The following is a 387,074-nucleotide window of genomic DNA, read 5'->3' on the forward strand; positions in this document are numbered from 1 at the left end:
TATTTCTTAAAATTTGATTTTTTCTTAGATGAAGAGTTTTATGTAACTTTGCAAAACCTGAAAATGATAAAAGAATATCAGTATATTGATTTAGAAAATATAAAAATAAATAATTTAGAAAATTTGATATTACCTACATAATGAACGAATTTAGAAAAAAAACAAAAATTGTTGCAACAATCGGTCCAGCCTCTGAAAGCAAGGAAGTTTTGATTAATATGTTTAAGGCTGGTGTTAATGTAATTAGAGTTAATTTTTCACATGCAGAAGAAGAAGTTGTGGAAAGATGGGTACATTTAGTTAGAGAAATTAATAAAGAATATAATTTAAATGTAGCTTTACTAGCAGATTTACAAGGTCCAAAATTAAGGGTAGGAATAGTTAAGGAAGGAACAATAGTTAGCCCAGGAGATATTATTACTTTTACTAATGAACAAATTGAAGGAGATTCTCGTAGAGTTTATATGAGTTATCCTCAGTTTGCAAAAGACGTAAAAGTAGGAGAAAAAATATTATTAGATGACGGAAAATTAATATTTGAAGTATTAGAGACAAATTTAATTAATGAAGTTACCGCAAGGGTAATTCAAGGAGGGCCACTTAAATCAAAAAAAGGTGTGAATCTTCCTAACACTAAAATTTCCTTACCAGCATTAACAGAAAAAGATATAAAAGATGCTTTAACTGCTATTAAATATGATTTTGATTGGCTAGCTCTTTCTTTTGTAAGAAATGTACAAGATGTACAAGATCTTAAAGAATTAATTCAAAAAAATAGTAATCATAAAATTCCGATTATTGCTAAAATAGAAAAACCAGAAGCAATACAGAATATTCAGGATATTGTAAATATAGTAGACGGAATTATGGTAGCTAGAGGAGATTTAGGAATTGAAATTCCTATGGAAAAGGTTCCATTAATACAAAAAAAGTTGGTAGCGATGTGTAAAATTGCATGTAAACCGGTTATTATTGCAACACAAATGATGGAGAGTATGATTGATGGGCTAACACCAACTCGTGCTGAAGTTAATGATGTAGCGAATTCAGTATTAGATGGTGCTGATGCCGTAATGTTGAGTGGTGAAACTTCAATAGGAAAATATCCGGTAGAAGTCATTAAAAATATGTCTAAGATTATTAATAATGTTGAAGATGACCATCATATTAAAGTGCCGGCACATGACCCTAAGCCTTTAAGTGACAGATATGTTACAGATATGATTTGTTTTAATGCAGCTAAGATGGTAGAACAGGTAAATGCTAAAGCTATAGTAACTCTAACTCAATCAGGTTATACAGCTTTTCAAATCTCTTCTTACAGACCTTTGGCTGATATTATAGTATATACCTCTAATAAAAGAGTAATTAATATGTTAAGCCTTTTATGGGGAGTTAAAGCTTTTCATTATGAAGGATTAAAAAGTACAGATGAGACGGTTGTAGAAGTTAATAAAGACATCGTTGATAAAAAATATGCAAATCCAGGAGATTTTGTAATAAATCTCAATGCTATGCCATCCTTTGGTAATGGACTAACTAATACATTACGTTTAACGAAAATAAGTCAATAAAAATAATTAAAATAAAATAAAACCCTTAATCTTTAAGGGTTTTTTATTTTATATAAATAATATATTTCAAGATTATTTTCATCAATTCTATTTTTTATGGTGTCAATCATTATTAAATTATAATTTTCTTTAAGTGTTGGTAAATTATAATAATAATCAAATTCATCAGTTTTTTCAACATGAATATAGCTATTTCTAATACCATCTTTATAAACCCGACGAGGTAAAATAATAAATTGAGTTTTTTTGTCCTTAATATAAGAACTTTGTTCATCTCTCAATTGAGGATATATTCTATAAGATAAATTAGGTTTAATAAAATATTTTACATTTGGAACAATATTGCAAGTTGTAAATAAGCTGTTGCCTAATCCAAAACCTAAATTAAGAAGGGTAGGATCCTTTTCTTTAATTAATACATCTCTTAAATTTTCTGTAAGATATTTATCATGTTTAAGAATTCTAGCTTCTACCCAGGTATTGGTTAATAATCTCAAACTTAATCCTAAAAAAACGGAGATTATGGCTATAACAATTAGTGGATAAACAGAATAATGATAAGAAATATATTTTTGTAAATATAAAAATAAACCTATTAATCCCAACACATCATAGACTAAAAAAGGTATAGGATAGTAGTATTGAAACATAGGAGCCATAAATATAGTAATGTAAAAAGATATTCCTGATAGTATAATAGATAAACTGGCTATTTTAGATTTAATATATTTAATGGAAAAATAAAATAATCCAATAGTAGGAAAAACAAGTAATGAACAAGAATCTATAAATAAGAAGGTTATTCTTTTCAACAATAGTAAAAAAGTACTTTGAACAGAAGATATTTGAGAATATTTACTATTTAGTACAATATATATATTATAAGCTTCTTTTAATGCATTATGACTATATAAATAAAATATAACGGGGGAAAATATTATTAAACATCCTACAATAAAATAAGTTACATTTAGAAAAAAATTTTTAAAATTTTTATTCCATAAAATAGAGATAAATATGAATAATAAAGGAAAAAACCAGAACATAACTAAGTTAATTTTTGTTAATAAAGTCATGCTGCATAAACATCCATGGATTAGCATATAAATTGGAGGATGTACTGATAAATTATCTTTTTTAAAAAATTTTATAAAATAATATAAGCTTATACATTCCCAAGTCAGAATGAATTCTTCTGCTGATCCACCAGCTTTAATTAGTTTCATTAAAAACAATGAAAAAATGATGCTGATAATAAAAGAAAATGCTTGATTTAGATAAAGTTTAGCAGTTAAGTAGACAAATATTAAAAGAATTGTCCAGTTTATAATTTGTATAAGGAACATACCAAAAAAAGAAGTATTTGAAATAAAGTATCCTATTCCATAAATGAAAAATATGAAAGGTCCTTTATGATCAAAAATTTCTGTATATAATGTTTTTCCATTTAGCATCCCTTTCGCAACATTAAAATATATATTTGGATCAGCCCACTCATTTGAGGCATAAAATGGAGACATTTTTGATCCAAAAAAAAGTAAAAAAACTACATATAAAAATAGTATGAAAATTAATATTATATTATTATTACTTGTTATTTTTGTGGTTGTACGGATCATTTCTATAAATTTTTGTTAGAATTAACTAAGTTTTCTAATAATTTGACTGCTTTATGATTTCCTCCGGCATTAATAAATGTACGTTTTATATATTTAGCAGCTTTTTTATAAACAGGGTTATTTAACAATTCATAAATTGCATTTTCAATTTCAGAATCTTTCATTCTCTTATAACGTAGTCTTATACCACAACCTGATTTTTCTATTAATGAGGCATTATAAAACTGATCATAGGCAATAGGTATTACTAAGATGGGTAATTCATTAATTAATGATTCATTAATGGTATTAAATCCGCCATGTGAAATTACAACGTCTACCTTTTGTAATAATTCAATTTGAGGTAGTTTTTTTTGTACAACAAAATTATTGGGCCATTCTTTTAACAAAGATGGTTCTGCTGAGGCTATTACGGTAACAGGTTTTTCTCCAAAAATATTAACAATCCGTTTAAAAAAATCTTGTCGAATATCTTCTACAACCGTACCCAAAGAAACATAAATTTTAGGATTTTTATATGTTTCAAATTTTTCCCAGTCAAATGTTACAGGAGAAGGTCGCCCGAAAACAGGTCCTATAAATGTTAAATTATTAGGAGGTATTTTATATCCGGCAAACTCATAAGAAGTAAATACCATATTTAGTTCTTTAGAATTAATAAGTTCTTCTTTTCCATATATTCCTAGGTCATTTTGTAATTTAATAATTAAATTGTGGCACCATTCCGTGACTTTAGGAGCTATTTTAGGGTCACCCATGGCTTCAGGCGGAGATGTTGTAGTAGTAGCACAAGGAATTCCTTTTTTGTAGGCAGCTAAGGATCCGGCAAAAGTAATACAGTCATTAATAATAACATCAGGATTAAATTTTTCAATTACTGAAAAAACTCCAGCCATCATTATTTTGGCAAAAGGGATATAAGTTTGCTCTAAAGCTAACTTTAAAGTTTCTAAACCGGAAAGATTAGAACCATTTCCTTGTAATGAAAGAATATATTCAATTTCTTTTTTATGTGGAGCTAGTAATTCTTCAGGATAAAAATAAATTCCTTTCATAGGTATATATTCCTTTTCTAAGGGAATTAATCCTGTCCAAGCTACAGAATGACCTTTTTCAATAAGACTGGCTCCTATACTGAGAGTGGGATTAATATGTCCAAAAAAGGGGGGAACTACGAATAAAAATTTTGCCATATTATTTTTTATATATAAGTTTTTCTAAATAATGAGCTCCTTTTTGTAATCCTCCTGCATTTATAAAAGACTTCTGTATTCTTTTTGCTCCATTTTTATATTTTTTATCATTAATAATAAGGTGTATAGCTTCTTTTAAATGTTGAGATTTAAATCTGTTAAACTTTAACCTTATACCAGCAAAGTTTTCCGTTACACAACCTGAAACATAAGATTGATCATAAGCAATGGGAATTACAACCAAAGGTATACCGAAAGAAAGCGATTCACAAACAGTATTATTACCTCCATGACATACAACTGCCTGCATATGAGGAATAATTTCTAATTGAGGTACTTTTTGCTGTATAATAAAATTATCTGGAATATGTGTAAATAATTTAGGATCTGAAACTAAGACCACAGTTATTTTTTCATTTCTAAAAGCATCTATAACCTTATTAAAAAAAACTAATTTTTGTTCATGATCAAAAGTAGTTCCGATACTAACTAAAATTTTAGGGCTTTTATTATCTAAATTTAATTTATCCCAATTGAAAGAAATATTTTCTTTACGGGAATTAATAATCGGTCCAATAAATTTATAATATGAAGGGAGTTGAGAGTCTCCAAAAAATTCTTTAGAAGTATATACTAATGTAAGTAAATTTGAGCAATCAATTCTTTGATCTCCCATAATCCCATGTGTTTTTTGGAAAGCAATTACTTGTTCACTTTCCCATTGGTGAACCATAGGTAAATTTTTGTTGATTTTTATAGAAGCAGGAGCAGTTACGGACGTTACATAGGGAATTTTTTGCTTAAAACAGCTTATTGCACCAGCAAATATCTGATGATCCGTAATCACAATATCAGGGGAATTATCAGTAAGTAGCTCAGAAATACCATCAATTATGTAATTATTCATAGGAATTAAAACGTCTTCGTATAAAAATTTTAAACTATCAATTCCATAAACAACTTTTTTTTTGAGATGTTCTATATATGTTAGTAAATTACTTTTTTCTTCTTCACTCAAAGAAAAAGGAATAAGTAATAACTTTCCCTTTTCTGGGAGTTGTTTTTCTAATTCAGGATCAAAACTAATCCAGAAAACTTCATGGTTTCTTTCTATAAGTTCTTTTCCCAAACCTAATGTAGGATTTATATGTCCCGTTAAGGGAGGTACTATAAAAAAAAATTTAGCCATTATAGAGGTTTAAACTAATTAATTGAAAAATTCCATTAATTTTTTACTTATCCATTCAGGGTTTTGAACCGGGAGATTATGGTCTCCATTTCCTTCATATAATTTAGAATTAGGGATAAGTTTATTCAATAACTTTCCATCTTCTAAACAATCGGATTGATTTCCATATAAGAGCAATATCTCTTGATGAATTGATTTCATATTTTCAGCAGAAGAAAAATCTTTATCTTTGATAAGATCCTTAGGCATAGTAGTTTCATGAAGTAGAAAATCAAAAAGTTTTTTACTTTTATTCAACTGTCTTTTATTGGGCGTTAATTGAGTAGATATAGAATAATTTCGCATATAATGTTCTAAAAACTCATTTCCGTATTTCTCTATGGTGTCATCTGTTCCGCTATCTGTAATTGGAGAATCAATAATTGCAATTTTTTGAGTTGATTCAGGATGATGAATAGCAGTAAATAATGAAATTAATCCTCCGAAACTATATCCTACTAAGTTTGCCTTTTGAATTTTAAAAAAATTCATTAATGATATTAAATCATTAGACATGGTTTTCAAATCATATCCATATTTTACCTTTTCACTTAACCCGTGGCTTCTTAAATCATACATGATAATATGGTGGGTTTTAGCCAGGTGTGTTGCTATATTGAAGTAAAACACAGATAAGTTCGTAAACATTCCGTGTATCATTATAATAGGATCCGGAGATGTTTCATTAAGTTCTAAAACATGAAATTTCTGATTATTTATCTTTATTAGTGGCATCAATTATAAAGTTAATAATATCAATAATACGTAAGTTAATTAACTGATCCATATCTAATGTAGCAACCCAACCATTAAAATCCATATCATCATTGTAGTAATTTTTAACTTTTTCAGCTAAAGCTACAATTTCAATACTATCCATTTCAAGATCTTTAGTAAAAGTGCTGTATTCAGTTATCTCCAATTCATCTACGATATCTTCCCCTAAAACCTCAGTAATAAATTTTTTCAATAATTCAAATACTTCCTTTTTTTGCTTTTGTAATTCTATAGAGTCCATCCTATTATGTAATTATTATATTTAATTGTTTTAATCGTTGTATTACAAATTATTAAATCTTCTCCTTCAATTTTTTGTATTTCATACTGTTTTGGATTTCCCTTTAATCCAACGCCTAACATTTTTCCATAAGCTTCTTTTGCAACCCAAAAACGGGTACTCCACTCATTATTATTTTTATCTTTTAGTAAATTCTTTTCATGGTTGGTTAGTGTATAGTCCAAAAAATTGGTTTCTCTTTCTTCAATTATTTCTATATCAATCCCCACAGGTTTCTCAGAAACTATACTAACAGAATTTGTACCTTTATGAGCCAAGGATATTTCAATTTCAGAAGCTTCTTTTACTCCATATATGGAGGGTTTATTGTTAGCATCATACTGAATATTTATTTCTATAGGGAAATATTTTTTTCCATATTTAGTTTCAATATATTTTCTTACATTATCTTTTAAAGCTATTCTACTTATTAAATAATCCTTTTTTTTATTTAATAGAAGAGAGTCATAATGTTTTTTTTCTTCCTCATTGAGATATATGTTCATTAAAAAATTCCAGTTCACCGCATAGTTATATACATTATTAAAAAAATATACATTAGGACTTATTTCTTTTGCTAAAATGTTTTTATCAGGATTTAAAGTCATATTCCAAAGATTTTTATCAAATCCTTCAAATATTTGGTTTTTCCATCCTTTAATGATACACCAAATTTTGTTTTCTCTTTTTATAATTATATCAGCCGTAGAAATTTTATTATTAAAAGAAGTAGGGAGGCAAATACATTCAAAAACCCCTTGTTGATCTTGAACCTCCTGAAAGAAATTAATTTCTTCTATTTTAACGGGAAAACTAACTTTGGAATTTTCACCTAAAGTTAGTTGTAAGTATAAGCCATAAAGTTGTCCTATATTATCTAATAAAGAACCTTTTCCTGTAGATTTTTTTATAAGAGCTCGAAGTCCCTTTCGGGTTATATTCTTTACTTCAAGAATTCCTTGGTAGCTAGGACCATGAAACATATGTTTTTTATAAATTATTTCAGGGCTTGGTATAGATACTATATTTTCACCCCAATCTATTTCCTGTAAGTATTTTGATTCAGGAACAGGATAATTATTTCCCAATTGCACTTCGCCACTAACAAAATTTTTAATTTTTAAGGAAATTTTATCTTTTGATTTCCAAATTCCTTCAATTTTTTGATCAAATGGAGTATTCACTTTCATCCATTGAAAAACACTTACAGGCCCTAATTTGAGTACTTTTTGACTGGGATTTTGTTTCTGCGCGGCTTCCATTAGTAATTCTAACGTCATAGTCATAGGAATTACCGGATTTATATCACTTAAAATTTTCCAGTTTTCAGGTTGCTTAAATAGAGAGTGGTCTATCAAATAAGGATATTCTTCCAAAGAGACATATAAGTTTTCGGTAAATGTATTACCAGTTCTGTCATATGATTTTTTATTTACGATGGATTCTTTTTCCGTAATAGAAGGATATGTTTTTTTAATAACAATATTTGTTTTTCTTTCTTTAAATAAACGAACGATTTGGTCCTGAATTAACATCATTTCTTTTATGTTCTCATTCCACGCTCTTTCAACAGGGTCCTCAATATTTACGGAAAGATTATTAATTGCATATAATTGGGATAAATTTTCTTTAGTGTTTTCAGCGGTAATTGATTTAGAAGATCTTTTTATCGTAACAGGATCTTTAGTATCTGTAGAGGTTTTATTATTAATGCCTAAAAAAGAAAAATTTATTTCTTTTCCTTCTATATATAAAAGAGCAAGTACTCGTTTAAGTTGTTCAAGTGTAGATCTGCCGGAAATACAAGTAGATATGGCACTATAGTTTTTTGTTTTTAAAATATCATCTACAAATCCAACTATATTTCCTATACCAATTTGTATAAATACTTTGGCTTTTTCTTGATAGTATAATTTTTCGATTAGCTCTCGAAAACGAACTGTTTCTGTAAGATGTTTAATGGTAAGTTCTTTAAATTCTTCAAAATTTTCTGGATAAAGATCTAATGTGGTAGCAGACCATAAAGGGATTTTACTTTTTTGTATTTGTATATTCTCTAATGCTTCATCAAGTATATGTAGGTGTTTTTTAATAAAAGGGGTATGAAATCCTGACTCGAAAGGTAATACCTGATAAAAAATTTTCTCTTTTCTAAGAATATCGAGTAAAAGATCTCTTGCTTTTTCTGTGCCACATAGTAGAATTTGACTTGGACAATTATCCATAGACAAATAAAGATCGGGAATATTTTTTAACCAAGAATCCAATTTTTCTTTTCCAGAAGCAACTGCTATAAAATAAATTCCTTCAATTTTGAATTTATCAGGAATCATAGATTGTAATAAATATTTTATAGAAGATTCAGAAACTAAATCTGAAGCTTTTATTGCAAACCATTCTCCAAGGCTATGCCCTGCATTCATATCTGGATATATTCCTAACTTTTTTAAAGAATTGTCAATAATTTTACTAGCATTAAATAATTCTAATGATTGATTTAATAGCTTGTTATTATCACCAATATTATTTTCTGAGATGGAATAGTTAAAAAATTCAGAAATACTTTTAATTTCCGGATTAGTTACAGAATCAAATCCGGGAAATAAAAATGCAATTTTTCCTTCTTTTTTTAATACAGGGTCATTAGAAAACCAAATATCTTGGCGTCCTTTCCAAGGTTTATCTTTGTCTATAAGTTTTTTTGCTTTTTCAACTCGTTCAAAAGTTGGATCAAAAATTATCAGTCGATAGTTTCCATCATTATTTATTGTATTGGATGGTGGAAAGTCAGAAAGTATTTTTAATAAATCTTCTTTGGAATTAGAAGATACAGCAAGTACGTTAGCAATTTTTTCCATGTTTTTTAATCAAATTCCGAAAAATTGTTTTACTCCATCTCCTTCACCCATGATCATAATCTGTTTTTCAGTTCCATATTTTAATTCATCTATAAAGGATTTTGCACCTTCTTTAAGAGGAATTAAAGAAATTCCTCTTTTATTAAATTCACTTTCTAATGCGCTTGATACCATTCCGGCACCCTTCCATGGTCCCCAATTAATAGTTAAGATTCTTGAATTGTTTTTATGGGTATAAATTTGTGCGATAAGATCAAAAACGCTATTTGCAGCAGCATAATCACACTGGCCTCTATTACCATATACAGAGGCAATACTACTAAAAAATGTTATAAATTTTACATCTGGCTTAAGTTCTTCAAATAGTATATGTAAAGGAGTTATTTTTGTAGAATATACTTGTTTAAAAGAGTCTAAGGTCTTGTGTGCAAATAATTTATCGATTAATAAGCCCGCAGCATGGATCACTCCATCTATTTTTCCATCTTTTTTATAAATGTTTTGAATGAGTTTTCTGAAATTTTTTTCATTTGTAATATCAACAGATTTATAAGTCACTTTTGACCCGCTTTCTTTAATCTTAGTTAATGTTTTAATAATTTGATTTTCTTTATAGATATTATTTACTTTTTTTTCAATTTCAGCAGGAATTTTCATCTTTTCTTCAGAAATTAAAAATTCTCGAATTTCATTCTTTGAAGAAAAATGAACATACTTTTTATTTTCTGGTTTAGGTATAGGTGATCTTCCTACTAAAATATAATGGCATGGATATTCTTTGGATAAATGGATAATAAGCTCTGAAGTAATTCCTTGCGCTCCTCCTAGTACTAATACTACCGAGTTTATGTCTAATTGGAGCTTTGAATCTTTAGTCTTCGATAAAGGTTCAGAAATAATATTATAACGGAATCGTTCTTTTTCTTTATATATTATTTCAGAAGAAATATCGCTTATACTTAATTCGTTATGTACTATTTCGGAAATAGATTTTGTATTAAAAGGAGAATAAGAATTTATACATCTACAGTTAATGTGTGAATATTCTCGAGCTATACTTTTGATAAATCCAGGGAATCCTTCTATTTGATTTAGTTTTTTGATATCTTTTTCTTTTTTCAATTCTACAAGAGTATCGCTAAAAATAAAAATCCATTCTACATTTTCCAGATTTAACTGTTTTACCATTTGGAAAACATCATCTATTTTATAATGAATGGATGATTTAATAGTATCTAAGAGAATTAAACCATTGTAATCGGATAAATCTTCATTTCCATTAATTATATCAACCTTAGCTCCTTTAGATTCTAGTTTATTTTTAACGTTTTTAGAAAAACTACCTCCATCATCTACAATTGCCAATTTTTTATTATTTATATCTAAAATTTTAGCATCTGGATCATTCCATTTTTCTAAACTAAGTTTGGCTCTTAGAAGAGTAGTTTCTGTATTATTTTTGTTTATTAAGGTTGATTCTAATTCTGATATAGATTTATTATCAAAAGAAATAGAATGATTTATATGTTGTTGAGCATGATTTATTAAAGAAAGGTTTTCAGGATTAGTTAATTCCTCTATCCATTTTATCATTCCATTTAAAGTTTTAATAGAAGCCATTCTTTCTATGGCGTCTTCAGATTCTTCCAGATCATCAGTAAAACCTAGTTTTTCTCTTAGTGCTCCAATAATTTCCATTCTTTTTATAGAGTCTATACTTAGGTCTGCTTCTAAATCTAGATCTAGTCCTAACATATCTATAGGATATCCTGTTTTCTCACTTACAGTTTCCAGTAATAAAGCTTTTATTTCTTGGGCAGAAGGTATGGAAAATGGTTTATCAGTTGAAGTTACGAGATTAGTGGTTATTGTATTATCTAACTTCTGAGAAATTTCTAAACTTGATTGGTTATTGATATTTTTTTTATTTTCTTTAGCTAATTCCTCAATCCATTCTATCAAACCATTTAAAGTTTTAATAGAAGCCATTCTTTCAATCGCGTCTTCAGATTCTTCCAGATCATCAGTAATGCCGAGTTTTTCTCTTAATGCTCCAATAATTTCCATTCTTTTAATAGAATCAATACTTAAATCAGCTTCCAAATCCAGATCTAATCCTAACATATCAATAGGATATCCTGTTTTTTCGCTTACAGTTTCCAATAAAAGTTTTTTTATTTCTTCTACAGAAAAGTTTGAATTTGCAGATGTAACAATGGTATCTACATTCATTGAGGACTGTATAGATACTGATTGAGGTAAAGATTCTGTATTTGCAGTTTGAATAGGTACCTCTATAGAAGGAGGTTGCCCTAAATATCCGAGCATAACATCTCTTTGATTTTGAATTATGGATTTCATATTGTTCAAATATTCCAGAATTACCTGCTCTGAATTAGAAAGAGAAGAAATATTATCAATTGAATTACCGGACATACCATTAATTTTAACTGGTTTAGTGATTGGTAAAGCTCCATTAGAAGGCAATTTGCCAACAGATGGAATAGCATTATGTCCATTTATCAACCATAATGTTGAATTTTTTTTGTATTGTTCCGGATTATCAATATCTAAAATGTGTACATTTCTACCATCAAATAATTTTTCAACTTGTATTGAATTTCCTGTGGATATATATTGAGCTAGTGCTTTTAGTATAAATTCTATTCCTTCTTCATTTTTGTCTTCTGTCTGAATTGTAGTTATTTCATCTTTTCCTAAAATGGTTTGAGCTAAATTGATTAAAACTCTTCCCGGACCAGTTTCAATAAAAATTCGTGCGCCATGGTCATATAAAGCTTTAATCTCTTTGCTAAATAATACTGGTTGAATGAGATGTTCGGATAATCGTTCTTTAATCTTAATAACTTCTGACGGATAGGCATCTGCTGTTGTATTAGACCATACAGGAATAGTAGGTTTACTAAAGCTAATTTTCTTTAAATATTTTGCATATATATTTTTTGCTTCTTTTAGTAAAGGGCTATGAAAAGCACAATCTACAGCTAGTTCTTTGGAAGAAATATTTTTTTTATTTAATTTTTCTACAAAAGAATTCATTGCAGTAGTTGTTCCTGCTAGTATAATCTGTTTTTGGGAATTAAAATTAACCGGCCATATTTCCTTTTCTCCTTGTAATAATTCTTTAAGGGATCGTTCATCAATACTAACAGCAATCATTTTTCCTTTATCATCTTTTACTGCTTCTAATATAGCATTAGCTCTTTCCCGACTTAAAAAAACTAAATGTTCAGGAGCAAAGACTCCAGAAAAGCATAAAGCAGGTAATTCTCCATAACTGTGTCCTGCAAGAATATCAGGTTTTATTCCTAAAGAATGTAGAAACTTTGCTATAGCTAAATCTACAATACCTAATAAAGGCTGAGTATTTTGGGTCTCTGTTATAGACTTTTTTTGTTTAAGTAAGCTTTCATCATCAAAAACTGCATGCGGAAATATTACTTTTTCATATTCTTTATTTTGTTGTAATAACTCTCTCATAGCAGGAAAGGCAACAAATAAGTCTCTGGCCATATTGACCCTTTGACTTCCTTGTCCAGAAAATAAGAAAACTATTTTCCCTTTTTTAAGGTTTCTTAGGTAAATTCCTTTTTCATTTTTTTGATTAGAAAGTATAACATCAATCTTTGATAATAAATCTTCATGATTGGTAGCTACAATACAAATCTGTATATCTTTTTTATTATATAAGGATAAACTATAAGCTATATTCTTTAAAGGGAGTTTATCATTGAAATGTAATAATTGTTTGATTTTTTGTAATAGGCTTTGAGCTTCTTCTAAAGTATCTCCACGAAATACAAATAGCTCAGAGGGCCAAGACGGAAGCGTACTTTGAGTAGAAATAGTAGGCTGATAATTCTCCATTACTACATGGAAATTTGTACCCCCAAAACCAAAAGCACTAATTCCAGAAATTCTTTTGTCATTATTCCAAATTCCTGCTTTTTTATTGAAAACAAAAGGGCTGATTTCTTTATTATAAAAAGGATTAGGTTTATTTAAGTGTAAAGTTGGAGGTTGTATTCCATAATAGGTAGAAAGAGCCGCCTTGATTACTCCAGCAATACCTGCTGCACATTTGGTGTGGCCAATTTGTGTTTTTACTGATCCTAAATGTGTTTGACCTTTTACAGCCCCCGATTCTAAAAACATGTCTGTTAGAGCACTAAGTTCAGTGCGGTCTCCTACAACAGTTCCAGTACCATGAGCTTCAATTAATTCTACTTCTGAAGGTAATATACCCGCATTTTTATAAGCTCTTTGTAAAGCTTTAATTTGACCTTTTTTATTAGGAGCGGTCATACCTAAGTTTCTACCGTCACTGCTACCTCCTGTACCTCTTATAACTGCATATATTCTATCATTATCCCTTTCGGCGTCTTCAAGTCTCTTAAGTATTATCATGCCAATTCCTTCTCCTAGTGCAATTCCATCAGATTCAGAATCAAAAGATGCGCAATATCCTTTTTTAGACAAAGCATAAGTTGCTGAGAACATAAGGAAGTCGTTTAAACCATTATGTAAATCAGCCCCCCCTAAAATCACAATATCAGATTTGTTATTTTGTAATTCCTGATATGCAATATCCAAAGCAGCAAGAGAAGAAGCACATGCGGCATCTACTGTGAAATTACTGCCACCTAAATTAAGACGATTTGCTATCCTCCCTGCCACAACATTGGATAAAACACCTGGAAAAGAGTCTTCATTTAATTTAGGAAGCATTTGTTTAAATTCTTCTGGTAATTCACCAAATACTTGTTTTGCATATCCACGAAATCCATATGCTGCTGCTAAATCTGTGGCTCCTTCAGCCCCAATTATTACGGAGGTATTTTCTCCGTCAAACGTAGCAAGATCATAGCCGGCATCTTCTAGTGCTCTTTTAGCAACCAAAAGGCTAAGTAGCTGAACTGGTTCTATGGAGGCTAAAGATTGTGGGGGGATGCCAAATTCTAATGGATCAAAGTCTATAGTAGGAATAAATCCACCCCATTTGGAAGATACATAATCTGTATCTCGCGTTTCAGGATTATAAAAAAGATCTTTATTCCAACGAGAATCGGGAACCTCAGTTATACTATCTTTCCCTAAAATAATATTTTTCCAATATTCATCTAAATTTTGAGCCCCCGGAAAAATTCCTGCCATTCCTACAATAGCAAGTTTTACAGGTTCATGTGGGGGAGTAGGTTCTTGAATTTTGTCTAATTTTAAAATTAATGCTTGACTATTTATAGCAACACGTGTATGCAATTCTTTGATGGATATAGCTTTATCTTGTAATGCGGCTATTTGTCCGATCATATAGATACCTTTTTCTACTTGTTCTTTATTATTTAGATAAATGAGTTTATCTCCTTTTCTTTCGATTCCTTTAGAAGCAATGCGTAAACGTCCGATATTCAATTCTTCTAATTTGATCCAAACTTCTTTAGAATCTAAACCTTGAGATAGAAGTTGTTGTTTTTTCTGATTAAAATAATCAATAAATGGAGAATCTAAAGCACGCGTTTCCTGTCCTGGAGCAGCTTCTAATAAAACGGTTTTGTCTTGATTTATAGCTTGTGTTTGATATTCTGAAACTATGGCTCCTGTGTCTACAGCTTCTTTTGTATAGAGATATGAAGACCCCATTAATACTCCTATTTTAGCTCCTCTTGCGGCTAAAGTAGCAGTCATGATAGAAATGAAGGCAGAGGAAAAATCGTTGTGTATTCCTCCTGCAAAAAAAAGATTAAGCGAAGGAATGTCTTCTTGTTTTAATAATCTGAGAATTTGTTTTTCCCAGAGAACTAAGCAGGATAAAGGGCCTACATGCCCTCCACTTTCTCTACCTTCAAAAATAAAATTTCGTGCACCTTCTTTTAGAAACATATCAAGTAAAGATGAGGAAGGTACGTGTAAAAATACTTTAATTCCTTCTTTTTCATATGGTTTGGCTAAAGAAGGTCTTCCTCCTGCAATAAGAACTATGGGGGGCTTAGCTTCTAAAATATACTTCATTTGTTCATCTCTCAGCTGAACAGGTGCAAAACCTAAAATTCCTACTCCCCACGTTTGATCTTTGAGAAGTTTTGCAGTTTTTAATACTGTATTTTTTGCCGTATTTCCCTGCATAAGACTCATAGCTATAAAAGGTAAGGCTCCTTCCTGAGATATTTTTTTAGCAAATTCAGGAACATCGCTTACCCTTGCCATAGGCCCTTGCGCTATAGGAAATTTTATATTCAGATCTTTACATAAATTATTTTCAGAACTTAATATGTTTAAAGATTGAGCTTGCAACAAATGTCCATATGATGCTTCATGAATAGCAAAAATAAAATGAGATAAGTTTTTATATTGATCCACAAAGTTGACGGACAATGTAATATCTTGCCCCATGGGAAGAATGTTTTGAGATAAATCTGCTCCTCCTAAAAAAGGAATTATATCATTATATGTAGGATTCTTAGGTAAAGAAGGGGAATTTTTTCTTAAAAGAACCCTAAAATTATCTATTAAAATGGTTTCGCTACCACTTAGTTTACTTAATATATTTTTAGTTTCTTTGTTTAAAGTACTGCATTCCGGGAATAAGGCGACTTGACTATCCAAAATAATTCCTTTTGCTCCAAGGGCTAAAGCAGCTGCTGAGGTATGAATTCCCATCCCTCCTTGTAAATAAATATTTATAGGAAGTTGTGAGTAATTTTTCATTATTCCTTGAAATAATACAAAAGTAGATTCATAGGCTACTTTACCTGCTCCTTCATTTCCTTTTAATATAATATTTTTTGCTCCGTTTTTAATTGCTGTAATTGCTTCTTCCAGAGAGTATACTTGATAATATAATTCAATATTTTTTTTAGGAGAGAACTTTATGTTTAAAGGAAGAATTACTTTGGAAACATTTTTTGGTAATTCTATTGAAGATATAGCTTGGGATGAATAACAAACCCCAAAATGATTTTTTGTTTTTTCTGACAGGTCTTTTAAACATTGTTCAGCTAATTTTTTATTATGTCCAAGATGTAAAATCGGGAATGCCCCTGACTTAAAAGTGTTTAATGCTAAATTAACATCCGGAATTTCAAAAGGAGAAAGAACGAATAACTCTTTTTTTTCTTGCATGGCTTACTTATTCAAGGTATTTAAACAATATTATTTTATAATTTGTGTAATGATCAGTTATTTTGTTTAAATAGTAATAATAGTATTACTTTATATAAAAGTTATCACCTCAATTTAGCGTGATAATTTTTTTTTAAACTACATAAAACAATTTGTATGCAAATATAGTAATTAATATTATATGTTTTTAGCTATATAGCATATAAACTTTTCAATTTATATGTTTGGTATATTAAAAAAAACACAGCTAAGATTGTAGAAATTATGTCGGATAGAGGGATGGAAAGCCAAATTCCATTGAGGTTGAAAAAATTAGGGAGTATGAAAAGAGAAGGTATAAGTACTAAAAATTGTCGTGTCATACTCAAAAAAAATGATAAAATAGCCTTTCCAATACATTGAAAAAAGTTAGAAACTACCATTTGAAATCCACTTAAAGGTAGAGTTACGGTCATTATTTGTAATGCTATAGATGCCTCCTTCGCTAAATTTGGTGAAGGGTTAAAGGGTTGTACAACCCAATTTGGAAGAAAGAAACCAAATAATAAACCTAAGAATCCTATAAAAACTCCTACTTTTATTGTGTAAATTAAAGTTTCTTTTACTCGCTTCATTTTTTTTGCTCCATAATTATATCCTATTATAGGTTGCATTCCTTGAGTAAGTCCAACCAATATCATAATAAAAACCATGGTTAAACGGTTAGCAATAGTATAAGCCTCAATAGCTGTACTTCCTCCAAATTTTTTTAATTGATTATTAATGAAAAATATGACAAGAGAAGCGGCTATTTGCATAAAAAATGGAGCAAAGCCTATGTTAATGATGGACCAGGTAATATTTGCATTTATTCGTACTCTTTTCCAATGAAATAATAGAGTATGTTTTTTTTGGAAAAAATGTATCATCACTACAGTTACACCTATAAGCATGGATATTGTAGTAGCTATGGCAGCCCCTTTCATTCCCCAATTGAAAATAAAGATAAATATAGGAGCTATGATAATATTGGCTATAACTCCTATGAGCATGGTATACATAGATTTTTTAGGATATCCGGATGCTCTCATTATACTATTGAAAGCAATATTTAAAGTTAAAAATATATTTCCGGGAAGGTAATATTGTAAAAATTCTTTGGCATATGGAAAAGTTTCTTCCGTTGCTCCAATAGAAATTAATATGGAATCAATATATATGTATATCCCGAAGACGGTTATACTTGTTAAAAATATAGTAAGCAAAAAGGAATTACCTACCACTTTTTCAGCAGATTGTTGGTCTTTTTTACCTAAATATAATGAAACTCTTGTGGCAGCTCCTGCTCCAATTAATAAACCTATTCCTGAAATTAAATTCATAATAGGAAGTACTACGCCTAGTCCCCCTATAGCATGATCTCCTAAATTTGGTCCATGACCAATATAAATACTATCTATTATATTATATAAAGCAATTACAGTAATACCGATAATTGAAGGAATAGCATATTGCCAAAGAAGATTACTAATTTTTTTATTTTCTAAATCTTCTATATTTTTACTTTTGTAAATTTCCATATATACTTAGATGAAAACATAGGCAGTGTTTTTTTAAGAAATAGATATTCATAGAAATATAGTTGAATACAATTTTGATTATTCTTTTACTAATAATCGAAATCCCTCGCCATGAATGTTTACGATTTCTACGTTTTCATCTTCTTTAAATAATTTTCTAATTTTTGCAATATATACATCCATGCTTCTTGATGTGAAATAGTTGTCATTATGCCATATTTTAATTAGAGCTTCTTCTCTAGGCATAAGGTCATTTTTATACTTACACAGAAGTTTTAATAATTCATTTTCTTTAGGTGAAAGTTTGTACATTTTATCTTTTACCTCTAATTGTCTAAGTTTAGTGTTAAATTTGAAACTTGAAATTTCATAAACTTCTTTGTCTTCATTTTCTTCATTAGTTGCATTATTATTATTTCTTTGCAATACTGCATTAATTTTATATAACAATACTTCTGAGTCAAAAGGTTTAGTTATATAATCATTAGCCCCTAATTTATATCCTGTTAATATATCTTCTCTCATATTTTTAGCTGTTAAAAATATGATGGGAATATCCGGATTTATGTCTATTATTTCCTTTGCTAATGTAAATCCATCTTTTTTAGGCATCATAACATCTGAAAGGCATAGATCAAAAGTATCTGATTTAAATTTTTCCAATCCATCCTCTCCATCTACGGCAAGGGTGACGTCATAATCATTCAAGGTTAAATAATCCTTCAGTACGGCTCCAAAACTTGGATCATCCTCTATTAATAATAATTTTACTTTTTTATCCATAGTTTGATTGATTTAAAGGTATTTTTATAATAAATGTTGTTCCTTTGTGTAGTTTACTTACAACTTTAATACCACCTTTGTGTAATTTAATTATATTTTTAACGTAGGCTAAACCTAAGCCATGTCCTTTAACATTGTGAATATTCCCTGTTTCTTCCCTATAAAATTTTTCAAAAATCTTTTTTATTACATTTTCCTGCATTCCTTTGCCTTTATCAGAAATTTCAACAACATAGTCATTTTTATTATTATATGTTTTTACTGTAATTTCCGGTTTTTCCGGGGAATATTTATTAGCATTATCTAATATATTTACAAAAGCATTTGTTAAATGAAAACCATCTACAGAAGCTATATGTTTTTCGGCTGTATAATTTTCAATTATTTTGCCTCCTCTTTGTTCAACTTGTACTCGAACCGTTTTTACACTGTTTTTCAGAACATCTCTTATATCGGTTTCTTTACGTACAAGTTCTAAAGCATTTCTCTCAAGTTTAGACATTCTTAAAACCATTTCTACCTGTTTTTTCATTCTTTCATTTTCCTGTTTAATTAATGAAATATAAAATTTCATTTTTTCAGGATTTTCTTGTATTTTTTCTGATTTTAATGTGTCTGTTGCTATATTTATAGTAGCTATAGGGGTTTTAAATTCATGAGACATGTTATTTATGAAATCAGTTTTTATTTCCGAGATCTTTTTTTGCCTGGACATGTAATAAATAGAGGCAATATAGATAGCAATAATTATAAGGGTAGAAGCTATAGTAACTGCGATTGCTCCAAAAATAGGGTTTAATACTGAATATTGTTTAGAAGGGAAGTAAACCGAAAGATAATATTGGGTATTATCTTTTCCATCAGAAAATAAAATAACATTATAATTTTGTTTAGGGTGTTTACTTAAAACAAAATCTTTGCTATGCACGGAGGTAGGTTTTAAATTATTATTTAATATACCACATTTAAAATCTGTATCTATATTTTGTTTTTTAAGTTCTTGGTTTACTATAGAATCAATTTGTTTAATGGATACCCTAGATTCCAAGCTCATTTGATTTACACTTAAACGGGCAAACTCATCTAAGGTAAATTTTGGGCTAGTAAAGCTATTTTCAATATTATCTTCAATAGGTCTTAATTTTTGATCATTTGAATCCTTTTTAATCTTGAGTACCCCTTCATCAGTTAAAAGATTCGTAATTTTTAAAGTATCTTTTTGGGAAAAAGGAATAGCGAGTGGTTTTTTATGAACAATGGTTTTTTTATAGATAATGTATTTAACAGATTGAGAATCTATTACACTCATTGCTGTTTGAATCGTACTGGAATCTTTTTGAGCATTAATATTTTGATAAAAATTGGTAAAAGGCTTATAAAATTTATTGATTTCAAGAGTGTTAAGTTTTTGGGAAGAGCTATTTAATGCTTTATAAACTCTTGAAGAAAAATCTTGTTCTCCTGCATCTACAGATTGTTTAAGCCAGAAAATTTGCAACCCAATAAAGACAATGAGTGAAATTGTCATAAGTCCTGATAAAATGGGGATAAAACGTTCCTTCATGTTACAAAAATAATCAATTAAATTTTAAGTAAATGATTAGGATTTATTTACTAATAAAAATAAGAATAAAAAATAAAATGACAGTAATATTACGTTCTATATTAATGTTTTAAATTTATGAAATTCTTTGAAAATAACGTAAATTTGCTTGTTAATATTATTATATATCATGCAAGAAGAAGAAAAAAAATCACTTAATTTTTTAGAACAAATAATAGAAGATGACTTAAGTGAGGGTTTTCCAGAAGATAAATTAAGATTTAGATTTCCTCCAGAACCTAATGGGTATTTACATATTGGTCATACCAAAGCTATATGGATAAATTTTGGATTAGGAGAAAAATATAAAGCACCGGTTAATTTGCGTTTTGATGATACAAACCCCGAAAAAGAGGAACAGGAGTATGTAGATGCTATAAAAAGAGATGTAGAATGGTTGGGATATAAGTGGGATAAGATATGTTACGCTTCAGATTATTTTCAAAAGTTATATGATTGGGCAGAAAAATTAATTTCAGAAGGGAAAGCATATGTAGATGATCAAACTTCTGAAGAAATTAATGCTCAAAGAAAATCACCTTTTGAAGAAGGTATTGAAAGTCCTTTCAGAAATAGAAGTGTAGAAGAAAATCTTCTTTTGTTTAGGCGAATGAAAGCCGGTGATTTTGAAGAAGGGACTCATGTTTTACGGGCAAAAATAGATATGAAGTCTGCAAATATGAATATGAGGGACCCAGTTATGTATAGAATATTAAAAAAGCCACACCATAGGACCGGAGAAGAATGGTCTATTTATCCTATGTATGATTGGACACATGGAGAATCTGATTATATTGAGCAAGTATCACATTCTTTATGTTCTTTAGAGTTTGAAAATCACAGACCACTTTATGAATGGTATCTAAATCAGGTATATAAAAAAAATACAACCAAAAGTAAACAAAGAGAATTTGCTCGATTAAATGTTAGTTATACAATTACAAGTAAAAGGAAGCTATTAAAATTAGTAGAAGGAAAATATGTCTCAGGGTGGGATGATCCGCGAATGCCTACCGTTTCCGGTATGAGAAGAAGAGGATATACCCCGGAAGCAATTAAAAACTTTTTAGAAAGAGTAGGAGTTGCTAAAAGAGAGAATCTAATAGATGTTTCCCTCTTAGAATTTACGGTAAGAGATCATTTAAATAAAATTGCACCAAGAGTAATGGCGGTTCTTAATCCAGTTAAATTGGTTATTACCAATTTAAATGAAGACAATGAAGAATGGGTTTCGTTAGAAAATAATCCTGAAGATCCAAATTCAGGAGAAAGAAATGTACCCTTTTCTAAAGAAATATATATTGAAAGAGAAGATTTTATGGAAGAAGCTCCTAAAAAATTTTTCCGTTTAACTTTAGGGGGAGAAGTAAGATTAAAAGGGGCCTATATAATCAAAGCAGAATCTGTACAAAAAGATGAGCATGGGAATATCCAAACCATCTATTGTACCTATGATAAAGAAAGCAAAAGTGGAAGTGGATCAGAAGCAAGTATGAGGAAAGTAAAAGGTACTTTACATTGGGTGTCTGTAAGACATGCCTTGCCTATTGAAGTAAGGATATATGATCGATTATTTATTGATGAATCTCCTGATAGTCATGAAGATGATTTTTTGGAATATTTAAATCCTGAATCCTTAAAGATTATTAAGGGTTTTGCAGAACCAAGTTTAAGCGAATCAAAAGTTGGAGATAAGTTTCAGTTTCAAAGGATAGGTTACTTTGCTGTTGATAAAGATTCTAAAGAAAATAAGTTAATTTTTAACAGAACTGTAACTTTAAAAGATACATGGGCAAAAATTAATAATAAATAAAACCTATAACAAGATGAAAAAATTACTTTTAACAGGAGTCATGATGGTCTTTCTATCAATAGGGAAAGCCCAAGAAGTAAAGATTCCGGCAGCTAGTTTAAAATCTAAGATTGAACAGATGGTCGGACTTACGGATATAGAGTTAGAATATTCTAGACCCAATAAAAAGGGAAGAGTAATTTTTGGAGGTTTGGTTCCTTACAATGAAATATGGAGAACCGGAGCAAATGAAAATACTACAATTAAGTTAGGAGATGATGTCGAGATTAATGGAAAAACTCTTCCCAAAGGGAAATATGCTATATATACCATTCCTAATATTGATAAGTGGGAAATAATTTTTTATTCAGATTCAGATAATTGGGGTACCCCTAAAGAATGGAATGAAGCAAAAGTAGCGCTTAGAACTATAGTCCCTGTTCAAAATTTACCCGCATCGGTAGAAACATTTATTATAGGTATCAATAATCTTTCAGATAATTCAGGACATTTACAGCTAGCTTGGGATCAAACCTTAATAGATTTGAAATTTAACGTACCCACTCAAAAAATTGCTAATGCAAGTATAGAGGGGATTTTGGCTAATCCCAAAGCAGATGCTAATGCATATTATGCTTCTGCAAACTACTATCTTCAATCTGGAGGAGATATGAAAAAAGCATTAAATTGGATCAACAGAGCGATAGATTTAAAACAAGGAGATTCTCCCTATTGGTTTTACAGAACCAAATCTTTAATACAAGCAAAATTAGGGAATATTAAAGAAGCAATAGAATCTGCAGAAAAATCTTTAGATGGGGCTATAAAGGTAGGTAATAAAGAATATATAAAAATAAATACAGATGCCATTAAAGAATGGAAAAAAGTATTGTAATTAAATTCTTTACGTAGTGAAATATAATGTATGAAATATTTTAAGAGCTGTTATAGTACCTAATATAACAGCTCTTAATTTTATTTAATGATAAAATAATCGTATAGTTTTTATATAAAATAAGAAAATATTCCTACAAAAATATAAGGGAAATTAATAAAAAAGAATATTTCAAATTTTTTAAGAAGAAATAAATAAATTGAAATTTTAAATCATTTATAAGTCAAAAACAGATGGTCGTTTAGTTATAAAACTATCTTTAATCCATAAAAAAAATGCCCCTATGAGATAAAAGGCAAAAATTCCACCTAATGTTATAAATGAAAGATAAATAAATAACAGCCTCAATTTAGAAGCTCTTACTCCAAATTTTTCAGAAACTCTGGAGATTACTTCGAAGCCATTTGCTTCAAGCACTGTGCGTAAACGTTCAATCATTTTGAAAAAAATAATTAAAAACAAATTTAATGATATTTTATTAATTTATTGAAAAATTAATATTTAATAAAACAAGCCATATAATTTTATAAAAATTGATTTATACGGCTTGTTTTAAATAAAGATTATTTATCTGTAACTTTCATCATAATTTCTAAGTAAAATCCAACCGGTAAACTTTCTTCCATCAGCAATTGTAATAATATACCAATAGGAGGTGGTAGGCAGGTTACGTCCTAAATATTTTCCATCCCATAAGAAACAATTATCAGATTGTTGTTCAAAAACTTTTTTACCATAACGGTCAAAGATCTTAATTTGAGAAGGGGAGTTAAAAAGATTTAATCCACAAAGTTTCCAGGTATCATTATACCCATCCCCATTAGGGGTAATCGCATTAGGAACTTTAAAAATTATTCCTTTAGAGGTAATAGCTTCGCATCCGTTAGCTTTAGAACGTACATAAAAAGTATATATACCCGGTTCTAAATTAGTAAAAGTATTACTAGTCTGCCAGTTGATATTGTCTATGGAATATTCTAAAGGCTGAGGTCCTTTAGCTATAACTGTAATATAATTATCGCCAGCTTTAAGCTCTAAGATAACCGGGTCTTCCAAATGTTTTGCTTCAACCTTAAAAACGACAGAACAAGTTAAGTTATAATTTAAATATTTAGTAACTTTTAATGAATATACTCCTATATCTTTAACTGTGAAATATCTATCCGTACTTATAACTTTACCGTTTAAAGACCATTCCCATTCATCAAAATTTCCTCCGTTAAGTTTTAAACTGTCAATTCTAGGACAGAGATAAATGAATTTTGGTAAAGGATTATCAGGGTAGTAGGTTTTTAATTTAATTTTAGCTAAGGAAGGACATTTTTTTCCTATAGGATTTAATTCGTCTAATCTTACATAGACATAATCAACTTTAGGATTTAAATTTTGATAGGAACTAAAATTAGTTTGTTCATTTTGTTGTTTTTGGGCATCTTCTAAAGATGAAAAGTAAGAAAACTTAACATTTGTTTCAGAAAGAGAATTAACAATATCAGCATTTACCAGCGATAAATCAAAAGAAGTGTATCCGTCATTATCTCCATCACAAGCTTCTAATTCTACTTCTTTGTTAATTAAAGAAATTTTAGGATTTGTAGTAATTATAATAGTATTTACATTTATACATCCGGTTATTTTATCTACAACTCTTACAAAAATATTGGTATCAAAGGAGTTAATAATATATTTTTGATTTTTAGGCAATTCAGCATTATTTTTCCATGCATCTTCTTTTGTAAGAAAATATGAGAGGTTATAATTAGTAGGGGTATCTATAAAACCTATATGATCTAACTGATCAGGAATAATATAGAAAATATCGTCCAGATCATCATCACAAATAGGCATAGTGAAAGGTCTAGGCTCGGGAGCTTTAAGTTTATTCATAGTGATCTTATTAATCCTAAAACAACCTTTAGTTCTGCTTTCAAACCGTACATAAATAGTTGTGTTACCCAATACAGGCAAATAGTTTGTAATAGCTGCAGTAGGAGTATCTAAATCGCCTAAGGGAGCTACTCCTGTTTCTGCATCTGTAAGATTTGTATAGAAAGTAACATGCAGGTCATTAAGTTGGTTTGGATACAGATTTGTTTGCATAGAGCTGATTTTTGAAGTCAGGTCTATACGGGTATCATTGCCTGTACCATTTTCAAATTGACAAATATTGCCTATGTCATAATCCTTTGTACGAATGCTTGGATATACGTTAAGGTTTATTACAGCAATACTATCACAATATCTATCTGCCGAAATTCTTACATATACTTTATCATTATATTTTACAGTATTTTCATAATTGGTAAGTTCTTGTTCATCAATAGGATTTTTGTTATTTTGGGCGTCATCTTCTGTTTTAAAATATTTAAATTTTGTATTATTATCCGGGAGATATTTCGCCCAAATATCTTCCACCGATTTTAGATTAAATAAACTCTTTCCGTCATCATATCCCGGTTCGGTATTTTCATCACATTTATCTAGATTTATTCCAGTTTTATTGATAGGATCTTTTTTATCGATAGGAACTTTTTTATTGACTAGAAAGGATATTCCTACGATAGAATAACATCCGGTGTTATCATTTTTATCGATTCTTGCATATATAATATAGAAGTTAGGGTCAGATCCATTTCCGTGGGTAAGATTGTTTTCAGAAAAGGTAAAATTTGTTTTATTTAATAAATCATTGGGATCTTGGTTTTTGGCTCCTGTAATAGTTGAGTAATATGTAAAAGGATACAGGCTGTTTATAGTAGTAAGTGTTTCCCCAGGAATTATTCTTTCTCTATATTCATCCAGATCAGGAATAACAAATTTACCATCTATATGCCCATCACTTTCATCACAGATTTCCGGGAATATATCTTGAGCTTTAGGAGAACTATAAAGGGTAACATTTAATTTTTTAATAATGTAACACTTGTTGATTGAATCACTTCTAAGTATAAATTTTACCCAAATCTGACTGGCAGGGGTTATTATATAATTATTAATCTCAGTATCAGGAATTTCATTAATGCCATCTACTGCATTTTTTCTTGAAGTATAATAAGTAATTTTAAAATCCTTTGCATTAGATTTATTATTATCAATCATTTTTGGAGGATATTCTTCAAGGTTAATTTCTTTAGACATTTCCCCCGCAACACAAGATATAATTTCACCATCTTTTATTTCCCCTTTATCTTTAAAAGGATTTAAGGCATCTATTGTAAAGGATTTGATTGAAAAACAGCCAAAATTTTTGTCTTTAACCCTTGCCCATATAGTTTTCGGAAAAGAATTGATAATATAAGCAGATGATTTAGCATCTATATCATTTTTAGCATCTTCTTCAGTATCATAATAACTAAAGTTATAGCCGGAGATGTTATAAGATAAATCCAATATTTTAGTTCTATAATCATCAAGATTTACAATTTCTTTGGTCTCTCCATTTTCATTTCCAGTATTATTATTACAAATAAAGAAGGAAAGAGGAGAGCTATTTAATTTAGGAGATTCTTTTAAATCAAATTCTATTTTGGTAATAATAGGGCAATCTCCTGTATTTTTTAATATTCTTACCCAAATGAAATTGGTAGGTGTGACAGTAAATGTTGTAAGGGAAGCAGTAGTATTATTTGTTGCCTCTTCCTCTGTGGCAAAAAACTTATATGTGGTTGTTGGAGGACCTGTTAATCCCGGATTTACAGAAATAAACTGATCCTGTATAAACTGAGTAGTTACAGTTTCTTTTTTATCGTTTTCACTATCACAAATATTAATAGTTTGGTTAATAATGTCAAGAGGAAATATAAATGTAATTTTTAAAGGTATAACTTTTACACATTGGGTTTTTTTATCATATACCCGCATATAAATAATGTGCTCATTATTAACACTATTATAGATTAGAGGATTTCCATCATAAACTCTTCCTCCTAAAAGGGTTCCATTATCGCCATTCAAGGCTCCTTTTTCAGTACTATAAAAAGAAATAACAGAATTAGAGTCCTTACTAATGATGAATTGATTTAAATCAATTTTTCTATTTTTATCATTTTTATTAGCACAAGGAAAAAGCTCTGCATTATACTCTGGTAATGATATAGAAGTTTTTGAAAATTCAAATTTTATTTCTACAAATATAGGGCATTCATCTTGTATTTCTAAACGGGCCCAAACAGACATTGGAGAAGTGTTTACTTCAAAATTTTCAATATTTGTGATATATTGATATGGGTAATTGACGCTGGCACTTTCTATAGTATTATAGTAACGAATGGGGGTTTTTAATTTTGCTAATTGTGCGGGACTAAGTAAAGCTTTTAAATCTTCTTCATAGTTAGTTTTGTTTAGAATATTTATTATTTCTTTATTATTATTATCAAAATCACAAACCTCATAGGGACCTATAATTTTTTGATTTATAGGGGAGAGAATAAAATGGATTTCATGTTCATAAATACAACCAAAAAATTTTAGATAGACATAAATAGTTTTTTTTTCAAATTGTACAACTTCAGTTTCATTAATATAATTTTCTAGAGTGTTGTCTAATTTATAGTCAAGAAGGTCTTGTTTACTTTTAAAAAATAAAATATTTGTGGCCCTATTTGAATAGTATGAATTAATAATATTTTTGTATTTATTATAAAATGAAACTTTTTCCTTTCCTAGCCCATCAATATAAGTATCACAAATGAAAAATACGTCCGGATCTATTTCTGATTTTGCAGAGGCAAAAACCGGAAATTTGACAGATGTTTCTACTCCGTTGGATTTTATTTTATAAACAGCCTTTATGTTTCTGGCACTGGGAACGGATACAACATAGGTATAAGGAGGGGTTTTAGTTATTAATTCATTTGTTTTAAGATCATAAAAACCAACAATATCTATTTTATCCAGAATTAGTCCGGGAGGCAAATAATATCTTAGATAATTTTTATCTAATTTTACAGTATAGGAGGTTTTGTCAGCATTACATAAATTAAGTCCACCGCCACCGCCACCGCCAGCACCACCATCGTCTATATCATCGCTGCATTTTACAGGTTTAAATTTTATTTGACTATAACCTTCGCAATAATCTTTTGAAGTGGCTTTCACGTATATAGTGGCACTTAATGTTATGGTAGCAGATTTAGGATCACTAATCTTATACCAGTAAGAATAGCTAGGATCCGTAAAATATTCAAAAGTAAGTCCATTGGTAGGAAAATTAATTAATTGAGATTCATGTTGGGTCAAATCATATTTAATGGTTTGGCCTTCAATTACATCGCATATCTCGAATTCCTCTTTAGGTATATTTAATCTTATAGTCTTCTTTAATTTTATTTTAAAGGGGACGATAGTGAAACATGACGGATCATTATAATTGCTATTCCAAACTCTTAAATAAAAAGTTTTTGTGGCATCAGGTTCACCATTTACATCTAAATTAAAAGAATTTTCATTAATTTCTCCTATTCCGTTTTGGGCATCGCTCAAAGAAGTAAACACTTTGTGATAAGTACCCGATAAACCTTTGAAATTATAATTTTTTATTTTAATTATTTTTTTACCACCATTATCCGGATCACATTCTTCGAAATATTGATTTTCCGGAACGACCGGTTTCTTATTTAATTTTAAATTAATTTTACCTATTGTATAACAAACTCCCTTTTTCAATACCTTTACATATATAGTCTTATCATTAGAGTAAACATAGTTCTTCGGGTTGTTAATCGGGTTAATAGGGATAGAATTTGTATCTAAATTTTCGAAATAAGTAAATATTAATGATTGGTCTGGATTTATTTCTGATTGATAACCAGTCAAATCTATAGTATAATTTTTACCGCTATCTAAACAGAAAGCTTGCGTAGTAATTTCTTTGACCTTAGGAAAGTTATTTGAAAATTTAACGTCTATATCTTCTTTTATCTTAAAGGGAGAACATAAATTGTAAGTTACTTCAACAGAATATTTACCATCTTCTGCAGGTTGTACAATAATTGTTTTTTTATTTCGGGTTCCTGAAATTTCAAATCCATTATATTTCCATACTATGGTTATATCTGTATTACCATTAGGAGTAAACCTCCAGCCCTCATTATGAGCTTCCCAGTTTCCGCTATTTCTGCCGGGAGCAATAATACCATTACTGGAATCATAATTGGTTAGCCCTACAATTGCATTTTTTCTGTAAGCATTGTCCTCATTAAAAATAGGATTAGTGCTTTCATTTTTATATCGGTCTTTTATATAAACATCAATGATATTAGTTGTTTCATAGAGTATGATTTGAGAGGTAGAATTTTTGTTAGGCATAGGATAGCCATATTGGGGGATATTGTTATAATTAATGATTACTTTTCGGTTAGGATATGTGCCTTCTACCCGATATCTAACCTCATTTATATTTAACATATCATGAAAGACGCCAAAAATTGAATTTTTAGGAAGTCCACTGATTAAGGTATTAACTGGAGCATAGGGACATTCATCTTTTGCCAATTTTGTGTTAAAACTAACGACCCCGTTATCACTAATGATAATTGAATTATATTTATTACCATAAAAACAGAAGTCAAAAGGAAGTGAAATAATATTGCTGAAAGTATCATCTTGTTTTCCATTATCCCTTTTTATAGTTACTAAATTTCCATCTTTAAAATCTCCTATTGGCTTATATGGAACAGACTCAACATTATAAGTGTTAGGTTGTTTTATTTCAGGAAATTCTGTTATTAATTGGATTTTTTTTCCGGGTAAAAAATTATAATCACAATTAATGTTTATAATCTTAGTATTATTATTATGATCTTTTAATTTTACTTCAGGGATTAAGGCAGATTGAGAGAATAAATAATTAAAGCCTAATAGTATGAGAGTGAAATAAAGAAAAAATAATTTAAATTTTTGTAATTTCATTTCTATTATAATATTATACGAGATTTTTATTTGTGTAAAAAGGCTAAAAATGGTAAAACTATAAGCAAATATAGGATAAAAAATTATATTTTGCTACTAATAATTTCAATTAAAAAGGTTTGTTGTTTTTTCATTTTTTGTCAAAATTAATAATTTTTGTTTCATTAGTTGATTATAATAGTTTCGATATTAGATATAAATTCGTTATGAATAGGCTAAATATGCAAATTTTTCTTCATTATTAATTAAAAAAATAAATTATAAATTTTATATTGTTACTGAAAAGTCAATTCCTGTGTTTCAGATTTCTGAAAAGATAAAAATGAAGATTTTTTTTGTATAGAGCATTATCATAAATAATAAAAAATAAGTCTGTTTAGATTATTCTATCATGGAAAGTTGTATTCTTTTTCTTTCTTTTTCAATATTAATGATTTTAGCTTCAATTATTTGATGAAGCGTTACTACAGAATTAATATCAGAAATGAATTCTTTATGGATTTGTGAAATATGTATGAACCCATTTTCTTTAATCCCAATATCCACAAAACAGCCAAAATTAGTTATATTATTGATGATTCCTCGAACCTTCATTCCTATTTTAAGGTCGCTTATAGATTTCAAAGAAGGATCAAAACTAAAGAACTGAGTTTGTTTACGTGGGTCTAATCCGGGTTTTTCAAGTTCTTGTAAAATATCTTCTAAGGTAGGAAGTCCCACTTCTGAATTTAAATATGTATGAATATTAATTTTTTGTATATTTTCTTTATTCTGTATAAGATCTTTTATGGTAATTCCCAAATCATGAGCCATTCTATTAACCAATTTATAATTTTCAGGATGAACAGCTGAGTTATCCAAAGGGTTTTCCGCAAATGGGATTCTCAAAAAAGCAGAGGCTTGCTGAAAAATTTTTTCTCCTAGTCTGGGTACTTTTTTAAGATCTTCTCTTGAAGAGAACAACCCATGTTCTGCGCGGTAATTTATAATATTTTCCGCCATTTTTTCTCCTATTCCCGATACGTATGAAAGTAGTGATTTACTTGCCGTATTCAAGTTTACGCCTACATTATTTACACAGGAGGAAACTACAAGACCCAGTTCTTTTTTTAGTAGGGTTTGATCTACGTCATGTTGATATTGTCCTACTCCTATAGATTTAGGATCAATCTTAACTAATTCAGCTAACGGATCAGAAAGTCTTCTTCCAATAGATACCGCACCTCTAACCGTAACATCGTACGCAGGAAATTCTTCTCTGGAAATTTTTGAGGCAGAATATACAGATGCCCCTGCTTCATTAACTACAAAAACCTTAATGGGGCGTTCAAAGGCAATGGATTGTATTAAATGCTCTGTTTCTCTAGATGCAGTACCATTTCCTATAGAAATAGCTTCTATTTTATAGGCATTAATTAAAGATTTTATTTTTCTAACGGCTTCTTTAGTTTCTCTTTGTGGGGGATGGGGATATAAGGTGTCATTATGTAATAATTTACCTTGTTCATCTAAACAAACTATTTTGCATCCAGATTTATAGCCCGGGTCTATAGCTAGTATTCTTTTTTCTCCTAAAGGCGGTTGTAACAATAATTGTTTTAAATTGGAAGAAAATACATTAATGGCTGTAAGGTCGGCATTTAATTTGGCTTTTTGGAAAACCTCGTTACTTAGTGCAGGTTCTAATAAACGTGTAAAAGAATCTTTAATTGCAATTTTAATTTGCTCTAAAATTTTTTCCTGATTTGTTTTTAAAACAATTTCTTCCATAATTTTCAATGCATCATTGGTATTAACTTTTATTTTTAATCTTAAAAATCCGTCTTTTTCCCCACGTGTCATTGCTAATATTCGATGAGAAGGAGAGTTTTTTAATATTTCAGAAAAACTAAAATAATTAGAAAATTTTTGTCCATCGGCTTCATTTTCTTTTGAAGTTATAATTTTAGATTCAATATGAGCAGTCTTATGGAAAAAATTACGAAGCTTATTCCGAATCCATTCATTTTCATTCAACCATTCTGCAATTATATAACGGGCTCCTTCTAATGCTTCATTACCGGTAGAAACATTCTTTGATACATATCTTTTCGCTAAAGTATCCAAATCAGGAATGTTCTGTTGTTTCATAAGAATTTTAGCTAATGGTAATAGCCCGTTTTCCTTGGCTGTATCGGCTTTGGTTTTTCTTTTCTTTTTAAAAGGCAGGTAAAAATCTTCCAATAAGGTAAGATTATAACATGTTTCAATTTTAGTTTTTAGTTCATATGTAAGTTTTCCTTGTTCTTCAATACTTTTTAGAATATAGTCTTTCCTTTTTAAAATATCCTCATAATCTGATTTTAATTGAGCAATTTGAGCAATTTGTACTTCATTCATATTACCGGTTGCCTCTTTCCTATATCTAGCAATAAAAGGAATAGTACAGTCATCTTGTAACAATTTTATGGTATTTTCAATTTCTTTTTCCGGTAAATGGTTTTGTTTTTGAATAAAAGTAACTATATTCATCTAATAAAAATTTATTAAAGCAAAGTTAAAATTAATAATAACATTCTTTTATTATCATCCTCAATACTAATAAAATTCATAATTTTACATATGTATAATCGATAAATATGGAGATACTTAAGAAATACTTTCCAGAACTTACTCAAGATCAGGAAATGAAATTCAGTAAACTTCCTGAGGTTTACATGCAATGGAATGAAAAAATTAATGTTATATCCAGAAAAGATATAGACTCGTTATTAGAAAAACATGTCTTACATTCATTAGGAATTGCAAAGGTATTTTTATTTCCTCCTCATTCAAAAATCATGGATGTAGGTACAGGTGGGGGCTTTCCTGGAATTCCCTTGGCTATACTTTATCCTGAAGTTGATTTTTTGTTGGTAGATTCCATTGGGAAGAAAATTAAAGTGGTAGAAGAAGTAGTAAAACTTTTGGGGCTTACCAATGTTCGAACTCTTCATAAAAGAGCAGAAGAAGTTCCGGAAAAATTTAATTATATAGTTAGCCGTGCTGTAACTCAAATGCCTGTATTTATGAGTTGGATAAAAGATAAATTTTTGACGTCTCATAATGAAATAAAAAATAACGGAGTTTTATATTTAAAAGGAGGAGATTTATCTGAAGAACTTAAAAAATTTCCTTCTGCAAAGCTCTATTCTTTAAAAGATTTTTTTGAAGAAGATTTTTTTAAAACCAAAAGTGTTGTATATATAGAAAAAACCTAAATGTAAATTTTTAAGCAATTAAATGTATAAAAATATTAAATGGACTATAATTCCAGTATTAGGAGTTAATTTATTAGTAAATGCTCAATTATCAGAAATATATTATGATAAAAATTATCAGATTAATACTGCAAAAGATCTGTATAATCAGGAAGCATATAGAGGAACCCAATATATAGTAAATGATCTGATTAATTTTAACCATTTAGAGTCGTATCAACAGGAAATTGCCAGCTTTTATGATGCGTTAATAGGGCTTATATTGCAAGATGAAGGTGCAGAAAATAATTATAATGCTTTTGTGGTAAAGTATCCGCAGAGTGCTATGGTCGAAAGTTCACATTTACAATTAGGGAATTATTATTTATCCCGTCAATATTATGATGTAGCAGAAGAAGAACTTTCACAAGTAAATATTGAAAAATTACCTAGTGGCAAAAGAGCAGATCAATATATAAAGTTAGGATATGCTCAATTTATGATGCAGGATTTTGAAAATGCGGAAAAAAGTTTACAAAAGGGTAGGACAACGGGGAAATATAAAAAACAGATTACTTATTTATTAGGGCATATAGCTTATGCAAAAGGAGAGTGTGCAGAAGCTAAAGAAAAGTTTTCATCATTGGCAGAGGATCCTGAATTTACAGAAAAAGTAAGGCCCTATTTAGTACAAATTTATTTTAATGATGGAGAATATGATTTAGCTATTAGTAATGGAAAATCTTTGTTAAAGCAAAATAAACATCCAGAAATTGCATTGGAAATCTCGAAAATTATAGGTGAAAGTGAATTTAGAAAACAAAATTATACAGAAGCAGAGCCTTATCTTAAAACTTATATACAAAAAGCACAAGATCCGACATTAGCAGATTATTATCAAATGGGTTATGTACTGTATCAAGAAAATAAGTATGAAGGAGCAGTAAACTATTTTAATAAAATAATTGTCGGAGATATTTCTCCTATTTCTCAAAATGCCTATTATCAATTAGGAAATTCGTATTTAAAAATCGGAAAGAAAAAAGAAGCTTTAACAGCTTTTAAAGCTGCTTCTGAAATGGATTTTGATAAAACCATTCAGGAGAATGCGTATTTAAATTATGCAAAACTAAGTTATGATGTAGGAAATCCTTATACTTCCGCATCTCGCGTATTGAATGAATATTTGAAGACATATCCACATTCTGAATATAAACAAGAAATAAGGGAATTATTAATAAAGTCCTATATTAATTCAGGGAATTTTGCAGAAGCCTCTCAATTATTGGATCAAATACCCGATAAATCTCCTCAGTTACTTATTAAAGAACAAGAGGTTTCTTATGCCTATGGAGTTCAGTTATATAATCAGGGAGAAATAGAAGCAGCTTCCCATCAATTTGAAAAAGCAAAAAAACTTAAAAATAATTCACAATATTATCTTCGTTCTCTTTACTGGAATGCAGATTGTCAATATCTATTAGGAAATTATCAGGTAGCAATAGAGAATCTGAATTCTTTACAGAAGTCGGGAGGCAATATTCCCGAGTCACAACAAATACCTTATCAAAAAGGATATGCATATTTAAAATTGAAAAAATTTACAGAAGCCGGACAGTCTTTTGAAGAATATCTAAAAAATCCTAAATCAAGGTATAAATCAGATGCGGAATTGCGTTTAGCCGATGCCTATTTAGGAAGTAATAATTTAGATCGTGCTGTGGATTTTTATAATAAAGTAGCTTCCTTACAAGATCAGGATGGAGAATATTCGCAATATCAAAAAGCTTTAGTTTATGGTCTTAAAAATGATCAAAAAAATAAAATTATAGAATTAGAAAAATTTGTAAAAAAATATCCCCAAAGCGAAAATATTGTAAATGCTTACTTTGAATTAGGATTAGCTTATGCCGAAACGGAAAATTACACTAAGTCTGATTTGAATTTTCAGAAAGTAATAGATACATCTAAAAATAATGATATGGTTGCAAGATCATATCTTAGTAAAGCAGATAATTCTTACAGTCAAAAAGAATATCAGCGAGCGATCAATGAGTATGGGTACATAGCTGACCAATACCCTCAAACCGACTATGCTTTACAGGCAGTGAATGGAGCCAAATCTGCTTTTATAGAAGGCGGGAGAGTTAAAGAATATGAAATATGGGCCAAAAAGAAAGGATATAGCATTAATAGTTCAGATGCAGAGGAATTAGCGTTTTTAGCTGCAGAAAAAGATTATTTAGAAAAAAAATATACATCAGCAGCACAGGAATTTAAATTGTTTTTGAGTAACTATGCTCACACAAACAGACAAACAACAACAAAGTATTATTTAGGAGATAGTTATTTCCAGCTTAAACAATATGATCAGGCGATAGAAGTTTTAAAACCTGTAGCCAGTTCACCCAACGAATATCAAGAAGATGCCTTATATCGTTTATCGAAAATTTACTTAAAACAAGAAAAAGAAAATGATGCACGTTTGGCTTTAGAAGCTTTATATAAAATAACTTCCAACGAAGGATATAAATCTTTTGTAGAATTAGAGCTAATGTATATCTATTCTGAGGAAAAAGAGTATTCCAAAGCAAATGATATGGCCATAAAGGTTCTTGCAAATTCAAAAAATCCCGAAAACGTAAAAGAGCAAGCATCTTTAATAAAAGCTCGGGGATTATATTTTTCTGGCAAATTAAAAGAAGCCAGAAATATGTTTGCAAATTTGGAAAAGTCAACCCACAACTCCGTAAAAGCTGAAGCACTTTATTATAATGCTCTCTTTAAAAGTAAAGATAAAAAATATGATGCAAGTAATACCGTAATATATACTTTGACCTCCCAATATTCTGACCAACAGTACTGGGGAGCCAAAGCCTTACTTATTATGAGTGATAATTATTATAATTTAAAAGATAATTATCAGGCAAGCTATATCTTAGAACAGATAATAGCTAATTATAAAGAATATCCTGATTTGGTTTCAGAAGCACAAAATTCATTAAGTAAAATAAAAAAATAAATGAATTTAATATAGATTTTAATCCTATGAACACTCAAAATAAAATATATTTTTTAACTTTTCTTTTAATTATTTCTACACAAGGATATGCTCAATTACATGAAGAAGTACTAAATGTTGGGAAAAAGAAAAATCCTGAAGTCAATGTGAAAAATATTCAGAAAATAAAAAATAATCCGGAAAGATACCCTCCTATTTCAGAACAACCATCTTTAGATAAAAAAGAGGATACCTTAACTTATTCTATTATTAATATTCCTGCAGTTTCAGATTTTCAAACCACTCAACTTCCTCCACAGCCTTTGAACTCAGATTTTAATGAATCCTATAAAGATAATTATTTAAAAATGGGTTATGGAAACCGAAATACACTATTAGCAGATGCCTATTATAATTATCCTATAGAAAATAATAGAGTGGGAATTAAGTTTTCTGCACTCTCCACAGACGGACCTAAAAATCAATATGATTGGAAAACAGCTTCTTCCCATATTAACACAGAAGCATTTTATTTATTAAAATTAAAAACAGGGAAGTTACATTTAGCAGGAAATTATACTTATAACGGATCTAATTATTATGGAATTAATGCTCCGGAAATATTTGCTACACCAGGAATGAAACTTAAACAAAATACAAATCAATTGTCTTTTAAATCAGATTATGATTTGTATTCTAATAATTATTTGGACAAGGCTTCCTTACAGGCAGGATATTGGTGGGATAAGTTTGATTCTAAGGAATCCTTTGTTGATATAAAAGCTCAATTAGCAAAAAGTAATGAAAATGCTTCTTTGTTAATTGGTGGATTAAATTTTGCAGTCGAAGCAGATGTTTTATTTAATTACACAGATACTCAATTTGGATTAGCCACAAAAAATAAATACTCATACATTACAGCAGGATTTTCTCCGGTTTTAAAAATATCAAGTCAGGGGTCTTACTTCCAAATTGGAGCTAATATGATTTATAATGGAGAACTAAAAAATAATAATAGCAAATTCTTTTTTCACCCCAAAGCAGAATTTTTATTTCATGCAGCAAAAGAAATTAGTGTATTTGCCGGTTTAAATGGTGGATTAAAACTTCATAATATGGCAGAGTTATCAGTGGAAAATCCTTATTTATTATCAAATCAGGTTTTAAAGCCAACTAATACTTTATATAAAATTTATGCAGGAATGAAAGGCGATGTAGGCGAAGGTTTTAAATATGAAGCAGAAGCTTCTTTCACCAAAGTTGAAGATTTTTGGGTTTATATGAAAAATTCAGTTGATTTAGTACAATCTTCGGAGTCTCTTACTTCTTATAACCGATCAAATACTTTTAATGTAGCATATGATGACGGTAATATTTTTACTATAAAAGGTTCCTTACAATATTTTTATAATGGAGATCTTAATTTAGGCATAGAAGGGGAATATAATCATTATGATTTAGATAAACTAAAAGAAGCTTATCATTTACCAAATTTTAAAATAGGTTTAGACGGAAACTATAAAGCAATAGATGATAAACTTAGATTAAGTGCTAAACTATTTTTTACAGGAGAAAGAAAAAGTAATTATTTATATTATGATCCGCAAACACTATCAGTTAATGAAGGAATTGCAAAATTAGATAGCTATTTTGATTTAAATCTTTCAGCATCTTATCAATTATTAAATAATCTCTCCCTATATGTAAACGGGAACAACTTATTTGGTAAACACTATGAAAGATTTCAAGGATATAAAGTTTTAGGAACTCAGATTTTGGGTGGCTTTATATTTAAGTTTTAGATATTTCCTATTATTTCCCTAATTAAACAATTTCAGAAATCATCTCAATTAATATTTTAATAAAAAAAATAAAAAAGTAAAAAAAGACTATTGATATTCAATAGTCTTTTTTAGTAAAATGTTTTTATTTAAAAGGTAAATTTAAGAAAGTAATTTTTTAACATTTTCAGATATAACTTTACCCTCTGCCTTACCTTGTAATTTTTTAGTAGCAATTCCCATTACTTTTCCGAGGTCTTTAATGTCTTTAGCTCCAGTTTCTTCTATAATTTTTTTAAGTTCAGATATTAATTCATCAGTGGTAAGTTGTTGTGGGAGGAATTGTTCTATAACTTTTGATTGGGCTAATTCATTTTGAGCAAGTTCTTCCCGGTTGTTAGCTTTAAATTGTTCATAGGCTTCCTTTCTTTGTTTAACAAGCCTCTGTAATAAAGCTATTTCTTGCTCTTCAGCTATTTGATCAGTTTTACCATCTGTTTTAAGTAATAGTAATTGTGATTTTATAGCCCTGAGAGATTCCAAAGCTACTTTATCTTTATTTTTCATGGCAACCTTTATGGCGTCCATTATTTTATTTTCTAAGTTCATATTTATTTTTTGTTTTTCCTAATCTACATTATCATGAAAAAAATTATTGGGACGAATTTGAATTTCGTTTGATTTTTTATTGAAATATACATTAGATTCATTATCTGCATTTTTTTTCTCATCCAAATCTACCCCTTGTCTTAAATAAGCAGGTATTTTTTCTACTTCGTCTACATTTTGTTTAGAGAGGTTCTGGAATTTACTATTCAATTTTTTAAGTCTTTCCCGTCTTTCTTTTATTTTCTTTTCCATTAAATCATTCAATGCTTCTATATTCTCTTCATTTATTTCAGAAGTAGTAATATTAATATCCTGAGGGGTTGTATTTTTTTCATATTTAAAAATATCTTCTTCTGAGGAAACGGAATTTTTTTCTGTAGAAGAGTTTTCATCTGTAACCGTTACTTTTTGAGTAAAATTATCTATTTCATCTAAATTAAAAATAGAAGTTTGGTTTACTGCAATTTCTTTTTCTGATTTTATTTCTTCTTGTAAAGAATCTTCCTTAGAAACAAATGATTTTGCGTGATTTTCTGTTTCTTGATTAATTCTATCTTTTTTAATTAAAGTAATTTCTTCATCCAATTCTATTTTAGATGTGTTTTGTTCTGGTTTATTGGATATTCCATAAGATATAATTTCTTCTTCCTCTTCTAAAGTTATTATTTTTTGAGGAGCTATGGGTTGGGAATGAAATTCTTTTTTATCTTCCGTTTCGGGTTGTAAGGTAAAAGAAGTTATTTGTGGTTCTTCTTTATCTTCTTCCCTAGTAATAGTAGATGCAGTTTTTCCTCCTATATTCATTATATTAGGAAAAACAGGTTCATCACTTAAGGTATGGATAATTTTTTCTTTCTCTTTACCACTATTTCTTTCATCGTCTATAGGGAATCCTGTGGCAATGACCGTTACACTTATATTTTCCCCTAAATTTTCATCTTCTCCAATTCCCATAATAATATTAGTATTATTACCAGATTCGGATTGAATATGATCATTGATTATACCTATTTCATCCACTGTAATTTCATCATCACCGGAAACAATTAATAAGAGTACGTTTTTAGCTCCGGAAATTTTATTATCATTAAGCAATGGAGAATCTAAAGCAGCCATAATAGCATCTTGAGCTTTGTTAGGTCCTGAAGCTATGGAAGAGCCCATTATGGCTGTTCCACTATCAGCAAGAACTGTTCGTGCATCTCTTAGGTCAATGTTAATGGAATAATTTTTTGTAATTACTTCTGCTATTCCTTTAGCAGCAGTACTTAGCACTTCATTAGATTTTGAAAATCCAGATTTGTATCCTAAATTTCCATATAGTTCCCTTAATTTATCATTTTTTACAACGATCAGAGAATCAACATTTCTTCGAATTTTTTCTAATCCTTTTTCAGCTTGTTCTAGGCGAGATTTACCTTCAAAAGAAAAAGGAATAGTTACAATACCTACGGTTAATATACCCATTTCTTTCGCTATTCCGGCTATTATTGGAGCAGCTCCTGTACCAGTTCCACCTCCCATTCCGGCAGTTATAAATACCATTTTGGTATCTTCTCCTAAAGCACTTTTTATATCGTCTATACTTTCAAGGGCGGCTTGTTCTCCTATTTCCGGATTTGCCCCTGCTCCTAATCCCTCTGTAATCGTGGTTCCTAGTTGTATTTTGTTAGGGATTGGATTATTTACTAAGGCTTGAGCATCCGTATTACAAATAATAAAATCAACTCCGGTAATTCCTTGATCATACATATAGCCCACAGCATTATTACCTCCTCCACCTACGCCAATGACTTTTATGGCAGAGGGTCTGTTTTTAGGTAATTCAAAAAATAATTTATTGTTAGTATTATCCATCGTTTTTAGATTTTATTCAGTATCGTTAATGTATTTTATAAATTTTTCTTGAAAGGTTGAAAAAATTGACTTTTTCTTTTCTTTATTAGGTTTTGATGCAACCTTTTCTTCTTTTTTTATCTTTGTCACTTTTTTGTTAGATTCTTGAATTACAGATTGTTGAGGGGTTTCTTCATTAGTAGGAATGATTTTTTCCTTTTTTTCAGGTTCTATTTGGAGATTGTCGAGACCGGTCATTAATAGTCCAATTGCAGTAGCATATTCAGGACTTGCCAATTCTCCAGGCTGACCACTAGCTAGGTGTTCATTGCAATACCCAATGCGTACATCCATACCTGTAGTATATTCTGTAAGTTGTCTAAGATGTTTTAATTTTGCTCCACCACCGGTCATTACAATTCCGGCAATAAGTTTCTTTTTTTGTTCTTCACAACCATAGTTTCGTAATTCTAGATACGCTAATGAAATAATTTCTTCAATTCTGGCATGAATAATTTGAGAAAGCTTTTTTACTGTAATTTCTTTAGGATCTCTGCCATGTAATCCGGGAATGCTTATAACCTCAATTTCTTTGTTTTCAGAAGGCCATGCAGAGCCATATTTTACTTTTAGAATTTCTGCCTGTCTTTCAATAATAGAACATCCGGTTTTAATGTCATCTGTAATTACGTTTCCTCCAAATGGAATTACAGCAGTATGGCGAATGATGTTGTCTTTAAATATTGCTATATCTGTAGTACCCCCTCCTATATCAATAAGGGCTACACCAGCTTCTTTTTCTTCTTGGCTCAGAACGGCATCAGAAGAAGCAAGGGGCTCTAAGGTAATTCCAATTAAGTTAAGACCAGCTTCTTTTACACACCTTGCAATATTTCTAATAAGAGATATTTGACCTACCACCACATGGAAGTTTGCTTCCAGTCTACTTCCATGAAATCCTCTGGGTTCAATAATTTCTGTTTGTGAGTCTACTTTATATTCTTGAGGAAGAACATGAATAATCTCTTCACCAGGAAGCATAACCAGTTTATGTACTTGCTCTTTTAAACGCTCTAAATCGGTATCATCAATGACATCTTCAAAATTAGGGCGAGAAATATAATCACTATGTTGTAGGCTACGTATATGTTGTCCGGCAATTCCTACCGTAACATCTTTTATTTTATAATTGGCTGCTTTTTCAGCTTCAGCAACAGCTTTTTTTATAGAGTCTATGGTTTGGGTTATATTATTTACCACACCTCGGTGAACGCCTAAACTTTTCGCTCTCCCCATACCCAATATCTCCAATTTCCCGTGTTCATTTCGTTGACCAACAATAGCTACAATTTTAGTTGTACCTATATCGAGACCTACTGCGATTTTATTATTGTTCATAATTATCTTTTTGTTGCAACTATTTGATTTTCATATTTTAAACTTATTTTTTTATAAGCATCAAAACCTATGAAATCTAAATATTGTTTATAAAATTCTTTAAGATTGGTAAGTTTCTGACGATTATTTTCAATTTCTCCATATTCAATATAGGTACCTTCTATATTGAGAAGGAAGTTATAAGAATTTCCTTTATCTTTTTCTATGCCTATAATGTGATTTTTTAACAAATTATCAACAGAAATTAATTCACATAATTTTGCTATATCTTTGTATTCATTTTTATGTATATCTCCTCCAACTAACATACAGGGGAAAGAAAAATCTAAAGACAAAGGAAATTTATTTCCTTTGTTGTCCAGATAAAATTCTTCTTTTGGAGTTTTTATTCTTGCTATGGGAATTCTTTGTGATATAGTTACATTTATTTCGCCATTTAAATTTATATAGACGTTGCTTTTAGATATAAAAGGGTTGGAATGTAATATTTCTTCTGTTTTTATAATATTTATATCCTCTATTTTTTCTGCTTTTATTCCATTTTTAGAGGATTGATTTATTACATTAATTACTTTTTTATCTGTAATAAAATGAATTTTATCTGAATTTTCTATATATATATCCATTTTATCAATAGGTCTGTTATTATGCCTTTTAATGGCAAAATTCATTAAAAAACCTAATAAAAAAATTAATAATGATATTTTTAAAAATCTATACTTCAGCTTCATGTAACCACTCTATTAAAGGTTCGTATAATGTATCTATATTTCCAGCACCTACAGTTAGTAGAATGTCAAATTTTTTTGATTTTATCAATTTCAATGCTTTATCCAGTGAAGTAACATTCTTGTTAGGATTAGGTATTTTTTGAGCTAACCATTCGGAAGTGATACCCTCTATTTGTAATTCACGAGCTGGATAGATATCCAATAAAATCAGTTCATCGGTTTTGTTTAAACTCCGGGCAAAATCCTCTGCAAAATCCCGAGTTCTTGTATATAAATGTGGTTGAAACACAGTTAATAATTTCTTTTCAGGATAAAGATCTCTTACAGCATTAATAGCAGCGTTGAGTTCAGTAGGATGATGTGCATAATCATCTATATATACTTTTCCATTTGTAAAAGAATGCTTAGTAAATCTTCTTTTTACACCATTAAAAGAAGCAAGAGCCCGACGTAAAATCTCTGGATCAATTCCTATTTTCAGTCCTATACTTAATGCTGCTACTGCATTTTCTACATTATGTTTTCCTGGTAGATGCAAGGTTAAATGTTTTATAGATATTTCTGGTGTAATCAGATCAAATTCGACTGTATCTTTTACGACTTGTATATTTTTTGCATAATAATCTGCTTTTTCATAAGCGGAATATGTATAATGTTTGGCTTTTATCGTTATTCCTTTCTTTACCAATAGAAATCCTGTTTCAGGTACTAAATTTGCAAATTCATTAAAGGAATTTAATACATGTTTAGTGTCTCCGTAAATATCTAAATGGTCAGCATCTGTAGAGGTAATTACAGCCATGTCCGGATATAAAGATAAGAAAGAACGGTCGAATTCATCTGCTTCAACTACTGATATTTGATTTCCATTATAGATAAAATTAGTATTATAATTTACGGAAATTCCACCTAAGAAAGCAGTTGCCGGTAAATTTGCATATTTGCATAAATATCCAAGTAGTGTGCTTGTGGTAGTTTTTCCATGAGTTCCAGCAATTGCAAGACATTGTGTGGTTTGGGTAATTAATCCTAAAACCTTTGATCTTTTTAAAAGCTGATATCCTGATTTTTGAAAATATTTTTTTATATTGGAGTCTTTAGGTATAGCCGGCGTATAAATTACTAAAGTATTATCAGGATTTAGATTTGTTGGAATCTCAGATATTTCATCTTTATAGGTAATTACTATTTTTTCTTCAGTTAATTTTTGGGTAAGTTGAGTAGAGGTTTTGTCGTAACCATATATTTGAGCTCCTGAAAATTTAAAATAACGGGCTAGGGCACTCATACCGATTCCACCGATTCCTATAAAATAATAATATGTATAAGAATGAATATCTTTCATTTATTACTTAATTTAATTTTAGTTTTTTTATAATATGATTTACTATATCCTGTGTAGCATTAGGTTTTGCTAATTTTATAATGTTTTCTTTCAATGTTTTACGTAATTCTTCGTCCTGAATCAGTTTTGAGAGTTCAGGAAGTAACTTGCTGGAAACCTCAGTATCTTTTACCATTAAAGCAGACTTGTTATTTACCAATTGCTGTGCATTTTTGGTTTGATGATCCTCAGCAGCATAAGGAAATGGAATGAGCACAGTAGGTTTACCTGCTACACATAGTTCCGATATAGCTATTGCTCCGGCCCTTGATATAATAATATCTGAAGCTGTATAAGCTGTAGCCATGTCTTTTATAAATTCTGAAATGTATATGTCAGGATTTTTACTAATATCGTTATTTATAAGCTCTTGATAATCTAATTTTCCTGTTTGCCAAATTAATTGAATGTTTTGTGAATTTATAATGTTTTGAGCGTTTTGTGTCCAAAAATTGTTTATAGTTCGAGAGCCTAAAGATCCTCCGACGGAAAGAATGATAAGTTTTGAGGGATCTAATCCTAATTCTTTTTTTGCCTCTTCTTGAGAAATGATTTTTTCAAATAATGATTTCCTTACAGGATTTCCGGTATTATAAATTTTTTCTTTAGGGAAAAATTTTTCCATTCCTTCATAAGCAACATAAATTTCTTCGGCTTTATGACAAAGTTTTTTGTTTGTAATTCCGGGAAATGAATTTTGTTCTTGTATAAAGGTTGGTATGCCCATTTTAGAAGCTGCATAGAGAGCTGGCCCAGAGGCAAATCCACCAGTGCCTATAACTGCATCAGGCCTAAATTGTGAAATTAATTTTTTGGATTTTTTTAAACTGGAAATTAATTTAAATGGAAATTTCAGATTGGATAAGATGGATGATCTTGAAATTCCTGATATCCAAAGACCTTCAATTTTATAACCAGATTGAGGAACTTTTTCCATTTCCATTTTATCTTTTGCACCGATAAATAAAAATTCAGCATTAGGAAAACGAGATTTTAATTCATCTGCAATAGCTATAGCCGGAAAAATGTGACCCCCTGTGCCACCACCACTAATTATAAATTTAGGCGATTTCATAATTTGTTTTATCTTTTATATTGTTTTCATTATGAGGTAAATCTTTGGGTTTTATATCTCTGCTTACACTAATGATGATTCCTAATGCCATATAAGTTACCCACATAGAAGTACCTCCATAGCTAAGTATCGGTAATGGTTGACCTGTTACCGGAATTAGGTTTACAGCTACAGCCATATTGGAAAATGCCTGAAATATTATCGGTAATCCTACTCCTACTACTAAAAGAGTACCAAATACACTTTCTATTCTTGTGGCTATAACTATAATTCTCCACAATATGAGTAGATATAAGAAAAAACAAATAGCTACTCCTGCATATCCGTATTCTTCTACAATTATTGCAAATATAAAGTCAGAGGAAGATTGAGGTAAAGATTGTTTAAAGGCACTTTTACCGGGACCTCTCGGAATAATTCCTCCTTGTATGATGGCTGCTTTAGCTTGCTGTACCTGATAGCTTTCATTTTTATCATTTCCAAAAAAATTTTCTATCCTGCTTTTCCAGGTATATACACGGTTGCTAGGGAATAATTCAGGATATTTAAGGATTATTGTAATAAAGATTGCAACTATTAAAATTCCCGTACCAACTATACCTAAAATTATTTTTATGGGATATCCGCCAATAAATAATAAAGCTAAAACCATTAAAAATATTATAATTGCCGTAGAACCGTTTGCAGGAAAAATAAGTCCGACGACAAGAAAAATTGGTAATAAAACGGGTAAAAAACTATTATTGAGTGTTATAATTTTATTTTTGTTTCTGTCTAAATAACGGGCAACATAGATCATTAAGATTAAAGAAGCAAATACTGAGGTCTGGAATGCAAAGGGAACACCAGGTAATTTTAGCCATCTTGCAGCATTTGCTCCATCTATATTTTGACCTTGTATAAGGGTAAGAATTAAAAGAAATATAACCAATGGGAGTAAAAGTTTTGAGAATCCACCAATATATTTATAATCTATTTTTTGAAATATAAATACAATGCCTAATCCTATGATAATAAAACCGGCATGTTTAGCGAAATGACCTAATACAGACCCTTGTCCCACTACATACTGCAGGTTGGAGCTTGCAGAATATACTGGTAGGAAAGAGGCTAATGAAATTAGGAATATAGAGGCCCAAAGTGTAGCATCTCCTTTAAAGTATTCTTTTAATTTTCGCATTTACCGTTATGTAATTTATAATTTTCTTACTTCTTCTTTAAATTGTATTCCACGATCTTCATAATTTTTAAATAGATCAAAGCTTGCGCATGCAGGAGATAGAAGTACAGTATCTCCTTTTTTTCCATAAAGGTATGACGCATTTACAGCATCTTTCATAGAATGGGTCTCTGCAATGTTAGGGATTATATCTTGAAAAGTGTTTATAATTTTTTCATTGTCCAAGCCTAAACATACAATGGCTTTTACTTTTTGTTTTACAAAAGGTATTAATTCCGAGTAATCATTGCCTTTGTCTGTTCCTCCTACAATCCAAATTACTGGTGACTTCATACTCTCTAAAGCATAGTAAACTGAATTTACATTTGTCGCTTTACTGTCATTTATAAAATTGATTCCATTTATTTTTAAGACGAATTCTAAACGATGTTCTACAGCTTCAAAATCTGCAAGGCTTTGTTTAATAAATTCATTTTTTATTTTAGATATTTTTCCTGCAATTCCAGCAGCCATTGAATTGGCTACATTATGTTTCCCTATTAAAGCTAAATCTTCAATTTTCATTTTTAAAGCGTCTTCTGTGTTTGTTGTTATGTATATGTTTTTTTGGTCACTATAGGCACCTTTTTCTACTTTTTCTTTAAGGGAAAAGGGTAATAAGTGTGCTTTTGTATGGTTGTTTTGTAACCATTTTTGAGTTATTTCATCGTCTAAGTTGTATATAAAGTAATCCTTTTCATCCTGATTCTTTGTGATTTTGAATTTTGAATTTATATAATTTTGATAATTATAATCATATTGATCCAAATGATCAGGGCTTAAATTAAGAACCATCGCGATATGAGGTTTAAAATTCTGTATGTTGTCTAGTTGAAAACTACTTATTTCGAGTATGTAATATTCATAATTTTCTTCTGCAACCTGCCAGGCAAAACTTTTTCCTATATTCCCAGCCAGTCCTACATTAAATCCTGCTTTTTTAAAAATTTCATAAGTAAGTGAAGTTGTAGTGGTTTTTCCATTAGACCCTGTAATTGCTATTAAAATAGATGAAGTATATCGTGAAGCAAATTCTATTTCTGAGGATATAGTTATTCCTTTTTCCTGAATTTTTTTTATGATTGGAGCTTTTTTGGGAATTCCAGGACTTTTGATTATCCAATCTGCATTCAAGATTTTTTCATCCGTATGTTGTTGCTCTTCAAAAAGAATTTTTTTATCGAGTAATATATCTTTATATTCTTTTTTTATGATTCCTTTGTCTGAAAGAAAGACATCAAAATTTTGTTTTTTTCCTAATATGGCAGCTCCTATTCCACTCTCTCCGCCTCCTAATATGACTAATCTTTTCATGTGCTTATCTTATTTTAAGGGTGATTATACAAAATAGGGCTAACATAATTCCAATAATCCAGAAACGTGTTACAATTTTGCTTTCATGATAACCTAATTTTTGAAAATGATGGTGTAGGGGAGACATTAAGAATATTCTTCGTCCTTCTCCGTATTTTTTCTTTGTATATTTAAAGTAAGAAACTTGTACAATTACAGAAAGGTTCTCAACTAAGAATATACCACAAAGAACCGGAATTAATAGTTCTTTTCTTAAAACAATTGCAAGTACGGCTATAACACCTCCTATAGTCAAACTTCCTGTATCTCCCATAAATACTTGTGCAGGATATGTATTATACCATAAAAAACCTATTAAAGCTCCGGCAAAGGCTGCTGAGAATATAACTATTTCTCCGGAATTAGGTATGTACATTAAATTCAGATAATCTGCCATCATAATATTTCCCGATACGTAAGCAAAAAGAGCCAGGGTGGCCACTATAATTACAGAACTTCCAGCTGCAAGACCATCTATGCCGTCTGTGAGATTTGCACCGTTTGATACAGCTGTAACTATGGTAATTACGATAGGAATTAAGACAATCCATACTAAGTCTTGAGATTTTTTTTCATCTACCCCGAACCATTCAAGTATTTTGCCATAATCAAATTGGTTGTTTTTGAAGAAAGGAATAGTAGTTTTAAAAGATTTTTCATTGGGATAAAAATCTTTGCTATATTCTATATTATGAATTCCTTCTATTTTTTCTTTGATGACAATATCTTTATTCAGATATAGGGTAACTCCAACAAATATTCCTAGTCCTATTTGCCCTAATACTTTAAATTTACCTTTTAATCCATCTTTATTGTTTTTGTGTATTTTTAAATAATCATCTAAAAAACCTATTATACCCATCCAAAGGGTGGATATTATTAGTATAATTATATATATATTATCTAACTTGCAGAATAGAAAGATGGGAACTAATGTTGCTAAAATGATGATAACCCCTCCCATGGTTGGGGTGCCTTCTTTTTCCTTTTGTCCGGAAAGTCCCAATTCTCTTACAGTTTCTCCGAGTTGTTTTTTCCTCAAAATATTTATTATCATTTTTCCTATAATGAGAGAAATGAATAATGAGGTGAATATAGCGGCTAATGCTCTAAAAGTTATATATTTATATAGTCCACTTCCAGGTATGTAAAAATGTTCATTTAAATATTCAAATAAGTAATACAGCATATTAATTTATATTTTTTAATAATTCTTGGGCTATAGTCATATCATCAAATGGAAATTTTTCACCATTAATTTCCTGATAGTTTTCATGTCCTTTTCCTGCGATTAGGATTATATCTTTGGTTTTAGCTATTTTAATAGCGGTTTTAATTGCTTGTTTTCTGTCAGTTATTGAAATATATTTATTAGTATTTTGAGCTTGTACTCCTGCTTCTATTTCTTTAATTATTTCATCTGGAACTTCATCTCTAGGGTTGTCAGAAGTAATGATAGTAAAATCAGACAGTTGGGTAGCAATATTTCCCATTTCAGGTCTTTTACTTTTGTCTCTATGGCCACCACATCCAAATATTGTAATAAGTTGCTCGTTACGTGTTCTGGTTTGATTGATTGCTTCTATAATATTTTTTAAGGCATCTGGTGTATGGGCATAATCAACAATTATATAAATATTTTGCTTTGAAATATAAGTTTCAAATCTTCCTTTTACTCTTTGGAGTTTGCTTATTGCTGTAAGTGCTTCTATTGAAGAAAAGCCTAATTCTATAGCAATAGTATATGCTAATAGTTCATTATAAGCATTAAATTTCCCGGATAAAGATGTCCAAAACTCATTTCCGTTAAATTGTAAAAGCATTCCATCTAATCTGTTTTCAATTATTTTTCCTTTGAAATCAGAATTAGATTTTAATGAGTAGGTAATTTTTTTTGCTTTTGTGTTTTGTAACATTACCCATCCATTTTTATCATCTATATTTGTAATTGCTATTGCATTTTTTGGCAATTCATCAAAAAACTTTTTTTTAGCAGCTATATAATTTGCAAAGGTTTTATGGTAATCTAAATGGTCATGTGTAATGTTGGTAAAAGCTCCTATTTTAAAATTTAGTCCAGCAAGTCTGTTTTGGTGAATTCCATGAGAACTTACTTCCATAAATGCGTATTTACAATTATTTTCTACAGCTAAGGCTAATATTTTATTAATAGTAATAGGGTCTGGAGTGGTATGATTACTGTTTAATGTTTGGTTCGCAATTTTGTTTTCTATGGTTGAGAGTAATGCACATTTAAAACCCAATTGTGTAAAAAGATTGTATAATAGGGTAGTAGTTGTGGTTTTTCCATTGGTGCCCGTTATTCCAATTAATTCTATTTTTTCAGATGGATTTTCATAAAAATTTGAAGCAGTAATACCTAGTGCTATAGAAGTATTTGAAACTTTTATATACGTAATGTTTTCTTTAATTTCTGAAGGAATATCTTCACAAATTATTACAGTTGCTCCATTTTCTATAGCTGTAGATATATACTTATGTCCATCTAAATCATAGCCTTTAATAGCAAAAAAGATATCTTTGTGCTCTATTTTTCGTGAATCAAAAGAAATGTTATTAACTGAGGTTTTTACATTCCCGATCACTTTTTCAATAGCTACTTTATATAATAAATCTGAAAGTATTTTCATGCTCTGAGTTTTAAATATATTGTCATACCTTTTTTTATAGGATGCCCGATAATTGATTGTTGTATCACTTTTCCTTCTCCTGTATATACTACTTTGAGCCCTAGATTTTCCAGAGCAGGGATTGCATCTCTTCCATAATAACCTACTACATTAGGAACAAAATGAGTTGATGTGTCAAAATTGGGTTTTAGACTTGAAGTAATTAATTTTTTTATATTATATGATTCTTTATTTTCTTCTTCTTTAGGTAAGTTTAGTGGCTTTTTGAGGTAAACTTTTCCAGCAATTTCTTTGAAAACAGGAGCGGCTACTTGAGATCCATAATAACCATTTCGGGGTTTGTTTATTACTACAATACATGAATACTCCGGATTATTTACAGGGAAAAATCCACAAAAAGAAGCTTGATATAATCTACCTTTACCTTTATTCCAATATTCTACCTGTGCAGTGCCCGTTTTTCCTGCCATAGATAAATTAGGTGTATAAATACTTCGGGAAGTACCCATTTCAACTGCATAGGCAAGCATTTGTTTTAAGTTAGTGATAGCTTTATCTGAAGCCATTTTTTTGTTTAAAACAATAGGTGTAAATTTTTGGGTTATGACTCCTTTTCTCTCAATTTTTTCTAATAATTGAGGCTTCATAAGTTTGCCCCCATTAGCTACCCCATTATAAAAAGTTAATATTTGTAGTGGAGTTAATTTTACTCCATAACCAAAAGACATCCATGGTAAAGATATTGGGCTCCAGGTTTTATCATATTTTGGTATGTAAGGAGAGCTTTCTCCAGGAATGTCTATTCCTGTTTTTTTATTAATGCCCCAATTATTTATTTTATTAATAAAATCAGAAGGGTTTTTAGAATAATATTTTTCCACAACTTTGGAAATACCTACATTACTAGACTGAGATAATACCTGAGATAAAGTAATTACTCCATGTCCGTGGTCATCCTTAACAGTGAAATTTCTATAATTCCATGAGCCATTTCCGATATTAACAGTGGTTTCTGGTTCTACATATCCATCATCTAAAAGGGCTAACATTGAAATAGATTTGAAAGTGGAACCAGGTTCTGAGGCTTCCCATACAGCAAAATTTCTCAAGTCATCATAAGTACCGTTTTTAGTTCGTTGTAGATTAGTTAAAGCAACAATTTTCCCTGATTTTACATCCATCACAATTGCACATCCATGATCGGCTTCTGATTTTTCTAATTGATCTTGTAATGCAGAATAGGCTATATCCTGAATTCGCATATCAATTGTAGTATATACATTATCACCGTCTTGGGGTTCAATTTCTATATTTATAGGCTTCCATTGTTTTTGATTAATCCGTTGTTGAATTTCTTTACCGTTTTTTCCTTTTAAATAAGCAGAAAAAGCTCCTTCTAAACCGGATTTACCTCTAGAATCATCAAATCCTAAGGTTCTGCTTCCAAATCCTGAAATAGTTTTTATCCTCTCTGTTCTTCTTTCAACGATAAAACCTCCTTTATTTTGACCTTTATTAAGTATAGGAAATTTTTTAAGCCTTGCAAATTGTTCGTAATCAAGTCCTTTAGCTAAAACCATATACTGATTTTTTTTTGCTCTTTCATGATTTAATTTTTCATAAAAGTATTTACTTGGTTTACCAAACATTCTCTCTAAAGAATCACATAATGATATAATTGAGTCTAGATACAATTCTTTACGAATTGTTTTCATATCCATATATATATCATATTTTGTAATAGTAGTAGCCAATAAAATTCCATCAGAAGCATATAAGTTTCCCCTGGCGGCCGGAACTTCAATATTTCTAAAATTTGTTGTTTGGGCTAAATTTTTATATTTTTCAGTATCATGCGTTTGTATATATATTAAACGTCCAAAGACGGAAACGGCAAATAAGAGAATAAATGCAGAAACCAGATAGGTGCGGGCTAATATATTTTTACGCTCGTTATTCATCTTTTACTTTGGGAACAAGTATTTTATAAGGTTGCTTTTCTAATGCTAAAAGAGAATCTGAAATTACCATGTTTTCTAATTCAGATTCAACTTTTAATTTCATGAGTTTACTGTGTACTAGAGCAAAGCGAGCTTTATATTCTTCTGCTTTTTCTTTTAGTTCTGAAATTTTTACTACTTTTTCATCTACTTTATGTGAAGAAGAAATAGATATAAGTGCAAGAACCACAATAAATAGTATAAATTTCCAACTGGAGAAGGCACCACCTTCTATCAGAAATTTACCTTTGAGTATGTCCGATATATTTCTAGTTTTTGATTTAATTCTTTTTGCCATCTCTTTTTATTGCAATTCTCATTTTTGCACTACGCGCCCTCGGGTTTTCTCTAATCTCATCATCATCTGGTATAATAGGTTTAGAGGAAACTAAATCAAAAGGTTTATTCCAATTTCCATATAAATCTCTTTCTGGTTCACCATTGAAAAGTCCGGTTTTTATAAATTTTTTAACTATTCGGTCTTCCAAAGAATGATAAGCTATAAATACTAAAACCCCTCCAGGTTTTAAGATTTCATAGCTTTGTAAAAGTAAATCTTTCAAAGCTTTTATTTCATCGTTAACTTCTATTCTTAGCGCTTGAAATAATTGTGCAAAAAATTTATTTTGTTTATGTTCTGGAATATTTTTTTTAAATATTTCTTTTAATTGATTTGTAGTGGAAATGATACTTTTTTTTCTTTCAATAATAATTTCTTTCGCTATTTTTCTAGCTTGGGGAAGTTCTCCATACAAATAAAATAATTCTGATAATTGTTCTTCAGAATATTCATTGACAATTTCTTTAGCTGAAAAATACTGTTGTGTATTCATTCTCATATCTAAAGGTCCTTCAAAACGAGTAGAAAAACCTCTTTCTGCCTTATCAAATTGATGAGAAGATACCCCTAAATCAGCCAATACTCCATCTATAGAAGTGATGCTATGAAAACGTAAGGAATTTTTTAAATATCTGAAATTTTGATTTATAAAAGTAAATCTAGGATCATTAATTAAATTATCTTGAGAATCTGCGTCTTGGTCAAAAGCATATAGGCGTCCTTTTGACTCTAATTTTTTTAAAATCAGATTAGAATGTCCACCCCCACCAAAAGTGCAATCCACATATATGCCCTTGGGATTTAAGACTAAATGGTCAATGCTTTGTTGTAATAAAACAGAATTATGGTAGCTCATCTTCAGACATATTACCCATTACATCCTCTGCTAAATTTGCAAAGTCTTCATCATTAACATCTACAGCTTTTTCATAAAGCTCTTTGTCCCAAATTTCTATTATATTTACAGATGCTACAACTACCATGTTTTTATTTAGCTTAGCAAATTGAATCAAGTCTTTACTAATTTGTAATCTTCCGCTATTGTCTATGTCTACATTTTTTAATCCCGCAGTGAATTGTCTTATAAAATCATTATTTTTCTTTACAAAACGATTCAGTGAATTAATTTTTTTCATTATTTGGTTCCACTCACACATGGGGTGTAATTCCAAACAAGGTTGAAAAACGGATCTTTTAAGAACAAAACCATCTTGCAATAAGCTATCTAGTTGTTTTTTAATACCTGAAGGTAACAACATTCTCCCTTTTGCATCCAGGGTACACTCATATGTTCCTATTAAATTCACTTTTAAATTAGTTTTCAAAAGTAAAAAATAATTTCCACTTTTATCCACTTTTTCCCACTTTTGTTAATAAGTTATTGGGGTTTTTAAATATTTTTGTGGTTATGATTATTTCTGTTAAGAAATAGAGAAAATTAATTGTGAAATATTATTTTTATTTAGTAATAATATAATGTATTTTTGCATTTAGATTAGTTTTATGATTTAAGGGGGATGATATTTAATTTTCGTAAGGAAAAAAAGCATATTTACACTGAAGCAGGAGAGGGTAAGCCTATAGTTTTATTACATGGATTAATGGGAGGTTTGAGTAATTTTGAACATCAAATAGAGTTTTTTTCTAATCATGGATATAAAGTTTATTTTTTGGAGTTACCATTGTATTCCTTATCGCCGCTAAAAACCAATATATTAGGTTTGACCGGCCATGTTGCTAGTTTTTTAAAAAGTATTGTTAAAAAACCTGCCATATTGATTGGGAATTCTTTAGGCGGACATTTAGCTTTAATGTTAACACTCAAAAAGCCTGAATGTGTTGATGCATTGGTACTGACAGGAAGTTCTGGTTTATATGAAAGGAGTTTTGGGGATACTTACCCAAAAAGAGGAAGTTATGAATATATTAAGAATAAATCTGAAGAAGTTTTTTATGACCCTAAGGTAGCAACCAAGGAATTAGTGGATCAGGTTTATGAAACGGTATCAGATAGATCTAAAGCGATAAAAACTATTCAGATAGCCAGAAGTGCTATGAAACATAATTTATCATCAGAGTTAAAAAATATTCAAAAGGATACATGTTTAATATGGGGTAAACAAGATAATGTTACACCTCCAGAAGTAGCTGTGGAATTTAATGAATGTATATCAAAATCACAATTGTTTTGGATTGATAAATGTGGACATTCAGCTATGATGGAAAAACCTGATGAATTTAATAAGATTCTTTTAAAATGGCTGAAAGATGTGAATAAGTAGATTTAGTAAGCATAAATTGTGAAATTATGAATATACTTTCAGCAGAATTTATAAAAAGTAGTAAGTATTTAGAAGAATGTCCAGAAGCAAATAAGCCTGAATACGCATTTATTGGAAGATCTAACGTAGGGAAATCTTCTTTAATAAATATGTTAGCTAATAAAAAGGGTTTAGCTAAAACATCTTCTACTCCGGGTAAAACTCAACTTATCAATCATTTTGTAATTAATAATAGTTGGTATTTAACCGATCTTCCCGGATATGGCTATGCAAAAGTATCCAAATCAGAGCGAGCATCTTTTTCAAAAATGATAGAAAAATATGTATTAGGAAGAAGTAACTTGGTAAATCTATTTGTTTTAATAGATTCTCGACATTTACCTATGAAACTAGATGTAGATTTTATAAATTGGCTAGGGCAAAATAGTATACCGTTTAATTTAGTTTTTACAAAAATTGATAAAATTTCTCAGCGAGAATTTTCATATAATTTTAAAAAGTATTCTCAAGAATTAAGGAATACTTGGGAGGAGCTTCCTGAAATGTTTAAAACTTCTTCTGAAAAAAAAATAGGTAAGGAAGAAATATTATCTTTTATAGAAGACACGAATAAATATTTGATTAGGAATAAAATTTTCTTTAACTAATAAACTAGATAATTTTACTTTATTATATATACATAGATTTTTTAATTAATGGAAAAAGATTTTATATTCGGTATACATCCAATAATTGAGGCTATAGATGCCGGAAAAACCATTGATAAAGTATTTATTCAAAATGGCTTGTTAGGAGATAATATTAAAAAATTAAAAATAAAATTATCTCAGGCGGGTATTTACATAAAATATGTACCTATAGAAAAACTAAATCGTTTAACTAAGAAAAATCATCAAGGTGCCTGTGCTTTTCTCTCTCCCGTTCAGTTTTTTAGTATAGAAGATGTAATTCCTCAACTTTTTGAAGAAGGAAAAATGCCTTTTGTACTAATTTTAGATCATCTAACTGATGTTAGAAATTTTGGAGCTATCTGTAGAACGGCAGAAATTACCGGAGTAGATGTTATTGTTATTCCAGAAGAGGGATCTTCACCTATAAATTCTGATTCTGTTAAAACCTCAGCAGGAGCAATTTTTAATTTGAAAATTTGTAAAGAAAAAAATTTATTAAAAGTTCTGGATTATTTAAAATTGAGTGGAATAAAAGTTGTATGTGCTACAGAGAAAACAGATAAACTAATTTATGAAGAAAATCTCATTCCTCCTATAGCAATTATTGTCGGAAACGAAGAAAGAGGTATTTCTAAAGAATTGCTAAAAAATGCAGATGCGAATTTAAAACTTCCTATTTTAGGGAAAATTGAATCATTAAATGTTTCTGTGGCATGTGGTGTTTTTTTATATGAAGTAGTTAGACAAAATTTAAAATTATCTTAATAAATTTATTAATTTTATCGTAATAAAAAAATAAAAAATGAAAAGCTCGCTAATTTTAGGATTTATATTTTTGATAATAGGAGGAATTCTTGGTTATATAAGATATAGTGATTCTACAGAACCTTTTTTAACTTATACTCTCGTTATAGGGATACTTATAGGTGCAGGATTAAGGTTACTTTTTGGGGCTATTATAGGATATAGTAGTAAAGCGCAAAGTGTAAAAAGGCAACAAAGAATTAAAAATAATGATAATATTACAGTTGAAAAAACACCTACGGATGTTTAATTTTTAGAAAACTTAAGGGTATAAATAAATATTGGTATAAGTAATAGCAATAATAAAGGGTGAATTAGTATTCTTCTTATATAATAGGTAGGCATATATCCTAATAAAAAATTGTTGCTTATGGATATTAAATATAATATCGTAAATAGTATAAATACTATAATAAATATAAAGCAGGAAAATTTAGTGATTTTTTTATTTTTGAACCATAAGTAAATTATCATAATGGATATTATACTATTAAGAAAATATCTGAAAATTAAAGAATATAATAATTTTATGGAATCAAAGGGAGGAGAGTTGTAGTGATTAAAATCTGATTGTTTAAAGAAAGATAATAAAGGATCGTAAAATAAAACAGTTTCATATTTTCTTATAAAAATTAATAACAAAAAACATATAACAATTCCAACAATTTTAATTATTTGTCTCATTTTTTTGCAGGTTTTAAAACAAAAAAGTTAATCCAAATAATCCATAATAATATTACTAATCCATATATGATGGCGGGGAATATATAATCATGAAGTTCATTTCTATACATAGGATAAAAGTATGCGGAGTAATTTATAAAAGCAATTCTGATAATATTGGAAATATGCAGTATAATTAGCGTAACCAAGATATAGATTACTGTTTTTTTCCATGTTGAAGCAAACGAAACAATAAATGCAAGATAAAGAATCATTATAGAAAGAGCATTGCATCCTTCATTAACAATGCTAACTAATTTTTTATTAATAAAAAAGAGCATATAATTATCTTGGTTAATATGTAAAGTAGAACTGTTAATTTTTATTATTTTTAATAAATATGAAGATTGTTGTGCTACTATTTTTGTGAAAGGATCACAGGTATGTAATTGAATTTGATAATGATTTAAATATAAATTATATAAGCTTATCAGTATAAAATAAACAGAAAAAAATTTAAGTAGACATATTAAAATCGGTTTATATTCTTTCATAAATTATACTTTATAAAATGATATATAAATATTATAGTAATTTTAAATAACAAATATAATTCTAAGTATTTTATATATAAACAAATTTTAACACCAGATTATATTTTATAATCTGGTGTTTTTTTATATGTTTTTTGATAACTAATTTTTATTTTCTTCTTTTTTTTCGGGTTTCGGAAGTAAAACTTTTCTGGAAAGCTTCATTTTCTTTTTGTCATCCGTACCTAAATATTTTACTTCAATAAAATCACCTAACCTAACAGAATCTTCAACCTTTTCTATTCTTCTCCATTCTAATTCTGAAATATGAACTAGCCCTTCAACACCTTTAGATATTTCAACAAAAGCACCAAAAGGTTTTATTGATACTACTTTAGCTTTGTAGGTAGAACCTACTTCCGGAACAAAAGCAATTTGTTTAATTTTAGCTACGGCATCATCAATCATTGCTTGGTCTACTCCTGAAATTTCTACTTTGCCTATTTCATCGCTTTCTTCAATGGTAATAGTTGTTCCGGTATCTTTTTGAAGTTGTTGAATAATTTTTCCACCAGGGCCAATAACAGCACCAATAAATTCTTTAGGGATTTCTAACGAAATTAATTTAGGCGCATTAGGCTTCAATTGTTTATTAGGCTCAGGTATAGTATCTAATATTTTCCCTAGTATGTGAAGTCTTCCTTCTTTAGCCTGATTAAGAGCCTGCTCCATAACCTCAAATGATAAACCTTTAATTTTAATATCCATTTGACAAGCGGTAATACCATCGGCAGTTCCGGTTACTTTAAAATCCATATCTCCCAAATGATCTTCATCACCTAAAATATCTGATAAAACACTCCATTTTCCTGATTCTTTATCTGTTATTAATCCCATAGCAATTCCAGATACAGGTTTTTTTATTTGTATACCTGCATCCATAAGTGCAAGAGTTCCTGCACATACAGTAGCCATTGAAGAGGAACCATTAGATTCAAGTATGTCTGAAACTACACGGATAGTGTAAGGTGTATCATCAGGGATAACATGTTTTAATGCTCTTTGAGCAAGATTACCATGCCCAATTTCTCTTCGAGAAACTCCTCTTACAGGTCTAACTTCTCCGGTTGAAAATGGAGGAAAATTATAATGTAAGTAAAATTTTTCCTCATGTTGAGAAATAACGTTATCCACCCTATTTGCATCTAAATTAGAACCTAAAGTAACAGTAGTTAATGATTGAGTTTCTCCTCTGGTAAAAATTGCAGATCCATGAGCTCCAGGTAAATAATCTACTTCACACCATATTGGACGAATAGTTTTATTGTCTCTACCATCTAACCTGATGTTTTCATTTAAAATCAATTGTCGTACAGCTTCTTTTTGAATGTCATGAAAATATATAGCCGCTAGAGGTTGCTTTTCTTCCATTTCCTCTTCAGAATATTTTGAAAGAAAATCATCTAATATAGCTTGAAATTTATCACTTCTTTCGTGTTTTTCAGAAGGTGTTTTAGCAATGTCATATACTTTTTGATAAGCAAAATCAGTAATTTCCTTTCTTAGATCCTCATCATGTACTTCATGGCAATATTCTCTTTTTGTTAAAGATTTAGGAACCTTATTAGCTAATCTTTCAATGGCATCTATTTGTTTTTTAATTGCTTCATGAGCGATAGCTATAGCTTCTATCATTTCTTTTTCAGATATTTCACTCATTTCTCCTTCAATCATGACAATTGAATCTTTAGAGGCTCCAACCATTATATCCAATTCAAAACTTTCATTCATTTGTTTTAAGTTTGGATTAATGATAAATTTACCTTGTTGGCGTATAACTCTAACTTCTGAAATTGGTCCATTAAATGGTATATCTGTAACAGCTATGGCTGCAGATGCTGCTAAACCGGCAAGTGAATCAGGTAAAATGGTACCATCATAAGAAATAAGTTGAATCATTAATTGAACTTCTGCATGAAAGTCATCTGGAAATAAAGGCCTTAAAACTCTGTCAACAAGCCTCATAGTTAAAATTTCTTCATCTGTGGGTCTTCCTTCTCTTTTCATAAACCCACCAGGAATACGGCCTCCTGCAGAAAATTTATCCCGATAATCAACAGTTAAAGGTAAAAAATCTACTCCGGGGTTTGCTTCTTTAGCTGATACAACTGTGGCTAACAACATTGTTCCGCCACATTTTACAACAACAGAACCATCCGCTTGTTTTGCTAATTTACCGGTTTCAAGAATAATTTCTCTTCCATCATCTAAGATAATTTTTTCTGTAATTGCTTTTGGAATTTCCATAAAAAATTTAAAATTAAATTAATATTATATTAAATATATAAAGCAATAAAAAAGTTATCTTACATTTATTTATAGTATCATTCTTGTTGATAAACTTTCAGAGAACACTCAAGTCCATTAAAATTATAATGAGATTAATGGATTTCAGTGCTCTATGGTTACATCTAAAAAGATAGACATATAATTTTAAACAAATTCTCTTCTTTATTAGCTTTTTTATTTTTTAAAATAAATAAAGAGGTAATTATAATTACCTCTTTTGCAAGATATTACTTACGAATACCTAATTCAGCGATTATTGCTCGATATCTGTTGATTTCTTTTTTCTTCAGATAATCTAATAATCTTTTTCGTTTACCTACTAAAGCAACCAAAGACCTTTCTGTATTATAATCTTTGTGATTTTTTTTTAAATGTTGAGTTAGATGGTTAATTCTAAAGGTAAATAAAGCTATTTGCCCTTCTGCACTTCCGGTATTCTTTTCATCTTTACCGTGTTTTGCGAAAATTTCTTTTTTTACTTCTGATGTTAGATACATTCCAATATTATTTTAATGATTTTTATGTATAGAACTGCAAATATATGATTTTTTTATAAATAACTGGAAATTAAGGAAAAATAAAAGGTGTTATCTGCCAAGATAGCACCTTTTATTTTTCTTTGATTAATTTTAGTTTGCTGAAGGAGTAAAAACTAAAACTGTTTTTCCATTTTGAACAAATTGTAAATTGTTATTTTTTAATACTAAAGTGCTTTTTTTACTTATTAACTCTATATATTTATTTTCTTGATTTACTTCAGGACAAGACATAAAAGTAGACATCATAGGAGTAGGAGTAAATATATTTCCAATAAGAGAAAATCCTCCATTATATTGGTTACAACCACTGTTGCCATTTACTTTATGGGAATTGAAATCAAAGGTAATACTTGGTATTTCTCCTTTAAATGCATTATTAGCTGTAATTCCGTCAATAGAACTAAGAGTCCATGTTCCTTTTAATTTATTCGCTATTTCTTTACTTTGACTTTTAGATGAATTATTATTTTTTGTTGAGTTACAACTTTGCATTGCAAATGATAAGGCTAAAATTAATAAAGCACTTGAAATTATTTTTTTCATGTTTAAATATATAAATTGATTAAATTGTTAAATATGTTAATATTGTTTTTATTTTGGTATAAATTCTAATACTACTTTCCCGTTTTGAACAAATTGAAGTGTATAGTTATTAAATATTAAGGTACTTTTTTTAGCTAATAAATCCAATAATTTAGATTCTTGATTTTTAGAAGGACATATCATTCGAGTTGTTATTAAAGGAGTAGGAGCATATAAATTACCTAATAAAGCAAATCCACCATTAAATTGGTTACAACCACCATTTCCTGATACGGTATGATTAGTAAAATCAAACATCAATGAGGGTATATCTTCCTTAAAAGCATCAGAAACATTTGTTTGCTCTATAGATTTTAATACCCAAGTTTTATTTAATTTAGATTCTAAGTCTTTATTTTCTATTTTATCTGTAATGGTATTAGTTGTATTACAGCTTTTAATAGTGAAACCGATTATTGTCATTATGAAAACAATCAAATTAATTTTTGCAAACTTTTTCATTTTATATTAATATTATAAATAATATGTTTCTATTTCAAATATTCTGCCAAAAGTAAGCTTAATAATAATTATTCATTTATTATATAAATTTTACTTTCATTATATATTAGAAATTTTCTTGTTTTAAATAGCATTAATTGTTTTTTTACATTGTAACCAGATTTATAGTAAACAAAATTAAGAAAGGATCTACTCTTCTTTTTATGTTTATATAAATTGTTGTTTAGAATAATGTAATAAAAGTTATATCATGCTATAAGAAAATTCATATTTAATTGTATATGTCTAATTAGATATTAATTTAAATTTTTTATTTTATCTGTGTCCATTAGTGCTAGAATAACCGAAGTGAGAAATAAAGGAATATATAAACGCATTTCAAATATTAAACCGGTAAAGAAGCAACTAAATATATAAGGAATACTTAGAATATGAAAATAAATTATCAATAATTTATTTTTTTTATGATTTGCTAAAGATATAGATAAAATAAATAATAATATCCAAGCCAGCAGCCCAATTAAGTTTTTAGGGAGAAGAATACTTAAAAAAGTTATATGCATAAAAATTGTGTTGTTTTGGAAATAAAGTCTAAGTCCAATATATGCAATTAAATATGCTAAAATCATTAGTAAAACAGGATAGAAAATTTTTTTAGAAATTCCATATTTAAAGAATAAAATGGAAATAAGGTACGAAATTGAAAGAGCAGAAGTTTCTCTATTCAGTGCTGATATAAAAATTATGAAAAACATACCAATTAAGTATATTATACGACTTTTTATTAAATATTCTAATGACATTAATATAAATACAAGAAGGAAAAAATAAGCTGAAACATCATAAGGAACAACTACAAATTGCGTGAGGCATATAGCAGAAATGATAGAATAAATTAATAGCAATTTATAGTTTTTTGCTATTTTTATTAATGGATTATTCAGTATTAATACCAATATAATTGAGACAAGAGAAGTAAAAAAGGTATTTAAAATAAAGTAAGAATTATAGAAACTATTTGAAGCATGGCTATCTAAAATTAGTAATCTTGAATCAGGAATATTAGGGGATTTAATTGCTTCATAAATGAAATATAGAAAATATTTACTTAATATACGAAATTTATATACAGAATTGTTGTATTGATTTTTGAAACCTTCTTCTGAGAATACATCACCTGTATAATTTGTAGTAAAACCATAATAAACAATATAGTTTAATAATAAAGATAACAGTATTGCATAAACTATAATTTTGAAAGAAGATCTCATATTTATTATTTTAAATAATAAATTACAAAGTTAATAAATTATATAAAATATCCCTGTAGATTTTAATTTCTACAGGGATAAAATAAAATATACTTTTTTTATAATTACCAGATAGTTACTCTTTTATCTTTCTCTTTATACATATTATCACCAGGTTTTACATCAAAAGCATTATAAAAATTATCTACATTTTTAATAGGAACGGTGGCTCTGTAATACCCCGGAGCATGTGGGTCTGTTTTTAATTGGTTGCTTAAAGCCTGATCGGTAATTTTAGTTCTCCAAATAGTAACCCAAGACATAAAATATCTTTGATTAGGAGTATATCCTTCTATTTTTTCTGGAGAGCCCTTATCTTTTAAATACATTTGTAAAGCATCAAAAGAAATGGCTAAACCACCTAAATCTGCAATATTTTCTCCTAATGTTAATTGTCCATTAATATGTTGACCGGGTAGAGGTTCACAAGCATTAAACTGAACAGCCAAAGCTTGAGTTGCTTTTTCAAATTTAATTTTATCTTCCGGAGACCACCAGTCTTTTAGATTTCCATCTCCATCAAATTGGGAACCGCTGTCATCAAATCCATGAGTCATTTCATGTCCAATTACAGCGCCTATTCCTCCAAAATTTACTGCAGCATCAGCTTTATAATCATAAAAAGGTGGCTGCAAAATAGCTGCAGGAAAAACAATTTCATTATAAGCGGGGTTATAATATGCATTTACGGTTTGAGGAGACATAAACCATTCTGATTTATCTACCGGTTTACCAATTTTATCTTTGTTTTTATTATACTTAAATATTTTTGCATTTAAACTATTTTGGAAATAAGATCCACCATCGTTTATAGAAATAATTTCTAATTTGGAATAATCTTTCCATTGATCAGGATATCCAATTTTTACAGTAAATTTATTAAGTTTATCTATTGCTTTTTCTTTTGTAGAAGCAGACATCCAAGTTAAGTTATGAATGTGAGTAACAAAAGATTTTTTAAGGTAATCTATGAGTTCTTTAGCATTTACTTTAGCTTCTTCAGGAAAAACTTCAGCTACATATAGTTTTCCAAATGCCTCGCCAATTAAACTGTTAATGCAAGTAAGGGCTCTTTTGTCCAAAGCTCTCTGTTCTTTTTGTCCATGAAGAATTTTCCCATTAAAATTAAAATTTACATTATCTAATTCTTCTGTTAAACTACCGGCAGCTTTTCTTATAATTTCTAATTTTATAAAATCTTTAAGTAGTGAAATTTTTTGAGAACTAATATTTTTATCAAAATTTTCATAATATTTTTTTTCAGGGATAATTACAGTGTCCACTTTTATTTCCAAATCAGTAAAATACTTTGCAAAATCAGTGTTTTTAGATAATTTAGATAAATCTTTTATAGAATAAGGATTGTTTTGTAGCTTAGCATCTCTTATTTGTTCTATGGTTAGCAGACTAAGGGCCAATTGTTTTTCAAAATTTACCAATTTGGAGGCAGTAACATCAGGGGTTTTATTACCGATAATTTTTAGTAATTGCGCTAGGTAATGAGTATATTCTTTTAATATTTGTTCAGATTTTTCATCATTTTTTTGATAATAATCTCTTCCCAAACCCAATTTCACACAATCTAAATATACCATGTTTTTATTACTGTCATTAGGAGAGGGATCTACATAAAATTCATAGAAAGGATTCATACCTATAGGGGTAAATTCTACTAATAAATTTTGCAATTCGTTATAATTGTTTATTTTATCAACTTTATCTAAATATGGTTTAATAGGAGCAATTCCTTGTTTGTTTCGTACTTCCATATTCATAAACGAAGCATAAATATCAGCAATTTTTTGACCTTCACTTCCTTTAGGAAACTTTTGATTTAATGATTTTTTCAAAATTTGTAAAGAAATAGAATCGGTAGTTTCTCTTAATTGGTTAAAACTCCCCCATTGGGAATGGTCCGCAGGGATTTTTGTTGTTTTCATCCAGTTCCCGTTTACATAATTATAAAAATCATCTTGAGGTCTTACTGATTTGTCCATGTACTGTAGGTTGATTGCATTATTTTGAGCAAATAGTCCTAGGGTAGGAATAGTAATTGCTGTAATAATAAGAATTACTTTTTTCATGCGTTATTTTAGAATTAAATATATACCAAAAGTACTAAAAATACTGCATATGAGTTTTTTTTAACAAAAGTTTAAAAATAAGGTATATATTTAATTACTACATTTGTAGAAATATAATAAGAACCTAAAGATAGAATAATTAAAAATGCGTGATACCATTTTATATTTAAAAAATGCAAATATTTACCAGAAAAATCTTTTAATACTAAGTAATGTAAATCTGAAGCTGGAAAGAGGGGCTTTTTCTTATCTTATAGGAAAAACAGGAAGTGGTAAAAGTTCGCTATTAAAAGTTTTATATGGGGATCTTCCTTTGTTAGAGGGAGAAGGAGGAGTAGTAGATATAGATTTGGTTTCGCTAAAAAATAGTGAAATACCTATTTTAAGAAGGAAATTAGGGATAGTTTTTCAAGATTTTCAGTTATTAACAGACAGAACTGTAGAAAAAAATTTAATTTTTGTACTTAAAGCTACAGGTTGGAAAGATAAATTTGCCATTGGTGAAAGAGTAGAAGAAGTTTTAGACAGTGTAGGAATGGGCACCAAAAAACATAAAATGCCTCATGAGCTTTCGGGGGGTGAGCAACAAAGGGTAGCAATAGCCAGAGCATTATTAAATCATCCGGCTTTAATATTGGCTGATGAGCCTACAGGAAATTTGGATCCGGAAACTTCTAATGAAATAATGATCTTATTAAAAAATATTTCTAAAAAGAATCATTGTGCTATTCTTATGGCTACACATGATTATTCAATGATTAAAAATTTTCCGGCTAAGACAATTAAATGTGAGGATGGAAAAATTTTTCATGGAGACTCTGAAGAACTTTTCGTTATAAATGAATAATCTATTTTTATGTGAATAGATCAATTTGTAAATTCTCAGTTGTGTCCTGATTAGCATCTACTTTTACTATTTCAATTTTGTCAAATATGTAAACTAATATTTTATCTTTTATTTTTTTTCCTAAAGATTCTAAAACTTTAGCATACTCTTTAATTTGTTTTTTATGTTTTGGTAATTTTTTTCCTGTTTTAAAATCTAGTATTGATATAAATCCGTTAATTTCTACTAAACGATCAGGGCGATAAAATCTTCCTTCAAATAAGATTTCTCTCTCCGGATATATAAAATACTGACCGGAAAAATAATTTTTTAATTGTTTATGTTTGATTACTGAATTAATAGTTTGAGTGATTAATTTTTCTTCTTCCCTATCAATTATTCCTTCAAAAATGAGTTTTTGTATAATAGGGTAAACTTTGTTTTCAGTTGTTATTTCGGATAAAACCTGATGGATAATGTTTCCATATCTGATTTCTTTATTTTCTTTTGTATATTTTTTTCCAATTTCTGTACTTACCTTTATTTTTTGCGACCAGCTTTCTGAAATCCAATCAATATTTTTTTCTTCAAGAGAATTTTTATTATCCAAATTTATTTTTTGAGTTTCGATGTCCGGATATAGTTCTATTATACCTTCTGTAGGGAAATGATTTTTTTTTAGAAATTTTTCTATTCTACCTATATCTGAATTTTTTTGTTCTTTTAATATAAAAAGTTGTTGCGAAGCCCTTGTGGTAGCTACATACTGAACACATAAATCATCTATAAAATTTTCACTTTTTTTAATTTCTATAACTTCGTCAATAGCATCGTTTGTTTGGTCTACACCTGATTTTCCATAGGTGTAGTATTGGTTAAAGCCATTATACAAATCTTCCTCCAAAGGAAACCAATATTCGTCTTGATAAACTCGGTTTTCTGCCAAGGGATAAATAACTATTGGAAATTCTAAACCTTTAGATTTATGAATGGTCATTACTTGTATAGCATTCATATTTTCTGGAAATTGAACAGAAAGATTTGAACTTTTTAATTCCCAATTTTCTAAAAAATCATTTATACTTATTGTTCCGTTTTTTTCTAAATGTAAAATTACATCCAATAAAGCAGAAAGATACATTTCATCTCCTTTTCCAAATTTTAAAGATCTTATCAAATTTTCCACAAAATCATAGAAACTTAAATTATTATTCAGCGTATCGCATATATTTATTTCAAAAGTGTTTTTTAGGTAAAGAAGTGTATCCGTAAAAGATAAATCTTTTATTTTAAGCATTTCTGAAGTAAAATCTACTAATTTTATTTTTCGTAGTATATGTAACTGGTATAGAGTATAAATTAAAGCTTCTTTGTTTTGAGGAGTATTTAACCATTTTAATGCGGAAATAATAGTTAAGATGACTGGAGAAGAAGATAATAATAATGCTTCTTCTGTTAATACCGGATACCCTTTTTCGGTTAACGCTTCAATAATAGGGAAACTATGTTTCTTGTTCCGGGTTAAAATAGCTATGTCTTTAAAATTGAAACTGTTTGAAATTGATTCTTCAATAATTTCTAAAATTCTATTGACCAATGGGCTGTTTTCTTCTATATCAGGAGAAACAAATGAAATTTGAACCCTTCCTCCATTTTTTAGATATGGAATTTGGTAAGAATGGCTACCAAATAATTTTTTGTTTTCTTCATTTGTGAGTTCAGTTTCTGCAATAAATTGGTAAAAATCATTATTAAAATTGACAATGTTGGGCAGACTTCTGTAATTATTTGGTAAGGTTATGATAGAAATATTTTCCTTTTCAGAATTAGAAATCAGGTTCATCAAAATTTCAGGTTTTCCTGATCGAAACCGGTAGATAGATTGTTTAGGATCTCCTACTAGTGTAATTGAAGAACCATAAGTTACTTTTGCATTTTCAACTAATGGTAAAAAATTGTTCCATTGTAATTGAGAGGTATCCTGAAATTCATCAATAAAATAATGATTATATTTTCCTCCTAATTTTTCATATATAAAGGCAACAGGTTCATTTTTTAGATGATTATTTATTATTGGATTTACATCTGAAAGAAAAAGAATGTCATTTTCTGATTTTTTTTGGTTTAGAAATCTAGATATTTCTGATTGTAACTCAATGGTAATTAAATTTTGTCTTACCGATTCATCTATTTTAATCCGGTTTATTAACTCTTTAGTCTGGTAAAAATATTTTATAAGTTGTGGAGCGATAGATTCAATTTCATTTATTTTGGTAGATTTTAGTTTTGCATATTTTTCATTTTCACAAAAATCTTTATAAAAATTAGATTTTAGATTAATGGCTGCATAATTTTGTTTAATAAGAGTTTCATCAGTTAATTTATAAAAAAATCCTCCCATTCCTCTGCCACCTTGGTAAAAATCATTTGCTTGTAATCCCAAATTTTCTATCAAATTTATGGCGCATATAGCAAATTCTTTTATTTTTTTATGATTGGAAGAAGTTCTTTTTAAAAGAAGAACATTCAATTTTTTAAAATCTTCAAAATCTTTAGAAGATAAAGAATGGATTTTTTCTAAATGCATTTCTTTAAGGAAATTCTGTGAGGATACAAGCAATTCCTTTCTTATGTCTGTGGAAGATTCGCTATCAAATTTCCAAAAAATATAATTCAGAATAACTTCTGCAAATGGATTGTCTGTACCTAATTCATCAATTAATTCATCTATAGATTGTTTTAAATATTCTGTTGTATCTAGTTCCACAGCAAAAGAATAAGAAAGTCCTAATTCTTTAGTAAAAGCTCTCATTAATCTTAAATTGAATTTATCTATTGTGCTTATACTTAATAAAGAATAGTGATGTAATAGATATGATAAAGACTTTTTTGATCTTTGATGTAAAATTTCTATATTAATCCCTGTTTCATATGCTATTTGTTGTAATATAGAATTTGATAAGTAAGTAGCCTCCTCAGTAAAATCTTTAAGCCATTTAAGTATTCTGGCTTTCATTTCATTTGCTGCCTTATTGGTAAATGTTACCGCTAAAATAGAACGTATACTTTCAGGCTGTTTATTTTTTAATAAAATAGATAAAAAATTTTTAACCAAAGTATAGGTTTTTCCAGCCCCGGCAGAGGCGTTATAAATGGTATAGCTAGATCTCATAAATTAAAAAAAGGATTTAACAAAGTTAGTTAAATCCTTTTGAAATTATTTTTAATCTTTTTTTTCCAGTTTGGAAACGTTTAATTTAACTTTATAATAGTTATATTAGATAAAGATTCTTTATCATAAGAAACTCTTCCATTTGCCCTTGTTGTAGTATTTGTCTGAAGAGATCTTAGCCTTAATATATCTCCTTCTTTTGCTTGTAAATAAGAGTATTGGGTAAAAGTAAACTTTCCTCTTGTATAATATGTTTTATTTGAACTGGCAGTATTAATAGTACTAGGGGTAGTATCACTGATAAGTTCGGAACCAGTGTCATGTAGTTGAGGTACCATTGTTAGGGTTCCTTCGGCAGGCTGGGTTTCTGTACCATTATGTTCAATAGTAAAACTCATAAAAATTTCAACGTTAGAGTTTACCCCGTATGTTTTATTATTTGAAGTTTCGTCTTCTAAAGCTAAATTTAAATTAATAAAATATAATCCGTCTTTTAAAAATTGAATGGAATTATCAGATAATTTTTTATATAAATTAGGATCATCATTAAAAACTTCTACTCCAAAAATATCCGTCTCCTTACCAAAACCTATAGTAGAACCATTAAAATTAAACTTAGAATCGGGATTGTTGGAAAATTGTACAACTTTATAATCGGTATCATCGTTTTTGCTCATTAAAGTATTCCATTTTGAATCTTTCCAGTAATAGAACCCCGAAAATATTTTATCATCTCCGATTCCGGCAATACCTTCATTAAAAACTAATGTGCCTTCAGTTATATCTTTTGGTAGAGGGCTATGGCTATTTATACTTTTTAGTTGTATTCTAGGTACTAAAACACCTTTCGTACTACTGTTTATATGAAACATTGACGCACTATTTATTTGAGCAGTATTAATTCCTATTTGACTTTTTATTACCGGGCATATTAAAAGACTGCATAACAATGGTATAATTTTTTTCATGGTTTAAATTTATCTGATTCTGGATATGGTTATAGAAGAACTACCTAGCTGATCAAAGTTTACTTTATAAGTTTTTGGGTCTTGTAAAGTGGCTCTAACAGATTTTAGGGTCAAAATATCTCCCTCTTTTACTTCTATATATTCTGTAAAGCAATTAGAAAAAAATCTTCCGGATTTAGAAGTTACAGCTGCAGAGGATCTTACGTAATGAGAAATTCCCACTGGTTTATCATTTAAAGCTAAATTGACTTTTAGTGCAATTGCAGGATTCTTATTAAATTTATTTAATGAAAGTACTACGCTTATGGCATATAATCCGGAGTAATTGAATTTTAAAAAATCATCTTTATCTCTATCTTTTTGTAAGGCTTCATAATTTTCATTAAAAACAATATTTCCAAATATTTTCATGTTTTTTGATTTGCCATCATAGTAATCATTATTTGCACCATCAATAGTTTCCCCAAAATCAACATTTGTAAATTTAGCTGTAAAATTTTCTCTGCTCGAAGCTAAAGGATTCCATTGTGAATTTTCATTGTCCCACCAAAAGAATCCCGGAGTTACTTCATAAGGAAAATCACCAAAAGTATTAGTATTGAAAATAAAAGTACCTGTAGGAACAGTACCTGTAAGAGGTGCTTGGGAATTTCTGTTTGTTAAAGCAACAATTGGGAATAATACGCCTTTGGTTTCACTATCTATTTGAAGGATAAGACCATTTTGTTCACCCATTTTTACCTGGCTGAATAATGTGAAAGAAAATACTGTTATAAGTATTATTGTAAAAATTATTTTTTTCATGTTTTAAATTGAAAATTAAGTTATCGTACTTTTTCAATGGTTACTGAGGATGTCTTAGGTTTTCTAAATGTAACTTTAGCTGCTCCGTCTACTTCTTTACCTTTAAAGTATATATAAGATCCGGAGCTATTACGAGGAATATTGATGTATACTGTAAATACGTATCCAATATCTTGGCTTGATCCTGCAGCATTATCTACAGTACAGACATAAAATGTTTCGGGTATTTTTTTGTCATCTACAAATATGTCAATTTCAAAAATATCCCTATCACTGGTACCGTCCATATCTAAATTTAAAGTGAATTTATAAAGACCAGTTTCATAAATTTTAATCCCGTCTAAATATTTTTTATATAAAGAAGGATCTTCATTAAATAATTCCACGTCAAATATATTAAGTGGATTAACTTTAGTGTTAAAATCCACATTTGTTCCATAGTTTGCAAATTTTGCAATGGAATGACTAATAGGAATGTATGCCGACGTCCAACTAGAGGTTTTTTCATCCCAATAATAAAATCCACGAGAAACATAGTTAGGGGGTGTTCCGCTTCTTTGCGTATTATAAACAATTAATCCTGTTTTAGGTTCTCCTTCTAAAGGCGCTTGGATGTTTTTTCCTTGTAATGCTAATCGAGGAATTAAAATACCAGAATTTTCACTATTCATTTTTAGCACTAGTCCGGTCTCTATATCCTGAGTGCCTATTCCAATTTGACCCAATAATATGTTTACATTGAAAGTGATTAATGTAAAAAATAAATTTTTCATTGAAATTAATTTTGAATGAACTTTAATTTAAAAATTATAAACTATAAACTATTAAAGATAAATTTTATCTGCGCACAAATTTAAATAAAATAATATATTTTAATGTAATTTTTATTAAATATAAAATATATATAACAATTTAATGTTATATTATTATTTATTGTTTGTTTATGTTAATTATTATTTAATTTTTGTTATTGTAACGAGGCTTTTTAATGTATATAATAATTATATAAGTGTTTTTTTATATTATATTTTGTATTTATTTATTTTTTTTATATAAAAAATAAATTTAAAAGCACTTATTGAAATATTATATAATAACTATATTTTATATCTTTTGTGTTTAAAAATATAAATTTTTAATATAAATTAATTTTTTAATGTTTGTTAATATATCTTATAATTTAGATGGAGGATAAGGTTGAAATACAAATGTTTCTTTACTTTTATTTTGTATTTAATATAATTATTTTAAACTAATGAAAGTATTTTTTTATCTGTCCGAATGCATTAAAAGTATTAAAGGACTTAACTCTATTAGTTAAATCCTTTAATATTTATTATTATTTCCTTAATGTTATCTTCTCACAATAAATTTAAATTTGGCAGTACCTTTATTGGTTTTGACTTCTAAAATGTATGTATTTGAAATTAAATTTGAAGTATTAATTTGGAATTCAGTTTTAGAGTCAATCACATCTTTGCGTATAAGAAGTCCTACATTGTTAAATATTTTATAACTAGTAGCAACCCTGTTGGAGTCAGAAAATTTGATATTTAATTCATTAATAGCAGGATTTGGATATAATTGGATTCCTTCTACTATATTTACTTTTTGAGGAGTTTTCCAAACTCCAGAAGTAGTCAAAGAAGCTCTTCTTGGGGAATTTTTTAAAACAGCTAATATTCTTGCTTTTTGATCTAAAGTAAAAGTATTAAAGCAGGTATCATTACAATAATCCATATAATTTTCAGTCATATCATTTCCAGGTTCATTGGGACAAGAATCTTCTATAGTTATGCAAGAATAATTAGGTGCAGCAGCAGCAGGGGTATCTAAACAATAATCGTTTTTACTATCAGTGGCATCGACGGTACATAAGGAATTATCTCCCCAAATATGTCTTAATCCTAGGGCATGTCCTATTTCATGAGTTAATGTTCTTCCTTTATTATATCCGGAATAATAAATGTCTGTTTCATTATTGCTAAATCCAAAAGCTCTCCAATCGAGAATTACCCCATCAGTAGCAGCTATTCCATCAAGATTTTCCAATCCATCTAATTTTGAACCAGAAGGAAACTGGGCGTATCCTAAAGTATTTTTTAAATCCCCAGAGTCATCGAATTCACAGACCCATATATTAAAATATTTATTAGGATCCCATTGAGTTTTAGGTTTTAAAATTTTTTCAACATTATCAGTATCCCATATATAATTTTTTAAAGATATACGGTCTATACCATTTGTTGGGTTGCCTTTAGGGTCTACAATTGCTAATTTAAATTCAATTCCTACATTTGCCCCTATAGGATTATTATTATACCCAGGAGTGTTAATTATTCTTAAATAATCCTGATTAAGAACTGTTATCTGAGAAAACACTCTTTCATTAGAAATATTCTCGTTTTCTCCTATAGCTTTATCTTTATGTATAATGTGTACCACTACTGGAATTATGAGAGTGTCATTAGTATATTTCCCTGATTTTAAAGCCTTTTTTATTTTATCAGTTTTGTGAGATATCCATTTTTCAAATTGTTGTTCGGTATCTCGATTAGTGTATTTGCTTTGTAAAAACATTTCATATTCTGTAGAAGCGCAACGTATAAGTCCGTTTTTAGGATTTATTAAATTTTTAGATATTTTAGATTGGAATATCTTATTCTCTTTTTTATTTTGTCCTAATAAAATTCCTGATAAGAGAAATAGAGAGAATAATCTAATAAGTAAGTGATTTATTGTCATGAGCTTAAACTATAAGCAAATATATCGTTTAATTAAATTATTTACAAATTATAAAGAAAACAAATTCATCTTCATTAAATAAAATAATCCATTATTTAGGGAATGCCTTATTAATATTCTTTTGAAAGGAATAAATTAAATGAAATACACCGGGTAGAATAAAAATACTTCCCAACATTAATGCCCAAGCTAAGTTTTTAATAGCCATGGGTTCATCTTCATTACTTATTAAAGATAATGTGCCGTTTTTTAAAAGTATAAGATTGGGGTAATGTTGGTATGTAGCCGCTAATAATATCATAATTACTTGAAAACCAGATAAAATTCGTATCGGTGTATACTTTTTCAATTTCAAATAATAATATATACCTATTAATGAAACTGTAGCCAATATCACTGAAATTTGACCTATTGTTCCTTTATATACCCATTCAAAAATTGGTATATCAGATATATAAGCTGCAACAAATACTAAAATGCCTGTAATAACGACTATAAGTTGAAATACTTTCACTTTTTTTATCAAAAATTGTTTATCGCTATTTTCTTTTACTTGGGGTAAAATATAACAGGATGCTAAAAATCCACAAATAGAAATGGTGAAAATTCCTAAAGCACATCCAAATGGAGTGAGCCAACTAAAAATATAGGCAGACAAAAAATCAGTAGATTCGGTATCAATAGTCATAGAAACTGTAGAAGCAGCAATAACTCCTAAAAAGAAGGGAGTTATTAAGCTAGACCAAGTAAAGATTTTATTATATACAATTTGCCAATGATCATTTACAACATCGTAATTTCGGAAAGAGAATGCTGTGCCCCTTGCAATGATTCCTATAAGCATAAGTACTAAAGGTATATGCACATAAGTAGACATGGTGGCATAAATATTGGGAAACCCTACAAAAAGTATAACGATTACGATAATTAGCCACATATGATTTGCTTCCCAAACGGGGCCCATAGATTTATACATAATTTTACCAGCCCTATTTTTATTTTTTTTACTGCTGAATAATTCTACTATTCCTGCGCCAAAATCTGCTCCACCTAGTAATAAATATAAGCAAATAGCTGTCCAAAGAAAGAATATGACTACATAAAGATAAAACATAATTTTTACTTTTTATTTAAGATATAATTTTTGTCAGTTGGGTCGTAAAGTTTTGGAACCATTTTAATTTGACGGTATATGAGAAAAGCAACTATTAAAGACAGAGAGATAAAAATAGCTGTAAATAAATAAAATGAATAAGCTATTCCCGGCATGGGGGTAACAGCATCTGCCGTTTTCATAACCTTGTATATAATCCATGGTTGGCGTCCAACCTCTGTAACTGTCCATCCGGCTTCTAATGCTATATACCCCAAAGGAGTAGCAATAACAAAAAATTTTAGTAAATATTTATTATTAACCCATTGTTTTTTCCTAATTATTCCTATAAGATAAATAAAGCCAAGAATCATGAGTATTACACCTAAAAATACCATAATTTGAAATGAATAATGAGTGATAGAAACAGGAGGTCTATCATTTTTAGGAAAATCTGAAAGACCTTTCACTGGAGTTTTAAAATTTCCATGGGCTAAAAAGCTTAAAAATCCAGGTATTTTAACTGCGAATTTTACTTTTTCGTTCTTAACATCCGGAATACCACCAATAATTAATGCAGATGCAGAATCTGTTTTAAAGTGTGCCTCCATAGCCGCTAGTTTTTCTGGTTGTCTTTGGGTTATATCTTTAGCAGAAATATCTCCGCTTATAGGTTGCAATATAGCAGCAATAGATGCCGATATAGCGGCTATTTTAAAGGCTCGTGAATGGAATTTAATGTTTTTTCTCTTAAGGATCATAAGTGCATGAATACCCGCAATCGCAAAACCGGTAGCAACAAAAGCTGCTATAATCATATGTAAGGCCTGTGAGAACCAAGCATCATTAAACATTGCTTTTATTGGGTCTATATTTAAATATTTACCATTTATATAATCGAATCCTGCAGGGCTATTCATCCAGGCATTTGCAGAAACAACCAATATTCCTGAAGCTAATCCGCTTATACCTACTAATAATCCGGTGAACCAATGAAACCAAGGATTTAGTTTCTTCCATCCATAAAGATAAAACCCCAAAGCAATAGCTTCAACAAAAAAAGCAGTTCCTTCTAATGAAAAAGGCATTCCGAAAATTGGTCCGGCATGTTTCATAAATTTAGGCCATAATAAACCTAATTCAAATGAGAGCATGGTACCGGATACAGCTCCTGTAGCAAATAGTATTGCAATACCCATGCTCCAAGCTTTAGTAATTCCTTTATATATTTCATCGCCTGTTTTTAAGTATTTGTAGTGAGATATTGCCATAAAAATTGGCATTACCATTCCTATACAGGAAAAGATGATGTGGAAGCCTAAGGATAGCGCCATTTGTGAGCGTGCGGCTATAAAATCATTCATGTTTTAATTTGTTATTTTTAGTATTAAAGATTCAAATTTATGAAGGAATTATATATACTAAAAGTTTAATAATTGTATTTTTTTATAGCTGTATATAAGTGTTTGAGATTTCTAGTTAAATTAGTATAGATGTTTAAATATTTTTCTATAAATAAATTATAATAAGAGAACAGAGAAATATATTATAGATTTGAAAGAAATAAAAAAACAAAATGAAAAATAAGATTTGGTTTGTCTTTATTTTAATATTTAGAATTACTAGTGTTAGTTGTACACAAAAGAAAAATATTAATGGTGATTTATATATATTTTGTTTAAAATTTCAGTTAATGATAAAACTTTAGATCCCACTTATAAAAGGCTAACTCAAAAATCATAAAATGGAAAGATTAATGCAGAAATTCAATAGAATTTTTAATTCATGAAAAAGCGAATGATGTAGATAATATATTTAATTTTAATAAAGAAAAATATATTATCTGATAAGAGTTATATAATGTATTAAAAATTATTTTATAAAATTCTTAGGATTTGCTTTAAATTCTTCCTTACAATTGGAACTACAAAATCCATATAATTTACCATCATAAGTAAGAGTATCTTTTAAATGTTTGGAAGTTGGCATTTGACAAACAGGGTCTAGTTTATTAATAACTTTAACATTTGAAAGAACTTCTTTATCATTATTAGGCATTACATTATCTTTTTCTTTAGAGTTACAAGATATGATTGAAGATAATACAATTATTGATAAAAACAATATTTTTCCTTTCATTTTATAAGGTGTTTATTATTAATCAAAGATGGGAAAAAATCTGGTAAATAACAAGTTTATTTTTGGCGCCACATTTCTGTCAATTTAATAAAATCATCTACAGATAATTGTTCTGCTCTTAAAGATAAATAATTGTGATTGCTCAAATATTCAGGAATAGCCAAAGATTTGAGGGCATTTCTTAATGTTTTTCTGCGCTGATTAAATCCTGCTTTAACAATTCTTATAAAAAGATTGTTGTCTATTCCCTCAATGGTATCTCTATATCTGGTTAACCTTATGACAGCAGATTTAACCTTAGGCGGAGGAATGAACACATGTTCATGTACAGTAAAAAGATACTCAGTTTTATAATAAGCCTGTGTAAGAACCGATAATATTCCGTATATTTTATTTCCTTTAGCAGCTACTATTCTCTCTGCAACCTCTTTTTGAAACATGCCTACCATTTCAGGGATCAAAGATTTATTTTCTAATATTTTAAAAATAATTTGAGAAGAAATATTGTATGGAAAATTACCAATTATAGCCAAAGATTGATTAAAAAGCGAGGGTATATCTAGTTTTAAAAAATCTCCTACAATATGGTTTTTTAATTGTGGATAGTGGATTAGAAGATATTCAATTGATTCGGTATCTATTTCAGAAACAAAAGTTTCAATATTTTTTTGTAGCAAAAATTCAGTTAAAACACCCATTCCCGGACCTATTTCCAAAACTTTCAGGTAGTTTGCATACGTTAAAGAATTTATAATTTTAGAAGCTATATTTGGGTCATTTAAAAAATGTTGACCTAAATGTTTTTTAGGTTTAACTCTCAATGTTAATAGTTTTTAACAATTTTTTATAGTCAAAATTACATTAAAATATATTAGGATTTTATACTTTAGCAAATATTTTATAAATATGGCTTCAAAATTAGATAGGATTAATAAGAATAGATTGCGTTCATCAAACGTAACAGTGGTTATAAGTATATCTCTTGTATTGTTTTTGATTGGAATTATTGGAATGATTATTATTAATGCAAATTCATATATTGATTATTTAAAAGAACAAATGGTAATTGAGGTGTTTTTTAAAAATGAAAAAGATAAAAAAGATTTGGTGAAAAATGAAAAATCTCAGTTATTATATTTAGATACTGTTAGAACAAATCCCTACGTAAAATCAGCAAAATATATATCTAAAAAACAAGCAGTCCAAATAGCTAAAAAAGATTTAGGAGTAGATTCTGAAGCCTTATTTGAAGAAGATATATTTCCTGCGTCTATAACAGTAGCACTAAAGCCTGAATATATAGATTCTACACATATTGAAACAATTAAACATCAATTACAAAAAAGTAAAATTGTAGATGAAGTAAAGTCTGATAGTCAACTTTTATCACAAATGAATAAAGGAGTTAACAAAATTACTATTGGTATTTCAGTTCTTGCAGTAATTATTCTACTTATTTCTGTTTCTTTAATTAATAATTCAATAAGGCTTAAAATTTATTCTAAAAGATTTATTATTAAAACCATGCAATTAGTAGGAGCTAAACGCTTTTTTATTATGAAACCTTTTTTAGGGCAAGCCATTGTATTAGGTTCTATAGGGGCAGTTATAGCATTAATATTGCTTTCTGGTGTAAATTACGGTTTAATCCATTATAATATTTTACCTCCTATAGTAGAATATAGCAATTATATACTTTTATTTTTGTTTATCTTAATATTAGGAGTTTTAATTACTACCCTCAGCACATGGTTAGCTACCTGGAGGTTTTTAAGATTAAAACTAGATGATTTATATTATTCCTAAATTTGCAATAAATTAGCAAATTGAAAAAAGATACCAATGAAGAAAAAAACAGATCAAAAAAAACTTTCCGAGACTTCAAAAATGTTTCTTTTTGGAAAGAAAAATTATATATATATGTTTATAGGAGTTGGATTGATTGCACTAGGATTATTATTAATGACAGGCCCAGATGCCAATACAATAAATGGAGTATATGATAAAAATAACTGGAATGAAGATATTTTTAGTTTTAGAAGAATACGTTTAGCTCCTATTTTTATTGTGCTTGGTTTTATCGTAGAGGTTTATGCTATAATGACAAGTTCAACTAAAAAAGAAAATTCTTAATTTATGAGTACCGTAGAAGCAATAATCATTGCTATTGTAGAAGGTCTTACTGAATATTTGCCTGTTTCGTCTACAGCTCATATGATTTTTACCAGTTCCATTTTAGGTATTCAGGAAGATAATTTCTTAAAAATGTTTGAATATTGTATACAATTTGGTGCCATATTAGCTGTTGTTGTATTATACTGGAAAAAATTCTTTGATTTTAAAAAACTTAATTTCTATATCAAATTAGTTTGTGCGGTTATACCAGCCTTGATTTTAGGAAAATTATTTAGTGATAAAATAGATGCAATTTTAGAAAAACCTATCCCCATAGCCATAGTCTTGGTAATTGGAGGTTTTATATTATTATTTATAGATAAATATTTTAAAAAACCTACTGTTTTCAAGGAAGAAGATATTTCTATCAAACAAGCTGTAGTTATAGGCTTTTGGCAATGTTTAGCAATGATGCCAGGAACCAGTAGGTCAGCAGCATCCATTATCGGAGGGATGCAACAAAAATTAACTAGAGAAGTTGCAGCTGAATTTTCCTTTTTTTTAGCTGTACCTACTATGTTGGCTGTAACTGTATATTCACTTACTTTAAAAAAATGGAAAGAGGGAAATATAGAAATGAGAGGTTATGAAATATTAGCATCCAATAGCGATAAATTAGGTGTTTTTTTATTAGGAAATTTTGTAGCTTTTATAGTAGCTATTTTTGCTATTAAATTTTTTGTAGGAGTAATAAAAAAATTTGGCTTTAAAATTTGGGGATGGTATAGAATCATTGTAGGGATTCTTTTATTAGTATATTTTTTCTTTTACCAAGAAAGTTAATTTTATAGACTTCCCCTTTAATTTTTTTTGAAAAGATAATTTTCTGATTATAGTTTATATAATTGAAATTATATAATATAATAAACCCACTTCTGTAATCAGTTTTTTATTATTACTGACATAAATAAAGTATTTAAAAGAAAAAGTGTTCGTTCATTTTAAGTAGTTAAGAATTCTCATAAAATATTAATTTAGTGTAGATACTTCTAAATTATCTTAAGTAAATTATAATTCATAATTAAATTTTTCAATAAAATATATATGTCATTGATAATGATATAACAAGGTATATCATTTTTTTATGTTTAAATTGCACTTATTTTTATTATGGATCAGGAACAAATATTAGAAAAAGTGCATAAATTTTTATTCTCATATTTTAATTCCAGAGAATATGAAATTTCACCTATTACAAACAGTGCATCAGATAGAAAATATTTTAAAATAAAGTTTAATAAAGTATTTTTTATATTAACATTTAGTAGTAATATAGCAGAAACACAAACATTTTTATATTTTTCTAAAATATTCAAAAAAGAAGGTATTCCTGTACCGGAAATTTTGAAAGTAGACGCTGATTTGGATATTTATTTACAGGAATATTTAGGAAATCAAAATTTATTTTCAATAGTAAATCAAGAAGGAGAAAATATAAAAATTAAAAAATTATATGAACAATCCTTAGATGACTTAATAAAACTACAATTTAAAGTATCCAAAAAAATAGATTATTCACAATGTTATGATTTTTGTAGGTTTGATAGAAATATAATTTTTAATGATTTAAATTATTTTAAATTTTATTTTTTTATGCCTTTGGAAATACCCTATTCTAATAATAAATTATTGCATGAATTTTATCAAATTGGGAAAAAAATAGAACAATTATCTCCCCAAGGTTTTGTATTTCGAGATTTCCAATCCAGAAATATTATGATTAAAGAATCTAAACCGTATTTTATAGATTATCAGGGAGGAATGAAAGGAAATACTTTATATGACCTTGTGTCTTTATTATGGCAAGCAAAAGTTCATCTATCAGTAAAATTAAAAGAAGATTTAAAATACTATTATGTAGAAAAAGTTAAAGATATAAGTCATTTATCCATAGATCAGTTAGAAGAAGCCTATCAATACTGTTTGCTTATAAGGCTATTGCAAGTTTTAGGAGCTTATGGATTTCGAGGAATGTTTCAAAAAAAAGAACATTTTATTAATAGCATAAGTCTAGGATTAGATAATTTAAAATGTTGGATGGGGCAAAGTACTATTATTAAAAATTATCCTGAATTATATAAAATCATTTCCAGTTTATTTAATAAAGATGTAGAAAATAAAATTAATGACATAATAAATAAATCATGAAAAAAACACTGCAAATTTTAGTTCAAAGTTTTTCTTATCGTAAAGGATATCCGGAAGATCCAGCTGGGAATGGGGGAGGATTTGTTTTTGATTGTCGTGGCATTTTAAATCCCTATAGATTTGGAAATTTAAAATATCTCACAGGTAAAGATAAAGAAGTTGAAGAATTTTTTGTTGAAAAAACGGATATGCCAGAATTTATTGAATCTATAAAAAAGATTATTGATATTACAATTAACAATTATTTAGAACGTGAATTTTCAGATTTACAAATTAATTTTGGATGTACTGGGGGGCAACATAGATCTGTATATTCTGCAGAAAAAATAGCATTATATATAATTGAAAAATATCCTCAAACTCGAGTTTCCCTTGTACATAGAAATTCTAAAAATTGGATGTTGAAATAGCTTATATAAAAAGCAAATAATTTTGAAGAATCTTATAAAATTATTATTTCTATTTTTTCAGTTGTTTATGTTCTCGTGTTATGGACAAAAAAATGTTATTAATTTTAATCCTAGATATTTACCTGATAAAATATATAAGAAAAATATTACTCAAATGTGTGTAATACAATTGGAAATTCAGGGAAATAAAGAAATGTTAGAAGAAATAATAAAAAATGGAATTGAAAATCCTGCTATACAAACAGAAAAGGAAAGAGAAAAAATATTAATAACTACCGGTAAATTATCACCTAATCATACTTTTCCAATCTCAGGTAAAACAGAAAATATTGAAAATTCAAAGTTAAAAGGAATAGCATTTAAAGGATTTTGCAAATTAGGAAATTCTCCCATAATAAATTCGTTAGATTCCTTACAATTAAAAAAAGATATAGAGCAAAAATTGATTTTATATATTGAGAAATTATTGCGAGAGAATATTATTTCTCAAAGAAAAATTAAAATTGGAGATAGTATTTCAGTTGTTTCACCACTTATTAATTATTCAACAGAAAATTTGAATATAGATTTGAAAGAGGCGACTATTTATTATTTACAGAAAATAAAGGGGAAAAAAGTTTTTTTTAACTTTACTCAAAATTATATAACCAAAGCAGCTATTAACAAATCACAGTTTTCAGGAAATGGGAAAGGAAAAGGAATTTTAGTTTATGATTTAGAAAAACAATTTATCATTTATAGTAAAAGTTCTGGAAAGGTAGAATTAGATTCAGGCAATATATATCCAGACATTAATTTTAGTATAAAAATGAAATTTAATACAAAAGAGAAAAATACAATAAAATAAACATTTTATTAAATCCTTATGTCTATACACTTTGAATTAAAAAAAATTACTACAGAAACTTTAAAAAAAATGAAAGTTTCCGGAGAAAAAATTTCTATGTTAACCGCTTATGATTATTCTATGGCAAAGCTTGCTGATGAAGGAGGATTAGAAGCTATATTAGTTGGAGATTCAGCAGCAAATGTTATGGCTGGTTATGAAAGTACATTACCTATTACATTAGATCATATGATTTATCATGCGCAATCGGTGGTTCGAGCCGTTAAAAGAGCATTGGTAATAGTAGATTTGCCTTTTGGTACATATCAGTCAGACCCTATACAAGCCTATAATTCAGCTGTAAGAATAATGAAAGAATCAGGAGCTTCAGCAATCAAAATAGAAGGAGGAGAAGAAATAAAAGATTCTATAAAATCAATTTTAAATTCAGGTATTCCTGTTATGGGACATTTAGGGCTTACTCCCCAATCTATTAATAAATTTGGGTCATTCAAGCTAAGGGCAAAAGAACTAGATGAAGCAGAAAAGTTAATTTCCGATGCCAAATTACTTGAAAAATTAGGGTGTTTTTCTATAGTTTTAGAAAAAATTCCTTCAGATTTAGCAGAAAAAATCTCTCGAGAATTAAGTATTCCTATTATAGGTATAGGAGCAGGTAATGAAACTGATGGACAGGTGTTGGTAATACATGATTTATTGGGTATGAATAAAGACTTTAAACCTAAATTTGTCCGTAAATACTTAAATCTTCATGAAGAAATAACAGAAGCTGTTTCACAATATGTTAAAGATGTAAAAAGCAAAAATTTCCCAAATAAAGAAGAAAGTTTTTAAATAATTCTTTTAATATTTTGTATTCAATATGAATTTTGAAGAGCAAATACTTTTTGAAGATAATCACATTATTATAATTAATAAAAAATCAGGACAAATTGTACAAGGAGATAAAACTGGTGATGTTCCATTGGTAGATGAAGTTAAAAATTACTTAAAAAATAAATATAATAAACCCGGTAATGTATTTGCCGGTTTAGTACATAGGTTAGATAGACCCACATCCGGAATTGTAATTTTTGCTAAAACCAGTAAAGCATTAAGTCGCCTAACTCAAATGCTCAAAAAAAGGGAAATTAAAAAGACATATTGGGCAGTAATAAAAAAAAAGAATTTGCCTGAAAGTCAGCGTTTAGTACATTATTTAAAAAAGAATGAAAAAAATAATAAAACTATAGCATATAATCATCCATTTCAAAATGCTAAAGAAGCAATATTAACTTATCATATAATTAAAAAATCGGATCACTATCAATTATTAGAAATAAATTTAGAAACAGGAAGACATCATCAAATCAGAGCCCAATTAAGTGCGATAGAATGTCCTATTAAAGGAGATTTAAAATATGGTTTTGAACGATCTAATGCGGACGGGAGTATACATTTATTAGCTAGAAAAATAGAATTTATACATCCAGTAAAAAAAATAAAAATTTTTTTAGAAGCCCCTGTTCCTCAAAATGATAATCTATGGAAAAGCTTTCAAAAATAAATTTTGTGAAATTAAGATTTAGTATTTATGATTTTCTATTTAGCTTATTATTTTTTCTACTTGAGATTTTTATTGGTCTTTTTGTAAAAGATCATTTTATAAGACCTTGGGGCGGAGACTTTTTAGTGATATTTTTAATTTATTATTTTATAAAGGCATTTATAAAAATACCCTCTCTATTACTTATATTTTTAGTTCTAATTTTTGCGTGTTTAGTAGAAATTGGTCAATATTTTCATATAGTAGATATATTAGAAATTAAAAATAAGATATTAAGAATAGCTATCGGAAATTCTTTTAGTTGGGGTGATATATTAGTCTATATTTTGGGGGCCATTACTTGTTACTATTTTGATAGCAAAATATTTAATAAAAAAGGGAAAATTTCTAATTAGAAATCTTCCCTTTATTTATAATTTAAATTTAAATTATTTCACATAAATATATTTGATATTTATCTCAGTATTATTATTTACAATAATTTTTAACGGATATTTAGAAGGATTAAATTCAATATAACTATATGTATTTCCATCCCAATCAGTAATAATATTATTGATTAAATTAAAAGTTCCCGGAAATTCTTCTCCAAAATTATTAAATAACCAATTAGGTGTCTGTACAGAGCTCATCCATCCTTTTGTTTTATCATAAACATTTTGGTCACTGTTTTTAGTAAGTAAATTGCCAGCAGCATCGTATCCGTAAGTAATTGTTCCTGTGTCAGGATTATTTTTTGAAATCAGTTGCTGTTTGCTATTCAACGTAAGAGTGTAAGTTTTATTTACTCCGGAAATTATAACATTTTCTAATATGTTTTCTTTATCTATATATTTATAGGTGTACTTGGCAATACCCGTTTTATATGAATTTACAGACACCTCTGTAACATTATTGGTATTTTCGTCATAAGCAATGTTATAGGTATTTTTATATCCTCCGGTAAGTGTTTCCTGAATAGATATAAGCTGATTTTTAGAATTATAATCTAATGTAATGTAACTACTAGTAGATATAGCTCCGGTACTAGGATCTGTAAAAGATTTTGTAATTTCTGAAGGTAATAATTTCAGATTTTGAGAGGAATTATCTATTTCGTAAGGTTCAAAATTTTCTTCTCCACAAGAGAAAAATAACGAAAAAGAGAACATAGTAATAGCTATTAACAATAAATTTTTCATAAATTGCTTTTTGCAAATATACTATATTTTTATAGATCTTTCATGATAGAACCTTATAAAGTGAATTAAAAATGGCATTGCATAATGATTTAGGAAAAGAAGCCGAAAATGAAGCTGTAACTTATTTGATTTCAAAAGGGTATGATATTTTAGAGAAAAATTGGAGATATAAAAAAGCTGAGGTTGATATAATTACACTTTATAAAGAAGAATTGGTAATTGTAGAAGTTAAAGCCAGAAGTTCCGATCTTTTTATAAATCCTGAAGATGCTGTTACTCCAGCAAAGAGGAAAAGAATTATTGAAGCAGTTAATTATTATGTAATAGATAAAGATTGGAATGTAAATGTTAGATTTGATATTATTTCTTTATTAAAAAAGAGAGAAAAATGGACCATTAATCATATAGAAGATGCATTTGATATTCTTTTATAAATAAAAATCTTTGGTTAGCTCTTTATACTCAGCAGACCATACACGTGGACTTTTTTCAACATAAAAATATCTTTCTTCTTTTTTTATGGGGTCTATGTTAGAAAACTCAACTATAGTCCTATTTATTTTTCCATTTTTAATGCCGGATATACGTACAATTTTTTGAGGGTATAAATGTATTGACTCTGCGAAAGAAAAAATAACTTCTTCATCATAATGTGGGAATATACATCCCATGATTCCTTTATTATTAAGTAAAATTTTTGATTTTAATAATAAGGTTCTATAATCCAATTTTAATTGTTGTCTAGCTATGGGATGCTTAGTATGATGGGGTTGAGTGCTTTTAAAATAAGGAGGGTTACAAATAATATAATCAAAATGAAGTAAAGGAGAAAATTTTTGTAACTCTAAATTAAAAACAGTAATTCTTGACGAAAAATCAGAATTTGAAATATTTTTTTGCGCTAGTAAAAAGGCTTCTTTTTCCGATTCTAGTGCTGTTATGGTTGCTTTAGAATTTCGCTGGGCACACATAAGAGAAAGTAACCCTGTGCCGGTTCCTATGTCTAAAATAGTTTGAGCGGAATTAATATTTGTAAGACAGCCTAATAACACACTGTCTGTGCCAACTTTAAAAACGGATGGAGCTTGTAAGATTGAGAATTTTTTAAAATGAAAAATCTTATTCATTTTTAGGAATTTCAAATTTAAAAACAGTACCTTCTCCTACTTCAGAAAAAAAGGAAATATTACCATCATATTCTTCAATAATTTTTTTTGTTATAGCAAGCCCTAATCCACTACCACTGGTTTTGGTAGAAAATTGTGGAGTAAAAATTTTAGGTTGTATTTTTTCAGGTATACCATTACCATTATCTATGATTATAAAATATACCATACGTATATCATGTCTTATTTTTACAATAATATTTGGAATTCTTTTCTCAGGAACTGATTGAAAAGCATTTTTGATAAGATTAGTAAGAACTCTGTTTAGTAAGTTAGGATCTATATTTAATATAATGGAGTCTTCCAAATAATCCATTACTAAATATTGAGAAGGGAATATTTCCAAGCAATTTTTAACCACTTCAATTACATTTATTCTTTCATCTTTCTTTAGTGGCATTTTAGCAAAATCTGAGAAAGCCTCGGCTATAGAAGATATAGTATTGATTTGTTGAATTAGTGATTGAAAAAGAATGTTTAGCTTACTAACCACTTCCGGATCTTTAGGGTTGAATTTCATTTGGAAACTTTGAATTTCCAGTTTCATGGGAGTTAATGGGTTTTTAATTTCATGAGCCACTTGCCTGGCCATTTCTTGCCAAGCACTATCTTTTTCTGCCTTTATAAGAGCATCCGTTTGCTGTTTAAATTTAGATAACATAGTGTTATAAGCACTAACTAAAGGACTTATTTCATCTATATAGCTGTATAGAATGGGGCGATTATGTGAAAGGGCGCCGGTATCACTTAATCGATAAGCTATTTCTTTAATTCTTTTGGTAAGATTTTGTGAAAAAAACCATGAAAATATTCCACTGATTATCATTACTATAAACATTATAGCCACATATCTATATAATAAATCATAAAAATCTTTTTTTAAGAAATAATCATCATGAAGATATGGGAAATTTATTATAGCTATAGGTTGATAATCATTATTATATATGTATCTATATACAGAGGTAGAATTGGAATTGGCATTAGGTGATTTTTCAGTTATTTCTATGCGATCATTATTTCTATTGAGATTTTTTAATATTTCTTTGGAAATAAACTCAGTTTTTTGAGTTGGTATTTTATTCCCTAAAATAAATTTACCATCTAATGAATAAAAATTAATATCTATATTATTTATATCAGCGATTTCATAAATTTTATTGCCTATTTTTTCTTTTACTTCTTTTGCTTTAGTATTTCTGTTAGAAAGAAGATAATCAAAAGTTTCAATAATTAATTGTTCTTTTCTTTCCAATCTTCTATTATTATAATCTTTTGCAATTTTAATGTATTGGTAAAAAGTTATAATTCCCATAGCAAATATGGTACTAATCACAACTAAAATCATGACTAAAAAAATGCGAAGAGAAAGTGGAAATCTTCTATACATTAATTATAAGAATAAGAATATAAACCAGAAATAAATTATTCTTCAGGTAAGGCACGTAATTTTTTTATAGGTTTCATTAAAAAGAAAAATATAATATTAACAAATATAAGATTTATCCAGAAAAATAAATTAGGATAATTTCTAAAAATTGATTTATCTACAAATTTTGTGTAATATAAAATTAATGGGAGTATAGGAATTAACCAAATACTGAGATTAAGTATAACAGGAGATTTTCTCTTAGGTAAATGGTTTAATATCAGATTGGCTAAATAAATTATCATTATAATAAATAGTCCATACCAGAAAGAAATAACTAGCATTATTATAATAAATTCATCATCATAGTTAAATAATATATCAAAAAAAGCTACAGCTATTCCAAAAATAAAAATTAAAAGACCTGCTACCACCAGGCTTATTAACCAGGATTTACCGCTGGTTACTCTGAATGAGAACAAGGCGATAGATATAAATAAACTTATATATAAGGTTGTGCGTAATAATTGTTCAGTTTTACTTAATGAATTTTCTAAACAATTATCATTAATTTTTTGATAACCATTAATTAGATTATTATATTGTACATAGTATACATGTTTATTACTATACTCATAAACAGGTTTTTCGCGTTCGATATGATTTTGGGGATTAATTGGAAAATCAGGGTAATGATAAATTAAATCAAACCATTTATCAGCAGTTAGATTGGTTTCTAAATTATGTTTTTTTTGTAGATCAAGGTATTGTTGTATAAGTAATTTAATACTATCTTTTTTATCTTCAATTAACCATTGTCTTACAGTATTTAAATTTGTAGAATCAGCAAAGAAAAATGACCTAAAGGAGAAGGATTCACTTTCAGGATAATTTAACAGGGATGCAACTACAGAATCTTTATGTTCATTATTTGGATTTGCTACATCTGTTTCATCATAAGATGTCTCTGATTTAGGGATTAATATTCTGATTTTATCTAATATATTTACGCCTTTTACAAATTGTTTATGGGAGACCTGATTTTGTCGTCTTAATACAATTCCCTGATTATAAGAAAAACAATAAAGAGCATTAGCACTTACAAGAATAAAAATGAGAATCCACTCATAGTACAAAGAAATAGATTTTTTCGGATAAAAAGATTTAAAGGCATTATTTTTCAAGTAAAATATTAACCAGATTATGAATGTTAAAACAGATGTAAATCCGGCTATAAAGTATAATAAGTCCATATTTCGAAAAGAAGAATAATAATAATATGATGTATCCTGGAAATCAATTTTTCCGGATATATATCCGAAAAAGAAAAACAAAAGATTAAGTCCTAAAATAGTAAGTCCTATAGGTAGAATTTTTATATTCCAAAGTAATGGGTAATTAAGCAGTAAATATTTTTGAGTTTTTTTAAACATAATATTGTTATAAATAATTAGAAGTTAAATAAAGAAACGACGTGTAGAGTTGGAAATATCTCTAAAATATTTTATAGGAATATTTTCTTGAATAATTGTTTCTAAAAAATTTTTTATAGAGGTTGTTGCAGGAAAATTTGCTATATAAGTTCCACCATTGTAATGGAGTTTTATAAGATTTAATTGCTGGAATGTTTTATATAATTCTTCTTGATTCCAATCAGATTCAAATTCAATAATAAACTCATGTATTTTATTATCAATAGTTTCAGTCTTTAAATTTCTTTGTTCTCCATGTTTTAAGAATATAACCTGATCGGAAGTTTTCTCTACCTCATATAGTTGCTGGGAGCTTAGTACTATTCCTAATGGTCTGAATGGTGATTTGGCTATAGCTTTAAAGTCATCTAAAACAATTTGTTGTGCCATAATGTCTAGATTGGCTAAAGGCTCATCTATGAGTAATAATTTTGGCTTTCTTAGAAGCATACGGGCTAATTCAAAACGCATTTTATAACCGGAAGAAAGGTTTTTCCAACTTAGTTTTTTATAATCCCTAAGTCCCATACGGCTTAGAATTAAATCTGTTATTAATTCATTTTCTTCACTGGCTACTCCATAGCAAGAAGCAGTGAATCTTAAATTATCTAACATAGAGCCATACCAATTATTTGTTCTCTGTGGTATATATATAAGTTGAGTTCTCAAGTCATAAATGTCTGAATAGGTAAAATGATATTTAATTTCTCCTTCAGTAGGATTTAATTCTTTACATAAAGACCGTAATAGGGTAGTTTTCCCATTACCGTTTTCTCCTACTAGTCCTATAATTTCTCCTTCAGATATTTTTAAATTTATAGGTCCCAAAGCAAATGGAGATTTACTATATGACTTTTTTAAGTTATTGATTTCTAATAGACATTTTTGGCTTTTTATTTCTTTTTTGGATAAAAACTGGTGTAGTTCCTGAAGTATAGTAAGATATTTTTCTTTTTTTTCTTCTGTATTGGATTGGTTATAATCTACCCAAGCTAAAAGATTGTAAGTTTTTTTATAAAAAGAAAAGTCTTCCGTATCTAAGGTTAAATCTATAATTCTTTTAAGAGTAAAAGTGAAATCCTCAAATTGTAAAGAATGTAAAATTTTCTCGTATTGTTTTTCAAATAAATTCATGAAATTCTATAAAATAATTTATATATACATTAAAATAAATATTATTACTTATTTAAGATGACAAATATAAATTTAATTTATGGGTTAATGGCAAAAAATTAAGATTTTGATAATTTATCTTTTTTAGATATAATAAAACCTTTAATGAAATTAAATAACAAATAAAAAAATAACATGGGCACCAAAAGTTGTGCAAATTCACTAAAAGAAAATTCAGCTCCTCGTGTAAATAGATTTTTAAAAAAATTATATAGATTTTTAGGAAATAGTAATATGGAATTTGGGTTTTTAATAATTACATAGTAAACAAATAATAAAATAATAGAATAACTAATCAACCCATAGAAAAATAAAAGAAAATCTTCTCCTTTCCATTTTTTTTGTTTTTTTGAAAAAATACTTAACACTTTTTTTCCTGCATGGCTCATAAGATTAGGTTTATTAATAATATCTGAAAAAATCCAATATCCATCGCTTCTTAAAAAAGGGTTAAGATTATTAAGAGTTTTAATACATACAATTGAAGCTAATACAGCTAAGAATGAATTTTTTAAAATAAGCGTAGCAAAAACAACTATTAGAGAGCAAAAAATTAATTCAAAATACATGCCTGCTAAATTTACTACTATTCTTTGTTTTTTGGGTAGTCTCCATACATCTGTGACATCTGCATAATATACAGGGGTAAATAAGTAAAATCCTCCGCCTATTCCACCATGTTTTGCTCCAAAATAATTTGCAGAAGAAGCATGTCCTATCTCATGAAAAGTAGTACTCATAGCCATAAGGATAAAGAAATATATAAGACTGTTTCTCAAATTAAAAGAGGAATAAAGGTCAAAGTGGTAGTACAGGCAACTACCAATAATACCTATGCAAAGAATAATAACACAAATAGAAATTTTAGATTTAAACAAGAAACCAAAGAATGGCGTAATCTTTTTTAGTAAATTTTCATTAAATATTATAAAACTAAGATTTAAATATCCGGGTTTTTTATATTTTTTTAGATTTTCATTTTCACCTTCAAGTAATCCATAAGGTTGTAACTTTTTGTATAATAAATCGTGTACAAATTCCTCTGTGAGTTCTAAATCATATTGGTTGTTATAGGCAATTATAATATCATGAATACTCTTTTTTCCATCTATAAGACAAAGCAAGTCATAAACTTCATTAGATATTTTTACATAATGGTTTTGTATGGTATCATGAAGAAGATATTCACTCTTAGAAAAATTAGTGAATTCAATATTGCCTGCAATTTTAGGAATTAAATGATCATCCATTTCACGAAATTTGTTATTTACAAAGTTACATAGATAATGCCTTTAAAACAAAAGCAGTAGTTAAAACTTTACTTTGATATGGTTGTCCGGCTTTAGGACGAATAAAATCGACCGCATTCCAGCTTCCGTTTTTGTTTTGTGAAATAATTAAATATTTTTTTCCGGCATTTATATATTTTTTATATACATCTTTATCAAATAGCTTTAAACATAGAAGAGCAAAGGAAGTATTTAAAGCATCTGATCCTGAATTATCTCCCCAACCTCCATCATGGTTTTGATTTTGAACAATAAAATTTATAGCCTGTTGTATTTCTTTTTTATATAAATCTTTTTGAATAGATAAAGCTCTAAGGGCAGTATAGGTTCCATAATAAACACCATAATACCATCGGGCAGCCCAATAGCCTTCCTTTAATTGTGAACGGACTACGTATTGTAAAGATATGTTTATTTGGCTCTTAAAAGATTCATCTTTGAGAAGATGTAAAGCGTATATAAAATTGGCTACTACCTCAATATCCGGGCCCGTTCCCCATAAAGTTTGGTTACAATACTCTTGTTTTTGTTGTATTTTTGTCTGATTTTTTCTAGGTATAATCCAAGTTTCAATTCCTCCATTAGCATCTGTTCTTTCTTCTAAAGCTATATTTATTGGTTTAGCACAGTATTTAGAAATTAAATGGGTTTTGTCAAACTTTATAAATACTTGTAAGATCTGAGCTAAATCGTCTATATCCGAAGCAATTTCTTTTACATCCGGATAATAAGACCAACCCCCAACCTTGTCTTTCCGTCTTTTATTTATCCAATATATAGTCTCTTTTTCTATATAATCAGAAATATTTAAAGCATATTTATTAGCAATATGAAGCAAACAATCATCTAACATAGCCCTTTGAAAAACATCACTTACCTGTATAGGGGACGAATTGGTAAAACCTTGTTTTTTACTGAGATACATGATGTGTTGCAACTCTTGATAATTTTTCCGATAATCACTTTCAATAAAAGACAATCCTTGGAAAATAGTTTTATTTCGCACATTAGAATAATTAAAGAAACTATTTTGAGATAGAGCAGATTGTTCCAATTCAATTTTCTTTTCCAGTATAAGTAAATAACCTTCCGTTTCATCCAGATAATTAGATATAGTATTTGCCATATCTGAAATAGTATTTTCCCATAAACTAGAAATAGAATATTTAACCAAAACAGCTTTTGCTTTTTTAAAATATTGTATAGAGTTTTTTAATATTTTTTGGCCTATTCCACGAATGAAAAAAAGTTTATTAAGAATCTGTGGAGATAATTTTCTTTCTTCTTCAAAAAGGGAAATATTTAATTGATATACTCCCCAGTTAAATTGCCCTTTGGTAAAATCTTCATAAAAGTCTTTCACATCATCATATAGTTGAAAGCCTATGGAAAAATAATAATGAGATTGGATAAGGGATTCATATAATTGTTTATTATTAGACCCGGAAAGAATATACATGCTGTCAATAGCTATTTTTCCAAAAGCAGCCTTGAGATCTGCTAAATTTTTGTATTTGCTAAAAGAAACTGTAGATTTTTGTAGACTTAAACCTTTTTCAATACTAATAGCTTGCTGATATTCTTTTTTTCTTTGATTCCAGGTTTTCCAAAAAATAGAATTAAGTCCAAATATATGTGTGAGTTTTTTTATAGCCTCTTCCTGAAAAGCTAGGGAATAGGTTAGCTTGGTTATATCATGATCATCAATAACTGCATCTAAAAACAATAAAGATTGGTAGTATAAAAAACCCGCAGAAGACAGTTCTTTGACTAATTCAGAATCTATATTAGGAAAAAAGGCGGTGAATAATTTGGGATAATATTCATAAAATTCAGGAGATTTAGTAGTACTCATATAATTTTTCTTAAATTAATTTAAATGAACAAATATTTATTAAAAACCATTTATCGGGAATAATTTTTCTGATAACAGTTGAATAAATCCTGCAACCCAAAAACCCTCAGCTTTTGTAACTCTTAACGGATTGTAAATATTTTGTTTATTATAAAAAGGATAATTAATATATATAATAGTTATTTTTTAAATTATTAAATTTTTATATTCTATAAAATAGATAATAATTAGAATGTTGTAAAAATAATAATAAATATTATTATTTGTCTGTTTTTTTATAATAAATTACATATATATGACTTTATTTTATTATATAAAATTATAATTGATTATTTTTTTATTTTTTGATAAAAAAAATACTATAGTTTCTTTTATTTTTATTTGTTTGGGATAAAGTCCACTTAGGGATATGCTGTAAAACTGCCTGTGTACTAAAAATTAATACAATTTATTACTATAGAAAGACTTTTAAAAAAGTGAAATATATATATAAAGGTGAAATTTTATGTAGTGATTCAAATAACTTGAATTCCACTAAGGGTTAGAATAATTTAGAGTAATATTCATAGAATTTAGGAACAGGATTAGTTAACCTCATATAGTTAGCTTGAAAAATGTTATTATAAGTATGAAAGTTTATAATAAACTATTTTTTGGGAATAATTTTTCCGATAACAGTTGAATAAATCCTGCAACCCAAAAACCCTCAGCTTTTGTAACTCCTGACGGATTATATATATTTTGTTTATTATAAAAAGGATAATTAATATAATAGTTATATTTTAAATTATAATTTAAATCCTTTTGTTTTAAGTATTCGCTGTATAGAAGATTATTTTGGTAGATGTTGTTTAATTGTAGTATTTCCTGTGTATTAATAAAATTTTCAGGTAAAAAAGTAATTGATTCTTTTTGGGTCTGGGAAGAGATTTCTTGGCCATAAATAATATGGAAAGAAAAAGCAATGAGTAAAATGAATAAGGTTTTCATGGCTTATTATTATTTAATTTCTGTAAATTCCTTTTCTTGCTCTGATAATAAAATGAAAGAATTATTTTTTTCTTTATCAGGAATGTTGTCAGTTATTTTTTTAGACAGGTCTATTTTATTTTTTAATCCTTTATGTTTTCCTTTATTAAAGGTAGAAAAATAAATTATTTGGTTTGAGGTAATAGGAATATTTTTTGTAGTGTTTTCTCTTGTTTTGAATCCTTTAAAATTCATTTCCATGCTTGAAGGGATATATTTTCCTTTATTTTTTATGAAAGTATATTTCAATTCGGTATCGGTTGTATAAGCTTTATAAAGTATGTTGTCTATTTTTTTCTCGGTATACGTATTTGCCTGTTGGGTTTTAATCTGTAAATAAGTAATGGCTTTATCCTTGGAATTATAGATCATCTCTCCCCGTATTTTTAGTTCTTCTTTTTCAATATAGTCAGACTCAAAAGTAATTTCGTATAGATCTTCTTCTATCTTACGGCAGGTAGAACTTAGCGGGGAATCTTCGGTAGCTTGTAAGATTCCGAAAATTTCACTGTTAAGAAAAAAACGAAAAATAAAATCGGAAGGTTTTATTTGTATATCTTGGTTTTTGGTTTTATAATAGAGTATGGAATTTAAACTTATTTGTAAGAAAGAGTCCGGAGTTTTACTTTTAGAGAAATCAAACCCATTAAATAAGGTCCATATTTTCATTTGGGATATCAGTAAATTATTTAGTTTACCGTCTGAAAAAGCTTTTTGTTTTATAAGACAATCATATTCAGAAGGGGAATCATAGTATATTTTAGTGTAATTTTTTAAAATATCTTTAAAAATTTTGTTAGCAGAAAGCCCGTCAATTATTACTTCAGGTATAGTTTTTTCTATAGGTGTTAAGGTAATCAGATTAGATAAAGCTTCATTAACTATAATTATTTTCTGCTTATATAAAGGATGATAAACTAATAAACTATCTTTAAAAGTAGTCGGTATGGTTATATCTCCATCATCATTGGTGAAAAAGGTAATTTCTTTACCTCTCAATTCAACATTGGCAATAGGAGCCTGGCTTTCGAAATCAATAATTTTATATTTATTTTGTGAATAAAGTAATAATTGAGTAAGAAATAATATGAAAACAAATTCTAATTTCATTTTTATATAAAATTAATTTAGGTTATGTTACAAGAGGCTACCTACTTTAAGGTAGCCTGAATTTTTATTGGGTAACTATCTATTTTTAAAAATTAATTGTCCATTTTCCTCCATAATGGGTTTCCCCATCTGAAGTGCTAATAATAGCTGGAGATAATCTTCCCCAACCCATTTCGTATCTTTTTTCCAATTCTTCAACTTTGAATTTTTCTAATACTAATTTTTCATTTGTTTTACCTTTGGCTTGAGCCATTTGTCTTTTTTTTCATAAGAAGTTTTTTCAATCATTCAATTTTTGAATTCTATAAATTAGCTAATAGTTAGAATAATACAAAAATAATAATATATATTAATATTCTATAATTTATTTTGTAATAAATTATCTATATGCTCTTATTTTATTATATATATTTATAATGAAGTGTTTTTTTATTTTTATTTGTTTAGGATAAAGTTCTCTTGTGAATATGCTGTAAATAATCTTAGGAATAGTAATTATTTTAAATTTATTAATACGGGAAGATTTTTAAAATGTGATTTAGATAAAAAGATTAAATATTTTATATAGTTAATTCAAATAACTTGAAATCTACTAAGGTTTGGGATAATTTAGGGTAAGATTCATAGAATTCAAAAGATTTAGCAGTATTTATAGTTTTTACATAATATTTATTTGCTTAATATGGCTTTGTATTCTTTGTTATCTTGTAGTGAGTTTATAAATTTTTTCATCTCTTCAGTAAGCAATAACTGATTTTGTTTTTTCCAGAACTCCTCATTGTAAGCTCCCTCAATTTTAAAAATTTCTTTGGTTACTGAGGTGTTGGAAGTAATGTCTGAGGTAGTAGGATTGGAAAGTAGTAATTGATAATCTAAATCATATACAGTTCTTTTATTATTTCTGTCGAATAATTCCACATTATATTTAAAGACACAATTAGATTGAGTATATTTTTTTAAAGAGGAATTATAAGAATAGGAAATAGCTATATTGTAGTTCATGACCCTCCACTTAAATCCGTATTTAGAAGTAAAAGGTAATCCGGAATTTCGATCGTTTTTAGAATGGTAATAAACTGAAAGTATAGCATTGTCTGTGTTGTTTATAATATAGAATCCTTCACGGGGGTTATTTGTGTTTTCTTTAGCAGTAAAATAAATTTTAGTGTAAAGAGAATCAATATTTTCACCTTTATAAAAGTTGTAATTTTTATATTCAATTCCGATTAGTGTCGCTCGATAGAGTATTTCTTTTAAAGTAAATAATCTAAAATACTCTATTTTATTACTTGAAAATACTTTTCCAGCTTTGCGTATATTGGATACCGAAGCTTTATATTTGTTTTTTTTAATTGTAGAGGTTAAGAATGATGTTTTTCTGTGGATTTGTCCTGTAAGGTCTACTATTCTAAGTAGTTCATTATTTTGTTTTATTGTTCCCCTGAGAAAAAAAGATTCTGAATAAGGGAATAAAACATAATTATTTTTCATTTCTTTAAAAGCTTCTTCCACTATAAGTTTTGGGCTTTTTACTACTATTTCGTCTATATCAGTCATTTCAAGTGGAGTTAGTGAAATAGTAGTATGGTCTTTTATATCAGAAATTTCTTTATCCTGATAGTATAAATGATTAAAATTTATAACTCCTCCAGTATAATACAGGTAATATTTTCCTTCAGAATTAGTAAAATTTTTATTAGAATCTAAGGTAGTTATTTCTACCCCTTCTATAGGTAACCCTGTATTTTTATCGATTACTTTCCCTGTAATAATAGTCTGTGTATAATTAAAAATACATAAAAGGGAAATAAGTATAGAAAATATGATTTTCATTAATTTTAATTTATATAAACTGTCCAAAATGTTTGTTTATCCTTATTTTATAGTAATTATAATTTTTGATAAATTCTAATTTTGGACAGTTTTTATATTTAACAAATAAGTATTTAAACTATAATTGTAATAAAATTTACAAAATTATTTATGCAATATTATTATTGGCTCAGCATTCTGAAGCTCCATATGTACTTCGGGTTCAATCCAATCCATTTCATATCTTTTTTCCAATTCTTCAACTTTGAATTTTTCTAATACTAATTTTTCATTTGTTTTTACTTGTACTTGTAGCTTTTGCGATTTGTTTTTTATAAGATATTTTTTTTAATCATTAAATTTTTGAATTCTATAAATTAGCTAATAGTTAGAACACTGTAAAAATAATAATATATATTAATATATTGCATTTTTTTTGTAATAAATTATATATATGCTCTTATTTTATTATATCTAATTATAATGAAGTGTTTTTTTTATTTTTTAATAAAAAAAATATTATTTTTTCTTTTATTTTTATTTGTTTAGGATAAAGTTCTCTTGCGAATATGCTGTAAATTACCTGAGGAATAGTAATTAATTCAAATTTATTACTACAGAAAGACTTTTAAAAAAGTGATTTAGATAAAAAGAATAAAAATTTTATATAGTTATTCAAATAACTTAGAATCTATGAAGGTAATATTTGTAAAGCTCAGAGATTTTGAATTTTGATTCATTCAAGAGTTATTGAAAAAAACACTTAAAGTTATATTATGATAACTAAATTATGTAGAATAAGAGCATGTATAAGAAGATAAAATAAAGAAAAAAGAAATCTTGGTCTCTTTTTTCTTTATTTGTTAATTAAGATAAATAATTATTTATTCACGCCCCAGCTAGCGCTACCTTTTCCATTACCCCAACTAACGTCTCCTTTATCTCCATCAACGTGTACGCTTCCGCTACCCCAATCTACATTAACAGTGTACCAGCCCATTTCGTAACGTTTTTCTAATTCTTCAACTTGGAATTTTTTTACTAATTGAGCTTCTTTTTCTTTTTTGTTTAAATTTTTCATAATGAACTTTTTTTAAGTTATAAAATTTAGTTTTTTATCATTAAAATGATGATATTTTTCAAATATACAAAAAAAACACTAATATGAAATTTTTTTACAATAATTTATTTTAAATAAAAAAATAGTTTTGTTGTTTTTATGTGTATTATTATACGATTACTACTAATATTATATGCTTCCTCTGGATTTTAGTTCTAAATATTTATTAATTGTATTAATGGTTAAATTTTGAGGCTCAGTTAAAATAGATTGAATACCATGTTTTTTTAGTTCATGAACAATTAGATTCTTATCAAATTCAAATTTTTCTGCTATTACTTTTTGATAAATTTGTCTGGTATTTAGAGCTTCTTTTTCAATTAGTTTTTTTAATTCTACATTTTTAAAGAAAATTACTATAAGCAAATGATTTTTTGCAATAGCTCTTAAATAGGGTAATTGTCTATGTAAAGAATCTAAGTTTTCAAAATTTGTATAAAGTAAAAGTAAGCTTCTATGGTAAATTTTTCTTTTAATATCAATATATAATCTTTCGAAATCACTTTCAGCATAATCTGTTCTTATATTATATAAGGTTTCTAGGATCTTGTTCATTTGAGATTTTTTTCTATCAGCCACAATACGGTTTTCAACTTTTTCCGAGAAAGTAAACATTCCTGCCTTATCATTTTTTTGTAAGACTACGTTAGAGATAACCAAGCTTGAATTAATGGCATAATCTAGTAAAGACAATTCATTAAAAGGCATCATCATAATCCGACCTTTATCAATTATGGAATAAACAGTTTGAGATTTTTCATCTTGAAATTGGTTTACCATTAAAGTATTTCTCTTTGCTGTAGCTTTCCAATTAAGATTTCTTATATCATCCCCTATAATATAATCCCTGATTTGCTCAAATTCCATGGTATTTCCAATTTTACGTATTTTTTTTAAACCATATTCATGTAATTGATTAGTAAAAGCATGAAGATCATATTTGTGAAGTTGTAAAAAGGAGGGGTAAACCACAATATTTTTTTTATCGGAAAAAATATAGCGTCTTTTGACTAAACCTAAAATGCTATTAACATATACATTTAGTTTTCCATATTGATAAACTCCACGTTTTGTAGGACGAAGGGTATATAGGTAATCTTTAGTTTCAGCCGGTTTTAAATTTACTTTAAATAAAAAATCACGTTTCTGAAACTGAAAAGGTATTTCATCAATTACATTTAAATGAACAGGGAATTTATATAAGTTTTTGAAAGTTATCGATACAGGATTTTCGTCACCATTACTGAATTTTTCAGGTAAAATTCTTTGGGCATTAACTCCTTCATTTACTAGATATAAAAGCATAATATCGGCAATAATAGCAAGAAGGAACAATAAAAAAAGGAATTTTAACAATATGAATAATGGAGGAAAAAGATACGAAAATACAAAAGCAATTATAAATCCTAATATAATTAAGAATAACCGCTGTGAAAGGAATAAAGATTTAATGAAATTCAGCACAATTATCTAGGTATTTCAATTCCTTCAATGATTCGTTTCATTAACACAGATGTTGTAAGTCCTTCCATTTCCCTTTCAGGGGTCAAAATTACTCTATGTTTTAAAATATAAGGAGCTATATATTTAATATCGTCAGGAGTAATAAAGTCTTTTCCCTGTAATGCTGCATAAGCTTTTGAAGCTTTCAGTATGGCTATGGAAGCCCTTGGAGAAGCGCCTAAATATAGATTTGCATTATTACGGGTAGAAGTAACAATTTTTGCTATATACTCAATTAAAGTATCTTCAACATGAATAAGCTGGACAAGATCTTGATAACGTACTATCTCTTCTTCAGAAATTACAGGATTAACAATTTCTTCTTCTTTTTGAGATTTTAAATGATTGTGTTTTTTTATAATTTCAATTTCTTCTTCCAATTTAGGATAGTCAATTTCAATTTTAAATAAAAAACGGTCTAATTGAGCTTCCGGTAAACGGTAAGTACCTTCCTGTTCTACCGGGTTTTGAGTAGCAAGAATTGTAAAAGGGCGCTGAAAAACATGTGAAACACCATCTATCGTAATTTGTCTTTCTGCCATAACTTCAAACAAAGCAGCTTGCGTTTTAGCAGGGGCACGATTTATTTCATCAATTAAAACAATATTAGAGAAAACTGGTCCTTTTTTAAATTCAAAATCAGTAAGTTTTTCATTAAATATAGATGTTCCAATAACATCTGAAGGCATAAGATCTGGGGTGAACTGTATTCTGCTGTATGGAGCAGATATGGTTTTAGCTATAAGTTTTGCCATAATGGTTTTAGCAACTCCGGGAACACCTTCTATTAACACATGTCCATCTGATAATATAGCTGTAAGGATAAGGTCTATAGAAACCTCCTGCCCGACAATAATTTTTTTAATTTCTTCGCGAATTTTATCAGCTGCAATTTTTAAAGCAGACAAGTCAACTCGACTTTCATATTGTAAGTTTTCGTTATCCATCAATTAATATTTTTATAAAATAAGTCTATGGTTCTATTAATAAGTTTTAAATCTTCTTCAGTGGATATATCTGAATTTTGATTTTTTTGAATTAAAGATACAATTTTATCGGTTATTTCTTTAGGTACTCCAGATTTCAGATGAAGTAAGTCAGAAAACTCTGTATTGATTTTTTCAATATTCATAAAATAATGTTCTTTAACGTAGTATAAAAAGTATTTAATTTTTTTATTGATAATATCCTTATGTTCTTTGTTATTATAATATAAATTGCCTATAGTTTGTGTAAATTCTACTGTTGTATTTTTTAAAGGTTTTATAATAGGAATAATCCTTTGCGTTCTTTTTCCAAAAAAAAGGCTATATAAAACAAAACTACATAATAGTATTACCCATGCCCAATGTAACGGGGGATTATTAAAAATATACATAAGAATTCCATCAGGAGGGGTATGTATTGATTTATTATTTTCTTCCCAAAGAATAGTATTTTTATTTATATAGTTTAAAGAATTTACAACATACATATAGTTTTTATCTTTAAGCATAAAATAATTAGAATATGCCTCGGGGAATAATTGAATATAAAAATATCCTTCTCCGTATTTTTGTTTAATAAAATTTGTTTTAGTTTCAGTACCCATATGGTATTGTCCTAAAATTACGGAGTTCACACTGTCTATTTCTGAAAAATAAGCATATTGATCAACTTTTTCAAACTTATAACGTGGATTGGAAAACGAAGGATTTACAAGACTTAGTTCCACATTAGAAAAATCCTTATTAAGTATATAATAAGAAGATTCTGTTTTTAAATGTAATGAATCCAGGATTGGAGTGGGAATAAAATTAGAAACTATGAAGGCATCATTTCCCTGTTCTACAAAATCTAAAAGGTATTCTGTATCGGTTTCAGAGAGTGTGGAGTTTTGATTAATAATAAAAAAAACATCAGACCCTGTTCTATTGTTAAAACTAAGGTATGAAGAAATACTTTGTTCTATTCGTTTCTTGTTTTTTTCAGGGAATAATTGAGCCAATTCATTATAAGCTATATAAGTCCCGAAAGGAATTTTATCTTTAGACGAGTAAGTAGGTGTCCAAATTATAGGTTTAGGTTTTGTGTATTCAAGGTACATTAAAAAACCTATAACTACAATAAAAATTCCTGTATATATTTTTAATGTTCTAGACAATTTGGTTTTTTTATAATTTTGAAATTAATTGTTGAATTTCCTTAAACTTGATTTCAGCTATACTAAAATCCGATTCTTTTGCTATATGATCTCCATACCAACAATAATCAAAAACAAAAGAAACATCTTTAAAAAGATTTTTCAAATCCGGATTATTAATCTCATAAAAATATTCATAATTAGTTTTTTGATATTCATAGTTAATTAGTTTTAGTACAGAAAGGGTTTTAAGAATTTTTAAATAATAAAAACGAATAGCTAATCGATAATTTTGTTCGTTTACTGCATTAGCAATTAGTAGATCGAAATCAACCGAATTTATATTTTTTTCTACCTCTTCAACAGAGATTTTATTTTTATCATTTCTTCCTATAACAGTTTTAAATTTTTTATAAAAAAATAATATTCCTAAAATAATTAATACCCCTAAAAGAATAAATGAGATTATCCATATTATTTTTCTGCCTGAAAGAGTTTCGGCTCGTAAATTAAAGTTGAAAAATTGATTTAAAAAATCGATAATCTTTTTGTATATAAAAGATAATAAACGTGAAAATAAATTAGGTTCTTGAATAGGAGCTTCATATATAAAATCTTTTTCAGTATATACCTCGGATGGTTTATTAGGTAGATTTTTAGGCTGTAAATGAGAAGAATCATAAATTACGTTTACTTTTGCTGACAATTTGAAAATTGTAACAAAAAACAAAAGTGCAATATATTTTATTCTTTTCATTTATCTTTTCAAATCTGATGAATTATCATAATCTTCAGTTTTACCAATATTTTCTATTTGTGTATTTGTAGCTATTCCTGTTCTGTTTTCTATAGTACTATAATAAAAGATAGAAAGTCCTATATAGTATATAGAATAAGCTACATAACCAATCGCTGCTCCTAAGCCGGTTAAAGCACTGCCTAATAAACTAATAAATGAATTACCAGATGAATTTTGGTTTGCAAAACCCATAAATATATTAAAGTAAATAAGTATAGTCCCTGGTAATTGAAATATGTAAGTAAATAGAGAAGTTATGAGCCCCATAAGAAATATAAATAAAAAAATATTCCAAAAAATACCTTGAGTAAATTTATAGCTTAACTTAAAAGATTCAAAAATTCCTTTATCTTCTAATATAATAAATGCTTGGGCAAATATCAGCTTTATATATAAATAAAACAGTCCGAATATAAAAATAATAAAAAACAAAACAGTAAATATGGCTCCAATAGGACCCATAATCATCGGAAAAAAGCATACAGCATAGGCAATAATAGTAGCTAATAACAAAATAAATTGTGAACCAATAACTTTTCCAAAATATTTTTTAGTTTGTATCCACAAAATAGGAGTAGAAATTTCTTCATTATTTTTATATAATTTTATATAACATAAACTAACAGTATATACTAAGCTCATTGCTAAAAAAGCTGATAATGAAAAGAATAATACATTAGGAATTATTGATAAAAACATATCAGAATAATCATTTGAAACATAAGAGTTTTCATTTATCTCTTGGGTTATATTTGTAAGTATAAGGTTAAAATAACTATTAAAAAATAAAACACTACAAATACCGTATACCAGTAAAATCGGAGCACATATATAAAATAGCCCCGTAAAAAGAGATTTAAAGTTAGCTTTAGTAAACGAAAAAGTATCAGAAAGTAAGCTGCTGATATCCCGAACTTTCAATAGTTCAATTTTTTGAGATTTGTTCATAGGAATTAAATTTTTTATGTAAATTTTTTGGGTAGATAATATAATAAAAAACAATAATACATAAAGAGATAATTATAATTCCTATAGCTATAGGAATAGGCATTAAAGAATGGCGGGTTACAAAACTTTCTAAAAAACCGGCACAAATAAAGAACGGAACTGTACTAAAACATATTTTCATACCATCTCTAAACCCTTTTTGAACGGATTGTAATCGAGTAAAGGTTTTAGGGAATAAAACACTCTTTCCCAAGATAATTCCGGCAGCTCCACAAACAATAATTACAAATATTTCAAAAACACCATGTATCCATATAATAGAATTTGCTCTGGCACCAACCCCTTGTTGAATTAAGAATCCATCAAAGGAACCTATCATTTCACCATTATAAAATAACATGAATATAGGGATGATAGGAGTGAAAATTCCTCCTACAAAAGCAGTAAAGCCCACTTTAATATTATTGGTTGTAATATCCAGAAACATAACAGATGCCGACATATTGTGGTATACCCCCATAGGGTCTCCTTTCTCAATATTATTTAAAGTCATATCCACATATCCGTCTCCCAGAATAACCCTTGCAAAATCCATGTTTTGATAAACAGAAAATAGACCTATTCCGAAGGAAATAAAAAATATAATAAAAGAAAATAATAAGTCTTTCTGGTAGTTTCCAATAAGAAAAGGAATTTCATATTTCCAAAAAGTAATAATACGATTAGAACTTTCTTTTTTATTTTTATAAATAGAAAGATGAGCTTTACGAGCAAGATCATTTAAATAGAGGGTGGTTTTGCTTTTAGGATAATAAGTTTGTGCATAACTTAAATCATTTACCAATTGAAGATATAAATCGGCTAATTTATCCGGGATAAGAACATTACTTTTTGTTAAGGCCTTTTCAAAACTGATCCAGCGTTCTTTATTTTTTTTTATGAAGGCTGCCTCTCTCATTAAAAAATATTACTTTTGTGCAATATTACAAAAAAACATGAGAATATGGAGGGGGTTCATATTAATACATCTCAGAATGTTACCATTGATTTTAATCTTGCAACTATCGGTAACAGAATAGCAGCAAGATTCTTAGATTGGATATTTATCCTTATATATTTAGTGATTTTTTTTATAATTATTTATGTTTTAACAAGTAATGATTTCAATTTTGAACATGAAATGTTAAATATGGTTCTTTATGTTATAATGATTTTACCGGTAGTTTTTTATTCTTTATGGGCTCCTTATTTTATGCAGGGACAAACTTTTGGTAAGAAAATTCTAAAAATAAAGATTGTTAAAGCTGATGGAGCGGAAGCAACCTTTGGAACATATTTTATTCGTTGGTTGTTAAATGTGGTGGATTCTATATTTTATTCTAGTGTAGGATTAATAACTATGGCATCTACAAAAAAAAGACAAAGAGTTGCAGATTTAGTTGCCCATACGGTAGTAATAACTACTAGGCAACAAATAAATTTTGATCAAACAATACTCTATAATTTAGAAGAAAATTATCAGCCCATATTTTCACAAGTTTTACAATTGTCAGATAAAGATGTTCAAATTATTAGAACTTCTTTAGATTTTGCAAAAAAAAATAGAGACTATGAATTAATTAAAAAACTTAGGAATAAAATAGAATCTGTGATAAATGAATATAAATCGGAAATGTCTGATGTAGATTATGTAGATACGGTTATTAAGGATTATCAGTATTTTTCGCAACAATAAAAATAAGTCATTCACATTTTAGTAAATTATATTTTAACTTTGTAAGAAAATAGTATGTTAAAAGCAGGGTTAGTTGGAGCAGGACATTTAGGGAAAATACATTTAAAGTTATTAGATCAATCCTCTAAATATGAACTGGTAGGTTTTCATGATATAGATGTAGAAAATGGAAGAAGACTTGAAGCAGAGTTTGGATATAAATTTTTTGATAATTTTGAGGAATTGCTTGCTTCAATTGAAATTTTGGATATTGTAACTCCCACTTTTGCTCATTTTGAATATGCAAAGAAAGCAATTATTTCAGGGAAACATTTTTTTATAGAAAAACCTATAACTAATACCTTAGCTGAAGCGGAAGAAATAATTAAATTATCAAAAGAATTTAAAGTAAAAGGTCAAGTTGGACATGTAGAGCGATTTAATCCGGCATTTATTGCCTGTAAGCCTTATATCATAAACCCCATGTTCTTAGAAATTCATAGATTGGCAGAGTTTAATCCAAGGGGAACGGATGTTCCTGTTGTTTTAGATCTGATGATCCATGATTTAGATATAGTTCTGTCAGTAATACAATCCAAAGTAAAAGAAATTCATGCGAGTGGGGTAGCTGTAGTAAGTAAAACTCCGGATATTGCAAATGCCAGAATAGAGTTTGAAAACGGTTGTGTTGCCAATGTTACAACCAGTAGAATTTCTATGAAAAATATGAGAAAAAGCAGATTTTTTCAAAAAGATGCCTATATTTCTATCGATTTTTTAGCTAAAAAAGCTGAAATAATTAAGATGAATAAAGCTCCTGAGAAAGAACAGCCTTTTGATATGATTATAGAAAATGCCGAAGGTGAAAAAAAACAAATTATATTTCAATACCCTGAAATTCATAATAATAATGCTATATTAGATGAATTAGAATCATTGGCAGATTCTATTGAACATCAGACACCAATAAAAGTGAGTTTAACTCAAGGCAAAGAAGCGTTAAGAATTGCTCTAGAAGTAATGAGGCAGATTGAACATAAGTTATCTTTAAACAAAGTAGATTAAATAAAGATATCAAATAAAAATTATTTATTTTTTCAAATGGTTGTGAGATATGAAAGATCGAGAGGAAAATGAAAAATTACTAGCAGATGAACATCCAGATAATTATTTAGCATTTGCTATTTTATGTACAGTAGTTTGTTTTGCTCCGGTAGGAATTTTTGCTTTATTTTATTCATTACGCGTAAATCAATATTGGGCAAGCGGGAACATTTTAAAGGCTCGTAGAGCTTCTATTATTACACGAATTATTTGTGTTTGGACGATAATAGCAGGAATTATATTTTGGATTGGTATTTTATTTGGTGCTTCTTATAATATATTTGGACATAAGCCATTAAGGCATTAATGCAACTAAAATTACATTTGCATTTAAAATATTTCCCTTTTTTATTAAAAAAATAAAATACAGTTATATTTAAGTTATATAAAATCATGTAAAACGTGCTTAAATAATAAAACTATTTATATTTTTGAAAGGTTAAAAATGTAAAATCATAAATATGTTTTTCATCTTTAGGATGGAATTTTTCATAAGTTTTATTCCATTTAGATAAATTTAAATATGGGAAAAAGGTATCGGCTTCATTAACTTTTGTATGTACACGAGTTACTTCAATAGCATCTATAAAATCTAATGCCTGTTTATAAATAGTACCTCCTCCGATTATGAAAGGGTCTGCATCAACTTTTTTGGCAATTTCAATAGCTTCTTGTAAAGAATGGGTAAGGACAACACCCTCAGGCACAATATAATTCAAGTTATTAGAAATTATAATGTTAAGACGATTTGGTAAAGGTTTTGTTAAAGATTCAAAGGTATTTCTTCCCATAATCACAGGATGATTCAAAGTCAACTTTTTAAATCTTTTTAAGTCATCCGGTAAATTCCATAAAAGCTGATTATCTTTTCCAATCGCATTATTTTCATCCATTGCCACAATAATTCTCATTTTTTCTTCTATATAATTTTTCAATAGTTAAAATTAAATAATTTTTTTTTAGACTTTTAAATATTTTATCAAGAAAAAAATAAACTAAAAGACTTCCTAAATTTTTAAGAAGTCTATGTTATAAAATAAGAAATTATGTTATTTCATTTTATTCAATCCTTCAGTAATAATTTTCACCTGTTTTTGTAAAGCTTCATTTGTAGGATTAGAATTAGACGCTTGTTGTTTTAATTGTAAACCATTCTGCATCATTTCTAACAATATTTCTCCGGAGTTATATCCTTTAACCTGTAAGTAAATTTTTACAATGCTGTTAACTAAATTTTTAGTAGCCATAAGATAATCTCCGCTCATAATATCTTTAAATGCAGAAAAGTATGTATTAGCTTCTTCTTGAGATTGAGCAGTAAATAACAAAGGGACAAGCCTTTTAGAAATTAAATTTATTTTTGAATAATCTTGAGCTATTATAACTGCTTTTGCCATAGCATTCATTAAAATATCTCCCGGATCTTTATCATCGATATTATTAATAATTTCTAGAGCAGCTTCTTTATTAGTTTGTAATAAAGCTTCAATACAAGCCGATTTTACAGAATAAGATTTACTAGAAGAAAATTTTATAAATGTTTTAGAATATTTAGCAGCATCAATATTAGCTAATTGTTTAATAGCTTCGGCTTGTACCGGAGTTTGAGTTTCAGTATTTAAAACCTTTTCTAAAATTGAAGCGGATTTTTGTTTAACCGTAGGATTAGTTTCATCTAATTTAGATATGGCTAATTTTCTAATACCTTCATATTTATCGGTTGTAATAGCTTCTAATAAAGTTTCTAAGGCTTTTTTGTTTGAAATTTGAACATCTGCTAATTTGTTAATTGCTTCTATTTTAGAGTGATATTCAGGGGTGTTTTTATATTGGAATATATATTGTTCTGTAGTTTTATCTTCAATAATTTCACATAATAAAATATCGTCAGGATTGATATTTACTAATTGAGGTATAGACTTATAAGGAATTTCAAAAGAATTATTTTCAATAGCTTTAGCCCAAACCTGATGTTTAGTGGATTTTCCATTTTCATATACATCTATATCCAGAGGAAATTGAAATTTAGGCTCTTGAGTTTGAAGAATTTCTATTTTTATTAATTTTTTAGACTCATCTAAACTATAAGTAGCTTTTAGTTTTGGGTGCCCATTGCCATAATACCATTGATTGAAAAACCAATTTAGATCTTTTCCGCTAACTTCTTCCAAAGCGAGACGTAAATGATGCGCTTCCGTAGCTTTATATTCATTATTTTTTAAATATTTATTTAATCCGGCAAAAAAAGCGTCATCTCCCAAATATTTTCTTAGCATATGTAAAATAAGACCTCCTTTATTATAAGTAACTGCATCAAACATGTCTTCGCGATCTTTGTAATGAAATCTAACTAAGTCTTTATCAAAATCAACTTTCCCATACATATATCCATCTTTTTCTTCTTGTTTATGTTCTTCTGCTTTATCTTTTCCATATTTATGTTCAAGCCATAAATATTCGGAATAATTGGCAAAAGATTCATTAACTGTTAAATTAGACCAGCTTTCACTCGTAGCGAGGTCACCAAACCAATGATGAAAAAGTTCATGGGCTATCGTTGTCTCCCATAGATTTCCATCAATTAATTGTCCTGGTTTTTGTTGAGCTTTTTCCATGTGTAAGGTAGCTGTTGTATTTTCCATGGCACCACTCACATAATCTCTGCCTACCATTTGACTGTATTTTTCCCAAGGATAAGGATAATTTAATAAATTAGAAAAAAAATCAATCATATCAGGAGTATCGCCAAAAATTTGTTTTGCGTAGGGCTCATATTCCTTTTCAACATAATATTCAACAGGTATATTCTTCCACTTATCTTTTACAATGGCAAAATCTCCAACTCCCATAAAAAATAAATAGGGTGCATGTTTCTTATCAAATTTCCAATAGTCGGTACGGGTTCCGTCAGAATTTTTTGTTTGGCTCTTTAATAATCCATTGGATAAGGTGACATACTTATCAGGAACTGTCATATAAATTTCTTCGGAAGTTTTTTGATTGGTTTTATCAATGGTAGGAAACCAGCAACTACTAGATTCTGTTTCACCTTGTGTCCATATTTGAGTAGGTTTGTCTTCTTCTTCTCCTCTTGGGTTAATAAAATAAAGCCCTTTTGCATCATTAATGGCACCACTGCCTTTTTGTGATACAGATGAAGGAATTGCAATATATTTTATATATACTGTATAAAGTTCATTTTTCTTATATAACTTATCTAGAGAAATTTTTATTTTAGAATTTTGGTATGTGTATTTTAGATCTTTACCATTTTCTAGAGTAACTTTTAAAATTTCCATGCCTTTAGCATCTAGTGATAAAGAATCTGTAGGGTAAAAATGAGGTTCAAGTGTAATCCAAGCTTCTCCTGCCATTTTTTCGTTAGGTATATCAAAACTTACTTTTAATTTTGTATGTACCAAATCATTAATCATAGTAGCTGAAGGCTGGTAATTGGAATAGTCTTGGGCATTACATATGCCTAAAGTAATAAAAAAGACTATAAATAAAAATCTTTTTTTCATTATAATTGTTTTTTTGATTGTGTATATTAATATATGTGTAAAAATAATTGATAAAATGTTACAAAAGCTTGGAGGGTTTATTGTTATTTATAATTATGATATTTAAAAATAAAATATAAATTATATGAATTTTATTTTATTAATATATTTAGTGTGAGTTTCTTTTATAATTTCGGATAAAATTGCAGCTTGATTATAATTAAGTTCATTTCGTAAACTTGCTGAATTTAATTGGATAAACAAGACTTTTTTATCAATAAACATTTTTAGAGTGTGCTTACATATAACATCTCCCATCATGTTTTTCCAAATTTTTTCTATTTCCAGAATTAGTAATTTTTCCTCTAAACCTAAAGCCTTAATAAGGCTTTTAATTGCTGAATTACTGGTTTGTTCCTTTCTTCTTAAGCTCATATAGAAATCCTCACTTCTCAAAATTACAATAAAATTGAATAATTAATGAATTAAAATATAACAGATGATTTTTCTCATACTATTAAAGAAATTTTCAGAGAGAAAAATTAATTTTTAATTACATAAAAAGATTTTAATTAAAAGGAAGAAATTATAGATTAAAATCAGTAAATAAATTTATAAACTAAAAATTTTATAATCAGAACTAATTTGGTCAACTATTTTTTCAGTTCTTTCTTTATGGGTGTCTGAAAGGAAAATTTGTCCAAACTTCTCTTTATGAACCAGCTTTACTAACTGCGCCACACGATGTTCATCCAGTTTGTCAAAAATGTCATCCATAAGCAAAAGCGGATTTTTTCCGGATTTATCTTTAATGAGTTGAAGTTGAGCTAATTTTAAAGAAATTAAAAAAGATTTTTGCTGTCCCTGAGAACCGAATTTTTTAATAGGATAATCAAATAAATTAAAGATAAGATCATCTTTATGAATTCCTTGAGTAGTATAGGTACAGACTCGATCTTTATCAATGTTTTCCTTTAAAATATTATCTAAACTATTCTTATTCAGATCAGAAATATACTGTATGGAGACAGTCTCTTTTCCGAGAGAAAGAACCGAATAAAATTTAGAGAAATTTGGTAAATAATTCGAGATAAAGTCTTTTCGTAGCCGATGAATTTTAGTACCATTTTCAATAAGTTCAGAATCATATATTTCTAAGCTTATTGCATCAAAAGTATGAGTAGTGGAAAATAATTTTAATAAAGCATTTCTTTGAGCTAAGGCTTTTTGATATCGAATTAGTAGATGTAAATATTCTGGATTAATTTGGCTTATCATTCCATCCATAAATTTTCTCCTATATTCACTTCCTTCTGTAATCAGATTCTGGTCGTAAGGAGAAATCATAACGGAGGGATATTTTCCAATATGTTCAGATAGTTTTTCGTAAGCTTTGTTATTTCTTTTAATTATTTTTTTTTGTCCTGGTTGAACTAAAAGTTTTATAATATCTTCAGTTGAGTCATCTGCAAAATCACCTTCCAGAGAGAAAAATTTTTCTCCAAATCGAATATTATTCTGGTCTGAATAATTTAGATAACTTTTAGTAAGTGATAGATAATGAATAGCATCTAAAATATTAGTTTTACCCACTCCATTGTTACCTACAAAACAGTTAATATTAGCAGAAAAAGAAAATTGCTTTTCTGCAAAGTTTTTGAAATTGAATAACTTTAGATCTTTCAGATACATCTTAAAAATTATCTGATTTTTGGATATTCTAAAGGATTTGCCTCATGCATAATTTCATATATTCCTTCTACTATATCATCTAAGGAAGGTTTGGAAAAATAATCTCCATCTGAACTGTAAGCAGGGCGATGTTCTTGGGCTGTTATTGTTTTTGGAGCGGAATCTAAATATTGATAACCTTTTTGCTCTTCCAAAACTTTTTGCATTAAATATGAGTTTGCTCCACCTGGAACATCTTCATCAATAATAACTAAGCGGTTGGTTTTTTTTAGGCTTTCCACTACTTGATGTTTATTATCAAAAGGAACCAGAGATTGGGCGTCGATAATTTCAATGTCAATACCTAAAGTTTGTAATTCTTGAGCTGCTTTAGTAACAATTTTCCATGTTGCGCCATAGGTAAGTACCGTAATATCTTTTCCTTCTCGGGTAATTTCTACTTCTCCTACAGGAGTAGTAAATTCTCCTAAATTATTGGGAAGGAATTCTTTTAAACGGTATCCATTTAAGCATTCAATAATTAACGAAGGCTCATCCGCTTGTAACATAGTATTGTAAAAGCCGGCAGCTTTGACAAAATTACGAGGAACTAATATAAAGATGCCACGTAAAAAATGAATTAAACCTCCCATAGGGGATCCGGAATGCCAGATTCCTTCCAATCTGTGTCCGCGAGTACGCACAATAAGAGGGGCTTTTTGTTTTCCTTTAGTACGGTAACTTAAACTTGCTAAGTCATCACTTAAGGTTTGTAGTCCATAAAGAATATAATCAAGATATTGGATTTCAGCAATGGGACGTAAACCTCTCATAGCCATACCGATTCCTTGACCTATTATTGTAGCTTCACGAATGCCTGTATCTGCAATTCGATTTGTACCATATTTTTCTTGTAACCCTTCCATTCCTTGATTAACATCACCTATTTTTCCTACATCTTCTCCAAAAGCTATGACCTCCGGATATTTTTCAAATATTTTATCAAAATTGTTACGGATCACAATTCTTCCATCTACTTCTGCTGGATTTTCATCATAAGTAGGGGGAATAGATGGGACATTTAATGCTGAAAACGGTGTTTCAGGGTATAATTTGGAATTATAATTATCTTCTTCTTTTATTAAGCTTTCATCTAACCAATTTATAAGATTAGTTTTATCAGGAGAATTTTCCTCTCTGACAATACGTAACACTTTTCTTATGAAGTGAAATATATCTTTTTTATAAGGGTTTTCAATATTTTGGAAAGCTTCTTTTTCTTTATTTATAAATAATTTTTTAGGACTCTTTTTACTTAAAATTTCAACTAAGGATAAAGCTTTATTTTTTAAAAAATTAATATCAGTACGGAATTTATTCCATGCCTTTTTTTGATGTTCTTTAACCAATTGTTTAACTTCTTGTTCCAGGGATATCAATTCTTCTTCTGAAGCAAGATATAATTCATGATTATTTTCTTTATCGTAAACAATAAATTCTTTAATCCAATTTCTAAATTTTATATTACAATCATATTCTTTTTCCCATTGTAAGCGTTCAGCAGATTTGTATCTTTCATGTGATCCCGAAGTAGAGTGCCCCTGAGGTTGTGTTAGCTCAGTTACATGAACAATTACAGGAATGTGATTCTCTCTTGCAAATTGTTCTGCTTTTGTATAAGCATCTATAAGTTCAGCATAATTCCATCCTCGAACTTTTATTATTTCACAGCCCTTACTTTCTTCATTAGATTTACGTTGAAACCCTTGTAAAAGTTCTGTAAAATCTTCTTTTGCTCTTTGACTGGATGAAGTTACAGAAATTCCATAACCATCATCCCAGATAGATAAGATCATAGGAATCTGTAATGCACAAGCTGCATTTAAAGCTTCCCAAAAGTGTCCTTCAGCCGTGCTTGCATCTCCGATAGTTCCAAAGGCAATTTCTTTTCCCTGATTGGAAAAATGAATTTTATTTTCTAAATCTTTTACATTTTTATATACTTTGGAAGCATAAGCTAATCCTAATAATCGTGGAATTTGAGCAGCTGTAGGAGAAAGATCGGCAGCTATATTTTTCTGTTCGGTAAGGTTTTTCCAGCTACCATCTTCGTTCACATAATGTGTAGCATAATGACAATTCATCATTCTTCCTCCAGATTCTGGTTCCCTATTTTGATTTGTGTCTGCATATAATTGGGCAAAATAATTTTCGATAGTAATTTCACCTATAGCTAAAGCAAAAGTTTGATCTCGATAGTATCCAGAACGAAAGTCACCATTTTTAAAAACTTTAGACATAGCAATTTGTGGCAACTCTTTTCCATCTCCTAAAATTCCAAATTTTGCTTTTCCGGAAAGAACTTCTTTTCTCCCTAACAAGCTACATTCACGGCTAATTAGACATAGACGGTAGTCGTGTAAGACTTCTTTTTTAAATTCCTGAAAACTTAAATTAGCTTCGGACTCTATAGAAACTTTTTTTTCAATCACTTCGTAATATTATTTAATAAAAACCAAGCAAAGTTACAGATTTTATTAGAACGAAAGTTCATATTAAAGAGCTAAAAAAACAAAAATTTGTAAACTAAATTTTATAATTTTGTTATATCAATATAAAAATATGAATAATAATATTGCTGAAAATACTTTTAGGCAGGAAGTAGAAAATAAATATATTGTTTACAATAGTTTATTTTCTAATTTGCCCTATGATGATATGGGGAAATTGGGAGCTTTAACTCCTATGTTATGTGATTTAAGTATTAAAGAGTTAAAAAAGTCTAAAAACCCTAGTGATATAATAAACACATTTTTGAATAAGTTTGCTCATATTAAAGGAGAACAGGAAAAAATAGATTTATTATTTAAAATAATTCAGTTCATAGAAAGAGAGGTAGTTTTATTTGATTCTGTAGAAGATGCTTCTTTTGACCGGATAGTTGGATTGCAACACCAAAAAGGGACATTAGAGAATATGTATCAGGTGGCTCAGCAACAAAAAAAACTAGATGCTGTTTATGAAGAATTAAAAACTTTTAAAGTACGAGTAGTTTTTACTGCCCACCCTACTCAATTTTATCCGAACCCGGTTTTAAGAATTATTGCAGATTTAACTCAGGCTATACAAAAAAATAATATTTCTCAAATTAATGATTTACTTCAACAATTAGGTAAAACTCCGTTTATTAACAAAACGAAGCCTACTCCCTTAGAAGAAGCTAAAAGCATTATGTATTATTTACGTTATGTTTATTATAAAGCTATAGGTCAATTGCACGAAAAATTATTTTTAGAACATTATAAGCCTGGTGAAGATTTTATTCCTGTTATGGAATTAGGTTTTTGGCCGGGTGGAGATAGAGATGGAAATCCTTTTGTAACAGCTGAAATTACTAAACAGGTAACTGAAGAATTAAAGATTAATATATTGAAATGTTATTATGAGGATTTAAGAGGTATTTTAAGAAAACTTACTTTTAGAGGAGTTTATGAAAAGTTGGAAAATTTGTCTGGTCTTATATATGAAAATACTTTTAGTTTAAGGAATGATTTAACTACGGAAGATATTTTACAAAAAGTGGAAGAAATAAAAAAGGTTTTAATTGAAAAACATGATGGATTATTCTCAAATGAATTAGATAGATTTACACGTCAGGTTAAAACCTTTAAATTACATTTTGCATCCTTAGATATCAGGCAAGATAGCAGTATTCATAATCTTATTTTAAATAAAATTGTTAAGCGATATAATTTGTCAGACAATTCTTATGATAAAATGGATAATGAAGAGAAGTTTTACATATTGTTTCAATCTAACATAATTATTAAAGAAGAAGATTTTGAAGAAGACATTATAAAAGATACAATTCGGAATATTAAGCAATTAAAAAAAATTCAAAAAGAAAACGGTGAGCGTTCAATTCACAGATATATTATTAGTAATTCTACTACTATATTTAGTGTGTTGGAAGTATTGGCATTATTTGATTTTTGTGGATATAAACCTCAGGAAATAAATGTGGATATAATTCCTTTGTTTGAAACTGTAGAGGGTTTAGACAATGCTGAAAATGTTATGGAGCAATTGTATAATTTACCATTATATAGAAACCATTTAGAAAGAAGGAGAAAACAGCAGACAATTATGCTTGGATTTTCAGATGGAACCAAAGATGGAGGATATGTAAAAGCTAACTGGGGGATATTTAAAGCTAAAGAAAGGTTAACTCAAGTATCTAAAAATAATAATATTGAAGTATTATTTTTTGATGGAAGAGGAGGACCTCCGGCAAGAGGAGGTGGAAAAACCAGACAATTTTATGCATCACAAAGCCCCACCATTGCTTCTAATCAAATTCAATTAACTATTCAGGGTCAAACTATAACGTCTTCCTATGGTTCTGTAGATCAAGCTAAACATAATTTTGAACAATTAATTACCGCTGGAATTTCAAATAAAGTTTTTGTAGATGTAAAGTTGAATCTCACTTCTGAAGACAGAAATATTTTAAATAGGCTTTCAGCAATAAGTTATAAAAAATATTTGGAACTAAAAAATCACCCTCAATTTATTTCTTATTTAGAAGAAAGAAGTACGGTAGAATATTACGGAAAAGCTAATATTGGAAGTCGACCTTCAAAAAGAGGTAAAACTTCAGGGTTGAGTTTTAAAGATTTACGTGCAATTCCTTTTGTAGGTTCATGGAGCCAGTCTAAACAAAATGTTCCTGGGTATTTTGGTTTTGGCACTGCTGTTTTAAAACTAAAAGAAGAGGGTAAAATGCCCGATTTACAAGAGCTTTATAAAAGGTCTTTGTATTTTAAAACCTTAGTTCAAAATAGTATGATGTCGATGATTAAATGTAACTTTACTTTAACTTCATATATGAAAGAAAATGATAAATATTCAGATTTTTGGAATATTTTAAATGATGAATATTTATTGACTTGTAAATTATTATTAGAAGTTGCCCAACAGAAGGTTTTGATGGAAAAAGAAGAAATAAACCGGCTTTCTGTATTATGTAGGGAAAAAATTATGTTACCCTTATTAATTATACAACAATTTTCTTTGCAGAAAATACATGAAGTGGATAAGGATGAAGAAAGGCTAATTTATGAAAAAATGCTTGTGCGTACTTTATATGGAATAATAAATGCAAGTCGAAACTCTGCTTAAATAAAATATTATAACTGTAAATACCAAAAGAGAGTTATTTTTTACTCTCTTTTGCTTTTATCAATTTTTCAGTTTTTTTGTTATAGGGAGTTATTAAAAAATAAAAGTTTGAAATGAATAATTCCATCTAACAAAGATAAGCTTCCATATAAAAATGTTCAATTATTAAACCTTATTTATAAAGAGTCGTAAATCTTTATAATATGCATATCCCAATCCAAGAAATCCCTAATATTGAGAAACTCAAAAAAATAATAAAAAAAATATTTTAATTATCCATTAAATAACTATAAGGTATAATTAATAAAACTAAAAACTAAAGCTGTTTTTTATTGGATTTGGAAAAAATCTATTCTGTTTTGAAAATAGTGATTCCTATGCGTCCTAACAAGGTTATTCTAGACCTTAAAAAGCAATAATAATTTCAATAAAATAATATGGAGATTCATTTCATTATTTAATGTAATTTTCAAGAAGAAAAAAATAATAAGGATTATCTTTGTTTAATAGATTTAATATATGATAAAAGCAATATTCTTTGATATAGATGGAACATTAATTAGTTTTAAAGCTCATACAATAAACTCACAGACCTTAAAAGCTTTGTATTCAGCTAAACAGAATGGGGTGAAATTATTTATTGCAACTGGACGACATAAATTGGAAACAGATCGTTTTAACGGTTTTAAATTTGAGGGTCATGTAACTATGAACGGACAATATTGTTTTAATCAGGAAAAGGTTATATATAAAAACCCTATAGATAAACTCTCTGTTCAATCTGTAATTTCCATAGCTCAAAAAAGTGGAGAAGCATATATGTTTTTTGAAGAAAACAATGTGTACCTTAACAAAAAGAACATATATGTAGAAAAAGTACTGGAGGATATAAATGTAACCAATATACAAATAGAAGACTTGAGTTCTTTTTCAGACAAAGAAATATTCCAGATTGTAAGTTTTGTGAATGTTGAGAAAGAAGATGAGGTAAAAAAGCAACTTCCTAGTTGTGAAGTGACCCGTTGGCATCCTTTATTTATGGATATAAACCCAAAAGGTGGAAATAAAAAATTAGGTATACAAAAAATGTTAGAATATTATAGTATTTCTCCAGATGAAATAATGACAATAGGTGATGGAGAAAATGATATATCTATGTTAGAACTGGCACAATATAGTGTTGCTATGGGAAATGCTTCTGATGAAGTAAAATCTCATGCAAAATATATTACCTCTAGTGTAGATCAGGATGGGGTAATTCAAGCTTTAAAACATTATCAAATTATATAAAAAGAAATGATGAAAAATATTTTTGCTTTCGATATAGATGGAACTTTAATGAAATTTAGTAGTCCTAAAATAGACCAATATGCAGAAATGTCTATAAAAGAGGCTAAGAAATTAGGAGAGGTAGTATTGGCTTCAGCACGTCCCTATAGAGGAATTACCAGTCTATATAATTCCAATTTATCTATAGACCATATTGTAGCTTTAAATGGAGCCCATATAATTTCAGGGAATAAGGAAAAAATGGTCCCCATTCCTACAGAAATTGCGAAAATATTAATTTCACAAAAATCTAATTATCCTAATTTTTGGATATACACAAAAAAAGGTTGGTATGCAGATAATATTTCAACTCCAGAATGTAAAAAAGAAATTTATGGGGTTAATTTTGAGCCATATTCATTTGCAGAATATGAAAACGATGGAATATTAAAAATTTTAATTGTTTTAAATGAAAATATTCAAGAAACAATAGAAAAAATAAGGAATATATCTAATGATATAACCGTAGTAACCTCTTCAGATACCTTTATTGAAATTTTTTCTTCAAAAATTAATAAATTTAAAGCTATTCAAAGTTTATATACCGGAGAAGTTCGTATTTATTCATTTGGTGATTCTAATAATGATGAAGAAATGATTAAAAATTCTTTTTGGGGAAGTGCTGTAAATAATGCTACAGATAATGTAAAATCTTCAGCAAAATACATTTCTAAATATAAATATGGACAAGGGGTTTATGATGCTATGCAAATTATTAAGTCTAAATTTTTTTAACCTGCTGGTTTAAAAGTAGATAGTCGTATTTATTTTACTTTTGTTTAAAAATAATTAATAATAAAAAAATAGAAAATGAAAACAGCAAAAAAAATTTTAATTATGTTATTGGCATTAGGTTTAATAATGTCTTTTGTAAGTAAAAAATCAGAAGTTACCAATGAAGATGATCCCAAAAAAGAATTAGAACATTTCCCAAAAGCTAAAGAGGGAATGGTAAGATATGTCATTTTTTTAGATAAAAAAACAAATGAAAATTTGTATCAAATAGAATTAATTCCAGGCAAGGTTATGAATGTAGATTGTAATATTCATAGTTTGATAGGAAAAATAGAAGAAAAAAATTTAGAAGGTTGGGGGTATACATATTATGACTTTTCTTCTGATGGGAATACTATGTCTACCCAAATGGCTTGTCCCAAACAAGAGAATAAAAATAAATATATATCAGCCCAATCAATTATGATTAGATATAACAGTAAACTTCCTATCGTAATATATGCTCCTAAAGGATATGAAATACATTATAAAATTTGGGAAGCAGGTAAAGACAAAAAATCTTTAGAAAATTAAACAGTTTTTTATAATTATTAAAGACAAAAATATATGTGAGAATATTTTTTTTATCTTTATAATATATAATTAATTAAAATTAGAAGTTAAATACTGAAATGCAAATTATTTCAATATTTAACTTCTATTACTTTTTAATATAACGTGAGTCTTAGTAAATTATTAAGTAATTTTTGATCTTTAAATAAAAAAATCAAATTTTTTAAAATTTTGCCTTTTATTGTCAATATTTTCAAATTAAAATCAATCTTATAATGAAAATATTGGAAACTGTTTTATGTATTAATTTAACTTTTCTATCATTTAAGGGAAAATTTCAAAACAAAATAAAAGTATTTAACAAACTAATAAAACTTTTTTAATCTATTTCTAATATAACTTTAATAGAAAATTAATTTACCTCAAATAGCTTTCTAATTTCTGCAAAATAATTTTGCTTAATATAAAAAATATAGCAGAAATAATGGGCAAATATTTTTTTTTACTAGTTAGTATCTTTCTTGCTAATATAATATCGGCACAAAAAGCAGAAATAATCTATTTAACACAAGAACAAGCAGAGGCATTGTTTCTAAAACAAAATTTGCAGTTATTGGCAGAAAAAATGAATATCGAAGCCGCAGATGCTGCCATAGTGCAGGCTAAATTATGGGAGAATCCAACTTTTTCTATAGGGGAAGTAAATCTATGGTCTACCCATACACAAAGAGAACAAGGACAAATCCCAGCTTTATTTGGAAATTTTGCCAAGAATACAGAATTTACCATAGAATTGACACAATTAGTTCAGACTGCAAGAAAGAGAGGGAAATTAATAAACAGAGAAAAAATCTCTAAAGAAATAGCCATTCAGGAATTTGAAGAAACTCTTCGTGGTTTGAAATTAGAAGTTAGGGAGTCATTACAAGAACTTATATATTTACAGTCCTATCAACATATATTAAATAGGCAGCACGAAGCACTTCAAAAACTGATTATAGCTTATAAAAATCAGGTAGCTCAAGGCAATATTGCAAAAAAGGAATTAATACGATTACAATCCTCACAATTGGAAATGAATGGGGAAATCTATGAAGTAAAAAGCAATTATAATGAACAACAAAAAATATTAAAAAGCTTACTACATATTCCTCCCGGAAGTATTATAGAAATTAAAGAAACTACCGAAAAAATTAAAAATCCCGATGATATTTTGTTGTCCAATATCTTAGAGCAAGCTCAAAATAATCGTCCCGATCTCCAAAGAGCAAATTTACAGATTAAATACTTTGACAAAAATCTCAAATATGAAAAAGCGCAAAAAGTTCCCGATCTTACTTTTGCGTTAAACTATGATCGCGTAAGTGGACCATGGAAAGATTTTATAGGATTAGGAATTAGCTTTGATTTGCCATTTTTTAATAGAAACCAAGGAAATATAAAAATAGCACAGATTAATAAAGAACAAAGCCAGTATTGGGCAACACAGCAATTAAACTTGGCTCAACAGGAAATCACAGAAGCATATAACAATTACCATATGACTTATTTTTTATTTAAGGAAATGCAAGATGAAAATATTTCAGAAGATTTAGATTATATGTTGGATGCTTATATGAGAAATTTAATGAACAGAAATATTACTATGCTAGAATTTATTGATTTTATGGAAGCCTATAAAAATAATAAACAAACTCTTTTGTCGACACGAAGAAATCTCTTTACACAATTTGAAGAATTGCAATACACAGTTGGAAAAGAAATAAAATAGAACCTATGAAAAATACTCTAAATTTCCTATTAATTTTTATTTTAATCACCTCATGCTCAGGTAATGTAGAAAAAGAAAAATCTGAACAAAATGATGTAAATAAATCTTTTTTACAAAATATAAAAACCGTTAAATCAGAATTAAAATCACAGGAAGAAGAATTAATTCTTACTGGTAAGGTAGAATACGATCCCGATAAGATTGTAAACTATATACCATTGATTAATGGTGTAGTAACCCAAACGTATTTTTCTTTAGGAGATCAAGTTAAACAAGGACAGGTATTAGCAAATGTGCGTAGCTTAGAAGTAAATTCATTACAAGCAGAAAAATTTTCTTTACAATCAGAATTGCAAGTAGCCCGGCGAGAATTAAAAAGTGCAGAATCTATGTATAAAGATAATATGTTGTCTGAGAGAGAATTAGTAGAAGCTAGGGGAAAAGTAAGACAAGCAGAATCCGCTTTAGGTAGGGTTCATACAGATATGTCTGTAGTAAAAACTAATAAAAGAGGTGGGTTTTCAATAGTTTCTCCTATTACCGGATATATTATCAGTAAAAATATAACTTCAGGTAGTACAATTTCACAGGAATCCGAACCAGTTTTTACAATCGCAGATCTTAATGTAGTTTGGATTACAGCAAATGTATATGCTAGCAATTTACAATTTGTAAAAGAAGGAATGCCTGTAGAAATGAGCTCTTTGTCTTATCCGGGAGAAATATTTTACGGTACTATTCATTCTTTGTCTAAGGTATTTGATTCTGAAGAAAAAGTATTAAAAGCTAGAATTATTATGCCTAATCTGGAATTAAAATTTAAACCCGAAATGTCAATGACTATTAAACTTAAAAATAATATTGAGAATAAAAAAGTTTCTGTACCTATAAATGCTCTGATTTTCGATAACGATAAAAATTATGTGATAATAGAAGAAACTAAAAATAAATTTAAAATAAAAGAAGTAAAATTACAAGGGCATAATGAAGAAGTAGCTTATATACTTTCAGGTCTTAATGCAGGAGAGAACATAGTAATAAAAAATCAATTGCTTATATATTCCGGTTTAAAAAATAACTAAATCATGCACAAGTTTGTAGAAAAATGTATCGCATTCTCATTACGAAACCATATAATAATTATATTCCTTAGCGTATTATTATTTATTGGAGGAATTGCATGTTATATTAATACCCCCATAGAAGCCTATCCGGATGTTACCAACACAAGGGTAAGAATTATAACCCAATGGCCGGGAAGAAGTGCCGAAGAAATTGAAAAATTTGTGACCCTACCTATTATGAGGGAAATGAACACTCTTCCCAAAAAAACGGATGTAAGATCTACCTCTCTCTTCGGATTGTCTGTAGTGACTGTTATTTTTGAAGATGGAGTAGAGGATTTCTTTGCTCAGCAATATGCCTCAAACCGTATGCAAGGTATAGAATTACCGGAAGGAGCAGATTCATCTATAGAGCCACCTTCAGGAGCAACCGGAGAAATTTATCGGTATACAATAAAGAGTGATTTACCAATTCGAGAAGTAGCATCCATTAATGAATGGGTAGTAGAACGAGAACTCCTATCTGTTCCTGGAGTTGCTAGTATTGTCAGTTTTGGAGGAGAAGAAAAAATATATGAAATAAAAGTTAATCCCATTGAGTTAGCCAATTACGGATTATCTCCCTTAGAAGTTTATGAAGCAATTTCCAAAAGTAATATAAATGTAGGAGGCGATGTTATACAAAAAGGAAGTCAGGCATATGTAGTAAGAGGAGTAGGATTACTGGATAACATTCAAGATATAGAAAATATACTTATAGAAGTAAAAGGGAGTACTCCAATAAGGGTAAAGCAGGTGGCTTCTGTTACGACTTCTTCTAAACCTAGGTTAGGACAAGTCGGATTAGATAATAGGGATGATGTAGTGCAAGGAATAGTAGTAATGTTAAGAGGACAAAATCCCGGAGAAGTAATAAAAAATTTAAAAGTAAAAATAGCTGAATTAAATGATCAAATTTTACCAAAAGATGTTAAAATAGAACCATTTTTAGATCGTACCACTTTAGTAAATTCAACAGTAAATACTGTAATTAAAAATCTGGTAGAAGGAATTATATTAGTTTCAATTGTAGTATTCATTTTCTTGTTCAATTGGAGAACAACCCTAATAGTTGCCACTGTAATTCCATTATCTTTTCTTTTTGCAATAATTATGCTTAGGATACAAGGGCTTCCAGCCAATTTAATTTCTATGGGAGCCCTTGATTTTGGATTGCTTTTAGAAGGAACTTTAGTAATTGTAGAAATTATTTTTGTTTCTATGGCAAAACGAACTAATCAGTTAGGAAACGAACGTTATGTTAAAGTAGCCAAAGGTGGACTTATAAAGAAGAGTTCTGGTGGAGTAGCTTCTCATATTTTCTTTGCACAAATTATTTTAGTTGTAGCGCTATTTCCTATATTTTCATTTCAAAAGGTAGAAGGAAAAATGTTTTCTCCCTTGGCGTTTACCTTAGGATATGCTTTGTTGGGTTCTTTACTACTATCTCTTACCTATGTTCCGGTAATGTGCAAAATATTGTTAACAAAACCAGTAAAAGAAAAAACAAACGTAATCAGCAGGTTTTTCACATCTAACCTATATAAAATCTATGAATTTTCCTCGCGTCATCGTAAAGGGGCTATTATAGCGTTTGTAATTTTATTAATAATATGTCTGATACGGTTTAGTTTTTGGGGAACAGAATTCATACCGAGTATGAATGAGGGAGCTATTTATATACGGGCAACCCTGCCAAATAGCATTAATCTGGATGAATCTGTGAAGATCACTCAGCAAATGAAAAAGAAACTGAGAAAATTTGATGAAGTGCAATTTGTATTATCTCAAACCGGAAGACCCAATGATGGTACTGATCCTACAGGTTTCTTTAACATAGAATTTCATGCACAACTTAAACCTGAAAAAGAATGGAAAAGGAAAATAAATAAAGACAAACTGATAGGCGAAATGAAAGACTCGCTGGATATTTATCCGGGAACTATTTTCGGTTTTAGTCAGCCTATTCAGGATAATGTAGAAGAATATGTTGCAGGAGTAAAAAGTTCTTTAGTAATAAAAATTTTTGGGAATGATCTTCAAAAATTGGAAAAACTGGCAGACCAGACAGCATCAATTATTCAGAAAGTTAACGGAGTGGAAGACGTAAATGTTTTTAGAAGCATAGGTTTGCCCGAATTACAAATACGTTTATCAGAGTCTCGAATGGCCCGTTATGCTGTTTCTATGGCAGATGCTCAGGCAGTTGTAGAAATGGCTATCGGAGGAAAAGCAGCTACCCACTTCTATGAAGGAGAAAGAGTTTTTGATGTAAGAGTACGATTCCAAAAAGAATTTAGGGATAATGAAGATAAAATTGGTGAAATATTAATACCTACTATGGATGGTAAGCATATACCATTAAAAGAAATTGCAGATATTAATTTTGTAACAGGGCCTACTTTTATTTATAGAGATGGGAGCAATCGATATATAGGTGTAGGATTTAGTATACGAAATAGGGATTTAGGATCTACAATAAAAGAAGCACAAGAAAAAGTAGATAAAGGTATAAAATTAGATCATGGCAATCGAATAGTATGGGCAGGAGAATTTGAAAGTCAGCAAAGAGCAACCCATCGTTTAATGATAATTGTTCCTTGTGCTTTATTACTTATTTTGTTTTTACTATATATGAACTTTAGGACTATTAAAGATACTTTAATTGCTTCGAGCGCTATGCCTTATGCATTTATAGGAGGTTTTGTATCTTTATGGATAACAGGTACTACTTTTGGAATTTCTGCGGGTATAGGTTTTATAATTCTATTTGGAATCACAGCTATAGATAGTATTCTGTTAATAGCTTTAATGAAGAAAAACTTACATTCTACAAACAATTTAAAATTAGCGATTGATAAAGCAGTAAAAAGTAGAGTACGGCCTGTGCTAATGATCGCATTAATGGGAGCTATGGGGCTTTTACCGGCAGCTATGTCTAACGGAATGGGCTCTGAAGTACAAAAACCCTTAGCCATAATGATTGTCGGAGGGATAATAATGTGTATGTTGTTGTCGTTTACTATCTTACCTCAAGTTTTTTACTTTGCTTATAGAAGAAATAAAAAAGTAAAGTCATAAAAATAGTATCTTTATAAGATCAAAAAACAAGCAATATGGAATTATTGTTAGTAGAAGATAATAAAAAAATAAGTGAATTCATGATCAAAGGTCTTGAAGAAAGCGGATTTTCAGTTACACTTGCAGAAAATGGAGTAGATGCCAGAAGTCAGATTAATGAACGTAATTGGAAAGTAATCTTGTTAGATATTATGTTGCCAGATATTGATGGTATAGAGATTTTACAATATATACGTTATAAAAAAATTAAGACTCCCATATTGGTAATTAGTGCTTTAGGAGATCCAGATGATAAAGTCAAAGCTTTAAACTATGGAGCCGACGATTATTTATCCAAACCTTTTCATTTTAAAGAATTAATTGCAAGGATTTATGCTTTAGACAGGAGGATGAATATGAGTTATGAAAATTCTTCAGATATATTAATATGTGGAGATTTGAAATTATATGTAGATGAACACAAGATTATGAGAAAGGGAAGAGAAATCATATTAACGATTCAAGAATTTAAATTGCTAAAATTCCTAATGGAAAATAAAAATAAAGTAGTATCACGTACTCAGATATTAAATAGTGTTTGGGGAATAAACCACGATATAAATACCAATATAGTTGATGTGTATATTTCCTATTTGAGAAATAAAATAGATATAGATGGAGAAAATAAAATGATTGAAACCATTAAAGGAAGAGGTTATCGTATTAAATCATAAAAAAAATTAGTTTTATGAAAATACAAAACCGTTTGAGTTTAATCAGTTCCGCCTTGTGGGGTATTGTTTTCATTGTTGTTGCATTATTAATCTTTGGATTATATAAAACAAATATTGAAAATTCTGTTTACAGAAATCTTCAGAAGACTTCTCAAATCATTGGATACTATTTTTTTGAAAAAGATGAAGTAAGCCCCAAAGAATTTATAAAAATAAAAAAACAATACGAAAAAATAAATAATCCCTATTACGAAATCTATGACGAAAATAATTATCTAAAATATGGAAATACTCCAGATATACCTATTGAAACTATTGAAGAAATAAGAACCAAAAAAAAATTAACCTTTACTACTCAGGAATTTTTATGTTATGGAGTATACTATAAAGATAATCAGGGAAACTTTGTTATTATAACCAAAGAAAAAAAAGAAGATATATATTATTACATCAATCCTCTCATATGGATTTTATTATCTGCCTTTATTTTAGGACTATTAGCAACCATATTTCTAAATAAATGGATTGCAAATATGGCATATCGTCCTATAAGAGAAGCAATAAGGCAGGTAAAAAAAATGTCACCCGGAGATAGTATGCATTTAAATGCAACATATACCGTTAAGGATGAAATGTATGATCTTACCGAAACTTTTAATGAATTACTTAAGAAAATTTCAGATACATTTAAAATACAACAAAATTTCGTGAGTTATGTTTCCCATGAATTTAAAACCCCATTGGCAGCAATACAGGGAAATTTAGAAGTTTTTTCATTAAAAGATCGTTCCCCTGAAGAATATCATACATTGTCTCAGAAACTTATAGATGAAATATATCAATTACAAGAAATTTTAAATACTCTTTTAGTAGTATCTGATTTACGTAAAAATACAGATGTCTCAGAACAAATCAGAATAGATGAAATGATTCTGGATATTATAAAAAGAGTATCAGATAAGCATTTCGATTATAAGGAATGTATTAATTTTACTATAAATATATCTCCCGAAAATACTCGACTACTCCAAATAAATATTGATAAAACTCAAATATTTATCGCTTTATTTAATTTAATAGAAAATGCAGTTAAGTTTTCACAAGGAAAAACCGTTCAGATTCATTTATATGAAATAAAAAGGGAAATACATGTAGTAATACAAGATAAGGGAATTGGAATACCTGAAAAACAAATAAAAGAAATAAGTCGTCCCTTTTATAGAGCAGATAATGCCGAAAAAGTTTCAGGAACAGGTATCGGCTTATCTATAGCACTCAGAATATTAGAAAAAAACTTTATAAAATATACTATAGAATCCAGCATAAATAAAGGAACTTTGATTACTTTAATCTTTATGAATAGTTAATAATAATCTTTAAATATTTATTATTTTATATTAACTGTTATAATTATAATTTAAAATTTCTATTTGAATTTTTTTTATAAATGAGATAAATTGTTATCTTTAAAAATATAAAAATTATAATACGATGAAAAATTACTTTATAATATGCATAGTTATTCTTATGAATTGTGTAGGAATGGCTCAAGAAATTTGTGGTACGGAAGAAGTAAATCGTGAATTGATGAAAAAATATCCTGAGTTTGCTAAACAAACCCAGGAATTTAATGATGAGCTATCCCAAATGATTAAGAAAGGATATTTAAAAAAAAATTATAAAGCAACTGACCAAATCTATGAAATTCCTGTTGTGGTACATGTTTTCCATGATGGCTCACCCATTGGAACAAAATACAACAAAACAGATCAAGAAATTCAGGCATGGATTGATAATACCAATAAAATTTATGAAGGAACAGCTCCAGGTTTTGATGGTCCCGATAATGGAGGCACCCGTGTTCCAGTTCGGTTAGTTTTAGCAAAAAGAGATATGAATTGTAATGCTACTTCAGGTATAGTAAGAATTGACGGCTCTCAATTACCTGAATATGTAAATTATGGATTGAAAAGAAGCGGTGATAATGGAATAAATGAAAGCCAGTTATTTAATTTAAGTAAATGGGATTCTCAATATTATTATAATATATATATAATAAATAAATTTGACGGTAATGATGCTTCTAATGGAGGTTTAGCAGGATATGCCTATTATCCAGGCGGAAACAAAGATGCAGCTATAATGGTTTCAAATATAGTTAAAAATAATAATACAATACTTTCACACGAATTTGGTCACGCTATAGGCTTAAAACATACCTTTGGTACAGCATCCGGTAATGGTGGAGAATGTCCTGCTAGTACTGGCGATTGTACTGTAGATGATGATTCAGTTTGCGATACTGAGCCTTCACAAAGTTTATTGAAAACCTATCCGGTTCCTACAAATTCGGATATAAACCCTTGTACAGGGAAATTTTACGAAGGTGTTCAGTATAATATTATGAACTATGGATATAAACTTACACGTTTTACCAATGGACAAAGTGATCGTGCAGTTGCTCATTTGATAGAATATAGAGGAAATCTGTTGAAATCTAAAGGGGGAATAGCACCCGATCTTACTTCAAAACCAAACTTAGTATCAGCTTGCACGCCTTCTTCTATTATGTATCCGAATTATGACTACAATATGGGGCCCGCTAAGGTAAATTTTGGCGAAATTGATTATACATCTAGAGGATATTTTTTAGATGGATATATTTTTTATATAGATAACATAGCTAAATGTAATTTAAAAGGGACGCATACAGAGTTAAAGATAGGAGTAGCTACACCTTTGAGTATATCAGTGGAAGATAATCCCCAGAGAGTAAAAGCTTATATTGATTATAACAACGACGGGGTTTTTGATGAAACTAAGGAAATTGTTTTTAACATGCAAGTGGAAAAAAATACCACCGGTACTGTAAATGTAACGCCTCCGGATGGAGCTATATTGGATACACCATTACGGTTAAGAATAATTGCTGATTTTTATACTGTAGAGGTCTCTCCGTGCTATAATCCTACATATGGGCAAGTAGAAGACTTTTCTGTAACCTTACGTTCTTCTGCATCCAATGAAAAAATATGGCAAGGAATTGACAGTGATTGGTTCAATGCTGCTAACTGGTCGCCTGGAGGAGTGCCGGATGGAACTCATAGTGTTAAAATACCAGAGACTCCTGTAATTCCGATTCTTAATGGAAATGCAGAAGTGGAAAGTATAGATTTTATTGGGGGAGAAATGAAAATAGAATTAAACGGACATTTAAAAATTTTAGGAAAAACTAATAAATAATTTAATAAAATAAAAATACCAGTGAGAATAGTAGTAATTCACTGGTATTTTATATATTTTTATTATTTTTTTTTTCTTTTAATTTGTTTTTCTCGCGAATCAAGATAAGTCATGAAATTGTTATTAAACGTATATAAACGAGCATTATCGATAACCTTTAAGGCTTTCTTATATTTTTTCTGATATTCCAAGAGAATAGATTTTTTATTTAAAAGTACAGCCTTATCAATTCCTTTAATTGTTAATGCAAAGTCTATAAGTCTTTTAGCCTCTTTATAATCTTCATTCCATAATAAACAATCTATATAATAAGGATATAAATTTAAAGACTGAATATTTACCGTAATGGCTTCTTCGAAATATTCCTTAGCAGTTTCATAATCATTTAGTATTTCAGAATATATTCTGGCTAATAAACATAAACAATCTTCATTTTTATCATAAGACAAGGCATATGTTAACGCCTCTATGGTCTCTCCCATATTAAAAGGATAGTTATCTAATGCCTGAAAATAGTATTTGTTTTGTGTTGCATTCATTATTTAATTTTTTTTATAATTTATAGTTATATCTTTTTCTAAATAATACCTATATCAGATTGTTCCTTTTCAAATCCAGGTTTTAATTCCTTTTTTTCTGAATTTGAGTTGCTTTCAACCTGAATAAAATTCAGTTTAGATAAATATTTCAAATGCAGTTTTTACCGGAGTTTTCTTTATAATTCTGAAATAGATCCATAGAGAAAACGAAATTTAAAGGGGAGGTATGATTCAAGTTGCTGTTTTTATTCACAGGGTTTATATTTTGCCTAATGAAACTTCATATACGGAACGTTTGAAATTTAAATATCTGATTCAGATATTTGTATATGTTTCTGCATTGTTACATAATGCAAACCATTAAAAATCTTTTATTTATGAAACTTAGGATAAGTATTTTTTCAATTATTTTTTTATCAAAGTTTTTCTGCATTACTTCTATAGCTGTGTTTATTATTTTTGTGTTAGGATATCTTTTCCTTTTAATTTTAATTTACCCATGATGATTAATTTTAAAATAGGATATTATGTTGTACTTTTTTTACGCAGAGTATTGATATTAAAATATCAAGCTGAAAACTATATGGACTTAAATTTTAAACTTATTTAAAAAATTAATAATAAAACCCGAAAGTTTGGCTTCAAGTTTATTTTTAACATTTTGTTTTATATATTTTGATGAAATACTCGAAGCTAGGATTTTTCTACAATTGAAAAATCATTCATTTTTTGTATATATGATAGTGTATTAAACATTTTGCTTCGTTTTTTTTTTGAATGGTTAAATGGTATTTTGAAATACAAGTTTTACAGTAAAATATTTAATATGCAAATTTATAATATTTTTAATTTGATAAAAATTAATTTAGTATTAATATTTATTAATAACTTTGTTATTTTTGTATATAAATAAATTCTAAATATAAATTAATATAAAGTTAAGGTGAGGAATAATACTGTATTTTTAGGTGTTCTATTATGGGGTCTTTTATCGTTTAATTTATCTGCACAAACTAAATTAATTTTTTATAAGAGTCATAGTGGTAAAGCTGTTAATTTCAGTTTAAAAGAAGAGGGTAATTTAGGAAGTTACATTGGACAGTTTTATAAATCAGAGAATGTTTCTGAAAATAATGAAAAAGATGGATTAACTACTGAAGATTTAAACCATAATAATGAGAAACAAAGTAATAATAGAAGTTCAAATGTCATAAAAATTAAAGAAGGTTTACTCTTTAATAAAAATTCAGATTTTAATAAATATAAAGAATTAAAAGGTACTAATGGTAAATTAGGTTTATTATTGATAATACTTAATGAAAATTCTGTTTTTGATAAAAGAATAATAAATGAGTTAACAGATGCATTAATGAAAAATGATGTTGTAAGATATTATATTAGATCAAAAGATGGTTTTATTTTTGAAACAAAAACTGAATACGAAATTTATGGAAAATTAAGAAATAAAAGGGAGAAAATGGGGATAAAAATATGTGAACTGAAAGAGGGGATAGATTCTTTAAAAATCAATCAGTTGACAGACCAAACTATGAGGCAAGGCAAAACAGTTTTTTTTATTAAAACTAAAGACGGAGCTGTTTTTGACCTGAGATCAACCTTTGAGAATTATAAAATATTAAGAGAAATAAAAGATAAGAATATAGATTTGAAATTGATTCCAGTTTCAAAAAATGATTCTATACTGAAGCTTGAGACAGATACAACATTTTTGCATAAAAAGGAGGAAAATGAATTATTTCCTTTTGTCACTAAAGGATCTAAACCTAATGATAAGACTCCATATTTAATTTTTATAATATCTGTTTCAATGATTATAATAGGCTATTTACTATGGAAAAAAGAAATGAAGAAAATAAATTATTAATTAAATTAGGTGTAAATGTTTTATTTATTTTTATAACGGGATATATTTTATTTTTTTCTTTACCAATTTATAGTTTTTATAACCCACAAAAAGTAATAGTTACTCTTATTCAACCTATAGTACGTTGGATAGGAATTCATTTTTTTGGTTTAGATACAAACTTTACAGGACTTATCATTTCAGATTCTCAAGGATTGCTTATTTTTTTGTTCCTATTATTAGTTATTTCTTTTTTTATAGGACTTTTATGGTTAAAATTTATACCATATCATATTGAGAAGGTTAAATATTGGATGAAAATAATAATTAGTTATTATTTGTCTTTTGTATTATTTATATATGGTGCAAATAAAATATTTAAATGTCAATTTTATGAACCAGAGCCCAATATTTTATTTACTCCTCTAGGATATCTGTCTAAAGATATTTTATATTGGAGTGCGTTAGGGAGTTCTTATTCTTACAATATAATTATCGGACTTGTACAAATTATTACGGCCTTTTTTTTATTTTTTAAGAAGTCTCGTATAATAGCAGCTACAGCAGCGGTTGTTTTATTTGTGAATATAGTTATAATTAATTTTACTTATGATATTTCTGTAAAGGTTTTTTCATCTTTCCTTCTTTTTATTAGTATAATTGTAGCTTTTCCGTTATTTAAATTTATATATCTATTTTTCTATAAAGAGCAAAGATCATTGCCTACTTATAAAGAATGGAGTCCTCAGAGAAAATCTAAAAAAAGTATTTTAATTTACGTTATTTTGAAAACTTTGGTAATAGGAGGTATTTTGTTTGAAACATTTTTTATTTATTTTAAAGAAAATGCATTTAATGGAGATAAAGTGCCTAAGTATTCTTTATTTGGTGCATATCAAGTTTTTTCTTCAAAAACTTCGATTAATAGGTTTTTCTTTCATAGTGGAGGGTATTTTATTATTCAAGAAAATAATGAAAATATGAAAGATTATAAAATTATGACTGTATATTCGGAAGCAATTAAATTAAAGGATTATAATGATCAAATTTATTATTTGAATTATAGAATGGTAAATGATACTATATATTTGCAAGGAATGATAAATTCAACTCCAATTTTTGTAAATGGAAAGAAAATAGATTTAAAAAAACTGCCCTTATTACAAAACCAGTTTCATTTAACAATAGATAATATTAAGGAATAATGTTTTTATAGAATAAAAAGGCTTTATTAATGCAATTTAATTTTTTATTAATATAATTTAATATAGTATAAATGTTCTTTATGTTTATGTAGATATAAAACTTGAGAAAATTTTTTAAAAGTTAAATACACCGATTTTTAGCCATTTTACTCTAGTAAATTTTTTTGAAATTCTAGTAAATCTTTTTTTCTTAGAATAAGAATTTTAATTATAAAATCTGAATATTCATTAATAGAATTGAAGAGTGAGTTTAATGCATTATCATAATATTTTAATTCTTCTTTATAGAAGTATGTATATTCATTTGATAAATACTCATCCCATATTTTTTTTGTTTTTTCAGAGAGTATAGAATTATAATAGTTATCGTTGATAATGATAGTTAAATTTTTTTTGAATTCAATTTCAGCATGATATAATTCATTCAGCTTTTTTATAATTATATCCACTGAGTTTTCATACTGAATAAATTCAGTTTTTTTAATGAAATTATCTATATATTCCCTTTGGGCATTATATTGATTTTCTGATTTTTTAAATAAAGCATATATGTCAATAAACATTTGGTCTTTATTTCTCTTTTTTGCAAGTTGATAAAATCCTGAAAATATATTTTTATCGTTTTCTTCTATTTTTAAATTATAATCTTGTAATTTTTCTTCAAGTCTATTGATCAAATTTTTTACATCTTTAAGAGTGTATTTTACCCCATCATAATCAAATGATTTTATTTTGTAATTTTCATTTTCAATTTGTTTCAATAAATCTATATCACTTTCTAATGCTTGAGAGATATAAATATTTTCTACTTTTTCAGGTGTAAATAGATCTTTTATATTTCCTTCAAAAAAAGTTTTATTATATTCTTCTTCAAATTTTATTGGGTTTTTAGAATTGTAATATCCATTGTATATAGGGTCAAAACTGTTTTTCTTAAAATCAGACATATAAGAGGAAATGAATTCTTCTAAAGAATATTCTGTTACTTTGCCTGAATATTGAACATTCGAAAAAACTATATCTGTTAGCTTACTTTGCAAATTTTCTATATTTGAAAATAATTTATTAGCAGGCAGTAAATTGTCAGGTTCTTTTATAATGTTTGTTTTTTCTAAAGCAGCTATACGATCTTCAATATTAGGGTGCGAGCTCCATTGAGAATCAAAATTCAATTTGGATTTATTGTATCTGTTCAGATGCTCAATAGTAACACAAGGAATATCTTCTTTTATTTCGATATTATTTTCTTTAGCTAAAAAATTCATAATGTACTTTTGCTCTTTGAATATATTTTTACTTTTTATACATTCATGAATTTTATTTGAATAAAAATCTATAACAGCTCTGTAAGAAGAGTCAGAAAGACTCAATCTTAATAAAGAAGTTTTTAAAGGAATATAGCCGGTAACATTTGCTGCAACTTCATCTGCATGAAATTCCATCTCACGTGATAATTTCAGATGATTTTTATTAACTAATGTATACATTTTTTGTAAAATCCATTGAATTCCATTTATGAATTTTATTACTATACTGGCTGCTAAATAAGTAACATTACTAAAACTTGCAAATTTTTGGATAAAGTTATTATAAGAAGTGTCTTCATAAATTGTATTATATATAATATGATTTACATTGTATACATAACTTCCTATTTTCATGCTTTTTTGAGAAAAATGACCAAATTCATGAGCTAATATTGCTTTTAATTCCGTTTGACTAACAGTATTTATTAACCCTAATCCTATTTGTAAGTTTTTTCTTACAGGTAAAAACATGCTCCAAAAAGTGGAATCGTAAAAAACAGAAGCGTTGACATCTTCTGATACATATATTTTTTTCGGAAATTTAGTTTTAACTTCTTTAACTATATCATTAATAAATAAAAATAAATCAGGTTCTTCCTCTTGGGTAATTTCTATAAGATTAGAATTATCAATAGTCTTTTTTTTGAAAAAGAATTTAACTAGGAAAATAAAAATTAATATACCTATTCCAATTACAGCTATTCCAAACAATAATGTTTTTAAATGGAAACTAATGGTCATAATGCTATAACCAATATAGCCGCAAAATAAAGTTAAAATAACAGATAAGATTAATAATGAGATATATACAATTATAAATAAAAGGATAGATAATATAGCTCCAATAGTATTTTTTTTAAATTCAGGAGATATAGTTACTTTGCTATTCATGATCAATAGTAATTAGTGATTGCAAAAATAAAAATATTATATAAAATAAAATGAGAACCTGATATTTGTTAGTGAATTTTTCGAATTATTATTTATAGTTGGTATATATAAAGCATTAACAAAAAGAAGACTTTTTTATTTAAAAAGTCTTCTTTTTGTTATATTTATTTTTATAAAAATTAAATTTACACTTAAGTTATCTTTTTTATACAAAGTTTCATTATAAATCCCACTCCGCTGAATATACCCACAGCAAATATAATATCTCCAATAGATCTTAACCATTTTAAAAAAATTATTTCAGGTTTTTGCATTAGTTCTATCGAACGAGCGTACCACATTCCTTTATCAATACTTTCAAAAGCTTGCCATATTCCGATAGGAAGTAAGCTAAATACTCCCATAACTAAAAGACCTATATTTAGCCCCCAAAAACATATTTTTAATAATTTATCATTCCATTTCATCTTTCTGTACATACTTCGTAGAACAAAGAATATAAAACCTATTCCTAACATCCCATATACACCAAATAAAGCTGTATGAGCATGCAAAGCAGTAGTATTTAATCCTTGAACGTAATATAATGCTATGGGCGGATTTATTAAAAAACCGAAAATTCCGGCACCTAGGAAATTCCAAAAAGATACAGATACCATAAAATATATCGGCCATTTATAATCTTTCATCCACGGTGTAGCTTTAGAGGCTTTATAATTTTCAAAAGCTTCAAAACCAATCAAAGTTAATGGGACTACTTCTAAAGCACTAAAACATGCCCCTAAAGCCATTATAACCGGAGTAGACCCGGCAAAATATAAATGGTGGAATGTGCCTATAATTCCCCCCGAAAGAAAAATAATTGTAGAAAATAGTACATTAACAGTGGCTGTTTTTTCTTTTAATAATCCTAATCTAACAAAGATAAAAGCAATAACCACGGTGGCAAAAACTTCAAAAAAACCTTCTACCCATAAATGAACAACCCACCATCTCCAATATTCAGATATACTAAGATGTGTGTGTTGTCCCCACATTAATCCGGCAGCATAAAATAAGGCTATAGATATGCAAGAAATTAAAAATAAAAGTAAGAGACTTTTTTTTTGTGGTTTTTCTTTTATTACAGGAAGTATAGGGCGTATCATTAATATTAACCAAAGCAGTAAACCAATAAATAAAAATAATTGCCAGAATCTTCCCAAATCTACATATTCAAATCCTTGATGTCCGAACCAGAAATTTATCTCTGGATTTAGTTTTTGCATTATAGCCATCCATTGCCCTGCCATTGAAACTAAAACAATAATTAATAATGCAAAAAAAAGAAAATCTACTCCAAAACTTTGAAATTTTGGGTCTTTTCCAGATAATGCAGGAGCCATATATAAACCTGTAGCCAGCCAGGCTGTCGCTATCCAAAAAATAGCCAATTGGGTATGCCAGGTCCGGGTTACAGAATAAGGAAGTATCTTGCTTATAGGAATTCCATATAGACCTTTGCCTTCTACTCCATAGTGTGCAGTAACGATACCTAATAGCACCTGAAGCGTCATAAGTAGCCCAACTATAATTAGATATTTTTTTATTCGTTTCATAGATGGGGTTATTTTTTCGTTAATCAGGGGATTCTGTGTCGGAGTAATAAACTCTTCATCTTTAGATTGTGCATGATAATAAGCTAAAATACCGATAAATAAAATAAGTAATATAATGCTTACACCAGACCATATAAGGAGATCGGGAGTAGATTTATTCCCTACTAATTCTTCTGATGGCCAATTATGTGTATATGAAATATTAGTTCCTGGTCTTTCGGTAACCGTAGCCCAGGTAGCCCACCAAAAGAAAGCATTCATTTTTTTCATTCGTTTCGGATCTTTGATAGTATTTTCCGTAAGGGCATAGTACTCTCTAAGTTGAGCAAACTTTGGGTTATTCATAAATAACCCTTGATAATAATTACATAAATATTTTATAGCTTTTAGTCTGTTTTCTGAAATCGTAATGGATTTAGTTTTCTTATCATAAGTATTAATTCGCAAATCATTTTGAAGTTTAATTTTTAATAAAGCTTGTTTTTCCTTATTTAGTTTTTCATAAGAAGTAAAATAAAACTTTTCAGAATATTCGTTAAGTATAAATATTGCTTCTTTATGCAACCAATCAGCTGTCCAGTCAGGAGCTAAGTAAGCACCATGTCCCCAAATTGATCCTATTTCTTGCCCACCTATGCTTTGCCAAATGTTTTGACCTTCTATAATATCTTGTTTAGTAAAAATTACTTCTCCTTTCTGGGATACTACTTTTTCGGGAATAGGAGGAGATTGCTGGTAAATCTGTATTCCATAATATCCAAGAGTTGAAAATGAAGCAAGTAGAACAAATGCTAATAAAAACCATAGTTTTTTTTCTTTTTTCATGATAAGCAATTTAATAAAGGATATTTTTATCTTCTATTATTTTGCAGCGAAAATAGTAATTTTTCAATAAAGGACAAAAATATCTTTTATTATTTTTTTAAAGCTGTTATCTATAGATTTTTCTTGTATAATTTAAAAATATACACCATAAAAGAAATTGTTATAATTTGATTTGTTTTTGCTTGAAATAAAAAAGTTTAAGGTTTACCTTAAACTCTTTTTGAATTTGTATATTTATTTATGATGTTTATTAAATTGCAGATAAATATTCAGTATTACAGTATCCCTCTATTCCATCAGTAGAACGTATAAGATACCAGTCTTCATTATATTTGCTAAGGAAAGTTACTGTAGATTGATGAGCTGCCTTACCTAAAATGGGTTGGTCAGTTCCTGGTCCTTTTCTAATATTTAAATTAGAACTGTGAGTAGTTACTTTATATTGGGAAGAAGGAGCATTAGGAGATACGTTTATATTTAGTATTAAATCGCCAGATCTGAAATCAGGGTCAATTTTGTTGTAAATATTCCATAATTGATCTTTAGCTTTTCCATCAGGAACTTCTCCATTAATATAAAGAACATTATTTTGTTCTCTAACAGAAAGATTATGAGAGCCTAAATTTTTTGCTGCATTAATTAGTTCAGCATATTTATCTTGTAAAGCCATAATTGTTTTTATTTTAATGTTAATTTTTGTTCAATTTTTTTAGGTTGTAAGGCATTAATGGCTTGCATTAATTTAGGTAGATCGGCTCTGTTTAGTTGACCATTTAGGGTAACTACTCCATCTTTTACATTCGCCAAAACTCCTGTATAATCCTTTATAACAGCGTTAACTTTTGTTGTTAATTCATTATCCATTGGGAATTCTACAGGTTTAACAGTAGTTTGATCTATAATTGATTTTATTCCGGGTATAGCTTTCAATGAGTTTTCGGTAGATTGTTTGGCTAAATCATCACTAAATTCTCCAGATATCGTTACAATTCCTTTTTTTACATCAATGCTAATCCCTGTAGGGAGTTTTGCTTGAGCCTGAGTTTTTAATTCAGAATCTTTAGGGCCTGATTTGCATGATGATAATGATAAATTTAAAAAACTTGCTATAGCTAAAACCCAACATAATCGTCTTAATTGTTTCATATTGTATTTTTTTAATATTTTTAATTTAAAATCAAAAATTATTCCATTTTAACATTGAAAACTATATTATTATATTGATATAATTACATGTTGTATTTTGGTCATATATAAATAATATATATATAATTAAAAATTGAAGAAATTATTAAAAGCAAGAGTTGTTTTAAGCTTTTGTTTTTAGAGTTTATTTTCGTTAAAAATTAAATAATCTCTATATCTTTTGGTATTTATTCCTACATTACCATGTTGTTATGCTATTTGATTCAGAAAATAATACTAAATCAAAAGGCCTGGTTTTCTAAGTGAAATTTTCGAGAAGTTGAGAATCTTTGCTTTTTTTAACTAAATATTATATTGATAAGTACAGAGCCATTTATTGTAAATTCCAAACAACCTTTGGAATTTACAATATTTTCTTTTTCCCTAAAGGAGATGATTTCCTTTCCATTGATTTTTATGAAAAAATTGACTTTCTGTTTTTAAGATTTTCCAGTTTAGTTATTCAGAAGGAAGATTATAATCTATTTTGGTTAGATATCCCAGATGACCGAAAAGATAAGCCTTTCCGAATATTCTTCAGAAAATATGGAAAGGTCTTTTAAGCAAAATAATTATTTAGTTTATCAAGTAAAAATCTAAGATAAATATTATTATGAAGTGTGTTATAAGTTCAAATAAATACGATTGAGCGTTTACTATAGTAGAAAAACTTAAAATATAATTTTCAGGAAGTACTTTAATTATGTAATAAAATTCCCCAATACAGAGAATTTCGTTCTCCTTTTAGCCTAAGATTATAACACTATTCCATTCATCAGTAATGATAGTCCATTTTTTAAAGAATTTTGCATAATGAAAATTTGCTTTAAAAATAATTTTATTTTTGTATATGACAGGATGTTGCTCTTATAGTAATAAAAAAAATAGAAAATTTATATAGGAAAATATTGAAGTTTCATAGGTTATAAAGATTCATACATTTTCTTTTTTATTTCATCCAGACAAAGATTGTTTATACTTCCTTCATGGGTATGAGTAGTTTTTTTTGGAGATTGAAAAGTTCCTTTTTCTACCTGTTCCCCGATTATTCTATAAGCATCACGGAACGGAATCCCTTGTGATACTAGCTCATTTAACGCATCAACCGTAAATAAGTAATTGTATTTTGGGTCTTCTAAAATGTTGTCATTAATTTTTATGTCTTTTAATGAATAATGTGTCATATCAAGGCAGGCTTTCATGGTTTGAATCGCAGGAATGAGTCCTTCTTTCAATAATTGTAAATCGCGATGATAGCCGCTTGGAAGATTATTGGTAATCAGAGTTAATTCATAGGGTAAAGCCTGAATTTTATTGCATTTTCCTCGTATTAATTCAAATACATCCGGATTTTTTTTGTGAGGCATAATACTAGATCCGGTAGTAAGGTGGGAAGGAAGAGAAACAAAATTAAAATTCTGACTCATATATAATGTAACATCCATTGCCAGTTTAGATAAAGTTCCGGCTAAACTGCAAAGGGCAAAGGCGGTACTCTTCTCAGATTTTCCACGACTCATTTGTGCCGCAACCGAATTATATTTCAAGGTTTTAAATCCAAGTTCATTAGTAGTATAAGTACGATCTATAGGAAAGGAACTACCATATCCGGCAGCAGAACCTAAAGGATTTTGATCTACTATTTTTAAAGCTGCGTTTACTAAAATTATATCGTCAATCATACTTTCTGCATAGGCAGAAAACCACAAACCAAAAGAAGAAGGCATTGCAATCTGAAAATGTGTATATCCTGGCATTAAAATATTTTTATATTTTTCAGCCAATTCCATTAATAGATCGAATAGCTGCCGGATTTGATTTTTGATCTGGTTTAACTCTTCTTTCAGGAACAAATTCATATCTACCAAAATCTGATCATTTCGTGAACGAGCTGTATGTATTTTTTTTCCCGCATTACCTACCTTTTCTGTAAGTAAAAACTCTATTTTGGAATGCACATCTTCAAAATCGTTTTCGATCTGAAAATCTCCTTTTTCTATATCTATTAAAATTTCATTTAGAGCTTGTAATAAGTCAGTTTTTTCATTAACGGAAATTAAACCTACTTTTTGAAGCATTTTAGCTTGTGCTATAGAACCCAGTACATCATATTTAGCCAATACAGTATCAAGTTCTCTGTCATTCCCTACAGTAAAAAAATCTACTTGTTTATCTGTTGGAATACCTTTTTCCCAAAGTTTCATTTTTGTAATATATAAATGTTAGGATTGTATGACGGTTTTATTTAATATTTGGATATAAAGAGGAATAGCTTCTTCAATTTCATTTCGGTAAATATATTCATCTGCAGTATGAGATCTCAGCGAATTACCTGGACCCATTTTTAAAGATTGACAATATAAAACAGATTGATCTGAAAGGGTAGGAGAGCCATAGGTTTCTCGTCCTAATTCTATTCCGGCTAAAACTAAAGGATGATCTATAGGAATAGAGGAAGATTTCTGTCTTAGGGAGCGTGGTGTAATGATTATTTTATCAGAAGATAAATTATCCTGAATAATAGAATATACTTCCTCATTGGTATAACAGTCATTGACTCTAATGTCTACGACTATTCTACATTCATTTGGAACCAAATTATGTTGTTTTCCTGCTTCAATCTGTGAAACAGTCATTTTCATAGGTCCTAAAACATCAGATATCTTCTCAAAAGAGAAATTTTTAAACCAGTTAATCACCTGTAAAGAGTTATATATTGGATTGTCTGTGTTATTATGAGCTGCATGGCTCGCAGTTCCTTTTACAAGGATATCTAATACCAGTAAGCCTTTTTCAGCAATAGCCAGCTGCATAAGGGTAGGTTCTCCTATTATAGCACAATCTAAGTGAGGTAAGTGCGAAACCACACTGTTTAAACCGTTTTTTCCACTATTTTCTTCTTCAGCTGAAGCAACCATAATTAAATTATATTTTAAATCTTTCCTGGAATAAAAATAAGTGAAAACAGCCAAAAGAGATACTAAACACCCTCCCGCATCATTAGATCCCAAACCATAGATTTTTCCATCTTTTTCTATAGCTTCGAAAGGATTGTGGATATACCCTTTATTGGGAAAAACAGTATCTTGGTGAGAGTTTAAAAGCAAGTTGGGTTTAGATTCATCAAAAAATTGATTGTATGCCCATATATTGTTATTTTCTCTTTTAAAAGGTATATTATGGTGGGTAAACCAGGATTCTATTATTAAAGCTGTATGAGACTCTTCTCCTGAAAAAGAAGGAGTCTCAATTAATTTTTTTAATAAATCAATAGACTCTAAAGTGAGTTTTTGTATTATTTCCATAAGACTTTGTTATAATGAAATATGTGTATGAAGCATAAGGGGATTTATAATGATATCCGGATTGGCAATAATTATATTTTTGACCCCCTGTTTCAGAGCTTTAAAACAATTATCCAGTTTAGGTATCATTCCTGAGTGTATAATGTTTTCATTTTTCAAATATTGATAAGTATTGTAATTAAGTTCTTCAATAATACTATCCTCATCCTCCATATTTTGTAATACCCCTTTTTTTTCAAAACAATATATTAAATTAATATTATATATCGAAGAAAGACCTACCGCTAAAGATTGAGCAATCGTATCTGCATTAGTATTTAGCAACTGACCTTTTTTGTCATGGGTTAAAGCGCAGAATACAGGAGTTGTTCCAGTGTCTATGATTGCCTGAATCCATTTTGCATTAACCTCGACAACATCTCCAACATATCCATAATTGATGGTAGTGTGTTCTCTTTTTTTCGATAATATACTGTTCCCGTCAGCTCCTGTTAATCCTATTGCCTGAATATTGAAATTTTGTAACTGTGCTACAATTTTTTTGTTGCATAATCCTGCATAAGTCATTATAGCAACATCTAACATTTCTTCATTTGTAATACGTTTACCTTCAATCATAATTGTTTCTACGCCTAATTTTCCTGCTAGTCTTGTAGCTGCTTTCCCTCCACCGTGAACTAAAATTTTCAAGCCTTTATATTGAGAGAAATTTTTTAAAAAAGTAGAAAGGGTCTCAGAATTATCTATTACATTTCCTCCTATTTTTATTATGGTGAGAGTATCTTTTTCCATTTTTTAAATTATATACAAAAATAGTTTAGATTTATTCTTTATACATTAAAAAGCTGATTTTTTTTTATATAAAATATTTTTATACTTCAAGAAAGTCTTTTTGTTTATTTGTAGGTTAAATATTTAAATTTATTAATAATTAAACAGTTTTCTGATAAATAAATAAATAAAAAAGACCGAATTATTTTTCGGTCTTTTTGAGTATTTATTTTTTAAATTCTTCCAGTATTTTGGTAATAATAACTTGAGCGGAATAAATTCGGTTATTTGCTTCAGGAATAACAATCGAGGAATCCCCATCTAAAATTTCGTCAGTAACAATTACATTTCTACGTACAGGCAGACAATGCATAAATTTTGCATTTCGGGTTAAATTCATTTGTTTTTTTCCAACCGTCCAATTAGAATCCTGATTAGTTATTTTACCATAGTCTATATAATTACTCCAGTTTTTAGCATAAATGAAGTCTGCATTTTTAAATGCTTCTTCCTGGTTATATTCTATTTTTACACCTTCTGTAATTTTAGGATTCAGTTCGTAACTTTCTGGATGAGTGATGATAAAGTCTACATCCATTTTTTTCATCATTTTAACGAATGAATTGGGGACGGACTGGGGAAGCGCTTTGGGATGAGGTGCCCAGCTTAATACTACTTTAGGTCGATCAGATTTTTTGTATTCTTCAATAGTAAGAGCATCTGCTAATGCTTGTAAGGGATGTTCGGTAGCTCCTTCCAGACTAATTACCGGGACAGAAGCATATTTAACAAATGAAGAAATCACAGTTTCTGCCTCATCTTTTTCTTTATTTTTTAAAGTTGGGAAACTTCTAATTGCAATAATATCGCAATATTGAGAAATAACAGGCGCAGCTTCTTTAATATGTTCAGAGGCAGAACCATTCATAATAACCCCATCTTCAAATTCTAATGTCCATCCTTCTGTATTTAAATTCATTACCATACATCTCATGCCTAGGTTTTGTGCTGCTTTTTGAGTACTCAACCGAGTTCTGAGACTAGAGTTGAAAAATATTAATCCTATAGTTTTATCTTTTCCTAACTGCTTGTTAGCTAAAGGGTTTAATTTAATTTCTTTTGCTGCCTGCAAAATTTCATTTAAGTTGCTTATATCATCAACAGAAGTATATTTTTTCATTTTTCTGGTTTTATTCCAAACAGGATTTTAAATTTTCAAAAAGTATATCGATTTCATTTTGCGTTATACTCAAAGGAGGAAGAACTCTAAGTAAGTTTTTATTATTAGAATTTCCTGTAAAAATTTTCTTTTCGTAAATCAATTTTTTTCTCAATTCAGCTACTTCAAAATCAAATTCAAGTCCCAACATTAATCCTCTACCTTTGATTTTTTTAATTTGCGGAAGTGATTTAAATTTTTTCATGAAATAAGATGATTGTCGTTTTACATTATCCAAAATATTTTCGTTTTTAAAAACTTCTAAAACAGCAAGTGCAGCTGCGCAGGCAAGATGATTACCCCCAAAAGTAGTTCCCAACAAGCCATAGGAAGGTTTAAACTCAGGTGATATTAAAATCCCTCCTATAGGAAATCCATTTCCCATTCCTTTTGCTAAAGAAATAATATCAGCCTTTATCCCATGATGCTGATGGGCAAAGAATTTACCGGAGCGTCCATATCCGCACTGTATTTCATCAAGGATTAAAACAACTCCACTTTCTTTACAAACCTTTTCCAGTTCTTTAAAAAATTCTGTATTTCCTTCATCCAGACCACCTACTCCTTGTATCGTTTCAATAATAACCGAAGAAATATCTCCTTTTGCAATTTCTTTTTTTACAGCGTTTATGTCATTTAAATCACAGAATATAACTTTTTGTTGAGCATTGAGTGGAGCTACAATTTTAGGATTATCCGTAACGGCAACTGCTGCTGAAGTTCTACCATGAAAACTATTTTTGAAAGCAATAACTTTAGATTTTCCATTGTGGAAAGAAGCCAGTTTTAAGGCATTTTCATTGGCTTCTGCACCTGAATTACATAGGAATAAAGTATAATCGGGATATTCTGAGATTTTAGGTAATAAGTTTGCTAATTTTTCCTGTAGAGGATTGATAATAGAGTTGGAGTAAAACCCTATTTTATTTACCTGTTCAGTTATATGTTTTACGTAAATGGGATGAGAGTGTCCTATGGAAATAACTCCATGTCCTCCGTAGAAATCAAGATAAGCATTTCCGTTTTCGTCCCATACGGTAGCACCTGAAGCTTTTTCCGGAGCTATATTATAAAGAGGATATACGTTGAATAAACTCATTTTTTTAATATTTTGTATTTAAAATCCATTTTTCGATCATTTTCGGGAATAAAATTTTTCCAATCATTCCATATTTGGAATCGTTAAATGGATTTTTTTGATTTTATTTTTTGTTTCATTACTCTGATTTCGGGCTCATAATAATTAGAATGTACAAAATATATATTATTATTGTTAGTATAAATAAATAAATGCTATATGATTATCTAACCTAACTATATAGAAGTCTTTTTCTTTCTTTTCATAATAAGATTACGTAAGAAAAGTAATACAGAATAAAGATAATATTTTTTTATATGCTTCTATCGACATTAATTAATAGTTTAATTCTTTGCGATTTTACTAATTTTATTATAAGAAGCTAAAAGTCCTTTTATAATAGAAGAACTTAATCCTTGATGTTCCATTTCATTTAATCCTGCAATAGTACATCCTCCAGGAGTGGTAACCTTATCAATTTCCTGTTCTGGGTGGTTATTTCCTGATATAAGCAAACGAGCAGCACCTATACATGTATGAGTAATCATATCAACTGCTTCTTTAGGTTCTAACCCTAGTTCTATGGCTCCTTGGGTTTGAGCATGAATAAGCCTCATCCAGAAAGCTATTCCACTGGAACATATGACTGTTGCAGCTTGCATTTGTTCTTCAGGAACTTCTATAGAATATCCCAATTGATTAAAAATATTCTGGGCAAGGTTAATTTTTTCTTTTCCTTTTTTATTGCTACAAATGCAAGTCATGGATTGATTAACAGATATAGCGGTGTTGGGCATGGCTTGTATAATAGATAGATTATCTCCTATAATATCTTCAATTTTATGAATATTGAATCCTGCTACTACAGATATTAAGGTTTGTTCTTCTTTAAATAAATCTTTACAATCAAGTATAATTTCTTGCATATGAGCAGGTTGAATAGCAAAAATAACTATATCGGAATTTTTTACAGCTTCCCTGTTGTCAGAAGTAAGGAACACATTATCTAAAGTATCCAATTCTTGCAGGGTTTTTATATTTCTTTTAGTTATATACAATGTTTCGGTTATTTTGCTATTAATGATTCCTTTAGCTATAGCCAATCCTAAATTTCCGGCTCCAATAATTGCTATTTTCATATTACAGGTTTTTGGTTTTATTATATATTATATTGCATGCCTGGGGCATCATTTGGACGTTCTGAAAAATTATTTTTTAAATAAAAATTTTTTTTTCCTTTTGCACAAAAAAGTTGAATATCTGTGATTCCTTCTTTTAGAATTTCATTTGTTAAACGGTGCAAAATTTCAGTTCCTATTTTTTGTTTTTTAAAATTAGGAGAAATAATTAAGTCTACAATAAATGCATGTAATCTGCCATCAGAAATAATTCTTCCAAATCCTATAAGATTTTCATCATAATAAGCGGATAATATATACCAGCTTTTATTTATTGCTTGAAATAGTTCTTCTTTAGTTCTATTTTTATCATTCCATCCGGTAGTTTCATATAGAGAGAAAAATGAATTGATATCGGGTATTTTATTTGTGTATTCAATCTCCATATTGAGTAAATTATAATATTATGTTTTGATTTAAAAAGCCACAGGTTTTAATTGTAATCCTTCAGTTTCCTTAAATCCGAACAGTAAATTCATATTTTGTACTGCCTGTCCTGAGGCTCCTTTTGTCAAGTTGTCAATTACAGAAGTAATTAATAAAATATCTTTGTGCTTTTGTATTTCCAATAAACATTTATTTGTGTTAACTACTTGTTTGAGAGCGATAGGAGTATCGGAAACCATAGTAAAAGGATGATTTTTATAATACTCTTTGTACATGCTTTTAGCTTCTTCTACCGATAAATCGGATTTTAAGTAAACACCTGCCAGAATTCCTCGGGCAAAGTCTCCACGCATCGGAAGAAAATAAAGTTCATGTGAATTATTTCCTAATTGGTGGATGCTTTGTGAAATTTCAGCTTCATGTTGATGAGTAAATTCTTTGTAAAAGGAAGCATTATTATTTCTCCAGGTGAAATGGGTAGTTGCAGAGAGTGATTGCCCCGCTCCGGTGGAACCGGTTACAGCATGAATATGAATATCCTGATTTAGTTGATCTTTTTGTGCCAAAGGAAGTAAAGCCAGTTGTATAGCAGTGGCAAAGCATCCTGGATTTGCGATATTTTTAGCGGATTTTATTTTTTCTCTTTGTAACTCGGGTAATCCGTATACAAAATTTCTTTTTTGAAAAGTATGATGAGGGTGCAGTCGGAAATCATTGCTTAGATCAATAATTTTTGTATTTTCTGAGTAAAGATTATTTCCTAAAAATTCTCTGGATTTACCATGACCTAAACATAGAAAAACAACATCTGAATTCGGATCTGTTTTGTCTGTGAAAACTAAATCGGTTTCTCCCAGAAGATCATCATGTACTTTGATAACAGGGTTCCCTGCATTGGAAGTGCTGAATACAGAGGTTATTTTTACTTGAGAATGATGTATAAGAATCCGTAATAATTCTCCGGCCGTATAACCAGCCCCTCCAACAATACTTACTTTTATTTTACTCATTTTTTTCTATATCCTTTAGTTATTATCTTCAAAACTATGATAGATTTTCAACTGGTTTCCAAATATTTTTATGAATCCTCTGGCATCTCTGCTATCCCAGGCTTCATTTTCTTCTCCATAAGTAGCTACCTTAGATTGCATCATATCATAAGGAGATTCTATTCCTATCAGATGAAAATGATAAGGGTTGAGTTGTATTTTCACTTTTCCGCTTACATGTTTTTGAGAAGATTCCAAGAAGGCTTCTATATCCCTCATCACCGGGTCTAAATATTGAGCTTCATGTAGTAAAGTCCCATACCAGTTTGCTAAAGAATCTTTATGTAATAACTGCCAACGGGAAAGGGTATGTTTTTCCAATAAGTGATGCGCTTTAATTATTATCATAGGAGCAGGAGCTTCAAAACCAACACGGCCTTTAATGCCTAAAATGGTATCTCCTACATGAATATCTCTTCCAATAGCATATTTTCCTCCGATTTCATTAAGTTTTTGAATTAATTGGACAGAATTCATTTTTTCTCCATTCAATCCAACAGGTTCACCTTTTAAAAATTCAATTTCAATTGTGGCGGGAGTTGTTTCGGAAATTTGTGTGGGATAGGCTTCTTCGGGTAAAGCCAAGTCGGAAGAAAGAGTTTCCACCCCTCCGACAGAAGTTCCCCAGATGCCCTTGTTAATAGAATATTTTGCTTTTTCCCAATTCATGTCTACTCCATTTTTTTGTAGATAATCAACTTCTTGTTGTCGAGATAATTTTTCATCTCTAATAGGAGTGATAATCTCTGAATTAGGTGAAATTACAGCGAAAGCTACATCGAAACGTATCTGGTCATTGCCTGCTCCGGTACTTCCATGAACTATATAGGGAGCATTTACGGATTTTGCATATTCTGCAATTGCTATAGACTGAAACATCCTTTCGGCACTAACAGATAAAGGATAGGTATTATTTTTTAATATATTACCATAGATTAAGAAACGTAGGCAATTTTTATAATATAGTTCTGTAATATCTAGAGTTTTGTGTTTTGAAGAGCCCAATTCATAGGCTCTGTTTTCAATTTGTGCAAGTTCTTCAGGAGTGAAACCACCTGAATTAACAATAACTGTATGAACTTTATATCCTTCTTTTGTTAAACGAACTAAACAATAGGAAGTATCTAATCCTCCACTATAAGCTAAAACGGCTGTTTTCATGGGTTTTATTTATTATCTTTATGAATGATTTCATTTTCTTTTTTATGTGGGGATAATAAAAAAGCTTGTTTTATTTTTTTCAACCGGGAAAGGACTTTTTTATCAAAAGTATATTTTTCTTCTTTTGAATTTTTTTGGGCTTTAGGATCAAAAAGCATTCCAGTACAAAGACACATTTTATTTTGTTTACTTTGTAATATTCCAAAATTAGTACAAGTTTTACATCCATTCCAAAAATCAGGATCGTCAGTCAATTCAGAAAAAGGAACAGGTTTATATCCTAATTCAGAATTGATTTTCATAACAGCTAATCCAGTGGTAATACCAAATATTTTAGCATTAGGAAATTTTTTTCTTGTATATTCAAACACAAATTTTTTAATTTTCTTTGCAAGGCCTAAGCTTCTATAATCTGGATGTACAATTAACCCGGAATGAACTACAAATTCCCCATTCTGCCATTTTTCGATATAACAAAATCCTGCGAATTTTTCACCATCGGTGGCTATAATCGCTTGTTTTTGATCCATTTTTTTCTGTATGTATTCAGGAGTTCTTTTGGCTATTCCAGTTCCTCTTACAATTGCAGACTGATATATGGTTTCGCAGATTTGTTCGGCGTATTTATAATGTCTTTGATCGGCAACAACAATGTTAATATTCATTCTTTTAACAATAAATTTAAAGTGAAATTTAAAAAATAGTTAAAGGTAAATTACTATTTATAGCAAAGGTAGCGGCTCTGAAAGATCAAAGCCTAACCTGCCTACAGAATTTTTCTGAGAAGGAAAGGGAATAAAAATTATTTGCAATTTTAATTAGAATATTGCTTGCAGATAATTTTAAAATTTTAAAATTTAATTTCAATTAATCGATATTTTTAAAATAGCAAAGTTAATAACTTTATCTGACACAAATGTATAATATATTTTATTATAAAAAAAAATAATTTTTATGAAATGAGTAAGGCTGAATTTTTTTGAAGAAAGTTAATCATCCATATCTAAATATAATAAAATATTTATATTTGTTATAATAAAAATAAGATTTAAAATAATATGAGTACAAAGGTAACTTTTTACATAGCTCGACATGGAAAAACGATTTTAAATACATTAGGGAAAGTTCAGGGGTGGAGTGATTCTCCTTTAACTCATGAAGGAGCTAAGGTTGCAAAATATTTAGGAGCAGGTTTATCTGATATTCAATTTTCTTCTGCCTATTGTAGTGACTTACGTAGAACACATGAAACTATTAATATTATTTTGGAACATCATAGACAAAAAAGTGTGAAGGTTGTAGAAAAAACTGAATTTAGAGAGGTATGTTTTGGAAGTTACGAGTCTGACCCTACTAATAATATGTGGAAAGATGCTGCTTTATATTTACAATATAAGAGTAGTAAAGATTTATTACGTGATGTTTTTGATGTGAAAAAAAATATTACTTATGAACAGGTGGCAAATGTTATAAAAAAATTGGATGAATTAGGTATGGCAGAAGGGTTTGATGAGGTGGAAAAAAGAACGCAAAAAGCCCTATTAGAAATTGCTAAAAAAGAAAGTAAGGGAAATGAAGAAAAAAATGTTCTTATTGTAGCTCATGGTATGTGCATAAAATTTATGTTACAAAATTTAGGAGGAAGAGATTTAGTTACAGATGATTTAGGTAATGCTTCTGTTTGTAAGGTTTTTTTTAAAGATGGTAAGTTTAAGGTTGAATCCATGGGAGATATGAGTTATGTTGAAAAAGGAAAGAAATTGATAAAAATGAAATAGAAATTTTAAATAATAAGCATATTAGTTGATTGTAATAATATGTTAATAAAGGATGATCTTTAAAAAAATTTATGAAAATCGGATATAGGTTTAAAATGATCAGAGAACAAAGGGTAGGACTTTTGTTTTTATTAGCCTTTATTATAGGAACAGAAATTTATATTCATAGAGATTCTTTATTTTCCGGAAAGGTAGAAAAGGACTCTTTACCTTTAAATATACAGAATATTATAAATTCTGAAAATCAAACAGATTCAAAGCCTATTCTTACAACTTACTTTAATCCGAATGCTTATTCAGAAGCAGATTGGCAACATATAGGTTTCTCTAAAAAACAAGCATCTATCATTATTAAATATAAAAATTTAGTAGGGGGACACTTTGTTTCTAAAGAACAACTTAAACAGTGCTTTGTAATTTCTGAGGAGAAATATAATGAATTAGCTCCTTTTATTCAGTTACCTGAAAAAATAACTGGGAATAAAACTGATCATTCAACTTTTACTCAATATACTTTAAAAAAATTTAATCCCAATAGTTTTATTCTTACGGATTGGAAAAATATTGGTTTTACACAAAAACAAGCTGAGGTTATCATAAAATATAAAGAACTTATAGGAGGAAAATTTATCTCTAAAGATCAATTAAAGAAATGTTTTGTGATTTCTGAAAGTAAATATAAAGAATTAGCCCCTTTTATTGAGCTTCCTGAAAATATCAATCAAAATAATCAAACATATACGAATACAACATATACACTTAGTCAATTTAATCCTAATCAATTCAATTCTTTAGATTGGCAAAAGATAGGTTTTACACAAAAACAGGCTGAAAGTATTTTAAAATATAAAAAAAGTATAGGAGGAATTTTTATTTCTAAAGATCAGATAAAAAAATGTTTTATCATTTCAGAAGAAAAATACAAAGAATTGGCTCCTTTTATTCAGTTACCTGAAAAAATTAATAAAAATGAACAAGAAAAATTTTCAATAGATGATAAAACAATTAAATATACTTTGAGCAAATTCAATCCTAATCTTTATTCTTCTGCTGATTGGCAAAAAATTGGTTTTTCTCAGAAACAGGCAGAGGTAATAATTAAATATAAGAATAAATTGGGAGGGAGGTTTACATCTAAACAACAGATAAAGCAATGTTTTGTAATATCAGAAAATAAATTTAATGAAATAGAACCTTACATACAGTTTTAACTTTCGCTCTTTAACCGTATGTATATTTTTAATTATAAATATAAAAATAGTCATTTAGTTCAATGCCTTCAGTTTATAAGGAATTATTATTACTGAAATTTAATTATACTTGTAACTTTAAAATAAAGAAAATAAAGATTATTATATTAATAGATAGTGTTTATTATTATATGAATTAAATAAAAATTACTTACTAAATAGGAATAAAAAAACTCTGCTTATTCTAGCAGAGTCTAAATAAATTGGTTTTATTTTTATTAAAGTAGAGTTTCTTTAATGATTTCTATTCCATAACCACTATTTAATGTAATGGTTTTCCCTGGAGTAGAAGAAAGTATATTAATTTTTTTAATTCCTAAATTTTTAATGATTTGAGCGCCAATCCCTAAATTTCTTTGATCGGAATTAATAAATAATTTATTGTTTTTTCCTGAAATATAATCTTTTATTTCAGATAAGTGATTTTCAATTATTTTATCTTTATTTGGGTTGTTAATAAATATAGCAGCTCCTTTTCCCTCCTTATTTATTTGTTGCATAGTTTTACTTAAAGTGTTTTCTTCTCCTAGAGCCAAGTTTTTAAATAAATCAGTATAAGTATTCAAAGCCTGAACTCTTACCGGTATTGTTTCCCCCTCTTTAAACACACCTTTTATTAAAGCAAAATGAATCTGATCGTTTGTTTTATCTTTATAAGATACTAACCTAAGTTTTCCATAATGAGTTTCTAATAAGGAATCATCAATTTTTTCAATTAAGGTATCATTTCTTAGACGATAAGCAATGAGATCTTCAATGGTAATTATCTTTAAATTAAATTTTTCTGCTACTTTTGCTAATTCTGGTAAACGCGCCATACTACCGTCTTCATTCATAATTTCTATAAGAACTCCTGTAGAAGGCAAGCTGGCTAAATTTAATAAATCTACTGCTGCTTCAGTATGTCCGTCTCGTTTTAAAACTCCTCCTTTTTTTGCAATTAAAGGGAATATATGTCCGGGACGTGCAAAATCTTTAGGTAACATATTTTCATCAGCTAATGCTTGTATAGTTTTAGCACGATCTGAAGCAGATATACCGGTAGTTACCCCATGCCCCAATAAATCTACAGAAACCGTAAAGGCTGTTTTTTTTGGATCAGTATTTTTTTCAACCATAAAATTCAAATCCAATTTTTCGGCTCTTTCATAAGTAAGAGGTACACATACAAGTCCTCTGCCATATTGGGTGATAAAATTTATAGTTTCGGCTGTCATGGTAGAGGCTGCTGCTATAAAATCCCCTTCATTTTCTCTGTTTTCGTCATCTACTACAATAATGACTTTTCCTTGTTTTAAATCTTCTAAAGCTTCAGGTATAGTATTTATTTTTACATCTGTTGTAATCATTGGTATCTACTATGTTCTATATTTTTTTTCTTTTTAAATTTACTGAAAAATTTTTTTACAGGACCTAAATATTTGTCTATATCAAACAATTCCGAATCTCGCATGGATTTAATTGTTAAAAAAATTCCTAATGGTAAAAAAATAGCGTTGGGTAACCAAGAAGCCCAATAAGCATTCAAAATTTGATTTTTTGCAAGGTTTTCCATATATAATCCGGAAACATAAAAAATAATGAAAATTATAACAGCTACTACTACAGGCATTCCTACTCCGCCTTTTCTTATAATTGACCCTAACGGGGCCCCAATAAGAAAAAAAACAATGCAGGTAATGGAATAAGAGACTATATTTTTATGTTGCCAGATAATCATTTTTGAGACAAATTTTCCTGTTGATTTTATTTCAGAAGACCTAGAACCCAAATCATCTTTATCTATTTTAATCTGATTAATCGCTGAGCGAACAAGTTGGAATTTGGTGTCGTCATTTAATTTATTCCAGTCGAAAGGTAATTTTTTATGAAATTTTTTATAGTCAATTGAATCCATTGGGTAGGTATCACCAAATAAAATTAGAACCCTGTTTCTTGATAGATCTTTATAGTAAACCACATTAGATTTTTTAATGGAATCTATATATTTATTTAGTTCCGAAAATGATTTATATCTAAAGTTATCACCTCCGGATTCTTTATCTAAAGCTTTTTTAATTAATTCAGAAATATCATAATACTGTGTTAAAGTATCAAATTTTACTTGAGTAGCTCCCTGTCTTTGTAATTCTTCTCTATTTTTTCCATTTATATTATTTTGATAAAGGTATCCATTGTATAATTCTAATTTTAAATAGTAATTATCTTTAGAAACAATATTTCCTTTTTCTGCAATAATAGTTAGTTGATCTTCACTAGAAGGGGCATTTTTATGAATAAATACTTGTTCCCATTCGCTATCATTTTTTCCTCTCTTTTTTTCAATTTTAATGCTAAAAGGTTCCATTTCCTTAATAAATCTTCCTTCCTCAAAATTTAGAGCAGGTCGTGTCTGATTAATATTTATTAACATATTTCTTGCTCGCCTTTGATTGTCCGGAAGGGTAGTATTGCAAAAATAAAATAACCCAATTGACATTATGACAACAAAACCGAAAAGTGGAAACATGATTCTAGGTAAAGATATTCCTGCAGATTTCATAGCTGCTAATTCGTATCTTTCTCCGAAACCTCCAAATGCCATAATAGATGAGAGGAGTATAGTTAAAGGAAGTACTAAACGTATAACATCTAATCCTAAATAATATAATAATTTAGTAATGTCCCATATATTTAAACCTTTTCCCAAAAATTTATCCATTTGAGTAAAGGCAAATTGAATGACAAAAATGAACATTAAAACACTAAAGATAAAAAGGAAAGGACCGAAAAAAGTGCGTATAATATACCAATCAAGTTTCTTTATCATTATCTTTTATAACTCTGTGAGTGTGTAATCTTTGTAATTATTTTTATCAAAGGTAAGTAAAGATTTATTAACAATTAAGTTTTCTTTAAAATCTATAATAGTTAATATAAGGGAACTTCCGTCTTTATAATTTTCAGTAACTTTTATTAAATTATTATTAGAGATTGCTAGGATAATAGATTTTGATTGCTTATTGTTAGTAGGAACTAACTTAATAATAGAACATTTTTTATTATTAATTGTAGAAGTTCCTTCAAAAGAAATGTCGAAATTTTTTTTGTAAAGATTTAAAATATTTGTAGGTGATAGACTTTCTCCATCTTCTTTATTAGAAGAAGTAATTTCCTTATCCTCTTTAGAAATGGTATATATTTTATTGCCATCGAATATTTGAGTAGTAGTAGGTAATATTAAATGATATTTAACACCTGCAGCATAAACTTGTCCTGTTTCTGTGATGCTTTTTTGTTTTGGAACAACATATAGATAATTAAATTTTATGTAAAATGTGGAATTTTTACTTAATCTTTCACTAACATTATCCAATAATTTTTTAGCATTAGCATCTATTTTTTGAGACCATGCTATTAATGAGAAGCTTATAAATATAAATACAAATAATTTTTTCATAATTTATTTTTTACTTTTATAAATTTTCCAATAACTGTTCCAAAGTATTTAAATCTGTTATTAAAACTTTTCTTGCTTTACTACCTTCAAAAGGTCCTACAATACCTGCTGCTTCAAGTTGATCCATAATTCTTCCGGCTCTGTTGTAACCCAAGGACATTTTTCTTTGAATCAGAGAAGTGGAACCTTGTTGTGCGGAAACTATGACCCGGGCAGCATCATTGAATAATTCATCTTTTTTAGAATCAAGGGCTTCACTTCCATTGCCGGATGTATTTTCTCCATAAAATTCAGGTAATAAATAAGCATCGGTATATCCTTGTTGGCTTCCTATGTATTCTGTTATTTTGTCTACTTCCGGAGTATCTACAAAAGCACATTGCATACGTATAAGTTCATTTCCGGTTGTAAATAACATATCTCCTTTACCTATCAATTGATCTGCTCCATTACCGTCCAAAATAGTTCGGGAATCTATTTTAGAGGTAACTCTAAAAGCAACTCTTGCAGGGAAATTAGCTTTGATCATACCTGTAATTACATTTACAGAAGGTCTTTGAGTAGCAATAATTAAATGAATTCCAATAGCTCGTGCTAATTGTGCTAAACGTGCAATCGGAAGTTCCACTTCTTTTCCTGCCGTCATAATTAAATCTGCAAACTCATCTATAACTAAAACAATATATGGGAGAAAACGATGACCTTTTTCAGGATTGAGTTTTCGTTCTTTAAATTTTTCATTGTATTCTTTAATTGTTCTTACATAAGCTGATTGTAACAATTTGTAACGATTATCCATTTCTACACAAAGGGAATTGAGTGTATTTATTACCTTGGTAGTGTCTGTTATGATAGCTTCTTCAGAATCTGGAAGTTTAGCAAGAAAATGACGTTCAATTTTATTATATAAAGTAAGTTCAACTTTTTTTGGGTCTACAAAAACAAATTTTAATTCACTAGGATGTTTTTTATAAAGTAAAGAAGTCACTATAGCGTTTAATCCAACTGATTTTCCTTGTCCGGTTGCCCCTGCCATTAATAAGTGAGGCATCTTAGCCAGGTCAGTGACAAAAGTTTCATTCGAAATAGTTTTACCAAATACAATAGGAAGCTCCATTTCTGTTTTCTGAAACTTTTGAGAGGCAATAACCGTTCTCATAGAAACCATCGTAGGGTTACTGTTGGGGACTTCAATACCAATAGTTCCTTTTCCAGGAATAGGCGCAATTATTCGGATACCTAGGGCAGCTAAACTTAAAGCTATATCATCTTCCAGATTTTTTATTTTGGAAATTCTAACTCCTGCTTCCGGAACAATTTCGTATAAAGTGACTGTAGGTCCTATAGTTGCTTTTATGCTAGAGATTCCAATTCCATAATTTGCTAGAGTTGTAACAATTTTATTTTTATTTTCTTCTAACTCCTCATTATTTATTGTTATAGGTTCTATGGAATTATATGCTTTCAATAGGTCCAGTGTAGGGTATTTATATCTAGCTAATTCTAATTTAGGGTCATAAGGTCCAAATTCTGTTACTATTTTTTCACTGATATTTTCCTCCTCATTTATATTTTCTATTGGAGTTTCTTCAATAGTCAAACTAACTTCATCTATTATTTCTTCATCAGCAGGTATATCGATCTCAAATTCTGTAGGAGATTGTATTGCCTCTACAGGTTTACTTTCCATAACTTTAGGCTCTAAGCTAGAAATTATAGGTATTTCTTCTTTATTTTCTTCTATATTTTTTGGGAGAGAATCTTTTACGGATTTAGATATTTGAGTTTCAGATTTTATTGTTTTAGGATCTTCAATTTTTTCGTAGATTATTTCTTCTTCAAAAGGTTCTTTTTCCTCCTCTTTCTCAGATACAGATATTTCTTTTTTTTGTTTTAGAGTATTAAATTTAGTTGATACAGCATCTACACTCAAATTAAACTCTAAGATAAAATAAATAGCTAAGGTCAAAAATAATAATATAGCCGTTCCTACAGTCCCTAGTAAAGTCTTTAGATAATCGTATACTTCAAACCCTATTAAACCGGAAAGCAGCCATTGGGTTCCAAAAATCATAGCTAGAAAAATAGGAATCCATATTATAAAAAAAATTCCATGAGATAAAAGTTTCCAGATTTTAAGAATTTCTTTTCCGAATAAAATTTTAATTGAAAGAATGAAAAGAAAGAAAGGGATAAAAAAAGCAATAATTCCAATTCCATTAAAAATAAATATTTCTCCTAAGTTAGCACCTATTTTTCCAATTAAATTTTCAGCCGTTATGTTTTTATTAAAAAAAGAGGTGAGTTGGCTTTGATCATCTTTCCATGAAAAATAAAAAGAGATAAAAGAAATAAGTAATATAATAGAAGAAACCAATAGCAGCAACCCTAAGATTGTTTTTATAAGAGATTTTTTTCGCTTTATTTCTTCATCATTAGAATTATTTTTCATCCTATACTGATAATTTTATTCTATACAAAAATACAATTTCTTTGGGTAATTGAAATTGTAAATACTTTTTGTAGATAAAAAGTATTTTATAAACAAAAGGTTAAATAACAGATGTTATTTAACCTTTTATTTACTATAATTAATACTTCTGATATTATCTTCTATTACCTAAAAATCTTAGTAAAAATAAAAATAAGTTAATAAAATCAAGATATAAAGACAATGCACCTAAAATAGAAGCTTTAATAAAGTTGTCCTGATCTGAATTTCCTACTTCTGTCCCGATTGCTTTAATTTTTTGAGTGTCATAAGCAATTAAACCTACAAAAACCAATACTCCAACTATAGAAACGATTAAATCTAACATAGCATTTTTTAAAAATAAATTTACTACTATGGACAGAATAATACCGATTAAAGCCATGAACAAAACTTTGCCTAGTTTTGTAAGATCGGTTCTAGTAAAATATCCATAAGCACTCATAATAGCGAAAGTTCCAGCAGTAATAAAAAAAGTAGTAGCTATTGAACTCATGGTATAAGCAAAGAAAATCATTGAGAGGGTCATACCGTTTATAAAAGAGTAAAATAAAAATACGGCAGTAGCTAAACCAGCGGTCATTTTCTGAATAGCAGCACTTAATGAAATTACCAATAATAATTCACCGATAATAAGTGCATAAAATAAAAATGTAGGACCAGTTTCAGTAAACATAAGTTTAAGAATTCCTGTAGATGCAGAGGTAAAATAGGCGGTAAAACCGGTAACTAATAAAGCTAAACTCATCCACATATATACTTTTGAAATAAAAGTAGCCTGATCTTTAACCCTCGTTTCTTGTCCTTATTATGTTTTCTTATTCTTGATATTCCATTTTTTATAATTTTAATTTTTTCAAAGTTATTAAATGATTTTAGTAAAGGCAAAATTTGTACCTTATTTTTTTTGTATTATTCTTCTTTTTATAATATCAGGAAAACATGTAATAATAAATTTTTGTATATATATTTGTATAAATTACTAAAAAAAGACATTATGATTAAAAAAATTTTAATATTAGGGCTAAGTAGTATTCTTTTAGCAGGCTCTATGATTAACTGTAATCAAAAAAAAGCAGATGATAAATTTGTTAAGATAGCAGAGCAAACCAATGCTCATTTACCCATGACCATAAGTCCAGGGATTTCTTTGGAAAAAGCTGAAGCTGTTTCGAATAAAGAATTTAAGTTTTATTATAAATTAAATGATAAGCCCAATATCTCTGCAGAAGAATTTGTAAAAAATGCTAAACCTCGGGTTATAGAAGCATTAAAAGCAGCAAATTCACCGGATATAAAATTATTTTCTGAAAATAAAATGACTTTGGTATATATTTACAATACAAATGAGGGAAAATTTGCAGAAATAAGATTAAATCCAGAAGAATATGTAAAAAAATAAATTTTGTTTATAAAAGAGCTCTTAATTTTATTAAGAGCTCTTTTATAATCTTACCATTTAGCTATTTTATTTATTCTTGTTTGGTGTCTTCCTCCATCAAATTCAGTGGAAAGAAAAGTATCAATAATTTCTTGAGCCAGTTCTTTGGCAATAAAACGAGCGGGAATGGCTACTATGTTAGAGTTATTATGTTGGCGAGTTAAACGGGCAATATCTGTTTGCCAGCATAGTGCACAACGAATACCTGCGTGTTTATTAGCAGTTATAGAAACCCCTTCACCACTGCCACAAAAAATAATTCCAAAATCAAATTCTTTATTTTCTACAGCTATAGATAATGGGTGTATATAATCAGGATAATCACAACTTTCAGAAGAATAAGTTCCGAAATCATGTATTTGATGTCCTTTTTCTGAGAGGTATTTAAAAATATAATTTTTATATTCAAATCCTGCATGGTCTGCGGCTAATGCTATTTTCATATTATTTGGGTTTAGATTTTTAATTCAAGATTTTTTATACGTTGTAAACTTTCTTTTTTTCCTAATATTTCCATTATTATTGGGATATCAGGACCTTTAAGTTCTCCTACTAACGCTAGGCGTAAAGGTTGCATAACTTTACCAAAGCCCAAACCTGATTTTTCTACATAATCATGTATATAATCATGCAGTTCTCTTTCAGAGAACAAAACGGATTGTAAGCCTGTGTATAATTGAGAAAGTATAGTAGCAGTTTCACCTTTTATAACTTTTTTATAATTTTTTTCTTCGTAAGAAGAGGGAGCAATCCAGAAAAAAGAACCGATTTTCCATATTTCCTGTATAAAATTTACTCTTTCTTTTAATAATTCTATAATACGAAGATCTTTTGTATTATAAGGCTCTATACCTTTTTCCTTTAATATTTTTTGGAAATGTGGAAGAAGCATAGAAGCATTGGATTGTACTATATATTCATGATTGAACCATTTTGCCTTTTCCGGATTAAATCGGGCTCCTGATTTATGGACTTTTTCTAAATCAAATTCCTGGACTAGTTCTTTCATAGATAAAATTTCTTTATCATTAGTCGGAGACCATCCTAGTAGAGCTAACATGTTTATAAAGGCTTCAGGTAAATACCCTTCTTCTCGATATCCGATAGAAGAAGTTCCATCTTTTTCATTTATCCAGGCAAGAGGAAATACAGGGAATCCGGATTTATCTCCGTCCCGTTTACTTAATTTTCCTTTTCCTTCGGGTTTTAATATTAATGGGAGATGAGCAAATTTAGGGGCATTCCAACCAAAGGCTTCATATAATAAGACGTGAAGTGCAAGTGAAGGTAACCATTCTTCTCCGCGTATGACATGAGTAATTTCCATAGTATGGTCATCTACAATATTAGCCAAATGATAGGTAGGCATTCCATCCGTTTTTACTAATACTTTATCATCTAATGTAGAAGTGTCAATTGAAAAATTACCACGGATAATATCTGATAGTACTAGAGTGCGGTGCGGAGGTATTTTGAAACGTATTACATAAGGAACCCCAGAATTTATTTTTTGCTGTACTATTTCATTACTTAAATTTAAACTATTATTTAAATTATTTCGTATTTCAAAATTATAAGAAAATACTTTTCCTTGAGCTTCATAATCAGTGCGTAATTTTTCTAACTCTTCAGGAGTATCAAAAGCTATGTAAGCATAGTCTGTTTTAAGTAAATCTGCAACATATTGTTTGTAAATATCTTTTCTTTGCGATTGTTTATAAGGAGCAAAAGGTCCACCTTTTTCAGGACTTTCATCTGGTTCTAATCCACACCATTTCAGGGCTTCATTAATATATTCTTCAGCACCTTTTACAAAACGGTTTTGGTCTGTATCTTCTATTCTTAAAATAAATTTTCCATTATTTTTTTTTGCAAAAAGATAATTATATAATGCGGTTCTTACACCACCTATATGTAAATATCCGGTAGGACTAGGAGCAAAACGTACTCTAATTTCTGACATTTGTAATGTTTTTCTATGCAAAAATAACAAAGAAAAAGAACTTTTTCGGAAAATATTATACGATTTGTCAAGAAAAAATAATGAAAAATTTATTTTACATTATATTCTTTTAAATTATCATTTCATGTAGTAAAAAAAATACTTAAAAAAAACAGATTTAAAAACTCAAAAGAAATGGAACCACTATTTTATCTAAATAAAGCTCTAGGTGGGGTAATGGGTGTAAATGCAATTAGTGAAACTATGGGAATCTTACAATTTAGGATAAGGCATTCAGATGCAGGTTATTTGCCTACTAGTTCTTACTCTTTTTTTTTATTTTAAAAATCATGAGAAGAAAATTTCCCTAAAATTAAATAAAGTGATTTAAAGAGTGAAGATTTTTCCTATGGAAATGTATTTAAATATAGAAAAAGTTCGAAATAGATGATATGTAATGTGTAATGCCTTATTATGGCATGATGAATATATATGAAGAAATAAATAATAAATAGATAAAAAAATAGAGGGTAATTACTAATTATTACCCTCTATTTTTTTATCATTTTAGGAAATTATTAATTGTTTTCAGGTCTTAGCTCTCTAACTACTGTTCCGGTTCTCCACATTTCACTTTCACGAAGAGCTTTTAATTCTTCGTTTAGTTTTTCACGGTAATCTGGTTTAGAGTTGGTATCAATAGATCGTTGTGCTTCATTTCCAGAAGCAACTTCAGCATATAATTTTGCAAATACGGGTTTGGTAGCGTCATGAAAAGGACCCATCCAATCAAGGGCTCCTCTTTGTGCAGTAGTAGAGCAGTTGGCATACATCCAGTCCATTCCTTTTTCTGCAAATAAAGGCATTAAAGATTGAGTAAGTTCTTCTACAGTTTCATTGAACGCTTCGGAAGGGGTGTGACCGTTTTCGCGTAATACCTCATACTGAGCTAATAAAATTCCCTGAATAGCTCCCATTAAAGTACCTCTTTCTCCAGTAAGATCAGAATATACTTCGCGTTTAAAGTCTGTTTCAAATAAATATCCAGATCCAACTCCTATTCCTAAAGCAATTGTTCTTTCTTTGGCTTTTCCGGTAGCATCTTGGTAAATAGCATAGCTTGAGTTAATTCCCCTTCCTTCTAAAAACATACGTCTCAGGCTGGTTCCGGAACCTTTAGGGGCTACTAGAATTACATCTACATCAGAAGGAGGAACAATTCCGGTTCTATCATTAAAAGTAATTCCGAAACCATGGGAAAAATATAGAGCTTTTCCTGCAGTTAAATGAGGTTTTAACTTGGGCCAAACTTGAATTTGCGCAGCATCAGATAAAAGGTATTGAATAATAGTACCTTTGGCCGCTGCTTCTTCAATTTCAAATAAGGTTTCTCCGGGTACCCAACCGTCAGCAACAGCTTTATCCCAGGTTTTACTAGCTTTTCTTTGTCCTACAATTACATTAAATCCGTTATCACGTAAGTTTAATGCCTGTCCCGGACCTTGTACTCCATATCCGATTACGGCAATTGTTTCGTTTTTTAATATTTCTCTTGCTTTTTCTAAAGGATATTCTTCACGAGTAACAACATTTTCTGTTACTCCTCCAAAATTCATTTTTGCCATGATATTTTTTATTTAATTATTTTTAATTATTGATTCTTTTGCTTTAAGTTCTGACAGCATATCACTCAATCGTTCAATTTTTGAAGTGTTTATTGCAATTCTACCGGAACGTATAAATTGTAATACTTGAATGGTTTTACTTAATTCTATAAAAAGAGCTTGCGTATCAGAATAGTGTCCGGTTTTTTGAATGACTACACATACTTCATTTATTTCAAGGATTTGAGCATTGTATTTTCTAATTAAATTTTCAACGGAACCTATTTTTAAAAATTCAGGTGTTGAAAGTTTGTATAAGGCAATTTCCTGATATATCAGCTCATCATCTGTATTGTAATAGGATTTTAATACGTCTACACTTTTATCTATTTGCTTTACTACTTTTTCAATGGTTTCTTTATTACACTTAACGGTTATGGTAAATTTGTGAATTCCTTCTATAGCAGAAGGTGATACGGATAAAGTTTCAATGTTTAGAAACCTTCGAGTAAAAACACTTGTTATTTGCCCTAAAAGTCCTACGGTATTTTCAGAGAAAATTGTTACCGTATATACGGTTTTATTGGTTGTTTTTTCCATGAATATTTTGTTGTTTCCCAAGATTTATTTCTAAAAATTGGTTTTATTAATTAATGAAATTATACTTTTTTAGATTCCCCTAATAATATATTAGTAACACAGGTTCCGGCAGGAACCATAGGGTAAACCATTCCTTGTAATTCAACCTGTACATCTAATAAATAAGGTCCTTTGTGAGTAATCATTTCTTTTATAGCCTCATCTAATTCTTCTCTCTTTTTAATTGTACGAGAGGTTATTTTGTAAGCTTTAGCAATCGCTGCAAAATCAGGATTGGTCATAATAGTTTCAGAGTATCTTTCATCGAAAAATAATTCCTGCCATTGACGAACCATACCTAAAAAATGATTATTTAAAATAATTATTTTTACGTTTATATTGTATTGCATAATGGTGCCTAGTTCTTGTAATGTCATCTGAAATCCTCCATCTCCTGAGAATAAACATACAGTTCTTTCAGGGTTACCAATTTTAGCTCCTATAGCTGCTGGTAATCCAAACCCCATAGTGCCTAACCCACCTGAAGTTATGACACTTCGGGTTTTTTTGTATTTAAAGTAACGTACACCCATCATTTGATGCTGCCCTACATCAGTTACAAGAATTCCATCATTATGTGTTGCTTCAGAAACTTTTTGTACTACTTCACCCATTTTTATTCCTCCCGAATCAGGATATACTTCGTCTTTGATAACAGCTTCAAATTCTTCTTTCTGGTAATTTTTAAAACTATTCCTCCACTCTGTATGCTTATTTTCACTAACTAGTTTAGATACCTCGCATAAAGTTTTTTTAGCATCTCCTAATACCTTAACTGTAGTTTTGACATTCTTATCTATTTCAGATGGGTCTATATCAAAATGAATAATTTTAGCTTGTTTGGCATAGGTGTTTAAGTCCCCGGTTACCCGATCGTCAAAACGCATTCCTATGGCTATTAATAAATCACACTCATTAGTTTTCATATTTGGAGCTACATTTCCATGCATTCCTAAGAGGCCTACATTTAATGGATGTTCTGAAGGTAAGGCAGATAATCCTAGCATTGTAGAAGCTCCGGGTATATCTGCTTTTTCTAACAAAATTTTTAATTCTTCTTCTGCATTACCTAGTATAACCCCTTGACCTATTAATGCCAATGGCCTTTTAGATTCATTAATAAGTTTTGCAGCCTTTTGTATGTCCTCTTTATTTAGGTCAGGATTAGGTTGATAACTTCTTATAAAATTCATTTTCTGATAAGAAAATTCTAATAAGCCTTGTTGTGCATCTTTGGTTATATCTATAACTACAGGTCCTTTACGGCCTTTATTGGCTATGTAAAAAGCTCTTGCTATAATTTTAGGAATATCCTCGGCTTTTCTTACCTGATATGCCCATTTGCTAATAGGTTTAGTGATACCCACTACGTCTGCTTCCTGAAAGGCATCACTACCTAATAATCCGGAAAATACTTGTCCAGTAAGAACTACTAATGGGGTACTGTCCATCATAGCATCGGCAATACCTGTGACTGTATTGGTTGCTCCCGGACCGGAAGTTACAAGAACTACACCCGGTTTTCCGGTTACACGAGCATAACCTTGTGCTGCATGAGCAGCAGCTTGTTCATGTCTGACTAAGTAGTGATTTATTTTATCTTTATAATCGTATAAGGCATCAAATACTGGCATAATTGCTCCGCCCGGATATCCGAAAATCGTATCTACTCCTTCGGCAATTAGTGAATGAATGAGAGCCTCGCTTCCAGAAATTTTATTGTTACTCATAACGTTCTTTTTATTCTTTTTTTATTTTATTAACCTTACCGCACCTAAGTCTGCAGAGCTTACCATACTGGCATAAGCTTTTAAAGCTTTGGATATTTTTCGTTCTCTATTGGGTTTAAATGCTTTTTCGCCTTTGGATAATTCTTGTTGTCTGCGGAATTCCAGTTCTTTTTCTGATATTTTTACATTAATGGAACGATTGGGAATGTCTATTTCTATTATATCACCATCTTCTACCAATCCTATAGCTCCACCGGCAGCAGCCTCCGGTGAAACGTGACCAATAGATAATCCAGAAGTTCCTCCGGAAAATCTACCATCTGTTATCAAAGCACATTCTTTTCCCAGGTGTCTAGATTTTATGTATGAGGTAGGATAAAGCATTTCTTGCATTCCAGGTCCGCCTTTAGGACCCTCATAGGTAATAATTACTACATCTCCGGCTTGTACTTTTCCTTCTAATATACCGACACAAGCATCATCCTGAGAATGAAAAACTTTAGCAGTTCCGGTAAATTTAAATATACTTTCATCAACACCTGCGGTTTTAACTACGCAGCCGTTTAGTGCTATATTTCCTTTTAAAATTGCTAATCCTCCATCTTTGGTATATGCATGTTCTATATCTCTTATGCAGCCTTTTGTACGATCTGTATCTAATGTTGGGTATGTATTGTTTTGTGATCCCATTATTAAATTAAATTTATTACCCGGAGCAGATTTATATAAATCTACAGCTCTGTTTTCTGGATTTTCTTTATTAATTGTATATTTTTCTATGGCTTGTTCTAGGGTAATTCCTTCTATTCTAGATACTTGGGTATCAATAAGATTTCCTTTAGCTAACTCCCCTAAAATACCTAATATACCTCCGGCTCTATTTACATCTTGTATGTGATATTTGGCTGTATTAGGAGCAACTTTGCATAGACAAGGTGTTTTTCTGGATAAAGCATCAATATCATCCATAGTAAAATCAACTCCTGCTTCATTAGCTATTGCTAAAAGGTGAAGTATTGTATTCGTTGATCCGCCCATGGCTATATCTAATGTCATAGAATTTAAAAAGGCTTGTTTAGTGGCTATGTTTAAGGGTAACACAGAATCATCCCCATCTCTGTAATATTTATAAGCATTTTCTATTATAAGTTTTGCTGCATCTTTGAATAGTTTTTTTCTATGCGAATGCGTGGCTACAATAGTTCCGTTACCCGGTAAGGCAAGTCCTATAGCTTCGTTTAGGCAGTTCATGGAGTTAGCAGTAAACATGCCAGAACAAGAGCCACAGGTGGGACAAGCCATTCTTTCAATAGCGTTTACTTCCTTATCAGAGACTGTATCGTCTGCAGATTTAATCATGGCATCAATTAAATCAAGATGCTGGTTATTATATTCTCCAGCTTCCATGGGACCTCCGGATACAAAGATTGTGGGAATGTTTAAGCGCATGGTTGCCATTAACATACCGGGGGTTATTTTATCACAATTGCTGATGCATATCATAGCATCTGCTTTATGTGCATTTACCATATATTCTACACTGTCAGCGATAAGATCTCGGGATGGTAGGGAATATAACATTCCATCATGTCCCATGGCTATCCCATCATCAATAGCTATCGTATTGAATTCAGCAGCAAAACATCCATGTTTTTCTATTTCGGATTTAACGTATTGTCCTATTTCATGTAAATGTACATGTCCTGGAACAAATTGTGTAAAAGAGTTAACTATGGCAATTAAAGGTTTTCCCATTTGTTCTTCTTTCATTCCATTAGCTCTCCATAAAGCTCTTGCTCCTGCCATTCTTCTGCCTTGTGTACTACTATGGCTTCTTAGTTGGTTTTTCATTTTTATTTTTACTGTTTGCTTTTGTGAATAAAAAACCCTTTTTCTAGAATCAGAAAAAGGGATATATGAATATATTTTTAAACTACAATAGAAACACACTACATTCCTTTTTCTGTTTAGGAACCAATGACCAGAATGAGAGTGACAATGTAGTTGTGTAATAGCATAAGTATTTTTTTAAATCACAATTCAAAATTAAAATAGTTTTTTGTTATATCCAAATATTTTTCAGTAAATAAATTAAATATTTATGGTTTTAAAAGATGTTTTAATGATAAAAACATAAAAAAATATTTATTATTTATATTGTATTGATTAGTTTGTTTTTTTGGAATTCTGAATAAATAAGTTAAATATTTGTTCATATGTAAATAAAAAGGGAGTTATTTGCTAAAATAATGTTGAATTGGTAATGAAAAACAAATGGTCAAATGAATAAAATTGTTAGCTTTTTTATTATTTTTGATTCAACTAATATGGTATTTATTAATAAATAAATTGCTTAAAATATTTATATTATTTTTTATTTAATATATTAATAATTAGATGCATTAAAAAAAGACTTCTATATCATATGTAAGAAGTCTTTTTTTATTAATATAGATACTAATAAATCAATATTAAGCATTTTTGATATAATCAACGATCCAATTTCCTACTTCTGAAGTGGAATAAGCTTTTTCTTCAAAAGCAATATCTTCTGTTACGATTTTTTGTTCCATAGAAGCATTTACTGCTTTTCTAATTAAAGCTCCTTCATCTTTAAGATTGAATGCATATTCAAACATAAGTGCAGCAGATAAGATTGTAGCTAATGGATTCGCAATATTTTTACCCGCAGCTTGTGGGTAAGAGCCATGAATAGGTTCGAATACTGATGTGTGTATCCCAATAGAAGCAGAAGGAAGCATACCTAAAGATCCGGTAATTACAGAGGCTTCATCAGTAAGTATATCTCCAAATAGATTTTCAGTAACTAAGACGTCAAATCTTTTAGGCCATTGAATGATCTGCATAGCAGCGTTATCTACAAACATATATTCAGTTTGAATATTAGGAAATTCTTTTTCAATTTCTTGTGCAGTTTGTCTCCATAATCGTGAAGTACAAAGAACATTAGCCTTATCAACTACAGTTAATTTTTTATTTCTTTGCCCCGCTAGTTTATAGGCTAAACGTAATATTCTTTCCACTTCTTCACGAGTGTATACGCAGGTGTCATAAGCTGTATCACCATCCTCGCTTCTTCCTTGAGGGCGGCCAAAATATAACCCTCCTGTTAATTCGCGAATACACATAAAGTCTGCTCCATCAACTAATTCAGCTCGTAATGGAGATTTGTGAATTAAAGATTTAAAAGTATTAATTGGACGAAGGTTAGCATAAAGACCTAGTTCTTTTCTCATTTTTAATAAACCTTGTTCAGGTCGAACTTTGGCTGAAGGATTATTATCGTATTTGGGATCTCCGATTGCTCCGAATAAAACTGCATTTGATTTCATACATAGTTCATGAGTTTCTTTAGGGTATGGTGATCCGGTTTTATCTATAGCAGTAGCTCCCACTAAAGCTTCTTTATATGTAAGCTCATGATTAAATTTAGTACATATAGTTTTTGTTACTTCTAAAGCTTGAGCTACAATTTCCGGACCTATTCCATCACCGGGTAATACAGCAATATTTAATTTCATTTTTTTTAATATTAATTTAATTTATATATTCTTTTTTCTCAAGAAAGTAAACACCTTCTCCTTTATCACCATTTTCCAAATCAGTTATTTGTATGCGAAAGATATCATAGAGCAGGGGATTTTTTTTGGTAGGTAGTCCTACGGATATTAAATAAGCTCCGCTTGTTTCTTGTCTATCAAAATATTCTATAACTTCTTGTTTATATTGAAGAGGTACTTCTTCGTCATTTATGGTAATTTTTATATCTATTTTATTGGGAGGGGGAGAAAGATTCATATGTGGAGTTTTATTTTTTTGATAAGTAAATGCTTTTGTTAAGCTCATAGGTCGACAAAATATAGTATATCCTTGCCCCCCTCCTTGGACATGGAATACATTAATACCGTATACTTCCATACGATGATATTTCATATTGAAGATAGTGTCTTTATCGGCAATAAAATTCCATGCCCAAAATTCTAAACGTTGATCTTTTTCCGGAAGTATAGAACCTGCGTTAGGATATTCACTCATATTAATTGCTCCCAAGGAATAATAACGTCCTTTCTTTATTTTAGTTTTATAATATCCATTTTTATCTGTTAAAGTCTCTTTTATGACCTCAAATTTTGTGTTTTGCCAAAAAATAGATACACTGTCTAATGGATTATTGTCATAGTCATTAACATAACCCTGTATAGTGACTGAATCATTATCTACTTGTGATTTTAGTGGATAGCATATTATAAATAAAATACTAATTATAAATAATTTATTTTTCATTTAATATATATATATATTTATTACATACTTTCTATTAAATTCAACATTTTTTCAGTGGCTTTTATAGCTGCTTCTATCTGATCAGCATCTAATCCACGGGTTTTAAATTCATTTTCATGAAATTTCCAGGAAATTACAGTTTGAACTAATGCATCGGTTTGTCCCCCTAGAGGAATGATCACTCTATAATTAGTTAAAATCGGTTTAGTTTTATTAAGTTTATCATATATTAGGCTGATTGCCTGAAAAAAAGCATCATATTGTCCGTCTCCTGAAGCTGTTTGTTCAAAAATTTTTTTGTCTATTTCCATCCTTAATGAGGCCGTAGGATGAAGCCCTTTACTTAAAACCAAAGCATAGGATAGTATTTTTACTTTTTTTTCATTTTCGTTAGAATTTAATACATCGGAAATAATAAAAGGTAAATCTTCTTGAGTAATAATTTCTTTTCTGTCTCCCAATTCTATGACCCTATTGGTAACTTTGATCATGTCTTTTTCGTCTAACTCAATTCCTAATGCTTCTATATTCTTTTTAATATTGGCTTTTCCTGATAATTTTCCCAAGGCATATTCTCTTATGCGGCCAAATCTGTCGGGATGAAGATCGTTATAATAAAGATTATTTTTATTATCTCCATCTGCATGAATTCCTGCAGTTTGGGTAAAAACATTTTCTCCTATAACGGGTTGATTAGAAGATATAGTTTGTCCGGAATAAGTTTCCACTACTCTGCTGACTTTATTAAGCATTTTTTCATTTATAGTGGTTTTGATTTTCATTTGATCATGAAGAACAGCAATAACACTGGGTAGGGGAGCATTTCCTGCTCTTTCTCCCAAACCATTCATTGTAACATGAATTCCCTGAATTCCAGCTTCTACTGCAGACATTACATTAGCTACAGCCAAATCATAGTCGTTGTGAGCATGAAAATCAAAATGATTTTTAGGGTATCGGGTTAATATTTGTGTGCAAAATTCTTTAGTATTATTTGGGTTTAATATTCCTAAGGTATCGGGTAGCATGAAACGTTTTATAGGTAAGTCTTTAAGATTGTCTAACAAGTAATATACATAATCTGGAGAATTAAGCATTCCGTTTGACCAATCTTCTAAATACAAGTTTACAGAAATTCCTTTGGATTGCGCAAGAAATATATCATATTTAATGTCTTTTAAATGTTGTTCCGGTGTTTTTCGTAATTGTAATGTAACGTGTTTTAAAGATCCTTTTGTCAGTAAATTTATAGTTTTGCAGCCGGTATTTTCAATCCAGTTTAAAGATATTCCTTTATCTACAAAACCGAGTATTTCTAATTTATCTAGGTGTCCTGCTACTTTTGCCCATTCTGCAATCTTTTGGATTGTTAGAAATTCTCCTTCAGAAACTTTAGCTGAGGCAATTTCCAATCTATTTACCCCCATGTCTATAAGGAGACGGGTTACACTAAGTTTTTCCTGCGTTGAAAACGAAACTCCTGAAGTTTGTTCTCCATCACGCAGGGTGGTATCCATAATTTCTAACATAATTATAGTTTAAGTTTAATTTAATTTTTATTAATGTAGTATTAATAAATTATTAATATTGAAAAATGCGATTTTTTTCATATTCTTCAATTTTATCTTTTTTAGATAATAGGTAATCTATGTCATCTAAACCATTTAAAAGACATTCTTTTTTATATGAATTAATTTCGAAACTTTCTGAATTTCCTGTAGCATTATTGGTAATGGTTTGTTTTTCTAGATTAATTGTAATAGTATTTTCAGGATTGGTATGTATACATTCAAAAAGTTCTGACAAAAAATTGGGAGTTACTACTACGGGAAGAAGTCCGTTATTTAGAGAATTATTTTTAAAAATATCTGCAAAATAGCTGGAAACTACAGCTCGAAATCCATATCCAGCTACTGCCCAGGCAGCATGTTCACGACTGGAACCACTTCCAAAATTTTTTCCGGCTACTAAAATAGTACCTTTATAAGTTGAATTGTTTAACACAAAGTCTGGTTTAGGATTTCCTTCTTTATCATATCTCCAATCCGCAAAAAGATTATTTCCAAATCCTTCTTTATCAGTAGCTTTTAGAAAACGTGCAGGTATTATTTGATCTGTATCTACGTTTTCTATAGGGAGAGGAATACAAGTTGATGTTATGGTTTGAAATTTTTCCATGTTTAATTTTTTTCTTGATTAATTAAGTTTTCTTGGGTCAGTAATTTTACCGGTGATAGCCGCTGCAGCAGCAACTAAAGGGCTGGCCAATATAGTTCTGGCACCAGGCCCTTGTCTTCCTTCAAAATTTCTATTAGTTGTGGAAACAGCATATTTTCCGGTAGGAACTTTATCATCATTCATGGCTAGGCAAGCAGAACATCCGGGTTGGCGAACTTCGAAACCGGCATCTTCCAATATTTTATAAAGTCCTTCATCTCGGAGTTGCTGTTCTACGCGATGACTTCCGGGAACTAACCAAACCGTAACATTATTTGCTTTTTTCTTTCCTTTTACAAAATTAGCAAAGGTTCTAAAATCTTCTATTCTACCATTGGTACAGCTTCCTAAGAAGACATAATCTATTGGTTTACCTTCCATTTTTTCTCCTGGATTAAATCCCATATATTCTAATGATTTTTTAAATGAAATTTTTCCGGTTTCATCTAATCCTTCCAGGGTAGGTATGGTTCCGGTTATGAAAACTCCCATTCCTGGATTAGTTCCGTAGGTAACCATAGGTTCTATTTTTGAAGCATCAAAAATATATTCTTTATCAAATTTTGCTCCTTCATCGGTTTTAAGGGTTTTCCAATACTCTACAGCCATATCCCATTTTTCACCTTTAGGAGAAAAATCTTTTCCTTTAAGATATTCAAAAGTGGCTTCATCAGGTGCAATTAATCCTCCACGGGCGCCCATTTCTATACTCAAGTTGCAAAGAGTCATCCTTTGTTCCATGTTTAAATTCCGGATAGCTTCTCCGGCATATTCTACAAAGTATCCGGTAGCTCCTCCCGTAGTCAATTGCGAAATCATAAATAAAGCTAAGTCTTTGGCTGTAACTCCGTCACTTAATTTATCATTAAAAGTAATTCTCATCGTTTTAGGTCGACTTTGAAGGATACATTGGGTCGCTAGAACCATTTCTACTTCACTGGTTCCTATTCCAAAGGCAATAGCTCCAAATGCACCATGGGTAGAAGTGTGACTATCACCACAAACAATGGTCATTCCGGGTTGAGTATATCCGTTTTCTGGTCCAATAATATGTACAACACCATTTCTTTTATTTCCAAGAGCGTAAAGTGTAAGTCCAAATTCTTCTGCATTTTTAGATAATGTGTCTAATTGTTTTCTAGATATAGGATCTTTTACTGGTTGGTCTTGATTGCAGGTTGGAGTATTATGATCTGCCGTTAAGGTTGTCTGGTTGGGTCTAAATACTTTTAACTTTCTTTCTCTAAGTCCATTAAAAGCTTGAGGACTAGTAACCTCATGGCAGAAATGCCTATCTATATACAATTGGGTAGGACCATTTTGTATAGCCGTTACTGTATGGGCATCCCAAATTTTATCAAATAATGTTTTCATATTCTGTATCGGTTTGTATAAATTATGTTTTTATTTTGTTATTAACTGGTATTTTTTATACTGGAAATTTGTTCATTGCATCAATAAATGACTCAACAGAGGCAACGACTATGTCTGTATTTGCAGAAAATCCGTAATAATTTATTCCTTTATATTCGACTTGCATATGAACTTTTCCAAAATCATCACTACCTTTATTGATTGCTTGAATTAAAAATTCTTGAATATTTATTTGTTTTTTTACTATTTCTCTTACTGCTTTGATGGCAGCATCTACAGGACCATTTCCAAATGAAGTGGCAGTGAACTTTTCTCCGGAAATATCTAAAGTTACTACTGCTACACATTTTATTCCAATGCCTGAGTTAACTTGTAGATAATCAAGTTTAATACGGTTGGATTTTCCTACTTCTTTACCTGCTAAAATTAATAAATCATCATTATTAATATCTTTTTTGTTGTCTGCCAACACTAAGAATTTCTCATAAATTTCTGATAATTTATCAGCATTTACTTTAATTCCTAGTAGGTCTAATCTGCTTTTTAAGGCATGTCTACCACTACGGGCTGTAAGAACGATAGAATTATCGTTGATTCCAACTTCTTTCGGATCTATAATTTCGTAGGTGGAAAGATTTTTTAAAACGCCGTCTTGATGAATTCCGGAAGAGTGTGCAAATGCATTTCTACCTACTATCGCTTTATTGGGTTGTATGGGCATGTTCATTAAATTAGAAACCATTTTACTTAATGGATATATTTTTTGCGTATTTATATTGGTCTCTATGTTTAATTCTTTGTGGCTTTTTATTGCCATTACAACTTCTTCTAATGAAGTATTACCGGCTCTTTCTCCAATACCATTTATAGTTACTTCTACTTGACGGGCTCCATTTATTACACCCATAAGTGAATTAGCTGTTGCCATTCCTAAATCTTGATGGCAATGTGTAGAAAGAATAGCATTTTTCATGTCTACATGGTCTATAAGATATTTGATTTTTTCTGCATATTCAGTAGGTAAGCAATACCCTGTAGTGTCCGGTATATTAACTACGGTAGCGCCGGCATTGACCACAGCCTGAACTACTTTTGCTAAATATTCATTGTCTGTTCTTCCGGCATCTTCTGCATAAAATTCAACATCTTCCACAAACTTTTTAGCATAGGTGGTTGCATCAACAGCACGTTTTATAATTTCATCCTGAGTGGAATTAAATTTATATTTAATATGGAAATCAGAAGTCCCAATTCCTGTATGTATTCTTTTTTTCTTTGCATGTTTCAAAGCTTCTGCTGCTATTTCAATATCCTTTTCTACAGCTCTTGTCAATGCACATATGGTCGGCCATGTAACAGCTTTTGATATTTCTACCACAGAATTAAAATCACCTGGACTTGAAACTGGAAATCCGGCTTCAATAACATCTACACCCAGTTCTTCCAATGCTTTGGCTATCTCTATTTTCTCAATTGTATTTAATTGACATCCTGGTACTTGCTCTCCATCTCTTAAAGTAGTATCAAAAATAAATAATTTCTCCATTTTATGATTCATTTTTTTAATATTAAAACAAAAAAGCCTTCTCAGTTAAGTGAGAAAGGCTTTTTTATATTTTGGATCATTTATAACATAAGCATTTACTCACTCTGAGATTGTCCCAGAATCAGAATAATGCTGATAATGTTAGTAAATAATGACATTGGCTATTGTATTGGTTTGTTTTTTTATTTCGATTGCTAAATTATGACATTTTTTATAAAAAACAAATAAAAAATAATAAAAATGTTTTGCCTTATCAATTTTTATAAGTACAAAAGCTGCGATTTATTGGTTAAATGATATAATTTTATTTAATATAAAAATTATATAATAAAAATAGTTTTTATATTTCATGTTTTTTTAAAGATTATTCAAAAATATATTTTTATAGTATGAAAGGGTTTAAAAAATCATTCATAAGATATGTATAATTTACAAAATTCTAAGAATTGTATTATTTTATATTTGTTTTGTTAGAGAATTTGTGATTAATATATTTGGATAATTATTAATTAATGTTTTGTAATTTATTTTGTTATAATAATTTAATTTGTATTGTTAGTTTTAATATTCAAATTTTAAAAAGCTAAGGTTATTTTTATTTTATATTTGTGTTTTATTTAAAGTAACAGTGATAAAAAAAATTTGCTTATTTATATACAGTATTATTTTAATTGAAATGATTCTTAAGTTTATGGATTATTTTAATTATGAAAAACTTATTGTAAAGGGGTTTTATATAAATTATGAAGCTGGATTTATTCGTAGAGGTTTATTTGGGAGTATATTACTGTTTTTGGCAAAAAATATTTCCATAAATCCGTTTAAGTTTCAAATTATTTTTGAAGTTATTTTAATTGCTTTTTTAATGTATTTAATTATTAAGGATTTTTATAAATATAAAATACAACCTTATATTCTGTTTGGAAGTTTTATGCTTCTAAATATTATTGCATATAAAATGTTTTTTACTCTAGATGTTTTCATGTTTATTTTTTTCATTTTACAGATGAATCTTATTAATAAAATAAATACTTTTAATATTAAGATTATTACAATAAACTTGACGAGTATTTTTATGATTCTTATTCATGAAGCTTATTTTATATTTACTTTTTTTCCAATATTATACTTACTTAATGTAAATAGTTTAAGTGCTCAAAATATAAAAAAATTATTTTTATTGTTTCCATCTTTTATTGTCTTTCTATTGGTAGGAATTTGCTTCAATGGTTTTGGTGTTGATATAAATGTCATAATTAATAGTTGGGGAGAATTTGGAACGATGCATTTGAAGGAAATCGGTGAATTATATTGGGTATTTAATTCTAGTGATGAGGTTATAATGTGGAAAATTCCAATTTTTAAAAGTCATCCTATCTATCTTTTAGGTTTCTTACTTAATACCATTTTGATATTTTTTTGTATGTTGATTTATTTAAACAAAAATTTTCAATCAAAATCAAATAATATTTTTACGTTTTTAATGTGTCAATATATAGCTATTATTTTAATATCATTAATAGCTGTTGATTATGTTAGATGGTTTTGGCTATCCAATATAATTACGATATTTACTTTAATATATGTAAAAACAAATAATGGATTTTTAAAAATTGTAAATTTAAAACTTACTAATAAATTATATTCTGTTAATAAATTTATACTTTTATTTATCGGATTACCATTAGGAGCAAGTTGGTCTCCTACGCAGTTTATATATACAATGCCAATAAAGCATTTTTTTGATTTTGGGAAAAGATTTTTGTTACTGTTTTGATAGTGTAAAAACTTTATTGGTAATAGTTGGTATTTCCTCCTTGTAATGGGTTACATATATTAATGCTTTATTTGCGGTACAGAATTTTTCTATTAATTTTTTTATTTGTTGTTTATTTGCCATATCAAGCCCATGTAAAGGTTCATCTAAAATAATTAAAGAAGGATCTTTTACAAATACTCTGGCTAAAAGAACCAACCGTTGTTCGCCCGTAGATATTGATAGGAAAGAAGTATTTTTCAGATTTTCTATTCCAAATATCTTCATCCATTTTAAGGCAGTGATTTTTTGATTTTCCTTGCATTTTTTATAAAGTCCAATGGTATCGAAGAATCCTGATCCAACCACATCAAGACAATTTACATTTTTATGATAATATAAATGCATTTCAGGAGATATATATCCTATGTGTTTTTTTATATCCCATATGCTTTCTCCGGTTCCTCTTTTTCGATCAAACAATGTAATATCATTAGCATAGGCTTGCGGATTGTCTGCAGCAATTAAACTTAAAAGGGTTGATTTTCCTGAGCCATTTGGACCCAGCAATGCCCATTTTTCGCCTTTCTTCACCTTCCAGGATAAATTTTTGAGAATTGTACGTGTTCCATAACATATAGTAATATCTTTTAAAAGTAAAGCATATTTAAAATCATTTTTTTCATTTTTATCAGATAGATGAGGAAGAAGAGATTCATTAATTTTAGATTGAAATAGACTTTTGTGTAAATTATAATTTAATAAAAAATCAGATTTTAAAGAATAGGGGAGTAATTTTTTGTCTTTTATGGGAAGTATATGGGTAATTATTGGTGGAATATCGTGAATATCTGAGGCAATAATGATAATTTGTAAATTATCTATCTTAGCTAAGTCTGTAAGTACTTTTTGTAAAATTTTTCTTGAACTTTTATCTAATCCTATAAATGGATTATCCAAAATTAAAATTCTGGGTTTAGTAGATAAGGAGCGGACTATTAAAAATTTACGTAATTCTCCGCTAGAAAGTAAATTAATTTTTTTTTCAAGTAAATCAGTTATCTTAAAGATTGAAATTAAATAATTTATCCATTCTTGATTCCTTTCTTTAAAAAGAATATTTTTTACAATAGGTATATCTTCTTCCAGCCCAATATTCCATCGTTGTTGGTAATATCCGTTTTGGAAATCAGTTAAAGAATATATATCACGAAAAGCTACAAATTTTATAAAATCTTTTATAGGTTTTTGCAAACCATTTTCATCCAAACAAATTATCACGCCATCTTTTAATGCATGTTTTCCTATAAGAATGTCTATAAGTAGTGATTTCCCTGAACCATTAGGTCCTATAATTGCCCAATGTTCATTTTTATTAATTGTCCAATTTATAGGGTGTTGAAATTGGGAATAATCCATTCTAGGTATTACATTTTCTATTTTAATGATTTTTTTATTCATAGGTGAATTTTTAAGGGAAAAATTATATATCGAATTAACATGAATTAATATTTGAACAGTATTCTTTACAAATGTACTAAGCATATTTAAATAAGTATATTTAAAAAAGTATAAAACCAATTCTTAGGTTTATATTAAGAATGAAAAGTATTACCTTTGTTAATTATGAGTTTTTTAGAAAAATATCAAAATATAATTAGTCAATCTATTAATAATTTTATCCCTGATGGAGAGCCTTCTGAGTTGTATGAACCTATGAAATATATCTTACATTTAGGAGGAAAACGACTAAGACCTGTAATATTATTAATGGCATATAATTTATTTAGAGAAGATATAGAAAAAGCAATAAAACCTGCATTAGGAATTGAATTTTTTCATAATTTTTCTTTGATACACGATGATATTATGGATCAGGCTCCATTAAGAAGAAATAAAAAAACTGTTCATGTAAAATATAATGAAAATACAGCAATTTTATCTGGAGATGCTTTATTTGTTAAATCTTTTCAAATGCTTGAAGATTTGGAGCCTAGCTTATTTAAACCTTGTTTTGAATTATTCTCAAAAACAGCTTTAGAAGTTTGTGAAGGTCAACAATATGATATGAATTTTGAAACTCGGAAGGAAATTTCCTTCGAAGAATATATTCATATGATTACAGGTAAAACAGCTGTTTTATGTGCTTGTGCAATTAAAATGGGAGCAATTATTGCTAAAACGGATAAAGAAAATTCAGATAATTTATATGAATTTGGGAAATATTTAGGAATAGCTTTTCAATTAATGGATGATTATTTAGACGTTTTTGGAAATGAAAGAATGGTAGGTAAAAAACATGCAGGAGATATTTATGAAAATAAAAAAACCATTTTGTTTTTTTTAGCTTTAAAAAGAGGAGATGAAAAACAAATAGAAAAACTAAATTATTGGTTTTCTATAAAAGATGATAGTGATACTAAAGTAAATGAGGTAATAAATATATTTAAAGAACTAGAGGTAGATAAGATGTGTTTAGAATTAGTGGATAGCTATACAAATCTTGCTAAGGAATATTTAAATAAAGTGAAAGTATCCTCAGAAAAAAAACAGTCTTTTTTTGAGTTAATAGATTATTTATTATTAAGAGAAAGTTAAATAATATAATAATGGTATTTAGAACAGAATTATTTTATAAACCTAATTCTATTAAATTAGATTATTCTAGTAATGTATTTACAATAGGTTCTTGTTTTGTGACAGAAATAGCAGAAAAGTTATCCCGTTACAAATTTTCTGTATTACATAATCCTTTTGGTATATTATTTCATCCCTTAGCTATTGAGAATGCATTAATGCGAATATACTCAAATGAAGAATACCAACCGGCAGAAATTTATAAACATGAAGAACTTTATTTGAGTTGGGATCATCATTCATCATTTAATAATGTATCATCAGAAAAAATTCTTAGTCAGATTAACAAGAATATTCAAAAAGCTAATCATTTTTTGCAAAATACCGATCTTGTAATAATCACCTTAGGAACTTCCTATGTTTATAAATTAAAACAATTTGATTTAGTTGTAGCAAATTGTCATAAAATACCTAATTCACAATTTTCAAAAATACTATTGGCCGAACATCAAATTAAAACTTCTCTCAAAAATATTATAGAGATGTTAAAAGACCTAGGAAAAAAAGGAATGAAAATTATTTTTACCCTTAGTCCTGTTCGACATATTAGTGATGGAATAATTGAAAATAATCTAAGTAAATCTCGTTTACTTTGTGCAATTCATTCAGTAGTTGAAACTTATGAAAATTGTGAATATTTTCCATCTTATGAGTTTTTATTAGATGATCTTAGAGATTATAGGTTCTATAAAGAAGATTTAATTCATCCCAATAAATTTGCTATAGAATATATATGGAACAAATTTAAAGAAGCATATATTTCAGAAGAAGTTTTGCCTTTAATGAAAAAAGTAGAAAAAATTATTCAGGCATTGAAACATAAACCTTTTAATCCACATACCATTGCATATAAAAAATTTTTATACAGTATTTTAAAAGATATACAGGAAGTAGAAGAATTATTACCACAAACATCTTTTAGGCAAGAAATATTGGAGTTGAAAAAAAGGATGCAGGATTCTTATTAATTGAACTATTGGTATTTTTCGTTATATATAAAATTTCAATAATACTTTATAAGTAGCAATAATAATCCACAATAAATATATATATTACTTAATGAAATTAATAGATACTCATACTCACTTATATTCAGAACAATTTGATACAGATCGAGATGAAATGATTTTAAGAGCAATAAATGCAGGAGTTGATCGATTTTATCTACCATCCATAGATTCTTCATACTATCCTAAGATGGTAGAATTAAAAAATAAATATCCACAAAAAATGTTTCTTATGATAGGGCTACATCCTTGTGATGTTAAACCGGATACTTATGAAAAAGAATTATTCTTTGTAAAAGAAAAGTTGAGTGAAGAAAGTTTTGCCGCTATAGGGGAAATTGGATTGGATTTATATTGGGATACCTCAACATTAGAAATTCAACTATATGCTTTTAAAAAACAAATACAATGGGCCAAGCAATATAAACTTCCTATTGTAATTCATGTAAGAGAAGCATTTGAAGAAACTCTGAATATTTTAAGACAAGAAAAATCTCCAGATTTATATGGAATTCTTCATTGTTTTACTGGAACTTTGGAACAAGCAAAAGAATTTATCCAATTAGGATTTTATTTAGGAATAGGAGGGGTTGTGACTTTTAAAAATGGTAAAATAGATAAGTTTTTAAAAGAAATTCCGTTACAACATATTGTATTAGAGACAGATTCACCCTATTTAGCCCCGGTACCCTATCGTGGGAAAAGGAATGAATCTGCATATATACAATCTGTAGCAGATAAACTTTCTGATATTTATGAAGTTATTCCAGAAGAGATAGGAAGGATTACTTCTGAAAATGCTCTGAAAGTTTTTAAGTTATGAAAATTTTATTTTTTATTTTATTGGTTATAATTGTTTCTATAAGTTATTCCCAAAATGTAAAAGAAACAAAAATTATAAAAGTAGGTAAAGAAATTCAAGGCGATTTTAATGGAGATGGAAAATTTGAAACTGCAAGGTTACAAATAGTAGAGAAAGGTATATTTGATGAAAAAGAATGGATTTTATCTGTGGTTTTTTCAGATCTATCCATTCCATCTCTTTTATTTAAATGTGATAAAGATTATTCTGTTTTAATAAATGAAGGATCGTTAAATAACATTTCAGGAGATGGAAATTACTATTTATTCACCACCTAATCATGGGTGTACCTTTATGATGACTATTTATTCTTTGTCAAAATGGAAATGGGAGGTAATGATTCCTACTTTTTTATTTCCTACTTTCTGCAATTATATATCAGATGAATATTTAGAAAATATTATATTTAGAAAAGGAGATTCTGTCTATTATTATGAAGCAGATAATAGCAACGATACTTTTAATTTGATTAAGAAAAAAGTGAATTTGTAAAGAGAATTAAAATCAATAAAAAAGTCCGATAATACACATATCGGACTTTATTATTTTTTACAAAACAAATTCTAATTATGCCTGAGCCTCATTAGGCTGTATGGAAACATAAGAACGATTATTTTGTTTTTTTCTAAAAACTACAACTCCATCTATAAGAGCAAACAAAGTATGGTCTTTACCCATTCCTACATTATCGCCTGGGTGGTGGGTAGTTCCTCTTTGTCTAACTAAGATGTTACCTGCTTTGGCTTCCTGACCCCCGAAAATCTTTACTCCTAATCTTTTGGAGTGTGATTCTCTACCGTTTTTGGAGCTACCTACTCCTTTTTTGTGTGCCATGCTATAATTTCTTTTTTATTAGATTAATCTTCTGTTTTTACTTCTTCGTTTTTTACAACTTCTTTTTCTTTTTTAGGAGTTGCTTTTTTTGCAGTTTTTTTAGGAGCTGCAGTACTTCCTCCTATAGATACAATTTGTATTTGAGTAAATTGTTGTCTGTGACCATTTTTTACTTTGTATCCTTTTCTTCTTTTCTTTTTGAAAACAATTACTTTGTCTCCTTTTACCTGATCTAGAACTTTAGCGACTACTGTCACTCCATCTATAACCGGGGCGCCAACTGTTACAGAACCATTATCTGTTAATAATACCTTGTCGAATGTTACTTCTTCACCTATATTAGCTTTTAAACGGTTTACGAACAATTTTTGGTCTTGCTCAACTTTGTATTGAAGCCCTGCTATCTCTACAATTGCGTACATAAAATATTCGTTTTTTATTTTTTGGACTGCAAATATAGTGATTTTTTTTAATATTCAAGTATTAAATAATATAATATAGAAAGATGAAAAAATATATATAAATACAAAAAACAGCATTAACAATGTTTACATTTGTAAAACCAAAATTTTTTATAAATATTTTTTATGATAAAAAATAAATTAAAAATAATCTATATGGGAACACCTGAATTTGCGGTAGCTCCTCTAGATGAAATTGTAAAATCTGGATTTAATGTGGTCGGAGTTGTTACAACTCCAGATAAACCTGCAGGAAGAGGACAGAAAATAGCTGAATCTGCAGTTAAAAAATATGCAGTAAAACACCAACTGAATTTATTACAACCTCGGAAAATGAAAGATCCAGTTTTTGTAAATCAGTTAAAAGAATTAAATCCAGATGTAATAGTAGTAGTTGCTTTTCGTTTATTGCCTAAAGAGATTTGGTCAATGCCTAAGTTAGGTACTTTTAATTTACATGCTTCTTTATTGCCTCAATATAGAGGTGCATCTCCAATTAATTTTGCAATAATAAACGGAGATAAAGAATCTGGAGTAACCACTTTTTTTATTGATGATAAAATTGACACAGGAGAAATTTTACTTCAGGAAAAAACCCAAATCAAAGATAATGAAGATGCAGGAACCTTACATGATAAGTTACAAGAAATAGGGAAAAATTTGGTAGTAAAAACTTTAGAAGGAATTTCAACAGGTAAATTAAAACCACAAAAACAAATTTATGAGGAGGGGATAGAATATAAATATGCCCCTAAAATATTCAAAGAAGATTGTTTGATACAATGGAATGAACCATTAGAAAAAGTATATAATTTAATCAGAGGATTAAGTCCTTATCCGGTAGCATTCACAAATTTAATAATTAATGATCATTCTAAAATCCTGAAAATTTATAAAGGTCATTATAAATTAGAAAAACATATCTTACCCATTGGAACTGTTATTGTAGAGGGCAACAAAACTTTTAAAATAGCAGCAAATAATGGATTTTATTTTCCTAGTGAAGTTCAATTAGAAGGGAAAAAAAGAATGAGTATTTCAGATTTTATAAATGGATTGACACAAAAACATAATTTATTTGTAAAATAGAATAAGAACGATTATAAATAACAAATTTTTTAATCATTTAAAACATGCCTCAAAATAAAACTAATATGAAAAATTATAAAAATGTAAAACTGATAGTTACAGATATGGATGGTACCTTACTTCATTCAGATTATACCTTAAATCCATTATTTTTTGATATTTATAACCAGATAAAAACATTAGGGATTTCATTTGCAGTTGCAAGTGGAAGACAATATGAAAGTCTTTTTAATATCTTTAAAGAAATACAGAATGATATTTATTTTATTGCAGAAAACGGAGGGAATGTAGTTTATCAAGGAAAACAACAGTTTGTGCAGGAAATAGATCCGAAAATTATAAAGGAAGTTGTCAAAATTATTCGTTTGATACCCAACACAGAGCTTATTTTATGTGGTGTAAAAAGTGCTTATATAGAAGAATCTAAACCAGAATTTGAAGAACATATAGCTCCTTATTATCCGCTAAGAGAACTTGTTTCAGATTTCCTAAAACCTATAAATGACCAAATTGTAAAAATTGCTATTTATAATCCTGAAAGTTCTGAAGATAATATTTTTCCTCATGTGGGATATTTGAAGGATAAATTTCAGGTCGTAATATCAGGAAAGCATTGGGTTGATATATCTGTTAAAAATTCAAATAAAGGATATGCATTAAAAAAAATCCAAAATATATTACAAGTGTCAAAAGAAGAAACTATGGTTTTTGGAGATTATTTAAATGACATAGAAATGATGAGTAATGGTTATTACAGTTTTGCTATGGATAATGCACACCCATTATTAAAGGAGAAGGCTCGTTTTCTTGCATCTTCCAATGATGAAGATGGGGTATTAAAAATACTAAAAGATATAATAGAACAGAAAAATAAGTAAAAATAGAATAAAAAAATTCAAACAATATTTCTACTTTTAGAAATTAATTTTTTAAAATGAAAAAAATTATATTACCATTTATATTGTTGACAGGTTTTATGTTTTCTCAACAAATAAAATTTGAAGAATATGATCTTTCCAACGGTTTGCATGTAATTCTTCATAAAGATAATAGTAATCCCGTAGTTGCAATTTCTGTCTCTTACCATGTAGGAAGTAAAAATGAAAAACCCGATAGAACCGGATTTGCACATTTTTTTGAACATTTATTATTTGAAGGTTCAGAGAATATAAAAAGAGGAGAATTTTTTCAGTATATAAACAAAGCAGGAGGACAAAATAATGCAAATACAAAGCAAGACAGAACTTACTATTATGAAATATTACCTTCTAATCAGTTAGGTCTTGGTTTATGGCTGGAAAGTGAAAGAATGCTTCATGCTAAGGTTGATAAAGAAGGAATTGAAACTCAAAGAAAGGTGGTCAAAGAAGAAAAAAGATTACGAATTGATAACCAACCCTACTCAGATGCCATCACTAGAATTTTATGGAATGACCTTTTTCCAACTCATCCATATCATTGGTCTGTGATAGGATCTATGGAAGATTTAGACGCTGCATCTGAAGAAGACTACGTTCATTTTTATAAAACTTTTTATGTTCCCGATAATGCGGTATTAACTATAGCTGGAGATATTGATTTAGATCAGGCTAAAAAAATGATAAATGATTATTTTGGATCAATTCCACGCGGAAAAGAGAAAATAATAAGACCAGCGATAGAAGAAAAGCCGATTACCAAAGAAATAATAGTCGATGCAGAAGATAAAAATGCACAGGTTCCAGCTTTAATTTTAGGATATAGAACTCCTAAACAAACAGATAAAGATGCCTATGTTCTTACCATTATTGGTAATATACTATCCAACGGAGAATCGTCAAGAATTGTAAAAAATGTTCAGAATAAAAAACAATTGGCAATGTATACAGGTTCATTTTTATGGCCTTTAGAAGATTATGGAGTGTTCCTTGTTTTAGGACTTACAAATTTAGGAGTTACTATAGATCAATTAGGCGGAGCTATTGACGAAGAAATAGAAAATCTTAAAAAGAATGGAATTACTCAAAAAGAATTAGATATACAAATAAATAAATTAGAAAAGGATTTTATTGATGCCAATTCCACAGTAGAGGGTGTAGCAGAAAGTTTATCAGATTATTATTTATTTTATCATGATACGAATTTAATTAATTCCGCAATTGAGATTTATAGAAGCATTACTATTGACGATGTGAAAAGAGTAGCAAATCAGTATTTGAATGAAAACCAAAGAGTACGATTAACTGTAATGCCAGAAAAAAAACCATAAAACCTCTACAAAAACCATGAAAAAATTATTATTTACATTAACAGTTATTATAGCATCTACAGCAATGATATTTTCTCAGGTAGACAGAAAACACCCTCCTAAACCATTACCTGAAAGAGATATACATTTTGGAAAAACAGAACAATTTACTTTATCTAACGGATTAAAGGTAATAGTAGTAGAAAATCATAAATTACCTATAGTTCGGGTAGATCTAACCTTGGACATTACAGCAATAAAAGAAGGAGAAAAGGCTGGGTACTTGGGGATGTTTGGACAGATGCTTAGAGCCGGAACTCAAAATTTCACAAAAGAGGATTTAGATGAAAAGATAGATTATTTAGGCTCAGATTTTTATATAGGAAGTACATCTATGGGAGTTTATGCATTAAAAAAGCAAATCAAACCCAGTATGGAAATATTTAAAGAACTATTATACAACCCAACTTTTTCAAATCAAGTAGAATTAGATAGACTAAAAAAACAGGCTAAGGCAGAATTGGAGGCAGGAGATAAAACACCTGATGTAATATCCGGTAGAGTTGAAAATGTACTTCTTTACGGCAAAGAAGATGCTTGGGGAGAATATGTGACAGAAAAAACTCTAAATAATATAAACCTATCCGATTTTAAAACTTATTATACAAACTATTTTAAACCTAATATAGGTTATGTAACTATCGTAGGAGATATAACTTTATCAGAAGCGAAAACTATGGCAAAAGAATGTTTTTCCTCATGGAAAATAGGAGAAGTTAAGCAAGACATTCCGACATTAAAAAGGAACACTTCTGCAATAAAGATAGCTTTTGTGGACTTGCCTACTGCCACTCAATCCTCAATTAGTGTAATAGGTTTGGTAGATTTGAAAAAATCTGATAAAGATTATTTTACTAATGTGTTAGGAAATAGTGTTTTAGGTGATGGAACTTCAGGTAGGTTATTTAAAGACCTTAGAGAAAAACACGGATGGACCTATGGAGCCTATTCTATTTTAAATGATAATTACAAACGGTTAGGAAAATTCGGAGCCTATGCACAAGTAAGGAATGAGGTTACAGATAGTGCCGTGGTTGAATTTATAAAAAACATAAGAGATATTACAATAAAACCGCCAACAGAAGAAGAATTAAGCCTTAAAAAATCTGAATATAACGGAAATTTTGCGTTGATGTTAGAAAAATCAGAAACGGTGGCTCGTTTTATAAGAACACAAATGATGGAAGGTCTTCCCATTAATTTTTATGAAAACTATCTTAAAAGCCTCAATAAAGTATCCGCGAAACAAATACCTATAAGTTTAAATAAAACCATTCATCCTGATAATCTTATTATATTAGTTGTAGGAAATGGTGAAGAGGTATTATACGGATTAGAAAAATTAGGCTATCCTATAGAGTTTTATGATAAGTTCGGGAATCCTGTAAATAAACCTACAGGGATAAAAGAAGTGACAGATATTACTTTAAAGGAGGTTTTAAATAAATTTTATGTAGGTGTAGCTGGGAGTAAAGAAAAATTAGAAAAATTAAAATCATTGATTATAGAAGGAGAAATGAAATTATCACAAATTCCCCAACCTTTACCTTTTGTATTTAAATTTTTAGCACCCAATAAAAACATAACTTTAATTTCTTTTATGGGACAAACTATGAAGCATGGTTTTGATGGTATTAATATATTCTCTAGCATGGGGGAAAGTGACAAAGATCAAATTGAGGAGTTTAAGCATCAAAAGGGATATTTTCCTGAATTATTTTATACAGATTCCGAAGCAAAAATAGAAGGAAAGGTTAATATAGATGGTAAAGAAACCTATAAAATATCTATTACTAACGGAAATAATAAAAAAAATATTTATTACGATTCAAAAACGGGATTGAAACTGAAAGAAGAAGCTACAGGTAAAATAGGAACAGCTATTACGGAGTTTTATGATTATAAAGATTTTGGTGGATATAAATTTCCTACTAAAATTAATACCATTACTCAAGAGCAAAATATGTCTCAATTTATAAAAAAATATACTATAAATCCTAAAATATCGGATGAAGAGTTTAAATAAATTTTAAATAATGTAAAAAGCAAAAGAACAAATATTTAATATTTGTTCTTTTGTTTTTTAATTTATACATATGCTTTATATAATTCTTTAAGTTAAACTTTCATTCAACAGTTCAGCTAAATCTTTAACAAATATTATATTTTCCTTATTATGTCCTTTTACACCATCAGTTAACATTGTATTACAAAAAGGACAGCCCGTTGCAATAATGTTAGGATTTAGCTCTAGAGCTTCTTCAGTCCTTTCAATATTAATGTCTTTATTTCCTTTTTCAGGTTCTTTAAACATCTGTGCACCGCCTGCCCCACAACATAAGCCATTTTGTCGGCATCGTTTCATTTCTAATAAATCTGCTTCTAACTGAAGAAGGACTTTCCTGGGAGCCTCATACTCATCATTTGCACGTCCCAAGTAACAGGGATCATGAAATACAATCTTTTTTCCTTTAAAAATTCCTCCTTCTACTTTTAATCGTCCTTCATTTAAAAGAGATTGTAAAAGCTGAGTATGGTGTAATACTTCATAATTTCCTCCTAATTGAGGATATTCGTTTTTTAAAGTATTAAAACAATGTGGGCATGTAGTTACAATTTTTTTTATCTCATAAGTATTTAACACTTCAATATTCATTATAGCCTGCATTTGAAATAAAAATTCATTTCCAGCTCTTTTGGCAGGATCTCCCGTACAACCTTCTTCCTTACCTAAAATAGCAAATTCTACATGAGCTTTTTGTAGCAGGGAGGCAAAAGCTCGAGTAATTTTTTTAGCTCTATCATCAAAACTTCCGGCACATCCTACCCAAAATAAAATTTCGGGAGACTTACCCTCAGCTTTGAAATCAGCCATAGTTTTTATAGGTTGTTCCATGATCTTAGTTTAAAGAAATTATTCTTTGCTCCAGTTTTCTCTGTCACTTGGGTTAAATTGCCATGGAGCTCTATTATTTTCAATATTATTCATCATCATATTCAATTCCTGAGGGGCCGCAGATTTCTCCATAACTAAATAACGACGTAAATCTATAATAATAGATAGGGGATTAATTAATATAGGGCAAGCTTCTACACAAGCATTACAAGTAGTACAAGCCCAAATTTCTTCCGGAGTAATATAATCACCTAGTAATTGTTTACCATCATCTATAAAGCTTTTATTCTTATCAATATTTCTACCTACTTCTTCAATTCGGTCTCTTACATTCATCATTATTTTACGAGGAGATAGTTTCTTTCCCGTAATATTAGCCGGACAGCTAGAGGTACAACGTCCACATTCTGTACAAGAATATGCATTCAATAACTGAATCCAGGAAAGATCTGTAACATCACTCGCACCAAATTTTTCTGGAGTATTTCCATCAGAAGCTGTAGTAAAAGGGTCTGCATTAGGATCCATTAACAGTTTTACCTCATGAGTAATAGAGTCAAGATTATTTATTTGTCCAATCTTATTAAGATTTGAAAAATAGGTATTAGGAAAAGCAAATAATATATGTAAATGCTTAGATAAATATAAATAATTTAAAAAGAATAAAATTCCTAAATAATGAAACCACCAGGTAGATTTTTCTATAATTTCTAAACTATGTACAGATAGTTCTGAAAATAAACCTCCAAAAATAAAATTACTAATAGGGAAATTGCCAATTGTTATATATACACCTAACTGTTGAAGTCTATAATCGGAAGCATTCATAGAAAAAAAAGCCATCATTAAAAGAAATTCAATTACTAAAATTAAATTTCCATCTATTTTAGGCCAGCCTAATAAATCTTTAGAATTTAACCTAGGAACATTTATGATATTTCTTCTAAAAAAAAATATAAGTACAGCAAAGGTTACTAGTAAAGCAAAAATATCTAAAATAGAAGTAATGTAATTATAAATAGTATTTGGCAATAAATATCCTATATACCTGTGAGATCCCCCAATACCATCTATGAAAATTTCAATTAACTCAATATTGATAATTATAAAACCTATATATATAATTATATGAAAAAATCCGGAAATAGGTTTTTTCAACATTTTTCCTTGCCCTATAGCAACTAAGCACAGTATTTTCCATCTTTCAAAAGAATGGTCTGAACGATTTTCATCTTTTCCAAGGAAAATATTTCTTCGGATTTTTAAAATATTACGTATAAAAAGACCAAATCCTAAAATAGCAAAAACTATAAATAATATATTGGGTATATATTCCATAAATAAACATTTTTATGGTTTTTTAGTTTTTATTCCGGATTTTTAGGTTCTAATTGATGTGTATTTTTTTTGCTTTTACCTCCTCCGAAAATTGAAAAATGGACATAATTTTTAGGGTTAGCTTTTAAATCTTCCAATAAAAGAGAAAGGTTTTTTGAAGCCTCACTTAGATTATTGTATAGCTGATTATCATTCATTAATTTACCCATAGTTCCTTGTCCGGAATTAATTTTTGAAGTTAACTGATTTACATTATCCAAAGTGCTTTCTAATTTTTTTATGGATTGGTCTATATCAGTTTTATTTAATTTATCAGCTATTGTACCATATTTTTGTACTGTAGTATTAGTCGTTACCAACATTTTGTCGGCATGATCTAATACTGAGGTTAATTTAGAAGAATTTTTAGAAATAAGTCCGTTAGCATTTTTTCCTAATAGTTGGAATTCTTTAATTGCTTGATTTAAATTAGATAATGCAAGTTCTATATTTTGCCTGTTTTTATCATTTAATAACTTATTGGTAGCCGCAAGTGTAGAATCTAATTTTATTAATACATCATTTGCATTATTACTTAAAGGTTTAATTTGAGAAGCAGCAGAATCAAATAAACTAGGTTCTATTTTTCCTTTTAAGGTATCACCGGATTTTGCAATGTCAGCATTATCTTCAGCCAAAATAAGGTTAATTTCAGCTCCATTCATAAAACTGGAAGATATTTGGGCTATAGTGTTTTTAGAAAATGTATATGTTTTATCTACTTTTATTTCCACTATGAAAGATATATTTTTATTACCGGCAGGTATAGGGGTTATAGACTCAATCATACCTACTTTTAATCCGTTTATATTTACATTTTTTGATTTGGAAAGTCCTTCTACATTGTTATACTTCACATAATAAATATTTTGGTCTGAAAATAAATTCTTTCCTTTTAAGAATTGAAATAACCACCAAAAAGCTAATAAACTTATAATTACTATGATACCCGCTTTTACTTCCTTTCTAATTTTCACTTTTTAATAAATTTAACTTTATCAGCAAATATAGAAATAAATAAAAAAATTCAGTGTATTTTTTTATATTTCCTAAATTGGATAAGTAAGGTTGGTTAGTACTATAAAATATTTTATCAAAATTTTGTATTTTAAGTAGATAAATATAACATAGTAAAAAAATATATGTCAAAAAGAAAAAAAATTTGCAGAAATAAAAAATCAATTCTATATTTGCAATCCAATTAAGGGAAAACGCTAATTGAAACGCGAAAATAGCTCAGCTGGTAGAGCACGACCTTGCCAAGGTCGGGGTCGCGGGTTCGAGTCCCGTTTTTCGCTCACAGTTGATATTTTAAATATTAAAAAATACTGAGGCCCCGGTGGTGGAATTGGTAGACACGCAGGACTTAAAATCCTGTGGCCATTAGGCTGTACGGGTTCAAGTCCCGTCTGGGGTACATTTTTAAAGGCTTAAACATTTGGTTATAAATAGTTTAAGCCTTTTCTTTTTTATAAAAAATTGATATTCTATACTGAAATTGAATTAAAAAAAGTAATTTTCTTCAGTTTACCTAATTTAATTCATTACATTATTTTTATTATTGCATTTTTAATTAATTTTAAATATTGTTTAATAATATCTTATAAAATTATATTAATACTTTAACCAAGTAAAAAGAAAATAAAGTTTAAAAATAATAGTTTATCGGTTTAAAAAAAACCTTTATTTATTAAATTAGTTAAAGTAAAACTCCTCTTAATATAAGGGAAGCAATGGTAAAATAAATGATCAATCCGGTAACATCTACCATGGTTGCTACAAACGGAGCAGAGGAAGTGGCAGGATCTAACTTAAATAATCTCAGAATAAAAGGAATCATAGAGCCTGAAAGCGTTCCCCATAATACAATGCCAATAAGAGAAGTCGCTACTGTAATACCAATTAAACACCAATGAGGTCCATAATCGTATAAATTTAAGTTTTGCCAGATAACGATTCGTATGAAGCCTATAATTCCAAGAGTAATCCCTAATAAAATACCTGAAAAAATTTCTTTTTTCATTACATACCACCAGTCTTTTAGTTTAATTTCATGTAAGGCCATAGCCCGAATAATCAGTGTTGCAGCTTGTGATCCGGAATTTCCTCCACTGGAAATAATTAAAGGAACAAACAAAGCTAAAACAACCGCTTTTTCTATTTCCTCTTCAAAATGTACCATAGCGCTGGCAGTCAACATTTCGCCCAAAAATAATATAATTAACCATCCGGCCCGTTTTCGGAATAAAGCCAAGAGCGGTGTATCACGATAGGGGATATCCAAAGCTTCCAATCCACCAAATTTCTGGATATCTTCAGTATCTCTCTCTTTTACAATATCTAAAATATCATCTACAGTTACAATTCCTACTAAAGTACCCATTTCAGAAATTACAGGTAAAACAGTCCGATCATAATCTTCAAAGACATGAATAGCTTCTTCTTGGTTCATTAAACTGTGAAGTGCAATAAAATTATCATCACAGAGTTCACTCAGTAAGGTATCATCATCAGCTAAAAGGAGCTTTCCTATTTTAATATCATCTAATAATTTGTCATTGTTATCAACTATATAAATAAAATTAAGGGTTTCAGCCTTACGACCATATTTTTTTATATGTTGCAATGTATGTTTCACTGTCCAGTTTTTTTTAGCCTGGATATAGTTGGGGGTCATAAGTCTACCAATGCTATCTTCTGGGTATCCTAATAATTGTAGGGCTATTTTGCGTTCATTTTCATCCAGTAAATTAATAGTATTTTTAATTAAATCGTCAGGTAAGTCTACAAAAAAATCGGTTCTGTCATCAGGTGCCATCTCATTTAAAAGATCAGCAATATCTTTCTTGCCTAAACCATGTAATAACTCTTGTTGAGTTTTAGGATCAAGATATGTGAATACTTCAGTTTTTTGTACTCTTGGGAGTAAAAAAAAATTTAATATTCTGTCTTTTTCATTTAATTCTGCAAGCTGTTCTGCAATGTCTTTTGGGTGAAGATCTTCTACAGGGGTACTTTCAAAGATATTTTTTTCCATAGAGACTTACTTTAAATAGGTTAAACTTCCTAAGAGTTGTGCAAATATAAATCTTATTTATAGACTAAACGAAAAACTATGACTAAACAGAAAAAATCACATTATTATATGTGTATTTTAGTTTTCAAAGTCAATTTCGTTTATTTCATCTATTTCTAATGATTTGATATCCTGAATTGCATTTCCGGCTATACCTTTAATAGAGCCATACATAGAGATAGTATTGTCAATTACTTTATGAATTTGTTTTTCTCTTTGCGCCCATATTTTCATCATGGCTCTTTTTTCCTTAGCCAAATCATCCTGCATTTGTGTAAAACCTTCCACAATTCCCTCTATGCGAAGTCTGAACTCATTTCCTGTTAAAAAATTATAAAGCATTTCCATTTTGTCTCCTTTATTTTCCTGAGATTTAAGGATACTATGAAACTGAATTACGGAGTATCTTAATACAGCGCTAAGTCCTTTAAATTCGTTAAAAGTACAGATCCATATCCCATCTTTCAGTCCCATACGTTCCATATCAGAAGGCATAACTTCAGTAACCAATACTCCGATGTCTGCTTTTTTTTCACGGATGTCATTTTTAAATTTTTCTATCCAAGCCTGTTGAAAATCTTTTGTTCTTTTACTTTCATAGTAGATACTACCACAGTTTTGTGTGGTATGAGTATTTACAATTTGTAAACAATCAGCCCCTCGTGCTCCTTTTTTTATTTCATTAATGGAATCTAAAGGGAAATTTTGAATAAGCCATTCTTCAATAGCCAATTCTTGAATTTCACCCTGTAATTGCATGGAACCTTGTTCCTGTTTACGTTTCATTTCCTCTGTTAGACGTTTTTGATCTTCAAGTTGCTTATGAAGTTCCTTTATTTTTAATTCATTTTTTTCACTTTCTTGTTTACGTATTTTTTCTCTTTCTAATATAATTTCCTCATTCAGTTTTTGTTGTGTTTCTACTTCAATAACAGTTCTCATTTCTTCTTTTTCTCTTTGCAGTTTCGATATTTCGACCTGCAATTTGTTGAGATCCTGTATTTTTTCTGATTTTTCTTTTAATTCTTTTTCATATAAAGAAATTCGTTCTTTATTTTCTTCTTCGAATCTTTTTTTTAATGAAAGTTCTATTTCTTGAGATTTTTCTTTTGTTATTTTAGATAACCTTTCTTGAAAAAGCTCGTTTTCTTTCTTTTTTTTGTTTTCAAATTCCTGTTTTTCTTTTTCCAATAAAACGCTTTTATTTTCAATTTCTTTTTGAAAAGATAAGAACTTGTTTTGATATTCTTTTTTTAAAGTTTCTTCTAATTGATGCTTTAGAATATCATTAACATCTATTTCAGTTCCGCAATTCGGGCATTTAATTTGAGTTTGTTTAGCCATTAAAAAGTATAGATTAATTTTCTAATTCGATTTCTATGTTTAGTTTTTCGGGATACATAATATAATCTGTAGCATCATTTCTAATAAATAAAGATTTTCTGTCAGAAGAAATAATAGCGCTAGGGTTATTGGCTTTTTTTATTTTCTTGGGGAAGTTATATTTTACATCATAAAAACCACCATTAAACATAGTTGATAAAATGATTTTGGTAGAATCATTTTTTTCAATGTGCTCTAATACCTTTTTCTTAAAAATTTTGCCATCCCAGTTGTATTGGATATGGGTAAGCAAACTAAAATTTACTTCTGATAATACATTCAAATTATTTTGACTTATAGTACTAAAAGAACTAAGAGCTGAATTTAAAGAATTTACATCTTTAAAATCTCCGAATAATTGAATAGTAAACTCCTTTTTATTATCATCTTGATGAATTTTGATTGAAAAGGGTTTAAGTGTATACAGTTTCTTCTGCTCATCTAAAGAAAGATTAGAAATACTATCTTTTTTTTCTTTTAAGAAATTAACAAAAGAAAATGTGGTATCTTTAATAATTTTGGGTTGTCCAATAGTATCGGGCAACATATGTGTACATTTACTGGCATCTAGAAGATAAGAATAATTAATATTTCCATTTGCATTTAAAGTAATTTCCTCACTAATTGAGCATCCTATTATAAAAATGCTTGATATTATAAGGACTAATATTTTCGATATATTCTTCATATTCTATATAAATTTATTTTTTTATTTAATGAAAAAGACTAAGGGAAAATTTCTTTTTTCTCTTTAATCCATTGTTCTAACCCATCCTTTAAATTATAAATGATTTTAAAACCATATTGTTTTAAAATATTGGAAGCTTTTATACTCCTTTTTCCATGTTGAGAGTATACTGCAACAGGACTGGTTTTATCTAAATTCTGAATTTGATTTACAAAACTGGATTTGTTCACATCCATATTTAAAGCATCATAAATATGCCCGGTTTTATACTCCTTTAAAGTTCGAACATCTAAAATTTGGGTAATTTTAATACCTACTTCCCAGGAGAATTCAGATACATTTAAATTTTTAATGAAAATATTTTCATCATCCGAAATTTCATTTACAGGCAAATCTTTTTCAGAACTGTTATCCGGTTTTGGATTTTGTATTGATAATGTATTATCTTGCTGATCTGCAACATTATTATTTTCTGTTATAGTAGTGGAGCTCTCTGTTACTTTCTCTTTTTGTATGGTTTTTTCTTGTATATATTCTGGTTTTTCTTTTTGGGGAATAATTATTTCATGAGCATGAGAAACTTCTTCTGTACTTGTAGAAATATTTGAAAAATCTGGTTCTTTTTTATCAGAATTTACATTTAAAGATAAATTTTCAGAAGGGTTTTCATTGCTTATAATATGCGTATAATTACTTTTTCGTGGCAAGTCTGTAGTTACCATTCCAATTTCTGGGGGAGTGCTATAATTAGTATTGTCAGATACATAATCTTGTGTTTTACAAGAAAGTAAGCAAAGAAAAGCAACTGCAAAAAAAAGTACAAACTTCATAAGATGATAAATATATTAAAAGTCAAAAATAACTAATTTTGTAAGGATATGAAAAGATTTATTTATTCAATATTAAGTGGAATACTTCTAGCGCTATCATGGCCAACATATGGATTTCCTTTTTTATTATTTACAGCCTTTGTTCCATTGTTACTTTTAGAGCATGAAATAACCCAAAAAAAAGAAAAATATTCAGACTGGAAGGTCTTTGGCTTTACATATATATCTTTTTTAATATGGAATTATGGGGCTACCCAATGGTTACATTTTTCTCAAAACCCTGATGGGAGTCTTTCTTGGATAGCTTTTATTTTCCCACTTGTAGTGAACAGTTTTCTTATGTCATTCACCTTCACACTTTTTCATTTTATTAAACGAAAAGGAGGAACATGGTCCGGACTTATTTTCTTTCCTGTAATCTGGATATGTTTTGAGAAAATACATCTAAATTGGGAATTGTCATGGCCTTGGCTCAATTTAGGGAATGCATTTGCAAACTATCCACAATCAATTCAGTGGTATGAAGCTACAGGGACTTTTGGGGGGACACTTTGGGTTCTTGTTGTGAATGAAATATTATTTTATTACATAAGAGCATATCAGGTAACAGGTAAACGAGCCTATGTATGGAAACTTACATTTTATTGTATTTTATTAATCGGGATACCAATTGCAATTTCTTTGCTTATATATCAGTCTTATAAAGAAATATCAAAACAAAAATTAGAAGTAGTTTTAGCTCAGCCGGCCTTAGACCCATATAACGATAAATATTCTCAAGATGGAGAACAAATTGTTGAAAATCTTCTTTCATCCATAGAAAATGATATAACCCCTAATACTAGTTTTGTAGTATCTCCGGAAACAGCTTTTCCGGGTAGAGGATTTATTTCAATTAATAATTTACCTAATGACCCTTATATTGAACAGATTAAAAATTGGATGAGGATTAATAACCCCAATTTAAGTTTTGTTTCAGGGGCTTCTTTGTTCAAAGAATATACAACTCCAAAAACTTCTACGGCCAGATATATAAAAGAAGGTAATTATTGGGTAGATTTATATAATTCCGCAATTCAGATAGATTTGCCAGATGAAGTTCAATATTATAATAAATCTAGATTGGTAGTAGGAGTAGAACATTTTCCATATTCTAAAATATTAAAACCAATAGTAGGAAATTACATGCTCGATTTTGGAGGTACTATGGAAAGTTTAGGAACACAGGAACATCCTACAGTATTTCATCATAAAAAAAATGAGGCTAAAATAGCGCCAATTATCTGCTATGAAAGTATTTATGGGGAATATGTGGGAAGGTTCGTAAGAAGAGGAGCAAACGTTTTATTTATTATGACCAATGATTCCTGGTGGAGTGATTCCCAAGGTCATAAGCAACTTTTATCCTATGCAAGGCTCAGAGCTATCGAAACCCGAAGAGATATAGCCCGTTCTGCCAACAGTGGGATTTCTGCATTTATAAACCAGAGAGGAGATATAGAAAAAAGATTAGGTTATGGAGTTAGAGGAGCTCTTAAAGGAGAGGTTAATTTAAATACAAAATTGACTTTTTATGTTAAATATGGGGATTGGATAGCAAGAGTTTCATTCATAATTTCAGGTATAATAATAGCATATGTAATAACAAAGAATATAATAGAGCATATGAAAATAAAGAAAAATGCTGAGAAATATAAAATACTGAAAAATAAAAATTGAAAAAGTTGTAAGAGTGGAAAAATATTTGTTACTTTGCAACCCGATTAAAGAAAAAGAAACTTATAGAAATGGCTAGAGTTTGTCAAATAACAGGAAAGCGTGCAATGGTTGGTAATAATGTATCGCATGCAAATAACAAAACGAAAAGACGTTTTGAAATAAACTTGATGGAAAAAAAATTCTATTTACCATCAGAAGATGCGTGGATATTTTTAAAAGTATCTGCTCATGGTTTAAGAATTATTGATAAAATAGGCATTGAAGAGGCTGTGTCAAGAGCTAGAAAACAAGGTCTTATAAACTTTTAATATAAAGAAAAATGGCAAAAAAAGGAAATAGAGTACAGGTTATTTTAGAATGTACTGAACATAAAGAAAGCGGAATGCCAGGAATGTCTCGTTATATGACATCTAAAAATAAAAAAAATACTCCGGAAAGAATAGAATTAAAAAAATTCAATCCGGTGCTTAAAAAATATACTATACACAAAGAAATAAAATAACAAACAATAAAAAAGCTATAAAGTCATGGCAAAAAAGACCGTAGCAACATTACAAACAGCTTCAAAAAAGATGACTAAAGTCATTAAAATGGTTAAATCACCAAAATCCGGAGCTTATATTTTCGAAGAAAAAGTAGTAGCCGCTGATAGCGTTGATGCATTTTTGAAACAGAAATAGTTTTCATAACATAGGTTTTTAAGGTTTTTAAAATCATTCACATAAAAATGTGAATGATTTTTTCTATTTTTGTATAATTAATATATGAGTTGGTTTAAAAAAATATTTGGAAAAGATACTAAGGAGAACTTAGATAAAGGGCTGGAAAAATCCAATCGCTCTTTTTTTGATAAAATAGGGAGAGCTGTAGCTGGAAAAAGTAAGGTAGATGATGAAGTATTAGATGATTTGGAAGAGGTTTTAATATCATCGGATGTTGGTGTAGAAACAACAGTGAAAGTGATTAGAAGAATTGAAGAAAGGGTAGCTAGAGATAAATTTATGAATACCTCGGAATTAGATCAAATTCTGCGAGAAGAAATTATGAATTTATTGGCAGAAAATAAAGACTCTGATTCAGATTTTAGCCTTTCGGAAAATAAAAAACCCTATGTAATTATGGTAGTAGGGGTAAATGGAGTAGGTAAAACCACAACCATTGGTAAACTAGCTCACCAATTTAAACAGCAAGGAAAGAAAGTGGTACTTGGGGCAGCAGATACTTTTAGAGCAGCAGCAGTTGATCAATTAGTTATCTGGTCTGAAAGAGTAGGAGTTCCTATTATTAAACAAGAAATGGGCTCAGACCCCGCATCGGTAGCTTTTGATACTGTTCAATCAGCAAAAGCACAAAATGCTGATGTGGTATTGATAGATACTGCTGGACGTCTACACAATAAAATAAACCTCATGAATGAACTATCCAAAATTAAAAGAGTTATGCAAAAAGTAATTCCTGATGCTCCTCATGAAGTTTTATTAGTATTAGACGGATCTACCGGACAAAATGCATTTGAACAAGCTAAACAATTTACAGCAGCTACAGAAGTAACCTCATTGGCTATAACCAAGCTCGATGGAACAGCTAAAGGGGGAGTCGTCATAGGTATTTCAGATCAATTTAAAATTCCCGTAAAATATATAGGTGTAGGAGAGGGAATTAATGATTTACAACCCTTTAATAAATACGAATTTGTAGACAGTTTTTTTAAGAAAGGATAAATATTTACATAGAATAGATTTTTCAAAAGGAAGTTACTATCCGTATTTATTAAGAATTGAGTATAAGTTAATTTAACAGTTTAATATGCAGAAATCATTATATTTTATTTTTCTATTATTTTTGTCTTTTTCATGTTATTCTCAGCAAAATATAGGAAAAAGTGAACAGCAGCTTGTTAAGATTATTTATTCAAATTATGGAGGAGGTTTAGGTTGGAGTGAAACTTTAGTAATTACACAGGATTCAGTTAACTATAATTCCAATTTATTCGCAACTAATAAAAAATCTAGGTTAGATACTACTATTTCTACAGATGACTGGAATAAATTAGTTTCATTTTTTGATTTAAAAACATTTAAATCTATTCATAGCGGTCCCAGTAGATTACCTATTGATGGAACAGATACAAAATACACCGTTGTTTTAAATTCAGGGGAAAAATATTCCTTTGTTAATGGTAAAGATTTAAGTATAAATAAAAAAATAATTTCATTTTTAGAATTAATTCATTCAATAAAGAAAACAATAATTAATAAAATAAAAGAATGAAAAAAATAGCATATTTTTTATTTTTATTACTTTTTTTCACCTCTTGTAAGAGTGCTTTTTCAGTATCAGAAAAAAAGATATTATATTCCGAGGCAGATTCTCCTGCCAAAGTTTTAAAAATTACCAATAAAAAAGATTCACTTATTTTGAGAACTTCATCAAAAAATATAAAAAATATAAAAAATGAAGATTTATCTCAATTGGTAAAAAAATTGTACTTAACCATGGTAACAGAAGACGGAGTAGGGATTGCTGCACCTCAAATTGGAATTAACAGAAATGTTTTTTTGTTTTATCGTTTAGATCAAGATGAAAAATCTGTGGAAGTAGCCATTAATCCCAGAATAATTTCACATTCTAAAGAATTAATTTGTTTTCAAAATGATGGGTGTTTATCAGTTCCGGGTAAATATGGAAATTCAAAGCGATATTCATGGATAAAAGTAAAGTATATTGATCAAAACGGGAAAAAAGTTAAACAAAAATTTTATGGAGGTACCCGTTCAGGAGATTATACCGGAATTATTTTTCAGCATGAATTTGATCATATTAACGGGAAATTATATATAGATAAAATTTGTAATTAAATGATATGATTCAATTAGAGAAGATAGATGATGAGTTTGCAAAAGATACTGTCAGCTTGAAAGATAGAAATAACGGATTTGAAAAAAATTTCATAGGTAATTTTTTATCTAGAATATGGGCTTTATATGGACCACCCAATAGTATTTTATATGAGGGATTTAATTATACATTTCAAGATAAATATTCCGGATTAATTTTTACCGCTTATTGTGGAGCTTGTGGTTTGGCATATGGAGGGAAATTAGAAGATGAAGAAGCATTAAAACCTATTATAGCTGAATTTGATAAATATTTGTCGCACGTTAAACCTGTTGATTGTGAAATATCCTTTGAAACTGATTTTGGAGTGACTAAGGTAGGGGCTAAAGATGGAATTCCATACGATATTTATGAAGAATAAGAGAAAATAACATGTTTCAGGATACGATTTGTGCACTAGCTACACCTCAGGGTTTAGGTGCTTTAGGCATTATACGGGTTTCGGGGAATAATTCAATAGATATAGTGAATTCGGTTTTTAAAGGGAAAGATCTTACAAAAGTACAATCACATAGTGTACATTACGGATACATTGTAGAGGAAGAAGAAATCATTGATGAAGTAATGGTATCTGTATTTCATGCCCCTAAAACATTTACAGCAGAAAATTTGGTCGAAATTACCTGTCACGGATCTCAATATATAGAACAGCAGATAATATCATTATTGGTAAAAAAAGGATGTAGGTTGGCACTTGCCGGAGAATTTACCCAACGGGCTTTTCTGAATGGAAGAATAGATCTGAGCCAGGCAGAAGCAGTGGCAGATTTAATAGCTGCTGAAAACAAAGCAAGTCACGATATGGCTATTTCCCAGATGCGTGGTGGTTTTTCTTCCCTTTTAAAAGAGTTGCGCATAGAACTGCTGGATTTAGCTTCTTTATTGGAATTAGAGTTAGATTTTTCCGAAGAAGATGTCGAATTTGCAGACCGTTCTCAGTTGCTCAACTTAATGGAGCGTATTCTCAATACAATACACCCTTTAATAGAATCTTTTTCTTACGGAAATGCAATAAAAAACGGAGTACCTGTAACTATTTTAGGAAAACCGAACGCAGGGAAATCTACTTTGTTAAATGCTTTATTACAGGAAGACCGAGCTATTGTGAGTGATATTGCCGGAACTACCAGAGATACGATCGAAGAATCCCTTATTATTCATGGTATTCAATTTAGGTTTATTGATACTGCCGGTCTGAGGGAGACTCAAGATACCATAGAAGCTATTGGGGTAGCTAAAGCATTAGAAAAAGCAAAACAGGCCTCTATAATTTTATATCTGGTAGATATAGAACATTTAAATTGGATTGAAGTTCAGGCTGATTTGAATAAATTTAGCAGAGATAATGTATATATTATAATTTGTTTGACTAAAAAAGATAAAAATATCGATTTCAAAAATTCAGATATACCCGAAAATATAAATAAAAAATATACAATACTTACATTAGCTGTAAAAACTAATCCCGATCTTTCTATACTAAAAGAAAAAATGTTTTCATATATAGAAAAACAAAAAACAGCTACACAGACTATAGTAAATAATGCAAGGCATTTAAACGCATTGGTTCGTGCCGAAGAATCTTTGGTATTGAGCAAAGAAGGATTACAAAACGGATTAAGTAGTGAGCTGGTAGCTATTGACTTACGTCGGGCTTTGGAGGCGTTGGGTGAAATTGTAGGACAAGTATCAAACGATGAACTCCTCGGAAATATCTTTGGTAAATTTTGTATCGGGAAATAGGCTGGGGCATAAAAAAGAATCCAAGAGAAACAATCAGAAAATAAAACCCTTTCTACGTAAGGATTACAGGAATATTTTACTTTTCGATTGTTTCCTATCCTATACTTATTCATCTAAAATTTTTATTGATTATTTATTAACTTTATATCCAAAATTCTCCAAATCAATAAAACCTGTCAAAAAAAGGATAAAGACACTAGTCATAGAAAGAGTTTGCGACTATTATCGGATTAATAAAAATGGTGGAAATCTATTTCTTAACCCTTTTTTCTTTCTCTTAGAGTCCTATTATATGGCTATTAATCAAAAATGATCATCCAATTAATTATAATTTTATTTTCTCAATCTAACTAAAGTTGGTGTATAATGAATATAAGATTAAGAAAACGGGAACTTAAAGAAAAAGGACGATATGCCTTATACTTGGATATTTATGCCTATCAGAAACAATGGCAGGAGAATTTAAAATTCTATCTTGAAAGCGACAAAGGAATCCTACCCTTCGTCAGATGAATAAGCAGACTATATCTGTTGCAGAAAAAATAAAAGTAGAAAGACTATTCCAGATACAGAACGATGTTTTTGGCTTTAAACAACTCGAAAAAATTTACAGAACGTTTAATGAATTCTTCTATGAATTATGGCAGGAAAGAGAAAGGACAAAATAAACTTCGATAACTGAGATAGTGTCTCTAAACACCTTAATAACTTTAATGAAAATATTCTGTTCACATACTTAACAGAAAGATACTTGGAAGAATTCAAAGCCTATTTACTTACCAAAGTAAAAAACAATATCTCTTCCCAATATTTCAATATAATGAAGCATGCAGTACATGAAGCTTTTATAAGAAAATTATTGAGAGAAGACCTCGCCAAACGAGTAAAATCTATAAAAACAGTAGATACCAAAAGAGAATTTCTAACCAAAGGAGAAATAGAGAGCCTGATACAAACCGAATGCTGGTACGATGTATTAAAACAAACATTTTTATTTTCGTGCTTTACAAGATCACGTTGGTCTGATGTAAATAAATTAGTCTGGGAAGAAATCCGAATCATAAATGAAGTACATTATATCGCCTTCACCTAGAAGAAAACGAAGAACTCCGAGTTGCTCCCTATTTCTGAAATAGCAGTAAAAACTATTAGGAGAAAGAAGAGAAGATGTCACAGGACTTAGATACAGCGATTATATGAATATGGCAACTATTACAATGGTATTTGAGAGCAGGAATTACTAAACATATTACCTTTCATTGTGCCAGATATACAAACGCCATTTTGTTTTTGAATAACGGAGTAGATATATTTACCGTATCGAAGATGATAAGACATAAGGATTTAAAAACTACTTCTATTTATGCAAAAGTGATGAACGAAACCAAGATAGAAGTGGTTAAGAAATAGCCTGAATTTGATATTTAAGTCAGTATAATTTTTTCGAATTTTTATATTGGTATTGTATTAATAATTTCTTATTTATTATTTTGCTAAATTAGTATAATAGATGTAAATTGCAGAATATGCAAATCATTTAGTCCAAGTGAATAAGAAAATTAATTATATAATTGAAGAAATAACTGACCAATATTTTATAGATGATAGTAATAGACCTTGGATAATCGGTTTTAGTGGTGGCAAGGATTCAACAGTATTGCTAACACTCACTTGGTTGGCTTTGTTGAAAATAAAGAACAAGAAGGGTAGTTCTTTTTTAACTAGGGAAGTTCATGTAGTTTGTAATGATACTTTAGTAGAAAATCCGATAATTATAAACTATGTAAATAAAGTTTTAGAGAAGATTAAAGAAGCGTCTTTAAAACACTCATTACCTGTGTTTGTTCAAAAAACAATACCAAGATTAGAAGATTCTTTTTTTGTGAATCTCATTGGTAAAGGTTATCCAGCACCAAATAATGCTTTTCGTTGGTGTACGGAAAGATTAAAAATAAAACCAACTGCCAAATTTGTTACTGATATAGTCAAAAGCGAAAATAACGACTATCATGAAGCAATCATTCTTGTTGGAACACGAAAAAGCGAAAGTGCTACCAGAGCAAAGTCTATAAAAAAACATGAGATTAAGGGAAAACGATTAACAAAACATCCTCTGCAAAACAATGTATTTGTTTATTCTCCTATTAAAGAATTAGAATTAGAAGAAATTTGGTACATCATCAATACTTTTCAGTCACCTTGGGGTGCAAATAACAAAGAATTGTTTGATATTTATATGGATGCAAGTGCAGATGATTATGAGTGTCCTACTATGGTTTCAGACAAAGAACATAGATCTTGTGGGCAAAGCCGTTTTGGTTGTTGGACCTGTACTGTTGTAAAACAAGATAAATCTATATCAGCACAAATTGAGAAGGGACAAAAATGGTTAATACCATTACGCGATCTACGGGACTGGATTCAAGAAGAAAGAAATAAGCCAAAAAACCGTTCGCATTTAAGACGAAACGGAGTTGAAGCTTCAATTCCACATGGTGGAGTTGTTGAACTTAATCACAGAGTTGAAATTCTTGAAAAAGTATTTGAAGCACAAAAACAAATTAATGATTTGGGTTATGAAGTTGAATTAATCAATAAACAAGAATTAATTGCAATTCAAGTGATTTGGTATCGTGATTTATTTTTTGAATACACGGTTTCGGATATCTACAATAAAGTATTTAATAAACATCTTGATATGAAACAGCACAATGAACTCGTAAAAAAAGAAGAAGAACTTTTATTGTCTGCTTGTGAAAAAGATAAAAAACAATTCACTTTAATCCAGGACTTACTAAAATTAGAAAAGTCTAAAACAATTATGATGAAAAGAAGAGGATTAATTGAAGATATTGAAAAACGTTATAAACAGTATATTACAGCGCAATGACAATTAAAGAAATTGAACTTAATAACTTTAGAATATACAAAGGTTATAACAAAATAGACCTATCTGTTAAAAATGATGAGATTATTGTTATTGTTAGTGGTAAAAATGGTTATGGAAAAACTACTTTTCTAATGTCACTTGTTTGGTGTATGTATGGACGACAAATGAGTGATGTTGATGATATTTATAAAAGAGAGATTGAAAGTAACGGTAATTATAAAAAATATATCAAGAATAGCTTAAATAGACAGGCTGAATACGAGGGCAATACAACATTTTCTGTTTCTGTAACATTTGCAAATGTTTCTACCATACCTGATATTACTTGTGATGAATTAAAAATAACACGAACTTATCATACAGAAGGCTCAAAAGAAGAAGAATTGGAAATTCTAATTGATGGAATGGAAAGCGAGTTAGCCGAAGAAGTAGGTAAGGAAATATTCATTCGTGATTTTATTATGCCAAAAGAAATTGCAAAATTCTTCTTTTTTGATGCTGAAAAAATCGTATCTCTTGCCGAAATTCATACTGCAGAACAAAGAAAAGAATTAAGTCAGGCATATATAGAAGTACTAGGGATTAAACATTATCAGGATTTAAAAGAAGATTTAGAAAGCTATTTAAACAAACTCAAGGCTGAAACAGCAAGTGCAAAAGAGAAGTCAACATTAGAAAGTATCAAAGCGGAATCTGTAGCTAAAGAGGAGGAAAATATAGAAATACAGGATCAAATCGATAATCTAAAAGAAGATGCCTCTGCCTTAAAGTATGACATTGATAAGTTGCAAGAAAAACTAATCAAAAACGGTAGTGTCATTACCGTTGATGAATTGAATGAACTTCGTGAAAGAAAAGAGAGTTTAGATAAACACGTTAGTCAAATTCAAACAGAGTTAAAATCTTATTTTGAAATAATTCCATTTGCAATTACAGGAAAATTATTGACTCAAGTATTCGAACAAGTTATTGATGAAAGAAACTTTATTAATAGAAATTTTGATAAAAATAAAGTAGATGAGATTTCAACGAAAATCATTAATGATTTAATTAATTTGCCACGCCCTAAAGATATTCAGATTACTCATAAGGTACAAGAGTATTACATTCAAAATTTTAAAGAATTAGTGAAAAAGCATCTTGGAGAAGAAGATACACAAAATTTCGAAGATGTTGAGATAATACACAATTATTCAGAGTCTGAAAAAGCAGAATTAGAGCAGTTTATAAATAATATTAGATTGTCGTTTAAAGAAAAATTCAGTAGAATCAATACTGATTTCATACGTTCAAAAAATGAATTGAATGATATTAATAAGAAAATAAAACTGGCAGAAGAAAAATCGGAAGATGCTTTAGTTATTGCTGATAGAAAAAAGAAAAATGAACTAGAACAACAATATGAAAGTATCCAACAGAAAATTGGTGTTTTAGGCCAAAAAATTGAAGATAACACTAATTTAATAACACAGTATAAAAAAGAAATCAACAGAATTACAGAAAGACTTGATTTAGGTAAAGAAAATATAGAAATTGGGAAAGAAGTTGAAAATACAATCAAGACTTTAAAGCGATTTATTATAGATTTTAAGAATGAAAAATCTAAATCTCTTTCAAAAAGAATTAAAGATGGTCTAGATATATTACTTCATAAAAAATCTTTTATTAATGATGTAAATGTTGAGATTATCGGAGAAGATATTGATATTCATTTGATTGATTCAAGGGGAAATATTATCAATAAAGATTCTCTTTCCAAAGGAGAGCAACAAATGTACGCAACAGCTTTATTGAAAGGTTTAGTTGATGAATCAAACATCAGTTTTCCTGTATTTATTGATTCTCCAATGCAAAAATTTGATGTAGACCACTCCAACAGTATTGTAAAATATTTCTATCCAAAGGTTTCAGACCAAGTGATCATTTTCCCATTACTTAAAAAAGAAATGAATGAAGAAGAATTTAACATTTTGCTACCGAATGTCAGCAAAACATATTTAATTAAGAATGTTGATAATGAACAATCTTCATTTGAGGAAGTAGAAAATAAAGAAGATTTGTTTAGAATATTTGAAAAAGACTATCAAGATGCAGTTTAATATAAAAACATCATCAGAGCTTGTAAAAAAGCTGACCAACAAAATGGGACTGGGTGAAGAAAACCATATTGCTCGAATTTCAATAGCTTATTCTTTGGCTAAAGGCGCTACATATAACTCTGAAAAGCTTTATAATTCAACTGATAAACAAAAGGAATATAAAGACAATACTTTATTTGGAAGTTACAAAGATTATTACGTTTCATTAATTTGTCAAAAGTACCAAATTCATAAAGACGATGCTGATGTGAGAATATATCTAAAATGGCATATTGATAAAGGTTTGGAAATGATAAACTTGTATTTTAATGAAAATAAGAATGTTTCAGGGATTGAATTTTTGCTAGACCATATTGAGTTAGGAATTGATGCAATAAATGAAAATGAGACAAGTTTTGATTTTGTCAAGAACAAGAATAATTTCTTAAAAGAAAAAGAAAGCTATTTAGCACCTATTAAAATTTTAATCGGCGAGTATCATGGGAAAGATATTTATTTCACACCTAATAACACTTCTATTTATGGGAATTGCCATGTTGCTATCGCAGGGCAATCAGGAACAGGAAAATCATATTTTGCAAGAAAGTTTTTGGAAAGAATTATAGCCGAATCAAAAGGGCAAGTCAACTTCCTTTATTTAGACTTTAAAGGAATGACCGAAAGCGACAAGACTAACAAAGATTATAAAGATTTTTTTTCATCAACTAATGCAAAACTAATCGATACACCAAAAGACTCATTCCCTGTTAATCCGTTATCTTTTATCAATAATGTAAATGAAAAGGATAAAATTGTTGGAATTGGTCGTTTCGTTGATATTATAGTTAAATATGCTAATTTGGGGAATGTTCAGAAACAACATTTAAAAGATGCTACAAGAAAAGCTTTTGAAGATAAGAAAGACGGTTCTTATCCAACATTATCAGAGATTTTAGAAAATGTTTATGAGATTGCTGGAGATAAGCCTACATCACTAACACAAATATTGATTGGCCTAACTGAAATTGATTTGTTTGATAATAATAAACTTGGAGATTTTATTAATGAAAATTATTATCTAAGTCTTTCAGGTGATTTAAGTAAAGAAGTACGTTTTACTGCAACTTTTTTAGTGATTTATTATCTATATAATATATTCATGAATATGGATAAAGTATCTATTGATGATAATTATAGTGGACTTAGGTATGTGTTATTGATTGATGAAGCTCATAACGTATTCAAAGAAAAGAAATCACAAGAAATATTAGAAAAATTATTGCGTGAGGTTCGTTCACAGGGAGTAGCTGTAATGCTTGTTTCGCAAGGTGTTGAAGAATTTAATCAACCAACATTTGATTTCTCTGAAATGTGTCAATCAGCATTTTTAATGCAAATAAAAGATGGAAATAACTGGAAATCTACAAGTAAATTTTTAGGGGCTGGAGAAAAGCAGAGAAATAAAATAAACCGCTCAATGGAAGCAATTAATCCAAGACAAGCAATTTCGAATATTAAAGAATTTGAGTTTGGAGAGATTTTTAATATAAAGTAGTCTTTCATATTAAGAATGTTTTAATAGATGTAGTAAATATCATATTTCTATTATAAGAAAAGAAGATTAAAAAATCTCCTTTTTTATAAAAATAATTTTCTAATTTAGAAAACTTCTCTACATTTTTAATGTATTCAATTGAATATTACGCGTAATACAACAAAATAAATTTAGGTTAATCAATTAAAAACCTTGGTCTTGTCCAGAAAATTGACCTCTTTGGAAAAGAATCCAGAAATCAACACAATTTTTACTTTAGATATGAATAATTAATTTGATGCCTAGAACAAATTAGGTTATTCAATTAACCTTTTAGTCTCGTCTAAATAATGCCCCCCTTTGGAAGGTATTTAAGCAATAAAAATTATAATAAGAAGGTTTTAGTTGACCTAAAGACTTGCCTAAATATAATACCTTATTGGGTAGGATAAATCAAACCATAAAATACTAATTTAAAAAAAGAAGTTATTATGAAGAATAACGACATTATACTAATTATTGAGCAAATTCTCAATAATAAGACAAAAATTTTTGAAAAAGTTTTTTTGGATACTATAGATACTTGTCTGTTTTTAGGTGTATCAAAATCAACGCTTTATAAGAAATACTATAATAAGGAAATTCCTTATTTTAAGCCAGATGATAGTAAAAAAATTACTATCATAGAGATGCTCTTATTGAATACACTACCCAAAACAAAATGCTCTCAAAGCAGGAGCTTGAAGAAAAAGCCAAAAATTTTTTTAAAACCTAAGAAATGAATGTGTTAATAACCTGTGGTTGTTAGATTGTGCTTGTAATTATACTATTCTCATTCTTACTATTCGGATTGTTATTTATAGGCTTTCTTACAAGCAACTAAAAATATAGGATATGTATAAAATTAGAGAGTAATTGAAAGATACATTTAAAAAAGGAAAATATACATTTACTTATGTATCTAAAGATATAATGAGAGATAATGGAAAAAATATTGATCTATTAAAAAACAACCTAAAAAAGGTTCTAGTATGTTAGGTGGAATAATAGGAGCATTTATTAAAAATTAAGAAAAATAAAATTCAAATAAAATAAAATAAAAATTATCTTAAATTAGCTTTGTTATTTAAAATTATGGAATACAAAATACATACTGTGAATGGGGAGGAAAAACTATCATCCATTGCAGAAAAATATAATACAACCTCAGAAGCTATAAAAGCCTTGAATCCTAATATGAGAATTGTGGGAAGTTTTCTTATAGGAGGAACTTTTATAGCACATGGGCAACAGATTAAAATTCCAATTCGAATTCTTGAACAAGTAAAAGTAGAGCGAAAACAAGGAGACACTATTCCTGAAGGGGAATTTATCAAACAAGTTCGTTACCGATGCAATCAAGATAATTTGATAATTATAGACGGAACTCCTAATTTTTCTTGTGAACTTAAAACACAGTATTTACTTTCTACTTTAAATAACGAAGAACAAAAATACTTAAATGTTAAATTAGAAGATTATATTACTTCTATTCAACCTCAGGGAATGCAAGAAGCCTTTGAGTTGATTAAGCAAATAGAGTTAATTAGGAATCAGATTATTTTTACACAAGATAATTTAGGTAAAATATCTAAAATTCATAATTTAGGAACACTTGAGAATAATTGGAAAAGGTTTCTGAATAAAGAAGTTAAAAATATTCCGTTCTTTCAAGAACTGGAAAAAAGAAGTCCTGATACCATTCAGGATTTTATCAAAAATGGGAATAAAGAATTTTCTAGTAATGGAGAATTAGCAGAAGTATTAGATAAAAATTTATTTTATCATATTCTACTTAAAGCAAATTTACAAGATAACTTAAAAGAATACATCTTAAATCAGCAATCACAAATATTCCCTAATATAAAATTGCAAATAAAGGTAGTTAAAAGTATTGCCTCAGAAGATGATTTATCTACAACTTATAGGTTGGTAGGAACTCTAAATAAAGAGAAATTAAATGAAAAGGAGTTGCAGAAATTGTACATAGAAATGTATCAGCCTCTTATCAAATTCTCTTATACAGAATTTGATTATATCTACCGAATTACTTATGTAATAGAAAACAAAACGGGGTTATTAATTAATGCTAGTGCTTCTTTGAGCGAGCAAGTCAAAAATAATTACGAAACTATTACTAAATTTGAGCTAAAAAAGATAGAGTTGTAATATTAATATGAAAGATGCTAAACCCCTCCTCTCATAGTCTTTATTATATTTTTGGTAATAATGATAATTATCGAAGTTCTTAGTAATATAGAATCTCCATGCGAAGAAAAGCCTTGTTTTAGATATGCTAAATTAGGTATGAGTGAAAAAGAGGTTATTAAAGAGTTTGGCTATCCAGAATTAATAACTTATAATAAAGAAGAAATAGTAGAAGACCTTAAAGATTTGAAAAACACATATAATAAATTCATACAAGAGTATAAAAAAAGCGAGAAAAAATTTGTAGAAGATAGATTAGATAATATAAATAAAATTCTAAATAATATAAATAATTCTAATTTGAAAAAATGCAGGTATATCATAAAAGTTCCAAAAGAAAATTATGAATATTATAAAACTATTTATTACTTAAACAGTGAACTTATTGTTTTTTAATCTTTAAATTATTTGAAAATGACTGAGATAAAAGCTAAAGCATATTACTATTCTACCATGATGAAAACAGCCTATTTATGGTTACCTGTTTTTACCGTAGTATTATTTATATGTTCTTATTTTGAAAAACTACGTTTTTTTTTGTTTCTGACAGTAGGAGCTGCAACATATGGATTAATTTTAAATCAGATGAAGAAAAAATCTATTCAGATTATTTTTTCAGAAAATAGTATAACTATTGATAAAGATACAATTCTATTGTCAGATATTGTAAACTATCACATCTGTTTGCCTCTAAATGAGTTATTCATGTTAAGGGTGAAAACAAAGAATAAAAATCTAATAACCTATATTGGAAAAGAATTTAAAGAAGAAGTTGAAATATTTTTAAAGAATAGTTCAATTTCAGAAAATAAAACTGTTTATGATATCTCTCTAAAATATAGTCATTTAATACTCCCTTTTATTGGATTATTAATATGTGGAATTATTATTAAAATACAATATATAATTAAATACAACTAAAATGAGTAAAGCCTATATACCTAAAGATACTTGAGTGGTTTGTACTTATCAGCAAAATACCGACCCTAAAAAATTAGATGTAACTAGAGCCAAAGTTTCTGTGTTTTATAAGAAAGATAAGGCTCTTTTAACTGTAGAAGATAGGAATACAGATGAAAAATTTATTTGTAAAAGCCCTATGAATCTACTAATGGGATTAGCAGGGCTTGCTGTAGGTTTAATATTAGCCTCAAACCCTATTGGATGGGTTGTAGCCGGTATTTGTGTGGGAATTCTTGTTGCTGCTGCAACTATAGCAATAGTTACTCATAAATGTACAGGTCCTTTACAAAAAGGGAAATGGATAAATTTTAAAAAAACGGTTTATTTTAATGGGCATAGAGCAATTACCCAATTATCAATGCTTATGTGTGATAGTGGAGGAATGCTACAGCCTATTATTAGTTATGATGTAGCTTGTAAAGCTGCTAAAGCAATTGCCTGGGAGAATATTAAGGAAACAACAGTAGTAACTGTAGGAGCTATTGCATCAGGTTTTCTAATGGGTAAAGGAGGTGGATTTTTGAATGCAATGAAAGGTATATTTACTAAATCAGGAGCTTTGTTTACTCTTGGAGGTATCGGAACAACTTATGCTATGACTTCTTATCAACAACATGTAATGAGAGGTAATGAAGCTTATGCAGATAATGAGGTTTATCAAAGAATGAATGAGGCGGATAAGAAAGATTATGGTGATATTAAGACTATAGGAGAAGAATTTGGGAATTCTATAAAAGATGCTGCTTTATCAGGGGCACCGCCAAATATTAGTGATTTAGCAGGAGTAGTACAATTATATAGAACAGGACAATTAATTATACAAGATGCAACTTTACGGGCTCAATTTGAGAAATTAGCTACTATGAATAGGCAGCAATTAAATTCAAGTCAATTAGCTCAAAATATATGGAGAGAGGTACAAACTAACCCTAAGTATGAAAGTGTTTATAATGCGGTCAAAAGAAATAGTAATTATAATCAAAATAGGGTTACCCCTACAATGAGAAATAATGCTATATCTCATTTGGATGACAGTATCAATAATAATAAATGGTCGTTGAATAACCCTAATTCTTTACTATCAAAAGGAGCTTCTATTGCTCTTTTCTTTGTTCCATTGGTAAGTGGATATTTTTCTGAAAATGCAAGAAGGAAATTAGCAGATATAGCTGTGCAGGATGCAACAGACAGTATAAGTGTAAGAACAAGTAAATAATTTATTCAAGTTTTATTTTAAATTTTTATTAGTAATAGAGTTAATCAAAGAAGTAATCATTGATTGGGATAAGATATCTAAAAAAGTTAAATTTTCTAAACACTATAATTTCGGCTAGTTAGTTCACTTTATTTTTAGATATTAAAATCTTTTGGGGATTTTAAAGAAAAAATTTACTTTCTGCATTGAATAGTAACCAATTAAAATAAAGACAAATAAAAAATGAATTAAATATGTTTATATCAAACAATTACATGCATTAATTTAGATTTTTCTAAAACTTTATTTTTTAATTTACTTTAAATATTTACCGTGTGTGTAAAAGAAAATATAATTTTGCTTCATTAATTCAACTGAAAAATTGATATGAATACTCTTTTATTATCCATAATCATAGGCTTAATCATAGGCTCTATTGATATAGTGCCAATGATTAAACAAAAGCTTCCTCAGTATTCGATTGTTGCTTCATTTTTGTTTTTCTTATTCATTTCTATAATTATATTTCACTCAAATATTCCTTATCTTGTGTGGTGGTTGCAAGGTGCAATAATTTCAATCGCAATGATGTCGCCCGTATTAATTCATGTAGGAGCTACAGATAGAAAGCCGATTCTTATTATTGCTCTTAATACAATAATTCTGGGTACATTGATTAGTATTGCCAAATATTTTTTATTATAATAATATTAAAATGATTTTTCTAATTCAATCTTAAATATTGTCTATGTATTTTTACTAAAAAAATGGCTCATAAAAGTGTTTTTTTGGATATTCTTTTCGAATGCCACTCAATAAAGCCAAATTCCTTTATAATAAATCTTTCTTTTATAAAAATCTGTTAGCATATGATGAAAGAAAAAATTTATTACATAAAAAAACTGTTTATTATTGTGCATTTCATAATATTCAAGAGTCTAAAATGTTATAAGTATTATATAAAACTTATTGAAAATTATTTAAATTGTTTTTTTTTTTAAAGATTTGGAAGTAGACTTGAGCAGAGGACGCTAAGAGCAGGGCTAAAAAAACCGATATACATAGTAAAAAGTGTAATATACAGACAATGAAAAAATAGCATTATTTTTTAAGATATTATTAATTACTCAGGGTTTTGGTCAAAATCAGTATGAAGAATTATCAGGAAATTATCTGTCAAATAGTAAAACGTGTAAGGCAAATTTATTTATAGAAAAAAAGCACCTATCAATTAAATATAAATGATAAATACAAAGATTCTGGACTAGTGCATATTTCCAAAAAAGAAAAAAATTATACATAAATTTTGGAGATATAAGTTCCTTATATACAAAAGATACAATTATTCTTTAGAATTCAGGGAATTCAATGAGTCCTTATATTCGTTTTGATAATTGTGATGAAAAATTTATTCAACTTATAAAAGTTAAAAATAAAAAAAGTAAATATTCAGAACTTATAAAAGATATAGATAACGATAAAATTAAAGATACTATTTTTATAAGTGAAGAAGAAACAAGAATAATATGTAAACTTTCTTCTTGCAACTTTAAAGAGATTAAAAGTAAGAAACTTGACTTCTTAAATGAAAATTCTGGAATAATTGATACAAAAAATGGATTTGAATTTTATAATAATTGGATGAGAGCAGGTTATAAAAACCAATTTAGATATAATCCTAAATTAAAAAAATACAACTTATAGGAATGAGTAGGTTTGAATTTGGTCCGGCTAATAATGATGGGAGCGGAGAATCAAGTGTAAATCTGTTAACGAATCAGTATATAGGAAAATGGAGTTATTATGATGTAAATAAAGATTACTTAGTAAAGATGCCGGAAATCAGGGCAAAGATGATTTTCCCTAAAATATATTTAGAAAACTTTAGTAGTGACATATATTTTGATTATTCTGAAAAATGTTCAGAATTATACTATAAAAAGAAGCAGGATTTATTAAATAAAAAAGAGTAAGAAAGAATTAGAATTATAAAATTAATTTTTAAATAACAAAAACCCTAATAGTTGGTCCACTTTAACTTTAAAGAGTAAAATCATATAGGCAGATTTTAATGAAATGTTTGGTTTTAATAGAAAATATAATGTATATAGATCAAATAATAATTGATATTACTTGCTTAATTTTTTAATATTACAAATAAATTGAAGATAAACAAATTTTAATTTATAATATTTACCCTCTCATATTTGTTTACAAATATAAAAAGTTATAAAAAAAGTAAGCTAGATAATAATCCCCCTTGGTTTAAGTATATGAAAATTAGGGGATATCTTTCTTTTATAACTTATAATAAGTGTATTGTTGGTAATAAAAAAAATAAAAAAAATAAAAAAATGGATTTTGACATTACCTTTAAATTATAAAATATAAGGTTGATAACAGGTTATTTATACAGCTAAGGAATCATATGGAAATTTATAAATAATGAGTGAAAAAAAAGTTGATTATGGACATCAAAAAAAAACTATCTGAACGAATAAAAATGGAAGATATCGATGGAATACTTGAGATAACTCATACTAGTGATAGTAAAAAGCAGGAGCTGTATAATATACTCATAGGCAAAGATGAAAAAATGGGTTGTCAAGCAGCGTGGATATTTACTCATTTTTCAGCACAAGATAATAAATGGCTATATAAAAAACAAAATGAGTTGATTGATACACTTTTGAATTGCAAACACGGAGGAAAACGAAGACTTATTCTTAGTTTACTCTATAAACAACCCTTTATGGAACCAATAAGAGTCGATTTTCTTGATTTTTGTTTAGAACGAATAATTACAGTAAAAGAATTAGCCGGAGTACAATCTCTTTGTATAAAAATTGCTTATGAATTATGTCGTCCTTTTCCAGAACTGATACAAGAACTTAAATCAATACTAGAAATGATGGAAGGAGACTTATCTCCGGCAATTCTGAATGTTCGAAAAAGCATACTGAAAGCTATTCAAAATGGAAAAAGCTTGCAAAAAATTTAACCTTTTTTAGAAATGTAAACTATGGTAATGAATCTATAAATTTTTGCAGATTTTTATAAATTAACAATTATTGTAATGTTGCAAAATTTATCATTGTTAAATATCCAGTTCCTAACCCTTAATAAATAAAAAATGGTACAAAGAAAATATAATAATAGATTAAAATGAGGATACTGTAAATAAAACCTTATTTAGCGGACAATCAAAATCTATTTTTAATATTTTCCGTATAAGTTATTATCAAATTAATTAAGATAAACTTTAATTTAATAGATCATCATTTCGTTCTTCTTATTATATTCTATACTCTTTTCACCATAAGCCCATATATTAAATCGTTCATTATTAATAATAAATTCAAAACTGATAAATTAAATATTTTTTATAGATTATAAGTTAGCTTCATAAAAATTTTACAATTATCTATAGAAAAATATAAAAATTTAAAAAATAAAGTAATTCAATAAAAAAAAAGAATATATAACAGACTTTATAACTAAAAAAAATTCTAGATACTAAAAATTACAAATTTTCATTATTAATCATATATTTAATAAAAGTATAGGTGTATGTATAATATTTTATATTATATAATTATAAAAAACAGTGAATATTAAGTAGAAGGCATGATTTTTGTATCTTTAATAGCCTTATATTTATTTTCCTCTCAAGATATTACAGAATAATCACAGTTACCCCAAAAATATCCACTGAAACATTTTAATTTTTTAATATAATGAAGAAAAATTGGTTAGTTTTCCTTTTTGCATTAAATGCATTTGTCCTTTTTGGTCAAATAGGAATAGGTACGCAAAATCCTGATAAATCATCACTTTTAGAAATAAGTGCTACTGATAAAGGCTTTTTGCCGCCAAGAGTAAATCTTACTTCTGTAAAAGATGTAACGACCATACAAAACCCCGCAATTGGTTTACTTATTTATGAACCTGATGGTTTTACAGAGACAATTGGAGCGGTAGTATATAATAGAGAAGCAGGAGTTTATATGTATAACGGAAATGAATGGCAAAGACTTTTAACTGGTGATAGTTCTTCTCCTATAGAAGGAAGGAACCTTGTTGGGGTAAAAATTGCCATTAATCAATCAGGGGATGTTACTTTAAGTGGATCTCAATCCTATGGATTGTTGCTTCAAAATTCATTTGTAACTATAAATCCTAAGTTTGTTAAAGGAATTTGGCCTTCAGAATCTAGCAGTCCAACAGATATTCTTTCTGAAAAAAATGGAGATTCAGGAACTTTACTTTTTGAAAATAAATTAAATAACCAGGCAAATTTTTTTAGGATCAATTTTGAATACACTATTAAACAAAAAAAACCAGTTTCTACCGGTTTTTTTAATATTTCCATTACCTCTATAGCCTCAGGAGAGGTTATTTATTCTGATGAAATATTAGTTCCCGGAGGAACAGATGTGGGTAGAAATATACCATTTCAGCTATTTTTTCCAACGATTTCAGATGCAAATTCAATAAAATCAGGATATAAAATTACTTTTAATGTAGATACTGCAGGATCTTCAGAATTATCTAACAATATTGGAATTATTATGAAAGATATATTAAGAATAAACTAGTCGATTTATAAGGTTAAGAAAAATGCGATTATTTCCATAATAATAAACTACAGTATAAGAGGGAAAACTAATTAGTAATTAAATTATCAATAGTTTATCTTTAATTAAGAAAAACGAGAGATAGGCAACTATACTATAATAGTGTACCTTTGCTATATGAAAGAAGAAAATCAAAGCAAAAATATACTATCTCGTTTAGCAATTGAAAGTCTGAACGCTATGCAGTTAGCGACTAAGGACGCGATAATGAAAGAGTCTGAAGTTGAAGTGTTATCACCCACAGGTTCTGGAAAAACACTGGCTTTTTTAACCCCTATTTTACAATTGCTCAATGAAAGCCTGTCCGATGTACAAGCTTTGGTGGTTGTACCTTCACGAGATTTGGCTTTACAGATAGAGCAGGTTTGGAAAAAAATGGGGACTTCATTTAAGGTGAATGTTTGTTATGGAGGGCATTCTATGAATACAGAATTGAAAAATTTAAATAATCCTCCGGCTCTGCTTATCGGAACCCCTGGAAGGCTCTATGATCATATAGAAAAGAAAACTTTTGATACATCTTCCGTTAAAATGTTGATACTAGACGAATTTGATAAATCTCTTCAATTAGGTTTTCATGAGGAAATGAGGAAAATTATCGAAAAACTTCCTAATCTAAAAAAGAAAATTCTTCTTTCAGCAACTTCCGATGTTGAGATTCCTGATTTTGTTGGAATGAAATCACCTTTAATACTTTCATATTTAAAAGAAGATAAAAAAGAATTACTTACAATTAAATTGGTTTTATCTCCAGAAAAAGATAAAATAAAAACATTGATTTCTCTTATTTGCTCGTTTAATTCAGAGCCTGCTTTAATTTTCTGTAATCACAGAGAAGCGACAGAAAGAGTTAGTGAATTTTTAAATAAAAATGGAATATTTTCCGGGTATTATCATGGAGGAATGGATCAAGAAGAACGAGAACGTATTTTAATTCAGTTTCGTAACGGAAGTTTAAATTATTTGGTTACTACAGATCTTGCAGCACGCGGATTGGATATTCCAGAAATGAATCATGTAATTCATTACCATATTCCGGGAAAAGAAAGCGAATTTATCCATCGTAACGGACGTACAGCTCGTATGCAGGCGAAAGGAAACGCCTATATTATACAATATAAAGAAGAACCATTACCCGATTATATTACCAATCATTTAGATATTTTATCTGTAAGTAACAAGAATCCATTGCCGAAACTTCCTGAATATAAAACGATTTATATTAGTGGAGGAAAAAAAAATAAATTGAATAAAGGAGATATTGTAGGGTTCTTTTTACAAAAAGGGAAGCTTGAAAAAAATGATGTAGGAATAATTGAAGTAAAAGATTTTATTTCTTTTGCAGCTGTGCGAAAATCTTCCGTTAAAACATTGTTGGAAAATGTAAGAGGAGAAAAAATGAAAGGTAAAAAATATAAAATTGAAATAGCTAGAAATGTAATTAAAAAAGAAGATTAAAATATATAATTATTTTTTTTAATTATTATTTAATATAAATTTTCAATAAAAAAAAGCATCTATTATTAGATGCTTTTTTATTGAGCGGAAGACGAGGGTCGAACTCGCGACATTCAGCTTGGAAGGCTGACGCTCTACCAACTGAGCTACTTCCGCTTATTTTCATTGCAATTTTACAACTTTTTTTCTATACATCAGTAATTTTATTCATTTTTTTTATGAGTGGAATAAAAAAAATAAATTTAAATTATTGGCTTGTAGTGTTTTATTGAGAAAATAAAAATTTTAAAATAAAGGATATATGCCTTTTAATAATTTTTAAATTTAAAATTATAAAACTATTTTTTCTCCCTGCACCGGAAATATTAATTTAATTCCATATACATTATTCTCTTGAAGTTCTTTTTTAATAGTATCGATATTATTTCCCGAAGGTTTTAAATGTGTTATAATAACAGGCAGGTTTTTTAAGTGATCTTTACCGGCATATGTGGCTAATTTACCAAGCTCTTCCTGTAAAAGAGCAGGGGTTAAATGTCCAAATAAAGAAGTTTCAGGCTGAGAATTGGGGAAGGATACTTCTATTAAAATAGCCAGTAATCGATGTTGGATAAGTAAAGGAGAAATACTTTTCCAAAGTATATCCAGTTGATTACTTTTTTCAATACGGTCGGCCCCGGTATCTCCTAAATATAAAATAGATTTTTGATCAGAGTTGATTAAAACGGCAGAACCTATATAGGGATTTCCATGGCTTAATTGGAAGATTTGTCCTTGAAGATGCGTGTTTTCTATTTTAAATTTTTCTAGAGGATTTAAAGAGATATATTTATATTTATTCAATATCGGAGGGTTTCCTTCATTGGCAAAATTGATCCAAGGGCCGTTAGTGAAATAAAAATTTTTTAATATATCGATTACCGGAGAAAGTCCATAAATGTTTTTTGGATTATCTTCCGGAGAGTTAATAATTAATCCAGCCAAATGATCTAAATGACCATGAGAAATAAAATATCCCTTAATATACTTTTTCAACACAGTATCTGAACTGACTTTAAAAGTTCCTTTCATAATAGCTTTATCTATTCCGGCATGTAAGGTACCTGCATCCAGAGATATAAATTCATTTTTATCTTTTTCACCTAATAAATAAGCAGATAAATTACTTTCATCTCTTCCTCCATATATCCCTAAGGGAATAAGATCGAAATTTTGAGCTTGAATAAATGAAAAAGATAATATAAATATAAAGAATACAGAAGAGTATGATTTCATTTTGAAAAGTTAAATATGTACAGCGAAAATAATACAAAGAGTTTTTCTATAAAAATAAAAAATCATAAATTAAAATTGTCACTCATATTATGAAATGTCAAAAAAATAAGAAAAAAATTTTTTATAAATAATTCATAAAAATATGTAATACAAGTGTATAGCTACATATGGGGCTATATATAGCAAGAAAAAAAGATCTTTTAAGAAAGGATAAAATAAAGGGAATCCCTATTTAGAAAAAATATTGTATTTTTGTAACCTAGAAACAAGTTTTTGTAGGTTTAACTTCTCCGTCAGTTTTCCAGCCATTATTTGTAATTTATAACAAAAAAATAACTATTTAGGTAGTTAAAATACATTATGACATTTAAAGATTTAAAAATTATTGAGCCTATTTTACGAGCTCTTAAAGAACAAAGATATTTAACCCCGACACCAATACAACAAAAAGCTATCCCCATATTATTACAAAAAAAAGATATATTAGGTTGTGCCCAAACTGGTACAGGTAAAACTGCTGCCTTTTCAATTCCGATAATTCAATTGTTAAGTCTAGAAAGAAATAAAAATAACAAGGATAGAGAAATTAAAGCACTAATTTTAACCCCCACACGGGAGTTAGCAATTCAAATTAATGATAGTTTTACAAAATATAATAAATATTTAGATATAAAACATACAGTAATTTTTGGAGGGGTAAAACAAAAAATTCAAGTTGATAACCTTCAAAAAGGGATTGAGGTTTTAATAGCAACTCCTGGTCGTTTATTAGACTTAATTCAACAAGGATTTATACAACTGAATAAAATTAAGTATTTTGTTTTAGATGAAGCTGATCGAATGTTGGACATGGGATTTATACACGATATTAAACGAATATTGCCTAAACTTCCTAAAGAGAAACAAACTTTGTTTTTTTCAGCGACTATGCCTCCGGTAATTTCAGGTTTGGCAAATTCTATATTACATAATCCTGTAAAAATAAAAGTAACTCCGGTTTCATCCACAGCAGATACTATTAAACAATCTATTTACTTTGTTGAAAAAGTTGAAAAAAAAGATTTATTAATCAGGCTAATAAAAGAAACCGATCAAAAATCCATATTGGTTTTTACAAGAACTAAATATGGGGCAGATAAAATTGCTCGAGTATTATGTAAAGCAAAAATAAATTCTGAAGCCATTCATGGAGATAAATCTCAGAATTCAAGACAAAGAGCACTAATAAATTTTAAAACAGGCAAAACACAAGTTCTGGTAGCTACAGATATTGCGGCCCGAGGAATAGATATTCATGAATTGGAATGGGTAATTAATTATGATTTACCTAATGTTCCGGAAACTTATGTTCATAGGATTGGAAGGACAGGCAGAGCCGGTAATAATGGAACGGCAATATCTTTTTGTGCTCAAGATGAGAGACCTTACTTGAAAGAGATTCAAAAGTTAATTGGAAAAAAGATAAAGGTAATTTCTTCAGAATTAGAGATTGTTTAGTATATAGGTCTGATTTTGAAAAACCTGCTTTATGAAACCATGAAGCAGGTTTTTTATTTTAGATAAAAGAGTTAGTATGATTTACAGATAGTACTATAAATTTTCATGTTTTTTTATGATAAAAAAGTATAATTATACAATATTAAATGTGGTTAATTCATTATATAATAAGTATTTATAAAAATATTTTTTGAATATTAAAATATTTTTATATTTAAGCAAAAAATAAATGATTATATATGCTTTACCATTAACACAAATAATAACAGAAACATTTACAAGTTTTGAATTATTATTAGCAGCTACACCCGTGTTGTTGTTAATTCTGCTTTTAGGTATATTAAAAATGGATGGGGAAAAAAGTGCGATCTTTACTTTAATTGTTACCATATTTATAGCTGTATGGGGATATCATTATTCTTTATCAGAAATCGGATTAACATTAGTTTATGGCATATTAAAAGCTATTTTTCCAATACTCATTATTATATTAATGGCAATTTTCAGCTATAATGTGCAAGTATATACCCAAAAAATGGAAGTTATTAAAGATCAGTTTTCATCAATTTCAACGAATAAAAGTATTCAGGTGCTATTATTAACTTGGGGGTTTGGAGGTCTTTTAGAAGGAATGGCAGGTTTTGGAACAGCTGTTGCCATTCCAGCTGCTATTTTAATCAGTTTAGGATTTAAGCCTATTTTTTCAGCTGTTGCCAGTTTAATTGCTAACAGTGTAGCTACGGGTTTTGGAGCAGTAGGAACGCCTATAATAGTATTAGCCAGAGAAATAGGAATGTCAGAACATTTGCAATCGATAAGTTCTGATGTAGTAATACAATTATCTGTATTAATGTTTTTAATTCCTTTTATATTAGTAACTCTTACAGACCGAAGATTAAATTCTATCCCTAGAAATATTTTTTTAAGTCTATTGGTAGGAGGAATTTCTTTAATAGTGCAGTATTTTTCAGCTTTGCTTATAGGAGCAGAAACCCCTGCTATCTTAGGGAGCTTAGCTTCAATTATTGTAATTATAGCTATTGGTAAAATAACGGAGACAAAAAAAAGTGAAAATAAAGTAATAAAAAAACATTCTTACAAAGAAATAATTCAAGCTTGGAGTATATATGGTTTAATATTAATTTTTATATTATTGACAGGACCTTTATTATCGATTAAAAAATCGTTAGACCCTATAGTTTCCTATACATTTAATCTAAATATTTATGATGCTATTTCGCAAACAGATAAAATCAGACATATTAAAATTTCTTTAATAGATACTGGGGTATTGTTATTTTTAGGTTCTATTTTAGGAGGATTGATACAAGGAGCTCGTTTAAAAGATTTATTATCTTTATTAGTGAGAACCCTATTACAACTTAAAAAAACCGTAATTACTGTAAGTGGTTTGATTACTTTATCTACTATAATGGATTTTTCTGGAATGATTGGAGTTTTAGGGATTTCCTTAGCTACTACAACTGGTTTTTTATATCCTTTATTTGCACCTTTGATCGGTTGTTTGGGAACTTTCCTTACGGGTAGTGACACTTCATCTAATATACTGTTTGGAAAATTACAAACTACTGTAGCAGATAGAATAGGTGCAGATAAAGGATGGCTGGCAGCTGCTAATGCTTCCGGGGCAACAGGAGGTAAAATTATATCCCCACAAAGTATTGCGGTTGCAACTTCTTCTTGTGGACAACAAGGAAAAGAAGGGGAGATAATGAAAAAAGCATTTCCTTATGCGTTACTTTATATTATTGTAGCCGGATTGATTGTTTATTTTGGTGGGTAAACATAAAAAAATATGATAAAATTTATATTAAATAATTTTTTAAAAACTATATATACGCTTTTAAATTAAGAGAATTATTTTTTACCATATCTTCATTAAATTATATGATATGTATTTAATTTAATTTTATAATTAATCTGTATTTTTACATAAAATATGTATATTTATTTATTAATTAAGTGTAATTTGATTTGTTTTATAACAAATAATTTTTAAGTATAATTATACCGAAATTTTAAGATAGATTTTAAATTTATAAATTATAAATAAAAAAAATATGAAAAAAATATCTTTGGCATTAGCTTTTTTTATAGGATGTTCTTATATGTTTTGTCAGTTGGCTATTGAAAAAAATGTAGGAGATTTTACTACCCTCAGAGTTTTCGATAAAATACCGGTTGAGTTAATTTCTTCATCTGAATGTAAAGTAGAAATAAGGGGAACTAAAAATGGAGATGTGCAAGTAATAAATAAAAATGGTGAATTAAAGATAAGAATGACCACACTAAAACTTTTAGCAGGAGATAATGTAAAAGTAAAAGTTTATTATAAACAGTTAAAAGATATTCAAGCAAGTGAAGGTGCTGTGATAAAAAGTAATGACAGGATCGAAGAAGGATCATTATCCTTAAATGTGAAAGAAGGAGCCAAAATAGAATTAGAAATAGAAGTTCAAAGATTAAAGGCTAATATAAACACAGGGGGAGAAATATATCTTACAGGAGAGTCAAAAGAGCAAGATATTGTTATTACTTCAGGTGGAAATTATTATTCAAAAGACTTAGATACCCAAAAAACGATGATTGCAATTAATGCAGGAGGAAATGCAGAGGTAAATGTTTCAGAAACTCTAGAAGCTAAAACTCGTGCTGGAGGTGTAATTGATGTTTATGGACGACCTAAACATGTAAACAAAAAAACACTTGCCGGGGGAAAAATAAATATAAATTAAATATATGAAAAAGTATTAAATATTGTTGTATTATATTAGTATAGGTTGTAAATTTACCTCCCTTTTCAAAAAAGGAATTAGAATATTAGTTTAATTAGTTTAGTTTAGATTGTAGCTAAAGAAATTAATTCTTTTGCTACAATTTTTTATTTAAAAGAAAGAGATTTTCTCACTCTTTGTAAAGTTTTATCTGCAATTTTTTTCGTTTTTTCTGCACCATCACATAATATTTCTTCCAATAAAGGCAAATGGCTCATATAATAATTATATTTTTCCCGAGCCTCTCCAAATTCTCTTAAAAGAACTTCAAATAGAGCTTTTTTAGCATGCCCATATCCATATCCTCCAGCTAAATAATTTTCTCTCATAATTTCAGTTTCTTCAGGTGTGGCTACCAGCTTATATATTGAAAAAGCATTACAAGTATCCGGGTTTTTAGGCTTTTCTAAAGGAGTAGAGTCAGTTACAATTGACATAATTTGCTTTTTCAATTCCTTTTCCGGGGCAAAAATTTGTAGGGTATTTCCACGAGATTTGCTCATTTTATTTCCGTCAATACCCGGAACATACATAGTATTTTGTTGTAATTTAGATTCAGGAAGTACTAAAACATCCCCGTGAGTATTATTAAATTTTTGAGCAACATCTCGTGTCATCTCTAAGTGTTGCAACTGATCTTTTCCAACAGGTACAACTTGAGCATCATATAATAAAATGTCTGCAGCCATCAACATAGGATAAGTAAATAAACCTGAATTAACATCTTCTAATCGATCTGCCTTATCTTTAAAACCATGAGCCAACGCTAATCTGCTATATGGAAAATAACATAATAAATACCACATTAATTCGGTTACCTGAGGTATATCTGATTGACGATAAAAAAAGGTTTTAGATGTATCTAAACCACAAGCCAGCCATGTAGCAGCAATTTCATATGTATTTTTTTTAAGTACTTCAGCATCTTTAATCTGAGTCATTGAATGTAAATTAGCAATGAAAAAGAATGATTCATTTTCTGAATTTTTACTTAATTGAATTGCTGGAACTATAGCGCCTAACAAATTACCTAAATGAGGAGTCCCGGTGCTTTGTATACCTGTTAATATTCTCATAAATTACTACTTAAAATACAAAATTACACATTATAGGATTTAAAACTGTTGTGTTAAAAATAATTATTTTTATTATGCTAGATAGTATTAAGTTTATAATCTTTATTTAAACCATTCTTTAGGAAAAACTTTAGGTCTGAAAAAATATGTCCAAGCTAAAATAATGGCTCCGATAGTGATAGAAGAATCTGCTACATTAAATATATAATTAAAGAATTGTATTTTTTTTCCGCCCCAAATAGGAAACCAATCAGGGAGAGAAGTATCTATTAAAGGAAAACGTAACATATCTACCACACAACCTCCAAAAAGCGGAGCATAACCTTTAAAATTCAATTTTGAAATCCCTAAATATTCTACCCATTTTCCTGAAACGGAATTATATGTAGTACCTGAATCAAATATGACTCCATAAAAAATACTGTCAATCAAATTTCCGATAGCACCTGCAAAAATTAATCCTGCGGGAATAATAAACAACCAAGAAGTTGCTTTTTTGGACCATTTATTTATATAATAAGCCATAAAACCAATTAAGACAAATCGTAACAAGCTTAATCCTATTTTTCCTAAAAAACCTCCTAATTGTACTCCATAGGCCATTCCCGGATTTTCAACATAAGTAAAGTAAAACCAATTAAATACTTTTACTTCATCATGTAGACTAAAGTGTGTTTTAATATAAATTTTAGAAGCTTGGTCAATTAAAAGGATAATAAAGGTTATCCATAAAACTTTTTTCATTCTATTGCTGCATATTTTTAGCTTCTATACTTAAGGTAGCATGAGGTACTGCTTTTAATCTTTCCTTACTAATTAATTTACCGGTTATTCTACAAATTCCATAGGTTTTATTTTCAATTCTTATTAAGGCATTTCGCAAATCCCTTAAAAATTTTTCCTGACGGGCGGCTAACTGTGCATTACTTTCTTTACTCATGGTTTCAGAGCCTTCTTCAAAAGCTTTAAAAGTTGGAGAAGTATCATCTGTCCCATTATTCAGGTCATTAACAAATGCTTCTTTAAGCATAGTTAAATCATTTTCGGCTTTTTCTATTTTGTCTAAAATGATAGTTTTAAATTCTTCCAGTTCTTCGTCAGAGTATCTTAATTTTTCTTCGGACATAGGTTTAAGTTTTTTTGAGTAAAATAGTTATTTTTATGTCATTAATATCTAATTCAGTTCCATTTAAAATAGTATTAGAAAATACTATATCCTGAGTTAAGGTTTCTGAACAGATATATTCTTTATTTTGACTAACAGCGTTTTCAATTTCTTTATTGGACTGAATTTCTAGATAAATTCTATCTGTAACTTCCAGTCCCTGGTTTTTTCGTAGGTTTTGAATTTTATTTACTAATTCTCTGGCTATTCCTTCAGATATTAAATCTGGAGTGAGGGATATATCCAGAGCTACAGTTAGTTTACCGTCAGAAATCATGGTCCATCCGGTAACATCCTGTGTTCGTATTTCTACATCATCTAAAGTTAATTTATAACCTTGTACCATGATACTTCCCTGAGCTTCAAAATCCTGAATTTGAGCATTAGTAAAGGTATTTAATTCTTCAGATACTTTTTTTAGATCTTTTCCTAATTTAGGTCCTAAAGTTTTGAAATTTGGTTTTAGTGCTTTACTAATAATATCTGAAGATTTTTTAGAATCTAATAATTGTATTTCTTTAACATTTACTTCTTGTTTAATGAGAGTAGATACAGATTCTATAATTTTTTGGGTTTGTAGATCTAAAACTGGAATTATAATTTTTTGTAATGGCTGACGTACTTTTATATTTTCTTTTTTTCGTAAAGAGAAAACCATACTGGTTATCTGCTGAGCAATATGAGTTTCTTTAAGTAATGATTCATTTATTTCAGAAGTATTTTTCTTAGGAAAATCTGATAGATGAACAGACTCGAAAGATTCTTTATGTGTTATATTATTAAGGTCTTGATATAGTCTGTCTGAAAAGAAAGGAGCTATAGGAGACATTAATTTAGATACTGTAATTAAGCATTGGTAAAGGGTTTGATAAGCAGATATTTTATCAGTTGAGTATTCTCCCTTCCAAAAACGTCTTCTTGAAAGTCTTACATACCAGTTGCTTAAATTATCTATCACAAAGCTATTTATTGTTCGAGCAGCTTTAGTAGGTTCATAGTCAGAGAGATATTCATCTACTTCTCCTATTAAAATATTTAATTCAGAAAGTATCCATTGGTCCAGTTCATTTCTTTCATGGAAAGGGATATCATTTTCTTCATACGTAAATTTATCTACATTGGCATATAGGGCAAAGAAAGAGTAAGTATTATAGAGTGTTCCAAATATTTTACGTCTTACTTCATCTATTCCTTCTAAATCGAAACGAAGATTATCCCAAGGTTGGGCATTAGATATCATATACCAACGGGTAGCATCGGGACCATACATGGCTAAAGTTTCAAATGGTTCCACTGCATTTCCCTTACTTTTGGACATTTTATTTCCGTTTTTGTCTAAGACTAGACCATTAGAAACAACATTTTTAAAGGTAATGCTATCAAATACTAAGGTTCCTATGGCATGTAAAGTATAGAACCATCCGCGAGTTTGATCTACTCCTTCACAGATAAAATCGGCTGGATAAAATTGATTATTATCAATAAGTTGTTTGTTTTCAAAAGGATAGTGCCATTGGGCATAAGGCATGGAACCTGAATCAAACCAAACGTCAATCAAATCATTTTCCCGTTTCATGGGTTTTCCGGATTTGGAAACAAGAATTATGGCATCTACAATATTTTTATGAAGATCTATTTTTTCATAATTTTCTTCTGAAAAATCGTTTATGATAAAGTCTTTGAAAGGATTATTCTGCATAAATCCTGCTTCGATAGATTCTTCTATTTTATGGATAAGTTCTTCTAGGGAACCAATTATAATTTCTTCTTTTTTATCTTCAGTCCTCCATATTGGTAGCGGAATTCCCCAATACCTAGATCGAGAAAGATTCCAGTCGTTAGCATTTTCAAGCCAATTACCAAACCTTCCTTCACCTGTAGCTTTAGGCTTCCAATTGATGGATTGGTTAAGTTCTGTCATTCTTTTTCGAACTTCGGGAATTTTTATGAACCAAGAGTCTAATGGATAATATAAAATAGGGGTGTCTGTTCGCCAACAATGTGGATAGTTGTGAACATATTTTTCCACTTTAAATGCTTTGTTTTCTATTTTTAATAAAATAGCTATTTCTACATCTATAGATTTTTCTGGAGCTTCACCGGGTTTATAATATTCATTTTTTACATATTTATTTCTAAATCCTTCCGGTAAAGATTCAATATATTTTCCTTGTAGATTTACCAGTGGCACCGGATTGTTGTTTTCATCCAAAACAAGTAAAGGAGGTACACCTTGTTCTTTAGACACACGTGCATCGTCTGCCCCAAACGTAGGGGCTGTATGAACTATTCCGGTTCCGTCTTCTGTCGTTACAAAATCTCCTTCTATTACAACAAAAGCATTTTCAGCATCTTTATATGGTAAAGCCCATGGAAGTAATTGCTCATATTTAATACCTAAAAGTTCTTTTCCTTTGTATTCTTTAAGAATCTTGTACGGAATTTCTTTGGTTTCTGAAGAAAAGCTTTTGAATTTTTCTTCAGATTCGGTTAGTTTGAATTTTTTTCCAAACTGATAGTTTATAAGATTTTTAGCTAATATTACATTTATTGGTTCAAAAGTATATTGATTGAAAGTTTTAATTAATACATAATCAATATTAGATCCAACAGTGAGGGCAGTATTAGATGGTAGTGTCCAAGGAGTAGTCGTCCAGGCAAGAAAATAAACGGCTCCTTCAACAGAATCAAATAGGGACGTAGTATCTTTTTTTGCTTTGAATTGTGCTACAATAGTTGTATCGGTAACATCTCGGTAACACCCGGGCATATTTAACTCATGAGAAGATAAGCCGGTTCCTGCTTTAGGAGAATAAGGCTGTACGGTATATCCTTTGTATAGTAGTTTTTTATTGTAAATTTCTTTTAATAGCCACCATACACTCTCCATGTATTTGGATTGATATGTTATATAAGGGTGTTTAAGATCTACCCAATAACCTATTTTTTCTGTTAAGGTGTTCCATACATCCGTATACCTCATAACAGCCTCTTTGCAGGCTTTGTTATATTCTTCTACTGATATTTTTTTTCCAATATCTTCTTTAGTGATGCCTAATTCTTTTTCTACGCCTAATTCTACAGGCAGTCCATGTGTGTCCCAACCGGCTTTTCTAAATACTTGTTTGCCTTTTAGGGTTTGGTAACGACAAAAAATGTCTTTGATTGTGCGTGCCATGACATGGTGTATTCCAGGCATACCATTTGCAGATGGAGGTCCTTCAAAAAAAACATATTTAACTTTTCCCTCACGACGTTCAACACTTTTCTGAAAAGTATGGTTTTGTTTCCAAAATTTTAAAACATCATCCGCAATTTTTATAAGGTCTAATCCGCTATATTCTTGAAATTTACTGTTCATTTTTATTTTAGCCTAGGGTAAAAATTAATTTGCGAATATAAAAAAAAAATATAAGTTTTCTGCTGTTTTTTTATGTTGAATGTGAATTATTTTAGTGGATTTGAGTCTTAAATTATAGATTGGTTTTTTACTATTTTTTCCCAAAATAATATAATCTTTAATTTAAAGTTATAAGTAAATTAAATTATAAGAAAAGTAATAAAGATTTTTTGTTAAATAATTGAATGTTAAATTTTTTTTTAATGATAAAATCATAAAATAAAACAGTTTTTAAATATTAGAAATTACTTTCCGAATTGATAAGTTAAATGTTAATCATAAGTTTTTTAAATATGGAAAGCTCTATATAATAAATATATAAAGGATGTTTTATTTACCGACTATAATAAAGGGGAAACTAATTTGGCTATAGAATTTCCGAATTTTATAAATTTATTTCTGTTTTTCCATTCTTTATAATCAAGTTCAATACTATTTTTTATATCTTCCATAAATGCTTCAGAGAGTTGTTGATTGGTTGTTTTGCTATATAATAAAGCACTAATTTCGAAATTCAGATCAAAGCTTCTCATGTCTATATTAGCAGATCCTACTACAGATAAGTTATTATCTGATACGATAGTTTTAGCATGTACAAAACCCTTGGTGTATCTGTATATTCTTACTCCGGCAGCTAATAATTCTTCATAATAGGCACAAGATGCTGCATTTACGATTATGCTATCGGATTTATAAGGTACGAGTAAACGTACATCTACTCCGCTAAGTGCAGAATATTTTAAAGCATTTACAATGGTTTCACTAGGAATTAGGTAGGGTGTGGTAAGATATAATCTTTCTTTACTTGACATGATGACTCCATTGTAGGCAAGCATTATGGTAGCTCTATCACTATCAGGTCCACTGGAAGCAATTTGTAAAAGTTCATAATTATGAGATTCTTTTTCTGAGCTGACAGGATGAAAATATTGTGTATCGTAAATATCAACTTTGTTTTTGGAACAAAAATTCCAATCGTTTAAAAAAGTAAATTGTAAACCATTTACAGCCTCTCCTTTTATCATAAGATGCGTGTCACGCCAATAAAGGGTATTGTCTGGAGTATTTATATATTTATCGTTAACATTTATTCCTCCTAAAAATCCTGTTTCTGAATCTATAATAATTATTTTTCGGTGATTTCTATAGTTCATTCTGTTAGCTAAAGCATATAGTTTAATTTGGTAAAAAGCAGCTACTTGAACTCCACCATTAATTAATTCTTTATACATTCTTTTCCTTAGTTCATGGCTACCAAAATCATCAAATATGAAACGAACAACAACTCCTTCTTGTGCTTTTTTAATGAGAATATCTTTAATTTTATTTCCTATTTTGTCATCAGAAAAGATATAATATTGTATATGTATGTGATGTTTAGCTTTTTTTAATTCTGATAATACGACTTCAAATTTGTTTTCCCCGTTTATTAATAATTCTGTTTTTTCTGCAGTGTATAATGCTGATAATGAGTCTTTCAATAGCATACGGATAGGTAGTGTCTTTCCTTCTAAGAGCTTTGCATGATCTTTTATTCTTTGTTCTGTATTTTTAAGTATAATTTTTTTTGTGTTATTGTAATAAGTTTTATTTTTTGTATATTTTCTTTTATATAATTTTTCTAATCTATAATTTACTCCAATAGAAAAATATAAAATACATCCTACAATAGGCAAAGCTAGAACTAATAGTAGATATCCTAAAGCTTTGGAAGGACTTTCCGTGTCTTTTATTATTTTTACAATTGTATATAGAATTATTAAAATGTAAAGTATAATTCCTACAATAAACGCAAGTTGTGAGAAATCTAAAGATTTAATCCAATTAACCATTAATATTTTTTCTATTAAATATGTAACTATTAATGGTAAAGTTAATAAAATAATAAATAGAATTTTTTTAATCTAATAAGAAAAATAACACAAAACTATTATTATTAATTTTTATAATATTTGAATTGTCAAAGTTTTCAATTTTATTTTAAGGCAATATCTAAAAAAAATTATATTGGGAACTTTATTTATACGTAGTGTTAAAAGTCTTTTTATAAGTTAAATATTTACAACTTATGTTATTATAAATTGTAAAAATATTAATTTAAAAGGATAAAAATAATTTTTAAGTTGAAGTGGTTGTATCTTCGGTATTTAGATAATCCCAGTCACCTTTAGTTCTCATTACTTGTTCTATTACATCTCTTACACAACCCTTACCTCCTTTTAAGGGAGAAATATAGTCAGCAATAGATAAAATTTCAGAACATGCATCTTTAGGCGCCGCTCCAACTCCTACCCGGGTCATGACATCATAGTCGGGTAGATCATCCCCCATATAAAGAATTTCCTGAGGTTTTAAATTATATTTATATAAAAAATCTTCTAAATCGTCCCATTTGTGTTTGGAGTCCAGATATATATCTGTGATACCTAGATAGTTAAGTCTGCTTACTACAGATTGATCTCTACCTCCTGTAATAACGGCAATTTTATATCCTTTTTTTATGGCAAACTGTAATACAAATCCGTCTTTAGTATTCATACTACGGATCATTTCATTATTTATTAATATAATACTACCGTCTGTCATCACTCCATCTACATCAAATACGAAAGCATTAATATGATTTAGTTTTTCTTTATAATTAATCATGATAAGTTTTAATTATAGATTCTGTGATTAGCTTATATATTTGGTATCTTGTAGAATTAGGATCTGACTCTAAAATTTGTAAATGTTTATTAATAATTTCTTCATCTTGTCTTTTAGCAGGTCCCGTTTGAGCTTCAAAAGGAGACATGTTATTTTGAATCTTATCTACAGTTTCTTTTATTAAAGGTACTAATATGTTAAAAGGAATTCCTTGTTTTTTGCATATTTCTCCGGCAATGTAATATAAGTGATTTGTGAAATTACTGGCCCATACGGCAGACATGTGTACGGGTAATCTTTTTTCGTACGGCATTACATAAACTTCTTCGGATATCCGTTTACCTAGGGAAATCAATTCATTTTGATCATTTATATTTTCAGCTTCCACTAAAAAAGGAATTTCGTCATATTTTATGTTTTTGTTTTTTGAAAATGTTTGTAACGGGTAAAATACCCCTTTTCTGTATTTACCTTTAAGTGCAGTAATGGGTGTTGCACCAGAAGTGTGTACAACTAAACAGTCTTCAAATGGAATGTAATAAGAAATTTCCGGTATTGCTTTGTCACTGGTACATATAATGTAAATATCGGCTTTTTCAATTTCTGAAATTTTATCGGTATATTTAATATTATAATTATTTGCCAGATCTTGAGCTTTTTCTAAGGTGCGATTAAAAATTTGAACTACATTTAGCGTATTTTCTAATAGAGCTCTTGTTAAATGGAAAGCTACATTACCAGCTCCTACTATTACAATTTTTCTACTACTCATTTTTGGATTAATTATTTCTTAATTCTGCATGAAACTGTGAGGAGAATTTCTCTATAAGTTTATTCATGACTTTGTCAATATCCTTTTCAGTAATAGTTTTATTTTCGTTTTGTAAATAAAAGTTTAATGCATATGATTTTTTATTATCGGGAAGGTTTTTCCCTTCATATACATCAAATAAGTTTACAGATTTTAGTAATTTTCGTTCTGTTTCAAAAGCAGCGTTGTATAGATCAATATATTTTATATTTTTATCTAAAAGTAAGGCTAAATCTCTACTGGATCCGGGGAATTTTGGGATTTCAATTAATTTTTTAGCAGGTTTATTAGCTGAAATTAGGAAAAGTTTTTCCCATTCTAATTCGGCATAAAAAACTTCTTCTTTGATGTTATATTCTTTTAATATTTTAGAATTAATGCTACCCATTTTGACTAATGAGCCTTTATTATTTTTTAATTCTATGCCTTCTTTAAAGAGAGAGGTTTCTATAGGTTTTTCCTGAATATTGTAAACAGAAAGTGTTTTAAATAATTGTTGAATAATCCCTTTTAAATGATAAAAGGTACTATTATTATTTGGATAGATCCAATTATTTTCTTGAATATTTCCAGATATGGCTATAGCTAATTTTTTGTGTTCTAAATATTTTTCCTGAGATTTAAAATATACTTTTCCAAATTCAAATAGTTTGATTTCTTTTTGGTTTCGGTTTATGTTAAAAGCTATATTCCCTAATAGTCCATAAACCAAAGATTGACGCATAACAGCTAATTCATTGCTTAACGGATTTAATATTTCTACATAGGTATTATTATTTTCTTCTCTTTTTTCTGTTAAAGAATTATTTATTACTTCATTAAAACCATGAGATGTTAGCTGATTTGCTATTACATTTTCTATATGTTCATCATTTTTTTGTTCAGATTTTGTATAGGCAAAAGAGAATTTTTCAGGAAATTCTATTTGATTATATCCATAAATACGAGCTACTTCTTCAATAACATCAATTTCGCGTGTTACATCCACTCTATATGCAGGAATAATGAGGTCCAAAACTTCATTAGTTTCACTTATAATTGTTATATCTAAAGATTTTAGTATTTCTTTTATTTGATCTCTGTGGATTCTTTTTCCTAAAATCTGATCAATTTTATAATATCTTAATATAGTGTTTGAATTATTGATCGGTGATGGATAATGATCAATGATTTCACCTATAATTTTTCCTTGTGTTAATTCTTGAAATAACTGACCTGCTTTTTTTAATGCTAAAATAGTAATATTAGGATCTATCCCTCTTTCAAAACGGAAAGAAGAATCTGTATTGAGACCTTCTTTTTTAGAGGTTTTTCTAATGGATACGGGTTGAAAATAGGCAGCTTCTAAAAATATGTTTTTAGTGGTTTCTGTTACACCGGAATCTTTTCCTCCATAAACTCCAGCAATGCACATTGGAATATTATTTCCGTCTTTAATTATTAATTCATCAGAATTCAAAACCCTTTTCACACCATCTAAAGTGGTAATTGTTGTTCCCTCCTCAACAGTACCTACAATTATTTTTTGTTTTCCAATTTTGTCAGCATCAAAAGCATGGAGAGGTTGCCCGTAAGAATGTAAAATGTAATTTGTAATATCTACTGCATTATTAATAGGAGATAACCCTATGGTTTTAAGCTGATCTTGTAGCCATTGGGGAGAAGATCCTAATTGAATATCTTTAATGTATATGCCTGAATATCTGGGGCATAATTCAGTATTTTCAATTTCTATCTCTATAGGGTTTCCTTTTTCCTCATCCAGTTTAAAATTTTCAATTGTAAGCGGAGCTAAAGTAGATTTTATTTTTTTATTTTTTAAAGAGGCATATAAGTCTCTGGCTACTCCGTAATGACTCATTGCATCTGTTCGGTTAGGGGTAAGGCCAATTTCTATACAATAGTCTTTTGTTACCTGATATACTTCACTTAAAGGTGTCCCTGCTTTTAGTTCTGAATCGAGAATAATTATACCGTCATGGTTTTCCCCTATTCCCAGTTCATCTTCAGCACAAATCATACCCAGAGATTCTTCCCCTCGTATTTTACTTTTTTTTATTTCAAATTTTTCTCCATTTTTTGGATATAAAATTGTACCGACGGTAGCTACTGGTACTTTTTGCCCAAGAGCTACATTCGGTGCACCACATACAATTTGTACAATTTTATTATCTCCTAAATTGACCTGTGTTACTTTTAATTTATCGGCATTAGAATGTTTTTCACATTGTATGACTTCTCCAACAATAACTCCTTCCAAGCTTCCTTTAATAGATTCTATTTCTTCTATTCCTTCTACTTCTAATCCTGTGTCCGTAAGTGTTGAGGCTATTCTTTCTATAGAAATGTCTGTATTAATATATTTTTTTAACCAGTTATATGATATTTTCATTTTTTATAAAAACTATGATATATGTAAACTTGCGCTTATATATTTATAAAATAAATTTTATATGATTATATGAATTTAATATTTTAAAGTTTTTGTTGCTAAGCATTTAACATTACGGGCATTACAAGCATTAAAACGTCTTCATTTTCATCAACCCCATCTACAGGCTTTATTATTCCTGCTCGGTTTGGAGTAGACATTTCCAATGAAATATCTTCTGAAGAAAGATTTGTAAGCATTTCATTAAGAAATTTGGAGTTAAAGCCAATTTTTAATTCTTCCCCATTATAGTCACAAGGTAAACTCATTTCAGCCTTGTTTGCAAAATCTACATCTTCTGCACTTAGTTTTAAAGAGTTTCCATTTAGCGAAAGACGCACTTGCGATGTAGATTTGTTAGAGAATAAAGCAGCTCTTTTGAGAGAACTTAAAAATAGTTGACGATTTATGGTAAGGATATTTGGATTTTCTTTAGGAATTACAGCATCATAATTTGGATATTTTCCGTCTATCAAACGACATACCCATTGGGTTTCATTATGGGTAAACCGCGCATTGGTTTCATTGAAGTCTACAGTAACTTCGTCATCATATGCCATAAGAGCATTTTTCAATAAAGTTAACGGTTTTTTAGGCATAATAAATTCTATTTCTTCAGGCGAAGAAATATCATTCCTTGTATATTTAACAAGCCTGTGAGCGTCTGTGGCTACAAAACGACATTCATTTTCTGTAAATTGAAATAATACTCCGGTCATTACCGGACGCATAGCATCATTTCCAGTAGAGAAAATAGTATTGGCTATAGCTTCTGCTAAGACAGAGGCTTTTATAGTAATTGATTTATTTGTATCTAATTCCGGTAGAGTAGGGTATTGGTCCACTTCATCCAGGGCTATAAAATAGTTGTCTTTTTCGTCTACTATTTCCAGCTGATTTCCTTCTTGTGAAAAGGATAAAGGTTGTTCGGAAAAAGTTTTAATTATATCGGTTAATAATTTTGAAGGTACAGCTATTTTCCCGGAATCGCTACTTTGTACTTCAATACTTGTTTTCATAGTTGTTTCTCCATCAGAGCCATATATGACCAATTTTTCTGAATTTAGGTCAAATAAAAAGTTTTCTAAAACTGGCAAGGATGAATTACCTCCTGTAACTCCACTAATTAATTGTAAAGCCTTTAATAATTCTCCGCTAGAAACTATAAATTTCATATAATGAGTTTTTTCTTAATATTTACAAAATTAGTTTTTTTCGTTCTAACTCAAAGTTTTTTTATACTTTATTTTTAATTTTATTTACCATTCGCTAGTTTTTATTTAGTTTGTTTACGAACTTATTTTTTTACGAGTGAATAATTTTACTTTTTATTAGATATATATTTAATTTTATAAGAATAAATTATGTGAGAATTGAAAGCTAAATGGAATTTTTGATAAAAAAAAGGCTAAGGATTTTTTTTAATCCTTATTTTCTTTTAGTATTTTAGGTTTTAGAATTCGAAATTTTAATAAATATTATAAAAAGAGTATATTTGTAAACATTTTATCTATGGGGCTGACTGGTTTTGACAGCAAGATCAATGGATAAGTAAGCATGTCGAGCCATGTAATACAATCTCGTAAAACTTGTATTACAAAATTATAACTGGCAACGAAGAATACGCTTTAGCTGCTTAATATAACTGAATCATAGTAGGTTGAAGCATTTTTTCTACAAGGTAGAAAAGCTAAATGTCTCTCAAAAGCCTTTCTCTGCGGCGTTTGGTATAGAGGTACAGGAATGTAGAGATAGAATAAAGTAAGCATCGGACTTTATTCAAAATTTAAGATGATAAGCTGTAAATAGGATGCAGGTCTTCAGTTTACAGTCGAAAATTAAGGATCTGATAAGCATGTAGAAAGCTTATGTATTGCTTGTTTGGACGAGGGTTCGAATCCCTCCAGCTCCACAAAATGGATTTTAGAGAATCCATTTAAAATTTAAAAGACCTATAAATCAATAATATATTTGATTTGTAGGTCTTTTTTTAGTTTGCTTTATATTGTGTGATATTGTTAAAAAACAGAATAAACCCAACCGGACATTTCTTGTGAGCTTGTAATTGTGGATCGAAATAAGAGAATGTTACATTTGATTTTCAGGAAAGAGTAGTTATATTTACCATATACGACGCTTCGCTATGATAGGGTATGAGTAAAATTAAGAAAATATTTTATGGTATGTAAAAATAATAATTATTATATTTGATTTATATTATTATGTTCATAAAATACTACTATGAATATCCAAGATTATCTAAAAAGCCTAAATAGTCATTTTAAAAGGGATATATCAACAGAGCTCACATTTAGAGGTGACCTGCAACGACTCTTAGAGTCATTAGTTCCACAAGTGAAAGTGACAAATGAACCCCGCCGTATTGGTTGTGGAGCTCCCGACTATGTTATAACCCATAGAGATATTCCCGTGGGTTATATTGAAGCTAAGGATATAGATACCGACCTGAAAGCTAAACAATACAGAGAACAGTTCGACCGATACAGAAATGCTCTAGATAATCTTATTATCACCGACTATCTGACTTTTGTCCTGTATAAAGAAGGAGAGTTTGTTACCTCTGTACAAATAGGTAAAGTGCAGAACAAAAAAATAATAACCTCGTTTTGATAATAACCAAATTAAAAATAAAATAATATGTTAAGTGCTAATAAAGAAAAACTACAATCCTATTTTATGGGAGCGAACCAGTTTATAATACCTTTCTTTCAACGTTCCTATGTTTGGGATTCTAAAAATTGGTTAGAACTATGGGAAAATATAATAAATGTAAAAAATAAAATTAGTGAAGGGAAAACAGAAAGTGAGCATTTCATTGGAACAATAATAATAAAACAGTCTACGAAAACAGAGAGGTTAGGTGCATTAGAATATGATTTGATTGATGGACAACAAAGATTAACAACTATTTGTATTTTACTTAGGGCTTTACATGATGTGTCAAATGAAGATTCTTTAAAGAAATGGATTTTTGATTTGCTAATTTCAAGAGATTCATATGGCAATGAAAATATTAGAATATTGCATAGTAAGGTTGATAAAAAATATTTTGAACAAGTGATTCTTGATAAAGAGTGTAATAATTTATTATATAATAAATTTAATGAAATAGAAGAAATTAAACAAAGTAAAGAAAATGGTATAAAACAAGCATATTGTTTTTTTCGGAAACAAATAATAAAAGAATTAGTTCAAGAAGATATTAGATCTTTTGCAGGAATTCTTTTAGAGAGATTACCTGTTATACATATGGCTCTATCTAAGGATGATGATGTCCAACAAATTTTTGACACAATAAATTCTTTAGGTGTAAGGCTTACTACTGCTGAACTATTGAAAAATCATTTATATGCATATAAAAATGTTGCTTCAAAATATAAAGAATATTGGGAGGACGTTTTTGAAGCTGATGAAGATGCTATAAATTTTTGGAATGAAAATAAAACTTCTGGACGTATAATGCGGACGACAATAGAGCTATTTCTTTATAGTTATCTAGTCATAATAAAGGAAGGTACTGTTAAGATGGAATCCTTGTTTAAGGAATTTAAAGATTTTCTCAAAGATAAAACAGCAGAAGAGAGGCTGGAATTTGCTAAAGATTTGAGTGAATATGGACAACTATATTCCAAGATACCAGATGGAAAAAATCTTGGAGAAATAATGTTTAATGAACATGATAAACGTTTTTTTCATGTTATTCAAGGTTTGGAAAATACAACTATTTTGCCTTTAGTATTATATATTTATAAAAGAGTTGATAATGAGTTAGAAAGAAATAAAATCCTAAGAATATTTGAATCTTATTTGATTAGAAGAGCTATCTGTAAATTAACTACTAAAAATTACAATAATTTGTTTATATCTATATTAAAAGACATGAAAAAAGAACCTGTTATTACAGCAGACATTGTCAAACAAAAATTAATGTCTTATGAAGATGATAGTAACAGAGTCCCTAATGACGAAGATTTTAAAACGGGTTTTTATTCTTCTCATTTAGTGAATAAATACACAAGTGAAATATTGTATTGTATAGCTCTTTATCAAATATGTAATGAGTTTCAAGATTCAAAAAAATTGAGTCTTAGCAATTTAAGTTTGGAACATATGATGCCTAAAAAATGGAGGAATAATTGGCCACTAGAAGAAGGCGAAGATGAATTTCAAAGAGATTCTATTTTATTAACTTTAGGTAATCTCACTTTGGTAACGGGCAAATTAAATAGTTCTATGAGAGATTCACCTTGGAAAAATAAAAAAGAGGCATTGAGGAAAAATTCATCATTGAGGATTACAACAGATTATATTCATACCGATATCTGGAATGAGAATGAAATCTTGAATCGAGTTCAAAGTTTATTTGAATATGCTAAAACAATTTGGAATATGTAATAAATGCACTACACCTTACGCTACACTCACATATAACTAATTGATAAATAGATGTATTTTTAGTTCCTCCAGTTCCATAAAAATCGCTAGTTATCAGTGGTTTATGAAAATAACACCCGATTTTACACCCTAAAATGTAAAGTTGGGTGTTTTCTATTATAAAAATTAATTTACAACAATAATTTCTACATCAAATTTATGTCTATTTTTATCTCGTGTACAGTTTAAGTCATTGAAATTGGATATATCTTTTGTTTTTCTAAGTGGATCGTAAACAAAACAGAATAGTTTTTTTTATCATATACATTGATGATATGATTCTATATCAAGTCAATTCTAGTTCCTTTAGCTCCTTGTTTAGCAATTGGAACTTCATCTCTTAAATTTAGAAAAACAGATAACATATAACATGTCTTGAACATCATACTCGTTATTTATTTCAAAAAACCTTATGTTCCTCTCTTTTTTAACCAAACAAATATATATGATACAGCTTTTCTATTCTTTGATACTAAAAGTGGTGAGAATGCTTTTATCTAATATCTGATAGAATCGTATGATTTGATTTTCCATTCAAAGATACAATATCAACTTACAAAACCTTGTTATTCATTTGGTATAGTAGCTCTGGGCGCCCTGAATGAAAGCAAGAAGTTGAATATAAAAAATATCAGTTTCCCTATTCTTTACTAAATTCTAATTTGCGGTCGCCCTGCATTAGATATAAAATATTTTTACTTGGCTCAAATTCAATATTCACCCCTATACCTTCATTACGAAACTTGTTTTCTTCATAGCTATCCAAAACAGCACCCCCTGATATTATAAGCCGATCGTGATCTTTTTCAATAACCAGTTTTATAGGAAAATTTTCATTTACATAAGTTCCTTCGTATTTATCTAAAGCTTCCGGCTTGTGAACTACACAGGTAAATTTAGGGAATACAATATTTTCGCCATATATTATATCCATTATATCTTTTGCAAAAGATTTGTGTCTGTATCGATTTGTAATAAGACTGAAAGCAATTGCAATATCACTGTCTTCATTATAAAAGACAAAAGAATGTGTACACGATGTATCTCCTCCATGTCCAAAAAAAATCAAATTTTTATAGGGCCATATTATCATTCCTCTACCAAATATTTCTTTATCATGCGGCTTCATTAACTCAATAGATGGATGTTTAAGTATTTTGTTATTGAATAAACCGATGATAAAAAGATTAAGATCCGTAGGTGTTGAAATAAGATCTCCTACTCCCACTACACGATCAAAGCACATATCTTTTGCTTCTGCCCATTTGCAGTTGGCAAAAGCATATGGCAGATAAACATTTGATACATCATTTTGCGACGATTCTAAAGTTTTTAGATTGAGAGGGCCAGCGATTTCTCTTTGTATAATATTTGAATACGTATCACCATATTTTTGCTCAATAATTTTAGCTAAAAGATAGTATGCCGTATTTGAGTAATGCACTTTCTCGCCTGGTTGGAAGAGGACCCCTTGTTCTTTGATTTCTTCAAATATCAAACTATCATTTACACTATCATTAAGCCATAATTTGTTGTTCTTAACTGTATAATCTCCTAGACCACTTGTATGTTCAAGCAAATTTTTTATACTAATTTTATTGGCATTAGGTACTGATGGAAAGAAATCGGAGAGTTTGTCTTCAAGTCTAAATTTATTATCATCTATTAATTTAATCGTCAAAGTCGCAGTAAACATTTTAGTTACCGAACCTATATTATATCGGGTTGTTGGGTTAAAACATCCTGCCATGAATTGTTGGACAAAACTTCGGTTATAGACCTCAACACCCCCTTTGAACAAAGAAAGAGTACCCATCCCTCCATTGTGTTCTTCAAAGTACTGTATGTATTTGTCAATTTTTTGTTTATCAATAGTTTGAGCAGAGAGCATGCTATGAAACAAAAAAATGAATAAAATCCATTTAACATATGATCTTTCTCTATTAAAAAAAACTCTTTGATTGGTTGTTGGTAAATAGGCAATTGACTTTTTCATTGTGTATATTTCTGACCTTAAATTTAGAATATTTAGATATTGAAAAAAAATTAAGATGTACTTTTTTTTATAAATTGAAATATTGTAAAATCTCAAATATGTCCAAGGTTTTATTTAGTATTGGTTTCATCATTTTTGGATAGAGTAAAGAAATATGCTTTTTCCGGCATAAGTATTTAACTGAAATGCATCTTTGTATTTATTTAAAGCCTTTGCCAATTCTTCTAACAATTTATTATCTTTTACTCCATAATAAACTTGTTTTAAAATATCGAATGTAATATTTTCATTACATCTTGGGTATTTGTCATTTTACTATTCCTCCGTTCTGTCAATACCGGAGAGGTAACCTGCAGTTCTTCAATAGTTTCGGTTTCGGAAACATAAAACGGATTATAAAAATGGAAAAATCTGATTTTATTGAGAAACTTCTAAAGATATATCTCCATACGATTCCGCTTGTTTTAATGCATGTTTAAGATTAGGTAAACCATAATAATTATTTTTTCTAAATTCTTTTATAAGTTGATTCCATTGTTCTGGTTTTCTTTCATGATATTCTTTGCCTAATATAGTCCATTTTGCATGTGTTTCCATTCCTACTTCTGAATATTTTTCTGATAATGGATCAAACGTATTTGCCATATAAGCTAATATCATATAGTATTCTTCATCACTAAAGTTTTTCCAATCATTTCTATTGCTTAAATTTAATAATTGCTTGGCATATTGATATTCTTTATCATTTGTATTTACTTCAATATATTTTAGAATATTTTCTCTTATTTCTAGTTTATTTTGACAATTTCTTACAAACACATAATTTTTTATAAAATCATCAGCTTGGTTATAATTCTTTTCCATTACCCAGTTTAATAATTTTTTATCTTCCGTATAGCCAAAGGTGGTTACCAAAGATTCCATAAAGTATTCATCATTATTGATCAACCAGGCAAGCTGACTTGGATCGTCATTAAATAAATATTTATTGAGGGACAGTATTAACTGCTGATTAAAACTTCTTTGTTTTGATAAATTATAATCATCATTTCTTGAAGCTAAATCTTTCCATAATTCAATAGTATAACTTTCTTCATCTATAGTATAATGTGAAGAAATTTGATTTTCTATTTTAGAAATTTTAGGGTAATTCTTTTGATAATCTATGAGTTCCGGTATATAATAAAATTTAGAGATTATTTTTCTATTTTTATCTATATAAATCCCTTTATATTCTACACCATTATAAGGGAAATAATTAAAATCTCTGTCGCATTTATCAAAAAAATTAACATATAAATATCTTTTATCTGAATTGTTGTCAATTATTCTTTTTAATTTTAATTTAATATTTTTATTAAAATCAGATTGTAAAGGCGTTTTATATCCATTTGATTTTAATAAACTATCTGCTAAAAACATAGAAACATTTAGTTCTTCCAATTTAAATGCTTTCTTAGGAATCTCAACGCCAGGCTCTTCTATATAATGATTAGCTCCTTGCTTTAGTTGTTTTTCTAATATAATCTTTATTGTTTTATCATGAGGTTTCTTATTCGATACTATATTACTTTTCTGTTTTTCTTGACAATTTATAATATTAAAAACAAGTATAAATAAGCATATATACAATTTATTGTTTAGCATATCTATTTTTTATCTTTAACAAGTTTTGTGTTTACTTTATTATGTGAAATAAGAAACTTATTTATTTTTTCAAGTTTATTGTACTATCTATTTCCTTTGATTTATTGTTTGGGTATTCTATTGTTTCTTTTTTTTCCTGTCCTCGACAAAAAACTAAAGACAAAGTGAGTACATAAACTAATATAAATTTTTCTTTTAATGGGCTTTGCTTTTCTATAAGGCTTTTATATTTTTCATATTCTTTCCAATCTACTACTATCCACGGTGCTCTATCTCCAGTAAATTCTAATTCCTCATTTCCTTTACAACGTTTATCAAACTCAAAAACCTCATTTTTTAGTATATCAAAAGCTTTTTTTCGGGTAGCCCATCCATAAGGATTGGTTTCTAATTTTTGTCCCTTAGGGTATCCATTGAGCATCTTAGCCTGAAGCCAGAAATATTTTTCATCTTCTTCCACCAAATGAGATACCTCATTTAATTGTTTCCCTAAAGCCTTGGAAAAATACTCTGCCCGAAATTTAATATATTCAGTATTTGAAGCCGAAGACCAGTTAGGCACAGATTTTCCGTTGGTTTTATCAGTCCAGAACCAACCGGCACTGTCTATGGCATAATGAATTTGAGTGCAGAGTAAGTCCGGTTGAGAAATAATATTTTTATTTCCTACAAAGTCTGCATATTTTTCATAAGGTCCCGCTTCGTTATAAAGGCCTGAACTGTCTTGTATTCCGGTTAGCTGGTGAAATCCTCTCCCTTTATAAATAGATTTACTGGAACTGTACTCACTCAGGTCTTCTCCTAATAATCTGAATCTTGTTTCGGCGTATCCTAATGCAATAAACACAATTTTTTGCATACAGGTATTAATATCATAACCGGTAAATATGCGGTTAAATTCATTAACCGTTCATCATCTAAATTTTATTTTTTTAATATTAATTTGCTGGTAAGGGAGGTGCTTCTTCATCTAAATTATCTATTGCTTGTTTCAAATTAGGAAGTTTATAATAATTGTTCTTTTCAATTTCAGGTATAAGATTTTTATCACTTATACTTAAATTATATAGCATAGTACCTGGATTCCATAATGCCTTTCCTTCTAACTTTGTGTACTTATAAAACAAAGGGCTTAAGATATTTGCTATATATGCAATAATTTTTGTTTTTTCATTTTTGTTAAAAAATTTATTGTCAGAAGTATGGTATCCAAAACTTTCAAGCGCTTTATAGTAAGTATTTTCATTTTCATTAGTATTATCTGCTATATATTTTAATATATCCTTACGTATTTCTAGATCTCCTTGACAATTCTTTACAAACACATAATTTTTTATAAATTCTTCAGCTTTATTATAATTATTTTCCATTACCCAGTTTAATAATTTCTTATTTTCTGTGTAGCCAAAGGTAGTTACCAAGGATTCCATAAAATCTTTATCATTGTTAGTTAACCAAACAAACTGACTTGGGTCATCATTAAATAAATATTTATTGCGAGCAATAAGTAATTGTTGGTTGAAACGTCTTTGTTTAGATAAATCTTTTACATCTCTCCATAACTTAAGATTAACTTTATAGTCATCTTTAACAAAAGATTTATTTATTTTATCTTCTACTAATGCTGTTTTAGGGTAATCTTTTTGATAATCAATTAACTGGGGGAGTAATAATATAGGGAAAATAATCTGTTTATTAGGTATAACATATATTTGTGCAGATGGAAAATCAAAAATATCATGATTTAGTTTAGTATTGATATTACATTTACCTTCAAGTGTATTGATATAAAAAGGATTTATTTGTTTTGTACCAAAAATCTTTGTTATTTTATCATTAAAATCATCCTGATTAGCTTTATAGCCATTATTGTCTAATATTTTTCTAATTACAGTAGATTCCACATTAACATCTTCTTCGGTAAATATATAGCCAGTAGGAATATCTGTAACCTCATTTTCTGCCGATGCACCATTTTCTAATTGATTATTCAATACTTTTTCTATATTGACATTCTCTTGTTCCTGACAAAAAAATAAGGACAAAGAAAGAGCATAAACCAAAATAAAAAATTGTATTTTCATTTTGAGTAAGGTCCTTTCATATAAGTGGCTCTGTATAGGTAGTCCATAGGTTGAGGATCATCAGCCAACGTTTGATCATTTTCAAACATATCTTTTTCCTGCTCTGCTTGTTGGTACCATTTTTTTAAATTAGGTAAATTATAGTAATTGTTTTTCTCAAATTCTTTTTTATATTTTTTATCAGGATCCTGATAAAAAATAAATTTACCTAGAAACATTTGATTATAGCCATATTCTTTATTATACTTGTATTGCTCTCCAAATGCCAGTAAATAGGCTGCAATTTTAGCTTTTTGCTGGAGATTTAGTTCCGTTTCTTTTTCATTATTAACCAGATAATTAATATATTCCGCTAGATATAAAATATATTCTTCATTACCATATTTGGAGGAAGGTTTAACTAATTCTTTTATAAGATTTAAAGTATTAGGATGTAGATTTATCTCTCCATTACATTGTTTCGTCCATAAAAAATTTCCATAATTTTTTAAGATTTCATCAGGCGGATATTTTTGATATTTAAATCCTTGTTTTTCAAAAGCCCATTTCAGTAATTTCTTATCTTCGGTATATCCAAAGGTAGTAACCAAAGATTGCATAAAATCTTCATCATTATTAATCAACCATGCAAACTGGCTTTTGTCATCATTGAAGAGGTATTTGTTGCGAGTAATTATTTCCTGAGGAACTTTTATTTTAAATGTATTATCTGGATTAATTTGAATTATATTTTTTAAAGTTATGATGTATAAATAAATATGCCTATCTAAGGAAAAAAACATATTATTTGTAACACTATACAAATCAAATTGGTTGTATTTTAATGTTTCTATATTTCCATCCATCATATTCCCATAATATACTATGAATTCATTACCTTTATTTATTCTATTACATTTATTATTAAAATCAATATTAAATATCAATTTTAATTTTTCATAAAATTTTTCATCAGATATATCTCTATAACCATTTTGTTTTAACCCATTATAAATTAATTGATTTTCTATTAAAAAATCCTTCTGGGTCATTTCATATGGGTTATTAAATTCTTTTTCATCAGATTCAATTCTTTCTTGTAATTTAATCTGTTGTTTAATTTCATTTATATCTATATCCATATGGTTACGACTTTCATTAGCTTTAATTTCTGAATGATTAAAAATTTGCTTTTCATCTTTTATTTGACAAAAAACTAAAGACAAAGTGAGTACATAAACCAAAATAAATAATTGTATTTTCATTTTGAGTAAGGTCCTTTATAATAAGTGGCTCTGTAAACATAATCTTTGGGTTGAGGATCATCAGCCAACGTTTGGTCATTTTCAAACATATCTTTTTCCTGCTCTGCTTGTTGGTACCATTTTTTTAAATTAGGTAAATTATAGTAATTGTTTTTCTCAAATTCCTTTTTATATTTTTTATCAGGATCCTGATAAAAAATGAATTTACCTAAAAACATTTGATTATAGCCATATTCCTTATTATACTTATATTGCTCTCCAAAAGCCAGTAAATAGGCTGCAATTTTAGCTTTTTGCTGGAGATTTAGCTCCGTTTCTTTTTCATTATTAACTAAATAATTAATATACTCTGCCAAATTTAAAAGATATTTATCTTTATTTATAGATGGTTCAGATAACTCTTTAATTAAATATAAAGTATTGGGGTGTAGATTTATTTCACCATTACATTGCTTTGTCCATAAAAATTTCCCATAATTTTCCATTATATTATCAGGCGGATATTTTTGATAGTTGGAAAATCCTTGTTTTTCAAAAGCCCATTTCAGTAATTTCTTATCTTCGGTATATCCAAAGGTAGTAACCAAAGATTGCATAAAATCTTCGTCATTATTAATCAACCAGGCAAACTGGCTTTTATCATCATTGAAAAGGTATTTGTTGCGGGAGATCAATAATTGCTGATTGAAGCGCCTTTCTTTTGGTAAGTCTTTGTCGTCTTTCCAAAAGGCAATTTGTAAACTTGCTAGTTGATTAAAATTATAATTCTTATATTTTTTATCTTCTAATTGTGCTATTTTAGGGTATTCTTTTTGATAGTCTATTAATTCTGGTAAATAATAAAAATTTGAAATAATTTGTTTATCTTTCACTATATGATATCCCGTTTTTTCTGAACCTTCTGTGTATAAATAATAACTATCAGATTCAGTAAATGAAGGAGGAAAAGTAGAACATTTAGCATTTTCAACTAAATTTAAGTCAAAGTGAATAATATTTTTAGTTTCAAATTTTTTAAATAAATAATCTCCAAAAATTAATTTAATCCTATTATAAAATTTATCATTTTCAATTTTAATATATCCATTTTTTAATAAAATAGAATCAATTATAATGTATGATGCTTTAAAAAATTCTTCATCTGAATTTATAATAGGTTCGTCGCATTCCATCCCTCTATCACCAGTGCCACGACATAATTGTGCTTTTAAAACTTCCTCAACTAATTTCATATCAGTGTTTTTCATTTGTGTTTTAATAGATCTATTTTCATTTTCTTTTCTATTTTGTCCCTGACAAGAATAAATAAATGTTATAATTATAAAAAAATTAACGATTACTTTCATTTTCATTCGTTTTAGTTTTAGCGTTTAATATTTTATTATTTAATGCATCTATAGATTGATCATAAATATCATCATCTGTTAAATAATCACTTTCTTTTATTTCATAATCTTTTGGAATATAAAAACCTAAAAATTTTTGATTTACTTGTCCACATTCATTCATACAGTTAAAAGATCCAGTTATTCCATTATGATTATATGAAGATAATTTTATTCTATCACCTTGATTTCCACCTAAACAAATTAATTTACCATCTTTTGTCTTACCGAAAAGAAATGTAACATGTCCATGTCCACATCCCTTTCCGTTTGATTGTTTATAATTTTTAAATACTACAAGCGCTCCAAAGATTGGCTTATCAATTTTTTTGAATTGGCTTGATGTTGATATGGATAAAGAACCAGCTGAATTTACGAAAGAATATTGTTTTGTTTCTTTTATACACCAATTAGCAAAAGAAGCGCACCAAGCTATCTTGCTACTCCAATTTTGTCCAGCTATTACTTTATGATAGTTTGATACTTTTGCTTTCAATGGTTCCTGTTTTTCATTACAATTTTTATATTTTATTCCTTCCTGTATGGCAACATTCATCCACGGTGCTCTATCTCCAGTAAATTCTAATTCCTCATTTCCTTTACAACGTTTATCAAACTCAAAAACCTCATTTTTTAGTATATCAAAAGCTTTTTTTCGGGTAGCCCATCCATTAGGATTGGTTTCTAATTTTTGTCCCTTAGGGTATCCATTGAGCATCTTAGCCTGAAGCCAGAAATATTTTTCATCTTCTTCCACCAAATGAGAAACCTCATTTAATTGTTTCCCTAAAGCCTTGGAGAAATACTCTGCCCGAAATTTAATATATTCAGTATTTGAAGCCGAAGACCAGTTAGGCACAGATTTTCCATTATCTTTATCTGTCCAAAACCAACCGGCACTGTCTATGGCATAATGAATTTGAGTGCAGAGTAAGTCCGGTTGAGAAATAATATTTTTATTTCCTACAAAGTTTGCATAATTTTCATAAGGTCCTGCTTCGTTATAAAGGCCTGAACTGTCTTGTATTCCGGTTAGCTGGTGGAATCCCCTCCCTTTATAAATGGATTTACTGGAACTGTACTCACTCAGGTCTTCTCCTAATAATCTAAATCTTGTTTCGGCGTATCCTAATGCAATAAAAACAATTTTTTGCATACAGGTATTAATATCATAACCGGTAAATATGCGGTTAAATTCATTAACCGTTCTTTCGAGTTTTTTATCATCTAAATTTTTTTGTCTGTCCCATAAGGTAACGTCTATCTTTTCTTTTGAAAAACCGCTTATTTCCGAAGACCATAGTTTGAAAAGCATATCTTTAAAAAACTCTACAGTAAGAGGTTTATGACAATAACAGTCTTTTTTCTTTTTACTATCCCCTCGTTCCACCAATACCGGAGAAATAACCTGCTGGTTTTAATAATTCTTATTAATTTCTACTAGTCTGGGTCTACAGGTTCCCATGGGCATGGAGTCATAGCTAATTCAGCTTTTAAATTGGGTAATCCATAATATTTTTGGCTAATGATATAATCTTTCAGTTTGTTATCTTCTGCGCATAAGTTTTCTAAAATACTACCTGGATCCCAATTAGCTTTCCCTTCATGTTTTACTATATATTTATGATATAAAGGCGCATAGGTATTAAGTATATAAGCTACTATTTTTCTTTTCTCTTCTAAAGTAAATTGATTTTTATATTCATACTCTTCCTTATAGTTTTTAGAATAGATACGATACCCAAACTGATTTATTGCATATAACCAGTCATTATTATTTTCTGAAGTATTATTAGCTATTGTCTTTAAAACTCCTTCATGTATTTTCATTTCCCCTTTCTTGTTTTTTACAAATACGACTTCTCCTAATTTATAATTTTCTCCAAGCGTTGAATACATATTGTATAATTCCTCTAAAACTAACTGGTTTATTTTTTCTTCTCTATCATATCCAAAGCAAATTAATAACTCTTTTGTAAAATCTGTATCTCTGGATAATAAATAAGTAAGACTCGCTTTATCTTCATAAAAAAGATATTTATTTAAGGATAGTACTTTTAAATTCTGTTTAATAGCATAATTGTCTGTTTTACTATCATTTATTCTTATTAAATCGGAAAGAAAAATCATGGGAGTAATAATTCTTCTTTTTTTGTCTATAAATAAATTAGACATGCAGAAATTATATGTATTACCATAAACATAATCATTTAAAACATTATAACTGTCATTATAATATAAAATTATTATATCTTCTTTTGTTTTATCTATATTAACCCCAAATCCTTCCTGAATTTTTTGTTTAAATAGGGAATAATCTGGAATTTTATATCCACTATTAAACAAAGACTTTTCCAATAAAGGAAGCATTAAATCAAGATCTTCTTTTGTTGGTGTATATTCTTGTGCAGGATCAAAAACATCCCCACATGTAACATTCATTTGTAATTTGATATGTTTTTCTATTTTTTTTAGATCAATATTAATCATATTTAACTTATTTTGCAAAGTATCATTAATTCGACTATTTGTATTTTTTACAATTTTATTTTCTTGCCCTTGACAAGAAAATAAAATCATTAAAACCAAACATAGTAGGATATTTTTTTTCATGCTGAATGTTTTATTAATTTTTATTTTTTATTTCAAAATTAGCAGAATTACCTTTCCATATTATTTTTTTATCTGCTTTTGTATAATGTATTAAAGGGGTGTAAAAACGGCAAGGAGTAACACTATGACCTTTTTTATTTGTTAGTGAGTGATTGAGTAAGTGTTTTGATTTTCGAAGCCATTTTAATTTAATAACTCCATTCATGGAAATATTTTTATTTAAATCATATGGAGTTTCAGTAGAACTAATAGCTTCAATAGTTGTGACTACCTCATCAGTTCCACCTTTTTTATTTTGAATTTCTTCATATTTAATAATAACCCCTGTATGTCCCATTCCACTTGAATTTTTCCAAATAAAAATATCTCCTTTCTGTGGTTTATAGGTTGTATTATCATGCTTTGTTAAATAGGTAGAGTGTTTTTCTCCAAAATCATGAAGTATTCTGGTATTTCCTCCCATTACTTTTTCACTCCATTCAATTTTATGTAAATAACGGCATACTAATTCTGAACAATCCATGGTATTTTCTCCTGATTCAGAGGTCCGATTTGAATCATTAGCATATTTCACTTTATAATTTTTGATTCTCACTTCTGACTGATCAATGCATTTAGTCAATAGCCAATCTATACCTTGTTGTATTTTTAAATCAAAATTATTAAAATTTAGTTTTTCTTCAATATTTCCACATTTTTCTACCTTAAATTCAATTCTGCTTCCTGTTTTATATTCTCCAGAATATGTTTTTTTACCATCTTTTGAACTATATATCCATTTTCCCCCTATATAAGATGCTTTTCTTTTAGGATAAGAAGTTGTATCAATAGTTATTAAATAACTAAATTATTATTCACCATCATTTAAAGGTGCTACTTCCTTACTCCAATACTCCTCGGCTTTCTTATACCTTTCTTTAAATTGGGATAAATTATAGAAATTATTTTTTTCAAATTCTTTTTTATACAAATGCTTATAATCCATTAGATAGGTCCATCCCATAAATTTATATGGATCTTCTTTTCCTAAATTTTCACTGTATCTAAACTTTTCTCCAAAGTTGATTATATGGGCTATTATTTCACTTTTTTGTGATAAAGATATTTGATTAATTAAATCATTAGGATTATTATTTTCATAATCTAAAATATACTGAAGATATTTTAACAAATAAATTAAATATTTTTCTTTTCTATCTTGTGAAAACTCATTAATAATATCAAAGGAATTAGTATGTATAGAAATAGTATTATTGCAATTTTTAGTCCAAAATATTTTACCAAAATCATCTTTATTTTTCTCATCATAAGAAGTGTTTTCAACTACCCATTTTAATAATTTTTTATCCTCAGCATAACCAAAGGTAGTTACTAAACTTTTCATAAAATATTCATCATTATTGATTAACCAAGAAAATTGGCTCTGATCATCATTAAATAAATATTTATTGCGAGATATTAATAATTGTTGGTTGAAACGTCTTTGTTGGGATAAATCTTTAATGTCTTTCCATCGTGGAATCTCTATATCCAATTCCAAATCTGGCTCTTGTTTTATAATTTGATTTTCCTCTATTTTTTTTAGATCTGGATATTCTTTCTGATAATCTATTAGTTCAGGGATAGCATATAAGCTCGTGATGAAATTATTATTCTTGATTATAAAAAATCCGTTGTAAATAGTACTTCTGCTGTAAACAATATCTCTACTACATTTATCAAACAAATCTATGTATAAATATTTTTTATCTGAATTATTATCTATTATTCGGTTTAATTTTAGCTTAATTTTTTCTTTAAATTCTGACTGTGTAGGAATTTTGTATCCTTGTGATACTAAAATATTTTCAATTATGGAAATAGTTGCCTCTAAATCTTTTTCAGAATAATCATGAGATTCATATTCATCTCCTAATGGAATACTATTTCCATCTTTTAATTGAGATTTTAATACTTCTTTTATCATAGTATCTATAACCTCATTTTCTGCCGATGCACCATTTTCTAATTGATTATTCAATACTTTTTCTATATTGACATTCTCTTGTTCCTGACAAAAAACTAAAGACAAAGTGAGTACATAAACCAAAATAAATAATTGTATTTTCATTTTGAGTAAGGTCCTTTCATATAAGTGGCTCTGTATAGGTAGTCCATAGGTTGAGGATCATCTGCCAACGTTTGATCATTTTCAAACATATCTTTTTCCTGCTCTGCTTGTTGGTACCATTTTTTTAAATTAGGTAAATTATAGTAATTGTTTTTCTCAAATTCTTTTTTATATTTTTTATCAGGATCCTGATAAAAAATAAATTTACCTAGAAACATTTGATTATAGCCATATTCTTTATTATACTTATATTGTTCTCCAAAAGCCAGTAAATAGGCTGCAATTTTAGCTTTTTGCTGGAAATTTAGTCCTGTTTCTTTTTCATTATTAACCAGATAATTAATATATTCCGCTAGATATAAAATATATTCTTCATTACCATATTTGGAGGAAGGTTTAACTAATTCTTTTATAAGATTTAAAGTATTAGGATGTAGTTTTATCTCTCCATTACATTGTTTCGTCCATAAAAAATTTCCATAATTTTCTAAGATTTCATCAGGCGGATATTTTTGATATTTAAATCCTTGTTTTTCAAAAGCCCATTTCAGTAATTTCTTATCTTCGGTATATCCAAAGGTAGTAACCAAAGATTGCATAAAATCTTCGTCATTATTAATCAACCAGGCAAACTGGCTTTTATCATCATTGAAGAGGTATTTGTTTCTGGAGATCAATAATTGCTGATTGAAGCGCCTTTCTTTAGGCAGATTTTTCAAATCTTTCCATCTAGAAATTTCCTGTTTTGTACCATCTGCATAAGTTATATTAAATGGTTTTTCTTCATATTTTGAAACATCAGGATATATTTTCTGATAATCTAATATACTTGGTAAAGAATAAAAAGTTGTAATAAATCTATGATTTTTATCTACATAAATATAATCTATACCTGTGTATACAGGTTGATAATCAATTACTTTATTACATTTATCATGTTTATCAACTTTTAAATAGGAATTTTCTGACTTATTATCAATAATTCTTCCAAAAATATTATTAATTTTTTCATTAAAAATTCCCTGCTCAGGTATTTTATATCCATTATTATTTAAAATGGTGTCTTCAATAGAAATTAAAGCATCTAAATCTTGTTTAGTATAATATTCATTCTCTCCCCAATATTCTGATCCTGGACCTGATTTTATTTGCTTTATTAATATTTTTTTTACTTCAGATGTTTCCATTTCATTTTCTAAAATTTTTTCATTAGTTTGATTTATAATTTTTTTTTCCTGACAGTTTGTTAGTGAAAAAAAAGTCATTGTGCTTATGAATAATAATTTTGTTTTCATAATTATAATATTATCTTGAACTTTCCCCTTTGCTAGTATCTTGTGTTTTTTGCTTAAGTTTTCTATTTGCTTCTTTTATAGTTGCATACTCATCATTTTTATTTAGTTTATCTTCTTCTTTAATAATATATCCTTTAGGTTTGAAAAAACCCCTAAATATTTTAAACGTAGTTTTCTTCTTGTTCATTGGAAAAGCTTTACCATGAAATCGATAGTTAGGAGATAGAGTAATCATATCACCTTGATTACCTCCTAAAACGGCATATGTATCCTCTTTGTCTAATAACTTACCAAAGACAAAAGTAACATGTCCTGAACTTTTTATATTTGTTCCAGTTGAATCGCAATCGGAAAATACAGCTATAGCTCCAAAAAAAACATCACAACCTTCTACAGAACTGTGAGTTAGAAAATCTCTAGACCCAGCAGAATGAGGTGATTTATATTTTGGATTTGAATTTTCTAATACCCAACATATAAAAGAAGAGCACCATGCCGTTCCTGATCCGGCTGTTAATCCGCCCCCTTCTTTATGATATTGCCTAATTCTTGAATCTATACTACTCTCATTTTTTCCACCATAATTAATTATTTCCTGTATGGCAACATTCATCCACGGTGCTCTATCTCCAGTAAATTCTAATTCCTCATTTCCTTTACAACGTTTATCAAACTCAAAAACCTCATTTTTTAGTATATCAAAAGCTTTTTTTCGGGTAGTCCATCCATAAGGATTGGTTTCTAATTTTTGTCCCTTAGGGTATCCATTGAGCATCTTAGCCTGAAGCCAGAAATATTTTTCATCTTCTTCCACCAAATGAGAAACCTCATTTAATTGTTTCCCTAAAGCCTTGGAAAAATACTCTGCCCGAAATTTAATATATTCAGTATTTGAAGCCGAAGACCAGTTAGGCACAGATTTTCCGTTGGTTTTATCAGTCCAGAACCAACCGGCACTGTCTATGGCATAATGAATTTGAGTGCAGAGTAAGTCCGGTTGAGAAATAATATTTTTATTTCCTACAAAGTCTGCATATTTTTCATAAGGTCCCGCTTCGTTATAAAGGCCTGAACTGTCTTGTATCCCGGTTAGCTGGTGGAATCCCCTCCCTTTATAAATAGATTTACTGGAACTGTACTCACTCAGGTCTTCTCCTAATAATCTGAATCTTGTTTCGGCGTATCCTAATGCAATAAACACAATTTTTTGCATACAGGTATTAATATTGTAGCCGGTAAATATGCGGTTAAATTCATTAACCGTTCTTTCCAGTTTTTTATCATCTAAATTTTTTTGTCTGTCCCATAAGGTAGCGTCTATCTTTTCTTTTGAAAAACCATTTATTTCCGAAGACCATAGTTTGAAAAGCATATCTTTAAAAAACTCTACAGTAAGAGGTTTATGACAATAACAGTCTTTTTTCTTTTTACTATCCCCTCGTTCCACCAATACCGGAGAAATAACCTGCTGGTCTTCTATCGTTCCGGTTTCGGAAACATAGAGCGGATTATAAAAATGGAAAAATTTAGATACCACGTCTTTCAGCTGCTCTGCCGTAGGGGTTTGGCCTTCTTCCAGTGTAGGCATTACAATGCCAACTTGTGTGGCATCTTTATTTAGCTCTTTATCAAACGGAAGGCTGTCCAACGATTTGAGTTGCGAGCCTACTTCTACCAGTTCAGTCTCACCTTTGTCATTCTTTTTTTCCTTAAATACCGTCACATAGAACAATTGAGGGTCTCCGTCGGCATCTTTTTTCTCCGGGGTAAAATCCAATGCCAATAAGCCGTCGGTACCTACTTCCTGAGCTTCGTATTTTTTCACCTGCGCGGTGGCAGCAAAGGCCTTTTCTTTGTTGTTGTAGGTCTCCTTCATATCGTCCTTTAGCAATTGTTTATACACAATTACCACCAATTTTTCTTTAGGCATACCTACGGTATTTACCCAAATGGTATGTTTTGCCCCATATTTGGTTGGACCCACCTGTATATTGTCTGCCGCTTCGTTAGAGAAATTAATGGCCGTAATGCGGGGCGGAGCAGGTACTTTGAGGTATTCTCCGGGGTCCAGCACTAGATACAGATTCTTACCCTCGCTAACTACTATTTCCACTTCCTTGCCGCTTTGTTTATGGGTAAGGGATATTTTGGAAAGGTCGAGCGGCTTACCATTCGCAAATTCCAGCGTAAAAAGCAGGTTTGCCTGCCGGTCAGGAGCAGGATTAATTTTTTGTATTTTTTCTTTAATTTCTTTGTCGGCAATAAATGATACCTGACAACTTCCTTTATCATTCAGCGTAGTTTCTATTTCTTTTAACAGACAATCTTTTTGAGTAAAAGTTTCCTGCGGATCAAATTCCGGATGTTCTACCCAAACTTTAATTTTTACCGGGGTAGAGGAGAGCCCTTCCAGAGAGATATGAATATAGTTTTCCTCTTCCCATCCGGTTTCGGCCCTTTTTTTTCCATTAGCATAGCACCACAGGGCTTTATCGAGTGAGGCACCTGCGGCTTCTATAGTTTTTTCTACAGGGCGGTTGCTTACCTCTGTACCTTCCAGATAGGCAGAAAACTTTACTTTGCCCGGTTTTTTAAATTTTAAGGTAGCTTCTTTTTCATCTGCTGACAAGTTAAATATAGCAGAAGGATCTTGAGGTTTGTTCCATAGAATGTTTTCACCGGTTACCAGAGACATAAGTAAGTGAGTTTCATATGTAGCTACGGCACCCACCGGTATTTTTACAGGCCCGCCAATACTTTCCATACGGTTTTTTGCTACTTCAATAAGGGCGGTATCCGATCCTTTTCCTATAGTGGTAATTTGGGATTTGTCTTCCCCAAAAACCTGAAATTTATAAATTCCATAAGGGTCGGTTATAATCTGTTGTTTTTTTCTAAATTCTTCCATCAGGGCCGAAACACTCATCCTTACCTCACTTCTAAGCCCTAAAGCTATGGCTTTTCCGTTATCTTTCTGCACAAACCAAAAAACACGGTTTCCTAACCCCACAGTGCCCCCGTAATCAAAGGTAATACCGGAAGCCGTCAAATGGAAAGATCCGGTTTTCCGTATCTTTTCATCTCCTTTGTTTACAATATCTTTAGCGGAACGGTTTTTAACTTTTACAGTCAGTGTTTTTTTATCTGGAACCATTCCCTGTTTTATAAGAGTACTGTCTTCCAGTTCTACAATGTAAGATCCGTTGTTCTGAAAAGTGGAAACAAGAGATCCGGAAAGAATACCTGCACTAGTAGTACTATTTTTACGATCAGCAGAAAAACCTGGGGCATTGGTATATAAAATGTTTCCCTTCGCGTCTTTTATTCGCCATACAATACTTGAAGACGCAATAATCTGGTTTTTATAATCAATCGGGAAAGTGTATTTAGGGGTAAATATAGCATATGTTTTTTTGGGTATTTCTGCAGTGTTTCCCATTTTAGCCTTGTATAAGTTTAAGTTAATCCCTTCCAGCTTATTATGTTTACGGTTAATAACAATTTTGGTAGATTCTCCCGAAGGAATTTGCCCATATCCGTAAATGGTCGTCTTACCTTCCGGCAGGTCCTCTAATTTTACATTGAGTGTGCTTCCGTGTTCCAGATAGGTTTTACTGCGATCTTTTTGAGTATCTCCTTTATAGAAGGCCCAACTCACCAGGCTGGCATCTTCATTTTTTCCTACGGTAGCTATAAGTGTGATGTTTTTTATACTTCCCCCTATTTCAAAGGCAACTTCGCGGTTCGCCGGTATAGATTGCATAGGAAAAGTATAAGGAAGAATATCTATTTTACTTACAGAAGGCTGCTTTTTACCTTTAGTAGCTGCCAGTTGCGGGCTAAGCATAAAGATGTCATAGGAATCTTTGTTGTCTTTTTTGTAAATTCGGGAAGAAGGTTGGGAGGTTTGCCCATGGTGGGCAATGGTTACCATTCCTTTATATTTACACTTTCCCTGAGATTTATCTATAAGGATTTTCTGTTTTCCAAATTCGGCATTCTCATAATAATCGCTCCACGAAATATCGGGGGTACAGGCAGGTTGGGGATTACTTCTTTTACACGAGACAAAGTTCATATGGTCTTTATCGTCCTCTAGCCAGGTGGCTATTTTCTTTTCATTAACAAAATATTTGTTATCTTCTTTGTGTTTTATTTTGAGTGAAGACTTGGGTAGGCTCCCCAGAGAACATTTTACCTGAGCGCCTTCTACTACTATTACTCCTTGGGTTTTGGTATTATCTGCCATGTGGATCTGCTTTTTTTTCGGATTCTTCTTCTTTTTCTGTAATGAAAAAAGAGAAAGTTCGGGGGGTAGATATTTTTCTCATACTTATGCTGTGGTAATTCATTTCTATTTTTTCAGAATAGCTATATTTTTTATCAGAGGAATAAACTTTGATTTCTGCGGTTTTAGTAAGTAACTTTCCGGTAGATTTTTCCCAACAGGCTGTAACTTCGCAGTTTGCCTGCATTTTTTCCTTGGTAATATAAGCGTGGGTATATTTTTTTAATTTTAATAACTGATTAATGTTTTCAATAAAATTATCTTCCCATGGTTGAGGACTCCCGATATAGCGTGAATTGATTTCATTTTCTTTGATTTCCGTCTGCACGGTTCCTACAAAATATAGGGTTCCTGCTTTTAGTACATTCCACCGGCAGGGTTTCTCTTTCTGATCTTCTGATATTCCTAAAAAATACAACCGCCAGAATGCTTCTTCCTGAATTTTCTGTTTGAGTTTTTCTTCGGTTTCCATGGCTTTTTCATACCCGATTCTCAGGCTTTCGGCAAAGTCTCCTTTATATTTATTTTTTAGTACTTCTTGGGATTTTTTCCGCCAGTCTTCTTTCCAAAGGTTATAGGCGGGTATTTTTACATAATTTTCATAAGGAGTTACTTCTATAATTAACGGGTACATAGCTTGCTCCAAATCACATAATAAACGAATGTGATGATCTTTTGGGGGTTGGGAGTTTATCCTGTAATTTTCTTTGGTAAAAATCCTTTGGATGCTTGTACCTTGTATAAAACAACTAATTCCCATATCAAAGTTTATCCTGCTTTGTTTGTTTTGGGAGCGTTCTTTTACTTCCAGCGTATGGTCTACTTTATATATGTGTGTGTTTTTCCAGTCTTTTACTTGCATAGGTAATTTCTTTGCGTTTTCCAGGATTAGAGTATCATTCTATTTTTTATCTTTTTATTTAGTTCTACTTCGTTTTTTACTTTTACAATTCCTTTTATATATAGAGTTCCATTATTTTAGCTAGGGATATTTTTTTACTCATGTAAAATTTCTTTGTTTTTTTAATGATTATAAAAAGTTAATACTTTCATATGGTTCGTTTTTTCATATTCAAATCATTTAAAACATTATTTTAAAATTTATATAATTTTAACAAAATGAATACTAATACAGTGCTAATAATCAAGTATATATAAGAGCTAGATAATACACTTATAAGTTCATCCGATAAGGTATAACTACTCCATGCCGAAACTCTGTCTGAAAAAATATTATAATTATTAAAAAAAACTAGTATTACAAATACAAATGAAAAAAATATTGAAATATTCCAATTTTTCCCCCATATTTTTTTTAATAAAACTAATAAAATAAAAATAAGACTTATATAAGCAGAAGATAAAAAAATATCTCTTTTATATGAACAATTAAAGCAAGATGATGAAATATCATTTGAGTATTGATGCATGGAAAAATAAGTAGAAAAACATGCTAAAATGTATACAATTATAGTAAAAATAATTATTTTATAATATTTCATATTACTCATTTATTTATATCTTTTTTAAAATATACATGAAAAATATACATAATAGAATACTAACTAAAAACATAAATAAATTATATTTTAAAGTATTTTTTATTTTAAATATGTACGCTATTATTTTTACAATTATCCAAGAAATAATCCCTGCAAAAAAAGGATATGTATTTAAGGCTATCCATTCTCCATAAGGGAATCCGCCAAAATATAAAATAAACAGCATAAAGGAAATTATTAGGATGATTAATAATTCTAATAAACTCCTTTTGGTAAGCAAATAAAAAACAACTTTCATAGTATTAAAATTTACTGGTAAAAGAAACTTTGGTTATAAAAGGTTTATACCCTCTAAAATGTTGTAAAATAAACCAGGCTATAAAAATATCATAATCATACTTTTCAATATCCGGATAATCTAAACCAAAATGATCATAAAAATTAAAATATAATTCGCCATGCGGATCATTATTAGTCATATAGTAATTGGAAAGATATATTTGAAATGCCCACACATCATTTATAGCAATTTGAATTCCCGACAATGCATCTGTATAATTATTAAATCTTGGTTTATTTACTTGTTCATCTTTTGGTTTTTTAGAATCCACCATATCTTCATATATTATCCCTGTTCCATCATCTTTGATTTCTAAAATTGATATATCTGAACTATATTTTTTCAAATATTTCACAACATATTTTTTTACTTCATTCACAAATTTTATAGTATTTTCATGTTGAATAACAGCATTTGTTAAATCAATATGTGAATATTCTCCTCCTTCATTTCTTTGCATTTTAGCTATCATTCTTTTTATATTGTCTTCCAATTTACTCTGTGAAAAAGATTCTGCATTATTATTAAAAATTTCAAATAATTCTGCGTCTGTCTTCTTTGAAAAATTTTCCACTTTTTTAATTAACTTATCTGCTTTTTCATCAGCATAATCATCCCTCGATGTAATATTAAACCATCTTTCCTGCTTATTGGTATCATAAATTTCCTGTCTTAATTGATTTCTTAATTTAGTAAATCCTGCTTTATTTTCTGTATAATCATTGTATAATAAGTCTATAGCTGTTTCATTGGAACTGGTTTTCTTTCCTTTTACTGTAATTGTCTTTTTTCCTTTTCTTCCAATGCTTTGTATAATCAACATTGGAAACTTTATTTCAAAAATACTTGTTTCAATACAAACTTCATCTATAGGTTTTTCTAAATAAGCATAAACTGTAAATTTTAAAGCTATTCTATTCTTAGGTATTTTAAAGGAGACTTCTTTTTTGCCTATTACAGAAGGATAATTTATGTATAATTCATTATCATCATATTTAGTAGCCCACTTTAAACCTTTAATTTCATATTCTTTGAAGTCACGATTAAATTGAATTACTTTGTATGTATACCATTTTTCTTTTTTCAATACACTAACCTTTTGTCCCTTTTCATCAAAAGGTCCATCTAATTTTAATACCCGTAAGGGAGGAGGAGGAACATAATTATTTAGATATTGTACTCCGCCCTGCTTTCCGTTCATAATTACTTGTGTAGGAGAATTAAAAGTCAAATCTCCTTCAGTAGCTGTAAGAGTGATGGATTTTTTAGCTGTTTTTACACTTTCCCCACCTACGGTACGTACTATTTTTCCTCCAGACATAACAATAAGTTATTTTAGTGTAAACTGGTTTGTTGAGCGCTATTAGATTTTACTATAGCTCCACTTTCCAGGTTAATTGTATCTTCATTACTCGTATAAGTACTCTTTTTTGTAGTTTCAGTAATTTCTTTTGCCTTACTATCCCTATATGCTCCGGCACTTTCAAATATATTATGTGCAGATAAATTATAATCATCTCCTGCCATGGCAGATATATTTTCCCCGGCACTCATACTTATATTTTGAGAAGCGGATACCACTACGTTTTTTGCATCTATAAAAAGGGTTTCCGGTGCATAGGTTTTTATATTACCCTGTCCGTCCATAAACATTTTATTTCCGCTGGGGTCTTCTATAAGTATAGAACCCTGTTCCTGGGCATCATTAAAAACAATCTTGGTACCACTTCGGGTCTGTATGACTTTAATATCGTTTCCCTGGGTGTAATATTCTGCAATCTCTCCTCCATTATAAGCCGTTCCCAACACAATAGGAGCTTCGGCATTTCCTCCCTGAAACGCACACAATACGGTTTCCCCGATCTCAGGGTTGAAATAAGTCCCTTTGCCTCCTCCGGAATGGGGCTGAATTACCTGTACCCAAGGAGTCTGGCTGTTAGCCCTCCTTTGCCAGGCAAACTGTACCCTTACCCTTCCCATTTTCAGGGGGTCTCGGTTGTCCTTTACAGTGGCATGTTGTATCTGGGCTTTGGGAGCTTCAACCTCGTTATAGTATGGAGGAACCGGTAAGTCTTTAGGTACTCCGACAAAGGTATTGGTATACCCTTCTCCATCTGCAAAGGTGTGGACGATTTCGGTTATCTTATACGATTCTATGGGTACCCGTCCGTTTTTGAATATTTCATGCCCCGGAATCCAAGCCATCATCTTAACCACATCACCGACACGTAAGCAAGGATTATTACTGGTAGCTTCCACATAGACTAAATTCTGCCTTTTCTTCATATCTCTTTCCAATGATCGTTGCATATCCAACGAGCCGTTAAGCAATAAGCTCTGATCGTAATGGGCCGTAGGAGATACATTATATAGGTTTTTGGATGCATTGTAGGCAAATTGCTGAAAAGGGTTATTAGAGGATTGTATGCTTTGGGTTTTGGAATCTAGCAAATAGTCTGTTCCTTGTTTGGCATCATAGGCCGTATAGGAAAAATTCTGGGGCTGCACTTCCATCTTAATTTCATAATCGTAAACATCTTCTCCTTCCATTAACTCAATAATTTTACCTCCCCAGGCAGAAAAACAAAACTGTTCTCCATTGTAGTAAAAATATTCTCCAAACCTTTTACTTAGCTGCTGTAAAAACTGAAAATCGGTGCTGTTGTATTGTACTATATAATTCAGCCTTTCATTATAATTAGGATTAATATGAAAGCTTATAACATTTTGCGGATAGTCTTTAATTACTTCTTTAATAATTTCCTCAAAGGTCTGGTTTTCAAAACTGCGGCAATGGAGCCCGTTTTCCATAAGAATGGAAGGAGAAGTCCCCCGAAAAACAATCTGGCGAATTCCTTCTTTTTTAGGCATGGAAAGTTGGGTAATGATTCCGGTAAAAATAGAGGTAGTTTTTCCGAACTGTCGGAATTGGAAGCTAATCCTTTTTCCTAAATATTCTCTGGAGTTTTGTAAAAGGTAAGTGGTATGATTCTCTCCGAATTCGTCGGGGTCACAAATAAGGGTAAATTCGTGTAGGTCATTGATTTTTTGCCTGATTTCTAATCGGATATTTGTTTGAGTGAAAAAATCAACTCCATTGATCTTTATTTTAACTGATACTAAATGGGAATCTCCGTATAAGTCTTCTTTTATTCCTCCGTATTTTGCAAAATAAGAGGACTTATTTTGGGAGGAATTAATTTGAAAAAGAGGGTTTTTCTCTTCATTGGGGTTAGTTGTGTTCATATATAGTCAATTATAAAGAGTTAAATAACAAATATATTATCATATAGGAGCAAATATATAAAATAATTTAATATAAAATAAAAAAACTATAAAAATAATTATTTAGGGATATTAAATATATTTTTAATACATATATGTTATATTTATATATTTTATTTATGTTTTAATAGTAATAGATGTATTTTTTGTAATCAGTTTTAATTAATTTATTGTTTATATGGAAGTTATAGATAATAGGTAAGGAGATAGAAAATCAAATATTTTATTTAATATATGGAGCATGCCTTCATTGTCTAAATTTGTATTAGTTTTTTTTACTGTAAAGAGTATTATTAAGCGCAAAACTTTCAATAAAATAAAGCATTTTTTGAGCTAAACCTTTTTTTTAATATTTATGCAATATGGCTAATCTGTGAAATGCAATATATTTTGAATTTGTTTTCCACGGACCTTTTATATGTTGGTATGTTTGTTCATTATTAATAATGAGGATAACAATATCCGGCAATGGATAATTATGGATTGCATATCCCCAACTTTTTTTCAAGGTCTTTTATTATAATTGAAGGATTAGGATAGATGTCTTGCCATTGATTGCTTCTATCTTTTTTTCTTCTTTGAATAGCTTTATCTAAAATTTTCCAAATTCGATTTAATTATTCATTTTTTGCCTGTCTGAAAATTATTTCCATATTAAATATTCATTTTCTTAAAATAAAATTTAAAATAAAAATTATTGGTAAAATAGAAATTATAAACAAAAAATTTTTATTTTATAATTTAATGCAATATCTGAATCGAAAGCAATATCAGTTAGTTATGTAAATGATTTAGTGTATGTTCGCAGTTTCAATTATGAGAGTATGCAATACGCATTATTTGTTATTTGAATTTTTATAATAAATATTTTTAAACAATTTAATTAATAGCTAAAAAGTATTATAATTATCATTGTTCCGTTTTGTGTAATGTTCCGTATTTTTGCTCCGAGAAAAAATGATACACAGATGAATAAAAAACTAAGAGGAGGTATATTTGTCTTTTTAGGGGCATGTAGTTTTGGGTTATTATCGACAATTGTAAAAAAAGCTTATGCGCAAGATTATAATTTAGGTGAAATTACAGGTTCTCAAACTTTATTCGGAACCTTTTTTTTATGGTTAATTTATTATTTACAATTAAATTTTGGGGTAGTAAAAAAAACAAGAAAGCATGAATTTTCAGGACAGGAGCAAAAAACTGCTACAAAATGGTGGAAAGTATTATTTGCCGGTACTTTCACAGGCTTAGTGGGAATGTTTTATTATAAATGTGTAAGCTTATTACCGGCTTCTATAGCTATTATATTATTAATGCAATATTTATGGATGAGTATAATTCTGGATGCATTAATTTTTAAGAAGAAACCGACACGTATTCAAATTTTAGCGACAGCTGTAGTTTTAATAGGAACTATATTTGCAGGAGGAATTTTTAATCAGACAATTACCCTCAATATGGTGGGTATTATATATGGTTTATTGGCTGCGTTATCTTATGCTTTATTTATTTTATGTAGTGGTAGGGTAGGTAATGATTTACCTGTATTCAAAAAAAGTGCATTAATGATTACCGGATCTTTTATTTTGACTTGGGTTGTTTTTAGGCCTACATTTTTATTTGATGGTGTTTTTATTTCCGGATTATATAAATGGGGGATAGCTTTGGCTTTATTAGGAACAGTTATTCCTCCGCTTTTCTTTTCAATAGGGGTTCCTAAAGTAGGCATTTCTGTTGGGACTATATTAAGTGCCGCGGAATTGCCGATAGCAGTTCTTTCTTCTTATTTTATATTGCAAGAAAATGTACAAACTCTTCAATGGTTAGGGGTTATACTTATACTTATATCTATAATAATGAGTAATTTAATTAAAGAAAAAAAATAAAGAACTTATTTTTTGAAGGATTAATAAAAAATTATTTACAACATAATAAATATAATATTATTGTTAAGAGTAGTTTTTAGCTTTTTGTATAATAATTATATTTAATTGATTTAATTTTATATATATAGTTTATATATATTTGTTTTTAATTTAGCAAATAACGTTCATGTTAAAAATATTGAAATTTTTATGTTCTTATAAATATACATTGATTTGTTCATTTTATTTAGGAGGTATTTGTTATTTATTTGATAAAAATTTTTTGACTTCCTTTTACGGGTTACTGATTATATTAAATATAGTCAGTATTTTAATAATCATAAATATCTTAGGAAGAATAAAATATACGTTTTTTGTAACATTGATTTTTTCTTTTTTCGTAGCTTTTGATGCCTATTTTGCTTATACATATCATAATCCAATATTTTTAGGGGGCTTAGCTTCGATTTTTGAAACAAATTTATCGGAAGCTAAAGAGGTCCTAGGGCACGTTGTATTTCCGGCTACAATTATATTTTTATTGAGTTTTTTTCTCATTTTTATGTCACAAAGAGAATTAAAAAAATCTCAATTATTGTTAAAAAAATCAATCATATTACTAACTGTTTATTTAATTATTATAATACCAGTAAGTTATTTTTTTATAATAACTAAGGTAGAAAGACTACGTCAGGAATTTCCTGCTAATCCCATTCTTACCCTTCAACGATTATCTTTGCAAACTCTTCCTTTAGTATATAATGATTGGTTGACCTTTATAGCATATCGGCGGGAGATGTCCAAGTTTCATAAATATGGAAAAGAAAAAAGAGTATTACCTAATGGTATTTATTTAAATAAAAACAATTTATCTCCTGAGAAAATATTCTTAATTATTGGTGAAAGCTCTTGGAGAAAACATTATTCCTTATATGGATATTCAGTAGCCACTACTCCTTTTCTGGATAGTTTAAATCAAGAAAAAAATGTAAATTTTAAATATTATGATGCAATTAGTCCGGCTCCAATTACTAGGGAGGCACTTAGGATCGTATTAAGTTTTTCTACACAATTTACTATCCAGCCTTTTTTTAGAGAAAAAAATATTGTTGAATTAGCAAATGATGCTGGATATGAAACTATATGGATTTCAAATCAGGATCAGATAGGAATGTTTGAAAGTTATGTTGGGTTTATTTCTTCAGGTGCTACTGAGCAATATTTTCCAGAATCACAAGTAAGGAATAAAAAAAATCATGATTTAGTTTTATTAAATGTATTGAAGAAAAACTATAACAAAAAGGAAAAGCAGTTTTTTGTTATACACTTAATGGGGAGCCATATATTATATAATGAGAGGTATGATTCAGCAGATATGAAGGCCATTAAAAAAAGTGAAGATTTTTTTACAATTGATTATGATCGTTCAATTCATCAGACAGATAGGGTTCTTAAAGGTGTATATAATCTAATGAAAAATAGCTCTTCTTCACTAATGATATATTTTTCTGATCATGGAGAAAAAATTGGGAAAGGTCATGGATTTATGGAAGATGGTACACCTCAATTTGAAATTCCATATATAACTGTTAATAAAAGTAATTTTGATGTTGATAATGTTATTTTGAAATATATAAACAAAAATACCCAATTATTAAACAGTTCTTGTTCAATTTATGTATTAGCTGAAGCATTAGGATATCATGTTCCAGATAAATATAAAAAGCAGGCTATATATGAAGGTAGATATATTTTCCATGTTGATTCACAAGTATATCCATATTCTAAAATACAAAGAGAAGATAATAGATTATAGTTGTTTGTAGTAATGAATATTTTATATATTTGAATTGTAAACTTATAATATATGTTGAGGAAAATTTTAAAAAGCAAAATGTTAAAAGGTTTGATTTTGATTTTTTTAGCTATTATTTTGATATTATTCATTATAGACAAAGTTGTCTCATTTAAATCTGAAAATTATATTTATAACCAAATACAAAACATCCCATATAATAGAGTAGGTTTACTATTAGGAACCTCTAAAAAATTAAATAATGGATGGAATAATTTATATTTTTCTTATAGAATACAGGCTGCAAAACAACTTTATGATGCGGGTAAAGTACATATTTTTGTAGTGAGTGGCGATAATAGCCGAAAAGAATATAATGAAGCTCAAGATATGAAAGATGATCTTATCGCTTTAGGTATTCCATCAGATAGTATTTATTTAGATTTTGCCGGATTCAGAACTTTGGATTCGGTGGTCAGAATGAAAGAAATTTTCGGACAGAATAAATTTACTATAATATCTCAAAAATTTCATAATGAAAGAGCAATACTTATAGCCAGACATTATAATATGGACGTGGTAGGTTATAATGCAAAAGATGTTAATTCTTATTATGGTTTTAAGACAATGGCTAGAGAAAAGCTGGCTAGAGTAAAAGTATTTTTAGACTTTTTAACCGGAAAAAAACCTAAATATTTAGGAGATAAAATTCAAATCTAACAAAACTATTTTCCGTTAAACTCATTCATAGTATGAGTAATTCCTGTAAAAATAAAATTCATTATTGCATCTGTACTTAGATCAATTCTGGGAACTAGAAGTTTTTTTTCTTCATCACTCCATTTCCCTAAAACATAATCGATTTGTTTTCCTTTAGCAAAGTTATTTCCGATTCCAAATTTCAGCCTTGGATATTGCTGCGTTTGTAATTTAGATTCTATACTTTTTAAGCCATTGTGTCCAGCATTGCTACCTTTCGATTTAATTCTAAGGGTTCCAAATGGCAGACTTAGGTCGTCACAAATAATTAGAATGTTCTCTATTTTAATATTTTCTTTTTGAATCCAATATTTAACGGCATTTCCACTTAAATTCATATAAGTATCAGGCTTAAGAATAAAAGTTTTTCTTCCTTTATATGAAGTTTCATTAATTTGCCCAAAATTAGATGCTTTAAATGAATTGCCTAATTTTTGTGATAATTGGTCTACAATAAGGAAACCTATATTATGACGGGTCATTTCATATTCTAAACCCACATTACCTAAACCTACAATTAGATATTTATTCATACTAAAATATAATATTGCAAAAATATAATTTATTTTAAGTTTTTGTAATGTCTTTTAATTTTTAACAATTCAAAAGGAAGTTTTAAAGAATAAGAAAATTTAACTTTGGAGTCACCTACATCTCTCCAATTTTCTAAAGGAATTTCTTTAGCTCGTTTTTCTACATTTTTTTTTCCTACAATAGAAATAAACCTAAAAAATATTTCTACATCAAAACTCCAGTTAGAAATAAAAGGATCTTTAAATACTTTTTCAGCTATTTCAGTAGTAAATACTTTGGCTCCACATTGTGTGTCATATACAGGTAGATCAAGTAAAATACTAGAGAAGGTAGCAAAACCTCTTCCTATTAAATGTCTATAGAGTTTTCTTTTTATTTGAGAGCCTATCCTACGTATTCTTGACCCAAAAGTGAAGACTAAATTATTATTTAAATAAGAACAAAGTTTTAAATATTCATCTATAGAAGTGGCTAAATCGGCATCTAAATATCCTAAAGTATCAAATGATTTCCATTTTAAAGCTTTATTTATGCCATTATATATAGCCATAGCTTTTCCCTGATTGGGATTTTGATCAATAATTAATACTTTATCCGGAAATTTTTGATTACATATTTTTAAAATATCAAGAGTTTTATCAGAACTACCATCGTTTACGAAACAAACATAAAGGTTTTTATCCTCAAGCAGTTTTTTTTCAAAATTGATTATGGGAATTCTATTTTCTTCATTATAACAAGGAACGACTATACAGTTTTTTTTCATTTTTTATATTACTTTTTAAAGAACTTTTAGATAACTAAATTTTAAAAATGAGCGGAACAGAAATACCTTTAAATCAGATTTAAAAATTAGTTTTAAGTCTATTATAATAAATGGTAAATATAAAGTATAAGTATTTAATATTTAATCTATAATTGCCTTTATTATATTTTATTTTAACAAATTTATGAATTATACTATATAATATAATTATAAACTAGTGGTAAAATTAAAAAAAATCTTATTAAGTAAATGTAATTTAAATATAATAATATTTTTAAAAATGATGTATAATATTGTTATAGAATAAATATATTTTGGAATAGAATATCAATGAATTTGTTAATTTTATAAATATTTATATTTAAAATATTAAAAATAAATATAAAAACAATAAATATAAAGCAAATATTGGGTTAAATATAAATACGAAAAACTTACTGCTATTTTAGTATAAAATTATGTATTTGATGAAAAAATTCTAAAACCGATTCTATAGTGTTTATTTTTTCTTTTTTAAGGTAAAGTAAAATTTCCTCATTCCCACTTTTTTGTTTGAGTGTTGCTTCTTTCGGATATTGCTGTAAGTATTCAATAATTTTTTTGAAAATCATTGAATTATAATAGGCAGATTGTGCATTAGAAGGAAAATAAGCTAACATGATTTTGTTTTTTAAAACTAATTTCTCTATTCCAATTTTTTTAGCTAATTCTTTAATACGTATACTATTTAATAAATCTTGAGTTTGTGGCGGAATTGGTCCAAAACGGTCTATAAGATTTTCTGAAAATTTTGAAAGATCTTTTTCTGTGTTTATTTCAGAAAGTTTTTGATATAAAGAAAATCTTTCCTCCACTTTATTTACATATTCATCCGGAATTAGTAATTCAAAATCAGAATCTATTTGAACATCGGAAATAAAATCCTTTGTTTCATTTTCTTCCTTAAAAAGGTCAGAAAATTCATTTTCTTTTAATTCTTCAATTGCTTCATTTAATATTTGTTGATAGGCTTCAAAACCTATATCTGCAAAAAAACCACTTTGTTCTGCTCCTAATAAATCTCCAGCACCTCTTATCTCTAAATCTTTCATTGCAATATTAAAACCTGAACCTAATTCAGAAAACTGTTCCAAAGCTTGTAATCTTTTTCGAGCTTCAGAAGTTAAAACATCAAAAGGCGGGGTAATCAAATAGCAGAAAGCTTTCCGATTAGATCTTCCTACGCGACCTCTCATCTGATGCAAATCTGCTAATCCGAATTTTTGGGCATCATTTACAAAAATGGTATTTGCATTAGGAACATCTAAACCGGATTCAATAATTGTTGTGGATAACAATACATCATATTCACCTTCCATAAATTTTACCATGACATCCTCTAATTTTTTGCCATCCATTTGTCCATGTCCTATAGCTACTCTGGCTTGTGGAATTAAGCGTTTTATCATACCCGCTAAGATATCCAGATTTTCAATTCTATTGTTTATAAAAAATACTTGCCCATTACGGTTAAGCTCATACATAATTGCATCCCTAATCTGTTCTTCGTTAAACCCTATGAGCTGGGTTTGTATAGGCTGACGATTTGGGGGTGGAGTTTTAATAACAGAAAGATCCCTTGCAGCCATTAAGGAAAATTGTAAAGTTCTGGGGATAGGAGTAGCCGTTAAGGTAAGGGTATCAACAGTAGTTTTTAAAGTTTTTAATTTATCTTTTACAGAAACTCCAAATTTATGTTCTTCATCTATAATTAATAATCCTAAGTCATGAAATTTAATGTCTTTGCCCACTAGTTGTTGAGTACCAATAATTATATCAATTTTCCCTTCAGTCAAATCCTTGATAATTTCTTTTTTCTGTTGAGTACTTCTGAAACGATTAAGATATTCTATTCTTACAGGAAACTCTTTTAAACGTTTACTAAAAGTTTTATAATGTTGCAGGGCTAAAATTGTAGTAGGAATCATAATGGCTGTTTGTTTCCCGTCTGTAGCGGCTTTAAAAGCTGCCCTTATTGCTATTTCTGTTTTTCCGAATCCTACATCTCCACAAACTAAACGATCCATAGCAATAGGTTGTTCCATATCTTTTTTAACCTCTTTTGTAGCTTTCTCTTGATCAGGAGTATCCTCATACATAAAAGAGGCTTCTAATTCATTTTGTAAATAACCATCAGGAGAAAAAGCAAAACCTTTTTTAGATCTTCTATCCGCATAGAGTTTAATTAAATCAAAAGCAACTTCTTTAACTTTTCTTTTTGCTTTATTTTTAAGATTTTTCCATGCCGGAGAGCCTAATTGATTTAAGGTGATTTGTGCGCCATCTTTGCCAGAATATCGAGATATTTTATGTAAAGAGTGTATGTTTACATATAATATGTCATTATTTTTATAAACTAATTTTATAGTTTCGTAAATCTTATCATCATTTTTAATTTTAACCAGTCCCATAAACTTACCTACGCCATGATCAATATGAGTAACATAATCGCCTACTTGTAAATCAGTAAGTTCTTTTAAAGTCAAGGCTTCGGATTTAGAAAAAGAGTTACGTAAGGTAAAACGATGGTATCTTTCAAAAATTTGATGATCTGTATAGAGTAGAAATTTTGTGTCTTTATCTATAAATCCTCGATGTATATTAGCATTTAATCCGGTAAAGTGGGAATTTTTTTCTTTTTCCTGAAATATTTCTTCTAGTCTTGCTTCTTGATTTTCTGAAGTAAAAGATATGTAATTTTTAAATCCTAATTTTTCTTTATCATGTAAATCATTTGCCAGAATATCAAATTGCTTATTAAAACTAGGCTGCTCATTTTGTGAAAGTATGATAGTTTTTTTATCAGGATAATAAGGCATAGAAGAAAATTCAACCCAAGAAAATTGGTTAATTTTTTGAAGTAATTCTTCTGAATCTATATAAAGTTGTTTTGGAGTACCTCTTTTTATGGTAGAATTTAATTCCTTAAAAATTTGATTTGCCAGATTGTTTTTTTCATTAATAATAGTATGGATTAGTTGTAAATCCTTGCTAAAAATAATTGTTTGTTTAGGAAGGTAATCAAAAAAAGGTATTTTACGAGTGTCATGATCCGGGTGATCAATATTAGGAATAATGATACATTCCTGGATTTTTTCTTCAGATAATTGACTTTCAATGTTAAATTTACGTATACTTTCTACTTCATTCCCAAAAAATCCTATTCTATAAGGCATTTCATCAGAATAGGAAAAAATATCAATAATTCCGCCCCTTACTGAAAATTCCCCTGGCTGAGTAACAAAATCTGTACGGGTAAATTTATAACTAAAAAGGACTTCATTTAAAAAATTAGTATCAATTTTATCACCTATCTTGATCGATTGACTTAATTCATTTAGGTTTATATTATTGATTATTTTCTCAAAAATTGCATCAGCGTAAGAAACAATATATTTAGGGCTGCTATTTTTAGATAATTGATTTATAACTTCTGTCCTTAATACTACGTTAGCATTCTGAACTTCCTCGGTCTGGTAAGGAATAAGATAGGAAGAAGGATAAAATAAAACATTTTCTTTTCCCAATATATCTTCTATTTCATCTAAGACATAAGCGGCTTCTTCTTGATTAGAAACAAGCATAAGTATAGGAATATTAAATTCCTTATATAAAAGAGAAGTTATAAGGGATGGATAAGATCCGCAAGCATTTTTTATGTTGAGATTGAAATGAGTTTGATTTATAGATGCATACAATTCTCTGCCTAAAATGCTATTTTTTAGGAGCGGGAAAATATTTTTCGGAATGAAATTTGTCATAAAAACAGAGCAAAGGTAAGGAATTGTTATATTTTGTTTGTTAAAAAAATATAGAAATGTTAGTAGTATGTTTTCCATATATATTTTATGGAGATTTTCAAGGAATGGCTGTTTTTCCTTTTATTTTTGTTCGATATAAATTTATGAGGAAAGATAAAGTTCTTGTTAATCATGAAAAAATTCATATCAGGCAACAACTAGAATTATTATGGATTTTCTTTTTTATTCTTTATTTTGCCGAGTTTTTAATTAAATTAATTAGGTATAAAAATTTAGATAAGGCATATAGGGAAATAAGTTTTGAGAAAGAAGCATATGCAAATGAGAAAAAAATATGTTATTTGAAACAAAGAAAATTTTGGCAATTTCTTTCATATTATTAGAATAACCAATAAAAAAGACGGAATATTATAATATTCCGTCTTTTTTATTGGTTATTTATTATTTATTCATAAAGCTTTAGGTATTGAGACGCTTTTAGATAGTATCCTTCAACTGCAACAATATGGTCACCCACTGTATTATAAAAGGTAACATTTCCACCATATTGGTTTTGTTGGTTTGCAAAATCTTTTGCATTTTGGTAATATACAGAAACATCGGATACTCCATGAATCATAATAAATCGACATTTATTTTTCCAAGGTTTTACACTATTTTCATCTAATATGGAATTCATGATTGCTAAATCAGGATCGGTGTCAAGATATTTAATAAATTTTTCTGTATAAATATCAGCAGGATTATGCGGGAAAAATTCGTTAACATAAACATATGTTCCATTAAAGTATGTTAAAGATTGAGTATCATAAGGAGGTTTAAGATAATCAGTGATCTTAATTTGTGGATATGCATTTTTTTTGTATCCCCAAAGTCCATAGCTTAAGAAAAAAGTATGTTGTGTATAGTTGGAATGACGAACAATATCGGCAATTTGTTTAAGATTGCACGGAGTTCCGCCTGTAAACAATAATTTGACTGTATATTTGTTAGATAAATCTGTTTCGATTTTTCTGGCTAAGGAAGCAGCTACATACCCTCCTAAAGAGTATCCTGTAATCATTAATTCTTTTTTATATCTATATCCATTTGCAGATAAAGTAGATTCTGCTGATTTTAGAAGATCAATGGTAGAATTTACCATTGCTTTAGAGTCTAAATAGGGGTGAAAACATTGTCCGTAAGAATCTCCAAAACCAGGGTAATCGGGAATAAGGACTGCAAATCCGGACTGGGCTTGTAAGGTCCAGAAATATAAATAGTTTAATTCATTGTTTCCGTCAATTAAAGATACTTTTTTAAAAGCAATTGATGGAGCTAAATTATTATAGGTGTAAGTGGGTGGAGTAGCTATAATAATTCGATAGTTTTTTAAATCGGTGAGGAGGTTTTTTTTAGGTACCAATAATACTCCGGAAGCATCTATGTATCTTCCTGAGCGATCAGGATGAGGGGTTTTGCATGTAACTTTTAAAGCAACTACACATGGATTGTTGTCTATAGCTTCTTTAGACTGAATGGAATTTTCAGATTTTACATTTAAGTCTACATTTGAAACTTCAATATTAGATTTTTCTAATTGAGATTTCATCAATTTCAAATCCGAATAACTAAAAGAATTTATTTCCTCTCCTTTATAGATTATTTTTTGATTGTTAGCATGTGTAGCATCGTTTATCTCTTCGTCATTGCTACATGAATTTGCTAATAAAGTAAAACTTATTATTGTAGTAAATAATAAAATTCTGTTAAAGTAATGTTTCATATATAATTATTTTATTTGTTAATGATATAAATGTAATAATTATTTGATTAAACAATATAAATTACATTTATTATTTTATAAAATATTAATTTACATCACTTTTTATATATTGATAAGATATAATTTTGCAGGATGATTATTGCAATAATGTAAATATAGGTACCTAAAAATCTATATATAATGAGTAATAATAAATGAAATCCGTATTTTTTAATTTATAAAAAATACAGGTTAATGAACGGGAAAATTAATAAGATTATAATTTTTTTATTTCTCCGTTATCGGAAACAATAACGTTACTTTTGGGGAAATCTTCTTTTGTTAAATTTTGTATATATTTTAACGCATGATTTTGAGGATCTATTTCAGGTCCTATTTCAGAGTCTTCAATTTGGAAAGTAGAAATTATTTTTCCGGATATGAAATTTCCCTTAGAATCCAAGGTAATTTTCAGAATAGGGGCTTTACCATTGGCTCCTTTTAAAACTAAATTACCAAAAGTTGCGAAATTCCCTAAACTATAAGCAATAAATTTATTTTTATATAATTCTACAGCTCTTGTAACATGAGGGCCACTACCAAAAACTATATCGGCACCGGCATCTATACATATATGAGAAAATTCTTCAACATTTCCCCGATTTTCCCCAGCATATGTTTCTTTTTTATGCGGAACGTGTTGATAAGCAGAACCTTCAGCGCCACCATGAAACATAACTATAATTATATCAGCTTGGGGTCTAACTTTTGAAATAATACGTTTAATATCAGAATAATCTTTTATGCTAACTAATCCAGGATTATGTCCGGCTCCAATAAAAGCATAACGAATCCCTTTTTTTTCTTTTATAGTATATTCACAGGTATTTAAAATTCCTGCATATTGAATTTTTAAGCTATCTAAATTTTTTTGAGTTTTCTTTCTTCCAATAACTCCAAAATCTCCACTATGATTATTAGCTATACTTAAAAAATCAAAGCCGGCTTCTTGTAAATATTTCCCATAAGAAGAAGGAGTACGGAAAACAAAGCATAAATTTGGATTGTTGCAATTTTTTGGAACGCCTCCTTTATCGAAAAGAGTTCCTTCTAAATTTCCTAATATAATGTCAGAATTATCTTTTAAAAACGGAGTTATTTTCTTTAAAATATTATCTTTAGGTAATAAGGATGAAGTAGGATAATTACTTCCTAACATTATATCACCAACAGCTGTGATTGTTACGGTATCTTGTTTGGTTAATGATTGTAGTGTGTCTTTTTTTTGAAGAACTTCAGTTTTTTCGGTTTTTCCTTTACAAGAAATTATTGAAAAAATAATAAAAAATGAAATGAATATTCTCAACATTAAAATTTTTATACTAAATAAACGATACTGATGAAAAAAATATATTATAAATGATCTCCATCATATTTTTTATCATTTTGACCAAATTTAAATATTCGCTTACTCCAATATAATAAAAACAAAAATATAGCCGATGCAAAAATCCAATCAATATAAGTACCAATAATTGGAAGTAATTTAAATGTCCATGTAAAAAACTTACCGATTCCAATAATTATTTCTGTCATGATTAAATGTATTTTTATTTTTACTTTTGTAACAAATATATAAAAATGTATTCAAACTCCTCACCTCGAAATTATATTTTTGTAATCTTAGGTCTATTTGCTATATTCTTAGGAGTTTTTTTTTATTTTTTTAATCTAAAAAATTATAATCAATCTTTTTTTTGGGAAATATTTATTATAAGTTGTCTATCTTTTATTATTAATATTGGAATTATAGTTTCAATCAATTTCAAAAATAAAACGAAATTACTTGTACTTATTATTTTTTCACTTTTATTTATATCTTCCTTACAAGTTTTCGAATTTATTACTTTAGGGATAGTATATTTACTTTTATCGGTAGTATCATCACTTATTTTAGGTACATTACCTATGTCTTCTTCTTTGAAATATTTTAATATAGGTATGTTAGTAACAATTTCATCTTTTTTATATTTTCCTACAGCCATTCTTCTTCTTTTATTTTTTATAGTTACGGTTTTATATTATGAAGAAAAGATCAATATTTCACAATACTTAGCAGGGATATTTGTTACCTTAATTCTCATTATTGAAATTATGTATCTTACCGATCAATTCTATAGGATCTTAGATTGGGTAAATCATTTTGAATTTCCTCAATTTCATTTTGAATATCAAATTCCTATTTTAATTGTTTTGGCATTTATTTTAATTTATGGTTTTGTTAATCAATATACTAATAAAAAAGATATTCATGATTTAAAAATCTTAAATGGCTATTCGGTTTTACTTCTTTATTTATTTTCCTGGATTGTTATTTATGCTTTTTTTATGGGAGAAAATTATGGATTACTTCTTTTTGTTAGTTTACCTATCAGTCTAATCGTATCTAAATCTTTATAGGGATATTTTTTGTATTGTTGGTTTTTTATAAAAAAGGTTAAACTTTCAATCATAATTCCTACATATTCATATTAAGAAATAACATATTAAAGCATTTTTTATAATAGTTGAAGATATATTCTTGAATAAAATAGATATTCATTAATCCATCTATCACAAAAATGAATCAAATGTTCATTTTCATTGTATATAAAAAGAAATTAAATATAACTTTATTAACAAAAAAATATAATAATAAAAATAAAAGTTCCTAATTTCAAATCACTTATTTCCCACAACTTTTTTAGATCTTAAGTATTTTAAGATAATCAAAAAATTCTGATTATGAAAACCTATTTTTCTTTGAAAATTATCAAAAAGAAATTTACTTGATATTTTATGTAGTATATGTAAAGATAAAACAGGCTTTTTTCGTTAAATTAGCAAAAAAATATATTAAAAGTCAAAAATCTAGAATGAGTAAAGGAATTCAGGAAACCCCATTAATGAAGCAATATAATTCTATAAAAGCTAAATATCCGGATGCTATATTACTTTTTAGAGTAGGAGATTTTTATGAAACTTTTGGAGAAGATGCTATAAAAGCAGCAGGTATATTAGGAATTGTTCTTACTAAAAGAGCCAATGGAAAAGCCACCCATATAGAATTAGCAGGTTTTCCACATCATTCTTTAGAAGTTTATTTGCCAAAATTAGTGCGTTCAGGGTTGCGGGTAGCAATTTGTGATCAATTAGAAAATCCTTCTTTAGCTAAAGGAATTGTAAAAAGAGGGGTAACGGAATTGGTAACACCAGGAGTAACCTTTAACGATAAGGTATTAGAAGCCAAAAGTAATAATTTCTTACTATCAATACATCAAGAAAAAAATCTGTATGGTATGGCTTTGTTGGATGTGTCAACGGGTGAATTCTTGGTCACAGAAGGAGAAATAAGTAAATTAAAACATTTGATAGATAACTTTAAACCTACTGAAATTATTTATCAAAAAAGGATTTCATTACCCATTAAAATACAATCTTATTCTTTTCAATTAGAGGACTGGGCATTTCAATATGACTATGCCTATGAGAAATTAACTAATCATTTTAAAACTCATAATTTAAAAGGTTTTGGGGTAGAGGCTATGAAACTAGCAATCATAGCTTCAGGAGCTATTTTTGCTTATCTAACAGAAGATACTCATCATAAATTACTAGATCATATATCAAATATACAAAGGCTTCCGCAAGATAATTTTGTTTGGATGGATGATTTTACCATTCGTAATTTAGAATTGGTTGGAAACGCAGATTCACAATCTGTATCTCTTTTAAAGATTTTAGATAAAACCCGAACGAATATGGGAGGACGTATGCTTCGGCGCTGGATTTTAATGCCTTTGAAAGAAATAGAAACTATAAATAATAGATTGTCTATTGTAGATTTTTTTGTAAAATCAACCGATATATCTTATAGGATTGAAGAAGAGTTAAAAGGAATTTCAGATGTGGAAAGATTATTGGGGAAATTGGCAGGAGAACGTATAAATCCTAAAGAATTAGGCTATTTAAGGGACTCTTTGCAACATTATGAAAAGATTGAAGAAATACTAAAAAAAGATAAAAAATTCACATTTACATATTTAGGCGAATTTAAAGATTTGCAAAAAATTAATTTTTTATTAGCAAATCACATAAAGGAAGACTTGCCGGTAGCATTGGCTAAAGGAGAGGTGATAAAAGAAGGGGTGTCAGAAGAACTGGATAAATTAAGGGCAATTAAAAATCACAGTAAAGAGTATTTAGATAATTTATGCCTAAGAGAATCTGAAAGAACTGGCATTCCGAGTTTAAAAATAGATTTCAATAATGTATTCGGGTATTATTTAGAAGTTAGGAATACTCATAAAAGTAAAGTTCCTCCGGAATGGGTAAGAAAACAAACTTTAGTAAATGCAGAACGTTATATTACAGAAGAACTAAAAGAATATGAATCTCAAATATTAGGAGCAGAAGAAAAAATAGCATTATTAGAAGGGAATTTGTATATAGAATTATGTTCTCAGATTAAAGAACAACTAGTAGATATACAGTATAACACACGCATCATATCTATATTAGATATACTTTTAACTTTTGCAAATGTAGCTTTGGAAAATTCTTATACCCATCCACATTTAAATGAATCTAGAATAATAGATATTACAGAGGGTAGGCATCCCGTTATAGAGAAGCAATTACCCTTAGGAGAATCTTATATTGCTAATTCTGTATATATAGATGATGAGAAGCAACAGATACTTATGATAACAGGACCCAATATGGCAGGAAAATCGGCTTTATTACGACAGACTGCCCTTATTGTCATAATGGCTCAAATAGGGAGTTTCGTGCCTGCTAAAAATGCAAACATAGGAATCGTAGATAAAGTGTTTACCCGAGTGGGAGCTTCTGATAATTTATCTAAAGGAGAATCTACTTTTATGGTAGAAATGAATGAAACAGCAAGCATATTAAATAATATATCAGATAGAAGTTTAATTCTTTTAGATGAAATCGGAAGAGGTACCAGCACTTATGATGGAGTTTCTATAGCCTGGGCAATTGCAGAATATCTGCATGAACACCCAACCCGTCCTAAAACACTTTTTGCTACACATTATCATGAATTAAATGAAATGGCGAATTCTTTTGACAGAATCAAAAATTTTAATGTAAGCATTAAAGAATTAAAAGATACAATTGTTTTTTTAAGGAAATTGGTGCCGGGAGGAAGTGAACATAGTTTTGGTATTCATGTAGCCAAATTAGCAGGTATGCCTGTTAAATTAACACATAGGGCAGAAGAAATATTAAAAACCTTAGAAAAAAATAATTCAAGAAAAGAATTGAAAAACCGTACAAAAAACTTAACAGAAGAAAATATGCAGTTAAGCTTTTTTCAATTAGATGATCCGATTTTAGAAAATATACGAGAAGAAATTATAAAAACTGATATAAATTCATTAACTCCAATTGAAGCCTTAATGAAATTAAATCAGATAAAAAAAATGATTGGAGGATAAAATAGTTAAAGAATTGATATTTTTAATAATTCGATTTAATAAAAGTTTATATATATATTAAAGTATAAGGCAAAAAAACAGGCTGCCTTTAATGTAAATAAACAGCCTGTTTCTTTTATAAAGAAAAAAAAACAACAATTATTTTATTTGAGATATTTAGCAAAAAATCCCATCATAGTTTTATAAAGTTCAATACGATTATCTTCATGTCCAAAACCATGCCCTTCGTTATATTTTACCATATAAGGAACCTCATATCCTTTATTTCTTAGATTTTTAACAATTTGATCAGATTCATTAATATTCACTCTTGGGTCATTGGCTCCCTGAATAACAAATAAAGGTTTTTTAATTTTATCGATATTTAAAGCAGGAGAAACCTCTTTCATTATTTTCTGATCTTCTTCACTATCAAAATCATACCATTGCTCTTTAAACTGTCCCATATAAGGTTTCCAGTATGGAGGAAAAGAATTAAAAAATGTAAATAAATTTGAAACTCCTACATAATCTACTCCGCAGATATATAAATTAGGAGTTTTTACAAGGCTTCCTAAAGTAGCTAATCCTCCGTAGCTTCCCCCATAAATTGCTATTTTGTTTTCATCAATAAAATCTAAGCTTTTAGCATATGCTACTCCATCTTCCAAATCATTCAGCATATTACGTCCGATTTGTTTACTTCCTGCCAATAAGAAATCTTTTCCATATCCGCCGGAACCTCTGTAATTAATTTGGAGTGTAGCATATCCTCTACTGGCAAATAATTGGGTTTCAGGATTGAAATGCCATTCGTCCCTAGGCCCATAAGGTCCCCCGTGAGGGTTTACAATTAAAGGTACTTTGTTGTTTTTAGAGGTTTCTTTAGGAATAGTTATATATCCGTGTAAAGTTAGTCCATCTCGTGATTTAAAGGTCACAGGACGCATTTCTGCCATATCTTGCTCTTTAAGATTAGGCATTAGATCCATTAAAAGACTTACTTTATCTGCAGTAATATCATATAAATAATATTTTCCATATAATTTGTCACTTCCAACATAAATAAGATATTTATCTTCTTTGTCTGTTTTGTTTACCGGTGTGAAAAAATATCCGTTAAACTGCTTTTCTAATTTACTATATATTTTTTTAAATTCAGGACTTACTGCAATTATTTCAGGTTTTTCACCGGTAAAAGAGATATAATCTAACTCATAATTTCTTTTACGGGAAAAAGAAGCATCAGAAACATCATAGGTAGGATCATTATAAATCTTTTTAATTTCTTTATTGTTTTTAAGGTCAAAAAGTAATATTTCGGTTTTATCGCTATTTAGATTTGACGCCACATAAGCATAATCTGGGTTAGAAGATTGGTAGTCAAACTCTAATATGTTAAAACTATCTTTCCATGTGGTAGTAACAACTTTATTGAAAGGAGATTTATCATTGGTCCTGTAGTATAAGGAATATTCCGTTCCGTTTTGTTGTTGGGTATAAGCTCTTAAATTTCCGTCCTTATCAAATTCATATCCCATAATAGGAGTGGAAATATCTTTATTTTCAAATAATTTGACCAATTCTCCTGTTTTTATATTCAGCTTATAAGGTTCAAATATTTGAGGATTATCTTTATTCATCATAATAATCACATAATCCGGTTGTTCCTTAAGCACTCGTAGAATTTCTACACGCACATTATCAAAAGGAGTGAGTGCCTTATTATTTTCACCGGTAAGATCTACGGCAAACAATTGGTAATTTTCATTTCCTCCTTGATCTTGAATATAAATAAGCCGTTCATTATTTACCCAAGCATATCCTCGTATCAGTTCCTCTTTTTCTTCCAGTATTCTTTTTACTTCGTTATTAGAGGTATTCTTAACATATAGATGATTTTTACCTTTTTCATCTTTCTCTCGGTAAGAAAAATATTTTCCATCCGGAGAGAACTTAAATCCGGACTGTTTAGGTTTCGACCAATAATCTTCAACACTATATTTATAGTTCGATTTATCATAGCTTGCTATTTTTTGAAGTTCTTCTTTACTGGAGGGTAAAGAAATATCGCCAGGGAGTTCCTTTATTTCCTGACTATTATATCCAACAGTTGTTGCCATGGCTATACAAATTATTAATTTTTTCATTTCATAGAGGTTTTAATTAATAAGTTGTTAATTTAGTATTTTTTGTTACAATTAATTTATATGATATTATTCATAAATGAGAATAGTAATAAATAATAGCTGTAATTTATTTTTATATAGAGTATTTTTGTACACATGTAAATTATATAAGCTTATGTTTAAAAATATTTGTACTTTATTTTTGTTTATGTCATGTATGTTACATAGTACATTTTCTTATGCATGGGGTATTACCGGGCATAGGGTAATTGCTGAAATAGCAGAAAGACACTTAAATCGCAAAACATTAAAAAAAGTACAGAAATTATTAGGAGGCAAACCTATGGCTTACTATGCTAATTGGCCTGACGAAATAAAGTCGGATACTCTAAAAATATGGGACAAAACCTTTCAATGGCATTTTATAAATTTTTCTCAAGGTTTGTCTTTTGATGAATTTTCCTTTAAATTAAAAAATTATCCAACAGAAAACTTATATTCTGCTATTCAGAAATGTCAGGAAACAATAAAAGACAAATCAGCTTTAACAAAAGATAAGAAAATTGCTTTATTGTTTCTGATGCATATAATAGGGGATTTAGAGCAACCCTTGCATATTGGCAGAGAAAAGGATTTGGGAGGAAATAAAATAAAGCTCCAGTGGTTTTCGCATCCTACAAACCTGCATTCTATATGGGATTCTAAGTTAATAGATTATTATAAATATAGTTATACTGAGTATGCTTCAGTATTAGATACCAATTCTAAGGATCAAAATAAAGTACTTTCAAAGGGAACTTTGGAAGATTGGATTTACGATTCTTATTTGCTTGCTACTCGAATATATTCTGAATTGAATTCTTATAAAAAATTAGATTATGAATATGCCTATTATAATAAAGAGATTTTAGAAAACCAGTTATTAAAAGGTGGATTGCGTTTAGCTAAATTGCTAAATTTATTGTTTAATACATAAACAAAATATTTTAGTTGATTTTTTCTTGAAAAGTATATAGCGGATATTTATCTATAGTTTCAAATGTATACTGATTATTTTCTTTCAGAATAGTAATGAATTTTTTTAACGAATCTGTATATTGAGGTTTACTAAACATTCTGTCATGGACTAAAATTACAATATTTCCCGGCATATTAGTTTTATTGTTTTTTAATTGTGTCTGTATTTTTTTTATCATTTCGTTAGTAGTTTCAATGGGTATATTACCATTTTTAAATCTCCATTCAACGTCCCATCCAAACACAGAATACCCAATGGAATCCAATTTTTTGGCAACAGTATAGGCGGAAGATTCGCCTTTTACCTTTTTATTTATAGCCCAGGTATTTCTTCCGGGCAACCGGGCAATTTTATTTTTTATACATAACTTATTTTCCGCAGTAATAAAGTCAGTTACAGAAACGTTTGGGCTCTGATAAAAATTCTTGAATTTATTCCTAAATGCGTGAGTATCACTATGGTTTCCTATAATGAATAGAGAATCAGCTTGGATGGAATCTATTAAATTTTGTCTTTCTTTTCCGTAAACATGAGTGCCTACCATGAAGAAAGTGGCCTTGACCTTATTTTTTCTTAGAATATTTTTACATATTTGAGTTCCGGGTAATTGTGGTCCATCATCCAGAGTGAAAAAGATATGATATTTACCGGAATCAGTTTTTATGGGATGAATTTCCTTTATGCCTCTGGTTTGCATACTGACATTTTTTTTATAGATTTTATTGTAAGATTGAGTAGAATCATAATAATTTTCTTTAGGATGAAGAGCTATTGATTCTTTTATTTTAGAAAATTCACTTTTTAACTGCATTTCCTTTTTACAGCTGATGATGATTAGTGAAAATATAAGTATTTGAAAAGAGAAAGTATATGATTTCATTTATATAAATTTAACAAATAATTATAATATATTTAACATTTTTTTAACTAACATAAATCATGCCAGATATTCATCCTTAGTATTAAGAAGGTTAAATAAAAAATAGATTTAAATAATAGTTGAATATTCAACTATTGTTTTTTAACTTTGCAAGCTGAAAAAAGAAGTACTGATGAGAGATTTTATATATGCATTATTGAGGACTCAAACTGCTTATAGGCAGGTGTTTCAAAGGGAAATGAGGAAAGAGAAAATAGGCATTTCATTTGAAATGTTACAGATTATGTCTTGTTTGTTTAATGAGGAATTGATGAATCAACAGGATATTGCCAATAAAACATTTAGAGACAAATCTAGCTTATCATATATTTTAAAAAATTTAGAAAAAAAAGGACTTATTGAAAGGGTAGAAGATACTAAAGATAAGAGAAATAAATTAATTCATTTAACTCCTAAAGGGGTAGATATGGAAGCAAAGATACAAAATGTAGTAAAAGGAGTATATAATAATATTTTGAAGACAAAGGGAATAAATAAAAAAGTATCGCTCTGTAAAGAATACTTGGAAGATATAGAATTAGTATTTAAAAATAAATTAAATGAAGTATAAAATTGCTTATTTAATTATTTTGTTTACATATTTAGTAAAAGCACAGAATAATTATTATTTAGGAGTTGAAGAGTTATTTAATTTAGGGATTGAACATAGTACACAATTAAAAGCCTCTCATATAAAAAATAGTATTTCAATAGAAAAAGAAGCTTTAACTGAAATTGAACAATTACCATCAATTTCTTTTACTGCAACTAATGGATATGTAGGAAAAGCATCTATTTATGATAAAAATTTTTCCTTTGCAGAGCATCCTGATATTCCAAATTGGAAACAGAACTATGGTTTAGAGTTAAAGCAAACTATATATCAGGGAGGAAAAATTAAAAATAACATAAAAAGTGCATATATATCAAGACAAATATCCGAACTTAGTTTAGAAAAAGATGTTTCGGATATAAAGTTGGTATTAATTAATAATTATTTAGAATTATTTCGTTTATATAAACAGAAAGATGTTTTATTAAAAAATATAGAAGAAGCTAAGAAAAGGTTAAATAATATAAAAAATTTAAAAAAAGAAGGTATTGTAACAAATAATGACGTATTAAGAAGTCAGATCGATGTATCTAATTATGAATTGTCATTAAAAGAAACTCAAGATAATATAATTATAATATCTCAACAATTAGATATTGTTTTAGGGATAGAGGAAAAAAATATAATTGTACCTGATACCTTATTTTTAGAAAAAAAGATTTTTGTTGAGAATGAAGATTATTACGTGCAACAAGGCTACGAAAAATATCCTGAATTAAGAATTTCAGATTATAATATAGAAAAGGCAAAAGTTGATGAAAAAATTGCAAAATCAAAATATTTACCCAATTTATTTTTAAGTGCAGGTAATAATTTAGTAAGACCTTTACCAAATACTAGCCCGGTACAAGATTTATACATTAATTCTTGGGGAATTAATTTAGGTCTATCTTATGAAATATCTTCATGGTTCGATCATAGACACACATTAAACGAAGCAAAATACAATATAAATTTGCAGGAAAATTTAAAAGAACAAACACGCGAAAATATTAGGATGAAAGTAAAATCTGCCTATATTAAAAATAAAGAAGCAATGGATAGGATAGAGGTATTAACTAAAACTATACAGCAAGCCAAAGAAAACTACAGAATTACTAATAATAAATATTTTAATCAATTGTCAATACTTACTGATTTATTAGATGCGTCTGCAGTTCAACTTAATGCAGAATTACAATTAACAACAGCCAAAGCCAATTTCATATATACCTATTATTTATTATTACAAGCAAGTGGTAATCTTTAATTTAATAAAAAAATGAGTGTAAAAGAAGGAAATTCGCAGAAAGGATCCTCTGAAACCTCTTCTGCTGAGGAAAGTAAGAATATAATTACAAACAAAAAACTTAAAGAAGGAAGAGAACTACATACTAAACTAAAAAAAAAGAGACGAAGAAATATTATAGTTAATACATTTTGTATTATTATTACCTTATTCGGCATAGGTTGGGTAATTCATTATTTTTGGAGATATTATCAGTATGAAGTTACAAATGATGCAATTATCGATCAATATATTACGCCTGTAAATACTCGAGTAGCCGGATATATTAAAGAAATAAGGTTTAATGAACATCAAAAAGTAAAAGCAGGAGATACTTTGGTAATTATTGATGATAGAGAATTTAAAATTAAAGTCATGGATGCACAGGCAGCCCTTAGAGATGCAGAGGCCTCTAAAAATGTTCTAAGTTCAAATATTGAAACATCGGAAAATACCGAGGCAGTAACAGAAGCCAATATAGCAGAAGCCAGAATAAGGATGGATAATGCCTATAGAGATTATTTACGATATGCAAATTTATTAAAGGAAGAGTCTGTTCCACAACAACAATTCGATCAAAAGAGAACAGAATATGAAGCCTCAAAAGCAAAATATGAATCTTTAAGACGACAAAAACAAACAAACATTTCTTCTACTGTAGGAGTAAGTAAAAAACAAGAAAACGCAGAAGCTTTAATATTAAGAAGCAAAGCTAATTTAGATATGGCCAAACTAAATCTATCGTATACAGTTATAACAGCTCCTTATGATGGTTATGTAGGCAGAAGAAATATAGAAAAAGGTGAATTGGTACAGGCTGGGCAAGTATTGACTAACCTTGTGAAAAATAATAATAAATGGGTGACGGCTAATTACAAAGAAAAACAAATTGCAAATATTCATATAGGACAAAAAGTAAATATCAAAGTAGATGCTATAAAAAATAGAGTTTTTGAGGGTAAAGTAACAGCTATCTCAGAAGCCACAGGATCTAAATATTCATTAATTCCTACAGATAATTCTGCTGGAAATTTTGTGAAAATACAACAACGAATTCCGGTGAGAATAGAGTTTATTAATCTACCTCAAAAAGATAAAGATAAATTAAGAGCAGGTATGATGGTAGAAACAGAAGCATATGTAAGGTAATGCTACAAAGACATATATTTCGTAATAAAGTACCTAAATGGCTTATGAGTGTAGTAGCCTACACTATTATGGCGCCGATAATGCTTATAAATGGAGCTTATACAGGAAGTTCTATTGATATATCCGGGACTTTAGGAGTTATGTCTGAAGATATTAACATGGCTTACTTCTCATCATCTGCAGGTATGTCTGTAGCCTATCCATTAATTATAAAGCTAAGACCTGTATTTGCAATAAAAAATACTTTATTACTAACTTTACTTATGCAGGTGATTTTAAGTATTATCTGTGCAGAAACAGATAATATGACTATAATAACCGGATGTAGTTTTTTAATTGGCTTCTTTAAAGCATTTGCTTTATTAGAAACATTATCTATTCTTATGCCGATTCTGAGTCCGGATAATAAGCGTAGCGTATTTTATGCTAAATTTTACCCAATAACATTAGGTTTGAGCCAATTGTCTATGGTGCTTACTTCAGAACTAGCCTATCGTTACAATTGGCAGCATATGTACTATTTTATGGTGGCTCTTTTACTAATTGCTATTATTGCTGTTTTACTTACCTTTAGATATGTGAAATTACCTTCTATAATCCCACTATTAGATGCAGATTGGATTAGTGTAGTTTTAATATCCATATTTTATATTTCAGTCATTTATGTATTTACTTATGGCAAAACTGATGACTGGTTTTATTCAAGATCTATTACCATTACCACATTTTTTATTATTCCGATCAGTCTTTTACTCTTTATTAGGAGACAATTTTTAAGAGAAAAACCTTACGCGGACCTTACTATATTAAAAAATACTAATACTTGGTTAGGCTATGTGATTTTGTTTATTGGAATGTTTTATGTTTCTGTGAGCGTTTTAGTATCCTCTTATGTAACTTCTGTTTTAAGACTAGAAAGTAATCGTTTATATGAATTATATATTATAACTATACCAGGTTTTATATTAGGTAGTTTTCTTTGTTTATGGTGGTTTAAAAAAGAAAGAAGAGTAAACTTAATAATTTTTATAGGATATTTATGTCTTATAGCTTCTTGTGTACTATTATATTTTACCATAAGTCCACAAGGGGAATATAAGTTACTTTATCTCCCTATGTTTTTAAGAGGAATAGGAATGCTTATAATTTTTGTTGTATTTGGTGTTTATGTAGTACAAGGAATTCCCGTTACTAAAATAATATTTAATGCTTTCTTATTGATAGGTATTCGATCAGCCTTGGCCCCTGCAATTAGTTCATCTATTTTTACCAATGCTATTTATCGTTTACAACAACATTTTATAGTTAAATATTCAGAAAATATTACCAATACTAATCCTATAGCAACAGAAAGGTATGAACAGTATTACAAAAGTGGTTTAGCAAAAGGTTTAGGTGTAAATGAAGCACAACAATACGCTACAACCAATTTATATAATCTTATACAAATACAAGCAATAACGACATCGTTAAAAGTCATTTTAGGAATTTTAATTATTATAGGAATTATTCTTCTTATTTTTATCTTTATATATCCATTTAATAATCATAAAAAACTTAAGTTTATAAAATTTGGCAAGGATATGGGATAAATTTCAAATAATAGTAAAAAATAATAGGGTAAACATTGATAATTTTGTAAAGTGCGGAAAATTATTCACATTGATATGGATGCTTTTTTTGCATCTATAGAACAGAGAGATAATGAGGAATATAGAGGTAAGCCTTTGGCTGTAGGTTATTCAGGAGAAAGGGGAGTAGTCGCTGCAGCAAGTTACGAAGCTCGTAAATATGGGGTACGGTCTGCTATGTCATCAAAATTAGCCCAACAAAAATGTCCGGAATTAATATTTGCTCCCTCACGTTTTGAAGTCTACAAAAAGGTGTCTCAGCAGATTAGAGATATATTTTTTCAATATACAGATTTAGTTGAACCATTATCTTTAGATGAGGCATTTTTAGATGTTACACAAAACCATAAGAATATGGAGTTTGCTATGGATATTGCTAAAGAAATCAAAGAAAAAATTCTTCTGGAAACTTCCTTAACGGCTTCAGCAGGTGTTTCATTTAATAAGTTTCTAGCTAAAATAGCTTCAGATTATAATAAACCCAATGGGCTATTCATTATAACCCCACAAAAATCAGAAAAATTTATTGAAAAACTAACTATCGAAAAATTTTTTGGAATAGGGAAAAAGACAGCAGAGAAAATGCATCGCTTAGGAATAAATACAGGTTGGGATTTAAAACAGAAAACGGAAGAAGAGCTTATTAATTGGTTTGGAAAGATAGGAAAACAATATTATCTTAATGCTAGAGGTAAAGATAATCGAGAAGTAAATCCTAACAGGATAAGAAAATCTTTGGGAGCAGAAAATACATTTATGTATGATACAGATTCTTTACCTAAACTTTATAAAGAGCTGGGAATTATAGCGCAAGAGGTAATACAAAGAGTAAAAAAAAGTTCTTTTAAAGGAAAGACCGTAACCTTGAAAATTAAATATTCCGACTTTAAATTAATTTCTAAAAGCAAAACGCATATAACTTATATAAATGAATACACACTTTTATATAAAATCGCTTTAGAACTCCTCAGTGAAGTAGAATTATACAATAAAGTGCGCCTCATTGGTTTAAGCATTAAAAACTCTGAAATAAAAACAGAACAATTTATCAAAGAAGGATATCAGTTTAAAATACCTTTTAAAGAGTTTAAATAAATAAATTTTTATTAGTATTTTTATTTGCTATATAATTAGAAATATGAATATAGAAGAATTAAGAGAATTTTGTCTTTCAATAAAAGGTGCCTCTGAAAGTTTTCCTTTCGACGAATATACCTTAGTATTTAAGGTAATGAATAAAATGTTTTTATACTTCTCCCTTTCACCTAAAAACAATGAATTTTTTGCTAATATGAAATGTGATCCGGAAAAATCAGAAGAATTAAGAGAACAATATGACGGAATAGATTTTGGATATCATTCAGATAAAAAATATTGGATATCTGTGTATTTAAATAAAGATGTACCAGATCCTTTAATTAAAGATTTAATTAATCATTCCGTAAGTGAAGTAATAAAAAAATTACCTATAAAAAAACAAAATGAATATAATGAAATATGAAAAAAAACATTAAATAAAAGATAACTTAATAGAAAAAATTCATTTAATTATGATTGTCATTTTTCTTTTTTTTCTTTTTTGTAGTTTTATTTTTTTCTCCATTTATAGCCCTTTCCCTTTTTATTTTTATATATTTTTCAAATTGTTCAGGAAGTAATATTTCTTTAAGCTTGGAATCGATTTCTCTGTCATTGTTTTCAATCATAAATCTTAATTCAGTAGCGTCGGTACCCTTATCTATAGCCGATTTTATTTTCTTATTACTTTCCATATATATATCATACAGTTCAAGTTTCTGAAAGTCATCTAAACTTACATCTTTATCTAAGGTTTCCAGTTGTTTATCAGTAAGGTCTTTCACATCTAGTTTTGGGTTGTCCTGAGCAATTAAGAAAAAACTTAAACAAAAAGTGAAAATAAATGAAAAAATACAGATTTTACTATTCATAAATATATGATTTAAACATCCTAAAATTACTAAAATAAATTTATCTATCTAGTTTTAGTTGAAATTTATATTTTTACAATCGCTTATATAAAGTAAATTTCAATGAATTCAATTTTAAAAATAAAAAAGAAATTAGCAGATTATTGTGTCTATCAAGATCGAAGTCATTGGGAAGTAGAAAAAAAAATAAAAGAAGCTTCTTATTTAAATGAAGAAGAAAAAGGGGAAATTATTATATGGCTGATTCAAAATAATTTTTTGAATGAAGAAAGATTTGCTAAAGCTTACGTAAAAGGAAAATTTAATCAGAAACAATGGGGAAGAAATAAAATAATTATAGGATTAAAACAAAAAAGAGTACCTGAGAAATTAATAGATATTGCATTAAATGAAATTGATGAAGAAGCATACCAAGCAACCTTAGAAATAGTTGCAGATAAAAAATGGAATTCACTAATTGAAAATACAGCCATTTCCAAAAAAAAGAAACTTATATCATTTCTTATTCAGAAAGGATATGAAAATCAATTAATTTATGATTTAATAAAAATTAAATATTCTGATTAATTATTTCAACTAGCTCATGCACAGGTTTTACTCCACTTTCCCGCCATTTTAGTTTTCCATTTTTAAATAATAATAGTGTAGGAACCGATTGTATTTGATAAAAATTTGCCAATCCAGGATTTTTATCAATATCAATTTTTATAATATTAGCATTATTTCCTACTTTATTTTTTACTTCTTTTAGCATGGGAGCCAAAGTTTTACAAGGTCCACACCATTCCGCGGAAAAATCTACTAGTACAATTTTATTTTTATTAATTATTTCTGAAAAATTTCCCATATCCAATCAATTTTTATTACATACCCTCAAAAATCAATCCTATTTATACAATAGGATAAGAAATCTTAATATGTAATATCCAGGGAGTATTTATTTTTGATAAGCGCCTAGATTAGGGTTTATAGTTCTGGAAACACCATTTATATCTTTAGGAATAGCAATAGAATAGGTTAAATTACCTTTACCTATAGCCGGCGAGGCAGGTTTTAGATTTAATTTAGGATTATTATATCCTGTTTTATAAAAAAGAGGGTTTTGATTAACTATTATATCTTTAAAATTTGGATTTCCTTGAATAGTTATTTTGTCTGAATTGTTTCTAATAAGATTTGTATCAAAAGTATAATTAAAAGCCGCATTTTTATTGATATCCAGAAATAAGCTATTAGAGTTTCGAGTCCAAAGAATACAGTTTTTGAAAATAATATTTAATGGGTTGTAAGAAAGGCTTCCTTTATCAGAATAATAATTTGAAAGATAAACGGCATATCCCGGAGATAAATTTAAATTCCAATAGTTTGAAAATGTACAATGTGTGAAATCATAGTTACCGCCATTTTCTATAATTAAGTCACTTTTGCCACAATTATTCATTACTATATTTTCCCCTTTTATAGATCCTTTTATAGAATGAATTCCGGCATCCATAAAATTTAAAATTTGAGAATTAAAAATATTTAACTCAGAATTTTTTTCTAAAAATAACCCTTGATTACCACCTTTTATAATAGCATAGTTTATATTGGCTTTAGTATTTTCCATTAAATGAATTTTATTCCAGTTAGCAGGTAGTGTATCATGTTCAATATCATGTCTGTCGCCACGTATTAATACTTTTTCATTTAAAGTTCCGTTAATAATGAGTTGACATCCTTTATCTATTATTAAAGCCGCGTTTTTATGTAAATATACCTTCGTGCCCTTATTTATAGTGAGCTTGGATCCATTAACAAATTTCAAGTTTCCATATATAACTTTAGATTTAGAACTATCCCATATCAAATCAGATTTGATTTCTTTAGTACCGGAAGTAGAAAAATAAAAATCAGCATTTTCAACTAAAGAAATAAGTTTAACTTTTTGTATGTTTCCTACAGTTTCAAAAATAAGATTTTCATCCACTAAAGCAGTAGGAGAGGTTATAGTTTTCGGTGCTAATTCAATAAAAATATAAAGACTATCGTGAGCACGTAAGGAAACATTTTGAAAATTGTTATTATTGGCATTTCCTCCGGAAACACCGTCTACATTAATTTTAAATTGTGAGTCTAAATTTTTTTCCAGATAAATTCTGGGTATAGTAACATCTTCGTTTTGTTGGTTATAAACTTTTAAGACATAAGTATTTGAACGATTTTCAGAAAACACAGTATCTAGTATCAAGGTGTCTTTGGAAAATCGTAGGGGTTGACTGGCTAAATCGTAATTGTAATCATCACGGCAAGAAAAAATAATAATACTGAATAATAATATACAAACTACAGAATATAATTTTTTCATGGTATGATAATAAAAAAATTTATAATAAATGCTACTTAAAGTTAAAACTTATAACCTATGCTTAAAATTAATGAATTTTGTTTTTTTTCAAGTTGAAATTGTTGTCCGGAATGCTTATTTATAAATTTTGTTTCATTATCATTAAATCCGAACTCATATCTAACGTCGAATGTAAAAGAAGAAATATCTAAACCAGTTCCTACCTGTCCGGCCAGTGAAAAATCATCAGTTTTTGTTTTTTTAATACCTTTTAGAGAAATTCCTTCATTTAAAGAAGTAGAAAAAACAGGTCCGGCGTATATTCGGCCTATTCCCAAAAATTTATGACCTACAAGCACAGGTATATCCAACCTATTAGAATGAGCAGTAAAATCTCCTTGAGAAAAAGAATTAAAATCTGTTTTCATTGAAGAAAAATATATTTCAGGCTGTAAAAACCAATTTAAAAAATGAATTCTGCTATAAGCTCCCATATGCCATCCAATATTATTTTTTGCATGGCTTTCTTTAATATCAGTTACTAAATTTTTTAAATTTCCATCATATCCAAAAGCCATTCCACCTTTAATACCAAAATTTATTTGAGAAAAGCACACAGTAGGAATTATTAATAAAATAAGTATAGAAAAACCTTTTTTCATAAGAATGTTTTTAAATGAAAATTTTTCAAAGATAATTAATAATTATTATATTTGAATTAATATTAAATTATAAGATAATTATGGAAATTGTATATTATGGTCACGGCTGTTTTTGCTTTAAGACAAGCACATCAAAAATTATTATAGATCCTTTTATTACAGCTAATGAATTAGCTAAAGAAATAAATATAAATGATATTAAAACAGATTATATTTTTCTTACCCATGCTCATTTTGATCATATTTTAGATGTAGAAGCTATTGCAAAAAATAATGATGCAACTATATTGGCTAATGTAGAAATAGCAAGGCATTATGAAAAATTGGGATTTAAAGTTATTCCAATGAATATAGGAGGAGTTAAAAAATTTGATTTTGGAAGAGTTAAAATGGTTTCGGCAGTTCATAGTTCTACTTTTCCAGATGGAATGTATGGAGGATTAGCAGCTGGGTTTCTAATGAAGATGGACGGAAAAGTAGTCTATTTTTCAGGCGATACTGCATTAACTCAGGATATGAAAAATCTTCCTTACGTATACGGTTATATTGATGTAGCTATATTACCTGTAGGAAATACTTTCACAATGGGTGTTTATGATGCAGTAGCAGCTGCAAAATTTGTTAAAACCCGCAATGTGATAGCATCTCATTATGATACTTTTCCGGAAATTAAAGTTCACAAAGAAAAAGCCAAACATGCTTTCTTGGCTGATGAAAAACATCTTACTTTTTTACCTATAGGAGGCTCTATTGATATTTCTAAATTTGTTTAATCTAAATAAAATATTATACTTTTGCTATAAAATCATTTAAAATTGAGTTTTGTTGCTTAACGATTATGAATAGTTTATTGAAAAAAATTGAGACGCCTTTTGATAGTATACCGTTTGAAAATATAAACCAAGAAGACTTTAAATCTGCAATAGAATGGGCAATCAAAGAATCAAAAGAAGAAATACAAAAAATAATTGAAAACACAGAACCACCTGGTTTTATCAATACTATAGTTGCCTTAGAAAATAGCGGTAAAAAGCTTAATATCATTTCAGCTGTTTTTTTTAATCTAAATTCAGCTGAAACCAATGATTATCTACAGAATTTAGCTCAGGAAATATCTCCTATGCTTGCAGAATATAGCAATGATATTATTTTAAATGAAAAACTGTTTGAAAAAATAAAAATAGTTTATGATACAACACTTAAATCTAAGCTAACTCAAGAAGAATATAGATTACTAGATAAAACATATAAAGATTTTTATAAAAATGGGGCGCTACTATCAGAAGAAGATAAGCAGAAATTAAGGGAAATTTCTAACGAATTAGCGACTCTTACCGTAAAATTTGGTCAAAATGTATTGAGAGATACAAATGATTATATTTTACATCTTAAAAATGAAAAGGACTTAGAGGGTCTACCCGATTTAATTATTAGCATGGCTCGGGAGGAAGCAAAAAAAAGGAAACTAGACGGATGGGTTTTTACTTTACATTTTCCTAGTTATGTTCCATTTTTAAAATATTCTAAACATAGAGAGTTACGTGAAGAAATTTACATAGCATCTATGCAAAAAGGATTCAAAGATAATGAAAATAATAATGAAAAAATTATTCACCAGATTGTAGAGTTAAGACAGCAAAAAGCAGAGTTATTAGGATACAGCACTTATGCAGATTTAATTTTACAAGAAAGAATGGCTTCTAGTCCTAAGATTGTTTTAGATTTTCTTTTAGATCTTTTGAATAAAGCAAAGCCTTTTGCTGAAAAAGAGGTAAGTGAATTGAAAGAATTGGCAGTGCAAGATGGAATAAATGAAATAATGGCTTATGATCATGCATATTATGCAGAAGTTTTACGAAAAAATAAATATGATTTATCAGAGGAAGAATTAAAACCTTACTTTCCCCTGAAACAGGTATTAAAAGCAGCCTTTGATGCGGCTAATAAATTATATGGATTATCTTTTAAAAAAAGGAATGATATCCAAAAATACCACCCCGAAGTAGACGTTTATGAAGTTTTAAATGAAGAGAAAAAAACATATGCGCTATTATATACAGATTTTTTTCCTCGTGAAGGGAAACGGGCTGGTGCATGGATGACTCAATATAAAGGACAATACAAAACTTTACAAGAGAATATAAGACCACATATCTCTATAGTTTGTAATTTTTCTCGGCCTAATGGAGATATTCCATCCTTACTTACTTTTTCAGAAGTAACTACATTATTTCATGAATTTGGTCATGCACTTCATGGTATTTTAGCAAACACAACATTTGAGTCTTTATCAGGTACTAATGTATATTGGGATTTTGTGGAATTACCATCTCAATTTATGGAGAATTTCTGCTATGAAAAGGAATTTCTAGTTACTTTTGCTAAACATTTCCAAACCGGAGAGGTATTAGAAGAAGATAAAATAGATAAAATAGTAGCTTCAGCAAATTTTTTACAAGGTTATCAAACCTTAAGGCAAATAGGTTTCGGTTTATTGGATATGGCATATCATACAAATCAATTAAAACCTTCCGATTCTATTGAAGATTTTGAAGAAAAACACATAAAAAAAACTCAGTTATATCCTCATATTAAAAAAACTGCTATAAGTCCATCTTTTTCTCATATTTTTCAAGGCGGATATGCTGCAGGATATTATTCTTATAAATGGGCAGAAGTTTTAGATGCTGATGCATTTAGTTTTTTTAAAGAAAATGGAATTTTTGACCCTGAAACTGCAGATAAATTTAAAACTTTATTAAGTAAAGGAGGTACTGATGATCCTATGGAGCTGTATATTGCATTTAGAGGACGAAGGCCTCAGCCGGAAGCATTGCTTAAAAGAGCGGGATTAATTACCCAAGATGTTTAATATATTTATAAAAGCCCTTCATCAGCAAAGCTTAAATAAGAAGATTGTGTGATAATTAAATGATCTATAAGTTTAATATTTAATAGATTACCTCCATCTTTTATTTCTTGGGTAAGTTGTAGATCAGCTTTACTAGGTTGAGTATTTCCTGATGGGTGGTTATGGGAAATAATTAATGAAACTGCGTTGAGTTCTAAAGCTTGTTTAAAAATTAACCGCATATCTACTACAGTTCCAGTAATGCCTCCTTGAGATATTTTTTCTTTATGTAGAATAGTATGTGATTGATTTAAAAAGACGACCCAAAACTCTTCTATCATATTATCTCCAATAATTGGATGTAATAAATTAAAAGCATCTTTAGAAGAAGAAATTTTTTCTTTTTTCAGGGCTTCTTGTATAGATTTTCTTCTTCCAATTTCTAAAGAAGTTATTATTTCAATAGCTTTTACTTTTCCAATACCATTAAATTTGCAGAGGTCTTTAATTGATAGTTTAGCTAATTCATTCCAATTACCATTTACAGAAGATAAAATTCTTTGAGATAAATGTATACTGCTTTCTTTTTTAGAACCACTACCGATAATGATTGCTAATAATTCTGCATCAGAAAGAGAATTTTTGCCTTTAATTAGAAGTTTTTCTCTAGGTCGGTCATCTTCAGCAAGAGATTTTATATTCATGTCAAGTATAGTTTAAATTAATTAAAAATTATCCTAAACTTTGGATATCTTTTTGTAAATATATGATAGCAGATGAAGAAGGAAATGGATGATCCTTAAGTGAATATTTGATTATTTCTTCCTGTAGTGTTTTTCCTGTAGATTCCTCATTTAAAGATTGTGAAATTTCATTAATAAGTAATTGGGTTGCATTCTTAGCTGAAAAAATAATTTCCCAGGTTTCCGGATGAATATAAACTTGTTGTGCTAAATTATGATCAAATTCATTTTGTATAGTTTCAATTAAAGAATATTCGTATCTCTTTAAATCTTGAGTAATGGGAATTCTTTTGATTAAGGCAGTGGGTTTTATACGTTCTAAGAATAATACCATTCTTTCATAAGCTTGTAATTTATTGGGTAGAATTTGATGTAAGTTTTGTTGTTTTAATTCAAAATCCCTTTTTTCTTTTTCTGAATTACAATATCTATTAAAAAGATAAATAAATGTACCTATTATAATTATCAAAATAAAAATATATGATAAAATAAATAAATAAGTAAATTCCATATAACTATTTTTTACAAAAATAATATATTCTGTATTGTAAAGGAAGTATTTTTAAAATAAATATAATAATAAAAAATTTAATACTAACAATGAATATTCAATTTAATTATTTGTATTTGAACATTCTAAGTATATGGCTTGTAATAAAAAAGAATGTAAAAAATGTATTAAATCCCAAATGGATAAAATTATTTAAAAAAATCATTTGGTAGTTAAAGATATTTATTATAGTTTTGCACACGCAAATTCCTCCTTAGCTCAGTTGGTTAGAGCATCTGACTGTTAATCAGAGGGTCGCTGGTTCGAGCCCAGCAGGAGGAGCCTTGTTTTAAAGGGTTGTAGTTTACTACAACCCTTTTTTTATATTTATGGTAATTAAAACAAACTATTTTTAATTTAAATTTATATTAAATTCATAGATGAAAATTGATTTAATAATTAATAAATTTAGATTAATATTTTAACAGATTTTCAAATTTTTTTTGTGTTTGTTAGATAATATGTTAATACTTCTTCTATAAAAAAAGATATTATATATTTTATTGTTATAAAATAAAGCTTATATTATGTAATAATTGTATAATAAATGTAATTTTTTATGTTTGTATATCCAAAAAATATCATATATTTGAATCGATAAAAAAAGGGCATTGATCTGAGAGATCAACACCCTTTCAAGTTTTGTTACTATATGTTTATTATGATTATTTATGAAATATAGATTTTTTTGACGCTTAAACCTATTAAATAATAAAATAAAACATCATTAAGTAACATTTGTACACTTATGTTTGATTTTTAAATAAGGTTAATTTTAGGTTTAATGACTTTACATTAAGCCTAAAAGTTTAATCTTGGAGCAAAGGTAATGCAGCATGTACTTCATTCCTTACGGATTTCCGTAAAAAAGAGCATTAAATTAAAAGAAGAAAATTGGGTTAGTATTTTTATATAAATCCTAATTCAATAACAATGCCTAAAAGTTGTTTAGTGTCTTTAGCATCAAAAGATTCTCGTAAAAATGCCAACCTTTTTTCAATAGAACTCTCACTATTAGGACTTATATGTTTTTCCTTTAAATATAATTCTACTTGTTTTTGGGTAAATCCCTGAGATAATAATTTAAGTAGATTTATATCATATTCACTAAACTCATAAACATGACTTTGTTTAGATTCTTTGTTGTCATGAGAAATATATGTTTGGTTATTGTTAATTGCAATGATAGCTTTTTTTAGTTCTTTAGAATCGTCTCTCCCTTTAGTTACAAATCCGTTAATTTGATAATCATCAAACATTGATTTGATTTTGTAAAATCTATTTTCGATCGAAAAGACTATAATTTTAAGATAAGGTTGTTCTTTTTTTGCTTCTTTTATTAATTCTTCTCCTCCAGATATTCTTTGTTCTCTGTAATCAGAAGCGAAAGATAAATCAGTAATTAATAAATCATAAGGATCCTGATCCAATAGAGCCCTTTGTATTTTTAATAGAGCGTCGTCGCAATAAAACACCTGATCAATTATAGGTATTATATTTAACTCTTCTATGGTTCTTTTTACTCCAAGGCTATAGCTATCAAAATCTTCTGCAATGAGTATCTTTCTGAACATATTATTATCTATTTTTGTAAATTTATGATAATTTTTACAGAAAATCCCTTTTTATATTCAATATTATATAAAATTTTTCCATTGATTGTGTTTATGCGATTTTCTATGTTTTTTAATCCTTTACCTGGTTTCCAGTTCTTGGAAGATGATATACCCACACCATTATCAAAATAATCAATTATCAAAACTTTATTTTTTTCTTTAAATTTTAAAGTAACTAAACTCGACCAGCTATGTTTTTTCATATTAGTCATAAGTTCTATTATAACGTAATATAATTCCTCCTTTATTTTAATTGAAATATCTTCCCATATCAATTTATTATTTCCTAAAAGTATAATTTTCGTGTCCTTTTTTCCATAAGGTTGAAGCATGTCTTTCAAGAGATTTGCAAAATCATTTTTCAAGTCTGTCTTAAACTCTGATTCATGAGATATATTTCTAGATCTGTTATAAAGTTCTTCTAAATTATTTATGATTTTTGATGAATTAAGGTCAGAATTATTTTCCAGTTGAATCATTAAATAATAAATTCCGTTGGCTACTTCATCATGGACTTTTTTGGAATATTTAATTTCAGTTTTATGTACTTCCTCCAATTTTTCCTGTTTAAACTTTTCCTTTCTCCTTTTGTACCATGTAATTAATATAATTAAAATTATAATTGTAACTCCCGTTATTGAAAATACTAATACTCGTTGTTTAAGAATTTGATAATTTTTTTGGGCATTTAACGCTTTAAGTTGTAAATTTTCTTCTTTATTTTTTTCAACTTCATAACGTATTAAAGCAAATTGATTTTTTGCCTTACTTCTTTTAGTTTGTATACTATCATTAAGATGAAAATAGGAAACAAAGTGTTTTTTTGCTTCTGAAGGGTTTTCCAATAATGTTAGCTTTTGTAATGCTTCTAATTGATCATCTGGAGTACCCACTTTTTTTGCTATTTTATACATAAGTTTAGCATGATAAACAGCTTTTAAAGGATTTGTTTTAGCGAAGTATCTTGAAAGATGTGAGTGGTTGGCTATTTGTCCTTGTAAATCATTTTCTTTTTCCCGTATTTTTAAAGTTTTAATAAGCTCGGGCTCTGCATTGTATTTAGGGGTGTTCAGCCATTTTGCATAAGCAAGATTATCTTCAATTTTAGCTAGAATAATTGGATGATTGTATAATTCAGGTTCTGTTTCAAGTAATTTTGTTAATTGCTTAATAGCACTATTATATTCTTTATTCTTTAAATATATGACAGCTTGATTGTTTTTGATGGATAGTATGTCAAGTTTGTTTACTGTATAATTTAAAGATTTTGTATAGTAATCAATTGCCTGAGCATAATCTTTTTGTTCTGTTTTAGAAATAGCTAAGCAATTGTAAACAGAAGAAATAAAAGAATTATATTCCGGGGATTTCAAATATTTTAACGCTTCTACTGCCGTCTCTTCACTTCCAAAGTAGTCTCCTTCATTGGCTTGTAGAATAGCCATATTGATTAAATTAACCCCGATATGGGAAGAATCTTTCTGAATCAGAAATTCTTCTTTTGAATGATTAAAATAATAAAATGCACTATCACTGATATTTTTGTTAAGATAATAATACCCAACTTCAAAATATATTTTTCCTAATAATAAAGAGTTTTTTTCTGATCGGGCATTTTTGATATCATTAAAAACTTCTTTAAAATTATTATCATTATATTGATGTATCTTTAAATTGTTGGAGTTTTCGGAAGGGTTTAAAATAGAGACAGGTGAATCACAAGAATATATAATGAAAAATATATAACAAAATAAATTTATTTTTTTAAAGATGGAAAGTAAAGAAAAATTATTTTTATTTAAACCAAACATAATTAAACAAAGATAAAGAATTTGATTTTATTAAAAAAGAATAGTATAAAGATAAAAAAATAGATACTAACTCTTATTAGTATCTATTTTTTTAGGTTTTTTTAAGATCTTACAAAATATATTTTAAGGCTGTTGAATTATAAGATCATTATAAGCATAATAGTATAATTTTCTTTTAAAAGAAATTTTTCTACCAATTAGGTCTCCTAGGTAATTGTATAAGTTCCCCGGTAGTACTAACCTTTTTGTTATCAAGTTTGTTATCAAGTCTTCTAGGTAATTGAATAAGTTCACCACTTGTATTAACCTCTTTATTATCAAGTTTGTTATCAAGTCTTCTAGGCAATTGAATAAGTTCACCACTTGTATTAACCTCTTTATTATCAAGTTTGTTATCAAGTCTTCTAGGCAACTGAATAAGTTCACCACTTGTATTAACCTCTTTATTATCAAGTTTGTTATCAAGTCTTCTAGGTAACTGAATAAGTTCACCACTGGTGTTAACCTTTTTGTTATCAAGTCTTCTAGGCAACTGAATAAGTTCACCACTGGTTTCAGCGGCTTGAATTTTTTGTTGGGATCCTTTTGATATTTCTCCATCAGTAAGATCGTTATAATCCTCTCCAACACAGGATATTACTCCTAAACTGGAAATGAGAATACCGATAAGTAAAATTTTTTTCATTTTTATTCAACTTTAAATTTTAACATTAGCGTGCTTACTTTAATGGTTATAAAGTAAGATCACACCCAATTTTCGGGATAATTAAGGAATTAGTATAATAGCAGACATAATAAATATCCCGATATAATTAATATTAGCTACTTTTTATTCCTTTATTTAATTCATTTTGTACATTTGCTACATAGCATTCAATTGAATTATTTGCAAAGTAAAAGAGTTAAGTCCAAAAAATATGGACAATGTAAAGACTTTTGAGGGACAAATTAATATTATGTTATATTGAGAATAAAAATCATTATTTTATGATATATTTATTGTTTAAAAAAAGATTTAGAGACAGAATTAAATCTGGTTTAATTTATGGAATATCAAGAGGTAATGAGACAGATTATTTTTTTAGCTTTTTCTAAAGCTGAAAAAGAAACTTTGCAAATATTAAAAACCCCACTTTCTAAACATATTTCACATGAAATTGAAATCCATTATAAAGTTTATATTAGTGAAAAAACATTTATAAGATATTACGATAAATTTATAAATGAAAAGGAAGGTTCAATAGCTAATCCAAATAGACGTATAATAGATTTTTTATGTAAATATATTGGATTTGAAAGTCTTATAGATTTTTATAATAAAGTTTATATAAACAAGGATTCTTCTTTGTAAAAAAGTGTGGCTTAAATATTGTGAAGTTTAAATAATATCAATTTTTTAGGGAAAATATTTTCCCTAAAAAATTAATATTTGTGTATACTTTGTTTATTACTTTAAAAAAGCATACATAACATTTACTTTTCAAAAGATTTAATAACTTTGCAAGTATGCCAGATATAATTCATTTACTTCCAGATAATGTGGCTAATCAAATAGCAGCAGGAGAAGTAGTCCAAAGGCCTGCATCTGTGGTTAAAGAATTGTTGGAAAATGCTATAGATGCTGGAGCTACTCAAGTTATATTAATAGTAAAAGAAGCCGGTCGAAATTTGATTCAGGTCGTGGATAATGGTATAGGGATGAGTGTAACAGATGCCCGAATGGCATTTGAACGGCATGCCACATCAAAAATATCAAAAACAGAAGATATATTCCATATACAAACCAAAGGTTTTAGAGGAGAAGCACTAGCCTCAATTTCTGCTGTGGCCCAGGTAGAACTTAAAACTAAAAAAAACGAGGAAGAAATAGGTACACATGTGGTAATAGAAGGAGGAGAATTTATAACCCAAAAACCTATTAATACCGCAACTGGAACAGTTTTTTTAGTAAAAAATTTATTTTTTAATGTACCTGCTCGTAGAAAATTTTTGAAATCTAATTCTGTTGAATTAAGGCATATATTAGATGAATTTCATAGGGTAGCCTTAGCACATGAAACAGTACAATTCCAATTATTTAATAATGAAGAAGAATTGTTTAGGTTACGTTCGGGGGGAGTATTACAACGAATATCTGAAATTTTTGGACGTAAAATTCAGCATCAATTAATTCCTGTTTCAGAACAACTAGAGTGGATCCGTTTAAGTGGGTTTATAGGAAAACCGGAAAGTGCGAAAAAAATAAGAGGAGAACAATTTTTCTTTGTAAATTATCGTTTTTTTAAATCAAATTATTTAAATAAAGCTGTACAAGATGCTTTTGAAAATTTGATTCCATCAAAATATTTACCGTCATTTTTTATATATATAGAGATTGATCCTGAAAAAATTGATGTAAATATACATCCTACTAAAACAGAAATTAAGTTTGAAGATGAGTCCTCTATTTATATGTTGTTAAGAACTACAATAAAAAAATCTTTAGGAGTATATAATGTTGCTCCCAGTTTGGATTTTGATCAGAATCCGGAGTGGAGTAATTTAAGTTCTGTAAACAAAAATACCTCTATAACAGAACCTAAAATCAAAATTAATCCTACATATAATCCTTTTGAAGAAAAAAAAATTATTACATCCAAAGAAAAGATAAATTTACAAGAACTTTATGCTTCATCAAGAAAGGAAATATTATCTCCTGAAATATTTGATTTTCCTAACCCTCCTTTAATAGAAGAACAATCTTTATTAAGGCTTTCAAATGGAAGATGGGTCATAGAGAAGGAAAATAAATTATGGTTTTTAGATCCTTATAGAATACATCAGACTGTATTATATGAAAATCATTTAAAAAATTATAAAGGGAATGCTTTAAGCCAGCAGTTATTATTCCCTATAAATCGTCCAGTATATGAAATGGAAAAAGAAAAATTAGATTCTATCAAAACCCCTTTATTTGCTTGTGGTTTTGATATGGATATAGAATCTGATATTGTAACGATTACTGCAATTCCTTCAGATATTCCTCAAGAGAAGGTAATTGATATTATAGATGATTTATTAATGGAGCTTTCTGACCATTCTGAAGATGAATTTTCTATATTTTTTAGTAAATCTGTTTCTAAAGTTTCAGCCAAAAAAAGAAATGAATTTATCCAACCTTCACAGTTTTATCCTATATGGAAAAATTTTGAGTCTTTAGGGTGTCCAAAATATAATCCATTTGGAAAGAAGAATTTTGAACAAACTGTTATTATTGATTTTGATTAATTAATTTTTTGCTAATGAATAGAGTAATACCACCGGTAACTAAAAATTTATTAATATTAAATACTATTTTTTTCGCTGCGCGATATATATTGGGAATGAATGGCATAGATTTAGACGTAATTTTTGCATCTTTTTTTCCTTTTTCTCCAAATTTTCATTGGTATCAAACTATTTCTCATATGTTTATGCATGGAGGATTAGCTCATTTTTTCTTTAATATGTTTTCTTTATGGATGTTTGGTTCTGCAGTTGAACAGGCATTAGGAACAAAAAAATACTTAATCTTATATTTTGTTTGTGGCCTAGGGGCATTTGCTCTGTTTAATCTAGTTAATTTTTTTGAATTTAAGCATTTATATGATTCTTTACTTGCTGAAAATATTCCTTTAAATGAAGTTGGGCAATATTCTAAATTAAGTATTTATAGCTCAGATAACGATATTATGAGAATGCGTTTTCAATGGTTATCTACCTTACCTGAAAATACGAATTATAATGTAGCGAAAAGGTTTTATTTAGATTTAGTAACACCTTTGTTAGGGGCTAGTGGTGCTATTTATGGTGTTTTAGTGGCTTTTGGAGTTATGTTTCCCAATTCTGTTTTAATGTTGATATTTCCTCCTATTCCTATGAAAGCTAAATATTTTATACCTATAATGGTATTAATAGAATTATTTCTGGGTGTAAAAGAAGTTCAGGGTGATAATGTAGCTCATTTTGCACATTTAGGTGGAGCAGTATTTGGTTTTTTCTTAACACGTTATTGGGTGAAAAATAGATATAGGTGGAATTAAAAAAAGAAGTTTTTTATGTATAATGATTGGATAAATAAAATAAAATACTATTATAGAAGTGGTACAGAAGGAGTAAAAATAATCTACATATTTATAATTTCTTCTTTTGTTTACTGGATTTTCAATTTTATTTTGATGAATCTAACAGGTTTTTCATTAGAACCAGTAATTTTTTTGTCAGCAGATAAATTTATCCCTTATATTTGGACACTTTTTACTTTTCCTATAGTGCAAAAAAATCTTTGGGATTTATTTTTTGCCATGATAATGTTATACTTTACAGAAAAGATTTTTAGAATTTATTTTAATGGAAATAGTTTTATTAAATTTTTTGTTTTAGGAAATATTTTCGGTGGAATAATTTTTTTATTATATAGTTTACTTACCGGATATACTTATATTTTTTTAAATGGTGCTATTGTTGGGATATATAGTGTACTATTTGCTGTTATATCTTATAATCCTAAAATGCCGGTTTCTTTATTTCCATTACCTGTTCAGTTTCCAATTTATGTATTAGGGATAATTTTTATAGTATTAGACGCTTTTTCAACTTTGAGTTCATCATCTCTTACAATGAATGTATTTATAGCAAGAATAGCTGCAGCAGCTTTCGGTTTTTTTTACATGAAATCATTTCAGACAGGAAATGATTTTTTAGGAAAAATAGTTCCTAATTTTAATACTTTCTACAAAATATTTTCGTTTATCAAAGTAAGGATTTTTTCTTCAAAAAACAGAAAAAAAGAAAAATTTCAATATCAATCAACCAAATCAGGTGTTCATACAAATAAAAATTTTAATGAAAATAAAATAGAAAATCAGAAAAAAATAGATGCTATCTTAGATAAGATATCTAAATATGGATATGAAAACCTTACAAAAGAAGAAAAAGAATTTCTATTTAATTCTTCTAAAAAATTATGATATTTATTACACATAATAAAAAAAACTATTTATTTTTTAGTTTACATTGTATAATAGCTTTATTGTTATGTATAGTATATCTTAATAAAATAGTCCAACCCAAAGATTTTCCATATTTGGGGCTTATTTCTTTGATATTTCCCATTTTATTTATTTTTCATCTTTTATTTACAATAATGTGGTTAATAAAAAGAGAATTGATATTCATACCTTTTTTATTATTTACGATTTTTTTACTTTTTCCTATAAAAAAATACATACATTTTGGAAATAAAATCATAGCAAATAAGACATCAAAAAAGCAATTTAAAATTTTAACCTATAATATTCGTTATGCCAACGAAAGTAAGGATTTAAGGGCTTTAGAAGATTCTGTAATAAAACGAGATATAGATATAGCTTTTTTTCAAGAAATATATACGAGACAGTGGAGGTCCAAAGAAACATTTTTAGTGGATAGATATAATGCTGTATTTGATTTGGTAGCAATTTCATCAAAATATCCTATAATTAATAAACAAAAGATAATTCTTCCGGGAAATGGTTATGCTTGTTTGGCAGATATTCAAAAAGACGAATCCATAATCAGGTGTATAAATATTTATTTAGAGCCTATGTTTTTAACAAAAAATATATTTAGAATAGAAAAAGTAGATGATGCTAAAGATAAAACAAAGGTTGTTGTTGAAAAATTGTCAACAGGATATAAAAAACATCAGGTTCAAATAGATTTATTAATTAAATATATAAAAGAGTCTCCTTATCCTACTATTGTTTGTGGGGATTTAAATTCAGTACCTTTATCTTATGAATATTTTCATGTAAAAGGAAATATGTTAGATGTTTTTGAGTTATGTGGATCAGGCTTAGGAATGTCCTTTTATGATTATTTTTATCCAATAAGAATTGATTATATATTTACGAGTCCCGATTTTATTCCTAAAAGCAGTTATGTAAATAAAAATATAAAATTTTCAGATCATTATCCGGTTTTTGCTTTTTTACAATTAAAATAATTCGTTTAAAAAAATTTTCAAATAAAATAAAATTAATGGTTATTCTATAAATATTATAAATTTGTATCAGTTTATTAAACATAAATAAGGTGCAAAAAAATAATTCAATTACGGCTAAATTTACTTTCGTAGGTTTAATTGTTACAATGGGGATTGTATTTGGGGATATTGGTACTTCTCCGTTATATGTGATGAAAGCCATAGTAGCCGTAGGTAAAGGTAGAATAAATCAGGACTTTGTAGAAGGAGCTCTTTCATGTATTATATGGACATTAACTCTTCAGACTACTGTAAAATACGTATTAATTGCATTAAAAGCAGATAATAATGGAGAAGGGGGAATATTAGCACTTTATTCACTAGTGAAAAAATTAAAAAAAAAATGGCTTTATATTGTTGCAATTTTAGGGGCAGCAGCTTTAGTTTCTGATGGAGTTATTACCCCTTCAATGACCATTGTTTCAGCTATAGAAGGATTAAAAATTTATAATCCTCATACTCCGGTTATATTTATAACCCTTTTAATTTTAATGGTATTATTTATTGTTCAGCAATTTGGAACTCAATCGATAGGGAAATTTTATGGACCAATAATGTTTTTATGGTTTATAATGTTAGCTATTTTAGGAATTATAGAAGTTATCCCTCATCTTTACATATTTAAAGCTATCAATCCTTATTACGCAGTTAGGCTTATCATAACAGAACCAGAAACTCTTGTTATTATGGGGGCGGTTTTCCTTTGTACCACAGGAGCAGAAGCATTATATTCAGATTTAGGACATTGTGGAATAAAAAATATAAGAATTAGTTGGTTCTTTGTTAAAACTTGTTTAATATTAAATTATTTGGGGCAAGGAGCTTGGATTCTTTCAAATCCAGCGGAAGCAAATAGTGGAGGAAATCCTTTTTTTATGATGATGCCCCATGGTTTTTTAGTAATAGGGGTTACAATGTCCACTTTAGCCGCAATTATTGCAAGTCAGGCTTTAATAACAGGGTCTTATACTATTTTTAGTGAGGCTATGTCATTAGACTTTTGGCCTAGGCAGCGTATAGAATATCCTTCTTACCAAAAAGGTCAAATGTATATACCGGCAATAAACTGGGGTTTATTGATTTCATGTATTATAGTGGTGATTCATTTTGAAGAATCATCAAGAATGGAAGCAGCCTATGGTTTAGCAATAACGATAACCATGCTAATGACAACAGTATTGTTAATTTACTATCTTAATTATAAAAAAGTTAATAAATTTTTGATTTTATTATTTGCAGTAGTTTATATTACTTTAGAAGGTGGTTTTTTCTATGCTAATGTATTAAAATTTAAAGATGGAGGTTGGATTACAATGCTGTTGGCAGGGATTATAGCATTTTGTATGTATATTTGGTATAATGGTAGAAAACTTAAAAATAAATATGTCCAATATGTAAGTTTAAAGCCCTATTTACCTATTATACAGGATATGAAAAATGATAAAGAAATACCTAAATATTCAAATAATTTAGTATATGTAAGCAGAACAAAAAAACCAGTAGAAATAGAAGCAAAAATTATTTTTTCCATTATAAATAAAAATCCTAAAAGAGCAGATTATTATTGGTTTTTAAGGGTTGAAAATGATTCTAACCCCTATACTTTTGAATATGATGTTTTAGAGTTAATTCCAAATACTTTGTATAATGTGAATTTTAAATTAGGATTTAAAGTTGAACCTTTAATCAATATATACTTTAATCAAGTATTAGAAGACCTTAAAGCATCAGGAAAAATTAGCCTCATAAGTAATTACCCATCATTAAAGAAATATGATATACCCTCTGACTTTAGATATATTTTAACTGATAGAGTTTTCAATCAAGAATATTTGTTATCAATAAAAGAAAGGTTTATATTAAGATTTTATAATTTAGTTAAGTATATAGGAATTTCTGATACAGCAGCTTTAGGCTTGGATACTTATAATGTACAGGTTGAAGAAGTTCCAATGCTTACAGATGTAATTTATAAAAACAGAATAAAAAGAATAAAAACAAATCAAATCTAGATATTTTCGTTTACATAAATTTAACTATATTATGAATAATTCCATATTAGTAACAGGAGGATTAGGATTTATAGGTTCACATACAGTTGTAGAACTGATACAATCAGGTTTTAATCCAATTATTGCAGATGATCTCAGTAATTCTGAATTATTTATTTTGGATAGAATAGAACAAATTACGGGAATAAGACCTAAATTTTATCACTCTGATATTTGCGATATAAATAAATTAAAAAAAATTTTTGAAGAAAATCCCGATATAAAATCATGTATTCATTTTGCTGCTAAAAAAGCTGTTGGAGAATCTATGGAAATTCCACTAGTTTATTACAAGACTAATTTACTTTCTTTAATAAATCTTTTAGAGGTTATGAAGGAATTTAAGGTAGATAGTATTGTATTCTCCTCTTCAGCTACAGTTTATGGGCAACCGGAAAAGTTACCTGTAGATGAACATTCTCCTCTTCAAAAATCTTTGTCTTCATATGGAAGTACTAAACAAATGGCAGAAGATATTTTAGAAAAAACATCCATAGCAAATAACATACAAGTTTTGTCTTTAAGATATTTTAACCCTGTAGGAGCACATAAATCCTCTTTAATAGGAGAATTGCCTAAAGGAATTCCTTCTAACTTAATGCCATACATAACACAAACAGCTATAGGGATTAGAGAAAAATTAACAGTATTCGGTGGTGACTATAATACTCCAGACGGAACTTGTATTAGAGATTATATACATGTAGTTGATTTAGCTAATGCACATGTACAAGCCTGTAATTATTTGCTGGAAAAAGAAAATTCGTTAAATTTTGAGGTTTTCAATATCGGAACCGGAAGAGGAAATTCTGTATTAGAAATAATAAAGACATTTGAAAAAATAAATAAAATTAAAATTCCGTATATCATAGGTCAACGAAGGAAAGGAGACGTGGAAAGTATATATGCTAGTTGCCAAAAAGCTAATCAAAAATTACAATGGAAAGCAAAATTCTCTTTAGATGATATGGTTAGGGATTCTTGGAATTGGGAAAAAAATATAATGAGTAAAAAATAAATAATAATTTATAAATAAAAATATCAATACATTACAATATCTAAATATAAAGTAAACATTTTTTATATTTACAACTTATTGTATATTTGAATAAAATAAAATTAAATTATGAGTCAGGATATAATTTTCAATTTAATAAAAAAGGAAAAAGAAAGACAACTTAAAGGAATAGAGCTGATTGCTTCAGAAAATTTTGTTAGTGAAGAAGTTATGCAGGCTGCAGGTTCTGTGTTAACCAATAAATATGCAGAAGGTTATCCAGGGAAAAGATATTATGGAGGATGTGAAGTTATTGATGAAATAGAGCAATTAGCTATTGACAGAGCTAAAGAATTATTCGGAGCAGAATATGTTAATGTACAACCACACTCAGGAGCACAAGCCAATGCTGCCGTATTTTTAGCGTGTCTAAAACCGGGAGATACTGTTATGGGGTTAAATTTAGCACACGGTGGACACTTAACCCATGGTTCATCTGTTAATTTTTCAGGAATAAACTATAGAGCAGTTTTTTATCAGGTTAACAAGGAGGATGGACGTATAGATTATGAGGGAATGTTGGAAACAGCAAAAAGAGAAAAACCTAAATTGATTATTTGTGGAGCCTCAGCCTATTCCAGAGACTTTGATTATTCAAAATTTAGAGAAGCGGCAGATGAAGTAGGAGCTATTTTAATGGCGGATATTTCCCATCCTTCAGGACTTATTGCCAAAGGTATTCTTAAAGACCCTATGCCTTTTTGTGACATAGTAACTACAACCACTCATAAAACCCTAAGAGGAACAAGAGGAGGAATTATTATGTTAGGTAAAGATTTTGAAAATCCTTTTGGGCAAAAAACTCCTAAGGGAGAAATTAAATTAATGTCACAAGTTTTAGATAGTGCAGTATTTCCTGGTACACAAGGAGGACCTTTAGAACATATAATTGCAGCAAAAGCCATAACATTTGGAGAAGCTTTGAGTGAAGGCTATTTTAACTATATATTGCAAGTGCTTAAAAATTCGCAAGCTCTTTCAAAAGCATTGATAGAAAAAGATTTTGAAATTATTTCCGGAGGAACAGATAATCATTTAATGCTCATTGATTTACATAATAAAAATATTTCAGGAAAAGAAGCAGAAAAAGTTTTAGGACAAGCAGATATAACCTGTAATAAAAATATGATTCCTTATGATGATAGAAGCCCTTTTATCACTTCCGGAGTTAGATTTGGAACAGCAGCCATAACCACAAGAGGTCTGAAAGAAGAAGATATGGGTAAAATAGCAGAATTTATAAATGAAGTGATAAAAGATCCTCATAATGATATAAAAATCAATCAAATAAAATCTCAAGTAAATTCGATGATGAATTCACGACCTTTATTTCAATGGTAATTAAATAATATCAAATAACAATTAACAACTGGTATAAAAATATTTATGCCGGTTTTTTTTATACTAAAAAATATACTATGAAAAGAATCACATCCTTTTTTTTATTTCTTATAACCATAAATATTTTTTCCCAAAATAAGACAGAAGAAAAAATATGGAATTTTCTACTTAATAATAAAAGAAAAGAAGCACGCGAACTTTATGATAAATCATTCTTAAAAACTAAAGACTCTAATTTTAATTATTTGTTTTTAGATGCTATAATAAGTATAGAAGAAGGACAAATGTTTTTTGATGATAAATTTGTGAAAAGTTTTGTAAAAATATCACCAGACGCTTCATATATATATCCATTAATTAATCAACCATTCATGTTTGTTAATACGGATTTAGGAGAAGATACATATACATGTAAAAAAATGGATGTTTTAGCATCTTCCAAAAAGTATGAAGCCGAAGATGTTATAATTCAATATAAATTATATTGTGATAAAAAGAGGGGAGATATAGAAAGTTATAATAACTTTACAAAAGCATTGAATAATGTAGATAAATGGCAATTTTGTGGAGTTTTTGAGAATCTTAATGGCAGCGGAATTGATATACAGTATGAACCTGAAATCTATGCTAAAAATGACAGATTATTTAATGCAAATGCTAATGGAAAAGTAGGATGGTATAATCAAAAATACTATCAAAATATAGGATTTCATTCCTATGACAATGAAAAAGAGTATGCCCCAGGAATTATTTATGCACAAAGTTTTATTGAAAGCCCTATAGAGCAAACGGTGTTTTTGCAATTAGGTACCAACAATGAATTTAAAGCTTTTCTAAATGATTGTGAAATTTATTCAACCCACAATAAAGGATATAAAGAAACAGGATCAGTTCTTTTAAAATTAAAATTACCAAAAGGTGTAAGCAGATTATTAATAAAATCAGAATTAACAGATTCATCGGCATTCTTAGCTAAATTCACAGATGAAAATAAACAAACTCTTACCAATTTAAAATACTGTGATAATTATAAAGAATATAACCTAAGTAAAATTGAAGATTTAAAATTAGAAGAAGCGGAATTTCATTATGAAACGTTTTTTAAACAAAAAATAAAAGAAGAAACTAATAATATAACCAATAAAATTATTTTACTAAATGGCTATTTAGCAAATAAACAGAATACAAAAGCCGATGAAATATTGGATGAGTTTGAAAAAGCATATCCTAAATCATCTTTTATAAGAAATTTAAGGATTAAATATAATGTAAATATAAATGAAGATGAAAAAAATAAAGAAATAGTTAAAAATATTCAAGTAGATGATCCGGAATATTATGTATCGTTATTCGATCGAATGGCAGACCAAAATTGGTCATCATCTGTCTCAATTCATGAATTAGAAGAATTAAAAAATAGGCTGGCCAAAACAAAATCTGAAATAGGAGCACTAACTATGGATGTGTTGATATCGGGAAGAAAGCAGGATATGGTTAAAACCATAAATAAAGTAAAAGAAATTTTAGATGCATCTTATCAAAACAGTTCTTTTTTAGTATTATTTGCAGATATTTTTGATTATTCAGGTTCTTCACAAGATAATTCCATCATAAGATTAGAAAATGCATTAAAAGAAAAAGATGATTTTGCTATTATTTCAGATTTATTAAAAAGATATGATAAGGCTAAAAAATATGAAGAATACGAAAAACTTCTACTTTCACTTATAGAAAAATATCCGGATGTTAATTTTTATAGAAAAGAATATATTCAAATTTATAATAAAGAACTAAAATATAATGAATCTTTAAAACAGGCAAAAGAAGCATTGGAAAACTTTCCATATTCATCTTCGATCTTGGCAGATATAGGTTATATTTATACTAATTTAAATAATAAGGAAGAATCTGTAAAGTATCTTAAAAGTGCACTATTGCACAATTCGGCTAATACGTATCTTAGAAATGTTTTAAAAGATATAAATAAAGAACAAGATGAGATAGATAATATTGCGGTGAAAGATCTTTATTCTTTAATTAAGGAAAGACGCAATACAAAACTGATAGGAGAAAGTGGTGCTACAAAACTTTTAGATGAATATATTGTTAATATTTTTCCAGAAGGTGGTTCGAAAGGAAAAGAAACTATAATCTATGAAATTACTTCAGAACAAGGAGTAGAAGATTTTAAAGAGTATAATGTAAATTATTATAGTAACATCTTAAAATCTGAAATCATTAAGAAAAACGGAGTAATAGTTCCGGCAGAAAAAAATGCCGGCAATATAGTTTTTACTAATTTAGAAGTTGGAGATGTGATTCTTATTCAATATGATGAGATTGAAAAAAAATCAGGAAGATTTTTCAAAGATTTTAATGAAGTTTTTTACTTCAATGGCACTTATCCGGTAGTAGAATCAAGATTTACAATTATAGCCCCTGAAAATATGAATTATTTTACATTTATAAATAATGGTAAAATAGAGAGTAAAACAAAAAATATAAAAAATAAAAAATATACTACTTGGGTTTTAAAAAATACACCTTCATTTGATTATAATGAATACTATGCAAAACCGTATTTAGATATTTGTACCTCTGTAGTAGTAGGAACTATAAAATCTTGGGGAGAAATTGCTAATTGGTATGCCGATGTAGTAAGTAAAGTAATGGTGGAAGATAAAAAATTAGAATTAGCATTTAATGAAATTTTTCCACAAGGGGTAACCTCTCTATCTCAAAATGAAATTTCAGAGAAAATTTATAACTATATACAAAAAAATATAAAGTATAGTTATATGGATTTTAGACAAAGTGGATATATTCCACAAAAACCGTCCAGAACATTACAAACTAAACTTGGAGATTGTAAAGACTTCTCTGCTTTATTTGTTACCTTAGCTCAAAAAGCAGGTCTTCAAGCAAATTTAGTTTTAGTACTTACCAATGATAATGAACAATCATCCTTATCATTACCTAATTTAGGATTCAATCATTGTATTGCAAAAGTAAAAATAGATGGTAAAGATGTATTTTTAGAATTGACCAATAAATATTTACCATTTAGGGCAATTTCTTTGAGTAACTATAAAGCAAAAGCTCTGGTAATTAATCATAATAAAACAGAGAATGACAATGCTAAGCTTATTGAGCTAAACAATGCAAATAATTTAGAAAATAAAGTGAATATTTTTACAGAAGTTTTCATTGATACCGATTCAAAAAAAATTAAAATGCAATACAACTCTTTCGGTACATCAAAATCTTTTTACAATCAATTATTCTCAGAAGCAAACTCAGAAAAAGAAAGGAAAAATAAGTTGGAAGAACAAATCGGTCATATGTTAAACAAATCAGTAATGATAAAATCATCAAAACTCATAAAAGGTAATGATTTAACATCCTTACCTTTGATTTTTGAAACTGAAATAGAAATTGCTGAAAAATCTAAGAAAATAGGGAATATGAATCTTTTATCTGTCCCGTTTTTTTCTCAGGTATACAATAAAAATATTATCTTAAATGAACAAAGAGAAACAGATATATATTACATTAGCTATGAAGGTGAAAATGATTATAAAGAAGAAATTGTATTAAATTTAACAGATGGAAAAAAGTTTATTGAAGTTCCTGAAAATAAAAAATTTCAATATGGAAAAAGAAAATTTGAACTAACCTATGATCAGATTTCACCTACAAAACTTAGAATTATCAAAACAGCACAAACCTCTTGGGAAAACATCCCGGTAAATGAATATAAAAATTTCAAAGAATTTGTGGAAAATATTATAGAAGCTGAAAGTGAAGTTATAGGATATAAATAAGATAATGAATAAAAAAAATATTATCACTATTTATATATTGAAAAGGTATAAATTTTCAGTAAAAATATCGTTGTTATTGTATTTAATATTATTAATCAAATATTTTAAATAAAATAGAATATAAAAAATAGTTTTAGCAATATAAAATTTTTTATTACTTTTCATAAACTTAATATTAGGAAATGAAAATAAACCGATTATTTGATATACTATATTTTCAATTGAAAAATAATCCATTAAAAAATGCTTTTAATATGAAAGTGGATGGTATATGGAAAAATTCATCTACAGAATGTATAGTAAATCAGGTAAATAAAGTGAGTCGAGGCTTAATAAAATATGGTATAAAACCAGGGGATAAAATATCTATTATTGTTTCAAATAATAGAACAGAATGGTTAATTATAAATTTTGCTGCACAGCAAATAGGGGCAATTACAGTACCTATATATCCAACATTAAGTGAAGTAGATACAGCTTTTGTTTTAAATGATAGTGGCAGTATTTTTTGTTTTGTTTCGGATAAAATCCTTAATGATAAAATATGCAATATAAAAAAAGAATGTCCATTATTAGTGAGCATTTTTTCATTTGAAGAAGTAGAGGGAACAACCCATTGGTCAGAAGTGATCGCAATGGGAGAAAATCCTGAAACTCAATATGAAGTAGAGAGTTTAAAGCAAATTGTGAAAACAGAAGATTTGGCTACAATAATATATACTTCAGGAACAACTGGAAAACCTAAAGGAGTTATGCTTAGTCATAAAAATATTATATCTAATGTAATGAGTTGTCATGAGAGAGTTCCTTTGAAAATAGAAGGAGAATGCAGAACATTAAGCTTTCTTCCCATTAGTCATGTGCTGGAACTCATGATAAACTACATATTTATATACAGATCTTATTCTATATATTTTGCTGAAAGTATTGAAAAACTGGTAGAAAATTTAAATGAAGTAAAACCCCATGTAATGACAGTTGTTCCTCGTTTAATAGAAAAATTTTATTCAGCTATTTATCAAAAAGGAACTTCGGCTGGAATCCTTAAAACTAGAATTTTTTTATGGGCTATTAATTTGGCAGAAAAATATCAGCCATTTAAAACTAAAGGATTATTACATAAAATAGCTGATTTTTTAGTATATAAAAAATGGAGAAAAGGTTTAGGGGGTGAATTAATATTTATGATTTGTGGAAGTGCTTCATTATCAGTCAGTTTAAATAGAATTTTTTTTGCGGCAGGGCTTCCTATTTTAGAAGGATACGGGCTAACAGAAACTTCACCTGTCATAGCAGTTAATGGTCCTTCTGAAAATCATTTTAAATTAGGTACAGTGGGTCCAATAATAAAAAATAGCCTTGTCAAAATTGCTGAAGATGGTGAAATATTAACAAAAGGACCTAACGTATTCTTAGGGTATTATAATAATGAGGAGATGACGAAAAATGCATTTACTGAAGATGGATGGCTGAAAACAGGAGATATAGGACATATGGATGATGGCTTTTTAGTTATTACAGATAGAAAGAAAGAAATGTTTAAAACCTCAGGAGGAAAATATATAACCCCGCAAGTTATTGAGAATAATTTAAAAAAATCTAGGTTTATAGAACAAGCAATGGTTGTTGGAGATGGAGAGAAAATGCCTTGTGCATTAATTCAACCGGATTTTGCTTTTTTGAAAGAATATATTAAATATAAAAATTTAAATATAGATACTAAGAGTTCAAAGAAAGAACTTATTAAAAACGAAATTTTAAAAAAAAGAATAGAACAAGATGTAGAGAGAGTAAATACCTCATTAGGACATTGGGAAAAGATAAAAAAAATAGAATTAACCCCGACAATATGGTCTGTAGAAGGAGGAGAATTAACACCTACATTGAAACTGAAAAGAAAATTTATAAAACAAAAATATATAGATTTATATAATAAAATGTATGGAAGATAGCTAATTAGCCAAAATGACATAGCTTATCTGCTTGGCTTAAGTTTTGTTTAGAGATGTTATATGATAACTAATGATAAAATAAAAATTTTTGATAATCAAGATAAAAATCCGAATGATTTTTATGATAGATTTCGTAAACAACTCGATGAAAGACATGATTTCCCCGGTAATTATATGTTTAAGTTTATTATTCCTACTGGAGATAAAAATATAGCGTTATTACACAAAATATTTGATCATGGGGAGGCTTCATTTGTTATGAGGGAAAGTAAAAACGGTAAATATACAAGTGTAACCGTTACATTATATGTTCCAGATTCAATTTCTGTAATTGAATATTACAAAGAAGCAGGAAAAATAAAAGACATTATGATGCTATAATAAAAATTATAAAAAGGGAGTTATTTCGTAATAATGAAACTTCCTTTTTTTATAAAATTTATTTAATAACAAACAAAAAAGATTTTTTAACTAACAATTTTACCATCCTTCATTTCCATTCTACGATCTGCCATTTCAGCTAAATGAATATTATGTGTAACAATAATAAAAGTTTGATTAAATTCTTCTCTAAGCTGATAAAAGAGTCGATGCAGGTCTTCAGCATTTTTAGAATCCAAATTTCCAGAAGGTTCATCAGCTAAAATTATTTTAGGATCATTCATTAAAGCACGAGCTACAGCTACTCTTTGTTGTTCCCCACCGGAAAGTTCTCCTGGTTTATGTTCTAAACGATGAGATAGATTTAAATATTTTAATAAATCCTCTGCTTTTTTATATAATTCGTTCCTAGTTTTTCCTCCTATCATCCCAGGAAGCATTACATTTTCAATAGCAGTAAATTCTGGGAGTAATTGATGAAATTGAAAAATAAAACCTATATTTTTATTTCTGAAAAGAGAAAGTTCTTTATCTTTTAGTTGTATTATGGGTAAGCTGTCAATTTCTATAAGACTATGATTTTTTTCGGGAGAGGTAGGTTTATCTAATGTTCCGATAATTTGTAGCAAAGTAGACTTTCCTGCACCTGATTCTCCTACTATAGTAACAATTTCACCTCTTTTAATAAGTAAAGAAACTCCTTTCAATACTTCTAAATTTCCAAAAGATTTATATATATTTTTTATATGTACCATGAGAAGAATTTATCAAAATTACTAAAAAATAATCAAATGCAGTATATTCTATAAATTAGAAATATTAATGTTCATCCCTTCAGAAATGTTCTTTCCAGAAATTCCGCAAGGTTTAATTACAATATATATTCTATATTGATTAGCAGCACACGAAGAGAGATCAAATAAAAAAAGTTTTTCGTCAGAATTTCCATGTAAGATTTGTATACTTTGCGCGAAGGGTAAGAAAATTTTAGGTTCTAAAGATTTTTTGTCAGTTAACATAATTCCACCTTCAAGAGCAGAATTATTTTCTAAGATAAAATTTTTTTCATAAGGATTTTGCCATTTCAAATATAGATGTAATATTTTGGCAGAATCAAGATAAGATTTATTGAAATTTATTTGACAAGAAATATTAGAATAAGAATGAAAATTGGAAATATATTTATAATATTCTTTTTTATTTGATTCATCTAAAATAAAATGATTAGAAGTATGTTCTAATCCAAAAAAAGTAATGTTTTTACCATTCAGATAATTTTCAGAATTCCACAAATCATACTGAGATTTTCGATGAGTATAAATCTGTAAAGCTACAGAAGGTTTTTGTGTATAAAAATTAAACAAAGCAGCTTTTTGATATCTTTCAAATACAGCTATACCTCGATTTACTTCCTCTGCATGTAATACAAATTTTTTTATTTTATACATTGGCGTATAAGAAATAATAATAGGAGATAAAAAAGAAATACGAATTACTATAAATAGAAATAAAGAAAAATAACAAATTCGTAACAAATATTTAGATATTTTTTTTCTGTAAAATAGGAAACAAAGAGGTATTAGTGCCATATAAACAACTAAGTTCCATTGAGGTTGTATTTTTCTGGAAAAAGAAAAAAATCCGAAAAAAATTATACTACCTATAGATACCCATTGTAATGATTTAACCCAGAGTAAATCTTTAAAATTTGATTTTATAATTAAACTTTTAAAATAAAAATAAATTAATAAAGGATTTGATATTACAAGTATTCCTAAGAGCCATTCCCCAGGTAAGAAACCTTTTACTACTTTTTGTGTTCTTTCATAAATATGATATCTGACCGAAGGCCAATTTGAAATATATTGCCAATATAAATGTGGAGAATATAAGATAATTGAAAACAAAATACTTAAATAAAACCATTTGTTTTTAAATAAAATAGGTATACTAGGAAGTATAGCACATACAATTATAATTATACCTTGATATTTTGAATACATGGTTAAAGCCATTGATAAGGCCAAAAGAAATGTTGTTTTAAAATTCTGTATGCATAAAAATTCTTTCCATCTCCATAGAAAAAAAGTTCCAAATAATAATAAAGGAGTATCAGGAGTAGAAATAAAACCTAAACCCTGAAATATTGCAGATGATCCTAATAATCCTAAAAGTAAATAATTTTCTTGTAAAGTTTTAGGTTTCAGTATGTAAATCCATAGAATATAAAATAAAACATTTGATAGAGCCGATACTATACGTACTCCCAACATATTAGGAAATAAAGCATATCCTAATTTAATAAAGACAGCTACCATAGGAGGGTGATCGAAATATCCAAAATCTAAACGCTTAGACCAAACCCAATAATAAGCTTCATCATCAATTAAAGGAAGAGTTAAGGCTTGTGTCAGGTTTAATAAAAATAAAATGCTAATAAAAATAAATTGAACTTTTTGTATGGAATTTACACTACTCTTAAGTCTCATCATATCAAATTTATAAAAAATAACGTAAAAAAAACTTCTAATAACCTATACTAGAAGTTTTTAAAAAATTAGATAATCAAATATGCGTTTAATTTTTATTATAATTTTTTTTCAACCTTATATCTCCATCCGAAAGGATCTTCAGATTTATTGGTTTGTAAATCTACAAGTTGTTTTTTTAGAAATATAGCAAAACTATTTTTTTCATCAAGTTCGGGAAGTTCCATAATAAAATCTCTATAAGCCACATGAGAATATCTATTAATAACCACCGCTGTTCCGCAACCAAATATTTCTTTTAAATTTCCGGATTTATAGGCATTAAATATATCATCCACAGAAATTCTTTCTTCTTTCACTTCAATCTTATTATGCTTAGCAATAGTCACCAAACTATCTCGGGTAATACCGCTTAAAATAGTATTGGAAGTAGGAGGGGTATACAAAACATCTCCGATTCTTACCATTACATTCATTGTTCCAGATTCTTCAAAATATAGATGTTCTTTGCTGTCAGTCCATATAACTTGGTCGTAGCCTGCCTCATTTGCTAATTTTGTAGGATAGAAAGACGCTCCGTAATTTCCGGCACATTTTGTGAAACCCACACCGCCGTCCACAGCACGTGTATAATAATCTTCTATCTTTATTTTTAAAGGCTTATCATAGTAACTATTTGCCGGAGAAGTCATAATAGCAAAAGTATATTCATTGGAAATCCTAGCAGAAAACATCTCTTCAGAAGCAAACATAGTTGGACGTATATACAAGGAATTACCCTCTTTGGTAGGCACCCAGTTTCTATCTAAATCAATTAATGATAAAAGTCCGTCTAAAAATATTTCTTTAGTAATTTTAGGCATAGCCAATCTTTCTGCCGATTTATTAAATCGTTCAAAATTTTTCTCAGGTCTGAATAGAAAAACATTATCATTACTATCTTTATATGCCTTCATTCCTTCAAAAATAGCTTGTCCATAATGAATTGCCATTAAAGCAGGAGAATAATTCATTCCACCATAAGGCATAATTACAGGCTCTCCCCATTTTCCGTCTTTAAATACACATATTAGCATGTGATCAGATATATTTACTCCAAAAGCAGAATTATTAGGATCTACTTTATCAAGCTTAGAATGTTGGATTTTATTTATTTCCATTATTTATATTTAGATTTGCTTTCTTTATTACTTCAAATTTAATAAATAAAAACATCTTATTCATGAAAAAAGTATTGTAATTTTGAAGATTACTTTATTGTTTTTATGTTAGAAAGAGTAATTATTACCACAGAAGAAGGTACACATACTATTAAAATTCCAGAATGGAACGAGTGTTACCATTCACATCATGGAATTTTGCAGGAAGCCAATCATGTGTTTATTTCTAATGGGTTAAATAAAATTCATTCAAAAGAAATTTCTATTTTGGAGATGGGTTTTGGAACAGGTTTAAATGCTTTCTTAACATTAAATAAAGCAATAGAGAAAAATATAAAAATAAATTATTACACTTTAGAAAAATATCCTGTAAGTACAGAAGAGCTCGAAAAATTGAAATATTGGAAATTAACGGACGAAGAAGAAGCTGAAAAAAAATTTTTTTTATTACATGAGGCAGGGTGGGAAAAAGAAATAGTAATTGAAAATAATTTTAAGTTAATAAAATATAACTTAGATTTTTTTGAATTAAAAAATATTCCAATTCAAAATATAGACTTGGTTTATTATGACGCTTTTGGTGCTCGAGTACAACCGGAATTTTGGGATGAGCCTATGTTTAGACAAATATATAATTGTATGTCCTATTCAGCATTGCTTACCACCTATTCTAGTAAAGGCAGTGCAAGGAGAGCAATGGAATCAGTCGGTTTTAAAGTAGAAAAATTACAAGGTCCTAAAGGTAAAAGAGAAATGGTAAACGCATGGAAAATTTAAAAACAGTAAATGTAAGGGTATATGCACTTTTAATAAAAGACAATGCACTTATGTTTTTGAGAGAAATGTATGCAGGTAATCAACTATTAAAATTACCGGGAGGAGGTTTAGAATTGGGAGAGGGAACAAGACAAACTCTGGAAAGAGAATTTATGGAGGAGTTAAATTTAAAAATAGAAGTAAAAGAACATTTTTATACACAAGATTTTTTTATAAAATCAGAGTTAACTCCCGAAAAACAATTATTGACAATTTATTACTGGGTTGGATGTAATGATTTTTCAACATTAAAAATTATGGATGCAGGAATTGAAGAAGTAGTTTGGATTCCATTATCTGATTTAAAAGTTGAAAATGTTCCTTTACCAGTAGATAAGGTGGTAATTAAAAAATTATTAAACCTAAAAAATATAAAATAAATATTCTAATATCAGTTTTTTTGTTGAATAATATAAATAATATATTTTTATTTATAAAATCCTGAAAAGTTATCTGAAAAAATTAATCTAAAATCTTTGGCGATAATGAGTATTATTAGTTTTAGGCAGAAATTGACATGATACAAATGTGCTCATTGAAAGCCATTACAACAAAATAACCCTAGTAAAAAATATGGTTAGAAATTCTTATGTGAAGAAATGTGAAAAAAATTCGTAATAAATTTTAAAAATAAATGGTCTTTTTATGTAGAAAATATATAAGTAAAGCTATAAAATTTATTTTAATTTATTCTAATTATAAATATATGTAAATCAGTAATTTAGAATAATTCTTTGTTTGATTATCATTAACTTTATATCAATATTTAACAATAAAATAAAATAGTTATGGAGTTAAAGTTAGCCGATTGTTGTGGAAACTGTGAACATTTTTTAAATGGTCAATTATGTACAATAAAAGAAATTGGAGTTAGTCAAAATCAAGTATGTAGTTCCTATGAATTTAAAGCTGTTCCACATAAAGAAGATGATTGTTTAAAATGTTCAAAATTTCAAACTTCAACATGTGCACACCCGAAAGTTGCAAGTGAAGGTATTATGTGTACTGTATGGTATCCTAGAGGAGTTGCTTCTTAAAAAAATTATGGAAGTACTAATAATAAAAAACTAATCTATATCTGTAAAGATTAGTTTTTTATTATTAAAAAAGATTTGTAATAATTAAAAAGTATATAACTTTTGCTATCTTTTTTTTATAAAATTAAAGTAAATATGGGATGTTTTATTGGGTTATGTTATACTTAATGTGATAATAAGTTACTTATTATAAAAAAAGTAATTTTAAATTTAATAAATTTTTTTAATAATATCTATTTGTAACATATCAATTTTATTTTTAATGCTGTCTGTAAATTTTTTAAAATGCAAAGTAAGATTATGTTCATTTATTGCTTCTTGGGATTTCCATGTTTCTAAAATTAGAAACTTTAATGGGTTTTTTATATCTTGATGAATTTCGTAAGAAATATTTCCAGATTCCTTTCTTGATTCATCCGCTATAAAATGTAGTATTTCTTCAAATTCCCGATTATATCCATTTTTAATAATAAGGGTCGCAATAATTTTTAATTCAGTCATAATTATTTTTTTTATAGTTTACATATGTAGCGTTAAATTATAAAAAATTAAAATAATATTTAGTATTTTTTATCTGTTTTTTTTGTGTGGTATAATATTTTAAAGGTAAATTAAATAATATATCCTCTAAATATTTTCGTATAGTTATATATTACTTTTAATAAATAGATTTATTATTAAAAATATAGAAATAATAATTTAAACGGAGAATGTTTAATTAAAAAATATTAAGAAAATTCTATTTTTTAGTAATAGAAAAACTATAAATATAAAAAAGACTAAATATTTTATATTTAGTCTCATTTTGATAAATTAATGTATTAAATATGAGAATTTATTAATTCTCATAAAAAAGAGCGCTTATTTTTTTCTTTCATACTGACAGCATATAGGCAATTGCCTATATACTCCATCTTTTGCTTTATATTTTTCATTATCATAGCCAACTAAAGCTATTCTCTTTAATATTTTGTCTATAGAGGTTTTATTGGAATCATAAGTAATTTCTGCTTGTTTTGTTTTTACATCCCACAATACTAAAGATTCATCAGGGATAGATCCTGCTTTTTCAATGGTTTGTTTACACATTTCACAATTTCCATATATTTTTACTATTTCTGTTTTTTGATTTTTTATCTGAGCAGAAAAAAGTGTAATCGCAGATAGAAATATCAACAAAGAAAAAAATATTTTTTTTATTGAAACCATATTTTATAAAAAATAAAATTAGTACAATTTAATTATAAGCATTTTTCATGCCTAAAAGTATAGTATGATATTTATCAAGTAATGAAAATAGTTTTGTAAATTATTTTATTGAGCAATTTCTAGAGACATATTCTTACCATTAAAACTAAGCTTGTTAAATTTTTTTAGTAATTGATCAGCATAACCTGAATCTACTTCAAAAAAAGAAAATCTATCTCGTATGTCAATATCTCCAATATCTGCCCTAGCTCCTTTAGTATTTTTATTTATAAGATCAATAATCGTTACTTTATTTAAGTTATCCCGTTTTCCTAAATTAAAGAAAAATCTCGTAAAATTACCATTTTTCCTAGTTCTTCTGTTTTTTCCACCTCCTTTAGCAACTTTTCTGTCTCTATCTCTTCTATTTCTTCTTCCACTTTCTCTCTCAGAAAACCTTTCATTTTTATCAATAGGAGCTATATCTTTTTCTTTTTGATAAAATTCCCAAGTGGACTTTAATTCAAGATACATAACTCTTTTATAAAGTTCTTCTTTTGATATGTCAGTCAAATCGGGAATCTGACTTAATTCAAAATTATTTGTAGTAAAATCAGAGGTTAATAGCTTAGAAGAAAGGTAAATTTCTTTGGCTTTTAATATACTTTCTTTAGTAGGAATTTCCATTTCCTCTACTTTAATAGAAGTTTCTTTTTTTATCCTGTTAAATTTTACAACTTCACTAGGTCTGATGATAGCAATAGATTCACCATCTTTTCCGGCACGCCCGGTTCTTCCGCTTCTGTGTACAAAAACTTCAGGATCGTCAGGTAATGAATAATGAATTACGTGTGTAAGATTGTTCACATCTAAACCTCTGGCAGCAACATCAGTAGCGACAAGAATTTGAATGTTTTTTAGCCGAAATTTTTTCATAACCGTATCACGCTGTGCTTGAGATAGATCTCCATGCAAGGCGTCAGCAGAATATCCTTGGTGCATTAAAAAATCTGCTACATTTTGAGTCTCCAAACGAGTTCTACAAAAAACAATAGAATAAATATCCGGATTGGCATCTAAAATTCTTCTGAGACCATTATTTTTTTGTCTATCTCTGACTATAACAAATTTGTGAGTAATATTTTTCTTAACTTCATTAATACCCCCGGCTGAAATTTTATGGGCTCCTTTCATGTAACCTTTGGCTATTTTCTCTACTTGTTTAGACATTGTAGCGGAAAATAGTAAAGTTTGGCGTTCTTTAGGAGTTTCTATTAATATTGTTTCTAGCTCATTCTTGAATCCCATAGAAAGCATCTCATCCGCTTCATCTAAAATAAGCCATTGAATATGATTAATTTTTAATACCCCTCTTTTCAGCATATCATTTACCCTGCCCGGAGTACCAATAACGATTTGAGGATTGCTTTTTAAACCTCGTATCTGCTCTGTAATACTTGAACCTCCATATACTGCCAAAGAGCGTATATTAGTCATATGTTTTGAATAACTCGCTATATCTTTAGAAATTTGTAAACATAGTTCACGTGTTGGACACAAGACTAAAGCTTGTACATTTTTTTGTTCGCTATCTATCATTTCCAGTATTGGTAATGAAAAAGCTGCTGTTTTTCCTGTACCTGTCTGTGCTAAAGCAATTATATCTTCTTCTTTAGATAATAAGTAAGGAATGGTTTGTTTTTGGATATCTGTGGGTTGAGTGTACCCTAGCTCTGTAATGGCCTTTAGTAGATCTTCAGATAGACCATACTCTTGAAATAAATTCATTAACTATTTTTAATAATGCATGCAAAGGTAAGGATTTGTTTATTAATTAACAATTGTAATGTGAGATATTTAAGTTTTTATTAATGTATATAATTCATTAAATTTATTTTATTATATCATTTCATTTTTTTTCAATTAGATTATATATATTATTTTAAACTAATTTATAAATAAAAATTAAAAAAAAGATCCTTAATTATATATTATTAATAAATTATTTGTTAAATAATTAAATTACTTTTTACTATTAAACCTTTTTTTTGTTATAAGTCGATTTGAAAAATTAGTAAGAATAATTTTAAAATCAGAATTTTCACAAATCTTATTGTTATAAATAAAATATAATAGAAAATTAAATCTGCATAAAAGCAATTATTATTGGCATGTTTATTGCAATTATTTTAAATAATTATAATATGGTATTTTAATTAATAATTATTTTTAATAATTTATAACATTAAATAAATGCATTTATAAAAAAAATATATGGAATGGATAATTAAGACTATGCAAAATTCACCTGAACTAGCAATATTTCTCACACTAGCTCTAGGTTTTGCAGTAGGAAAAATCAAAATTAAAGGATTTAGTTTAGGATCAGTTACAGGAGTTTTATTGATGGGGGTTTTAATAGGGCAATTAGGTATAACTATTTCTCCAACAGTAAAATCGACTTTTTTTCTGATCTTTTTATTTGCTGTGGGCTATAGTGTAGGTCCTCAGTTTGTACAGGGATTAAAAAAAGAAGGTTTACCTCAAATCGCTTTTGCAGCTTTAGTTTGTGTATCATGTTTACTAATAGGTTGGGTAGCAGCATTAATTGCTGGTTTCGATATAGGAAATGCAGCAGGATTATTGGCCGGAGCAAGTACAATTTCAGCGGTAATAGGAGTAGCCTCAGATACAATAAATCAATTAAGTATAGATTCTTCTCAAAAACAGCAGATGATTAATCAAATTCCTGTTGCTTATGCGGTTACATATATTTTTGGTACAGCTGGAACTGCCTGGTTTTTAGCTTTTATCGGACCAAAACTTTTAGGAAAAGATGTAATTAAACAAACAAAAGATTATGAACAATCATTAGGTGGGTTAATACAGGATGATGAACCTGGACTCGAAGAAGCTTATGATGGGACCACATTCAGGGTTATTCAGGCATCCAATGCATTTTTTGATCAATCAAGAACAGTTCATGAAGTCGAAGATTTCCTTATTAAAAAAGGCTGGCCCATCTACATAGAAAAAATTCGTGTCTCATCCAATAATAAAATCATTAATGATCCTACTCCTGATACCTCTATAAATAAAGGAGATAAATTGGTTTTGAACGGACCTATAGATACTATGTTAGCTGATGAAGATTGTATTGGAAAAGAAGTTGTTGATTTAAAACTTTTAGACTTTAAAGTAGAAAATTTAAAAGTAATTGTTGCTAATAAAGAAATTATCGGAGAAAGTCTTCAAAATCTTAAATTCAGTAAACAGAGACATGGAGTTGTTATACTTAAGATACATAGAGGAAAGGTAACCTTGCCTCTTTTAAAGAATGTAAAAATACAAAGAGGGGATATTATAGAAATAGAAGGAAGAAAAGGTGATGTTGACAAATTTGCATCTTATGTAGGGTATCCAGAACGTCCAAGTAATATAACAGATATATTATATGTTGGCATAGGTATATTTTTAGGAGGGATTTTAGGTTCTATATCATTTCGTGCAGGAAATGTTCCATTAAGTTTAAGTGCTAGTGGAGGAGTATTAATTATGGGTATTATTTTTGGTTGGGCTCGTTCACTACGTCCTACTTTTGGAAATATACCCGCACCCTCAGTTTGGTTAATGAACAATTTGGGGCTTAATATGTTTATAGCAGTAGTTGGAATAAATGCAGGACCCGATTTTATTTCTGGATTAAAAACTTCTGGAGTAAGTTTATTTATAGCAGGAATTTTTGTTAGCCTTGTCCCTATGTTGATAGGGATTTTGCTCGGACGTTATGTATTTAAATTTAATCCGGCAATAACTTTAGGTGCTTGTGCAGGAGCAAGAACAACTACAGCAGCTTTAGGTGCCCTAGAAGACACTTTACAAAGTAAAGTACCAGCTTTATCATATACGACTACCTATGCAGTAGGAAATACTCTTCTTATAATTTGGGGAGTAGTTATAGTTTTAATGATGAGCTGATATATAAAAAATAATAGTATAAAAAAATTAAAAATTGAATAATAGTAATGGACATTTCAAAACTTAAAACCTCTCGACATAAAGAGCAACAATTAGAACAATTGAGCCCTTTTGAATTAAAAAATAATCTTGTAAAATTAGCCACCGACCAACAAAAAAATTCAGTAAATACCATGTTGAATGCAGGTCGTGGAAATCCTAATTGGGTTGCAACTTTGCCAAGAGAAGCTTTTTTCACTTTAGGTCGATTTGCAATAGAAGAATGCAAAAGAGCAATGGATAAACATGTAGGATTAGCAGGTATTCCACTAAAAAAAGACATAGGTAAACGATTAGAATTATTTTTTAAAAATAATAAAAATCTTCCGGGTATAGGCCTCTTAAAAAATACATATAAATATGGAATTGAAAAACATGGATATGATCCGGATAGTTGGGCTCATGAATTAGCTGAAGGTGTCATTGGAGATCAGTACCCTAGTCCGGTAAGAATGTTACAACATGTAGAGCCTATAGTCCATGACTATTTAATACAGGAAATGTGCAAAAATGAAGTGCCAAAAAATGCGAAATATGATATTTTTGCAGTAGAAGGTGGAACAGCAGCTATGTGCTACATATTTAACTCATTGCTTGAAAATTTTTTATTAAAAAAAGGAGATCATATAGCTTTAGGAGTTCCTGTATTTACCCCTTATTTAGAAATTCCTGAACTGGCTCGATATAACTTTAAGGTAACCTATATACATGGAACAGCCAAGGATAAGAATGGAAATTCAAATTATCAATATCCGGAAGAAGAATTGGATAAATTAGGAGATAAAACAATAAAAGCTTTTTTTATTGTAAACCCTAGTAATCCAACTTCAGTTGAAATCTCAGATAAAAGTAGGAAATATTTAATTAAAGTAGTTAAAAATTTAAACCCGAATCTTATGATTTTAACGGATGACGTTTATGGTACCTTTGTACCCGGATTTAGATCTTTGATGAAAGAATTACCACAGAATACATTGTGTGTATATTCTTTTTCTAAATATTTTGGAGCCACAGGATGGAGATTAGGAGCTATAGCATTACATGAAGAGAATATATACGATAAAATGTTGTCAGCCCTACCAGAAAAAGAAAAACAAAAATTATCTAAATTATATTCCAGTTTAACCTTATATCCTGAAAAACTTAAGTTTATTGATCGGTTAGTTGCAGATAGTCGTCAAGTAGCGTTAAATCATACAGCCGGATTATCTTTACCACAGCAAATTCAGATGTTATTATTTGCTTCATTTGCTTTATTAGACAAAGAAGATAAATATAAAAAAGAATGTACAGGTTTAGTTAAACACAGATATAATCTTCTTTGGGAAGGTATGAATATGACTGTTATACCAGACCCGGAAAGAGCTGGTTACTATTGTGAAATCGATATTCATGAATGGGCATTAAAAAACTATGATAAAGAATTTGTATTATTTTTAGAAAAGAATTTTGAACCCGTAGACATTGTCTTTAGATTAGCAGAAAAATCTTCTATAGTTTTGTTAAATGGAGGAGGTTTTGCCGGACCGGAATGGTCAGTGCGAGTATCATTAGCTAACTTGGAAGAAAATGACTATCGTATTATTGGAGAAAAATTGTCAGAAACTATGAATGAATATGTAGAAGCATGGAAGAAAACCAAAAAATAAAGTATAATTATCAGAATATGAGAACAATGAATTTTAAAAACTTTTTTAGCTTGCTTATGTTTGTACTAATTTTATCAGTACACGCACAAGTGAAACCCACAATCTATATATTGGCAACAGGTGGTACAATTGCGGGCCAAGGATCAACAGCAGTAGTTTCAGAATACAAAGCAGGTGCAATTACAGTAGATCAATTACTTAGTGCTGTTCCTTCTATTAAAGATATTGCCAATATTAAAGCAGAGCAGGTAGCAAATATTGGAAGTCAGAATATGAATGATGAAGTATGGCTTAAATTATCTAAAAGAGTTAATGAACTACTTAAGCAATCAGATGTAGACGGGGTTGTGATAACACATGGAACAGATACACAAGAAGAAACAGCATATTTTTTAAATCTTACTGTTAAAAGTAATAAACCGGTTGTGTTGGTTGGATCTATGCGTCCTTCAACTGCTATTAGCTCAGACGGTCCTAGGAATATTTATAATGCTGTAGCCTGTGCATCATCAAAAAAATCTATTGGAAAAGGAGTAATGGTAGTTATGGATGATAAAATAATTGGGGCTGATGATATTGCAAAAACCAATACTTTAGCAGTAGGAACATTTCAAGATCCAAATTATGGACAATTAGGAATTATGTATGATGGGAAACCGATTTTTACAAGAGAATCTTTAAAAAGACATACTATAAATTCAGAATTTGATATTAGTAAAATAACTAAATTGCCAAGGGTAGAAATTATTTTAAGTTATTCTAATGCGACCTCTTTATTTGTAGATGCTGCGGTTAAAGAAGGTGTAAAAGGTATTGTGACAGCAGGAGTAGGGAATGGAAATATAACAACTGAAATGCAAAATGCACTTGCAAATGCAGTTAAAAAAGGAATAGCAGTAGTACGTTCTTCCCGTATCTTAATGGGTCCCACAGCTCAATGGGATGAAATAGACGATGATAAATATGGTTTTTCGGCATCTTGGTATATTAATCCTTATAAATCCAGAGTTTTACTTATGTTAGCTTTAACAAAAACAAATGATTATAAAGAAATACAAAGAATGTTTACCGAATATTAATAAAAAAAATTTAATCAAAATAGTGTAACAATTTAGACTTTCTCTATATTCAAATATTTATCTGATAAAATAAATTTGGTTTGATAAACAAGTTAAAAAGTAAAATGATGAATAGAAATTTATATTTTTAATTTTATATTTGTTATATTTTAAGCTAAACTAAACGATAATATTTATGAATGTTTTAATTATTGGAAATGGAGGTCGTGAACATGCCATAGGCTGGAAAATAAAAAAGGATAATCCTGATGCAAAGCTTTATTTCTCTTCTGGAAACGGGGGAACAGCTAAAATAGGTAAAAATATCAATTTTGGAACTATTGAAGAGCTTGCAGATTTTTCTGAAAAAAAACAAATGGATTTAACTATTGTAGGTTCTGAAGCGCTTCTAGTAGATGGAATTGTTAATGTATTTCAGGAAAAGGGACTTCGAATTTTAGGTCCGGATAAAAAATCTGCACAACTGGAAGGGAGTAAAGAATTTGCTAAAAAATTTATGTCCAAATATGGTGTGAAAACAGCAAAATATAAAACTTTCAATAATTATACAGATGCCAATAATTATGCGCAAAATCAAAAATATCCCTTAGTAATAAAAGCAGACGGTTTAGCTGCAGGGAAAGGTGTTTTTATATGTAAAGATGAATTTGAAGCAGAGAAGGCATTGGATGAAATATTAAATAAACAAATATTTGGTAGTGCCGGGAATCATGTTGTAATAGAAGAATACCTCGTAGGTTTTGAAGCATCTATTCTTTCAATATTTAACGGAAATGAAATAATTCCATTTATTTCCGCTAAGGATCATAAGAAAATTGGGAATGGAGAGTTAGGTTTGAATACGGGAGGAATGGGAGTCGTTTCTCCTAATCCATTTTTTATGGACAAACATTGGGAAGCTTTTAATAAAGATATTTTACAACCAACATTAGAAGGGTTAAAAGCTGAAAACATGAATTTTTCCGGGATCATTTTCTTTGGGCTTATGATTACACAAGATGGAGTTTATTTACTAGAATATAATATGAGAATGGGGGATCCGGAAACGCAAGCGATTCTTCCTTTATTAGAAAATAACTTATTAGATATATTCAATGATGCAATAGATAATAAACCTATTTATCTAAACTGGCAAAATAAACATTCCGTTTGTGTGGTCTTAGCTTCTGGTGGTTATCCTTTAAATTATGATTCAGGATTTGAAATAAATGGACTCCAAAAAGCAACATGTCTTTATTTTATAGCGGGTGCTTTTCTAAACAATAATATACTTTATACTTCAGGAGGAAGAGTTCTTAATGTTGTAGGAATAGGAAATAGTTTAGAAGAAGCTAGGAAAATAGCCTATCAGAATATAGAAAAAATTCATTTTGATTATAATTATTATAGAACGGATATAGGGGAAATATAAAAACTAAAAATCCGGGAAATTTTCCCGGATTTTTAGTTTTTATAAATAAATTAGACTTTAGGAGAATTATAAATAATTTCATCAAAAAACTCAACTTCTCCTGTTTTAACATCATAAAATCCTCCTGTAATTCCAATTCTACCCTGATCTATTAATTCCCTTAAAACTGAACTTTTGGCAAGTATTTCGTCAATACTATGAATGACATTTTCATGAGCTACTTTATTTACATAATCTTCATGTTCTTTATCATCATAAGGATTATCTTTACCAACTTTTTCCATAGCCGGATGAATTTTGTGTAATAACTCTGTTAAATGCCCTAATTCATAATGTTTACAAGCCCCATTTATAGCTCCACAATGTGTATGTCCTAAAACAAGTATAAGTTTGGAGCCTACAACTTTACATGCGTATTCTAAGGAACCCAATACGTCAGTATTAATCACATTTCCGGCATTTCTGATACTGAAAATATCTCCGATTCCCTGGTCAAAAATATGTTCAGTGGAAGTTCTGCTATCCATACAACTAACAATAACAGCAAAAGGATGTTGCTCTTCGTTTGTTTCCTCTACTTGTTGTAAAAGATTCCGATTGACTTTTAAGTTATTAACAAACCTATAATTTCCTTCTTTTAGATATTGTAAAGCTTCATGAGGATCTATAGATTCTAAATTTTCTTTAGTATGAGCTTTCATTATTTTTAATTTTAAGGTATATACAAACTAATTATATAATAGCATCAAAATTTTTAAAATTTTCATTGCTTAGTTTTATAGATTGAATGTTTTCCGAATTAAGGTTTACTCCATCTTTATTATTTTCTATCTTATATACATCTTTAAAATTTATAAGTTTTACATTAATATTTTTCATTGGAGCCGTTTCTTTTTTAAATTCACGTATTAATTCTAATACATCAAAGTCTATATAAATGGTTTTTTCAGCATCTATAATAACATTAGAACCTTCCTTAATCCTTGATAAAGTTTTTATTATTGTAGCTTTTTTAAGAAAAGAAATTTCATCAGATAGAACAAGGTGAATATATTTTACTCCATCAATGGTTGTATTATAAATAGTATAACAAGATTTCATGTTTCCTCTTAAAATAAAATAGATAGCTACTAACATCCCTATACCAACTCCTTTAAGCAAATCTGTAAATAAAATAGAAATTACAGTAATTATAAAAGGAATCCATTGATGCTTACTTAAACTGAAAACATGTTTAAATAAAGAAGGAGTACATAATTTATAGCCTGTCACTACTAAAATTGCAGATAATGAAGCTAAGGGAATCATATTTAAAAATTTAGCAAGAAATAGAACTCCCAATAATAAAATAAATCCATGAACAATTGTAGTAGTCTTAGTTCTACCTCCTGCATCTAAACCGGCTTTAGACCTTACAATTACAGAAGTAATAGGTAGTCCTCCAATTAATCCACTTATAGAATTACCTATACCCTGAGCAAATAATTCCCTGTTTGTAGGCGTTATCCTTCTTAAAGGGTCAATTTTATCTGTAGCCTCTATTGTTAATAATGTCTCAATAGAAGCAACTAAACCTATAGTTACTGCTAATATCCAGACATTTATATTAAAAATTAATTCGAATTTTGGAAAAGCAAAAAGATGGGTAAAAGAAGCAAAACTGTCAATAATTGGTAATTGTACTAATTCTTTATTATTAAAAGGAAAATTTTGTTCTTTAAATATGAAGTAACATATAAATCCTATAAACACTGCTATCATAGCCCCGGGAAACGTTTTTAACTTGGTGGGTTTTAATTTATCCCAAAGTATCATACATATAAGAGCTAACAGTCCGGTAATTAGTGCTATTATATTTACATATTGAGTTATATCAGATAATATTCTTTGGTAATATTCAATTCCTGATTCTTTAAAAATAGGTTCTGAAAACCCTAAGAGTGTAGGTAAATTTTTGAAAATAATAGTAATACCTATAGCAGCCAACATTCCTTCAATGACACTGGAAGGAAAAAAATATGCAATTCCACCAGCTCTAAGTAGAGAAAGACATATTTGGAATAATCCGGCAATAAAAATAGCTAATAAAACTCCATTAATTCCAATATCTATTATTCCGGTTGATATGATAGTGATTAAACCTGCTGCTGGTCCACTTACACTTAATTGAGCTCTACTAAGAGTCCCTATTACAATGCCTCCTATAATTCCGGAAATCATTCCTGCAAAGGGAGACATTCCTGATGAAAGAGCTATACCCAAGCATAATGGTATTGCTATTAATGAAACAACAATACCAGCAATTATATCTGATTTTAAGTTTGATTTTATTAATGACATAATTATATTGAAAAATTAAATATCTGTTTCATATTTTAGAAAAATAAAAATAGGAGTTCATTTCTTTTAGGTACAATTTTATATAAAAAGTTATTATAAAATATTGTTATATAAAGTTTTATATTAAAAAGTTTTTTAAAATTATTTCTAAATCGAGCATAAATTATTTTTAATTCTAGTAGTATGTTTTTTCAAGAATTTGGAATTTAGATTTTTAAAAATAGTTATCATAATATATACAATCAATTGTGAATTATTACTGTTTATATATAAAAATTTGTATAATTTTTTGGCTAACAAAAATCAAAGTTATGATTTATAAAACTATTTAAATAAAAGTGGATTGAAAATTTAATAATTTTAATATTTTCAAAACCAAGTTCATATTTATTTGATTAGTTATATTTATTCTCTCGTATAATTTTTCCGGTAGGAGTTCTTTTAAATCTTTTAATATAAATTATTTCCCTTGGCTTTTCATATTTATTTTCGAAAGAGAAATTTTCAATTTTATTCCTTAAAACAGATGATTCGTTTCCTTCAATGATTAAAATTACTTTATTTCCTAATATTTCATCAAATTTTTTTGAAATTATAAATTCCAGATCAATTATTGATTTTAATTGTTTTTCTACTTTTTCAGGGAAAATTTTAATTCCACCGGAATTAATTACATTATCCAGTCTTCCTAACCACTCAAATTCATGATCAGAAATTAAATTTATTATATCATGAGTTATTACTTCTTCATTCAAAAACGAAGGTTTTATACAAAGACAACCTTTTTCATTTTTTCGAATTTTTGTACCCTTCATCAATTGGAAATAATGATTTTTATTTCCTGATATTTTTTTTAATGCAATATGAGAAATGGTTTCTGTCATTCCAAAAGACTCATAAATCTCTGTATTGTATTTTTTTAAGATAGTTTGTAAATCGTAAGAAACCTGTCCACCACCTATTAATAGCTTTTCAATTAAATTAATTTTACCTAAAGAGTTCCTTACTTGCATGGGAGTCATAGCAGAAAAAGTAAACTTTTGATCTATTTTTTCTAGAGGATTAGAGGTAGGTTCTATGCAAAATAATTTTAATTTCCAAACCCAAGCTCTTACTAACATCATTTTTCCGGCAATATATTGTGTAGGCATACAAACCAAAGCAGTGTCACCTGCTTTTAATTTAAGAAATTCACCGGTAAGTATAGCACTTTGTATCATCGATTTTTTAGTAAGTTCTATATTTTTAGGTAATCCGGTAGATCCGGAAGTTTTAGTGCAAATTATTTCAGAATCAGAAACCCATTCTTTTAAAAATTTTACTACATTTTTCTGCCATTCTTTTTTTTGAGGAATTTTTTCTAAATTTATTTCTTTTGAAAAATCTAAAAATATCATAATGAGTAAGAGAATTATAAAAAATTATTTATATAAGGTTAGGTTTCATGTGGTTTTATTTAAATAAATCTTTGAGGGTATATAATATTTATTTTTCTGGATTATAAAATAATTTATCTCCTCTTATCTCTAATTTAGAAGGTAAATTATTCGAATATAAAAGCCCTGTACCCAATCCTTGAGGCATTTTATTATTTAAAATGGCAGTCCATTGAGCTAGAGCATTTAATCCAATATTTGATTCTAAAGCAGAAGTAATCCACCAACCAATATTTTGTTTTTCAGCTAATTTTATCCATTCTTTAGAACCGGACCAACCCCCGACTAAAGATGGTTTTAGAATAATATATTGAGGCTTTATTTTTTTTAAAAGAGCTTCTTTTTCATTTTTATAAAACTTGCCAATCAGTTCTTCATCTAACGCAATAGGTATTGGGGAATTAGTGCATAATTCCGCCATTCTATCTACTTGACCTGCACTTATAGGTTGTTCAATAGAGTGTATTTCAAGTTCTGCCAGTTGATTCAGTACTTTTTTTACTTCATCAAAAGAAAAACCACCGTTAGCATCTACTCTTAGTTCTAAATCGGAAGAAGAGAACTCCTTTCTAATATTTTTTAAAATTTTAAATTCTTCCTCCCAATTTATGCCGATTTTAAGTTTTATACATTTATATTTTTCAGCAATTTTTTTTTGAATTTGTTTTCTCATAAAATCAAGAGATCCCATCCAAATTAAACCATTGATTAAAATACCCTTTTGACCTTTTGTAAAATCAGATTCAAAAAATAATCCTTGTTTTTTAGTTTTAATTTGTTGAAACACCTGTTCTAAGCCAAATTGGATAGAAGGGAATTTCCTGCACGACTCTATTAATGTTTCTTCTTCCTCTTTTTCAATGTTTGTACAAATCCATTGTAATTTTTTTTCATATTCAGATTCCGGATCAGCACTTAGACCTTTGAAAAAACTGCACTCACCTATAAATTCATTTTCTTCAATATTAATTTTTATAAAATAGGTGAGTTTTGTTTTTAATATTCCTCGGGATGTACCTGCCGGTTGTTTGAAAAGTAAGCTATATGGTAAAAAAGATGCTTTCATAATATACAAAATTATGAAATATTATCTTTTATTTAAGATTTCAAAATTTAAAGGAAATTACTCATTGATCTTTCTCATTATAATTTCTAACCACAATCCAACCGGTTAATTTTCTACCATCTGTAAGATCAATTACATACCAGTAGCTGGCAGAAGGCACATTTCTTCCTAAATAAGTACCATCCCAAACAAATCCCCCTTTGTCAATTTTAGTATTGACTATTAATTTACCATATCGGTCAAAGATTTTCACGGAACTTCCCGGATATAATTCCAAACCTTTAAGATTCCAAACATCGTTCACCCCATCTTTATTAGGAGTAATTACATTAGGCAGATTTAAAATAGCAAAAGGAAATGGATTAGAGATACATTCCATAGCATTTTTTACATAAGCATTATATACCTCGAATTTCAAATTATGAAAAACTGATGAATATTGCCAGTGAATTTTATCCAAACTATATTGTAATGGAGGATTTCCTACAGCAATAATTTCTGCAGTGTAATTATTGATCTTTACTTCTTTAATAAAAGGATTATGGAATGTAATATTGACAGAAGAAGAAATACTACAATTGTTTTTGTTGGTTACAGTAACGGAATATTTACCCGAGGTGGAGACCTTAATGGATTGAGTAGTTTCCCCGGTACTCCAAAGATAAGTTGCTCCAGGGTTACCTGCATCCAGAGTAATAATAGTTCCCTCACACACCGTTTGATCTTTGCCTAAGTTTAAATTAATTCTTTTAATTAAATTTGTTGTGAAATAGTTTTAGATTGGTTATTTCCATAATGGTAGCTTTGACAATAAAATTTCCTTTATACTGCTCGAGGTATTATCACCTAAAAAAGTATTCTTTTCCCAGGTATAATAATCACCATTTTTTTGTATAATCAAAAATTACAGCATCAGCGGTACTTATTAATTTTACTTTACTAATTCCATTTACTTTATGCCATATAGTTAGATTAGTGCTTCCATCTCCAAAAAGAGATGTTTCTTTACCTAATACATAAACATCTCCGAAGTTGGATAATAAAATAGTACAAGACTCACATAAGAGGCCTCAATTTTTTTTACATTGGTAGGGGAAATCCCTATAGGTAATTTTATTGATTGAAAATTTTGGGAAGCAACTAATAAAAGTCAGATTATTAATATCTTTTCCCATATACTCAGATATTTATTAAGAAGAAAAATAATAAAAGGAAAAAAATCAGAAAAAAAATTATTATTTTTTGAAAAATTAATTTTTTCTTCTATTGTTTTTAAGATTATTATATTTGATTTGTATAGTTAATTACAAATTTATATTAAAATAAGATAAGATAAATATGGTTTTTAACCTGTTTTGTGTTATTTATTTTTAATTATCAATAATAAAAACTCCTTGTATCTTTGTTTTTTAATTATTATTCTTTTATGAAAAGAAAAATTAATTTAATTGAGGTTTTAATGGAATTAAGTTCTAATAAAACTTATTTACTGGCAGTGAGCGGCGGGGTAGACAGTATGGTGCTTCTTTATCTGTTTTTGAATTCAAAATTATCTTTTAGTGTGGTGCATTGTAATTTTCAGTTAAGAGGAGAAGATTCGGATTTAGATGAAAAGTTAGTAGAAGATTTTTGTAAAAAAAATAAGCTCGAATTATTTTCTAAAAAATTTAATACCTTACAGTTGAAAAAAGGGGGGCAGTCTATAGAAATGTTGGCCAGATCTCTTAGGTATAATTATTTTAATGAGCTGATCAACCAGTTTGGTTTTGATTATTTAGTGACTGCACATCATTTGAATGATAATGCGGAAACTTTTTTTATAAATTTATTAAGAGGAAGCGGGTTGAAAGGTCTATCGGGAATGTCTTTTCAAAAGAATAAAATATTAAGGCCTCTATTAAAAATATCGAGAAAAGAAATAGAAAAATTTGCTAATACACATGATATAATTTGGAGAGAAGATATTACCAATCAGTCTTTAAATTTTTTGAGAAATAAAATCAGACATAAAGTAATTCCCGAATTGGAAAGTATAAAATTTGATTTTTTAGATCAATTAAATAAAAGTATGGAAATCATGCAAAGTTCATATGCTTTTATAGAAAAAGAGATGCTTAGGCTGAAGAGTAAAGCTATTATTTCTGAAGAAGATGGAGTGTGTAAATATTCTAAAATAATATTAAGTAATGCTGATTTTATTTTAGTTTATTATTTCTTTAGTTCTCTAGGTTTTAGTAATGAGAAAGATGTAAATAATATACTTTTGGCAGGAACGGGCAGATTTTTCATTTCATCATCACATAAAATATGGATCAATAGGGAAGAATTAATTGTTGAAGAAATTGGAAGAGAAATTACCAATTACAATAAACCAATTTTAGTAAAAGAACTTCCTTTTAATATAGAAAATCCTGTGAAAATAAAAATAACAAAAAGTGAAAATTTAGAAAAAGAAATAGGAAATGAAGTAGTTGATTTTAATAAAATTTCTTTTCCCTTAATAATAAGAAAATGGAATGAAGGAGATTATTTTTATCCTATTAATGGAAATGGAAAGAAAAAAATAAGTAAACTATTAAAAGATAATAAAATCTCTATTTTAAGGAAAAATGAGGTTTTGGTTCTTTGTGATAATTCTGGAGCAATTATTTGGGTAATAGGAATTAGATTGGATGATCGTTTTAAAGTTACTTCTGAGACTTTATCCTATATTAACCTTTCTTCTTCTTAAAAAAAATTCTGTTTGTTGTTTTTTTATAATTATTTAAACACAAAAATATTACAAAAGATTTTAAAATTAATTTTTTAACATATTTAAGATTATATCTCTAATTTTAAAAACTGTTGAATTATTTTTAAATAAATATAATTATATGTTATAATATAAAATAATATTTAAATTGCTAATTTTATATTATATAAATATAATTATGGTTTTGTCTGTCTGAAGTTAGCTGTCTAGATTTAATGATATGAATAAAAATTTTTTACGAAAAAAATAGTCTTTAAATGTGTTATTATTTATTTAAGAAAATACATACTTCTATTAACAGCAATAAAAAATTAATGATAAATAAGTTTGTTCAACTAAACAAATAATTATTGAATATTAAAGAAGAAGAGGATGATAGAAAAGGTGAAATTTATTTAAAATATTGTATATGATTACTTAAAATATAAATCAACTTAGAACAAATTCAAAATTAAATATTAAAAAGATATAGTATAAATAATATATTCATTATATAATAATCAATTAAAAATATTCAATACTACTACGGAAAAGTAGTATATTAAAAAAGCACTATTGATTCATATAAAAAAGTAATTTCATTTATTTTCAAAATTTTTAAAAATACAGCAATGTTTGCTAAAATTAAACTACGTATAAGTAAAATTATACACTTTCTTACATATGGTATTTGGCGCATAACTGAAGAAGAAAAAACATCTAAAAAAATAAGTTTTTTTAATATAGTTAAAGCTTTTATATTGTTATATAAAAATATAAATAGTTCAAAGCTAAATACAAGAGCTGCGGCACTTACCTATAATACTTTATTATCTTTAGTTCCTCTTTTAGCAGTATTATTTGCTATAGCCAGAGGCTTTGGGCTTCAAAACATTGAAGAAAGTCAATTAATACAATATTTTTCCGGACAAAAAGAAGTGATTGAAAAATGTATGGGATTTATAGATAAATCTTTAGAATATGCTAAAGGAGGCTTGTTTCTCGGTATAGGAATAGTATTTTTATTATTTTCAGTTATCAGTTTAATATCCAATATAGAAGATAATTTTAATATAATATGGAGAATAAAAAAAGGAAGAACAGTTTTTAGACAATTTACAGATTATTTAGCTTTAATTATAATTGCTCCCATATTTTTGATTTGTAATGCAGGTCTTTCTATAGTTTTAACTTCCGCATCAGATTTGCAGATTATTGAATGGGTTGCTAATCCACTAATAAAAATAGTTCCTTTTTTACTGACCATTTTATTATTTACACTTATTTATATATACCTACCCAATACTAAAGTAAAGTTCAGTGCTGCTTTCCTTGCAGGGTTTTTTAGTGGAATTTGTTTTCAAGTTTTTCAAGTTCTTTACATTTCCGGGCAAATATGGATTTCAAAATATAATGCTATTTATGGAAGTTTTGCTGTTTTGCCTTTACTATTATTGTGGCTTCAATTAAGTTGGTTTATATGTTTGTTAGGGGTAGAATTATCTTTTGCTTATCAAAATGTAAATAAATTTAGTTTTGAAAAAGAAATTACCAATATAAGTAAACGATATAAAGAATTTGTTCTATTATTAATTATGACTCTTATTGTTAAAAGATTTGAATCTGCCGAGAAACCCTATACAGCTGATGAATTATCAGAAAAATATAAAATTCCTACACAATTGACGAGCGATACATTATATTATTTACAACAAATAGGACTAATTGCAGAAACTCCTACTAAGGATCCAAGAGAAATAGCATACATTCCAGCAGTAGATATAAATCTTATTACCATTAGTTATTTTTATAATAAAATGGATTTATACGGTTCTGAAGACTTCAAAATTGATACGATGCAGGAATTTAATAATATATGGAATAAAATTTTGGAAATCCGTAAAATAATAGATAGAAAAGAGAAATATACCCTTCTAAAAGATATTTGAGAATTTCTTACTTTAATTAAAGTACCCATACATTGAAATTTACAACTTTCAATATTTACACAAATAAAAGTTTTAGTTACATAAAGATTTTTTTTATAAAAATATTACTTTTGAAAACATAATAAATTAAACTAGGAATTTTGTAAATATGAAGAAATTATTTTGTCTTTTTTTGTTGATCAATACATTTGTACAATCCCAAGTAAAAAATCCTATAAAATGGGAATTTGAAATACACACTCTTCAACAGAATCAATACGAAGCTGTTTTTACTGCTTTTATAGAAAAGGGTTGGCATTTATATTCCAAAGACATAAAAGTAGAAAATGCAATTCCTACCACATTTACATATCCTAAAAATCCTAATGTTAAATTACTGGGAAATACTAAAGAAATAGGTAAAAAAATAGAAGAATATTCAGACGTATTTGAAGGAACATTAGTATATCTTTCAAATAAAGTTGAATACCGACAAAAATTTGAAGTTACAGGAAATAAACCTATAAAATTTGAAGCAGAAGTAGAATTTCAGATTTGCAATGATAAAGTTTGTTTAGCTCCAGATGGGGAATCCTTTTCTAGGACTGTAAAACCAGAAAATATTGATGAATTACGTTCAAGTGTTTCTTCTCAAGCTATTGATAATAAGGAAAATCATTCTCAGTTAAATGCTTCAGAAGTAGTTGATAAAGAAGATATAATAAACGTCAATAAAGACAATATTGTTATACCCAGTTTAGATATTAATAATCCAATAAACAAAGCATGTGGAGAAAAAATAATTCAGGACGAAGGATTTTTATGGATTTTTATATTTGGCTTTATCAGTGGGCTAATAGCCTTATTGACCCCTTGTGTATATCCTATGATACCCCTTACAATATCTTATTTCACCAAACAAGCAAAAAATAAAAAACAAGGGAAAAAGGATGCATTAATTTATGCCTTTTTTATTCTTCTAATATTTTTATTATTTACATTACCTTTTCATTTAATTAATGGGATTAATCCGGATATATTTAATCAGCTTTCTACAAATATTGGTCTCAATTTAGTATTTTTTATAATTTTTATAATCTTTGCCTTTAGTTTTTTTGGATATTATGATATAACTTTACCAAGTTGGATGGTCAATAAATCTGATAAGGCTTCTGAAACTGGTGGAGTTATAGGATTATTTTTTATGGCTTTAACTTTGGTTATAGTATCTTTTTCCTGCACAGGGCCTGTGTTAGGAAGTATATTAGCCAAAGCAATACAAAACCCTACCCAGCTTACAATGGCTTTTGGAGGGTGCGGTTTAGCTTGGGCTTTGATATTTGGAGGCTTTGCGCTATTTCCTCAATTTTTACATAACATGCCTAAATCCGGTGGATGGATGAATACTATTAAAGTTGTTTTAGGATTTTTAGAATTAGCCTTGGCATTTAAATTTCTTTCTAAAGCAGATTTAGTCGCAAAGACTTTTTTCCTAAAAAGAGAAATATTTGTCGGTATATGGATACTTATAGCCCTTGCAATAGTACTATATTTATTAGGTGTAATAAAATTTCCTCATGATGATAAAAAAGCAAAAATAGGAAGTGGAAGAAAAGTATGGGCGGGTATTTTTACGATTATTGGAATTTATATGATTCCTGGATTATTTCCTTCTGATAAACCAAATTTGAAGTTGATGAGTGGGTTAACTCCTCCATTAAATATTAGTATATACCACAAAGAAAATGAAAAAGGAGTTTTAGGATTAAATATTATTCATGATTATAATCAGGCGTTGGAGTTGGCAAAAAAAGAAAACAAACCCATATTAATAGATTTTACAGGATATGGATGTGAAAATTGTAGGAAAATGGAAGAATATATATGGAGTAATCCTCAAATTTGGCAAATATTAAACACAGAATTCATAATAGCTTCATTATACGTAGATGATTCTGAATTATTACCAAAAGAAGAGCAAAAAGTTGTTGATTTAAAAGAAGGTCGAAAGAGAAAGATCAAGACCATAGGAAAAAAATGGTCTACTTTTCAAAGAGAAAATTTTAATACAAACTCACTACCTTTCTATGTTCTGATAACCCCCGATAATAAAATTCTCAATTTTCCTGTTGCCGGCTATAAGAATAAAAATGATTTTCAAAACTTTTTACAATGTGGATTTAAAACTTTTAAAGAATTAAAAAATAAACAATAAACAATAAACAATAAACAAATTATAAATGAATATACATTAGTTCTCATTATACTTATGTAATAAAATTTGAATTTAATATATAATCAAAAAACGAAGTCAAATTAAAATGAAACAAAAATTAGTAGTCTTGACAGGAGCGGGGATGAGTGCCGAAAGTGGTTTAAGTACCTTTAGAGATTCGGGAGGGTTATGGGATCAGTATGATGTTAAAGATGTAGCTTCTATTGAAGGATGGATTAATAATCCGAAATTAGTACAAGATTTCTATAATAAAAGAAGAGCAGAATTAAAAGATCATAGTCCTAATGAAGGTCACTATTTAATTAAAGAATTAGAAAATATTTTTCAAGTAACCATAATTACACAAAATGTTGATAATTTCCATGAAAGAGCAGGTTCACAACATGTTATACATTTACATGGAGAACTAAGCAAAGTAAGAAGTGTAAAAAATCCATCACTTATATATGAAACTTTAGAAGATGTTCATATGGGAGATTTAGCAGAAGATGGCAACCAACTTCGGCCTCATATTGTATGGTTTGGAGAAGAAGTCCCCAAAATGGAAGAAGCTGTTAAATACACTGCACAGGCAGAGATTTTTTTAGTTATAGGAACTTCCCTTCAAGTATATCCGGCAGCATCTTTATTAAATTTTGTACCTCATGAAGCAAAAATTTATATAATAGATCCTAATCCTTTAGAAATGTATCTGCCAGAAAATATTGTATATATACAAAAAGGTGCAACAGAAGGTTTAAAGATATTTAAACAAAAAATTTCTAATTAAGTTTTTTATATCTATCTAAATTTTTTTAATTAAATAATTCTGTTATTCGGTCTTAGTATTTTATGCTTACATATATCTTCTATTGTCAGAATCTAATTTCTATAAAATTAAAATTAGGCTAAAATTCTAAAAAATTTTCGCAAATAAAATGATAAATGAAATTAATCAAGAATATATAACGAATATATTAACTGGAATGACATAGTTTCTTACATTTGAAAAATTAAAATATATGTAATGAATATCATTTTATTTGATGCAGAAGAAAGAGGAGATCTTCTTCCATTAACATTTACACGACCCGTATCCGAACTTAGAATGGGAATTTTTACTTTTTCAGAAAGATGGAATAAAATTTTTCAGACAGAAAAAATCTCATTTTTAACCCAAAAATATCTTTCAAAAAAATACCCTGTACAGTATAAAGAAGAAAACATATTTATTAATCCCTCATATTTTCCAAATCAGGATTTTATTCTAACAATTAAAAATCTGAAAAAAGGAGAGGCACTAGTATTTAAAAATAAAATAATAGCAGCAAGGAGTTCAGAAGGTGAATTTTTAGCTCAAAAATTCAATAAAAAAATAGAATATAATTTTAATGGAATCCATATAGCATATCCTTGGAATCTGTTTACCTATAATAATCATGCTATTAATTATGATTTTACTCTCGTTTCAAAGCAAAATCAATCACAGACTTTATCTTCAACAGTAAATGTGATAGGGGACAGTTCAAAAATATTTATAGAAAACGGAGTAACTGCGGAATATGTTACTTTAAATACCCAAGAGGGGGTAATTTATCTGGGGGAAAATTCGGAAATAATGGAGGGAAGTCACATAAGAGGTAGTTTAGCTTTATGTGAAGGATCTAAAATACACATGGGCGCAAAGGTTTATGGGGGTACAACTATTGGTCCCTATTCTAAAATAGGAGGAGAAGTTAATAATAGTATTTTAACAGCATATTCTAATAAAGGGCATGATGGGTTTTTGGGAAATTCTGTTTTGGGAGAATGGTGTAATTTAGGGGCAGATACTAACTCTTCAAATATGAAAAATAATTATGATATTATTAAATGCTGGAACTATCCGCAATCAACATTTATAAGTACAGAATTACAATTTTCAGGACTTATAATGGGAGATCACTCAAAATCTGCCATAAATACCCAATTTAATACGGGAACAGTTGTTGGGGTTTTTGCCAATATTTTTACTTCGGGTTTTCCACCCAATATAATAAAGTCTTTTTCTTGGGGAGGTAAGTCTGAAAATCTTAAGTTTAATTTTTCAAAAGCTTTAGAAGTTGCAGAAAGAATGATGAAAAGAAGAAATAAAAAACTATCTGAAGATGAAAAAGATATTTTAGAATATCTATACCTACTTAATAAATAATTCTAAATAAATAGTTTTTTTAACCAAATTAAAGTAATGATTATAAAAGAGACAATATATTTTATTAAAAAAAGAGTTTTTAGTAAATTTCATTAGGTTAAGTTTTATTGTAAAAAAAAAAGCTTAAATTTGCCCCTTAAAATTAAAAGAAATATATAACAGAATGGCTGGAACTTACAACAATATTCTTGAGTTAATTAACAATACACCGTTGGTTCGCTTGAATAGAGTAACAGAAGGGATGAAAGGTGAGTTTTTTGCGAAACTGGAATGCTTTAATCCTGGACATTCAACTAAAGACAGAATAGCTCTTCATATCATTGAGAATGCTGAAAAAGAAGGAATTTTAAAACCGGGGGCAACAATTGTCGAAACTACCTCAGGAAATACCGGTTTTTCTATAGCAATGGTTAGCATTGTCAAAGGTTATAAGTGCATATTAGCCGTTAGTGATAAAACCAAACCAGAGAAAATAGCTTTTTTAAAAGCTATGGGAGCTAAAGTTTTTTTATGCCCTGCTAATGTACCCGCAGATGATCCTAAATCTTACTATCAGGTAGCAAAAAGAATAGCAGAAGAAACTCCTAACTCATTATACATCAATCAATATTTCAATAAAGAAAATACACATTCACATTATCTAACTACAGGTCCCGAAATTTGGGAACAAACACAAGGTAAAATAACTCACTTAATAGGATGTACAGGTACAGGAGGAACTTTAACAGGAGCTGCTGAATTTTTAAAAGAAAAAAATCCTCAAATTAAAATTATAGGAGTAGATGCTGTAGGATCTGTTTTAAAGAAATATTTTGATACAGGAGAATTAGACCCAAATGAAATTAAACCTTATCAAATTGAAGGTTTAGGGAAGAATTTAATCCCTGGAGCATTAGATTTTTCTGTAGTAGATCAATATATAAAAGTATCAGATGAGCCTAGTGCATACGCTACACGTGAACTTGCATTAAAAGAAGCAATGATGGTAGGGTATACCAGTGGTGCCTGTTTAGTAGCTGCACGGAAAATAGAAGATACTTTTAATGAAAATTCAGTAGTAGTACTTTTATTTCCAGATCATGGATCACGGTATATGACAAAAGTATTTAGTGATGATTGGATGAAATCTCAAGGGTTTACAAAAAGTAAACTTAACGGTTTAGAATCTAACGCTACTATAGAAAGAGTTAAATAAAATAAAGCAAAACTATATTAATGGATATTTTTGAAAGAATAAAAAGCCATGAAGGACCTTTAGAAAAGTATGCAGAATATGCAGAAGGAGAATACATGTTTCCCGTTTTAGAAGGAGAAATAGGTTCTAGGATGATATTTAAAGGCAAAGAAATGGTAATATGGAGTATAAATGATTACCTAGGATTAGCCAATCACCCAGAAGTAAGAAAAACAGATGCCGAAGCGGCAAAAAAATATGGAATGGCCTACCCAATGGGAGCAAGAGCCATGTCGGGGCAAACCCCATATCATGCTGAATTAGAAAAACAATTAGCTGAATTTGTTAATAAAGAAGCTGCTTATTTACTAAATTTCGGTTATCAGGGTATGGTTTCTATTATAGATACCATGGTTTCAAAAAATGATGTAATTGTTTATGATGTAGATAGTCATGCTTGTATAGTAGATGGAGTAAGATTACATTTTGGAAAAAGGTTTACCTATCAACATAATGATATAGAAAGTTTAGAAAAAAATCTAAAAAGAGCAGAAAAAAACGCAGCAGAATCTGGTGGGGGAATATTTGTAATTACTGAAGGTGTTTTTGGAATGCGAGGAGAGCAAGGGAAATTAAAAGAAATTATAGAACTTAAAAAGAAATATAATTTCCGATTATTAGTAGATGATGCACACGGTTTTGGTACTTTAGGTAAAAGAGGAGCAGGAACAGGTGAAGAACAAAATTGTCAGGATGGAATAGATTTATATTTTTCAACCTTTGCAAAATCTATGGCAGGCTTTGGGGCTTTTATTGCCGCAGATAAAAAAATTATTAAATTCCTAAAATATAATCTACGTTCTCAAATTTTTGCAAAGTCTTTACCAATGCCTATGGTTTTAGGAGCACTTAAAAGATTAGAATTACTCAGAAGTAGTTCAGAATTAAAAGACAAACTTTGGCATAACGTTATAAAACTTCAAAATGGATTAAAAGAAAGAGGTTTTAATATAGGCAATACCAACACTTGTGTTACTCCTGTTTATTTAGAAGGCTCTCCTGTAGAAGCTTCTTTACTTATTAAAGATATCAGAGAACATTATGGTATTTTTACGAGTGTAGTAGTATATCCTGTAATTCCAAAGGGAATGATTCTTTTAAGATTAATACCTACAGCAGCTCATACAGACAAAGATATAGATGAAACACTACATGCTTTTGAATCCGTAAGAGAAAAACTTATAAATGGAATATATAAAGCAGAAGAAGATAAATTACATTTAGATATTAAATAGTAGATAAAATATAATTAAAAAAACTCCTTTTATATATAAGGAGTTTTTTTATTATAAAAATTAATAAATTAAAATAAATTAATCTTTTCGTCCGGGATATACTTCAAGAGCATTTTTAAGAACAATTAATGCTTGTTTTAAATCTTCTTTATCTAAGACATAAGCAATACGTACTTCATTCTTTCTTGCACCGTTAGTATAAAAACCCGAAGCTGGTGCCATCATTACCGTTTTGCCTTCATATTCATATTCGGATAGCAACCATGCACAGAATTTATCTGCATCATCAATAGGAAGTTTTGCTACAGTATAAAAAGCACCCATTGGAATTGGAGAATATACGCCAGGTATTTTATTTAATCCGTCAATTAAAAAATTGCGTCGTTCTAAATATTTATTATATACTTCTCGCATATAATCTTCTGGAGTATCAATAGAAGCTTCTGCAACAATTTGTCCTAATAAAGGAGGGCTTAAACGAGCCTGGCAAAATTTCATCACATTATTCTTAAGCTCTTTATTTTTAGTGACTAAAGTCCCAATACGTATTCCACATTCACTGTATCGTTTAGATACGGAATCAATGAGTACTACATTTTCCTCAATTCCCTTTAAATGAAAAGCAGATATATAAGGAGTATTGTTGTAACAAAACTCACGGTATACTTCATCTGAAAATAAATATAAATCATATTTTTTCACCAAATCTTTTATTTGATTCATCTCAGATTGGGTATAGAGATAACCTGTAGGATTATTAGGATTACAAATCATAATACCTTTAGTGCGTGGCGTTATAAGATCCTCAAACCTTTCGATAGATGGTAACGCAAAACCCTCTTCAATAGTTGAAACAACAGATTTAATTGTAGCTCCAGCAGCAATTGCAAAAGCTGTATAATTAGCATAAGCAGGCTCAGGTACTATAATTTCATCACCAGGATCTAAACAGCTCATAAATGCAAAATTCACAGCTTCAGAGCCACCAGTAGTTACAATAATATCATTTTCATCAACATCGATATTAAATCTGTGATAATAATCTGCCAATTTAGATTTAAGACTTTTTATACCGTCACTCGGACTATATTCTAATATTTTTCTATCGATAGTATGTAAAGCATTCAGTGCAACCTTTGGTGTCTGTATATCTGGTTGGCCTATATTAAGATGATATACTTTTATGCCTTTAGATTTAGCCTTATCAGCAAGAGGTACTAATTTTCTTATAGGGGATTCAGGCATTAATTGGCCTCTTTGAGAAGTTTTTGGCATTATTATAAATTATAATGTTTTTTTTGACTGTTAAGATTTTACGCACAGCAAAAATAATAAAAATAAATAATCTAATTTTTTTAATTAAGTGATTTTATTTATAGCCTGACATATAAAAGTGCTATCTATATAAATTCTATTTTATTTTTTATTACTATAAATATAATTGTGTGTGTAATTATTGAGATTTTTAATCAATAAGAATATTATAAATATATGTATAATAGGTTATTAAATCGAAAGAAATAATTTTAAATTTCGAAAAAGCAACCATGATATTTAACATAAAAATACTATTATAAGAACCAAATATTCAATAATTTATATGTATAAAAAACATATTTTTTTATTAAAAAATAGTTTATACATTTGAAATAAATCGATTAAAAATAACAAAAAAATGGAAGATAATAATTTGCACTTATCTCTTAAGAGAAAAAATAGATTTGAAAGTACTAAATCTGGTTATGATGTAGTTATAGTCGGAGGTGGAGTTAATGGTCTCGGTACAGCCTGGGATGCTGCTTTACGTGGTTTCAAAGTACTATTAGTTGAAAAGGGAGATATAGGTTCTGGTACCTCCTCTTGGTCTAGTCGTATGATTCATGGAGGGTTAAAATATTTGGAAAAATATGATGTACCTTTAGTACGTGAGTCTTTAAAAGAAAGGGAATGGTTGGTAAAGTCTGCACCACACTTAGTTCGCGAACTCCGTTTTATTATACCTTTTTATAAAAACAATCAAAATTCTGCAATGATTTTACGTTTAGGGATGATTGCTTATGATATTCTTTCATTTGATAAATCATTGAAAAGTTTTGAGTTTTTCTCCCGAAAAAAAATATTAGAAAAAGAACCAGGGTTAAATCCCAAAGACCTTAAAGGGGGATGTGCTTATTCCGATGCGCAAGTTGATTATTCTGAAAGATTATGTTATGAAATAGCTTTAGCAGCTAAAGAAGCAGGAGCAGAGATTTTAACACATGTAAAAGCTATAGATTTAAATGTTTCAAATGGTAAAGTAAATTCAATTAAAATAAAAGATGAATTGAGTGGAGAAGAAGTAGATGTGCCAACTAAAATAGTTATTAATGATGCAGGTCCATGGATAGATGATGTATGGCCTAAAGAACATATTTCTTTACCAAGAATGAATGGAGGAACTAAAGGAACACACTTAGTATTACACTCTTTTCCGGGTGCTCCTAGCGATGCTTTTTATTATGAATCTGATGATGCGCGTCCTATGATGGTCATTCCTTGGAAAGATCGATATTTAATAGGTTCTACAGACATTCCTTTTGTGGGAGATTTAGACACTGCTTCAGCTACACAAGATGAATATGATTATATACTTTATGAAACCAATAAGGTATTACCCGAGGCAAAATTAACTAAAAAAGATGTAATCTATGCTTATACAGGTGTACGTCCATTACCTTATAGTGAAGGCTCTAAAGTTTCTGATATTACGCGAAGACATAAAATTGTAGATCATAAAGATAAATATGATGGCTTATATACTTTAGTTGGAGGGAAGCTAACCACATTTAGACAAGTAGGAGAAGATTTTGGTGATATTTTATCCAAACGTTTAGGTAAGAATGTTAAATGTAAAACCCGAAAAATGAAATTGCCCGGAGGTAATATAACTTCTATGGAAGAACTACGAAATCAGATTAAAAACACTGGTATTAATGAAACTTTAATAAGACGTTTGGCAGATCAATATGGAACTATTGGAGTAAAGTTATCAAAATTCATTATGGAAAAACCAGAGAGACAAGAGGTTATTGATGAAGCTTTTGGTTTGACGGTAGGTGAAGTTGAATGGGCAGTAACATTTGAAGAAGCATATAGACTATCCGATGTAATAGCACGAAGAATTATGACCGGTTTAGAAGATGACTTAGGATTAGGTTCAATAGAGCCAGTTTCAAAAATTTGTGCAAAAATTTTAGATTGGAATGAAGAAAGAAGATTACAAGAAATCGAGCTTTATAAAAACTATATTAAAAGATTAGAAGTAAAATAAAAACAAATTAAAAATATAAATAAACAAAAAATCACAAAAAATTAATTATGAAAACAAAAGTTGTTATTGGTATAGACATAGGTCTAACCGGAATGAAAGCAATTGCTTTTGATTTGAAAGGAAATATTACTGCATCACAATCAGCTACGTCTCCTCATGATATGCCTAAACCACACTGGTCAGAAAGAGAAGGGGAAGATTTTTGGGCTGCCGTGTGTAAAATGTTACGGCACTTAATGGGAAAACTTGAAAATTATGAAATTATAGGAGTAGGATGTAGTGCACATGGAGATGGGATATGGATTTTAGATGAGAATAATAGACCTTTAAGACCGGGAATTTTATCTTTAGATACAAGAGCTTTTGAAACATCTTTGAAATACTCTAAAAAATTAGAAGAATTGCTTTTAACTACTGGTCAGGGAGCTTCTCCATCTTCACCCGCTACATTATTAGCCTGGTTAAAAGAAAATGAGCCTGAAACCTTAGCTAAAGCTAAATCATTTATGTGGGCAAAAGACTTTATTCGATATAGATTGTCTAGAACCGTAGGAACAGATTTAACAGAGGCGAGTACTTCGTTTTTTAACTATAAAAAACAAGAATGGGATCCTAAAGCATTTGAACTATATGATTTGAGTGAATTAGAAAAGATAGCACCTATAGTAAATAATCCCACAGATATAGTTGGATCTATCGGGTATGATACCCATATTCATACAGGACTGCCGGAAGGTATTCCAGTAGTTGCCGGGTTACATGATGTGGACGCAGGAGCTATCGGAGCAGGGGCAACACATCCGGGACAACTAGCGGTTATGGCAGGCACATATAGCATTAATGAAGTTATTTCTGCTCAGCCCAAAGTTTCCAAAGACTGGTTTTGTAGAAGCTTTATAAGAAAAGGTCTATGGATGAATATGGCTATATCTCCCGCTTCTTCTTCAAACTTAGAATGGTTTGTTCAGACTTTATGCCAACAAGAGTTGGACATAGCTAAAAGAGCTGGTATAGATCCTTATGGTTTTGTAGATAAAGAAATTTCTGAGGTAGCTGATGATCCTTCCGATATTGTATTTTTCCCTTTCTTATATGGAAATCCTTTAGATGTAGATGCAGATTCTTGTTTTATGGGAATGAGGGCTTGGCATAATAGAGGGCATTTACTTAAAGCAATCTATGAAGGTATAGCGTTTAACCATAAATATCACATTGATCCTTTGATTGAAAATTTCCAAGTAGATGAAATTCGGGTAGTTGGTGGCGTTACGAGAAGTAGTATTTGGCCTAAAATGTTAGCCAGTGTTTTAGATCGCCAAATATTAATACCGGAAGTTTCCGAAGGAGGAGCATTAGGTACAGCTATGATCGTAGCCGTAGGAATTGGGCAATTCAAAGATCTAGATGAAGCTGCTAAAACCATGGGGTCAAAATCTATAGCTATAGATCCGGATCCGAAAATTAAAGAGATGATTATTCCTGCTTATGAAAAGTATAAGGAATATATGAAACAAATATATCCTTTATGGAAAAACAAATAAACTAAAAAATCACTGCTTAATCTATGACTAAAAAACTCCCGAATTTCGGGAGTTTTTGGTTGTAAACTATAGTTTATTGGCAGATCCGAGAACATTGCTAATTAGATGTTTATACACTTCTTTCATATCATCTCTTGCTATAGCCAGGTAAATCCTGGGGTCATATTCGTAGGGAATTTCAGCAAAAAACTTACGAATTGAAGCTGTCATAGTTAGTCGACTGTCCGAATCAATATTGATTTTGCAGACAGCTTGCTTTGCTGCTTTAGCAAGCTGAGATTCAGGAATTCCTATTGCATCTTTTAATTTTCCACCATATAGATTGATAGTTTTTACTTTATCTTGAGGTACTGTGGAAGAACCATGAAGGACAATAGGGAAATCTGATAATTTTCTTTCGATTTCCTCAAGAACATTAAAGGCTAAAGGGGGGGGGACTAATACTCCTCTTTCATCTTTTTCACATTGTTCCGCAGTAAATTTATAAGACCCATGAGCTGTACCTATGGATATGGCTAATGAATCACAACCTGTATGGGAAACAAAATTTATAACATCTTCAGGTTCTGTATACGTAGATATTTTTGAATATTTATATCCTTCAGCGCCAGCAATTACACCTAACTCACCTTCAACGGTTACATTAAATTTATGTGCATAATCTACTACAGATTTTGTGAGTTTTATATTTTCCTCAAATGGAAGATGAGAACCATCAATCATAACAGAAGAAAAACCATCATCTATACAATTTTTACAAAGTTCCAAAGTATCTCCATGATCCAGATGTAGAGCTATTTGTGGTTTTTCTAACCCTAAATCTTTAGCATATTCTACTAATCCTTTAACTATATTAGGAATTAATTTAGGTCCAATATATTCTCTGTCACTTTTTAATATTTGTAGGATTACCGGAGATTTTGTTTCCACTATAGCCTGTATTATTGCCTGTACTTGTTCCAGATGGCAAAAATTAAACCCAGGAACAGCATATCTTTCTTTAAGAGCTCTAGATAACATTTGTTTAGTGTTAACTACTCCTAATTCGTTATAATTAATCATATTTTATAGGTTTTAATTTGTTTCTTATGTATAAAACATCTCATTTTACAGAGTTTTAAAAAAGTATGAGTGAATGTAGTTTTTCTATTTAATTATTTTTAATAAATAATTTTGTAATGAAATAATGTATATTTCATTTTTAATTTTGAAAGATAAAGTAAATAAGTTTAATTGTAGTAATGAAAAATATCATATAGTATAAATACTAATTTAAAAATAGGGAATTTTTGTTTTTTTAACAATGGTATATAAAAATGAAAACTGATAAATATTCATTTATCAGTTTTTCGTTTTATTCTTTATTTTTAGAATCTATTATAATAGTAACCGGACCATCATTAATAGAATAAATTTTCATATCAGCTCCGAATATCCCGGATTGTATAGGTTTACCTAATGAAAATGTTAATTCTTCTTTAAATTTTTCATATAAAGGAAAAGCGAAATCGGGTTTAGAAGCTTTTATGTAACTAGGTCTATGACCTTTTTTAGTGGAAGCATAAAGAGTAAACTGACTTATTACTAAAATATTTCCGTCAACATCCAGAACGGATTTATTCATTACTTCATTTTCATCATTAAAAATGCGCAGATTTATAATTTTATTGACAAGCCATTGTATGTCTTCATGATTATCTGAGTTTTCAATACCTAAAAATAATAAGAGTCCATTAGAAATTATTCCATTGATTTGTCCATCAATTTTTACAGATGCTTCTATAACTCTTTGTATGACAACTCTCATAAGTATTTTTAAATAAAAGGAAGTTTGGTTATTTTATATTTTAATTTTTTATCTCTGACTTCAATAAAAATATCAGTATTAATTTGCGAATATCCCCTGACTGCTAAATGTTCATTATTGATTCCTGAATATTGTATAGGTATTTCAAAACCCGCAAAGTTTACCATTTTAGATGGTTACTAAATAATGCAATTTTCTTTATGATTTATAATTCATTTAATAGTTTAGTAATTTCATCTAGGTTTGGCGCTATAATTATATCTACTCGTCTGTTCATAGCTTTACCGGTGGCTGTAGAATTATCTGCAATCGGTAAATATTCTCCTCTACCAGAAGCTGTCATCTGAGTGGGAGACACTCCTTCATTTTGTAGTGCTCTGGTTATAGAAGTAGCACGCATTACAGATAAGTCCCAATTATCTTTTATATTCCCATTTCCCAAATACTTATCAGAGTCTGTATGACCTTGTATGATTATGTTAAGATCTTTATCATTTGCTAAAACAGCTGCTAATTCATGTAAAGCATTAAGCCCTTCTGATTCTACACTCCAACTAGCTGAAGGAAACAGCAATTTATTTTCCATAGAAACATACACATTTCCTCCTTTTTCTTCTACTGTTATTCCTTTGCCTTCATAATTTTTTAGAGCGTTTTGTAATTTTTCTTTCAATCCTGATACAGCTTCTTTTTGCTGGCTGATAAGACCTTCTAGCTCGTTAATTCTTTTGATTTTTTCTTTTAGTTGGGTTTGGGTTTGTTCCAGATCTCCTAAAAGTTTTTCTTTATCTTCTAAGTTGGATTTTACTTCATTCGAAATTTCAGCATTTTTTTTCTGTAAATCATCTAGATCTTTCAATTTGGCAGTGTATTCTAATTGTAGATTTTCATATTCTTTATCCAAATCTTCTTTTTTCTTAGTTAATGCTTCCTCTTGTTCTTTAAGTGAGGTATATTGTAATCTTAATATATTTAATTCTGCTTCTTTTTCTTCTATTTCTTTTTTGTTTTTGCTTTCTCCTTGTAAAGCTGCATAATATTTTTGTTCCAGCTCTTTATATTTTGTTTGAGGAACGCAAGAAATAATGGTAATTGATAAGGGAATAGCTATTAGTGTTTTTTTCATGGAATTAAAATATTATAAATATTATTATTTGTTTACATTTTCAGTTCTATTCCTACCGGAGCATGGTCTGAGTGTATTGCTTGAGTAAGAATATATGCTCTTTCTAATTTGTTTTCAAGGTTACGGGTAATTAAATTATAATCAATTCTCCAACCTTTATTATTTTGTCTGGCTGTCTTAACTCTATATGTCCACCACGAATATTGAAAAGGTTCATGATTAAAAACTCTAAAAGTGTCAATTAAATTGCATTGCGTGAAAAAATTGTCTAACCATGCACGTTCTTGAGGCAAAAAACCGGAAACTTTTGCATTTCTTACAGGATCGTTTATATCAATAGCCTGATGACAGATATTTAAATCTCCACTAATTATTAAATTAGAATTTTCTTTTTCTCTATTTTTTATGTAATTCAGAAAATATTCGCAGAAATCTAATTTAAAGCCCAATCTATCCATATTGGTAGCAGAAGGAACATATACACTAATAGCCGAAAAATCTTTAAAATCAGCTTGTATTACTCTACCTTCTTTATCATACGTCTCGTTATCACATCCAAATTTTACAGATATAGGTTTTTCTTTAGATAATATAGCAACCCCACTATAGCCTTTTTTTTCTGCAGGAAACCAATAGGTATAATATCCCAAATCTTCAAATTGGGAAATATTAAATTGGTCTGTATGAGCTTTTATTTCCTGTAAACTTAGTATATCTGGATTTGCGGATTGCAACCATTTTATGAAATCCTTATTTAAAGCAGCACGTATACCATTTACATTATAACTTAATAATTTCATTTAGCAAAAATACTGTTTTTTTATCTTTTTAGTTTATTTTGGAAATTCTTTGTTAAGAAAAAATATATTATAAATTCGAGAATACATTTAATTTTTTTTTCTCATATGTGTATGATCGAGAAATGTGCCGAATTTTAATTTATCTTTCGCAAAAAATAAAAACTCATCAGATATAAATAATTATAGCGTTCTGGTAAATGGTACATCCATTTAAATTTGTACATAACAAAATGTCATTTCCTAAAATAAAAAGTGACCTAATTAGCTTTATATTTAAAAGTGAAATATCAGATTTAAATTTATCTAAAAGTAATTCAAGATATTATGATCTCATTAAAAACTAAATGAAGTTAGAGGTTTAAGAAAGAGGGTTATGTTAAACTTTCTAAAAATTTAATAACAGGAGTAAATGAGATATTTTCAATAGTTTTAAAAAAATCAATATTTTCTTGATGAGGTAAAAAATCTGAAATAATACGAAGGATAAAATCCTGAGGTCTTTTTAAACACATAAAGGTATAATCTTCCATATTTATGAGTGTACCTACTGGAAGATCAGTCGTTGTTACAAATTTATCTGAAGTGAGTGAGTGGAGAGAAGGGAATTTTGTTTTAGAGGTTGTTAACTGCAACTTTCCATTTTCAAAAATTTCTCCTGTATAACCTATAAGGGAAGAAGCAACTACTTCAACTAACTTACCTTTTTTTAATTCTTCAGGCATAGTATTTTCAATCCCTGTAATTGCTGTAAAACCAACTAATATATCTAAATCAGATTCAGGTTTTGCTAAAAGAGCCTTAGCTATTTTTTCACGACCTATACCGGAAATTATAACTTCATAAGAATGTTTCAATGAAGTAAATTCTCTGAAACCATTCATAATTTTTTCTTTTTCTTCTTTCATAGGGGTAAACAAAGTAATTTTCATAATTTATTCCTGATTTAAAAAATTAAAATATTCTCGTAATATAGTTGAATTAGGTTTTCCTTTTGTGTTTATTTCTAATAATTTAGGATTATTGGATAAATTGAAAAAAGAATCTAAATTTTTTAGTAATTCTTCTGTATGGTGAACTTCAATATATTCAAAGTTATATTCTTTAGCAAATGTATGACCAGTCCGATTATGTTGAGTTACAAAAAATTCATTCAGAGATTCCGTAGTATCAGGTCCGGGTATAATCTTAAAAATGTCTCCCCCACCATTATTGATAAGAATAACTCTAAAATTACTTGGAATATATTTATTCCAGAAAGCATTAGAATCATAGAAAAAGCCCATATCTCCAGTTATTAATAGAGTAGGATTTTTATCAGCAACAGCAAAACCAACAGCTGTAGAACTGGACCCGTCAATACCACTTGCTCCACGGTTGCAAAATATTTTATGCTTAGAATTAAAATTAAATAATTGTGTGTATCGGATCATAGAGCTATTAGATATTTGAAGATTATAATGATCAGGAATTTTTTCATTTAAAATTTTTATAACTTTTAAATCACAAAATGGAAGATTTTTAACGAATACTTCATGTTTTTTTTCTTTTTCATTTTTCAATTTTTCCCAAATTAAAGAATAATTAGAATCTTTGTGAGGTTGATTAACAAGTTTTTGGAGAAAATTAACAGGAGAATCTATAATTTTTTCAGTTAAGGAAAAGAATGTATCAGGATGCCAAAATTCGTCTAAATGCCAATGACCTTTTAATTTTGAATTACGTAAAAAAACTTTTATTTTTTTTGAAACCACATTTTGACCGATAGTTAAAAGAAGATCAGGTTTGTATTCTTCCATGGTATCCTTTCCAAAAGGAGATATATAACGGTCAATATTTGAGTATAAGTTAGAAGAATTGATATTTGAAGTTATTTCAGTAAGAATAATCGTATCTTTCCTCTTAGCAATTTTATCAAGTAATATTTTTAATTCAGAATTGGGTTGTTGCATTCCTACCAGAATCATTTTTTTATCATATCGATTCCAAAATGGAAGTAAATAATCATAATTTTCTAAAGAATAGCCTCTTTCAGGTAAAGTAAGTTTCTCTATATTAATTTCTATTTTTTCCGTTTGCTCATATAACGGTTCGGAAAAAGGTATATTAATATGTACCGGTCCAGATTTTAATATACAAGTTTGTAAGGCTTTTTTTATAATTAAAAAATTATCAGCGATAGAATGATCTTCTTCTGATTCTGAAAGTTGGAAGGATCCATATATATGATTTTTATATATTTCTTTTTGACGAATAGTTTGTCCATCGAAAATATCTACATAATTTTCAGGTCTGTCCGCAGTTAGTACTAACATGGGAACATTTTGGTAAAAGGCTTCTATAATTGCCGGATAGTAATTGGCAGAAGCTGTTCCGCTAGTACAGCAAATAGCAACAGGCTTTTGCTTAGATTGTGCCATTCCTAAAGAAAAAAAGGCAGCTGAACGTTCATCTACAATACTATAACATGTATATTTTTTATGATGGGTAAAATGAATGGTTAGGGGAGCATTTCTAGATCCGGGAGAAATTATTATATCGGTAATTCCGTATCTGTAAAGAACTTCTCCTAATAATTGTACGGATAATTTTTTGCTATACATTTTCTTATAATTTAAAAAAAGAAAGAGATTAAAAAATATTTAATCTCTTATAATTTTATTTATTATGTTTTTATTTAATAGGTCAACATTCCACCATTAACATTAAGCACATGTCCGGTTACATAACTTGACAGATCACTAGCAAGATATAAACAAGCATTAGCTATATCTTCAGGAGTACCTCCACGCTTTAATGGAATATTATCTCTCCATTGTTGCACTGTTTTTTGATCTAAAACCTGAGTCATTTCAGTTTCAATAAAACCGGGAGCAACAACATTGCATCTAATGTTTCGAGAACCTAATTCTAAGGCTACAGACTTTGAAAAACCTATAATTCCAGCTTTAGAAGCAGCATAATTAGATTGTCCTGCATTTCCTTTTATACCAACTACAGAACTCATATTTATAATGGAACCGCTTTTTTGTTTCATCATGGGTTTGGTTACAGCTTTGGTAATATTGAATACAGAATTTAAATTTATTTTTAAAATTTCCTCCCAATCTTCTTTATTCATTCTTAAGAGAAGGTTATCTTTAGTAATTCCGGCATTATTAACGACTATATCTATTTGGCCAAATTCTTTTAAGACTTCATCAACTAAAGTTTGAGCATCATCATAATCAGAAGCATCAGATTTATATCCTTTGATTTTTGTTATGGAAAATAATTCTTTAATTAGAGAATCAGCTTTTGCAACAGAAGAAACATAGGTAAAAGCTATGTTAGCTCCATGTTGTGCAAACATTTCTACAATTCCTTTTCCTATACCTCGGGTTGCTCCTGTGATAATCGCTGTTTTTCCTTCAAGCAATTTCATAATACAATGTTATTTAATTTCATGTCAAAGATAATAACTTTTGTCTAAATCTAGATAACTTATAAAGGAATACGTGAATTATTTCATTAGGTTTTAAAACATTTTTTAGAGTTAGGAATAATGAATGTAAGGAATAGATTTATCAAATTAGATTTTATATATTAAATTTCTCTTTTATAAAAGATAGAATGTAATTCGTGGTTTTCTCTAATCCTAAAACAGATGAATTTATACATAAATGGTAAGAGCTAGCTCTCCCCCAACCTCTGTTGCTATAAAAATTATAATATTCTTTTCTTTGTCTATCTGTTTTTTTATTATATTCTAAAGCTTCTGCTTCTGATATGTTTTTTCTTTCTGCGGTTCTTTTTGCTCTGTCCTCAATATCGGCAGTTATAAAAATATTTAAAGTAAGAGGTTGTTCCCTCAAAATATAATCTGCACATCTTCCCACAAAAACTGAAGATTTTAAATTTGCTAAATCCTTAATAATATCACTTTGTATTTTAAAAAGAGTATCATTTCCTAAATAATTTTTTGAAAATTGCAACCCTAAAAAATTTTTAAAGAAATTAAAATTATTTTTTTCATCAGCTTTTTCAAAAAATTCTTTGTTTAAACCACTTTCTTGGGAGGCTAAACTAATCAGTTCTTTATCATAATAAGCAAAATTTAAATCTTTGGCTAATTGTCTACCTATTAATCTTCCACCACTTCCTAATTGTCTTCCGATATTTATAATATATTTATCATTCATAGCTTTTTTTATGTTTTTAAGGGATTATTTATTTTTTATTTTAGCAAATTGAAAATACAGCATAATAGCTGCTACAGTACAGGCAACAAAGTCTGCTATGGGCATACTAGCCCATATTCCTGTAATTCCAAAAAAATGTGGGAGAATAAGTAAACAAGGGATTAAAAAAAGTACTTGTCGGGTAAGGGATAAAAATATTGCTTTGTTTGGCATTCCTATACTTTGAAAAAAAGTAGAAGTAACCATTTGAAATCCTACTATAGGATAAAATATAAATACTATACGTAATCCTGTGGTAGATAAATCAATAAGTTTTTGATCTGAGGTGAAGATAGAAGCTACAGTGTGAGGCGTAAGCTGAACAATAATAAACCCAATAGACATAATTATAGTGGCATAGGTTATAGCTTTTTTTAATACTTTTCTCACTCTGGAATAATGAGCGGCTCCGTAATTGTATCCAGCAATAGGTTGCATTCCTTGATTTAATCCTATAGTAATCATAACAAAAAGAAAAGCAATACGATTTATAATTCCATAAGCACCCACAGCAAGATCTCCTCCATATTTTAACAAACCTTTATTAATTAAAATAACAATAATACATGAGGCGGTATTCATAAGAAAAGGAGACATACCTATAGATAAAGAATCTATAACAATTCGGCGTTTTAATTTGAATGTTCCTTTTTGAAAATGTAAAAAATTATTTTTATTATTAAATAAATATATTTGCCAACTTAGTACGGTGATTTGAGAAATTACTGTTGCAAGAGCACTACCTCTAATTCCCCAATGAAAAACAAATATAAATAAAGGGTTTAGAATTAAATTTATAATTACCGTGAATATAGTAGCAAACATTGCCTTTTCAGGGCTACCGGCAGATCTTAGCAATGCATTTAGTCCTAAATACATATGGGTTACCACATTTCCCAATAATATGATGACCATGAAATCGTGTGCATAGGGTAAAGTAATATTACTTGCGCCAAAAAAATAAAGTATGGGATTTAAAAAGAGTAGCATAACTATACTGTATGCAATTCCCATAATAAGATTCATTGTTACAACATTTCCGAGAATGTTGTTAGCTGTGCTATAGTCTTTTTGTCCTAATTTTACGGAAAGTAGAGTGGAAGCTCCTACACCTACTAAAGAACCAAAGGCAGAAGCTAAGTTCATTAATGGGAAGGTTATTGCTAAGCCAGCTATGGCAAGTGGACCTATCCCATGTCCAATAAAAATACTATCAGTAATATTATAGAGAGAGGAAGCAGTCATTGCTATAATTGCTGGTAATGAATATTGTAAAAGTAATTTTCCAATATCTTTGGTTCCTAACTCTAGAGGGAGTCCCTTATTTTCCATTTTTGAACAGTATATTTTTTAATTTGTAAAATTACTAAAAGATAGATTTTTGAAAACTATATTAAATAAAAGAACAGCTATAATAAGCTGTTCTTTTATTTAAATATGTTATTTACGTCTAAATATCATCTTATTCTTGAAATTCATTTTGAATATTTTCTTTTAAATTTTCCGCTTCATATTTCGTTTTATTAAAAGCTTTGTTAAAATTTTTTTTAGCTTTGTTTGCAATATTATCCATATTATTAGATAATTCGTCTAAAAACCCTTCTTCTTGAAGTTTTCTTACTATATAAACCATACCAGCTCCAATAGCAGCTCCAATTATTAATTTTTTCATATTTGATTGTTATTTAATTAAATATATTTATTTAAAGAATTTTTTAGTGTATAAAGTCCTAATTATATATTTTTTAAAAAACCAATAAATATGCCAAAGAAGGTTAATATATTAATTTTATTTTAATTTGTTATATAATTTTAATAATTACTTGTGTTTACTAATAATATTCAAACTATTGAATTTTTTTTGCTAATTTACCTACAGTCATACCCTGTACAAAAATTGAAAAAACTACAACAAAGTAGGTGGCAGCTATAATTACGTTTTTATAATGACTTTCGGGTACGGATAAAGCAAGAGCTATAGATACACCTCCTCGCAAGCCTCCCCATACCAGAACAGCAATGGTTCCTTTAGAAAATTTTTCTTCAAATGGTATAATTATGGTAGGAATTTTTATAGATAAGTATCTTGCTATAATAACGGTAATGATAGAAATAGCTCCCATAAGCCAATAATCTTGCAAATTTTCGATAAGAAGAAGTTCTAGCCCTATGAATAAAAATAAAATAGCATTCATGATATCATCTATAAGTTCCCAAAAATTGCCTACGTTACTTTTTTTGTTGGAGCTAATTTTTCTTTTAGAATCACCTATAATAAGTCCTGAAGCTACCATAGCTAATGGGGCAGATGTGTGTAAAGAGTGAGCAATAAGGTATCCGCCCATAACTACTGCAAGAGTAATGAGTACTGAGACTTTATAATCATGAGCTGTTTTAATGGCATAAGCAGCAATATAACCAAAAAGTGCTCCTAATATTAAACCACCTACCCCTTCATGTAAAAATAAAGCAAAAATGTGTGAAAAAGATAAGTCCATATGTCCGGTTTGAACAACCTTTTCATCAGCAGCAAGATTTGCTAATATAGCAAATACAACAACGGCCACCCCATCATTAAATAAAGACTCTCCTGCAATTTTGGTTTCTAATGATTTAGAAACATTAGCCTGTTTGAGTATACTAATAACAGCAATAGGATCAGTTGGAGAAATGAGTGCGCCAAAAAGTAAACAATAAATTAATGGCATTTCTATATGTATGTTTATTATGGGAAGCAGGTAATCTAAAATATAATATAGACTAAAACCAACAACAAAAGTCGAAATTAGCACTCCAAGAGTGGAAAAAACTATAATGGGTAATCTTTGTTCTTTTAGATCTGCTAAATTAATATGTATGGCACCTGCAAATAAAAGAAAGTTAAGCATTGCCCCCATCAAAATTTCAGTAAAATCAAGATTTTTTATCAGTTCAGCTAAATCATGAAGAGGTTTAGACGTGAAATTTCCTAATAATACTAATATTATAGATATTATTATAGCGATAACCATAATTCCTATTGTAGAAGGGAATTTTAGAAATCGAACATTGATATATGAAAAAATAGCTGCTAATACAATAAGGATAGAAAAAGAATAGTATAACTCCATATTTTTGTGATATTTTATACAAAAATATTAAATTATCTTTCTTTATTCCAAATTACGGCTTTGATTTTTGGGGGATTTTAATTTTTTACATTTTTTCATTAATTTTTTATAAAAAAATAATATTTAATAAATTTTTATTTTTAATATTTACTTGCTTCTGTAAGTGTTTGTATTGCTTCTTTACTTAATTTTAAATCTACGGCTTTTAAAATATCTAATTGTCCTAACTTTGAAGCACTAGCTATGGGAGCTGTAATAGTAGGTTGTTGTATTAACCAAGCTAGTGCAACTTGGGCAGCAGTGGCTGTGTTTTCAGCAGCAATTTTTTCCAAGGCATGTACAATACGTTTTCCTCTTTCATTCAAATATTGTTTAATTGTTTCCCCTCTCTTGCTTTTATTAAGATCTTCGTTTGATTTGTATTTTCCGGTTAAAAAACCACTTGCTAAGGAATAATATGACATTACCCCTAAGCCATATTTTTTAGCTATAGGTTCATATTCTTTTTCATACTTTTTACGGTCATATAGATTATATTCAGGTTGTAGTACAGTATAAACAGGAAGATGATTGCTTTTACTTGTTTCTAAAGATTTTATTATTCTTTCAGGAGACATATTTGAAGCGCCTATACATCGAATTTTACCTTCTTTTATTAATTGTTGATAGGCTTCTAATACTTCTTCTATGGGTGTTTCCAGGTCATCGAAATGAGTGAAATATAAATCGATATAGTCTGTTTGTAGGCGTTTCAATGATTCTTCGACTTCTGAAAGTATATATGTTTTTTTTAGTCCTTTATGTTTAGCATCAATTTCTCCGCCAACCTTAGTGGAAATAACTAATTTATCTCTATTTTTTTTTTGATGAATCCATTTACCAATGATAGTTTCAGATTCTCCACCTTTATTTCCTGGAACCCAGGCAGAATACACATCAGCAGTATCTATCAAATTAAAACCTAATTCAGTATATTGATCAAGTAATTCAAATGAAGTATTTTCATTAGCTGTCCAGCCAAAAACATTACCTCCAAAAGCAAAAGGATAAACTTCTAAATCCGAATTCCCTAATTTTCTTTTATTAACTTTCATTTTTGTATATTTATGTCTTTATTATAATATTAATTAAAATTATTTCAATATACAAATATAGTATAAATTTACTATATTTATATAAAATTATTTTATTGGTTGTTTTATTTGTTAAGAAATTTTAAAAATATAAATTTCTAATCGATTTATAAGTAATTCGTGCAATTGTTTTTTCATGGGTAAGATTAGGAAATAAATATTTTTGTCATTTTACTATAGGCAGTTATTCTTCCTTTATAATACCGTGAAGAATCTGAAATGGATGTGATTTTTTTAGATATGGATCCGTTGCTTAAGCTTTAGGATGCAGAAATAGTTAAATTATTTTTTATTAAAAAATTACCAATAATTTTTTCTAGTATAGTAATTTTAGAAATTATAAGATTTTTCCCAAAAAGACTATTTAATTTATTTTTATGCTATTTTGTAAATAAATTAATTTTTTACTATAGCTGTTAACCTAAGTTTAATTTTGGAGCCTTATGGGGAAAATAAGCTAATGAAATAAATTCAGGTAAGTTATTTTCCCAATTTTCCAGTTTTATGGCGAGTTCACTTTCAATGATATCAATAAAAATAACTGATTCTCTAGTAATAAAATCTAACTGAAATAGCTTTTGTAAGGGGTTTTTACTGCTTCTTTACTTAATTTTAAATCTACCGTTTTTAAAAAATCTAATGGTCCTATTTTTGAAGTTCCCGAAATGAATACTAATACTTATCTAACATCTATATTTATAGATTTTTTTTGGGATATTGATTTTTAATAAATAATATCGGAAGTGTAACTGAAGTCGATCGGCCGATTGATTCCGGGAAATATGTTGTAACCTCCGTAACCAGTTTTTATATGTTTTTCATTTGTGTACGACCAAGGTTGCCCCTTTTCGTTATATGTTATTTTACCCATAGCATATGTGCCTGAATTTGTAATAAAAAACAAGCGAAACGATACAAGCGGTTTTTTCTTGTCTTTACCTTTTATCTGTTTGTATATTTTTTTACACATTGATGTAAATTCCTTTCTTTGCGAGTAAGTATTGTTCTCAACGCTTTCTTCCATATAGTAAAAGCCTATTTGTAACTCCTCGTTTCCTTTTGTGTTGTTTTTAAACCCAAACAGGTATTTTCCGTTATCACTACAATAAAGTCTTTTTTCCATATCTGTTTCTTTAATTGCATTGTAAGCTTGTTGAGCTAATTTGCTTTTTAAAACGCCATCAATTAAAGCGCAATTTGTTTTCTGGGCATGTAAAGAATGAGCTTCAGCAAATACAAGTAAAAGTGTTGATATGATAAATAATTTTTTCATTTTTATTATAATATTAATTAAAATTTTTCTAATATTAAAACATGTATAAATTTCAAATATAATGTCATAAAATTATTTTATTAGCTATTTTCTTCGTCAATAAATTTAAAATATAAACTTTCAAGCGATTTATAAGTAATTCTTGCAATCATTTCTTCACGGGTAAGATTAGGAAATAAATATTTTTTTATTACAATATCTCCTTTATAATAAATACCTACAAAAGCTAACCCAACAGGGTTATTAAATTCATCAGAGTTAGGACCAGCAACCCCTGTAGTAGATATTGAAATATCAGAGTTAAAAAGTGAAGAGCAATGGATAGCCATCTCTTTTGCTATAGTTTCACTTACTATATTGTTTTCTTTTAGTATTTCTTCTTTAATCATTAGTACATTTTTTTTTGCCTCTTTACTATAGGCTGTTACCCCTCCTTTATAATACCGTGAAGAACCTGATATGGATGTGATTTTTTTAGAGATGGATCCGCCGGTTAGGCTTTCCGCTACAGAAATAGTTAAATTATTTTTTATCAGAAAATTACCAATAATTTCTTCTATTCTAGTAGTTTGAGAAATTATAAGATTTTTCCCCAAAAGACTATTTAATTTATTTATTTCATTTTGTATACTATTTTGTAAATAAATTTTATTTTTTCCTATAGCTGTTAACCGAAGTTCAATTTTCGAGCCAGATGGGAGATAAGCTAATGAAATAAATTCAGGTAAATTATTTTCCCAATTTTCTAGTTTTATGGCGAGTTCACTTTCAGGAATATCAATAACAATAGCTGATTCTCTGATAATATAATCTAATTGGAAATCATTTTTTATTTTAGGAATAATAACCTCTTTAAGCATTCCGCAGGTTTCATAAGGAACACCAGGTAAATTGATTAATAACTTAGAATCTTTTAAAGTCCAAAGAATTGGAGCAGTACCATATTTGTTAATAATTACTTCGGATTTAGAAGGAACCATAGCCTGATTATAAGTTAAAGGATTCATTACCCTGTTATTTTTATAATATATTTGCTTAATGTAATCCAAACTGGGCCGATGTAAAACTAAAGTGTCATTTAAAAAATCAGTAATTACTTGTTTTGTTTTGTCATCTTTAGTGGGACCTAGTCCTCCAGTAGTAAAAATAAAATTAGCTTCAGATGCAAAAGCATCTTTAATTTGATTTTTAATTTGGAAAACTTGATCAGGAATAGTCACAATTTTAAATGTAGATATTCCTATTTTGTCTAATTCTGAAGCAATAAAATTTGAATTTGTATCTAAAGTTCTACCTGAAAGAATCTCATCTCCAATGATTATAATGTAAGCTTTCATATATAAATCTATATTTATAGTCTAAATATAAGAGAAAATCATGTTTACAAAAAATAATTTGTAATAAAAATTGGGTAGAAGGTACAAAGAGGATTTTCTTAAAAGTATGTAAAAATGCGTTAATATGCAACAAACGAATAGAGATTTAAAATAACATACTATATTCTAAAATTATATTTTGTCCGTTTTTTAACTGATAAATTAAATTGTATAAGATTTGTGAAAAATTAATATTTTTGAACAGATTTTGATATGGAAATATAAATATATTTTAAAATTAATATGTTTAATAAAATCTAAAGTTTCTATATATTGTTAAAATATAGGTTAGATTAATAAAAATAATAAATAAAAAAACAATTAATGATAAATACGGTTATTTTTGATATGGATGGTGTTATTGTTGATACTGAACCTGTACATAAATATGCTTTTTTTAAACATTTTAAACAGATAGGATTAGAAATTTCAAATAAAGAATATGATACCTTTCGTGGGTTATCAACTAAAAATTTATATCAGAAAATAAAAGATAAGTATAATCTTAAACAAGGAGTAGAAGAGCTGGTTCAACAAAAAAGAAATATTTTTAATCAGGCATTTGAAGAAAAAAAAGATTTAGATTTACTTCCTGGAATGAGAAATCTTATAGAAAATCTATATAAAGAAAAATTTCAATTAATATTAGCAACCTCTTCAGCAAGAGTTACTTTAACTAAAGTATTTAACAGATTTAAATTGTTTCCATATTTTAGCCATATAGTTAGTGGAGAAGATTTCCCAAAATCTAAGCCAGATCCTGCAATTTTTCTAAAAGCAGTAGAGCTTTCAAAAAAAACTAAACAAAATTGTATTATTATAGAAGATTCTACAAACGGTGTTTTAGCAGCTAATGCAGCAGGTGTGTTTTGTATAGGATACTCAAATGAAAGATCAGGAGACCAAGATTTAAAAAATGCTAATATGATAATTCACCACTTTAATGAACTTACACCTCAAATTATAAAAGACTTACAAGGAATAAATTAATCTTTTTTGTAAGTTTGTATAAACCATTTTCAATGTCCTTATGAAAAAGCAATTCGAAATATTGAAAGCGTGTAGGGAAGCAATTATTGAAACAATAGATGATTTAAGTTTGGATCAATTGCAGGTAGTCCCAAAAGGCTTTAAATGTAATATATTTTGGCATATGGCTCATTGTTTAATAGGACAACAAATATTACATTATAAATTTTCAAATTTAGATTTATTAATTACAAATGATTGGGTAGAGAATTATAAGAAAGGAACCCAAACCAGATTTCTTATAAATGAAGATGAAGTGGAATTTGTAAAACAAAAATTAATAATACTTGTAGACCAATTGGAGCAAGACTATGAAGATAAGAAATTTGAAACATATAATGAATTTACTACAAGTATGGGGATCATTTTAAATAATATTGAAGATGCCATAAATTTTAATAATCTTCATGAAGGTATACATTGTGGAATTATTAAAGCAATGAAAAACCTTATTGTTAATTTTTAGATATTTATCTATTATTAAAATTTTAACCATAATAAAAAATTAGGGTTAAAGATTACTTTCTATTTATATTTAATTAATGTAATCATACATTTTTTTTTATTTTATTAATTTCTATATTTAAATATGTAATTATCTATTTTATATAGAAATTATTCTTAAATATTATTATTTTATTAGGATTATATTCCTTTATCATTTATGGGTGTAATAATTTGATTTTTAATTAATTACTCATTAAATTTAAATATCTTACATATATAAATAGTTATTTTTTTATAATAGTTTGTGTTTTATTTATAATTAATTATTTTAAAAAAAACAAAAAATATAAGTATTTTTTGTTTTTTTAAAATAATATGTATATTAGCGCGAAAATTATTAGAAATTATAATTTTTGATAATAAGTTTAAAAATGGATTATAAATGGATTATAAGAGCAGATCTTTAAGATTTTTTTCTAAATTAGATATTAGAGTACTTTTAGTATTCATTATTATAATTATTTTTGGGATATTTATTTTTATTTATCAATTCAATAGGCATGTAGACTGCAGTAAAGTGAGTTTTATAATAGAAGCTCAAAAAAAGCAGGTTGGTGAAGTAATAGAATTCTATGATAAAACGCCAAATGCTAAAAGTTGGAAGTGGGATTTTGGTGATAACAGCCCTAAAGAATTTGAAAAAAGTGTATTACATAAATATACGAAAGCAGGAATATATACGATATCATTACAGGTAAATGGAAGTTGTACCTATGAAAAAATTATTGAAATTCGTGATTTAGGAAAAATAATTGATACACTTAAAATTCCTAAAATTATAACCCCCACAGTTGTGGTAGTAGGTCAGCCCGTAGAATTTTACTATAGTTATAGGAGTGAAGCATTTGCTTGGGAGTGGAGTTTTGGAGAAACAGGACAAATGGATAATACTTCAGAATTTCCGGTATACAGTTATAGTACTCCAGGAGTAAAAACAATTACATTAGTAATAAATGGGGATATGCCTCATATTGCAAGTAAAAATATTTATGTAAAACCTAGACAACTTATAAAAACAAAGAAAGATACTATAAAATCTTATGTATATGAGAAAGCTCCTAAATTGTTTGAGTTGCCACCTGGTAATCCACAAAAAGATCCGTTAGAAGATTTATTAAGAAATATTCATGGTGTTCCGGTCTTAAATCCTTTAGAGAAAAAAATAAAACAGGCAGAAGAAAGTAAGGCTCCCGATATTTCAGAAAATCAATTTCAAATATTGTTATTAGAGGTAGCAAAACAAAGTAAAACCAAAGAAGATTTTATTCAATATACTTGTGGTAGCTACGATTTTCCGGTAATTAAAAACAATAATAAAATAATGACATTCGCAGAGTTTTGTAATCAATTACAAAATAAAAAAATAAAAATAGAAGCTCTAAGATTGACTAAAGATAATAAAAATTGTATTGCAGGCCTTACAATAACATATAAAGTTAAAAAAGCTTTTATATGGACTTATGATTAGATAAAATCAATTATCATTATGCAAAAAGATATAGTTTTTCATGAAGAATTATATATGGCGTTAGAAATTGCAAAAAAATATGCTATTGAAAGCCATAACATAGAATATGGAGCACCACATCTGCTTAAAGCTATTCTTCATAGGGATTTATCTCTATTAAAAGAATTAGAGGCTATGAAAAAAGATGTATTTTTTATTGAAGAATGGGCTGAAGTGAGAATAGATGATATTCCAAAAGCAAATAAAGTGTTTCAATCAAATCCCGACAGAACTATTGATAATATTATACAAGAAGCAGATGAAGTAAGAGATATTCTTGGTAGAGAAGAGGTAGATTTATATTGTATCATGGTGGCATTGTCTACACCAGGTGTAGGTTTCAATTTTGATCAAATGAAAAGTTTCCCTATAACTCGTACTGAATTACTAATTGAAGAAGGTGAAATAAAACCCAATCAAGTTCAAGAAATGGATGATGGAAATACTAATTTTTCTAGAAAATATTTATATAAATATTGTAAGGATAAGTTAGTACAAGCTAAAAAGAATCCTAAAAATATTGTTGCACGAGAAAAAGAAATTCAGGAAATAGTAGAAGTGATATGTAGGTTTTCCAAACCTAATGTTTTATTACAAGGTTATCCTGGAGTAGGAAAATCTGAAATAATAGAAGGATTTATTAATTTAATAGTAAAGAAACAAGTTCCGGATAAATTAGTTAAAACTAAAGTTTTTGAATTGGATTTAGGAACATTAATTGCCGGAGCTTCATACAAAGGAGAGATAGAAGATAGATTAAAAAAAATATTACAAGAACTAAAAACATATCCTCAAGTAATCCTATTGATAGATGGTATTCATGTTCTTTTAGATAAAAATAGTGACAATGCAGGATTATCAAGTATACTTAAAAGTGAACTTTCCGGTAATACAGGACTAACATTAATAGTTACTACTACAGTAGACGAATATACAAAAAAGATAGAGAAAGATGAAAGTCTTTCAGGAATGTTTGAAGTCATTAAAGTCGAAGAACCTAATGAGGAACAGGCATTTAGAATAATAAAGTCTGCATTGTTTTCATACTTAAAACATCATGAAATTAAAGTGACAGATGATTCTATAACTGAATCAATAAGACTTTCTAAAAGATATCTTAAAGAAAAATGTTTGCCAGAATCTGCTTTAAATCTATTAGATAGGACGATGTCAGTAATAAAAACTGCAGGTATTTCATTTTTAAAAGAAAAAGAATCTCTTAAAAAAAAGTTAGAAGAAATCAAAGAAAGTCCAGGGAATAAAAAATTAGAATTAAAATGGTTTTTAGAAGATTTAAAGAAAAAAGCCCAATATTTAATTGTACAAGAAAATAATTTAGAAGAAGAAAATTTAGAAAATAACACAGAAGAAGAAATATTTGAATATTTAGGCAATCTATTGGAAAGGCTTTCGAAAATTGCAAATTCTAAAAAAGAACACATAGAACCGATTGACCTAACGGCAGTTGTTGCTCAAAAAACGGGAATTCCTGTAGGCAAATTACATTCAGAAGAAAAAGATAGACTGCAGAATATGGAAGATATTTTAAAAGAAAGAGTCGTAGGGCAAGATTATGCAATACAAGTGATTACAGAGGCCGTGTTAGAATCTCGATCAGGATTGAGTAAAGCAGGACAGCCTATAGGGTCTTTCTTTTTTTTAGGACCTACCGGAACAGGGAAAACAGAATTAGCAAAAGCTCTAGCAGATTTTTTATTTCAAGATGAGCAAGCAATCATACGGTTTGATATGTCTGAGTTTAAAGAAGAACATTCAGCAGCCTTACTATATGGAGCTCCCCCGGGATATGTAGGATACGAAGAAGGTGGGTTATTAGTTAATAAAATAAGACAAAAACCATATTCAATAGTATTATTTGATGAAATAGAAAAAGCACATTCCTCTGTATTTGATGTATTCCTTCAAATTATGGATGAAGGAAAATTACATGACAGACTTGGAAAAGAAGGAGATTTTTCTAATGCATTAATTTTATTTACATCTAATATAGGATCTCAGTTTATTGTAGATTCTGTTAATAATGAAAACAAACTGCCATCCTCTAACCAGTTAATGGAAATTATGGCTCGTAACTTTAGACCAGAGTTCTTAGGCCGACTTACAGAGATAGTTCCATTTAGTCCTATAAGTAAAAGCAACGCTATGGGCATATTTGAAATACATCTGAAAAAAGAATTATTAGACTTAGTAAAAAGTCTTAATATTTCATTAAAAATATCTGAAGATGCAAAGTCATTTTTAGTAGATAATGGATTTAATGCTACTTATGGAGCAAGACCATTAAAAGGAATAATACGCTCAGAATTGAGACGCCCTATGGCTAAAAAAATAATATCAGGAGAGATAAAAGAAGGGGATATCATAAAAGTAGATTTAGAATCAAATAGTTTAAAATGGAAGATAAATTAACAATCATAATATAAAAAAAGAAAATCTATGTTATCAAATTTTGGAATTGGAGGTAATGAAGTGCCTCTAGATGCAAATGAAGCAATTATTGAAATAGCACAAAACAGAACTTTAATTGCTCAAAAACTAACAGGACAGACTCCTATTAGACCTGAAATTGTAGAAGGTTTAAATACCGTAGAACAAGTGTTTGAACATTTCAAACCCGAAGTTAAAGTGAATTTTGAAGATGCAGAAGGAGCCACAAAATTTGAAGAATTAAAATTTAAAAATTTAGGAGACTTTGGCATTAAAGGAGTTACAGCTCAAAGTAAATTTCTGACAGATTTACAAATGGAGAAAGAACAGTATCAAAAAATAATAAAACAACTTAAATCCAATAAAATTTTAAAAGCAGCTCTAGAAGATCCCGATGCTAAAGGAGCTCTTATGGAAACTATTGAAGGATTAATTAATGAATTAAATCAAAAATAATTATGGCTAAAGAAGATATAAAAGCACAAGTTCAGGTAAAAGGAGTGGCTGTAGCTGAACCCACAGGAAAAGTTAGTATTCAGAAAGGACTAGATAAACTAGCTAAATTTGGTGGTTTTGATTTATTAGAAGCCTCTATAGAAAATGTTCAAAATTTGAATCCCGAACGTAAAGCCAGACGTCAAATTTTCTTAGGAGATGCTAATAAAAAAGAAGAGAGAAATTCGTTAAAAAAAACATTAGAACTATGGTTAGGAATATTAAAAAACAATTCAAACCTAACCGATATGGTAGCTCAAAGTGAAGATAAAAGTAAAGTTGCAGAAAAAACACTTACTAAAAATTTAGCAACAGCGATTAGAGAAACAGAAGAATTAGAAAAAGCATATAGAACTATAGCTTTATTTTATAAAAATACTGAACAAGATAAAGTGAAAAATGTTTCTATAATCAATGCAGAATTAGAACAATTAACAGATTTAGATAATACCAGATTTATAGAAGCCATTCATCAAGAACTAGTAAATAATTATGATCGTTTAGATCTTAAAAACAACTATGGCTTGGTTGTTATCCCAGGATACCTAGGAAGTAATAAAGTAGTAGAAAAATGGGCTAAAATTGCACATGAAAATAAAGTTATGCTCGTGACGGATTTTGCTCATTTAGATGAACCAGATGATGTAATGGAAATGTTTGACGAGGCATATTTAACAGGTGGAGATATTTACCGTTCTAATGTATTAATGACTTGTAATTGGTTAGTAGGACGAGGTAAATTTGATGAAGTAGAAGAGGCTGATGATTTATATATCCCTCCATCTGCGGCATTAGCTGGGAAAATCTATGGAACATTAATGTCCCAAGTAACAGCAGGTAAAAAATTTGGAGGTATTAATGAAGTAGATGGAGTAAAATTTGACCTTAAAAAAAGTGAAATTGCCAGTTTAGAAAATATGGGCTTAATTCCTATGGTTAATGAATATGGAAAAGTTATGGCATTTTCAGGGAAAACATTATTTAATGGAGATAATTTAGGTCTTCAGACTTATTCCGTAGTCCGAGTTTTCGATTATGTAACTAAAGTTTTAATGGATTTCTTAAACCGTAGAGCTTTTGAAAACTTTACAGCTAAAACACGTAAAGAAATCATGGCACAAATTGTTCGTTTCTTGGATGGAATTACTGGTCCCGATAAACTTATTGAAAATTTTGAAGTAAGAAGATTTGAACAAGACCCTATTCAAAAAGATCGTATTTATTTAGATATTCATATGAAACCTTATTTTCCTGCCAAAAATTTCCTAATAAAAATGGATGGACATAAAGGTGACGATGGTAATTCTAATGAATGGGATACAGAATACGAACAAAAGTAAAAGTCTAACCATAACCTAAGAAAGGAGAAAAATTAATTCTCCTTTCTTAAAAAAAATATATGAGCTATAAAAGTAAAATATTCATATTGCTGCTTATAAGTATTTCCTCTAGTTTTTTATCATCTCAAGATAAAAACAAACAGGGAACGAATATTAATAAAATAACAGAAGATACCATACTTACAAGAATGGTAGACTGTAATGCTTTATTTACATTAAACAATAGGAAGATAGATTATTTGGGAAAAAAATCATACGTATATTCTGAACCTTATTATTTAAGAGCTTACAACAGTAAAAAAGATTATTCGGTATTCCAGATAGGAAAAAGAAAAAACACAAAACCTTTTTTATACGTACGTGTTTTTACTTTTAATACCTGTATAAAAAAAGATGAAGTATTAGAATTTATTTTAGAAAATGAATTTAGATACAGAATAAATAATATATTCGACCCTAATTGTGACGGATATGTTGTAAGTAGAGTTAAAAATAAAGATATCAAAGCTCTTACTGAGTCAAATATAAAAAGCATTAAAGTGTTAACTTTTGAAAAAGACTTTGAATTTCATTTGAACGAAGATGAAGCTGAAAGAATGAAAGATGAATTACAATGTCTTAAGTATAATAAATTTAAATTTAAATAACAATGCCTCTGCCACAATTAGGATTATCCCTTTCTATAACTGATAATGCAGGTTCTCCCATTTATGCAGGTGAAGGAGAAAGAGAAAAAATGGCAGGATTCGATTCGGCTTTAAAAGAACATAAAATATTCATTACTATTTCAGATGAGCAGGTAAATGAAATTGAAATTGATGTTCATAATGATATTTTTGATAAAATAAAACTTCCCACCTTTAAAATGATGATAACCGATGATAAAACAGAAGAAAAAACTTATTATGAAGTAACACGAGATTCTTTTCTATTGGAAGAATTAAAAACCAAAGAAATAGGAGGTCTTTCATTTTTAGGGCTTAATGTGTTTTCCAAAAAAATGTACACTTTACCAGTAATTACTTTTGAACCCTTAGTATCTACTATGGAAATATTTGAAGTTTCTAAATATAGAACTAAAAAAGAAGAATACTTATCTTATACATTACATCGAAATAATGAAACAGCATTATTAATTTCTGGGAAACTATCCTCAGAATTTATAAAAAAAATGAATTCAAATTATTTTTTTTATGTGGTTGATTATCATGAAGGACAAAAGTTTATCGGAGATATTTCGTATAGGGAAAAATTTATTAAATCCATACCGAAAGTTGAAATAAACTTAATTAAAAGATCAAAAAATATAAAAGAATATGAATTGAATAAAAAAGGTAAAGTAAACAAAATAATCTATTTATAAAGTAAAGTAATTACTATGTATGACACTTATTATAAGACCCCGTTAAAATTTAAAGATCTTATTGAAAAAAAAGATCTGGAAAAAGTTAGCCTAGAATATTCTATAGCTCAATTCATAAATATTGTAATTACTTCCTCTTTTGGAGAATGTAAATTTAATGAAATATTTGGTTGCAAAATATGGGAAACAGATTTTGACCTACTATCAGATCCTAATACTTTAAAAGATAGAATAAAAAATGATGTTAAAGTAGCAATTAAAATGCAAGAAAACAGATTAGATCTTACAGAAGTTGAGGTTTCTATTGGAAATGTAAAAGCTGCATCATACAATAATTCATATAGAATAAAAAAAAGAATAACCATTGAAATAAAAGGGTTTATCAAAAAAACAAACAGAGACTTTAGTTTCATAACAAAATTTTTTGTAGGACCATTATCTTATAATTAAAAATATATGGATACACAAGAAAGAATAAAAGATAGAATATTAAGAAGAGCAGCATATACTTGGGGTTATACAGATAGTGAACTTGAAACTTCATTTGATCCTATAGTTTCATTACTGTTAGAAGCTTGTGCTTCTGAATTAGAAAAAATATCCGCGGAACTTAATAATTCCAGATCAAGAATAATAGAAAGGCTTTTAGAAATTATGTCACCGGAAGATAAAACGGGCATAATACCAGCTCGCTCTATTTTACATCTTAATCCGGTAGAAAATAATTTCAAAGTATCTTTAAAACATCAGTTTTTATGTAAAAAGACAATACAAAATATATATGATCCGCTGGCTCCTAAAATTAAAAATATATATTTTGGTCCGACTTTACCTTTTATTCTTACTCAGGCAACTTTAGGTTATATTGCATTTTCAAATACAATGTATTCTTTACAGAGATTGATTCATAAAGATCAAATAGCAAAAAGCAAAGAATATTTAAAACCAGGAACATTTTGGTTAGGCATAAGATGCCCTGAAGGAATAAGTAAAATCGAAAAATTAATGTTTTTTACAGATATAAGAAACATTTCTCAGAGAGAAGTTTTCTATAACTATTTAAAACAAACAAAATTTTATATAAAAGATAAAGAAATTCCATTTCAAGAAGGTTATAATGTTCCTAATTTTTCTATAGATATAGACTCTATAATAAATAAAAATTATAATAAAATAAATCAAATATATACAGATATAAATGACTATTACTTTGATAAATTCTTTCATTTTACTGAAGATATAGAAATAACCGACGATATATTTGAAATTCCTGAAGAACTTACTCAGCATTTTAACCTTGATAATACAAAAATAAATGAGTTGGAAAATGTACTTTGGATTAAAGCGCAATTTCCGGAAGTGGTTATAAATGATATTCTCGAAAATGTAATGTTTTATATAAACTCAATACCTGTAATAAATAAACAATTATTATATAAAACAGAGTCTATAGATTCCTATATTAATTATATACCATTAAGTACAGAAGATATATTTTTAGATTTGGAAAGTATTACAGATTCCAGAGGATATCAATATCACATAAAAAAATTCTCAGAAGGAAATTTAGATATAGGAGATGCAACTCTGAGGCACACAGGAGTAGTACGGTTTGATGAAAGAAATGCATCAGAACTCATACAGTATCTTATAGAGCTTTTAAAAGATGAAAGTGCGTCTTTCTCAGTTATAGGAGGAGACTTTATTGATGGTACTATAAGAGAAGTAAATCAACTCATAGCTACACTTGAACAACATATAAAAGAAAAAAAATTTATAAAAACAAGCTTTCCTTATGTAATTATCAGGCCTAAAGACGCTTCTCTCAAAACAGATAACGATACATTTATGGTAGGATATTGGGTAACAAGTGGAGAAGATGCCAATGATTTGAAAATAGGAACAAAGTTAGAAGGAATCAATACCAATGATTTTGATCAAAATACTATAATGCTGATCAATACCTCGGTCGGAGGAAAATCTCGTTCAAGCACACAAGAAAAAATAGTCTCTTACAGGGAAGCATTACAAACAAGAGGACGAGTAGTAACCTTTGCAGATATAAAAACTTTTTGTTTGAATCATTTCAAATTTACTATTTCCCATATAGAAATAAAAAAAGGAACTAAGGTGGACTCCTCAACTAATAAAGGATTTGTTAGAACCATAGATATAATACTTGAAAAAAATAAAAATGTAGAATATGAAGTTTCAGAATTCGAATGGAAATATCTATGTGATAATCTATTATATAAATTAGATAAAGTTTCGTCCAATGTATATCCATATAGATTAATTATAAAATGAAAAATAGGTATATAATAACAGCTATCATTATTACAACTTTTCTAGTATTAAGTTGTAGAAGTAAGTATTATCGCGAAATACCATATAAAATAGTATATAATCAAAATGAAATAGAAAAAAAATTAAACATTCGTAAGATAATCCCGATTCTTGACACGCTAAATCAGGAATATGAAACAAATTTGAGCGATCGGCAAATATATTTAAAAGAAAAATATTCAATTATTTTAGGAATAAAACCAGAAGAATTAAAAAACTATAAATTTTATGACTTTATAGATAAATGGATAAATACACGTTATGCGCAATCAGGATTTACATCAGATAGTATGAGCATGGCTCCTTTTGTAAGTGCATTATACCAGTATTCATTTAAAAAAAAATTACCCTCAACCCCTTTAGGTATATTTAAATCCAAAGAAATAAACCTTTTTACAGGTAGAAAATTTTTGCAAGAAGGAGATATTTTATTTTTCAGATATAATAAAGATATCCCTATAGGAGATGTAGGGGTATATCTTAGAAACAACAGAATACTTGTAACCACGAAAAGAGATGGATTAATTATAAGTGATTTCAATCAAGATTATTTTCAATTAAGATATATAAGTGCAGGAAGGTTAATACCTAAAGATGAACTAGAACAGGATTAAAAGATGAGAACCACAGAAGAAAAAACTATAATAGAAAGGGTTAAAGATAGAATAAATTCTCTGCAAGATGATTTAAAAGCAGAAGTAATAATTTCTGAATTATTGGATAAATTAGATTCAGAAGAATCTAGTTTTTTAATAGATATGAAAGGTCAATTTAAAAGACCTTTTAGAAAAGATGTACTTAATGCAGAAATTATTGATTTCAAATATGATGATACCCAGTTTGTTAAAGTAAATTTATCCCGAGATGGGATTTATGACACTTTACCGGAAAGAATGTTTCATGAACCACAGTCAGGGAAGCCAAAAATTGAGGTTAGTGAAATGACTCAAGAGTATAAGAGAAACCGAAATGAGGAAATATATGCTCGAAAATTTTTTCAACCTTTTGAAAATGAATTTTTTCTAAAAGCATTAGAAAGAGAAAACTTAGAAAAAGAAATATTATTAGAATTAAATGGTTCAAAACCCATTGAATTTTTCTATGAATTTTGGGATTTAAATAATGAGATACCTCAAATTTTAATGACTAAGCTCATAAGAATACTACCTTACACATATAAAATTGTTGGAGACCTTGAATTAACTGTAAATTGTTTAAGTTATTTATTAGAAGAAAAAGTAGAAATCTCAGAAAAAACTTATAAAGAACAATCCAGTTCAGAAAAAGAACAAAGTCTAGGTAATTGTAGGTTAGGATTAGATATGATATCAGGGAATGAATACATGGATTATTCCTTGTATTTAGAATTTAAAATCGGACCTCTAAAAAAGACATCATTTTTAGAATATATACATCAAGGTAAAATAAAGAAATTTATAGAATTATTCTATGAATATTTTCTTCCTATGGAAATAGATGTTAAAACCACAATTTTATTAAATCAAGATATAGAAGCATTCAGTTTAAAAGAATTATCAATATTAGGAATAACTACAAGAATATGAAATTTAAGACATATTTCAAAGACTTAATAGATCCCAAAATAATTATTGGCGTGTTAATTATTTTGGCTGTAGCCATTATAATAACTGTTTTTTTTACTTCAAAAGTTAGCAGTTTTAAGCAAAAATATAAAAATAAATATATAGCATACCTTATAGTAACGATGCTTATATTTGCTTTAATAACTTTTATAGGCTCTTCAGAAGTTTTTAATGGAGATGTATATAATATTTTCACCTTCTATCAGACAATATTTTTCATATTAGGAATTATTCATTGTTATATATATAGAAGCTATTTCAAAAAATTTGATACCACATCTATTTGGATTGAATTACTATTTAATCTTATAATTTTAATCTATTCAATTATTCCAATAATTATCATTTATACCATTGTAAAAGGAAATGTCTTTGTTTATAGCATGGCATTTTCTACACTTACATTTTTAGTTCCGACACTTATATATGGAACTTTTGAATCATGTATTTCAATACCTCCCAAAATATATAAAACCTGGGAATTTCCAGATGAGCATGCATATCCAGATCCTCCAGACAGTGAATATAGAGATATGCTAGTAGTGACTTTTCTATTTCACAAAGACCCCAATTCAACGATGAGGACAGAATTTAGGGCAAAAGCTCCCATCAGGATGGATTTTGGAAGATTATTCTATCATTTTGTTAATGATTATAATCTTAAAAATCCGGATTTTCCTATCAATTTATTAGATAAAACCGGACAAAAACAACATTGGGTGTTTTATTTAAAATCTAAACATTTAGGAATTCCTAAATATATACAGCCAAAATATCCACTTTATATGAATAAAATTGAAGAAAATAGTGTGATTATATGTGAAAGAACACCACCATTACTAAATTCAGTAGATGAAATCAACTATGAAATCAATGAAGATCAAATAGAAAAAGAAGAGAATAAATTAAATCATAAAAAAGAAAACTTTTAACTTAAGATAATACATTATTATGTTAGAAAAGCTAAACTATTTTCCGGTTAATTGGATTGATGGAATGAAAATAAATAAATCCCATTTTATTGCTATGCAAAATAATTATGTTGACATAGTTAGGGATGCTATAGGTAGTCAGGTAACCCCTATTACATATGGTCTTCTTCCTGTTCAAAATTCAATGGAATCAATAAAAATCTCATTGGTAATTGACAATCATAAATTATTAAGAGTAAAGATCGAAGAGTGCCATGCTATAACTCCCAATGGCTCTAGGATAGAAGTAAGTCCAATGAGTAATTCTATAAACATGCAAATGCCTTATCCTGAGGCAGTTTTTAACATAGAAGATGATCAGGAAATAGTTTTACTCGCAAATATTATAGTAAACCCGTTCGAAACGGCCCCTTATGGAGAGCTAGATCCCGATGAAAATCCGCCCAGGTATCCCTATTTAGTTCCCACCTATAAATTACATTTAGTGCAAGAAGGACAAATGGGACAAGAATCTAGCTATGCCGGTTTTCAGTTAACGGTAGGTAAAATAGTTGTAAATAAAGAAGAAACCTATCTTCAACCCGGTTATATTCCTCCATGTACTATGACGAACAGTCATAAAATATTAATCAATATGCATACTCTTATTGATAAGTTTATGGGGCAATTAGAATTATATGCAGTACAGATTGCACAAAAAATAAATAGAAAACAACAGACTAATGAGTTGGCAGTTATGGTGTTAAGATTGTCGGATTTAATCATAACTTACTTAGGTAATGAAATTAATTCCCTCAGATGGTTAGGACTATACACAAGCCCTGCTTATATGTTAGATAAAGTTGTCCGATTAGCTCGAATCATGAAAAATTTTGTAGATGCACGTTCAGGTGCGGGAAAAGAAGAATTACTAAATTATCTGGCAGAATGGTGCGGATTATCGCAAGGAGATTTTGAAGTGCTATTTACTGACTTAGTCAACGTAGGTTATAATCATTCCCAAATTGATAAAACATTAAAACAAGTAGATGTATTTATGAGTACTATAGAACAACTTTTCTCAGCACTTAACAAACTCGATTATATAGGTAAAAGAAATGATACCGGAATATTTGTTAAAGAAAGAATTGAAAATGATCCAATTCAAAAAACTAAACGTAGTAGATTTTTAGAAGATTAAAAAAATATAACTATGGAAGTATTAAATAAAAAAGAAAGAGTCACATCATTTTTATTGTTTATCCTATTATTTCTTATTACTACAGTAATAATAGTTTTAGCAATATTTTATAACTATCAGTTGCCTTTAAAGGAAATTGCAGAATTAAAAAAACAAAATCAATCTATGATAAATGAATTCAGTTATCAGGGTAGGTTTGAGCATCAAATGGAAACCTTAAAAAAATATATAGATTCTATAGATATGCCTAATCAAGATGTTTATTATTACCAACAAAAAGCCATTAATATGGTAATAAACATGGAACAGGGAATTCCTCCCCAAGACAGCATAAGAAGAGGATTGCTTTATAAAAACTTTTTATTAACCAGCCGTTCACTTATAGATTCAAAGAAAACAATTAAAACCTATGGGAAAAGTAAGGCTGAAATAGATACTCTTTTAGCACAAATTCAAACTTATAAAAGACAAATAGAAATAATGAAAAGAGACTTAGAAATTTGCAGAATGTTAAATAGAAAAGATTAATTAATAACTTTTTTTAAACATCATCTTATTTGGAAAACCAGTACAAATTTTAACATAAAATTAACATTGCGTATAAAATAAGATAAAGGTGAATTTATATATTTGCTATATAAATATGTAGTCAATAAAATAATAATTACTAAATAAAAAATTAATATTATGTCATTTAAAGCAAAACTAGAAGTAGCGGGAAAGAAATACAATGTTCTAAACGTGAATTATTCCTTAGCCCAAGAAACAGATCCTACAGGAAGACCCTCCTCTCAAACCCGAGGAGGTCGAATAGAAGTCACTGTAGAATCAACCGGAGAGACCGATATCTTTGAGTGGATGACCAATAGCTTTGAGCGTAAAGACGGAAAAGTAATCTTTATCAAAAGAGATTCCGATGCAACCTTAAAAGAATTGGACTTCACCGATGGGTATGTAGTCAAATACAAAGAGAATTTTGATTCCAACGGCACCAATCCATTAACAGAGACCTTTACGATTTCAGCTAAGACCATCAAGATGGGAACCGGCGAACATGTAAACGAATGGGTATAAAATTCTCTATCCCCATAAGAAAAAACATCTCTTAAGCAAAGAGAATGAAAAAAAAGGGGAAGCAGTAGCTTCTCCTTTTTTCAAATTTATCCCTATTATAAAAACAAACACTTATCAAAAATAACTTATAAAATGTCTTCATTTTTAGCCAAATTAGAAATGGAAGGATCTGTATATACAGTACTTCATTGCCACTACAGCTTTCAAAAAAACATAGATTCCTCAGGCAAACCCCAGGGAGCAACCCGCGGAGGATACCTGGATTTAACCTTGGAAAGTAACGGGAATTCAGTTTTCATAGACTGGATGCTATCACAAAATAAGACCAAAGACGGAGTCATTATCTTTTACCGTCGCGATGCGATGAGTAAACTACAGGAAGTAAAATTTGAGAAAAGCTACTGCATCTCTTTCGAAGAAGAATTTGATGCCACAGATAACCAGCCGATGCGTATACGCTTACAATTATGTTCCAAGAAGCTGAGTATAGCCAATATCAGCTATGAGAACAGTTGGAAACTGGGCTGAGCAAAATAACCCCAGGGAGAGGGTCAGGGTATATTTTTAAAAACCAATAAAAAAGGAGGAAAAGCCAAGTCCTTTCCCGAATTAAAACCCTAATATATGAGCATAATAGAAGATCCGAATAAAAAGGCACCTCAGGTAGACCTGAGTAAACTCACAGAAAAGCTACAACAATCTGCCCTTGACTCAGCCGAGACGAAACTGGATCAAGCCACCCAAGGCATCCGAGAAGAGGTAAAAAAAGTACAGGAAACAGCCACCCGGGTACAAAACAAACTAACCCGGGTAAACGAAGAACTTAGCCCGATAAAAGGCAACACCTTTGAAATCATCCCCCCGGAAGTATTGGAAAAACAAAAAGCCTTAAG

At 28.7% G+C, this 387,074-nt stretch carries 320 protein-coding genes, 4 tRNA genes, 1 other RNA gene and 2 pseudogenes (1 of these 327 only partly in view); 148 read left to right on the forward strand and 179 right to left on the reverse strand.

The annotated features are described in order from the left end of the window. Nucleotides 1–141, forward strand: partial view of an IPExxxVDY family protein gene (locus C4S77_RS10795; RefSeq protein ID WP_105191844.1) — the end only. The gene continues 336 nt to the left of window position 1, outside the view; only the last 141 of its 477 coding nucleotides appear in the window; its start codon lies off the left edge, out of view; the stop codon is at nucleotides 139–141. Beyond that, nucleotides 141–1,574 carry a pyruvate kinase gene (gene pyk, locus C4S77_RS10800; protein ID WP_105191842.1) on the forward strand — a complete coding sequence of 478 codons (1,434 nt, stop codon included), beginning with the start codon at nucleotides 141–143 and terminating at the stop codon, nucleotides 1,572–1,574. Before C4S77_RS10795 ends, pyk begins: the two co-directional genes overlap by 1 nt. A gap of 32 nt (nucleotides 1,575–1,606) precedes the next feature. Here pyk and C4S77_RS10805 read toward each other — a convergent pair whose 3' ends face one another. The 10 genes from C4S77_RS10805 to C4S77_RS10850 form a co-directional block, all read right to left on the reverse strand. Further along, complete coding sequence (locus tag C4S77_RS10805) at nucleotides 1,607–3,094, reverse strand: glycosyltransferase family 39 protein (RefSeq protein ID WP_105247807.1); 1,488 nt, start codon at nucleotides 3,092–3,094, stop codon at nucleotides 1,607–1,609. A 101-nt stretch (nucleotides 3,095–3,195) separates the two neighbouring features. Beyond that, nucleotides 3,196–4,386 carry a glycosyltransferase gene (locus tag C4S77_RS13430; RefSeq protein WP_105247560.1) on the reverse strand — a complete coding sequence of 397 codons (1,191 nt, stop codon included), beginning with the start codon at nucleotides 4,384–4,386 and terminating at the stop codon, nucleotides 3,196–3,198. A gap of 1 nt (nucleotide 4,387) precedes the next feature. After that, nucleotides 4,388–5,575, reverse strand: coding sequence for a glycosyltransferase (locus tag C4S77_RS13435; protein ID WP_181042878.1), 1,188 nt, complete (start codon nucleotides 5,573–5,575; stop codon nucleotides 4,388–4,390). A gap of 18 nt (nucleotides 5,576–5,593) precedes the next feature. Next, entirely contained in the window at nucleotides 5,594–6,349 is a 756-nt protein-coding gene (locus C4S77_RS10820; RefSeq protein WP_105247562.1) for an alpha/beta fold hydrolase, read from the reverse strand. Beyond that, a complete protein-coding gene (locus C4S77_RS10825) occupies nucleotides 6,327–6,632 on the reverse strand; it encodes an acyl carrier protein (protein ID WP_105191835.1) in 306 nt (101 codons plus the stop codon). Before C4S77_RS10825 ends, C4S77_RS10820 begins: the two co-directional genes overlap by 23 nt. Further along, a complete protein-coding gene (locus C4S77_RS10830) occupies nucleotides 6,620–9,529 on the reverse strand; it encodes a 4'-phosphopantetheinyl transferase family protein (RefSeq protein WP_105247563.1) in 2,910 nt (969 codons plus the stop codon). Before C4S77_RS10830 ends, C4S77_RS10825 begins: the two co-directional genes overlap by 13 nt. A gap of 9 nt (nucleotides 9,530–9,538) precedes the next feature. After that, entirely contained in the window at nucleotides 9,539–16,669 is a 7,131-nt protein-coding gene (locus C4S77_RS10835) for a type I polyketide synthase (protein WP_105247564.1), read from the reverse strand. A gap of 191 nt (nucleotides 16,670–16,860) precedes the next feature. Further along, nucleotides 16,861–18,228 carry an MATE family efflux transporter gene (locus C4S77_RS10840; protein WP_221405124.1) on the reverse strand — a complete coding sequence of 456 codons (1,368 nt, stop codon included), beginning with the start codon at nucleotides 18,226–18,228 and terminating at the stop codon, nucleotides 16,861–16,863. A 78-nt stretch (nucleotides 18,229–18,306) separates the two neighbouring features. Continuing rightward, nucleotides 18,307–19,011, reverse strand: coding sequence for a response regulator transcription factor (locus C4S77_RS10845; protein ID WP_105191829.1), 705 nt, complete (start codon nucleotides 19,009–19,011; stop codon nucleotides 18,307–18,309). Beyond that, nucleotides 19,004–20,575, reverse strand: a complete 1,572-nt coding sequence (locus C4S77_RS10850; RefSeq protein WP_105247565.1) for a sensor histidine kinase — start codon at nucleotides 20,573–20,575, stop codon at nucleotides 19,004–19,006. Before C4S77_RS10850 ends, C4S77_RS10845 begins: the two co-directional genes overlap by 8 nt. A gap of 169 nt (nucleotides 20,576–20,744) precedes the next feature. On the opposite strand from C4S77_RS10850, the gene C4S77_RS10855 reads away from it, so the two are divergent. Together C4S77_RS10855 and C4S77_RS10860 are read left to right on the forward strand one after the other, a co-directional pair. After that, a complete protein-coding gene (locus C4S77_RS10855; RefSeq protein WP_105247566.1) occupies nucleotides 20,745–22,427 on the forward strand; it encodes a glutamine--tRNA ligase/YqeY domain fusion protein in 1,683 nt (560 codons plus the stop codon). Nucleotides 22,428–22,440: 13 nt separating this feature from the next. Next, nucleotides 22,441–23,301 carry a DUF2911 domain-containing protein gene (locus C4S77_RS10860; protein WP_105247567.1) on the forward strand — a complete coding sequence of 287 codons (861 nt, stop codon included), beginning with the start codon at nucleotides 22,441–22,443 and terminating at the stop codon, nucleotides 23,299–23,301. A gap of 216 nt (nucleotides 23,302–23,517) precedes the next feature. Here C4S77_RS10860 and C4S77_RS10865 read toward each other — a convergent pair whose 3' ends face one another. The 3 genes from C4S77_RS10865 to C4S77_RS10875 form a co-directional block, all read right to left on the reverse strand. Further along, nucleotides 23,518–23,739 (reverse strand): PspC family transcriptional regulator, encoded by a 222-nt coding sequence (locus C4S77_RS10865; protein WP_105191821.1) that lies wholly within the window; start codon nucleotides 23,737–23,739, stop codon nucleotides 23,518–23,520. Between the two features lie 129 nt (nucleotides 23,740–23,868). Further along, nucleotides 23,869–30,210 carry a T9SS type B sorting domain-containing protein gene (locus C4S77_RS10870; protein WP_105247568.1) on the reverse strand — a complete coding sequence of 2,114 codons (6,342 nt, stop codon included), beginning with the start codon at nucleotides 30,208–30,210 and terminating at the stop codon, nucleotides 23,869–23,871. A gap of 381 nt (nucleotides 30,211–30,591) precedes the next feature. Then, entirely contained in the window at nucleotides 30,592–32,721 is a 2,130-nt protein-coding gene (locus C4S77_RS10875) for a Tex family protein (RefSeq protein WP_105247569.1), read from the reverse strand. A gap of 101 nt (nucleotides 32,722–32,822) precedes the next feature. On the opposite strand from C4S77_RS10875, the gene rsmG reads away from it, so the two are divergent. Genes rsmG through C4S77_RS10890 form a run of 3 tightly spaced genes read left to right on the forward strand, consistent with a single transcriptional unit; the run spans nucleotide 32,823 to nucleotide 38,231 of the window. Beyond that, complete coding sequence (gene rsmG / locus C4S77_RS10880) at nucleotides 32,823–33,449, forward strand: 16S rRNA (guanine(527)-N(7))-methyltransferase RsmG (protein ID WP_105247570.1); 627 nt, start codon at nucleotides 32,823–32,825, stop codon at nucleotides 33,447–33,449. Nucleotides 33,450–33,471: 22 nt separating this feature from the next. After that, nucleotides 33,472–36,450: a tetratricopeptide repeat protein gene (locus tag C4S77_RS10885; RefSeq protein WP_105247571.1), complete on the forward strand. Its 2,979-nt coding sequence runs from the start codon at nucleotides 33,472–33,474 to the stop codon at nucleotides 36,448–36,450. A gap of 26 nt (nucleotides 36,451–36,476) precedes the next feature. Beyond that, nucleotides 36,477–38,231, forward strand: coding sequence for a TonB-dependent receptor (locus C4S77_RS10890; protein WP_105191808.1), 1,755 nt, complete (start codon nucleotides 36,477–36,479; stop codon nucleotides 38,229–38,231). Between the two features lie 141 nt (nucleotides 38,232–38,372). Here C4S77_RS10890 and C4S77_RS10895 read toward each other — a convergent pair whose 3' ends face one another. From C4S77_RS10895 to mraZ, 14 genes are read right to left on the reverse strand one after another with little or no spacing between them, the layout of a single operon-like run. After that, a complete protein-coding gene (locus tag C4S77_RS10895) occupies nucleotides 38,373–38,819 on the reverse strand; it encodes a GatB/YqeY domain-containing protein (RefSeq protein ID WP_105191806.1) in 447 nt (148 codons plus the stop codon). A gap of 18 nt (nucleotides 38,820–38,837) precedes the next feature. Then, nucleotides 38,838–40,676: a cell division protein FtsZ gene (ftsZ, locus tag C4S77_RS10900; protein ID WP_105247572.1), complete on the reverse strand. Its 1,839-nt coding sequence runs from the start codon at nucleotides 40,674–40,676 to the stop codon at nucleotides 38,838–38,840. 12 nt (nucleotides 40,677–40,688) lie between these two features. Beyond that, nucleotides 40,689–42,053, reverse strand: coding sequence for a cell division protein FtsA (ftsA, locus tag C4S77_RS10905; RefSeq protein ID WP_105247573.1), 1,365 nt, complete (start codon nucleotides 42,051–42,053; stop codon nucleotides 40,689–40,691). A 2-nt stretch (nucleotides 42,054–42,055) separates the two neighbouring features. After that, nucleotides 42,056–42,724: a cell division protein FtsQ/DivIB gene (locus tag C4S77_RS10910; protein ID WP_146106109.1), complete on the reverse strand. Its 669-nt coding sequence runs from the start codon at nucleotides 42,722–42,724 to the stop codon at nucleotides 42,056–42,058. A 43-nt stretch (nucleotides 42,725–42,767) separates the two neighbouring features. Beyond that, complete coding sequence (gene murC / locus C4S77_RS10915) at nucleotides 42,768–44,129, reverse strand: UDP-N-acetylmuramate--L-alanine ligase (protein ID WP_105247575.1); 1,362 nt, start codon at nucleotides 44,127–44,129, stop codon at nucleotides 42,768–42,770. A 7-nt stretch (nucleotides 44,130–44,136) separates the two neighbouring features. Beyond that, nucleotides 44,137–45,243 (reverse strand): undecaprenyldiphospho-muramoylpentapeptide beta-N-acetylglucosaminyltransferase, encoded by a 1,107-nt coding sequence (gene murG, locus C4S77_RS10920; RefSeq protein WP_105247576.1) that lies wholly within the window; start codon nucleotides 45,241–45,243, stop codon nucleotides 44,137–44,139. Continuing rightward, complete coding sequence (locus C4S77_RS10925; protein ID WP_105247577.1) at nucleotides 45,230–46,423, reverse strand: FtsW/RodA/SpoVE family cell cycle protein; 1,194 nt, start codon at nucleotides 46,421–46,423, stop codon at nucleotides 45,230–45,232. The genes murG and C4S77_RS10925 overlap by 14 nt, the downstream gene beginning before the upstream one ends. A 15-nt stretch (nucleotides 46,424–46,438) precedes the next feature. Further along, on the reverse strand, nucleotides 46,439–47,776 hold the full coding sequence (murD, locus tag C4S77_RS10930) for a UDP-N-acetylmuramoyl-L-alanine--D-glutamate ligase (RefSeq protein ID WP_105247578.1): 1,338 nt from the start codon (nucleotides 47,774–47,776) through the stop codon (nucleotides 46,439–46,441). Nucleotides 47,777–47,780: 4 nt separating this feature from the next. Next, nucleotides 47,781–49,004, reverse strand: coding sequence for a phospho-N-acetylmuramoyl-pentapeptide-transferase (gene mraY, locus C4S77_RS10935; protein ID WP_105247579.1), 1,224 nt, complete (start codon nucleotides 49,002–49,004; stop codon nucleotides 47,781–47,783). Between the two features lies 1 nt (nucleotide 49,005). Then, nucleotides 49,006–50,466, reverse strand: coding sequence for a UDP-N-acetylmuramoyl-L-alanyl-D-glutamate--2,6-diaminopimelate ligase (locus tag C4S77_RS10940; RefSeq protein ID WP_105247580.1), 1,461 nt, complete (start codon nucleotides 50,464–50,466; stop codon nucleotides 49,006–49,008). Next, a complete protein-coding gene (locus C4S77_RS10945; RefSeq protein WP_105247581.1) occupies nucleotides 50,463–52,427 on the reverse strand; it encodes a penicillin-binding protein in 1,965 nt (654 codons plus the stop codon). Before C4S77_RS10945 ends, C4S77_RS10940 begins: the two co-directional genes overlap by 4 nt. Continuing rightward, on the reverse strand, nucleotides 52,420–52,764 hold the full coding sequence (locus tag C4S77_RS10950) for an FtsL-like putative cell division protein (protein WP_105247582.1): 345 nt from the start codon (nucleotides 52,762–52,764) through the stop codon (nucleotides 52,420–52,422). Before C4S77_RS10950 ends, C4S77_RS10945 begins: the two co-directional genes overlap by 8 nt. Beyond that, complete coding sequence (gene rsmH, locus C4S77_RS10955) at nucleotides 52,748–53,662, reverse strand: 16S rRNA (cytosine(1402)-N(4))-methyltransferase RsmH (protein ID WP_105247583.1); 915 nt, start codon at nucleotides 53,660–53,662, stop codon at nucleotides 52,748–52,750. The genes C4S77_RS10950 and rsmH overlap by 17 nt, the downstream gene beginning before the upstream one ends. Beyond that, nucleotides 53,649–54,161: a division/cell wall cluster transcriptional repressor MraZ gene (mraZ, locus tag C4S77_RS10960; protein WP_260209895.1), complete on the reverse strand. Its 513-nt coding sequence runs from the start codon at nucleotides 54,159–54,161 to the stop codon at nucleotides 53,649–53,651. The genes rsmH and mraZ overlap by 14 nt, the downstream gene beginning before the upstream one ends. Before the next feature lie 162 nt (nucleotides 54,162–54,323). Between mraZ and C4S77_RS10965 the strand changes: the two genes are divergently transcribed. The 4 genes from C4S77_RS10965 to C4S77_RS10980 are packed head-to-tail and all read left to right on the forward strand — an operon-like array spanning nucleotide 54,324 to nucleotide 56,813. Then, the gene (locus C4S77_RS10965; RefSeq protein WP_105191780.1) at nucleotides 54,324–55,088 is read left to right on the forward strand and encodes an alpha/beta fold hydrolase; all 765 of its coding nucleotides are present in this window, start codon (nucleotides 54,324–54,326) and stop codon (nucleotides 55,086–55,088) included. A gap of 26 nt (nucleotides 55,089–55,114) precedes the next feature. After that, the gene (gene yihA / locus C4S77_RS10970) at nucleotides 55,115–55,735 is read left to right on the forward strand and encodes a ribosome biogenesis GTP-binding protein YihA/YsxC (RefSeq protein ID WP_105247584.1); all 621 of its coding nucleotides are present in this window, start codon (nucleotides 55,115–55,117) and stop codon (nucleotides 55,733–55,735) included. Between the two features lie 48 nt (nucleotides 55,736–55,783). Beyond that, entirely contained in the window at nucleotides 55,784–56,524 is a 741-nt protein-coding gene (gene rlmB / locus C4S77_RS10975; protein ID WP_105247585.1) for a 23S rRNA (guanosine(2251)-2'-O)-methyltransferase RlmB, read from the forward strand. A 37-nt stretch (nucleotides 56,525–56,561) separates the two neighbouring features. Further along, nucleotides 56,562–56,813: a hypothetical protein gene (locus tag C4S77_RS10980; RefSeq protein ID WP_105247586.1), complete on the forward strand. Its 252-nt coding sequence runs from the start codon at nucleotides 56,562–56,564 to the stop codon at nucleotides 56,811–56,813. Here the strand turns inward: C4S77_RS10980 and C4S77_RS13575 are convergent. The 8 genes from C4S77_RS13575 to C4S77_RS11020 form a co-directional block, all read right to left on the reverse strand. After that, nucleotides 56,810–57,247: an exosortase F system-associated membrane protein gene (locus tag C4S77_RS13575; RefSeq protein ID WP_105247587.1), complete on the reverse strand. Its 438-nt coding sequence runs from the start codon at nucleotides 57,245–57,247 to the stop codon at nucleotides 56,810–56,812. The genes C4S77_RS10980 and C4S77_RS13575 overlap by 4 nt on opposite strands. Further along, entirely contained in the window at nucleotides 57,244–57,780 is a 537-nt protein-coding gene (gene xrtF, locus C4S77_RS10990) for an exosortase family protein XrtF (RefSeq protein ID WP_105247588.1), read from the reverse strand. Before xrtF ends, C4S77_RS13575 begins: the two co-directional genes overlap by 4 nt. Before the next feature lie 141 nt (nucleotides 57,781–57,921). After that, the gene (gene pnp / locus C4S77_RS10995) at nucleotides 57,922–60,066 is read right to left on the reverse strand and encodes a polyribonucleotide nucleotidyltransferase (protein ID WP_105247589.1); all 2,145 of its coding nucleotides are present in this window, start codon (nucleotides 60,064–60,066) and stop codon (nucleotides 57,922–57,924) included. A 269-nt stretch (nucleotides 60,067–60,335) separates the two neighbouring features. Beyond that, nucleotides 60,336–60,605, reverse strand: coding sequence for a 30S ribosomal protein S15 (rpsO, locus tag C4S77_RS11000; RefSeq protein ID WP_105247590.1), 270 nt, complete (start codon nucleotides 60,603–60,605; stop codon nucleotides 60,336–60,338). Nucleotides 60,606–60,737: 132 nt separating this feature from the next. Continuing rightward, the gene (locus C4S77_RS11005; RefSeq protein WP_105247591.1) at nucleotides 60,738–61,190 is read right to left on the reverse strand and encodes an META domain-containing protein; all 453 of its coding nucleotides are present in this window, start codon (nucleotides 61,188–61,190) and stop codon (nucleotides 60,738–60,740) included. A gap of 48 nt (nucleotides 61,191–61,238) precedes the next feature. After that, nucleotides 61,239–61,691, reverse strand: a complete 453-nt coding sequence (locus C4S77_RS11010; RefSeq protein WP_105247592.1) for an META domain-containing protein — start codon at nucleotides 61,689–61,691, stop codon at nucleotides 61,239–61,241. Between the two features lie 296 nt (nucleotides 61,692–61,987). Next, nucleotides 61,988–62,962 (reverse strand): hypothetical protein, encoded by a 975-nt coding sequence (locus C4S77_RS11015; protein WP_105247593.1) that lies wholly within the window; start codon nucleotides 62,960–62,962, stop codon nucleotides 61,988–61,990. A gap of 104 nt (nucleotides 62,963–63,066) precedes the next feature. Further along, nucleotides 63,067–65,085 carry a M13 family metallopeptidase gene (locus C4S77_RS11020; protein ID WP_105247594.1) on the reverse strand — a complete coding sequence of 673 codons (2,019 nt, stop codon included), beginning with the start codon at nucleotides 65,083–65,085 and terminating at the stop codon, nucleotides 63,067–63,069. A gap of 145 nt (nucleotides 65,086–65,230) precedes the next feature. On the opposite strand from C4S77_RS11020, the gene C4S77_RS11025 reads away from it, so the two are divergent. Next, a complete protein-coding gene (locus C4S77_RS11025) occupies nucleotides 65,231–65,932 on the forward strand; it encodes a cell division ATP-binding protein FtsE (protein WP_105191756.1) in 702 nt (233 codons plus the stop codon). 7 nt (nucleotides 65,933–65,939) lie between these two features. Here the strand turns inward: C4S77_RS11025 and C4S77_RS11030 are convergent, their stop codons facing one another. The 9 genes from C4S77_RS11030 to rsmA all read right to left on the reverse strand — a co-directional run bounded on the left by C4S77_RS11030 (nucleotide 65,940) and on the right by rsmA (nucleotide 77,653). Then, on the reverse strand, nucleotides 65,940–69,083 hold the full coding sequence (locus tag C4S77_RS11030; protein WP_105247595.1) for a UvrD-helicase domain-containing protein: 3,144 nt from the start codon (nucleotides 69,081–69,083) through the stop codon (nucleotides 65,940–65,942). An 80-nt stretch (nucleotides 69,084–69,163) separates the two neighbouring features. Then, nucleotides 69,164–70,051 (reverse strand): hypothetical protein, encoded by an 888-nt coding sequence (locus C4S77_RS11035; RefSeq protein ID WP_105247596.1) that lies wholly within the window; start codon nucleotides 70,049–70,051, stop codon nucleotides 69,164–69,166. Between the two features lie 9 nt (nucleotides 70,052–70,060). After that, nucleotides 70,061–70,855, reverse strand: a complete 795-nt coding sequence (locus C4S77_RS11040) for a hypothetical protein (RefSeq protein ID WP_105247597.1) — start codon at nucleotides 70,853–70,855, stop codon at nucleotides 70,061–70,063. Between the two features lie 20 nt (nucleotides 70,856–70,875). Beyond that, complete coding sequence (locus C4S77_RS11045; RefSeq protein ID WP_105247598.1) at nucleotides 70,876–71,628, reverse strand: hypothetical protein; 753 nt, start codon at nucleotides 71,626–71,628, stop codon at nucleotides 70,876–70,878. A 580-nt stretch (nucleotides 71,629–72,208) separates the two neighbouring features. Beyond that, a complete protein-coding gene (locus tag C4S77_RS11050; RefSeq protein ID WP_105247599.1) occupies nucleotides 72,209–73,600 on the reverse strand; it encodes a M43 family zinc metalloprotease in 1,392 nt (463 codons plus the stop codon). Nucleotides 73,601–73,691: 91 nt separating this feature from the next. Beyond that, a complete protein-coding gene (locus C4S77_RS11055; RefSeq protein ID WP_105247600.1) occupies nucleotides 73,692–74,714 on the reverse strand; it encodes a cytochrome d ubiquinol oxidase subunit II in 1,023 nt (340 codons plus the stop codon). Between the two features lie 5 nt (nucleotides 74,715–74,719). After that, nucleotides 74,720–76,057, reverse strand: a complete 1,338-nt coding sequence (locus C4S77_RS11060) for a cytochrome ubiquinol oxidase subunit I (protein ID WP_105247601.1) — start codon at nucleotides 76,055–76,057, stop codon at nucleotides 74,720–74,722. A 508-nt stretch (nucleotides 76,058–76,565) separates the two neighbouring features. Then, nucleotides 76,566–76,832, reverse strand: a complete 267-nt coding sequence (locus C4S77_RS11065; RefSeq protein WP_245915765.1) for a YHS domain-containing protein — start codon at nucleotides 76,830–76,832, stop codon at nucleotides 76,566–76,568. A gap of 56 nt (nucleotides 76,833–76,888) precedes the next feature. Beyond that, nucleotides 76,889–77,653, reverse strand: coding sequence for a 16S rRNA (adenine(1518)-N(6)/adenine(1519)-N(6))-dimethyltransferase RsmA (gene rsmA, locus C4S77_RS11070; RefSeq protein ID WP_105247602.1), 765 nt, complete (start codon nucleotides 77,651–77,653; stop codon nucleotides 76,889–76,891). An 85-nt stretch (nucleotides 77,654–77,738) separates the two neighbouring features. Between rsmA and C4S77_RS11075 the strand changes: the two genes are divergently transcribed. The 9 genes from C4S77_RS11075 (at nucleotide 77,739) to C4S77_RS11115 (ending at nucleotide 84,353) form a co-directional block, all read left to right on the forward strand. Continuing rightward, nucleotides 77,739–78,638: a cell division protein FtsX gene (locus C4S77_RS11075; protein WP_105247603.1), complete on the forward strand. Its 900-nt coding sequence runs from the start codon at nucleotides 77,739–77,741 to the stop codon at nucleotides 78,636–78,638. A gap of 36 nt (nucleotides 78,639–78,674) precedes the next feature. Beyond that, nucleotides 78,675–78,965 (forward strand): DUF3098 domain-containing protein, encoded by a 291-nt coding sequence (locus tag C4S77_RS11080; protein ID WP_105191705.1) that lies wholly within the window; start codon nucleotides 78,675–78,677, stop codon nucleotides 78,963–78,965. 3 nt (nucleotides 78,966–78,968) lie between these two features. Beyond that, a complete protein-coding gene (locus C4S77_RS11085; RefSeq protein ID WP_105191703.1) occupies nucleotides 78,969–79,790 on the forward strand; it encodes an undecaprenyl-diphosphate phosphatase in 822 nt (273 codons plus the stop codon). A gap of 327 nt (nucleotides 79,791–80,117) precedes the next feature. Then, complete coding sequence (locus C4S77_RS11090; protein ID WP_105247604.1) at nucleotides 80,118–81,155, forward strand: aminoglycoside phosphotransferase family protein; 1,038 nt, start codon at nucleotides 80,118–80,120, stop codon at nucleotides 81,153–81,155. Then, the gene (locus C4S77_RS11095) at nucleotides 81,152–81,565 is read left to right on the forward strand and encodes a RapZ C-terminal domain-containing protein (RefSeq protein ID WP_181042879.1); all 414 of its coding nucleotides are present in this window, start codon (nucleotides 81,152–81,154) and stop codon (nucleotides 81,563–81,565) included. The genes C4S77_RS11090 and C4S77_RS11095 overlap by 4 nt, the downstream gene beginning before the upstream one ends. Before the next feature lie 154 nt (nucleotides 81,566–81,719). Then, nucleotides 81,720–82,412, forward strand: coding sequence for a hypothetical protein (locus tag C4S77_RS11100; protein ID WP_146106110.1), 693 nt, complete (start codon nucleotides 81,720–81,722; stop codon nucleotides 82,410–82,412). Between the two features lie 18 nt (nucleotides 82,413–82,430). Further along, nucleotides 82,431–83,246: a 3-methyl-2-oxobutanoate hydroxymethyltransferase gene (panB, locus tag C4S77_RS11105; protein WP_105247607.1), complete on the forward strand. Its 816-nt coding sequence runs from the start codon at nucleotides 82,431–82,433 to the stop codon at nucleotides 83,244–83,246. A 28-nt stretch (nucleotides 83,247–83,274) separates the two neighbouring features. Further along, nucleotides 83,275–83,958 carry an RluA family pseudouridine synthase gene (locus tag C4S77_RS11110; RefSeq protein ID WP_105247608.1) on the forward strand — a complete coding sequence of 228 codons (684 nt, stop codon included), beginning with the start codon at nucleotides 83,275–83,277 and terminating at the stop codon, nucleotides 83,956–83,958. After that, on the forward strand, nucleotides 83,937–84,353 hold the full coding sequence (locus tag C4S77_RS11115; protein ID WP_221405125.1) for a ribosomal maturation YjgA family protein: 417 nt from the start codon (nucleotides 83,937–83,939) through the stop codon (nucleotides 84,351–84,353). The genes C4S77_RS11110 and C4S77_RS11115 overlap by 22 nt, the downstream gene beginning before the upstream one ends. 33 nt (nucleotides 84,354–84,386) lie before the next feature. On the opposite strand, the gene C4S77_RS11120 is transcribed toward C4S77_RS11115, so the two are convergent. Beyond that, nucleotides 84,387–85,139 (reverse strand): RHS repeat protein, encoded by a 753-nt coding sequence (locus C4S77_RS11120; RefSeq protein ID WP_105247609.1) that lies wholly within the window; start codon nucleotides 85,137–85,139, stop codon nucleotides 84,387–84,389. Nucleotides 85,140–85,210: 71 nt separating this feature from the next. Here C4S77_RS11120 and C4S77_RS11125 point away from each other — a divergent pair, with 71 nt between their 5' ends. Continuing rightward, nucleotides 85,211–85,573, forward strand: a complete 363-nt coding sequence (locus tag C4S77_RS11125) for a YraN family protein (protein ID WP_105191687.1) — start codon at nucleotides 85,211–85,213, stop codon at nucleotides 85,571–85,573. On the opposite strand, the gene C4S77_RS11130 is transcribed toward C4S77_RS11125, so the two are convergent. The 17 genes from C4S77_RS11130 to C4S77_RS11205 all read right to left on the reverse strand — a co-directional run bounded on the left by C4S77_RS11130 (nucleotide 85,568) and on the right by C4S77_RS11205 (nucleotide 104,864). Then, on the reverse strand, nucleotides 85,568–86,266 hold the full coding sequence (locus C4S77_RS11130) for a tRNA1(Val) (adenine(37)-N6)-methyltransferase (protein ID WP_105191685.1): 699 nt from the start codon (nucleotides 86,264–86,266) through the stop codon (nucleotides 85,568–85,570). The two genes, C4S77_RS11125 and C4S77_RS11130, sit on opposite strands and share 6 nt — an antisense overlap. Beyond that, entirely contained in the window at nucleotides 86,259–87,653 is a 1,395-nt protein-coding gene (locus tag C4S77_RS11135) for a sensor histidine kinase (protein ID WP_181042880.1), read from the reverse strand. Before C4S77_RS11135 ends, C4S77_RS11130 begins: the two co-directional genes overlap by 8 nt. 77 nt (nucleotides 87,654–87,730) lie before the next feature. After that, nucleotides 87,731–89,107, reverse strand: a complete 1,377-nt coding sequence (locus C4S77_RS11140; RefSeq protein ID WP_105247611.1) for a hypothetical protein — start codon at nucleotides 89,105–89,107, stop codon at nucleotides 87,731–87,733. Between the two features lie 24 nt (nucleotides 89,108–89,131). Beyond that, nucleotides 89,132–90,280 (reverse strand): ABC transporter ATP-binding protein, encoded by a 1,149-nt coding sequence (locus C4S77_RS11145; protein ID WP_105247612.1) that lies wholly within the window; start codon nucleotides 90,278–90,280, stop codon nucleotides 89,132–89,134. 98 nt (nucleotides 90,281–90,378) lie between these two features. After that, entirely contained in the window at nucleotides 90,379–91,569 is a 1,191-nt protein-coding gene (locus C4S77_RS11150) for a zinc metalloprotease (protein WP_260209932.1), read from the reverse strand. A 25-nt stretch (nucleotides 91,570–91,594) separates the two neighbouring features. Further along, entirely contained in the window at nucleotides 91,595–93,463 is a 1,869-nt protein-coding gene (locus C4S77_RS11155; RefSeq protein WP_105247613.1) for a prenyltransferase/squalene oxidase repeat-containing protein, read from the reverse strand. Nucleotides 93,464–94,099: 636 nt separating this feature from the next. Beyond that, nucleotides 94,100–94,453 (reverse strand): hypothetical protein, encoded by a 354-nt coding sequence (locus C4S77_RS11160; RefSeq protein ID WP_105247614.1) that lies wholly within the window; start codon nucleotides 94,451–94,453, stop codon nucleotides 94,100–94,102. Nucleotides 94,454–94,462: 9 nt separating this feature from the next. Continuing rightward, on the reverse strand, nucleotides 94,463–95,602 hold the full coding sequence (locus tag C4S77_RS11165; protein ID WP_105247615.1) for a hypothetical protein: 1,140 nt from the start codon (nucleotides 95,600–95,602) through the stop codon (nucleotides 94,463–94,465). A gap of 85 nt (nucleotides 95,603–95,687) precedes the next feature. Further along, a complete protein-coding gene (locus C4S77_RS13070; RefSeq protein WP_181042881.1) occupies nucleotides 95,688–95,855 on the reverse strand; it encodes a hypothetical protein in 168 nt (55 codons plus the stop codon). Nucleotides 95,856–96,271: 416 nt separating this feature from the next. Then, complete coding sequence (locus C4S77_RS11170) at nucleotides 96,272–97,435, reverse strand: peptidase associated/transthyretin-like domain-containing protein (protein ID WP_105247616.1); 1,164 nt, start codon at nucleotides 97,433–97,435, stop codon at nucleotides 96,272–96,274. An 859-nt stretch (nucleotides 97,436–98,294) separates the two neighbouring features. Beyond that, a complete protein-coding gene (locus C4S77_RS11175; protein WP_105247617.1) occupies nucleotides 98,295–98,495 on the reverse strand; it encodes a hypothetical protein in 201 nt (66 codons plus the stop codon). Between the two features lie 168 nt (nucleotides 98,496–98,663). Next, complete coding sequence (locus tag C4S77_RS11180; RefSeq protein WP_395856436.1) at nucleotides 98,664–99,998, reverse strand: DUF58 domain-containing protein; 1,335 nt, start codon at nucleotides 99,996–99,998, stop codon at nucleotides 98,664–98,666. A gap of 2 nt (nucleotides 99,999–100,000) precedes the next feature. Next, a complete protein-coding gene (locus tag C4S77_RS11185; RefSeq protein WP_105247618.1) occupies nucleotides 100,001–100,984 on the reverse strand; it encodes an AAA family ATPase in 984 nt (327 codons plus the stop codon). Further along, complete coding sequence (locus tag C4S77_RS11190; RefSeq protein ID WP_146106111.1) at nucleotides 100,984–102,180, reverse strand: DUF4350 domain-containing protein; 1,197 nt, start codon at nucleotides 102,178–102,180, stop codon at nucleotides 100,984–100,986. Before C4S77_RS11190 ends, C4S77_RS11185 begins: the two co-directional genes overlap by 1 nt. A 10-nt stretch (nucleotides 102,181–102,190) precedes the next feature. Further along, complete coding sequence (locus tag C4S77_RS11195) at nucleotides 102,191–102,916, reverse strand: hypothetical protein (protein WP_105247620.1); 726 nt, start codon at nucleotides 102,914–102,916, stop codon at nucleotides 102,191–102,193. Next, the gene (locus C4S77_RS11200) at nucleotides 102,917–103,906 is read right to left on the reverse strand and encodes a glycerophosphoryl diester phosphodiesterase membrane domain-containing protein (protein ID WP_146106112.1); all 990 of its coding nucleotides are present in this window, start codon (nucleotides 103,904–103,906) and stop codon (nucleotides 102,917–102,919) included. It lies immediately after the preceding gene. Next, nucleotides 103,884–104,864, reverse strand: coding sequence for a stage II sporulation protein M (locus C4S77_RS11205; RefSeq protein WP_105247622.1), 981 nt, complete (start codon nucleotides 104,862–104,864; stop codon nucleotides 103,884–103,886). The genes C4S77_RS11200 and C4S77_RS11205 overlap by 23 nt, the downstream gene beginning before the upstream one ends. A 45-nt stretch (nucleotides 104,865–104,909) precedes the next feature. Between C4S77_RS11205 and C4S77_RS11210 the strand changes: the two genes are divergently transcribed. Genes C4S77_RS11210 through C4S77_RS11220 form a run of 3 tightly spaced genes read left to right on the forward strand, consistent with a single transcriptional unit; the run spans nucleotide 104,910 to nucleotide 107,031 of the window. Next, a complete protein-coding gene (locus C4S77_RS11210) occupies nucleotides 104,910–105,641 on the forward strand; it encodes an RDD family protein (protein ID WP_105247623.1) in 732 nt (243 codons plus the stop codon). A gap of 54 nt (nucleotides 105,642–105,695) precedes the next feature. Next, nucleotides 105,696–106,685 carry a Gfo/Idh/MocA family oxidoreductase gene (locus tag C4S77_RS11215; protein ID WP_105247624.1) on the forward strand — a complete coding sequence of 330 codons (990 nt, stop codon included), beginning with the start codon at nucleotides 105,696–105,698 and terminating at the stop codon, nucleotides 106,683–106,685. 49 nt (nucleotides 106,686–106,734) lie between these two features. Continuing rightward, nucleotides 106,735–107,031, forward strand: a complete 297-nt coding sequence (locus C4S77_RS11220) for a CD225/dispanin family protein (RefSeq protein WP_105191650.1) — start codon at nucleotides 106,735–106,737, stop codon at nucleotides 107,029–107,031. 112 nt (nucleotides 107,032–107,143) lie between these two features. Here C4S77_RS11220 and C4S77_RS11225 read toward each other — a convergent pair whose 3' ends face one another. From C4S77_RS11225 to C4S77_RS11245, 5 genes are all read right to left on the reverse strand, one after another. Then, complete coding sequence (locus C4S77_RS11225; protein ID WP_105247812.1) at nucleotides 107,144–107,635, reverse strand: dihydrofolate reductase; 492 nt, start codon at nucleotides 107,633–107,635, stop codon at nucleotides 107,144–107,146. Nucleotides 107,636–107,773: 138 nt separating this feature from the next. Next, on the reverse strand, nucleotides 107,774–110,248 hold the full coding sequence (locus C4S77_RS11230) for a M1 family metallopeptidase (RefSeq protein WP_105247625.1): 2,475 nt from the start codon (nucleotides 110,246–110,248) through the stop codon (nucleotides 107,774–107,776). Between the two features lie 120 nt (nucleotides 110,249–110,368). Beyond that, the gene (locus C4S77_RS11235; protein WP_105247626.1) at nucleotides 110,369–110,662 is read right to left on the reverse strand and encodes a DciA family protein; all 294 of its coding nucleotides are present in this window, start codon (nucleotides 110,660–110,662) and stop codon (nucleotides 110,369–110,371) included. 177 nt (nucleotides 110,663–110,839) lie between these two features. Next, nucleotides 110,840–111,919 carry a DNA replication/repair protein RecF gene (recF, locus tag C4S77_RS11240; RefSeq protein ID WP_105247627.1) on the reverse strand — a complete coding sequence of 360 codons (1,080 nt, stop codon included), beginning with the start codon at nucleotides 111,917–111,919 and terminating at the stop codon, nucleotides 110,840–110,842. An 8-nt stretch (nucleotides 111,920–111,927) separates the two neighbouring features. Further along, nucleotides 111,928–114,387, reverse strand: a complete 2,460-nt coding sequence (locus tag C4S77_RS11245) for an alpha-ketoacid dehydrogenase subunit alpha/beta (protein WP_105247813.1) — start codon at nucleotides 114,385–114,387, stop codon at nucleotides 111,928–111,930. A 133-nt stretch (nucleotides 114,388–114,520) separates the two neighbouring features. On the opposite strand from C4S77_RS11245, the gene C4S77_RS11250 reads away from it, so the two are divergent. The 10 genes from C4S77_RS11250 to C4S77_RS11295 all read left to right on the forward strand — a co-directional run bounded on the left by C4S77_RS11250 (nucleotide 114,521) and on the right by C4S77_RS11295 (nucleotide 129,606). After that, on the forward strand, nucleotides 114,521–117,079 hold the full coding sequence (locus C4S77_RS11250) for a phosphoenolpyruvate carboxylase (protein WP_105247628.1): 2,559 nt from the start codon (nucleotides 114,521–114,523) through the stop codon (nucleotides 117,077–117,079). A 519-nt stretch (nucleotides 117,080–117,598) separates the two neighbouring features. Further along, entirely contained in the window at nucleotides 117,599–118,369 is a 771-nt protein-coding gene (locus tag C4S77_RS11255) for a Cof-type HAD-IIB family hydrolase (RefSeq protein WP_105247629.1), read from the forward strand. Nucleotides 118,370–118,375: 6 nt separating this feature from the next. Further along, nucleotides 118,376–119,143 (forward strand): HAD-IIB family hydrolase, encoded by a 768-nt coding sequence (locus C4S77_RS11260; RefSeq protein ID WP_105247630.1) that lies wholly within the window; start codon nucleotides 118,376–118,378, stop codon nucleotides 119,141–119,143. A gap of 75 nt (nucleotides 119,144–119,218) precedes the next feature. Then, nucleotides 119,219–119,716, forward strand: a complete 498-nt coding sequence (eco, locus tag C4S77_RS11265) for a serine protease inhibitor ecotin (protein WP_105247631.1) — start codon at nucleotides 119,219–119,221, stop codon at nucleotides 119,714–119,716. 463 nt (nucleotides 119,717–120,179) lie between these two features. Then, nucleotides 120,180–121,466, forward strand: a complete 1,287-nt coding sequence (locus tag C4S77_RS11270) for a TolC family protein (protein WP_105247632.1) — start codon at nucleotides 120,180–120,182, stop codon at nucleotides 121,464–121,466. A gap of 5 nt (nucleotides 121,467–121,471) precedes the next feature. Further along, complete coding sequence (locus C4S77_RS11275; RefSeq protein WP_105247633.1) at nucleotides 121,472–122,548, forward strand: efflux RND transporter periplasmic adaptor subunit; 1,077 nt, start codon at nucleotides 121,472–121,474, stop codon at nucleotides 122,546–122,548. Between the two features lie 3 nt (nucleotides 122,549–122,551). Beyond that, complete coding sequence (locus C4S77_RS11280) at nucleotides 122,552–125,650, forward strand: efflux RND transporter permease subunit (protein WP_105247634.1); 3,099 nt, start codon at nucleotides 122,552–122,554, stop codon at nucleotides 125,648–125,650. Nucleotides 125,651–125,685: 35 nt separating this feature from the next. Next, nucleotides 125,686–126,363, forward strand: coding sequence for a response regulator transcription factor (locus C4S77_RS11285; protein ID WP_105247635.1), 678 nt, complete (start codon nucleotides 125,686–125,688; stop codon nucleotides 126,361–126,363). Nucleotides 126,364–126,377: 14 nt separating this feature from the next. Continuing rightward, nucleotides 126,378–127,730 carry a sensor histidine kinase gene (locus tag C4S77_RS11290; protein ID WP_105247636.1) on the forward strand — a complete coding sequence of 451 codons (1,353 nt, stop codon included), beginning with the start codon at nucleotides 126,378–126,380 and terminating at the stop codon, nucleotides 127,728–127,730. Nucleotides 127,731–127,854: 124 nt separating this feature from the next. Beyond that, a complete protein-coding gene (locus C4S77_RS11295; RefSeq protein WP_105247637.1) occupies nucleotides 127,855–129,606 on the forward strand; it encodes a M43 family zinc metalloprotease in 1,752 nt (583 codons plus the stop codon). 62 nt (nucleotides 129,607–129,668) lie between these two features. Here the strand turns inward: C4S77_RS11295 and C4S77_RS11300 are convergent, their stop codons facing one another. Then, entirely contained in the window at nucleotides 129,669–130,145 is a 477-nt protein-coding gene (locus C4S77_RS11300) for a tetratricopeptide repeat protein (RefSeq protein WP_105191622.1), read from the reverse strand. A 943-nt stretch (nucleotides 130,146–131,088) separates the two neighbouring features. On the opposite strand from C4S77_RS11300, the gene C4S77_RS11305 reads away from it, so the two are divergent. Further along, nucleotides 131,089–132,030: a hypothetical protein gene (locus C4S77_RS11305; RefSeq protein WP_105247638.1), complete on the forward strand. Its 942-nt coding sequence runs from the start codon at nucleotides 131,089–131,091 to the stop codon at nucleotides 132,028–132,030. Continuing rightward, on the forward strand, nucleotides 131,997–133,214 hold the full coding sequence (locus tag C4S77_RS11310; RefSeq protein WP_105247639.1) for a hypothetical protein: 1,218 nt from the start codon (nucleotides 131,997–131,999) through the stop codon (nucleotides 133,212–133,214). Before C4S77_RS11305 ends, C4S77_RS11310 begins: the two co-directional genes overlap by 34 nt. A gap of 146 nt (nucleotides 133,215–133,360) precedes the next feature. Here the strand turns inward: C4S77_RS11310 and C4S77_RS11315 are convergent, their stop codons facing one another. The 14 genes from C4S77_RS11315 to C4S77_RS11385 form a co-directional block, all read right to left on the reverse strand. Then, nucleotides 133,361–135,412 (reverse strand): M48 family metallopeptidase, encoded by a 2,052-nt coding sequence (locus C4S77_RS11315; protein WP_105247640.1) that lies wholly within the window; start codon nucleotides 135,410–135,412, stop codon nucleotides 133,361–133,363. A gap of 191 nt (nucleotides 135,413–135,603) precedes the next feature. After that, nucleotides 135,604–137,835 carry a nitric-oxide reductase large subunit gene (locus C4S77_RS11320; RefSeq protein WP_181042882.1) on the reverse strand — a complete coding sequence of 744 codons (2,232 nt, stop codon included), beginning with the start codon at nucleotides 137,833–137,835 and terminating at the stop codon, nucleotides 135,604–135,606. Between the two features lie 250 nt (nucleotides 137,836–138,085). Beyond that, nucleotides 138,086–138,505: an SH3 domain-containing protein gene (locus C4S77_RS11325; protein ID WP_105191614.1), complete on the reverse strand. Its 420-nt coding sequence runs from the start codon at nucleotides 138,503–138,505 to the stop codon at nucleotides 138,086–138,088. 8 nt (nucleotides 138,506–138,513) lie between these two features. Beyond that, the gene (locus tag C4S77_RS11330; protein ID WP_105191612.1) at nucleotides 138,514–138,981 is read right to left on the reverse strand and encodes a BON domain-containing protein; all 468 of its coding nucleotides are present in this window, start codon (nucleotides 138,979–138,981) and stop codon (nucleotides 138,514–138,516) included. A gap of 962 nt (nucleotides 138,982–139,943) precedes the next feature. Next, on the reverse strand, nucleotides 139,944–141,224 hold the full coding sequence (argH, locus tag C4S77_RS11340; RefSeq protein ID WP_105247642.1) for an argininosuccinate lyase: 1,281 nt from the start codon (nucleotides 141,222–141,224) through the stop codon (nucleotides 139,944–139,946). An 18-nt stretch (nucleotides 141,225–141,242) separates the two neighbouring features. Then, nucleotides 141,243–142,325: a M20 family metallo-hydrolase gene (locus C4S77_RS11345; RefSeq protein ID WP_105247643.1), complete on the reverse strand. Its 1,083-nt coding sequence runs from the start codon at nucleotides 142,323–142,325 to the stop codon at nucleotides 141,243–141,245. Between the two features lie 9 nt (nucleotides 142,326–142,334). Next, nucleotides 142,335–143,117: an acetylglutamate kinase gene (argB, locus tag C4S77_RS11350; RefSeq protein WP_105247644.1), complete on the reverse strand. Its 783-nt coding sequence runs from the start codon at nucleotides 143,115–143,117 to the stop codon at nucleotides 142,335–142,337. A gap of 205 nt (nucleotides 143,118–143,322) precedes the next feature. After that, nucleotides 143,323–144,276 (reverse strand): N-acetylornithine carbamoyltransferase, encoded by a 954-nt coding sequence (locus tag C4S77_RS11355; RefSeq protein ID WP_105247645.1) that lies wholly within the window; start codon nucleotides 144,274–144,276, stop codon nucleotides 143,323–143,325. Nucleotides 144,277–144,286: 10 nt separating this feature from the next. Then, nucleotides 144,287–145,414, reverse strand: coding sequence for an aspartate aminotransferase family protein (locus C4S77_RS11360; RefSeq protein ID WP_105247646.1), 1,128 nt, complete (start codon nucleotides 145,412–145,414; stop codon nucleotides 144,287–144,289). Between the two features lie 323 nt (nucleotides 145,415–145,737). Then, a complete protein-coding gene (gene proC / locus C4S77_RS11365) occupies nucleotides 145,738–146,532 on the reverse strand; it encodes a pyrroline-5-carboxylate reductase (protein WP_105247647.1) in 795 nt (264 codons plus the stop codon). Nucleotides 146,533–146,552: 20 nt separating this feature from the next. Then, the gene (locus C4S77_RS11370; RefSeq protein WP_105247648.1) at nucleotides 146,553–146,957 is read right to left on the reverse strand and encodes a GNAT family N-acetyltransferase; all 405 of its coding nucleotides are present in this window, start codon (nucleotides 146,955–146,957) and stop codon (nucleotides 146,553–146,555) included. Nucleotides 146,958–146,987: 30 nt separating this feature from the next. Continuing rightward, on the reverse strand, nucleotides 146,988–147,968 hold the full coding sequence (gene argC, locus C4S77_RS11375) for an N-acetyl-gamma-glutamyl-phosphate reductase (protein WP_105247649.1): 981 nt from the start codon (nucleotides 147,966–147,968) through the stop codon (nucleotides 146,988–146,990). 15 nt (nucleotides 147,969–147,983) lie between these two features. Next, a complete protein-coding gene (gene argG, locus C4S77_RS11380) occupies nucleotides 147,984–149,168 on the reverse strand; it encodes an argininosuccinate synthase (RefSeq protein ID WP_105247650.1) in 1,185 nt (394 codons plus the stop codon). A 5-nt stretch (nucleotides 149,169–149,173) separates the two neighbouring features. Continuing rightward, nucleotides 149,174–149,833 carry a GNAT family N-acetyltransferase gene (locus tag C4S77_RS11385; RefSeq protein WP_105191590.1) on the reverse strand — a complete coding sequence of 220 codons (660 nt, stop codon included), beginning with the start codon at nucleotides 149,831–149,833 and terminating at the stop codon, nucleotides 149,174–149,176. Nucleotides 149,834–150,226: 393 nt separating this feature from the next. Here C4S77_RS11385 and C4S77_RS11390 point away from each other — a divergent pair, with 393 nt between their 5' ends. Together C4S77_RS11390 and C4S77_RS11395 are read left to right on the forward strand one after the other, a co-directional pair. Continuing rightward, entirely contained in the window at nucleotides 150,227–150,946 is a 720-nt protein-coding gene (locus C4S77_RS11390; protein ID WP_105247651.1) for a histidine phosphatase family protein, read from the forward strand. A 95-nt stretch (nucleotides 150,947–151,041) separates the two neighbouring features. Further along, the gene (locus C4S77_RS11395; protein WP_181042883.1) at nucleotides 151,042–152,157 is read left to right on the forward strand and encodes a helix-hairpin-helix domain-containing protein; all 1,116 of its coding nucleotides are present in this window, start codon (nucleotides 151,042–151,044) and stop codon (nucleotides 152,155–152,157) included. A gap of 257 nt (nucleotides 152,158–152,414) precedes the next feature. On the opposite strand, the gene ribB is transcribed toward C4S77_RS11395, so the two are convergent. From ribB to C4S77_RS11420, 5 genes are all read right to left on the reverse strand, one after another. Next, nucleotides 152,415–153,545 (reverse strand): 3,4-dihydroxy-2-butanone-4-phosphate synthase, encoded by a 1,131-nt coding sequence (ribB, locus tag C4S77_RS11400; protein WP_105247653.1) that lies wholly within the window; start codon nucleotides 153,543–153,545, stop codon nucleotides 152,415–152,417. Beyond that, complete coding sequence (locus tag C4S77_RS11405) at nucleotides 153,542–155,005, reverse strand: LptF/LptG family permease (protein WP_105247654.1); 1,464 nt, start codon at nucleotides 155,003–155,005, stop codon at nucleotides 153,542–153,544. Before C4S77_RS11405 ends, ribB begins: the two co-directional genes overlap by 4 nt. Before the next feature lie 6 nt (nucleotides 155,006–155,011). Next, nucleotides 155,012–155,635 carry a LolA family protein gene (locus C4S77_RS11410; RefSeq protein WP_105247655.1) on the reverse strand — a complete coding sequence of 208 codons (624 nt, stop codon included), beginning with the start codon at nucleotides 155,633–155,635 and terminating at the stop codon, nucleotides 155,012–155,014. Nucleotides 155,636–155,651: 16 nt separating this feature from the next. Next, nucleotides 155,652–158,087, reverse strand: coding sequence for an FtsK/SpoIIIE family DNA translocase (locus C4S77_RS11415; RefSeq protein WP_105247656.1), 2,436 nt, complete (start codon nucleotides 158,085–158,087; stop codon nucleotides 155,652–155,654). Nucleotides 158,088–158,241: 154 nt separating this feature from the next. Then, a complete protein-coding gene (locus C4S77_RS11420) occupies nucleotides 158,242–158,895 on the reverse strand; it encodes a Bax inhibitor-1/YccA family protein (protein WP_260210063.1) in 654 nt (217 codons plus the stop codon). Nucleotides 158,896–159,123: 228 nt separating this feature from the next. On the opposite strand from C4S77_RS11420, the gene C4S77_RS11425 reads away from it, so the two are divergent. Next, a complete protein-coding gene (locus C4S77_RS11425) occupies nucleotides 159,124–159,528 on the forward strand; it encodes a hypothetical protein (RefSeq protein ID WP_146106113.1) in 405 nt (134 codons plus the stop codon). A gap of 50 nt (nucleotides 159,529–159,578) precedes the next feature. Here the strand turns inward: C4S77_RS11425 and rpiB are convergent, their stop codons facing one another. Together rpiB and gltX are read right to left on the reverse strand one after the other, a co-directional pair. Beyond that, nucleotides 159,579–160,010 (reverse strand): ribose 5-phosphate isomerase B, encoded by a 432-nt coding sequence (gene rpiB / locus C4S77_RS11430; RefSeq protein WP_105247659.1) that lies wholly within the window; start codon nucleotides 160,008–160,010, stop codon nucleotides 159,579–159,581. An 11-nt stretch (nucleotides 160,011–160,021) separates the two neighbouring features. After that, a complete protein-coding gene (gene gltX / locus C4S77_RS11435) occupies nucleotides 160,022–161,530 on the reverse strand; it encodes a glutamate--tRNA ligase (protein WP_105247660.1) in 1,509 nt (502 codons plus the stop codon). Between the two features lie 174 nt (nucleotides 161,531–161,704). Between gltX and C4S77_RS13075 the strand changes: the two genes are divergently transcribed. Continuing rightward, nucleotides 161,705–161,854 carry a hypothetical protein gene (locus tag C4S77_RS13075; RefSeq protein ID WP_181042884.1) on the forward strand — a complete coding sequence of 50 codons (150 nt, stop codon included), beginning with the start codon at nucleotides 161,705–161,707 and terminating at the stop codon, nucleotides 161,852–161,854. 233 nt (nucleotides 161,855–162,087) lie between these two features. Here the strand turns inward: C4S77_RS13075 and ilvC are convergent, their stop codons facing one another. The 10 genes from ilvC to C4S77_RS11485 form a co-directional block, all read right to left on the reverse strand. Further along, nucleotides 162,088–163,134, reverse strand: coding sequence for a ketol-acid reductoisomerase (gene ilvC, locus C4S77_RS11440; protein WP_105191577.1), 1,047 nt, complete (start codon nucleotides 163,132–163,134; stop codon nucleotides 162,088–162,090). A gap of 12 nt (nucleotides 163,135–163,146) precedes the next feature. Next, a complete protein-coding gene (ilvN, locus tag C4S77_RS11445; RefSeq protein ID WP_105247661.1) occupies nucleotides 163,147–163,713 on the reverse strand; it encodes an acetolactate synthase small subunit in 567 nt (188 codons plus the stop codon). A 59-nt stretch (nucleotides 163,714–163,772) separates the two neighbouring features. Continuing rightward, nucleotides 163,773–165,482 (reverse strand): biosynthetic-type acetolactate synthase large subunit, encoded by a 1,710-nt coding sequence (gene ilvB / locus C4S77_RS11450; RefSeq protein ID WP_105247662.1) that lies wholly within the window; start codon nucleotides 165,480–165,482, stop codon nucleotides 163,773–163,775. 21 nt (nucleotides 165,483–165,503) lie between these two features. Beyond that, complete coding sequence (gene ilvD / locus C4S77_RS11455) at nucleotides 165,504–167,333, reverse strand: dihydroxy-acid dehydratase (RefSeq protein WP_105191571.1); 1,830 nt, start codon at nucleotides 167,331–167,333, stop codon at nucleotides 165,504–165,506. Between the two features lie 620 nt (nucleotides 167,334–167,953). After that, nucleotides 167,954–169,024 carry a 3-isopropylmalate dehydrogenase gene (gene leuB, locus C4S77_RS11460; RefSeq protein WP_105191569.1) on the reverse strand — a complete coding sequence of 357 codons (1,071 nt, stop codon included), beginning with the start codon at nucleotides 169,022–169,024 and terminating at the stop codon, nucleotides 167,954–167,956. Nucleotides 169,025–169,040: 16 nt separating this feature from the next. Beyond that, nucleotides 169,041–169,787 carry a peptidase associated/transthyretin-like domain-containing protein gene (locus tag C4S77_RS11465; RefSeq protein WP_221405126.1) on the reverse strand — a complete coding sequence of 249 codons (747 nt, stop codon included), beginning with the start codon at nucleotides 169,785–169,787 and terminating at the stop codon, nucleotides 169,041–169,043. Between the two features lie 20 nt (nucleotides 169,788–169,807). Beyond that, entirely contained in the window at nucleotides 169,808–171,316 is a 1,509-nt protein-coding gene (locus C4S77_RS11470; RefSeq protein WP_105247663.1) for an alpha-isopropylmalate synthase regulatory domain-containing protein, read from the reverse strand. A 52-nt stretch (nucleotides 171,317–171,368) separates the two neighbouring features. Further along, nucleotides 171,369–171,965: a 3-isopropylmalate dehydratase small subunit gene (leuD, locus tag C4S77_RS11475; protein WP_105191565.1), complete on the reverse strand. Its 597-nt coding sequence runs from the start codon at nucleotides 171,963–171,965 to the stop codon at nucleotides 171,369–171,371. An 18-nt stretch (nucleotides 171,966–171,983) separates the two neighbouring features. Then, the gene (gene leuC, locus C4S77_RS11480) at nucleotides 171,984–173,378 is read right to left on the reverse strand and encodes a 3-isopropylmalate dehydratase large subunit (protein ID WP_105247664.1); all 1,395 of its coding nucleotides are present in this window, start codon (nucleotides 173,376–173,378) and stop codon (nucleotides 171,984–171,986) included. A gap of 55 nt (nucleotides 173,379–173,433) precedes the next feature. After that, entirely contained in the window at nucleotides 173,434–174,936 is a 1,503-nt protein-coding gene (locus C4S77_RS11485) for a 2-isopropylmalate synthase (protein ID WP_221405127.1), read from the reverse strand. A gap of 679 nt (nucleotides 174,937–175,615) precedes the next feature. Here C4S77_RS11485 and C4S77_RS11490 point away from each other — a divergent pair. Next, nucleotides 175,616–176,701, forward strand: coding sequence for a hypothetical protein (locus tag C4S77_RS11490; RefSeq protein WP_146106114.1), 1,086 nt, complete (start codon nucleotides 175,616–175,618; stop codon nucleotides 176,699–176,701). On the opposite strand, the gene C4S77_RS11495 is transcribed toward C4S77_RS11490, so the two are convergent. Then, complete coding sequence (locus C4S77_RS11495) at nucleotides 176,690–178,141, reverse strand: ATP-binding cassette domain-containing protein (protein WP_105247817.1); 1,452 nt, start codon at nucleotides 178,139–178,141, stop codon at nucleotides 176,690–176,692. The genes C4S77_RS11490 and C4S77_RS11495 overlap by 12 nt on opposite strands. 165 nt (nucleotides 178,142–178,306) lie before the next feature. Between C4S77_RS11495 and C4S77_RS11500 the strand changes: the two genes are divergently transcribed. From C4S77_RS11500 to C4S77_RS11520, 5 genes are all read left to right on the forward strand, one after another. Then, nucleotides 178,307–179,278 (forward strand): polyprenyl synthetase family protein, encoded by a 972-nt coding sequence (locus tag C4S77_RS11500; protein WP_105247666.1) that lies wholly within the window; start codon nucleotides 178,307–178,309, stop codon nucleotides 179,276–179,278. 11 nt (nucleotides 179,279–179,289) lie between these two features. Continuing rightward, on the forward strand, nucleotides 179,290–180,285 hold the full coding sequence (locus C4S77_RS11505; RefSeq protein WP_105191559.1) for a GSCFA domain-containing protein: 996 nt from the start codon (nucleotides 179,290–179,292) through the stop codon (nucleotides 180,283–180,285). A 91-nt stretch (nucleotides 180,286–180,376) separates the two neighbouring features. Then, entirely contained in the window at nucleotides 180,377–181,147 is a 771-nt protein-coding gene (locus C4S77_RS11510; RefSeq protein ID WP_105191557.1) for a TatD family hydrolase, read from the forward strand. After that, nucleotides 181,144–181,464 carry a hypothetical protein gene (locus tag C4S77_RS11515; protein ID WP_105247667.1) on the forward strand — a complete coding sequence of 107 codons (321 nt, stop codon included), beginning with the start codon at nucleotides 181,144–181,146 and terminating at the stop codon, nucleotides 181,462–181,464. Before C4S77_RS11510 ends, C4S77_RS11515 begins: the two co-directional genes overlap by 4 nt. Then, nucleotides 181,436–181,678, forward strand: a complete 243-nt coding sequence (locus C4S77_RS11520; protein ID WP_105247668.1) for a hypothetical protein — start codon at nucleotides 181,436–181,438, stop codon at nucleotides 181,676–181,678. The genes C4S77_RS11515 and C4S77_RS11520 overlap by 29 nt, the downstream gene beginning before the upstream one ends. 75 nt (nucleotides 181,679–181,753) lie before the next feature. Here the strand turns inward: C4S77_RS11520 and rpmA are convergent, their stop codons facing one another. Both rpmA and rplU read right to left on the reverse strand, forming a co-directional pair. After that, nucleotides 181,754–182,020, reverse strand: coding sequence for a 50S ribosomal protein L27 (rpmA, locus tag C4S77_RS11525; protein ID WP_105191554.1), 267 nt, complete (start codon nucleotides 182,018–182,020; stop codon nucleotides 181,754–181,756). A 23-nt stretch (nucleotides 182,021–182,043) separates the two neighbouring features. Further along, a complete protein-coding gene (gene rplU, locus C4S77_RS11530; RefSeq protein WP_105247669.1) occupies nucleotides 182,044–182,442 on the reverse strand; it encodes a 50S ribosomal protein L21 in 399 nt (132 codons plus the stop codon). A gap of 165 nt (nucleotides 182,443–182,607) precedes the next feature. Between rplU and fmt the strand changes: the two genes are divergently transcribed. The 4 genes from fmt to C4S77_RS11550 all read left to right on the forward strand — a co-directional run bounded on the left by fmt (nucleotide 182,608) and on the right by C4S77_RS11550 (nucleotide 187,883). Next, nucleotides 182,608–183,570 (forward strand): methionyl-tRNA formyltransferase, encoded by a 963-nt coding sequence (fmt, locus tag C4S77_RS11535; protein ID WP_221405128.1) that lies wholly within the window; start codon nucleotides 182,608–182,610, stop codon nucleotides 183,568–183,570. A 65-nt stretch (nucleotides 183,571–183,635) separates the two neighbouring features. Next, nucleotides 183,636–184,448, forward strand: coding sequence for an HAD family hydrolase (locus tag C4S77_RS11540; RefSeq protein WP_181042885.1), 813 nt, complete (start codon nucleotides 183,636–183,638; stop codon nucleotides 184,446–184,448). A gap of 56 nt (nucleotides 184,449–184,504) precedes the next feature. Further along, a complete protein-coding gene (locus C4S77_RS11545; protein WP_105247671.1) occupies nucleotides 184,505–185,818 on the forward strand; it encodes a M16 family metallopeptidase in 1,314 nt (437 codons plus the stop codon). Nucleotides 185,819–185,834: 16 nt separating this feature from the next. Next, the gene (locus tag C4S77_RS11550; RefSeq protein WP_105247672.1) at nucleotides 185,835–187,883 is read left to right on the forward strand and encodes an insulinase family protein; all 2,049 of its coding nucleotides are present in this window, start codon (nucleotides 185,835–185,837) and stop codon (nucleotides 187,881–187,883) included. Between the two features lie 87 nt (nucleotides 187,884–187,970). On the opposite strand, the gene C4S77_RS11555 is transcribed toward C4S77_RS11550, so the two are convergent. From C4S77_RS11555 to C4S77_RS11565, 3 genes are read right to left on the reverse strand one after another with little or no spacing between them, the layout of a single operon-like run. After that, on the reverse strand, nucleotides 187,971–188,753 hold the full coding sequence (locus tag C4S77_RS11555) for a (Fe-S)-binding protein (protein ID WP_105247673.1): 783 nt from the start codon (nucleotides 188,751–188,753) through the stop codon (nucleotides 187,971–187,973). A gap of 18 nt (nucleotides 188,754–188,771) precedes the next feature. After that, a complete protein-coding gene (locus tag C4S77_RS11560) occupies nucleotides 188,772–190,091 on the reverse strand; it encodes a (Fe-S)-binding protein (protein ID WP_105247674.1) in 1,320 nt (439 codons plus the stop codon). Between the two features lie 29 nt (nucleotides 190,092–190,120). After that, the gene (locus tag C4S77_RS11565; protein ID WP_105247675.1) at nucleotides 190,121–191,107 is read right to left on the reverse strand and encodes an MlaD family protein; all 987 of its coding nucleotides are present in this window, start codon (nucleotides 191,105–191,107) and stop codon (nucleotides 190,121–190,123) included. A gap of 248 nt (nucleotides 191,108–191,355) precedes the next feature. Here C4S77_RS11565 and C4S77_RS11570 point away from each other — a divergent pair. After that, nucleotides 191,356–191,428, forward strand: a tRNA-Gly gene (locus C4S77_RS11570). A gap of 35 nt (nucleotides 191,429–191,463) precedes the next feature. After that, nucleotides 191,464–191,547 (forward strand) — tRNA-Leu (locus C4S77_RS11575). A 282-nt stretch (nucleotides 191,548–191,829) separates the two neighbouring features. On the opposite strand, the gene mgtE is transcribed toward C4S77_RS11575, so the two are convergent. The 4 genes from mgtE to C4S77_RS11595 form a co-directional block, all read right to left on the reverse strand. Continuing rightward, on the reverse strand, nucleotides 191,830–193,167 hold the full coding sequence (mgtE, locus tag C4S77_RS11580; protein WP_105191538.1) for a magnesium transporter: 1,338 nt from the start codon (nucleotides 193,165–193,167) through the stop codon (nucleotides 191,830–191,832). Nucleotides 193,168–193,284: 117 nt separating this feature from the next. Then, on the reverse strand, nucleotides 193,285–194,550 hold the full coding sequence (locus C4S77_RS11585; RefSeq protein WP_105247676.1) for a DUF2130 domain-containing protein: 1,266 nt from the start codon (nucleotides 194,548–194,550) through the stop codon (nucleotides 193,285–193,287). Nucleotides 194,551–194,563: 13 nt separating this feature from the next. Further along, the gene (locus C4S77_RS11590; RefSeq protein ID WP_105191534.1) at nucleotides 194,564–195,277 is read right to left on the reverse strand and encodes a hypothetical protein; all 714 of its coding nucleotides are present in this window, start codon (nucleotides 195,275–195,277) and stop codon (nucleotides 194,564–194,566) included. 38 nt (nucleotides 195,278–195,315) lie between these two features. Beyond that, the gene (locus C4S77_RS11595) at nucleotides 195,316–196,107 is read right to left on the reverse strand and encodes a rhodanese-like domain-containing protein (RefSeq protein WP_105247677.1); all 792 of its coding nucleotides are present in this window, start codon (nucleotides 196,105–196,107) and stop codon (nucleotides 195,316–195,318) included. 48 nt (nucleotides 196,108–196,155) lie between these two features. On the opposite strand from C4S77_RS11595, the gene lnt reads away from it, so the two are divergent. From lnt to C4S77_RS11725, 27 genes and pseudogenes are all read left to right on the forward strand, one after another. Next, the gene (gene lnt / locus C4S77_RS11600) at nucleotides 196,156–197,826 is read left to right on the forward strand and encodes an apolipoprotein N-acyltransferase (protein ID WP_105247678.1); all 1,671 of its coding nucleotides are present in this window, start codon (nucleotides 196,156–196,158) and stop codon (nucleotides 197,824–197,826) included. Between the two features lie 68 nt (nucleotides 197,827–197,894). Beyond that, nucleotides 197,895–198,134, forward strand: a complete 240-nt coding sequence (gene rpmB, locus C4S77_RS11605; RefSeq protein WP_105191528.1) for a 50S ribosomal protein L28 — start codon at nucleotides 197,895–197,897, stop codon at nucleotides 198,132–198,134. Nucleotides 198,135–198,145: 11 nt separating this feature from the next. Continuing rightward, nucleotides 198,146–198,328, forward strand: coding sequence for a 50S ribosomal protein L33 (gene rpmG, locus C4S77_RS11610; protein WP_105191526.1), 183 nt, complete (start codon nucleotides 198,146–198,148; stop codon nucleotides 198,326–198,328). Nucleotides 198,329–198,353: 25 nt separating this feature from the next. Next, entirely contained in the window at nucleotides 198,354–198,506 is a 153-nt protein-coding gene (locus tag C4S77_RS11615) for a DUF4295 family protein (protein WP_105191524.1), read from the forward strand. Between the two features lie 84 nt (nucleotides 198,507–198,590). After that, the gene (ftsY, locus tag C4S77_RS11620) at nucleotides 198,591–199,547 is read left to right on the forward strand and encodes a signal recognition particle-docking protein FtsY (protein WP_105191522.1); all 957 of its coding nucleotides are present in this window, start codon (nucleotides 198,591–198,593) and stop codon (nucleotides 199,545–199,547) included. A gap of 85 nt (nucleotides 199,548–199,632) precedes the next feature. Next, nucleotides 199,633–200,097 carry a hypothetical protein gene (locus tag C4S77_RS11625; protein WP_105247679.1) on the forward strand — a complete coding sequence of 155 codons (465 nt, stop codon included), beginning with the start codon at nucleotides 199,633–199,635 and terminating at the stop codon, nucleotides 200,095–200,097. Beyond that, nucleotides 200,094–200,684, forward strand: coding sequence for a peptide deformylase (gene def / locus C4S77_RS11630; RefSeq protein ID WP_105247680.1), 591 nt, complete (start codon nucleotides 200,094–200,096; stop codon nucleotides 200,682–200,684). Before C4S77_RS11625 ends, def begins: the two co-directional genes overlap by 4 nt. Before the next feature lie 5 nt (nucleotides 200,685–200,689). After that, the gene (locus C4S77_RS11635; RefSeq protein ID WP_105247681.1) at nucleotides 200,690–201,085 is read left to right on the forward strand and encodes a hypothetical protein; all 396 of its coding nucleotides are present in this window, start codon (nucleotides 200,690–200,692) and stop codon (nucleotides 201,083–201,085) included. A gap of 11 nt (nucleotides 201,086–201,096) precedes the next feature. Then, nucleotides 201,097–202,467 (forward strand): tRNA uridine-5-carboxymethylaminomethyl(34) synthesis GTPase MnmE, encoded by a 1,371-nt coding sequence (gene mnmE / locus C4S77_RS11640; RefSeq protein ID WP_105247682.1) that lies wholly within the window; start codon nucleotides 201,097–201,099, stop codon nucleotides 202,465–202,467. Between the two features lie 366 nt (nucleotides 202,468–202,833). Then, nucleotides 202,834–202,980 carry a hypothetical protein gene (locus tag C4S77_RS13580; RefSeq protein WP_105247683.1) on the forward strand — a complete coding sequence of 49 codons (147 nt, stop codon included), beginning with the start codon at nucleotides 202,834–202,836 and terminating at the stop codon, nucleotides 202,978–202,980. After that, a complete protein-coding gene (locus tag C4S77_RS13080) occupies nucleotides 202,977–203,135 on the forward strand; it encodes a hypothetical protein (RefSeq protein ID WP_181042886.1) in 159 nt (52 codons plus the stop codon). The genes C4S77_RS13580 and C4S77_RS13080 overlap by 4 nt, the downstream gene beginning before the upstream one ends. A 29-nt stretch (nucleotides 203,136–203,164) precedes the next feature. After that, nucleotides 203,165–203,560 (forward strand): annotated as a pseudogene (locus tag C4S77_RS11650) (phage integrase SAM-like domain-containing protein); the annotation flags it as partial. Between the two features lie 131 nt (nucleotides 203,561–203,691). Further along, nucleotides 203,692–203,877 (forward strand): tyrosine-type recombinase/integrase, encoded by a 186-nt coding sequence (locus tag C4S77_RS11655; protein ID WP_221405129.1) that lies wholly within the window; start codon nucleotides 203,692–203,694, stop codon nucleotides 203,875–203,877. Nucleotides 203,878–204,013: 136 nt separating this feature from the next. Then, nucleotides 204,014–205,357 carry a DNA phosphorothioation system sulfurtransferase DndC gene (gene dndC / locus C4S77_RS11660; protein WP_105247685.1) on the forward strand — a complete coding sequence of 448 codons (1,344 nt, stop codon included), beginning with the start codon at nucleotides 204,014–204,016 and terminating at the stop codon, nucleotides 205,355–205,357. Further along, nucleotides 205,354–207,456, forward strand: coding sequence for a DNA sulfur modification protein DndD (gene dndD / locus C4S77_RS11665; RefSeq protein ID WP_105247686.1), 2,103 nt, complete (start codon nucleotides 205,354–205,356; stop codon nucleotides 207,454–207,456). The genes dndC and dndD overlap by 4 nt, the downstream gene beginning before the upstream one ends. Further along, nucleotides 207,446–208,990: a DndE family protein gene (locus C4S77_RS11670; RefSeq protein ID WP_105247687.1), complete on the forward strand. Its 1,545-nt coding sequence runs from the start codon at nucleotides 207,446–207,448 to the stop codon at nucleotides 208,988–208,990. The genes dndD and C4S77_RS11670 overlap by 11 nt, the downstream gene beginning before the upstream one ends. 470 nt (nucleotides 208,991–209,460) lie before the next feature. After that, entirely contained in the window at nucleotides 209,461–209,751 is a 291-nt protein-coding gene (locus C4S77_RS11675; RefSeq protein ID WP_105247688.1) for a hypothetical protein, read from the forward strand. A 352-nt stretch (nucleotides 209,752–210,103) separates the two neighbouring features. Further along, nucleotides 210,104–211,177: a LysM peptidoglycan-binding domain-containing protein gene (locus tag C4S77_RS11680; RefSeq protein WP_105247689.1), complete on the forward strand. Its 1,074-nt coding sequence runs from the start codon at nucleotides 210,104–210,106 to the stop codon at nucleotides 211,175–211,177. Between the two features lie 60 nt (nucleotides 211,178–211,237). Next, the gene (locus tag C4S77_RS11685) at nucleotides 211,238–211,612 is read left to right on the forward strand and encodes a hypothetical protein (protein WP_105247690.1); all 375 of its coding nucleotides are present in this window, start codon (nucleotides 211,238–211,240) and stop codon (nucleotides 211,610–211,612) included. An 18-nt stretch (nucleotides 211,613–211,630) separates the two neighbouring features. Further along, nucleotides 211,631–212,137, forward strand: coding sequence for a hypothetical protein (locus C4S77_RS11690; RefSeq protein ID WP_105247691.1), 507 nt, complete (start codon nucleotides 211,631–211,633; stop codon nucleotides 212,135–212,137). 34 nt (nucleotides 212,138–212,171) lie between these two features. Further along, nucleotides 212,172–213,395, forward strand: coding sequence for a PAAR-like protein (locus C4S77_RS11695; RefSeq protein ID WP_105247692.1), 1,224 nt, complete (start codon nucleotides 212,172–212,174; stop codon nucleotides 213,393–213,395). A 366-nt stretch (nucleotides 213,396–213,761) separates the two neighbouring features. After that, nucleotides 213,762–214,079 (forward strand): hypothetical protein, encoded by a 318-nt coding sequence (locus C4S77_RS11700; protein ID WP_105247693.1) that lies wholly within the window; start codon nucleotides 213,762–213,764, stop codon nucleotides 214,077–214,079. A 663-nt stretch (nucleotides 214,080–214,742) separates the two neighbouring features. Continuing rightward, entirely contained in the window at nucleotides 214,743–215,078 is a 336-nt protein-coding gene (locus C4S77_RS11705) for a hypothetical protein (RefSeq protein ID WP_105247694.1), read from the forward strand. Nucleotides 215,079–215,080: 2 nt separating this feature from the next. Then, the gene (locus tag C4S77_RS11710) at nucleotides 215,081–215,347 is read left to right on the forward strand and encodes a hypothetical protein (protein WP_105247695.1); all 267 of its coding nucleotides are present in this window, start codon (nucleotides 215,081–215,083) and stop codon (nucleotides 215,345–215,347) included. A 494-nt stretch (nucleotides 215,348–215,841) separates the two neighbouring features. After that, complete coding sequence (locus C4S77_RS11715; RefSeq protein WP_105247696.1) at nucleotides 215,842–216,375, forward strand: hypothetical protein; 534 nt, start codon at nucleotides 215,842–215,844, stop codon at nucleotides 216,373–216,375. 736 nt (nucleotides 216,376–217,111) lie between these two features. Beyond that, on the forward strand, nucleotides 217,112–217,972 hold the full coding sequence (locus tag C4S77_RS11720) for a hypothetical protein (protein WP_105247697.1): 861 nt from the start codon (nucleotides 217,112–217,114) through the stop codon (nucleotides 217,970–217,972). Between the two features lie 156 nt (nucleotides 217,973–218,128). Next, on the forward strand, nucleotides 218,129–219,469 hold the full coding sequence (locus C4S77_RS11725) for a DEAD/DEAH box helicase (RefSeq protein WP_105247698.1): 1,341 nt from the start codon (nucleotides 218,129–218,131) through the stop codon (nucleotides 219,467–219,469). 83 nt (nucleotides 219,470–219,552) lie between these two features. On the opposite strand, the gene C4S77_RS11730 is transcribed toward C4S77_RS11725, so the two are convergent. Further along, nucleotides 219,553–219,625 (reverse strand) — tRNA-Gly (locus C4S77_RS11730). A 174-nt stretch (nucleotides 219,626–219,799) separates the two neighbouring features. After that, nucleotides 219,800–220,744, reverse strand: a complete 945-nt coding sequence (locus tag C4S77_RS11735) for an MBL fold metallo-hydrolase (protein WP_105247699.1) — start codon at nucleotides 220,742–220,744, stop codon at nucleotides 219,800–219,802. A 360-nt stretch (nucleotides 220,745–221,104) separates the two neighbouring features. On the opposite strand from C4S77_RS11735, the gene C4S77_RS11740 reads away from it, so the two are divergent. From C4S77_RS11740 to C4S77_RS11750, 3 genes are all read left to right on the forward strand, one after another. Then, complete coding sequence (locus C4S77_RS11740) at nucleotides 221,105–222,241, forward strand: DEAD/DEAH box helicase (protein WP_105247700.1); 1,137 nt, start codon at nucleotides 221,105–221,107, stop codon at nucleotides 222,239–222,241. Nucleotides 222,242–222,470: 229 nt separating this feature from the next. Further along, nucleotides 222,471–224,045, forward strand: a complete 1,575-nt coding sequence (locus C4S77_RS11745; RefSeq protein ID WP_181042887.1) for an L-lactate permease — start codon at nucleotides 222,471–222,473, stop codon at nucleotides 224,043–224,045. 277 nt (nucleotides 224,046–224,322) lie between these two features. Beyond that, a complete protein-coding gene (locus tag C4S77_RS11750) occupies nucleotides 224,323–224,997 on the forward strand; it encodes a head GIN domain-containing protein (protein ID WP_105247701.1) in 675 nt (224 codons plus the stop codon). A gap of 146 nt (nucleotides 224,998–225,143) precedes the next feature. On the opposite strand, the gene trpS is transcribed toward C4S77_RS11750, so the two are convergent. The 9 genes from trpS to dnaN form a co-directional block, all read right to left on the reverse strand. Beyond that, entirely contained in the window at nucleotides 225,144–226,112 is a 969-nt protein-coding gene (gene trpS / locus C4S77_RS11755; protein ID WP_105247702.1) for a tryptophan--tRNA ligase, read from the reverse strand. 102 nt (nucleotides 226,113–226,214) lie between these two features. Beyond that, nucleotides 226,215–226,856, reverse strand: a complete 642-nt coding sequence (locus C4S77_RS11760; RefSeq protein WP_105247703.1) for a lipoprotein signal peptidase — start codon at nucleotides 226,854–226,856, stop codon at nucleotides 226,215–226,217. 1 nt (nucleotide 226,857) lies between these two features. Next, the gene (locus tag C4S77_RS11765; protein ID WP_105191481.1) at nucleotides 226,858–227,238 is read right to left on the reverse strand and encodes a TraR/DksA family transcriptional regulator; all 381 of its coding nucleotides are present in this window, start codon (nucleotides 227,236–227,238) and stop codon (nucleotides 226,858–226,860) included. Nucleotides 227,239–227,242: 4 nt separating this feature from the next. Next, entirely contained in the window at nucleotides 227,243–230,638 is a 3,396-nt protein-coding gene (gene ileS, locus C4S77_RS11770) for an isoleucine--tRNA ligase (RefSeq protein WP_105247704.1), read from the reverse strand. A 380-nt stretch (nucleotides 230,639–231,018) separates the two neighbouring features. Then, entirely contained in the window at nucleotides 231,019–232,509 is a 1,491-nt protein-coding gene (cls, locus tag C4S77_RS11775) for a cardiolipin synthase (protein WP_221404957.1), read from the reverse strand. A 286-nt stretch (nucleotides 232,510–232,795) separates the two neighbouring features. Next, nucleotides 232,796–233,323 carry a KdsC family phosphatase gene (locus C4S77_RS11780; protein ID WP_105247820.1) on the reverse strand — a complete coding sequence of 176 codons (528 nt, stop codon included), beginning with the start codon at nucleotides 233,321–233,323 and terminating at the stop codon, nucleotides 232,796–232,798. Then, nucleotides 233,319–234,098, reverse strand: coding sequence for a Rossmann-like and DUF2520 domain-containing protein (locus tag C4S77_RS11785; RefSeq protein ID WP_105191477.1), 780 nt, complete (start codon nucleotides 234,096–234,098; stop codon nucleotides 233,319–233,321). Before C4S77_RS11785 ends, C4S77_RS11780 begins: the two co-directional genes overlap by 5 nt. Before the next feature lie 7 nt (nucleotides 234,099–234,105). After that, a complete protein-coding gene (pheT, locus tag C4S77_RS11790) occupies nucleotides 234,106–236,529 on the reverse strand; it encodes a phenylalanine--tRNA ligase subunit beta (RefSeq protein ID WP_105247705.1) in 2,424 nt (807 codons plus the stop codon). Between the two features lie 98 nt (nucleotides 236,530–236,627). Further along, nucleotides 236,628–237,743, reverse strand: a complete 1,116-nt coding sequence (gene dnaN / locus C4S77_RS11795; RefSeq protein ID WP_105191473.1) for a DNA polymerase III subunit beta — start codon at nucleotides 237,741–237,743, stop codon at nucleotides 236,628–236,630. Nucleotides 237,744–238,082: 339 nt separating this feature from the next. On the opposite strand from dnaN, the gene ssrA reads away from it, so the two are divergent. From ssrA to C4S77_RS11810, 3 genes are all read left to right on the forward strand, one after another. Next, nucleotides 238,083–238,483, forward strand: a transfer-messenger RNA (tmRNA) gene (gene ssrA, locus C4S77_RS11800). 440 nt (nucleotides 238,484–238,923) lie between these two features. Continuing rightward, on the forward strand, nucleotides 238,924–239,199 hold the full coding sequence (locus tag C4S77_RS11805) for a hypothetical protein (protein ID WP_146106115.1): 276 nt from the start codon (nucleotides 238,924–238,926) through the stop codon (nucleotides 239,197–239,199). Between the two features lie 27 nt (nucleotides 239,200–239,226). After that, nucleotides 239,227–240,984: a DUF262 domain-containing protein gene (locus C4S77_RS11810; RefSeq protein ID WP_105191468.1), complete on the forward strand. Its 1,758-nt coding sequence runs from the start codon at nucleotides 239,227–239,229 to the stop codon at nucleotides 240,982–240,984. Nucleotides 240,985–241,663: 679 nt separating this feature from the next. Here the strand turns inward: C4S77_RS11810 and C4S77_RS11815 are convergent. From C4S77_RS11815 to C4S77_RS11900, 15 genes are all read right to left on the reverse strand, one after another. Then, the gene (locus tag C4S77_RS11815; protein ID WP_105247706.1) at nucleotides 241,664–243,019 is read right to left on the reverse strand and encodes a serine hydrolase domain-containing protein; all 1,356 of its coding nucleotides are present in this window, start codon (nucleotides 243,017–243,019) and stop codon (nucleotides 241,664–241,666) included. A gap of 417 nt (nucleotides 243,020–243,436) precedes the next feature. Continuing rightward, nucleotides 243,437–244,666: a hypothetical protein gene (locus C4S77_RS11820; RefSeq protein WP_105247707.1), complete on the reverse strand. Its 1,230-nt coding sequence runs from the start codon at nucleotides 244,664–244,666 to the stop codon at nucleotides 243,437–243,439. 61 nt (nucleotides 244,667–244,727) lie between these two features. After that, entirely contained in the window at nucleotides 244,728–245,525 is a 798-nt protein-coding gene (locus C4S77_RS11825) for a hypothetical protein (protein WP_105247708.1), read from the reverse strand. A 79-nt stretch (nucleotides 245,526–245,604) separates the two neighbouring features. Beyond that, entirely contained in the window at nucleotides 245,605–246,750 is a 1,146-nt protein-coding gene (locus tag C4S77_RS11830; protein WP_105247709.1) for a hypothetical protein, read from the reverse strand. Next, a complete protein-coding gene (locus C4S77_RS11835) occupies nucleotides 246,747–247,994 on the reverse strand; it encodes a hypothetical protein (RefSeq protein WP_105247710.1) in 1,248 nt (415 codons plus the stop codon). The genes C4S77_RS11830 and C4S77_RS11835 overlap by 4 nt, the downstream gene beginning before the upstream one ends. Continuing rightward, nucleotides 247,991–249,346 (reverse strand): hypothetical protein, encoded by a 1,356-nt coding sequence (locus tag C4S77_RS11840; protein WP_105247711.1) that lies wholly within the window; start codon nucleotides 249,344–249,346, stop codon nucleotides 247,991–247,993. Before C4S77_RS11840 ends, C4S77_RS11835 begins: the two co-directional genes overlap by 4 nt. Then, complete coding sequence (locus C4S77_RS11845; RefSeq protein WP_146106116.1) at nucleotides 249,324–250,694, reverse strand: TIGR02594 family protein; 1,371 nt, start codon at nucleotides 250,692–250,694, stop codon at nucleotides 249,324–249,326. The genes C4S77_RS11840 and C4S77_RS11845 overlap by 23 nt, the downstream gene beginning before the upstream one ends. A gap of 125 nt (nucleotides 250,695–250,819) precedes the next feature. Next, the gene (locus C4S77_RS11850; protein ID WP_105247713.1) at nucleotides 250,820–251,992 is read right to left on the reverse strand and encodes a hypothetical protein; all 1,173 of its coding nucleotides are present in this window, start codon (nucleotides 251,990–251,992) and stop codon (nucleotides 250,820–250,822) included. A gap of 13 nt (nucleotides 251,993–252,005) precedes the next feature. Beyond that, nucleotides 252,006–252,614: a peptidoglycan amidohydrolase family protein gene (locus C4S77_RS11855; protein WP_221405130.1), complete on the reverse strand. Its 609-nt coding sequence runs from the start codon at nucleotides 252,612–252,614 to the stop codon at nucleotides 252,006–252,008. A 228-nt stretch (nucleotides 252,615–252,842) separates the two neighbouring features. Further along, nucleotides 252,843–254,102 carry a hypothetical protein gene (locus C4S77_RS11865; RefSeq protein ID WP_105247715.1) on the reverse strand — a complete coding sequence of 420 codons (1,260 nt, stop codon included), beginning with the start codon at nucleotides 254,100–254,102 and terminating at the stop codon, nucleotides 252,843–252,845. Beyond that, complete coding sequence (locus tag C4S77_RS11870) at nucleotides 254,099–255,397, reverse strand: hypothetical protein (RefSeq protein ID WP_146106117.1); 1,299 nt, start codon at nucleotides 255,395–255,397, stop codon at nucleotides 254,099–254,101. Before C4S77_RS11870 ends, C4S77_RS11865 begins: the two co-directional genes overlap by 4 nt. Nucleotides 255,398–255,407: 10 nt before the next feature. Next, entirely contained in the window at nucleotides 255,408–259,646 is a 4,239-nt protein-coding gene (locus C4S77_RS11875) for a PAAR-like protein (protein WP_105247717.1), read from the reverse strand. Then, entirely contained in the window at nucleotides 259,636–260,547 is a 912-nt protein-coding gene (locus C4S77_RS11880) for a hypothetical protein (RefSeq protein ID WP_105247718.1), read from the reverse strand. Before C4S77_RS11880 ends, C4S77_RS11875 begins: the two co-directional genes overlap by 11 nt. A gap of 942 nt (nucleotides 260,548–261,489) precedes the next feature. Continuing rightward, on the reverse strand, nucleotides 261,490–262,848 hold the full coding sequence (locus C4S77_RS11895; RefSeq protein ID WP_105247720.1) for a DUF3289 family protein: 1,359 nt from the start codon (nucleotides 262,846–262,848) through the stop codon (nucleotides 261,490–261,492). A gap of 14 nt (nucleotides 262,849–262,862) precedes the next feature. Then, nucleotides 262,863–264,773: a type VI secretion system Vgr family protein gene (locus C4S77_RS11900; RefSeq protein WP_105247721.1), complete on the reverse strand. Its 1,911-nt coding sequence runs from the start codon at nucleotides 264,771–264,773 to the stop codon at nucleotides 262,863–262,865. A 1,007-nt stretch (nucleotides 264,774–265,780) separates the two neighbouring features. Between C4S77_RS11900 and C4S77_RS11905 the strand changes: the two genes are divergently transcribed. From C4S77_RS11905 to C4S77_RS11915, 3 genes are all read left to right on the forward strand, one after another. Continuing rightward, nucleotides 265,781–266,698 carry an EamA family transporter gene (locus C4S77_RS11905; RefSeq protein ID WP_105247822.1) on the forward strand — a complete coding sequence of 306 codons (918 nt, stop codon included), beginning with the start codon at nucleotides 265,781–265,783 and terminating at the stop codon, nucleotides 266,696–266,698. A gap of 361 nt (nucleotides 266,699–267,059) precedes the next feature. Next, on the forward strand, nucleotides 267,060–268,493 hold the full coding sequence (locus C4S77_RS11910) for a phosphoethanolamine transferase (RefSeq protein WP_181042889.1): 1,434 nt from the start codon (nucleotides 267,060–267,062) through the stop codon (nucleotides 268,491–268,493). 78 nt (nucleotides 268,494–268,571) lie between these two features. After that, nucleotides 268,572–269,192 carry a SanA/YdcF family protein gene (locus C4S77_RS11915; RefSeq protein WP_260210009.1) on the forward strand — a complete coding sequence of 207 codons (621 nt, stop codon included), beginning with the start codon at nucleotides 268,572–268,574 and terminating at the stop codon, nucleotides 269,190–269,192. A 5-nt stretch (nucleotides 269,193–269,197) separates the two neighbouring features. Here C4S77_RS11915 and pth read toward each other — a convergent pair whose 3' ends face one another. From pth to mfd, 3 genes are all read right to left on the reverse strand, one after another. Beyond that, nucleotides 269,198–269,764 (reverse strand): aminoacyl-tRNA hydrolase, encoded by a 567-nt coding sequence (gene pth / locus C4S77_RS11920; RefSeq protein WP_105247723.1) that lies wholly within the window; start codon nucleotides 269,762–269,764, stop codon nucleotides 269,198–269,200. A 29-nt stretch (nucleotides 269,765–269,793) separates the two neighbouring features. Beyond that, entirely contained in the window at nucleotides 269,794–270,531 is a 738-nt protein-coding gene (locus tag C4S77_RS11925) for a glycosyltransferase (protein WP_105247724.1), read from the reverse strand. Nucleotides 270,532–270,971: 440 nt separating this feature from the next. Further along, nucleotides 270,972–274,331, reverse strand: a complete 3,360-nt coding sequence (gene mfd, locus C4S77_RS11930; protein ID WP_105247725.1) for a transcription-repair coupling factor — start codon at nucleotides 274,329–274,331, stop codon at nucleotides 270,972–270,974. Nucleotides 274,332–274,387: 56 nt separating this feature from the next. Here mfd and C4S77_RS11935 point away from each other — a divergent pair, with 56 nt between their 5' ends. Next, a complete protein-coding gene (locus C4S77_RS11935; RefSeq protein ID WP_105194273.1) occupies nucleotides 274,388–274,714 on the forward strand; it encodes a hypothetical protein in 327 nt (108 codons plus the stop codon). Nucleotides 274,715–274,776: 62 nt separating this feature from the next. Here C4S77_RS11935 and C4S77_RS11940 read toward each other — a convergent pair whose 3' ends face one another. From C4S77_RS11940 to C4S77_RS11950, 3 genes are all read right to left on the reverse strand, one after another. Beyond that, on the reverse strand, nucleotides 274,777–276,096 hold the full coding sequence (locus tag C4S77_RS11940; RefSeq protein ID WP_105247726.1) for an alpha/beta hydrolase family protein: 1,320 nt from the start codon (nucleotides 276,094–276,096) through the stop codon (nucleotides 274,777–274,779). Between the two features lie 256 nt (nucleotides 276,097–276,352). Further along, a complete protein-coding gene (locus C4S77_RS11945; protein WP_105247727.1) occupies nucleotides 276,353–277,444 on the reverse strand; it encodes a CapA family protein in 1,092 nt (363 codons plus the stop codon). 44 nt (nucleotides 277,445–277,488) lie between these two features. Beyond that, nucleotides 277,489–277,671 (reverse strand): hypothetical protein, encoded by a 183-nt coding sequence (locus tag C4S77_RS11950; protein WP_105194270.1) that lies wholly within the window; start codon nucleotides 277,669–277,671, stop codon nucleotides 277,489–277,491. Nucleotides 277,672–277,716: 45 nt separating this feature from the next. Between C4S77_RS11950 and C4S77_RS13245 the strand changes: the two genes are divergently transcribed. Then, a complete protein-coding gene (locus C4S77_RS13245; protein WP_221405131.1) occupies nucleotides 277,717–278,535 on the forward strand; it encodes a DUF6427 family protein in 819 nt (272 codons plus the stop codon). A 455-nt stretch (nucleotides 278,536–278,990) separates the two neighbouring features. Then, entirely contained in the window at nucleotides 278,991–281,579 is a 2,589-nt protein-coding gene (gene mutS / locus C4S77_RS11965; RefSeq protein WP_105247824.1) for a DNA mismatch repair protein MutS, read from the forward strand. A gap of 143 nt (nucleotides 281,580–281,722) precedes the next feature. Here the strand turns inward: mutS and C4S77_RS11970 are convergent, their stop codons facing one another. Then, nucleotides 281,723–283,708 (reverse strand): S9 family peptidase, encoded by a 1,986-nt coding sequence (locus C4S77_RS11970; protein ID WP_105247730.1) that lies wholly within the window; start codon nucleotides 283,706–283,708, stop codon nucleotides 281,723–281,725. A gap of 154 nt (nucleotides 283,709–283,862) precedes the next feature. Between C4S77_RS11970 and C4S77_RS11975 the strand changes: the two genes are divergently transcribed. Further along, nucleotides 283,863–284,663 (forward strand): S1/P1 nuclease, encoded by an 801-nt coding sequence (locus C4S77_RS11975; protein ID WP_105247731.1) that lies wholly within the window; start codon nucleotides 283,863–283,865, stop codon nucleotides 284,661–284,663. A 10-nt stretch (nucleotides 284,664–284,673) separates the two neighbouring features. On the opposite strand, the gene C4S77_RS11980 is transcribed toward C4S77_RS11975, so the two are convergent. After that, the gene (locus tag C4S77_RS11980; RefSeq protein ID WP_181042891.1) at nucleotides 284,674–285,516 is read right to left on the reverse strand and encodes a polysaccharide deacetylase family protein; all 843 of its coding nucleotides are present in this window, start codon (nucleotides 285,514–285,516) and stop codon (nucleotides 284,674–284,676) included. A gap of 241 nt (nucleotides 285,517–285,757) precedes the next feature. On the opposite strand from C4S77_RS11980, the gene C4S77_RS11985 reads away from it, so the two are divergent. From C4S77_RS11985 to C4S77_RS12010, 6 genes are read left to right on the forward strand one after another with little or no spacing between them, the layout of a single operon-like run. Next, nucleotides 285,758–286,195 carry a MarR family winged helix-turn-helix transcriptional regulator gene (locus tag C4S77_RS11985; RefSeq protein WP_105247733.1) on the forward strand — a complete coding sequence of 146 codons (438 nt, stop codon included), beginning with the start codon at nucleotides 285,758–285,760 and terminating at the stop codon, nucleotides 286,193–286,195. Further along, nucleotides 286,185–287,486, forward strand: a complete 1,302-nt coding sequence (locus C4S77_RS11990; protein ID WP_105247734.1) for a TolC family protein — start codon at nucleotides 286,185–286,187, stop codon at nucleotides 287,484–287,486. Before C4S77_RS11985 ends, C4S77_RS11990 begins: the two co-directional genes overlap by 11 nt. Nucleotides 287,487–287,498: 12 nt before the next feature. Beyond that, entirely contained in the window at nucleotides 287,499–288,653 is a 1,155-nt protein-coding gene (locus C4S77_RS11995; protein WP_105247735.1) for an HlyD family secretion protein, read from the forward strand. Next, entirely contained in the window at nucleotides 288,653–290,245 is a 1,593-nt protein-coding gene (locus C4S77_RS12000; RefSeq protein WP_105247736.1) for an MFS transporter, read from the forward strand. The genes C4S77_RS11995 and C4S77_RS12000 overlap by 1 nt, the downstream gene beginning before the upstream one ends. Before the next feature lie 51 nt (nucleotides 290,246–290,296). After that, on the forward strand, nucleotides 290,297–291,379 hold the full coding sequence (dinB, locus tag C4S77_RS12005) for a DNA polymerase IV (RefSeq protein WP_105247737.1): 1,083 nt from the start codon (nucleotides 290,297–290,299) through the stop codon (nucleotides 291,377–291,379). 43 nt (nucleotides 291,380–291,422) lie between these two features. Further along, on the forward strand, nucleotides 291,423–291,785 hold the full coding sequence (locus tag C4S77_RS12010) for an MmcQ/YjbR family DNA-binding protein (RefSeq protein ID WP_105247738.1): 363 nt from the start codon (nucleotides 291,423–291,425) through the stop codon (nucleotides 291,783–291,785). A gap of 43 nt (nucleotides 291,786–291,828) precedes the next feature. Here C4S77_RS12010 and C4S77_RS12015 read toward each other — a convergent pair whose 3' ends face one another. Beyond that, complete coding sequence (locus tag C4S77_RS12015) at nucleotides 291,829–292,233, reverse strand: hypothetical protein (RefSeq protein WP_105247739.1); 405 nt, start codon at nucleotides 292,231–292,233, stop codon at nucleotides 291,829–291,831. A 102-nt stretch (nucleotides 292,234–292,335) separates the two neighbouring features. On the opposite strand from C4S77_RS12015, the gene C4S77_RS12020 reads away from it, so the two are divergent. Then, nucleotides 292,336–292,800, forward strand: a complete 465-nt coding sequence (locus tag C4S77_RS12020; RefSeq protein WP_105247740.1) for a regulatory protein RecX — start codon at nucleotides 292,336–292,338, stop codon at nucleotides 292,798–292,800. Here C4S77_RS12020 and trxA read toward each other — a convergent pair. From trxA to C4S77_RS12035, 3 genes are all read right to left on the reverse strand, one after another. Beyond that, nucleotides 292,784–293,080 (reverse strand): thioredoxin, encoded by a 297-nt coding sequence (gene trxA, locus C4S77_RS12025; protein ID WP_105247741.1) that lies wholly within the window; start codon nucleotides 293,078–293,080, stop codon nucleotides 292,784–292,786. The two genes, C4S77_RS12020 and trxA, sit on opposite strands and share 17 nt — an antisense overlap. A 90-nt stretch (nucleotides 293,081–293,170) precedes the next feature. Further along, nucleotides 293,171–294,580 (reverse strand): hypothetical protein, encoded by a 1,410-nt coding sequence (locus C4S77_RS12030; RefSeq protein WP_105247742.1) that lies wholly within the window; start codon nucleotides 294,578–294,580, stop codon nucleotides 293,171–293,173. 41 nt (nucleotides 294,581–294,621) lie between these two features. Beyond that, complete coding sequence (locus C4S77_RS12035) at nucleotides 294,622–295,221, reverse strand: outer membrane beta-barrel protein (RefSeq protein ID WP_105247743.1); 600 nt, start codon at nucleotides 295,219–295,221, stop codon at nucleotides 294,622–294,624. A gap of 80 nt (nucleotides 295,222–295,301) precedes the next feature. On the opposite strand from C4S77_RS12035, the gene C4S77_RS12040 reads away from it, so the two are divergent. Both C4S77_RS12040 and C4S77_RS12045 read left to right on the forward strand, forming a co-directional pair. Then, the gene (locus C4S77_RS12040) at nucleotides 295,302–295,994 is read left to right on the forward strand and encodes a metal-dependent hydrolase (protein WP_105194253.1); all 693 of its coding nucleotides are present in this window, start codon (nucleotides 295,302–295,304) and stop codon (nucleotides 295,992–295,994) included. Nucleotides 295,995–296,059: 65 nt separating this feature from the next. Next, nucleotides 296,060–298,093 (forward strand): M3 family metallopeptidase, encoded by a 2,034-nt coding sequence (locus tag C4S77_RS12045; protein WP_105247744.1) that lies wholly within the window; start codon nucleotides 296,060–296,062, stop codon nucleotides 298,091–298,093. A gap of 5 nt (nucleotides 298,094–298,098) precedes the next feature. Here the strand turns inward: C4S77_RS12045 and radC are convergent, their stop codons facing one another. Continuing rightward, nucleotides 298,099–298,776, reverse strand: a complete 678-nt coding sequence (radC, locus tag C4S77_RS12050; RefSeq protein ID WP_105247745.1) for a RadC family protein — start codon at nucleotides 298,774–298,776, stop codon at nucleotides 298,099–298,101. Nucleotides 298,777–298,804: 28 nt separating this feature from the next. After that, the gene (locus C4S77_RS12055; protein ID WP_105247746.1) at nucleotides 298,805–299,326 is read right to left on the reverse strand and encodes a DUF7935 family protein; all 522 of its coding nucleotides are present in this window, start codon (nucleotides 299,324–299,326) and stop codon (nucleotides 298,805–298,807) included. Between the two features lie 247 nt (nucleotides 299,327–299,573). Here C4S77_RS12055 and C4S77_RS12060 point away from each other — a divergent pair. Further along, nucleotides 299,574–299,647 (forward strand) — tRNA-Asn (locus C4S77_RS12060). 626 nt (nucleotides 299,648–300,273) lie between these two features. Here the strand turns inward: C4S77_RS12060 and C4S77_RS12065 are convergent. The 3 genes from C4S77_RS12065 to C4S77_RS12075 all read right to left on the reverse strand — a co-directional run bounded on the left by C4S77_RS12065 (nucleotide 300,274) and on the right by C4S77_RS12075 (nucleotide 303,477). Then, complete coding sequence (locus C4S77_RS12065; protein ID WP_105247747.1) at nucleotides 300,274–300,939, reverse strand: response regulator; 666 nt, start codon at nucleotides 300,937–300,939, stop codon at nucleotides 300,274–300,276. Between the two features lie 8 nt (nucleotides 300,940–300,947). Then, the gene (locus C4S77_RS12070; protein ID WP_105247748.1) at nucleotides 300,948–302,792 is read right to left on the reverse strand and encodes a tetratricopeptide repeat-containing sensor histidine kinase; all 1,845 of its coding nucleotides are present in this window, start codon (nucleotides 302,790–302,792) and stop codon (nucleotides 300,948–300,950) included. A 190-nt stretch (nucleotides 302,793–302,982) separates the two neighbouring features. After that, nucleotides 302,983–303,477, reverse strand: a complete 495-nt coding sequence (locus C4S77_RS12075) for a hypothetical protein (RefSeq protein ID WP_105247749.1) — start codon at nucleotides 303,475–303,477, stop codon at nucleotides 302,983–302,985. Nucleotides 303,478–303,837: 360 nt separating this feature from the next. Between C4S77_RS12075 and C4S77_RS12080 the strand changes: the two genes are divergently transcribed. From C4S77_RS12080 to C4S77_RS12135, 11 genes are all read left to right on the forward strand, one after another. After that, entirely contained in the window at nucleotides 303,838–304,143 is a 306-nt protein-coding gene (locus C4S77_RS12080) for a hypothetical protein (RefSeq protein WP_105247750.1), read from the forward strand. A gap of 155 nt (nucleotides 304,144–304,298) precedes the next feature. Then, nucleotides 304,299–306,059 (forward strand): DNA mismatch repair endonuclease MutL, encoded by a 1,761-nt coding sequence (mutL, locus tag C4S77_RS12085; protein ID WP_105247751.1) that lies wholly within the window; start codon nucleotides 304,299–304,301, stop codon nucleotides 306,057–306,059. Nucleotides 306,060–306,073: 14 nt separating this feature from the next. Next, a complete protein-coding gene (locus tag C4S77_RS12090; protein WP_105247752.1) occupies nucleotides 306,074–306,853 on the forward strand; it encodes a rhomboid family intramembrane serine protease in 780 nt (259 codons plus the stop codon). Nucleotides 306,854–306,868: 15 nt separating this feature from the next. Continuing rightward, nucleotides 306,869–307,780: a rhomboid family intramembrane serine protease gene (locus C4S77_RS12095; protein ID WP_105247753.1), complete on the forward strand. Its 912-nt coding sequence runs from the start codon at nucleotides 306,869–306,871 to the stop codon at nucleotides 307,778–307,780. 176 nt (nucleotides 307,781–307,956) lie between these two features. After that, entirely contained in the window at nucleotides 307,957–308,796 is an 840-nt protein-coding gene (locus C4S77_RS12100; protein WP_181042892.1) for an endonuclease/exonuclease/phosphatase family protein, read from the forward strand. 146 nt (nucleotides 308,797–308,942) lie between these two features. Continuing rightward, on the forward strand, nucleotides 308,943–310,847 hold the full coding sequence (locus tag C4S77_RS12105; RefSeq protein WP_105247825.1) for a KUP/HAK/KT family potassium transporter: 1,905 nt from the start codon (nucleotides 308,943–308,945) through the stop codon (nucleotides 310,845–310,847). A 31-nt stretch (nucleotides 310,848–310,878) separates the two neighbouring features. After that, a complete protein-coding gene (galE, locus tag C4S77_RS12110; RefSeq protein WP_105247755.1) occupies nucleotides 310,879–311,904 on the forward strand; it encodes a UDP-glucose 4-epimerase GalE in 1,026 nt (341 codons plus the stop codon). 108 nt (nucleotides 311,905–312,012) lie between these two features. Further along, nucleotides 312,013–313,284: a serine hydroxymethyltransferase gene (gene glyA / locus C4S77_RS12115; protein ID WP_105194240.1), complete on the forward strand. Its 1,272-nt coding sequence runs from the start codon at nucleotides 312,013–312,015 to the stop codon at nucleotides 313,282–313,284. 77 nt (nucleotides 313,285–313,361) lie between these two features. Further along, nucleotides 313,362–317,108, forward strand: coding sequence for a transglutaminase domain-containing protein (locus C4S77_RS12120; RefSeq protein ID WP_105247756.1), 3,747 nt, complete (start codon nucleotides 313,362–313,364; stop codon nucleotides 317,106–317,108). Between the two features lie 182 nt (nucleotides 317,109–317,290). Then, nucleotides 317,291–319,060 (forward strand): AMP-dependent synthetase/ligase, encoded by a 1,770-nt coding sequence (locus C4S77_RS12130; protein WP_105247758.1) that lies wholly within the window; start codon nucleotides 317,291–317,293, stop codon nucleotides 319,058–319,060. 60 nt (nucleotides 319,061–319,120) lie between these two features. Beyond that, on the forward strand, nucleotides 319,121–319,441 hold the full coding sequence (locus C4S77_RS12135; RefSeq protein ID WP_105247759.1) for a DUF493 family protein: 321 nt from the start codon (nucleotides 319,121–319,123) through the stop codon (nucleotides 319,439–319,441). Nucleotides 319,442–319,527: 86 nt separating this feature from the next. Here C4S77_RS12135 and C4S77_RS12140 read toward each other — a convergent pair whose 3' ends face one another. The 3 genes from C4S77_RS12140 to C4S77_RS12150 form a co-directional block, all read right to left on the reverse strand. Further along, on the reverse strand, nucleotides 319,528–320,196 hold the full coding sequence (locus C4S77_RS12140; protein ID WP_105247760.1) for an ABC transporter ATP-binding protein: 669 nt from the start codon (nucleotides 320,194–320,196) through the stop codon (nucleotides 319,528–319,530). 48 nt (nucleotides 320,197–320,244) lie between these two features. Continuing rightward, entirely contained in the window at nucleotides 320,245–321,933 is a 1,689-nt protein-coding gene (locus C4S77_RS12145) for a glycosyltransferase family 39 protein (protein ID WP_105247761.1), read from the reverse strand. A gap of 95 nt (nucleotides 321,934–322,028) precedes the next feature. Further along, on the reverse strand, nucleotides 322,029–323,090 hold the full coding sequence (locus C4S77_RS12150) for a branched-chain amino acid aminotransferase (protein WP_105247762.1): 1,062 nt from the start codon (nucleotides 323,088–323,090) through the stop codon (nucleotides 322,029–322,031). 105 nt (nucleotides 323,091–323,195) lie between these two features. On the opposite strand from C4S77_RS12150, the gene mnmD reads away from it, so the two are divergent. From mnmD to C4S77_RS12165, 3 genes are all read left to right on the forward strand, one after another. Further along, entirely contained in the window at nucleotides 323,196–323,867 is a 672-nt protein-coding gene (gene mnmD / locus C4S77_RS12155; protein WP_105247763.1) for a tRNA (5-methylaminomethyl-2-thiouridine)(34)-methyltransferase MnmD, read from the forward strand. Beyond that, nucleotides 323,855–324,286, forward strand: coding sequence for an NUDIX domain-containing protein (locus C4S77_RS12160; protein ID WP_105247764.1), 432 nt, complete (start codon nucleotides 323,855–323,857; stop codon nucleotides 324,284–324,286). The genes mnmD and C4S77_RS12160 overlap by 13 nt, the downstream gene beginning before the upstream one ends. Before the next feature lie 408 nt (nucleotides 324,287–324,694). Beyond that, on the forward strand, nucleotides 324,695–324,943 hold the full coding sequence (locus tag C4S77_RS12165; protein WP_105194230.1) for a hypothetical protein: 249 nt from the start codon (nucleotides 324,695–324,697) through the stop codon (nucleotides 324,941–324,943). A 210-nt stretch (nucleotides 324,944–325,153) separates the two neighbouring features. On the opposite strand, the gene C4S77_RS12170 is transcribed toward C4S77_RS12165, so the two are convergent. The 3 genes from C4S77_RS12170 to C4S77_RS12180 all read right to left on the reverse strand — a co-directional run bounded on the left by C4S77_RS12170 (nucleotide 325,154) and on the right by C4S77_RS12180 (nucleotide 327,919). Further along, a complete protein-coding gene (locus C4S77_RS12170; RefSeq protein ID WP_105247765.1) occupies nucleotides 325,154–325,444 on the reverse strand; it encodes a putative quinol monooxygenase in 291 nt (96 codons plus the stop codon). Nucleotides 325,445–325,804: 360 nt separating this feature from the next. After that, nucleotides 325,805–326,152, reverse strand: coding sequence for a heavy-metal-associated domain-containing protein (locus C4S77_RS12175; protein WP_105247766.1), 348 nt, complete (start codon nucleotides 326,150–326,152; stop codon nucleotides 325,805–325,807). A 105-nt stretch (nucleotides 326,153–326,257) separates the two neighbouring features. Further along, a complete protein-coding gene (locus C4S77_RS12180; RefSeq protein WP_105247767.1) occupies nucleotides 326,258–327,919 on the reverse strand; it encodes a DEAD/DEAH box helicase in 1,662 nt (553 codons plus the stop codon). 486 nt (nucleotides 327,920–328,405) lie between these two features. Here C4S77_RS12180 and aspT point away from each other — a divergent pair, with 486 nt between their 5' ends. The 4 genes from aspT to purD all read left to right on the forward strand — a co-directional run bounded on the left by aspT (nucleotide 328,406) and on the right by purD (nucleotide 334,287). Beyond that, on the forward strand, nucleotides 328,406–330,109 hold the full coding sequence (aspT, locus tag C4S77_RS12185) for an aspartate-alanine antiporter (RefSeq protein WP_105247768.1): 1,704 nt from the start codon (nucleotides 328,406–328,408) through the stop codon (nucleotides 330,107–330,109). A 47-nt stretch (nucleotides 330,110–330,156) separates the two neighbouring features. Next, entirely contained in the window at nucleotides 330,157–331,797 is a 1,641-nt protein-coding gene (locus tag C4S77_RS12190; protein ID WP_105247769.1) for a bifunctional aspartate transaminase/aspartate 4-decarboxylase, read from the forward strand. Nucleotides 331,798–331,814: 17 nt separating this feature from the next. Continuing rightward, nucleotides 331,815–332,876 (forward strand): type II asparaginase, encoded by a 1,062-nt coding sequence (locus tag C4S77_RS12195; protein ID WP_105247826.1) that lies wholly within the window; start codon nucleotides 331,815–331,817, stop codon nucleotides 332,874–332,876. A 175-nt stretch (nucleotides 332,877–333,051) separates the two neighbouring features. Then, nucleotides 333,052–334,287 carry a phosphoribosylamine--glycine ligase gene (gene purD / locus C4S77_RS12200; RefSeq protein WP_105247770.1) on the forward strand — a complete coding sequence of 412 codons (1,236 nt, stop codon included), beginning with the start codon at nucleotides 333,052–333,054 and terminating at the stop codon, nucleotides 334,285–334,287. 50 nt (nucleotides 334,288–334,337) lie between these two features. Here purD and C4S77_RS12205 read toward each other — a convergent pair whose 3' ends face one another. From C4S77_RS12205 to C4S77_RS12225, 5 genes are all read right to left on the reverse strand, one after another. Next, on the reverse strand, nucleotides 334,338–334,988 hold the full coding sequence (locus tag C4S77_RS12205; RefSeq protein ID WP_105247771.1) for a carbonic anhydrase: 651 nt from the start codon (nucleotides 334,986–334,988) through the stop codon (nucleotides 334,338–334,340). 31 nt (nucleotides 334,989–335,019) lie between these two features. Continuing rightward, nucleotides 335,020–336,627, reverse strand: coding sequence for a SulP family inorganic anion transporter (locus C4S77_RS12210; protein WP_105247772.1), 1,608 nt, complete (start codon nucleotides 336,625–336,627; stop codon nucleotides 335,020–335,022). 395 nt (nucleotides 336,628–337,022) lie between these two features. Further along, complete coding sequence (locus C4S77_RS12215; protein WP_105247773.1) at nucleotides 337,023–338,024, reverse strand: AMP-binding protein; 1,002 nt, start codon at nucleotides 338,022–338,024, stop codon at nucleotides 337,023–337,025. A gap of 88 nt (nucleotides 338,025–338,112) precedes the next feature. Beyond that, on the reverse strand, nucleotides 338,113–339,129 hold the full coding sequence (locus C4S77_RS12220; protein WP_105247774.1) for an o-succinylbenzoate synthase: 1,017 nt from the start codon (nucleotides 339,127–339,129) through the stop codon (nucleotides 338,113–338,115). A gap of 61 nt (nucleotides 339,130–339,190) precedes the next feature. Further along, nucleotides 339,191–339,844, reverse strand: a complete 654-nt coding sequence (locus tag C4S77_RS12225; protein WP_105247775.1) for a T9SS type B sorting domain-containing protein — start codon at nucleotides 339,842–339,844, stop codon at nucleotides 339,191–339,193. Between the two features lie 711 nt (nucleotides 339,845–340,555). Between C4S77_RS12225 and tilS the strand changes: the two genes are divergently transcribed. The 7 genes from tilS to C4S77_RS12260 all read left to right on the forward strand — a co-directional run bounded on the left by tilS (nucleotide 340,556) and on the right by C4S77_RS12260 (nucleotide 350,663). Then, complete coding sequence (gene tilS / locus C4S77_RS12230; RefSeq protein WP_105247776.1) at nucleotides 340,556–341,860, forward strand: tRNA lysidine(34) synthetase TilS; 1,305 nt, start codon at nucleotides 340,556–340,558, stop codon at nucleotides 341,858–341,860. Between the two features lie 632 nt (nucleotides 341,861–342,492). Beyond that, entirely contained in the window at nucleotides 342,493–343,809 is a 1,317-nt protein-coding gene (locus C4S77_RS12235; protein WP_105247777.1) for a YihY/virulence factor BrkB family protein, read from the forward strand. A 148-nt stretch (nucleotides 343,810–343,957) separates the two neighbouring features. Beyond that, nucleotides 343,958–346,003 (forward strand): protein-disulfide reductase DsbD family protein, encoded by a 2,046-nt coding sequence (locus C4S77_RS12240; RefSeq protein WP_105247778.1) that lies wholly within the window; start codon nucleotides 343,958–343,960, stop codon nucleotides 346,001–346,003. Nucleotides 346,004–346,109: 106 nt separating this feature from the next. Beyond that, nucleotides 346,110–346,793: an SIR2 family NAD-dependent protein deacylase gene (locus tag C4S77_RS12245; RefSeq protein ID WP_105247779.1), complete on the forward strand. Its 684-nt coding sequence runs from the start codon at nucleotides 346,110–346,112 to the stop codon at nucleotides 346,791–346,793. Between the two features lie 237 nt (nucleotides 346,794–347,030). Continuing rightward, nucleotides 347,031–348,194 carry a putative sugar nucleotidyl transferase gene (locus tag C4S77_RS12250; protein WP_105247780.1) on the forward strand — a complete coding sequence of 388 codons (1,164 nt, stop codon included), beginning with the start codon at nucleotides 347,031–347,033 and terminating at the stop codon, nucleotides 348,192–348,194. A 163-nt stretch (nucleotides 348,195–348,357) separates the two neighbouring features. Continuing rightward, nucleotides 348,358–349,389: a PLP-dependent cysteine synthase family protein gene (locus C4S77_RS12255; RefSeq protein ID WP_105247781.1), complete on the forward strand. Its 1,032-nt coding sequence runs from the start codon at nucleotides 348,358–348,360 to the stop codon at nucleotides 349,387–349,389. Nucleotides 349,390–349,409: 20 nt separating this feature from the next. Then, nucleotides 349,410–350,663, forward strand: coding sequence for an aminotransferase class I/II-fold pyridoxal phosphate-dependent enzyme (locus tag C4S77_RS12260; protein WP_105247782.1), 1,254 nt, complete (start codon nucleotides 349,410–349,412; stop codon nucleotides 350,661–350,663). A 78-nt stretch (nucleotides 350,664–350,741) separates the two neighbouring features. Here the strand turns inward: C4S77_RS12260 and C4S77_RS12265 are convergent, their stop codons facing one another. Continuing rightward, complete coding sequence (locus C4S77_RS12265) at nucleotides 350,742–351,938, reverse strand: pyridoxal phosphate-dependent aminotransferase (protein WP_105247783.1); 1,197 nt, start codon at nucleotides 351,936–351,938, stop codon at nucleotides 350,742–350,744. A gap of 400 nt (nucleotides 351,939–352,338) precedes the next feature. Between C4S77_RS12265 and C4S77_RS12270 the strand changes: the two genes are divergently transcribed. Both C4S77_RS12270 and C4S77_RS12275 read left to right on the forward strand, forming a co-directional pair. Beyond that, on the forward strand, nucleotides 352,339–353,973 hold the full coding sequence (locus C4S77_RS12270) for a glycerol-3-phosphate dehydrogenase/oxidase (RefSeq protein ID WP_105247784.1): 1,635 nt from the start codon (nucleotides 352,339–352,341) through the stop codon (nucleotides 353,971–353,973). A gap of 47 nt (nucleotides 353,974–354,020) precedes the next feature. Next, the gene (locus C4S77_RS12275; RefSeq protein ID WP_105247785.1) at nucleotides 354,021–355,514 is read left to right on the forward strand and encodes an FGGY-family carbohydrate kinase; all 1,494 of its coding nucleotides are present in this window, start codon (nucleotides 354,021–354,023) and stop codon (nucleotides 355,512–355,514) included. Between the two features lie 66 nt (nucleotides 355,515–355,580). Here the strand turns inward: C4S77_RS12275 and C4S77_RS12280 are convergent, their stop codons facing one another. From C4S77_RS12280 to C4S77_RS12345, 15 genes are all read right to left on the reverse strand, one after another. Further along, entirely contained in the window at nucleotides 355,581–356,576 is a 996-nt protein-coding gene (locus C4S77_RS12280; protein WP_105247786.1) for a ketose-bisphosphate aldolase, read from the reverse strand. Between the two features lie 292 nt (nucleotides 356,577–356,868). Further along, nucleotides 356,869–357,321, reverse strand: a complete 453-nt coding sequence (dtd, locus tag C4S77_RS12285) for a D-aminoacyl-tRNA deacylase (protein ID WP_105247787.1) — start codon at nucleotides 357,319–357,321, stop codon at nucleotides 356,869–356,871. Between the two features lie 8 nt (nucleotides 357,322–357,329). Continuing rightward, the gene (locus C4S77_RS12835; protein WP_146106118.1) at nucleotides 357,330–357,488 is read right to left on the reverse strand and encodes a hypothetical protein; all 159 of its coding nucleotides are present in this window, start codon (nucleotides 357,486–357,488) and stop codon (nucleotides 357,330–357,332) included. 38 nt (nucleotides 357,489–357,526) lie between these two features. Next, entirely contained in the window at nucleotides 357,527–358,447 is a 921-nt protein-coding gene (locus C4S77_RS12290) for an OmpA/MotB family protein (protein WP_105247788.1), read from the reverse strand. Nucleotides 358,448–358,479: 32 nt separating this feature from the next. After that, nucleotides 358,480–359,247, reverse strand: a complete 768-nt coding sequence (locus tag C4S77_RS12295; RefSeq protein WP_105247789.1) for an exodeoxyribonuclease III — start codon at nucleotides 359,245–359,247, stop codon at nucleotides 358,480–358,482. Between the two features lie 371 nt (nucleotides 359,248–359,618). After that, nucleotides 359,619–360,176: a hypothetical protein gene (locus C4S77_RS12300; RefSeq protein WP_260210044.1), complete on the reverse strand. Its 558-nt coding sequence runs from the start codon at nucleotides 360,174–360,176 to the stop codon at nucleotides 359,619–359,621. Between the two features lie 3 nt (nucleotides 360,177–360,179). Continuing rightward, nucleotides 360,180–361,847: a 2-succinyl-5-enolpyruvyl-6-hydroxy-3-cyclohexene-1-carboxylic-acid synthase gene (gene menD / locus C4S77_RS12305; protein ID WP_105247790.1), complete on the reverse strand. Its 1,668-nt coding sequence runs from the start codon at nucleotides 361,845–361,847 to the stop codon at nucleotides 360,180–360,182. Between the two features lie 74 nt (nucleotides 361,848–361,921). Continuing rightward, nucleotides 361,922–362,668: a 3-oxoacyl-[acyl-carrier-protein] reductase gene (gene fabG, locus C4S77_RS12310; protein WP_105194201.1), complete on the reverse strand. Its 747-nt coding sequence runs from the start codon at nucleotides 362,666–362,668 to the stop codon at nucleotides 361,922–361,924. Nucleotides 362,669–362,822: 154 nt separating this feature from the next. Next, nucleotides 362,823–363,425, reverse strand: a complete 603-nt coding sequence (locus tag C4S77_RS12315; RefSeq protein WP_105247791.1) for a cytidylate kinase-like family protein — start codon at nucleotides 363,423–363,425, stop codon at nucleotides 362,823–362,825. Between the two features lie 24 nt (nucleotides 363,426–363,449). Further along, the gene (locus C4S77_RS12320) at nucleotides 363,450–364,796 is read right to left on the reverse strand and encodes an MATE family efflux transporter (protein ID WP_105247792.1); all 1,347 of its coding nucleotides are present in this window, start codon (nucleotides 364,794–364,796) and stop codon (nucleotides 363,450–363,452) included. 130 nt (nucleotides 364,797–364,926) lie between these two features. After that, a complete protein-coding gene (locus tag C4S77_RS12325; RefSeq protein ID WP_105247793.1) occupies nucleotides 364,927–365,136 on the reverse strand; it encodes a hypothetical protein in 210 nt (69 codons plus the stop codon). A 175-nt stretch (nucleotides 365,137–365,311) separates the two neighbouring features. Next, entirely contained in the window at nucleotides 365,312–366,574 is a 1,263-nt protein-coding gene (locus tag C4S77_RS12330) for a cation:proton antiporter (protein WP_105194197.1), read from the reverse strand. Between the two features lie 140 nt (nucleotides 366,575–366,714). Beyond that, nucleotides 366,715–367,668: an aldo/keto reductase gene (locus C4S77_RS12335; RefSeq protein ID WP_105247794.1), complete on the reverse strand. Its 954-nt coding sequence runs from the start codon at nucleotides 367,666–367,668 to the stop codon at nucleotides 366,715–366,717. Between the two features lie 763 nt (nucleotides 367,669–368,431). Continuing rightward, a complete protein-coding gene (locus C4S77_RS12340) occupies nucleotides 368,432–368,980 on the reverse strand; it encodes a hypothetical protein (protein ID WP_105247795.1) in 549 nt (182 codons plus the stop codon). 80 nt (nucleotides 368,981–369,060) lie between these two features. Next, a complete protein-coding gene (locus tag C4S77_RS12345) occupies nucleotides 369,061–370,317 on the reverse strand; it encodes a nicotinamide-nucleotide amidohydrolase family protein (protein WP_105247796.1) in 1,257 nt (418 codons plus the stop codon). A 363-nt stretch (nucleotides 370,318–370,680) separates the two neighbouring features. On the opposite strand from C4S77_RS12345, the gene C4S77_RS12350 reads away from it, so the two are divergent. From C4S77_RS12350 to C4S77_RS12435, 18 genes and pseudogenes are all read left to right on the forward strand, one after another. Continuing rightward, complete coding sequence (locus tag C4S77_RS12350; RefSeq protein WP_105247797.1) at nucleotides 370,681–371,346, forward strand: HAD family hydrolase; 666 nt, start codon at nucleotides 370,681–370,683, stop codon at nucleotides 371,344–371,346. Nucleotides 371,347–371,386: 40 nt separating this feature from the next. Then, the gene (locus C4S77_RS12355; protein ID WP_105247798.1) at nucleotides 371,387–371,851 is read left to right on the forward strand and encodes a DinB family protein; all 465 of its coding nucleotides are present in this window, start codon (nucleotides 371,387–371,389) and stop codon (nucleotides 371,849–371,851) included. Between the two features lie 558 nt (nucleotides 371,852–372,409). Further along, nucleotides 372,410–373,360, forward strand: a complete 951-nt coding sequence (locus tag C4S77_RS12360; protein WP_245915805.1) for a PKD domain-containing protein — start codon at nucleotides 372,410–372,412, stop codon at nucleotides 373,358–373,360. An 18-nt stretch (nucleotides 373,361–373,378) separates the two neighbouring features. Next, nucleotides 373,379–375,829 (forward strand): AAA family ATPase, encoded by a 2,451-nt coding sequence (locus C4S77_RS12365; protein WP_260210054.1) that lies wholly within the window; start codon nucleotides 373,379–373,381, stop codon nucleotides 375,827–375,829. A 27-nt stretch (nucleotides 375,830–375,856) separates the two neighbouring features. Beyond that, a complete protein-coding gene (locus C4S77_RS12370) occupies nucleotides 375,857–376,303 on the forward strand; it encodes a hypothetical protein (protein WP_105193632.1) in 447 nt (148 codons plus the stop codon). Continuing rightward, the gene (locus C4S77_RS12375) at nucleotides 376,288–377,682 is read left to right on the forward strand and encodes a DUF5458 family protein (protein ID WP_395856504.1); all 1,395 of its coding nucleotides are present in this window, start codon (nucleotides 376,288–376,290) and stop codon (nucleotides 377,680–377,682) included. Before C4S77_RS12370 ends, C4S77_RS12375 begins: the two co-directional genes overlap by 16 nt. A gap of 59 nt (nucleotides 377,683–377,741) precedes the next feature. Next, nucleotides 377,742–378,329: a hypothetical protein gene (locus C4S77_RS12380; protein WP_105193631.1), complete on the forward strand. Its 588-nt coding sequence runs from the start codon at nucleotides 377,742–377,744 to the stop codon at nucleotides 378,327–378,329. Between the two features lie 2 nt (nucleotides 378,330–378,331). Continuing rightward, a complete protein-coding gene (locus tag C4S77_RS12385; protein ID WP_105247802.1) occupies nucleotides 378,332–379,045 on the forward strand; it encodes a hypothetical protein in 714 nt (237 codons plus the stop codon). A 15-nt stretch (nucleotides 379,046–379,060) separates the two neighbouring features. After that, complete coding sequence (locus C4S77_RS12390; RefSeq protein ID WP_105247803.1) at nucleotides 379,061–379,495, forward strand: GPW/gp25 family protein; 435 nt, start codon at nucleotides 379,061–379,063, stop codon at nucleotides 379,493–379,495. A gap of 6 nt (nucleotides 379,496–379,501) precedes the next feature. Further along, entirely contained in the window at nucleotides 379,502–381,352 is a 1,851-nt protein-coding gene (locus C4S77_RS12395; protein WP_105247804.1) for a type VI secretion system baseplate subunit TssF, read from the forward strand. Then, nucleotides 381,349–382,005 carry a C40 family peptidase gene (locus C4S77_RS12400; protein ID WP_105193627.1) on the forward strand — a complete coding sequence of 219 codons (657 nt, stop codon included), beginning with the start codon at nucleotides 381,349–381,351 and terminating at the stop codon, nucleotides 382,003–382,005. Before C4S77_RS12395 ends, C4S77_RS12400 begins: the two co-directional genes overlap by 4 nt. Before the next feature lie 3 nt (nucleotides 382,006–382,008). Beyond that, nucleotides 382,009–382,956: a type VI secretion system baseplate subunit TssG gene (locus C4S77_RS12405; protein WP_105247805.1), complete on the forward strand. Its 948-nt coding sequence runs from the start codon at nucleotides 382,009–382,011 to the stop codon at nucleotides 382,954–382,956. Continuing rightward, nucleotides 382,953–383,927, forward strand: a complete 975-nt coding sequence (locus C4S77_RS12410) for a TssN family type VI secretion system protein (protein WP_105193625.1) — start codon at nucleotides 382,953–382,955, stop codon at nucleotides 383,925–383,927. The genes C4S77_RS12405 and C4S77_RS12410 overlap by 4 nt, the downstream gene beginning before the upstream one ends. A 19-nt stretch (nucleotides 383,928–383,946) precedes the next feature. After that, the gene (locus C4S77_RS12415; RefSeq protein ID WP_105193624.1) at nucleotides 383,947–385,107 is read left to right on the forward strand and encodes a hypothetical protein; all 1,161 of its coding nucleotides are present in this window, start codon (nucleotides 383,947–383,949) and stop codon (nucleotides 385,105–385,107) included. A gap of 12 nt (nucleotides 385,108–385,119) precedes the next feature. Further along, entirely contained in the window at nucleotides 385,120–385,635 is a 516-nt protein-coding gene (gene tssO, locus C4S77_RS12420) for a type VI secretion system TssO (protein ID WP_105193623.1), read from the forward strand. A gap of 159 nt (nucleotides 385,636–385,794) precedes the next feature. Next, nucleotides 385,795–386,181 carry a type VI secretion system tube protein TssD gene (gene tssD / locus C4S77_RS12425; RefSeq protein ID WP_105193621.1) on the forward strand — a complete coding sequence of 129 codons (387 nt, stop codon included), beginning with the start codon at nucleotides 385,795–385,797 and terminating at the stop codon, nucleotides 386,179–386,181. A 132-nt stretch (nucleotides 386,182–386,313) separates the two neighbouring features. Further along, complete coding sequence (tssD, locus tag C4S77_RS12430) at nucleotides 386,314–386,709, forward strand: type VI secretion system tube protein TssD (protein WP_105193622.1); 396 nt, start codon at nucleotides 386,314–386,316, stop codon at nucleotides 386,707–386,709. A gap of 96 nt (nucleotides 386,710–386,805) precedes the next feature. Next, nucleotides 386,806–387,074, forward strand: a pseudogene (locus tag C4S77_RS12435) (hypothetical protein); the annotation flags it as partial.

Source organism: Apibacter adventoris (assembly GCF_002964975.1).
GTDB classification, from domain to species: Bacteria; Bacteroidota; Bacteroidia; order Flavobacteriales; family Weeksellaceae; genus Apibacter; species Apibacter adventoris.

Excerpts from the sequence above, each read along its gene's own strand:
- pyk (WP_105191842.1), top strand. The coding sequence starts at position 141 with ATGAACGAATTTAGAAAAAAAACAAAAATTGTTGCAACAATCGGTCCA.
- C4S77_RS10805 (WP_105247807.1), bottom strand. The coding sequence starts at position 3,094 with ATGTCTCCATTTTATGCCTCAAATGAGTGGGCTGATCCAAATATATAT.
- C4S77_RS13430 (WP_105247560.1), bottom strand. The coding sequence starts at position 4,386 with ATGGCAAAATTTTTATTCGTAGTTCCCCCCTTTTTTGGACATATTAAT.
- C4S77_RS13435 (WP_181042878.1), bottom strand. The coding sequence starts at position 5,575 with ATGGCTAAATTTTTTTTTATAGTACCTCCCTTAACGGGACATATAAAT.
- C4S77_RS10820 (WP_105247562.1), bottom strand. The coding sequence starts at position 6,349 with ATGCCACTAATAAAGATAAATAATCAGAAATTTCATGTTTTAGAACTT.
- C4S77_RS10825 (WP_105191835.1), bottom strand. The coding sequence starts at position 6,632 with ATGGACTCTATAGAATTACAAAAGCAAAAAAAGGAAGTATTTGAATTA.
- C4S77_RS10830 (WP_105247563.1), bottom strand. The coding sequence starts at position 9,529 with ATGGAAAAAATTGCTAACGTACTTGCTGTATCTTCTAATTCCAAAGAA.
- C4S77_RS10835 (WP_105247564.1), bottom strand. The coding sequence starts at position 16,669 with ATGCAAGAAAAAAAAGAGTTATTCGTTCTTTCTCCTTTTGAAATTCCG.
- C4S77_RS10840 (WP_221405124.1), bottom strand. The coding sequence starts at position 18,228 with ATGGAAATTTACAAAAGTAAAAATATAGAAGATTTAGAAAATAAAAAA.
- C4S77_RS10845 (WP_105191829.1), bottom strand. The coding sequence starts at position 19,011 with ATGGATAAAAAAGTAAAATTATTATTAATAGAGGATGATCCAAGTTTT.
- C4S77_RS10850 (WP_105247565.1), bottom strand. The coding sequence starts at position 20,575 with ATGAAGGAACGTTTTATCCCCATTTTATCAGGACTTATGACAATTTCA.
- C4S77_RS10855 (WP_105247566.1), top strand. The coding sequence starts at position 20,745 with ATGCAAGAAGAAGAAAAAAAATCACTTAATTTTTTAGAACAAATAATA.
- C4S77_RS10860 (WP_105247567.1), top strand. The coding sequence starts at position 22,441 with ATGAAAAAATTACTTTTAACAGGAGTCATGATGGTCTTTCTATCAATA.
- C4S77_RS10865 (WP_105191821.1), bottom strand. The coding sequence starts at position 23,739 with ATGATTGAACGTTTACGCACAGTGCTTGAAGCAAATGGCTTCGAAGTA.
- C4S77_RS10870 (WP_105247568.1), bottom strand. The coding sequence starts at position 30,210 with ATGAAATTACAAAAATTTAAATTATTTTTTCTTTATTTCACTCTCATA.
- C4S77_RS10875 (WP_105247569.1), bottom strand. The coding sequence starts at position 32,721 with ATGAATATAGTTACTTTTATTCAAAAACAAAACCATTTACCGGAAAAA.
- C4S77_RS10885 (WP_105247571.1), top strand. The coding sequence starts at position 33,472 with ATGTATAAAAATATTAAATGGACTATAATTCCAGTATTAGGAGTTAAT.
- C4S77_RS10890 (WP_105191808.1), top strand. The coding sequence starts at position 36,477 with ATGAACACTCAAAATAAAATATATTTTTTAACTTTTCTTTTAATTATT.
- C4S77_RS10895 (WP_105191806.1), bottom strand. The coding sequence starts at position 38,819 with ATGAACTTAGAAAATAAAATAATGGACGCCATAAAGGTTGCCATGAAA.
- ftsZ (WP_105247572.1), bottom strand. The coding sequence starts at position 40,676 with ATGGATAATACTAACAATAAATTATTTTTTGAATTACCTAAAAACAGA.
- ftsA (WP_105247573.1), bottom strand. The coding sequence starts at position 42,053 with ATGAACAATAATAAAATCGCAGTAGGTCTCGATATAGGTACAACTAAA.
- C4S77_RS10910 (WP_146106109.1), bottom strand. The coding sequence starts at position 42,724 with ATGAATTTTGCCATTAAAAGGCATAATAACAGACCTATTGATAAAATG.
- murC (WP_105247575.1), bottom strand. The coding sequence starts at position 44,129 with ATGAAAGATATTCATTCTTATACATATTATTATTTTATAGGAATCGGT.
- murG (WP_105247576.1), bottom strand. The coding sequence starts at position 45,243 with ATGAAATCGCCTAAATTTATAATTAGTGGTGGTGGCACAGGGGGTCAC.
- C4S77_RS10925 (WP_105247577.1), bottom strand. The coding sequence starts at position 46,423 with ATGCGAAAATTAAAAGAATACTTTAAAGGAGATGCTACACTTTGGGCC.
- murD (WP_105247578.1), bottom strand. The coding sequence starts at position 47,776 with ATGAAAAGATTAGTCATATTAGGAGGCGGAGAGAGTGGAATAGGAGCT.
- mraY (WP_105247579.1), bottom strand. The coding sequence starts at position 49,004 with ATGCTGTATTACTTATTTGAATATTTAAATGAACATTTTTACATACCT.
- C4S77_RS10940 (WP_105247580.1), bottom strand. The coding sequence starts at position 50,466 with ATGAAAATACTTTCAGATTTATTATATAAAGTAGCTATTGAAAAAGTG.
- C4S77_RS10945 (WP_105247581.1), bottom strand. The coding sequence starts at position 52,427 with ATGAATAACGAGCGTAAAAATATATTAGCCCGCACCTATCTGGTTTCT.
- C4S77_RS10950 (WP_105247582.1), bottom strand. The coding sequence starts at position 52,764 with ATGGCAAAAAGAATTAAATCAAAAACTAGAAATATATCGGACATACTC.
- rsmH (WP_105247583.1), bottom strand. The coding sequence starts at position 53,662 with ATGAGCTACCATAATTCTGTTTTATTACAACAAAGCATTGACCATTTA.
- C4S77_RS10965 (WP_105191780.1), top strand. The coding sequence starts at position 54,324 with ATGATATTTAATTTTCGTAAGGAAAAAAAGCATATTTACACTGAAGCA.
- yihA (WP_105247584.1), top strand. The coding sequence starts at position 55,115 with ATGAATATACTTTCAGCAGAATTTATAAAAAGTAGTAAGTATTTAGAA.
- rlmB (WP_105247585.1), top strand. The coding sequence starts at position 55,784 with ATGGAAAAAGATTTTATATTCGGTATACATCCAATAATTGAGGCTATA.
- C4S77_RS10980 (WP_105247586.1), top strand. The coding sequence starts at position 56,562 with ATGAAAAGCTCGCTAATTTTAGGATTTATATTTTTGATAATAGGAGGA.
- C4S77_RS13575 (WP_105247587.1), bottom strand. The coding sequence starts at position 57,247 with ATGAGACAAATAATTAAAATTGTTGGAATTGTTATATGTTTTTTGTTA.
- xrtF (WP_105247588.1), bottom strand. The coding sequence starts at position 57,780 with ATGAAAGAATATAAACCGATTTTAATATGTCTACTTAAATTTTTTTCT.
- pnp (WP_105247589.1), bottom strand. The coding sequence starts at position 60,066 with ATGGAAATTCCAAAAGCAATTACAGAAAAAATTATCTTAGATGATGGA.
- rpsO (WP_105247590.1), bottom strand. The coding sequence starts at position 60,605 with ATGTATCTAACATCAGAAGTAAAAAAAGAAATTTTCGCAAAACACGGT.
- C4S77_RS11005 (WP_105247591.1), bottom strand. The coding sequence starts at position 61,190 with ATGAAAAAAATAATTTCAAGTGCTTTATTAATTTTAGCCTTATCATTT.
- C4S77_RS11010 (WP_105247592.1), bottom strand. The coding sequence starts at position 61,691 with ATGAAAAAGTTTGCAAAAATTAATTTGATTGTTTTCATAATGACAATA.
- C4S77_RS11015 (WP_105247593.1), bottom strand. The coding sequence starts at position 62,962 with ATGAGATCTTCTTTCAAAATTATAGTTTATGCAATACTGTTATCTTTA.
- C4S77_RS11020 (WP_105247594.1), bottom strand. The coding sequence starts at position 65,085 with ATGAAAAAAGTAATTCTTATTATTACAGCAATTACTATTCCTACCCTA.
- C4S77_RS11025 (WP_105191756.1), top strand. The coding sequence starts at position 65,231 with ATGCGTGATACCATTTTATATTTAAAAAATGCAAATATTTACCAGAAA.
- C4S77_RS11030 (WP_105247595.1), bottom strand. The coding sequence starts at position 69,083 with ATGAGATCTAGCTATACCATTTATAACGCCTCTGCCGGGGCTGGAAAA.
- C4S77_RS11035 (WP_105247596.1), bottom strand. The coding sequence starts at position 70,051 with ATGAAAAAAATTATACCATTGTTATGCAGTCTTTTAATATGCCCGGTA.
- C4S77_RS11040 (WP_105247597.1), bottom strand. The coding sequence starts at position 70,855 with ATGAAAAAAATAATTTTTACAATAATACTTATAACAGTATTTTCTTTC.
- C4S77_RS11045 (WP_105247598.1), bottom strand. The coding sequence starts at position 71,628 with ATGAAAAATTTATTTTTTACATTAATCACTTTCAATGTAAACATATTA.
- C4S77_RS11050 (WP_105247599.1), bottom strand. The coding sequence starts at position 73,600 with ATGACAATAAATCACTTACTTATTAGATTATTCTCTCTATTTCTCTTA.
- C4S77_RS11055 (WP_105247600.1), bottom strand. The coding sequence starts at position 74,714 with ATGTTTTATCTTTATGTAGTCATATTCTTTCTTTGGACAGCTATTTGC.
- C4S77_RS11060 (WP_105247601.1), bottom strand. The coding sequence starts at position 76,057 with ATGAATGATTTTATAGCCGCACGCTCACAAATGGCGCTATCCTTAGGC.
- C4S77_RS11065 (WP_245915765.1), bottom strand. The coding sequence starts at position 76,832 with ATGAAAGGAAAAATATTGTTTTTATCAATAATTGTATTATCTTCAATC.
- C4S77_RS11075 (WP_105247603.1), top strand. The coding sequence starts at position 77,739 with ATGGCTTCAAAATTAGATAGGATTAATAAGAATAGATTGCGTTCATCA.
- C4S77_RS11080 (WP_105191705.1), top strand. The coding sequence starts at position 78,675 with ATGAAGAAAAAAACAGATCAAAAAAAACTTTCCGAGACTTCAAAAATG.
- C4S77_RS11085 (WP_105191703.1), top strand. The coding sequence starts at position 78,969 with ATGAGTACCGTAGAAGCAATAATCATTGCTATTGTAGAAGGTCTTACT.
- C4S77_RS11090 (WP_105247604.1), top strand. The coding sequence starts at position 80,118 with ATGGATCAGGAACAAATATTAGAAAAAGTGCATAAATTTTTATTCTCA.
- C4S77_RS11095 (WP_181042879.1), top strand. The coding sequence starts at position 81,152 with ATGAAAAAAACACTGCAAATTTTAGTTCAAAGTTTTTCTTATCGTAAA.
- C4S77_RS11100 (WP_146106110.1), top strand. The coding sequence starts at position 81,720 with ATGTGTGTAATACAATTGGAAATTCAGGGAAATAAAGAAATGTTAGAA.
- panB (WP_105247607.1), top strand. The coding sequence starts at position 82,431 with ATGTCTATACACTTTGAATTAAAAAAAATTACTACAGAAACTTTAAAA.
- C4S77_RS11110 (WP_105247608.1), top strand. The coding sequence starts at position 83,275 with ATGAATTTTGAAGAGCAAATACTTTTTGAAGATAATCACATTATTATA.
- C4S77_RS11115 (WP_221405125.1), top strand. The coding sequence starts at position 83,937 with ATGGAAAAGCTTTCAAAAATAAATTTTGTGAAATTAAGATTTAGTATT.
- C4S77_RS11120 (WP_105247609.1), bottom strand. The coding sequence starts at position 85,139 with ATGAAAAATTTATTGTTAATAGCTATTACTATGTTCTCTTTTTCGTTA.
- C4S77_RS11125 (WP_105191687.1), top strand. The coding sequence starts at position 85,211 with ATGGCATTGCATAATGATTTAGGAAAAGAAGCCGAAAATGAAGCTGTA.
- C4S77_RS11130 (WP_105191685.1), bottom strand. The coding sequence starts at position 86,266 with ATGAATAAGATTTTTCATTTTAAAAAATTCTCAATCTTACAAGCTCCA.
- C4S77_RS11135 (WP_181042880.1), bottom strand. The coding sequence starts at position 87,653 with ATGATTTTAGTTGTGATTAGTACCATATTTGCTATGGGAATTATAACT.
- C4S77_RS11140 (WP_105247611.1), bottom strand. The coding sequence starts at position 89,107 with ATGTTTAAAAAAACTCAAAAATATTTACTGCTTAATTACCCATTACTT.
- C4S77_RS11145 (WP_105247612.1), bottom strand. The coding sequence starts at position 90,280 with ATGAATTTATTTGAAAAACAATACGAGAAAATTTTACATTCTTTACAA.
- C4S77_RS11150 (WP_260209932.1), bottom strand. The coding sequence starts at position 91,569 with ATGGATGATCATTTAATTCCTAAAATTGCAGGCAATATTGAATTCACT.
- C4S77_RS11155 (WP_105247613.1), bottom strand. The coding sequence starts at position 93,463 with ATGAGTACTACTAAATCTCCTGAATTTTATGAATATTATCCCAAATTA.
- C4S77_RS11160 (WP_105247614.1), bottom strand. The coding sequence starts at position 94,453 with ATGAAAACCTTATTCATTTTACTCATTGCTTTTTCTTTCCATATTATT.
- C4S77_RS11165 (WP_105247615.1), bottom strand. The coding sequence starts at position 95,602 with ATGAAATTAGAATTTGTTTTCATATTATTTCTTACTCAATTATTACTT.
- C4S77_RS13070 (WP_181042881.1), bottom strand. The coding sequence starts at position 95,855 with ATGGCTCAAGCCAAAGGTAAAACAAATGAAAAATTAGTATTAGAAAAA.
- C4S77_RS11170 (WP_105247616.1), bottom strand. The coding sequence starts at position 97,435 with ATGAAAATCATATTTTCTATACTTATTTCCCTTTTATGTATTTTTAAT.
- C4S77_RS11175 (WP_105247617.1), bottom strand. The coding sequence starts at position 98,495 with ATGAAAAATTTAAACAAAAAAGAAAAAGAAGCTCAATTAGTAAAAAAA.
- C4S77_RS11185 (WP_105247618.1), bottom strand. The coding sequence starts at position 100,984 with ATGGATAACGAAAACTTACAATATGAAAGTCGAGTTGACTTGTCTGCT.
- C4S77_RS11195 (WP_105247620.1), bottom strand. The coding sequence starts at position 102,916 with ATGAAAAGAATAAAATATATTGCACTTTTGTTTTTTGTTACAATTTTC.
- C4S77_RS11200 (WP_146106112.1), bottom strand. The coding sequence starts at position 103,906 with ATGAACAAATCTCAAAAAATTGAACTATTGAAAGTTCGGGATATCAGC.
- C4S77_RS11205 (WP_105247622.1), bottom strand. The coding sequence starts at position 104,864 with ATGAGAGAGGCAGCCTTCATAAAAAAAAATAAAGAACGCTGGATCAGT.
- C4S77_RS11210 (WP_105247623.1), top strand. The coding sequence starts at position 104,910 with ATGGAGGGGGTTCATATTAATACATCTCAGAATGTTACCATTGATTTT.
- C4S77_RS11215 (WP_105247624.1), top strand. The coding sequence starts at position 105,696 with ATGTTAAAAGCAGGGTTAGTTGGAGCAGGACATTTAGGGAAAATACAT.
- C4S77_RS11220 (WP_105191650.1), top strand. The coding sequence starts at position 106,735 with ATGAAAGATCGAGAGGAAAATGAAAAATTACTAGCAGATGAACATCCA.
- C4S77_RS11225 (WP_105247812.1), bottom strand. The coding sequence starts at position 107,635 with ATGAGAATTATTGTGGCAATGGATGAAAATAATGCGATTGGAAAAGAT.
- C4S77_RS11230 (WP_105247625.1), bottom strand. The coding sequence starts at position 110,248 with ATGAAAAAAAGATTTTTATTTATAGTCTTTTTTATTACTTTAGGCATA.
- C4S77_RS11235 (WP_105247626.1), bottom strand. The coding sequence starts at position 110,662 with ATGAGCTTAAGAAGAAAGGAACAAACCAGTAATTCAGCAATTAAAAGC.
- recF (WP_105247627.1), bottom strand. The coding sequence starts at position 111,919 with ATGTATCTGAAAGATCTAAAGTTATTCAATTTCAAAAACTTTGCAGAA.
- C4S77_RS11250 (WP_105247628.1), top strand. The coding sequence starts at position 114,521 with ATGAATAATAATATTGCTGAAAATACTTTTAGGCAGGAAGTAGAAAAT.
- C4S77_RS11255 (WP_105247629.1), top strand. The coding sequence starts at position 117,599 with ATGATAAAAGCAATATTCTTTGATATAGATGGAACATTAATTAGTTTT.
- C4S77_RS11260 (WP_105247630.1), top strand. The coding sequence starts at position 118,376 with ATGATGAAAAATATTTTTGCTTTCGATATAGATGGAACTTTAATGAAA.
- eco (WP_105247631.1), top strand. The coding sequence starts at position 119,219 with ATGAAAACAGCAAAAAAAATTTTAATTATGTTATTGGCATTAGGTTTA.
- C4S77_RS11270 (WP_105247632.1), top strand. The coding sequence starts at position 120,180 with ATGGGCAAATATTTTTTTTTACTAGTTAGTATCTTTCTTGCTAATATA.
- C4S77_RS11275 (WP_105247633.1), top strand. The coding sequence starts at position 121,472 with ATGAAAAATACTCTAAATTTCCTATTAATTTTTATTTTAATCACCTCA.
- C4S77_RS11280 (WP_105247634.1), top strand. The coding sequence starts at position 122,552 with ATGCACAAGTTTGTAGAAAAATGTATCGCATTCTCATTACGAAACCAT.
- C4S77_RS11285 (WP_105247635.1), top strand. The coding sequence starts at position 125,686 with ATGGAATTATTGTTAGTAGAAGATAATAAAAAAATAAGTGAATTCATG.
- C4S77_RS11290 (WP_105247636.1), top strand. The coding sequence starts at position 126,378 with ATGAAAATACAAAACCGTTTGAGTTTAATCAGTTCCGCCTTGTGGGGT.
- C4S77_RS11295 (WP_105247637.1), top strand. The coding sequence starts at position 127,855 with ATGAAAAATTACTTTATAATATGCATAGTTATTCTTATGAATTGTGTA.
- C4S77_RS11300 (WP_105191622.1), bottom strand. The coding sequence starts at position 130,145 with ATGAATGCAACACAAAACAAATACTATTTTCAGGCATTAGATAACTAT.
- C4S77_RS11310 (WP_105247639.1), top strand. The coding sequence starts at position 131,997 with ATGGAAAAAAGAAATGAAGAAAATAAATTATTAATTAAATTAGGTGTA.
- C4S77_RS11315 (WP_105247640.1), bottom strand. The coding sequence starts at position 135,412 with ATGAATAGCAAAGTAACTATATCTCCTGAATTTAAAAAAAATACTATT.
- C4S77_RS11320 (WP_181042882.1), bottom strand. The coding sequence starts at position 137,835 with ATGAAAAAAGAAAAAAAACTATGGTTTTTATTAGCATTTGTTCTACTT.
- C4S77_RS11325 (WP_105191614.1), bottom strand. The coding sequence starts at position 138,505 with ATGGCTTTACAAGATAAATATGCTGAACTAATTAATGCAGCAAAAAAT.
- C4S77_RS11330 (WP_105191612.1), bottom strand. The coding sequence starts at position 138,981 with ATGAAACAATTAAGACGATTATGTTGGGTTTTAGCTATAGCAAGTTTT.
- argH (WP_105247642.1), bottom strand. The coding sequence starts at position 141,224 with ATGAAACTTTGGGAAAAAGGTATTCCAACAGATAAACAAGTAGATTTT.
- C4S77_RS11345 (WP_105247643.1), bottom strand. The coding sequence starts at position 142,325 with ATGGAAATAATACAAAAACTCACTTTAGAGTCTATTGATTTATTAAAA.
- argB (WP_105247644.1), bottom strand. The coding sequence starts at position 143,117 with ATGGAAAAAGATACTCTCACCATAATAAAAATAGGAGGAAATGTAATA.
- C4S77_RS11355 (WP_105247645.1), bottom strand. The coding sequence starts at position 144,276 with ATGAAAAAATATACTTCTGTTGATGATATAAGCAACTTAAATGAAATT.
- C4S77_RS11360 (WP_105247646.1), bottom strand. The coding sequence starts at position 145,414 with ATGAGTTTATTCAACGTATATCCTCTTTATAATATAGCTCCGGAAAAA.
- proC (WP_105247647.1), bottom strand. The coding sequence starts at position 146,532 with ATGAAAATAGCAATTATTGGAGCCGGAAATTTAGGATTGGCTATAGCT.
- C4S77_RS11370 (WP_105247648.1), bottom strand. The coding sequence starts at position 146,957 with ATGGAGATTGAATACACAAATAAAATACCCGATATCAATTCATTTTTC.
- argC (WP_105247649.1), bottom strand. The coding sequence starts at position 147,968 with ATGAGTAAAATAAAAGTAAGTATTGTTGGAGGGGCTGGTTATACGGCC.
- argG (WP_105247650.1), bottom strand. The coding sequence starts at position 149,168 with ATGAAAACAGCCGTTTTAGCTTATAGTGGAGGATTAGATACTTCCTAT.
- C4S77_RS11385 (WP_105191590.1), bottom strand. The coding sequence starts at position 149,833 with ATGAATATTAACATTGTTGTTGCCGATCAAAGACATTATAAATACGCC.
- C4S77_RS11390 (WP_105247651.1), top strand. The coding sequence starts at position 150,227 with ATGAGTACAAAGGTAACTTTTTACATAGCTCGACATGGAAAAACGATT.
- C4S77_RS11395 (WP_181042883.1), top strand. The coding sequence starts at position 151,042 with ATGATCAGAGAACAAAGGGTAGGACTTTTGTTTTTATTAGCCTTTATT.
- ribB (WP_105247653.1), bottom strand. The coding sequence starts at position 153,545 with ATGATTACAACAGATGTAAAAATAAATACTATACCTGAAGCTTTAGAA.
- C4S77_RS11405 (WP_105247654.1), bottom strand. The coding sequence starts at position 155,005 with ATGATAAAGAAACTTGATTGGTATATTATACGCACTTTTTTCGGTCCT.
- C4S77_RS11410 (WP_105247655.1), bottom strand. The coding sequence starts at position 155,635 with ATGAAAAAATTATTTGTATTTATATTTATAAGCTTCTCATTAATAGCA.
- C4S77_RS11415 (WP_105247656.1), bottom strand. The coding sequence starts at position 158,087 with ATGAAAAATAATTCTAATGATGAAGAAATAAAGCGAAAAAAATCTCTT.
- C4S77_RS11425 (WP_146106113.1), top strand. The coding sequence starts at position 159,124 with ATGATTAAAAAAATTTTAATATTAGGGCTAAGTAGTATTCTTTTAGCA.
- rpiB (WP_105247659.1), bottom strand. The coding sequence starts at position 160,010 with ATGAAAATAGCATTAGCCGCAGACCATGCAGGATTTGAATATAAAAAT.
- gltX (WP_105247660.1), bottom strand. The coding sequence starts at position 161,530 with ATGTCAGAAATTAGAGTACGTTTTGCTCCTAGTCCTACCGGATATTTA.
- C4S77_RS13075 (WP_181042884.1), top strand. The coding sequence starts at position 161,705 with ATGGAACCACTATTTTATCTAAATAAAGCTCTAGGTGGGGTAATGGGT.
- ilvC (WP_105191577.1), bottom strand. The coding sequence starts at position 163,134 with ATGGCAAAAATGAATTTTGGAGGAGTAACAGAAAATGTTGTTACTCGT.
- ilvN (WP_105247661.1), bottom strand. The coding sequence starts at position 163,713 with ATGGAAAAAACAACCAATAAAACCGTATATACGGTAACAATTTTCTCT.
- ilvB (WP_105247662.1), bottom strand. The coding sequence starts at position 165,482 with ATGAGTAACAATAAAATTTCTGGAAGCGAGGCTCTCATTCATTCACTA.
- ilvD (WP_105191571.1), bottom strand. The coding sequence starts at position 167,333 with ATGAAAAACCAACTAAGAAGCCATAGTAGTACACAAGGCAGAAGAATG.
- leuB (WP_105191569.1), bottom strand. The coding sequence starts at position 169,024 with ATGAAATTAAATATTGCTGTATTACCCGGTGATGGAATAGGTCCGGAA.
- C4S77_RS11465 (WP_221405126.1), bottom strand. The coding sequence starts at position 169,787 with ATGAAAAATAAATTATTTATAATTAGTATTTTATTTATAATATGCTAT.
- C4S77_RS11470 (WP_105247663.1), bottom strand. The coding sequence starts at position 171,316 with ATGTTAGAAATTATGGATACCACCCTGCGTGATGGAGAACAAACTTCA.
- leuD (WP_105191565.1), bottom strand. The coding sequence starts at position 171,965 with ATGGAAAAATTTCAAACCATAACATCAACTTGTATTCCTCTCCCTATA.
- leuC (WP_105247664.1), bottom strand. The coding sequence starts at position 173,378 with ATGAAAACATTATTTGATAAAATTTGGGATGCCCATACAGTAACGGCT.
- C4S77_RS11485 (WP_221405127.1), bottom strand. The coding sequence starts at position 174,936 with ATGAATCATAAAATGGAGAAATTATTTATTTTTGATACTACTTTAAGA.
- C4S77_RS11490 (WP_146106114.1), top strand. The coding sequence starts at position 175,616 with ATGGATTATTTTAATTATGAAAAACTTATTGTAAAGGGGTTTTATATA.
- C4S77_RS11495 (WP_105247817.1), bottom strand. The coding sequence starts at position 178,141 with ATGAATAAAAAAATCATTAAAATAGAAAATGTAATACCTAGAATGGAT.
- C4S77_RS11500 (WP_105247666.1), top strand. The coding sequence starts at position 178,307 with ATGAGTTTTTTAGAAAAATATCAAAATATAATTAGTCAATCTATTAAT.
- C4S77_RS11505 (WP_105191559.1), top strand. The coding sequence starts at position 179,290 with ATGGTATTTAGAACAGAATTATTTTATAAACCTAATTCTATTAAATTA.
- C4S77_RS11510 (WP_105191557.1), top strand. The coding sequence starts at position 180,377 with ATGAAATTAATAGATACTCATACTCACTTATATTCAGAACAATTTGAT.
- C4S77_RS11515 (WP_105247667.1), top strand. The coding sequence starts at position 181,144 with ATGAAAATTTTATTTTTTATTTTATTGGTTATAATTGTTTCTATAAGT.
- C4S77_RS11520 (WP_105247668.1), top strand. The coding sequence starts at position 181,436 with ATGGAAATTACTATTTATTCACCACCTAATCATGGGTGTACCTTTATG.
- rpmA (WP_105191554.1), bottom strand. The coding sequence starts at position 182,020 with ATGGCACACAAAAAAGGAGTAGGTAGCTCCAAAAACGGTAGAGAATCA.
- rplU (WP_105247669.1), bottom strand. The coding sequence starts at position 182,442 with ATGTACGCAATTGTAGAGATAGCAGGGCTTCAATACAAAGTTGAGCAA.
- fmt (WP_221405128.1), top strand. The coding sequence starts at position 182,608 with ATGATAAAAAATAAATTAAAAATAATCTATATGGGAACACCTGAATTT.
- C4S77_RS11540 (WP_181042885.1), top strand. The coding sequence starts at position 183,636 with ATGAAAAATTATAAAAATGTAAAACTGATAGTTACAGATATGGATGGT.
- C4S77_RS11545 (WP_105247671.1), top strand. The coding sequence starts at position 184,505 with ATGAAAAAAATTATATTACCATTTATATTGTTGACAGGTTTTATGTTT.
- C4S77_RS11550 (WP_105247672.1), top strand. The coding sequence starts at position 185,835 with ATGAAAAAATTATTATTTACATTAACAGTTATTATAGCATCTACAGCA.
- C4S77_RS11555 (WP_105247673.1), bottom strand. The coding sequence starts at position 188,753 with ATGGAACAACCTATAAAAACTATGGCTGATTTCAAAGCTGAGGGTAAG.
- C4S77_RS11560 (WP_105247674.1), bottom strand. The coding sequence starts at position 190,091 with ATGGAATATATACCCAATATATTATTTATAGTTTTTGCTATTTTAGGA.
- mgtE (WP_105191538.1), bottom strand. The coding sequence starts at position 193,167 with ATGGAAAAAAATATCTTTGAAAGTACCCCTGTAGAAGATCTTCACCCA.
- C4S77_RS11585 (WP_105247676.1), bottom strand. The coding sequence starts at position 194,550 with ATGGCTAAACAAACTCAAATTAAATGCCCGAATTGCGGAACTGAAATA.
- C4S77_RS11590 (WP_105191534.1), bottom strand. The coding sequence starts at position 195,277 with ATGAAGAATATATCGAAAATATTAGTCCTTATAATATCAAGCATTTTT.
- C4S77_RS11595 (WP_105247677.1), bottom strand. The coding sequence starts at position 196,107 with ATGAAGTTTGTACTTTTTTTTGCAGTTGCTTTTCTTTGCTTACTTTCT.
- lnt (WP_105247678.1), top strand. The coding sequence starts at position 196,156 with ATGAAAAGATTTATTTATTCAATATTAAGTGGAATACTTCTAGCGCTA.
- rpmB (WP_105191528.1), top strand. The coding sequence starts at position 197,895 with ATGGCTAGAGTTTGTCAAATAACAGGAAAGCGTGCAATGGTTGGTAAT.
- rpmG (WP_105191526.1), top strand. The coding sequence starts at position 198,146 with ATGGCAAAAAAAGGAAATAGAGTACAGGTTATTTTAGAATGTACTGAA.
- C4S77_RS11615 (WP_105191524.1), top strand. The coding sequence starts at position 198,354 with ATGGCAAAAAAGACCGTAGCAACATTACAAACAGCTTCAAAAAAGATG.
- ftsY (WP_105191522.1), top strand. The coding sequence starts at position 198,591 with ATGAGTTGGTTTAAAAAAATATTTGGAAAAGATACTAAGGAGAACTTA.
- C4S77_RS11625 (WP_105247679.1), top strand. The coding sequence starts at position 199,633 with ATGCAGAAATCATTATATTTTATTTTTCTATTATTTTTGTCTTTTTCA.
- def (WP_105247680.1), top strand. The coding sequence starts at position 200,094 with ATGAAAAAAATAGCATATTTTTTATTTTTATTACTTTTTTTCACCTCT.
- C4S77_RS11635 (WP_105247681.1), top strand. The coding sequence starts at position 200,690 with ATGATTCAATTAGAGAAGATAGATGATGAGTTTGCAAAAGATACTGTC.
- mnmE (WP_105247682.1), top strand. The coding sequence starts at position 201,097 with ATGTTTCAGGATACGATTTGTGCACTAGCTACACCTCAGGGTTTAGGT.
- C4S77_RS13580 (WP_105247683.1), top strand. The coding sequence starts at position 202,834 with ATGAATATAAGATTAAGAAAACGGGAACTTAAAGAAAAAGGACGATAT.
- C4S77_RS13080 (WP_181042886.1), top strand. The coding sequence starts at position 202,977 with ATGAATAAGCAGACTATATCTGTTGCAGAAAAAATAAAAGTAGAAAGA.
- dndD (WP_105247686.1), top strand. The coding sequence starts at position 205,354 with ATGACAATTAAAGAAATTGAACTTAATAACTTTAGAATATACAAAGGT.
- C4S77_RS11670 (WP_105247687.1), top strand. The coding sequence starts at position 207,446 with ATGCAGTTTAATATAAAAACATCATCAGAGCTTGTAAAAAAGCTGACC.
- C4S77_RS11675 (WP_105247688.1), top strand. The coding sequence starts at position 209,461 with ATGAAGAATAACGACATTATACTAATTATTGAGCAAATTCTCAATAAT.
- C4S77_RS11680 (WP_105247689.1), top strand. The coding sequence starts at position 210,104 with ATGGAATACAAAATACATACTGTGAATGGGGAGGAAAAACTATCATCC.
- C4S77_RS11685 (WP_105247690.1), top strand. The coding sequence starts at position 211,238 with ATGATAATTATCGAAGTTCTTAGTAATATAGAATCTCCATGCGAAGAA.
- C4S77_RS11690 (WP_105247691.1), top strand. The coding sequence starts at position 211,631 with ATGACTGAGATAAAAGCTAAAGCATATTACTATTCTACCATGATGAAA.
- C4S77_RS11700 (WP_105247693.1), top strand. The coding sequence starts at position 213,762 with ATGAATACTCTTTTATTATCCATAATCATAGGCTTAATCATAGGCTCT.
- C4S77_RS11705 (WP_105247694.1), top strand. The coding sequence starts at position 214,743 with ATGAGTCCTTATATTCGTTTTGATAATTGTGATGAAAAATTTATTCAA.
- C4S77_RS11710 (WP_105247695.1), top strand. The coding sequence starts at position 215,081 with ATGAGTAGGTTTGAATTTGGTCCGGCTAATAATGATGGGAGCGGAGAA.
- C4S77_RS11715 (WP_105247696.1), top strand. The coding sequence starts at position 215,842 with ATGGACATCAAAAAAAAACTATCTGAACGAATAAAAATGGAAGATATC.
- C4S77_RS11720 (WP_105247697.1), top strand. The coding sequence starts at position 217,112 with ATGAAGAAAAATTGGTTAGTTTTCCTTTTTGCATTAAATGCATTTGTC.
- C4S77_RS11725 (WP_105247698.1), top strand. The coding sequence starts at position 218,129 with ATGAAAGAAGAAAATCAAAGCAAAAATATACTATCTCGTTTAGCAATT.
- C4S77_RS11735 (WP_105247699.1), bottom strand. The coding sequence starts at position 220,744 with ATGAAATCATACTCTTCTGTATTCTTTATATTTATATTATCTTTTTCA.
- C4S77_RS11740 (WP_105247700.1), top strand. The coding sequence starts at position 221,105 with ATGACATTTAAAGATTTAAAAATTATTGAGCCTATTTTACGAGCTCTT.
- C4S77_RS11745 (WP_181042887.1), top strand. The coding sequence starts at position 222,471 with ATGATTATATATGCTTTACCATTAACACAAATAATAACAGAAACATTT.
- C4S77_RS11750 (WP_105247701.1), top strand. The coding sequence starts at position 224,323 with ATGAAAAAAATATCTTTGGCATTAGCTTTTTTTATAGGATGTTCTTAT.
- trpS (WP_105247702.1), bottom strand. The coding sequence starts at position 226,112 with ATGAGAATATTAACAGGTATACAAAGCACCGGGACTCCTCATTTAGGT.
- C4S77_RS11760 (WP_105247703.1), bottom strand. The coding sequence starts at position 226,856 with ATGAAAAAAGTTTTATGGATAACCTTTATTATCCTTTTAATTGACCAA.
- C4S77_RS11765 (WP_105191481.1), bottom strand. The coding sequence starts at position 227,238 with ATGTCCGAAGAAAAATTAAGATACTCTGACGAAGAACTGGAAGAATTT.
- ileS (WP_105247704.1), bottom strand. The coding sequence starts at position 230,638 with ATGAACAGTAAATTTCAAGAATATAGCGGATTAGACCTTATAAAAATT.
- cls (WP_221404957.1), bottom strand. The coding sequence starts at position 232,509 with ATGGTTAATTGGATTAAATCTTTAGATTTCTCACAACTTGCGTTTATT.
- C4S77_RS11785 (WP_105191477.1), bottom strand. The coding sequence starts at position 234,098 with ATGAGTAGTAGAAAAATTGTAATAGTAGGAGCTGGTAATGTAGCTTTC.
- pheT (WP_105247705.1), bottom strand. The coding sequence starts at position 236,529 with ATGAAAATATCATATAACTGGTTAAAAAAATATATTAATACAGACATT.
- dnaN (WP_105191473.1), bottom strand. The coding sequence starts at position 237,743 with ATGAAATTTATAGTTTCTAGCGGAGAATTATTAAAGGCTTTACAATTA.
- C4S77_RS11810 (WP_105191468.1), top strand. The coding sequence starts at position 239,227 with ATGTTAAGTGCTAATAAAGAAAAACTACAATCCTATTTTATGGGAGCG.
- C4S77_RS11815 (WP_105247706.1), bottom strand. The coding sequence starts at position 243,019 with ATGAAAAAGTCAATTGCCTATTTACCAACAACCAATCAAAGAGTTTTT.
- C4S77_RS11820 (WP_105247707.1), bottom strand. The coding sequence starts at position 244,666 with ATGCTAAACAATAAATTGTATATATGCTTATTTATACTTGTTTTTAAT.
- C4S77_RS11825 (WP_105247708.1), bottom strand. The coding sequence starts at position 245,525 with ATGCAAAAAATTGTGTTTATTGCATTAGGATACGCCGAAACAAGATTC.
- C4S77_RS11830 (WP_105247709.1), bottom strand. The coding sequence starts at position 246,750 with ATGAAAATACAATTTTTTATTTTGGTTTATGCTCTTTCTTTGTCCTTA.
- C4S77_RS11835 (WP_105247710.1), bottom strand. The coding sequence starts at position 247,994 with ATGAAAATACAATTATTTATTTTGGTTTATGTACTCACTTTGTCTTTA.
- C4S77_RS11840 (WP_105247711.1), bottom strand. The coding sequence starts at position 249,346 with ATGAAAATGAAAGTAATCGTTAATTTTTTTATAATTATAACATTTATT.
- C4S77_RS11845 (WP_146106116.1), bottom strand. The coding sequence starts at position 250,694 with ATGCTTTTCAAACTATGGTCTTCGGAAATAAGCGGTTTTTCAAAAGAA.
- C4S77_RS11850 (WP_105247713.1), bottom strand. The coding sequence starts at position 251,992 with ATGAAAAAAAATATCCTACTATGTTTGGTTTTAATGATTTTATTTTCT.
- C4S77_RS11865 (WP_105247715.1), bottom strand. The coding sequence starts at position 254,102 with ATGAAAATACAATTATTTATTTTGGTTTATGTACTCACTTTGTCTTTA.
- C4S77_RS11870 (WP_146106117.1), bottom strand. The coding sequence starts at position 255,397 with ATGAAAACAAAATTATTATTCATAAGCACAATGACTTTTTTTTCACTA.
- C4S77_RS11875 (WP_105247717.1), bottom strand. The coding sequence starts at position 259,646 with ATGGCAGATAATACCAAAACCCAAGGAGTAATAGTAGTAGAAGGCGCT.
- C4S77_RS11880 (WP_105247718.1), bottom strand. The coding sequence starts at position 260,547 with ATGCAAGTAAAAGACTGGAAAAACACACACATATATAAAGTAGACCAT.
- C4S77_RS11895 (WP_105247720.1), bottom strand. The coding sequence starts at position 262,848 with ATGTCTGGAGGAAAAATAGTACGTACCGTAGGTGGGGAAAGTGTAAAA.
- C4S77_RS11900 (WP_105247721.1), bottom strand. The coding sequence starts at position 264,773 with ATGAACACAACTAACCCCAATGAAGAGAAAAACCCTCTTTTTCAAATT.
- C4S77_RS11905 (WP_105247822.1), top strand. The coding sequence starts at position 265,781 with ATGAATAAAAAACTAAGAGGAGGTATATTTGTCTTTTTAGGGGCATGT.
- C4S77_RS11915 (WP_260210009.1), top strand. The coding sequence starts at position 268,572 with ATGTTAAAAGGTTTGATTTTGATTTTTTTAGCTATTATTTTGATATTA.
- pth (WP_105247723.1), bottom strand. The coding sequence starts at position 269,764 with ATGAATAAATATCTAATTGTAGGTTTAGGTAATGTGGGTTTAGAATAT.
- C4S77_RS11925 (WP_105247724.1), bottom strand. The coding sequence starts at position 270,531 with ATGAAAAAAAACTGTATAGTCGTTCCTTGTTATAATGAAGAAAATAGA.
- mfd (WP_105247725.1), bottom strand. The coding sequence starts at position 274,331 with ATGACAAATTTCATTCCGAAAAATATTTTCCCGCTCCTAAAAAATAGC.
- C4S77_RS11935 (WP_105194273.1), top strand. The coding sequence starts at position 274,388 with ATGTTAGTAGTATGTTTTCCATATATATTTTATGGAGATTTTCAAGGA.
- C4S77_RS11940 (WP_105247726.1), bottom strand. The coding sequence starts at position 276,096 with ATGAAACATTACTTTAACAGAATTTTATTATTTACTACAATAATAAGT.
- C4S77_RS11945 (WP_105247727.1), bottom strand. The coding sequence starts at position 277,444 with ATGTTGAGAATATTCATTTCATTTTTTATTATTTTTTCAATAATTTCT.
- C4S77_RS11950 (WP_105194270.1), bottom strand. The coding sequence starts at position 277,671 with ATGACAGAAATAATTATTGGAATCGGTAAGTTTTTTACATGGACATTT.
- C4S77_RS13245 (WP_221405131.1), top strand. The coding sequence starts at position 277,717 with ATGTATTCAAACTCCTCACCTCGAAATTATATTTTTGTAATCTTAGGT.
- mutS (WP_105247824.1), top strand. The coding sequence starts at position 278,991 with ATGAGTAAAGGAATTCAGGAAACCCCATTAATGAAGCAATATAATTCT.
- C4S77_RS11970 (WP_105247730.1), bottom strand. The coding sequence starts at position 283,708 with ATGAAAAAATTAATAATTTGTATAGCCATGGCAACAACTGTTGGATAT.
- C4S77_RS11975 (WP_105247731.1), top strand. The coding sequence starts at position 283,863 with ATGTTTAAAAATATTTGTACTTTATTTTTGTTTATGTCATGTATGTTA.
- C4S77_RS11980 (WP_181042891.1), bottom strand. The coding sequence starts at position 285,516 with ATGCAGTTAAAAAGTGAATTTTCTAAAATAAAAGAATCAATAGCTCTT.
- C4S77_RS11985 (WP_105247733.1), top strand. The coding sequence starts at position 285,758 with ATGAGAGATTTTATATATGCATTATTGAGGACTCAAACTGCTTATAGG.
- C4S77_RS11990 (WP_105247734.1), top strand. The coding sequence starts at position 286,185 with ATGAAGTATAAAATTGCTTATTTAATTATTTTGTTTACATATTTAGTA.
- C4S77_RS11995 (WP_105247735.1), top strand. The coding sequence starts at position 287,499 with ATGAGTGTAAAAGAAGGAAATTCGCAGAAAGGATCCTCTGAAACCTCT.
- C4S77_RS12000 (WP_105247736.1), top strand. The coding sequence starts at position 288,653 with ATGCTACAAAGACATATATTTCGTAATAAAGTACCTAAATGGCTTATG.
- C4S77_RS12010 (WP_105247738.1), top strand. The coding sequence starts at position 291,423 with ATGAATATAGAAGAATTAAGAGAATTTTGTCTTTCAATAAAAGGTGCC.
- C4S77_RS12015 (WP_105247739.1), bottom strand. The coding sequence starts at position 292,233 with ATGAATAGTAAAATCTGTATTTTTTCATTTATTTTCACTTTTTGTTTA.
- C4S77_RS12020 (WP_105247740.1), top strand. The coding sequence starts at position 292,336 with ATGAATTCAATTTTAAAAATAAAAAAGAAATTAGCAGATTATTGTGTC.
- trxA (WP_105247741.1), bottom strand. The coding sequence starts at position 293,080 with ATGGGAAATTTTTCAGAAATAATTAATAAAAATAAAATTGTACTAGTA.
- C4S77_RS12030 (WP_105247742.1), bottom strand. The coding sequence starts at position 294,580 with ATGAAAAAATTATATTCTGTAGTTTGTATATTATTATTCAGTATTATT.
- C4S77_RS12035 (WP_105247743.1), bottom strand. The coding sequence starts at position 295,221 with ATGAAAAAAGGTTTTTCTATACTTATTTTATTAATAATTCCTACTGTG.
- C4S77_RS12040 (WP_105194253.1), top strand. The coding sequence starts at position 295,302 with ATGGAAATTGTATATTATGGTCACGGCTGTTTTTGCTTTAAGACAAGC.
- C4S77_RS12045 (WP_105247744.1), top strand. The coding sequence starts at position 296,060 with ATGAATAGTTTATTGAAAAAAATTGAGACGCCTTTTGATAGTATACCG.
- radC (WP_105247745.1), bottom strand. The coding sequence starts at position 298,776 with ATGAATATAAAATCTCTTGCTGAAGATGACCGACCTAGAGAAAAACTT.
- C4S77_RS12055 (WP_105247746.1), bottom strand. The coding sequence starts at position 299,326 with ATGGAATTTACTTATTTATTTATTTTATCATATATTTTTATTTTGATA.
- C4S77_RS12065 (WP_105247747.1), bottom strand. The coding sequence starts at position 300,939 with ATGTTCAGAAAGATACTCATTGCAGAAGATTTTGATAGCTATAGCCTT.
- C4S77_RS12070 (WP_105247748.1), bottom strand. The coding sequence starts at position 302,792 with ATGTTTGGTTTAAATAAAAATAATTTTTCTTTACTTTCCATCTTTAAA.
- C4S77_RS12075 (WP_105247749.1), bottom strand. The coding sequence starts at position 303,477 with ATGAAAAAAATTTTACTTATCGGTATTCTCATTTCCAGTTTAGGAGTA.
- C4S77_RS12080 (WP_105247750.1), top strand. The coding sequence starts at position 303,838 with ATGGAATATCAAGAGGTAATGAGACAGATTATTTTTTTAGCTTTTTCT.
- mutL (WP_105247751.1), top strand. The coding sequence starts at position 304,299 with ATGCCAGATATAATTCATTTACTTCCAGATAATGTGGCTAATCAAATA.
- C4S77_RS12090 (WP_105247752.1), top strand. The coding sequence starts at position 306,074 with ATGAATAGAGTAATACCACCGGTAACTAAAAATTTATTAATATTAAAT.
- C4S77_RS12095 (WP_105247753.1), top strand. The coding sequence starts at position 306,869 with ATGTATAATGATTGGATAAATAAAATAAAATACTATTATAGAAGTGGT.
- C4S77_RS12100 (WP_181042892.1), top strand. The coding sequence starts at position 307,957 with ATGTGGTTAATAAAAAGAGAATTGATATTCATACCTTTTTTATTATTT.
- C4S77_RS12105 (WP_105247825.1), top strand. The coding sequence starts at position 308,943 with ATGGGGATTGTATTTGGGGATATTGGTACTTCTCCGTTATATGTGATG.
- galE (WP_105247755.1), top strand. The coding sequence starts at position 310,879 with ATGAATAATTCCATATTAGTAACAGGAGGATTAGGATTTATAGGTTCA.
- glyA (WP_105194240.1), top strand. The coding sequence starts at position 312,013 with ATGAGTCAGGATATAATTTTCAATTTAATAAAAAAGGAAAAAGAAAGA.
- C4S77_RS12120 (WP_105247756.1), top strand. The coding sequence starts at position 313,362 with ATGAAAAGAATCACATCCTTTTTTTTATTTCTTATAACCATAAATATT.
- C4S77_RS12130 (WP_105247758.1), top strand. The coding sequence starts at position 317,291 with ATGAAAATAAACCGATTATTTGATATACTATATTTTCAATTGAAAAAT.
- C4S77_RS12135 (WP_105247759.1), top strand. The coding sequence starts at position 319,121 with ATGATAACTAATGATAAAATAAAAATTTTTGATAATCAAGATAAAAAT.
- C4S77_RS12140 (WP_105247760.1), bottom strand. The coding sequence starts at position 320,196 with ATGGTACATATAAAAAATATATATAAATCTTTTGGAAATTTAGAAGTA.
- C4S77_RS12145 (WP_105247761.1), bottom strand. The coding sequence starts at position 321,933 with ATGATGAGACTTAAGAGTAGTGTAAATTCCATACAAAAAGTTCAATTT.
- C4S77_RS12150 (WP_105247762.1), bottom strand. The coding sequence starts at position 323,090 with ATGGAAATAAATAAAATCCAACATTCTAAGCTTGATAAAGTAGATCCT.
- mnmD (WP_105247763.1), top strand. The coding sequence starts at position 323,196 with ATGTTAGAAAGAGTAATTATTACCACAGAAGAAGGTACACATACTATT.
- C4S77_RS12160 (WP_105247764.1), top strand. The coding sequence starts at position 323,855 with ATGGAAAATTTAAAAACAGTAAATGTAAGGGTATATGCACTTTTAATA.
- C4S77_RS12165 (WP_105194230.1), top strand. The coding sequence starts at position 324,695 with ATGGAGTTAAAGTTAGCCGATTGTTGTGGAAACTGTGAACATTTTTTA.
- C4S77_RS12170 (WP_105247765.1), bottom strand. The coding sequence starts at position 325,444 with ATGACTGAATTAAAAATTATTGCGACCCTTATTATTAAAAATGGATAT.
- C4S77_RS12175 (WP_105247766.1), bottom strand. The coding sequence starts at position 326,152 with ATGGTTTCAATAAAAAAAATATTTTTTTCTTTGTTGATATTTCTATCT.
- C4S77_RS12180 (WP_105247767.1), bottom strand. The coding sequence starts at position 327,919 with ATGAATTTATTTCAAGAGTATGGTCTATCTGAAGATCTACTAAAGGCC.
- aspT (WP_105247768.1), top strand. The coding sequence starts at position 328,406 with ATGGAATGGATAATTAAGACTATGCAAAATTCACCTGAACTAGCAATA.
- C4S77_RS12190 (WP_105247769.1), top strand. The coding sequence starts at position 330,157 with ATGGACATTTCAAAACTTAAAACCTCTCGACATAAAGAGCAACAATTA.
- C4S77_RS12195 (WP_105247826.1), top strand. The coding sequence starts at position 331,815 with ATGAGAACAATGAATTTTAAAAACTTTTTTAGCTTGCTTATGTTTGTA.
- purD (WP_105247770.1), top strand. The coding sequence starts at position 333,052 with ATGAATGTTTTAATTATTGGAAATGGAGGTCGTGAACATGCCATAGGC.
- C4S77_RS12205 (WP_105247771.1), bottom strand. The coding sequence starts at position 334,988 with ATGAAAGCTCATACTAAAGAAAATTTAGAATCTATAGATCCTCATGAA.
- C4S77_RS12210 (WP_105247772.1), bottom strand. The coding sequence starts at position 336,627 with ATGTCATTAATAAAATCAAACTTAAAATCAGATATAATTGCTGGTATT.
- C4S77_RS12215 (WP_105247773.1), bottom strand. The coding sequence starts at position 338,024 with ATGATATTTTTAGATTTTTCAAAAGAAATAAATTTAGAAAAAATTCCT.
- C4S77_RS12220 (WP_105247774.1), bottom strand. The coding sequence starts at position 339,129 with ATGAAAGCATCTTTTTTACCATATAGCTTACTTTTCAAACAACCGGCA.
- tilS (WP_105247776.1), top strand. The coding sequence starts at position 340,556 with ATGAAAAGAAAAATTAATTTAATTGAGGTTTTAATGGAATTAAGTTCT.
- C4S77_RS12235 (WP_105247777.1), top strand. The coding sequence starts at position 342,493 with ATGTTTGCTAAAATTAAACTACGTATAAGTAAAATTATACACTTTCTT.
- C4S77_RS12240 (WP_105247778.1), top strand. The coding sequence starts at position 343,958 with ATGAAGAAATTATTTTGTCTTTTTTTGTTGATCAATACATTTGTACAA.
- C4S77_RS12245 (WP_105247779.1), top strand. The coding sequence starts at position 346,110 with ATGAAACAAAAATTAGTAGTCTTGACAGGAGCGGGGATGAGTGCCGAA.
- C4S77_RS12250 (WP_105247780.1), top strand. The coding sequence starts at position 347,031 with ATGAATATCATTTTATTTGATGCAGAAGAAAGAGGAGATCTTCTTCCA.
- C4S77_RS12255 (WP_105247781.1), top strand. The coding sequence starts at position 348,358 with ATGGCTGGAACTTACAACAATATTCTTGAGTTAATTAACAATACACCG.
- C4S77_RS12260 (WP_105247782.1), top strand. The coding sequence starts at position 349,410 with ATGGATATTTTTGAAAGAATAAAAAGCCATGAAGGACCTTTAGAAAAG.
- C4S77_RS12265 (WP_105247783.1), bottom strand. The coding sequence starts at position 351,938 with ATGCCAAAAACTTCTCAAAGAGGCCAATTAATGCCTGAATCCCCTATA.
- C4S77_RS12270 (WP_105247784.1), top strand. The coding sequence starts at position 352,339 with ATGGAAGATAATAATTTGCACTTATCTCTTAAGAGAAAAAATAGATTT.
- C4S77_RS12275 (WP_105247785.1), top strand. The coding sequence starts at position 354,021 with ATGAAAACAAAAGTTGTTATTGGTATAGACATAGGTCTAACCGGAATG.
- C4S77_RS12280 (WP_105247786.1), bottom strand. The coding sequence starts at position 356,576 with ATGATTAATTATAACGAATTAGGAGTAGTTAACACTAAACAAATGTTA.
- dtd (WP_105247787.1), bottom strand. The coding sequence starts at position 357,321 with ATGAGAGTTGTCATACAAAGAGTTATAGAAGCATCTGTAAAAATTGAT.
- C4S77_RS12835 (WP_146106118.1), bottom strand. The coding sequence starts at position 357,488 with ATGGTAAACTTTGCGGGTTTTGAAATACCTATACAATATTCAGGAATC.
- C4S77_RS12290 (WP_105247788.1), bottom strand. The coding sequence starts at position 358,447 with ATGAAAAAAACACTAATAGCTATTCCCTTATCAATTACCATTATTTCT.
- C4S77_RS12295 (WP_105247789.1), bottom strand. The coding sequence starts at position 359,247 with ATGAAATTATTAAGTTATAATGTAAATGGTATACGTGCTGCTTTAAAT.
- C4S77_RS12300 (WP_260210044.1), bottom strand. The coding sequence starts at position 360,176 with ATGAAAATTACTTTGTTTACCCCTATGAAAGAAGAAAAAGAAAAAATT.
- menD (WP_105247790.1), bottom strand. The coding sequence starts at position 361,847 with ATGTATAGCAAAAAATTATCCGTACAATTATTAGGAGAAGTTCTTTAC.
- fabG (WP_105194201.1), bottom strand. The coding sequence starts at position 362,668 with ATGAAATTGCTTGAAGGAAAAACAGCGATTATCACAGGAGCAACCCGA.
- C4S77_RS12315 (WP_105247791.1), bottom strand. The coding sequence starts at position 363,425 with ATGAATGATAAATATATTATAAATATCGGAAGACAATTAGGAAGTGGT.
- C4S77_RS12320 (WP_105247792.1), bottom strand. The coding sequence starts at position 364,796 with ATGGAAAATAAGGGACTCCCTCTAGAGTTAGGAACCAAAGATATTGGA.
- C4S77_RS12325 (WP_105247793.1), bottom strand. The coding sequence starts at position 365,136 with ATGAAAAAATTAATAATTGGAGCTGCTATTGGAGCTGGTATGGTTTAT.
- C4S77_RS12330 (WP_105194197.1), bottom strand. The coding sequence starts at position 366,574 with ATGGAGTTATACTATTCTTTTTCTATCCTTATTGTATTAGCAGCTATT.
- C4S77_RS12335 (WP_105247794.1), bottom strand. The coding sequence starts at position 367,668 with ATGAAAGTTAATAAAAGAAAATTAGGGAATTCGGATTTAGAAGTTTAT.
- C4S77_RS12340 (WP_105247795.1), bottom strand. The coding sequence starts at position 368,980 with ATGAAAAAATTATTTATCATATCAACACTTTTACTTGTATTTGCTGAA.
- C4S77_RS12345 (WP_105247796.1), bottom strand. The coding sequence starts at position 370,317 with ATGAAAGCTTACATTATAATCATTGGAGATGAGATTCTTTCAGGTAGA.
- C4S77_RS12350 (WP_105247797.1), top strand. The coding sequence starts at position 370,681 with ATGATAAATACGGTTATTTTTGATATGGATGGTGTTATTGTTGATACT.
- C4S77_RS12355 (WP_105247798.1), top strand. The coding sequence starts at position 371,387 with ATGAAAAAGCAATTCGAAATATTGAAAGCGTGTAGGGAAGCAATTATT.
- C4S77_RS12365 (WP_260210054.1), top strand. The coding sequence starts at position 373,379 with ATGCAAAAAGATATAGTTTTTCATGAAGAATTATATATGGCGTTAGAA.
- C4S77_RS12370 (WP_105193632.1), top strand. The coding sequence starts at position 375,857 with ATGTTATCAAATTTTGGAATTGGAGGTAATGAAGTGCCTCTAGATGCA.
- C4S77_RS12380 (WP_105193631.1), top strand. The coding sequence starts at position 377,742 with ATGAGCTATAAAAGTAAAATATTCATATTGCTGCTTATAAGTATTTCC.
- C4S77_RS12385 (WP_105247802.1), top strand. The coding sequence starts at position 378,332 with ATGCCTCTGCCACAATTAGGATTATCCCTTTCTATAACTGATAATGCA.
- C4S77_RS12390 (WP_105247803.1), top strand. The coding sequence starts at position 379,061 with ATGTATGACACTTATTATAAGACCCCGTTAAAATTTAAAGATCTTATT.
- C4S77_RS12395 (WP_105247804.1), top strand. The coding sequence starts at position 379,502 with ATGGATACACAAGAAAGAATAAAAGATAGAATATTAAGAAGAGCAGCA.
- C4S77_RS12400 (WP_105193627.1), top strand. The coding sequence starts at position 381,349 with ATGAAAAATAGGTATATAATAACAGCTATCATTATTACAACTTTTCTA.
- C4S77_RS12405 (WP_105247805.1), top strand. The coding sequence starts at position 382,009 with ATGAGAACCACAGAAGAAAAAACTATAATAGAAAGGGTTAAAGATAGA.
- C4S77_RS12410 (WP_105193625.1), top strand. The coding sequence starts at position 382,953 with ATGAAATTTAAGACATATTTCAAAGACTTAATAGATCCCAAAATAATT.
- C4S77_RS12415 (WP_105193624.1), top strand. The coding sequence starts at position 383,947 with ATGTTAGAAAAGCTAAACTATTTTCCGGTTAATTGGATTGATGGAATG.
- tssO (WP_105193623.1), top strand. The coding sequence starts at position 385,120 with ATGGAAGTATTAAATAAAAAAGAAAGAGTCACATCATTTTTATTGTTT.
- tssD (WP_105193621.1), top strand. The coding sequence starts at position 385,795 with ATGTCATTTAAAGCAAAACTAGAAGTAGCGGGAAAGAAATACAATGTT.
- tssD (WP_105193622.1), top strand. The coding sequence starts at position 386,314 with ATGTCTTCATTTTTAGCCAAATTAGAAATGGAAGGATCTGTATATACA.